Origin of the sequence: Rhizobium sp. AN6A, from assembly GCF_900215635.1 — a bacterium.
Taxonomy (GTDB): domain Bacteria; phylum Pseudomonadota; class Alphaproteobacteria; order Rhizobiales; family Rhizobiaceae; genus Agrobacterium; species Agrobacterium tumefaciens.
On sequence record NZ_OCNC01000004.1, the window covers coordinates 398,951 to 730,000 of the forward strand.

Here is a 331,050-nt window from a genome sequence, read left to right on the forward strand (position 1 = left end):
AGCAACGAATTCATCCGCACGGTGGCGCCGTTCAAGTCCGTCCTCGGCGTCGGCTACGCACAGGAGACATGGGGCACGGAATTCACCGGCATATTCTCCTCGCATATGCGTGATGACAAGGTGGCCACAACCTACGACGCACCCGGTTACGGCATCTTCAACCTGACTGGCTGGTGGGAACCGGAACAGACCAAGGGCCTGCGTATTCAGGCCGGCGTCTACAACCTGTTCGACAAGCAATACTGGAACGCCGTCGGCGTTCGTGACGTCAACCCCAATGCCGTCAGCACCGTCAACCAGCCTGTCGACTTCTATACGGAAGCGGGCCGCACCTTCAAAATCTCTCTGACCCAGAAATTCTAAACCCGGTCGGAACATCATCTCCAGTCGGGGCGGCCTTCGGGTCGCCCCCTTTTTTATCAGCGGCAGTAGAGATAACCTCCCTTTCGCTCCAGCACGTCGAGATGCAGGTGATCCTGATGGGTCGCGTCACTGCCGGGGGAAAGAACGGTGCGGAAGAACAGGCAGGCGGCGGCTGTAATCGTCCGCTGGAACGCACCTTCCACGGTTCCATCCTCGCCGCGCGGCTTCATCACCAGCGGATCGCCCTTGTCAAAGGCGATGGTGGAAATATCGACAGCATTGCCCTTGGCATGTTCCGAAATCTTGCCGGTTTCGGCGCTGTTGCGGTTGCGGCAAATATAGGTCGAGGCATTGGCAATCGCCGTTACCTTTTTTTCCGGCAGGGCGAGAGCCACAGCCGGCAGCATCATCTCCTTTGTCCAGCGCGATAGCGCAAGCGCGGTTTCGCAGCGCATGGTGCCAGATGGTTCAAGCTTGATGCCCGGCAGCACCACGGAAAGCTCGATCGGCGCTTCGATACCGCACCCCTGCTCTTCGTCGCGGATCGGCTCGAGCTCTTTGAATTCCGCGCCGATTTCCTTCAATGCGCCAAGACAGGCCTGAAGCTCTGCCGGGTCTTCCGGCTTCACAGGCTCCGGCGGTTTTTCCTCGGGTTTCGTGGCTTCGCCATCAGGAGCTACCGTCTCAGCGCCGTTTTGCCCCTTGTCGTCTTTCTTCTTGTCATCGGCACCCTTCACTTCCGCGCCGGATTTTCCTTCTTCAGGCGGTTGCGGCTTGGGGGTCGGTTTCGGTGTGTCTTCGGGCGTTTGCGCGCCCTTATCGGCCGGCTTTTCCGTCGTGGCAGGTGCTTGCTGTTCGCCAGGCTTCGGCTGTGGCACCGGCACCTGTGGCGGCGGTTCGGAAGCGGAAATAAGGGCGAGACTCGTCATCAGAAGACACAGGCGATGAAGCATTTTCCGGGGCACTCCTGACTGTTTCGGCAGGACAGGAACGCAACTCGCGCCGGTAAGGTTCATTCCGTCGCCGGAATCCGCTTGCCAAGGCGAATTGTGCAGGCTAACAATTTTCCCATGAACATCGTGTCTATGAACATTGCTAACTGGTGGTGGAGCAGCTTTACGCGGCCTTGACCAGTCATGTCTTCAGACAAAGTCCAAGCCGCCCGAATTTTCAGGCGGCTTTTTTGTTATTCTGCCGCCTGTCATCGGGCCTGAAAAACGGGAAGTGCGAAAGAAATGGTAACGATCATTCAGGATGACGGAGCGGAAACCTACGAGACGAAAGGCGGCATCAAGGTCAGCCGAAAGCGTCGCGCCGCCGAATATGCCAGCGCCATCGACAACTACATCGAAAAGCTCGATGCCCATCGCGGCGCGGTTTTCTCGTCCAACTACGAATATCCGGGCCGCTACACGCGCTGGGATACGGCCATCATCGATCCGCCGCTCGGCATTTCCTGCTTCGGTCGCCAGATGTGGATTGAAGCCTATAACGGCCGCGGCGAAGTGCTGCTCGACTTCATCACCGAAAAGCTGAAGGCGACGCCCGATCTTACGCTGGGCGCATCCTCCGTCCGCCGTCTCGACCTCATGGTCAACGAGCCGGACCGCGTCTTTACCGAAGAAGAACGCTCGAAAATCCCGACCGTCTTCACGGCGCTACGCGCCATCGTCGACCTGTTCTATTCGAATGCGGATTCGGCCATCGGCCTGTTCGGCGCCTTCGGTTACGATCTCGCTTTCCAGTTCGACGCGATCAAGCTTTCGCTCGCGCGCCCGGAAGACCAGCGCGACATGGTGCTGTATCTGCCCGACGAAATTCTCGTCGTGGACCATTATTCCGCCAAGGCCTGGATCGACCGTTACGATTTCGAGAAGGACGGTGTAACGACGGACGGCAAGTCCTCAGAGATCGCACCCGATCCCTTCAAGACCACCGATACGATCCCGCCCAAGGGCGATCACCGTCCAGGCGAATATTCCGAGCTGGTGGTGAAGGCCAAGGAAAGCTTCCGACGCGGTGATCTGTTCGAGGTCGTTCCCGGCCAGAAGTTCATGGAGCGCTGCGAAAGCAATCCCTCGGCGATCTCCCGCCGCCTGAAGGCGATCAACCCTTCGCCCTACTCCTTCTTCATCAATCTCGGTCATCAGGAATATCTGGTCGGTGCTTCGCCGGAAATGTTCGTGCGCGTCTCCGGCCGTCGCATTGAGACCTGCCCGATTTCAGGCACCATCAAGCGTGGCGACGACCCGATTGCCGACAGCGAGCAGATCCTGAAGCTGCTCAATTCGAAGAAGGACGAATCCGAACTGACAATGTGCTCGGATGTGGACCGCAACGACAAGAGCCGCGTCTGCGAGCCGGGTTCGGTGAAGGTCATCGGCCGCCGCCAGATCGAGATGTATTCGCGCCTCATCCACACGGTCGACCACATCGAGGGCCGTCTGCGCGACGACATGGATGCCTTCGATGGCTTCCTCAGCCACGCCTGGGCAGTCACCGTCACCGGCGCACCGAAGCTGTGGGCCATGCGCTTCATTGAAAGCCATGAAAAGAGCCCGCGCGCCTGGTATGGCGGCGCAATCGGCATGGTCGGTTTCAACGGCGACATGAATACCGGGCTTACGCTGCGCACCATCCGTATCAAGGACGGCATCGCGGAAGTCCGCGCCGGTGCGACGCTTCTCAATGATTCCAATCCGCAGGAAGAAGAAGCCGAAACCGAACTGAAGGCATCCGCCATGATCGCGGCCATTCGCGATGCAAAAGCCACAAACTCGGCCGCCGCCAAGCGCGATGCCGCCAAGGTGGGCACCGGCGTCAAGATCCTGCTGGTCGATCACGAAGACAGTTTCGTGCACACGCTGGCGAATTATTTCCGCCAGACGGGCGCCACGGTTTCCACCGTCAGAACGCCGGTCGCAGCGGAGGTCTTCGACCGCTTCCAGCCCGATCTCGTCGTGCTTTCGCCCGGACCGGGCAGCCCGACGGATTTCGACTGCAAGGCAACGATCAAAGCCGCCCGCGCCCGCGAGCTGCCGATCTTCGGCGTGTGCCTCGGTCTTCAGGCGCTGGCAGAAGCCTATGGCGGCGAACTTCGCCAACTTGCGGTACCAATGCACGGCAAGCCCTCACGCATCCGCGTGCTGGAGCCAGGCCTGGTCTTCTCCGGTCTCGGCAAGGAAGTGACCGTCGGTCGCTACCACTCGATCTTCGCCGACCCTTCCACCCTTCCGCGTGATTTCATCATCACGGCGGAAAGTGAAGACGGCACGATCATGGGCATCGAACACGCCAAGGAACCGGTAGCCGCCGTTCAGTTCCACCCGGAATCGATCATGACTCTCGGCCAGGATGCCGGCATGCGCATGATCGAGAACGTCGTGGTGTATCTGACCCGCAAGGCGAAAACCAAGGCAGCGTAAACATCCTGCATCGGCGGCGTCACTTCGGCGCCGCCGGGCGAGCCTCAAACAGCGCGACTTCGAGATCGCCTGCTACCTAGCTACGCGGCAGCGATGTGGAAATGCACAGCGCGAATTTCTTCAAAAGTTGCATGTCGAAGTGGCCTTCCCGGCGCAACATCCACGTCAGCGCTTCGTTTGCCGTCCATGGCTTCTTGTAGGGCCGAACCGAGGTTACGGCGTCATAGACATCGCAGATCGCCGCAATGCGCGCGTGAAGACTGATCTCGTTTCCGGCGCAGCCGCTGGGATAACCGCCGCCATCAATGCGCTCGTGATGATTGAAGCAGACATCCAGAACCATGGCTGGCATCTGCTCGTTGCGCGACAAGATATCCCGGCCGAACGTTGGATGAAGATTGATGATTTCCCGCTCGGTGGCGCTTAACCCTTCCGCCTTGTTGAGGATCGATGAAGGAATTTCCACCTTGCCGATATCGTGCAGCAGGCCGCTGATGCCGAGCAGATCGACCGTTTCCTTGTCCAGCCCGAGATAATTGCCAAAATGGATCATCAATCCGCTGACGGAAACCGAATGCACAAAGGTCGTCTCGTCCTTCGACTTCAACCGGGTAACGCCGATAAAAATCGCCGGGTTCGACTGGACCGCATCGGAAATCTCGCCGGCCGCCGCTGTCATGCCCTTCAGGGACACGCAGCCACCGGCTTCGGCAACGGCAAATGTCTCGGCAATGGCATCGGCGGCGTAGCGCACGGCATGGGTGACGGCAGCCATGGTTTCGGGGCCACTATTTAATCGCGGCGGGACGGTTCCAGAGCGCGGCCTGCCCTCGATATCGTTTCCCTTGGCCGTATTGATGATGATGCTTTCAGCGCCGCTCAATTTCAATTGACGCATCAACTCTTCGTGCCGCAGAAGAAATCGATATCGCTGCAAAAATTCGCTGTTCGAAAGCGCTCCCTCGACCGCTTCGATAAACATGCCAACCGTCAATTGCTGGGTAGAAATTCGTTTGAGCATCAGACGCTTTTATTTTCCTTCCCGGGGATGGTAACCTCCGCTGGCAATTGCTGAAAACACCGGAACCAACCGGTATCCCTGCAAGGGTAAGTTACGCATTCCTAACATTGTTCAATTTTGGAACTTAAACATAAGATAGCACGAATATGAAAATTTTTTACTCTGGATATATTTAAAACGCAAAGAATCAATTCGATTAAGCCAAGAAACAACCTAAGAATGTAAATACTGAAAATTCTCGCGAACGACATAAACCAGGAGCCGAAGAAAAGCCGCATGAATTCGAAACTTGAAACGCGCATCGATCAGGGTACGGGCCGTGAACCGGCAGATATAGTTCTCAAGGGCGGACGATTCTTCGACCTCGTAACTGGAGAACTTGTTGCCTCCGACATCGCCATCTGCGGCGATACCATCGTTGGAACTTGCGAAAGCTACAAGGGTCACCGGGAAATCGACATTTCCGGGAAAATCGTCGTTCCAGGTTTCATCGATACCCATCTCCACATCGAATCATCGCTGGTCACGCCGCACGAATTCGACCGCTGCGTTCTGCCCTACGGCGTTACCACCGCCATCTGCGACCCGCATGAGATCGCCAATGTTCTGGGCGCGGAGGGGCTTCGCTTCTTCCTGGACAGTTCCATGGAAACCATCATGGATATCCGCGTGCAGCTCTCGTCCTGCGTGCCCGCAACCCATCTGGAAACCTCGGGCGCCGATCTGCCGATCGAAAAACTGCTGCCGTTCCGTGATCATCCGAAGGTTATCGGCCTTGCTGAATTCATGAATTTTCCGGGTGTCATCCACAAAGACCCGGTATGCATGGCAAAACTCGAAGCCTTTCAGGGACAGCATATCGACGGACACGCGCCGCTTCTGTCGGGAACGGCGCTGAACGGATATCTGGCAGCCGGCATCCGCACCGAACATGAGTGCACCAGTGCTGCCGAGGCTCTGGAAAAAATCCGCAAGGGCATGCATATTCTGGTGCGCGAAGGCTCGGTTTCAAAAGACCTGCACGCCCTGATGCCTGTTATCACCGAGCGTCTGTCGCCTTATCTTGCGCTTTGCACCGATGACCGCAACCCGCTCGATATCGCCGAACAGGGTCATCTCGATTATATGATCCGCACGGCAATCGCCAACGGCGTGGAACCGCTCGCCATCTACCGCGCCGCATCGATTTCCGCCGCAAAGGCCTTCGGCCTGCGCGATCGCGGTCTTATCGCACCGGGCTGGCGTGCCGACCTCGTGGTGATCGACACCTTGCAGAACTGCAAGGCCGGCATGGTCTTCTCCGGCGGCCGTATCGTCGATGACGCGCTGTTTGCCACCCGCAAGCCGGTCGCGCCCGTCGGTCTTGACAGCGTCAAGGCAAGACCCGTGCTCGCCGCCCATTTCGGCGTGCCGGTCGCACAAGGCGAGACCCCGGTGATGGGCGTGCTCCCCGGCAAGATCATCACCGAACATCGCCGCTACACGCTGCCGACGGACGGCAACCAGACGACTGTCGATCTCGCAAACGACATCATCAAGGTCGCCGTCATCGAGCGCCATGGCAAGAACGGCAACCACGCCAACGGCTTCGTGCAGGGCTTCGGGCTGAAGAAAGGCGCCATCGCGTCCACTGTCGGTCATGACAGCCACAATATCTGCGTTGTCGGTGTGAACGAGGACGACATGGCGCTGGCCGCCAACCGGCTCGGCGAAATCAAGGGCGGTTTCGTGGTGGTCGAAGACGGCAAGGTGACGGGCGAGATTGCGCTCCCGGTGGCCGGGTTGATGAGCCTCGAACCTTACGAAACGGTGCGAGACACGCTCCACACCCTGCGAAAGGCAGCCTATGCGCTCGGCACAACGCTCGAGGAGCCCTTCCTGCAGGTGGCTTTCCTGCCGCTACCCGTCATCCCGCACCTGAAGATTTCCGACATGGGCATGGTGGATGTGGATCGGTTTGTACTGATCTGACGATGGAGTTTATCGGCCGGAAACAACGTAATCTGCTTATGCCGCGTTTCTGAGACGGCGCGAGCCGTCTCAGGTTTTCGTTTCTGCAGGCCAGGTCACGTAATAATATTTGCCCGCGACCCTGCCAAAATAGGCGTGGTTGCCCGTTGTCTTGTCGACATAGCTGCCACTTGCATCCTTGGAAAGAACGCCGCTTTCGTTACGTTTGAGCTGCGAGTTCAGGAAATCCGCCCAGTTGGTCTTGGCGATATCCGTGGCGGTTGTCGACCTGGCATTTTTCTGACTCGGATCCCATGCGCTGATCGATTTGCCCTGCGTGGGGTCCGAGATCTGCAAGCGCCCGCCCGCAAGAGCGCTCATCATCGATTGGGAACGCAGATATTGCGCCGGGTCGTCCCCCGCCGTCGAAAGCTTGACCTTCAGATTTCGCATAAAGCCTGATGACGCGAGATATTCGATTGACGACATTTTTGGCGTTGCATTCGTTGTGGATGCGGGGACTGACGATTGTCCAGAAGCGAAAACGCTTCTGATGGATGTCGCGGGGGCGGTCTGAGCCCTGGTACGTGAGGATGCGGAATTAGCGGGTGTAAGCTGACTCGAATTCTTGATCGAAACGGACATGACAATCCCTACTTCTCTTTATAGTTATTATCCGAAAACATACAATTATTCAGTCAATAATAATCCAAACTTGCGCAAGGCTCGCCCAATTCATAAGCAATACATAAATAATGAACCGAATATTTCGCTTTTTCTTAGATTAAAAATGATAAATTACATCAACTAATTCAAATTTTCATATTTTTCAGTAAATTAATACATAAAGTATTATGAAAATAAGCACTATCGCCTATGGGCGATTTGCATCGCGTCATCAAGTCCAACCCGGCGCAAGTTCCCGGAATGAGCATAGAGGAGCCGAGCGACGTCCGCATGAAAATGCCGGTTCAGACAAGGCGAAACGGACGGATTGCTAAATCGGCTGACTCACAGCATCGGCAAGTCATGAACCCGACGGCAGCAACTTACGGAAATAAACCACCCGTTCGGTCTCCTCAAACCCCAGCGCCGCATGCATGCGGTGTGAATCGACATTGGCAATATCGGTATCGGAGGCAAGCTCGCTCACGCCCATGTTGATCGCCCAGCGGGTGACCTCGGCGATCAATGCAGCGGCAACGCCCTGACCGCGGAATTCCTCTTCCACATAAACGCCTTCGAGAAACGCGACGGGCGAGGTATCGCATCCGTTGACATAATCCCGCCGGAGGCTGACGTCGGCAAAACCGATGGCCATTCCGACCAGATCATAGGCAATGAATCCGGCCTCGTTGTCGGAGAGGTTCTGCAGTTCCGCCCTGTGTTCGGCAACGGAGGCATCGGGCCATAAACGATGGCGCAAAAGGGACCAGTCATCCAGAGATGCTGCGGCGTCCCTGATGGAAAATTGCAGGCTCAAGCGACGACCCCGCAAAACACGTCCAACCCCTCAAGCTTCACGATCCCGGCGTCGAACAGCGGCTCAAAACCCGGCATGGGCAGGATATCCGTGACCTCCATACCTTTCGGGACAGGAAATTCCACCGCCTCACGGGTCAGGTTAAAAACGAACAGCAGTTTTTCGTCACCCTTGTGGCGCGTGAAGGCCAGTACATCGAGATTGGTCTTGATGAAGTCCATATCACCGTCGCGCAATGCTCCATGGGTTTTGCGGAAGGACAAGACCGCGCGGTAGTGGTTCAGAACCGAGTCCGACTTGCGCTCCTGCGCATCCGCCGCCTGCATGGCGTGGGCATAGGGCACCGGCAGCCACGGCTTTTCAGCGCTTGAAAAACCAGCATTCGGCTTGCCGGTTTCCCACACCATCGGCGTGCGGCACCCGTCACGCCCCTTGAAAGCGGGCCAGAAGCGAATGCCGTAGGGGTCACGCAAATCCTCGAAGGCAAGTTCGGCCTCGGTCAGGCCCAGCTCCTCACCCTGATACAGACATATCGAGCCGCGCAGGCTGGCGAGAACGCAGATGGCGAGCTTCGCAACCCGCGTCTGCTCCTCGGAGCCCTCGGAAAACCGGCTGAGATGGCGCACCACATCGTGGTTGGAAAAAGCCCAGCACACCCAGCCATCCGTCACCACCTTGCCGAAGGTCTCGACCGAACCGCGCAGGTGTTTTGCGCTGAAATCTGGGCCAAGGAGATCGAAGGTATAGCACATGTTGAGCTTGTCATTGCCGGATGTGTAGGCCGCGACCGTCTTCAGTGAGCGTGCGCCGTCCCCCACCTCACCCACGGTGGCGCGGCCCTCATATTCATCGAGAAGCGCGCGGAAGCGCTGGAGGAAGGCCACGTTTTCCGGCCGCGTCTTGTCGTAGAGATGATCCTGCATGCCGTAAGGATTGACGTCGGACGCATCGAGGCCAAAGCTTTCGTCGTCAAAAAGCGGCGGGTTGTCGCGCAACAGCTTGTCGTGGAAATAGTGATTGACGGTATCGAGACGAAAACCGTCCACGCCGCGATCAAGCCAGAACCGTACGGTTTCCAGAAGCGCATCCTGAACATCCGGATTGTGAAAATTGAGATCCGGCTGCGAGGCGAGAAAGCTGTGCATGTAATATTGCTTGCGCACGCCATCCCATTCCCACGCCGGCCCGCCGAACACGGAAAGCCAGTTGGTGGGCGCCGTGCCATCCGGCTTGGGATTGGCCCAGACATACCAGTCCGCCTTGCTGTTGATGCGACTTGCACGGCTGTCCACGAACCAGGGGTGCTTATCGGATGTATGCGAAATCACCTGGTCGATGATGACTTTCAGCCCCAGCCGGTGCGCCTCGGCCATCAATGCATCGAAATCGGCAAGCGTGCCGAACATCGGATCGACATTGCAATAATCGGATACGTCATAACCCATATCCGCCATGGGGGAGGTGAAGAATGGCGAGAGCCAGATGGCATCGACGCCGAGCGAGGCGATGTAGGACAGCCGCTTCGTCACCCCGGCAAGATCGCCGTAACCGTCGCCGCTCGTGTCCTGAAAGGATCGCGGATATACCTGATAGATCACCGCCCCCTTCCACCAGTCCGATTGCGCTTGGGATTTGTGGACCGGGGCATGGGTTGTCGGCATGAGCGATCTCCTGATGAGGGTTGGTCCGAGAATATAAAGCAGCTGTCCCTGCGTAAACCGGAACTTCGCAAATGCCCAAAATCACCTCGAAGCGGGCTTGTCAGGCACCGCCTGTCGTCGTAATCCCGAAGGTAAAGCAAGTGGAGGATGACGGCGTGGGCGGACGGTTTCTGTCGATTGGCGAATGCATGGTGGAACTGTCGCAGGCCGGAAACGGGCTGCTGCGCAAGGGTTTTGCTGGTGATACCTTCAATACGGCATGGTATGCACGTGCCTGCCTGCCAGAAGACTGGTCCGTCGATTATTTCACGGCACTCGGCGACGATCCTCTTTCGCAGGACATGCTGGCCTTCATTGCAGATGCCGGTATCGGCACGGAAAAAATCCGCCGCATCAAGGGCGGCACACCCGGCCTTTACCTCATCAACCTCAAGGATGGTGAGCGCACCTTCAGCTATTGGCGCAACGCCGCCGCAGCAAGGCAGCTCGCAGCCGATGCGGACCACCTGCGCAAGACGGTGGAAAGCGCCGACGTCATCTATTTTTCCGGCATCACGCTCGCCATTCTCGCCTCGCCGCACGATGTCGATACTTTCCTTGCGGAACTGCGCCGCGCCAAGGCAGCGGGCAAGCCCGTGGTCTTCGACCCGAACATCCGACCGCGCCTCTGGTCCGACAAGGACACCATGCTGGAGACGATTACCAACGGCGCGCGCGCCGCAACGCTGGTAATGCCAAGTTTCGATGACGAAGCCAGCCATTTCGGCGACACATCCGTCGAGGCCACAATCGAGCGTTACCGTGCGCTCGGCGTCGCCAACATCGTCGTCAAGGATGGCGCAAAGGGTGCGACACTCGATTTCAGCGGCGCACGCAGCCACGCTTCGGCCGTAGAGGCCGTGGATGTGGTGGATACGACAAGTGCAGGCGACAGTTTCAACGGCGCGTTTCTCGCCAGATATGTAACCGGCAGTTCGCCGCATGACGCCGCCGTCTTTGCCGCACGGGCAGCGGCAACCGTCATCGGCCATCACGGCGCGCTGATCAGCCCCGAGCTTCTTCCGCTGGTCGGATGATGCCAGACGGAACCGGCTTCCCTCATCCCTGTGCTTGTCACAGGGATGACCAGGAGCGCGCATTGCGGACAAGAGCAAGCTTGTGTGTAGAGGACACTTCTCTACCCTCATCCGCCCTGACATGATCCTGTAACACGCACGCCGCATATACGGGCTGAAGCCGGGTGGTGGGGAATCGCCCGCGCGCAGTCGAGCAGGATCGGTGTTTCATGACGAGAATCACGATTGTCACAGATGCCTGGCACCCGCAGGTCAACGGCGTGGTTCGTTCCATCGAAAACACCAATACGGAACTCGCGCGGCTGGGCGTGGATGTGCACATGGTGACGCCGCAGAGTTTCTACAGCATCCCCTGCCCGACCTATCCGGAAATCCGCCTGTCGGTCGCCGGCTATCGCCGTGTCGCCGCGGAGATTGAAAAAAGCCAGCCCTCCTTCGTGCACATCGCCACCGAGGGTCCGCTGGGTTTCATGGCGCGGCGCTGGTGCGTGAAGAACAGGATGCGTTTTTCCACCAGCTATCACACCCGCTTTCCCGAATATGTTGCGGCGCGCTTCCCCATCCCGGAAAGCTGGCTTTACGCTTTCGTTCGCTGGTTTCACAACGGCGGCAACACCTGCATGGTGGCGACGCCAAGTCTCGAGACCGAGCTTGAGGCCCGCGGGGTTCGCAACCTGAAGCGCTGGAGCCGCGGCATCGATGCCGAACTGTTCCATCCACGTCCGAAAACGTCGCTGCCATTCGATCTGCCGAGGCCGATCTTCATGACGGTCGGGCGCGTGGCGGTGGAAAAGAACCTGCCTGAATTTCTCGACCTCGAGCTGCCCGGATCGAAGGTCGTGATCGGCGATGGCCCGGCCCGCCATGAATTGCAGGAAAAATATCGGGACGTGCTGTTTACCGGCATCAAGACCGGGGAAGAACTCGCGGCCGCCTATGCGCAGGCCGATGTCTTCGTTTTCCCGTCCAAGACCGACACATTCGGCAACACCATTCTCGAAGCGCTGGCGAGCGGTGTGCCGGTGGCCGCCTTCCCTGTTACCGGGCCGATCGACATTCTCGGCGGCAATCCCGGGGCAGGCGCGCTGAATGACAATCTTCGCGACGCGTGTCTTGCAGCGCTCCATTGTTCGTCGCAGGAGGCCCTGGCGCTTTCCAAAAGCTACAGCTGGGAAAAGGCATCGCGGCAATTCCTCGACAACGTCATTCACGCCGCCGGAAAATCCCTGCCGCTTTTGTCCCGCTCACGACTTGCCTGACGTGGAGACACATTGATCCCCGACATTTTATCGGGGAACGGTGGACGAAACAAAGCAGGAGTGTCACAAGACGATCTGGACGCGACCGCCGTTATCTTTAGAACGGGGTCGGGCTGCTGATTGACGTCAGGCGGCTGCCGCGAGATCACGCTGGCCGTCCTAATTTCACAACGACTTATCCCGTCTCAGATCACCACGCGCCGACGAGCGCCTGGCCGGAAAGCGGCACCGTCCGCGCCTTGCCGTTCCGCTCCGTGACCGAAAGCGACGGGGACATCTGTTTCGGCGACTTGCGGAACCAGTTTGCGGCGACGCTCGCCAGATCGCCGATCATCGCCTGTTTGTGCCAGTCGGCAAAACGCCGCGCGGTGGCTTCCGGCTCGGAGCGGTAGAAGAAATCGCCAGAATGATCGAGATCGTTGATGGAAGCCGCCATGGCCGATAGCGGACGCTGAAACATCTTCGGGGGCACGGAAAGTTCGCGCGCGCTCTGCGAAAAAGCGGGCGCCATGAAATCGATAGTCCATCCGTCCGCTTCAACCCAGCAATGGAAATTATCGCCAGCGCCCGTCACATAACCATCGTCACGATGGTCCGCAAAAAGCATGACCGTTCCACCCAGATTGTAAGCGGCAAGCCCGCCCTTCGGCACAGCTTTCACCTTGTAATGCTGCTGAAGGATGAAGGCGCCGAAGGTGCTGAAATACATGCAGGCCGTAGCCGGGTCGGCATTGTCGTTGATGAGCAGGCTGTTGATGACGCGGTAAATCCGGTGATAGTCCGTCTGCTTGATCAACATGGTTTTTTACTCGCCGGTTTTATGATTATCGGAAGGCAACGGGAGCGACCGGTTCACGGTCAATCTCGATGTTGGTGAGACCTCTGCCCCACGCGGCGTCATCCTCGGGCTTGTCCCGAGGATCTACCTCCCGTGTCGCAAAATCGAAAGTTTGCAGATTCTCGGGACAAGCCCGAGAATAACGGAGGAGAGGTCTTCAGCAGCCGATTACCGCCTCTTCTTCGCCTTGCTCTCGAACGGATTATCGGAGCCACGATAATGCACGCGGATCGGCACGCCCGGCATGTCAAAATCCTTGCGAAGGCCGTTCACCAGATACCGCGTATAGCTCTCCGGAATGGCTTCCGGCCGTGTGCAGGAGATCATGAAAGCCGGCGGACGGGCCTTTACCTGCGTCATGTATTTCAGCTTGAGGCGGCGGCCGGAAACGGCCGGCGGCGGATGCTGCGTCGTCTGCGAATCCAGCCAGCGGTTCAGCTTGGCGGTCGAGATGCGGCGGTTCCAGATCTTGTCGGTGTCGATGATGTTCTGCATCAACCGGTCAAGGCCATAGCCCGTCTGGCCGGACATCGGCACGGCGCGGATGCCGCGGGCCTGCGGCAGAAGCCGCTCGGTCTTTTCACGCAGATCGGCCAGAAACGCCTGCGGATCTTCAACCAGATCCCATTTGTTGAAGGCGAGCACGGCGGCGCGGCCTTCGCGGATAACGAGATCGACCAGCTGCAGGTCCTGCTTTTCGAACGGAATGGTGCTGTCGAACACGATCACCACCGTTTCGGCGAAACGAATGGAGCGCAGGGAATCCGCGACCGAAAGCTTCTCCAGCTTCTCCGTCACCCTTGCCTTCCGGCGCATGCCGGCCGTGTCGAACATCTTGATGGTGCGGCCGCGCCAGTCCCACTCGACAGAAATACTGTCGCGGGTAATGCCCGCTTCCGGGCCGGTCAGCAGACGGTCTTCACCAAGGAAACGATTGATGAGGGTGGACTTGCCCGCATTCGGTCGGCCGATGATGGCGACACGCAGCGGCTTGGTCTCATCATAAACAGGCTCTTCTTCTTCCTCTTCCTCGCTGCCGGGCTCAGTGCGCGAAAGAACGATATCGGTCTCCGCCTCATCCACTTCAGGCGGGAAGGCAACGTCTTCGCCGATCGCCTCGACGATGGCGTCGCGCAGGTCGATCATGCCCTGGCCATGTTCGGCCGAGATAGCGCACGGGTCGCCAAGACCGAGCGTAAAGGCATCGTAGAAGCCCGCATCGGAACCGCGCGCCTCGGACTTGTTGGCCACCAGAACCACCGGCTTGCCGCGACGGCGCAGCATTTCGGCCAGCGTTTCATCGGCGGGCGTCAGGCCTGCCTTGGCGTCAACGACAAAAAGCGTCACATCGGCTTCGTCGATCGCCGCTTCCGTCTGCGCCCACATGCGGCCCTGAAGCGTCTCCGGCCCGGATTGCTCCAGACCGGCGGTATCGATGATGGTGAAACGAAGGTCAACAAGCTTCGCGTCGCCGGGGCGGCGGTCACGGGTCACGCCCGGCGTATCGTCCACAAGCGCCAGCTTCTTTCCGACCAGACGGTTGAAAAGCGTGGACTTGCCGACATTGGGGCGCCCGACTATGGCGACGGTGAAGCTCATTGATCGTTAATCCTTGGAGGTGGGAAAGCCGTGTTAGACAGCTTTGCCCGAAGCAGTGATATTGTCGAGCATGATCTGCGCGCGGTTCGTCACATTGCGTGGCGCCTGCGCGTCGCTGACGATCTGCTCGAACCATTGTTTGGCCTTGGTGAAATCGTCAGCCTTGTAGGCGGCAAGACCAAGGGCTTCGCGAGCCGATGCACGCATGGTCTGGCCTTCGCCGCTCAACGGCTCCGCAAGTGCAACGACCTGATCATACGTACCGTTGTCAACCAGCAGCCACGCCGCGCGCACCTTCGCCGTATCGCGGAAGACCTGCGGGGCAGACGTGTCGTTGCCGATCGCGGTGAAGGCAGCGATGGCGCCGGCCGCATCGCCCTTCTGCGAAAGCAGCGTCGCAGAACGGAACTTCGCCAGCACCGGATAATTGCCATGACCGGAGGTTTCAAGATCGGCAAAGGCCTTCAGCGCTTCGTCCGTCTTGTTGTCGGAAGCAAGCTTCAGCGCCGCAATGAACTGGTCGCCGGAATTGGAAGCGCGGCTGGTGTTCCAGTATTCATAGATGCCGGCACCGGCGGCGCCCACAACCACGAGAACGGCGGCGCCAACGACCACGATACCGTAGCGGCCCCAGAAACGGGAAAGCTGCTCGGAACGGATCTGCTCGTTCACTTCGCGGATAAAGGTATCATTTTCGTTTGCCATCAAATTCTCCGTTACCCGCGCGGAGATCGTCGCCGATCCATCCGTTCGCAGACATACCAAGCCGCTTACCCGGGTCAGCAAAAGTCCGGCCGACGGGTCATGGTCGGCCTTCTAGCCTATTTTGCCTGATATGTAAGGGGGAAACGTTGATTTCCTACATGGCGATAGGCTGAACGCCGATCAACCATTCGTGCAGTTTCAGGATGAAAGCGCCCCAGAGAACGATGCCGCCGACGATGGCCACCAGATCGTAACGGCCCGAGACGAAGGGACGGACCACTTTTTCACCCGCTCTTTCCCGGCGCTTCAGCGAAATCCGCATCACCACACCCCAGGCGAGGAACGATGCAAAGAGAAGGATCGAAGAGGTCTCTCCATTCGCCAGAAGATGGGCGAGCGCCCAGATCTTGACCGCCAGAATGAGCGGATGTTTGGTTCTGGTTGCGATGTGGCCAGCCGGGATGAGGCTGGCGATAAGACAGATCATCGCGGGCAGCATCAGGGTCACGGCGAGGTGGCTCGTCCAGACCGGCGGGTTCCACAGAACGCCGGTTTCCTGTCGCGCCTCGCCAAACGCATAGATGACGAGACCGAGCGTTACGAGGCTTGCGAGAGAATAGGCGCCCTTGAACGGTCCTTCTCCCATCTTCGCGATCATCTGCGCGCGAAATCGCGGCGCAAACACCTTCAAAAGATGCGTCAGGAAAAACAAGGCAAGACAGAGTACGAGAAAAAGCATGGAACACGGTCCCCCGGTGGAACGGAATGCGGCCTCATTACCGCGACGCAGAAAAGGAATTAGGCTGAAAGACGTAAAAAAGCCAGTTTATTCAAAGCTTCGCCTTATTCCACACGCAAAAGGCAGCGGTGTTTCACATGACGGATGCCTGATGTTTCGCCCATTGACTGCTTTTTCCCTGTCGTTCTGCCTTGCCCTTCCCGCTTTTGCCGAAAATGCGGAGAAGCCGAAGCAGCTCGTCATCGTTTCTTTCGACGGTGCGGGCGACAATTCGCTGTGGGAAAGAAGTCGTGCAACGGCGAAAGAGGTCGGCGCGCATTTCACCTATTTCCTCGCCTGCACGCTGGTGATGGACCGCAAGACCAGCGCCAAGACATATCAAGGCCCCGGCCAGAAGGCCGGCCGCTCCAATGTCGGCTTTGGCCAGTCGCCGGAAGAGGTGGAGATGCGGCTGCGCAACATCTGGTCGGCCTATCGCGAAGGCCACGAGATCGGCAATCACACCTGCGGGCATTTCGATGGCGGCCAATGGACCGCCGAGCAATGGGACGGCGAGTTCACCACCTTCACCAGCACGCTGGAAAATGCCTGGCAGATGATTGGCAAGAAGGGTGAGGAACCCGAAGGCTGGCGCGACATGGTGAAAAACATCAACGGTTTCCGCGCGCCCTATCTTTCGCAGGGGCCGGCGCTGACGGCAGCCCAGAAGAAACACGGCTTCGTTTATGACGCCACCAGCATCACCAAGGGACCGGAATGGCCGGTGGAGCGCGACGGCATCGAACATTTTGGCCTGCCGCTGGTTCCGGAAGGTCCCGGCAATCGCCCGATCATAGCCATGGACTACAACCTCTTCATCCGCCACTCCATCGGCATCGAGACGCCGGACCGCGCGCAGGAATTCGAGGACCGCGCCTATGCGGCGTTTCGCACCGCTTTCGACAAGCAGTATAATGGCGAACGAATCCCTCTGCAGATGGGCTTCCATTTCGTGAAGATGAATGGCGGTGCCTATTGGAACGCCTATGAGCGGTTGCTGCGCGAAGTCTGCCGCAGGGACGATGTCGCCTGCGTGAGTTACGCCGAGGCCATGCCGATCATCAAGGCGCGCAGGAAGCAGAAGACCGAGGGCTAAGGTCCCCGGATATAATGCAAAAGGGCGGCCAATCGGCCGCCCTTTTTGTTTTCCGTCAGGGCTTGTTGGCCGCCAGCTCTCCGGCTTCCGCTTCCCGCTGAAGATAGCGCTGGTCGATTTCAGGCAGTGGCTTGTCGTCAATTGCAGCTTCGAAGGCGCGGAGACGTTTGTAGATCGACATTAGCTCTACAATCGTCGTCCATGAGTTGATGAGATACTGAAACGAACCGCGGACCTGATCGAAGACGTTGCCGATCTGCGTGAAAACGCCAAGCGTCACCTTACCTGCAGCAATGGAAGGAATGAGGACGATGAGACTATAGATGTTGTCGGCCTGAAGATAGAAAATCCGCGCTACGTTGAAATACATATAGTGGAAATACAGACGGAAGTAGTTCTTTCGAACATTTGCAAATAGCTCGGCCACAGTTGCCGGTTGCGCACGATTTCCGTCGTCTTCACCGTAGACGAGTTCTTTTCGATAAGCCGCCTCGACCCGCTGGTTGCGGAATTCGAGACCCGGCAGCTTTATACCCACAAGAGCAAGAAAGCCGGTGCCGAACAGCGACCACAAAATAGCTGCCCAGACCAGTGCGTGCGGCACCTGACCGATGATCGGCAATTCGTTGATCGTCTCCGAGAAGGTAAACAGAACCGGCAAGAAAGCGATGAGGGTCATGATCGCGCGCACCAGACCGACGCCGAGCCCCTCAACTGTCGAGGAAAACCGCATCGTATCTTCCTGAACGCGCTGGGAAGCACCTTCGATATGGCGCAGGCGGTCCCAGTTTGCCATGTAGAATTCGTTCATCGCCGTGCGCCAGCGAAAGATATAGTGGCTTACGAAGAACAGGTTCAGCACACCGACCGTAATCGCAAAAAACAGAATGCCGCTGACGCCGACGAGGCCCATATAAAGTTGCTCGGCCGTTACCGGCGCGGTCTTTGCCAGCGCCTGCTGGATAAGGTCGTAATAAGGCCCATACCACGCATTGAGTGCGACACTAACCTGCACCGAAAAATAAGTCGCGAAAACGATGAGTGCGGAACCGAGAATGGACCAGTTCTGCCAGCGGTGTGGCCTGTACCAGAACCAGAATCCGGCAAACACTAGAACTGCCGCAGCATAATAAACGTAAAACCACAGGAACGGGGTGGACCAGAAAACCGAAACGCCGGTCGCGGGCGCCTGTCCCTCTGGCAGCGGCGGCAAGCCGATTGCCGCACCCCAGTTGCGTGCGCCTGCATACCACAGCCCAATCATGGCCATGGTCCACACAAAGGCAGAGGTGAAGAACAATTTCGGCTTGGGAAAGAAGGAATGAAACACGTTGTTGAACTCACGCGCGTTTGAAGTCGGCCACTATTGGCGAAGCACTTGTTATCCCGAACCTAGGGCAGAAATTTGTGCACAGCAATGAAGAAGCGCCGACCTTAACAAGATGTAACGCGCAACATGCTGGATTGACTGACAAAACGGTTGGGGATCAGCAGTGGCCCGGCCTTGTAGGCGCGGTTATCGCCGCTCCGTGGCGAGAACCGGCAGCATCAGGAGAATGCTGGCGACAAGCACGGCAGAGGCGAGAATACTCGGTGCGGTAAAACTTCCCGTCACCTCGGCAATCCAGCCGGCGGCGAGTGGTCCGACGATCTGTCCAGTACCGAAGGCTGCCGTCATCAGGGCAAAGGCGCGGCGTGGGCTTGGGCCTGCGAATTCCCGGCCGAGCTGAAGGCCATAGGCGGTGATGACCATGAAGGTCAGCCCCAGAAGCAGACCGCCGGCAAGCACGCCCGGAACGGGTGGCAGCATGACGGAAGCGAAGACGCCGACGGCTTCCACGGCAAGAACGATCACGAAAGCGCGCTTCAGCCCCTGCGATTTCAAGACCGGCTTCCAGAGGAAAAGCGAAATGGCGGCGGCACATCCCGTCACGAACCAGGCCAGAAACTCCACGAAAGCGCCGGCAGCAGCCATGCGGGCAATCGCAACGATGAAGGTGGCGGTGATGACGTAACCGAAGCCGAACAGCCCATAGGCGAGCGTCGTCAGAAAGAGCGGCTTCGTCCATTTGAGCGGCGGCTCCGCCAGCGCGGAGGCATGCCGGGGTGGCCCGGCGGGCAGCACCCGCCAGACGAGAAGAAACGTAGCGAAGGAAAAGACGGCACCGGCAATCCACTCCTCCCGCCAGGAGGCACCGCCGCCATCAAAAACGACGCCGATGAGATAGACCACAAGCGAGGAAATCGCGATGCCGGCACCGACGCCACCATAATGCAGTGCCTGAATATGGTCCTTGCCGGCTTTCATGGCGTGGCCGATGACGATCTGCGACGTGAAGATCATGGTCATCGCACTGGCAACACCGGCGAAAAACCGGATCAGGGTGAAGGCCGCAACGGAGTTGAAGGCGGCCATGGCAAGTAGCAGCGCGCCCGTGGAAAACAAGCCGCAAAGGGCGACCAGCCGCTCCCGCCCCGAGCCCCATGAATAGGCGGCGAGAACCGCCCCCGCGAGATAACCGGCGAAATTTCCAGCCGCGACAATCCCCGCATCCCCCGCCGATAGCGGAACATTCGCCATCATGCCGGGAAGAATGGGGGTGAAGGAAAAGCGGCCGAAGCCCATGGCGGACGCCATCATCAAGGCGCCGGCGAAACCGAGTGCAGTCAGATGTTTGGGGGAAAGTGGCTTGTCGATGCTCATGTACGGCTTATCGCAACCGCACTGCCACGGAACAAGCGAGTTATTTTGATCGGCAGCATAAGCGGTCTTTATCGGTACGAGATACGAGATCCCGTCGCCTGTTCATCCCCTCACTCAACCAGCGTCAGCACCAGCGGGCCGTTCTTCGTAGCAACCACGGTATGTTCATACTGCACTGTCGGCGCGCTCGGATCGCTATAGAGCGTCCACGGATCGTCGTCGCCATCTTCGGCCCAATAGGCACCCGTCGACAGGAAGGGCTCAACGGTGAAGACCATACCCTCCTGCATGATGCGCCGCTCACCCTTGTCCGGCCAGGTCGCCAGTTCCTTCGGCTCCTCATGCAGGGAGCGGCCGATGCCGTGGCTCGCCAGATTGGTGATCAGCGTGTAGCGGTTCTTTTTTGCAAAGGAGCCGATGGCATTGCCGATATCGGCAAAGGGCCGACCGGTTTTCACCTGCTGCAAGCCCGTCCACATGGCGCGCTTGCCATCGCGGCACAACCGCTCGATCTCCTTTTTCACCGGCGGCACGGCGAAAGACGAACCCGTATCGCCGAAGAAACCGCTCTTCACCGCCGAGACATCGATATTGACGAGATCGCCCGCCTTGATGATGCGCGGGCCGGGAATGCCATGCGCAACCTCTTCGTTGACGCTGATGCAGGTCGCGCCGGGAAACTGGTAGCAGAACTCCGGCGCCGATTGCGCGTCGTTATCCTCCAGTACCTTGCGGCCGATCGCATCCAGCTCGGCCGTGGTGATACCGGGTTCCAGCGCATCCGCCATGGTCTGCATGGCCACGGCGCAGATGCGGCCGATATCCTTCAGCAAAACCAGTTCTTCGTCGGTGGAGATGACCATGTTTCTGTCCGTCGTTCTAAATGGCGGGTCTGAAGACGCCCGCCTTGGTAATAATCAGGCCGTGGCTTTCACCGGATCGGCACTCCCCGTCAATTCTTTTCTGACGACAGGCGCGACTTTCGTACCATAAAGCTCGATGCCGCGCATGATCTGGTCATGCGGCATCAGGCCGATTGCCATCTGCAACAGGAAACGGTCGTTCTTGAAAACGCCGTGCGCCTTGATGATCTTTTCCGCCACCAGCTCCGGTTCGCCAAGAAAGAGATTGCCCTCTGGCCCACGCGCCGCATCGAAATGCGCGCGGTTTGTCGGACCCCAGCCGCGCTCGCGGCCGATGCGGTTCATGACCTCTGCCTGCGGTCCGTAAAACTGGTCCGCCGCCTTGTCGGTGGTGTCGGCAATGAAGCCGTGCACATTGATGCTGGTGCGTAGCCTGGTCTTTTCCTGCCCCGCGCGGCGTGCCGCTTCGTGATAGAGATCGAACAGCGGTGCGAAGCGGCGATATTCGCCGCCGATGATGGCGAGCGCCACCGGCAGCCCCATGGCCCCTGCCCGCGCCACCGATTGCGGCGTGCCGCCAACGGCGATCCAGACCGGCAGGCGCTCCTGCAAGGGGCGCGGATAGACACCGCGACCGTTGATGGCCGGATGTTTGGTGCCGGACCAGGTGACGATCTCATTTTCTCTGAGCGCCAGCAGCAGATCGAGCTTTTCCGCAAACAGCACGTCATAGTCTTCGAGATCGTAACCGAACAGCGGGTAGGATTCGATGAAGGAACCGCGCCCGGCCATGATTTCGGCACGGCCGTTCGACAGGAGATCGACGGTGGAGAATTGCTGGAAGACCCGGACCGGATCATCCGAACTCAGAACCGAGACAGCGCTCGTCAGGCGGATATTCTTCGTCTTCACCGCCGCCGCCGCAAGCACGGTGGAGGGTGAGGACGCGACATAGTCCGGGCGGTGATGTTCACCCAGCCCAAACACATCCAGTCCGACCTGATCGGCAAGCTCGATTTCCTCAAGCAGTTCCCGCAGCCGGCGCGCACCTTCCGGCCCACGGCCATCGGCGGGGTTGGGATTGACATCCGCAAAAGTGTAAAGACCGAGTTCCATAGACGATACCTCTGTTTGATTGTCTGAGAGATAGGCACGGACGGCCCTTCAGACAAATGCAAAATCTGGCGCAAAATCTGGATGCTTAGCTTCGAAAAAGTGGATGGGCGCCGGCGCATTTTGCCCCATGCCGGCCTCCCCCGAAATCGCGCCCGAAATCGCGATTGCCAGCCCGCCCCCTTTGGGCATAACCTGCTTAAATATGTGCGAAGTAATGCAAAAAGGGGAAAGCATGCATCGGACAGTTATCGTGACAGGCTCCACAAGTGGCATCGGCCTTGGCATCGCACAGAGATTTGCGAGGGAGGGCGCGAATATCGTGCTGAATGGCTTCGGCGACGAAGACGAAATTGAAAAACTCCGCCTTTTGCTGGAAGCAGAAAGTGGCGGGCGTGTGCTCTACCACCCGGCAGATATGACGAAACCGGACGAGATTGCCGATCTCATCAATTCCGCGCATGAAAAGCTTGGTTCGGTCGATGTGCTCGTCAACAATGCCGGCATTCAGCACATCGCCCCGATCGAGGAGTTTCCAACGGAAAAGTGGGACTGGATCATCGCCATCAATCTGACCAGTTCCTTCCATACAATGCGCGTTGCGATACCGCTGATGAAGAAGGCTGGCAAAGGCCGTATCATCAACATTGCCTCTGCCCACGGTCTCGTCGCCTCGCCGTTCAAATCGGCCTATGTGGCAGCCAAGCACGGCATCATGGGCCTGACGAAGACGGCGGCGCTCGAGCTTGCGCAGACGGGCGTCACCGTCAACGCCATCTGTCCCGGTTATGTGCTGACGCCGCTCGTCGAAAAGCAGATACCGGAAATGGCCAAGGTGCGCGGCATCAGCGAAGAGGCGGTGAAGAACGACGTGATGCTGGAATTGCAGGCGACCAAGCAATTCGTCACCATCGATGACGTGGCGGCAGCGGCGCTGTTTCTGGCAAGCGATGCCGCCAGCAACATTACCGGCACACATATTTCCGTTGATGGCGGCTGGACAGCGCAATAATCGACGACATCTCTTTCCGTTTTGGAAACAATGAATTGCCAAAACGGAAATCGATATGCGCGCGCGGGCGTGCATAGATAGTAGATTGGGAACCGGCTCAACCGGACAAAAAGCAAGGCAGTGCATGAACGACGCGATCAGCTTCATCCTCAACAGCGAAACCGTTTCGCTTAAGGGTTTCGGACCGACAGACACGCTTCTCGATTATCTCCGCCTTCAAAGACGGCTGACCGGGACGAAAGAAGGCTGTGCTGAAGGTGACTGCGGCGCATGCACGGTGCTGGTCGGGCGGCTTGTCGATGGCTCGCTGCGTTATGAAAGCGTCAATGCCTGCATCCGCTTTTTGGGCTCGCTGCACGCAACCCATATCGTGACGGTGGAGCATCTGGCCGGCCGCGATGGCACGCTTCACCCCGTGCAGCAGGCAATGGTGGATTTCCACGGTTCCCAATGCGGTTTCTGCACGCCGGGCTTCATCATGTCGCTCTACGGCCTGTGGCTTGCCAGCGAAAACCCGTCCCGCGCCGATATTGAAAAGGCGCTGCAAGGCAATCTCTGTCGATGCACGGGTTACGAGCCGATTGTGCGGGCTGCCGAAAAGATTGCAGCCGCCCGCCCGAGTGCGCTGTTCGATCCGCTGCAACGGGACCGCACCGATATCATGGCAAGGCTCTGGGCGATCCGCGCCAATGAGACCATTACGGTCACCCGCGGCGAGGATCGGACCATCATCCCGGCAACGCTTGCTGAATTGACCGATATCTATGCCGCCGAGCCGAAGGCTACCATCGTTGCCGGTTCCACCGATGTCGGCCTGTGGGTGACAAAGCAGATGCGGGCGCTTAATCCTGTCATCTTCATCAACAACCTCGGCGATCTGCAGGGTATTGCCGTGGATGAGAACGGCGTGACACTCGGCGCCGGCGTTACCTATAGCCAGGCGTTCAAGACCATCGCACAGCATTTCCCGCCGCTTGCCCGGCTGTTCGATCGTCTTGGCGGCGAGCAGGTGCGCAATATGGGAACCATCGGCGGCAACATCGCCAACGGCTCGCCCATCGGCGACACGCCCCCGGCCCTGATCGCGCTCGGCGCAACGCTCACCTTGCGCTCGTCTTCCGGCAGCCGTACCTTGCCGCTGGAAAGCTACTTCATCGATTATGGCAAGCAGGACCGGCTGAGCGGCGAATTCGTCGAAAAGCTCTTCATTCCGTTCCAGAAACCCGAAAGCCACTATGCCGTCTACAAAATCTCAAAGCGGCGCGACGAGGATATCTCCGCTCTCTGCGCCGCCTTCCATCTGACGCTCGACGCCGACGGCACGGTCGAAGACATCCGCATCGCCTTTGGCGGCATGGCCGGCACGCCGAAACGCGCCGCGCATCTTGAGGCAGCACTTCTCGGCAAGCCCTGGTCTCAGGAAACGATCGATGCGGCACGCGATGCGCTGGACGATGATTTCACCCCGCTGACCGACTGGCGCGCCACCGCCGAATATCGGCAACTGACGGCCAAAAACCTGCTGACACGGTTCTTGCTTGAGACTTCGGGCGAAAAGCAGGAACTCACACGTTTCTCGCTGGCGGAGGCGTGATCATGGAAAGAGCAAACCTCCCCACCTCCCTCATTCCTGTGCTTGTCACAGGAATCCAGCCGACGCGCGTCTGCGCGGCGAGACAACCCTTTCAGCCCAAGGACTTGGGCTGGCTGGATTCCTGTGACAAGCACAGGAATGAGGGTTTATTGTCGCTGTCATATGCCGCAATTGATGAAGGAGAGGCTTGAACCATGGACACGACAAGCTTCGATAAGACCAAGACCGAAATCGACGGCCCTGTACACGCTTCGCTCAGGCACGATTCCGCCCATAAACATGTGACGGGCAGCGCCGAATATATCGACGATATTCCCGAACCCGCCGGCCTCGTTCACGGCGCGCTTGGCCTTTCCGACCGGGCCCATGCCGAAATCGTCTCGATGGACCTTTCCGAAGTGGAAGCCACGCCGGGCGTGTTATGGGTGATGACAGGCAAAGACGTGCCCGGCGAAAACGACGTCTCCTCCGGCGGGCGTCATGATGAGCCGCTGTTGGCCGAAACGAAGGTTGAATTTCACGGCCAGCCGATCTTCGCGGTCTTCGCCGAAAGCCGCGATATTGCCCGCAAGGCCGCCCGCAAGGCGAAAATCGTCTACAAGGACCTGCCGCATTTCACCGATATCGACACGGCGATTGAAAATGGCGGCGCGCTCGTCATCGATCCGATGACGCTGAAGCGTGGCGATGCGAAGCTGGAAATGGACGTGGCGCCCCGCCGCCTGACCGGCACGATGCGGATCGGCGGGCAGGAGCATTTTTATCTTGAAAGCCACATCGCCATGGCCGTGCCGGGCGAGGATGATGAGGTGACGCTGTGGAGCTCCACCCAGCATCCGAGCGAAATCCAGCACATTGTCAGCCACATCCTTCAGGTGCCGTCCAATGCCGTCACGGTGCTGGTGCGGCGCATGGGCGGCGGTTTCGGCGGCAAGGAAACCCAAGGCAACCAGTTCGCAGCCCTTTGCGCCATTGCCGCCAAGAAGCTGAACCGGGCCGTGAAAATCCGCCCCGACCGCGACGAGGACATGACCGCGACCGGCAAACGCCACGATTTCCGTCTCGATTACGAACTTGGCTTCGATGAAGAAGGCCGCATCCACGCCGTCGACGCCACCTATGCGGCCCGCTGCGGCTTTTCCTCCGACCTGTCCGGCCCCGTTACCGACCGCGCGCTGTTTCACGCCGATTCCAGCTATTTCTATCCGCATGTGCATCTGACCTCCCGGCCGCTTAAAACGCACACGGTCTCCAACACCGCCTTTCGCGGTTTCGGCGGCCCCCAGGGCATGCTCGGGGCTGAGCGTTTCATCGAGGAAATCGCCTATGCCGTCGGCAAGGACCCGCTCGATGTCCGCAAGCTCAATTTCTACGGCGAAACCGGTTCGGGCCGCACCACGACCCCCTATCATCAGGAGGTCGAGGACAACATCATCGCCCGCGTCGTCGAGGAACTGGAAGCCTCCAGCGAATACCGCGCGCGCAGGCAGGCAATTGTCGAGTTCAACAAGACCAGCCCGATCATCCGCAAGGGCATTGCGCTCACACCTGTCAAATTCGGCATCTCCTTCACCATGACCGCCTTCAATCAGGCGGGCGCGCTGGTGCATATCTATAATGACGGTTCGATCCACCTGAACCATGGCGGCACCGAAATGGGCCAGGGCCTCTACACCAAGGTGGCGCAGGTGGTGGCCGATGCCTTCCAGGTGGATATTGGCCGGGTGAAAATCACCGCCACGACCACGGGTAAGGTGCCCAATACGTCGGCCACGGCCGCCTCGTCCGGTACGGACCTCAATGGCATGGCGGCCTATGACGCTGCCCGCCAGATCCGTGAAAGGCTCATCAAATTCGCCGCCGAGAACTGGAACGTGCCGGAAGAAGAGGTTGTCTTCCTGCCAAACCGGGTGCGCATCGGGCTTGAGGAAATCGCCTTCAACGATTTCATCAAACGAGCCTATTTCGCCCGCGTGCAGCTTTCCGCCGCCGGTTTTTACAAGACGCCGAAAATCCATTGGGATCGTGCCGCCGGCCGCGGCACGCCGTTTTATTATTTCGCGTATGGCGCGGCCTGTTCGGAAGTGTCGATCGATACACTGACCGGCGAATACATGATGGAGCGCACCGATATTCTCCACGATGTCGGCAAGTCGCTGAACCCGGCCATCGATATCGGCCAGGTGGAAGGCGCCTTCGTGCAGGGCATGGGCTGGCTGACGACGGAGGAATTATGGTGGGACGGCAAGGGGCGGCTGCGCACCCACGCTCCCTCCACCTACAAGATCCCGCTTGCCTCTGACCGGCCGAAGATTTTCAACGTTCAACTGGCGGAATGGTCGGAAAACGCCGAGCCCACCATCGGCCGCTCCAAGGCCGTGGGCGAACCGCCTTTCATGCTGGCGATCTCGGTTCTCGAAGCACTCTCCATGGCCGTCGCGTCCATCGCCGACTACAAGGTCTGCCCACGCCTCGATGCGCCGGCAACGCCCGAGCGGGTGCTGATGGCGGTGGAACGGTTGAAGAAGGTGTGAGGGGAAACATAATGACGTCCCTCTCCAGCTTCCTCGCCAGCTCCGGACCTGCAATCCTCGTGGAAATCGAGGCCGTGAAAGGGTCATCGCCGCGCGAGGCGGGAACCTTCATGCTGGTAAGCCGGAAGGCGCTGTGGGAAACCATCGGCGGCGGGCAGTTCGAATATATGGCGATAGACCATGCCCGCGCCATGTTGAAGAACGGCACGACCGAAGACGGCATGGATATTCCGCTCGGCCCCGAAATCGGCCAATGCTGCGGCGGCCGCACCCTGCTCCGTTTCCGGCTGGTAACGGCGGACATCGCGGCAGCACTCGAGGCAAGGCTTAAGGCTGAAACCGAGCAGCAGCCGGCCGTCTTCATTTTCGGGGCAGGCCATGTCGGCAAGGCGCTGGCTGATGCTCTGTCGCTTCTGCCTTTGACACTGACCGTGGTGGAAACCCGTGAAAACGAGTTGCGCGATCTTTCAGCCGGCGTCGTATCCGTGCTGACCCCCATGCCGGAAGCGCTGATCGCGAAAATTCCCGCAAACGGCGCTGCGATCATCGTCACCCACGATCACGCACTCGATTTCCTGATTGCAAAGGAAGCGCTTGCTCGCGACGATCTCGCTTATGTTGGCATGATCGGCTCGAAGACCAAACGCGCCACCTTCGCCCATTGGCTGGAGCGGGAGGGAGAGCCCCCTTCCCGCCTTCAAAAACTCATCCTGCCCATCGGTGGAAATAGCGTCAGGGACAAGCGCCCTGCAATCATAGCGGCCCTTGTGGCAGCCGAGTTGCTGCAAGCATTTTCCGCTGCCGAAACCCGTCGCACCGAAAATCAGCGCGTCCATCCTCAAGACCAAGATCACGCCTGATCCCGTCGGGCAGGCTTTCATCTGCCAGATTGTCCGGTCGAAGGCTTTCAAGGGAAAACCGTTCCGCGGTCCGCAGACCCGCGCGCAGGCGGGACCACGCGCGCAAGAGTGCTGTGCGCATGTTCGTCTCCATTCAAAAAGTGTTAGAAGCTCAGTTGATGAATGAGACGAAAAATGCTCTGTTTTCTGGATAAAAACCAATGAAACCTTTGGCCCTTGGCATAAAGAGAACTTATCCATGAAAATGTCCCGCCAGTTCCCCCTGAACGCCCTGCGCGTGTTTGAAGCCACTGCAAGGCATCTGAGCTTCACCAAGGCTGGTGAGGAATTGGGCATGACCCAGACGGCAGTCAGCTATCAGGTGAAACTGCTGGAGGAGAACATCGGCGAGCCGCTCTTCATCAGAAAGGCACGGCAGGTTGCACTGACCGAGGCCGGGCAGAAACTGGCGCCGAAAGTGGCGGAAGCCTTCAACAGTCTACGCGAGGCCGTCGAAAATGTGCGCGACACCTCCGACACGACCTTGACCATTCACTCCACCGCGACGTTCGCATCCCGTTGGCTTTCGCGGCATCTGGGCGCTTTTCAGCTGGAGCATCCCTCAATCGCGGTGAGGCTCGAGACCTCCGCCGCTTTGATCGATTTCGAGCAGTCCGACTGCGATGTCGCCATTCGCTGGAGCAGCGGCGATGGCAAAGGACTGATCTATCATCAGTTGCTACGGGGCGTTTATACGCCGATGCTGCATCCGAACCTTGCCGAAAGCATTGGCGGATTGAAAAAGCCGGAGGACCTTCTGCGCCTGCGCATCATCGATCCGGGTGACATCTGGTGGAGCCAATGGTTCCGGGAAGTCGGCATCGAAAATCCGGGCCTCGACCGTTATCCGCGCAGCCGCCTCAGCGTGCAGGCTTTCGAAGCCGCAGCGGCAATTGCCAGCCAGGGGGTAGCCATGCTCACCCCTGAACTTTATGCGGACGAGATTGCCCTCGGCCGCCTTTATCAGCCCTTCGAGCACCTCAGCAGCGAAGGTAAGAACTACTGGCTCGTCTACCCTGAAAACCGCAGGAACATTCGCAAGATAAGGCTCTTTCGCGACTGGATACTGAAGCGGATCGACGAAAACCGGCCGCAAACATCTCAATACCCCATATCAGGCGCATAAAAGCAGCGCGGCGTGTCCTCGTCCGGGAACAGACAGAGATGATATTCTCCATCCTCGGATCGTCTTGCCTCACGCTGCGACCAGCTGAAGACATGGCGCCGCGTCACCAGACGATGATCGCCGGGCGCAAGCGAGACCTCGTAACCATCCTGCGTGACACGAACACTTCGTGTAGGGATCATCTGGCAATCGCCGGTTTCGGCGTCGCCATTGCAGCAGTAGCTTTCATATTTGAACCCCTTGTGGGATTCATGCGCAAGCGCCGTGGCGGTTAACGCCATCAGCAGGAAAAGAACTGTCAGAACAAGGCGCATCGGCACGGTCTCCGTTGAAAACAACGGCGGCTGCCGGAAGGTCATTGCGTCACTTCATTCAAAATCCAAGCATCAACGCATACCCGGACGCAACGGCACCGGGAACTGCAACACCTGCCCCTGATCTGCCCCCCGCCCCCAGGGTTCGCAGCACCCGCTTTCGGAATGAACCGCCAGCGAAAACATGTCATTGAAGCCCTGCGCCTCTGACCGAAAACCGGAAAGAACAATGCGCAACATAAATGTGTCAGAGTGCCCTTCGAAGCGTCCTTTCGGACGCAGGTCGCTCCAAGGCCCCGCAGCCCAATAGTTTGGCACATCAGCAGACTGCTCCACGGATAATAGCTGAGTCGCGTTAGCCAGCTAAGCACAAACTCAGCTGCAGGACGGCTCCTTTACGATTGGGCGGGGCCGGCAGCGGGGCGTCCGCGCACCTGCGCCAAAGTTGTGGACACGAGCGTACGGGATTGTGAACAATCATCGTGCGGCGTTTGCTTTTCCCTTTCCTAACGGTCAAATTTCTCGCAAGGTGCGCTGCACAAGGATCAGGGGAACCGAATGTACGAATATGCCATTGCGTGGGAATGGATGGCCTTTGCCGTCCGCTGGCTCCACGTCATCACCGCCATCGCCTGGATCGGCTCATCCTTTTATTTCATCGCGCTCGATCTTGGGCTGGTCAAACGGCCGCATCTGCCGCCGGGGGCCTATGGCGAGGAGTGGCAGGTGCATGGCGGCGGCTTTTACCACATCCAGAAATATCTGGTCGCCCCGGCCCAGATGCCCGAACACCTGACATGGTTCAAATGGGAAAGCTACGTCACCTGGCTGTCCGGCTTCGCCATGCTCTGCATCGTTTATTACGGCGGCGCCGACCTTTTCCTCATCGACCATTCGGTGCTGGCGCTCACCCAGTTCCAGGCCATCTGTCTGTCGCTGGCATCGCTTGCCGTCGGCTGGCTGTTTTACGATTTCCTCTGCAAATCGCCGCTCGGCAACAACACCTGGGGCCTGATGGTGGTGCTTTACGTCGCGCTGGTGGCGATGGCGTGGGGCTATACGCAGGTCTTCACCGGCCGCGCCGCCTTCCTGCATCTCGGCGCTTTTACCGCCACTATCATGTCGGCGAATGTGTTCTTCATCATCATTCCCAACCAGAAGATCGTCGTTGCCGACCTGATTGCCGGGCGCACGCCGGACCCTAAATATGGCCGCATCGCCAAACAGCGCTCGTTGCACAACAACTACCTGACGCTGCCCGTCATCTTCTTTATGCTGTCGAACCACTATCCGCTGGCTTTTGCGACCGAGTTCAACTGGATCATCGCAGCACTCGTCTTCCTGATGGGCGTCACCATCCGCCACTGGTTCAACACCACCCATGCCCGCAAGGGCAAGCCGACATGGACCTGGCTGCTGACCGCGCTCATCTTCATCGTCATCATGTGGCTTTCCACCGTGCCGAAGGTGCTGACCGGCGAAGAAGAACAGAAGGCGGCAACGCTTTCGCCGATGCAGCAGCAATTCGTCAGCGACGCCCATTTCGCGAGCGCCCGCGATGTCGTTCAGGGCCGCTGTTCCATGTGCCACGCCGCCGAGCCGGTGTGGGAAGGCGTGCCCTTCACGCCGAAATCGGTGAAGCTCGAAACCGACGCGCAGATCGCCGCACACGCCCGCGAAATCTATTTGCAAGCCGGCCGCAGCCATGCCATGCCTCCCGGCAACATCACCGCCATCACCCCGCAGGAGCGCAAAGTACTGACCGCATGGTATGAAAGCGCCGTTTCCGGGGGCAAGGACGCCAAGGAAAAAACCGAATGAGCATGGTTCTGCTGCGTGGCCGCCTGTTAAGTTTCCGCCGCGCGCCGCTCGCAATCGACGATACGCAAAGCTATCTCTACATCGAGGATGGCGGCCTGCTTGTCGAAAACGGCAAGATCGCCGCCGTCGGCGACTATGCCGATATTCGCAAGCAGGCACCTGATGACATTGAGGAGAAGGACCATCGCCCTCATCTCATTGTGCCGGGCTTGATCGACATGCACCTGCATTTCCCGCAGATGCAGGTCATCGGCTCCTATGCCGCCAACCTTCTGGAATGGCTGAATACCTATACTTTCCCGGAAGAATGCCGTTTCGTCGAAAGCGCGCATGCCCAGCGCATCGCCACACATTTTTACGATGAGCTTCTGCGCCACGGCACCACAACGGCTGTCGCCTATTGCTCCGTGCACAAGACCTCAGCCGATGCGTTTTTCACTGAGGCCCTGAAGCGCGGCATGCTGATGGTCGGCGGCAAGGTGATGATGGACCGCAACGCCCCGCAGGGCTTGCTGGACACGCCGGAAACCTCCTATGACGAGACCCGGGCCGTCATCGCCGACTGGCACGGCAAGGGCCGCAACCACGTCGCCATCACGCCCCGCTTCGCCATCACCTCCACGCCGAAGCAGATGGAAGCAGCCCAGGCGCTGGCGCAGGAGTTTCCCGATCTGTTCATCCAGACGCATCTTTCCGAAAATCTGGACGAGATCAAATATACCTGCGCGCTCTACCCGGAAGCGACCGATTACACCGATATCTATGTGCGTTACGGCCTGATGGGCAACAAGACTCTGCTCGGCCACGCCATCCACCTCTCGGAACGTGAGGCGGACGTGCTGTCGGAAACCGGTGCAGTCGCCGTGCATTGCCCCACATCGAACCTCTTCATCGGCTCCGGCCTCTTCCCGATGAAAAAGCTGCAACGGCGCGAAAAGCCGGTGCGCATCGCAGTCGCGACCGATATCGGCGGCGGATCGAGCTATTCCATGCTGCGCACCATGGATGAGGCCTACAAGATCCAGCAATTGCTGGGCGAACGCCTGAACCCGCTGGAAAGCTGGTATTTGATGACGCGCGGCAATGCCGAAGCGCTTTCCATGGTTGACCGCATCGGCACGCTGGACGCCGGCACGGATGCCGACATCACGGTACTCAACGCCTCTTCCACGCCCGCCATGGCGCTGAAGATGGAAGTGGTGAAAAGCCTGACCGAAGAACTGTTCCTGATGCTGACCATGGGCGACGACCGCACCGTCGTCGAGACCTACGTGGCCGGCAAGGCGATGAAAAGCGCGCTTGCATAGTTCGGTTTAGGCCGAAACATCAGGTCGTCGCCTCATCTATATCAGTACATATTGAAACGAGCGGGCGTCGCGTGTTTTTCTCTCCCCGCCGGGGAGAAGAAACAGGCCGCACTCGCCCGTTTCATATGATTGCCTGACAGCCCAAGTCAGCCGAAATGCGAATGACCTCTGGAGTGCGCCGTGCGGGATTTTGAGACAACCACAATGCTCATGATTGTCGCGACATTCATCGTCGCGGGCATCGTCAAGGGCGTCACCGGCATGGGCCTGCCGACCGTTGCCATGGGCGTTCTCGGCCTTTTCATGCCGCCGGTCGTTGCCGCAGGCCTGCTCATTCTGCCCTCCTTCATCACCAATATCTGGCAATTGCTGGCCGGACCCGATTTCAAGGCGATCGTCTCGCGGCTATGGCCGATGATGATCGCCATTGCCGTCGGCACGCTTCTCGGCATCCGGCTGATGACATCAGGCACCGGCGTCTGGACCACCTCGGCGCTCGGATTGTGCCTTGCGGCTTACGCAGCCTACAGCCTGTTTGCAAAGCCCTTCGCCATTCCCGCAAGGCTGGAACCGAAACTCTCCCCGGCCGTCGGGCTGGCGACCGGCCTTCTGACCGGCGGCACCGGAATTTTCGTGGTCCCCGCCGTGCCCTATATCCAGTCGCTTGGCTTCAGCCGCGACGATCTCGTGCAGGCGCTTGGCCTGTCCTTCACCGTTTCCACCGTTGCGCTTGCCGCCGGCCTTGCCTCTCAGGATGCCTTCCGCGTCGAGCAAACGTCGCTTTCCGCACTCGCCGTCCTGCCAGCGCTTCTCGGCATGTGGCTTGGCCAGAATATCCGCCGCATCGTCAGTCCCGCGACATTCAGGCGCTGGTTCCTTATCTGCCTGCTGCTGCTTGGGGCTGAGCTGTTTTTGCGGGCATTCTGGGGTTGAAACCCCGTCGATTTTGATGTCGCACCCGCCACAATTGTGATATATGAAGCCATCATTCAAATGTGAAGGCTTTATCCATGGGCAAAATCCTCACCATAGCGGACCTGAAGAAACAGGCTCAGCGCCGTGTGCCGAAGATGTTTTTCGACTATGCCGATAGCGGCGCCTGGACGGAAGGCACCTACCGCGCAAATGAGGAGGATTTTTCCAAGATAAAGCTGCGCCAGCGTGTGCTGGTGGATATGACCGACCGGTCGCTCGCCACCGAAATGATCGGCCAGAAGGTTTCGATGCCGGTGGCGCTCTCCCCCACTGGCCTCACCGGCATGCAGCATGCCGATGGCGAGATGCTGGCGGCAAAAGCGGCGGAAGAATTCGGCGTGCCTTTCACGCTTTCCACCATGAGCATCTGCTCCATCGAGGATGTCGCCTCCGTCACCTCCAAACCTTTCTGGTTCCAGCTTTACGTGATGAAGGACCGGGATTTCGTCAATAATCTGATCGACCGGGCGAAGGCAGCGGGATGCTCGGCGCTGGTGCTGACGCTCGACCTGCAAGTTCTCGGCCAGCGCCACAAGGACCTGCGCAACGGCCTCTCCGCCCCGCCGAAATTTACCCCGAAACACATCTGGCAGATGGCGACACGGCCAAAATGGTGCCTCGACATGCTGCGCACGCAACGCCGCAGCTTCGGCAATATCGTCGGCCACGCCAAGAATGTCTCCGACCTCTCATCGCTCTCCTCCTGGACGGCCGAGCAATTCGATCCGCGCCTGTCGTGGAAGGATGTCGAATGGATCAAGGAGCGTTGGGGCGGCAAGCTCATACTCAAGGGCATCCTTGACGAGGAAGATGCGCGCGCCTCGCTCGATACCGGCGCGGACGCCATCATCGTCTCCAACCACGGCGGTCGCCAGCTCGACGGCGCGCATTCCTCGATCGCCATGCTGCCGAGGATCGTCGATGCCGTTGGCGACAGAGTGGAGGTACATATGGACGGCGGCATCCGCTCAGGCCAGGACGTGCTGAAGGCAGTAGCACTCGGCGCCAAGGGCACCTATATCGGCCGCCCGTTCCTCTACGGCCTCGGCGCGGATGGCAAACAGGGCGTGACGACAGCGCTCGAGATCATCCGCAAGGAAATGGATATCAGCATGGCGCTTTGCGGCAAAAGGCTGATGACAGATGTGGATCGCAGTATTCTGGCGTGATGGCAGTGGGGCGAAGGTGGTGCCCGATGCCGTCGCTCACTCCTGGCGACACGCTTCCTCCCTCATTCCTGTGACAAGCACATGAATGAGGTGGAAAGGCCGGCTCAATGCCCCACCGTCTTCGAAAATACATTCACAATCACCACTCCCGTCACGATGAAACCGAGGCCAACGACGGCGGCAATATCCAGCGTCTGGCGGAACACTAAATAGCCAATGCCGGAAATCAGCACGATGCCAAGCCCGCTCCAGATCGCATAGGCAACTCCGACCGGCAGCGCCCGGAGCGTGAACGACAGGAGATAAAAGGCCGCACCGTAAAACAGCGCCATCAGCACCGTCGGCAACAGCTTGGTGAATTGCTGCGACTGCTGCAGGAAAGAGGTTGCGATAACCTCGCAGATGATGGCCGCGACAAGCGCCCCATAGGTAAAAACAGCCGCGTTCATGGTTCCATTTCCCTTTTCGTCTGAGCAATCATCCGGGCCTTGAGAGCTGCCCTGTCGCCCCCTGTCTTGCCGTCATCAGCCATCAGATCGGCAAACCAGATGCCGTCTGCGGCAAGCCGCACCAACTCCAGTAACACCCCCTCATCCGTGTCTTTATGACGGATGAGACGTCCATCGAACCAGCCCGTCCACATGCGCCGGAGCGACGGCTCTCCGACCATCGATACCGAGATCGCAGCCCACTGCCTGCCCGATTCCCGGTCGCGATCGGCAAAAACGGCGTTCACATAGGCCCGCGTGAAGCTCCCGTAAGGTTCACAATCCTGTGACATAAGCACGTCGATTTCCGCATCCAGCGCACCCAGAAGGTCCGCCATGACAGCTTCCAGCAATGCCTGTTTGGAGGAGAAATGGTGGAACAGGCCACCCTTCGTCACCCCCGCCGCATCCGCCACCGCCTGCACGGAAAGTGCGGCAACACCCTGATCAGCAGCAAGTTTCGCCGCACAGTCTAGGAGACTGCGGCGCACGATCTCGGGCTGCTTCTTGCGTTCATGTGCATTTTTCATGCTTTCAATACATACCGGATGGTTGGTTTCTTTTCAAGGAAATTGTAGGGCCCGTATGCGGGTTGAATTTCATACTTAATTAAGCATGAAAGCGATCTCTAAAGTTTTAGCGGTTTTGTTGCCGGAAAGTGTCAGTAAAACTTCGCCCATCGCGGCGATCGAACAAAAAGGGGTGGACCATGTCGGGAACGATCAAACGGGGAATGGCGGGCGCATGGGTATTCGCACTCGCCTTCTTTTGCGCGATCCTCTCATTGCAGGCATCGCCTGCGCAGGCCGGTTATGCCCATTTCATCATGGATGCCAATACCGGCAAGGTCCTCGCCGCGCAGAACGCCGATGTGCTGAACCACCCGGCATCGCTGACCAAGATGATGACGCTCTACCTCACCTTTGAGGCGCTGCACGCCGGCAAACTCCGCTGGGACCAGAAGATAACCATGTCCAAGAACGGCGCATCGGTCATTCCCTCGAAGCTTTACGTACGCCAGGGCCAGACCTTCACCGTGCGCGAAGCCGTCTACGGCATGATCGTCAAATCCGCCAATGACATGGCGGAAGGCATGGGCGACCATCTCGGCGGGTCCGAGGCACAATTTGCGCAGATGATGACCCGCAAGGCCCGCCAGCTTGGCATGACCAAGACGGTTTTCCGCAACGCCTCCGGCCTGCCCAGCAAATCGCAGGTGACGACGGCGCGCGACATGGCGAAACTCGGACTTGCGCTGCAGCGCGACTTTCCGAAAGAATACGGCCTCTTTGCCATGGAATCCTTCAGCTTCCGGGGTAAGCGCATCCGTGGCCACAATAATCTGATGTATCGCTATCAGGGCATGGACGGCATCAAGACCGGTTACACCAATGCGTCGGGCTTCAACCTGGTCAGCGCAATCAATCACAATGGCCGCCGTGTCGTTGGTGTCGTGCTGGGCGGCAAGACCGCGCGCAGCCGCGATGCGCAGATGGCAGCTCTGCTGGACAAGGCGATGCCGCAGGCCTCGAGAAACCGTAATACCGAACAGCTGGTGGCAAGCGCCAATGTCAGCCGCACCTTCGATGTGCCGCCCGCAGCCGTCCCTCCGGCAGCCGTACCATTGCCTATGTTTGCCGAGCGTCGCGCCGATCCGATCGCCATGCAGATCGCCACGGCGAACAGCCAGATGGCGGATATGATCCAGGTCTCTGCCATTCCGAAACCCGCACCCGCTGCACAAATGACCGGCCAGCGCAGCCGCTGGGAAGTACAGATCGCCGCCACCGACAGCGAAGCCGCCGCCCGCTCGCTGCTCGCCAATGCCCGCTCCAACATAGCCGGCAGCTACTCCGGCATCGCGCCCTATACCGAAGCGGTGCAAAGCGGATCGGCAACGCTCTACCGCGCCCGCTTTACCGGGTTTGAAGATCAGTCTTCGGCGGTTTCCGCCTGCAAGGAGTTGAAGGCGCAGTCTTATGCGTGCGTGGTCATGAACAGCGAAGGGTGAGCTCTACCGCTTGAGCCAACCGTTTTCCAACGCATCGGCCAGATACGGAATGCCGTTGACCTTCGCCATCTCGGCCATGGCAAGATTATCGTAGCGTATCTGCCGGAAATAGACCTGCCAGCCGCGTGCGGTTTCTTCCAGCACGGCGTAGCTGGCAAGCGGATGACCGACTTCGACATGATGGTCGAACGGCGTGTCATCTTTCCAGCCGGGGCAGCCGACGCTGCCGGGATTGACGATCAGGCGGCCATCGGAGAGCTGCACGGTGCGGGCGATATGTGTGTGGCCGCACAACATCAGCGGCTGGGTGATGCCATCAGCCATGGCCTCGATTTCGGAAAGCGGTCGCAATTTCAGCACCCCTTCCGGCGAAAGCGTCTCCAGCCAGTATTCCAGATCACCGCGCGGCGAGCCGTGGCAGCAATAGGCGACATCCTTGAACACCATGCTGAACGGCAGGGTGTGCAGCCAGTCCAGATGCGCGGCGGTCAGCTGCGCATGCGCCGGCCTCTCCCAGCTGCCCATCTCTTCCGGCGCGCGCTCGATCAATTCGCGATCATGATTGCCGAGAACGCTGGGTATCCAGTTACCAACCAGTACATCGCCGGTAAAACCCGCTTCCAGCGGACCACTGAAGCAATCGCCGAGATTGACGATGTCCTTTATGCCAAGCCTCGCGATATCCTCAAGCACGGCCTCCAGTGCGGCGCAGTTTCCATGAATATCGGCAATGGCGGCAAAGATCATGGCGGTCAGCTTCCTCGATAGGTGGAGTAACTATAGGGCGAAAGCAGAAGCGGCACATGGTAATGGCCGCTCTCGTCGGCAATGCCGAAACGGATGGGGATGATGTCGAGAAAGGCGGGTTCCGCCAAGGCGACGCCCTTGCCACGCAAATAATCGCCCGCGTGGAAAACCAGCTCGTATTCCCCGGCCTTGAAACTGTCCCCCACAAGCAGCGGCCCGCCATCAATGCGGCCATCGCTATTGGTCTTAACCGTCTTTATCTTATCGCGACGATCACCCGAGAGCCGGTAAAGCTCGATCGTCAGTCCCTCGGCGGGCGTGCCATGGGCGGCATCGAGGACGTGGGTGGTCAAACCGGTCATAGGCTGGGCTCCGCGATAATGTAGGGCGCATCGAAAAAATGCTCTTCCAGATTGTTGCCCGGCCCATCGCGATCGGCAACGAGAAAATCAGAAATCGCCTGCAACGGCATCAACGGGTAATGCCATACGTTGCGGCGGTAGTTCACGCCCTGATCGCCGCCCGCCAGAAAAGCCTGCGGCCGACCAGGCTTGCCGCCCTCGTCCTCGGCAACGACGACAAGGAAAGGCCTGCCGGACAGCGGCGAGAAGCTCTGGCTGCCGAGCGGATGCCGCTCCATCATCTCGATTGTGTGCGGGAAGGCACGCGGCTGCCCGCGAAAGATATTGAGGATGATACGCGCGCCCTCGCCCGCCGCCTCGGGTGCCGCAAGCGCATGATGCCGCTCGGTCTGGCCGCCATTGATGTGGCGCATGGAAGAGGGTGTAATTTCGATCACATCACCGAAGGATGCGAACCCCTCTTTGGTCAGAGGCTTGATCTCGAGAAAATCAGTCAAATGTCATTCACCTTGGGCATGCCAGTTTCGGAGGAGTGAGAGACGCGCCTGCAAATCCGGAATGCTCTGCGTTATCGTTTTCCAGACGACCGAGAGTTCCGCCCGAAAATAATCATGCACGATCAAATTGCGCATACCCTTCATCTTTATCCAGGGGATTTCCGGGTGCTGCTGTAAAAACGCGGGGTAATGCTTGTCCAGTTTTGCGACCGCCTCGCCAATCAGGGCAAGGCCCATCATCACCGCCATCTGGGTACGCGTATCGGAAGAAAAAGCGGCCTCATCCATATCCTGAATGAAACCCCCTATTCGGGAGGCGGCAACATCCATCTCCTTCAGGTAGAGCAGAAGCCGATCCGTACTCATACTGCTTTGGCTTCCATCAGAACACGCGCCCGGATATCCGAGTGCAGGCCGCCTGAGGTGACGACGTCAACCTCGACACCGAGGATAGTCTTCAGTTCCTCCAGCAATCCGCCAAGATCGAACAGAGTGGTCCCCGGCAACGCATCCACCAGAATATCCAGATCGCTGTCCGGCCTGTCCTCGCCACGGGCGACGGAACCGAACACGCGCGGGTTTGCCGCGTTGAAGCGCTTCGTCGCTTCGCGGATCGCTTCCCTGTTCTTTTCCAGCACCTCGGAGGGTCTCATGGCCTCAATCTCCAGATAGCACGAGTATAGCGGAACGACCGCCGCTCGCCAATTCAGCCCTCGGGCAGCATCGAGGAAAGGCGCAGCCAGGCGATCTTTTCCACCTGCGCCGTCGCGGTCGCAAATTCTGTCGCCGCATCATTGCCGATACGCGTCTCGAAGGCGGAGAGAATATCGTGCCTGTTCAGCCCCTTGACAGCAATGATGAACGGAAAGCCAAATTTTTGCGTATAGGCGGAGTTCAGCTCGGTGAAGCGCGCGTGCTCCTCCGGCGAAAGCCGGTCAAGCCCTGCGCCCGCCTGTTCATTGCGGCTATCGGCGGTCAACTCACCTGCGATTGCGAGCTTGCCGGCAAGATCAGGATGCGCGCGCAAGACACCCAGCCGTTCCGCTTCGGAGGCGGCACGAAACTGCGCGCATAATGCGCCGTGAACCGCCTTCGCCGTTAACTCCAGACCTGCGCCTCCGACATCATAGGCCCGTTCGGCGATAAAAGGCGAATGTTCGAACACACCGCCGAAACGGCTGACAAATTCATCCCGCGTCAGCATCAGAGCGTTCCCGGCTTGTGGTTTTCATGCCAGTGACGAGCGATCTCGATACGCTGCGGGATCCACACCTTTTCATGGCCCAGCACATATTCGATGAAACGGCGAAGGGCTGCGGCGCGGCCGGGACGGCCGACGAGACGACAATGCAGGCCGACGCTCATCATCTTCGGCGCGCCTTCAAGCCCTTCCTGATAAAGAACGTCGAAAGCGTCTTTCAGATAGGCGAAGAACTGGTCACCGGAATTGAAACCCTGCGGCGTGGCGAAACGCATATCATTGGTGTCGAGCGTGTAGGGAATGATCAGGAACGGTTCATCCTGCAATCCCTTCACCCAATAGGGCAGATCGTCGGCATAGGAATCGGACGAATAGAGAAAACCGCCCTCTTCCATGACGAGCCGCAGCGTATTGTCGGAAGGCTTGCCCTGATACATGCCAAAGGGGCGCTCGCCCGTAAGCTCCGTATGCAGGCGCACGGCTTCGGCAATATGCTTGCGCTCTTCCTCCTCGGAAAAATCCTTGTATTCCAGCCAGCGATACCCGTGGCTGGCGATTTCCCAACCCGCTTCCTTCATTGCCGCAACGGCTTGCGGGTTGCGCGCCATGGCAGCGGTCACGCCATAAACAGTTGTGGTGACGCCGAGATCGGTGAACATGCGCCACAGCCGCCAGAAACCGGCGCGTGAGCCATATTCGTAGATCGATTCCATGTTCAGGTTGCGCTGGCCCGGCCACGGCTGCGCGCCGACGATTTCCGACAGCAGCGATTCCGACGCCTTGTCATTGTCTAGAATGCAGCTTTCGCCGCCCTCTTCGTAATTGATGACGAATTGCACGGCGATGCGTGCGCCGCCCGGCCATTTCGGATCGGGACTATTGCGGCCGTAGCCCACCAGATTGCGGGAGTAATTCTCGGAAATCATTCAGCCACCCAAAACACCTCTCCCGAAGCGGAACCCGCTTCTGGAAGACATGAGCAAAACAACCATCCGAAGGTGTCTGCCCGAAACGGGTAAACACGACACGCTTCAGACATGCGATGCACGGACGGTAGCATCCGCATTCGGAATGTCGAGAGCAATTTTGCCGACATTCCGATGCTTTTTTGTGTACGATTTCTGCGGGACGCTTCTCAGGCGATCTTGCGGGCGGAAACACGACCCATGGGATGCAGCGAATGCACCCGGAAAGGTGCGCCGGGTTCATCCTCGATGAAAAGCGCGAGGCTGGAAAATGACAGAGGCCGGGTGAGCAGCGGCTCGAAAACCTTGCGCACGGCACGCTCGATCCTCTGGCTGCTGGAAGGCTCGACACCGCCCGTCAGCGACATCTGAAAACGGAACTCGTCCATCACATGCGGGCTGCCCCAGCGATGCAGATTGGTCAGTTGCGAAGCCGAAAGCCGGTCGGGATCCGCCCGCTCGATTTCCGCCTCGGAGAGCGGCGCGCGGTAACGGTCGAATTCCTGCACCACACGGGCTGCGAAAAAATTCAGCACTTCGCAGGGGCGCTCGGGAACGAGGCTGAAGACATTGTCATGCCGCGCTACTATAAGTTGCGGCAGCGTGAAGGGGTCCTGCCTGCCGGAAAAATACATCAGGTCGCGCAACAGCGCGGCCTCGGAATGACCTTCGGCAAGACGGAACGGGGCCTTTATGGTGCCGTGGAAACCATAACGGCGCGGCAGGGCGGTATGGTAGGAAATCTCCTGCATGCCGAGATCGATCATGCCCGGCGGCTCCACCGCATGGCCTGAATAGGCATCGCGTCCCAGCCATGCGGCAGCCGCCTGCGTCAGCGGGTCGTTGGGGGAAGGCGTGAAATGGATGGCGTATCGCATGCGCTGTCACCTCGCCGCAAATGCGGCCAAACGGGGCTCTTTGCAGGCCAGCAAGTAAGCGATTTGCGTGACAGATTAACGACGTGGACCAAACTAATCAGAAGTTTCTAAAGTCCGGACGGCAATACTCACGTGTTCTTGAAGGCGAAAACCGGAAGGCACGTCCGGCGTGTGGCCACACACGGCCTGCAACGCAGCATCTGCAAGATAGTGGGCAAGGCCGAAGCTGACCTTGAAGCCGCCCGATAACGCCACGAGCCGCGGATATTCGGAAAGTGCACCAACCATCGGGTCCCGTCCAACCGCCTTCGGCCGCAGCCCGGCCCAGCGTTCGAGCACCGGCGCACGGCCAAGCGATGGCACCACGGCGCATGCATCCGCAAGCAATTTTTCCAGCTTTTCGTCGGTGCTGAATGGATCGGAAAAACAATCTTCGCTGGTACTGCCGATGGCGACAGTGCCATCCTCATGCGGCACGATGTAGAGGCCGTTCAGAAATACGACCGGCATGGCAGGGTCGGCCGCAGCATCCAGAAGGGCGGCCTGCCCCTTCACGGCCTGTCCAAGCGCAATGCCGGGTTCCAGACCGATGGCATCGCGGATCAGCGCGAAGGAACCATGGCCGTTCGCGACGATGACATGACCGAAGGCGACCTCGTCGCCCGACGACAGCACCGCCCGCCCTTTATCCGGATCGAGCGAGACGACGCGGCACTGTTCCGCCACCCGCACATGCCGGGCGTTGCGGAGGAAAGCCGACAGAAGGGCGATCATTGCCCGGGGAGAAACCCTTGCGGCCAGCGTATCCAGCACGAAGCCGGCTTGCCCCGCCGCATCGTCCACCCATCCGGCAACGGAAGGGCTGTCGCCGACATGCCAGTGGAACCGGCGCCCGTCTGAAACCCAGTTTTCCCCGGCATCCCGCTCGTGCCGTTCGGCAATGCTGCGCAAATGTGGTTTCGGCAGGGGAATGATCCGGCCGCACCGCCGGTAACCGGCGGAAAGCCCGGTCTCGGCCTCCAGCTCGGCGATCTGTTTTTCCAGCGCGACGAGAGCGTCGAACTGGAATTGCTTCTTGTCCGACCAGCGGTCCGGCATATGCGGCATCAGTGCGCCCAACAGCCCGCCGCTTGCACCATCGCCAAGACGGCCCGCTTCCAGCAGCAGGGCGTTTATGCCCATCCTCTCTGCCTTGACGGCAGCCCACAGCCCCATAATGCCGCCACCGACGATGAGGAGAGGCACTGAGCCAGGCAATCTTGGTGCCCGCAATCTTGGTGATTGACCAGATTCGAAAGCGGGACTATCGGCATTAGTCATGACACATTCCAAGGAAAACACCGCAGATGTCGGTTCGGCAGCCGACAATCCGCCCACCCCGCTCGACTGGCGTGAGGGGGATATGCCCTATTCGCTGGCCTTTGACGATCATTTTTATTGCCAGACGGATGGCAGGCTGGAATGCGGCCATGTCTTTCTGTCCGGAAACGGCCTGCCGCAGCGCTGGCTTGAGCGAGAGGGCATCTTCCGCATCGGCGAACTTGGCTTCGGCACCGGTCTCAATCTCTGCGAGACCTGGCGTCAATGGAAAGAGGTGCGCAACGGTCGCTCCACGCTGCATTTCATGTCCTTCGAACTCTACCCGATGAAGGCGGACGAGATCGACCGGGCGCTTTCCCGCTGGCCAGAAGTGGACATTGAGCGCAAGGCACTGGTCGCCCGCTGGCCGGCGGACCCGAAAGGCGAGGTCGATATCGAGCTGGACGACCAGACGCGCCTGACAGTGGTGTGCGGCGAAGCGCTCACCGGCATTTCCGGCAGAAGCGAAGGCTTCGACGCCTGGTTTCTGGACGGTTTCGCCCCTGCCCGCAATCCCGACATGTGGTCGCTGGAAATCATGCAGACGTTGTTCGGCAAAACGGTACCGGGGGGCACATTCGCCACCTATGCCGCCGCTGGCTTCGTCCGCCGCAACCTCATCGCCGCCGGTTTTGAACTGGAGCGCCGCAAAGGGTTTGCCGGAAAGCGTGAGATGCTGTGCGGCACCAAGCCATCCCGCTGAGACGGCTCCCACAGCAGCAACCGGCCTTCACTGTCAGGCGGTCGGCACGTCGCGGCGTGGCATCGCGTCTCCCAGCCATTGCGCGATCTTGTCCTCGAGAATTTCGGGGCTGATGGGCTTCGACAGATAATCATCCATGCCTGCTGCGATGCAAAGCTCGCGGTCTGCATCCTGCGTATGCGCGGTAACGCCGATGATCGGAACATGCCGGCCGTCGGCAGCCGCCTGTTCGGCGGCGCGGATTGCCAGTGTCGCCTGATGCCCGTTCATGACCGGCATCGACACATCCATAAGGATGACGGCGGGATTGCGCTCCTCCCACGCCTGAACGGCCTTCTTGCCATTGCCGACGATCAGGAACCGCAAACCCGCCTGCTGCAATATCTGGGTGAAAACGATCTGGTTGACGTCGTTGTCCTCGGCCACCAGCACATCGACAAGGCAGGGCCGGCGCCGGTCTGGAACCGTCGTTTGAGGTGGCGCAACCCGCCGCTTTTTGTCCGTGGGGCCATTGTCCGGCCGCACCGGCGCATCGCTGCCACCTGACCTTAGCACCTGCGGATCCTGCCGGGCGCGCTTCTGCCGCACATCCCGCACCACATCGAACAGGGTGGAACGCAACAGACGCGCCCGCGCCGGCTTCATCAGATGCGCCTGCACGCTGAGATCGGTGAACAGGCTCTCGTCACCCACGACATCCATGGACGTCAGGAACACGATGGCGATATCGTCGAAACGGCTATCCGCCCTGATGCGCTCGACCACATCCAGCCCGTTCATAACAGGCATATGATAATCGAGAATGATGGCGTCGATGGCAAAACCGAGAGATGCAGCCTCCTGCAGCACGGCAATGCCTGATGGCCCGTCCTGCACAGCATGGCCGTCGATACCCCAAGTCTTCAACTGCTCCGTCAATATGCGGCGATTGACGTCGTTATCGTCGATGACGAGTACGCGTATATCCTCGATCGCCATGGCAAGAAGCGGAGCGTCGCGCCGTTTTTCCGTAACGTGAAACGGAATATTGACTTCGAAGGTCGATCCCTTGCCGACTTCGCTCACCACATTGATCGTACCGTCGAAAAGACCGACAAGACCGACCGTGATCGCCAGTCCCAATCCCGTTCCCTCGTGCCGCCGCGTCGCTGAGCCGTCGACCTGGCTGAATTTGTCGAAGATGGTTTCGAGCTTATCTGCGGGAATGCCGATGCCGCTATCTTCGACGCGCAGCGACAGAATGGTCTCCGACGCTTCCGCCGACTGCGCCGAAAGTTCGATCAGCACATGCCCCATTTCCGTGAACTTGACGGCGTTTCCAACAAGATTGGTGACGACCTGGCGGAACCGCCCGGCGTCCCCCATGACCTTGCCGAAAACCGACGAATCTATCCGGACGACCAGCTCTATGTTCTTTTCCAGCGCCGCCGAAGACAGGAGGGAAACCACATCCTCCACCGCTTCCGCCGGATCGAAAGGCACGCTGCGCAGCTTCATCTGCCCGGCTTCGATCTTGGAGAAGTCGAGAATATCGTTGATGATCGTCAGAAGCGCATTGCCGGATTTGACGATGATATCGGTGAAGGTTTTCTGGCGCGTATCCAGATTGGATTTGGCCAGAAGTTCCGCCATGCCGAGCACGCCATTCATCGGCGTGCGGATTTCATGGCTCATATTGGCAAGGAATTCAGATTTGGCGCGATCTGCCGCTTCCGCGCGGGAAAGCAGCCGCTGCAACTCCTCCTCGCGCATCTTCATCTCGGTCACGTCGGTGACGATGAAGAGCCAGTAATTGCCGGAACTGTTGGTCGCTTCCAGATTGAGCCACGTCTTTCCGGCAATATGGATCAGCCAGGAGAACGGCCTGTTGGCGGCTATGTGCTCTCTCCAGGCGGTCAGCGTCGCGGCCGCCTCCTCTTTGGTTCCAAAATCTCCGCGCCCGGCGCAATGGGCAAAGAACCCCGACCAGTTGCAGCCCTTTTCCAGCAGCTGCGGCGGCACGTCGAACATTCGCGCCACGGCCTCGTTGGACATGATGATGGTGCCCTGCTCGACCAGCACCAGCCCCTGCGCCATGGCGCGCGTGGCGCCCTGCATATATTCGCCGACACGCTCAAGCTCGGCCTTTGCCTCACTGATCTCGGCGTCGCGCATGCGCACGTCGGTCACATCGGCATAGGTGCTGAGGATTTTTCCACCGTCGAGGCGGGTCTTGGAAATGACGGTGACCTTGCCGCTTTTGCTGCGCACCTCGCGCGGCGTGAAGACCTTGTCGTTGAGCAGCCGTTCTGCGCGCTGGTTGTAGAGCTCCTCGAAGGGTATATCGCCATAGTCATAAAGGCCGCTTTCGAAATTCGTTTCCATGAATTCGCGATAGCTTTTGCCGACAAGTGACTTCTCGCCGCCGATTTCGCCCCATAACGTGTCGAAGCATGGATTGACATATTCGATGACGAGATCAGCGTTGAGGAGCAGTACGCCAACCGGCAGGGCATGAAGAACCGTTTCGAACTGGCGATGCAGCGCTTCGGCCTGCGCCTGCGCCGCGATCAGCGCATTTTCCCGATCCTGCAGCAGGCTGACATCGGTGACTGAACCCACCAGATAATATTCGTCATCGGGCGTCGTGACCCGGCCGAGCCGGGTTATGACCGGGACGGCGCCGCCATCCGAAAGCGGAATGGTTCCCGTCTTTTCAATCGCCTCTCCGGTTTGCAGGATATGCTCGTTTTCCCGCTGGAACTCTGCGCCTTCCTCCGGAAACATCTCGCATTCGGTCTTGCCCAAATAGTCGGCGAGGCTGCCGCCCTGGAATTTCTCAAAAGCCGCATTGGCAAAGGTCAGCCGCCTGTCCTGATCCCGCAGGAACACGCCCACGGGCAATTGCTCAAGCGCGGCGCGCAGCAGCCAGGTCTCGCGGATCTGCTTGCTAAGCAGGGTCTCATGCGCCTTGAACTCCGTCACATCGACGCGAAGCCCCACCAGCATGCCGTTTTCCAGCCGCTTGTTGACCATGCGCACCCAGCGGCCATCGGCAAACTGCTCCACCCTTTCGAGATAGGGCAGGGAAAAATCCCGCAACTGCTTCTGCAGCCATGCCTGGTAATCCGGATCGTCCGATTTCACGTTGCGGTAGCCGCTCGAGAAATAGACCGCCTCCATCAGCGTCTCAAGCCGGGTGCCGGGCTTTAGCTGCAGGTTGAAATCGCTGTAGAATTCCACGAAACGCGCATTGCAATAGACGAGCCGGTTTTCACGGTCGTAAATCACGATGCCGGCATCGATGAGGTCGATAACGCCGCTGTCGAACAGCAGGTCGGCGCTGCCGCCGTCCGAAACACCCTTCGCGACGACAGAGGGCATTTCTTCGAACACTTCGAACAGGAACAGACTGCCGTCATCGCCGGTGAAGCGTTCGCAACGCAGCTTGTAAGGCCCTGAAGACGCTGCACCATGGCATGAAATCACTTCGTCCGTGGCAAAGACCAGCGAGCGGCGCTCCCTGTCCTCGCGCTCGGCATCTCGAATATCGGCGGTAAGGGAAAGGCTGGTGTGGCCTGTGAACGCGGCGGGCGGACGCCCCATGACCCGGCCATAGGCTGCATTGACCATGAGGTAGCGAAGCTCGCTGTCCTTGATGCACGCGGGCAAATCCAGGGCGGCGATGGCCCCGCAAGCTTTTTCCAGCAACCCGCAGCCTTGGGTCAAGCGATACCCCACACCGTGCAGTTCCATCCTTGTCGAATCAAATATTTCCAGACGTCGTTGCAAAAACGTTATGTGAGAAAACCGCTATTTGCTATGTGCGGAATGGTCGCTTTACCCTTTTTTAACCATAATTATTCGCAAGCCTCAGCGCCGTGCCGGTAATCGACAGCCTGCCTTCTGCATGGCAGCCATGCGCCGCGGGACGGCAGCGTTACAAAACTATTGCTTGACTTTACGCCATAAAACGCCCACATGCCGGTCAAGCTTTCACCTTCGGCAGCCGCGTGAGCTGCAGCACATGACCAAGATGACTTGGCCCGCATGAAGGAAAAGCGCAACGAATACAGAAGACGGCGTTTTGCCGCACTGATGCGCAGAAAGTTATTCCAACCCACAAGTTCCCAATTCACGCGGGGTTCTTGACGCCGAAACCCCCGGACAGCAGCAACTGCTCCGGACGATTGGTTTTTGGCGCCCCGAAAGGCTTTACTATTGACCAGTTTTAGCGAACTCGGCCTCTCTGAAAAGATTGTGGCCAGCGTTACCCAGCTCGGCTACACAACCCCCACCCCCATTCAGGCAAAGGCCATTCCGCTGCTGCTTGAAGGCCGTGATCTCATCGGCCTCGCACAGACCGGCACGGGCAAGACGGCAGCATTCGGCCTGCCCATCATCGAAATGCTGATGAAGCAAGCCGACCGCCCGGCAAACCGCACCACCCGCACCCTCATCCTTGCACCGACCCGCGAACTGGTGAACCAGATCGGCGAAAACCTGCGCTCCTTCGTGAAGAAGACGCCGCTGCGCATCAACCAGGTTGTCGGCGGCGCGTCGATCAACAAGCAGCAGCTTCAGCTCGAAAAGGGAACCGACGTCCTGGTGGCGACACCCGGCCGCCTGCTGGACCTCATCGCCCGCAACGCGATCTCGCTTTCCAAGGTCACCTATCTGGTACTTGATGAAGCAGACCAGATGCTCGATCTGGGCTTCATTCACGACCTGCGCAAGATTTCCAAGATGGTTCCGGCCAAGCGCCAGACCCTGCTGTTTTCGGCAACGATGCCGAAGGCGATTTCCGAGCTTGCCAGCAACTTCCTGACGGACCCGATCAAGGTCGAGGTAACACCTCCGGGCAAGGCCGCCGACAAGGTCGAGCAGTACGTGCATTTCGTCGCCGGCAAGAACGACAAGACCGACCTTCTGAAGAAGTCGCTCAACGAAAACCCGGATGGCCGCTCGATCGTTTTCCTGCGCACCAAGCACGGCGCGGAAAAGCTCTACAAGCATCTCGAACATATCGGCTTCAAGGTCGCTTCCATCCACGGCAACAAGAGCCAGGGCCAGCGCGAGCGGGCACTGAAGGGCTTCAAGGACGGTGAGATCAAGGTTCTGGTCGCAACCGACGTTGCTGCCCGCGGCATCGATATTCCGGCCGTGACGCACGTCTTCAACTATGACCTACCCGAAGTGCCCGACGCCTATGTCCACCGCATCGGCCGTACCGCCCGTGCCGGCCGCGACGGCATTGCCATCGCGTTCTGCGCACCGGACGAAACGCGTCTGCTGCACGATATCGAAAAGCTGATGAAGATCGATATCCCGGTTGCATCCGGTGAACGCCCGGCCGGTCTTGCCAGCCCGACGCGCCCGAACAACAACAACCGTGGTCGCAACAACAATGGCGGCCAGCCGCGTGGACCTCGCGAAGGCGGACGCCACAATGGCGAGCCCCGTCCCTCGCGTCACCACGCCCCGCGTGATGCGGACAACGATCTGGAAGTCACGTCAGACTTCAAGCGCGTGAAGACGGCGGAAGGTGACGCAGGTCGCCCGGCCGGCCCTCGCAAGCAGCGCCGCCCTGCCCGCAAGCCCGGCGGCAGCGGTGGCAACCGTCACGCGCCTGCTGGCGGCAACGGCCAGGAAAAGCGCGCTTCCGGCAACGGAAACGGCAATCGCGGCCGTAACCGCTAAGTAACTCGGCGCGAGTCGGCTTCGTCGGCATCGCGTGTTTACCTTCAAACCCCGCAAGCGCAGGCTTGCGGGGTTTTCTTTTTGCTCTCAACCGCCCTGCGCTAACGACCGGCGCCGCGACGGCAAGGTCATGGCCAGCACACCGGCAATCACGCAGACAAGACCCACCCACATGGCAGGCGTCGGCACTTCTCCAAGAAACACCATGCCAATGGCGACACCGATCGGAACCCGCAGATACGCCTGCGACGTGGTACCGACCGAACCGAGCGTCTGCATCAGCCGGAAATAGACCATGAAGGCGAGCGCGGTTGAAAAGACGCTGAGGCACAAAAGTGCGGTGAGCGAAGCCGAAGATGGCGACAATGTCCAGGGCCGGTCAACGATCACGCTCACCGGCAACAGAATCACGGCGCCGCAGATCAGCGAGCCGGCGGCAGGCATGACGGGATCGAGACCCCTGAAGTTTTTGCTGAAGATGGCGGCACAGGCGTAGGAAAAGGCCGCAGTCAGCACGGCAATCTGGCTCCACAGCGCCTCACCCGCCCCGTTCAACGCATCCAGACCGATGATGAGACAGACACCTGTCATGCCCGCAATAGTGCCGAACAGCTTGCGCCCGCTGACCTGTTCATGCCGGATGATCAGCGCGGTGAGAAGAAAGGTGAAGATCGGCGTCGTCGCATTGAGGATGACGGCGAGACCGGCATCGATGCTCTGCTCCGCCCACGCGATCAGCGTGAAAGGCAACACGCTGTTGATGCAGGCCTGAACGAAGAAGAGCCGCCATGTGGCGAAATCCCGCGGCAACCGCAGCCCGCGCAGGCGAATGACCGCCAGCAGCAACAGACCGGCAATCAGGGTTCTTGCGGCAATGAAGGTCAGCGGTGGTATGGTCTCCACCCCGATCTTGATGAAAGTGTAGGATGCGGCCCACAGAGTGGACAACAGGGCGAGCAGCAGCAATTCGCGGGCGATAGGGTTTTGACTGGTCACGGATCAATTTTCCAACTGCGTTCAGGATGAACCGTTCCTAACCCGAAAACAAGCATCTATGCTTCGGTGACGGCCGAAGTTTCCACCGCTTCAAAAGCATGAAGCCCCGCACGGTACCAACCATGCGGGGCTTCAATGACAGACCGGTGATTGCAGCGGCCGATCAGGCCCGGCGTTCATCCACCGAGAAAGCGCCCGGACCGGCAAACACGAGATAGAGGAAGATGAAGCAGAACAGGATCGCGGCGTCGCCCCCATTGAGAGCGGGGAAGAAGCTCTTAGGCCCGTGCGCTATGAAATAGGCAACAGCCATCTGGCCGGACAGGATGAAGGCAACCGGACGCGTGAAAAGGCCGACCAGCACGAGAATGCCGCCAACGGCTTCCAGAAGTGCCGCCACCAGCAGCATCGTCGGCAGGGAGCCGTCCATCTGCGATGCCGGGAAACCGAACAGCTTCTGCGTTCCATGCGAAATGAAAAGCAGCGCTGTCATGATGCGCAGCGCCCCGAGTGCCTGCGGGCGATAGCGGGAGAGATTGTCTAAAATTGCCATGTTCATGTGTCCCCGTTGAAGTGGTGCGACGCTCGATACAGCCCAATCATGCCTTTATGGATACACGTCTCGAACACCGAAAATCACATTTCCGATATAGCAGAACTCCCTTAAATACATAAAGGGAGTCATTCTACACATGGTTGATTTTTCAGCATAAAATTGGGCTCATGTGGAAAAAATCAACCCAAGGATACAGGCATTTTTTCACGTGGCAAAGGCGGAAAAATCCGCCTCCCCGTCAGGCCTGCAGCACCACGACCCTGGAGCCAACCGGCACGCGGCTGTAAAGATCGATGATGTCGTGGTTCAGCATGCGGATACAGCCGCTTGACATGGCGTGGCCGATGGATTGCGGCTGGTTGGTGCCGTGCAGGCGGAACATGGTGTCGTTGCCGCCGCGATAGAGGTAGAGCGCCCGTGCGCCGAGCGGGTTGTTCGGGCCCCCCTGCATGCCGCCGGCGTATTTCAGATTGCGCGGATCACGGCGCATCATGTTTGCGGTCGGCGTCCAGGAAGGCCATTCCGACTTCCGGCCGATATAGGCGTCGCCCTTCAGCGCGAGCCCCTGGCGACCGACGCCGACGCCGTAACGCATTGCCCGTCCATCACCCAGCACGTAATAAAGACGCCGCGCTGGCGTATCCACAATCACCGTTCCGGCCGGATGCGCGGTGTCGAATGCCACTTCCTGCCGGCGCAACTCGGGCTTCACCTTGTCGAGATGCATTTCCGGAAGCGGAAACTTCTCGTCCGGCTTCGCCGCATAATTAAGCCTTTGCTGCCCGATGCCGGAACTTGCGCAGCCGGCCAGCAACAGCGGCAATCCGAACAGAACACCACGACGTGAAATAGACATGTAACCCCCGCCAAATCTCTAGATTAACGAGAGGTATAATTTTATGGTTAACAAACCTCTAATATGAGGTTGTAGGAATTAACGTGCCTCAACCGGCGCTGCGGGCCGGCGGTTGGCCAGATACACACCCGTTACCGCCAGAACAGTGCCGGCAATCATGGCCGGCGTCAGCGTTTCCCCGAAAAGCAGGGCCGCTTCCACGGCTGCAAGCGGCGGCACGAGATAGATCAGCGAGGCAGCGCGCGAGACCTGCCCGCGCCGGATGAGATAGAGCAGCAGGGCCACCGCACCGATGGAGATCGCGCCCACCGACCAGACGAGCGTGGCGGCAAGCCCGAGGCTCCAGTCCACATGGCCATCCTCCAGCAACAGCGCGAAGGGAACGGTGACGATGAGGGCGCCGACATATTGCAGCGTGGCGACCGCCATGATGTTTCCGCCATGGACGTATTTCTTCTGGTAGAGGGTGCCATAGGTCACGGACGTCATGCCCAGCACATTCACCGCCACGGCATAAAGCGGCACGGAAAGGCCGAGCGCGCCTGACGCCATGACCTTCGGCAGCACGGCGATGGCAATGCCGACAAAGCCGAGAAGCAAGCCGGCACGCTGCACCGGAGAGATCTTTTCGCCGATCATGTACCGGGCGGCAACCGCCGTCATCAACGGCTGCAAACCGGCAATAATGCCCCCGATCGCCGCCGGCACACCCTGCCCTATCGCCCACCAGATCATGCCAAGGTAGAGGCCGTGCAGGAACACGCCGGACAAGATCGCCCGGAAGACATCAATGCGCCGTTCAGGCCATTGAATGGAGGAAAACCGGCAGATCGCCCACAATATCGCACCCGCCAATAGGTAACGCAGACAGAGGAAGGTCAGCGGACCGGTATAATAAACGGCATATTTTGCGGTGACCCAGCCGGTCGACCAGAGAAAGACGAAGATGGCCGGAGCTAGACGGTCGAGCGACATGGGAACTTCCCCTGTGCCGCGTGATGCCCCGCAACCGGACATTGGTCCGGGACATAAGGCATGCGGCGAATTGACATTTTTACGACTTGAAGCAACCGGTCAATGACCCGGCCGGATCTCGGCGCGCACCCCGTGGCGAAACACAGCCGTCCAAGCTAGCCGGTATCCCCATCCCCGCAAAAGGTCAAAAGTGTTTTGGTGATCGCATCTTTCAGATTTTCTGATGCCACACCCAAAACCCATCAACCGAAAGCGAACGAACAAAATTTGTGCATTCGCCCACGGCGCACACAGCGCCACTACCCCGTTCCACCCCACCTTGCCCTGCAACCAATTTGCCAATGCCGCATTTATAGGCTGAAAGCAAAAAAACGCTTCTTTTTTAAAACTCTAGGGCGGTAAAAAATCTTCACGGAGGCCTCCGCATAGTTCTTGCATTGCATTTGTCGTTGTATTCATATGGCAAAAAAGGGGACATCGAAGTTGGCATTTGACGAAATGATAAATGCGGACAACGCGCCGCGAAGCCCATATGAAAACTATAACGAGTGGTACAGCCGGCAGGACAGGGCACACCTGATCCAGAAGTCTAAAGACGCGGAAAACATCTTTCGAAAAACAGGCATTACTTTCGCAGTCTACGGCCACGCCGACAGTTCAGAAAAACTGATCCCCTTCGATATCATTCCGCGCATCATTTCCGGGCGCGAGTGGCGCAAACTGGCCCAAGGTATCGAACAGCGCGTTCTCGCTCTCAACGCTTTCCTCGACGATATCTACCACAAGCAGGAAATCATCCGCGCCGGGCGCATTCCCCGTGAAATCATTGAGAAGAACGTTGCATTCCTCCCGGAAATGATCGGTTTCACGCCACCCGGCGGCGTTTATACCCACATTGTCGGCACGGATATCGTCCGCACTGGCGAAGACCAGTTCTACGTTCTGGAAGACAATGCCCGCACGCCTTCAGGTGTCAGCTACATGCTGGAAAACCGTGAAACGATGATGCAGATGTTCCCGGAACTCTTCCATGAAAACCGCGTGCAGCGGGTGGAGGATTACCCCTATCAGCTGCGCCAATCGCTCGCCTCGCTTGCACCCCCCGGCTGCACCGGCAAGCCGCGCGTCGCGGTGCTGACCCCCGGCATCTACAATTCCGCCTATTACGAACATTCCTTCCTGGCCGACATGATGGGCGTGGAGCTGGTGGAAGGGTCCGACCTGCGCGTCATGGACGGCAAGGTCAAGATGCGCACTACCCGTGGCTACGAGGCCATCGACGTGCTTTACCGCCGCGTCGACGACGACTTCCTTGACCCACTCACCTTCCGGCCGGATTCGGCGCTCGGCGTACCCGGCATCATGGATGTCTACCGCGCCGGCAACATCACCATCGCCAATGCCCCCGGCACCGGCATTTCCGACGACAAGGCGATCTATTCCTACATGCCTGAGATCGTCGAGTTCTACACAGGCCGCAAGCCGCTTCTGGAAAACGTGCCGACATGGCGCTGTTCGGAGCCGGACAGCCTGAAATACGTTCTCGACAACCTTGCCGAACTGGTCGTCAAGGAAGTTCACGGTTCGGGCGGTTACGGCATGCTGGTCGGCCCCACCGCGTCGAAAAAGGAACGGGCGCTTTTTGCCGAAAAGCTGAAAGCCCGCCCCTCCAATTACATCGCGCAGCCCACGCTGTCGCTTTCCACCGTGCCGATCATGGTGAAGAACGGCATCGCGCCGCGCCATGTCGATCTGCGTCCTTATGTGCTGGTTTCAGACAAGGTGAAGATCATTCCCGGCGGACTGACCCGTGTTGCCCTCAAGCAGGGCTCGCTGGTGGTCAATTCCAGCCAGGGCGGCGGCACCAAGGATACATGGGTACTGGAGGACTAAGCCATGCTGGGCAGAACGGCAAACGGGCTCTACTGGATGTTCCGGTATATCGAGCGCGCTGAAAACATCGCCCGGCTTATCGATGCGGGCCTGCGCGTTTCCCTGACGCGCAGCGGCAGCGGCGATGAGGACTGGGACGGCGTGTTGCAGAGTGCCGGCGTGCACGAAGCCTTTCTCGAAACCCGCGAGAAGGTAACGGCGGCCAATGCGATCGATTATCTCCTGCGGGACAAGGCAAACCCTTCCAGTGTCATGTCCTGCATCGAGGCAGGCCGCAACAATGCCCGCATGGTGCGCACCGCGCTGACGCGCGAGACATGGGAAGCCACCAACGAATTCTGGATCGAGCTGAAGAACATCCTCGGCCGCAAGCTCAGCCATGCCGAACTGCCGCAGACCATCGATGTCATCAAGCATCGCGCCGGTCTGGTGCGCGGCGCCTTCCACGGCTCGATGCTGCGCAACGATCTCTATAATTTCTCCCGCATCGGCACCTTCATCGAGCGCGCGGACAACACCGCCCGCATTCTCGACGTAAAATATTACGTGCTGCTGCCGGCCGTGGCGCATGTCGGCTCCTCGCTGGACAATGCGCAATGGGAATCCATCCTGCGCTCGGTCTCGGCGCACCGCTCCTATGGCTGGGTCTACGATGCAGAATACAAGCCCGCCAACATTGCCGACTTCCTCATTCTCAACGGCCGCATGCCGCGCTCGCTCGCCTATTGCTATGAGAAGATCACCAGCAACCTCAATTACATAGCTGAGGATTACGGCGAAAAGCACAAGGCGCATGAAACGGCGGAAAGCATTCGCGACAGTCTGCGCAAGACGACGATCGATCGCGTCATGGATGAAGGCCTGCACGAGTTTCTGGAGAGATTTGTCAACCGGAACGGGCAGTTGGGGCAGGAAATCATGGAAGGCTACCGCTTTTATCTGTAAGCGCGTGGACGGGGACAGCTTATGCGTCTGAAAATCACCCATACGACCGAATATGTCTATGACGAGCCGATGCCCTATGCATTGCAACGGCTGCGCCTGACGCCACAGACCGGCCCGTGCCAGACGGTGGAGGACTGGGATGTATCGGTCGACGGCGCCACCGTCGAAGTGAGCTATGACGACCATTTCGGCAACCGTGTCGCACTGGTCGAGACCGAAGGCCCGCAACGCAGGGTCAAGGTCGTGGCTGGTGGCCTCGTCATAACCGAAGACAAGGCCGGCATGGTCGGCCCCCACACCGGCAGTGCGCCGCTATGGCTCTTCCTGCGCGAGACGCCGCTGACGAAGCCCGGCAAACTCGTGCGCGAACTGGCGAAGGCCAGCACCGGCAACAGCGAGCTCGAACGTCTGCACGACCTGATGGAGAAGATCAACAGCAAGGTGGAATATGTGCCGGGTTCGACCGACACCGAAACCACCGCCGAACTGGCACTCGAAGCCGGCAAGGGCGTCTGCCAGGACCATGCCCATATCCTCATTTCCGCCGCCCGGCTGATGGGCCTGCCCGCCCGCTATGTTTCCGGTTATCTGATGATGGAAGACGTGGCGGAGCAGACGGCAACCCATGCCTGGGCCGAGGTGCATCTGCAGGGACTCGGCTGGGTTGGCTTTGACGCCGCCAACAATATCTGCCCTGATGATCGCTACGTGCGTATTGCCCTTGGCCTCTGCTACCGCGACTGCGCGCCGATATCGGGCATGCGGATCGGCCCGGCCGGTGAAACGCTGAACGTTTCGGTGACCGTGCAGCAATCGCAGAGCCAATCGCAAAGCTGAGACAATGGCCGGCAGAGACGACGACACGATCGGCTTTTATACGGATAATGCCGGAGCCTATACGTCGAGAGGGCAGACGGCGGACCTTCCCCATCTGGAAAAATTCCTGACGCGCCTGCCCAAAGGCGCGACCATTCTCGAACTGGGGTGTGGTGGCGGGCAGGACAGTGAATTCATGCTCGCTGCAGGTTTCGACGTGCGCCCGACGGACGGCACACCCGAAATCGCCAAGGCGGCGGAAACGCGGCTCGGCATTCCCGTCGCAACATTGCTGTTCGAAGATATCGGCGACGTGGAGACTTATCACGGCGTGTGGGCCAATGCCTGCCTGTTGCATGTCCCCCGCCCCGCTCTTTCCGGCATCATCCGCCGCATCCATACGGCGCTGAAACAGGGCGGTGTTTTTTACGCCAGCTTCAAGGCCGGGGAAGCGGAGGGCCGCGACACGTTCGGTCGCTATTACAACTATCCTTCGAAAATCTGGCTTGAGGACCTGTACGGGCATTTCGCCTGGGTAGGCCTGGAGATAGAAGCCCGGCACGGCAGCGGTTACGACAAGCTGCCAACAGACTGGCTGCATGTGACGGCAACGAAATCCTGATCCGCTTTCAACAACCTGTGGGTTGCGAAAGCCCGCCGTGACCGGTTAAATCGCCGCAGCAACGATCAGGGAGAGGGCTTTTTGTACAGTATCTCCGACTATTGCGACTGCCAGTCCCATGGACCCATCATTGCGGAACGGGTCTGGACGGCATGGTGGCAGGATAGTGGCCTCCAGGTCGGCGATGTGGCCGAACATCTGAAGGATATGGTGAACCCCCATGCCCTTCCGACCGGCTTCGTCGCCCATGACGACAAGGGTTACGTCGGCTCCGCCTTTCTTATCCATTGCGATCTGGAGGAGCGGCCACAATATCTGCCATGGGTTGCCGCACTCTGGGTGGAGGAAAACAGCAGACGCTCAGGTGTCGCCCGGGCGCTCATGCAGGCCGCAACACAACGGGCCGCCGAACTTGGTCACGACACCAGCTACCTGTGCTGCCAGCGCCATCTCGAAACCTATTACACGAACTGCGGCTGGACCGTTCTGGAACGTGGTGTCGGCAAACACGACCTGACGGTGCTGACCTACAGCACGAAAACATAGACTGTCCGCTATATCCGTTGCCGGACATCAGGGAGGAAACATGAAACCGCCAGCCGCCCTTATGGAAACCGCGATCTACGCCGATGATCTCGACGCGGCCGAGGCCTTTTATCGCGATGTCTTCGGGCTGGAGGTGGTGCGCAGGCTGCCGGGCCAGTTCGTGTTCTTCAAATGTGGCCGGCAGATGCTGCTGGTCTTCGATCCGCAACAATCGCGCACGGCCACCCCCGACAATCCGATCCCGCGCCACGGCGCCACCGGACAAGGCCATTTCTGTTTTTATGCGAAAGACAAGTCGGAAGTGGACGACTGGAAGGCCCGCTTCGAGGAGCTTGGAATTCCCATCGAACACTATCACCGCTGGCCGAATGACAGCTACTCCGTCTACATCCGCGACCCGGCCGGCAATTCCGTGGAGGTGGGCGAAGGCAGGCTGTGGGGGTTCGAGTAAGCCCCAAGTACCCGGAAGAACGCCATGAAGAACATTTTTGTCGTCACGCACACCCAGTCCGTCCATCATGTCGAGAACAAGGTCGGGGGCTGGTATGATACTGAACTGACACCCAAGGGAAGAGCCGATGCGCAGGCGACAGCCGACAAACTTGTGGCCTTGATCGGCAACGCATCAGTCGAAATCTTCAGTTCCGATCTTCTGCGGGCCTCCCAGACTGCGGCAATCCTCGCTGAACACCTCAAGTGCCCTTTTGAAATCACGGATGGCCTGCGGGAAATCAGCTACGGTTCGGCGGGTGGCATGCCGCAGGAATGGCTCGACGCCCGTCAAATACCGGCCCCCCATCACGACCGGATGGATCATCGCGGCGGTATTGCTGATGGCGAAACGAGACGAGAGTTGGCCGAAAGAGTGTACCGCGCCGTGGACACGATTATATCGCGTCCTTGCCCCACGCAGATCATCGTTACCCATGGATTCGCTCTTACCTTCGTCATCGCGGCATGGATCAAAATGCCGAACGATAGCGTCGGTTATGTCAGCTTTCCGGCGCCTTCCGGCAGCATCACGCACCTAAGACAAGACGATTACTGGCAGAACCGCGCCGTTATCGCTTTGGCGGATGTTTCCCACCTGAAGACAAGCCCGGGGATGACGCCGAGAGGCGGGGGACGCTGAGCGACCCCCACCATCAACCGTTTAACGTGCGGCCCCGGTAGATCAGATCTGCCGAACCGTGATCTCTTCTTCCGCATTAACCGCCAGCGGGTTCTTCAGCGGCAGGCCGAAACCGGCGGCCTCGATCTCGAACACGTCACCGGCTTCCGGCTTGATGCCTTCGGCAAAAGAGAGCGTCGCGGTACCGAACATGTGCACATGCACGTCGCCCGGTGCGCGGAACAGGCCGTATTTGAAGTGGTGATATTCAAGGTTCGCGAAGGTGTGGGACATGTTGTCCTCACCCGAAACAAACGGCTTTTCGAAAATGACCTTGTCGCCACGACGGATGCGTGAGGTGCCGCGAATATCCGACGGTGCAACGCCAACGCGGATTTCCGGGCCGAAGCTTGCCGGGCGCAGCTTGGAATGGGCGAGGTAGAGATAGTTGATCCGCTCGGTGACGTGATCGGAAAATTCGTTCGACACGGCAAAGCCGATGCGCACGGGTTCGCCCTTGTCGGAGATCACGTAGATGCCGGCCATTTCCGGCTCTTCGCCGCCATCAAGCGCGAAGGACGGAGAGGTGAGAGCAGCACCGGGTGCCGCTGCGACATAGCCGTTGCCCTTGTAGAACCACTCGGGCTGAACGCCCTTTTCGCCAGCCTTCGGCTTGCCGTTTTCCAGACCCATGCGGAACATCTTCATGGAATCCGTCAGGCTTTCCTCGGCGGCTTCCGTGGTCTTCTTGTGCATGCTGTCGCGGGTAGCAGCAGAGCCGAGATGGGTCAAGCCCGTGCCTGTCAGATGCAGATGCGCCGGATCGGGATGGGTGATCGGCGGCAGAAAGCGACCTTCAGCGTAAGCCTTCTCAAGATCGACGGCATCGCCGAGACCATGGGCGGACACAACATCGGCAAGGCTCTTGCCACCATTGGCAGCTTCCATGGCGAGCGCGTAAACCGAGTCAGCGCCGTTGACGGCGTGCGCCTGTCCGCCTTCTTCGCGAACGGCGACGGTGATTTTGCCACTGGCATCCTTGATCTGTGAAATGAGCACGGGATTTCCTTCCTGCGGCGCAACGCGCCTTATCTTCTTCGGCGCGTTGCGCCTTCACCTTATGAAAGTGGCCGGAAACCGGCCACTTTTTTGACTTGCTATATTGGCTGGGCAATCAGCCCTTGTTCTTGTTGTAGACGTCGAAGAACACGGCAGCGAGCAGCACGAGGCCCTTGACCATCTGCTGGAAGTCGATGCCGAGGCCGACGATCGACATGCCGTTGTTCATGACGCCCATGATGAAGGCACCGATAACAGCGCCGGTGATCTTGCCAACGCCGCCGGAGGCCGAAGCACCGCCGATGAAGCAGGCCGCGATCACGTCAAGCTCGAAGCCAACGCCTGCCTTCGGCGTTGCCGAGTTGAGGCGGGTCGCGATGATCATGCCGGCCAGACCGGCCAGTACACCCATGTTGACGAAGGTGAGGAAGCTCAGGCGTTCGGTGTTGATACCGGAAAGCTTGGTCGCCTTCTCGTTGCCGCCCATGGCGTAAACGCGGCGGCCAATGGTCGTGCGGCGCGTCACGAAGCTGTAAAGCGCAATCAGAACCAGCATCACGATCAGGACGTTCGGCAGGCCGCGATAGGTGGACAGCTGGTAACCCAGGAACAGGATAGCGCCTGAGATCAGCAGGTTCTGCACAATGAAGAAACCGAACGGCTCCACGTCGATGCCGTGCTTCACGTTCACCACGCGACGGCGCCACGCCAGATAGAACAGTACGACCGTAATCAGCAATGTCAGGATCATCGACGTGGTGTTCAGACCTTCGATGCCACCGATATCAGGCAGAAAGCCGGTGCTGATGATCTGGAAATCGGTCGGGAACGGGCCGATGTTCTTGCCGCCGAGCACAAAAAGCGTGAGGCCGCGGAACACAAGCATGCCCGCCAGCGTCACGATGAAGGACGGAATGCGGTGATAGGCGATCCAGTAACCCTGGGCAGCACCGATGATGCCGCCGATGACAAGACAAATCAGCGCCGCGAGAAACGGGTTCATGCCCCATTGCACGGTCAATATGGCCGCAATCGCGCCGACGAAGGCGACGATGGAACCGACCGAAAGGTCGATGTGCCCGGCCACGATGACCAGCAGCATGCCAAGCGCCATGATGACGATGAACGAGTTCTGCAGGATAAGGTTGGTCAGGTTCACGGGGCGGAACAGAATGCCGCCGGTGTAGAACTGGAAGAAAACCATGATAGCGACGAGCGCGATCAGCATGCCGTATTCGCGGATATTGGAGCGAATATACGACCCGACCGAGATGACGTTGCTTTCTTCGTTTGTGGTGTTTGCCGAACTCATGAGTTCTTCTCCCCTGAGCGCATGATAGCGCGCATGATGCTTTCCTGGCTCGCCTCTCCCTTCGGCAATTCAGCGACGATGCGGCCTTCGTTCATGACGTAGATGCGGTCGCAATTGCCGAGCAATTCAGGCATTTCCGATGAGATCATCAGAACGCCTTTGCCGTCGGCAGCGAGCTGGTTGATGATGGTGTAGATTTCGTATTTCGCGCCAACGTCGATACCGCGTGTCGGCTCGTCGAGGATCAGGACATCAGGATTGGAGAAGAGCCACTTGGAAAGCACGACCTTTTGCTGGTTGCCGCCCGAAAGATTGACCGTTTCCTGAAAGATGCCCGAAGAGCGGATGCGAAGGCGTGTGCGGAAATCGCTCGCCACCTTCATTTCCTTGATGTCGTCGATGACGCTGGCCTTCGACACGCCGGCCAGATTGGCAAGCGTGGTGTTGTGCAGAATGTTGTCGTTGAGCACCAGACCGAGATGTTTGCGGTCTTCCGTCACATAGGCAAGACCGGCATCGATTGCCTTGCGCACGGTGCTGACATCCACGGGCTTGCCGTCAATCAGAACGTCGCCGGTGATCTTGTGGCCGTAGGACTTGCCGAACACGCTCATGGCGAATTCCGTACGCCCTGCCCCCATCAGCCCGGCAATGCCGACGACTTCGCCCTTGCGCACGGTGACGTTGATGTCGTGCAGGACCTTCCGGTCGCGGTGCTGCTGGTGATAGGCGTTCCAGTTCTTCACTTCGAGAATGGTCTCGCCGATCGGAACGTCACGCGGCGGATAACGATCTTCGAGATCGCGTCCCACCATGTTGCGGATGATGACGTCCTCGCTGATTTCTTCCTGATGACAGTCGAGCGTTTTCACCGTCATGCCGTCGCGCAGCACGGTGATCTGGTCGGCCACCTTGCGCACTTCGTTGAGCTTGTGGGTGATGATGATCGACGTCATGCCCTGCTTGCGGAACTCGATCAAAAGGTTGAGCAGAGCCTCGGAATCGCTCTCGTTGAGCGAGGCGGTCGGCTCATCAAGGATGAGAAGCTTCACGCTCTTCGACAACGCCTTGGCGATTTCGACCAGCTGCTGCTTGCCGACGCCGATATCGGTAATCAGCGTCTCTGGCGATTCCTTCAGGCCCACCTTCTTTAGAAGTTCGCGGGTACGGTTGAAGGTCTGCTGCCAGTTGATGACGCCGCCCGAAGCGACCTCGTTGCCAAGGAAAATATTTTCGGCAATCGACAGGAGCGGCACAAGCGCAAGCTCCTGGTGAATGATGATGATACCAATATCTTCGCTGTCGTTGATGGCGCGAAAATTTCGCACAGCACCTTCATAGTGGATCTCGCCCTCATAGGTGCCAGCGGGATAAACACCGGAAAGGACCTTCATCAAGGTCGACTTTCCAGCGCCGTTCTCGCCAACGAGCGCGTGGATCTCACCTTCCTTTACCTTAAGGTTGACGTTCTCAAGCGCTTTTACGCCCGGAAACGTCTTGGTGATGTTCCGCATTTCGAGAATGGTATTGGCCATATCGCAATCCAGCGCCCGATTAATTCAGGCGTTTTTATTTTTATGGAAAAACGGGGACGGCGCCAAGCCATCCCCGCATGTGTTTCAGGCTTATTTCAGCTGATCTGCGGTGTAGTAACCACCGTCGACGAGAACCTGCTTGTAGTTGTCCTTGGTCACGGCAACCGGCTTGAGCAGGTAGGACGGAACAACCTTGACGCCATTTTCATAGGTCTTGGTGTCGTTCACCTCAGGCTCTTTGCCCTGCAGAACGGCGTTGACCATGCCAACAGTAACCTTCGCGAGTTCGCGAGTGTCCTTGAAGATGGTCGAATACTGTTCGCCAGCAATGATCGACTTGACCGACGGAACTTCAGCGTCCTGACCGGAAACGACCGGCAGCGGCTGGTCCTTCGTGCCATAACCAACGCCCTTCAGCGAGGAGATGATGCCGATGGACAGACCGTCATAGGGCGACAGAACAGCGTCAACCTTTGCGTCGGTGTAATAAGCCGAGAGGAGGTTATCCATGCGAGCCTGGGCCGTTGCCGGATCCCAACGCAGCGTACCGACCTTGTCCATGCCCATCTGGCCCGACTTTACGACCAGCTTGCCGCTGTCGATGTAAGGCTTCAGAACCGACATCGCGCCATCGTAGAAGAAGAAGGCGTTGTTGTCGTCAGGAGAACCGCCGAACAGCTCGATGTTGAACGGACCCTTGCCGTCCTTCAGGCCAAGCTTGTCGGTGATGGAAGTTGCCTGCAGAACGCCAACCTGGAAGTTGTCGAAAGTGGCGTAGTAGCTGACGTCGCCGCTGTTGCGGATAAGGCGGTCATAAGCGATGACCTTGATGCCCTGCTGACCAGCCTGCTTCAGAACGTCCGACAGGGTCGTGCCGTCGATCGAAGCAATCACGAGGACCTTAACGCCCTTGGTGACCATGTTTTCGATCTGGGAAAGCTGATTCGGAATATCGTCGTCGGCATATTGCAGATCGGTCGTGTAACCGGCTTCCTGCAGCTGCTTGACGATGTTGTTGCCGTCATCGATCCAGCGCGCGGAAGACTTGGTCGGCATGGCGATACCGACAGAACCCTTGTCCTGCGCGAAAGCCGGCGCTGCAAAGGAAGCAGCACCGATGGCACAAGCCGCCATCAGCGAAATAATGGACTTCATTAACTCTCTCCCTTGAACCCTCTTTGGTACCCGCTTGTTGCGTTGCACCATAAAATTCATGCCATCAGAGGAAGAAGCCGCATTGCGCCCGCTCCGATCTCGCAACTGCGAAATGGAACAGATGCCGCTCCTCCCCGGCATTCCGCAAATTGTTCTGAATCCATATAACTGTCAAATAGAATAAATCAGTTTACGTATATCAATTATGATATATTAAATCGATACAATAACCATTGAGGGGTATAAACCGGCGAATGAGCAACCAGAAAGTGTATGAGCAGACGCAAACAGCGGATGCGCTCTTCGTCTTCGAAGACAACCCTTTGCTGCGTGCCGGCTTGAAGATGAGCCACCTGCGCATGCTGGTCATGATCGAGGAGCACGGGCAGGTCAGCGCCGCCGCGGCCGCCATGAACATGACGCAGCCGGCGGCATCGCGCATGCTCTCGGAAATGGAAGCGATCGTCAAAAGCCCGCTCTGTCAGAGAGCGTCGCGCGGTGTGGTGCTGACCAAGTTCGGTGAGGCGCTGGCGCGCCGCGCCCGCACCATATTACTGGAGCTGCGCGAGGCGAGCCGCGAACTCAACCAGATGAAATCCGGCAGCGGCGGATCGGTTTATATCGGCGCCGTCACCGCACCGGCCATCAGCCTGGTCGTACCCGCCATAAGACGGGCGATGGACACCTATCCCGGTATCGAGATCAACGTGCAGGTGGAAAGCAGCAACGTGCTGGCGCGGGAACTTCTGGCCGCGCGTCACGATTTCATCATCGGCCGCATCCCCGATGATTTCGACCCCGGCCTGTTCTCCATCCATGAAATCGGCATCGAGCGCGCCTGCCTGGTGGTTCGCGAGGGCCACCCCCTGCTCCACGGCGAGCCCGTGACATTGCAGGATCTGTCCGGTTACGACTGGGTCTTCCAGCCGCCCGGCGCGCTTTTGCGCAGAACGATGGAAGACGTGTTCCTCACCCACGGCGTCGCCATGCCGCGCAACGTCATCAATACGCCATCCGTGGTGCTGACGCTTGCCCTTATCTGCAACACGGATGCAATTGCGCCAATCGCGCAGGACATGGCCGAGTTTGTGGCCGGCCAGCAGGCCGATATCGGCCGCACCCGCATCCTGCCGACGGATTTCGAGCTTGTCGTCAAGCCATACAGCATCATCACCACCAAAGGCCGCGTTTTGCCGCCCAGCGCCCGGCTGCTCTACGATCTGGTTTTGGATGAAAGCCGCAAACTGACTGGCTTTTGAGGAAGGCAAGCCAGACGCCAACTTCATTGTATATAGGGACCGGACTTATTGGACCTGCCCGGGGAATAGCCACATGCTTTTCGGACAATCCGTCTTCGAGTCGGTCGTCGAAAGACTGAGACAGGAAAAAGAAGACGAAAGCGCGGAGCCGACGCCGCCCGGCGGTCATCGTATTGTGGGTTTCAGCTCTGGCTTCGTCGTGGATACCTATCCTGATGCACCGCAACCGGGAAACGCCAGTCTCGACGCCTATCTGGCCTTTCTGCCGGAGCCCGTTGCGCTTGCCGAGCCCCAGCCGGAACCCCAACCCGAACCTATGCCGGCCCACCTCGAAAAGACCTCGCTCGCGGATGTTTCAGCAGAACTGGCCATCCATGAAACCGACACAGCCGCAACGCTTGCGGAAAAGCGCCGCGCCTTCGCAAGGCTCAATCATCCCGACGGAGTGAGACCGGAATTCCGGCACAATGCGACGCTGCGCATGACAGCGGCAAATCTCCTGATCGACCAGGCGATCCGGATGCTGCGAACCCGTGAGCATTTCCAGTAAATGCAGATAGCGGTTTTACGCCCGGACAGCGCGCCTCAGCCGGCGTCGTTTCTGTCAGCAGGTGCGCTTTCGACTGGCTCGTCTGAATCGTCCTTGCCCGCGTCAGCCTTGCCTGCAGCGTTCTCGTCGCTGGCGGGCTTGAACTTCAGCAACAACTCATAGGCCGCATAGACCGCCACGCCGCCGACAACCGTACCCCAGAAAAATTCGCGATTGACGAATTCGATGACGGACCAGGCGGCGCAAAAGCCGACGATGAGCAATCTGACCCACAAGCGGCGATAAAGCGGATGGCTCGTGTCAATAATCAGCATGGCGTTCCCGTTTCGGGCCTTTCCAGAACATTGCGCAGTTGCGGCATGACGCGCGCCAAAGGCGTAGGTACGTCTAAGGCGTCTTGGCCGTTTCGCAGGAAAATTGCAACGCAAATCGACCCGCCACCAATCATGCCCTCGTGAAAGGGATATGCAGGGGGATTGCCGACCGGCTTGACCGATACCGCTCAGTCCCGCAGGCGCCCAAGCAGGGCCAGCAGCTGGTCACGGGCTTTTTTGCCGCCGATCCGGTCGATCAGCTTTTCCTCGCGGTCACGCCATGCGTCGGAAAGGCGCTCAAGAAGGCTGCTGCCCTCATCCGTCATGTCGAGGAAATGAACGCGCCTGTCCTCTTCCGACCTGCGACGGACGAGCAATCCCTTGTCTTCCATGCTATCGACGATCGCGACGAAATTGGCGCGCTGTATGCCAAGCGCCTCGGCCACATCGCTCTGTTTGAGGCCCGGATTGCCGCCGACGATGACGAGAACGGAAAAATCGGCCGGCCGCAATCCCATCTCCGCCAGCACGTCGGAAAAGCCGTTTGCCACGGCAAGTTGCGAGTGCCTCAGATGATAACCGATCGCGGTCGTCAACAATCCATAGTCGATAGCGTTTAAATGCTCCGCCTGCGTGCCGCCGCTTTCGGCCTTTTCCGCCCGTGGCCCGTTGCTATGTGCCAATTGCAAAGCCATCCGATCCCCCGCCTGATTCGTTCCTTAACCCTGCCGGAATGATAACCGACAACAGGACTAAACTGTATCCCAAATAAATGTAGATGATACTAATATTGTATAATAATTTGACAGTTAATACCCATTGCGACAACCCCTGTCTCGTAATCACCATCGGGCGCAAAAGAAAAGTATGATTATTTACCCACCGATTTTTAGGGTCAAAAACCACCTCGCCCGCCTTGTTTGAAAGGCAATACGACAATCAACCCGCCTGTGTACAAAAGTGCCAGGACAGCAGCCGGATGCGGCGGTAAAATACTACTTAAAAGGGAAACGCCTTATCAGGAAGAAACGCATTACCGCAAACAACATACCGCCCTTCTATCGCAAACATGCAGGCAGCAGCCCTCGCAGCAACCCACGCTCTCCCCCTCGCCGGAAAACAGGCCCCGTTTCGCAAATCTTTGATTTTTAGACATTGATGCGGAAAGAAAGCTGGGGTATGAACCAACCGCTGCACGCGATTCAAGCGTGACCGCTGCACCCGTAGCTCAGCTGGATAGAGTGTTGGATTCCGATTCCAAAGGTCGCAGGTTCGAATCCTGCCGGGTGCGCCAATGAACTCCTTGATTTTATTGACTTATCAGTCTTTTCTTGTCCTCGCGTGCGCTGGAAATAAGCTAGCTCAGTCCTAGCTCAGTAGCGCATACCCTTCGGAATTTCTCAATGATTTCAATGTAGCGTTTCCGGGCTCGGACGCGGAGCTAGCGCAGTTTCAGCGCAGCGCATCGACCATAACAACTCGAAAGGTGCCCCACGTTATGCTGCAATCTCCCGCCCCGACGAAAAAGACCCCATTCGCCCTTTTCCAGCGGGAGGGAACGCGGAATTGGTCGATTCGCTACTCGATCGGCGGCAAGCAATACAAGAAGACCCTCGGCACCGCTGATGAGGATCAAGCACTGCAACGGGCCTACGAAATCTGGCATGAGCAGAGCTTTCGCAACAAACAGGGCCTATCGCTAGACAGTCACCCTTTCGTTGAGGTGGCAGAAGAATTCATCGAAAAGATCGTGGCCGAGGCCGAGCGGGACGAACGCAGCAAATACCATCCGATCTATTGGCCGCCGATCATTCGCCGCTTTCCCGTCGGCTACTTTGGCGACCGCCCCATCGAAACGATTGCCACCGCCGACATCGAGCGCTATCTGGAATGGCGCAAGACCTACTGGACGACAGGCCCCGGTTTGCAGGTTCAGAAAATCCGATGCGAACGCGAGGACGGTCGTATCTTCATTCGCCCTGCGCCGCGCAAGGTCGCTGCATTGAGCACGATCAAGGGCGAAATGGTCATCATCCGTGAGATATTCGAGCAGGCGGCGAAATGGGGCTATTGCAAGCCCATCATTATTCCGGCGGTCAAAGCCCGAAAGAAACCCGATACGCGCCGTCCCGGTTTCTCACCGGAGGAATATGAACGGCTTCTCAACAAAAGCTTGGAGCGGATTAGCGAACCACAACAGTCGGTGAAGCTGATCAAGGCCAAGGATGGACGGGTCTGGACGCAAAGCACCCTGACTGACCGTGTGCGCTCAGATCGGATGCGCCTGCACGCCTATATCGAGCTCATGGCCAATTCTGGCCTGCGTCCCACGGAGGCGAAGAACCTGAAATGGGGCAACATTCTCCGATATAGGGAAACGAAAGACCTTCCCCAATTCAAGCAGGATGCACGGCTCCAGGTGCATGGGAAAAGCAAACACGGTGATGCAGTGCCACTGCATGGGGCGATACAGGCGCTTCGTATGCTGTGGACTGTTTTTGTCGGCGAGGTCGGCCGCGAACCTACTGATGACGATCCTGTCTTTGCCGACGCTAAAGGCACGGCAATCTTGTCGTTCAGTCGCGGCCTGAGCGCTTTGCTCAAGGCGGCAGACTTGGAACGCGATCAGCGGGGCGTCAAACGAACCGCCTATTCGCTCCGGCATTTCTACATCTCGCAGATGCTCGCGAACAACGTCTCGATCCATCACGTCGCCCGCAACACCCGAACATCCATTGCGATGATCGACAAGCACTACGCTCAGGTCAACACCGAGCAGATTAAGGACTTCCTCCGCCCCGGCGAAGAGGACTTGGTGAACGAACCGAAGCTGCTGGACGACGAGACCTACGACGAAATCGCTCTGCTGGAAAAGCGGCTGGCCGAATTGAAGAGCGGCAGCAAGAACGGTTCGACGGAGCAACAAATCGTGAAGCGGTATACAGAGAGACGAGCCGGATAGCAGGGCCTTGCGGCAGATGGCTTCGCGGCATTTCCGATTGCTCAGGCAGGAAAGTTCGTTCGAACGAACTTTTTGCATGTGGACACCCACCGATCTTCAGATGTTCACGCCGCAAATGCTCGGAACAGCCCGCTGATCCGTCCGTCTTTGACCCTGTAGGCAGACACGCCGTTTTCTATGACCACGACCGCCGAAAAACTGGTGCTGTCGAAACTGATCTCGGTGATAAGCTCCCGTATCGCGGCGTGGGCCTCTGAGCGTAGCTCGTAGTGCGTGGCTTCTTCTGCTTTTTCCCACGCCACTCGAAGCTTCGCTATACGGTCGCTCATGTTGGCAGTGTTGTCGTGCCGGATTGACTGGCGCTGGCGCTCAGCCTGTTGGTGCCGTAGCTCGGCCTCGACGGCTAGGCGTTCGCTCTGCCTCGCTTTGAGCAGATCAATAATGGCGTCCGGCGGCAGACTGTCGTCCTCGATGGCTAACGCGAGCCGTTGTTCTTTTTTGCGCAGCCCTTCCAGTTGCAGTGTCAACGCGGCAATGGTCTCGTCGATTGCATCGAGAACAGTGTCCAACCGCGCCGCTTGCAGCGTTTCCGCCAGATTGATCTCCTTGACGTGATCGAGGATGACTGCCTCCAACGGCTCGTACCGGAAGTGCCGCTTGCCCTCGGTGCAACGATGCCGCCGCACATAGTTGGCGCAGACGAGATAGCGCCCGTTCTCGTTACCCTTCACACGGCTGAGCTTCATCGTCATTGGCCCGCCGCAATGGGCGCAATGGCAAAGACCAGTGAAGAGATTGGCAAACGTGTCGCCTTTGCGGCCCGGTCTGCCGGGGGTGCTGCGCATCGCCTGCACGCGCAAAAACAAATCCTTCTCGATGGCGGCGGGGAAATAGTTCTCGATTGCGTCGCCATCCAGCACTCGCTTGCCGTCCTCCATGCGATGCGGCTGGAATGTGCCGATGACATCATGCCGCGAAAGCAGCGCCTTGATGATGCTCTGATACCAGCCGTCCTTGCTCTTGAAGGCCGGAACGCCATCCGCATTGAGCTTGCGTGCGATCACCGTCGAGCCGAGCCCGCGCGTTGCCATCTCGTAGATTGCCCTCACCGTGTCGGCGTGCCGGTTCAGCGTGAACGCGTACCGGCTCGCATCGATCCGTCTGGCGTCGATCCATGCGGGGGTTAACCCGGTAATATGACCTTTGCCCTCTCGCGCCTGTTCCCGCTTGCGTTTCGCGACGGCGCTGATGCGCTCACTCTTCGTCTGGCTCTCCTCGTGACCGCGCGACATCACCGCAAGCCCGATAATCAGCTTGGTCCAATCCCCGTTAAGCCGGTCGCGGCTGTAAATCTGTCGGTCCTCGCCGAGCGTCGCAATGACGATTCCTGCGTTGATGATCGCCATGAACAGCGTCAGCGCATCCGGGACGGCTTCGCGCGACAATCGGTCAAGGCTCTCGATCAGCAGATAGCTGCCCTTGGGGATTTCACCACTGTCGACCATTGCCAGAAACTTGCCTAGCGCGCCGGTCTTGAAGTTTCTGCCCCTCCACGCGCTGACGCCTAAGTCCTGCAAGCTGTCGTCCAGAAGCAGAGAGTGCTCGTCCGCGAACGCTTTCGACCGTTCAAGCTGTCGGCGTAAGCTATCGCCGCGAAGCTGCTTGCGGGTGCTCATACGGACGTAGGAATACGCCCGGATCGGAAATGTGTTGCTGTCTTCGGTGCCCATGGCGGCCTCCTTATGTTGCGATCCGCTAACATGGGGGTGTCGGGCGGGCGAGCGTGAGCGTCGCCGAGTGCAAACGGCTAGAGCAGCGTAAGGCTGTGGCTTGCAGGAAGGTGGGTTAATACCTGGGCGAAAGCCGACGCAAATCACCAAGGCTTTCAACCATGAGTTCTGTAGTCTTGCTGGTTAACAGGCGGTTAATTCGAGCGGAGCGCAAAGCACTTTGGCATGACGCTGGTGCGGCTGACGGGGACGGAAACCCGAACGCAGGCATTGCCGATGACCAGCATATTGACGAACATCTCCGCTATGGCCGCACTGCAAACCCTGCGCATGATTGGCAGCAACACGGCCGACACGCAGCGGCAGGTGAGTTCGGGGCTCCGGGTGCAAACCGCGTCGGACAATGCCGCCTATTGGTCGATATCCACAACGATGCGTTCGGACAACATGGCGCTTTCCGCCGTGGCTGACGCCTTGGGCCTCGGCGCTGCAAAGGTCGACGTCGCCTATGCCGGCATGGAAAGCACGATCGATGTCCTCAGCGAATTCCGGGCAAAACTCGTCGCCGCTAAGGAAGACGGCGTGGACAAGGCGAAGATCCAGACCGAGTTGGACCAGTTCAAGGCGCAGTTCGTTTCCATCGCCTCATCCGCCAGCTTCAACGGGGTCAACTGGCTCAACACGGATGCGCCGGAGAACCTGTGGGAATTGTCGTCGCTGCCGACGAGCATCACGTCATCCTTCATCCGATCGGCTGACGGCTCCGTGCGGGTCGGCACCACGGATATCGACGTGGCGGATATCAGCCTGTTCAACGTGGGCGGCGGTGGGGCCTTGCAGAAAGACCCACGTTCGCTTGGTGATATCGGCGGCTTTCGCGGAAACGATACCTCCACATACGGAGACCCCGGCTATCAGGATTTCGACTTCACCGGCCCGTTCACCTTATCGGGAGCCGACACGATCAGTTTCGCCCTGCTTGTGGACGGCAACAACAGCTGCACTGTCACCATCGACGAAGCGACGATCAATGCCGCGCTGTCGAAGACCGACGGAACCGTGTCCACCGACGACGACTTTGCCCGCGTGTTGCGATACGCCTTCGGCACCATCAACGATGTCGCCAGGGTCATCTTGCGTTTCGACGGCGTTCGACTCCAGAGTGCTGAGGCAACCGGATCATCCAATTCCAGCATCGAGATTTCCGGGGTGACATCAAGTTTCGCTCCGGGGAATTTCGGCGCTGGACTTGAGAACGGCGCGACCTCGGAGCTTGCGGACGATTATCCGCAATGGAGTTTCGGCTTTTCAGGCCCATTCACCGTCTACCGCGATGTCGAATTCAGTTTCGACCTTCAGGTCGGAAGCGACCCGGCCACAACGATCACTGTCACGCGGGACATGGTAGATACCGCGCTCGGCACCTCCGACGGCAAAATCACATCAGCCGCAGACATGGCAACACTGTTGGACTACGCGCTTGACGGGAAAGGGCTCGACGTAACGGCCAGCAGTTCAGCCGTCGTCTTCGACATCGACAAAACTCTCTTCCCTGATGCCGGAAGGCGGGCGGTCATTCAGATCGGCAACGTCACCGACAACATTGGCCCTGCGCCGGATTTCAACATCGTGGATGTCGATATTACGGATCCCGCCAACGATCTCGACAACTATCTGAGCGGCGTGGACGCCATGCTGCAAAAGGTCATTTCCGGGGCAAGCACGCTCGGCGCGGTAGAGACACGCATCGGCATGCAGGAAAGCTTCGCGCAGACCCTCATGGACAGCATCGACAGGGGCATTGGCCGTCTTGTCGATGCCGACATGGATGAAGCCTCAACCCGGCTCAAGGCGCTACAGGCGCAAGAGCAACTCGCCATTCAGTCCCTGCAAATAGCGAACAGTGACGCCGAGAATGTGATGATACTGTTCCGGTGATCGCCCCAACTTTTCAGAACAGGACGTAGTAGGTAAAAACGCCAGCGGTCGTTACAAAAAATGCTGCCGCAGTTTGGAGGAATTTTCCGACAAATTTCCTACGTATCATACCTAGGAGCGACAAATCCGACGTTCTATCGAGCAGTTTGACAGCAATCACTGTCAAAGAAATCGTGCACAATCCGGTCAGCATTACTGAAAATGGTTTCGGCATAGTGAACAGCTCGCCGAGCCAATTAACAATCAATGAGGCCAATGTCACGATCACTGCGACAAATACAAAGTTGGTAAGAAAATCAGCTGCTTTTTCGGCGCTGGGACGCGATTTGTCGTAGTCTTCCGATTGTTGATTGCCTTTTGGAATCGATTTTGAGCTGGTCCAGCAGATGGCAGCCAAGGCAATAAGCGTCGCAATGTATACGTAGTTCATTGAATTATCACCGCTTTACTCGTTTTTTCGTCAAGGCGGTCATAGAGGACATAAATTGAGAATGATTTGAATTTTTGTCTCAAATTTACTCTAGAAGCCGCAGATAAACTCTCCGCTCGCCCTTTTGGCAGACGGCTGTATCCAGGGAACACGTTCAACGGTTTCGGAAAGGATCACAGCATGTCTCACCTCAAGGCCCTCAAGCTTACCACCGCAGTTCCGGTACGTGCTGCCGCCGACCCCGTGCAGCGTTCGCGGGAAAAGATGATTGCCGCACTGGCCGAGCAGAAGCAGATGGCTGAAGCGAAGATCGCCGGTCAGGCGTTCACGCCGACGCATGTCGTGCGCAAGAAGAACGCCGAAGGTGTCCGTGTCGAGGTCGAAGCACCCAAGCGTGTGCGTCAGGGTTGGTTCACCGACGGTAACGGCAAGGTGTTTTTCGCTCTGCGATATGCTGGCAAGACCATCGAATTCGCCAAGGACAAGAACGCTGTCGAGATCGGGGAGCTTTCGGCGCTGCCGAAGGTCATCGACACGCTCGTTGAAGCTGTCCGGGCTGGCGAGCTTGACGCGCAACTGACCGCTGCTGCCGTCGAGCGCGGCAAGATGCTGCGCAAGCCCGCATAAACAGCGCAGTTTTTACCGGGCAAACATCCGAAACCCATGGGATCAAATGATCCCATGGGTTTCGTGCGTTCCGGCGTTGCTGCAATGCCATCAAAGAGCGCCCCGGACACGCGTTCGGTGCGGGGCCGCTGCGCAACACTGTTTTCGGGCTAGGCCGCATTCCTGAAGCTTCTGTGCTTCTGCCTGATATGCGTCGCCCGTCGGGCTTGACCCCGAAAGCACGCGCACCTCCGCCATTTGTTCGGTCGCGTCTTTGAACTCGCCCTTTGCGCCATCTGGAATTTTGTTTCCGCCGAAACCGAGCGGAGACCTGATGCAAGACCATTCACCCGGCGATCACGACGACAAACTTACGCAGGCGCAAATTGACCTGGCCATGCTGTTCATGACGGACCTGCATGTGGGGTCCGAACGGCTCCACAAGATCAAGCGCAAGGGGACGTCGCTGAACCTGCGCTATGAAATCGACGGCGAAACGCACCAGCGCAACTACCTCTCGGCGTTGTCATGGCGGGCGATTTTGCTGTTTGCGCTGACCCAGGGCAAAACGGCCACCGTGCACGAGATGGACCAGCCGGGGCGATACCGACGCGTGTTCCCAATAACCATGCTTCGCCGCCTTCAATGGCATGCACGACCGAATGCGAATTTCCCGCCTGTCGCCCGGCTTTACGATCCCGATGGCAATTCAGTGATGCTGCTGACACGGAGCCGCGTTTGTGGTCATGCTGTAGATGCCCTGCATGATCTCACTGATGGCGGGCCGGTGTTTCAGCCGTTGTGGATCTCCGACATCATGGCATTGCGGCCCATGCTTGGCATCGAGCTTATCCGCGACGAGACATTTTCTCCTGCGATGCCGATCAGCGCGTATCTCGAAGCAGCCGCGATGACGGGCCGGATTGTCGAAGAGCCGGAGCTTTCCGATTTGCCGCTCACCGGGACTATTCCCCGGCTTGCAACCCCGCCGTCATCCAAGGCGGTTCGAAGCATCTTCGATCAGGCCTGTCGGGAAAACCCGGTACTGGAGAGGCTTCGGAACCGCACGATCGACGATGACTATGGCTTGTAGCTTCGTTCGACCTGCCGCGCGACTTGTGAACTGCCCGGGCGAGAAGTCAGCCTTTGTTCGCCAACTCGAAAATAAACTGCTGTTGTTGCGTCGCCAACAATGCGCCTGCGAACTTCTCTTCCGATCCGTCTTGTTCCCAGCGCAACTCATATCGCAGGATTGGTACATTGTGTTCGAGCGTCAAATCGGACAGGCGCTGGCGCTCGCTTTCCTCGTACGCCGCATCGTCGGTGAATTTGCGCGTTTCCGGCTTATTCTTGCGAGCCAACAGGTCCGGCCCTATCCGATCCTGCGGGGTGACGAATTCGAAGCCGATAATTGCATTCAATTGCGCGTAAAACTGCGGTTCAGGTAACACCTTCTTCCGCAAATCCAGGTCTGGTCGCACGAAATACGAACTGATCCGTTTGCAACGGTCCATGCTGAACATTGCGGTATATGTGGCTGCTCCCGCGTAGAGGGAGATACCGCCCTCCAAATAGGTCAGCGGCTTTTGTAGCCGTGCGATGCGTTCTTTGAGTTCTGATGGTGTCATTCCGAATATCCGCTGATGCCGAATGGGGACCGAATTGCTCCGGTCCCATAGCTGGCGCTGATTGAGGTTTGTTTAAAGCGGCAACTCAGTTGGCCGCCTTCGCCATCACTCGCCTCAACATCCGCGTATTGCGCAACGGGAGATGGAGAGGCGACCGAACTGTACGATCTACGAGGCTACGCCTTCGAATGACCTAAAAGATACGCTGCGTAGTCGCGCCGATAGTCTTCAAGCACGCTGTCGTCCCCGCGATGCATATACTGGTCATGAAGCTCGGGATTGCCTTGTTTCGCGGCGGCATAGATCGGATTGCACTCAAGCCACTCATCAGGAACCATCTGGTCTAGCTTCATTTGAAGCAGCACCATCCGGCAGCGGATTGCGTTGATCTCTTCGGTGAGGGGGCGATACATTTCGGCCCATTCGGTCTGGTAACGGTAGATGGCGATTTCGGCGTCAGCCAATGTGTCACTAAGCATGAAATTGATCCGTTGAAAGAGTGAAGTTTTGTGTGAAAGGGGTGCCGGGGCCATTTGACCCCGGAGTTGTCGTGTTTCACGACAACTTGGCCTCTACGGCGGTCGTATTGACGATATCGCGCATCCTGCGAAGACCGACCAAGTCCTCAAGACGCTGGAACATCTGCCGATAACTCAGTCCTCTGATATAGGCGTAGTCGGCTCCCAAGACCTGCAAGAGTTTTCCGTCGGAAATCGTCTCGCCTTCAGCAGACAAAATCTTCTGCGCCAGCGGCAGAAGCTCACCCGGCATCGGCCAAGGGCAGTGGGCGACCTTGCAGCGGTCACGGATCGGCGCGGCCAGTTTCTCCAAATGGTTGGTCGTCAGGATGAACAGCGTATACGGCATCAGCCTGTCGATTTCAGCCTTGAGCGCATTTTGTGCCGAACCCGAAAAGCCATCAGCCTCGTCGATGATGATGATGCTCAACTGCTTCTCGTTGAACTTCGTCACCGATGCGAAGGTCGCGATTTTCTCGCGCACGGTATCGATGGAATTTTCCATGCTGCCGTTGATGAACAGGATATCGTGCTGCGACACATCTGCGCAGAGGCTTTCGGCGAGCGCCCGCGCAAAAGCCGTCTTTCCGGTTCCAGCCGGACCGTAGAGCAACAGAGGCCGCGTGTTGTTACCGCCGACATAGTTCATGGCGGCAAGCTTCTGATCGTAATGGTGGAAGTCGGACAGCTCTTTCGGTCCGTAGGTATCGGCATAATTCATCGTAATCTCCATTTCCGGGAAGTGTGAGGTAGCCTTGAGCCACCCCGGTAAAATCAAGCCTGTACGGCGTCTTCCATCGCAGCCTTGAGGCCGGTCGCAGTAACGCCGTTGACCTCGATGGATCGCGTCTTGCTCTTATTGCCCGCCGTTTCGGCGCCGGCGTCCTCGCCTTCGCTGGCCTTCGCGATAGCCGCGAACACAGCGTTGAGAACCGCATCCGTGTTCAGCGTGAACAGAACATCGTGGCCGCTATTCGGGTTGCGGCGGCTGATATGGACGAGGAAGCCATCGGCGCCATCCTTCATGTCCGCGGCCTGCGCAGCCGGGATGACGAAAACCGGCTTAAGCTGCTTGCGCACCTTCGCCTTGCCGATTTCGGCCGGCTTTTTGTCCGACGACTTCGGCTTCTGGAGACGGATGTTCTCGACGCCGCCTTCATCCTTGATCCACTGGACCAGGTCTTCGGGCGTCTTCTTCTTCGCCTGCGCGGCTTCGAGAACCTTGCCGAGCGAACTTGCGCGGCGGCGATCCGTATCACCGAACACGATCTTGACGGCAATCGAGGCGGCGGGCGTTGCCGCATTCATGCTGATGTCGAAAAGGGTCGCAACCTCGCGCAGTTCTTCAGGCGTCGAGGAGGTCAAAAGCCGGTAGGTCTCGGCAAGGATTTCGTATTTGCGGCGGTTGCTCGCTGCAACCTCGCCGGCTTCCCACGCCTGACGGGCGGTGCGAAGCGTGGCGACTTTGGACTTCAGGCTTGTTTCAGCCTGCATCTGTTCGGCCAGGCTGCGCGGAGCCGCCGGGGTTTCAGCCGCAATGTTTTCCTGTGTAGTTTCAGACATTTGTTTCTCCTGTATGTCGTGATTGACAGCCAGAAGATCGCCCGAACCCGCAAAATCATCATCGAGTATTATTTTGGGAGGTATCGGAGATATGTCTTTATTTTCAATTCCTTAGACGATGTGGATTTTTGAGGCCCGGTTTCGGACATGAGAAACGCGTTGTATTTGCGCGCAACCTGCTCCGCCAAATTCAGATCCAGGAGAAGGCGCTTGCTGTTCGTCCCGACCTGCACGGCGGCCTCAATGCAGACGGCCAGTCTGGCGGTGCGTGACTGGATTGCCTTCAAGGTGGAAAAGGCTGGCAAAGATGCCACGCTATACCGCTGTTCGAGCTTCTGAATATCGACAGGTGAAAAGTATCGTGGGTTCGCCAACTCGCGTTCGACGTTTCTCAGGACGGCGCAGGCATCGTAAGACGGCTTCGTCTGCCACTCCGTGAACCGCTGCTGAAACGGTCGCGCAGCAAATGCGGCCCCCTTCTTACGCTTCTGCTCATAGTAATGGCTGATCGCCTCGAACCGCTCCTGCGCAGAGCCGCGCATTATCAATGCGAACGCATCCGGCTCCACCGGGCTGGCAACTGGCGCACCGAGCCGCCGTTCGAGCTCCCGTTTAACGGCACGTTCACGCGGGAACATTCCATCATCGAGGAAATCATAGAGGGCTTTGCGGATAATCGCGGCACCTCTGACCAACCGCGCAGGGGATCGTTCGATCCGGTCAGGGATTGGCCAAGGTTCGGGCCAATAGAGCTTGATGAGGGCCAATTGCTGCAAGCTGAAGCCGCGCAACGGAATATACGCAGGCAGCGCCTTGCGGAACGGTCCGCGTCCCTTTCCGTACCTGCGCATCGGGGCTTTCTGACGAAGAACATGATCGAGGCGGGCGGTTTCGTGCAGCGCCCATAACCGCTCGAACAGATCGATGGCCGCGATGGTGCTCAGCGGAACGACATCGTCGCGAAAAACGGCGCGTAGACGCTGAACGGCGGGAACCTGTGTATGAGCAGGGAAAAGAGAATTGCCGTTGTGAGGGGAAATGCTGGTCATGGCCGAGATTGCGATGAATTTCTTGCCAATCCATTGAAGTCGATAGTTTCGCTCTGCATCATCGGCAAAGCCATGTGCGATGTTCGGGAGAGTTTCGATCCGGACGGATCATTCGATGGGATGTTTGATGGTGTCGATGCCTAAGCATCTGTTGTTGTCTTCGACCGCATCATGCTCGGCACAGTCATTGCGAAGACGTTCTTGGTTCTCTTGAACCTTATCATTTACTCATGGTTTTCAACTGCCGCTCTGGGAGAGCCGCAATCGTTATGTCAATCCGTGCGCACGAGTGATCACCGGCGAGGCCAGGGTGATGTCATTGCGACCGTATTTGTCAGGCAGCCATGAACTGCCGGGCGAGCACGACCTGATCCGGGCTGAACTGCACGCTGTTCATTTCTTTCGTGCAGTACTCGGCCACACGATCCAAAAAGTAGATCGATTGAAAATTCGTGTCGCCGGATTGCGTCAATCGGTTCCACTTCAGCAACGTCAGGACTTCAAGATCGTGGCTCTTCGCAGCCGGAAAGCGCAGAAGCCCGTGAGCGTGAATATTCGTCTTCGTATGCTCGATGATAAAAAGACCGTCCGTGCGCTGGTCAGGTGAAACCTGGCTCCACTTCCGGCCAAGCAACGCCCTGTCCATCATGGCGAGGTATTCACCGATCAGGCGCGTCATATCCAATGTCTTCGACATCTCCGAAATCTTCGGTTCGCCCTGATATCTCCACGTCAGCACCTTGGGTGGCCCCTTCTCCTGATCCTTCTTCTCGCGGGGATCGGTCTTAGCGGTGTCGTTCGTCGTCAGGGTCACAAAGGCATTCGGCTGCATTTGCAGTCCGAGTTTCAGGTATGCGTCCCGGAGACGCAGACGTTGTTCTTTATTGTTGTGTTCCATGCCGTCCTCCTTGCTGCTCCATCAGCAGCGCCATTCTTATAAATATCTCAGCTATTTAGCGGTCAGCAGCAGAACCCCGCATCAAACGGGTCAGAACCGCAGGTTTTGAAGGAGGGCAACAATGGGCAGCGATATCGAGTTTCTTGAAGCAGTCTGCGAGCGAATGCAGCAGGTCGGGCTTGTGCAGAGCAAGGCCGAGTTTTCGACACGAATGCTCGGCAAGGGGCCGAGCTATCTGACATCCATGAGCGCCAGAGACCGGAAAGTGCCGGATGAGGTCATGGCGTTCCTAGCCGATCAGGTGACCACGGACATCGAAGAGGATGATGTCGCGATCTTCATCCTATCCGAGCAATGCGAGCAGCGCCGACGTGACCGGCTTCACCGCAATGATCTGCTCGGCTGGATCGCACACCACCGGGCATTGACGATGGATGACACGATCAAGGTATTTGCGGAGCCGAAAAGCACGGTGACAGCTTTCTCAATTCGGCAGAAGCTCACCGGCTGGCTGTCACGCCGCCGCGTGGCAATGCAGTGACCTTGAACTTGTCGTGTTTCGCGACAAGTCGTCGGCTAAAGCAGATCGACGGCAGCTTTCATCATCTCGTCGCGCACGTCGATATAGCGCTGGGTGGTCGTCAGGTTTCGATGACCGGCCAGTGTCATGATGACCTTCGGACTGACACCGGAATGCGCGAGCCGGGTGATGAACCAACGGCGACCGCTATGGGAGGTCGCTCCGTCGAGACCGGCACTCTTATATAATTGCCCCATCAACTGGCAGAGTGTGTTTGCCGAAAACGACGTCCGCTTCTGTGTCAGTAATAGCGGGGCATCGGCGTCGCGCTCTTCGGGCCAGTCCGAGCAGTGACGTTCGATCTCTCGGCGCAGCTTGTCGTTTACGAACACGACACGCGCATGCCCGCCCTTGGTGACTTCCGCGCTCAAGCGCAGTTGCTCGCGTACCATGCCGTCGCTGTCGATAACATCGCGCAGGGTCAGCGCGGCAATCTCACCCACGCGCAAGCCCGCAAGATGCGACAGCATGAGCGCCAGCCTGTTGCGCCCGGCGTGCTTCATCTGTGCCACCACCGCCAGCAGCCGCTTGAATTCGGCATCAGTCAAGACACGCGCTTGCTTCATCAGAACCTCACGAAAGGCAGCGTTTCCATACCATTCGTTATGTTGCCGATGAGCAGCAAGGTCGAGCGCCCGTTACTCATTCGGAATTGCTCTGCGGGTACAGCGCGTTAGCAGACGAAAATGCTGAAACCTCAGGAAATGTGTATTTTGTGAGGTTGGATTTGTCGAGGTTCCGCTATTTGCAGCTTGTGGCGTACCGTACCAAGCACTTCTATTCTAGGCACGTATTCGTGCGTGAGATCGCTCGCATCAGAAAAACTGCACTACGCCGGACCGGTAAGCTCAACATCCGAAACCCGCATAACCACTTGCCGGGGTAGGTGGGAAATCGATAAAATTCGCTAGTTGCCAATTGCCTTTTTCACGGCTTCAACAGCAACCGCTAACGGTGGAAGAAGGCCTACTGCTTTCGCAATGACGATCGGACCCAAAACCGCTCCGGCAGACGACAACGTCGCATCGACGAATTTTGTTGTCCGAGCGCCCAGCCATTCTCCCAGTTTGCTAATGAGTAAAAGGAGTTTATTAGTCCGCGACTTTACAATCTGCGTATCGGGGTTCGGCTGTTCGAGTTCCGCGTCGAGTACATCGATGTCTTCAATCGTTTCGCGAAGCTCATCGAGTTGCACGTTTCTATCGCCTTGGTCGGGAGGTCCGTTATGCCCCCTCCACGCAAGCTCCTGCTCAAGCTCTTCAATACGACTGCGCAAGATGCGAAGCGCGGCGCGCGCTTCAGTTACGCTGATATGCTCTCGACTGTCACCAGGATTCAGAATTCGGGCAAACTCGTCATTTTCCAGCAGCATCTCTCTGATTTTTGGCCGGACAACTGCACCGACGCTTTCAGCGGGAGAGAAGTCTGCGAGGATTGGACCTCCTAACTCTTGGACGACGGCGGACACATTCCGCATCCTGTAGCGAATTGCTGCGTTATTTCTTTGGGTTAAGCTCTGGCTTAATATTGCCTGTGCCAGAGGCTCCCAACGAGTTTCAGCGCCTTGGACCTGAAAACGGAGCAGCAGAATATAGGCTTCTACCGAACGGCGGAGTTCGTCGTCGGTCCAAGAGGTGTTTTCACGCTGAGTATTTCTTGTTGCCATAGCCTGTTTCGCATCTTCAGTAATATCATAATTCAACCAGTGCCTCAGTCGATGGCAATGCCCTCCGCGCGCGCCTTCTCGATAGTATCAATAAGTATCCCGCATTGTTTGTCGCTTGGAATTTTCGCTGGCATTTGCATAGCTATTTTCAGTATGCCGGTTTCTTTGGGTGTCAGTAGTCGCTTGGTTGCGAGCGTATCGTGGATGACAATCCACTTCGCCGCCGGGATTGAGAAGACTTTCGTCTGCGCCTCTATCCCATTATCCACCTTCTGTGTTTTCCGGGCATCCCGCTTCTCGGAGAGGTGATCTTCGCGGGCCAGCAGTTCATCGTCGAAGCCATCCGGCAACAGATCGGCAAATTCGTCGATTTTCTCCAACATCCTGGTCCAGCAGGCTTCCCGCTTGGCCCATTCAGAAATATTGGATATGCCTTGCGGAGGACGCACAAGTTCGTCGTTCACGCAGGAAGCGAGGGCAGCCACTGCGCGTTCAAATAACGGGCTGGTCTCCTGCGCGTTCCAGATCCGTAGGAAATCGAGATTCCTTTCCTGCCGCCGCGTCAGCTCACTCAGCACTGCGAGGGTGTAGGCTACGATATTGGCGCGATAGCCGCCATTGTACCAAGACTGAGCCGATACGATCTTCTCCGTGGCACGGAATATGATTGCTCGCGCCACGGCCCTTTTGAAATACGCTTCGTTGAAGCCGTCCGATGACTTGTCCCACTCTTTACCAATACGGGCCGCGTAGCGGGCAAAGTTCTTTTCAGCACCAAGGTTCACATATCGGGGATGGTCGTCCCAGACGTTCTCAAACTTAGCAAGATCCGTCTTTGTCAGCATCTGCGGCTTCGGATTCTCAGCTTTGAACCGCTTCTGCTCGGCTGGAGTAAGTTTGGCCTGCGCGTCCGCATACTGACCACGGGCGCGCTCATAAAACCATTTGGTTTCCCGCTGCGCCCCCCTGCCTGCAGGCGCCCACATGCGGCGGGAAAATTCCTCCATTCTGATATGGAATGCATGATTTGAGAAAAAGTCCGCTGCCTGCACTCGGTTTTGGGTGTTGGCGTATTCAGATATGCGGGGAACGACCCTTTCGCTTTCCTCACTGTCAATTACCGATAGCTTCATCTGTACGAATATCTGCGCGAGGTTCGCTTTGTCGCGCCGACGCGTGTGAAACAGCGATGCGGTGGTCTGCCCGCCGTTGACAATCTGAAGGTCGGTTATGCGCGTTATGTGAAGCCCGGTATCCGTCCGCATCACTTCGACACTCTGTGCCGTCGCGGTGATCCCGTTGTTGTAAGCGAAGAACATGCCCGGCTCAGTCAGGATCGTCGTGCGGATACCCTGATTGACCTTCCCTCGCGCTTGAAGGAATGTCCGGACGTTCTGCTCCAGCAGCCTCGCGCCGAATTTCTCATAAAGCGCCGACAGGATGTCGCCAGGCATGACGATTAGGTAGGACTGATATGCTTCCGTTCCGAGATGTGCTGGAAGGCAGGATATGCCGGTCCCGAACATCGCTTCAAAATCTAGATCCAGCGCCTCCTTGTGGCTGCGGGAACTGCGCTGACGGTGAAGACGAGAGATATCCCAGATATGAAAGCTGGTGGGGATACCGGCTGTCTCGGTGTCCGGCAGTGCCTGAATCCGGTCACTCAATGCGCGCTCCGACGCAAGAATGAGGTTGAGCTGGCGGATCATAGACTTCCTGTCCGCAATCTGTCTCGCGAGGCCGTATTCCGGCGACGTGACTTCCAAGTCGGCAGACAAATTCTTTCGCCGACTGGCATCGAAGAAATTGGCAACACGTTTGAACGCGGCATCAACATCGGTGCGGGTCAAAGAGGCAAGCTCGGTGCGGCTGTCGAAGTCCGCCACGAACAGGTTCAAGCCGCCTTCATCGTTGAACCAGTAGCCGTCAACACGCATACCGCGCTGCGCCCGATAGTGTGCAAATTCGAAGCCTTCCGTGAAGCCTGTCTCTGTCAGTTCACGCGAGACGACATCCATGAACTCGGCAAGCAGAAAGTTGCCGTTTGCCTCGGCCCCGGCCAGCAAATCCTGACGAAAATCATGGAAGAACTCTTCGGCAGTGGTCTCCAATCAGGGCCTCCGAAACATATCAGCTTCGTCGCAGGAAAACGGCGCCATCGCCTCCAGCATGATATCGTAGGAAACCCTGGTGATGCCGGGCGGCAGCTCCGAGCGGATCAGGCGGGGAAACCCATCGGTAACTCGGTATCCCTGAAGGCTGCCGACAATGAAGCGTGGAGCATCGTATTCCGTGAGCGGCACGTACCCCATGCCTGCGAGTTTGTCGGCGAACTGCTCGATGGCATCGGCATCTGCCAGCTCGCTGTCAATCAGCCCGACAACACCGTTCAGTGACAATGCTTGGCCAGCATCGGGCTGACTGCTCAGGCGCTGGGTCAGGAGAAACAGCTCGTCGGCGAGCGATTCCAACTGATCTTCGGACGAGATGCGGACGGTGCTGCGTTCCCGACCCGAAAGCGATTTTACCTCGATGGCCCGGTTGCCAAAGATGAAATCCTGATGGGAATCGTCCGGTCCACACCACGCATCGACCGCAGCAGGCTGAGGCATAGTATGCTGATAGAGAAGACGGAGAACGTGCAGTTCGCCAAACAGGCCGCGAACCTCTTCGGGTGAGAGCAGGCGGGCGTTCCGCCCCGACAGAAACGCCTTCCAACGCCGCAAATGGGCAAGTGCCACGGCCAGTGCCGTCGCCGGATCAGCAACATCTCTGAGGCTACTGATTAGCGTGTCACAGAGGCCAAAGAACAGATCGCTGTCGATATGGCGAGCAAGTGTAAGAACAAACCGCTGCTGCCCGGCACCATCGCCGTTCCGGAGATCAACGCTGATACCGTGCAGGGAAACCAAGTCACGGCGGAACTGCATAGTGTGATCGCCGTCCAGCTCTATAATCAGCAGGCACTGCGCTCCGGCATCGCGGCCCCAGAAGATGGCAACACCCGTCGTTCCCGCTACGCGGAGGGCGCTGAAATTAGCCGCCGGTGTTGGAATGGCATCCCACGGCACAGACCTACTCATCGTCATAGTCCTCGTCGGTGTCCGGATTGTCGTCCATCGAGCCGTACATCTCCTCCATCCAGACTTTGTTGGCGATTACCTCGATCTCGAAGTCGGCTCCGTACAGGCCGTCAGGGAAGCTCAGCCCCCATGCGGGAACCCTATAACCTGTGAATGCAGGATTTTCGGTCGGCTCGAGAACATGGATCATCAACAGCGGTTTTTCACGGACCATGCGATAATGAACGTCAGAGGGCTTTTTCTTTTTGGACTTGGTGTCCGCAGACGCCAGCCTCTCCGCCTCGGAAATCTGATCCTCTGTCAGGCCAAGCTTTTCGTCGCCGCGACTGGCGACGCGGTATCCTGAAACCTGCCATCTGTCGGGCGTAGCATCCTTTTCAGCAGTCCGGTCCTGTGCGCCAAGGCGATATGTTGTCGGATCACCAGGCCCTTTCGAAATAAGCAGAACATCAGCTTTGGAGAATTTCGGCGCAATCTTGAGAAGGTATTCAACCGCGTCGGCTTTCCGTTTTCTTGCGGATTTATGCGCCTTAAACCGCAGCAGGAACTCATCGACTTTCCCGACATCAACGTCAGGAATGAACCACCCCTTTTCGGTTGGCTCCACTGTGCCGCCAAACCCGTCGCGCCAGTATTCCGCGATCAGATCCTCGTTATCCTGGTTTGTCTTAGGATCGAGAGGAAGCAGCCAGCTCTCCTGAAGTGTGCCGGTCAGATTCTGGTTCAGAATGACTTTTTCACCATTGCGCATCTTGTTCGCGGCGGTCACCATCAGGCTGTCTGGATGCGACTTCACATAGAGGCCGAAATCCCTTGGACTCATGTCGGCCTGACGCATCCGCGTGATCTGCTGACGCAGTTCCTCGGATGCCAATGCGATGTGCTTATACCAGTTGATCGAGTCGTTTGGCAGCCATACCCGGCAGACATCCTCATAGCCTGGTCGATAGCCGAACCAGCGCCCCATCTGCATTAGCGTGTCGTACATCTTGGTATTGCGGTACATGTAGCTGATCGTCAGACCTTCAATCGTCAGGCCGCGTGACAGGCTGAGACCGCCGATCGCGATAGCGGTCAGGCCGATGTTATCCTTCTCGTACTTCGCGAAATCGAGAACCTCGTCGCTCTTGCTGTTGACCACGTAGGTGCGCAGGTTTTCGAAGACGCTCCAGAGAGCCGCTTTCACTTCATCCCAGGAGTAATTTCTCCCGCCAAATTCGTTGGCGGCGAACTCGGCATCATACGCGGCGCGCAGACGTGCCATGTGTTCGTTTTTCGATGATGCCGCTTCCGGCATCATGTAGTTGGATTTCACGGCTTCCCGCATCCGGTCGAGGCGCAGACCGATGAAGCTCCGCACTTCCTTTTGAACGGATACGAAGCGGGACACGTTGATCAGCATGGAGCAGTGTTTCCGCTCCTGACCTCTGAGGTTGCGGATGGCTCGCGCCACGATGAACTGATCCAGCGCGCGATAGAGGCTGGGCGGCAGTTCCGCGACCGGAAAGCCGTTTTTATGGCTAAACGGCAGGTATTCCTCACAGTCCTCGATCTGCCGCAGGATCGCACCGTTGCTTTCGTCGTTCAGAAAAACCTTGTCCGGCCCGAAATATGTGGTCGGAGCGTCCAGCGAGTGAATGAAGTCGCTCGGGAACAGCTCTTCATATGCATTCTTGTCGAAAGCGTCGGGGTCGATGAATATGTTGGCGAACGGCGTTGCCGTATATCCGACGTAACAGTTCTTGGTGAACAGCCGCAGAATCTTCCGTATCCACGCATTGGTGGCGGTCGGATTGATATCCGGCTTGTTCGTATTGATTGACGCGTTGTCAGCCTCGTCGTCGATGACCAGCATAGGAACATCGGCAATGCGGTCGCGCCCTTTCGCGTTCAGCTCCCGCAACCAAATGTGCAGAGCTTCGAGCGTCTTCACATTCTTCTTGATGACGAGAATGACAGGATTTTTGAAATCGTTCAGTTGCGCGCCACTGACATTCGCGGTCTGCTTGTTGAAATCGGAATTTATGTTGGTGAGCGTAACAGGGTTCGGGTACGTCTTGTCCAGCCCGACACCGATGTTAACGCGATTTTCCGGGTCGCTGGAGCGTCCGACAAATCCCTCATCGACACGCTGCTGGGTCTGCTTGCGCAGATTGTTGTGAATGCCCGCAATGACGATGATGAACTTGTATCCGGCATCGGCAGCTTTCGCGATCACGCCCATGTAATTGGCAGTCTTGCCAGACTGGACATGGCCGATAACCAGACCACGGCGCTTCCATTCTCCTTCGCTGGTAGGATCCTGGAGCAGGCCTAGAATTTTTGAACCGTCACCGTTGAGGAGAGTATTAACAACGGTAGGCTTCCAGCCCTGGCTGCGCAGATAGCCACCATATGCATCCGCATACGTCGTGTCGATTTCGCGCTTGTGAATCCAGTCCTCGTCGTGCGCGGCATCGACATCGATCAGTGAGATGCCCGCATTCATGCGCGACGGGATTGCCGTCTCGGCTTCAGCGATAATGTTCTGAAGAGCGCCGGAATAGCCGAGCAGCGGCGCGAGGAGGACAGCCTTGGCGGCGATCTCGTCGCGTGACGGTAGACCGTCCTGATCGTCAAACGCGCCGATCAGTGCAGCAAGAACAACCTTCTCCTTATCACTCTGCGTACTCAAGCGAATGCCCCCTGAATGTAATTCTCAACGATCTCCCCGTGATCGTCAAAGATTCGCGTCGATCTGACAATATCCCTGAATGCATCCGCATTCCCCGGACCATCACCCCACAGAGCGCGTTTGAGGCCGTCAAGGCGATCCTTCACGTCATCAACCTGCAGCATCTGATTTACGTCGCGGGGATGCGTCGAATAATCCGAGTAGATCATCTCCACGGGCAGCGATGCTGAAATTGCGTCCATCAGAAGTTCGAGGTGATGCACACCTTCGCCGTCCAGTTTCTCTTGCAGACGCTGTGCCAGCGGATGCGTCCTGTTCAGGGCATACCGGATGCCGGCCTTGTCGGCATATCGTTCCCACAGCGGTGCGGTGACTTCATGGAAAAGCTTCTGTCCGCGACCCCGGTGAACGGTGGTGCTTGCCCCAGAAACCTGAGCGATAATCTGCCTGAGCCGTTCTCGTACCAACAGCGGCGGACGGGATCGCGACTTCTTGATGTCGATAGTCCACGCCTCATCCAGGCTGTTTGGAAAGTCTATCTGGATGCGGGCCAACTTGGTCGCTTCTCCCTTCGGGATAAGGCGGAACCAATCACCCCATGCCATCAGCCTGCCATTGCGGTAGATGTATGCTCCCTGATTCGAGATGAAGTCGCTACGGTTCTGGTAAAAATCGTACTCGCGTGGCGTCAGGTTTGAATGGTGCGGCAGGATATAAGGCTGCATATGCACTGCAGCCGATCCGACCCGCACAATCTCTTCCGGCAGATGTCTGGTGTGTGTGTTTTTGCGGCAGAACGGATCAAAGGCTTCGACTGGATGTCCGTTGACAGTAATCGCAATACGACGTCGGCCCCGGATTTCGCCAGCCAGAAAGCGGTGGAACACGAGCGAGAGATGCTTCTCCAGCACATCCAGCTTCTCGTTGACGATTTCATCACGGCGGTTGCCAGTCTCGTCCTCCAGAAGCCGATCCAGTTCCCGCCATATGACGGCGGTGCCGTGCGTACCTAGCCGGTCCATATACGGAAGAGCTGCTATATCCTTGTCGTCAAGGATACTCAGAATCCAGTCATCCGTCTTGTCGATGACGTCAAGATCCCACTCCGCCGCAGAGCAGGCGCCACCCTTCATGCTGGCAACGGTGAGAGACCGACACTGCGAGAATGATGCGGTCTTCAGCCCGAGGCCGAAACGTCCGAGATCGCGCGGCGAACGCTCGGCGCGGGGATTTGCCGCGCCATGTCGCATGGCGGCGAGCAGCTCATCAGCGTCCATCCCGCGCCCGTCATCAAGGATGACTAGAAAAGGCCGTGGAGCTGAGGGCTCGCAGAAAATGTCGATCTTTGATGCGTCGGCTGAGATGCTGTTGTCGATCAAGTCGGCGACAGCCGCCTCAAGCGAATAGCCCAGATCTCGCATCGATGCGGAGAGGCAGGCGGCGCTCGGCGGCAGATGCTGTGTCCGTGCCATCAATCGACCTTGCGAATTTCGGAGGAGAGGCGATCCACGATTCCGGAAGCATCAGCTTTCAGATCACATTCCCAGACCGTGATGACAGTCCAGCCCGCCGCCTCAAGTGCGGCGCTGTTGCGCCTGTCCCTCTCCACATTCCCATCAAACTTGTTCTGCCAGAACTCGGTTCTGGTTGAGGGCATGGTCGCGTTCCGGCATCCGGCATGGCGATGCCAGAAGCAGCCGTGGACAAAGATAGCGGTGTGGTACTTCGGCAGTACGATATCGGGCTTTCCGGGTAGGTCTTTGGTGTGGAGCCGGAATCGGAAACCTGCACGATGGAGCAGTGACCGAAGACGCATTTCAGGGCCGGTATTACGTCCCCTGATCCGTGACATGTTCCAGCTTCGACGCTCCGCTGAAATCGAATCCACCATCATTCATCATCCGGTACGGCATTGAGGACTTCCGCGACGATATTCGCGATCTGTCTAGCAAGCTGCGGCGGAACGGCGTTGCCGACCTGGTGATACTGCTCCGTGCGCGGGCCCGAGAAGAAATAGTTATCGGGAAAGGTCTGGAGCCGCGCCGCTTCACGTACCGTCAGGCTGCGGCACTGTGCGGGGTCGTAGTGGATGAAGTAATGGCCATCCTTGGAGATGTGCGACGTAATGGTTGTGGAAACATGGCCTGCAAGCTGTACCCGGAACCTGTCCGAGAACATTTTGCCCATCCGCCCTTCTTCCACATTTTTGTGTTCGGGCAGCAGGCTTGTTGGAAAATCGGCCAGCTTAGGGCTGCGTCCGGTTTCCTTCGCGAACGTCGCGGCATAGAGATAGCGCCGGAGATCGGAGGCCATATGACTTCTCGCCTCATGCGCGGTCAGCACCGACAGTCGGTCGTCATAGAGGCTGCTCAGCACCTCATGTGCCGGCTTACTCATAACATATCGGGCCGACGATATCGCATGGGGTGAACTGATTTCGATTAGATTGTGGAAATCCAGCGCCTTTGCGACATTGCCCGCATAGGCCGCACCATTGAGCTGACGACGGACATTCATAGCAGATATAGCGCGAAGCTCGCTCAGCCACGCTGCGGGACTGTCCTTCGCCTTAGAGAGTCCGCTGCGGATGGAAGGCAGCGATCCAATGGTCTCCTGAACGGTCGGAGCAGTCATCTTTTTCAGCAGTCCCGGACGGACTTTCAGGTCGCTGCGGATGCCGACAATGAACATGCGGTGCCGCGCCTGCGGAATGCCAAACTCCTCGGCGCGGACAACGAACAGGCGCGGGTCGACATCCTGCTCAGCCATCTCCTGTTCAGTAAGCGAATACAGCTTATAGGACAGGTCACTGGGCGCCGCGGGGATGGCGGTTACGGGATGTGAAAGATCACGCACGATTCGGGTGATAGCCGATTTTCCGTCGATGGTGGCGGAGAGCAGCCCCTTCACATTCTCCATCACAAACACCGGCGGACGATGATCAACGATTATCCGAAGATATTCGAGGTAGAGGGTATGACGTACGTCTTCGGCGAAGTCCTTGCGGCCCATCATCCGCGAACGCCCGACCAGCGAATATGCCTGGCAGGGCGGGCCTCCCACGAGTGCCCACCGACGGCTGCCTGCAACACGGTCACGGATGACCTTCTTCACTTCCGCATGGGATTCGGGCCCAAGCGAAATCCGCAAGGCCGCCGACGCCGCGTGAGCATGTGCTTCGGGATGGAGGCGATACATCTCCTCGCGAGTCATGCCCCCTTTGAGAAACGTATAATAATCCTCTGGCGCTTCTCCTTCCGGAAACTGGCGGATGAAGTGACGAAGAAGAAGCGTCTGATGCGAGAATACGTCCCTCTCGATGGACACAACGCTGTTGAAGTTGGGCTTGCCTTTCTCATCCGAACTTAAGGCAAAGCCTTCGCCAAGGCCACCGGGACCAGCGAAGACATCGACTACGGGGAAGGCCATACGGCGCCACGTCTGATCACGCTGACTTGCGCTAGCTCGGACCGGAAATTCTTCGATGATTGGATCAACTGCGAGCATGTCGATGGTCAGCCCCCGGCTCGCCCGAGTGGCGTAGCAGATGCAAGCGACAGCCGTTGAAACTCTTCGACGCTGACAACAACAACAACCGGCCTGCCATGCTTTTCCACTTGGACCGGCTCCGCTCTGGCCCTGTCAAGCAGGAGCCCGAAACTGTTTTTGGCGTCCTTAGCGGACATAGTTTGCATGTGATCTGCCCCGTTGCAATTGAGCTATTTTAGCTATTCGGACCATCTTGGCAACTACAACCTAGATAGGCAGAGTATCGATCTCCTACAATTGTCCAAGTTTTAACGGTCGCTTTACAGCGCTCAAATAGCGAAGTGTACAAGGGGACGCCGGAGATCTACGGCCGCGTGCTGCGAATGGCCGATTGCCGCGATCGCATTTTCGGAATGGGGCTAACCGGAGGGTTCCGTACTACGCAACCAGGCGCCCTGGATGTAAATCATGGTCCCTCGCATTTCTAATGATCAATCTTGAAAAGGCACGGTGACCAACGCGTCGAAATCGGAATAATAGTGGATCGAACTTACGCTGCCCAAATTTATGAAAAAGAGACCTACATGATTGAGACGGCTATCGCCTTGGGCAAAGGAACCCTAGAAGTCCTCGGCTTACTGGTTTCATTGACTGCTGACGGAAGAAGCGTGTGGAATACTGTGACCACTCGAAGCATCCTTGATGCACTGAGAGAGCTATATTTTTACGACGACCGAACTCTTTCTATTTTGGAACGTACAATCAATGGCGAAGATCTAACGTCAGAAGAGGTTGACCGCGCTCACGCCGGCTTCAATCTGTCCCAGAAGAAAATCGATACCGCTCTGGAAAATATCGATTTCGCAGCACAATCACCACATCGTGCGCTATCAGTTGAGGCATACAATAAGCTCCGTGGACTAAGTCGCGGTAAGAGCGACGTCCGTATTCAGATTGATCATTTCCTATACGAACTAGGAATGCCGACATCGAGCGAAAACGAACGAACTGCAAGGATAGAACAAGCAAAGCAAATTCGGTCGCAGATTCACGAAATCAACGAACGTATCACCATCATCGACAACAACTTACGGGGCGCCGACTGAGAGGTTAGGCACAGACGACAGTTGAATCCGCCGGCTGCGCGACAAATAGCACAGAGCTAGCGCAGTAGATTCTCATACTCAATTAATTCAAATGCTTAAAACCCGATTCTCCCAATTCCGATTCCAAAGGTCACAGGTTCGAATCCTGTCGGGTGCGCCATCAATTTCCTAGTGCATTGAAACGCCAAAACATCTAGGGTTTCAGGACCTTAGGGATAGCCGTCTGGTACACAACGCTATCTCACAGGGGTTGCACACTTGATGGCAGGAATCACCTACATGCAGCGGCGAAGCTCCGGCATCTACGAATTTCGAAAGCGCCTCCCAAAGGAACTGGCAGGAAAGCCCGCACCCGAGCACGCCAAGCGACACGTCCCCGAGTTGGTCAATCCCAATACAGGGCGCTTCAAGCGTGAGCTCACGGTGTCTCTCGGCACCAATGACCCTAGAGCCGCCAAACGCAAAGACCTCGCGGAAGCACTCAAGGCAGCGGACCTTTTTGAGAAAGCCGTCCTGCTTATTGCTCAAGGCCCCGCCGCAAAGCTCCCCCTTCAACCGTTGCCAGAAGTTTCCACCATAGAAGCATGGGCCTTTCGCAAGATTTTGGCGGGCGACGAGGAGACGCGCAGACAGGGCGATTTACGCAGGCATCTCCAGAAACCGGAAGAGCGGCATCAGTGGCCTGACCTAGAGCGCATCCGCTTCACCGGCATGGGGATGGAAAGCAGCCACCTCTTTGTGCACGGCGAGGAGATAGACATGTGGCTTGCCGACTATCAGGGAGCCTTGGCGCGGTATGATATATCCATCGTCCAGCCTGAGCTCCATGCCTACCTCACAGCCAACCGCTTGCCGATGGACCCCTCCTCTGACTTCTACCAAGAGGCAGGGCTTGCGATACTCCGAGGTTACGTGAGCGGCTATCGAGCGACAAAGCAGCGACAAGAGGGTCTCGTTGTGCCGACACCTGCGGAGGCCAAGCCTGCCGAGAAAGGCCCGAAGCTTTCCGAATCGCTGGCCCAATGGAAAGCCGGAAGCCCGGCCCGTGGTGGCAAGAAGCTCTCCCATAGCACCGTGCGAGAAGCCGAGCGTGTGGCCCGCTACTTCACGGAATGGCATGGCGATCTGCACCTAGCGGACATCACCAAGGAGAAAGCCCGCGATTTCCGCAACGCCTTGGCCGCGCTACCAACCCGCCTCAAAGGACCAAAGAGGAAGATGTCTTTCCGCCAGCTTATCGAATCAACGGCAGACAAGGACAGCGAGCCTCTCCACGCAACCACGGTCAACAAGTACCTCAATCTTCTGGTAGCCCTGGTGAGCACTGCGGAGCGGGACGGCTACATGGACCGCATTACGGGTTTCACCAACCCCTTCTCCAAGCTCTCCATCACCGTTGACAAGCGGAATGATCCAAACCGCCGCAAGCCCTTCTCTGCGGCTGACCTCAAGGCCATTTTCACATCTCCGATTTATGCATCGGGGTCTAGGCCGCTTGGTGGCCGAGGAGAAGCGGCTTACTGGATGCCATTGATTTCTCTGCTCACCGGAGCCCGCCTCAACGAAATTGCGCAGTTGCGCTTGGCGGACGTCAGGCAAGACCCGGAAACGGGCATATGGATAATTGACATTGACACTGATGGGGACCGCTCGGTGAAAACCGTTAGCTCCCGCCGTCAGGTTCCCCTGCATGGCGAGCTCATTCGGCTTGGCTTGCTGCGGTATCGTGAGGGCCTGCTTAAGGCGGGGGCTAAAAGCACTAGCAGCCTGTGGCCAGAGCTCTCCTCCGCAGACTCCAAATACAGGTCCACCGCATGGTCAAAATGGTTCAACCGATACCTCAGGGAAACCATCAGCATCACGGAGCCGAGCAAAGTGTTTCACTCCTTCCGCCATACCTTCAAGCGGCTAGGGCGCAATGCTGGACTGACGGAAGAGATTCACGATGCTCTCACGGGGCATGTCGGCAGCGGCAGCGTTGGGCGGGACTATGGGGATGGATTTGGGCTTCCTGCCCTTGGCGATGCTGTGACGAAGATTGTAGCGCCTGAAGCTGTCTTATCGCTGTTGGAGTGGGAGCCAGTTGGCAAAGCAAGGCGGAGGAAGGCGTGATGTAGCTAAACATCCTCATGGATCGGCCCGCTCAGATACTGCTATTTATAGCAAGCTCGCAATGAGCTCCCAAAGCTTCTTTGCCGCGTAACTGAGCCCCACTCCAAGCCCCTCTTCCACTTTCTTTCTGGCCGTCTTTTCGGCAATTTCTTTGGCAACACGCGCAGTCTTCTTCAAGAGACCCGGCTCAAGCATAGGGGCCTTAAGGACGGCAAGGGTTGTCTCCAAGATGGCGACTAACTGAGCACGCTCGATATCAGTCAACGCCGCTTGATCCTCGGGCAGGTTCGTAGTTTTAGCGAGAAGGAGCGCCTCATCGAGCAGTTCAGCTACATCGCTGATAAGCTGCTTCCCACGTGATCCTTGCTTCACGTAGACCCATTGCTCGGTCCAAACTTGAATCGGTTGAGGAGGATTTGCATCTAGTGTTTCTTGAATTACGCGGTCTTGGTCGGCGTGGTCGGACCGTGTTCCGTCGCCGCCAAATTCGCTTTCCAGCATACGGAGATAGCTTCGCGTCCTCGACAGAGCGGCGATCATCACGGGGGCCCTAAGCTTGGCGTCGATGTTTTTGAGTTTATTCGCCACAGACTGGTTCAGGCCGATGCTGGGAAGAACGCCGCTCAGGTCCAAGTCCACATGAACCGAGTATGCCTCAGGGATGTAGGTCATTGGCATAAGCTTGTTGTGAAGATTTGCGGCTTTTAGCCTGCTAAGGCTTCGTTCAATAGCGTCCAACATCTCGTGGATTTCTTCGAGTGAGAAGCCGGGATCAATCAATCTTAGACCATCTTATTGGGGGTTGTTCCTCTTAAGCGTGACACACTAAAGTTGAGCCTGCAAGTGATAGGCAAGAGGCGAAACAAGCGGCTTTTCTAATCAATGCCGTGAAGACTAGTAACTATTGCCCGAGCTCTTATGGCTCGTGTCAAAAGACTAACTTTAACGTACTCAGGTCATTTCCTATTTCATCGCAAAGGAACGAGGTCCATGTACCCCAACAAATTTTTCATGAACTGGATGTTCGGCCCCCTCATCATTCTCAGTATTTTGCTGTGGGAGCAGCATGAAGCCAACTGGCAGCGGGCGCTTGAGAACGCGCTGAGCGACTGCTTGGTGCACGACAGCAATTATTATTGTGCCAGCCGGATGCCCAGCCAATGATTAAGGCGTTCTCGCAGGACGAGATAAACGAGCGGGAGGCAGCGATTGTGCTCCTTGACCACGAACGGCGGGAGATAGCCAAGGAACTCACAGAGCTGCCTTACTGTCACTGCGGCAATATGCACGACTATGAGCGCTCTGCCGGGCGAGCTAAGCCGGGATGGGGCAACGTGGTGGATAACGCCATGCTGAGCATCAAGTATCAGCCAGAGCGCGTGGGCTTCCTGACCATCTTTACGTTCTTCGATACGCTGGCCGCGCTGGACCCTAAACGGCAGTACGATGCGGCTTTTGCTTCGCCAGCGGACTCTGAGCTCTGGTGGGCATTCGCACAGCCACAGCAAGCGTTGACACGTTGGGAAGCCAAGGGTCTGCTGCCTGCGAAACTGAGCATGGTGGGAAGGGGCGAAGTGTTCGAAGACCCAGCCAATTACACCCGCCTTAGGACAGCAAGAAGCTATGCCGCAAGCTTCGGGCTTTTGGACGATATAGGCGGACAGGGAGACAAACCGCTCTCACCCGAAACCATCCACCACGTATACACCTGCGTGCAAGAGGTCATGGAGACCCATGGGCACCTACTGTTTGGGGACGGCCTTTAGCGGGTCATACCCCTAGGCATAACCCACCGCAAAGCCGCTTGGTCTTCCGTGGTGATGTAGAGCCGCCTCAGCTCCGGCATCAGCGTATTGAGCTCCCCTCCAGTCCAGACCATATGGAACGCCGATGCAAGCAGCTCGGCCTGACTCTCCAGGATGTCACTCAGCTCAATCAAGGCGAAGGCCGCAAGGTCGCCCAATGCATCAACCGCAGCGGCCTCCCAATCGTCCACCGGTAGGCTCCTAGACATCCTTATGCGATAGGCACCTAGCAAGCCGGGCCGCAAGGTATGCAGCTCAACGGAAACGTGCTGGAGACCGATAGGCATACGGAGGAGCCAGCCCGCAGGCAGGCCCTTTCATGCCGCGAGTGGGCTAAGGGTGAAGAGCGTTTCGGTGGTCTTGAAGTTGGATGTGATGGTTCGGGGCATGATGGGTCAGCCCTCCAGCGTCGGCATGGGCAAGACCCCAGTGCAGCTATGGACGCCAAGGAGGTCATCTGCTGGAAAGAACAGTGTGCGGGGCGGATTGAGCATCCTCACTGTGACTACTGGGCGAACGTTCCCTCTCAGGTCTTGCCGCCCTTTCTCCCAGTATGCTTTGGATGGGCCGGAAACGAGCTGCTTGAATAGCATCGGATTCTCGCCGGGAGGGGTGGCCTCAGGCTTCCTGAAAAGGAGAACCGGCTAGCCGGGCTTCAAGGGTGCCGACTTGGAAAAGACAAGCCTCTGGCCATGCTCGAAAAGAGGCTGCATGCAATTGCCGTCACAGACCATCGCGTACTGCTCTGGGAATACATGAGGGGGCATAAGGGCGTGCGTAAGTGTTCCGCCAGAAGGGCGGCGAACGTTCATATTCATATTGGACTTCCCGACCGATTAACTGTGATTTAAGACCAACAATCTAATGTAGCGGTTCGACCATTCGGTCAAGCACGAATTGGTATTTAATCACAAATTAGTTGACCTGAGGACAGAATGCTACTCACAGGAAATCAGTTGAAAGCCGCTAGGGCCCTAGCCGGAATGGACCAACCTACTCTCGCGGCGCGGGCTGGCATTTCGAAAAACACGATAGTTTCCCTTGAGAAGCGTGGGGCGGATGTCCTCACCGGCAGGCTAGATACTGTGCGTGCCTTGCAGGTTGCGCTAGAGGAAGCGGGCGTCGAGCTCCTCAGTGAGGGTGGCCGTATTGGCGTTCGCCTTAAGGTCTGAGGATAGACCCACCAGATATCCCTATGCTATCCTCAACGGGTAAGGCATGAGGGTATCCCTACGCCCTGCTCCTTCTCATTGTTAATCCCCTTCATCGGGGTGTACCCGCATGCCCTACCTCTATGCCTTCCTTCTAGCTGGGCATGCCGGTCTTGTCGGTGATGGGTAGCGTATGGCCTGCTGTGTGGTTTGCTATGTGGTGGCATGAAGTAGGAGCCTTAGACAGCAGACCGTAGGGTTGGCATGAAGGGAGGGCATGAGGCTGGGCTTTAAGTTACCGGCTTCAAGCTACAGCAGTGGTGGTCTGTACCCTGCAAAGGAAAAACCTCAAGCAACTACCTCAAGCCAACTCCTAAGGCATACAGAGGCAGTTATTTCATTCAGCAACACTAAGTGGCTTTTCGGACACTGGCAGCTCAACACCAAGATGCTTGAGGCTGACTTCTCGCATTACCTGAGCAGCCAGAGCGCCGTGGCTCTTTCCCACCATAAGACCATCGTGCATTGGCAGCGCCGGAACTCCCAAGGCCACAAGGGCCAGTAAAACGTCCACCATGATTTGGCTCTCAGTGTAAGCGAACGAAAACCACTTGCCCGTGCCGAACAGCGGCGCGATAGCAGGGTGTTTGACGGCAAGCGCCTTTACAAAACGCGGCATGGTCCAGCCCTTGGGCATCTCCTTACGCACCTCCTTGGGCATCCGCACGGCGGGCCCTGCACGAGCGAAGAGGGAGGCAACGAGCTGCTTGACGGCCTGCCTATGGCCTTCCAGTCCGGGGATGGCGTAGAGGTCACCTTCAGGGGGAGTGATGCCCTGCTGAAGATATGCCAGCCGGAAAAACATGCTGCTGAAATCAAGGTCAGCAATCTGTTCGCCATTGATTGTTATCAGGTGCCGTTTCTCTTTGGGAAGCGTCAACCAGAAGCCGCCCCTATAGAGCCTCCCGTGCAGGTTAAACCCGTGCGGCCCTCCCGCAGACATCGTAGTGAAGATGCGGACAAGGTGAACCGGGAGAATAGATTTTCCGTCAAACCGAACATCGGCAAGCCGGTTAAGGGCCTCGTTGATGGTTTCCATTTGGTCGCGCAGCTGCACAGTATGCGCTGTGTCCTCATAGTTAACCCACCCCAGATCATCCGCCTCTTGTTTTACCGGGGTGGCTTCCTCTTCTGGGCCATCCGGCTCAGCATAACGTGGTGGACGCTTCACCCTGAGGATAATTGTTTCGCCGCCGCCGTCCCGCCCCACGCCCTCAAGCCCAATATCCGCACGGTCTAGCATCTCGGAGAGCACTGAGCTCGGCAGAATGCGCGTCCTGTGCCGCCGCCTGACACCCTTAATGACCACCAAGAATCCTGCCTTGCGCATCGCCATGACGGTGGCTGAAAGCACCGGAACGCTATAGCCTGCATAGTCATAGCGGGTGCGCGTGCTGGTGGGCTTACGGAGTGGCGTGGCCAGCGCGTCATGGCTTGCAGGGCTCAACACCATCGATGCCACATTGGCTATCACGCTAGAGACACAACGGCGGCGGCGCTGTTCTGCATCGGCGCGGGGCTTCCTGCCGGGCGTTATTGCTGGTGACGGGAGTGCCTCAAAGACATCATCCGCAAGCCGCCTTAGAGCCTCTCCCTTACAAGTCAGCCAGGGATCAAAATGGAGGGTGCCCAGCTCGCCATCATCTTGGACGGCAAAGTTTCCCCCTGCCGCCGCTTTCTGTTCCTTCTTGTGCGCCATAGCTTAGCTCTCAAATTTGGCGTCTGCGGCGTGGCTCGCTGCTTCCAGCCGTTCGGTTGCTGCCGCCCGCACCATGTCAAGCATATCAAACTCACTATGTAGCTCAGGCTCGCGGGAGCGTAGCGTAATGCCCCGCCGTTCGGTTTCGTCGTCAATGTCTCGCAATAGGTCCGCATTCGGGCGCGGCTTCTTGTTGGAACCGCGATAGCGTGCCGCCCGCCGCTCTTCGCGTGACACGGAGAAAATCGCCGCTACAAAGCTCTGAGGTGCAAAGATGAGCACACAGCGGCCGTCCGGGACGTGAAGTAGGGCCGTGCGTATTGCTGTGTAGATGCCTTGCGGTTGCGTACCGTCTTCCAGCTTCGGGGCTTCCGCGTAATCGCACCAGACCTCCTGCTCAGTTGCATCCTGAAGAGAGGAAGCCGTTACATACTGGGAGAAACCGCCGCCGGGGTGTCGCCCGGCAGCAGAAACATAGAGTTTAAACTCGTCACTCATAATTCAATCCCGCTCCTACTATCACTTGTCGCCTGCCCCGAAGGCATCAAGAATGGCCTGAAGCCCAGCCTTCTGGTCCTCTGCCGGTTCCTGCCGGAGGTGGGCATAGTGGTCCACCACCTTGCGCTGAGCCTTCATGAGAGCATCCCGCACGTTCTTGTCCGCACGGATGCGCTTACCGGCTGCTTCGCGGTACTTGTTGACGATCTGATTGAGGAGCCACAGCTTGGTCCCCTTGGTGCCTACATCGCCGTCAGGGGCTCGCTGATAGGCTTCCGAACGAATCCGGTTTGCTATCTGGTCCCTGAGGGATTTAGCATTGGGGGCTGGCTTACCGGCCAGCTTCTGATACTCCACATAGGCATTCTCGCCGTTGATCAGCTGGATGTCCCTGAGGTCCACCTTGTTCCACAAAGGGCTTGGCGCAGCTATGACAGACCCCTCAGGCAGAAGACTAAGCCGCTGCACCTCACGGTCCACAACGGTCCCATTGTCGTCCGTCCAGAGGCCCTGCCGGTTAACTACAGGCTGGCCCAGCCAATTGTACTTGGGGGCAAGCGTCTGGCTCATGCCGGGGATAGCCTGCACCATCTTGTCCGCAATGCTTCTGGCATCACGCATGAAGGGGTCCGTGGAGGTCTGGCGAGTAGCCGAGCTGAAGGGAATAAGGCTTGCAGCCATGTTCCCAAAGAACGCTTCGCCCTTCCGGTCGGGTTGGCTCAGTGCCTCCAGCGCCTGGTTAAGGCTGAGCAGGTACGTGCGGGAGGTAAACTGCTTGGCGAGCGATACGCCCAGCGCCCCGATAGCCTGCATGACTTCCGGGTTTTCCTCATAGCCATCACCGAGCACATGGATAGCATCTTGGATATCCGCGATGATACCGAATGGCAGAGCAATAGGGTCCATGCGGTTGAAGGGAACGTAGCGCTTTGAGCCATCCTCGTTGGTTATGACCACGGAGTATGGCCTCCAGCCGGTAGCCAGAAGCTGCTCCTTCACCTTGGGGTCCGTAGGCCCGCCACTGGTAACGCGATCCTGACCAAGATACGCAGCGGCTCCCATGAAGAGAGTCCCCATGCTCATCTGCCCTACTGCCTGAGCCTGCGCCTCCCTGCCCATCTTACCGGACAGCATAGCGCGATACTCACCTTGCAGGACATTGAGGCCGGGCGTCATCTTCCACCCATAACGCAGAACATTGGTGGGGGTCTTGACGAATGGCAGGATGAGGCGAACCATCTTGGTCTTCTCGTTTGCCACAAAGGTCTGAATACCTCTGCCCAGTGTGCCCGGCAGCAGGTCCTGCTGGAAGGTGGCAATGTTGGCCTCACGCAAAGCTTCAGGCTCAAGCCCTCGGCCCTGCGCATCGAATGCCTTATCCACCTTCTCCTTGACGAATGCCTGCACGTAGTCCGTGGCGGCTTTACCACTGAGCCCGGCATCAAGCGCACTCTCCACGCCTTCCGTATGGGCACGGGACATGAGCTTTGACCTGTAAACGATCTGCTTCATGAGCTCATCCACAGAGCCGAGCGTGCGGCTTGGCACACTGGCTACCGAGATGGGGACAGAGAGGGCGTTATAGATGAGGTTCGGGACACTATCCCACGGCTTGAAGTACTGCCCGTTGAACGCCTGCGAGCCCGGCACCTGCCAGCTTTGGCTGGCATAGGCTTCCGATGTGTGAGGACGCAGCACGCTCTCATTCTGGAGGAACGCCTTGGAGGCATTCTTGAAGCCATCCCACACAGCCGAGCCCATATAGCCGTACTGCCGGAGGTTCTCCCTGACGAGGGACTTGGCTGCATCGTCACCGAGGGCGGCTCTGGGCACAGACCCAAGGATACGCTCCAGTGGCCTGACGCCCAGCATATAGCCGTTGGACATGACGTTGATTGCCTGCGTGGTCCAGCCAGAGATGAGGCTGTTAATTCGCAAGTAGTTTGCCGTGTCTAAAAGCTTAGTATAAAGATCGGGGTCAGCGAGGTACTTAATTTTGCTTGGGTCGCCACCACTTTCTGCAATAAGCTGATAGAAGCGCTCCTTGGAAACACCCTCGAATAGGCGAGGATCAAAAGGTTGCCCACGCAGCGCCCGCAGTTGACGGCCCGCGCTCGCCCGCATCGCCTTTACGTCATTAAGCATCGTAAGGGCCAGCGAAAACCGCTTGGCAATCGCCTGTTCCATGGCCTCCTTGCTTCCAAACTCACTATAATCACCCAGATGCATCCGCCAGCCTAACCGCGTCGCATCGGCAAAAATCTTGGAAGTCATCGAACCGTAGACAACCATTGTTGCAGGCATATCCATCGAATGGTTTGCGGCCTGCTGGAGTGAGCCAAGCATTTCTTGGGGGTCTGTCTCTGCCATGGCGGCAAAGTCAGCTACCTGCTTTTGGAATTGGGCGTCCGTGACCGTATTTCCCCAGCCCGATGCCTCAAGCTCTTCGGCTTTACGAGCAACAAGCAAACGCATACCGTCCTGAACATCCCTGTCGCTCTTGAACTGCGAGTAGAACCTCTCCCCTAAATCCTTGTTTAGTGAGTGCCCGGCATTGTTGACCCCTTCCCAATTGCCGTATCGCCGCGTCAGGTCCCAATCCTCGGTTGCCTTGTCGGCAGCATCAATCAGCTCGTCAACGAAACTCCTACCCTCACTGGAATCAACCGTGATGCGCGTTTGAAACCGGGCCGCGCCATCATTGCGTATTCCGGGGAGGCCATCTTGTGCTTCCAGCACATTACCGGCTGACGGCGTGGCTTCTGGAGGAGGTACATCAACAGGTCCTGCTGCCAGGGGAGAAGCCTCGGCACCTGCATCACCTGAAGGAATAGCGTCAGGTCCTTCTCCAATTGGCTCAACTTCGCTTGTTCCATCAAGCTCTCCTTTACGCCGGTTCTCAAAGTCCGTGATGGTCCTTGATGCCCCCGCTGTGTCACCGGCCTTAAGCTTCTTCCATACGGTTCCGCCTAGTTTGAGGGAGCCGATGATAGCCGCATCCAGCCCGATGCTTTCCATGGCGCTTTTCACACGGCCCCATGCAGCGCTGTCCGTTGGGTCAGCTGCAAGCCATGCCGTGATGGGATTGGCCAGAGGGGTGTCCTGAAGCAGGTTGCTGAGGCGGGCTTCATGCGGATCGAATGCGATAGCCCCAGCGAGTGCCGCCTTGCCAGACTCAAGGGCAACAGCGCCACCCTTTACGCCCTCCACTGCGGTCTTGCCTGCGGTGAGCGCCTCGCCAACTTTGGGGATGGCCTGCGCCACCTTGCCGAGCTTCCCGATGCCAATCATGGCTACGGCGAATTGCCCGATGCCTGAGGAGAGACCCCCGAGGATGGGGGAAGCTTCCTTCATGTCGGCATCAAGCTGCTCTACGCTACGGCGGAACGCGCTCTGCTCCTCGGGTGGCGTATCGCCAAACAGAAAGTCCTTGGTCTCAAAGACCGCCTTCATGCCACCCGTAGCGATAGCACCGCCTGTGGCTACACCATCAAGGAGCCTATCCTCTTTGGTAACCTCAGAGCCATCACGGGTGAGACCGGGGCCACCAAAAGCAGCCCCAATGATTTCACCGGCAGAGGCACCTTGGGTTCCCGCACGGGCTCCCTCAATGCCAGCCTGAATGGACCCCATGAGGTTCTGAGCAGCTTCAGGGTCTACCTCTAGGCCCGGCTCCTCGTCGGGCGTGGGGGCTCCTTCTTGCGTGGCTTGAGGGGCGTGGGGGGTGCTGTTCGGGTTTGCGTTTTGTGGTGCTGGCTCCGAGTTTTCAAGGATTTGGCGGAGGAGTTCGGGGTCCATTGAATTTCCTTTCGTTGGCTATAGGCAATGAGCTGCCTGCTCACGCTGCGGGGAGCGGCGTAAGGTGTGCTGTTTGGGTTTGGCTTGGGGTGGCTCGTGGCGGGTCACCGAGTTCCGGCTGACCGATGACATCACGAAACCACGGGGATTTCTCGCTCGGTTACGGAGGCACTTAGGACTGTGAGTTGATGGTAGGGTGCGGCATATTCATCTCGCAAGCCTCGATGGCACTTGTGAATTTACACCTATAGAATGGGCTTTCCATCACACCCGTCAAGAGGGATAAACACCTAACTACAACCCAAAGGTGAGCCCATCGCCGCTGATTTCATTGAGAAAAGCATTCCCTTAGTAAGTAGGAAAATCCTTGAACTCCGCACGCTGAGGTGGAGGAAAATTTATTTTATTTCGGCTGTTTCCTAGGCCCGGTTTCAAGGGATACGAAGGGGTTGCAATCCTGTGCATTACTACGCGAATACGTGGCGCGTGGCTTAGGGAGGGCGTGTGGTTGGCTTTACTAAGGGAATGCTCTTTGTCGTCAATGCAGGAATGCTTCTTCTCACTAGTGAGGGAATGCAAAACGCCCGGCTTGAGGGCCGAGCGCTGGGCGTAAATTGAAGGGCTTCTTTCCTGTACGGAGGGAATGGTTCTCAAGCCGCCGCACAGGCGTGCCGAGTGCTAGACCGTGCGGCGGTCCTTGGCACAGGATTAGGGCCTAACGCTGAAGGTTCAGGTAATAGTGGTGAAAAAGCTCTTTACACCCCAGTCCAATCTCGACGTTGGCCGATCTTTGCCAGCCGGTCCCCGATATATTATCAAAAAGGGCGGCAACCTTATCTTTAATTGCGCTAACTTGTTGGTGAGAGTAGCCTATGCCAGTTGCGAGTATGGAGTTTTTTGCCTTAGCGCCCACGAGGCCCTTTCCTTGCACAGATAGCAAATTCATATTCTCTGTTGTGAAACCGAAGCCAAGAAAAATTAGGTGCTCGCTGTACGCAACCGCAGCTCGAATACGGCTAAGCGTCTCGCCCTCCTCAACGCGCTCTGTGTAGGTCTTCAAGCTGTGGGTGAGGGAGAATAGGTCAAAGCGCTCGTCAACGTTCGGTCCAAATTCCGGCTGATTGGGGTGCCCACCAAATTCTGTTTCTGGCAACGGCCCAAGAGTTCCGTAAGGGTGTATGATGTTCATCGCACCTACAATGCGGCGAGCATCTTGATAGGGCATCCTGTATCGAGAGCGCAGCGCTTCAAGCAGGTACATTTCAATGCACCGATCATAATTGAAACAGATGATTGACACACCCTCCGCCAATTCTTCAGGGTTCTTCACCGCGTCCATAAGGATACGTGCAAAGGGCTCAACCCACGCGTTAGACAGGGCTCGGATAGAAAAGCCATCGCCACCCCGCTCCGAATCCTTAAAGAGCTTAGATTTGCGCTCAGCACGGGCTATATAGGCAGCGATTGCCAGTTTCCCCAATTCGCCTACGTGGTTCGTTCCATCCTCGTAGTGGTCAATGAACGCATCGATTGACGGAAACATATATAGATTGGTTGAGATTAGCTCCGCAGCCTCTAAGCGTTTTTGCAACCCGCTCTCGTCATCTCTATGCCGCCTTCGAATTGCGTCGAATAACAGTCTGTCACCACGCGAGATTCTGCCGTAGCGCAGGTCACCAGAAAAAGAATACCCGTCTTGGATCATTGAGCGGAGTTCGCTACCAATTGGGAATGCGCCGAGGCCGTATTCTGTGCTGGCCCCAGCGCCTACAATAAACGTGGTATTTTTCAAAAACATCTATGCCGCCCCCTAAACCCGGTGGCGATTTAAGCTCGATTCGATCTATCCCCACAAGGCAAGAGCCTTTTCGGTGCCCTGAGGGTCATCCTTGATGCGATAGACCGTCTGCCGGGAAAGGCCGGTTACCCTCGCCACCTCTGCGATCTGGGTCTCCCTTGAGAGCAAGTCCCGCACGGTATCAACCTGCTGCCTCGTGAAGCTGGGCTTGCGGCCTCTGTAAGCATCCTCTTTGGCCTTGGCATGGGCGATGCCCGCACGCTGTGCCTCTTTGGTGGCCTCTGCCTGAGCCTGAGCGGTTGCCGCCATGAACGCAATAAGGGCATCCCTCACGGCCATCTGCATGGGGTCCCTGGTGCTTCCGTCAAAGACCATGCCGTTGATGACTGTGCGGACGATGACACCCTTGGCAAGGAACGCCTTGATGGTTGCCGTCACGTCATCATAGTTGCGGCCCAGACGATCAACCCAGCGAACTACCAGAGTGTCCCCAGCTCGAAGCATATCAAAGAGGCGTTTGCCTTCAGGCCGGTTCCTCATCGGGACGCTGACGCCTGAGACCCCCTTATCAGCAATGATGTGGTCAAACGTGTAGCCCGCCTTCTCTGCCTGAGCCTGCTGGTGCTCAAGGGTCTGCTCATTAGTCGATACGCGGGCATAAAGGAATGTAGCCATAAGGTGCGCCTCCAAGTGTCCGAATGGATAATGTCCGCATAGATACTTGTCCGAATGGAGGAGGTCAATCCTAACGGACGAACTTCTGTCCGAAAATCTCACGTCCACTGAGGTATGCCCTAACGGACACATTAAACTACTTATCGCACCAACTAAAATAAATGTTGAGCTGTAAATATTTATGGACTCAACTTGTCATAGAACTCTGCGATTCTAGGGAGAGAATGATTGCTAGAAAAAATCACCTTTAAATTCGGCTCAGGTCCCACACAACCGCCTCTCGAAATCGAGACGCCCCCTTCCGTGACAGTATTTGTCGGCCCAAACAACTCTGGAAAAAGCCAAGCGTTAAGGGAGCTCGGCATGGTTTTCAACAATCAAGGAGAGACCCAAACTCAAATACTTGGCCCTGTGACCTTTAAGAGCTTCAGCGACCAGGAAGCAGAAGAGGAGCTGCAAAAACTTTTAGTCTCACCGGACATCGGCGAGAGTGTTCATCCTGGACAAGTGATAATCAAGAGCGCCAATCGGCGTCAGCATATTTACCCTAATTTCTTTAAAGCCTCCCTGGTAGACCCGAACACTCACAATTCACGAAGCAACTTCGTGAACTACTATGCATCATCTTCTATCTTATCTCTCGACGGCCCCTCGCGGATACAGCTTACATATAGTCAGCAACGCGGTGATCTAAAGGCACCTCAAAGTGCCTTCGCCAACCTTCTTCTGGATAACGAAAAGCGCGAAACGATACGAAAATTAGTCTACGATGCAACGGGGCTTTACTTCGTACTTGACGCTTCCGTTGGCGATCAATTGAACGTTAGGTTTGGCCGAACGCCACCTCCAAACGAGCGTTCTCTTGAAGATGAGACATTGACCTACATGAAGGAGGCGCTTGGGGTTGATCGGGTGAGCGATGGCGTTAAGGCATTTACGGGAATTTTGATCCAGCTCCACGCTGGTCGGCCCAAGGTCATCACGGTGGATGAGCCGGAAGCATTTTTGCACCCGAACTTAGCTTTCACGTTAGGAAAGGAACTCGCTAAGGGAGCCGTAGAGGAAGGAAAGCATATCTTCGTTTCTACTCATAGTGCACAGTTTCTGATGGGCGCTATTTCTTCGGGTGCAGAAGTAAATATTGTTCGTCTTACCTATCAGAATGGAACGGGTACTGCACGCCTACTTCCGAGTAAAGACCTCAAGGTCCTAATGCAGGACCCCCTCCTCCGCTCGGTTGGCGTTCTTGAAGGTCTATTCTTTGACGCAGTGTTGGTTGGTGAAGCCAACGCCGATAGAGCCTTTTACCAAGAGATAAACGAACGTCTGCTCACAGAGGGCGACACGAGAGGCTCGCCACGCACGCTCTTCCTGAATGCAGACAATAAGCAGACAATTCCGAGGATAATCGCACCACTCCGCAGACTTGGCATCCCTGCCGCCGGAGTCGTAGACATCGACGTGCTTAAAGATGGTGGAACTGAGTGGACGAAACATTTGCGGGCAATCGGCCTTCCCGAGGGAGAGCATGCAGCTTTTGCCTCAAGGCGCTTGGCGGTCCTTGAGAAACTTCGGGCGCAACACAGTGATTTCAAGACGAGGGGTGGCGTGGAGCTGTTGGTGGGGTCGGACCGTGAGATGGCAGATAACCTACTGAGGGATTTGGAGCGATATGGATTATTTGCAGTCCCAATAGGAGAAGTTGAAGCATGGCTCAGAGACTTGGACATAGAGCGGTCGAAGCAGCGATGGCTGCGCGACATTTTCGAGAGGATGGGCAGTGACCCTGCGGCTCCAAGCTACATCAGGCCAGCAGGTGGTGATGTGTGGGACTTTATGGGTCGGATCTCTAGTTGGGCGCACAATGGGCAGCGAAGGGGAATACCGGATTAATAGGAGCCCCTCGGTAGGCTCCCCAGCGTTATCAACCTTGAGTATGGTGCCCACGCCTCAAGGAGTGCCTGATGGACTTCCTATCAATCATCTTGGCGGCGCTAGGCATCCAGAGAGAGCGCGCCAGCAAAGCCAGTGACCGAAAGATAGATGCCTATCGGCTTATCTCTGAGGTAGCTGTAGAGGCAGCTCAGGCTGGCAACATGGTGGCAATGGCCATGCCCGGAATTATGCTCTGGCTTCAAGCCCTCTACCCGGACCAACCCGAGCTGCACGCAAGCTGCTCCAATACGCTGACCACGATGCTGGAGCAGTCTAGGCAGCTCTACCATATGGCTGAGAACTACAAGCCAACCATAGAGAACGGCAGCAGCTGGGCAGACTGAGAGCAGGTGTTGAGGAAGCTGCACGAGTGGAGATCTACGGCATCCATGTTGCGCCCACATACGGAGGCGATCATCAAGCGGTATGAGGACCTGCTGACAGCCACCGAGCAAACCTATGTGCCTCCGCCAGTGCAGCCCGGCTCGTCGAAACGGGACAGGGGGTGGGATGCTCCGCCGCTTTGAGGGACCCCTTAGGACCACCGATTTTTAAGCTGTGCAAGGGAGACACTTTATGTCACAGGCGGGGTCTTATCGTTTAGCTGTATCGAAACGCTATTGGCGAACGGCTGAACTCGTGCTTGATCACCAATCTAGGCCTTTCGAGCATTTAGAGCCCGTTGGATATCTGCTGGCTATGAGTACAGAGCTCGCGCTCAAAGCATATCTGACAGACCGAGGGGTGCCCGACAACTTGCAGTCTTCAAAGAAGCTAGGTCACGATCTGGGGGCGTGCTTGAGGAAGGCCATGGAGCTTGGGTTGGAGATTGGCGCTGCCGAAGGGGCGTGCGTTCTCTCCTTGAGAAGTGCGCATCTGACACACTTGAACCGATACGGGCCGAAAAGCTCAGGCGGCTTACTAGAGCTAGGTGGGTTTCCACTAACTGACGAAATGGTGGCTCTTAGCTGCGTTGCAGTTTTGATTGATCGAGTCGAGGGAATAGCTGACACACTTCCACTACTCACGCCGTTGTCTCTGAGAGAGCTCGCAGAATTGGAAAAACTTGAACAAAACAGGGTGGATTGGGTAAGGAGTATTGGCTCCCAGCGCAAGCGGACGTGATGCCAGCGTCAATGGTCAGATGAGATCAAGGCGCGGATCGAGTCGGAGAGCTTGCGGGCTGTTCGTACACCCAAATGTTCGGAGCCCTAGAGCACCAGAGTGGCTGGGGGCCTCTTCAATGTGCAAGGGGAGCGACCTAGGCCCACCGGGGGGGGGGGGGGGGGGGGGGGGGGGGGGGGGGGGGAACGCTCGCCGCCGCTGTCACGTATTACCTCTCACATGTCTGACCCCCAGTGTAGCCGGAAAGATAGCTCGGGGAGCACTTTGGGAATGGCGACTTATGTAAATCCAGCGACATGTGTCTTTTCAACTATGATCTAATATATAGAGCAGAGTACGCTCCGCTAGTCGCCCACTCCGCAGATTAGCCGAGCGTCATTCGCTCATTTTCGCTCCCGGAAATACCATGAATTTCGATCAAAAACTGACCCAGAAACCTGCCAAGTACAATAACGACCGCCTCCATTTCTTCAAATATATGTCGGCTGCAACGGGTAAAATCGTCCTCTCCAATCGAACCCTTCGCTGGTCTACAGCCACGCACCTTAACGACCCTTTTGATATGCAGCTTGACCTTCCCATACGGGCAGACAGGCAGGTGGTAAGGCGGCTTGCCTTAAGCAAGCTGTGGAATCTGTATTGTCAAACAAACCCCATACCTCCGCGAAATGTTCTTTCGGTCATGCTTGAAGCTCTCCGCGTCACAGGTCGGCGGATGACACGAAAGCAATTCAACGAGGAACTTGGAGCCGCATTTGATGAGGGATACAGCCAAATGCTAGTTACCCTTCCGGGTATTCAAAGGGAATCTGCGGCGATCATGAAAGATACAAAAATCCTATCTCTCACAACTCGGCCTAATAACCACCTCATGTGGGCGCACTACGGGAGCGCCTCAACTGGAGTTGCGCTGCGGTTCCGATCAATGCCGGAAATTGACGGACCGTTTGGCATGGCAAAAGCAGTTAACTATCTAAGCGAGGTTCCCGAGCTCTACAACGCCGAGTCGCTTTCGGACATTTTTGCTGGTTTGGACAGTATGAGCCCAACCGTAATCGTAGACAAATTGGTCTATACTAAGTCATCTGAATGGAACTATGAGCAGGAGTGGAGAATTTGCTCCGGCGCTGGAAGAACACAAGAAGCCCCGTATGAGGACTGCCCCTTTGGTGCAGGTGAGATAGACGGCTTGATATTTGGAATGAACACCGCAGCCTCTGATAAAACAGAATTCCTCGAAATTGCCAGCCGCTACCCAAGAATCGAGATATTTCAAGTGGCCCGCTCCGGGAGGGCTAACTTTGATATTGAGCTCCGGCCCTATGAACCCGACTGACTTGACACCAGCGTGCTGTGAGCCGCTCCCAGTTTCGCTGTGTTCGATACTATGGAAGCGCGTGCCCTTGATTTCGATGAGGGCTATCCCAAAGCCACCCTCCTGCCGAGCTTCCTCCCCTTGCCGCTTGAGTGGCCGACAGGACAGCCGATGTGTGATATTCCGGGACGGGACACGCAAGGGGGCCTAGCCCCAAGTCCCCAAGGAGCTCATCTGTGAATAGCTCAGCGCGGCGAAAAAGGGGCCAAGCCCGTTCAAGCTTACCGTCCGCTAAAGATATGAAAACAGATGATGCGCCCAGTCGGTCGCCGCAAGAAAGCAGCCCGCACCTCAGCTTCTTGCTTGCGACATCTTGCGCAGAATAAACCATGCGAGCCCTGCGAGCCGATAGCTTACCGTGTTTCAACGAATACGCTGCATCCCTCAAGACTTCGAACTCAGGGCATAAAGTTGCTACGTGGTCTTTAAAATGGTTGTCCTTCAGTTCACTATGCTGGCATCCAAGCTTTCCGAGGAATTGGTGTCCATTCTCCCGTAGCTCCTCAAAGATTATGCCGTAGGCTGAATCGAGGCTGAGTGCCGCATTGACGGCGAGACGGTAATCCCCATCGTTTTGGATAAACGCCGTAATATTGGGCCGCGTCACAGTGTCGAAAAAGGTCTTGGCGTCCAAACGAGTTGCTCCATTATCTCTGCCCTGGGCAGGCTTCACGCCTTCAGAATGCCCGCAGAGGGTCACATACCTCTGAGAGATGTCACCCTAGTGTAGTCGGGAAGCTAGAACGGAATGTCATCGTCGAGTGTATCCCACGCCGTTTTTGTAGCCGCCTGTGGCGGAGCAAGCAGCTTTGGCTTCGGGGGCCCTTCTAGCCGGATTATCTCATCGTCTTCCTTTTGCTTATCTACACCAATTAGATGTGTGATTGTGACGATTGCATCAGGAGCTTCAGCTAGAAAGGCTGTAGTGCCCCCAACCATCGCCCCTATCGACGCCAAAACGGACAGAGACACCCCGAACCGGAGCCTCTCTTTGTGAAGCTCTGTGCGGAACTCACCGATTTTATCAAGCAGGCGAGCCTTCTTGTCATCCGATAGGGTGCTGTCCTCAACAGCATCACGCAACTTCGTTAGCTCGTTCTCGATAAGGCCTTTAGTCTTTCTTCCCAGCCTAACTGAGAGCGCGTCACGGCTAGAAGAATTACGCAACTTGATTTTAGCGGTCACCCCAGTTACTTGCCTAAGAAACTCTCTGAGGTCTTGAGAAACGCTGTCAAAGTGATCCACATATTGGATACCTGCTATCCCTAACTCTTCGGCGGACGCGGTAATGATCGTCATGTATTGCGTCTGCACTAGTGCTTCAAAACTTTGATGATTATCCTCTGAGAGCATTGCCATCATGTTTTTACGACAGATGCGCTCTATTGCGGTAAACCTTTTCTCCGCTTCTGCGGGGAGAGTATCGTAATCCTCATCAGAAATAAGCTCAAAGTCCAGTCCCTGCATATTTTAACCTCAACGCGACTCACGCGCGTGATATTCTACCCGAGATTTTATCCGTAGAATACAAACCGCGTGGCACTTGATGGGGGCCGCACAAAGTGGTACACACGGCTCCAACGGCTTGTCTAATTGGCAATAAATTCCAGCCACTTACGGGACATGTTGGCGTTTCCTGTCGGGTGCGCCATTTTACGCATTTAACGCGCATGCAAAAACGCGCTTTTCATTCCTGTCATTTTTGACGGTTAGCCGCCGGCTCGTTACCAGCCTGAGTGGCGAAGAACGCCATAGTCGTGTTCATCAACGTCGAAAGTCGCAACACTCTCGTCACAGGTCATATCGGCACCGTATTGCCGAGCGACGCCTGCTATGGCGTCGCGTTGCGACTGGTAGTCTTCGGATGCCCGCAATTCTTCGAGGGTTCGGCCGCTCCAGGCAATGACTTTCTTGACCGCCTGCTCGTCAACCTTCCATTGCTTGCAAGGATTGCTGCGATGATAATCAGCCTCTGCCATGGCTGATGCCGCCCACAGGGCACGCGATTCCATATCGATCGCGAATGCCGGCTCCAGGTTACCGGCAATCAAAAAGATCCCCACGGCCATAGTCGCGACGCGCTGCGTGAAGGACAATGTATTGCAAAAATTGCCAGACATGTTCGTCACCCCCTATGGCATAAACTATGCCACGCAAACGATTTCCGATTGCGTGGCATAGTCCTTGATTGGCGGCGGGGATATCCCCCGCCGAAGCTCATGTCGTTGACCGATCGCCGATCAAAACTCCTGCCAGTCGTCCTTTGACGTATCGACAGCAGCGTTGCCAGAGAATGCGGATGCAATCTTGCGGCCAAGCGCGCGTACGGGGGATGCCACGTATTTGTCGTTGCCGCCGGCATTGCGAACCGGAGCGGCCTGGCTCTTCTGCTGATAGGCGGTATCGGCGAGCTTGAACTGCGCGAGAAGCTGGTTGAGCGAAGCTACCTCCTTGGCCAGATTGTGGCTGGCGGCGTTGGTCTCTTCCACCATGGCAGCATTTTTCTGCGTGTCCTGGTCCATCTGGTTGACCGCGGTATTGATCTGCTGGAGGCCGGAGGATTGCTCCTGCGCGGATTCCACGATGGAGACGACGTGCCGGTTGATTTCCTGCACTTCCGATACGATCGTCGCCAGTGCCCTGCCGGTGTCGCCCACCAGCTGAACGCCCTGCTGCACCTGATCGTTCGAGGTGGTGATCAGCGCCTTGATTTCCTTGGCCGCATTGGCGGAGCGTTGCGCAAGCTCGCGCACCTCCTGTGCGACGACGGCAAAGCCCTTGCCCGCCTCACCTGCACGCGCGGCTTCCACGCCCGCATTGAGCGCAAGAAGGTTCGTCTGGAAGGCGATTTCATCGATCACGCCGATGATGTTGCTGATCTCGTTGGCGGATTTGGAGATCTGCTCCATGGCGACCACGGCGCGGCGTACCACCTCGCCGGATTGTTCGGCACCCGCCTTGGCACGGCTGACGATCAGGCCGGCTTCCTGCGCTCGCTTGGTGGAATCCTTCACTGTCGTGGTGATCTCTTCCAGAGCGGCAGCGGTTTCTTCCACGGCTGCGGCCTGCTGTTCGGTACGCTTGGCCAGATCGTCGGCGGCCGATTTGATCTCGTTTGCGCCCGCGCCGATGCCACCGGCATTCTGCGCAACCCGGGTCAATGCCGATTGCAGCTTTTCGGCGGACATGTTGAAGTCGTTGCGAACACCGTCGAGTGTCGCCGTGAACGGCTGGCCGATGCGGTAGGACACATCGCCATCCGAAAGCTTCGAAAGACCGGTAGCAAGATTGTCGACGGCAAATTTGACGTCGGCAGCTTCCTTGGCCTTCTGCTGCTCGCGCTCGATGCGTTCCTTTTCCGAAAGGCTGCGATTGGCTTCGGTTTCCTGCTCGAGACGAATGCGCTCGATCGCATTTTCACGGAACACCTGAACGGCGGCAGCCATCTGGCCAACCTCGTCCTTGCGGCCAGTGCCGTCGATTTCAGCCGTGGTCTCACCGCCAGCAAGCGATGTCATCCGCTCGCGCAGACGGGCGATCGGTGTGGTGATGCCTCGCGATGCAACGAAAATCGCAACGATGATGCCCATCGCGAAAACAATACCAACAACCATCAACGACGTCAGGATGGTCGAATTGGTCTGATCCGTCAGATCGTCGCTTCCCTTGACTACGCCTTTCGAGAGCTTGTCGAGGAGGAGGGCCATTTCATTTCCGGTGGAGCGGATCACGGCGTCAGCCTTTAGAAGCTCGGCAAAAGACTCCTCATTGCGAGTGGCAGTGCCGAGTTCAACAGCCTTGTCGGTGATCGCGACAATACCCTGAGCCTGTTTCAAAAGCCCATCCAAGGCCACCGTTTCCTCGGGGAAAATAGCCTTTACCTGGTTCAGGCGCGAGATCAATGCGGCCTTGTCCGTTTCATATTCCTGCCTGACGGTCTTGAAGCCCGCAGTACTGGCGTCATAAGCCATCACTTGATAGGCACCATAAGCCATAGCCTGAAGGTTACGGTTGGCGCGTGCAAGCTCCACCAGTGCGGCGTTGTCAGTGGCGATGAAATCTGAATAGGCGTTGTCCGCTTCCTTGTAGCGGCTGCCCATGAAGGCAGTAGCACCAAGGCCGACAATGCAGAGCGGGAGAATGAGCGACAGGATCTTGGTGCGGATACTGGCATTTTGAAGAAAGGACACGGGGGAAACCTCAAGGCATGAATACCGCTCCTTCCCCGTGCCGGAGGTGTTCGGCAAGACTGACATTGCACGTCGCGTACCTCGATCATCAAGGCTTCGGTAGCCGTATCATCGGCTCTAACCGCAACTGCATCATGCATGCGCCGAAGAACGCCGGCCTGCCCCTTCAAATACGGACAGGTCACCATTCCGCGGGCGGCACGACAGCCTCGCCAACAGGCGGAAACGCCGGGCCGCATTTCGAAAAAAACACGCAAGAGAACCGATTGTTCCAAAGCCGTGCTTCATTAGTTTTCTTGCGAATAGTTATAGTTAAATACTTTACAATTTCTTCATGCTCGCAAGGACGCGGGAAATATTGGCCGGCAAAAATGTGGACGGCGCCGGCTCTCCCCGCCCAATCCATCGATGACAACGTCGAGGAGTGCGCGTCATCCATTTTGGGCAAAAGGCCACGGCTTTCGCAGCATCGCCCATCGCTGAATGATTTGCGGCAAGGCTGGCCATGATGGCGAATGCCACGGCGATATCGCGATAGGTGGTCGCAAAACCAAACCGGGCAAATCGCTGATGGAACGTCCTTCGGTAAGGTTCCACTCCCTGATAATTCCTCAACTATAGTTGAGGTCAATGGCCACGCACAAAAAATGCGGCAGGAATCGAGCCTGCCGCATCCATTGCGGATATTGGCGCTAAAGCGGTGTCGAATACGTCAGGCAGCCGCGCGGCGCAGCGCCGTCGCAACCGTGTGGATATGGGCAGCGCCGATACCGCAGCAGCCGCCGATCATGGTCGCGCCCGCATCCGCCCAGGAGCACGCGAAACGCGAATAGACATCGTCGGTCAGGTCGGTGCGGGTGCCATGCAGGCCTTCATTGGCGGCGGAATCGCCCTGCTCGCCTTCGAAGGCATTGGCATAAACGCCGATTTCCAGCGATACGCCCTTTTCCGCGAAGACGGCGGATGCCGTTTCCACAGCGGCTTTCATGATTTCCGGCTTGCTGCAATTGAACAGCAAGGCCGCAGCACCAGATTGCGCCGCCCATTCGGCCGCCGCCTTTACCGTTTCACCGGAGCGCAGCGCAGGCTCGCCGCCGCCTGTCGCAGCCGCATCGTCGTTCAACGTGAAGGAAATCCAGAACGGTTTGCCGGTTGCGGCCACGGCTTCCCGCACCGCCTCGCCTTCGGCGATCAGGCTCAGCGTCTCACCCAGCCAGACATCGACGGAGGGCGCGAGATTATCCACCAGCACCTTCAGATAGTCCTGCACCCGCGTTGCATCGAAATTCTGCGGCTCATAGGAGCCGAAGATCGGCGGCAGCGAACCGGCCACCAACACGTCGCGGCCGGAGGCATCCGCTGCCTCGCGTGCCAGCCTGCCGGAAAGAGCGATCAGCGATGCGCCATCCTTCTGGAAACGCTCCTCGCCAATATGGAACGGCACCAGCGCATAGGAATTGGTGGTGACGACATCGGCACCAGCCTCGATGAATTCCTGATGCACCTGCCGCACGATATCAGGTGAATTGATGAGCGCCAGCGCCGACCATTCCGGCTGTTTCAGCTCGGCGCCGAGCCGCTGCAATTCGCGGCTCATGCCGCCGTCGAGAATACGGATAGTGCCCATGTTCATGCTCCTTGAACGGTTTACCGCCGGACCGGCACCTGCTGTTCGATGAGACCGAAACAGCGGGCGATGATGGCGGTGAGAATGAGGTAAAAGACGGTGACGACGATCAGCGGCTCATAGACGAGCAGCGTGTCCTGCCGCACCTTGTAGGCGACGGCGTAAAGGTCCATCACCGTCACGGTGAAGGCAAGCGGCGTCGCTTTGAGCTGCATCACCACCTCGCCGGCAATCGTCGGCAGCGCGATGCGGATCGCGCGCGGCAGCCATATACGGCGAATAAGGGTGAAACGGCCCATGCCGAAAGCCCGGCCCGCCTCAAGCTCGCCCTTTGGCACGGCCAGCAACGCGCCGCGCAGAACCTCAGCCTCATAGGCCGCGTAGTTCAACGTGAAGCTGACGGCGGCGAAAAAGAAGCCCTCGCGCAGCACCGGCCACATGAAACTCTGACGTAAGCCGGGGATCATCGGCAGAAACGAGCCGACACCATAATAAAGCAGCCAGAGCTGGATCAAAAGCGGTGTGCCGCGAAAGAAGGTGCAATAGGCGCGCGCCAGAATTTTCGTCACCCGCCCGCCGCTGACCTGCGCGAAGGCAAGCCCGATGGCGAGAAGAAAACCAATGCTGACGGAGATGACAAGCAGCGCCAGCGTTTGCCAGGCACCGGACAGAAGCAGCGGCCAATATTTGGCGATCCATGAAAAATCCATGCCGCTTCCCCTTCAGGCCAAGGCCGGCTGGCCGCGCCGCACACGGCGTTCCAGCAGCGAAAAGACGAGGTTGGAAACCAGCGTAATGGCAAGGTAAAGCAGGGCTGCGGCAAGAAAGAACAGGAAATATTGCTTGGTGCTGGCGCCCGCCAGCCGTGTCGCAAGCGCCAGTTCCTGATAACCGACGACCGCCACCAGCGCGCTATCCTTCGTTACCGCAAGCCAGAGATTGGCAAGGCCCGGCAGGGCGTTTGGCAACAGTGCCGGCAAGACCACACGGCGGAAACGCAAGGCCGGCGACATGCCGAAGGCGCGCGCCGCCTCGATCTGCCCGTTCGGAATGGCAAGGATCGCACCGCGCAGCACCTCGGTCATATAGGCACCCTGCACGAAACCCAGAACCGCGACGGCGGCAACGAAACCGTTGACTTCCAAAGGCGGCAGGCCTGCCAGTTGCAGCAGCCGGTTCAGCCCATCAGTGCCGGCATAATAAAGCCCGACGATGAGGATCAGTTCGGGAACGGCGCGGATTGCCGTCGTGTAGAGATTGAGCAGAAGGCCAAGCGGCCTGTTGCCGGAGAGCTTGCCGAGTGCACCGGCAAGCCCGATGACGATGCCGATCAGATAGGCACCGGCGGAAATGGCAAGCGTCGACGCCGCACCCTTCAAAAGGGTGCCGCCCCATCCCGGAGGATAGGGTGACAGCAGTTGCAGCGTGGTTTCAAGGCTTGCCATTTACGTGACCGGTCAGGAGAAATTACTTACCGTAGATATCGAAGCTGAAGTATTTCTTGGTGATCTCGTCATACTTCCCGCTGGCGCGAACGGCGGCGAGAGCAGCGTTCAGCTTGTTCTTCAGTTCGGTGTCGTCCTTGCGCAGGCCGCCGGAAACGCCAAGGCCGAGGATTTCCTTGTCATCCGCAACGTTGCCCATGTCGGCGCAGCAATCCTTGCCGGCATCGCTCTTCACGAAGGCATCGAGAACGAGCGAGTCACCGAACACATAGTCGATACGGCCGGCTGCGAGATCCTGAAACGCCTCGTCCAGCGTCTGATAGGTCTTTTCGTCAGCGACAGCAGCGAAATATTTCTTGTAATATTCGGACTGGATGGTCGCGACCTGAATACCGATGGTCTTGCCCTTGACGTCTTCCGGCGCCGCACCCGGCTTGCCATCCTTGGCGCCGATCAGCTTGCTCGGCGTGTTGTAATATTTGTTGGTGAAATCGATGACCTTCTCGCGCTCTTCCGTGTTGGACATGGACGACCAGATGACATCGAACTTCTTCGTCTGCAGCGCCGGGATGAGGCCATCCCAGGAAAGCTCGACGATCGAGCATTTTTCCTTCATTTCCGCGCAGACGGCGTCCATGAGATCGATTTCCCAGCCCTGCCACTTGCCGCTGGCATCCTTGGCGAAGAAGGGCGGGTAGGATTCATTCATGATGCCGAAGCGGACATCGGCGCTGGCGGTGAGGGCGGAAACCGCAAATGCCGTTCCGGCAAGCAGCGTGGCGAAGAATTTCATTTAAAGTCTCTCCTGTTAAAACAAACGGCGAAGCGAAACGGCCATCACGCCAGCGCGCCGGTAAACTCCCTGCAACGGGCGCTTGCGGGATTGCCGAACACCTGCGCCGGTGGCCCCGCCTCCTCCACACGGCCCTGATGCAGAAACATCACCTCGGTGGAAACATCGCGCGCAAAGCGCATCTCGTGGGTAACGAGCAGCATGGTGCGGCCTTCCTCGGCCAGATCGCGGATGACCTTCAGCACCTCGCCCACGAGTTCCGGATCAAGCGCCGAGGTGGGTTCGTCGAACAGCATCACCGCCGGCTCCACGCAGAGCGCGCGCGCAATCGCGGCGCGCTGCTGCTGCCCGCCGGAAAGGAACGCCGGATAGGCATTTTTCTTGTCGTAAAGGCCAACCTTGTTCAGCAGGGCTTCGGCCTTTTCCACCGCCTCCTGCCGCTTGACGCCGAGAACGTGAACTGGCGCCTCGATGACATTTTCCAGAACGGTGCGATGGGCCCAGAGATTGAAATTCTGGAACACCATGCCAAGCCCGGTCCGCAGCTTTTCCACTTGCCGCCAGCTTTTCGGCACGGCCTTGCCGTCCCTGCCGGTCTTCATGGCGATCTCCTCGCCATTGACGATGACCCGGCCGCGATCCGGCGTTTCGAGAAAGTTGATGCAGCGCAGGAAGGTACTCTTGCCGGAACCGGACGAGCCGATGATCGATATGACATCGCCTTTGTGGGCCTTCAGCGAAACGCCCTTCAAAACTTCGTGGGTGCCGAAGCTCTTGTGGATGTCATCCGCTTCGAGCGCACAGGCGCCTGTATCTGCCATTTATTGACCTTGCCGATCCGGTTCATTGCGTGTCGAGCAAAATGCGGAGCGGTTTTGCGACAGGACATGCATAACAACAAAGACTTAAGCCACGCATGTTTAGCGAAACCCGCTGCAAACGCGCGCAATATCAGGCTCTTTTACACATTTGAAACGAAAAATCATTTCAAAATATCATCTGCGAGCAACGATCTGCGCGATTTGCCCCTGATGCGCCTCGCCACGCTGGCCGCGTTACTGCCAGTCAGGGCCAATTGCGGTTCCGCCTGCGCCTCATCCTCGACAAGGCTGGCATTCGCCTGCAAACGCAGGCCCATCACGGCAACGACGAGGAAAAACCAGACGAAACCGGTACTGAGGAAGAACATCGTTTCCAGAAAGCCGTAGAGCAGGACATAAAGCCAGACGCCGACATAGAGCTTCGTCAGCGGGCTTTTGCGCGTGGCCTCATCCATCTTGCCGAGATCGCGAAGCGGCATCAGACAAATCCACGTCAGCACCAGAATAAGACCTGGCACGCCGCCGCCAAGCACAAGGTCGAAATAGCCATTGTGGGAATCCGGCGCCGTCGTTGCCCAGGTATTGTTCTCGGTGAAGCTCGTCATCAGGGTGTCGCTGCGCCAGAAGGCCTGGTAGCCGTATCCGACGATCGGGCTTTGGCGGATATAATCTATGGAGACGGTCCAGATATCGGTTCTGCCGGTGAAACTGGCGTCGATCCCCAGTTTCGTCAGCATCTGTGAAAAGACCGGATCAACGGTCGTGCCGACGATCACCACGGCGAAGGTTCCCAGAAGCACGGTCACAACAGCGTAACGCCATCTTGGCCAGCCAACGATGAACCAGCCCGTGGCGATGATGATAGGCATCAGGCCGAGCGCCGTCTTGCCACCCGACTTGACGAGAAAGATCAACGACAGCAACAGCACCGCCAGGCCGCCGATAAGGGACCAGCGCTTGCACAGATAAATCCCGACGATCATCAGCACCGCCATGATCGAGGCTGCCTCGTTCTTGTGGCGGAAGACCCCGCGCCAGTTGCCTGCAAGGAGCGGCTCCAGCGCATCGCTTGCCTGATGGATCGACCGCGACGGCAGGACAGCAACGCCGAAATAACAGAGGAACAGGATGATCAGCACGCATGTGGCAAGCAGCGTGGTGAAATGCCGCTCGGTGCGCGGCAATTGCAGGAAGCAGCTGGCAAGCACGCAGATGATGGCGCACATGACAAGCCGCCGCAGCGAAAACACCGGTGCGCCGCCCACCATCGAGGTGAAGATATACCAGCCGAAGATCGCGAGCATCAGCAAACGCGGCGTAAAGACGATGGAAGACGACCGCTCCTTTGCCATGAACACCACGAAACTGATGAGCAGGATGATCGCGGTGAGCTGGTTGAGAAGGTTGGATCCGGCCGCCATGGCGGACCCCAGATAGGTCGAGGAAAGTGAGATATAGGGCGAGAAGCCGACCGTGAAATAAAAGAACGTCACATAAAACAGTGCATTCCGCCAGGCGACACTCGCCTGCTCATCATGCGCTGCATCCATCAGGTAATTTTCTCTACCTTTTTCCATACGTTCTCACATCGTACCCGATGCTTCGTCTCGGTAACATGAATATCCTGCCAAAACCCTATTTTTTAGTTATTCATAATACACGGAGGAATAGTAATTCCATCATAGAGGAATGAAACCCGGGAAAATGAAACGGAACCTGATTTTCGAAGTCAACATATGGATAAGGGTAAATCTCGACCATACCAAACTTCATCTGTCAAATTTAAGTTGCTGATTTCCCTATTATTGGCTGGACATGCGCCCTCGTAAAGGTTGCTTATATCTATTTGACGACAGAGATATTTAGATACGTTAAGAATATACTGGGGTGATGATCCGAAATTCTGTTTAACGTATATTAACAACTCTGGATATATCTTTGGCTTGTTGATTTAATAAACGCATAAAAAGCTGGAAACCGACGGTGGACGTTCCGATACACACCAATATGGACGATAGCAACAACGAAGGGGCGGCACAACGCCCGGTTCAGCCAGCTGCGCCCGGCGTTCGACCCATGCGCAGGGACGATGTCCCGGCTGTCGAGGTTGTGCTCAACAGCGCGTTCAAGAAGACCGGGCGTGATAGAAACTTCGACTTCGGCGCTTACGTCGAAACATTGTTTTTCAGCAGTCCTGTCTTTGATCCCGAATACGGCAGCGTTGTCTACGATGCGGGAGAGAGCGGGGTTACCAGCGTTATCCTTGCCGTCCCCATGCGGTTTGTCGCGAACGGAAAACCCATTACCGCAAGATTGTTATGTGCTTTCGCGTCGAAAGGAAAACTCGGCGCGCTCGGCGCCGCGCGCCTGTCCCGCGGCATGCGGGCGACGAAACACGATATGCTGTTTTCGGACACGGCCTCCCCCGTCAGCGCCGATCATTGGCTTGCGATCGGCGGCAGCATGTTGCCGATGGAAAGCCTGCAATGGCACAAGGCGCTCAAGCCTTTCAGCGCGATTGCCCTGCGCATGCCGCGCCGTTCGCAAGTGGTCAAATCCAGGCCCGGACTTATGGCGCTTGGATTTGTCGACCGTATCCTGCGATCGTGGAAAAAGGGCATAAGGCCCAATGAAGTTGCCGGCACCACGGTCAGACCGGTGGATTTCGAAACTTTCCGCCGCAACGCGCTGACAATGATCGAGCGTTTTTCCGTCCGCCCGGAATGGTCCCATGAGGAATTCCACTGGCTGATCGAAATGAGCAAAACCAACGGCACCCTTGGTGAATTGAGCAGCCTGGCGATCGAAAATGCCGAAGGCCGCATCATCGGCGCTGCCCTGTTTTTCGGTAAAGCGGGACGGACCGCCTATGTGCTGAATCTCGTCTGCGATGCCGGCCGCGAAAACGACGTCCTCGGCGCGCTGTTCCGCCATTTCGACGATGAGAACTATGCCCATGTCACCGGCATGTCGCAGCCGTTTCTCATGAACGCGCTTTACCGTCAGAACCACGTGACCTTCCATCATCGCGGTTATTTCTGCATGGCCACCCGGGATGAAGCCCTCAGGGATCGGGCGCTTGCCGGCGATATCTATATTGGCGGGCTAAGCTCGGAAAGCTGGAGCAAGCTCATCACAGATTTCTAAGGCACTTGCGCCGGTGGTGAAGAAAGTGCCGAGCCTTCTATGCCCTGGTGAAGCGCTGGACATTCGCTGAAATCAGGTGACGTAGCGCCTTCGCGTAACGTTTGGAGCGCGTCTTGGCCGCAAGCGCGCTCGACCAGTCCACCATCGATCCGTTGATATCGAAATCTCCGAGCTGGCCCTCGGGAACGTCGCCCTTTTCGATACGCTCGACGATGGAGCCCAGCGCCGCGTAAAACTCGGGTGAGCGATAGGGCGGGTGTAGCGAATACATGCCCTTGCCCGTGCCAAGAAAATCAAGCCGGTGTACGCCGATGCGCATCATGTTGTTGCTCAGCACCTCTTCGGCGGGCATCGAGACCGGTTGCTGATTATAGGCATAGGAGCGGATGCGCCGTTTGACGTCGGGTCTCAGCAGTTCGAGCGAGCCGATGCGCTTGGCGAAACGGTCCATGTCGATCATGAACAGGCGGGTGGAAACGGTAGCGAACCGCCATGTGGGAACGCGCGACGGCAGCTTGCGCGGTTCGGGAATGTTCTTCACCCCCGGCATGCCGACATGGCGGGAGATATCGAGATCGCCGCGCACGGTCGGCGGCCCGGAAAACGGCGTGATGCAGAGCGCGTCCGGATTGGCCTTCTGCAGCGCAATGGCTTCGTTGAACCAGCTCTGGCTGCCGCCGCCAAACATCATGTCGCTGTCCATATGCAGCACATAACGGGCGTTGGCACGTTTCAACCCGTGGAAATAAACATGGAACGGCCCGCCGTCGAAAGCCTTGGCGGGATAGGGAACCGGCGAGCGCGAAAAGAACGTCTCCGCCACCGCACTGCGCGCCGCATCGCTATAGTCGGCAATATCCACATGCAGATGCGGATAGTTGGCCTGCATTTCCTCCAGCATGTCAAACAGGCGTTTGCTGGCGGCCTCAAAACCGTTGCCCTTGTAGCGGCCGGCTCCAACCTGGCCGGTATCCACCGTCAGGAGAATACGATCCACCTGCCCACCCCAGACCCGCAGCTGATGCGGAACGGTCAGGGCCGCATGCGGTGCGTCGAAGGGATGCAGATTGATTTGCAGCGCCTTTTGTACGGGAGGAAGCGGCATTTCAGCAGTCATAATTACGCACCACGGTTCCGGAATTCATTGATGACGGCCATCATGGGTTTTTCGTTGAAGCTCCAGTCGAGCGGCAGCGGCCGGTTCGCGGTGCCATCCCGGCGGGGATAGGCCCAGCGGATCCAGGTATATTGGTCCGAAATGCCCCATGTGGTGATGGAGGAAAGCGGGCCGCCTTCGCACGCCGCTTCGAGAAAATCGCGGACCTGACCGTTTATCAGCATGTCGCGCTCGGCTTCCGGGGCGGGAAGCGTCTGGTCCATCGCATCCAGTTCCGTCACCAGAACGGCAAGACCATAACTGCGCATTTCCTTGGTAAAGGCGGCAAGCTCGTCTTTCGCAATGGGCCAGCCACCGCGCAGATGCCCCTGCAGGCCGATAGCGTTGATCGGAGCGCCTTTCTCGAGCAGCTCGAGAATGAGATTACGGAAGGCCGCGCGCTTGGCCGGCGATTTCTCGACCGCAAATTCCACATCATATTCGTTGAGAACGAGCTGGGCCTTCGGATCGACGGAATGGGCGATGTCAAAGGCCTTCTTGATGGCGTCCGGGCCTGCGCCATAATACCAGGCGTCGCGGCGCGAGCGCACATTGCCGGGCACGTCGGGGATAGGCTCATTGACCACATCCCAGCTGTGTATCACGTCCTTGTAACGTTCCATCACCTTGACGATGTGGGTTTCCATCAACTTCTCGACCTTGGAGCCGCTGCCGATGCTGGCAAGCCAGGGCGCGTTGGAAGCGTACCAGATAAGTGGATGACCATGCATGGTGAGTTTGTTCTGGCGCGCGAAGTTCGCAAGCGCATCGGCAGCGGCAAAATCGAAAACGTCTGCCGAAGGCCGCATGACCTCCCATTTCATTTCAGTAACGGGTGTGATGCGCGAGCAATATTTGACCACCGCTTCGCCGATGCGGCTATCGGCGGTAAGGTCCGGCAGATAGATGGCCGCACCGTAAGGGGCAATCTTTGTCGAGGTTTTCCTGGTCGCGGCAACGCCCTGCCCGGCCATGGCATGCAACAGGCCCGCGCTTGCAGCACCACCCAGAAAATTCCGCCGCCCGATCCGCATTCGCCCGCCTCCACAACCCCGGCGCATCGGCCTGAAAATCGGAAGCGATTTTCGACGGGGACGATGCGCATATCACAACTGTCAGAACGTCGCTGATGCGTCCCAATGGCCGCACGGCGCTCTAATTCTCAAAACATAACATCTTGATCATGCCAAAAGGATATTAAAGATTTGCAAGGTTAACTGACGCTATACCACGTCACAATTGGCGCAAGCCGGCTTAATCCGGTAGTAACTTCAGTGTGAGAATTGTTGACCCGCCCCTGATGGAGTAAAAATATTGGTTTCCGTTTCGATTGTCATTCCCGTTCGCAACGGCGAGCGTTACATCGTGGAAGCGATCGAAAGCGTTTTGTCTCAGGGGAAAACCGTTTGCGAAGTGCTCGTCGTCGATGACGGCTCCACCGACACGACGGCGCAAAAGGTGCAAAGTTTCGCCGATCCCCGCGTAAAACTGCTGGCCCGTCCGCAGGGACGGCAGGGCGTTTCCGCCGTGCGCAATTTCGGCCTGTCGCAGGCGCGCGGTGAATGGACGATGTTTCTCGATGCCGACGACCGCGTGAAGCCGGGCGCCATTGCTGCGCTATGCGCCGGCATCTCCGGACCGGATGTCGTTGCTGTCTACGGTGATTATGAGCGCATTGATGAGAATGGTGCTAAGATCGGGCGGCGCAACCTCATCAGACGGCGGGAAAAACCTGATGGTTTCATCCTTCAGCCGCTTTTGGGCGGAAACTTCATCGTCAATGGCGGCATCATGCTGGTCAAGACCCGCATCTTTCAGGATTTTGGCGGTTTCGACGAGACATTGCGTTATGCGGAAGACTGGTATGGCTGGTGCCGGCTGGCTGCCTCCGGCCGTTTCGCCTATCTGCCCGGCCGCCACGTGCTGGATTACCGAGTGCACCGGACGAGCGTGATGATGAACCGCCTTCTGACTTTCCGGGATTGCGAACCGGCGATCGAAGCGGTGTTTTCCGATCCCGCCATCGTCGCCGCCATTGCGCCGCAGGAATTGCGCCGGCTTCGCCGCAAATCCGAAAATCACATGAATGCCTATACCGTGGCGCAGGCCTTTCGCGCCCGGCGCTATCGCGAGGCCTTTTCGGCACTTGCCGATACATTTGTCAATCGCCCGCGCCAAAGCCTGCGCGCCGTCGTTTTTTCCGCCGCAGCCCTTGCCGGAATTTAGGAGTGTCCATGTCCGAAATCATGCCGGAAGCGGTGGTGTGCATTCCGAGTTTCCGCAGGCCGGCAGGTTTGCAGAAGACGCTGAACTCGCTGGCAGCCCAGAAGGTCGATTTCCCCTTCGCCATCGTCGTCGTCGATAATGATGGCGCGGGCCAGGCGGGGCTGGCCGTCGCGCGCGCTTTTTTCTCCGAGAGCGGAATGATGGGCCAGACGCTGGTCGAGCCGACGCAGGGCAATTGTTACGCCATCAACACGGCATTCCGCACGGCGCGGCAGAGCTATCCATCCGCGCAGTGGTTTCTGATGATCGATGATGACGAAGCGGCCTCGCCCGTCTGGCTCGCTGAAATGGTCTCTGCCGCAAAATCCTTCGGCGTCGATATCGTCGGCGGGCCGGTCGATCGCGAATTCGATGCGCCCGCACCCAAGGCGGTTCTGGCACACCCGCTGTTCGGCTCCATCGAGGCGCCGACCGGCGTAGTCGATCAAATCCATGGATCCGGCAATTGCCTGATCTCAAGGCGGGTTTTCGAAACGCTGGAAAAGCCGGAATTCGATGTACGGTTCAACTTCCTCGGCGGCGGCGACATGGATTTCTTCACCCGTTGCCGAAAGGCGGGGTTCAAATTCGCCTGGAACGCTCAAGCCCTCATCATCGAATATGTACCGGAAAACCGCATGGCGCCGCGCTGGATCATGGAGCGCTCGCTCCGAACCGGCATCATCAATTACAGCATCGACCGCGCCCGACGCCCCGGCCTGAAGGGCGGGCTGCTGCTTGCCGCCAAAAACGTCGTCAGCCTGTGCCTGTCACTGGTCCGCGCCGTTTCCGCATTCCTGAAAACCGGTGCGCTGCTGCCCGCCACGCATCCACCGCTGATGTCCATCGGCCGCGTCATGGCGAGCCTGGGTATTACGCTCACGCCCTATAAGGCGCCGGCGAAAAAGGCCTGAACGCGGGCTCGTTCCGGCAGTTAATATCAGCTTTTCAGCTCAGGGTTTTTTCCCTGCGCAAAGAGATCCCATTCACATGCCGTTTCTGGGAAGCGAATGACGAAAAAACGGCTGCAAGAATGAGAAGCGGCACAAGAACCGGCCAGAAGAAACAAAGGATGATACCGGTCACCCGGTAAAAGTCCCAATCCTTGTCGCGGCGGGCGCCTTCTATATAGGTCATGGCAAGAGAAGTAACGGTGCCAATCCCATATACGAAAAGAGAAATGGACGTAATTACCATCGCTGTCCTCAATATATTTCTGATTCGAATAAATATGTAATATCCGCTCAGTGTACCGCCGTTACGCCCACTTGCAACGATTTTCGGCGGAAAGACACCTCCACCCCGATACGTTAGAGCGATCTCATATAGCACGGCTCGATCTGATGATTGCATGCGCCGGCAGATGCGCTCACATGATATCGATACTGAACCGGCCAGACGGTCAGGGGCAATTCCGTAAAAAATCAACGAGAATGCGCAGATTTCAGACCTTGCCGGCCCCGAACCCGTAGCGATGCTTCAGCAGCGAATATATGGCAATGGGATTGGTCAGCAGGTAGCGCTTGCCGAGACGCCTCGGCTCAAGCATGGCCCTGTAGAGCCATTCGAGCCCCATATCCTGCATCCATTGTGGCGCCCTGCTGTTCTTGCCCGCGAGAAAATCGAACAGACCGCCGCAGGTCTTGATCACCGCAATGTCGGAAAGCCTGTCGAGATTTCGCGCGACGAAACGTTGCTCCAGCGGTATGCCGAAGCCCACCCAGAGAATATCGGTCTGCGATGCGACGATATCGGCAAGGATCGCCTCTTCGTCGCCCGGTTTGAAATAACCATTGCGACGACCCGCAAAAACAAGCCGTGGATAGAGCTTTTGCATTTCCTCGACCGCCGCGCGGTTCACCTCTTCGGAACCGCCGAGAAAATAGAACCGCGTGCCGGTCGCCTCAGCCCTCCGGGCCACCGCATGAACGAGATCCGTCGTCGCCACACGTTCCCGCAGCGCCCTCACGCAGAACTGGCGGGAAAAGATCACCAGCGACATGCCGTCGGCATGAATCTGGTCCGCCTGCCGCAGCAGTGCTTCGAATTCCTTGTCTTGGTGGCAGAGCGCGATGACCTGACCGTTCGCCGATGTTGAATAAAACGGCTTTGCGCCGGCCGCGCGTCCACGTTCCGCCCGCAGGATAAAATCCTGCGCCGTCTCCTCGATGGTCGCATCGGTGATGGGCAAAGCCGCAAGCGGAACAACCGGCCAGTGTGTGCCAGGCCCTTCCGCATGCGGGACATCTCTCCCTGTCATATTCTGTCCGGTGTCCAAGATAGGCATCGTTTCACTGTTATATTTACGCATAGGATTAAGGTATAAGGCTTCAAACACTACGAATAACTATCATTAATATTCTTATAAATCTGAAGCTTGAATCAAACAATTATACGCCCGGGGGTTGAGTGACCACCCCAACCTCTCCTCCCCCTATTCCGGTTTTGCGGCTGATGGGTTAAGGGACGACGAAACCACACCATAGAAAAGGTCCCGGCCATGGAAACCATATCGATCGACAACCGCGGCGATTTCGGCCTTTGGGCCATCGGACGGGCAAAGGAAATCGTCGCCAACGAGGCGTCCGATCTTGCCGTTTCGGTCCGTGACGGCGACGAGACCGGCATTCGCGATGCGGGTAATGCGCTGGGTGCTGCCATCGCCGCCGCCCTGCTCGAGGTCTATGACGGCCTGATGTCCGAGGAATAAGCGCGCGCGGTCGCAGCCCTCAGGCGTAGCGTTCCGCGTGATCTGTCCGGCGCAGAAAACCCAAAAGCCCAAGTGCGATGGCAATTCCGAGACCAAGGAACAGACCGCCCACGCCACCGGCAATCAGGAAGATAAGCTTGCCGGGCGGCCAGCTTCTGGAATTGGGCGCCACCGGCTGCGAAATCACCCGCACATTGGTGGAATCGATTGTCTGCTGCTCGGCGATCTGGCGTGAGCGATTGAGATAGGTCTCATAGATCGCCGCGGCCGAGTTGGCGTCTCGCTCCAGATCACGCAGTCGCACCTGCGCCTCATTGTCGGTGAAGACGTTGGCGCGTTCCGCAACCGCCTTCAACCGCAGGGCATCAAGCGAGGAGCGGGCCTCGGCGACATTGGTCTTGGCCGCCAGCAGAATCCGCTGCGCCTCATCCGCAATGCCGCGTTCCAGCATGTCGCGTTCCGCCCCCGCCGTCGCCAGACGCGGATGGCGGGCACCATAGGTCAGCGTCATCGCCCCGATCTGCTGCTGCAAGGTGCTGTATTGCGCACGGATGGTGTTCATGGTCTGGCTGTCGAAGATCGCGTCGCTCTGGGTGCGGTTCTGGGCAATCGCCGCCTGCATCTGCTTGAGGCGCGACTCCTCCTGAATGACGCGCTGCTGCGCGGCAAGAACCTGCGCATTCAGCTCGCCGGACGCCAGATTGCTGACCAGCTGGCCGTTATTCTCCTGCAGGCCATTTTCGCGTCGGAAATCGGCGACGCGCTTTTCGGCAATCGTCACGTTCTGGCGCATTTCCTCAAGCCGCTTCTTGAGATCATCGACGATACGCAGGCTGCTGTCGGAGGTCGTCTGGAACAACTCGCTTTCGAAAGCCTTCACCATCGCCTTCGAGACTGTCACGGATTTGTCCGGATCATTGGTCCAGACAGCAAGCGTCACCACGAAGGAACGCGGATCACGTTCCGCCGCAACCCGTTCGCCCAGCGAACGAAGCGCGCCGACCTTGTTGTCACCATCTTCCGGCTTCGGTGAAAAAAATGCTTTCAGCCGCGCAAGAGGCGGTGGGGATATGAATTCCGGGTCCTCATCCAGTTTCAGCTCGTCCACCACCCGCGCCAGCACGTTGCGCGACGTGACGGTGCGCAGCTTGCTCTCCACTTCGAGAATCTGGGTGTCGCGCTGCTGGTTGGGCGAAAACACCCCGTCACTGACGACATTTAGGTTGGAGGGGTTGACGACGATATCCGTATAGGCGGTGTAACGCGGCGGCGTCATATAGGCATAGGCGAGTGCGGCGGCGACGCAGAGAATGATCGCAAGCACAATCCAGACGATCCCGGCACGCAGCCAGCCGAGTACCTCGTCCACACCGATCCGGTCGATATATTTCAGGCCCGGCAGCGTGGCCGCGAGACTGTTGCTTGGCGAGGCCGGCCTTGTGGGCTTTTCAGCCGGAGTGGGTTCGGCAATGGCAGCCGCCGGCTTCGGCTCAAGATGCTCTTTCAGCACCGTGCGCTCGAAAACCTCATCCTCATCCACCAGATCGTCCAGCAGGGAACCGTGGGGTCTGGCGGCGGGCGCCGCTTTTTCATCCAGCGGACGTGCCTGCTTATGTCCCGCCTTTTGAAGCCTGTACATCAGCCAATCCAACTTGAACGAACCACAAAAAAGGCCTGCAACCGATGGTTTTCATCGTCGCCAGAACCACTATTAACCGGCAAGTCTAGATATAACGGGTGAATTTTAGGTTACCCGCATCATCCCCGCCATCATCACCTATTCGCCGCGTCCATGAAAGAGACGATTGACTTGAATGGATCGATACGGTTCTTTCTGGCGTTATATTTTTGTATTATCCATTTGAACCTCAAAGATTTTATCGAAACGGAGTTTGGCATGAGCCTGAAATTTGGAACGAGCGGCCTTCGCGGCCTGTCTGTCGATCTGAAAGGAAAGTCCTCGGCCGTCTACGCAACGGCATTTGCAAGGCACCTTCTCACATCGGGTCAGGCAAAGGCGGGCGACCCCATTCTCGTCGCCCGCGATTTCCGCGATTCGAGCCCGGATGTTTCCGCAACCTGTATCGCCGCGCTGAAAAAGGCCGGCCTCACACCGCTCGATTGCGGCACGGTGCCGACACCGGCACTGGCGCTTTACGGACTTTCCCGCAAGGCCGGCGCGCTGATGATAACCGGTTCGCATATTCCGGCCGACCGCAACGGCATCAAATTCTACCGCCCGGACGGCGAAATCGACAAACAGGACGAAACGGCGATCGCCGCACTCGCAGCCGAAGTCGAGGCTGAAGGGATTAACGAAGAGGCCGCAACGGCGGACGACCATTCCGCAATTGCAGCCGAACTCTTTTATGAACGCAACGCCGCACTCCTGCCGGAAAAGGCGCTGTCGGGCCTGAAGATCGGCGTTTACCAGCACAGCACGGTGGCGCGCGATCTCTTCGTCAATGTTCTCGCCCACTATGGCGCCGAAGTCGTGTCGCTCGGCCGTTCCGAGACCTTCATTCCGGTCGATACCGAGGCGGTCTCCCCGGAAACGCTGGAGCTTCTCAAAAAATGGGCGCCGGAACACGGCCTCGATGCCATCGTTTCCGCCGATGGTGACGGCGACCGGCCCCTGCTTGCCGATGAAAACGGCGTGCCGCTGCGCGGCGACCTGATCGGATTGATCACGGCGAATTTTCTCGATGCCGGCGTGGTCGTCACCCCCGTCACCTCCAATTCCGGCATTGAGGCGAGCGGTTCGTTCAAGGTCATCCGCACCAGGGTCGGTTCGCCTTTCGTGATCGCCGGCATGGCACAGGCCCTTGCCGAAGGAAACAATGGCGTCATGGGCTTCGAGGCCAATGGCGGCCTTCTGACGGCCTCCACCTTCACATTGAACGGCAAACCGCTATCGCCCCTGCCGACGCGGGACAGCTTCCTGCCCATCCTCGCCGTATTGCTTCTCTCCGCCGAGCAGAAAAAGCCGCTATCGCAGATTGCCGCTGCCTATAACCTGCCGGTCGCGGCTGCGGATCGTCTGGAAAACTTTGCGCAGGAAAAAAGTGCTGCCCTGATGACGCATCTGCGCGCCTCGCGGGACAACCTCGAAACCTTCCTCGCCCCCGTCGGCACGGTCAAGGCGCTGAGCGACATTGACGGCCTGCGCGTGGCCCTGACGGACGGCAGCACCATCCATTTCCGCCCTTCCGGCAATGCTCCGGAAATGCGCTGCTACGTCGAGGCCGCCAATCAGGACGAAGCCGAAACGCTGCTCAGCAAGGGCCTCGATCTCATCCGCAACTTTGGATGAGTGGATGGCGCTGAACGCTTGAAGCGGACGGCCACCATGAATGTCCCAGTGTCGCAAATGTCGCATCCCGTCTTTGCCTGTTGCTCTTCCCGCTCCGGAAAGCGATAAGGGCCGCAGGGTTCAAGGAGGCGGGATGTGAGCGGCGAGACCATTACCCTTTATGAAGCGATAGGTGGCGATGCCACAGTCAGAGCACTGACCCGGCGCTTCTACGAATTGATGGACACCCTGCCAGAGGCGGCGCATTGCCGCGCCATCCATCCAGCCGATCTTTCCGGCAGCGAAAGCAAGTTCTACGATTATCTGACCGGATATCTTGGCGGACCGCCGGTCTATGTCGAAAAACACGGCCACCCGATGTTGCGCAGGCGCCATTTCGTGGCCCCTATCGGACCCGCCGAGCGGGACGAATGGCTGCTCTGCTTTCGCCGCGCAATGGATGAGACCATCGACAACCCAAAGCTCAGGGACATCATCTGGGGACCGGTGGAGCGGCTGGCCTTTCACATGCAAAATCAGGAAGCGAATAACCCATGACGACGGAAAGATTGCGCGCCTTCATTTTGCTGCTGGGCGGCCTTTTGGGTGCCGCCGGCGTCATGCTTGCCGCCGCCGCCACCCATACCGGCGAAACCTATATGCTGGGGAACGCCTCGGCCATGGCGCTCGCCCATGCGCCGGTGCTCGTGGCACTGCATATCGGCGCGGACCGCATCAGAACCGCCATTCCGGCAGGGCTGATTCTTGGCTTCGGCACGGCGGTTTTTGTTGGTGATCTCGTCACCAGACATTTTTCCGGTCACAGCCTGTTTCCCTACGCGGCCCCCTTGGGTGGCCTCGGCATGATCGCGGGATGGCTGGTGCTCTGCGCCGGTGCATTTTTGAAGCCGAGGGGCTGAATCGGCATCAACGTCGTTTCCAGCGAAACGACAGGATGTTGCGGCCACGTTGAGCCGCCTCACCTATCTCGAACAACGGCTTTTCGCCCGGCTGGCGGGTGCGCAGATAGGGAAAAGCCAGCACATTGCCGCCGTCAGCTGCGGCGCGGTTGCGCCGCTCGCGTTCGCCGACGACTTCATACATCTCCGTCAGGGCCGGATCGGCGCCCTGTTCGGCCATCTTGTGCAGCTCCACGCGGCAGGCCTCAGCCACCGCCTGCTCTGCATCCTTGAAATTATTGCGCTCGTCGCTCATCGTTCGAGGTCCGTTCATTCATCGTCTGCAGCGCCCGCTCCAGACTGGATTTGCTGCCATTGCGCAGCGGAATGAACGTCTTGCCGAATTTCTTGCAACCGGACTTCACCCGCAGACACGCATCGTGGCTGATACAGTCGATCGGGCAGAAAACGCAGTCGACGGAGGGAAGAACCGTGTCGATACGCGAGACCGCCTCACGCAATCCGCCATCGTGATGGATAAGCTCGGCGCCGAAATTGCTGGCGATCTGGCGAAGATGGGCAACCTGACAGTCACGACCGCCAACATAAAGAAAGCTCTTCGGACCGGAAAGCTGCTGTTCGGCCACATCCTTTTCAGGTTGAGGCGCGCCCTTGCCCTGCTTGCCGCCGCGTTCGGCTTTCTTCTTTTCCTTGCGTGCCATTCCCTCACCTGCCGGTTGATTTTTTCATGCCCCGACGTTCGGGATGCCGGCACCATAATAAAGATGAGTTTTGGAGTAAAGTATAAAGGTGATAATTTTCCTCATGTTTTGACATAAAGAATCGATCACATATTCGCGAGAACCTCACCAAATCAGTTGTTGATCTTCAATCCGCCCATGAAAAGCTGCTCCAGGTGCCGGGCTGCATCCTCAAACCGGCCTTCGCCACCGTTCTTGTCGCCCAGCACGGCCCGCACCTGCACGTCGAAATCCGCATAGTGCTGCGTGGTCGACCAGATAGAGAAAATCAGGTGATAGGGATCGCATTTCGCCATCCGCCCGGCCTTGATCCAGACGCGGATCACCTCCGCCTTTTCATCCACCAGTTGCTTCAGCGGACCCTTCAGCTCATCCTCGATATGTGGCGCGCCCTGCAGGATTTCATTGGCAAACAGGCGGCTCTCGCGCGGAAAATCGCGCGACATTTCCAGCTTGCGGCGAATATAGGAGCGGATTTCGCTCTCAGGATTGCCCTCGGCATCGAAAGCCCTGAGCGGATCCAGCCAGGTATCCAGCACCCGCTCGATCAACGCGCGATGCATCGCCTCCTTGGTGCGGAAATAATAAAGCACGTTCGGTTTCGACATGCCGGCCGCCTCGGCAATCTGGTCGATGGTGGAACCGCGAAAGCCGTTGGTGGAAAACACACTCAGCGCGGCCTCAAGAATCGCTTCCTGCTTTTCTTCCTGGATGCGGGTCCGCTTCTGTGTTTTCGCTGCGCGCGGTATGGCCATACTCTGCTCTCTGTGTTTCTTTTCGGTGCAATTGCCGCTACAGTATGCTTAAAAAATAATCGCCGCGTACAGTTTAGGCAAAATTAGTGCGATTCGTCACGAAAATCCCTTGCTGACGTCATGGCGAATTTGCAATGTTTACCAGCCGGTCAATTTATCCACCATCGCCATCACAAGGCAATGGCTGTTATCTTAACCGGCAAAAACGGGAACGGCACAAGCTTTGCTTCGATAAAAACAAAACAGGTGAGGACAACACTTCATGGCAGCGGGTAAGAACTTGACGGTCAATGGCGACCGTCTGTGGGACAGTCTGATGGACATGGCGAAAATCGGCCCCGGCATTGCCGGCGGCAATAATCGCCGCACGCTGACGGATGAAGATGCTGAAGGCCGCAGCCTGTTCAAGAGCTGGTGCGACGCGGCCGGCCTGACGATGGGCGTCGACAAGATGGGCACCATGTTCGCCACCCGCCCCGGCGAGGACCCTGACGCACTACCGGTCTATATCGGCAGCCATCTCGACACCCAGCCGACCGGCGGCAAGTTCGATGGCGTTCTCGGTGTGCTGGCTGGACTGGAAGTCGTGCGAAGCCTGAACGATCTCAACATAAAAACGAAACACCCTGTTGTCGTCACCAACTGGTCCAACGAGGAAGGGGCGCGCTTTGCCCCGGCCATGCTGGCTTCCGGCGTCTTCGCCGGCATTCACGATCTCGATTACGCCTATAGCCGCACCGATACCGACGGCAAGACCTATGGCGACGAGCTGAAGCGCATCGGCTGGCTGGGTGAGGAAGAGGTGGGCGCCCGCAAGATGCACGCCTATTTCGAATATCATATCGAACAGGGGCCGATCCTCGAGGCGGAAGACAAGCAGATCGGCGTCGTTACCCATGGTCAGGGCCTGTGGTGGCTGGAAGTGACGCTGACAGGCAAGGAAGCGCATACCGGCTCGACGCCGATGGCCATGCGCGTCAATGCCGGCCTCGCCGCCGCCCGCATCCTTGAAAAGGTGCAGGAAGTGGCGATGGCCCACCAGCCGGGCGCCGTCGCCGGCGTCGGCCAGATGATCTTCACTCCCAATTCCCGCAATGTCCTGCCCGGCAAGGTGGTTTTCACCATCGACCTCAGAACCCCCTCGCAGGCGAAACTCGACAACATGCGCGCCATCTTCGAACGCGAGGTGCCCGTTATCGCCGAAGAACTCGGCGTCGGCTGCTCAATCGAGGCCATCGGCCATTTCGATCCCGTCGCCTTCGATCCGGTGCTGGTGGGCCGCGTGCGCGCTGCTGCCGAAAAACTCGGCTACAGCCATATGGACATCATCTCCGGCGCCGGCCATGATGCCTGCTGGACGGCAAGGGTCGCACCCTCCACCATGATCTTCTGCCCCTGCGTGGACGGTCTTTCCCACAACGAAGCCGAAGACATCTCCTCCGAATGGGCCGCCGCGGGCTGCGACGTACTGCTGCATGCCGTGCTGGAAACTGCGGAGATCGTGCAATGACCGCCACCATCATCAAGAACGGCACCATCGTCACCGCCGACCTGACCTACAAGGCCGATGTTAAAATCGAAGGCGGCAAGATCACCGAGATCGGACCCGATCTGACCGGCGGCACAGTGCTCGATGCCACGGGATGTTACGTCATGCCTGGCGGCATCGATCCGCATGTGCACCTGGAAATGCCCTTCATGGGTACCTATTCCGCCGATGATTTCGAGAGTGGCACGCGTGCCGCCCTTGCCGGCGGCACGACCATGGTGGTGGATTTTTGTCTGCCCGATCCCGGCCAGTCGCTGCTCGATGCCCTGCAAAGATGGGACAACAAGGCAACGCGCGCCAACTGCGATTATTCCTTCCACATGGCCGTTACCTGGTGGGGCGAGCAGGTCTTCAACGAGATGAAGACTGTGGTTCAGGAAAAGGGCATCAATTCGTTCAAGCACTTCATGGCCTACAAGGGCGCGTTGATGGTGAATGACGACGAGATGTTCGCCTCCTTCTCGCGCTGCGCCGAGCTTGGCGCCATTCCCTTCGTGCATGCGGAAAACGGCGATATCGTCGCGCAGATGCAGGAAAAGCTGATGGCGGAAGGCAATGTCGGGCCGGAAGCGCATGCCTATTCCCGGCCGCCCTCCGTCGAAGGTGAGGCCACCAACCGCGCCATCATCATCGCCGATATGGCCGGTGCGCCGCTTTATGTCGTTCATACATCCTGCGAGCAGGCACATGAAGCCATCCGCCGTGCGCGTCAGAACGGCATGCGCGTTTATGGCGAACCGCTTGTCCAGCACCTGATCCTAGACGAGAGCGAATATACCAATGCCGACTGGGACCATGCTGCCCGCCGGGTCATGTCGCCACCCTTCCGCAACCGCCAGCATCAGGACAGCCTCTGGGCGGGTCTCGCCTCCGGCTCGCTGCAATGCGTGGCAACCGACCATTGCGCCTTCACCACCGACCAGAAACGCTTCGGCATCGGTGATTTCCGCAAGATCCCCAATGGCACCGGCGGGCTTGAAGATCGCATGCCGCTGCTCTGGACACATGGCGTGGCGACGGGGCGGCTGACGATGAACGAATTCGTCGCCGTCACCTCCACCAACATTGCGAAAATCCTCAACATCTATCCGAAAAAGGGCGCGATCCTCGTCGGCAGCGATGCCGATATCGTCGTCTGGGATCCGGCGCGGGAAAAGACCATCCGCGCGGCAAACCAGCAATCGGCCATCGATTACAACGTGTTCGAAGGACAGAAGGTCAAGGGCCTACCGCGCTTCACCCTGTCGCGCGGCATCGTCAGCATCGAGGAAAGCACGGTCAAGACGCAGGAAGGTCACGGCACGTTCGTCGCCCGTGATCCCTATCCCGCCGTCAGCAAGGCGCTGTCCACATGGAAAGAGCTCGTCGCGCCACGCAAGGTGGAACGCAGCGGCATTCCGGCATCGGGTGTATGACCTTGAGCACCGATCCGAAACGCGAAATCGTCATCGCTGCCGCCGTTCTCCTGAATGCGCGGCGGCAAATGCTTGTCGTGCGCAAGCGCGGCACCACGCAATTCATGCAGCCGGGCGGCAAGATCGATCCGGGTGAAACGCCGGAGCAGGCGCTTCACCGTGAACTTGCCGAGGAAATCGGCCTCACGCTTCCTGAAAATGCCGCGCGATATGAGGGCATCTTTCGGGAGGAGGCCGCCAATGAGACAGGGGTGGAGGTCGTGGCCCATGCCTTCGTCGCCCAACTGAATACCGACGTTGCCCCGCGGGCGGAGATAGAGGAGGTGCGCTGGCTCGATCTGGATGCCGCCTCCAATCTGCCGATCGCCAAACTCACGGAAACACGTATGCTGCCGCTGGCACGCGCAGCCCTGACGGAAAGTGGAAACAAGCCACGATGAACCAAGCCTCGTCCTATTCCGTCGTTTCCGCCAGAAATCTCGGCCTCACCTTCGAAACCGGCGATGGCCCGGTGCACGCGCTTTCCAATGTCGATCTGGAAGTGGGCAAGGGCGAGTTCGTCTCCTTCATCGGCCCTTCCGGCTGCGGTAAAACCACGTTCCTGCGGGTGATCGCCGATCTCGAAAAGCACACATCCGGCGATATCACCGTCAATGGCACCACGCCGGAAAACGCCCGCAAGGACCGGTCCTACGGCTATGTCTTTCAGGCCGCCGCACTCTATCCCTGGCGGACCATCGAAAAGAACATTGCGCTGCCGCTCGAAATCATGGGCTATACGAAGGCGGAACAGAGAGAGCGCATCAACCGCACGCTCGATCTCGTCAATCTCAGCGGTTTCAGCAAGAAATACCCATGGCAGCTTTCCGGCGGCATGCAGCAGCGCGCCTCCATCGCCCGCGCGCTGGCCTTCGATGCCGACCTGCTGTTGATGGACGAACCCTTCGGCGCACTGGACGAGATCGTCCGCGACCATCTGAACGAGCAACTGCTGAAACTGTGGGATACGACCGGCAAGACCATCTGCTTCGTCACCCACTCCATCCCGGAAGCCGTTTATCTCTCGACCAAGATCGTCGTGATGTCGCCACGGCCCGGCCGGGTGACGGATATCATCGAATCCACGCTGCCAAGGGAAAGGCCGCTTGAGATCAGGGAGACGCCGGAATTTCTGGCGATTGCGCATCGCGTGCGTGAGGGGTTGAAGGCGGGGCATAGCTATGAGGGGTGAGGTCAGCGCCAGCATTACCCCCGTCTGCCCTGCCGGGCATCTCCCCCACAAGGAGGGAGATCGGCAAGACGTGCTAGCATCGCTTCAATCTCAGGCTTCGAGATGGGCGAAACATCACCTCATATCGATCTCCCCCCTTGTGGGGGAGATGTCCGGCAGGACAGAGGGGGGTAACCCCCAACTACCGAGGGCGCCGCAATGACCCTCCTCCGCCACCGCGTCCTCCCCATCCTCACCGTCCTCCTCGCCATCCTCATCGTCTGGCACCTTTCTGTCATCTACCTCAACATGCCCTTCGTCCGCGATCAGGCAAACCGCGCCGGCCAGACGCCGAGCTTCATGGAGCTTCTGCCGCAGACCTTCGCACAGGAGCGCCCGGTTCTCCCCGCCCCGCACCAGATCATCGCGGAACTGTGGGACACCACCGTCAACAAGGCGATCACCTCCAAGCGCAGCCTCGTTTATCACGCAGGCGTCACGCTTTCGGCCACGCTCCTCGGTTTCGCCATCGGCGCGGTGCTCGGCATCCTGCTTGCCGTCGCCATCATCCACAACCGCGCCATGGACCGCTCGGTCATGCCGTGGATCATCGCCAGCCAGACAATCCCCATCCTTGCCGTCGCGCCGATGATCATCGTCGTTCTGAATTCCATCGGCATTTCCGGGCTGTTGCCGAAGGCGCTGATTTCCACCTATCTCTCGTTCTTCCCGATTGTCGTCGGCATGGTGAAGGGCCTCAGAAGCCCCGAAACCATCCAGCTCGACCTGATGCACACCTATAATGCCTCGCCCGCACAAATCTTCTGGAAGCTGCGCTGGCCGTCTGCCCTGCCCTATCTCTTCACCTCGCTGAAGATCGCCATCGCGATTGCGCTGGTGGGGGCCATCGTCGGCGAATTGCCGACGGGCGCTGTCGCTGGCCTCGGTGCGCGTCTGCTCTCCGGCTCCTATTACGGCCAGACGGTGCAGATATGGGCAGCGCTGTTCATGGCCGCCGGTGTGGCCGCCATTCTGGTCTCGATCATCGGCATCGCCCACGCAGCCGTCCTCAAGAGAATGGGAGCGCGGCCATGACAAATCCCGTCTGGTTTATTGGCGCGATCCTGTTGTGGCTTGCCGCCTGGGCCTCCAATGAATGGCTGGTGCGCCACACCTTCGCATCACAGGCGGCAAAGCGAATGAGCCGCATGGCCGTGCCGCTTCTCTTCGGGCTGGCCATTCTCGCGCTATGGGAAGGTGTGGTGCGCGGCTTCTCCGTCCCGCCCATCCTGCTGCCTGCCCCGAGCGCCATCCTCGCCCGCCTTCTCGGCTCGCTACCGATCCTCTGGGCGGATTTCCGCCAGACCTTCCTCAAATCGGTGCTGACAGGTTATGTGCTCGGCTGCGGCCTCGGTTTCATCGTCGCCATCCTCATCGATCGTTCGCCCTTCCTCCAGCGCGGGCTGCTGCCCATCGGCAATTTCGTCTCCGCTTTGCCTGTGGTCGGCATCGCGCCGATCATGGTCATGTGGTTCGGCTTCGACTGGCAGTCGAAAGTGGCTGTCGTCGTCATCATGACGTTTTTCCCGATGCTGGTGAACACGGTTCAAGGGCTTGCCGCCTCCAGCCACATGGAACGCGACCTGATGCGCACCTATGCCGCAGGCTGGGGGCAGACGTTGCTGAAACTGCGCCTGCCCGCCGCCTGGCCCTTCATCTTCAACGCGCTGAAGATCAATTCCACACTGGCGCTGATCGGCGCCATCGTCGCGGAATTCTTCGGCACGCCCATCGTCGGCATGGGTTTCCGCATCTCGGCGGAAATGGGCCGCAGCAATGTCGATATGGTCTGGGCAGAAATCGCTGTAGCGGCGCTCGCAGGCTCAGGATTTTACGGTCTGGTGGCGCTCATCGAGCGCGCCGTCACCTTCTGGCATCCGTCCGTCCGTGGGGGACGAACGTAAATAACGAAAAAGGGAACAGCGATGAAAATGAAACTTGCCTCCATGCTTCTTGCCGGCGCGTCACTTCTGAGCGCATTTGAGGCTCAGGCGGCCGACAAGATCACCCTGCAGCTGAAATGGGTCACCCAGGCGCAGTTCGCCGGTTATTACGTCGCCAAGGACAAGGGCTTTTATGAAGCCGAAGGCCTCGATGTCGATATCAAGCCGGGCGGACCGGATATTGCGCCTGCGCAGGTTCTGGCCGGCGGTGGCGCGGATGTGATCGTCGACTGGATGCCATCGGCACTCGCCACCCGCGAAAAGGGCGTGCCGCTCGTCAACATCGCCCAGCCGTTCAAAACATCAGGCATGATGCTGACCTGCCTCAAGGAAACCGGCATTACCAAGCCGGAAGATTTCAAGGGCAAGACGCTCGGCGTCTGGTTCTTCGGCAACGAATATCCGTTCCTGTCGTGGATGGCGCACCTGAAAATCCCGACCACCGGCGGCGCGGATGGCGTCACCGTCCTCAAGCAGGGTTTCAACGTCGATCCGCTGCTGCAAAAGCAGGCCGCCTGCATTTCCACCATGACCTATAATGAATACTGGCAGGTCATTGATGCCGGCATCAAGCCGGAGGAACTCGTCACCTTCAAATATGAGGACGAAGGCGTCGCAACGCTGGAGGACGGGCTCTATGTTCTCGAAGACAAGCTGAAGGACGCCAAGTTCAAGCAAGACATGGTCAAATTTGTCCGCGCTTCCATGAAGGGCTGGAAGTGGGCGGAAGAACACCCTGACGATGCAGCAGGTATCGTTCTTGAAAATGACGCCTCCGGCGCCCAGACCGAAAAGCACCAGAAGCGCATGATGGGCGAAGTCGCCAAGCTGACCGCCGGCTCGAAGGGCGCGCTGGACAAGGCGGACTACGAGCGCACCGTCAAGACGCTGCTCGGCGGCGGTTCCGATCCCGTCATCACCAAGGAGCCGACAGGCGCCTACACCACCGAAATCACCGATGCGGCGCTGAAATAGTCACGTCGAAGCCGAAAACATGGAAACGCGCGGCCATCGCCGCGCGTTTTTTTGCGTGCTGGTGACCCGTTTGATGAATTACAACACTCTGCCATATACAAAAATGTATATCAACCCTCGAGGCTATGCGGATTGATTTGTATAACAACAACAATTAGAGTCCCCGCCAACAAGACTGCCGAATTTGATCTTGTAAAAAAGCACGAGGCAAAGGTGCTTAAGATTCGCGTTGAGGGGCGTTTGAATCGGGAGGATCGAGAAGGAAGTATTGTGATCCCTTGTTTCACATTCGTTGCCGCATGACCTTTTAAAACACGCCTTCAGGCTGAAGGACATGCGATCGAATATTGCGCGAGCCAAGACACATGCAGCATAAAGTCACGTTTAACCGCTTTGTTTTCCTTCTTCTTTCCGCAACGGCCCTGCCATTTTCGGCCGTGGCCGAGGGAGAAGTGCCGGAACCGGTCAAACAGCAGAACCTGCCTTCCATCATCGTCGCGCATGCCGCAACACGCGATCTCGTGGACCGCATCATCGCCACCGGCACCATCAGGCCCGTGGACGAAATTTATGTACAGCCGCTGGTCGACGGCCTGTCGATCGACGAACTGAACGTCGATATCGGCGACAGGGTCGAGGCCAATGCGGTTCTGGCCGTGCTTTCCTCGGACAGTCTTCTCCTGCAAAAAAGCCAGCTTGAGGCCAACAGGGCCAAGGCGCAGGCCGCCGTTGCGCAATCCAAGGCGCAGGTTCTGGAGGCTGAGGCCAACAAGGCCGATGCCCTTCGCCAGCGCGACCGCGCCGCCAAGCTCGGCCAGAGCGGTTCCGGTTCCGTCTCCGAGACGGAAAAGACCGAGGCCGCTGCCCAGGTTGCGCAGGCACGTCTTGATGCCGCCAAACAGACCGTTTCCGCCGGAGAGGCAGACATCAAGGTCGTGGACGCGCAGATCGACGACATCAATCTGAAACTGACGCGCACGGGTGTGAAAACCCCCGTCACCGGCATCGTTTCCGCCAAGAATGCCAAAGTCGGCGCCATCGCCAGCGGCGCCGGAAACCCGCTTTTCACGATCATCAAGGACGGCGCGATCGAGCTCGTCGCCGATCTTTCCGAGACCGACATCCAGCGGGTGAAGGTCGGCCAGAAAGCTTTCTTGACGGTTGCCGGCGGAGCCCAAAAAATTGAGGGCAAGGTGCGTCTCGTCTCGCCGACTGTCGATCCGGCAACGCGCCTCGGTTCCGTGCATGTGGTGCTGCCGACGGACAGCCCGGCGCGGTCGGGCATGTATGCCAGCGCGGAGATCATCGTAAAAGAGACGAACGCGCTTGCCCTGCCGCTTTCGGCCGTCACCTCCGGGCGTGAAGGCTCAACCACCCGCAAGGTGGAAGGCGACATCGTCAAGCAGGTGAAGATCGAGACCGGCATTGAAGACAGCGGTTTCATCGAGATTGTCAGCGGACTTGCCGCTGGTGACAAGGTTGTCGAGAAAGCTGGAGCATTCGTGCGTGATGGTGACCGGATAAGACCGGTGGAAGCCCAGACGGCTGCGTCCAACTGACTGAGGGAATGAAATGAACTTCTCCGCATGGTCAATCCGTAACCCGATTGCGCCGCTTCTCGGCTTCGCGCTTTTGATGTTCCTCGGCATTCAGGCCTTCAACGCCCTGCCGATCACCCGTTTCCCGAATATCGACGTTCCCGTCGTTGCCGTTACCGTGACCCAGAGCGGCGCTTCGCCGTCCGAGCTGGAAATGCAGGTGACGAAGGAGATCGAAGACGCTGTCGCCGCCATCAGCGGCGTCGACGAAATCCAGTCGACCGTCACCGACGGACAGTCGCTGACGACCGTTGTCTTCCGCATCGAAAAGCCGACGGAAGAGGCGGTTCAGGACGTCAAGGACGCCATCGACAAGATCCGCAGCGATCTGCCGTCCGATATCGAAGTGCCTGTTGTCAGCAAGATCGACGTGGAAGGCCAGGCAATTCAGACCTTTGCCGTCTCCTCGCCGAACATGACGCTGGAAGAACTGTCCTGGTTCGTGGATGACACCATCAAGCGTTCGCTGCAGGGCAAGTCCGGCATCGGCAAGGTCGACCGTTACGGCGGCGCCGACCGCGAAGTGCGCGTTTCGCTCAGCCCCGAAAAGCTCGACGCCTACGGCATCACCGCAAGCGAAGTGAACGGCCAGCTGCGCGGCACCAATATCGACCTCGGCTCCGGCCGCGGCCAGGTTGGCGGCAACGAACAGACGATCCGCACGCTCGGCGACACCCGCGACGTCACCCAGCTTGCCAACACAACCATCGCGCTCTCCAATGGCCGTTTCGTGAAGCTCGCCGAACTCGGCACCGTCACGGACACCTATGAGGAGCAGAAGTCCTTCTCGCGCTTCAACGGCAACCCCGCCGTTACCTTTGCGGTGTTCCGCTCCAAGGGCGCCAGCGAGGTTTCGGTCGCCAAAACCGTGGCTGAAAGCCTCGATCAGGTCCGCAAGGACCATCCCGACGTCGCGATCCAGATGGTCGATGACGCCGTCTACTTCACCTATGGCAACTATACGGCAGCGCTCGATACGCTGATCGAAGGCGCGGTCCTCGCCGTCATCGTGGTTCTGCTGTTCCTCAGGAACTGGCGCGCTACCCTGATTGCCGCCGTGGCCCTGCCGCTCTCCGCGATCCCGACATTCTGGATCATGGACATCATGGGCTTCTCGCTTAACCTCGTCAGCTTCCTCGCATTGACGCTCGCCACGGGTATTCTCGTGGACGACGCCATCGTGGAAATCGAGAACATCGCCCGCCACATCAAGATGGGCAAGACGCCGTATCGCGCATCGCTGGAAGCCGCAGACGAAATCGGCCTTGCCGTCATCGCCACCAGCTTCACCATCATCGCCGTCTTCGTGCCCGTGTCGTTCATGCCCGGCATTCCCGGCCAGTACTTTATCCAGTTCGGTCTGACGGTCGCGTTCTCGGTGTTCTTCTCGCTGGCGGTCGCCCGTCTCATCACGCCCCTGATGGCCGCCTACCTGATGCGCGCCGAAGACGCGATGGACGACCATGCCGACAATGACGGCTGGCTGATGAAAGCCTATACGCGCATGGTTTCCGCCACCACCTCCAAATGGTGGGCGCGTTACCTGACGCTGGTCGGCGCCATCGGCTTCCTCATTGCTTCCGTCATGCTTCTAAGCCAGGTGCCGGGCAGCTTCCTGCCGCCGGACGACGCCTCGCGCGTGACGCTTTCGGTGGAACTGCCGCCCAATGCGACGCTGGACGAGACAGATCGAACGACGACAGAAATCTTCCACGCCATCCGCGATATCAACGGTGTGGAAAGCGTCTTCATCCTCGGCGGCGCCTCGCCCAAGGGCGATCTGGAGCTTCGCCGCGCCACCGTCAACGTCATTCTCCAGCATATCGACCATTCGCTGCTCAAGCTGGTGGTCAATAAGGGGCTGGGTTCCATTCCGCTTATCGGCCAATATCTTCCGAAGGTGGAAGAAAAGGGCCGTGTCCGTCCGCAGTGGGATGTGGAGCGGGATATCTTCGCCAAGGTCCACAGCATTCCGGATGTGCGTATCATCAAGCTGAACGACCGCGCGGAACGCGAACTGAGCTTCAACTTCCTCTCGTCCAACGAAAAGGATCTGAACGACGCTGTCGGCATTCTCGAAAGCCGCCTGCGCGCCTCGCCCATCCTTGCCAATGTCAGCTCGGAGGGAGCGCTTCCCCGTCCTGAACTGCAGATCCGCCCGCGCAAGGACGAGATCGCCCGCCTCGGCATCACGCCGCAGCAGATTTCGCAGACGGTGCGTGTCGCCACCATCGGTGACATCGACGCACAGTTGACGAAAATCTCGCTGGACGACCGGCAGATCCCGATCCGCGTGCAGGCATCCATCGATACCCGCCGTGACCTCGCCACCATCCGCGCGCTGAAGATCAAGACCGCATCCGGTTCGCTGGTGCCGCTCTACAGTGTTGCCGATATCGACTATTCGGAAGGTCCAAGCTCGATCAAGCGCAACGACCGCAACCGCGTCGTCTCCATCGGCTCCGATGTACCGTTCGGCACGGCACTCGATACATCGACGGCGGAGTTCAAGCGGATCGTTTCGGAAACCGAACTGCCGGCAAGCGTTCGCCTTGCCGAAAGCGGTGATGCCAAGGTGCAGGGCGAAATGCAGCAGGGCTTCGTCAACGCCATGTTGCTCGGCCTGCTGCTGGTGCTGGTGGTGCTTATCCTTCTGTTCAAGGATATCATCCAGCCCTTCACCATCCTGTTCTCACTGCCGCTCGCCATTGGCGGCGTGGCCGTGGCGCTCATCATCACGCAGAACGCGCTTTCCATGCCCGTTCTCATCGGCATTCTGATGCTGATGGGTATCGTGACGAAAAACGCCATCCTGCTGGTGGACTTCGCCATTGAAATGCGCCGGCACGGCATGGAACGGGTGCATGCCATGGTGGAGGCCGGCCGCAAGCGCGCCCGCCCGATCATCATGACCTCGATCGCCATGTCGGCGGGCATGTTGCCCTCGGCACTTGGCGTCGGCGAAGGCGGCTCCTTCCGCGCGCCGATGGCGATTGCGGTGATCGGTGGCATCATCGTCTCCACGGTGCTGTCCCTGATCGTGGTCCCCGCCTTCTTCCTGATCATGGATGATCTGTCGCGCCTGCTCGCCCACCTCTTCGGCCGCTTCGTCGGCAAGAAGGAAGAGGAGGAAGAGTCGCTATCCAACGAAAAACTTTCGGAGATCGCCCGCGAAAACAGCCTGGCGCTCTCCTCGCTGGAAGCGCGCGTTGCCGGAATGGAAAAAGGCTCCGGTGAAAAATCCGGTGACAAGGGCAGCAATATATTGCGGCTGCCGCCGCTCGCCGCCGAGTGAAAGTTGAAACGCCGGGTCCAGTACCCGGCGTTTCCTTTTGTGGTGAGTTTGCTTGGTCGCGACTGCGTTGCGGCTGGTTTCTTCTCCACGCCGGGGAGAAGAGATATGCCGCACCCACTTGCTCCACATTTCCCTACTCCCCGCACACCAACGCCAAACCCATTTGATCGAAATCAATTCGCTTTTCAGGTGAACTGCTAATCTCCCTCGCATCGGGAATTGCCGGTCGAAGGATAATGCGATGAGCTCTTTTCAGATAGGCGTGAGGGAAAAGGAACATCCCCGGTTTCGTATCGCTTCGGACAACCCGGCAAAAGGTTTGAGCGGGAGCCGGATGGACGTGAACAAGACCGTAAAGCTGAGCAACAGGGACAGGAACATTCTGCTGCGCGTGCCCCTGATAGGGATTGCGGATGAAGCGGCGGCGTTGAAACTGATGGAGGCGGCAACCGTCACCAATCTCAATGCCCGCCATGTGCTCTTCAAGGAAGGCGAGGCAGCGCAACATTTCTACTGCGTGCTGTCGGGGTATGTCCGCCTTTACCGGCTTGACAGGCACGGGCGCGAGGCGGATGTGCGTGTCAGCGGTCCGGGCGACACCTTCAACGAATGCCTGATCTTCGGCAGCGACAGCTATCGTTACAGCGCGCAGGCGGCGGAAAGCTGCACCGTGGCGCGTTTCGAGCTGGCAAGAATCCGCAGCCTTGTGGATCAGGAACCGGCAATCGCCAAGGCCGTGATGCGCTGCCTCTCCAACAGCCTGCTCGGCACCATGGATTGCATTGCCAACGACCGGCTGCAAACCGCGCCGCAACGCGTTGCCCATTACCTGATCAATCAGGGGCCGCGCGACGCTACGTCCTTTTCGCTGCGTCTGCCGTTCCAGAAAAGCCTGCTCGCCGGCAAGCTCGGCCTTGCGCCGGAAGCGCTGTCGCGCGCTTTCTCCGCACTGAAAAAGGCGGGCGTCACCGTTCGCGGCCGCATCGTGCAGGTCAATGATGTCGCGGCGCTGAAGCAGATTTGAAGAAGTACCGGGGAGAGGAAGAGGACGGGACGCCTGCGGGTATCCCGTCCTCCAATTTTTTGTCCAGCCGGATATCAGACCGGCTGCGGCACGAAGCGGAAGCGATCGCCCTCTCGCTCGATGCGGAAAAACCCGCCGAGATGGCCGCCGGAAACCAGCCAGCCGTGATCGGCAACCTGGGTCAGCGCATTGAGACGTGTCGAATAGGCAGTTTCGGAATCGATATCATAGACGAAACCGATACCCGGATCGTCCGCCTGCAACGCGCTCACATGCAGCACATCGCCCCACAATAACAGCCGGTCATCGCCATTACCGATGAGATAGCCGGTATGGCCAGGCGTATGGCCGGGCATGGCGATGGCCTCAATACCCTCGGCAATTCTGCCAGTTGGGATTGGCCGCAGCATGGCCCCACAAATGTCGAGCAGCCGGGCGGCAATATCGAAAGCGCCCTGCCGCGCAGGCGGCAATGTCTTGCGCGCATCCTCGCTGGTGAAAAAGGCAAGATCGGCCTCGGGCACCCATATGTCCGCATTGGGAAAATAAGGCTGGTCGCCGTCGATAAGTCCCAGCGCATGGTCGCCGTGAATATGGGTGAGGATAACACGGCTGACATCATCAGGCTGAATCCCTGCGGCAATCATCCCCGCATGGGCATGGCCGTAGGTCGGCCCCCAGGCCGTGCCGCAACCGGTGTCTATCAGTGAAATACCATCAGGCCCTGACAGCACAAAACAGTTGACGTCCATATCCACCGTTTCGCCCTCGTACCCGGCAAGCGCCGCCGCCAGCGCATCCGCGCCCTGCCGGTGGATGAGGTGGCCGACGGGCGCCTTGTAAACACCATCGACAAAACGGGAGACGTCATAGAGACCAAAACGGAGGGGGGTGGTCATGTCTTAGAGACCGCCCTGCTCTTTCAGGAAACCGACGATGCGATCGACACCCTCGCCGCGCTTCATGTCGGTAAAGACGAAAGGCATGGCATTGCGCATGCGCGTGGCGTCACTGTCCATCACCGTCAAATCAGCGCCGACGTAAGGAGCAAGGTCTTTCTTGTTGATGACCAGCAGGTCCGAGCGGGTGATGCCCGGCCCGCCCTTGCGCGGAATTTCCTCGCCCTGGCAGACGGAGATCACATAGATGGTGATGTCGGCAAGATCGGGCGAGAAGGTCGCCGCAAGATTGTCGCCACCGGATTCGATGAAGACAACATCGAGATCGGGAAAGCGCGCATTGAGACCGGCAATCGCCTGCAGATTGATCGTCGCATCTTCACGGATGGCGGTATGCGGACATCCGCCCGTCTCCACTCCAACGATACGCTCGGAAGGCAGCGCCTGCATGCGCACCAGCGCTTCCGCATCTTCCTTGGTGTAGATATCGTTGGTGACGACGGCGACGGAATAATCGGCGCTCATCGCCTTGCAAAGCTTTTCCGTCAGCGCGGTCTTGCCGGAACCGACCGGCCCGCCAATGCCGACGCGCAGCGGACCATTGCCCGATTTCATGCCCGATGTCACAACCATGTTCCCTTCAATATGCTTTGATGTTTTCCCACCATAACGCTTCACACGACCGCTTCAAGGGCGGTAATGCTGCATTGCGGCGAGATACTCAGGAGCGAAAAAGCCGCGTTCCCTGCATCTCGTGCCGCATGGCTGCCGTGTCGGCGATAACAGTGGCGCTGCCGAGATCGTCGAGCGTGGATTGCACCGCCCGTGCCGCCATTTCGCCGATTATCGCCTCGCTGGCGGCGAGAATGGCGACGCCATCCTTCTGCCCCGCGACACCAAGACGAATACCGGCGGAGACGATCTGCGAAACACCGGCATGCAGGAAAGCAGCAACCGTTTCCCGAAGCGGCACGCCATGCCCCGCCGCCACCGCACCTATGGCAACTGGATAAGGAACCTCTTTCGGCAACAGCTCCAGAACCGCATGCGGCCAGGCGCCGGCGGCGGCAACGAAGGCATCGCCGAGAAGCACCGTCTCGCGGTAGCGCTCCGCAGAACCGGCGAGCGCGCGAGCCAGATCCGCCGCTTCACTCAGCGCGATGGCATCCCGCGAGCTTCGCCAGGCATCAGCCAGAAATACCGCATCGTTCCACAGACTGCCGGAACGCAGAAGCACCTCCACCCAGCCGTAAAGACCGGCGGCATCACGGACGCGCCGGTCCTCCACCGCCTTTTCAAGGCCGCCGGAATAGGAAAAACCGCCGATGGGAAAGGCAGGCGACATCCAGGCCATGAGCCGCAGCAGCGCGGCAACGCCACGATCTTCGCTCACGCCTCAACCGTGGTCGTGATGGTGGCCATGATCATGGCCGTGCCCGTGGGAATGACCGCCATGGGCGTGATAGGCACCGCGCGCCGGCTGGAAAGGTTCTTCCACATCACGCACTGTTGCGCCAAGACCTTCCAGCATGGCGCGGATCACGTGGTCACGCAGGATGAGAATACGCTCTTCCTCAATCTGCGCCGAAAGGTGCCGGTTGCCCAGATGCCAGGCAAGCTCGATCAGGTGAAGACGGTCCTTCGCCTTGATTTCGAACAGCTTTTCGTCCGCAGCGCGAACCTCCACCAGATCACCGTTCTCCACCACCAGCAGGTCGCCATGGGCAAACAGCACGGCTTCCTTCAAATCCAGCATCACCATCTCGTCATTCTGCAAATGCAGCAGCTTGCGGCGCAGATGCCGCTGGTCATGCGCGAGAGTGACATAACCGGAAGGTTCGTCGGCTGGAGTTCCGGCGGGGTGATAGGACGTGACGCGCAGCATGGGATGATCCATTTCAGAAACAGTCTTGGGGTTCCGATTGTTGACGGATAGCCCGGCCGATTTCAAGGCGTGTTTTCAGATCGAACGCGTCTCGGAAAACGAAAAAGCCCGGCATCGCTGCCGGGCCTTGTCAAAAGAATAAACCGCAATCAGGCCGCAACGCGGCTTTTCAGGTTTTCCAGAATGTTCTGCGGCGAGGAAACGCCGTAAGGGTCGGTATCGCTATTGTCGCAATAGCCCTCTTCCTCGAACCACTGCTCCACCAGACCGTCGTTAATGACGGCGGCGTAACGCCAGGAGCGCATGCCGAAACCGAGATTGTCCTTGGCGACCAGCATGCCCATTTTGCGGGTGAACTCGCCCGAACCGTCAGGAATGACCTTTACGTTTTCGAGGTTCTGGCCCTTTGCCCATGCATTCATCACGAAGGCGTCGTTGACCGACAGGCAATAGATTTCATCGACGCCGAGCGCGCGGAATTCGCCCGCGAGCTTTTCGAAATCGGGAAGCTGGTAGGTCGAGCAGGTCGGCGTGAAAGCGCCGGGCAGGGAGAAGAGAACGACCTTTTTGCCCTTGAAGTAATCGTCGGAGGTCATGTCCTGCCAACGGAAAGGATTGGGGCCACCAACGGCCTCGTCGCGAACACGCGTGCGGAAGGTAACGGCGGGCACTTTTTTGCCGAGCATGTCTTGTCTCCTGATCTGTCTTCAATTTTCTGGCGTTTTGCACGGATCGCTTGGGACCGATCCGCACGGAATTCTTTTGCCGTTTCTTTAGCGCAAGATGCGCTGCGGTGCAGCATAAAAATCGGATTACCAGACGTCAAATCAACGAAACGTCGCACCGCGGGAAGATCAATTGTGCAGCGCTACCGACCAGCGCAACAGTGGCGGCAACGGTGTCCACCAGCCGGTGCGAATGCCGGCTTGCCGCAACATGGCGGCAGACCACGTGTTGCAGCCGGCCAGCGCATTGAACCAGCCATTCGCCTCGAAAAACCCATCCGTCAGGCTGTAGGAAGCACCGGGGATAAGCCGAACTTTGCCATTGTCCCGCAGGAAGCTCGCACGAATGCCCGCCACAAGTCGCTGATATCCCGCTTCCGAAATGCGAAGGCGCTTCACCCCGGCAAGGTCGGCGGGAAAATCCCCCGTCACATCCACATGCATCACCGACTGGTCGAATGTCAGAGAGCGCACGACCGGCATCGGCTTCAGGTCGGCCCATGTCCGCGTCTGTATGTAAAACGACCGGCCACCCCAGCCGAACACCAGATAGGCAGCAGCCGGATGGTTGACCGCGATACCGCCCTCCTGCAATTCGGAAAAGACCCGCCGCAGATCGTCATCAACAGGCAGGGCGATATCGGTATGGATCGGGTTGGATAACAGCAATATCTCGCGATCCCTCACGCCGCTTGTTTCATCGGCAAAAAAGGGTCGCGGCACGACGGTGCCGAGCACAAGAAGCAGGATGATCAGCAGCAGGCCACCGCCGATCCACCTTGTGATAAATCTCACCACGAAACGCCGTCAGAACAGGAAATAACGCTGCGCCATCGGCAGCACCGTCGCCGGTTCGCAGGTCAGAAGCTCGCCATCGGCGCGCACCTCATACGTTTCCGGGTCGACCTCGATATGCGGGGTCAGCGAATTGTGGATCATCGACGCCTTGGAAATGCCGCCGCGCACGTTCTTCACCGCCATCAGCTTCTTGGCAACACCGAGACGCCCCGCAAGGCCGGCATCCAGCGACGCCTGAGACACGAAAGTGACCGAGGAATTGGTGCGCAGCTTGCCATAGGCGGCAAACATCGGGCGGTAATGCATCGGCTGCGGCGTGGGAATGGAGGCATTCGGATCGCCCATCGGTGCCGCAGCGATGGAACCGCCGAGCAACACCATTTCCGGCTTCACGCCGAAGAATGCCGGGTTCCACAATACCAGATCGGCGCGCTTGCCGACTTCGATGGAGCCGATCTCATGGCTGACGCCCTGCGCGATGGCCGGGTTGATGGTATATTTGGCGATGTAACGGCGGACGCGGAAATTGTCGTTTTCGCCGGTCTCTTCTTTCAGACGGCCTCGCTGGCGCTTCATCTTGTCAGCCGTCTGCCAGGTGCGGATCGCCACTTCGCCGACACGGCCCATGGCCTGGCTGTCGGAGGAAATGATCGAGAACGCGCCGATATCGTGGAGAATATCCTCCGCCGCAATGGTTTCCTTGCGGATGCGGCTTTCGGCAAAGGCGATATCCTCAGGGATGGACGACGACAGGTGGTGGCACACCATCAGCATATCCAGATGTTCGGCTAGCGTATTGATGGTGTAGGGCCGCGTCGGGTTGGTGGAAGACGGGATGACGTTCGGATTGCCGCAGACCTTGATGATATCAGGCGCATGGCCACCGCCTGCCCCTTCGGTGTGGAAGGCATGGATGGTACGGCCCTTGATGGCGGCAACCGTGTCTTCCACGAAACCGCTCTCGTTCAGCGTATCGGTGTGGATCATCACCTGCACGTCATATTCGTCAGCCACCGTCAGGCAATTGTCGATGGCGGCGGGTGTCGTGCCCCAGTCCTCGTGCAACTTCAGCGATGAGGCACCGGCAAGGATCATCTCTTCCAGCGGCGCGGGCAACGAAGCATTGCCCTTGCCCGCCAAGGCGAGGTTCATCGGGAAAGCATCGAAGCTCTCGATCATCCGCTCGATGTGCCACGCGCCGGTGCAGGTGGTGGCAAGCGTGCCATGCGCGGGGCCGGAACCGCCACCCAGCATGCAGGTAACGCCGCTCATCAGCGCTTCCTCGATCTGCTGCGGGCAGATGAAGTGGATATGCGCATCCATGCCGCCGGCAGTCAGAATCTTGCCTTCGCCGGCAATCGCCTCCGTCGAAGGGCCGACGATGATCGTCACGCCCGGCTGCGTATCGGGATTGCCCGCCTTGCCGATGGCGTGGATGCGCCCGTTCTTCAGGCCTACATCCGCCTTGTAGATGCCGCTATGGTCGACGATGACGACGTTGGTGATGACGGTATCGACAGCGCCCTCGGCCCGCGTCGCCTGGCTCTGGCCCATGCCGTCGCGAATGACCTTGCCACCGCCGAATTTCACTTCCTCGCCATAGGTCGTGTAGTCCTTTTCGATCTCGATAAAGAGTTCGGTATCGGCAAGACGCACCTTGTCGCCGACGGTCGGGCCGAACATGCCGGCATAGGCGGCGCGGGAAATCTTGTAAGGCATGGGTTCAGGCTCCTTCGGACGCGGAGAAAATCGATATGGGAGAAATTCGTGTCAGCCGGCCCTCGTGTGTGAGGGCCTCTACAAGCTGTTTTTCGGCGGCAAACGGATGCCCGTTCCAGCCATGATGACCAAAGCCCGCAATCGCCACCTCGTCATCACCGCCGCTCACGGTCTCCAGAACATGGGCAATGGCAAGAAGCCCGGTGCTCGGGCAGACGTAAGGGGCCGGCGCATAGACCTGCAATGCGTGATCAAGCCGCTCATGCACCCCGCGCGGAATGACGAGGTGGCTCTTGCCGGTATCTTCGGCTAATGCTGCGAAACCGGCGGTATAATCGGCACAAAAATCGGTCAGTTCGGGCCAGCGAGCGCGGATATCCGGCTCCATCTGCGAAAATTTCGCGGGATCGCGCACCGACCAGATGGCGGAAGCCTGCTGCACCCCCTCATTGTCGCGCCACGCGGCCCCTTCGCTCATCTCGCGGCCGGGCCGGCCGGTGTTGCAAACGGCCACCACATCCGTGCGGCTGCCGCCAGCGCCCAGCGAACGGCAATCGTTGAAGCGGATGACAATGTCGGAAAGGTCGATGAGATCAGCCACGCCCTGCGGCATTTCTCCGTTTCCGACAATCATGATCCGCCGCCCCATACCGTTCAGAAACCTTCGGACAACTGGCGCAATTCATCAGCGCGCTTGTTGCTCATATCGGCCAGGCATGAGGAAACCAGCATCGGCTCCATCGTGCCGCCACGCGCCTGAAACCCGAAGGCATCACAATTGGCATCGCGAAACGCCACCCAGGCACGCTGGGCGGCAACCAATGCATCCACGGCACCCTTGCCGCTCTCGTCTGCCGTCTTGTCACGCTCGGCAAGCTGCTTGCGAACCTTCTGGTAGGCGGCGTTCAACTGCTTGTCGGCCTTTTCGTAATCCTTGCCGGCGCAGATGGTCATATCGGCCTGCGTTTGCGGCGAGGTACAATCGGGCGCGTCATCGGCAAATGCGGAAGACGCCGCAAGAGACAGCAGGACGGCCACACCGAAACAGAGTTTTTGCGAAGTCATGGCCATCACTCAGGCAGCCGCGCCATCGAAAGCCTGCGGCTTCAGCGCACGCGGATCGACACCATCAAGGCAATTGGTATTCACCGCCACCATCGGCGTCCCATCCGGCCCATCGGCATAGGCAAAACTCTCAATGCCGCAGGTGGAGCAGAACAGATGATGGATCTTGTGCTTGTTGAAGAGATATTCCGTCAGCTTGTCGTCGCCGGAAAGCAGGGTGAATTTTTCGCGCGGCGCAAAGGCAAGCGTCGAGCCCAAGCGCTTGCAGCGCGAGCAATTGCACACGACCGTGTGGTCGAGATCGGCATCGACCTCGAAGCTCACGTCGCCGCATTGGCAACTTCCGTGATAATGTGCCGTCGCCATCTCATAACCTCCCCATGATCTGTTGACGAAACCCGTAAACCTCACGCTTGCCGGAAAGCGGCACCAGCGTCACTTCCCGTTTCTGGCCGGGTTCAAAACGAACCGCAGTACCAGCCGGAATGTCGAGACGCATGCCGCGCACCTTATCGCGGTCGAAGACAAGACCCGCATTGGTCTCGAAGAAATGGTAATGGCTGCCCACCTGCACCGGCCGGTCACCGGTATTGGCAACTTCGATCGTCACCGTCGGCTGGCCGGCATTGAGTTCGATGGTGCCCTCTGCGGGAATGATTTCGCCTGGTTTCATGGTGCTCCCCTTTGTCTCTCTCAAGCAGCGGTGGCTGCCGCGCAGCCTTCAGCCTTCAGCACCCGTGTCGTCGATGCCGGATTGTTGACGAGTTTGGCCGCCGGGCGGATGGGCCTGCGAACCAGCTCGCCGCCGCAATTCGGGCAGGCGCCTTTGAGTACATCGGTCGCGCAATCGGCGCAAAAGGTGCATTCGAACGAGCAGATCATCGCATCCCGGCTGTCGGGGGCAAGATCACGGTCGCAGCATTCGCAATTGGGCCGAAGCTCCAGCGCCATATCGTCCCCCCTCAGCGTATCGGTTCGTGAACGGTCACAAGCTTGGTGCCGTCGGGAAATGTTGCTTCCACCTGCACGTCATGGATCATGTCGGCGATGCCCTCCATCACCTGATCGCGGGAAATGACATGCGCGCCGGCTTCCATCAGGTCGGCCACCGCGCGACCATCGCGGGCGCCCTCGACAACGAAATCGGTAATCAGCGCAATCGCTTCCGGGTAATTCAGCTTCACGCCACGCTCCAGCCGGCGGCGCGCCACCATGGCGGCCATGGAAATCAGCAGCTTGTCTTTTTCTCTCGGAGTAAGGTTCATCGTCGTCCCGCAGCTTTCGCACCTGCCCCGCAAAACACAGCGTTTCGGGGGCTGATCCGACTTGTTTGACAGACCCCGGAAGGTCGCCGGTAACGGGCGATCCGGAGCTTTACAGATTCCAGACTTTCGGCACTGGCGCGCCGTTTCGCAAGAGCGAAATGATCGGAAAAAGTATTTTTCTAAGGGAGAAACCGTCGGCGGCGGACACGCGCACGACAAGCTTGCCCTGCCATTCGCTGGCGCCGCCGCTTTCACCGGCAATAGCCCGGATTTTAGGCAAAAGCGCCTCGGCCAGTGGCCCGATATAAAGAAGCGTGGCAAAGGCCACCTGCCCGGCAAGCACCGCCGGTTTTGCAGTCAGCTCCGCCACTTCACCCGCAAGCAGCAGCTCTTCGGCATGTACCAGCCGGCCGCCATGGCGAATGCGCCAGCGATCCCGGAACAGGCCATGCTGCATCGCCTCGCCCATGGCCTGACGCCCGAGCAGCACGGCTTCGACGGCGATGAATTCGGAGGTTGCGTCGAGATCGGCTTCCAGCCTGCGGGTCAGCGACGCCCGGTCGAAAAGAATGGTTTCCTGCGGCAGCCAGTGCAACCGGGCGCCCGGCCCTGCGGAAACGCGGGCGGTGACGGTGGCGGTTCCGGAGGATGCCTTGTAGACCTTCTCGCAGGCTTGCGTCGTCACCACCAGCGAGGTGCCGGCCCCGGCAACAGCCTGCCATTCCATTTCATCTCCGCCGGTCAATCCGCCGGAGGAGTTGATGAGGATGGCCTCGATCTCGTTGGAAAACGTATCCGGCAGGCGGATCTTGGCGCAACCTTCCTGGAACAATTGGTCCAGCCGGCTGCGCCCTTCGACTGCCTTGGTTACAATGCGTCCTCTGCCACGGGCGCGCTGCTGCCGGGCAGGTTCGCCGTCTTCGAGACAGGAAGGGCGGATGGCTTGCTGTTCTGGCTGCACGCGGTCTCCGAAACGGTTGCGGAAGCGGACCCGGCCTTGGCGCCGCAATCTTTTTTGACGACGGCATCCACCACCATCTGTCCTTCCGTGTTGCGGAAGAAATCCCACATTCTTTCCGCCGCATCAACCGTGCGCGTCACTTCGCCTGTGGGCATCTTGCGCTCCACCGCGGGTTCCGCCTTCGGCGTCTGCTCGCCACCCGGCTTGCGGGTGAGGACCGCCGACGCTGCCAGCACTTCCGCCTTCATGGTGGCGCGCGGCCAGGCATGGTCCCAATTGTCAATGACATAGGACTGGATACGTGCCCCGCCCTTGCAGACGTCATAGGAATTGACGGTGAAGCTCTCGCCCGGTCTGGTTTTCGCGCCGCCCTTGCAGCCGTCCATTTCCGCCCAGCGCTTCAGCGCCGTCTCGCCGCCATATTGCCAGTAGGACTTGCCGCCGCCCTGATAGGGATTGGCCGGATCCTTCAGGCCCGCAAAGGCGATGATCGACATTGGCCGCGCCGGCTTGCAGCTTGCCGCATCCGGTCCCCATTTGCCCTCTGTCTCAAGCGGGTAACCCGCGCGCAGCGATGCAACGAAGCCGGCAGCGGTGAAATCCGCGCTGCCATTGCAGATGAATTGCGACAGCATGCGCCCGCCGCCGGAATAACCGGAACCGTAAAAGCGCTCCTCATCCACGCAGAACTTGCCTTTCACCATGGCAATTGCATCGCGAATGAAGCTCACCTCATCCAGCCCGCCGGGACGCGTGGTAACACCAGGAACATTCCAGGCATGGGTGCCTGGGATTTCGCCATTGAGGCTGCCCGCCAGCGCCACCACCATCAGGCCGTCGCGCTCGGCAAGCTTGTCCCAGCCACTGCGGTTCAGCTGGCCGTGCGGATTGCTGTTGGAGCCGTGGAAATCGAACACGACAGGCACCGGTTTTTTTCCGTCATAGGCCGATGGAACGAAATAAACGCCTTCGCGTTTCTGACCACTGGAGAGAATGGAAAAATCATGCCTGCCCGGTTCCACGCCGGGTTGAGCAAGCTGACCGCAGGTCGAGGCCGACGCTGCGACACTGGCGCTCGCGCAGATCGCAAGACCCAGAAACAGGGTGCGGGCGGAGCGGAACAGCCGGGCAGCCCGGCCAAGGGCAAAGTCTTGATGCATTGACACGCCTTTATTGGGCACGGTTTCCCCGACGATACGTCGGACGCGCGTGGAATGTAAGGGATCAACTGTCGCGGCGTGCGAATAGACTTCGTCTGTGTCTCGCATGCAGCATTTTCGCTGCCAATATCACAGGCGTTTATTCAATGAAATGCTAAAATTGCGCATAAAAGCCATGCAGACACGCATAGACTTTCAAAATATTAATCGGCCGTTTGCACACCGTGATCGGCGTGCGTGGCTTTTAGTCTCGATTTATACTGTCAGATGGCGACGCGCCTCGGGCGTATCCAGCGTTTCGGCAAGCCCCTCATGCACAATTTCGCCCCGGTCCATGATGTAGACATAGTCGGCAAGCTCACGGCAGAAATCCAGATATTGCTCGACCAGCAGGATCGCCATACCGGTGGAATCCCTGAGATATTTGATTGCGCGGCCGATATCCTTGATGATCGACGGCTGAATGCCTTCGGTCGGCTCGTCGAGAACGAGGATTTTCGGCCGCGTCACCAGCGCCCGGCCGATGGCGAGCTGCTGCTGCTGGCCACCGGACAGGTCGCCGCCGCGCCTGCCAAGCATGGATTGCAGCACCGGAAACAGGCTGAAAATATCGTCAGGAATGAAACGCTCCTTGCGCGGCAGCGGCGCATAACCGCTTTCAAGGTTTTCCTGCACGCTGAGTAGCGGAAAGATTTCACGCCCCTGTGGCACGTAGCCGACGCCGCGCTTGGCCCGGTGGTAAGGCGCCAGCCCATCCAGTGCCGCCCCTTCAAAGCTGATCGACCCGCCACTGATGGCATGCTGGCCGGTGACCGCGCGCAACAAGGAGCTTTTGCCCACGCCGTTTCGGCCGAGAACACAGGTGATCTTGCCCATCTCCGCTTTCAGCGACACGCCCCGCAGAGCCTGTGCTGCGCCATAGTGGAGGTTGATGTTGTCGACTGTCAGCATGGTAAAGCTCCAATGATGGTGTGGTGGGCGGCGCTACCCCCCTCTGCCCTGCCGGGCATCTCCCCCACAAGGAGGGAGATCAGATGCCGTTCCCGCTCGTCCCATCGCCTACTGGTCTTGGGGCAGGGTGTTAGCCGCTTGCCGATCTCCCCCCTTGTGGGGGAGATGCCCGGCAGGGCAGAGGGGGGTATCGCGAGCGCAAACACCGCCATCACCGTCCCAGATAATTCTCGATCACCTTCGGATCGCTGGACACAAAGTCGATCGACCCTTCAGCCAGCACCGACCCCTCGGCAAGACACGTCACCTTCACGCCCAGCTCGCGGATGAAGCCCATGTCATGCTCCACCACCACGACCGAGCGGGTCTTGGCGATTTCTTTCAGAAGCACGGCGGTTTCGGCTGTCTCCGCATCCGTCATGCCGGCCACCGGCTCGTCCACCAGAAGCAGCTTCGGCTCCTGCGCGAGCAGCATGCCGATTTCCAGCCACTGTTTCTGGCCGTGCGAGAGGTTGGCCGCGAGATCGCCGCGGCGGTGGCTGAGACGCACGGTGGCGAGGATTTCCTCGATACGCGCCTTGTCCTCCGCTGTCAGCCTGTAGAACAGCGTGGCGAAGACGCCGCGTTTGCGGTTCAGCGCCAGTTCCAGATTGTCCCAGACGGTATGGCTTTCAAACACCGTTGGCTTCTGGAATTTACGCCCGATGCCCAGCTGGGCAATATCCGCCTCGTCCTTTTTCGTGAGGTCGATGCTGTCTTCGAACAGCACCGTGCCGGTATCCGGCCGGGTCTTGCCGGTGATGATATCCATCATCGTTGTCTTGCCGGCGCCATTCGGACCGATGATGGCCCGCAGCTCGCCCGGCTCCACCACGAAGGACAGGGAATTGAGCGCCCTGAACCCGTCGAAGGAAACGGAAACACCGTCGAGATAAAGCAGGCTTTTGGTTCTGTTTTCGGAAACCGTGTTCATGTCAGCCTCACTCCGCCGCCTGTTGCGCCGCTGTTGCAGCACTGTCATTGCCCGGTTGTCCGGCCGCACTTGCCGCCCGCGCAATACGCTTTTCGCGCCGGCCGACCAGATAATGCTGCACCGTGCCGACGATGCCCTTGGGGAAGAACAGCGTCACCGCGATGAACAGCCCACCCAGCGCAAATAGCCAGAATTCGGGGAAAGCGCCGGTGAAATAGCTCTTGCCGCCATTGACCAGCAGGGCGCCGATGATCGGCCCGATCAGCGTGCCGCGCCCGCCGACTGCCGTCCACACCACCACCTCGATGGAGTTGGCGGGGGAGAATTCGCCGGGATTGATGATGCCCACCTGTGGCACGAACAGCGCACCGGCAATGCCCGCCATCATGGCCGAGACGACGAAGGTAAAGAGCTTGATGTTTTCCACCCGGAAACCGAGGAAGCGCACCCGGCTTTCGGCATCGCGCACGCCCACCAGCACCTTGCCGAATTTGGAATTGACGATGCCGGATGCAATCAGCAGCGATATCGCCAGCATAACGGCCGTCATCGCAAACAGCACGGCACGGGTGCCATCCGCCTGCACGGAAAAGCCGAGAATATCCTTGAAATCGGTGAGACCATTATTGCCGCCGAAACCCATGTCGTTGCGGAAGAAGGCAAGCAGCAGGGCGTAGGTCATGGCCTGCGTGATGATGGAGAGGTAAACGCCGTTGACGCGCGAGCGGAAGGCGAACCAGCCGAACACGAAGGCGAGCAGGCCGGGCACCACCAGCACCATCAGTGCTGCAAACCAGAACATGTCGAAGCCATGCCAGAACCACGGCAGTTCCTTCCAGTTGAGGAACACCATGAAGTCAGGCAGCACGGGATGGCCGTAAACACCGCGCGTGCCGATCTGCCGCATCAGATACATGCCCATGGCATAACCGCCGAGCGCGAAGAAGGCGGCGTGGCCGAGCGAGAGAATGCCGCAATATCCCCAGACCAGATCAAGCGCCAGCGCCAGCAGCGCATAGGCCAGATATTTGCCGAGCATCGACATGATGTAGGTCGGGATGCGGAACGCGCTGTCGGCTGGCAACAGCAGATTGGAGGCGGGCACCAGCACGGCGATGGCCAGGATGATGCCGATGGCGATGGAAATGCGGCGATCGAGCGCGCGCAGGAGGAAGCCGGTAATCATGCTTCGATCGCCCTTCCCTTGAGTGCGAAGAGACCACGCGGCCGCTTCTGGATGAACAGGATGATGAGAACGAGCACGAGGATCTTGCCGAGCACGGCGCCCACCGTCGGCTCAAGGAACTTGTTGAGCACGCCGAGCGACAGCGCACCCACCAGCGTTCCCCAGAGATTGCCGACCCCGCCGAACACCACCACCATGAAACTGTCGATGATGTAGCTCTGGCCGAGATTGGGCGAGACATTGTCGATCTGCGACAGCGCTACCCCGGCGAGACCGGCAACGCCGGAACCAAGCGCGAAGGTGAAGGCATCAACCCAGGGCGTGCGGATGCCCATGGAAGAGGCCATGCGGCGGTTCTGGGTCACGGCGCGCATCTGCAAGCCGAACGCGGAGCGCTTCAAAAGCACCAGCAGCGCGAAGAATACCGACAGCGAAAAGCAGACGATCCACACCCGGTTCCAGGTGAAATTGAGGTAACCGACGCTGAAGGAGCCGGACATCCAGCCGGGGCTGCCGACCTCCCGGTTGGTCGGGCCGAAAATCGAGCGTACGCCCTGCTGCAGCATGAGCGAGATACCCCAGGTGGCGAGCAGCGTTTCCAGCGGCCGCCCGTAAAGGAAACGGATGACGCCGCGCTCCATCACGAGGCCAACGAAGGCCGTCACCAGAAAGGCGATGGGCAGCGCGATGGCCAGTGACCAGTCGAACAGGCCGGGGAAATGGGTGCGGATCAGCTCCTGCACCATGAAGGTGGAATAGGCGCCAATCATCACCATTTCACCATGCGCCATGTTGATGATGCCCATCACGCCGAAGGTGATGGCAAGGCCGATGGCGGCCAGCAGCAGCACGGAACCGAGCGACAGGCCGTACCAGATGTTCTGCGCGTAGTCCCAGATGGCGAGCGCACTTTGAATGCCTGATATCGCGCTGTCGATATCAGGCTTCAGGCTTGGATCGACCGAAGGGGACGCCGCCATCAGAATGCCGATCGCGTCGCGTCCGCCAAGCTTCTTGATGGTCGCAATCGCATCCTTCTTCTGTTCAAGCGACCGGTCGGAGGAGAGCAGCGAGACAGCCCGCGCCTCCTCCATCCGGGTCCGCACCTCACTGTCGGTTTCCTTGGCGATTGCCGCTTCCAGCAATTCCAGATTTTCGGCGCTGGGGGCTTTCAGAACCGCATCGGCGGCGGAAAGCCGCACCGAGCGTTCCGGACTGAGCAACGTCAGGCCGCCCATCGCGGCGCGGATGACGCGACGCAGATTGTTGTTGACCCTGATCTTGGTAACCGCCGCCTTCGGCGCTTCGCCAGCGCTTTCGCCGGTCAGCGGATCGATGAGCGTGAAATTGGAACCCGACGGCTTGGTCATGAACACCAGATTGTCGGCCTTGCGCACGTAAAGATCGCCTGATGCAAAAGCCTCAAGCGCCGGCACCACCCGCGCGTCGCCGGTGGCAGCAATCTGGCCGATCAATGTTTCGGCCTGCTTGAAGTCAGCCGTGCCGAGCTGGTCGATCAGCGCCTTCGGATCGCTCTGCGCGAGGGACTGGGCGGCGATCCCCAGGGTGAGCCAGAGGAAGATGGCTCCTAGAAAAGATCGGATCGTCATGTCGGGTTCCTTGGAGCGGCGGTGTATTTTATCTGGCGATGAGTATGTGGCTTACCCCCCTCTGCCCTGCCGGGCATCTCCCCCACAAGGAGGGAGATCGGCAAGGTGCACCCGCATCGCTCCATCTCAACCGACGAGAAATGCGGGGCCTCACCACGAGTTGATCTCCCCACCTGTGGGGGAGATGCCCGGCAGGGCAGAGGGGGCATGCTTGTTCAGTTTTCAACTATTCAAGCGCCGCCCCCAGCAAAGAGGGCGGCCCCAACACCCCGCCTATCAGCTACCCTTGCCGCCGCACTTACCGGTCGCAACGTTGAAGTTCCCGCATGACATCGGCTTGCGCCAATCCGAGATCAGGTCCTTCGAGTCAGGCAGATAATCCGACCATTCGTCACCCACGACCTGTGGCGTCTGCTGCACGATTTCGAACTGCCCATCGGCCTGGATTTCGCCGATCAGCACCGGCTTGGTGATGTGGTGGTTCGGCATAACGGTGGAATAACCGCCCGAAAGGTTTGGCACCGAAACGCCGATGATCGAGTCGAGAACCTTGTCCGTATCGGTGGTGCCGGCGGATTCGACGGCCTTTACCCAGGCGTTGAAGCCGATATAGGCGGCTTCCATCGGGTCGTTGGTCACGCGCTTGTCGTTCTTGGTGAAGGCGTGCCAGGTCTTGATGAACTCGGCATTGACGGGCGCATCGACGGACTGGAAATAATTCCACGCGGCGAGGTGGCCGACCAGCGGTGCGGTATCGAGACCGGCAAGTTCCTCTTCGCCCACCGAGAAGGCGACGACCGGAATGTCCTCGGCCTTGATGCCCTGGTTGGCCAGTTCCTTGTAGAAGGGCACGTTAGCGTCACCATTGATGGTGGAGACAACGGCGGTCTTCTTGCCGGCCGAGCCGAATTTCTTGATGTCGGACACGATCGTCTGCCAGTCGGACTGGCCGAACGGCGTGTAGTTGATCATGATGTCCTCTTCCTTGACGCCCTTCGACATCAGGTAGGCCTTCAGGATCTTATTTGTGGTCTGCGGGTAGACATAGTCCGTGCCGGCCAGAACCCAGCGCTCGACGCCTTCGGTGCTGGCGAGGTAATCGACGGCCGGAATGGCTTGCTGGTTGGGCGCCGCACCGGTGTAGAAGATGTTGCGGGAGGATTCTTCACCCTCATACTGAACCGGGTAGAACAGCAGGGAATTCAGCTCTTCGAAAACCGGCAGCACGGATTTGCGCGACGAGGATGTCCAGCAACCGAAAACGGCGGCGACCTTGTCCTGCGAAATCAGCTGGCGGGCCTTTTCGGCAAACAGCGGCCAGTCGGAAGCCGGGTCGACCACGACGGCTTCGAGCTTCTTGCCGAGAACGCCGCCCTTCTTGTTCTGCTCGTCGATGAGCATCAGCATGGCGTCCTTCAGCGTCGTCTCTGAAATCGCCATGGTGCCGGAAAGAGAATGCAGCACGCCTACCTTGATCGTATCGTCGGCGGCAAATGCGCCGTGGAAGGCAGTGGTGGACATGATTGCGCCGAGCAGTGCGGCGCTAAGCGTCTTGCGGAATGTCATCGGAAGAACCCCTCTCCTTGTTTAGCCCTCATGGGGCTTCAGCGGCATCGTTGACCGCTGCTGGAAGGGACTATCGATCTCGCGGGCGAGAAACCGTATACGTCAATTGACGTAGGCGGGGTGGCGAAAGCTGCAGGGGGTGTTGGGGAGAGAGAAATCCCGGCCGGGGCAATCAATGTGAAACGTGATATTTCAACTTGCTTCCTCTCCTCCAGGGAGACGAGCGCGGCAGCGGGTCGAGGGTGGAAGGTCGGAGACAGACTGAGAAGTTGTTCCTTCATCCGGCGCTTCGCGCCACCTTCTCCCGGCAGGGGAGAAGAAACGATCAGCAAGGCTTCACATCAAGCGTGCGGCTTGTCGTCCCGCTCTTCGTCGCGGATCGCGTCGTCATGATACCAGGAGCCGAAATCGACATGCGGCTGACGTGCCTCGCGCTCCAGATCGCTCAGCCCAATGTTACGGAACTTTGAGAGCCCCGCGCGTCCGCCGACCGGAAATTGAAAGATCGTTGCCGTTTCACGATGAAAGCCAGTTGCCATATCGAACATCTCACTTTGTTTGCATCGAAGCACTTTGGTTGTGAAGCAAACCCGTTAGCTCTGGTTTAGCTCCATCTGATTAAAAAAAAATCACGTTGCGAAAAATATAGGCATTAAATGGGCATTCAGCAAGAAAAACCATTCCGGAAGCGCCGGTTTTTGGGGCAAATGCCGATCCGTCGTTCGCAATCGAAAACATTGCACCGCAACAGGGCATTTTGAGCGATGCCACCCGCTATCTGTTAGGAATCACTGACGAAACATTGGGGTTCGATTTACCTGCCGCAGTGCAGCATGAGCGGTTAATGGCCATATCGATCGCCTCGGCCCTGAGCATGCCTGAAAGATTTTTCGAAGAATTCGCAAAACATCGCCAATCTGGCACGCGGCATGCATCTATATGGCCAGCCCTTGAACGCGAATGTGCTTCCGGTGGCGAAAGCCACGGCAAGCCTCAAGGCTTCGCATTGTTACCTATGAGAGGTTCGTAATGACTAAGTTCAAACTCGAGTACATCTGGCTTGACGGTTATAAGCCGGTCCCCAACCTGCGCGGCAAGACACAGGTCAAGGAATTCGATGAATTCCCGACGCTCGAGCAGCTGCCGCTTTGGGGTTTTGATGGCTCGTCCACACAGCAGGCCGAAGGCCACTCTTCGGATTGCGTGCTGAAGCCCGTCGCGATCTACCCCGATCCGGCCCGCACCAACGGCGTACTGGTCATGTGCGAAGTCATGATGCCTGACGGCGTCACCCCGCATGCATCGAACAGCCGCGCGACCATCCTCGACGACGAGGACGCATGGTTCGGCTTCGAACAGGAATATTTCTTCTACCAGGACGGCCGCCCGCTCGGCTTCCCCGAGCAGGGTTACCCGGCTCCGCAGGGTCCGTATTACACCGGCGTCGGCTTCAAGAACGTCGGCTCGGTTGCCCGCGAAATCGTTGAAGAACATCTCGACCTCTGCCTCGAAGCCGGCATCAACCACGAAGGCATCAATGCCGAAGTGGCCAAGGGCCAGTGGGAATTCCAGGTATTCGGCAAGGGCTCCAAGCGCGCCGCCGACCAGATCTGGATCGCCCGTTACCTGCTGCTGCGTCTTTGCGAACAGTACGGCATCGACGTCGAATTCCATTGCAAGCCGCTCGGCGATACCGACTGGAACGGTTCGGGCATGCATTGCAACTTCTCCACCAAGTTCATGCGTGAAGTTGGCGGCAAGGAGTATTTCGAAGCCCTCATGGCCGCTTTCGCCAAGAACTGGCAGGAGCACATCGACGTTTACGGTCCGGACAACCATCTGCGCCTGACCGGCAAGCACGAAACCGCTCCGTGGAACAAGTTCTCCTACGGCGTTGCCGACCGTGGCGCCTCGATCCGCGTTCCGCACTCCTTCGTCAACAACGGTTACCGTGGTTACCTCGAAGACCGTCGTCCGAACTCGCAGGGGTGCCCTTACCAGATCGCTTCCGTCGTTCTGAAGACGATTGCAGAAGTGCCGCTCGCAAAGTCGGCTGCTGCCTGATAACCCAAGACATGGCGTCGCCCGCAACCGGGCGACGCCATTTTTATGTCCACCGAACGGCCGGACCGGACAGGCGACCTTTCGCCCTCTGCCCTGCGTGGAATATTCTTGCCTATGCGCAAACTCGAAGACGTTGCGTGGCTTTGACCAACCGCATCGGCTTTTCCGAAACCGCGACACGGTTTTCGGTCCGATGCTCTAAAGCAAGAAGGTGAGCGATGGGCATTCTCAAAAAATTCTCTCTCGAAAACCGCATCGCCATCATTACCGGCAGCGGCCGCGGTCTCGGTTTCGAAATCGCCAGGGCCTTTGCCGAGGCTGGCGCCCATGTGTGGCTGACCGGCCGTAACGCCGAGGCGCTGGAACAGGCAGCAGACACACTTCGCAATGCCGGCGGAAAAGCCGATTATGCCGCTTTCGACATTGCCGATACCACCGCCGGAACTGCCCTTGTCCACCGCATCATGAACGAATTCGGCCATCTCGATATCCTCGTCAACAATGTCGGCGCACGCGACCGCCGCCCGCTTTCCGAATTCAGCGACGAGGACGTGCTGGAGCTTATCCGCACCGACCTCACCTCCTCCGTCTCGCTGTCGCGAGATGCCGCGCAAGCCATGAATACCAACGGTTACGGCCGCATCATCACCATCACCTCCATTCTCGGCCACATCGTCAGGCCGGGCGATGCGATCTATCCCGTTGCCAAGCAGGGGCTGACAGGGCTGATGCGCGCAATCGCTGTCGAATATGGGGCGCGCGGCATCACCAGCAACGCCATTGCACCGGGCATGTTCGCCACGGAAACCAATGCGGCCCTTGCCGAAAACCCTGACATGGTCGCCTTTGCCAAGCTGCGCGTGCCGCTGGAACGCTGGGGCAGGCCGGATGAGATTGCTGGTGCTGCCCTGTTTCTGGCCAGCGACGCGTCCTCCTTCGTCAACGGCCATGTGCTGACGGTCGATGGCGGCATGTCGGTGCGGCTGTGAGAATGGCAAAACACCTTTTGCGGGAAGGGGCTGGATCCTAGGCATGGCCGCACGGCAACGCATCATCCCCGTCAGGCGCGAATATAACCGCTGGGTCGCCAACCAGACGCTGGAAGATTATGCGCTGCGCTTCACCGCCAAAAGCGCCCGGCAATTTTCGTCCAACCGCATCTCCCACACCGCCATCGGCGCGATTTCCTTTCTGGCGCTCGAAGCCATCGGCGGCGCGATCACGCTGTCCTACGGCACCACCAACGCCTTTTACGCCATCATCGTCGCGGCCATTGCCATGCTTGCCGTCGGCCTGCCGATCAGCCGTTACGCCATCCGTCACGGCGTCGATATCGACCTCCTGACACGCGGCGCGAGCTTCGGTTACATCGGCTCCACCATCACCTCGCTGATCTACGCCGCTTTCACCTTCATGCTCTTCGCCATAGAGGCGTCGATCATGTCGGGCGCGCTGGAGCTGGCGCTCGGCATTCCCCTGTGGATCGGCTACATCATCTCTGCCGTCATGGTCATTCCGCTCGTCACCCATGGCGTGCGCCTCATCAGCCGTTTCCAGATCATCACCCAGCCCTTCTGGATCGTGCTTAACGTCCTGCCCTTCATTTTCATTGCGCTGATGGACTGGGAAAAATACGATCTGTGGCGGGCCTTTTCCGGCATTCATCACGCTTCCGGTCCGCCGGGCACCGTGGCCCATTTCAATCTGGTGGAATTCGGCGCGGCGTCTGCCGTCATCCTCGCGCTGATGTCGCAGATCGGCGAACAGGTGGATTTCCTGCGCTTCCTGCCCGCCGAGGGCCAGAGCCGTCTGCGCCACCGCATCGCAGTTTTTCTGGCGGGTGCTGGCTGGGTCGTCGTCGGCGTGCCGAAGCTGCTGGCCGGTTCCTTCCTCGTGGTCTTGACCTTCAGTTCCGGCGTCTCGGTGGACCGCGCCGCCGATCCGGCCCAGATGTACCTGACCGCCTTCGGTTACATGATCCCCAACCATACGGCGGCCATGCTGCTGATGGTCGCCTTCGTGGTGGTCTCGCAGCTGAAGATCAACGTCATGAACGCCTATGCGGGCTCGCTCGCCTGGTCCAACTTCTTCTCCCGCCTCACCCACAGCCACCCCGGCCGCGTCGTCTGGCTGGTCTTCAACGTGGTGATCGCGCTGCTGTTGATGGAACTCGGCATCTATCGCCTGCTGGAAGAAACGCTCGGCATTTTTTCCATCGTCGCCATGGCCTGGCTCTGCACCATCTCGGCCGATCTGTTCATCAACAAGCCGCTCGGCCTTGCCCCACCGGGCATCGAATTCAAGCGCGCCCATCTCTACGATATCAATCCCGTCGGCGTCGGCTCCATGGCGCTTTCGGCCACCATTGCGCTGATGGCGCATTTCGGCACCTTCGGCGCACTCGCTGCCTCGCTTGCGCCCTATCTCACCCTCATCGTCGCCTTCATCGCCTCGCCGCTGATCGCCTGGGGCACGAAGGGCAAATTCTATCTGGCCCGCAAGCCGCGCCAGAAATGGCGCGAGTTGAGCGCCATCACCTGCTCCATCTGCGAACACCCGTTCGAGCCGGAAGACATGGCATGGTGTCCAGCCTATGCGGCGCCCATCTGTTCGCTCTGCTGCTCGCTGGACAGCCGCTGCCATGACATGTGCAAGCCAAAGGCCAAGCTCAACTATCAGGTCGCGACGGTCGCAAAATCTTTCCTGCCCCACCAATTGGTGGCAAAACTCGCCACACGGCTCGGACGTTATGGCATGGCGGCGGCCATCGCCGTTACCGCCATTGGCGGCATATTGGCGCTCATCGCCCATCAGGTCGGCACCGCCTCGCCGGCAACGGCTGACGTGGTCAACCGCACCATCCTCATCGTGTTTTTCGTCTTTGCCGTCATTGCCGGCATCGTCTGCTGGTTTCTGGTTCTTGCCCATGACAGCCGGGTGGTCGCGGAAGAGGAATCCTCACGCCAGAACACGCTGCTGTTGAAGGAAATCGCCGCCCACAAGAAGACCGACGCCGCCCTTCAGGACGCCAAGGAAACGGCTGAGGCCGCCAACCGCGCCAAGAGCCGCTACGTGGTCGGCCTCAGCCACGAATTGCGCACGCCGCTCAACGCTGTTTTGGGCTATGCCCAGATCCTCGAACGCGATGAGACCATTCCCGCGCCGCGGCAATCGGCCATCAAAGTCATCCGCCGGTCCGCCGACCATCTCTCCGGCCTGATCGACGGGCTTCTGGATATTTCCAAGATCGAGGCTGGCCGCCTGCAGGTCTATTCCAACGAGATCAATATTCAGGATTTCCTCGACCAGATCGTCGATATGTTCCGCCCGCAGGCGCAAGCCAAGGGTCTGGAATTCCGCCATGAACGCGCCCATTCCCTGCCGCAATATGTCCGCACGGATGAAAAGCGTCTGCGCCAGATCCTCGTCAACCTGCTCTCCAACGCCATCAAGTTCACCGACGAGGGCAGCGTCACCTTCGATGTCGCCTATCGCAGCCAGGTGGCGAGCTTCACGGTGTCGGATACCGGGCGCGGCATTGCCGAAAAAGACCTCGCCCGCATCTACGAACCCTTCCAGCGTGGCGAGGCCGAAAGCGTGCGCCCCATGCCGGGCCTTGGCCTCGGCCTCACCATCACGAGGCTTCTGACCAACACGCTGGGCGGCGAGATTTCCGTCTCCAGCGAAAAGGACAACGGCTCCACCTTCCGCGTCCGTCTCATGCTGTCGGCCGTGCACCGGCCAAGTACCGCACCTGCGCCGGAAAAAACCATCCGCTCCTATTCCGGTCCCCGCCGCACCATCGTGGTGGTTGATGATAACGAGGATCACCGCGAGCTGATGCGGCAGGTGCTTTCGCCGCTCGATTTCGTGGTGCTGACCGCCCAGAGCGGACCGGAATGCCTGACGCTCATCGAAGGCGTGCAGCCCGACCTCTTCCTCATCGATATCTCCATGCCCGGCATGTCCGGCTGGCAGCTTGTGACGAAGTTGCGTGAAGCAGGGCAGACGGCTCCGCTCATCATGCTCTCGGCCAATATCGGTGACGGCACTGTAGCGGGTGCCGGAGAAGACAATCACAACGACGCCATCGCCAAGCCGGTCGACATCCGCCACCTGTGCGACAGGCTTGCGGTGCATCTTGGCCTGAAATGGATTTACGATACCGACCTTCCCCCGGCACCCATCCCCCAGCCGCCGGCCCAGATCGTTCATCCCGGCGCAATTCATATCAAGGATTTGCAGAGGCTCGGCGAAATAGGCTACATACGCGGCATAGAGGCGAAACTCGCCGATCTCGCCCGCAACACGGACAACCTGCCCTTCACGCAAGAGCTTGGCACCTATGTGCAGGCTTTCGATCTGGCCGGTTACGCCCATTTTCTAAAGCGGTTTGAAGAGAGCGACAGGGGAGACGGCAAGGCATGAGCGGGCAAGGCGCAGCACTGCCGAGAGACATTGTATTGCTGGTGGATGACAGCCCGGAAGCGCTGGGGTTCCTCACTGATGCGCTGGAACAGTCAGGCTTTTCGGCGCTGATTGCCACATCCGGTCAGGCCGCGCTCAACATTGCCGAACGCATCACGCCCGATATCATCCTGCTCGATGCCGTCATGCCGGCCATGGACGGTTTCGAAACCTGCCGCCGCCTGAAGGCCAACGCCGCCGTGGCCCAAGTGCCTGTCATCTTCATGACCGGGCTGACGGAGACCGAACATGTGGTGCGGGCGCTCGAATCCGGCGGTGTCGACTATCTGACCAAGCCGATCAACATCGACGAGCTGCGCGCCCGCATCCGTGTGCATCTCTCCAATGCCCGCTCGGCGCAGAGCGCCCGCGTGGCGCTTGATGCCGCCGGACGCCACCTGCTTGCCGTTCGCGCCAACGGCGCGATCCACTGGTCAACACCACAGGCAACCCGACTGGTCAACGCCGCCACCGGCCGCGATGATGGGCTGGAGATCGTCGTTGCCCATATTTCCGGCTGGCTGGCCGACAGGACAACGGTGGATTCCGCCCGCGATGCACCGCTGACGATCACCGAGGCCGGGCGGCCCGCTTTGCAGCTCTCCTTCCTCGGCGCAATGGGACCGGACGAATATCTCTTCCGTCTGACAGCCGCCAATGAGAAATCCGACGACCACCTGCTGAAGGACCACTTTGCCCTGACAACGCGGGAATCGGAAGTTCTGCTGTGGATTGCCAAAGGTAAATCCAACCGCGATATCGGCGATATTCTCGGCCTTTCCGCCAGAACCGTGAACAAACATCTGGAACAGATCTACGTCAAACTCGGCGTCGAAAACCGCGCCTCCGCCGCCGTCAAGGCCGCGCATATTTTGCATCAGGGGTGACGGCTGCATCTGATGTGATACGGTTCGGAAAACATATATTTTCCGCTTAAGCGTAGAGCATCAACTTATTCGCCGAGCGAGTGCAGCATATTTCTTCTCCCCTCGGAGAAAAGAAACAAGCGGCAACGCCGCAATCCAAGCCCCCCAAAAAACATCACCTTCCATCCAACCCAGACCCCGCAGGGAGGTTCCCATGGACCATTTCATTATTCTTTCCGGCTGCTCCGGCGGCGGCAAATCAACCCTGCTTGCCGAGCTTGCTCACCGCGGTTTCGCAACCGTCGAGGAACCGGGGCGGCGGATCGTGATTGAGGAAACAAGAAATAACGGCACCGCCCTCCCCTGGATCGACCTGGAAGCCTTTGCCCGCCGGACGATCGCCATGGCGCTGGAGGACCGGCAAAAGGCGCCAGCGGAAGGCCTCGTCTTCTTCGACCGCGGTCTGATCGACGCCGCCTCAGCACTTCATCATATAAGCGGCGATGGCTTCATCGAAACGCTGCGGCGCACGCACCGCTACAACCCGCTGGTCTTCCTCACCCCGCCCTGGCCGGAAATCTACCGGGGCGACAGCGAGCGCAAGCACGGTTTTGAGGCGGCAGTGGAGGAATATCACCGCCTGCTGCACGACTATGCCCGTCTGGATTATGAGACGATTGTGCTGCCGAAAGCCCCCGTCCCGGAACGTGCCGATATCGTGCTGGAGAGGCTGGCGGCTGAAGCTGGCTGAATGTGCGATCATGGCTTCGAGCCTTTCCCATCACCGTCATTCCGCCTTTGAGATGGAATCCGGCTGACGTGCGGCTGGGAGAGTCCTTCAACCCAAGGACTTGGGCTGGCTGAGTTTCGGCTCAAGGCCCGCATGATGGCGCCGGAAATGCCCCGCACCAAAAAGCAGAAAGCCCGGTCTTGCGACCGGGCCTCCGTATTGCAGTCCAGTAAGACTTACGTCCCCTGCTGGATGTAGGTGAACTTGCCGTCCGGGCCCTTCTTCCACTCGTACATGACGTAACCGGGAAGCTTCGGGTCGCCCTTCTCGTCGAAGGAGATATCGCCGAGTGCGGTCGGGAAGGTGCCCTTCTTCAGAGCTTCGGCAACCTTTTCCGGCTCAACGGAACCGGCAGCCTTGGCAGCACCGGCAATCGCCTGCAGCGCGGCGTAGGAGTAGAGCGTGTAGGCTTCCGGGTTGAAGCCGGCGGCCTTGAACTTCTCTACCAGTTCCTTGTTTTCAGGACGCAGCGTCGGATCGGGACCGAAGGTGTTCAGCGTGCCTTCGACGGCGTCGCCGGCGATGGAAGCAAGTTCGTTCGAGACGATACCGTCGCCCGAGATGAGCTTCGCCTTCAGACCCTGGTCAGCCGACTGGCGGATGATCAGACCGGCTTCGGTGTGCAGGCCACCCCAGTAGATAACGGAAACGCCGGCTTCCTTCATCTTGGAGATCAGTGCGGAGAAGTCCTTGTCGCCGACATTGACGCCTTCATACATGGCTTCCGTCAGGCCGGCCGCATTGGCTGCCTTCTTGGTTTCGTCGGCAAGGCCCTGACCATAGGGGGTCTTGTCGTGAATGATGGCGATCTTGGCGTCCTTGTAGTGGTCGGCCAGATATTTGCCGGCAATGCCACCCTGCTGGTCGTCACGACCGCAGGTGCGGAAGGTGTTCCACAGGCCACGCTCGGTGAAAACAGGGTTGGTCGCAGCAGGCGTTACTTCGAGAATGCCGTTTTCGGCATAAACTTCGGAAGCCGGAATGGAAACGCCGGAGTTGAAGTGACCGACGACGAATTTCACGCCATCAGCAACGAATTTGTTGGCAACCGAGATACCCTGCTTCGGATCGGAAACGTCATCGCCGAGAACGATCTTGATCTGCTCGCCGTTGATGCCGCCTGCAGCATTGATATCCTTCGCAGCCTGTTCAGCACCCTTCTGAAGCTGAGCGCCAAATGCGGCGTTCGGACCTGTCAGCGGGCCGCCGACAGCGATCACGATATCGGCCCAGGCCGAACCGCTGAAGGCGACCATGGCGGTCAGCGCAACGGCGGAAAGAAGAGACTTCTTCATTACTATACTCCCAGTTCCTTTGGATGGGTTGACTACCAGGACCTGTTCAGTACCCACCTTAACCGAACAGGAAACGTTCCACTCACGCGAGTATCGTGCAGCCGGAGGAATCCGGCTGTCAATCTTTCTTTTTATATGAAAATGCCGACGTCCGATCGTAGAGCCAATAGTAGTTATTGACCATCTGGCTCGTCCTGCGCATGCGGAAACCGATGCTGGAAAAAGCTAGAAGAAGAACGACGTCAAACACGTAGTAGAAGCCGTTGATGAACGGCCCGTTGAAAAGCGCGAAATGCAGAAACCGCATCACGAGCCCCAAAGCCAGCGTGTAGATCACCACACGCGGGAAATCGCCCCAGCCATCGGCGACGGATCTGCCCGTGCGCCACGCCGTCCAGAAACCAAGAAGAACAACCAGTGCGCGCAGAATATAACGCACGCCGCTATCGGTCTCGAATAAAAGGCCCTGCATCTTCTTTCCCCATCAGCGCCGGGATGCAAATGTCCAGCCCTGCCTTGTTTGTCGTCCCGCCGTTTTTCCGGCAGGCATTTTATTGTTTGCCACCGGCCATTTCCCCTTCGAAAACGGCCGGCGGCGGTTCGTTATCTTGCGCCGCAAAATTTCCGGCGCAAGTAAAATCTTTCAGTGCCGGCCGCCTTCGAGATAGGCCGCGCGTACCTGCGGATCAGCCAGCAATTCCCTGCCGGAACCGCTCATCGTCACCTTGCCGTTGACCATCACATAGGCACGGTCGGAAAGCTTCAGCGCCGCAAAGGCGTTCTGCTCCACGAGGAAGACGGTCAGGCCCTCTTCCTGGTTGAGCTTCTTGATGGCCTCGAAGATGCCCTTGACGATCAGCGGGGCAAGGCCCAGCGACGGTTCGTCGAGAAGCAGCAGTTTCGGCCGTGCCATCAGCGCGCGGCCGATGGAGAGCATCTGCTGCTCGCCGCCGGAAAGCGTGCCGCCACGCTGGCTCTGACGTTCTTTCAGCCGCGGGAACATGACGAAAATCTTCTCGACGTCCTCTTTGAAATATTTGAGATTGTCGAGATTGGCGCCCATCTGCAGGTTTTCCAGCACCGTCATGCGCGGGAAAATCCGGCGGCCCTCGGGTGACTGGGCAATACGCTTGCGGGCGATGAGGTGCGTCGGCAGGCGGGTAATGTCTTCGCCGTCGAACGTCACCTGGCCCGTGCGCGCCTGCGGGCTGCCGCAGATGGTCATCATCAGTGTCGATTTGCCAGCGCCGTTGGCGCCGATAAGGCTGACGATCTCGCCCTTGTTGACCTCGACATCGACACCGGCCAACGCCCGGATGTTACCGTAATAGGTTTCGACACCCTGTACTTTGAGAAGCGGTTCACCGGACATCAGGCCACTCCTCCGTCGAGTTCTTCCGCAATCACGTCTTCCACTTCATCATCCTCGACGCCCAGATAGGCGGCGATGACCTTCGGGTCGTTCTTCACATGGTCCGGCGAACCGTCGGAAATCTTCTGGCCGTATTCGAGAACCACGACGTGATCGGAGATCTGCATAACCACCGACATGTCGTGCTCGATAAGAAGCAGCGACGTGCCTTCATCGCGGATACCGCGCAGCAGCGCATTGAGCGCCAGCGATTCCTTCGGGTTGAGACCGGCCGCCGGTTCATCGAGGCAAAGAAGTTCCGGCCCCGTGCACATGGCGCGGGCGATTTCCAGACGGCGCTGCGCGCCATAGGGCAGATCGCCGGCCGGGTCGTCGGCGCGATCGGTCAGATCGGCCTTGTCCAGCCAGTATTTGGCCTTCTCGATCGAACTGTTGACCGCCCTCTTGTAGGCGGGCAGGCCGAGAAGACCGAGAATGGTGTAGCCCGATGCCTTCATCAGCGCATTGTGCTGCGCCACCAGCAGGTTTTCCAGAACCGTCAGACCCGAAAACAGGCGGATGTTCTGGAAGGTGCGCGCCACCTTCGCCTTCTTGGTGATCTCGAAATCCGGCAGGCGCTCCAGAAGATGCGCCTCGCCGGTTTGCTGACGCATGGTGATCATGCCCATCGTCGGCTTGTAGAAGCCGGTGATACAGTTGAAAACCGTGGTCTTTCCAGCACCGTTCGGACCGATCAGCGCCGTGATCTCTCCGCGCTTCGCCTCGAAGGAGAAGTCGTTGATGGCCATCAGGCCGCCAAACCGCATCGAGAGATGTTCGACCTTGAGGATCGTATCGCCAGTTAGATTGGGTGTCATGTTTGTCGTTCCGGAAGCCATCAACCGTGACCTTCCTTGGTAAAGCTGCCCGAGACGGCCTTGCGTTCCCTGAGGAAGGCCGTCGGTTCTCGTGAGCCGACAAAGCCGCGCGGCTTGAACAGCATGACGATGACCATGGCGAGACCGAACAGCAGCATGCGGTAGAGTTCCGGCGTGAAATCAGGCCCGAAGACATGCTTGAGGAATTCCATTTCGCGCAGCAGCTCCGTGCCGCCGACCATGACGAGGGCGGCAATGGCGATGCCCGTGAGCGAACCCATGCCGCCGAGAACGACGATGGCGAGGATGACGGCCGATTCCAGGAAGACGAAGCTTTCCGGCGATACGAAACCCTGACGCGCGGCGAAGAACGAGCCGGCGAAACCGCCAAACATCGCGCCTGTCGCAAAAGCGGTAAGCTTGGTGATGACAGTATCGATGCCGAGCGAGCGGCAGGCGATTTCATCTTCACGCAGCGCTTCCCACGCACGGCCGATCGGCATGCGGCGCAGCTTGATGGTGACGTAAGCCGTCAGCATGCACAGAAGCAGGATCACGTAGAACAGGAAGATCTTGTAATAGGCCGACGACATCGTCAGGCCGAAGGCCTTGGCGAAGTTGTTCGGCGCGCCGACATCGAAGGACCAGATGCCGAAAACAGACGCCTTGGCGATGCCGGAAATGCCGAAAGTGCCCTTGGTCACATCCGTCCAGTTCAACAGCACGAGGCGGATGATTTCACCGAAGGCGAGTGTGACGATGGCCAGATAGTCGCCGCGAAGTCTGAGCACCGGGAAGCCGAGGATGATACCCCAGAAGCCCGCAAGAATGCCGGCCACCGGCAGAAGCACCCAGAAGGACAGGCCGAGATGGCTTGACAGCAGCGCGTAGGAATAGGCGCCGACCGCATAGAAGGCCACATAACCGAGATCGAGCAGGCCCGCGAGGCCGACGACGATGTTGAGGCCCCAGGCCAGCATCACATAGATCAGGATCTGGATGCCGAAATTGTCGACGAATTTCAGCGAGCCCTGAAAACCGAACAGCTGCACGGCGATGACGGGATAAAGCAGCAGCAGAACCAGCGCGAGCTTCAGAAAGTGCTTGTGGAAAAAGCCTTTTTCCTCGGAGATTTCCAGAATGCCGCTTTTGGCCTTGGCAAGCTTGCGGCGATCCATCGACGGCCGGATGAAGCCGACCATCAGGAAACGGCCGATGGCGGCGACGCCGACGAAGATCGACAGAAGCCCCCAGCGGGTGCCCCAGATAAGCTGGTTGTTGATATCCTGATAGGTAACGATACCGACGTAAAGAATGAACATGCCGAGCGAGACGATGCCCGCAAAGATGCCTTCCTTCACCGCCGTTGCCATCAGGCTCGGGCTGGAAGTGTCGTTTTCGGAAGCGATATTGGTCATGGGATCACACCTTCTCGACTTCCGGACGACCGAGAATACCGGTCGGCTTGAAGATCAGCACGAAAGCCAGGATGCCAAATGCCGCGACGTCCTTGTAGGCAATGGAGAAATAGGCAGACCAGAGAGATTCAATGAGGCCGATCAGGATACCGCCGAGAACGGCGCCCGGAAGCGAACCGATACCGCCGAGAACCGCTGCGGTAAACGCCTTGACGCCCGGGATGAAGCCATCGTTGAAGGATGCGACACCGTAATACATCAGATACATCGTACCGGCGACCGCCGCGAGTGCGGCACCCATGATGAAGGTGATCGAGATCGTCTTGTCGACATCCACACCCAGAAGGGCCGCCATCTTGCGGTCCTGTTCGGTGGCGCGCTGCGCCCGGCCGAGCGGGGTCTTGTTGACGATGTACCAGAAGGCGAACAGCAGCACCGACGTCACCGCCATGATGATGAACTGCTTCAGCGAGACGGTGATGGAGCCGAAATGGTAGCTTTCCGTCACCATTGACGGGATCGGCTTGTTACGCGGACCCTGTGTCACCTGGATGAAATTGGACAGCGCGATCGACATGCCGATGGCGGTGATCAGCGGCGCAAGGCGGAACGAGCCTCTGAGCGGACGGTAGGCCACGCGCTCGATCACCCAGTTCCACAGGCCGGTCATCAGCATGGCGACGACCATCATCAAAATTAGAAGAAGCGCCACCGGAATACCGGCAAAAAACGATGTTGCGATCAGAAAAACGATCAGCGCGGCGAAACCGCCAAGCATGAAAATATCGCCATGGGCGAAGTTGATCATGCCGATGATGCCGTAGACCATCGTATAGCCAATTGCGATGAGGCCGTAGATCGATCCAAGAGTCAGCCCGTTGATGAGCTGCTGGATAAAATACTCCATGTCTTTCCCCTGGGCATGACCTCTAATGAGCCACGCCTCGTTTATGTTAATTATAGGGGGAACCTTTTCGATTAGCCCCCACCTGCAAAATGCATATCGTGTTCGCTAAAAATGTGAAGTCAAAAACGGGCGATCCTGCACAAAATTTGGAATTTCCACATTCGCTGCCGTTTTCCCGATCAGAATAGCCAGGATTTCGGCAGTAAGTGCTAAAAAAATGGCGTCCGAATGCTTATTTCAGTGTTGCCTGACGCATTGTTTGACGGGTGGCGGGCAAAAGAGTAGCGAAATAGAGGGGCAAAGGATCCCCGGCACGAAATGGCAACGGCAACAAGATGATCGACATATTGACGAAAGCGGCGCTGGACGCCGGGCAGGCAATCATGGCGGTCCATCGCGCCGGGCCACACGTATCGTACAAGGACGATTGCTCACCCGTGACCGAGGCAGACCAGCGGGCGGAGGTGATCATTCTGCAGGCACTGGCTGCGCATTTTCCCCAAATCCCGGTCATTGCCGAAGAAGCGGTCTCGAACGGCATTCTGCCGGAGACAGGCGCGGAATTTTTTCTGGTCGATCCGCTGGATGGAACCAAGGAATTCATTTCCGGCAAGGATGATTTCACCGTCAATATCGCCCTGATCAGAAACGGCGTGCCGGTTGCAGGCGTGGTTTACGCCCCCTGCCGCGGCCAGGCCTGGACCGGCAAGGACAACAGCGCCGAAAAGCTCGCAATATCAGGCGAAGGCGCGATCCTCGCGCGCCACCCCATCCGGGCACGACAGCGCGGCGCCTCCCCAGTGGCGCTGATCAGCCGCTCTCACTGTACCGCGAAAACGGAAGCCTTCGTGGCCGAACACGGCCTGAAAGATTGCATCTCCGTCGGTTCCTCACTGAAATTCTGCATGCTGGCGGAAGGTGCTGCCGATATCTATCCCCGCTTCAGCCGCACCATGATGTGGGATACGGCGGCAGGCGACGCCGTACTGCGCGCCGCCGGTGGCAGAACGCTGGATTGCGAGGGCCGGCTGCTTGCCTATGAGGTGAGAGGCGATGGTGAAGATGCACTCGCCAACCCGGATTTCATTGCCGAGGGCGCGATGGCGCTTGCGGCGGATATCGCGCGATAGGACGGCGGCGAAACTTCTATGCCTCCTTGGGTGATAAGCCATTCGCTTCGGTGCCTGCGGCTTCACCCCCCTCTGCCCTGCCGGGCATCTCCCCCACAAGGGTGGAGATCGACTCGTGGCGGGGTCCCACCAATCTCGACGTTTGAGAACGAAGCGGGGGTAGCGCATCTTGCTGATCTCCCTCCTTGTGGGGGAGATGCCCGGCAGGGCAGAGGGGGGTGAAGCCGCAAACACCTAAGCAGAGACTGCTTTCCCGCTCGCCCACAGCGGCCCATCTCCGCAACCACGGGACACACTCTCAACCGAAGCCGCAAAAATAATTTCATCCCCGCTCATCCCCGCCCCGCCGCGCCGCATCACAATCGCTGGCGAACAGCCACCGAGCGCGGAAGAGACATCATGACTGAACAGACGGCGAGACTTCGGCTTCCTTATATCCTGCCCTCGCAGGCTCAGAAACACGTCACCCACAACGAGGCGCTGCAGCGGCTGGACGCGATCGTCCAGCTGGTCGTCAAGGACGTGGTCGCCGCCCCGCCCGACAATGCGCCGGAGGGAGACTGCTTCCTGCTCTCGCTTGACGCCGCTGGCGACTGGGCGGGCAAGGGCGGGAAGCTCGCCTTCCGGCAGGACGGTGCGTGGCTGCTGATAGCACCGCAGCCCGGCTGGACGGCATGGTTTGCCAGCGAGGGTAAACATCGCGTCCTGCGGGACAGCGCATGGCGGGACTTGCCGCTGCCTGCCGCAGCTACCCTCGAAAGGCTTGGCATTGGCACACAGGCTGATGCCACCAACCGTCTGGCGCTTGCCGCCCCCGCCAGCCTCTTTACCCACACAGAAGAGAACGGCAACCACCGCATGGCGATCAACAAGGCGGCAAAGGCCGATACCGCCTCGCTGCTGTTCCAGTCCGGCTGGAGCGGCCGGGCGGAAATGGGCCTTGCAGGCAATGACAGTTTTTCGATCAAGACCAGCGCCGACGGCATTTCCTGGCACACGGCCCTTTTGTGCAGCGGCGACGGCAGGATCACGATGCCGAACCGGCCCGTGGTTCTGGCCAGCCTGCCTTCGGGCACGACGAGGCCGCCCAACGGCTCGGCTTCGGGGTTTTCCATGCTCTTCATCGACGAGGGTGGTTTCGTTCTCGGCGACGCGGTCGGCACAGGCGGCGGAAGGGAACTCGTCGTTCCCGTGAAAGGTCTCTATCTGGCCACCCTGTCGCTTGCCGTGATGTCCTCATCCGGGCACCGGGTTTCGCTTACCGTCAACGGTGCGGCTGGCGGCCTCACTGTGGCGGGCAACGCCTCCAATGCCGGCACCTCGCAGTCGACGACCTTTATCCTGCCTCTCAATGCTGGCGATCGCCTGCGACTGTTGCATGAGGGAACCGCGGAATTCGCCCACGGCAGCGGGAAAACGTGCCTTTCGCTTGCGGCCCTGTGAGGAAAACAACCGATGGACGATAAAAAACACGATTTTTGGAAAAATTTTTTCCCGACAAAATAAGGCGACTCGAACAGATCGGGCGAAACCGTTCAAATTCTTAATAAATTGTCACGAACTGCTTAGGCAATTTTTAAAGGTACGGGGCTAAAGTTCCCGTCATATGGTCTTGAGTTTGTATAGAGTGTCCAATGACCGAAATGATACGCCCACGAGTTAAATATGTCATCGGCCCCGATGGCAGCCCTCTGACGATTGCGGATCTTCCGCCGTCAAATACCCGTCGATGGGTTATTCGCAGAAAGGCAGAGGTCGTCGCCGCCGTGCGCGGAGGACTGCTGAGCCTTGAGGAAGCCTGCGAGCGTTATACGCTCACCGTCGAAGAATTCCTGTCCTGGCAGTCGTCGATTGCCGATCATGGCCTTGCAGGCCTGCGCACCACGCGCATTCAGCAATATCGCCACTAAACCAGTGCGCCGGCGCGGCAACGCGCCCAAACCGAACTTCCAAAACGCCCCGTCGCATCGACGGGGCTTTCGGTTTGATTTTGGATTTCCCCTGAAAATTGCCAGACACAGCCAGTGACTGTCACCGGTTTGTGTCCACTGCGTTCGCTATCCCGCTGTTTCAATTCAGGCGCAGGCCGTTACAGTGGAAAAAACGAGAAGCAATGCGAAGGCAGAGATCATGGATATCAAGACAACCGAAACCGGATCGCGCGGCGAATATTCGGCAACCATCGACGGCCACAAGGCCGAGATGACCTATTCGCGCACCTCCCCTTCCCTCATCATCATCGACCATACCGGCGTGCCCGATGCACTGCGGGGCAAGGGTGTCGGCCAGGCGCTCGCCGCCCATGCCATCGATGAAGCGCGCAAGGGCGGCTGGAAAATCATTCCGCTCTGCCCTTTCTTCAAGGCTCAGACGCTACGCCACCCTGACTGGGCAGATGTCATTCAGGGGTAACTAGCCAGACGGGCTGAGGCTTGGGACAAAACCTCAAGTTTGTTTTTTAGCGAAAGCGGAGCCCACACGCTCCGTCACCCCGGCCAAGAGCCGGGGTCCTGCCAGCTCAAATCCTTGAGCTTAAGGGAATCTTCCGCCGCGCAGACGCGCGTCGGCTGGATGCCGGATCAGGCCCGGCATGTCGACGGATAGGTTTCAGGCTGCCAGCAATCACGCCACCTTCAGCGGCGGTGTTCCTGCATGTATGCTCCTTCGAACTTCGGCCCGAAATTCCGGCGTATCCTCGGCGCCATGCACTGCCACGGCATGTTGAACCGCCGCTTCCATGAGTTCCTCCGGCGTATCGGCTGAGATGGCGATCGAGCATTTGCTGTCGCTCGGGAATTCGCGGCAATCGATATATTGGCGGGCCATTTGTTTCCTCCCCGCTTTTGGCCCACCCGCGTCCGCGCAGGGCGCGCGTGGGACAAGCCTCCGGCTCTTGGTCGGAACTTCACCAAATTACGCCTTTCCCCAGCCCCGGACAATCGAAAACGCAGGGATTCCCTGCATCCCTGCCCCCGCAAGAAACCTGCCAGCAGGGCGCTGCGGTGCGCCAAAGCAAAAGGCCGCCAACGAGGGGCGGCCTTCCAGAAAAAAGCATGGGCATCCCGTCATTGAAAGCCGCCTCCTGATCCACCGGCAGCCGTCAATGAGGACGATCCTTATATGATCTTGCGCCGATACCTAGGCGCGGGCGCGGATCGCTCCGTCGCGGTTTTCCAGTGCCGCCGCCTTTTCATATTCGGCCTGCACCTCTTCCAGAGAAGCCTCTGCGGCTTCCTGCTGGGTCTTCAGCTCCCGGATCGAGACCTGAAGATTGTCCGCACGCTGACGCGCGGCCTTGGCGAAGGTCGGATATGCGAAGTGGGTCGGATCGGTAATGCCGGACTTGCTCTCTTCCAGCGATATCTGATGCACCAGTTCCTTTGCCATCCGCTCAAACTCGGACATCATCTGCTGCAACTGGCTAAGTTGCCGGCGTTTTTCATTAACCTGAAATTCTTTCAGGCGAACCAGGCTGTCACGCGACTTCATACGCAATACTCCATGGATAGCGAGACCCGGATCAAAAAGGCACTATGCCCCCTCGATCGGCCCGTTTAACCCGCCCGCTCAACCGGCCCGGTTAACCCGTTGTGCCGGAATGATTCCCAAAAGTTACCCGGCGTTAATAAAAAAACGCCGCCGTTAACCTTTCGTTTACGGGCATCGTTAATGATAAACACGATCATTTAAGGGTCGGTAAATGCCAGGTCCAAAAAAACGGGCCCGACGATGTAAGAGTCGATTGAATCACTTAGCGAGATATCCTCACGTTAAGCTTCAATTTTGGCGATGGTGGATTCACGTGCAAAAACAGCGAAATGCCAACTTTGCTTAATAAATTCGATACACCTTGCCAAAGGCAATTAGAATTTGTTAACCATTTGGTGGCAGCCTGCAAATCAGGCAACGTCTGGATCCGCATCGCGCGAGGCAATGATTTACCAATCTGCGGGCGGCAAAGGGGATAATTATGCGGGTTCTACTTATTGAAGACGACAGCGCAACAGCGCAGAGCATCGAACTGATGCTCAAGTCGGAAAGTTTTAACGTCTACACGACCGACCTCGGCGAGGAAGGCGTGGACCTCGGTAAGCTCTACGATTACGACATTATTCTTCTCGATCTCAACCTGCCCGACATGTCGGGTTACGAGGTCTTGAGAACCTTGCGCCTTTCCAAGGTCAAGACACCCATCCTCATCCTCTCCGGCATGGCCGGCATCGAGGACAAGGTTCGTGGTCTCGGCTTCGGCGCAGACGACTACATGACGAAGCCGTTCCACAAGGACGAGCTTGTTGCCCGTATTCACGCAATCGTCCGCCGTTCCAAGGGCCATGCGCAATCGGTCATCTCCACCGGCGAGCTGATCGTCAATCTCGATGCCAAGACGGTTGAAGTGGGCGGCCAGCGCGTTCACCTGACCGGCAAGGAATATCAGATGCTTGAGCTGCTTTCGCTGCGCAAGGGCACGACGCTGACCAAGGAAATGTTCCTGAACCACCTTTATGGCGGCATGGACGAACCGGAACTGAAGATCATCGACGTCTTCATCTGCAAGCTGCGCAAGAAGCTCGCAAATGCCGCAGGCGGCGCAAACTACATCGAAACCGTCTGGGGCCGCGGTTATGTCCTGCGCGAGCCTGATGGAGCCACGGAATTTCTCGAAACCGCCTGATCCCCTTCAGGATATGGCAGTTTTTAAAAGACCCGCTGGCGACAGCGGGTTTTTTGTTGCGATTTCATGATTGGATAGTGCCATGGACCATTCTATCCCCACCCTCAGGACGGAACGCCTGATTTTGCGCCCGCAGATCTTGGCGGATTTCCCCGCCTATCGCGACTTTATGGCGTCAACCCGCTCCATCGGCGTCGGCGGACCATATGACCTGCCGTCGACCTGGGGCGTTTTTTGTCACGATCTCGCCAACTGGCATTTTTTCGGCCACGGGGCGCTGATGATCGAACTTGGCGAAACCGGGCAATGTATCGGCCAGGTCGGCATCAATCACGGCCCGCTATTTCCCGAAAAGGAACTGGGCTGGCTGCTTTATGGCGGCCAGGAAGGGCACGGTTATGCTGCGGAAGCGGCCTCCGCACTGCGCGACTGGGCATTCGAGACCCTGAAATTGCAGACGCTGGTCAGCTATGTCTCGCCGCGCAACAGCAAATCAGCAGCAGTTGCACAGCGCCTCGGCGGTATTATCGACCCATCGGCACCACGGTCTGATCCCGAAGACCTTGCCTATCGGTATCATCCGCAAAAAGCGGCCTGAAGGATCGGGACGTCCCGAACACCTGTCTCAATGCATTTCCACGTTCAGGAAGCCGACAATCGCCTCCGCGATCTGCCGGTGGATGGCCAGGCGGTCCCTGCCCCCGCCGTCACGGCAGACGAAACCTTCCCCCGGTGAAAGCTCCTCAACGATTTTTTCGCCGTTTGGCTTGCATATCTGCATGAAGCTGAAGTGGCTGGCATCCGGTATTTCCCGATAAACCGTGGTCGCCTTTGGCAGATTGCGGGCGATATATTCCGAATCAACCTTGATGGCGGCAATCTCCGGCGTTTCCACACCGGCGGCCAGAACCAGAACCGGTACATCGACACGTTTCAGCGTTTCCGGCAGGAAACCGGCAGCCGGGCCAGCGTCGAGCGCAATCACCGCGCGGATGCGAGCATCGCGCAAATCCATCGAAAGGCGTGGATCGGCCTTGCCGCCGTTAACGATTCCGACCTTGGCCAGCAACCGTGGCGCCTTGCATTGCGGCAGAACCTTCTCCGCATTGCAGTCTTTTAGCGCGAGATCGGCGCTGTAGCGGGCACCAGTCAGCTCCATAGCGGTCCAGCCTCCGAGAGAATGGCCGATGACCGCGATGCGTGCCCTGTCGATTTTGCCAGCGAGTTGATCGTTATCGAGCAATGCCGTCAACGTTCTGCTGATGTCGCGCGGGCGTTCCCATAACGGCACGATCTCCATCGCATTCTCTTCAGTAAATGATTCGCCCGCGTGATCCGGCGCGGCCACGATATAACCCTGCTGAACAAGCTCACCGGCGATCCAGTTCAGATTGCGCCAGCTTCCGCCAAACCCGTGTGACAGCAACACCAGAGGACGGGAACCGGCCAGAAACGACGCATCAGGTTGAACCTCGAGACCATAAAAGGCCGCGTTTTCGCCCACCGTCTCAGTTTTTCCCGATGGCGCGGACGGATACCACAATGACAGGTTCAGCATTCGCGTGCCCGAATCATCGGGCAATTCCAGCTGTCTGAAACCAATGGCGTTCTCCGCCATCACGGGCGCAGCGGTGGAGAGGATGGCGATGGCAACCACAAGAAAATAGCGCATGTGAAGCTCCAAAAATTGATCTTGGATCAACCCTTGGTTCAAACCGCCACCGTCCGAGACCTCGAACAGGTTTCAGGTCGCCCTGAAACGCGATCGAGACGACAAGGCTGGAATGCGCAGCACTAACCCCCCACCACCCGCTCGAAAAGCCGGATGGGATTGCCCCGGAATGTCGAATCGCGAAACAGGCGGAAGCCGAAACGGGTGGCGATGGCGAGCGAGGGGGTATTGAGCGGGTCGATCATGCAGACGGTCCGCTGCGAAATTCCGCTGCGATCGAACCACCCTGTTGCCGCCGCCACCGCCTCGGTCGCGACGCCCTTGCCGTTCAGATCAGCATCGATTTTCCACATCGCCTCTGGCACGCCATCGAAATCGGTGCCGTTTCCACGGCGCATATGGGCAAAGCCCACTTCGCCGACGATACGCCCGGAGCTTGTCTCCTCCACGACAAAGGGACCGAAGCCGAAGACCGACCAATGGCCGATGAAGCGCAACAGACGGGCAAAGGCGACTTCGGCGTCCAGCGGCGTAATCGATGTGACCCCTTCGATGGGCCGGACATCCGCGCTCCAGAACGCACAATAAAGCGCTTCATCCGTGATGGCGTGCGGCCGCAGGACGAGGCGCGCGGTTGTCAGACGTGTCATGAACCTCTTCCTCAAAAGCAAAAAAAGCCGGCGCGTCGGAAAACGCTACCCGGCCCTTTCGCAAAACTACCTCTGCAACTGAACGATCACGCGGCAACCGTCTTTGCGGTAAACACGATGCGATCCTCATGCACCTTGTATTCCACGGCCATATCGGCCTCCTCCGCCAGAAGCAGCGTGTAATAGGGCTGCACGGAATGGGCGTCGACCGCCTCTTCCAGCCTGCCTTCGTAGATCTCGGCGAATTTGGCCGGAATGCGCATCATCTTGCCCTTGACGGTGATTTCGAATTTCGCGTCACCCTCCGGGTCTTCCAGCACCACATCCACATTGCCACCGCGCGGGATCGCGCTGTAGGACACGAGAAAGAGGTTGAGCAAAAGTTTGACACGATTTTTCGCGACGATGGCGCGTGGGCCGTTCCAGGTCACTTCGGCCTTCTTTTCGGCGGCAGCGAAATCCTTGGCGGCTTTTTCAGCCTCGCCGGTATCGATCGAAGCCCCGGCGGAGCCGGACGCGCCGAAAGCAAGGCGGGCGAACTTCAGCCGCACGGATGCGTTAAGAGCGGATGTGCGGATGAGATCCAGCGCATCGTCATCCGTGCCGCCCTCGTCCAGCAATTCGAGGCCGTTATTGATGGCGCCGACAGGAGAGATCACGTCATGGCACACACGACTGCACAGAAGAGCTGCCAGATCGGGACCGGACAGCGTGATATTGAGTTTGCTCGTCATAAAATTCTCTCCTGCGCAAGGGAGGCGCGGACGGTGTGGAAATTGTTAAGCCATAATGACACCATATTTGGTAAACCGATTGTTAATAGGATGGTTTCAAAATGCCAAATGCCTTAACAGGCCACCCTGGAGCGCCCTGCGTCCGTTCGGACGTATAAAGGATGCTCTGGAACTTTGAATCTTCGCATGGGCCCTGCCGAAAATCGATTCGGATTTTCGGGCTGATGCACCAACGAACAGACGGACGGACATGACGATGCGCCTTACGAAAACCCGCACCATTGCACGCCTCGGACTGGGAAAGATTTTTGCGCTCCTTGCCAGCCTTTTGATGTGGGCCGCACCGGCCTCGGCCCAGAACAGCGATCAATATTCTTTTCAGGAAGTCGTGGATGCAGGCCACGGATTCTTCGGTGAAACCACCGGCGGCCTCGCCAAGGTGGTGGAACGCGCCTTCCAGCAATACGGTCTTCCGAACGGTTATATTCTGGGGCAGGAAGGCTCCGGCGCTTTCGTCGCGGGCCTCACCTATGGCGAAGGCACGCTTTATACCAAGAATGCCGGCCAGCATCCCGTCTTCTGGCAAGGCCCGTCGCTCGGCCTCGATTACGGCGGCCAAGGCACCCGCGCCATGATGCTGGTCTACAATCTGCCTTCGGTCGATTCGCTTTATCGCCGTTACGGCGGCGTCAGCGGCTCGGCCTTCATCGTCGCCGGCGTCGGCATGACCTACCTGAAAAGCAGCGATGTCACGCTGGCACCCATTCGCACCGGCATCGGCGCGCGCCTCGGCATCAATGTCGGCTACCTGAAGCTTACCCAGGAACCGACCTGGAACCCCTTCTGACGCTGAGATGGGGAGGCACTCTTGCGGCTCCCCACGCAATTGCCTTGGCGATACCCCTCCCAACGGTTGCAATAATAGCGTAACGTGCTCTCGCGCTCCTCTTTCCGAATGCGCGCGTATCTGAGTTTCGGAGACTGTCTCGCGTGATTGAATATGCCATTCTTTTCGGATTGGGTTTTCTCACCGCAACCCTGCTGGCCTTGCTGATCGCGCCCGCGATCCATCGCCGCATCGTTGCCTATACGGAAAACCGGCTGCGCGCGACAATGCCCATCAGCCCCCAGGAAGTTCGCGCCCAGAAGGACATGGCACGCGCGCTCTATGCCGCCGAAAACGCCAAGGTTCGTCAGGAACTGGACACCGAACGGGAAAAGAACACCTCGCTCCGCCTCGCCAACGAGGCAGCATCCAGCGATGCCTATCGCCTCGGCGAGCAGAACCGCGGCCTTTTGCTGAAAATCGAGGAATTGACGCTGGAAATCGGCGAATTGCGCGGCGCACTCGACGCCAGCGAGGAACGCGCGGGCGCAATACAGGCAAACCTTCTGGAGCAGGAACAGGCCGCAAATGCGCGTGCCGGCCAGATGTCTGAGATCACCGCTCGCCTCACCAATCTGACCCGCGAGCTGGATGATTCGAAAATCCTCGCCGCCACCCGCGATCTGGAGGCCGAGCAGGCAAAACAGACTGCCTCGCGTTTCCGCAAGGAGGGCGAAACGGCGACCCGCGAGTTGCAGGATGTCGCTGCCCGCAACAAGGAGGCCATGACGGCGGTTGCGCGCGAAAGCCGCAAGGTCACCCGGCTGGAAGAACAGATCGCCAATGTCATGGCAAAAAATGCCGATCTCGACACCATGCTGACCCTGCGCAATCAGGAGGTTGCCCGTCTGAAGGAACAGCTTGCCGCAACCGGCGGCCGCGCCGACGACATGATCATTCGTCTGCCCAACCCCGCCGTACTGAACGGGGAAACCGCAAGCCAGCCGCAAAAGGCGCCCGCCCCGCCCGAGATCGCGCCCGTGGTCACGGCAGAGACTGCAACGGCCTCAACCGCCATGGAACCGGCAGCGCCGCCGCCGGAAGGTCTGGAGCAGGAGATCGAAGATATCCGCAATCAGGGAACGGCACTCACCGAACGCCTGCTGAATGTGCGCGGCACCGGCAACGACGAACCGATTCGTCGCGAAATCGCCCGCATCGCCGCCCAGATGATCGCGCTCACGGCGGCACAGGAAAGCGACAAGTCGCCGATCCCGGGGCTGCTTGCGAAGGCCAGCGCCTCGACCGGCCGTGAGAGCCTTGCGAAGCGGGCGAGTGTGTTGATGGAGAAGCGGAAGGGTTGATACCTCTACGCCTTTGCGTATGCGGCTTCACCCCCCTCTGCCCTGCCGGGCATCTCCCCCACAAGGAGGGAGATTAGCAAGAAGCGCTACCGCCACTTTATTCTTAAATGTTGAGATGGCCGAGACCTCGCCTCAGGTCGATCTCCCTCCTTGTGGGGGAGATGCCCGGCAGGGCAGAGGGGGGTAAGCCTCATACGCAAAGGCGGGGATAAGTCTCAGCCGCCGAAGGGAACAAGCCCCTCTAAAAACGCCGCCGAACCTAAACCCGCCCGATAGCCCCCGCCATCTGATAAAGCGCCAGCCCCGAAGCCGTCCCCGCATTCAAACTGTCCAATTGCGGCGACTGCGCAATCCTGGCGGTATGGAACCGAGACAGTACCGATTGCGGCAACCCCTCGCCTTCCGTGCCGATGACCAGCGCCATGCGCTCCGAACGTGGAATATCGCGAATCTCGGTCTCGCCATTCGGCGAAAGGCTCCAGATCGCAAAACCGGCCTGCGAAAGCTGCTCCAGCATCTGCACCGCACCACCGCCGCGATGATAGGGAACCGAGAGAACGGAACCGACGGACACCCGGAGCGCCTTGCGATAGAGCGGATCGCATGAAGTCTCGTCCAGAAACACCGCATCGGCATAAAAGGCCGCGGCGTTGCGGAACATCGCACCCAGATTGTCGTGGTTGGAAATGCCACAGCCCACCAGCACCAGCGAGGAGGCGGGAAGCGCGTCCGTCAACCCGTCCAGCGTAATGTCACGCACCCGGCGGCCAAGCGCCAGAATGCCGCGATGCAGGTGAAAACCGACAATGCCATCCAGCACCGGCGCTTCCGCCACATAGACCAGCACATCGGGCGGAAAATCGGCAAGAATATCCGCGACGCCGGAAAGCCGGTTCTTGAGGATGAGAATGCTTTCTGCCGCAAAGGCACCACCCGCCTTGTGGGCGGCGGCCAGCATACGCAACACAACCGTGCCTTCCGCGATGAAACGGCCCTGGCGACCGGTGAGATCACGCTCGCGAATATCGCGAAAGGCGGCAATGCGCGGATCGGCCGGGTCTTCGACCGGGATCAGAGCCCGACCGTCCAGGAGCGCATGCGCACCCGCCGGAGCAATATCCTCACTGGGCATCGACCGTCACATCGGCGAGAAACCGGCCGGCCGCGACGTTGAAGACCAGCGCCTTGCGGGTGCCGTTGGCAAGCTTGCCGTAAAACAGCATGTCACCGCCGGAATAGCTGACATTGTCGATCGTAAAGCCCTGCGGCAGGCTGGCGGTCACGGCAAGCGGTCCGTTGCCGGTGGGAACCGCCAGATTTTGCGGTACGCTCTGCGTTACAACGGTTTTCGATGGTCCTACCGCCTTGTAGACAACCGCGCCGAACACAGCCATAAGGCTGATGAACATCACGGAGCCCGACACGATCTGCAAACGGATCATCTTGCGGCGAACTTTATCCATGGCCGGATCAAGCGGCTTGTCTTCCTGTTCGTCTTGCTCGATGTGCGTCATCGGGTTCCCTAGAATGCTGATTGATCGGAAAAATAAGAATGAACGACCCCTTTAAACAAGGCGGAGACGCAAGGAAAGTCCTGATTGCCGGCGAAGACGCCGAAGGCCGCATCGATGTGTGGCTTGCGGGCGAAGTTGGCGGCGATCTGTCGCGCAGCCGCCTGAAAGCCCTGATCGAGCAGGGTGCCGTTTTATTGAACGGCACGCCGGTGACCGAGCCGAAAAAGAAGGTGCACCCGCACGACCGCGTCGAGATCGTCATGCCGGAGCCGGAAGACCCCGAACCCAAGGGCGAGGATATCCCGCTCGATGTGGAATATGAGGACGACGACCTGATCGTACTCGTCAAACCCGCCGGTCTCGTTGTGCATCCCGGCGCCGGCAACTGGACCGGAACGCTGGTCAACGCCCTCATCTATCATTGCGGCGACAGCCTCTCCGGCATTGGCGGCGTGAAGCGCCCCGGCATCGTGCATCGGCTGGACAAGGAAACCTCCGGCGTCATGGTCGTGGCGAAAAACGACAATGCACACCGCCATCTCGCCGCGCAATTTGCCGATCACGGCCGCACCGGCCCGCTGGAACGCGCCTACAAGGCCGTCGTCTGGGGCCGACCGCGCACGCTACGCGGCACCATCGACGCCGCACTCGGCCGCGGCGCCGACCGCACCAAACGCGCCGTCAAGCGCGAGGACACGGACGATGCCCGCGAGGCGATTACCCATTACGAGGTGATGGAACGTTTCCATGAAAAGGCGGATTCGTCCTGCCTCGCCTCGATGGTGGAGTGCCGCCTGGAAACCGGCCGCACCCACCAGATCCGCGTGCACATGGCCCATATCGGCCATCCGCTGATCGGCGACCCCGAATATGGCGCGGCCTTTCGCACCAAGGCGAACCTGCTTGAGGAACCGGCAAGAAGCACCGTCAACCGCTTTCCGCGACAGGCGCTGCATGCCTATCTCCTGGCCTTCGAACATCCCCGCACCGGCGAGGTGATGGAATTCGAAACAGACATGCCTGATGATATGGAAGAACTGCTTACCGCCCTGCGCAGCTGAAAATGCCGCACGGCGAGGTCAAAAAAACCACGCCGTGCATCTAGCCGGAAGCCACGGAAAATAAAAAGAGATTAGCGGATAGCGATATTCCCCACATGGTCTTTCTTGTAGACCGCCCCAATTCCGCTTCAATCGTCGCACCTCTTCGAACCCCGGAAAGCTTGAAATCGCCACCGCGAATGCCGTGGCCGGACCTCGGGCTTGCCGAAAGACAGACGTTGCAAGGAACGCCGTTTTATCCGCAGAGCTGAACGGAACCGGCATGACGACGGGATCTATCGCGCATGAATACCGATGAACGCCAGTTTATCTTTCAGGAATTACGAAGCGTCGAAGGCTATATCGACCCACCCGACGCTCTTGTCTTCAAGGCGCTGCTGCAGGCGCAGACAAGGGACGGCCTGGAGGGCGGCATGGCGGAGATCGGCATCTATTATGGCCGGTCCTATTTTCTGCTGCGCAAATTCGCGCAGCCGCAGGAAAAGGTACTGGGCGTCGACCTGTTCGAACTCGACCCACCCTCGGACGGAAGCCTCGACCAATATGACCGCCTGATGGAAAACGGCAGGCGGTTGGGTTTTGCGATGGATGAGGACTTGATCATCAAGGGCGACAGCACCCGGCTCGCACCCACCGATATCACTTCGCGGACCGGTCCCGTCAGGTTCTTCAGTATCGACGGCGGGCACCACCTGCACCATGTGCTGGCGGACGCGAAACTGGCGCTGGAGGTGATCGCCCCACACGGCGTCATCGTCTTCGACGATACCTTCAACCCCGCATGGCCGGAAGTGACCGTTGGCGTCGCCGATTTTCTGCGCACCCACGGCCACAGCCTCGCCTGCTTCGCCATGACGAAATACAAGACCTATGTCTGCCGCCGCGAATTTCACGCTGTCTACGCGGACGCGATTGCCTCTGGCCCCGACTTGCAGACACTCGATCATGTCGAAACGGAGTTTCTCGGCTCCCGGGTCGTTCGCCTGCACAACCCCACCCGCCGGCGGGTCATGTATGAGCTGATGGTGCGCTCTGGTCTCGGTGGTTTTTCGGAACGAATTTACCGTTCGAAAGTTAAACAGGTCAAAGAAGGTGTCGCCGGGACATAACGCATGTGTGAACGCTGTGTTCGCTTGAAACGCGGCGGGTGCATACATATTTGTTACGTGGGTTCGTGCGGGGTCGGTAACGACCCGCCACTAGCGGTGTGCCTTGGGCGAGTAATCGCCAATCGATGAGGGTGCCGTTTCAGACCATAGATAAGGGGGTGCTTTATGGCCCGCAATAGTTTGCCTACAATTACGGCCGGCGAAGCCGGTCTCAATAGATATCTCGACGAAATCCGTAAATTCCCGATGCTGGAGCCGCAGGAAGAGTACATGCTTGGCAAGCGTTACGCCGAGCATGGTGACCGCGACGCCGCTCACAAGCTCGTCACCAGCCACCTGCGCCTTGTTGCCAAGATTGCCATGGGTTACCGCGGTTACGGCCTGCCGATTGGCGAAGTCGTGTCCGAAGGCAATGTCGGCCTGATGCAGGCGGTGAAGAAGTTTGATCCGGAACGCGGTTTCCGTCTGGCCACCTACGCCATGTGGTGGATCAAGGCTTCGATCCAGGAATATATCCTGCGTTCGTGGTCGCTGGTGAAGATGGGTACGACTGCCAACCAGAAACGCCTGTTCTTCAACCTGCGCCGGCTGAAAGGCCGTATCCAGGCGATCGACGATGGCGATCTGAAGCCGGAACACGTCAAGGAAATCGCCACAAAGCTGCAGGTTTCCGAGGAAGAAGTGATCTCGATGAATCGCCGCCTGCATGGCGACGCATCGCTGAATGCGCCCATCAAGGCATCCGAAGGCGAATCCGGCCAGTGGCAGGACTGGCTGGTGGACGACCATGAAAGCCAGGAAGCCGTGCTGATCGAGCAGGACGAGCTGGAAACCCGCCGCCGTATGCTGGCCAAGGCCATGGGCGTGCTTAACGACCGTGAACGCCGCATCTTCGAGGCCCGCCGCCTAGCCGAAGACCCGGTAACGCTGGAAGAACTCTCATCCGAGTTCGACATCAGCCGCGAACGCGTGCGCCAGATCGAGGTTCGCGCCTTCGAGAAGGTTCAGGAAGCGGTGCAGAAGGAAGCCCTTGAAGCCGCCCGCGCGCTGCGCGTGGTGGATGCGTAAGGCAAGGGTTCGACGCCAATGCGCTGACCATGAATTATCCTCGGCCTTCGGCCGGGGATTTTTTGTTTGTAAAGGGCGGGCGATGGGAAATGGTCTGCCTCTGAGACCCGCGATTGTGCTGGAGGAAAGCGGTAGGGAAAATATCCGCGCTTCAGAGTATGCCGCCTACCCCCCTCTGCCCTGCCGGGCATCTCCCCCACAAGGAGGGAGGGAGATTGGCAAGAGGCGCCCGCGTTGCGCTATCTCGACCGTCAAGAAAGGCGAAACCTTGCCGCGAGTCGATCTCCCCACCTGTGGGGGAGATGCCCGGCAGGGCAGAGGGGGGGTGAGCCGCACCCACCAACATCCCCAAAACCCATCACCCGACAAAGCAAAGACACCGCCGCAGCCGTTCCATAAGCAGGTCGCCGGTTGCCTAACAAAAGGGCGGGCTGAGCCGCCCCCACACCAATTACTGACCGGTCGCGGGCTTTGCAGCCGCCCATTCGCGTAGCGCCGTATCGAAAGCGGCGATGCCGTCATTGCCCTTTTGCAAGGTCAGAAGCGCACGGCGGCCGTTGCGGTAGGAGACCGGGATGTCGATCCAGTTGCGGCTCTTCAACAGCTCCAGATTGGTCTTCATCGCATCCGGGAAGTCGTTGAGCGCGATCATGTGGAAATCGTCGGTGATCTTGGCCGGAACCGCGATCAGGGCGTTACCACGATCCTGCTCCGTGCTCTTCATCGCGATGCGCTGGACGCTGTCGATCGCGCCGCCTTCGAAGCCGGGCGAAACCGAGAAGACGATCTCGATCAGATGGCTTGCCGGAAGCGAAGGATCGGTGTTGCGCTTGAAGGTGATGAGCGCACTGAGGCCACGGCCGGGAACCGTGATCTGGCCCTGCACCGTTGCGGACGGACGACCCTCATTGTCGTTTTCCTGCTGCAACGACCAGGAAACGCTGCCCTGAATGGCGGTGGGAACCGTCTGGCCCAGCACTTCCTCGTAGAGGAACATGCGGTCGCCGGTGGCGGCAGCGGCCGCAGCAGGCGGCTGTGCCGGCGGCGTACCAGCAGGAGTACCCGCAGCAGTATTGGCCGGAGCCTCGCCCGCAGGCGGCGGCGCGACATTCTGCTCATAGACCGACTGGCCTTCCGCCGTGACGGGCTGACCGTTGGCGCCCGGCGCCGGCCCCTCGTCGCGCTCGGTCCCGTCGGCCAGAAGCCGCTGGGTGAACTTCGTGCCGGTGACGGACCCGTCATCGGCATGCGGCTGCGCCTGATGGTTGGTCGGGCTTGTCGTCGGCTGCTGCCCGCTGGCAGGCGGCTGCTGGGCAGCTGGCGGTGTGGATGTCGGCGTCTGCGCCGTATTGGCTGGAGGCGTCTGCGTGCCGCCATCCTTCTGTGCCGATTGCACCAGGCCACCGACCATGTCGTTCAGCGCATCACGGTTCAACCAGAGCGCATAACCACCACCGGCAAGAAGCCCGGCGCCCACAAGCGCAAGCACCAGCGAGGCATAATTCCGGCGCGGCTTCTTCTTGACCATGTAAGCGGGCGTCGCGGCACCAGCACCGAGAGCGGGCATTTCGTTCGTCGTTGCCCGGCTGGAAGATGATGCGCCGTCATAACCGATCAGCTCGTCCAGATCGTCCCAGGGCGTGCGCTCCTTGTTGTCCTTGGAGGCACGGTCATCGAAGGGATCGTGATCGGCGCGCGGCAACGCAGGCGTGGCCTTCGGCGGGATAGCGAGATCCGTGTCCTCGAAATAGGACGAGAAGTCCTCGACGACAGCAGCCTTCTTCGGGGCCGTGTCTTCGGTCTGCCGGGGTTCGGAAAAATCGTCGTGCCCGCCAAAAATCGGATCGTGATCGGCAGCAGCGCGGTAACCGGCATGCTCGTCCCCGTCGCGCCGCTCAGGCTCGAAGCTGACATCCGGGGCCTGATAGTGCTGCGCGGAATAACCGGCGACGACGGAATGGTCGTCCCTCTCGTGGCGCACTTCGGCCTCGGCAGCCGGGCGAACATCCTCGTCCTGCGCTTCTTCGAGTTTGCGCCAGTCATCCTCATCAACCGGCTGCGCCCAATGGGGCGGCACGGAATCATCGGCATGGGGGGCAGCCGCTTCAGGCGCGATATCGCCAACGCGCTCGTCCTCCGGCTGATAGGCCGGCTCTTCATGCGCGCGGGTGAAATAGGTACCAGCTTCCTCGTGAGGACCGGCTTCATGAACCGGCGCGACACGGGCCGGTTCGGGTGCGTCGTAAAGCTCTTCCGGCTCACGCGCCCCGTAATGCTGTTCCTCATGCGGGATGAGAGCGGCGACGGGTTCCTCGGGGAGAGGCTCCTCTTCGCGGGCGGGTTCTTCATAAACCGGCTCTGGCTGGACAGGATAAACCGGCTCCGAATGTGCGGGCACAACCGGAGCAGGCTCTTCCTCAACCGCCTCGTACCGCTCGGCGGCATGAACGGCAGGCTGTTCGGCAACATCCTGTGGATGATAGGCAGCGACCGCCTCTTCCGCCACGGGGGAGAAAGCATCATCCTCCTCCAGTGCCGGCAAGGCCTCGGCATATTCACTGTCCACCTCGGCTATGGCGGCGTCCAGCTTGGCGATCTGCCGGCGCAACAATTCTTCCGGCGGACGTGGCTTCATATTCTCGAGCTGGCGCACAACCGCACTGCGCGCCTTGTCGTAAACCTTCGCCCGGTTTTCGGGAGTATTGTTCGCCAAGCCATCCACGGCCTTGCGAATGACTGCTACAAAATCCGCCATAAGCACTTTCTCGTCGTGACCGGCGACGTACCGGCCCGATATGGTTTATGAATCTAGATCGCCGAGGACATTAGTCCTCAAACGGATCAGTCACAAGTATGGTGTCGTCACGCTCCGGACTTGTCGACAGAAGCGCGACAGGCGCCCCGATCAGTTCTTCCACCTGACGGACATATTTGATTGCCTGAGCAGGCAAATCCGCCCATTTTCGGGCGCCGACGGTAGATTCTTTCCAGCCTTCCAGCGTGACATAGATCGGCTCGACACGAGCCTGCGCACCCTGGCTTGCGGGAAGATGATCGATTTCCTGCCCGTCGAGCTTGTAGCCGACGCAGATTTTCAGCTCGTCCAGACCGTCGAGAACGTCAAGCTTGGTGAGCGCGATGCCGGTGATGCCGTTGGTGGCGACCGACTGGCGCACCAGCGCTGCGTCAAACCAGCCACAACGACGCTTGCGGCCGGTGACGGTGCCGAACTCATGGCCCTTTTCGCCCAGGAACTGGCCGATTTCGTCATGCAGCTCGGTCGGGAAAGGACCTTCGCCGACGCGGGTCGTATAGGCCTTGGTGATGCCGAGAATATAACCCAGCGAACCCGGACCCATGCCCGAACCGGCAGCGGCCTGACCGGCAACCGTGTTGGAAGAGGTGACATAGGGGTATGTGCCGTGGTCGATATCGAGCAGCGAGCCCTGCGCGCCTTCGAACAGGATGCGCGCACCGGCGCGGCGCTTCTTGTCGAGCAGCAGCCATACGGTTTCGCTGAACGGCAGGATGCGTTCTGCAACCGAGCTCAACTCTTCCATGATGGTTTCATGCGAAACTTCAGCAGCGCCGAAGCCGCGACGTAGCGCATTGTGATGCGTCAGGATGCGATCGACCTTGGCGGACAGCGCCTCCATGTCGGCCAGATCCATGACGCGGATGGCGCGGCGGCCGACCTTGTCTTCGTAGGCCGGGCCAATGCCGCGGCGCGTGGTGCCGATCTTGGTGCCGCTGTTGGAGGCGGCGTCTTCGCGCATGCCATCAAGTTCGCGGTGCAGGGAAAGAATGAGCGTGGCATTGTCTGCAATGCGCAGGTTTTCCGGCGTGACCTTCACGCCCTGCACTTCCAGACGGCCGATTTCAGCGATCAGCGCATGCGGATCGACCACGACGCCGTTGCCGATGACGGCGAGCTTGCCGGGACGCACGACGCCGGAAGGCAGAAGCGAAAGCTTGTAGCTGATGCCATCGATGACAAGAGTATGGCCGGCATTGTGGCCGCCCTGATACCGCACGACGACATCTGCCCGCTCGGACAGCCAGTCGACAATCTTGCCTTTGCCTTCGTCGCCCCACTGCGAGCCGACCACCACAACATTCGTCATTTCTTGCTTTCCTGCTCATGGCGCTTGCGCGCCCGATAACCCGATGGGAAACCCAAACCCGCGAATGTATACTGCGTTGTTTTACGGAAAGCGACCCTGTTTCTTATGGTGAATTTTGCTTTTTCCGTGACAAAACGCCGAATTCCGCATTATCTCGCCCCGTGGGGGGACAAGCGCGGACGCAAGGCCGCTATTCACCCCCTAGCCTTTTCCCGCCCCTTGAAGAAGCGAAACATCAGCGTGCCTTCGAAAGCCTATCTCGCCCTCATCATCGCCACGCTCTGCTGGGGTGGCAATACCGTTGCCGGAAAGCTCGCCGTCGGCCACATCAGCCCCATGGCGTTTACCTTCCTGCGCTGGGTTTTGGCCGTCGCCATCATCTTCGCCATTTCCGTGCCGCAGCTCATCAAGGACTGGCCGGTGGTGAAAAAACGCCTGCCTTACTTCTTCGTGCTCGGCAGTGTCGGTTACACCGCCTTCAACGTCTTTCTTTATACCGCGCTGCAGCACACCTCCGCCATCAATGCCGCCGTCATCCAGGCGGGCATTCCCATGGTCATATTCGTGCTGAACTTCATCCTGTTCCGCACCCGTGTGCTGTTCGGCCAGATCGCCGGTTTCTGTCTCACCATTGCGGGCGTGGCGCTTCTCGCCTCGCATGGCGATCCGGTCTCGCTGCTGCAACTGGAGATGAATGCCGGCGACGCCATCATGCTGCTGGCGGTGCTGGTCTATGCCATCTACACCGTCATCCTGCGCTGGAAACCAATCGTGGACTGGCGCACGCTGATGGCGATCCCCGCCTTTTTCGCCCTCCTAACCTCAGTCCCGCTGGTCTTCTGGGAAATCTCACGCGACAACGTCGTCTGGCCCGATCAGAAGGGTTGGGTGCTGGTGGTCTATGCCGCCATCTTCGCGTCGCTCATCGCCCAGATCCTGTACATCAAGGGCGTGGAGCAGATCGGCGCCAACCGCGCCGGTCTTTTCATCAACCTCGTCCCGGTCTTCGGCACGCTTCTCTCCGTCATCGTCCTCAGCGAAACCCTGCATCCCTACCAGATCGCGGCGCTGGTGATGGCGCTGGCCGGCATTGCCGTGGCGGAACGAAAAAAATCGCCGGCTTCCTGATCCCGTAAGGGTCTGGAAAACCGGCGCAGTCTGGCAGGCATGAAAAGTTCGGGTTAGAGCGCGGTTTCGCGCTCAACCGGAGAGAAAGCGGCATTGCCGAGCACGATATCGCCCTTGTCGGTGCTCACAATAAGCACCTTTTCGAGCGATCCGTCATCATCAAGCAAAAAGGCAAGGCGCAGTGCTGCGGAAGACCAGCCGGCACCGGCCAGTGCCGTGCGCTTGATCGCGGCACAATCGCCACAATCATTGGCGCTTACCGAAGGCGTTGCCGGAACATCGGCTGAAAAGCCGGAGAAATAATCATCGAGTGCGCCCATGGTGGCGTTCACATCGCGGTTGACGCGCAGCAGTTCATCGCGGCGTTCGCCGGTCAGCGGCGCGGCAATCGTCGAAACGCATTGGCCGGCGGACAGAACGCAGCCATCAAAACCGCCGGGCGCCGAAATACCGATCTGTGTTACGGCGCTCTTTTCGGCTGCGGCAAAGCTGCGGGCAAAACCGGCGGCACCAGCCGCATCGGCATGAGTGGACATGGAAGCAATGGCAATTCCGCAGATGGCGGCAGCAATAATCTTCTTCAGCATTTTCATACCCCGTTTGACGATCCGCCGGCTTGTGCCGGTCTCGATTTCTGTTTTCCGCAGCGGCCCCGTCCTTGCAGGTTGTCCGCTCCTTGTCTGTGATGCCACAATGGCACAGCACTGTTTTCAGCCGCTTTAAGCCGATTGCTACAATTTTATCGGTTTTCATTTTTGTACAGGGGGCAGGCTCTCCGGAAACATAGCCCGCGCCCGTCGCCCCGAAACCGAGGCAACGCTTAGAAGCGATAAAGGGGCCGCATCGCTGCGGGAGTATCAAATGGTGTAGCAGGGTTTTGCAGACGATGCGGCCCCGGCTTCAACATGTGACCCGCCCGCCAAACCGGTTCCTGTTTGGAGGATGAGCACATGCCGGCCGCCTCAACCGTGACATCGGGAAACTCCCCGGTTTTGGCCGCCTGCCCCGCCCACCTTGCGCCGCGCGCACGCTGGATGACCGGGATGGGATAAACATAAGCGGCTTTGTGAGACCGGGGATGTGCGGGGATGCCGGCAATGCCATTTCCGGAAAAAAACGCCACTTACCCCATGGTTTTGCCGCATCCCGGACACAGGAATTTTCAGCGGGTTAACAAGCGCTTGATCGGCGGCATTTGAATTAACCTTGTCTTAAAACCCGACGTTAATGGTTAGCAATTTAAGAATAGCGGAACGAAAGGGTTCCGCGATGCGTGGCGTATTTGCCGTTGTTTTACTGATGACCGTTCTGGCTGGTTGCGCAACCGCACCGTCGCAGGTCACCAATGCCTGTGCGATTTTCGAGCAGCGGAACGGCCTCTTCAACAACTGGCGACGTGACGCGAGGGCAGCCGAACGGGAGTTCGGCGTGCCGGTGCCGGTAATGATGGCAACGATCTACACCGAATCTGCCTTCCGCCCCTATGCCCGCCCGCCGCGCACCAAACTCTTCGGCTTCATTCCCTGGACGCGCCAGTCCACCGCTTACGGTTATGCCCAGGCGCTGGACGGTACATGGGAAGTCTACAAGCGCGAAACCGGCCGCTGGTCGGCAAGCCGCACGGATTTCACCGACGCGATCCATTTCGTCGGCTGGTATCACGCCAAGAGCCGCCGCGAAAACGGCATTGCGCTGAACGATCCCTATAACCTCTACCTCGCTTATTATTCCGGCCATGCCGGTTACGCCAAGGGAAGCTGGCGCAACAATTCCGCCGTCCAGAAAGCCGCCCGCCGCTCCGCCAACATGGCCCTGCGTTACGAGGCGCAGTTGCAGCAATGCGGATATCGCTGAGGCGGGGGTAGCAGGATCGTTCTGTCTGGATGCGACGCGGAAAGGCGGATCACCTACCCTCACCGTCACCCCGGACTAGATCCGGCATGACGGTGAGGAATGAGGCCGGGCAGAAAGCTATCCTCCATAAGGCGCCAGGAACGCCCGAACCGCCTCGATCTCGTTCGAACGGATTTCATGCCCGCCCGGATGCCACACCGTTTCCACCGTGCCGCCCTGCGCTTCAAGGCTCTTTTCCAGCGCCTTCGTCAGCGGCACCGGGCAGATGGGATCGCGTTCTCCGGCCGTGATCAGCACCCGGCGCGAGGATTTGGCCGCAGCCGCCTGCGGCTCGAACGGGATGAGCGGATGCATCAGCACGGCGGCATCAAAAAGCTCCGGCTGTTCGATCAGCACATTTGCGAGAATATTCGCGCCGTTGGAAAAACCGAGACCGATAACCGGACCAGCCTGATAGTGCTCCCGGTTGGCTTTGACGAAATCCGCCAGCTTGGCTGTTGCCCGCTCTAGATCGGCCATGTCGTAGACGCCCTCGCCCGTGCGACGGAAAAACCGCGCCGCGCCATGTTCGGCGACATCGCCGAGCGGCGAGATGATGGTTGCCTTTGGCAGCAAGCCCGAGCCGAAATCGAAGAACTGGTTTTCGTCACCGCCGGTGCCATGCAGCACGACGAAGATCGGTGCGCCAGCATTGCCGGGGCGAGACTTGTGGAAATATGTGTCCTTGTTCATGAATGCTTCCTTATATTCCCCGTCATGGTCGGGCTAGACCCGACCATCCACGCCGATAGCGCATGGACCCTCGGGGCAAGCCCGAGGGTGACGGCCGCCGAATTTCACCTAAAATCGATCGCAGCCGTTAAACCGCCTTCTCGTCATCCAGCGGCTCCAGTTGCTTTTCCAGCTGGGCGCGCAGATGCGCGTGCTGGGTCGGCAGCTTCAGCGCCTCGCCGAGATGCGCCGTGTCCTCGTCGCGGTCGAAACCGGGCTCGTTGGTGGCCACTTCGAACAGCACGCCGCCGGGCGTGCGGAAATAGATCGCCCAGAAATAATCGCGGTCGATCACCGGGGTCACCTGATAGCCGGTATCCATCAGCGCCTTGCGGACTTCGAGCTGCTTTTCGCGGTTTTCGACCGCAAAGGCGATGTGGTGCACCGAACCCGCGCCAAGGCGCGCACCGGAGATATTAGGCATCGTCTCGATATCGATGACATCGGCGCCGTTGCCGCCTGGAATGCCGAGGCGCAACACGCCGTCCTGGCGGTCCACTTCCTCATAACCCATGAACTTCAGAAGCTCTGCCGTTGCCCCTTCGTCGCGAAGACGCAGCGAGGCGCCCTGAAAACCGTGAATCGCCTGATCCACACCGACGCCATTGCCGATCCACTGCGCACGGGCATCATCCTTGACCTCGACCAGCGCGAAACCATCACCATCGGGACCGGCAAAATGCAGGCGCTTGTTGCCGAATGCCTCGTCAGCCTTCAGACCGTCCACGCCCGCCTTGGAAAGACGATCCTGCCAGTAGCCGAGCGAGCCTTCCGGAACGGAAAACAGCGTTGTGCCCACTTCGCCGGTGCCGGGACGGCCACGGGCAATATGCGGGAACGGAAAATAGGTCATGACGGAGCCGGGCGTGCCGACCTCATCGCCATAATAGAGATGGTAGACATCCGGCGCATCGAAATTGACCGTCTTCTTCACCCGGCGCAGGCCGAGCGTATCGGTGAAAAAGCCGTTGTTCTGGCGCGCACTACCGGCCATGGACGTGACGTGGTGCAGGCCCTTGATCTGGTTCAACATGATAAACCCCTTTTCGCCCTGGCGGCCCGTCAATCGGGCCAGCCGTGTTCATGGCGTGAAGATGGGGTAAGAAGTGCTGCGGGCATAGACCGGCAACAGGAACGGATTGTTCCCGATTGGTGAACGATAAAACCGACTGTTCAACCCAGTCGATAGAGGCATGCCTCAATGATCGTCGGCAAGGCCCATGGTCCAGTAACCGACGGCGCGCAGCGATGCCTTGGGGAAGGCGATCTCATCGGTGAGGAAGGATTTCGCCGCCCTCGCCTCGGACTTCTCGCAGGCAACGAAAACATGCAGGCCGTCATGCTCGCCCGTCCAGGCATGGCCGCGCAACGCCTGTTCGATAAGGCCTGATGTGCCGGCGGGCTTGCCGCGCCGATAAAGCCATGTCCATTCGACATTGGCGGCGCAGACGATCTCCTGCCGTTCCGCCTCGTTGTCGATCTCGGCATAAACGCTGAGCGTCTTGCCAGCAGGCATTTCCGCCGCCATGCGCAGCATCACCGGCAGCGCGGTCTCGTCGCCGGCAAAGACGTAACGCTCCGCTTCCGGGCAAGTGCCGCTCGGACCGATGATGCCGAGAACGTCGCCCGGCTTTGCCGTCGCGCCGAAATTTGCGCCCGGCATGTCATCGCCCTCATGCATGACGAAATCGATATCCACCTCACCGCGGCCGACATCGCCGGAGCGGATGGTATAGACGCGCCGCGTCAGAAGATCCTCGCCCGCCGGCCAGACGATCGCGCCGGTGGGCGCGAGGTAAGGCCAAACCGCAGCGCGCGCCTGATCGGGAACGAGCAGCAGGCGAACATGCATGCCGCCGGTGACAAGCCTTTCAATACCGCTTTCGACGGACACCACGAGACGGCGCATATGCGGCGTCAGATTATAGGCGCGGGCAACCTTGCCGACGAAGAGATTGGGTAGCTCGCGCTGATAGGCGCCGTGTCCGCTCCAACGGAAATCGAGCCCTGTCTTGCCGGAAAACTCAACGATGTGCTCGGCCACCATGGCCTTGACCGACGTCAATATATGTTCGGAAACGCAGCTTACCCGGGCGGCGAACCGGCCACCTTCGGCGCTGAAGCTGCCATGGCCATATTCCGCCTTGAAACGCACCGTCGTCCCTTCCCGCTCCATCTCCATATGCTCCGAGAAATGATCCTCGAAAGCATCGACGATCGATGCGGGATCGGGCAGCGAGACAGTGGTTTCTGCAGACAGGAGAGACACGGGCATAAATCCTTCACTTTGTAGTCGAGTATTCTTAAACCGGACCCGACTGCGCTGTAAAGATGTTTGCTGGACTCACCGTCATGCCCGTCTTGAGTGGGCATGACGGAGGAGGCTGGAAGGTTGCTTAAGCAGTTTCAGGCAATTGCCAGTCGATAGGCTCGCGGCCATGGGAAACCAGGAAGGCGTTTGCCTTGGAAAAATGGCCATTGCCGAAAAAGCCGTTATGGGCCGAAAGCGGCGAAGGGTGCGGCGAGCGCAGCACGAGGTGTCTTTTCTGGTCCACGAAAGCCGCCTTCTTCTGGGCATAGGAACCCCAGAGCAGGAACACCACATGCTCGCATTCGTCATTGACGGCGCGGATGACGGCATCGGTGAACTTTTCCCAGCCCTGCCCCTGATGCGAGGCAGCGCGCGATTCTTCCACCGTCAGCACGCTGTTGAGCAAAAGCACGCCCTGTTTCGCCCAGCTTTCCAGAAAACCGTGACTGACGGGGCGGATGCCCAGATCGCTCTGCAATTCCTTGTAGATATTGACGAGCGACGGCGGAATGCGCACGCCGGGCTGCACCGAAAAGCAAAGCCCATGTGCCTGGCCAACCCCATGATAGGGATCCTGCCCCAGAATGACGACCTTGACCCTGTCGAGCGGGGTCAGATCCAGCGCCCGGAAATATTCGGCACCCTTGGGAAAGATGTGCTTGCCAGCAGTTTTTTCGGCAAGCAGGAAATCTTTGAGCTTCTGCATGTAGGGGCTGGCGAATTCGGTGGAAAGAACACGTTTCCAGCTGTCTTCGAGTTTGACGCCTTCCTCTGCCATGATGTGCCTCTTTGTTACTTGAACCGGTTGCCGCGCTGCAGCACTTCGATCTTGTAGCCATCCGGATCGCAAATGAAGAAATATTTCGCGAAAGGCTGACCTTTATGGTCGGCTTCGATGATCTTGCCCGGAGACAGGCCAAGCTCGATGAAACGCTGATGTTCGGCATCCACATCGGCAACGCTGACCGCGAGATGGCCGTAGCCGTCACCCAGCGCATAGGGCACTTCGCGACCCCGGTTGACAGTGAGCTCCAGCTCGAAATCACCTTCGGCATTGCTGAGATAGATCAGCGTGAAATTTTCGAACTCGGCACGTTCCGCAATCTCAAGCCCGAAAGCTTGCTTGTAAAACTCCACCGAACGCTTTTCTTCCAGCACCCGGACCATCGAGTGGATCAGCTTGGCCATGGTGTTTTCCTTCTGCTTCTTATCTCGTCGTCGTCCGGTTGTGCTCCGGACATTGCGGACCAAGGGGATAAAGACAGAGTGCCGTGCTTTCAACCCTAAAGACGGATTAAGGAGCAGGGGAAACCGCCCGATCACGGCAAATGTGATGGCGAAACAGTTGGCGCATGTCCTGGACACGCGGGATTTCCGGTCAAAATGGCCCTCACATTTCGCCCCGCCGCTCTATCCTGAGTAGAGAACTCATGATACCGGCATATCCATGCGCCTTCTGTACCTCTGTCTTGGCTGGCTTATGGTCGCGACCGGCATCGTCGGCGCGTTTCTTCCCGTTTTGCCCACCACGCCATTTCTGCTGCTGGCGCTCTGGTGCTTCTCCCGCTCCTCACCAAAACTCGAGGCGTGGCTTCTGACCCACCCCCGATTCGGCCCGTCGCTTCGGCAATGGCGCGAACGCGGCGCAATTGCCCGCAAGGCGAAGATTGCGGCCCTGTCGGCCATGTGTGCGAGTTATGCCGCCTTCTGGTTCCTGAGCGACCCGCCGGCCCTGCGCGCGGCAATCGTTGCCGCCGTCATGCTCGGCTCTGCACTCTTCATCGTCACCCGGCCGGAAAGCTGAGGCGACATCACCTTTAGAGCCTTGTCGCATTTCCTGACGGAAAACCGGGTTCCGCTTTTCCTGGAAATGCTCTAGCGATGCCTCGACTGCGGCAGCACATAAGGAATATGCCGCGCCGGCAGCCGTCCGACGACGCCGCCAATGCCATAGACCCTTGCAATCGTCTCGTCGCTGATCGTGTCCAGCGATGGACCGCTCGCCGTTACCCGGCCGCCATGCATGACGATAAGTTGATCGGCAAATTCTGCCGCAAGGTTGAGATCGTGCAGGATCGCAAGCACGAGACCGCCGCCAATAGCGAAATCCCTCGCCGTTTCCAGCACCGCGATCTGGTGGCCGATATCGAGACTGGCCGTCGGCTCATCGAGAAACAGCGCCCGCACTTCGCCGTTTTCCACGGGATGCGGCACCTGGGCAAGAGCGCGGGCAAATTGCACGCGCTGCTGCTCGCCGCCAGATAGCATGTTGTAGGAACGCTGCTCGAACCCGCGAAGTCCGGCCCTGGCGAGCGCCCGGCGGGCCTGCTCTTCCGGCGCGCGCGACCCTTGCGCGACAGCGCCCATGCGCACGATTTCGAGCGCGGTGAAAGGAAAGGCAAGCTGGGTATTCTGCGGCAGCACGGCCCTGATGCGCGCAAGCTGAACCGGCGTGAACAACGGCAGGGCGGTATCATTATAGGTCACTGAACCGGCCTCGGCACGCATCTCGCCGGACAGAACCTTCATCAGCGTCGATTTGCCGGCACCGTTCGGGCCGATAATGACATTGACCTTGCCGGGCTTCAGATCGACGCATACCTCGTCGAGCAGACGGCGGCCGGAGCGGATGAGGGTGAGGTTTTCGGCCCGAATCATGACATGTTCCGCATGGAAAATCCGCCGCGACCAAGCAGCAGGAACAGGAAGACCGGCGCGCCGATCAGCGCGGTGACCACGCCGATGGGCAGTTCCGCCGGTGCCGCAACCGTGCGGGCAAAACTGTCGGCGAGAAGCAGAAGTGCGGCCCCGCCAAGTGCAGAGGCCGGCAGCAGGAAGCGGTGCGATGGACCAATGGCGAGCCGCAGCAGATGCGGCACGACGATACCGACAAAACCGATGGAGCCGGCAGCCGCCACGCTTGCCCCGCAGGCAGCGGCAACGGCCAGAATGACGACTCGCTTCAGCCGCTGCACGGGAATGCCCATGTGAAAGGCCGCCGCATCGCCAAGGATCAGCGCATCCAGCCCCCTTGCGACAAAGGGAATGATGGCGAGCACGACGATGATGAAGGGCAAGGTGGCGAGAACCTTGGCAGGGGTGGCCCCACCAAGCGAACCGAGAGACCAGAAGGTGATGTCGCGAAGCGCCCGGTCATCGGCCACAAAGATCATCAGGCCGGTCAGTGCACCGCTGATCGCCGCAACCGCAATACCGGCCAGAATAAGCGTCGTCGTGGAGGTGGCGCCATCCCTTGTGGCAATGACGTAAAGCAGCCAGGTGTTCAAAAGCCCGCCGAAAAACGCCATCAGCGGCAGAAAATGCGGGCCGAAAAATACGGCGACCGTTGCAAGCGCGCCTTCCCCGAGAGAAATGGCCGCAACCGCAAAAAGTGCTGCACCCGAGGTGACGCCGACAATGCCGGGATCGGCCAGCGGATTGCGGAAAAGACCCTGCATCATGGCGCCCGAGACGCCAAGCCCAGCACCGATCAACATGCCGAGCGCCGTGCGCGGCAGGCGCACCGCTTCGAGAATGACTTTATCGCGCGCATCGAGTTGATCCGCGCTGCCAGTCAGATAGGCCCAGAGTTCGGAAATGCCGACACCCGTGGGTCCGCTGACGAGCGACACGCCACAGGCAAACAGCAGGATGCCAACGAGCACGGCAAGGGTAACGACCCCCTGACGGGATCTGTCACCGGCAACCCTGCCCTCCGCGGAACTCAAGGCAGCAAGGCTCACGGCTTCACCACATCAGGGTAGAGCTTGTGCGCCAGTTCACGACCGGCGGCGGGCGTGCGCGGGCCAAAACCGATGAGGTAAAGCCCGTCCATGCTGATCAGCGCCTTCTCCGCAGCAGCCGGCGTGGACTGGAACGCGGGCAGCGCGAAAATCTCTTCCGCCTTGCCGGCATGGTCGCCGCGCGCCATGGTCAGCACCACATCGGGCGCGGAGGCGATGACCGCCTCATCCGTCAACGGCTTGTACCCGCTGATTTCCTGCGCGGCATTGATGCCACCGGCCATTTCGATGATCGCCGCCGCTTCGGTGCCCTTGCCCGCCGCCATGATGCGACCGCCGGCGCTGGAGAGCACGAAGAGCACGCGCTTCCTGTTCTTTTCCGGCACGGCTGAGACGTCCTTGGCGAGCACATCAAGCCCGGCCTTGGTTTCCGCGGCCAACACCTTTGCCTTGTCGGCAAGACCAACTGCCGCACCGACATCCTCGATCTTCCTGGGGATGGCGTCGCCGCTCGGCGGGGTATCGATGGTGACGAAAGGCACCGCACTGGCCTTGAGGATGGCAACGACATCCGCCGGGCCGGACCCGTCTTCAGACAGGATGAGATCGGGCTTCTGCGACAGAATGCCCTCCGACGAGAGCGCCCGCATATAGCCGATATCGGGCTTGGACAGCACGTCCGCCGGATAGCTGCTGGTGCTGTCACGCGCCACGATGCGGTCGCTCGCGCCCAGCGCATAAAGGATTTCCGTTACCGTGCAGCCGACTGCAACGATGCGTTTCGCCTCCGGGTTGCCCTTGTCCGAAGCTCTAGCTCCGGGCGCGGCAACGGCGATGACGGCGGGCACGAGGGCGGCGAAAACGAACGAGCGAAGGCTTAAATTCAACATAACGCTATCCTGAAACACAAGCTGGCACGGGCGGATACGGGATTGCCCATCTTATTTAACTTGAGTTATTTGCACATGTTTATAGAAGGCGCAATCGATAAGTGGAGTAAAATTGTTCGCTTTATCGTCAGCCTCTTTCCATCCACGCTTCGGCTGGATATCCTGACTGCAACTGTAAACTTAAAGGGAGACTTCCATGTTTATCGCAATGAACCGTTTTCGCGTCGTACCCGGCTATGAGGATACCTTCGAATCCATCTGGCGCGAGCGCAAATCGCACCTGAGCGAGCTGCCGGGCTATATCGAATTTCACATGCTGAAAGGCCCGAAGGCGGATGACCACACGCTTTATGCCTCGCACACCGTCTGGGCCACCAAGGACGATTTCCTGAGCTGGACCAAATCCGAACAGTTCCGCGCCGCCCATGCCAAGGCCGGTGAGAACCGTGGCAAGGTCGAATATCTTTCCGGCCCGCATTTCGAAGGTTTCGACGTCATCATTCACGAAGACAAGAATGGCGAACGCCGTTCGATTGCTGCCTGAGGCTCGCCGATGAGCATTGCAGCCCAAAAGACCGATGACCGCCAGGCCCGCGCTGCCGCAGCACTTGCCGAAAAGCCTGACGGCATCGTGGAAGCCATTGCCGCCAAGGCAGAGGTAACATCAGCCGAAATTCTGGCGATCCTGCCGCAAGGTGCGGCCGTTTCGGCTGGTTCCGATCAGTTCGACGCGATCTGGAACGAGATGCGCGGCTGGGGTGAAGTCCTGATGATCGTCCAGACCGGCGATATCGTGCTGGAAGTGCCGGGCGACCTGCCAGAGGGCAGCGAAAGCCACGGCTGGTTCAACATCCACGGTGACAGCCCCATCGGGGGCCACATCAAGAAGGACAATTGCACCGGCATCACCTTCGTCGATCGCGGCTTTCATGGCCGACGCTCCTGTTCCGTCTGGTTCATGAATGCCGCCGGCGGCGCCATGTTCAAGATTTTCGTCCGTCGCGACGAAAACAAGGAACTGCGTGGCGATCAGCTGGCGAAGTTCGAAGCGCTGCGGGATAGTTTCCGTGGCTAGGTGAATGGGAGGCTGCTGGTGGCGGCCTCCCTCCTTCCTCATCAATCCGCGATGGCTCAGCCCCACTCGTGAGGAAACATCCACCGGTTCATCGCCCGTTCAGTGCCGTTTTTTATCATCCGCTGAAATTCGATCAGCAGCACGGAGCAAGCACCATGAACGACCGCCAGCCACTTCTTTCGCGCCGGAATTTCGCCGGGCTCGTCGCGCTTGCACCGCTTTTTGCAGCGGGCGGTGCGGCTGCCGCACCCGCAAGCCTGCGCGGCAGCGTTTCCTATCGCGAGCGGATCGCCCTGCCGCCGGGCGCGACTGTTACGGTGCGCCTCATCGATGTCTCGCTGGCGGACGCGCCTTCGCAGACGATCGCCGAAACCACCATACGCCCGCGTGGGCAGGTGCCGGTGCCCTTCGTCCTGCGTTATGACGACCGCGACATCCGTGGCCGCCGTTCCTATGCGCTCAGCGCTGAAATCCGCGAGGGCGACCGGCTGCTCTTCACCACCACGCGCCGTTACTCGGTTCTGGCCAGTGGGCGTGACGACACCGATCTCGTTCTGGAGCGGGTGGCGGCGGCTCCAGGCAGGCCGGAGCCGCAAGCTGGCATTGAGGGGCGCTGGCTGGTGCAGGAAATCCGCGGCGAACGGGTTCGCGGCCGCCGCGAGGCAACGCTGGAAATTTCCCGCGAAGGCCGCGTTTCCGGCAATGCCGGCTGCAACGGCATCGGCGGCGAGGTGAAGATCAGCCGCAACCGAGTGGATTTCGGCCGGATGATTTCCACCCAGATGGCCTGCGCTCCTGACATCATGCGCCAGGAAAGGCAGTTCATCGAAGCGCTGGAAGGCGCCCGCTCCTTCCGGCTGGAGCCGCGCCGCGGCACGCTGGAGCTTATCGACGGTCGCGGCCGCCCGGCCATGCGCCTGCGCCGCGCCTGAGACCGGTAACGGCAGGCGGCAACGCCTGCCGCCGCCGTGCTGGCCGTGGAACATTCCATGTCGCTTCCGGCACGGCGCAGCCCCTTTTCCCGTCTTATGACTTTGCTGCACTCGTCTTGGCGCTTTGCTCCGCCACAGAGCTGCGCTATGGAACGCGCCAACTGCGCCGGTTCACGCCGGTGCAAAGTCTTTGAGGGAAAACGAATGACAACCTATGTTCTGACAGTAGCCTGCAAATCGACCCGCGGCATCGTCGCCGCGATTTCCGGTTATCTGGCGGAAAAGGGCTGCAACATCGTCGACAGTTCGCAGTTTGACGACCTCGAGACCGGCAAGTTCTTCATGCGTGTTTCCTTCATTTCCGAAGAGGGCGCGACGATGCAGGCCATCACCGAGGGCTTTCAGCCGGTGGCGGAAAAATTCGGTATGGAAGCCCGCATCTATAGCGACGGCCAGCGCATGAAAACGCTTCTGATGGTGTCGCGCTTCGGCCATTGCCTCAACGATCTGCTCTACCGCTGGAAGATCGGCGCGCTGCCGATCGATATCGTCGGCGTCGTCTCCAACCATTTCGAATATCAGAAAGTGGTGGTCAACCACGATATTCCCTTCCACCACATCAAGGTAACGAAGGAAAACAAGCCGCAGGCCGAAGCGCAGCTGATGGACCTGATCGAGACCAGCGGCACCGAACTGGTGGTGCTGGCGCGTTACATGCAGGTGCTGTCCGATAACATGTGCCGCAAGATGTCGGGCCGGATCATCAACATCCACCACTCCTTCCTGCCATCCTTCAAGGGAGCCAACCCCTACAAGCAGGCTTATGACCGCGGCGTAAAGCTGATCGGCGCGACAGCCCATTACGTCACCGCCGATCTGGACGAAGGCCCGATCATCGAGCAGGACACGGTGCGCGTCACCCATGCCCAATCTGCCGAGGACTACGTCTCTCTTGGCCGTGATGTGGAAAGCCAGGTACTGGCCCGCGCCATCCATGCCCACATTCACCACCGCACCTTCATCAACGGCAACCGCACCGTAGTCTTCCCGCCAAGCCCGGGCAGCTACGCTTCGGAACGGATGGGCTAAGACGCCACGAAAACGACGCGGAATTATTTCTGCCGACTGGCAACCGAGCATCCCATGTGACCGTTTCTTCACTGTAGCCCAACAGCGAGGTCTCTCACATGAAAAAACTCGTCATTGCCGGCGCTGCGTTGCTCATCGCGGCGGGTTCCAGTTTTGCGCAACAACCACCACCTCCCCCGGCAATGGATGCCGGGCAGAGGACTGATGCGGCACCGCCGCCGCCTCCAGGTCCTGGTGGCCCGAGGGCCGCCGGATGGCGGGATGGCCCGCACGGAAAGAGGCCACCTCCGCCCTCGAAGGCCGCACATTTCCGGCTGGAAGACGGCGAGCGCAAGGTTGATGTGAAATGCGCGGACGACGAGCCTATGAAGGCCTGTGCAGACATCATGATGCAGATCCTCGACAAGATGAACGAATAGACCTGCAAGTCTTGTTGCAAGGGGGCGGCGCAACAGTGCCGCCTCAGGAAAACTCCACCCGGGCCCTTAAGCCCCGTCCACCTGCGCCATCCTCCAGCGTTAAGCGACCGCCGAACAGATCGGCTATCTCCTCGACAATGGCGAGTCCGAGACCCGCCCCCGGGGCAGCATTCTCCTGTCCGCGGGCGAAGCGCTGGCGCACCATGGCGCGTTTGTCGGTGGGGATGCCGGGGCCGTTATCCTCGACTTCCAGCCAGACGGTTTCTGCCTGCTTGCCGACGCGCACGGTAACTTCCGCGCCGCGTCCGGCATAGTTGATGGCATTGCCGACAAGATTGCCGATCAACTCACCGATGAGGAGCGGTTCGGCAAGGATTGTCACTTCGCCCTCGCCTTCGAAACCGAGGTCGATGCCGGCGTCGGCCGCACGCGGCACGAAATCTGCCGTCACGTTTTGCGCCACCGCCACGAGGTCGATCTGCGAAAAATCGTGTTTTTCGCTGGAGCCCGCGGCGTCGATATTGGCCATGCGCAGCAGCTGGGCGAGGATGTGTTCGGCATGGGCCACCGAAGCGCCGCCCTTGCGCGCCGCCGCCTGCGCGTCTTCGAGACTTGCGGCGCGGGCGGAAAGCGCAAGCTGGGTGCTGATGATAGCAAGCGGCGTGCGCAATTGATGGCTGGCATTACCGGTGAAATGCCTGAGCGCATCGAGCGCCGATTGCAGCCGCACCATGAAGGAATTGACCGTTTCCACCAGGTTTTCCACCTCCACCGGCACGGATTGCCGGATTGGATGCAGGTCGTTGGGGCTGCGCTCGGCAATCGCTTCGCTGAGCCGGTAAAGCGGCCGGAGCGAAATGGTCACCGCGATCCAGACAATGATCGCCGCGCCCACGATCATGAACAGCAGGCGCAAGGCCGAGCGCAGGATGATGGCCTGCGCAAGCTGGCTGCGGGCGATCGTCGTTTCAGCCACCGTCACGGAAAAGGGCACGGAATTGATGCCGGTGGAAGCAAAACGGCGGATCGCGGCGATGCGGATCGGCTCGTCACGAAACACGGCATCGCGATAGGCAGGCGTTTCTCCAGCCGGGTTCTCCACCGTCGGCAGGTTCTGGTAACCGGTGAGAAATTGCCCGTTTGGCCCATCAACACGATAAAACACCCGGTCCTGCGCCGCCGATGTCAGCATTTCCAGCGCGACATAGGGAATATCGACCTCCAGCGAGCCGTCTTCGGCCACCACCACCCGCTCGGCAATCGCAAGCGCGGAACCTGACAGCACCCGGTCGGAGACGACATTGGCGGTATTGACCGCCTCGCGCCAGGTATCAGTGAGCGCAACGCAGCCGATGATGGCGGTGGAGATGAGAAGCCAGCCTAAAAGACGCCGCCTGAGCGAATAGGCGGCCTGTCTCATTCAGCCATCTCCGGCAGCTTTTCCAGATAATAGCCGATGCCACGCGCCGTCTTCACCGTCAGCCCGTGGGGGGCAAGCCGCTTGCGCAGCCGGCTGACATATTGCTCGATGGCGTTGCCTGATATCTCGTCGTCGAAACCGGTCAGCGATTGTACGATCGCCTCCTTGGCAACCACCTTGCCCGCCCGCATGAACAGCACCTCGAGCAGCGCCACTTCACGCGCCGGAATATCGAGCGGGCGCCCATCGGCTGAAAAGGTGCGGGATGTGAGGTCGAACAGGACTTTGCCGAAGCCGAGCGTAGACGAGCGCAGGCCGGCATTGCGGCGCAGCAGCACCCGCACTCTCGCCTCAAATTCGGTGATGTCGAAAGGCTTGATCATGTAGTCGTCGGCGCCGAGATCGAGCCCCTTGACCTTTTCCTCCGGCGTACCCCGCGCCGTCAGGATCAGTACCGCCGCCTTGTCCTGCCGCGAGCGCATGGAACGCAACACCTCGATGCCGTCCATTTCCGGCAGGTTGAGATCGAGAATGACGAGATCGAAATTTTCCGCCGCAATCGCCGCGTCGGCGGAAGCGCCGTCTGAAACGACATCCACCGCATAACCGCTGCCGCGCAGAAGCGCACACAGCCCTTCCGACAGCACCTGATTGTCCTCGACCAGCAAAATACGCAATTCTTCCTCCCGCAACATTGCTGAGCTTATCCAAGCTCCCGATCATGAATCAAGTCACAGGCCCGGCAAGCCTATGACTTGATTCATGATCAACTTATAGAGTCGGAGCGGGATTTCAGACGAAAACCGCTCACACTTTTCGCAATCCCGCTCCGGCGCTTGTGAATGGCAAGCGCGTGCGGCATGATCTTTTCCATGCGTATCGCCGTTTTTCTCTGTCTCTGTCTTTGCATGGCCCCACCGGCGCTTGCACAAGTCGCCGTTTTCCCTGCACCATCAGGCAAGGCGGATGCGGAAACGCTGGTGGTTTATTCCTCGCTGGACGAACCGCTGGCCACGCCGATGATCGAGGGTTTCCAGAAAGCCAACCCCGATATTGCCGTCCATTACGAGGACATGCTGACCGGCGAAATCTATGATCGCATCGTGAAAGAAACCGATGCGGGCAAAAAGACCGCCGATTTCGCCTTTTCATCCGCCATGGATTTGCAGGTGAAGTTGAGCAATGACGGTTACGCCCAGCGCTCCGACCTTGCCATGAGCGCGCGCTGGCCCGCCTGGGCCAACTGGCGCAACACCGCCTATGCGCTGACCTTCGAGCCGGCGGTTTTCGTCTATCACAAGCCGAGCTTCACCACCGAAAAGCCGCCCGCCACCCGTGCCGAATTCGTCGATTATCTTGAGCGCCACGCCAAGGAAGTGCATGGCCGCATCGCTACCTACGACATTGAGCGCTCCGGCGTCGGCTTCCTGTTCATGTCGCGCGATCAGGAGCAGTTCGGCGATATATGGAGCGTCATCAAGGCCATGGGCGCGGCCGGCGTGAAGGTCTATTCCACGTCATCCGCCATTCTGGAGCGTGTCTCCGACGGGCGCTTCGTGCTGGGCTACAATATTCTCGGTTCCTATGCGGCCGACTGGGCCTCACGCCATCCCGATGTCGGCATCGTGCTGCCCAAGGACTATACTGTGGTCATGTCGCGCATCGGGCTGGTGCCGGAAGCCGCCGCCAACCCGGCGCTCGGCCGCCGCTATCTCGAATTTTTCATGTCCAAGGAGGGCCAGACGATCATGGCCCGGCAATTGCAGATCCCCGCCGTCAGCCCTGACGTGGGGGGCGAAAACACCGCCAACACCATGCAGGCGATCCACGGCGCGCAATTGCGCCCCGTGCCAGTCAGCCCGGGCCTGATGGTCTATCTGGATCAGGTCAAGCGCAGCCGCCTGATCGAGCGGTGGAACGAGGCGCTACGCTCGCAATAGTAGACGGCAACCACAAATTAATAGAGAGTAAATGCGCAAGGACTTGCCGTGCGTCAGTTAGATGACAGCTTTTTATGATGCTCTGCAATCCTTCTTCATTCCGTGGAGGCGGAAGAAGATGCGGGAGGAAATCTTGAGGACCGTAGAGCTCCGCGCTGCCCTGGCAGCGTCAGGATAAGCGCGGCCTGAAACTCCCTTCCGCATAAACGAAAAACGACGCCCAAAAGGGCATCCTGAGGAGGGTTTTCTAAGTGAAACATTTTCTTATCGGCACATTTCTGGCAGGCGTGATCGCACTTCCGGCGGTCGCGGCGGACTACACCATCATCGCGCCGGCCAATCCCGGCGGCGGCTGGGACCAGACCGCGCGTTCCCTGCAGACCGTGCTGCAGGAAGAAGGCATTTCCAAGAGCGTTCAGGTGCAGAACGTGCCGGGTGCCGGCGGCACCATCGGTCTTGCACAGTTTGCCAGCCAGCAGAAGGGCAACCCGAACGCCCTCATCGTCGGCGGTTACGTGATGGTCGGCGCGATCCTCACCAACAAGGCGCCCGTCACCCTCAAGGAAGTGACGCCAATCGCCCGCCTGACCGGTGAATATGAAGCAATCGTCGTTCCGGCATCCTCGCCGCTGAAAACCATCGGCGACCTCGTCGACCAGCTCAAAAAAGATCCGGGCAGCGTGTCCTGGGGCGGCGGCTCGGCCGGCGGCACCGATCATATCGCTGTTGGCCTGATCGCCAAGGCGGCCGGCGTCGATCCGACCAAGATCAACTACATCGCCTATTCCGGCGGCGGCGAAGCGCTTGCCTCGATCCTCGGCTCGCAGGTAACAGCCGGCATTTCGAGCTACGGCGAATTCGAAAGCCAGGTCAAGGCGGGCACGCTGCGCCTGCTGGCCGTTTCCAGCGAAGAGAAGCTGGAAGGCGTTGACGCGCCGACGCTCAAGGAAAGCGGCCTCGACGTCGTCGTGCAGAACTGGCGCATGGTCGCTGCTCCTCCCGGCCTGACGCCGGAACAGGAAAAGGCCGTCAGCGCCGATATCGAGAAGCTGGCGAAATCCGCAAAGTGGCAGGAAACGCTGAAGACCAAGAGCTGGATGGATACCTATCTTTCCGGTGACGAGTTCAAGGCGCAGCTTGCCAAGGACACCGACGCCACTGCCGCCATCCTCAAAGAAATCGGACTGGTAAAATGAGCCAGGGTTCCAACCCTTCACAACATCAAGAGCGCCGCCCTGACTGGGCGGCGCTGGCGATCGCCGTAGCCCTCGTCCTTGTCGCCTGCGTGATCTTCTGGGACAGTGCGCGTCTCGCCAGCGTCACCGGCTACTCGCCGGTCGGTCCGGCAACGGTCCCCTACGCCATCGCCTTCTGTCTTGTCGGCCTTGCGCTCTGGACGGCCATCGAAGCCTGGCGCGGTGATTTTCCTGAACGGGACAAACAGGAAGTCGCCCCGGTCATATGGGTCGTCGCCGGCCTTGCCGCGCAGATGCTGCTGCTGAACGTCGCCGGTTTCTCCATCGCTACCGGTCTCCTGTTTGCGTTTACGGCGCGCGCCTTCGGCAAACGCAAGCTCTGGTATTCGATCCCCATCGGCATCGCTCTGAGCTTCGTCATCTGGATCATCTTTGCGCGGCTGCTGCAGCTTTCTCTGCCTGCCGGGCCTCTGGAACGGCTGTTGTTCTAACAGCCATTCCGACCAAAATTCGAGATCACAGGAAACCGCCGGCGCGCGATGACGCAAACGCCAGCCGTTCCGCCCGCCCTTCTGCTCGACTTGGGGGACATCTGTCCATGAGTACGTTTGAATTCCTGCTGCACGGTCTTGAGGTTGCTGCCCAACCCATGAACCTGCTCTATGCGCTGATCGGCGTGACACTCGGCACTGCCGTCGGCGTTCTGCCTGGCATCGGGCCGGCGCTGACGGTCGCTCTGCTTCTGCCCGTTACATACCGGCTTGATCCCGCCGGTTCGCTCATCATGTTCGCCGGCATCTATTATGGCGGCATGTATGGCGGATCGACCACCTCGATCCTGCTCAACACGCCGGGCGAAAGCGCATCGATCGTGACTGCGCTCGAAGGCAACAAGATGGCCCGTGCGGGCCGCGGCGGCCCGGCACTTGCCACCGCCGCCATAGGCTCCTTCGTCGCTGGTCTCATCGCCACCGTCGCTCTCGCCTTTGTTGCACCCTATATCGTCAAGCTGGCGCTGGTTTTCGGCCCGCGCGAATATTTCGCGCTGATGGTGCTCGCTTTTGTCACCGTCTCCTCGGCTTTCGGAGACTCGGCACTGCGCGGCCTTACCTCGCTGTTTATCGGCTTTGCGCTCGCCATCGTCGGTATCGACCAGTTGACCGGCCAGACCCGCATGAGCTTCGGCATTCCCGATCTTCTCGACGGCGTGGAAGTGACGACGCTTGCGGTGGCCATGTTCGCCATCGGCGAGACGCTGTTCATCGTTGCGCAGGGCCAGAGTGGCGACGAGAAGGTCGAAGCCGTCAAGGGTTCGGTCTGGATGAGTGCACAGGACTGGGCGCGTTCCTGGAAACCCTGGCTGCGCGGCACATTGATCGGTTTCCCGATCGGCGCCATGCCTGCCGGTGGTGCTGAAATCGGCACCTTCCTTTCCTATGCCACCGAAAAGCGGCTCAGCAAACATCCGGAAGAATTCGGCCATGGCGCCATCGAAGGTGTTGCCGGTCCGGAAGCCGCCAACAATGCCTCCGCTGCCGGTACGCTTGTGCCGCTCCTGACGCTCGGCCTGCCGACGACGGCAACCGCTGCCATCATGCTTGCCGGTTTCCAGCAGTTCGGTCTTCAGCCCGGCCCGCTGCTGTTTGCCACCAATCCGCAGCTGGTCTGGGGCCTTATCGCCAGCCTGTTCATTGCTAACCTGATGCTGCTGGTGCTCAATCTGCCGCTCATCGGCCTGTGGGTGAAGCTGCTGACCATCCCGAAACCCTGGCTCTATGCCGGCATCCTGCTGTTCGCGACGCTCGGCACCATCGGCGCCAACCCGTCCGTGTTCGAACTCGGCATGCTGCTCGCCTTCGGTATCCTCGGTTACATCATGCGCATCTTCGGTTATCCGATCGCGCCTGCCGTGGTCGGCCTCATCCTCGGCCCGCTAGCCGAACAGCAGCTTCGCCGCGCACTCGCCATTGGCCAGGGCGACCCGACCGTGCTGCTCACCTCTCCGATCGCCGTCGGCCTGTTCCTTGTCGCGGCCGCCGCCTTCATCGTCCCGCTCATCATGCGCATCCGCGGCCGCGGCGAGGTGCTGACGCAGCTTGCCGCCAACGAGGACTGACAACAAACAGCCTCCCAAGGCAACTGGCCCCGTCTCCTTCCGGATGCGGGGCCCTTTTTATTCACGGCAACGGGATGTGTGGCGCAGGCACGGCCATGATAGTATTCCTGTCCAACGCAGGAGAAAAACATGCGCAAGATCGCGATCATGCTGGTTCTGGGCCTTGCCGGCTGCGCCACCGCGGCACCCGACGTGCAACCCATTCCGGGCAGCATCACCTATGGCGGACAACCCCACACCAAATTGACCAAGTCACCCATCGGCAGCACGCTCAGCCACGAATTCGTCATGGGCGACGGCCGGCTGGCGATTGAAACCTACCGCATCCAGCCTGACCGGTCGCTGAAACTGGAAAGACGCGAGATCGTCGGCGACTGGCCGCCGAATTGAGAAAAGATACGGCCCCTGATGTGGCTCCGGGGTCTGCTTCCGGTGCCACACACATTTCCCGCTCACGGCAATTCAGAACCATTCTAAAACATATTTTTGATTTCCGAATACCTTGCCAATAAAGCTGACAGCGAACATCAAGTTACGCCTGTGTGATCAGCTTCCGCAGGTTCAAGAACCATATTGCAAGGGACATATCCGTGGCGATCAACTTCACCTTCCCCGTTCGGCTGCTGGCAGCAGCGGCCTTCAGCCTTGGCGCGATGACCGCAGGCGCTGAGGAAATGACGATCAAGCACGCGCAGGGCGAGACCGTTCTGAAAGCCGCGCCGAAAAAGGTTCTGGTTCTGGATATCCCCTCGCTCGACAATCTCGATGCAATGGGCGTCGAGCCAGCGGGTGTCCTCGGTTCCAACCTGCCGACCTATCTCCAGAAATATGCCGATGGCAAATATCTGAAGGTCGGCACGCTGTTCGAACCCGATTACGAGGCAATCAATGCGGCAGAAGCCGATCTCGTCATCGTTGGCGGCCGTTCGCGGGCGAAATATCCCGATGTTGCGAAGATCACGCCCGCCATCGACATGTCGATCGATTCCAAGGAATTTATCGCGAGCGTCAAAGCCAATATCACCAAGCTCGGCGATATCTTCGGCAAGCAGGAAGAAGCAAAGAAGCTCGACGCCTCCATCGACGAGAAGGTCGCGAAGCTGAAGGCCATCGCGCCGAATTCCGGCACGGCGATGATCCTCGTCACCAATGCCGGCAAGGTCGGTGTTTACGGCCCAAGCTCGCGCACCGGCTGGCTGCACACGGAAATCGGCTTCAAGCCGGTCGCTCCTGATATCGACGACCGCTTCGACCGGGGCGATGTCGTGTCCTTCGAATATCTGGCCGAGGTCAATCCCGAATGGCTGTTCGTGATCGACCGCGACGCCGGCATCGGCCGCGCAACGGACCCAGGCAAGGCCGCCGCCCAGGTGCTGGACAACGAACTGATCCACCAGACCAACGCCTGGAAGAAAAAGCAGATCGTCTATCTCGACCCGCAGGCGGCCTATATCGTCAGCAGCGGTTATACGGCGCTTACGACATTGCTCGATCAGGTCTATAACGCAGTTTCGGAGAAGAAGTCGTAAAAGGCATAGACCATCCTCTCCAAGGCTGCTCCATACGCGACGTCATCCTTGGGCTTGTCCCAAGGATCTAAACACGCCAATCAAATCACAACGTTGCAGATCCTCGGGACAAGCCCGAGGATGACGAGAGGAGGCCTTCATCTCTTTCGGCAGCGTGACGGGCGGCCCGAAGCACCAGCATTTTCGAAAAACCATCAACGTGAAATCCCTGTCCCTCATATCAGCCCTCCTTCTGGCGCTGGCACTCGCCATCGTCAGCCTGTTCGTCGGCGTCAGCAACGTCTCGCTGGCGACACTTTTTGCACCGGATACGAGCGCGGATGCACTGCGCGTGCTGCTTATAAGCCGCATTCCGCGCACGCTGGCGCTGATACTGGCGGGAAGCTCGATGGCGATTGCCGGTCTCATCATGCAGATGCTGGTGCGCAACCGCTTCGTGGAGCCTTCGACGGCTGGCACCACCGAATCCGCCGGCCTTGGCCTGCTCACCATCACCCTGCTTGCCCCGGAAACGCCGATCTTCGGCAAGATGCTGGTGGCCGCCGCTTTCGCACTGGCCGGAACCGCACTTTTCCTGCGTATTCTGCGGCAGGTGCCGCTGCGCGATGTGCTGCTGGTGCCGCTGATCGGCATCATGCTGGGCGGCGTCATTTCTGCCGTCACCACTTTCTTCGCCTATCGTTTCGATCTGCTGCAATCGCTTGGCGCGTGGATGACCGGGGATTTTTCCGGCGTGCTGCGCGGGCCGCTATGAATTGCTGTGGATCGGCTTCGTTTTCGCCATCGCCGCCTATCTCGCCGCCGACCGTTTCACGGTGGCAGGCATGGGGCGCGACTTCACCACCAATCTCGGCCTGAACTATCGCCGGGTGATGGCGCTCGGCCTCACCATCGTCTCGCTGGTCAGTGCCGTCGTCGTCGTCACGGTGGGCATGATCCCCTTTCTGGGCCTGATCGTGCCGAACGTCGTCAGCCTGATGATCGGCGACAATATGCGCCGTTCCGTGCCCTGGGTGGCGACGCTTGGCGCGGTCTTCGTTCTAGCCTGCGACATCATCGGCAGAACGGTGCGCGCGCCCTATGAAGTGCCGATCGGAACGGTCGTCGGCGTCATCGGCAGCGCGCTGTTCCTCTATCTCCTGCTCCGGAAACGCCACCATGCATGAGAGACATCCCGACCGGCGCGCGAAACTCGTGCTGCTGATGCTTCTCGCACTGGCGCTCATCTCCATGGCCGCCTTCATGACGCTCGGTGCAAAGGGCAGCTGGAGCTTCGTCCTGCCGTTTCGCGGCATCAAGCTTCTGTCGCTGCTGTTGGTGGCCTATGCCATCGCCGTTTCGACGGTATTGTTCCAGACGGTCACCAACAACCGCATTCTCACCCCTTCGGTGATGGGTTTCGATTCGCTCTATGTGCTGGTGCAGACGGCGCTGATCTTCGTGTTCGGCTCCGCAACCGTGGTGATGATCGATCCGCAGTTGAAATTCCTTGCCGAAACCGCGCTGCTCGTCACCTTCTCCGCCCTGCTCTACCGCTGGCTATTCGTCGGCGCGGAACGCAGCCTGCATCTTCTGGTGCTGGTCGGCATCGTCTTCGGCGTGTTCTTCCGCAGTCTCTCGGGCTTCATGCAGCGCGTACTGGACCCCAATGAATATGCGGTGCTGCAGGATGTGCTGTTCGCCAGCTTCAATTCCATCGATCCCACCCTTCTTGCGGTATCAGCCATCATCATCGGCGTGGTGACGATTATAGGGTTGCGGCTCCTGCACACGCTCGACGTCCTTTCGCTCGGCCGCCCAACGGCCATCAGCCTTGGCGTAGACTACAAGCGAACGGTGACGATCATCCTCGTGCTGGTCTCCGTTCTCGTTGCCGTCTCCACCGCACTCGTCGGCCCTGTCATGTTCTTCGGGCTGCTGGTCGCGGCGCTGGCCCATTATCTCACAGGTAACGGCAAACACGCCTATGTGCTGCCGGCTGCAATCCTCATCGCCATCATCTGCCTTGTCGGCGGTCAGGTGGTGCTGGAGCGGATCTTCGCCTTCAACACGGCGCTTTCCATCATCATCGAATTTCTGGGCGGCATCGTCTTTATCGGTCTTATTCTCAAGCGGGGTGCGCGATGATCATCGCCAGTCAGATCAGCAAATCCTATGGCGACACAGTTGTTGTCGATGGCGTCTCCGTCGCCATTCCGGCAGGCGGCGTCACCTCCATCATCGGGCCGAACGGGGCGGGAAAATCCACGCTGCTCTCCATCGTGGCACGGCTGATGTCCATGGATGCGGGAACCGTGACGGTGGACGGGCTGGATGTGACCAAGACCCCTTCCGACACGCTGGCAAAACGGCTCTCGATCCTCAGGCAAGACAACCACATCTCGTCACGCCTGACGGTGCGCGATCTCGTCGGTTTTGGACGTTATCCCTATTCCAAGGGCCGTCCCACCATCGAGGACAAGGTCCATATCGACCGGGCGCTGGAATATCTCCATCTCGAAAACCTGTCCGGCCGTTTTCTGGACGAGCTTTCCGGCGGCCAGCGCCAGCGCGCCTTCGTGGCCATGGTTCTGTGTCAGGACACGGACTATGTGCTCCTGGACGAGCCGCTCAACAATCTCGACATGAAACACGCCTCAAGCATGATGAAGATCATGCGCCGCGCCGCCGACGAGTTGAACAAGACCGTGGTTCTGGTGCTGCACGACATCAACTTCGCCTCCTGGTACTCCGACACCATCATCGCCATGCGTGATGGGCGAATCTGCCGCCAGGGACCAGCGGAACAGATTATCCGTCCGGAGGTTCTGCGGGAAATCTACGACATGACCATCAGCGTCAACGACATAGACGGTCGACGCATCTGTCTGTTTTATGAGTGAGATACGACGATTGCGGAGGTTTTTTGCCATTGCTGCCCGAGCGACGGAACAGGGCAACCGGCCGGGGCGTTAATCGGCGGAGATTTTGCCAAACGGCATTCCGTCCGCAACGTCAGGAGACATCGATGAAGACGCACAAGACGAAGAACGACCTGCCTTCCAACGCCAAATCAACGGTGATGGGTATTCTGAACGAATCGCTGGCTTCGGTGATCGACCTTGCACTGGTGACCAAGCAGGCGCACTGGAACCTGAAAGGTCCGCAATTCATCGCCGTCCACGAACTTCTCGACACCTTCCGCGCCCAGCTCGACAATCACGGCGATACCATTGCCGAACGTGTGGTGCAGCTTGGCGGCACGGCACTCGGCAGCCTGCAATCCGTCTCTTCGACGACCAAGCTCAAGGCCTATCCGACCGATATCTACAAGATCCACGATCATCTGGACGAACTGATCGCCCGTTATGGCGACGTGGCCAACATGATCCGCAAGGCGATCGATGATTCCGACGAGGCCGGCGACCCGACGACAGCGGATATCTTCACCGCCGCCTCGCGCGATCTCGACAAGGCGCTGTGGTTCCTCGAGGCGCACGTTCAGGAAAAGAGCTGAGCCGCAACGCGGCTCCTGCCACCACACACACGAAAGCGCCCGAGATGCCCGGGCGCTTTTTTAATGAAATGGCGCAATCAGTGCCGACGTAAAACCGCAAGACCGATGTCGCGCAACATCTCATGATCGAGAATGCCGCGCTGGGCGCTACGGATCAAAACCGCCGCGCACTCATTGGCGACGTGGCTACAGCGATCTTGAAGGCACTCGAAACATACGCCATCGAAAATATTCTGCAGATCGGTGATCTGCTGGGGCGACAATTGTGCGCCGACTCTTTCAAAAGCTGCATACGACAAGGCTCATCCTCCCGATGATGACATGCCAAGTATCGTTTCTTTTTTTGTGGGCATAAAATTTGTACACCCGAACGAATCACTTGTCGAATCAGATTTTAACCAAATGTAAACAGGTTATTTTTTGGCCATCCGGCCGGTTGTGTGCTTTTGCAACCCAAATAAAGGCCAGCCGAAACAATACCTTCGTCCACCAGGGCCCTGTTTTACGACGCATCGGTCCGGCCGTTTTGAATAAACCCATGGGCCAGACGGATTTCCACCGAAACCGCAAAAGAAACTGTTGCATTCCAAAAACGATTGAGCGATATAGCACCCGTCGCCGCGCTTTGGCGGCCCGCGGTCCAGCGAACTACCCCGGACCAGCGGTTTTTGAGCGGGTGTAGCTCAGGGGTAGAGCACAACCTTGCCAAGGTTGGGGTCGAGGGTTCAAATCCCTTCGCCCGCTCCAGTTTTCCCTGGAAAACGTCAGGATTGTCAAAGCGCTTACAGGCACCGCCCTGATTTGGCCGCCGGTCCAGATAGCTCCCCTTCAGCCGAAGCCTACCCGCATGTTCTGGGCCGATCTGACGCCCAAACCACAGTCGCGTGCCCTAGATACCGGAACTTATTCGCTTCGGGAAGGCGTTTGCGGACGCGCAAGACGTGACAGCCGATTTGGGATGCTCATTATAATTATTAAGTATTAAGTATTAAGTATTATTCTTATTTAATCTCACAGTACAGTAGCTTATTATAAAATACGTAATTACTAATAATACATAATTATTTCTTAAATTTATAAGTATAATCGTCATCGGAAAAGCGCATGACGCCGAAATATGACCCATGAAGGGCTCGATTTTCTTGTGGGAGCCATAACGATGAGAAATATTCCCGTTGTCGGAAAGTTTTTGACGGTATTTGCGCTATTCGGCGTATGTGCGATCCTGATTGCGGCCTACTCCGCCATACAGATCAAATCGATCGATGGAAGTTATAGTGACCTTATTGCCCGTGACAGCGCAGCGGCCCTGAATTTGGCGCTCGCGAACAAGGAACTGCTGAACGGGCGGGCGGCGTTGGCCGATATGATGATCGCCTTTACGGAGCAGGGTAATGCCGCTGCCGAAGCTGAGGTGAAGGCCACACGCGACGAGTTCATGGTATCGATGGATCGAGCCATCGCCAATCTCCCCGAAGACAACCGCCTGAGCGTACTCAAGGACGACGTGACGACGCTCTATAACGTGACGTGCAAGAACGCCTGGCACCTGGGCCGAACCGCATCAACCGTGGATGAGGCACTTGCGTCGCAAAAAGCGTTTGGCACCGAGTGCCAGCCAGTCTTTGCCAAGATCGGCGCGAAACTTACACAGATAGCCACTGATATTTCGAACCGTAGCGCCAAGCAGAGCGATAGTCTGAGCGACATAAGCCAACGGACTGCACTGATTACCGTGGTCGCAGTCGTCCTCGGCTTCATCGCCGTCGTCGTCATCGGATATTTCGCGATCCGCAGCTGGCTTGTCACGCCGATACGGGGTCTTGTCGGCACGATGCAAACGCTTGCGGACGGTAACCTGTCCGTCAATGTCGAGGGAACGGACCGGCGCGACGAGGTCGGCACGATGGCAAAGGCCGTTGAGGTCTTCAAGGATAACGAATTGAAGGCCCGCCGGCTGGAAGCGGATGCGGCGCAGGTGCGTAACCAGTCCGAGGCAGAGCGTCAAAGAACCGCCGAAATTGATCGCAGGCGCGCCGCCGAAATGGCGGAAGCGACCAGCGGCCTTGCCGAAGGTCTGAAGCATATGGCCAATGGCGACCTGTCCTACCAGCTGAAAACGCCTTTCTCCGCAGAATTCGAAAGCCTGCGTGCGGACTTCAACATCGCCGTAAACCAGCTTAGCAAAACACTGCTGTCCGTTGCCGATGTAACGGCCACGATCGACAACGGCTCTCGCGAGTTGAGTTCGAGTGCGAGCGACCTGTCGCAACGCACGGAAACCCAAGCCGCATCGCTGGAAGAAACAGCCGCAGCGCTCGACCAGATAACCAGCAACGTCAGCAATTCGACCAAACGGACTGAGGAGGCCCGGATCGTGGCGGTCGAGGCCAACAGATCCGCGCAGACATCCGGTCAGGTCGTCGCAACTGCTGTCGATGCCATGAAGCGCATAGAAAGCTCTTCAAGCCAGATTTCCAACATCATAGGCGTTATCGACGAGATTGCCTTCCAGACCAATCTTCTGGCACTCAACGCCGGCGTCGAGGCGGCCCGTGCGGGCGAGGCAGGCAAGGGCTTTGCGGTTGTGGCACAGGAAGTGCGTGAACTGGCCCAGCGCTCGGCGCAAGCGGCCAAGGAAATCAAGGAGCTTATCCGCAACTCCGCCGACGAAGTGCAGAATGGCGTGAAACTCGTGACCGCAACCGGCGACGCCCTGAAGATCATTGAAAGTCACGTCATCGCCATCAATACACAACTCGACGCCATCGCGACATCCGCAAGGGAACAGTCGGTCGGGTTGGCCGAGGTCAACAGCGCGGTAAACCAGATGGACCAGGTCACGCAGCACAATGCCGCGATGGTCGAAAGGGCGACGGCCTCCAGCGCATCGCTTGCCGGTGATGCCGAAAAACTCCGCCAGATCGTCGGCCAGTTCAAGCTGGATGGCGCAATGGCCAGCACCAGCACGGCCCGAACCGCATATAAGCCTTCAGCGCCGGTGCGCGTTGCGGACAACGCACAGCCGAGACCATCCCCGGCGCGTCGCATGATCGGCCAGGTGGCCGCAGCGCTCGGCGTATCCACGGCCCCGAAAGATCAGACATGGGGCGAATTCTGATCCACCCTCTCAGACGACACCCGAATAGCTTATCCGGGTGTCTTAAGGTTATCTATATCTGTGAAAACCGCTCCTCCGTCATGCCGGGCTAGACCCGGGTGACGGCACCAGGAGGAATTCCACCCACACCCGTTGGCAACGGTCAGGCAGCCGCGTCCCATACCGGCGCAAGCCCATCCGGCGAGACGATACGGCCATCCGGTCGAGCAAGAGCACGGATCGCCTCCATCTCAGCGACCGACAGCGTGAAATCGAAGATCGCAAGGTTTTCATCAACACGCGCTTCGCTCACCGTCTTCGAAAGCGCAATCACACCCTGCTGCTGCACGAGCCAGCGCAACACCACCTGCGCCACCGACTTGCCCCGGCTTGCGGCGATGTCCTTCAGAACCGGATCGCCAAAAACCTTGCCGTCGGCCATGCCGTAATAACCCGTCACCGACATGCCCGCGCCCTTGGCCGCCGCGATCACCATATCCTGATCGATATAGGGATGGTATTCGATCTGATTGGTGACGATCGGTGCCTTTGACAAACTGACCGCCTCAGCCATCAGCGCCGTATTGAAGTTGGACACGCCGATATGGCGAACCTTGCCGGCGTCGCGAACCGCGTTCAGCGCGCCGATCTGCTCGGCCAGCGTTACCGCTTCGTTCGGCCAGTGCAGAAGCAGGAGATCGACATAATCGGTCTTCAGTTTTTTCAGGCTCTCATCGACGGAGGCAAGAAAGGCATCGTGCCTGTAGTTCTCCACCCAGACCTTGGTGGTCAGGAAGATATCGCTGCGTGCCACGCCGGAACCGGCAATGGCTTCGCCGACTTCGGCCTCATTGCCGTAAATCTGCGCGGTATCGATATGGCGAAAGCCGGCTTTCAGGGCATGCGGAACGATACGAAGAACATCGGGGCCGGGAATACGGAAGGTACCGAAGCCAAGCGCCGGGATCGATGCGCCGTTGGCGGTGACATCAAACATATATTTTCTCCTTTTTGGGTGCGCCCGGCCAGCCCTGCGGCAGTGACCGGGATTTATATGAAAAACTCAGGCAGTCTTCAGTGAGAGCGAGGCGCGACGGTCGAGTGCACTGCTCCAGAGGGTGAGAATGAGGGCAATGGCGACAAGGATGGCGCCGACCCATGGGGTTGCGGCAAGGCCCATAGGCGATTCCACCACCAGACCGCCAAGCCATGCACCAATCGCGATGCCGAGATTGAAGGCGGCGATATTGAGCGCCGAGGCGACATCGACAGCGCCGGGACGGTGTTCCTTGGCCAGCTGCACCACATAAAGCTGCAGGCCGGGAACATTGGCGAAGGACAGGAAGCCGAGCGCCACCAGCGTGATCAGGGTCAGAACAGGCGAGACGGCGGTGAAGGAAAAGACCAGCAGCACGATGGCTTGTGCCAGAAAGAGGCCGATCAACGCCTTGACCGGATTGTGGTTGGCGATTTTGCCGCCACCGATGTTACCGGCGGCAATGGCGATGCCGTAGAGCACAAGGATCAGGCCGACGCTCTTTTCGGAGAAGCCTGTGACATCCTGAAGGATCGGCGCCAGAAAGGTGAAGGCGACGAAGGTGCCGCCGTAACCAAGTGCGGTCATGGCGAAAACGATGATCAGTCGGCCGGAACCCAGCACCCGCACCTGATCGAGAAGGCTGGCGGGCGGCGCTTTCTTCAGCGTTCCCGGCAACAGGGCCGCGATACCGGCAAAGGCGATGACACCAAGACCTGCAACCGCCCAGAAAGTGGCGCGCCAGCCGAAAATCTGCCCGATATAGGTGCCGATCGGCACGCCGGTGACGATGGCGACGGTCAAACCCATGAACATCATGGCAATCGCCGAGCCACGGCGATTTTCCGGCACGAGATCGGCGGCGATGGTGGCGCCAACGGAGAAGAAGACGCCATGGGCGAAGGCGGAAAGCACCCGCGCGACCAGAAGCGTCTCATAGCTTGGCGACACGGCGGCTGCGACATTACCGACGACGAACAGCGCCATCAGACCCAGCAGCAGCGGCTTTCTTTCGATCTTGCCGGTCAGCGCAGTCAGGATCGGCGCGCCGAAAGTAACACCCAGCGCGTAAACGCTGACGATAAGGCCGGCAAGCGGCAGGGTAATGTGAAGATCGGCGGCGACCGTCGGCAACAGGCCGACGATGACAAACTCCGTGGTTCCGATCGCGTAAGCCGCGATCGTCAAGGCAAATATGGCCAATGGCATGACGAGTACCTCTTCGCCCGGAGCGGGATCGCGGGCGTTATGGACAGCGGGTGCTGTCCGGTTGGATCAACTGTGTGATTGCAATATGGGCGAAGGGGACTTGCATGATAATCAGCAAGATTGGATAAAGGCCTTTGAATTAATTTCACAAGTGGTGCAGCGATGGACAACCGGGCCGGAGAAATGGAAGTCTTTGTGGCGGCAGCCGAGCTGGGGAGTTTTTCCGCAGCCGGGCGCAGGCTCAAGCTTTCACCCTCGGCGGTGAGCAAACTTGTCACCCGCATTGAAGACCGCCTCGGCACCCGCCTTCTCGCTCGCTCCACACGCGTGGTGACGCTGACGCCGGAGGGGGAAATATATCTTTCCCGGGCAAGGCGCATTCTGGCCGACATCGCCGATACGGAGCAGATGGTAGCAGGCGGCGGCAAGGTGGTGCCGCGGGGGCTATTGCGTGTCAACGCCACGCTGGGCTTCGGCGAAAGGTATCTTCTGCCGCTCGCACCGGAGTTTTTATCTCTTTATCCGGAAATCGAACTGGATATCTCGCTGACCGACGGCGTCATCAGCCTGATCGAGGAGCGCACCGATATTGCGATACGATCCGGCGGGATGGCGGATTCGTCCCTCAAGGCAAGAAAGCTGAAAGAGGTCCGACGGATCATCGTCGCCTCCCCTGCCTATATCGAAAAACATGGCATGCCGGAAAAGCCGCAGGATCTGGCCCAACACAATTGCATCAGCTTCAATTTCAGTCGCAGCCTCAACGAATGGCCTTTCCGTGATCCCGGCACGACGGAAGTCTACCGCCTTCCCGTGACCGGCAACGCCTCGGTCAACAGCGGCATGGCAATGCGTAGGCTGTGCCTGACGGGCCTTGGGCTGGGAAGGGTCGGAGAGTTTCATGTCGAGCCGGATATCGAGGCCGGTCTGCTCGTGCCGGTGCTCGAGGATTACAATCCGGGCGACATGGAGGTGATCCACGCCGTTTATGCCGGACATGATCACCTGGCCGCCCGCGTACGCGCCTTTATCGATTTTGTCGCGGCAAAGGTCGGGCGGTGACTAGCCGCCTCAGACCAGACTGTGAACCATCTTCGCCAGCCAGTCCACGAAAACACGGACCTTGTTGGTGACGTGCCTCGTCTGTGGGTAGACCACATAGATCGGCATCGGTTCGCGCCGCCATTCCGGCAGAACCGGCACCAGCTCGCCACGCGCAAGCGCATCCTTGACCATGAAAACCGGCAGCTGCACCATGCCCATGCCCGCCAGCGCGGCGTTGAGATAGGTGCGGCTGTCATTGACCGACACGACATAGTTGGGCGTAATCTCGACACTGCGAAGCCCGTTGTCGAAGGAGATCGGCATGATCTGGCCAGTGGTGGCATTGAAATATCCCACGGAATGATGTCCGTTTTCGAGATCTTCAGGCTGTTGCGGCATGCCAAAACTCTCGATGTACAGGGGAGAGGCGAAGGTTTCGAATTTCAGCTCGCCGACCTTGCGCGCAATAAGGGATTGATCCCGCAACGTGCCGACCCGCAGCGCGCAATCGACATTCTCCGCGATATAATCGACCAGACGGTCGCCGACGCCGAGATCAAGCCGGATTTGCGGATAGCGCTGGTAAAATTCGCAAAGATGTGGAATAACCACGAGGTCCGCGAAGACACCGGCCATTTCCACCCGCAACCGGCCAGACGGCTGCACCTGCGCGCTGGACATGCTGCCATCAAGCTCTTCGATTTCCGACAGAATCTGCGAGGCCCGCTCATAATAGAGAGCGCCGTCCGTCGTCAGCATCACCCGCCGCGTTGTGCGGTTGAGAAGCGTGGTATGTAAATGCGCCTCCAGCGCCTGGACCATGTTGGTGACGGTGGTTTTGGGCATGTTCAACGCGGTCGCGGCGCGGCTGAAATTGCCGGTTTCAACGACGCGAGTGAATACCCGCATGGCGGAAAGCTGATCCATGTCGCTATTATCCGTTTTTTTGGAATAGTGTTTTCATTTTGACGTACTTGATCGTTTTCTCCCGAACAATAATATGAATTTCAGATTTTGCAAATATGGTGAGCTGCTGATGGCGGCGCACGGGACCGGATCAGATGAAAGCGCACTGGGAAAATATCGAAGGCTGTGGGGGCTCGGCGTCCCAGCTTTCCGTGCGCCGATATGAAAGTGCCGGCCTGTGCACCAACCCGCCCGTGGTCCTTTATTTGCGCGGCGGCTCGTTTCTTGAAAAGGGCGGCAATTGCCCGGAGCTTCCGGTGGCACGCGCGCTCGCTGAAAGCGGCGCGATCGTCGTCGAGGCCGACTATAGCAAGTCGTCCGGCAACGAGTTTCCGATGGTGATCGATTGTGCCTTCGAAGCGCTGGATCATCTGAGCCGGGACCGCAAGCATTATGGCGGCGCAAAATCGCTGCTGTTTGTGGCCGGCGAAGAGGCTGGTGGCAATGTGGCGGCTGGGCTTGCGCTGAAGGCGCGGGACCGCATGCCGGGCAAGCTTGCCGGTCAAATACTTCTGTCGCCCATGATCGACCCGATGATGACGACGGAATCCTTCCGCGACGCGGACAGGATCGGCATGCGCCAGCGCTGGGCGGATGGCTGGAGCCATTACCTTGCCAAGGCCTGCGGGTTTTTTCACCCCTATGCCGCGCCCTGCCAGTGTACGCGGCTGAACCGGGTGGCGCCGGCGCTGATCTTTACCGCCGAGGACGACCCTCTGCGCGACGAAACGGTCGGTTATGCCGACAGGCTCATCGCCTCTGGTGTCAACGTCCGGCAGCATGTTTTCCCCGCCGGCATTGGCTGGACGGGGCTTTATCAAGGAAAGGGCGGCGGATGGGTCCCATCCGTCTGTTCGGAGTTCAAGACCTTCGTTGACCAGATAAAACACTGAAATCGCATTTTGAGCATGTCCAGTAAAAGTGCGTAGCGGTTTTACGTCCGGACCATGCGACAAAACACAGAGATAGAGAAACTGACCGGCTCCTGATCCGAGCCAAGGAGAAACCCATGACGCTGACCACAAAGCGCCGGGCCCTGACGGGCGCCGGTATCGGGCTTGCTATGTCCGTTGCAGCCGCAGCACTCATTTTCGACCTGCCCACCAGCCGTGATGCGACGGCAGCTTCCACCCCGGCTGAAACGCCGGCTATCCCCGTCACCGTCGCCAAGGTGGAAAGCCGCGATGTGATGCGCTGGGAAGAATTTTCCGGCCGTCTCGAAGCCGTCGACCGCGTGCAGATCCGCTCCCGCGTCGCTGGCCAGATCAAGGCCGTGCATTTCCGCGAAGGCGCGCTGGTGAAGGAAGGCGACCCCCTCTTCACCATCGACCCGGCCCCCTATCAGGCAGCCGTTGCGGGTGCTGAAGCCCAGGTCGCCTCCGCCGAAGCCAAGGTCAGCCTTGCCAAGACAGAACTCGACCGTGGCCGCAGGCTTTCCGACAATCGCACGATCTCCCAGAGCGATCTCGACCAGCGGCAAAGCTCGTTTGCGGATGCCGAAGCCCAGCTTCGCGCCGCCCGCGCGACGCTGACGACGGCCCAGCTCGATCTTGGTTACACCGAAATCTTCGCACCGGTTTCCGGCAGGGTCGGCCGCATCGAAATCACCGCCGGCAACCTCGTCGCCGCCGGCTCGACATCGCCTGCCCTTACGACGCTGGTTTCGGTCAACCCGATCTATGCCAGCTTCAACGCCAGCGAAGGAACGGTAGCGAAAGCGCTTTCCGAGCTGCCGAAGACGACCGACGCCCTGCCCGCGCTCGAACAGATCCCGGTGGAAATCGGCACGCTTTCGGATGAAGGCACGCCGATCAAGGGCACCCTGCACCTCATCGACAACCAGGTCGATTCCGCCAGCGGCACCATCGGTGTGCGTGCGGTCTTCGAAAATCCTGATGGCAGGCTCATTCCCGGTCAGTTCGTGCGGGTGCGCATGGGTGAACCGAAGCCGGAAAACCGAATCGTCATCAGCGACCGCGCCATCGGCACGGATCAGGACAAGCGGTTCGTCTTTGTCGTCGATGCCGAAAACAAGGTGAGCTACCGCCAGATCAAGCCCGGCGCACCGGCTGACGGCCAGCGCATCATCGACAGCGGCCTTGCCGCCGGCGATACGATCGTCGTCAACGGCCTGCAGCGCATTCGCCCCGGTGCAACCATCGCACCGCAGGCGGAAGACAAGGTCGCCGCCTCGCAATAACGCCGTCCCGCCTCCGGCGAGACGCATTTCACAAAGAACCGGCCCTCACCGGCGGCCATGATGCCGCCGGAACGGTCCTTGCATTTCCAAATCTACCCGGAGAGGGGACTGGATATGAATATTTCCAGATTTTTTGTCGACAGGCCGGTCTTCGCCGGCGTGCTGTCGATCCTGATCGTGGTCGCAGGCCTTCTCGGCATGCGCGCCCTGCCGATTTCCGAATACCCGGAAGTCGTTCCGCCATCCGTCGTCGTCCGCGCCACCTATCCCGGTGCGAACCCGGCCGTTATCGCCGAAACCGTCGCCACGCCGCTTGAAGAACAGATCAACGGCGTCGAGGACATGCTCTATATGGGCAGCCAGGCGACATCGGACGGCGTGCTGACGCTGACCGTCACGTTCAAGCTGGGCACCGACCCGGACAAGGCGCAGCAGCTGGTGCAGAACCGCGTGTCGCAGGCCGAACCGCGCCTGCCCGCGGAAGTGCGCGCACTCGGCATCACCACCGTCAAAAGCTCGCCCGACTTCATCATGGTCGTCAATCTGGTGTCGAAGACCGATGCCTATGACATCACCTATCTGCGCAACTATGCGACGCTGAACGTCAAGGATCGCCTCGCCCGTATCGAAGGCGTGGGTCAGGTGCAGGTCTTCGGCGCCGGTGACTATTCCATGCGCGTCTGGCTGGATCCGCAGAAGGTGGCCGAACACGATCTCGCCGCCGGCGACGTCTCCGACGCCATCCGTCAGCAGAACGTCCAGGCCGCAGCCGGCGTCATCGGCGCATCGCCAAGCCCCAATGGCGTCGACCTGCAGCTCAACGTCAATGCACAGGGCCGTCTGACGACGCCGGAGGAATTCGGCAACATCATCGTCAAGAGCGGCGCAAACGGTCAGATCACCCGTCTTCGCGATGTCGCCCGCATAGAACTCGGCGCTGCCGACTATACGCTGCGCTCGCTGCTCGACGGCGAACCCGCCGTGGCGATCGCCGTATTGCAGGCTCCCGGTTCCAACTCCATCGAAATCGCCGACAATGTCCGCGCGACAATGGACAATCTGCAACTGGCGATGCCTGATGGCGTGAAATATGAAATCGTCTACGACACGACGAAGTTCGTTCGCTCGTCCATCGAAAAGGTCGTTGATACGCTCCTCGAGGCCGTTGGCCTCGTGGTACTGGTGGTCATCCTGTTCCTCCAGACCTGGCGCGCCTCGATCATTCCGCTGATCGCCGTTCCGGTGTCGATCATCGGCACCTTCGCCGTCATGTATGCCTTCGGCTTCTCCATCAACGCGTTGACCCTGTTCGGCCTCGTGCTGGCCATCGGCATCGTGGTGGATGACGCCATCGTGGTGGTGGAAAACGTCGAGCGAAACATCGAAAACGGGCTTTCTCCGCGTGATGCCACCTACAAGGCGATGCGCGAAGTCTCCGGGCCGATCATCGCAATCGCGCTTGTTCTGGTCGCCGTTTTCGTCCCACTAGCCTTTATCTCCGGCCTTTCCGGCCAGTTTTACCGGCAGTTCGCGCTGACGATCGCGATTTCCACCGTCATTTCGGCGATCAATTCGCTGACGCTTTCGCCCGCTCTTGCAGCCCTGCTGCTGAAAGAGCACGACGCACCAAAAGACTGGCTGACCCGCTTCATGGACCGGATTTTCGGCTGGTTCTTCCGTGGCTTCAACCGCGCCTTCGGGGCCGCCTCCAACGGTTACGGCAAAACCGTAGGCGGACTGGTAACGCGCAAAAGCCTCGTCATGATCGTCTATATGGCGCTGGTGGCTGCCACCTACGGCATGTTCAGCGCGGTCCCAAGCGGGTTCGTACCGGCGCAGGACAAGCAATATCTCATCGGCTTCGCCCAGCTTCCGGACGGCGCAACGCTTGACCGCACGGAAAGCGTCATCAAGCGGATGAGCGATATCGCCATGCAACAGCCGGGCGTCAGCCACGCAATCGCCTTCCCCGGCCTGTCGATCAACGGCTTCACCATCGGCTCCAATTCCGGCATCGTCTTTGCGGTTCTCGACGACTTCGAAAACCGCAAGACGCCGGAACTGTCAGGCGGCGCCATCGCAATGCAGCTGAACCAGAAGTTTGCCGGCATTCAGGATGCCTTCATCGCCATGTTCCCGCCGCCGCCGGTCAACGGCCTCGGCCAGACGGGCGGCTTCAAGCTGCAGATCGAGGACCGTGCCGGTTACGGCTACCAGACGCTTGACGAAGCGGCCAAGGCGGTCATCGCCAAGGCATACCAGACACCGGAACTGGCGGGCATCTTCTCCAGCTTCCAGATCAACGTGCCGCAGCTCTTCGCCGATCTCGACCGCGCCAAGGCCGAGCAGCTGGGTGTTTCGGTCAGCGACGTCTTCCAGACGCTGCAGATCTATCTGGGCTCGCTTTATGTCAACGACTTCAACGCCTTCGGGCGGACATACAGCGTGCGTGTGCAGGCAGATGCGCAATTCCGCGCCCATGCCGAAGATATCGGCCGCCTGAAGGTCCGCTCGTCCACCGGTCAGATGATCCCGCTTTCCACGCTGTTGAAGGTGGATGCAACGACGGGACCGGAGCGTACTAACCGTTATAACGGCTTCCTTGCAGCCGATATCAACGGCGGTCCGGCACCGGGCTTCTCCTCTGGACAGGCGCAGGCAGCGATCGAGAAAATCCTTGCCGAAAACCTGCCGGCCGGGATCGAATACGAATGGACGGACCTGACTTACCAGCAGATCCTTGCCGGTAATTCCAGCCTCGTGGTCTTCCCGCTGGCGCTGCTGCTCGTCTATCTCGTATTGGCTGCGCAATATGAAAGCCTGACCCTGCCGATCGCGATCATTCTGATCGTTCCGCTCGGCGTTCTCGCCGCATTGACAGGCGTATGGCTGACGGGAGGGGACAACAACATCTTTACGCAGATCGGCCTTGTCGTCCTTGTCGGACTATCGGCGAAGAACGCGATCCTGATCGTGGAATTCGCCCGCGAGCTGGAATTTGAAGGACGAACGCCGCTTCAGGCGGCAGTCGAGGCAAGTCGCCTGCGCCTCCGCCCGATCCTGATGACCTCGCTTGCCTTCATCATGGGCGTGGTGCCTCTGGTCATCTCCACCGGTGCGGGTGCGGAAATGCGCGCGGCCATGGGTGTCGCAGTGTTCTCCGGCATGATCGGGGTGACGTTCTTCGGCATCTTCATGACACCGGTATTCTACGTGCTGGTTCGCAAGCTGTCGGGTAACCGTCCTCTCATCCAGCACAAACAGGAAGAACCTGCCAATTCGGACTACAAGCTCGAAAAGGCCGGTTGAGACCTGATCCAATCCACCGCAAACTTCGACGAAAGCCCGCCGCGCATCTCACGATGCGCGGCGTTTTTGTTGGTGGGAACGTCCATGTGCATCGCCTGAAACAGAATCTGTTTCAATGACTTAAGCAGCAAGCACATACATATTGCGCCGCAATAAAGATATAACGAATACACTATATCCCCATAAGGCAGCAGATACGTAAAGGAACAATGCTATTTTATGCTTTTCATTTTGTGTTAATTTCAAGAACAGGGTGATTCGGACTAAATGATTTAGTTCAGGGGTGACATGATGGAGCAGGAATACGAGAACTGGGCGACAACCATTGCCTATTCGATAGTAATGCATGAAGGTCTGGATCTGGCGCTCGCCGCGCAGAATCTGGACAGAGGCAAGACCAGAAACAACCGTGAACGGCTGATGGAAGCCATCCGCACATCGCTGCTGGAGGCCCGTTCGCGCAGCCATCTGACGATGGCGCAGCGGCTCTGAAGTCTGTCGCCGTATCCGATGCTGCCACAGGATCAGGTCGGAAGCAGATCGGTCCTTATCGCGGCCTTCAGTGGCAGGTGGTCCGAGGCAACGCGCGCCAGTGCACTGTCATGCGCCTGCACCTGCTCGATCAGCCCTTCGCGGTTGGCGATGATCCTGTCGAGCGCAAGCACCGGCAGGTTGGATGGAAAACTAGGCACTGCGGGCGGCAGGGCGCCGAATGCATCCCTCAGAGTATTGAGCGACGAGCCATTGCCGAGACGCCATTCGTTCAGGTCTCCCATGAGGATGGTCGCGCATTCATTTCGCGCTTCCAGTAGACCGATAAGCGCCTTTGCCTGCTGGGCACGGGAATGCCTCAAAAGACCGAAATGCGCCGCGATGATACGCAGTGCGCCACCGCTTTTCAAATCCAGTTCCACCACCAGCGCGCCGCGCGGCTCCAGCCCCGGCAATTTCAGCGTATGAACATCCCGCACCGCACCTTCCTTGAACAGCAGGACATTGCCGTGCCATCCATGCGCCTTCACGCCCGCCAGAACAGGCACGGGGATAAGCCCGCTTTCCCGCTCCAGCCGGGCAAGATCGAGCAGGCCCGTGCGCTCGCCGAAACGGCTGTCCGCCTCCTGTAGCGCGATGATATCCGCGCCGATTTCCTGAATGACACGGCTGGTGCGATCAGGATCGAACCTGCGGTCGCGGCCGACGCATTTGTGGACGTTGTAGGACGCGATGACCGGGAAGGGGTGATCTCTCTCCACCTGCCCGGCATTCTTCCGTTGGTGGCGGTCGCGCAGCGACTGCATGACGAAGGCGGGCAGGCCGCTGTTTTTCGCCAGTGCCGTTTTTCCACGCTCCAGCAAACTGTTTTTCTTCACGCTGCGACGCCTCCGATGCGCAAATTAAAAGTTCTAGAGCGTTTCCGACACATGACGCTCTAAAGATACGGCGAAGCGAGCCACAGGACGCGCTCCACAAAACGGACAACGAATGGCCGCGCATTCAGTTCGCTCAGTCGCACGGGTAAAGCGGTTGCCCGGGCTTCCCGGATGCGGTTTCCGATGGTCGCGGCGAATTCCTCATCCATAACTTCCAGATCGACTTCGAAGTTCAGCCGCAATGAACGAGGGTCCAGGTTGGAAGAACCGATGTAGCTCCAGCGCTCGTCGATCACCAGAAGCTTGGAATGATTGAAGGGCCCTGTCGCCCGCCAGATGCGGCAGTAATTCTTCAACATCTGGTCGAATTGCGCCGTCATCGCCCTGTCCACAAGCACCAGATTGTTGCTTTGCGGCACGATGATATCCACCACGACTCCCCGCCTCGCTGCGGTAATGAGCGCTGAAATAAGCTCCCGATCGGGGAGAAAATAGGGCGACATGACGAGAATGGAGGCGCGGGCGACGGAAAACGCCCCCATCAGCATCTTGTGATTGGTCTCTATGCTCTTATCCGGCCCCGAGGAGGAAACGCGGGCGACGATCTGTGAACCCGGCACACCATCGGGAATGGCGATATCCCAGACCGGCGTGTGCAGAAGCTCCCCCGTCGTGAACCGCCAGTCCTCCGCCGCAATGGAGAAAAAATCAGAGACAACCGGTCCGCTGATCTTGAAATGTGTGTCGTGCGCTTGTTTTTCGCCGCCGAATTCAAGGGTGAAGCCCTCGCGGATATTCATGCCGCCGCTAAAGGCGATGCGCCCGTCCACCACCAGAATCTTGCGGTGGGTGCGCAAATTCGCATAGGGCAGCCGCAGCCCCATGATGACATTGCCGTTGAACACATCGGCAACGATGCCTTTTGCCCGGAGCGTCGGCAGGATGCTCGGCACGGAGTAACGCGCGCCCACCGCATCCACCAGCACCCGCACCTCCACGCCCCGGAACTTCGCCCTTTCCAGCGCCGCAACAAAACGGGCGCCGATCCTGTCATTGTCGAAAATATATGTTTCGAGGATGATCGACCGCTTCGCCTCGCCTATCGCCTCCAGCATGGCGGCATAGGCCGCGTCGCCGGTGACAAGCGGCTCGATGCGGTTACCGGTCGTCAGCGCATGGCGCGTCACCCGGTCGCCGAGCGTCTTCATCGCCTCGAAACGGCGTCCGAACCGCGCGGCAATCACCTCGCCGCTCGCATCCAGACGCGCCACGCGATCCATGATCTCGTCCTGCATGAAGGACCGCTGCTGCCTGATGCTGGACCGGCGAATCCGGTTGATGCCGGCAATCGCATAAATGACCGCACCGACGATCGGCGACAGAACGATGACGCCAACCCAGCCAAGCGCCGAGCGGACCTCTTCCTTCGTCATCGTGGCATGTACGGCCGCCACGGTTCCCATCAAAATGGAAAGAACGGCAAGGATATGAGGCCAATAGGCGATGACGAGATCGAGCATGATGCAACTATAGGGCATCGGGCCGAAAAGTGTACCGCGGTTTTGGGAAAACCCGATGCGTAAACAAAAAGGTAGGGCAGTTCGCCGATCCCGCAATACCGGACCGGCACCGGAAAGGCCAAGAAGACCGGACGCCCATCGTTTTACGGGACAGACCCTTGCGGGATTAACGGTGGAAAGTGACGATGCGATATGTCATGAGAGCGCATCTTGATCTGTGAGCAGGGGCACTTGCGGGCTTCTGCGGCGTTTGAAAGCAAGAAGGCCGTGATGCAGGAAAATACCCAAGGCGCCGTCATCGTCATTTCCAGCCACGTCATGCGTGGATCGGTCGGCAACCGTGCCGCAGTCTTCGCGCTGGAGACCCTTGGCTATCCGGTATGGGCGGTACCCACAATCGTTTTGCCCTGGCACCCCGGCCATGGCCCGTCCACCCGGATGCGCTTTCAGGACGACGACTTCGACAAGGCCATGACCGACCTCGAAAACTCCAAATGGATCGGCGAGGTCAAAGCCGTACTGACCGGTTATTTTGGAAGCGCAGCGCAGGTCCGTTCGGTCGCAAGGCTGATCCGCAATCTCAGGGAGAAAAACCCGGCACTCGTCTATGCCTGCGATCCGGTGATGGGCGACAAGGGCGGGCTTTACATTCCGGTGGAGACGGCAGAAGCCATCCGCGACGAGCTCATTCCACTTGCCACCGTCGCAACGCCGAACCGCTACGAACTGGCATGGATGAGCGGCGCGGAGCTTGAAACCAACAATGCCATCATGGATGCCGCACTCGCCCTCGGCCCTTCGAAAATGCTGGTCACGTCAGCCGTGTCGATGATGGCGGGCGGCACGGGAAATCTCTATCTGAGCGGCCGGCACGCGCTGATGGCGGAACACCGCGCCATAGAAGACGCACCGAACGGTCTCGGCGACCTGATGGCGGCGCTGTTCCTTGCCCGGCTGCTGGAAGGCATGGACGACGAAAAGGCGCTGCAACTGGCCACCGCCAGCGTGTTCGAAATTCTGGCGCGAACCAAAAAACGCGACATGAACGAATTGACGCTGGAGACGGATTCTTCAAGTCTCTCAACACCCATGGCGATGGTGCAGATGCGCCATCTCTTGCATCCTTCACGCAGCAAGCGCAAATAGCGGCTAAAGGATTGGTCTTCAACGCACCGAGTTCTTCTCTTGATCTTGGTCCAAGCACAACGGTACTGCGATAGATGAAAGATTTTCCGGAAAACCTTCTCAACGGCTACAAGAACTTCATGAGCGGCCGCTATGCCGACGAGCGCGAAAGATACCGCGTTCTGGCTGATACCGGACAGAAACCGCAGACCCTGTTCATTGCCTGTTGTGACTCCCGTTCGGCGCCGGAAACAATTTTCGACTGCGGACCGGGAGAACTTTTCGTCATGCGGAACGTCGCCAACATGGTGCCGCCCTTTGAGCCTGACGGTCAGTACCACGCCACATCGGCCGCCATCGAATATGCCGTGCAGGTTCTGAAGGTGAAGGACATTGTGGTCATGGGCCATGGCCGCTGCGGCGGCATTCAGGCCGCACTCGACCCCAATCTTGAACCTCTGTCACCCGGCGACTTTATCGGCAAATGGATGAACATGGTGAAATCCGCCGCCGAGCAGATCCAGAGCAACGACATCATGACCGCTTCCGAGCGCCAGACGGCGCTGGAGCGCGTTTCCATCCGCAACTCCATCGCCAACCTGCGCGGGTTCCCCTTCGTCAAGGCGCAGGAAACCGCCGGCAAGGTGAAGCTGCATGGCGCCTGGTTCGATATCTCGACCGGCGAATTGTGGGTGATGGACGGCAAAACGGGCGACTTTCGCCGCCCGGACCTGTGATTGTCGAAACCTTCTCAAAGCTTCGTCACCCCGGACGTGATCCGGGGCCCAGCGCGATCAATTCTTTAATCGCATAGGACTGTTTTCACGGCGCAGACGCGCCGTGACTGAATGCCGGAACTAGTCCGGCATGACGGAAGTGGGCGTTCCAATTGGGAGAAAGCGGCCTTATTGGCCGTCAATCGCCTTGCCGATAAACGCAATCGCCTGCTGATAAACGCTTGCAGCGTTCCAGCCCTGAATGGCCGCGTAATTCGTCTGCCCCTGCTGATAACCCGCACCGCGCTGCCAGCCGTGGCCGACAAGGAAGTTAGCAGTGGAGGCGAGCGCATCGGCGCGCGAACCGACGAGATCGATGCGTCCGTCGCGGTCGAAATCCACGCCGTAGCGCACGACGTTCAACGGCAGGAACTGCGTCTGGCCGATTTCGCCATGGGCAGCACCCTTGGCGTTAACGTTCAGCGAACCGCTGCCGACGAGCTTCAGAGCCGCATAAAGCTGCTCGGTGAAATAATCCGAACGGCGGCAGTCGAAGGAAAGCGTCGCCACGGCGGACAGCGTGTGCTGGTTGCCCATGAAGCCGCCAAATCCGGTTTCCATGCCCCAGATGGCCAGAAGCGGGCCGGCCGGCACACCGTAGGCCTTTTCAATCGAGGCGAAGAGAGCCGCATTGTTCTTCTTCATGGTCTTGCCGCGCGAGATGATCGTCTGGCCGCCGCGCTTCTGCATGAACTGGTCGAAGGACAGCTTGAAGCTGTGCTGGCCGCGATCGGCGCGGATGGTCGGCTGATTGTAGGAGACGCCGGAGAAGGCACGATCAAGCACCGAGGCGCTGACACCGCGGCCCGCCGCTTCCTGCTTGAAGGCACCGACCCAGGCATCGAACCCTGCCGAAGTGTTGCCGCATTGCGCAGCCACAACCGGCGTCGCCGCCAAAACCGAGACCATGGCCACACCAGCCAGAATTGCCTTCATTGCCCGCATCAAAATCTGCCTTCGATATCCTTTGGGGAATTTATCCCGAGAACCAAAACGTCGCTGCTGTATGGGTCCGGTTGCCAAATTGCCTTTTGGCCGCCTAAATTGCCTTTCGGCAGCAAGGCCTGCAAATAAACTGGCCGTGATGATAGCCAATTGGAAAACCCGCCTGCCCCACACAGAACAGACGGGTTATACTTAACGAACCTTAAAAAATCGTATCAAGCCGCCGCCTTGCGGGGCTTGATAAGACCACGATTGACCAGGAGTTCGGCGATCTGGATGGCATTGAGGGCAGCGCCCTTGCGCAGATTGTCCGAAACAACCCAGATGTTGAGGCCGTTTTCAACCGTCGCATCCTCACGGATACGCGAAATATAGGTCGCATCCTCGCCGGCGGATTCAACCGGGGTGATGTAGCCGCCATCTTCATGCTTGTCGATCACGAGGCAACCCGGCGCTTCGCGCAGGATGTCACGCGCCTGATCGGCGGTGATCTCGTTTTCGAACTCGATGTTGACCGATTCCGAATGACCGATGAAAACAGGAACGCGCACAGCCGTGCAGGTTACCTTGATCTTCGGATCGAGCATCTTCTTGGTTTCGGCCAGAACCTTCCATTCTTCCTTGGTATAGCCGTCTTCCATGAAGACGTCGATATGCGGGATGACGTTGAAGGCGATGCGCTTGGTGAACTTCTTCGTTTCGACCGGATCGGCCACGAAGACGGCGCGTGTCTGCTGGAACAGTTCGTCCATGCCTTCCTTGCCAGCGCCGGAAACGGACTGGTAGGTGGAGACAACGACGCGCTTGATCTTGGCGAAGTCATGCAGCGGCTTCAGCGCGACAACGAGCTGGGCCGTGGAGCAATTCGGATTGGCGATGATGTTCTTGCGGGTGAAGCCCGAGATCGCGTCGGCATTGACTTCCGGAACGATCAGCGGAACGTCCTGATCGTAGCGCCATGCAGACGAGTTATCGATGACGACGCAGCCCTGCTGGCCGATCTTCGGCGACCACTTCTTGGAAATCTCGCCGCCGGCCGACATCAGGCAAATATCCGTGTCGGAAAAATCGTAGTTTTCGAGGTTGGAAACCTTCAGCGTGCGGTCGCCATAAGAGACTTCCGTACCCTGCGAGCGGGAGGAAGCGAGCGGCACGACTTCATCTGCCGGAAAACCACGTTCGGCCAGGATGTTGAGCATTTCGCGACCGACATTGCCGGTGGCGCCTACAATTGCAACTTTGAAACCCATGATCAAGCTCTCTTTCTGTCTCTCCTCTTTTGGGTGAGGTGGGGAACCCGCATCGCATTGCGGCTTCCTCGATCCCCAGCCAAACCGGGGAGAGAGCGGTGGCCAGAGACGTCAGACGGTTTTAATCGTCGTTTTGGCCGTAATTCGGATAGAATAAGAAAGACGCGGATCATCGCCGGCGGATTGTGCCGGTCCTTCCATGACAATCATGTCTGCAACATGCCTGCGCAAGGTGATGCTCCTTCTTCGCGAGAAGCTATTAGAAGGTTTGGTGTTCGTGTCAAGAAAAAAGGCACGTTGCGAGCGACCCGGCGCACAAGTGCAAATGCCACCTCGCGACATTTTTGCACGTTATGCATTAGACTAAAGTCATAATCCGAAAGCATCGCTCTCATTGGGGTTAATTTTCTGTCACTCTGACATTACGCGCATTGCACCCTTACGGGGGAGTCCGGAGGAGAGACAGGGCTCTGCAATGCGCTCATTTGACATCTGTGGAGGACAGACAATGGCAAACGTAGCAGCCGTGAGCGGCGCCGCCCGTCCCATGACGGGTGAGGAGAAGAAGGTGATTTTCGCCTCTTCTCTCGGAACAGTCTTCGAATGGTACGATTTTTATCTGTACGGCTCGCTCGCGATCTATATCGGCGCGAACTTCTTCAGCCAATATCCGGAAACGACACGCAACATCTTCGCGCTTCTGGCATTTGCCGCCGGCTTCCTCGTGCGCCCCTTCGGCGCCCTGGTGTTCGGCCGTCTCGGCGACATTGTTGGCCGTAAATACACCTTCCTGATCACCATTCTCATCATGGGCGTTTCGACCTTCCTCGTCGGCGTCCTGCCCGGTGCATCGCAGATCGGCATCGCAGCCCCGATCATCCTGATCATCCTGCGCATGCTTCAGGGTCTGGCGCTTGGCGGCGAATATGGCGGTGCTGCAACTTACGTGGCCGAACACGCGCCCAACGGTCGCAGAGGCTATTACACCTCATGGATCCAGACGACGGCGACGCTCGGCCTCTTCCTGTCGCTGATGGTCATTCTCGGCGTGCAGTTCGCACTCGGCAAGGAAGCCTTCGCCGCCTGGGGCTGGCGCATTCCCTTCCTCGTTTCGGTTCTGCTGCTTGGCGTATCGGTCTGGATTCGTCTGAAAATGAACGAATCTCCTGCCTTCAAGAAGATGAAGGAAGAAGGCAAGACCTCCAAGGCACCGCTCAGCGAAGCCTTCGGCCAGTGGAAAAACGCAAAGATCGCCCTGCTTGCCCTCGTCGGCGCCGTCATCGGTCAGGCCGTCGTCTGGTATACGGGCCAGTTCTATGCGCTGTTCTTCCTGCAGAGCATTCTGAAGGTGGACGGCCAGTCGGCAAACATCATGGTCGCGGCGGCCCTCATCCTAGGCACGGGCTTCTTCGTGCTCTTCGGCTGGCTTTCCGACAAGATCGGCCGCAAGCCGATCATCATGGCGGGTCTCGTTCTCGCGATGCTGACCTACTTCCCGCTGTTCAAGGCGCTCACATGGGCGGGCAACCCGGCACTGGCGCAAGCGCAAGCCAGCGTTCGCGCCACCGTGACCGCTGCTCCGGGCGACTGCAAGTTCCAGTTCAACCCGACAGGTACGGCGAAATTCACCACATCCTGCGATATCGCCACCTCGTTCCTGACACGCAACTCCGTTCCCTATGACGTCGTTGCTGGAGCGGCTGGTACACCGGCAAGCGTCAAGATCGGCGACGCCACCATTGCGAGCTACGACGCCATCGCAGCCGGCGCGGATGCTGCCGCAAAAGACAGGGCCTTCCAGAAACAGGTCAACATCGCGCTGCATGACGGCGGCTACCCGCTGGTGCGCGGCGTAGCACAGGTGCCGGACGCAAAACTGGATGCCTTCATTGCCGCCAACCCGGAACTCAACCTCAATGCGGAAGCCGTTCGCGCCGCCGACAAGAAGATGGTGGCGACCGACAAGCTGGTGGCCGACAAGTTGCTGACACCGGCCGAGACCGCCGGAGCGGCGGAAATGGCCGTCTACAGCATTGCAGGTGGTGGCACCTTCGCCATGGTCGCCGATCCGGCTGCCGTGAACTGGGTTGTCATCATCGCGGTCCTGACGGTCCTCGTGATCTACGTGACGATGGTCTACGGCCCGATTGCGGCCCTGCTGGTCGAACTGTTCCCGACCCGCATCCGCTACTCCGGCATGTCGCTGCCCTACCATATCGGCAACGGCTGGTTCGGCGGCCTTCTGCCCGCCACCGCTTTTGCGATGAGCGCGGCGAAGGGCGATATCTATTACGGCCTCTGGTACCCGATCGTTTTCGCAGGCATCACGCTGGTCATCGGCCTGCTGTTCCTGCCGGAAACCAAGGATCGCGACATCCACACCATGGAGTGAGCGGTTTCGCTCCCGACGATAGAGACCCGGCGCTGACGCGCCGGGTTTTTTATTGCCGCAGTACCGCCAGTGCCCGAACTGGCCTTTCGCAGGCTGTCAATCCGCCGCAGGTAGAAACCGCCAAAAACAAGACAAAAACGCTCGAAATAGGCTATGACGCCCTATCGTGCGGAAAAGGGAGAGCCATTTTGAAAATCGGGACGCCTAAGGAATTATATGATGGCGAGGCGCGCGTCGGCATGACGCCCGACAGCGCGCAAGGCTTGCAGAAACTCGGATATGATTGCATCCTCGAAACAGGCGCGGGCAAGGCAGCGGGATTTTCCGACGACGCCTATCGCGCAGCCGGTGTCACCATCGTCGATAGCGCCGATGCGCTTTATACCGGCGCCGACATCATCGCCAAGGTTCGTCCGCCGGAAACGTCGGAGATTGATCGCCTGTCTTCGGACAAGACGCTGATCTCGTTCTTCTATCCCGCACAGAACAAGGACCTTCTGGAGCAGGCGAAGGAAAAGGGCGCAAATGTCATCGCCATGGACATGGTGCCGCGCATTTCCCGCGCCCAGAAAATGGACGCGCTGTCCTCCATGGCCAACATCGCCGGTTATCGCGCCGTCATCGAGGCCGGCAATAATTTCGGCCGCTTCTTCACCGGTCAGGTAACCGCCGCCGGCAAGGTGCCGCCCGCCAAGGTGCTGGTCATCGGTGCCGGCGTTGCCGGTCTTGCCGCCATCGGCACGGCAACCTCGCTCGGCGCCATTACCTATGCCTTCGACGTGCGCCCGGAAGTGGCCGAACAGATCGAAAGCATGGGCGCCGAATTCGTCTATCTCGATTTCGCCGACCAGAGCCAGGATGGCGCAGCGACCGGCGGTTACGCCGCCCCCTCCTCGCCGGAATTCCGCGAAAAGCAGCTGGAGAAATTCCGCGAGCTGGCACCGCAGATCGATATCGTCATCACCACGGCGCTGATCCCCGGCCGTGACGCTCCGAAGCTGTGGCTGGCCGACATGGTGGCGGCAATGAAGCCGGGTTCGGTCATCATCGACCTCGCCGCCGAGCGCGGCGGCAATTGCGATCTCACGGTGCCCGACCAGCGCGTCGTCTCCGACAATGGCGTCATCGTCATCGGCTATACGGATTTCCCGAGCCGCATGGCCACGCAGGCCTCAACGCTCTATTCCACCAACATCCGTCACATGATGACCGACCTGACGCCCGCAAAGGACGGCAAGGTCGTTCACAACATGGAAGACGACGTCATCCGCGGTGCGACCGTCACCTATCAGGGCGACATCACCTTTCCGCCACCTCCACCGAAGATTCAGGCCATCGCCGCGCAGAAACCCAAGGAACGAGCAAAAGAGCTTACGCCTGAGGAAAAGCACGCCAAGGAACGGGCCGAGTTCAAGGCGCAGACGAAAAGTCAGGTCGGTCTGCTCGTCATCGGTACGGCGGTCCTGCTTCTCGTCGGCCTTTACGCGCCGGCAAGCTTCATGAGCCATTTCATCGTCTTCGTGCTCGCCTGCTTTATCGGCTTCTCCGTCATCTGGAATGTCAGCCACTCGCTGCACACGCCGCTGATGGCGGTGACGAACGCGATTTCCGGCATCGTCATTATCGGCGCGCTGCTGCAGATCGGTTCCGGCAACTGGCTGGTGGTGATCCTTGCCTCGCTTTCCGTCCTGATCGCGACGATCAACATCGTCGGCGGTTTCCTCGTGACACGGCGCATGCTCGCCATGTTCCAGAAGTCCTGAGCCGTGTAGGGGACACTTTATGACCATTGGTATCGTTTCCGCGGCCTATGTTGCCGCAGCCGTTCTTTTCATCCTTTCCCTCGGCGGCCTTTCCGGACAGGAAAGCGCCAAACGCGCCGTCTGGTACGGCATAACAGGCATGGGTCTTGCCATTGTCGCCACGGTCTTCGGACCTGATGTCGGCAACTGGTTCATCGTGCTGCTGATGCTGGCGGGTGGCGCCGTTCTCGGCTACTTCGTCGCAAACCGCGTACAGATGACCGAGATGCCGCAGCTTGTTGCAGCACTTCACTCCTTTGTCGGTCTGGCCGCCGTCTTCATCGGCTTCAACGCCCACATCGAGGAAGCGCATGTCGCCTCGCTCGATGAGACGGCGCGTTCGTTGCTGAGAGGCTTTTCCGCCCTCCTCGCCCACAAGACGCCGGTAGAACTGGCAATCATGAAGGTCGAGGTCTTCCTCGGCGTCTTCATCGGCGCTGTCACCTTCACCGGTTCCGTCGTCGCCTTCGGCAAGCTTGCCGGCAAGGTGGACGGCAAGGCGAAGAAGCTTCCGGGCGGACACGTCCTCAATGCCGGTGCGGCGATCCTGTCGCTCGTCCTGCTCATCATGTATTGCAACGGTGCCGGCGCATGGACGCTGGTGCTGATGACGCTTGCCGCCTTCTTCATCGGCTATCACCTGATCATGGGTATCGGCGGCGCAGACATGCCTGTCGTCGTCTCGATGCTGAACAGCTATTCCGGCTGGGCGGCGGCGGCCATCGGCTTCACGCTCGGCAACGATCTCCTGATCGTTACAGGTGCGCTTGTCGGCTCCTCGGGTGCGATCCTGTCGTACATCATGTGCAAGGCCATGAACCGCTCCTTCATCTCGGTCATCCTCGGCGGCTTCGGCGGCACGACGGGTCCGGCGATGGAAATCGAGGGCGAGCAAGTGGCAATCGATGCCGAAGGCGTGGCATCAGCGCTGAACGACGCTGACAGCGTCATCATCGTGCCCGGTTACGGCATGGCGGTGGCACAGGCACAACAGGCCGTTTCCGAACTGACCCGCAAGCTGCGCGCCGACGGCAAGACCGTGCGTTTCGCCATCCACCCGGTTGCGGGTCGTCTTCCCGGCCACATGAACGTGCTGCTTGCCGAAGCAAAGGTGCCCTACGACATCGTGCTGGAAATGGACGAGATCAACGACGATTTCCCCAATACCGACGTCGTCATCGTCATCGGCTCCAACGACATCGTCAACCCGGCGGCACAGGACGATCCAAACTCGCCCATCGCCGGCATGCCGGTTCTGGAAGTATGGAAATCCAAACTGGTCATCGTTTCCAAGCGTGGTCAGGGCACGGGTTACTCCGGCATCGAGAACCCGCTGTTCTACAAGGACAACACCCGCATGTTCTACGGCGATGCTAAGAAGTCGATCAACGATCTTTTGCCGCTGATCAAGTAATGAAAAGGGCGTTTCCGGTCTCCGGGAGCGCCCTTCTTACTGACGTGAAAAGAAAGCTCCGCCGTCATCCTCGGGCTTGTCCCGAGGATCTATCCACGTCGAATAAAATCAATCGGTTGCAGATCCTCGGGACAAGCCCGAGGATGACGGCGCGCAAATAGCTGATCGTGAGTTAAGGGTATCAACCGGCCCCAGAGACCGCTCTCAAAGCACCCGGTAACGCCGGTTGAAATACATCAGTGCTTCGTCGCCCTCATTGATCTTCATATCGACGACGTCGCAGATCAGTATATCGTGCGTGCCACCATCATGTGCCTCGCGAATGCGGCAATCGAAGGAGACGAGCGCGTCTTCCAGAACCGGCGCGCCGGTTTCGAGCACGCCCCAGCTTCCGGCAGCAAAACGTTCTTCCGCCGGTGTCTTGCCGCCGAACAGGGTGCTTAGTACCTCGTGCTTGGAAGCAAGCGTGTTGACGCAGATGACGCTATTGCTCTTCACCACATTATAAGCGGAAGAGCCGCGGTTGAGGCAGACGAGAAGCGTGGGCGGATTGTCGGAAACGCTGCAAACGGCCGTCGCTGCAAATCCCGCACGGCCTGCCACACCGTCCGTGGTGACGATGTTGACTGCCGCACCGAGCCGCGCCATGGCGTTTCTATAATCGAGGCTGCGTTCCTGTGCAGTCTTCGTCTCCATTTCCGCTTCCTTTTCAAGAGACATCATCCGCATCTAAACCATCCTTCCTTAACAGGCCCTCAAGCCAGAACACAGGCGTCTTCAAACGCAAGTCGCGGCAGGCGACCGAACAGCTTCGACGGATCGCCGTAACCAAGATTGATGAGGAAATTGGATTTCCAAGTCGTACCCGCAAAAAATGCCGAATCCACCTTGCCCTTGTCGAAACCGGACATGGCTCCGGTATCAAGCCCGAGCGCGCGGACGGCAAGAATGAGATAACCGGCTTGCAGCGTGGCATTGCGGAATGCCGTTTCCTCGGCCATCGCCGCACTGGACGTGAACCAGGAACGGGCATCGGCATGGGGAAACAGCACCGGCAGCTTCTCGTAAAATTCGCTGTCGATGGCAGCGATAACAGTGACGGGTGCTGCCATAGTCTTTTCCAGATTGCCCGAAGAAAGCGCCGGCCTCAATTTTTCCTTGGCTTCCGGGCTGCGCACGAAAACGAAACGCGCCGGCGAGCAATTGGCCGAGGTCGGCCCCATCTTCGTCAGGTCATAAAGCGCTGTCAGCGTCTCATCGCCGATCGGCTTGTCCGTCCAGCCATTGTGGGTGCGGGCCTCGGTGAAAAGTGTTGCCAATGCAGCGTCGTCCAATGCTCTCGTCATTTTACTCTCAAATCCCGTCAGAATGTTTGTGTTGCCGGTAGCAGAAACTGCAAAAGCCGCGCGTTGAAAAGGTCAGACTCGGTGATATTGACCGCATGCGCTCCGAAATCGAGAAGGCAAAGCTCGCTTTGCGGCAAACCCTCCACAAGACGCAGCGAACGGGTATAGGGCACCAGAAGATCGTCCTTGGTTGCCACCACCAGAACCGGATTGCCGATCTCGCCGAGGCGGGCGTCGACATCAAAGGCCCTGAGCGCCGCGATGCGCCGAAGCACATTCGTCTTGCCCTGAAAATGCGCGACGCCATGCGCATCGTCACGTGCCAGCCGCTCCTGATGCTCTGACATCCAGACCGCCGAATAAAGAAACAGCGGCTGGGCTTTCACGAAAGCCTCGACACCGGATTTTTCCAGAAGCTCGATCCGCACATCGAAGCAGCGCCCGGAATGCGGATCGGCCTTGCTCCAGGCATTGATAAGAACAAGCCTGTCGATGAGGCCGGGCTTGCGAAGGGCGATATCGAGTCCGATCAGACCGCCAAGCGCATGGCCCATGAAGTGAAACTTTTCGAGGTTCAGCGCCGAGACGATCTCCAGCACATCATCGGCCATCGCCGATATGCCGCCATCTGCCGGCACCTCGCCGCCGGTCCGGCCAGTTCCGCGATGGTCATAGGTAACGATCCGGAAATGGCTGGAAAGGGCCTCGATCTGCGGCGTCCAATAGGCGCCCGATCCACCCAGTCCCGATGACAGCAGGATAGTGGGCGCCTCAGGCTCGGCCCGGCCATGAACCTCGAAATGCATCATTTTGCCGTTTCGCCTTATTTACCGATATGGGCGACGGTGGCGATTTCCACCAGCGCGTCAGGCTTCACGAGGCCGCACTGGATGCAATACCGCGCGGGCTTGTCGCCGGGGAAATATTCGGCATAAACCGTGTTCACAGCCTGGTAATTCGCCCAGTCGGTGATGAAGATGTGGTTCATCGTCACGTCTTCCATCGTACCGCCGGCGGTTTCGATGACCGACTTGATGGTTTCCAGAACATGGCGCGTCTGGGCGCTGGCATCGCCCACATGCACGACATTATTGTCCTTGTCGAATGGCAGCGTGCCGGACACGTAAACCACGCCATCGGCGAGGGTTCCCGGCGAAAAAGGGGCGATGGGTTTGCTTGTACCGGCAGGCACGACGATCTTCTTCGGCATTTCATTCTCCTCTTTGTGGTTGGGGATCAATCCCTGACGGGTGCGGCCTGCGAGATGACACCGCAGAAATCATTGACGGTTGCCACCCAGCCGAAAAATTTCTCGACATTGTAGACCGTCGCCTGCTGGATATAGTCCGGGCCCAGATGATGCGTCGCATCTTCCAGCATCACCCCGAAATATTCGAGATGGAAGGCATCGCGCAGCGAGCTTTCCACGCAGACATTGGTGGCGATGCCGACGAAGACCAGATTGCGGATGCCACGGGCACGCAGCACGCTGTCCATATTGGTGTTGAAAAAGCCGCTATAACGCGTCTTCGGCACCAAGATATCGCCGGGCTGGGGCTGCAACTCGTCAACGATGGCATAGTCCCATGTGCCCTTGGCCAGAAGCTGGCCCTGCAATTCAGGCCTTTTGCGCATTGTTTTCAGCGCGTTGGACTTGTGCCAGTTGGGCGAACCCGGCCCACCGGCCTCGACATAGTCCTTGTCCCAGCCATTCTGGAAATAGATGACCTGAACACCTGCTGCCCGCGCTGCATCCAGCGTCTTCTTGATGTTGGCGATGGTGCCCTTCGCGCCGGAAATGTCGAACCCGGCAAGATCGACATAACCGCCCTCGGTTGAATAGGCGTTCTGCATGTCGACCACGACAACGGCGGTCTCGCTGGGCTTGAGGGTAATCGGCTCTGGCCTTGCGGGAAGTGTGACACTTTCCGAACGGCTTTCCGGCCCCTTGTAACCCGCCACGACGGCTTCACTCATTCCGCTGCCTCCAGTTCGGCCAGCACATGCTGGCGGCTCTTCATCAGCGGCTGTACATATTTGCCGAATTTTTCGACGCCTTCGAGAAAATCGTCAAAGGTCAGCATCACGCCGCCTGTTCCCGGCACTTCGCTCATTTCATCCAGCATCGCCGCCACTTCCTCATAGGAGCCGATCAGCGTTCCCATGTTGATGTTGACCGCCGAGACGGGATTGGACATGTGCCGGACATTGGTGTCGGAGCCGGACTTGGTGTCGACAGAACTCTGCAGGCCGAGCCACTTGATCGCGTCCTCATCCGCGCCCGCCTTGTAATGCTCCCACTTCGCCCAGGCATCCTCGGATTTTTCTTCCGCGAGGATCATGGTCAGCACGACGGATTTAACCTCGCGACCGGACTTTTCCGTTGCCGCCAGAAGTCGCTCATTGGTGGGTGCAAAAGCCTTTGGCGTATTGACGCCGACGCCGAAGCAGAAGCTGTAATCGGCGAACTTGGCAGAGAACGCCATGCCGGAATTGGAGGAACCGGCGCAGATGAGCTTCACATCCCCCTGCGGTACCGGCTTCATGCGGCAATCATCCATCTGGAAGAACTTGCCCTTGAAGTCCGACTGCCCTTCCGTCAGCAGCTCTTTCAGCACGGAGGTATATTCGCCGAGATATTCATAGCGATCACCGAAATAATCGTCGCCCGGCCAAAGCCCCATCTGGCTGTATTCAGGACGCTGCCAGCCGGTAATCAGGTTGATGCCGAAACGCCCGCCGGAAATGGAATCGATCGTCGTCGCCATGCGCGCAACGATGGCCGGCGGCATGACAAGCGTGGCGGCGGTGCCGAACAGCTTGATCTTGGAGGTAACGGCGGCGAGTCCCGCCATCAGGGTGAAGGATTCCAGATTATAATCCCAGAACTCGGTCTTGCCGCCAAAGCCGCGCAGCTTGATCATCGACAGCGCGAAATCGAAGCCGTACTTTTCCGCCTTCAGCGTGATTTCCTTGTTCAGGTCGAAGCTTGGCTTGTATTGCGGCGCATTCTCGGAAAGGAGCCACCCATTATTCCCGATCGGTATAAAAACACCAACTTCCATCTTGCTGTTCCCTTTTTTGGCATCAGGCGTTTTCCTGATTTTAAGAAAGAGTAGCAGGTTCCGTGCCAGACGAAAAAAAATAATTTTATCAATTGGATAATTTTTTAGAGGCGAATTTCTTTTTACCAAAAGATAAAAATTTTATCATTTGGTAAATTAATATGCCTGTTTATTCGGCAAATATCGAACGCAATGTGCGGGAAATGAGAGGCTCTTGCAACGATTGTGGAGCGTTGCACGACATCCGAAAACCACTCCTCCGTCATGCCGCACTTGTTCCTGTATCCAGCCGCGGCGTGTCTGCGCCGTGAATAGAGTCTCACGCGATCAAGCACTTGATCGCACTAGACCCCGGACCACGTCCGGGTGACGGCGTGAAGATGCTAAGACGAGGCCAGCACGAATGTGCAACGAGGCATTTCAAGCGCTGTGAAGACAACCAGCGACAAGCTATGCCAAAACTTCAACCGAGGCGTTGCTGCGCGTAAGCATGCACTGCCAGGAAGGCGGCTTCGGCGCCGGCGACGACCCGTTCCTCTTCTTCGACGGTCAGCGAAATTTCATCGAGCGCGGCCGTAAAGGTACGCCAATGCAGGCCCCGCCCTTCCGGAGCGCCGGCCAGATGGCGCGCGCCGAATTCTTCGGTGAGGCCAAGCTTGGCTGCGTCTTTCAGAAGGAAAGCCGCGCCGAGGTTCGAGCCTTCGACCACATAAAGCCAGCCCATGGCCTCAGGTAGATCGAACGGCGTTTCGCTGGTAAAGCGCGGCTCGTTTGTTTCGGGAATGGCGTGTCCCAGATCGGCAAGGTCCTGCTCGATCATGGAGAGACGGCGACGACCCTTAAGATCAGGCAGCAGGCCATCAAGCGTTTCATTGGAGAAAAACGCATCGAGATCGCGATGGAAAAGATATTGCGTTTCCACGAATTTGCCGAAGTTCTCCCGGCTCTCGAACGGCTTGGCTGCCATGATGAAAGTATCGAGACCACCATGCGCGCCACGCGTGGCAGCCCTCAGGCGCTTCACGCGGCTCTGCTCGATCTCTTCCACAGGCGCTGATGGCTCCACAATGGTCATGACGCTTCCCTTTATCCCATATTCAGATTGCCTGATAAAAATCTTTACTTAAACAGTCAAATTTTATTTTAGCATTTTTCCGGTGCATCGCTAAAAAATGGCATTCGCGTAAACCGGTGTAAACATTCCATGCCCCACCGAGCGCAACACAGATCCTGAGGCAGCTTCCGAAGCCCATTCTCCCCATTTCCACCGTCCGAACAATCATCCTGCAATTACCGCTTTACAACTAACATGTCAGTGTGCCATCAATCTGCAGCCATCTTGGAGGAGCATCTTAATTGACCCAGAAATTCGGCCTTTCGGCAGCACTGACGACCCCCTTCAAAACTGACGGAACCGTCGATACAGACGCCATGATCGCGCATGCCCGCCGCTGCCTTGCAAATGGTTGCGACAGCGTGACACTCTTCGGCACCACCGGCGAGGGGTGCTCCGTCGGCAGCCGCGAACGGCAGGTCATTCTCTCCCGCTTCATCGAGGCAGGCATTGCGCCTTCCCGTCTGGTCACCGGCGTTCTCGTGGATTCCATCGAGGATGCGGCCGACCAATCCGCCGAGGCCCTGAACGCAGGTGCCCGCAACATTCTTCTCGCCCCACCCTCCTATTTCAAGAATGTCAGCGATGACGGCCTGTTTGTCTGGTTCTCGGCGGTTTTCGAAAAGATCGGCAAGGGCGCGCGCGACATTCTCGTCTACAACATCCCTTCCGTGACCATGGTAACACTGTCGGTCGAACTGGTGGGGCGGCTGAGACAAGCGTTTCCGGGCATCGTCACCGGCGTGAAGGACTCTTCAGGCAACTGGAGCCACACAGAGCGCCTGCTGAAAGAACACGGCGATCTCGCCATTTTGATCGGCGATGAGCGCGATCTGGCCAAGGGCGTTCGCCTGGGCGGTCAGGGAGCCATCTCCGGCGTTGCCAATTTCCTGACGCAGGAAGTCCGCGCCATGGCCGTTGACGGCAAGGACGATGCGCGCATCGTCGATCTTGTTGTGGAACTTCTGAAATTTCCGGTTACGCCCGCCGTCAAGGTGCTGGTATCACACACGACAGGGGAAAATATCTGGTCTGACGTGCGCGCGCCGCTCGTTGCCATTTCACCGGAGGGCCGGCGACAGATCGAAGGCGCATTCGACGCGCTGTTTCGCAAACAGGCCGCCTGAACAGACCTTGAAAGGTTGAGCATGGACGATACCGGCGAACAAACATTGCGGGAACGGGCGTATGAAAGCTTTACGCATCACCTTCTCTCGCGCGACGTTCGCCCGGGGCAATTCATTTCGCAACGCCGCCTCGTGGAATTGACGGGTCTGCCACTGGGCGCGATCCGGGAAGCAATTCCGAGGCTGGAGGCGGAAGGTCTGATCAAGACCGTACCGCAGCGGGGATTGCAGGTCGCCCATATCGACATCAACCTCATCCGCGAGGCGTTCCAGTTCCGGATCTTTCTCGAGAAGGAGGCCGTGGCGCTCTTTACGCGTTCGGCCTCGGACGAGACCATCGCCAAGCTGTTGAAGCAGCACCGCGATATCGTCGAGGCGACGGAAAACGGTGGGGAATCGCCGGAGCTGGACCATCACGCGCAGCAGGTGGACTGGGGCATGCACGACGCCTTCATCGATAGTCTCGGCAATTCGATCATCTCGAACGCCTACAGGGTCAATTCCATAAAGACGCGCCTCATCAATCAGGAGCGCTTTCGCATCGCAGGCCACGTCAAATCGGTGATGAGAGAACATCTCGTCATTCTCGAAGCCATTGAGAAGCGATCCGTCGAAGACGCCGTGGAGCGGCTGACCGCCCATATCCGCAACGCAAGGGACAGGGCGCTGGCAGTATAGGGCAATTCCGGTAGGGCAGAAGAAAGGTCCTGGCCGGAATTGCATGAAAATAAGCAACAAGCCGGGGGTGAGGAGAATTTCCGGCTAACTGGAGGAGAACTGACATGACGCATTCATTGCTCAACCCAACGCGTCGCGCCTTTCTGGCAGGCACGGCAGCGATCGGTGGCAGCGCGGTGCTCGGCATCCGCCCCGCATCGGCGGCGGTGAACTGGAAAAAACACGCCGGCACCACGCTTGAAGTCAACCTGGTCAAAAGCCCGCGCAGCGAAACGCTGATCAAATATCTGGGCGAATTCGAGGAACTGACCGGCATCAAGGTCAATGCCGAAGCAACGCCTGAACAGCAGCAGCGCCAGAAGGTGGTAATCGAGCTTTCCTCCGGCAAGCCGAGCTTCGACGTTGTGCATCTGAGCTACCACGTGCAGAAGCGGCAGTTCGAAAAGGGCAAGTGGCTGGCCGATATCAGCGGCTTCCTGAAAGACCCGTCGCTGACCGATCCGTCCCTCGTCGAAAAGGATTTCGCCGAAGCCGGCATGCTGTTTGCCAAGGATAGCGACGGCGTGCTGCGCTCGCTGCCCTTTTCGGTGGATTACTGGATCGTCTACTGGAACAAGGAACTCTTCGAAGCCAAGGGCCTGAAATACCCTGAGACCTTCGAGGAACTGGTGACGGCAGCGGAAAAGATCACCGATCCCGCAACCAACACCTACGGTTTCGTCGCCCGCGGCCTGAAGAACGCCAATACCCCGGTCTGGACTTCGTTGATGCTGGGTTACGGCGCAAAGCCGATCGGCGCGGACGGCAAGATCGACACCGAATCCAAGGAAGCGGTCGAGGCAGCGAAACTCTATCAACGCCTGATGACCAAAGCCGCCCCTCCCGGCGTCTCCGGCTTCAACTGGGCGGAAGCGCAGTCTGCCTTCCTTCAGGGCAAGATCGGGATGTGGTTCGATGGCGTCGGTTTCGCACCGCCGATCGAAAACCCGGAAAAATCCCGCGTTGTCGGCAAGGTCGGTTACGGTGTCATGCCGAAGGGCCCGGCAGTACAGGCGGCCGGCACCTTCGGCGATGGCCTTGGTGTCGTCGAAGCCAGCAGCAAGAAGGAAGCAGCCTACCTCTTCTGCCAATGGGCGATTTCGCACGACATGGGCGCGCGCCTGTTGCAGGCGGGTGCAGGCGTTCCGTTCCGCCAGTCCATCCTCGAAGACCAGAAGGTGCGTGAAGGCGTGAAGATGCCAGCCGCATGGCTGGATGCGGTCGTCGGTTCCGGCAAGGTCTCGCAGCTTGCCCTGCCGGTCATCATTCCGGTCACAGAATTCCGCGACATCTATGGCGTCGGCCTCACCAACATGATCGGCGGCGCCGACCCGGCAGCTGAGCTGAAAAAAGCGACGGAACAGTTCGCACCCGTTCTGGCGCGTAGCGAGGGATAATGGCCTCCGTGAGCATCGAAAACACCAAAACAGGCGTCAGCCGGAAAGAAGGGAGCAGGCCCGCAAGGCTTGCTCCCAACTACTGGCCTTTCGTCATACCGGCACTTGTCGTCATCTCGGCGGTGATCGTTTTTCCGTGGGTCTTCACCCTGTGGATGAGCGTTCATCGCTGGACGCTCGGACAGGAGCAGAGCTTTATCGGGTTCGATAACTATATAAGGCTCGCAAGCGACATGAGGTTCTGGGAGTCGCTCTGGCACACCCTCATCTATACCGTGCTGTCGGTCGTCGCTCCGCTGTTTCTGGGAACATTGGCGGCACTGGTTTTCGATGCGCAGTTTCCGCTGCGCGGTTTTCTGCGCGGCGTCTTCGTGATGCCGATGATGGCGACCCCGGTCGCCATCGCGCTCGTCTGGACTATGATGTTCCACCCGCAGCTCGGCGTTCTGAACTATCTCCTGTCCCTCATCGGCATCGGACCGCTGGAATGGATTTACAACCAGTCCACCGTCATCCCCTCGCTGGTGCTGGTAGAAACCTGGCAATGGACACCACTCGTCATGCTGATCGTGCTCGGCGGGCTGGCTGCAGTACCCCGCGAACCCTATGAGAGCGCCGAAATCGATGGCGCCAACGCCTGGCAGAAGTTTCGTTACCTAACCATGCCAATGATCGCGCCGTTCCTGATGATCGCTGTCATCATCCGCTCCATCGACGCTGTCAAAAGCTTCGACATAATCTACGCGATGACGCAGGGCGGCCCCGGTACAGCCTCGGAAACCATCAACATCTACCTCTACAACACGGCGTTTTCCTACTACGACATCGGCTACGGCTCGGCCATGGCCGTCGTCTTCTTCATCATCATCGTGGCGCTGTCCTTTGTGCTTTTGATGGTGCGCCAGCGTGCGCAATGGAACGAGATGGAGGATCGCTGATGGCTCGCCAATTGCTCAAACGTAAAAACCTCGACCGCATCGGCCTGTTTTTCGTGGCGCTGGTGATGATTTCGCCTGTCATCCTGTTCTTCATCTGGATGATTTCGCTATCGCTGAAATATGAAATCGACAACGGCGCCTATCCGCCGATCCTCATCCCCGAGCGTTTCGCATGGTCGAACTATGTGAAGGTGTTCGAGGAGAATAATTTCTTCCTCTATTTCTGGAATTCGGTCCTCGTCACCGGTGCTGCCACCATTCTGGCGCTGGTGATCGGCGTGCCTGCCGGTTACGGCATCGCCCGGTTGAAGGCGGAAAAGTCGGCTGTCGTCATCATGATCGCCCGCATGACGCCCGGCCTCTCCTTCCTCATTCCGCTATTCCTGCTGTTCCAATGGCTGAACCTGCTCGGCACGCTCTGGCCGCAGATCATCATCCATCTCGTGGTGACGGTTCCGATCGTGGTCTGGATCATGATCGGTTATTTCGAAACCACGCCGAAGGAGCTGGAAGAAGCGGCAAGCATCGATGGCGCGTCCTCCTGGCAGGTGTTCCGGCTGGTGGCGTTGCCGATTGCCAAACCCGGCATCGTCGTCTCCTTCATTCTGGCGGTCATCTTCTCGTGGAACAACTTCGTCTTCGGCATCGTGCTGGCCAGCCGTGAAACGCGCACCCTGCCGGTGGCGGTCTACAACATGCTCTCCTTCGAACAGGTGAGCTGGGGACCGCTTGCCGCAGCCGCGCTGATCGTGACGCTGCCGGTGCTATTGCTCACCATGTTCGCACAGAAACAGATCGTGGCGGGTCTTACCGCCGGCGCCGTCAAGGGCGGCTGAACCAACAAATTAGAAATACGGGAACATCCATATGGCACCGGTCAACATTCTAAACGTCCAGAAGCGCTTCGGCGCGGTCAACATCATCCACGGCATCGATATCGATATCAAGGATGGCGAATTCGTCGTGCTAGTCGGCCCGTCCGGCTGCGGCAAATCCACCCTGCTGCGCATGATTGCGGGCCTGGAAGAAGTAAGCGACGGCGAAATCCACATCGGCACGCGCGAGGTCAGCAACCTGCCTGCCCGTGACCGCGATATCGCCATGGTCTTCCAGAACTACGCCCTTTATCCGCACATGACGGTGAAGGATAATATGGGCTTCGCGCTGAAGCTGAAGAAGGTGAGCGCCGACGAAACCAAGGCCAAGGTCGACAAGGCTGCCGCCATTCTGGGGCTGGACAAGCTGCTCGACCGTTATCCGCGCCAGCTTTCCGGCGGCCAGCGCCAGCGTGTGGCCATGGGCCGCGCACTGGTGCGCGATCCGCAGGTCTTCCTGTTTGACGAACCGCTTTCCAACCTCGATGCCAAGCTGCGCGTGCAGATGCGTGGCGAGATCAAGGCCATGCACCAGCGCATCGGCACCACCACCATCTACGTCACCCACGACCAGGTGGAAGCCATGACCATGGCCGACAAGATCGTGGTGCTGCATGATGGCGTGATCGAGCAGATCGGCGCACCGCTCGAGCTTTACGACCGCCCGGCCAACCTCTTCGTTGCCGGTTTCATCGGTTCGCCTGCGATGAATTTCATCCGTGGACGCGTTGAAGAAGGCGTGTTCCGCACCGTGAAGGGCTTAAGCCTTCCCCTGCCCGCCAACAGCGACATTGCCGCACTGGGCGGCCGCGACCTCGTCTACGGCGTGCGCCCGGAACATATCCGTGCAGCAAGCGGCGGTATCGAAGGCCGGGTCGAACTGGTCGAAGGCACAGGCTCGGAAATCTATGCCAAGCTGAACTGCAAGGGCGACGAGATCGCCTGCCTGTTCCGCGAGCGGCTGGACGTGCGGTTCGGCGATACGATCCATATCGCCATCGACCCGGAAATGGTGCACCTTTTCGACAAGGCAACCGGCAAGCGCATCTAAGGCGCATGACGAGTAAAATTACGTAAGACAAAGACATAGGGTGACGGGCATGGACAGCCAACACGAGAGCCGCAAACATGTGCTGTGCGTGGGTGCAGCCGTGCTCGACACCCTGTTTCGCGTCCGTGACATGCCAAAGGGCGAAGGCAAGGTCCTGCCCTACGAAATGTTGCAGATCGCCGAGGGCATGGCATCCAGCGCAGCCTATGCGGTGCACCGCATGGGTGGGCGCGCCAGCCTTTGGGGTGCGGTGGGCGACGACGAGACCGGAACCCGCATCCTGCGCGATCTCGCCGAAAGCGGTATCGACACCACAGGCATGACAGTCGCCGCCGGCGCACGCTCCGCACTCTCCACGATCATTATCGATGATCGCGGCGAAAGGCTGATCGTCCCTTTTTATGATCACAGGCTGCACGAAAAGAAGCGCTCCTGCACACCAGCGGACCTCGCCGCTTACGACGCCGTGCTGGTGGATGTGCGCTGGCCGGAACTGGCGCTCGATGTTCTTGATGTGGCACGCGCGCTCGGCAAACACGCCATTCTGGATGGAGACGTCGCGCCGGTCGAAACCCTCGAAAAGCTCGCACCCGCCGCGACCCACATCGTTTTTTCCGAACCCGCCGCCGCCCGGCTGACGGGACTTGAAACGGTAAAAGACATGCTGCCGGTGCTGCATGCCCGCTACCCGCAGACTTTCATCGCCGTCACCGCCGGACCGGCAGGCTGCTGGTGGACGGAAGCTGGCGATCCCACTGTCCATTTTCAGGAAACGATGCAGGTCAAGGCGGTGGATACGCTGGCGGCAGGCGACATTTTCCACGGCACCTTTGCGCTTGCCATCGCCGAGGGCATGGAAAGTCGTGCGGCCATCCGGCTCTCCTCCGTTGCCGCCGCACTCAAATGCACAGTCTTCGGTGGCCGCATCGGCGCGCCCACGAGAGCAGAGGCCGAAGCAGCCATGCGCCAATGGCTGGAAGACGGGCACGGCCACGCGCTTCGCGCCTCCTGACCGCATACGTTGTCCGCATAAAACTATTCCATTTTTGCGATGCCGTTTCGCGGCGAACTAGGCTAACGTTCGGACAGGCAAAGCTTTTCGGAGGCTTCGCTCGCCCCTGATGTCAGCCTTAAATTCCGCAAAAGCGACCGACCCGATGCATGAGACGACCCGCCCGAGACTGCGCGATATCGGCTTTAAACCGGGCCGGTTCCAGACTGGCGCGCTCAACGCCATTACCGATGTCGAAGGTGTGCTTGTCGGCCACTCCACGGTGATCGAAGGCGATACGGCCCGCACAGGCGCGACCGCGATACTGCCGCATGGCGGCAATCTCTTCCAGGACAAAGTGCCCGCGGGTTTTGCGGTCTATAACGGCTTTGGCAAATTTGCCGGCTCGACACAGATCGAGGAACTGGGCGAACTCGAAACCCCTGTTATCCTTACCAATACGCTCGCCACCGGCCGGGCAATCGAGGCGATCAACCGCCATACGCTGTCGCAGCCGGGCAATGAAGAAGTGGTGTCCATCAATGCGGTCGTTGGAGAGACCAACGATTCCCGGCTCAACGACATCCGCGCTGGACGCCCGACCATCGAGGAAATCTCCATCGCGCTAAAGAGCGTTGTCACGGGCCCCGGTGGCCGAGGGTGGCATTGGCGCTGGAACCGGCACCGTGGCTTTCGGCATGAAGGGCGGCATCGGAACAGCATCCCGCATGGTACCGATTGCCGGAGAAACCTATACGCTCGGCATTCTCGTACAGTCCAATTACGGCGGCCATCTCCTCGTCTGTGGCAAGCCCTATCTAAGCCCGGAGCACAGGGACAAGGACGGCTCGATCGTCATCATCGTCGCAACCGATGCGCCGCTGTCTTCGCGCAATCTGAAACGTCTGGCAGCCAGAAGCTTTGGCGGCCTCTCACGCACCGGTGCGGCATTAAGCAATGGCTCCGGCGACTATGCGCTGGCATTTTCGACCAATGAGCGGCTTCGCAAAACACCTGCGCGCCGCAAGGCCGTGGCGGATTTTCCTGAGCTTTCCAACGATGCGATCTCGCCACTGTTCGAAGCCGCGATAGAGGCGACCGAAGAGGCGATCCTCAATTCGCTCTGCGCGGCAACAAGAACATCAGGCTTCAACGCTGGAACCGGCAAGGTCTCCACGGTCGAGGCCATTTCCATCGATACGCTTAAAACCCTTCTTTCAGCCTGACTTTTCCAGACGGAGTTTTCATGACTAGCCAACCCGGTCGCATCGTTTATCTCAACGGCGAATTCCTGCCCGAGGCGGAAGCCCGCCTTTCCATCTTCGACCGCGGCTTCCTGTTCGGCGACGGCATTTATGAGGTCACCTCCGTTCTCGAAGGCAAGCTGATCGACAGCGACCTGCACATGGCGCGGCTGGAACGCAGCGCCCGCGAAATCGACGTGCCGCTGCCGGTCACAACAAAGGAAATCGTCGAGGCCGAACGTCGCCTGATTGCCGACAACAACCTCGTCGAAGGCATGATCTACCTGCAACTGACGCGCGGCGCGGAAGACCGCAACTTCCTGTTTTCCGCCGATTTGAAACCGACGCTGGTGATGTTCACGCAGGCCAAGAAACTCGTCGGCACCGCCGTGGAAGAGGCCGGCATAGCGGTCAAATCCGTTCCCGACCAGCGCTGGGCGCGCCGTGATATCAAAACCGTCTGCCTGCTGCCGCAGGTCATGGCAAAACGCATCGCCAAGGCTGAAGGCTGCGATGAGGCTTGGATGATCGAAGATGGTTTCGTCACAGAAGGCGCATCCTCCACCGCCTATATCATCACCGGCGACAAGAAGATCATCACCCGCGGCAACAGCAACAAGACCCTGCCCGGCTGCACCCGCCTTGCCGCCCTGCAACTGGCCAAGGAAGCCGGTTTCACACTGGAAGAACGGCCTTTCACGCTGGAAGAGGCGATGAACGCAGACGAAGCCTGCCTGACCAGCGCCTCCAACTTCGTGGTTTCGGTGACGAAGATCGACGGCAAGCCGGTGGGTGATGGCAAACCAGGCGCGATGGTGAAACGCCTGCGCGCGCTCTATCTCGAAAACGCCCACCGCACCGCGATCTGACCAGGATCAATCTTCGAGAACCGCCCATATGCGCTCGACAACGGGACGGCGGTTCTCCTTGGAGCGATAAAGCCGGATATCCACGGCAATATCGAAACTGTGATCGGCGGCACGCACCAGCGCGCCGCTATCCAGCTCGTGCCGCATCAGGCTTTCCGGCACCCAGGCAACACCCCAGCCCGCCATCGCCATGGCTTTCAGCCCCACCGACATGCTGCCCTCATGCACCCGCTCGAATTTCGGCAGGCGCGCACTCAGGAGATCGCGCAACAGCGGCCCGAAGAACGATGCTTTTTCGTAGTCCAGATAGGCAAAGGGTTTTTTCGCGCTTTCCGTCAGACTGTGCAGCGGTGCGCCATCCTCTGCAGGGGCCGAAACGGGAATGATGTTTTCCGCGCCAAGCACGCGGAATTCGAAGGTCTGCGCATCGAGCAGCATCGGCACTTCGGGGTGGGCGTAGGTCAGAAGGAAATCGCTCTGCCCGTCCACCAGCGAATTGAGGTTCTCCTCCATGCTGCCGGAATCAGGCCGCAGAACCGAAAACAGCGGTCCCGCCTTCTCGTTCACCCGTTTCAGCCAGTCCGGGAAGAAGGTGAAAGACAGCGTGTGCAGCGCCGTCAGCCGCACTGTTCTGGCATCCTCACCGTCTTCCTGCAACAGGGTGCGACGGGCGTGGTAAAGCTGCTTCAGGGTTTCCTGCGCCACCGGAACGAACTTCACCCCGGCCTCGGTCAGCCGTGAGGGATAGGAAGCGCGATCGACCAGCGTCGCGCCCACCCAGGCTTCCAGCTGCTTGATCCTTCGGCTGAAAGCGGATTGCGTCACATGTCGCTCTTCCGCCGCCTTCGAAAAATTGAGCGTTCCGGCCAGCGCCAGGAAATCCTCGAGCCATTTGACTTCCAAGGGCCTGTTCTCCCACAAAGATGTTGAACCGGCCTGTAGCTGGAACAAGCGTCTTTATTAGGAGCAATAGCAGCTGATTGAAACCCTCTTAAAGGCTTCTGGAATATTCGACCATCCGCGCCCGGCTTGCCACAAGCTCTATCCGGCTGTCGCTCAATTGATTGAGGCAGATGCGCTTCGTCCACGGCCCGTCCGAGAGCGTGAAGAGGAAGCGACCATTGCCGAGCGCCGTCAAAGGCATGGAGCGGCGCGTGGGGCCGATGCCCATCGTCAGCGACGAACCGGAAATCGTAAATTCCGCCCCTTCGGTAGAGCGCCAAGACCCGGAAAGCTCATCGGGCACCGCATGGTCGCCAACCGGCAGGAACCGACGAGCGGCGTGGCCTGCCTCGCCGACGATCGCATCGCCCTCGAGCCTCAGAAGCATCGGAGAGGATGCGGAGCGCGATGATACCCAGCCATCGGCATCTTCATAAAGCGTGTCGTCGCCATCGATGAAGGTCGAGGTACTGCCCTTGATCTCCAGCCACCACGGTCCGCTTTCGGTGACATAGAGACCTTCCGGCAGGCTGCCGGCGGGTTTGGGTAAAGGCAGGCCGGTCAGGGCCGCCATGCTTTCCAGCGCGATCTTGAAGCCGTTGGTATCTTCGCGGTTCGATACCACGACGAAACCCGTGCCCATTTCAGGATCGAGAAGGAAGTACGTCTTGTAGCCGGGATGCGAGCCGCCGTGACCCACGAAACGTCTGTCGCCGAGATGTGACCAGCGCAGGCCGAGACCATATTCGCTCATCCGTCCATCGGCGAGCGGCCGCTCGGTGGAAAGCCCGTCCAGAACGCCTGTAAAGCTGCCCTCGCCCCGCATCAGGCCCTGCAGCCAGCGCGTCAGCGCTTCGGCACTGCCGGCAAGACTGCCCGAAGCGGAAATATGCAGGCCCGCCGCCGAAAGCTGCCAGTTGCTCTCAGCCTTCCAGTAACCCGGCACCAATCCGTCCACCGGATCGTTCCAGACGTCCGGCGCCTTCAGGAAAACACCGAACGGACCGGCAATTTGCGCCTGCACGAAATCATCGAAACGGAAACCATGGCGCTCCAGCGCCGCCTCGACCAGACGATAACCGGTATTCGAATAGGAAACCTCGCTGCCGGCCGGAAAGTTCAGCCGGGTCAGCCGCGACAGATAGTCGAGGAGCGGGCCGGCCTTCGTTTCGGTGTAGACGGAAAGACCAAGCAGCGAGAGGCATTCGCGCGTGTCCGGCAACCCGCCGCTCATATCCAGCGCCTGCCCAACAGTGACGTCGCGGAGTGGCGATTGCAGCTCCGGCAGATGCTTGCCGAGCGGATCGTCAAGCCCGATCAGATCGGAATGGGCAAGCACCATGGCGCAGAAGGCATGTTTGGTGACGGAAGCGTAACGCACCACGCTTTTCGGCGTGAACGGCGCAAAGGTCGAAAGGCTCTCAACCCCGCCCGCATGGGCAAAACGGATGCCATCGAGATCGAAACCAATCACCGCTCCGCCCGGCTCATTGCCGGCCCATTGCGAGACGACACTCTCGGCAAGCGTTGAAGCGGCGTTCCAGTCGAATTGCTGTGACATTGTTCGGTCTCGTGTCTTCGTGGGTCTTGTGGGAAGCCTCATACCGCTGCCGCGACCTTCTCCCCGGTGGAGAGAAGAAGCGAGCAGCACCCGCTCGATTTATGTGCGACGTGGGCTCAAGCCGGCTCTTCCAACCGGATACTCAGGCTGCGCAACTCTTCCGTATGCGGGTGTTTCGTGCGGCCTTCGCGTAGATCGCCTGCATTCAGCTGCTCCACCATTTCACCATTCAGCATCACGCCCACCTGTGGGCACAGATGCGCGATAACAGCCAGATTGTGGCTGACGAGGATATAGGTGAGGTTGCGCGCCGCCCGCAGATCCTGCAACAGGTTCAGGATTTCCGCCTGCACCGAAACATCGAGCGCCGAAGTCGGCTCATCGAGCAGCAGAACCTGCGGATCGGCAATCAACGCACGCGCAATCGCCACGCGCTGACGCTGGCCGCCGGAGAGCTGGTGCGGGTAACGGAAGCGCACAGCCTGCGGCAGGGCCACATCCGACAGCGCCTGCTGGATGCGTTTTTCGATATTGTCCATGCCGTGCACCAACGGCAATTCGCTGAGAATGCGGTCGATGGTCTGGCGCGGATGCAGCGAACCATAGGGGTCCTGAAATACCATCTGCACCTGCCGGAAGAATTCTGGCGTGCGCTTCAGCGGCGCATCCTTGCCGGCAAAGGCGATGCGGCCTTCCCAGCTTTCATTAAGGCCGGCCATGGCGCGCAGGATGGTGGACTTGCCCGAGCCGCTTTCGCCAACGATGCCGAAGCTGCCACCCTTTTCGACCGAAAAGGACACGCCCTTCACCACTTCACGGTCGCCGAACTTGATACGGAGATTTTCGACGTCGATCATAGGCTGGACCACGCTGCATCACGGTTGAGAACGGGAAGACGCTCGCGCGGATGCGTCAGCGAGGGAATGCAGTTCAAGAGACCCTGCGTGTAAGGATGCTGGGCTTTCAGGAGTTCGGAAGCCTTCAGCTCCTCCATCACCCGGCCGGAATACATGACAGCCACGCGGTCGCAGAAATGCGAGACAAGCGGCAGGTCGTGGCTGATGAGAATGAGACCCATGCCGCGTTCCGATACCAGCTCCTCGATCAGCCGCAGGATTTCCGCCTGCACCGTGGCATCGAGAGCGCTTGTCGGTTCGTCGGCGATCAGAAGCTCGGGATCGGGCGCCAGCATCATGGCGATCATCACGCGCTGGCCCATGCCGCCGGAAACCTCGTGAGCGTAGGACGAAGCGACCTGGCGTGGATTGCGGATCTTCACCTGATCGAGCAGGGCGATTGCCGCCTCCATGGCCGCACGCTTGCTGCCGCCCTTGTGGGCGCGCCAGGCTTCCGCGATCTGTGCACCCATGGTCTTGACCGGGTTCAGCGAATATTTCGGATCCTGAAGGATGAAACCTGCGCGTTTTCCCCGGATCTGGCGCATCTGCTTTTCACTGGCGGAAAGCACGTCGATACCGTCAAAGGAGAGCTTGTCGGCCTTGATATCGGCATTGGAGGGCAGAAGCTTCATCAGCGCGCGCGCCGTGAGGCTCTTGCCCGAACCGGATTCACCGACGATGCCGAGCTTTTCTGTTCCGAGCTTCATGGAAACGCCGCGCACCGCCTCGAAACGGCTGGTGCGGGTCTGGAACGCGATCTTCAGATTTTCGATTTCGACCAGCATGGCTCAATGTCCCTTCGGGTCGAGCACGTCGCGCAGACCATCGCCAAGGAAGTTAAAGGCGAGCGAGACGAGGAAGATGGCGATGCCCGGAATGGTGGCGACCCACCATTGTTCGAAGATGAAGCGCTTGGCCGTCGCAATCATCGCACCCCATTCCGGCGACGGCGGCTGCGCGCCCATGCCGAGGAAGCCGAGGCTTGCGGCCGTGATGATGATCGAGCTCATGTCGAGCGTGATGCGCACGATGAGGCTCGGCACGCAGAGCGGCGCGATGTGACGGGCGATGATGCGCCAGGCGGAAGCGCCTGTCAGCCGGTAGGCCGCGACGAAATCGCTGCCGCGAACCGTCATGGTTTCGGCGCGAGCGAGACGCGCATAGGGCGGCCAGGCGGTGAGCGCGATGGCGAGAATGGCGCTTTCGACGCCAGGCTTCAGCGCCGCGACGAAGGCAAGCGCCAGGATGAGGCGCGGGAAGGCCAGGAACACATCGGTCACCCGCATCAGCACCGTATCGACGATACCGCCGAAATAACCGGCGATGCAGCCGATGGCGAGACCGATCGGCGCAACCAGAACGACGACGGCAATGACCATGCCGAGCGTGACGCGACCACCATAGAGAATGCGCGAAAGAATGTCGCGGCCCAGCTCATCCGTGCCGAACCAGTGCTCGGCACTCGGGAAGGCAAGGCGGTTGCCGAGGTTCTGCGCGGCCGGATCGTAAGGCGCGATGAACGGCGCCAGCAGCGACAGCGCAATGAAGACGATGATGATCGTGAGACCGACCACCGCCAGCGGATTGGACTTGAGGTTCAGCCAGATGCGGTACCGACTACCCCAGGCAGCCTGCCTGCGGGAATGCGGCGTCTCATCCAGAGCCCAGTTTCTGAAAGTTGCTAACATCATCGAACGCGGGGATCCATTACTCGGTAAAGTACGTCTGCGAGCAGGTTGAGGCCGACATAGATCAGGCCGATCAACAGGGTCGCTCCGACGACAGGGTTCATGTCCGCGTTCATGAGCGAGACAGTGAGATATTGGCCAAGGCCCGGCCAGCTGAAGACGGTTTCCGTCACCACGGCACCTTCCAGAAGGCCGGCATAGGTGAGTGCGAGAACCGTGACGAGCTGTACGGCAACCGTCGGGAAGGCGTGCCCCCAGATGACGGTCATTGCCGAAAGCCCCTTGGCACGGGCCGTAATGACATATTCGCCCTTCAACGCATCGATCATGAAGGCGCGCGTCATGCGGGTGATATAGGCCATGCTGAAATAGGCAAGAATGCAGACCGGCTGCACCATATGGGCGATGGCGTCGTAAAACGCGTCCCAGTCGCCGGCAAGCAGCGTATCGACCGTCATCAGGCCGGTGACCGGCGAGATCATGCCGTCATAGATAATGTCCTGCCTGCCCGGTCCGGGTGCAACGCCAAGTGTGGCGTAAAATACCAGCAGCGAAATCAGCGCCAGCATGAAGACGGGCACGGAATGGCCGGCAAGGCAGACGACGCGGATGATCTGGTCCGTCAACTTACCCTGCTTCACGGCGGCCCATACGCCGAGCGGAATGCCGATCAGCGCAGCGAGAATGAGTGCTGCCGTAGCAAGCTCGAAGGTGGCGGGGAAAACGCGCTTGATATCGATCCAGACCGGGTTGCGGGTCAGGATGGAATTGCCGAAATCACCGTGCAGCACCTGCGACACATAGTGGAAAAACTGAACGACCAGTGGCTGGTCCAGGCCCATTTCGGCCCGAACCCGCACAATGACGTCTTCAGGCGCGTTGTCGCCGACTGCCGCAATGACGGGATCGACAGGCATGACACGCCCGATCAGGAAGGTGATGACCATCAACCCGAACAGCGTCAGAATGACGCTGCTCAGTGTCGACGATATGCTTTTGACGCGCTTGTTCAATGTTACGCTTTCTTAGCATCGTGGTAGGAATTGCCCTCGGAGAGAACGCCGAGTTCAAAGCCGGAAACGCCCTTGCGGAACGCGGCCGTCTTCGTCGTCTGGAACATGAAGACGAAGGGGCTGTTTTTCATGTGCTCGCGCTGCAGCGCTTCATAAAGCTCGATGCGCTTTGCCGGGTCCTTCTCGTCACGGGCGGCTTCTGCCTTCGCGGCAAAGTCGTCGTTCTTGAAGCGCGAACGCCACAGGAAGGGCTTGGACTTGGCGTCGTCGCCATTGTCCTTGTTGATGTTGAAGACATCGGCGTTGGAATGCGGATCGAAATAATCCGTGCCCCAGGCGGAAAGCGCCATCTGGTGTTCGCGGCCGCGCATCTTGGTCAGAACCTGACGGTTCTCGGCGGATTGCAAACGCACCTTGATGCCGATATCGGCAAGGTTTGCCTGGATGGCCTGCGCCAGATCCGGGTAAGGCTGGGCGGAATAGTGATCCATGGTGATTTCGAAACCGTCGGCAAGACCGGCTTCCGCCATCAGTGCCTTGGCCTTTTCGACATCGCGCTGGTACGGCGTGTCGTTGACGGCGCCGGGGAAACCTTCCGGCTCGAAGCTCTGGTGAACCTTGTGCGTCAGCGGCACGATGTTTTCCTGCATGCCCTTATAGTCCAACGCCCATTTGATGGCCTGCCAGACCTGCGGCTTGGCAAGGTTTTCATTGCCCTGATTGAGCGAGATCAGCACCAGCGAGGCGATGCTCTTGCGCTGCAACTCGATGTTGGCGTCGTTCTGGACGGTACGCAGCTGCTCCGAGGTCAGGTCGCGGGCAATGTCGATATCGCCCTTCTGCAACATCAGAAGCTGGGAAGACGGATCGGTGACATGGCGCAGGATGACGCGCTTGATGTTACCCTTGTAGGGGCCATTCGGGTTGACGGTGAGCGCTACGCTTTCGCTCGGCTTCCAGGCCTGCAACATGAAATCGCCGGAACCGGCGCTGTTCTTCTGCAGCCAGCCATTGCCGAGGTCTTCGCCCGATACATTTGCCAGCACGGCCTTCTTTTCAACGATCGCGCCGATATTGGCGGAGAGGCAATAGAGCAGGAACGAGATTGCGGTCGGCTTTGCCGTCGTCAGCTTCACCGTATTTTCGTCGGCGGCAACGATGGTCGTTTCGGCATTGTCAGGCGTGAAGCCGAACTGGCCGATGATGAAGGCCGGGCTCTTGTTCATCTTGATGGCGCGTTGCAGCGAAAAGGCCACGTCTTCCGCGGTCACTTTCGCACCGCTGGAGAAGGTCGCATCGTCACCGATCACAAAGGTGAAAACCTTGCTTTCCGCATCGGCTTCCCAGGACTTCGCGATGACCGGATCGACCTTGGTGGAATCTTCACGGTTCGCCCGCACCAGCTTCTGGTACATGTTGGACATGATTTCACCGCCGACGGCTTCGAAACCCTCATGCGGATCAAGGCTCGTCATGTTGTCCAGCTGCTGGGCGACCACCAGAATATCCTTGGGCGTCGCAGCAAATGCCGGAATGTGCGCATAGGACAGGAACGGTACGGCAGCGCCGGCAATCAGCAGGTTGCGTCTTGAAATCATCGAAAATCCCCTTTCGGACCTTATTTTTCGGAAACGGTATGGGTTCGCCCCAATCCAGTCATTTTTTTTATGTTTTCCCGCGATTACCACGAGCAAACGAGGCGCGACCAATTCCAAATTTGGCAGAGCCTATGCACGGATTGCATTTGCTCCGACCTTGACCTTTCCTCTACCAATTCTCAAAAGTCTGACGACCGCGCGCCCGCGCCCCGCCCGTATCCAAAGGTGAATGACCATGACCGATGAAAAAACCGTACCCGTCTTCGACGGCCACAACGACGTGCTTCTGCGGTTATGGCGATCGGGCAATGCCTCTCCCGAAACGCTTCTCATCGAGGGCGATACGGTCGGCCACATCGACCTGCCGCGCGCCAGGAAGGGCGGGTTGGCCGGTGGCCTCTGCGCCATCTACGTGCCCTCGCCCAGCATGGAGAAGGACGCGAACGGCGACTTCACGACACCGGCTGAAGCGGATGCGCTGAAGGCGACGCTTGGCATGGCGGCCCTGCTGTTCCGCGCCGAGAAACAATCAGGCGGCGCGCTGAAAGTCTGCCGCACGGCCGCCGAGATCCGCAGCGCGATGGCAGAGGGCGCCTTTGCCTCCGTCTTCCATATCGAGGGCGCAGAAGCGATCGGCGCCGATCTGGATGCGCTGCATGTTCTCCACGAGGCTGGCCTTCGCACGCTCGGCCCGGTCTGGAGCCGCCCGAACATCTTCGCCTACGGCGTTCCCTTCCGCTTCCCGTCGACACCGGATATCGGCCCCGGCCTCACCGATGCCGGAAAACGGCTGGTGAAGACCTGCAACGAACTGAAGATCATGGTCGACCTGTCGCATATGAACGAACAGGGTTTCTGGGACATCGCGAAGATTTCGGACGCACCGCTGGTGGCGTCCCATTCCAACACCTATGCGCTGTGCAACCACAGCCGAAACCTGACTGACCGTCAGCTGGACGCGATCCGCGACACCGGCGGTCTTGCCGGCATCAATTTCGGCGTTCTGTTCCTGCGCCAGGACGGCGTGAAGAACCCGGCTACCGATCTTGGCGAACTGGTCCGCCATGTCGACTATATCGTCAACCGCATCGGCATCGATCATGTCGCACTCGGCTCGGATTTCGACGGCACCACCATTCCCGCAGCCATGAAGGATGCGGCCGATCTGCAATTGCTGGTCACAGCTCTGCGCAACGGCGGTTATGACGACGCCGCACTCGCCAAGATCTGCCATGGCAACTGGGTACGTGTGCTGGAGAAGACGTGGGGCGCGTAACGCGCCCCGACTTTGGCATTCTCCCCGGACTTCCGTGCCGGAGACATGAAGCGGCAGGCCTCAGGCCTTTGCCGCTTTCTTTTTGCCCGTGGACCGAAACGCCAGCAGGCCTGCGACCAGGCCAGCAATGGCCCATTTGATCGGCAGGACATCCGCCGTCTCGCTGCGGATCGGCAGAACGGTCACTGTTCCCGGGCGCGATTCATATCCGGCCTGCCCACCGGCCTTCGCATCAGCGATCTGCTGCGGTGAGACAACCCATTCGGCGCCCCGCATCTTGTCATAAGCCATGTAGCCGCCGCCCACCAAAAGGGCTGCGATCAGCGAAATTACTATTCTTGTAGGCATCTTCATTTTGCATTTCCTTCAATTGAAAGAAGCGTTTAATCACATCAAACATCGCCTCCAAGCAATCGGAACGATCAATTCACGGAGTTTTTGATCTAAAATTTGAACATCGCTCTTTTTGGTTGCATTTTTCATTTTAACGGCGAAAATCTCGTTTGTTTGTCGCCAAACTTCACATCGACACGTCACGCATTTCTGCTAAGCAAATTTCCTCAACCGAAACGAATTAGCGACACAATCCTGTGGTTCGCCAACCAAGTGACTGGCGCTGGAAAAAGCAAATGGCAGACAAGAGCGAAATTATACAGACCGATATTACCGAATCCCCGGTTGAAAGCTTCTTTGCCAGAAACCGGCCCTATCTGACGGCCATCGCCATTACGCTCATCTTCGTGATGATGACATTTGCGATTTACCGCCTCACATCCGAAGTGCGGTACGATGATGTGATCGCAGCCCTTCTGGACACTTCGCTTCCGGCCATTCTTCTTGCAATGGTCTTTACGGCGCTAAGCTTCCTGTCGCTGATTTTCTATGACGCCAACGCGATCGAATATGTCGGCAAAAAGGTGCGCTTCCCCTCCATGGCCGCCACCGCTTTTGCCGCTTACGCCATCGGCAATACTGCTGGATTTGGCCCCTTGAGTGGCGGCGCCATACGCTTTCGCGCCTATTCCCGGCTTGGACTTTCGCCGGGTGACATCGCCCGCGTCATCGCCTTCGTCACGCTGTCCTTCGGGCTGGGGCTTTTGTCGGTCAGCGCCCTTTCGACCTTCATCGTCGCACCACGCATCGCCGCCATCATCGGTCTCGACCCGACTGTTCTAAGGGGCGGAGCGCTCGCCGTCATTGCCGTTCTCGTTACCACCGCCTATGTCGGCCGCAACGGCAAGGCGATCCGGCTCGGCAAATGGCGACTGCGCCTTCCCGACAGCCGCACCTCCTCGCGCCAGTTCCTCGTCTCCTCCTTTGATATCGCCGCCTCCGCCTCCGTGCTTTACGTGCTCCTGCCCGAGACGCATCTGGGCTGGCCGACATTCTTCGCGATCTATGCCACCGCCGTCGGCCTTGGCGTTCTCAGCCACGTTCCCGCCGGTCTCGGTGTGTTCGAAACGGTCATGGTAGCCGGGCTCGGCAACGCGATCAGCGTCGATCAGCTGCTCGGAAGCCTCGTTCTTTATCGCGTCATCTATCACGTCCTGCCGCTGGTTGTTGCCATTCTGGTAATGATCGTTTCCGAAATGAAGCAGTTCGCGGCCAAGCCGGTGGTCTCCGATATCAGCCAGCTTGCCGTGCGGCTGGCGCCACCGCTGCTCTCCACCTTCGCGATCATTCTCGGCACCATGCTGATCTTTTCGAGCGTGACGCCGACGCCCGGCAGCAATCTGGATTTCCTGTCGAATTTCGTGCCACTGCCGATCATCGAGGCGGCGCACTTTCTGACGAGTATTCTCGGCCTTGGCCTCGTTGTCGCCTCCCGCGGCCTCGGGCAGCGGCTGGATGGGGCGTGGTGGATTGCCCTTGTCGCCGCATCGCTGGCGCTCATCCTGTCGCTGGTGAAGGCGATCGCCGTTTTCGAGGCAATCTTCCTCGGCATCTTCATCGCGGCGCTCGCCCTCAATATGCGCAGCTTCAACCGTCATGCCTCGCTGGTCAAACAGGCGCTGGGACCGAGCTGGCTCGCTGCTATGGCCGTCATCATCGCCGGCGCGGCAACGATACTTCTGTTCGTCTACCGCGACACCGATTACAGCCACACATTGTGGTGGGAATTCGAGTTCTCCGAAGAAGCCCCGCGCGGTCTGCGCGCCCTTCTCGGCCTGGTGCTCACTTCTTCGACCATTGCAATTTTCAGCCTGATGCGGCCGGTCACTTTCAAGCCGGACTCCATCCAGCCGGAAGACGTTGAACGCGCAACCGACATCGTCATGCAGCAGGATTCGGCCGATGCCAATCTGGTGCGCATGGGCGACAAGCATGTGATGTTCGCGGAAAGCGGCAGCGCCTTCATCATGTATGGCATTCAGGGCCGGTCATGGATCGCCTTCGCCGACCCCGTCGGCAACGAGGAGGATTTTCCCGATCTGGTTTGGCAATTCGTGGAATCTGCCCGTTCGGCAGGTGCGCGCGCCGCCTTCTACCAGATTTCGCCCTTCCTCCTGTCCCATTGCGCCGATGCGGGCCTGCGTGCCTTCAAGCTTGGCGAACTGGCGCTGGTCGATCTTACCGCATTCGAATTGAAGGGCGGCAAGCTCGCGACCCTTCGCCAATCTCTGAGCCGCGGCGCACGCGACGGGCTGACCTTCGAAGTTGTCGAGCAATCGCATGTGGCCGATATTCTAGATGACCTCAAGCAGGTCTCGGATGGCTGGCTCACCCACCACAATACAAGGGAAAAGCGATTTTCTCTCGGTGCGTTCGAGCCCAACTACATTCTCTCCCAGCCCGTCGCCGTGCTGCGCAAGGATGGCAAGATCACCGCCTTCGCCAATCTGATGGTGACGGACACGAAAAAGGAAGCCACCGTCGATCTCATGCGCTTTTCACCGGATGCACCGCGCGGCTCGATGGATTTCCTCTTCGTCAGCATCATGCAGCATCTGCGCGAGGCGGGATATGAGAGCTTCAATCTCGGCATGGCACCCATGTCCGGCATGTCGAAGCGTGATGCGGCACCGGTCTGGGACCGCATTGGCAGCACGCTTTTCGAACATGGCGAACGTTTCTACAACTTTAAGGGCCTTCGTGCATTCAAGACGAAGTTCCACCCGAAATGGGAACCGCGTTACCTCGCCGTACAGAATGGCGCAGACGCCGCTCTGGCGCTGATGGACGCGACGGTTCTGATCAGTGGCGGTGTCAGAGGAGTGATCGGAAAATGAGAAAATACAGCATGCTGAAGGCAGCCCTTGCCGCTTCCGCCCTGTTCCTCTCCCCATTGTTTGCTTCCAGTGCCGTCTTTTCGCAGGACAAGCCAGCCTATGACACCGGCATGATCCCCGCCGAGCACATCATGGTGCCGGATGGCGAAATCCTCGCCAGTGTCTTCCTTATTTCCGATGCGGACGGATGGACCAGCACCGACGAAGAACGCGCCAAAGCACTGGTGGAAAAGGGTGCCGCGGTGGTCGGCATCGATTTCAAGGAATATCTCAAGGCACTAGAGGCCGATGATGACGAGTGTATCTATATGATCTCGGACATCGAGTCGCTGTCGCAGCAGATCCAGCGTACCGCCGGGACCGCCAGCTATCGCCAGCCTATCCTCACCGGCATCGGCAAGGGCGGAACGCTGGCGCTCGCCATGATCGCGCAAAGCCCGGTCTCCACCGTTCAGGAAGCCATCGCGGTTGACCCCAAGGCTGGCCTGCCGCTTGAAAAGATACTCTGCACCCCCGCCACCAAGGATAAGGTGGACGGTGAAACGGTTTATGGCCTGACCGATGGCCCGCTGCCAGCTCCTGTCAGCGTGCTGTTCACGCCCGATGCGGATCAGAAGGGCCGCGACCATGTTAACGCCCTGGTGAAGCTTCATCCCGATATCGAAGTGACTGATGTGACAGGCAAGGCGGATGAGGTTTTATCCCAGATCCTGTCCGACAAGGTCGACGCGGCGGGCGATACCAGCAGCCCGCTAGGCCTGCCAATCACGGTTCTCGAAACGAGCCCGGCGATGGACACCATGGCGGTGATCTATTCCGGTGACGGCGGCTGGCGCGATCTCGACGAGGAAGTCGGCGGCGCGCTGCAAAAGCAGGGGATACCTGTGATCGGCGTCGATGCCCTGCGTTATTTCTGGAAAGAAAAACAACCGCAGGAAGTAGCCAATGACCTTGCGCGCATCATCGACACCTACCGCAAGGAATGGAAGGTTCGGAACGTGGTGCTGATCGGCTATTCCTTTGGCGCCGATATCATTCCCGCCACCTATAATCTCCTGCCTGAACGCGCGAAATCCCATGTCGTGCAGCTGACGCTGCTTGGACTTTCGACCGAAGTCGATTTCGAGATTTCCGTCCAGGGCTGGCTCGGCGTTGCCGGCGAAGGCAAGGGCGGCAAGACCATCGACGATATCGTCAAGATCGACCCGAAGCTGGTGCAATGCGTCTATGGCACGGAGGAAGAGGATGAAGACCCCTGCCCCGGCCTGAAGGCAAAGGGCGTGGAGACGATCGGCATCGAGGGTGGCCACCATTTCGATGAGGACTATGAGGGGCTTGCCAAGCGCATCGTGACCTCCCTGAAAACCCGACTACCGAAATAGGCTGTTGCGACCTCTGCGGCTTCGGGAGAATTCCCGAAGCCCATACTTCCATCAGAATTCAATCACCCGAAGCGCCGCCGGCAGGATGCCGGCTCCCCGAATGACCGATCTCGGCTCGCAAACCTTCCTTGAAGGTTCCACGCATCACGGCCATACTTGCGGAATCGATTAAACTATTATTCAAAAGAAATATGCTGGCGGCGAATATCCATGGCATTTCCGCAACCATGCTTCTGTTGATTGCCAATCATAGATTTTATATTTCCCGACCGGTTCAGGGGCCGCCGTATGCTCGCACGAAAGACCAAAACTCCAGTTCTCGTGGAACGCATCGACCAGTTCGTCGGTCGGGTCAGGGAGGCGATGAAAAGCAGCGAGGCGTTGCGAAACAAAAAAATCCGCGATCTTTGGGACGCAGAGGTCCGCTACCATTTCGACAATGGCCGCACGGAAAAGACGCTCGAACTTTACATCATGAAATATCGCTATGCCCTGAAGGCCGAATTTGGCGCAAAGAGCACCCCGCTTGCCATCTGCAACATGAAAAAGCTGCGGGAGCGGCTAAAGACCTATATAGAGCGGGCCGACTATCCGAAAACCGGCGTTGCGACCTCCATTGTCGAAAAGATCGAACGGGCGGAATTCAACACCGCTGGCCGCAAGCCGACAGTGCTTTTGCGGATCGCGGATTTTATTGCAGCGATGAACGGCCTGGGCTCGAAAGAAGAGATGCAGGCTTTGTGGACCGCTGAAATCGACCTCATGAAGGGCAGAGCCCAGACGACGATCATTTCCTACATCACGAAATACCGCAACGCTATCCGCGAAGCCTTTGGCGATGAGCATCCAATGCTGAAGATCGCCACCGGCGATGCAGCGATGTACGACGATGCGCGCCGGGTCAAGATGGAGAAGATCGCCAACAAGCATGGTGCGCTGATCACGTTCGAAAATTACCGGCAGGTTCTGAAGATTTGCACCGATTGCCTCCAGTCCAACGATCCGCTGATGATCGGCATCGGTCTGATCGGCATGACGGGGCGACGCCCCTACGAGGTCTTTACACAGGCCGAGTTTTCACCCGCCCCCTATGGCAAGGGTGTTTCCAAATGGAGCATCCTGTTTAACGGTCAGGCCAAGACGAAGCAGGGCGAAGGAACGAAATTCGGGATTACCTACGAGATCCCGGTCCTTGCACGCTCCGCAACCATCCTGTCCGCCTACCAGCGCCTGCGCGAAAGCGGGCAGGGAAAATTGTGGCACGGCATGTCGATCGACGATTTTTCATCGGAAACCCGCCTGCTGCTTCGGGACACGGTTTTTAATCTGTTCGAGGATCTCTGGCCGAAGGAAGAACTGCCCAAGCCCTATGGCCTGCGGCACCTTTATGCGGAGGTGGCGTATCACAATTTCGCGCCGCCCCATGTCACCAAGAACAGCTATTTCGCGGCCATCCTCGGACACAATAATAACGACCTCGAAACCTCGCTGTCCTACATGACCTACACGCTTCCGGAAGACCGCGACGATGCATTGGCGCGAGCCAAACGCACGAATGAGCGCACATTGTTGCAGATGGCGACCATCGCCCCCGTCTCCCGCAAAAACCCGTAGCAGTACCCGGAACTGCCCTAGAAAAAACCTCTAGTACGGCCTTGCCCCAGGATAGCGCTGAACACGCTGCCAGCGGTATTTTCGCACGTCTGTCCCAACAGCCCGGACAAATGTGCCGCCCTCAGCTTTTGCCAAGTCTTTCCCCTTTGTTTGCCGGCGTGGTGTTGGCGTTGGTGCTTTAGGGCCGCTTCTGCCTGCACGCGATCTGAACGCAGCCACGCGCCAAACGATCAATATAAATCTCAACTAATTTAATAATACAAAATATTTATTCTACATATTACTTTTAATCATACAGCTACGCGCAAGACTATACTGCAACTCTCCGCTTCATAACTGGTTCACGCACAGATTCTGCCATAGTTTTTTCGGAGACACATGGTGCTGCCCGCATATACGACTTACGCTCTTTACAATCGTGATATGGAATTGACGCTGAAACGCGTCGCGAACGACCCCGTCGTATCGCGCGACGCCAAATATTATGCGGATAATATCGGCAAGGTCAAAAACCTTGACGCGTTCCTGAAGGACTTCCGGCTCTATTCCTACGCCATGAAGGCGCATGGACTGGAGGAAATGATCTATGCCACCGCCTTCATGAAGAAGGTGCTGGAAAGCAATCTCAACGATCCGAACAGCTTCGCCAACAAACTGAAGGATACGCGATACCGCGACTTCGCTGCCTCTTTCGATTTTGGCACGATCAAAGCGGAAAAATCGGTTCAGACAAAATCACAGCAGGACCGGTTGATTGCCACCTATCACGCTACGATCGAACAGGAAGGCGCCGAATTAAAGGAAGAGACCCGTTTTTATAACATTGCCATCGAGAAGGTCGGGCATGTCGACGATATCTTCAAGAACACGCGGCTTCGGGATTATGTCTTCAAATCCTTCGGCATCGACCCCGAGACCTTCAGCTACAAGCACGTCAAAAACGTTCTGACGAGCGATATCAGCAATGCCGATAGCTACATCAACAAGACCTACAAGTCATTGATCCCGGAGTGGAAGGCAAAGGCGGCCGATCTGCGCATAGAACGTGCAGGCGTCGCGTCCACCGACAAACCGGCGCTCGCAAAGATCGACTACCTGATCAGCCAATATAACAAGCGTATCAACGATGCCAACAAACTGTTCGAGATGGCGGCCGCGTTTAATTTCCGCGACGACGGCCGCGTAGATGACGGCATGCCGGCGCAGACGGCTGCGCAGAGGCGACTGATTAACGAAACCTACGTTCTTTCAAATCCCCGCCTGACGCAGGCCGGAGCTGTTCTCAACCGCGAGTATTTCGCGGACAAGATGAAAACCATCACCGAGGCCAGCCAGATGACGCAGTTTGCGCGCCTTAGAACGATGCTCATCGTCAGCTTCAATCTGACGGACAATGATGAGACGGACAAGAAAATCGGCTGGGCCGTCTTGCAGGATCCGAATGATCCGAAAAGCCCTATCCACAAGGAGAAGGACAAAGGTCTTGTCGATCTGGCACGCGCCTTCAATTTCGGTGCGGATGGCAAGATCAAGACCGGCAAGGTCGCGCAGACCACCGAACAGCTCAACACCATGATGAACCTCTACTTCAGTCGCTACGATGACAAGGACGAAGCAGCGGACGAAAAGGCAATCAAGAACTACCGGCGCTATATCGGCCTGACGAAAAATCTCGAGGATTTTCTGTCGAACGCGCAGGGCGCGGTCATTATTCGAAACTTTGCCCTGAAGGCCTTCGATATCACCGCTGAAGAAGCCTCGTCCTTCACGCTCAAAAAGGTGTTCACCAGCGATCTGTCGGACCCGAAAAGTTACGTTTACACTTTGAAGGACGAGCGTTTCGTGCGGCTGGCCAAGGCTTTCAACTTTGATGCCGAGGGCAAGATCGGCTCACCACGGCTCGCCCAGTCGGAAAACGAGATCACCCGAATATCGCGAAATTATCTGACGGAAGTTACCCGGTGGGACAAGGACAAAAAGGCCAGGGAGAAAGGCGAGGCGGAGGTCACCTATTATCGCCAGAAAATGGAAACGCTTGAAACCGTCGATCAATTGCTTGCCGACCGCCGCCTGCTCGATTTCATGCTTGTTGCACAGGGTATCGACCCCAAAACGGTCACCACCGATTACCTCAAGAAGATCTTCAAGTCCGACCTCAAGGACCCCAAAAGTTTCGCTAATACCGAAAAAAATGCCCGCTTCCGCGCACTTGCCGGCTCCTTCAATTTCGACGCCAAGGGGAATATCGTCGCGAAAGCTGGCCAGAGCGTGCAGAACACCCGCAGCCTCATGGAAACACGCGACAAATATGTTCGGCAGACGCTGGAACAGCGGGTCGGCGAAGAAAATTCCGGCGTTCGCCTTGCGCTCTATTTCAAGCGCATGGCCGCCAGCATTTCCAATCCCTACGACATACTCGCCGACAATGCGCTTGCGGAGTTCACCCGCACCGCCGTTGGAATTCCCGCCGAAACCGCAAACTCCAAGGTGGATGCGCAGGCAAAGATGATCGAGAAGAAGCTGAAGATAAAGGACCTGCAGGACCCCAAGAAGGTCGAAAAACTGGTCAATCGCTTTTTGCTGACATTCGAAGCGAATAACGCAACGTCGGATCCGCGTCTCGCTCTATTCGGCAGCGGCAGCACGTCCATCAGCGGCAATACACTCGCGACGTTGGGGCAACTCCGCAGCCGTCACAGAGGCTAGACCATCCATAAGTGCTGGCCGCAGGTTTTGCCCTGCGGCCAACATCATCTTAGTCAAACCCGCCCGTCGCCTGAAGTGCGGTAGAGCAGGGTCAATACGGTCAAAGCCAGCCCGACCAGCGCGACCGAGCCGAAAATGTAGAAGTTCCACTCCGGAGCCAGGCCCCGTTGCAGCACGAGACCGCCGATCATCGGACCGGCGATGCCGCCCAACCGCCCGACGGCCAGGGAAAAGCCAAGACCCGTACCGCGAATATGGACAGGATAAAGCCGCCCGACCAGAACGTTGGCAAGAATCTGGGTTCCAATCGTTCCCGCACCCGCAAGGGCAACGAAGAGATAGAGCAACGGCCCCTTGTTCACCGTCAAGGCCCAGATCGAGGCCGCGCCAATGGCAAACAGGACGGCCACAACCACCTTGACGTTACCCTTGTCGGCGAAGCGCCCACCGATGAGAATGCCGATTGCGGCTCCGACATTGAGCATGATGGAAAAGCTGAGCGCCGAACTGATATCGTAGCCCATCTTGTTCATGATGGTGGGCAGCCAGTTGACCATGCCGAAGGTCAACAGAAGCGAGCAAAAGTGAATACCCCAGGCATTCAGCGTAGAAAGCAGCCGGCCTTCCGAGAACAGGGCGCCCACACCGCCCTTTTGGATCTTGGCATGCGGCGTAATGCGTTGCAGGCCGTAGGTGTCGCAAATCCCGTCTGCCTCTGCCTGCCGGCCCTTGCTTGCCAGCCATTCCGGCGATTCCGGCAGGAGCCGCATGAACAGCGGCAGAAGAATAAGCGGCAGGCCGCCGATCAGCATCAATGGCCGCCAGCCATAGCTCTCCAGAAGCAGGATACCCATCAGGCCGGAAATGATGCCGCCGATAAGATAACCGAGGAACGACAGGGAGTTTGCCTGTGCCCTGCGCTTGGGCGGCGAGAATTCCAGCACGAGCGCGGTCACCGTCGGCAGGAGCGCGCCAAGGCCGAGACCGGCGAAGAAGCGCGTGATTTCGAAAGCAAGAAAGTTCGGCGTCATGGCCGAGGCAATCATCATCGCTGAAAATCCGGCAAGGCTGATGAGAACGACCTTCCGGCGGCCGATACGGTCCGCCATGGTGCCGGCAAACAGCGCGCCGAGCAGCATGCCCACCAGCGTCAAGGCGGCAGCCCGCCCGACCATGGCCGGATTGAGCGCCCATGCGCCTTCTTTTAGCAACGCCGGTGCAACCGCGCCGTAAACGACCAGATCGTAACCGTCGAACATGATCATCAGGCCGCATGTCGCGATGACGCCAGCCGGGTTCTTCGTCCGCACCGAGGCGGCGCTCATATAGTTCGTGGACATATTCCTCCCTTTCACGCATGAACGCGCCACCCGGAATGGATCGACGTCTTCCCGTTCCTGCGATTGCTCCCTGGGTGCCCGGCTTGCTCCACCCTGATGTGCGCCTCGCTCCTGTCAAGACACATATCGCCGGTATCACCCGCCTTCGATTAAATGTTGCGTTTGCAAAAATTGCAATTGAAATATTAACAATCGCCAACTGCCATTGCAGGCGTGGATTTCAGTTGCCTTGCAGCCCCGAAATCCTCGACAAAGTCGGCGTCCAGTTCAAAATACGAATGCGGTTATAGACGCCGTGAATGACAAAAGGGTCGGCGTCGCTAAAAGCCATGACGTCCTCGATACAGCGGGCTTCAGCAATGATGAGGGCCGCGGCAGACCCTCCGCCCTCCGCCTGCATCGGGCCGGATGCGAGAATTCTGAATCCTTCCGGCACGCCATCTTCGTTGCGTAAATGAGCCTTGTGGGCACTCATCTGCGCCAACCTTTGCTCCACGGCAGCGGGATCACTTTCCGCAAAACGCACATAGAGCCGGGGACGGTCGCTACCGCCGGTCATCGGGCGAGCACGAAATCGTGGTTCACCGACCAGAACCAGCCGTTGGTGAACCCCAGCTCCTGCGCCCTCTGCGCATCCTCCACCCGCTGAAAATCGGCCAGCAGGCTTTCCTTCACACCGAAAACCGCATCCGAACGAATGTAGGGATCGTCAGGGTCGAAAATATGCGTGACGAGCGTGGTGAAGCCTTCCGCCGAAACGATGTAATGCAGATGCGCTGGCCGGTAGGGATGGCGCCCCATGGCCCGCAAAAGCTGCCCCACGGGGCCATCATCCGGTATCGGGTAATATTTCGGCTTCGCAGCCCGGAACCAGTAGCGTCCGTCCTCACCGGTGACGAATACGCCACGCAGGTTGAAATCGGGCTGAATGCCCTTCTGCTGCACGTCGTAGAAACCTTCGTCATTGGCCTGCCAGACGTCGATGCGGGCGCCTGCGACCGGTACTCCATCGGTGTCAAGAATGCGGCCGGTTACCAGCATGTCCTCGCCCTTGCCGTCGAGGCAGATATTGGCGCCCATCGGCATCTCAGGCGCATCGGCCACATGAAAAGGCCCGAGAACGGTGGATTCCGACGCGCCGCTCGGCTTGCGGTGGTTGATCGCATCGACCAGCATGGAAACGCCGAGAATATCGGAAAACAGGATCCACTCCTGCCGCCATTCATTGCAGATCTGGCCGACCTCGGTCAAAAAATGGATCGCCTTCATCCATTCCTCTTCAGTCGGCTCAATTTCTTTCACCGCCTCGTGAAGCTTGCGGGTGACGACCGCCATGATCTCCCTGAGACGCGGATCGTCACAATCGCGCATGCGGGCGATCACGGTTTCAGCCGAACGTTCCTCGACGAAATAGCCGTCGTCACCGGTCGTTTTCATGTCCATAATGTCCTCCTCCCATCACTGCCGCTCCCTGCTTGCCGGATCACTCCGGCCTTGCGCCCTCGAAGGCGCGTTGCAACAGAGCGCGGATCGCGGTTTTTTCAACTGGCCGCGGGCACCAGTAAGGATTGGCGGTCGCAAGCTCGGCCATAGGGTCGATATCTTCCTCGCCAACACCGAGTGCTGCAAGGCTTGCCGGCGCGCCGAGCCGGGCGGCAAAATCGTAAAGACCCATCCCTGCCCTGCCACCGACAAGTGCGGCCAGCGGCGCAAGCTGATCCGGCACCGCCTGCTCCACATAAGCGATGGTGTGCGGCAGAAGGACCGCATGGGTTTCCGCATGCGGCAGGTCCAGACTACCACCCAGCGTGTGGCAAAGCTTGTGATGCAGCGACATGCCAACAGCGCCAAGCACCGTGCCACATAGCCACGCGCCGTAAAGTGCTGTTTCGCGCGCCTTGGTATCTTGCGGCTCCATCCTCACACCGGGAAGCGCCTCGATCATCGCCCGCAACCCTTCCACCGCAATCATACTGGCGATGGGATTGCGATCCCGAGCATAAAGCGCCTCTGCCGCATGGGCCATGGCGTTTAGCCCGCTGGTCATGCTGATGCCAACAGGTAATCCAAGCGTCAGCTCGGCATCGTAAATCACCACTTCCGGCAGGATTTCCGGACCGCGCAGGGTGGTCTTCACCCCATTTTCCGTCTGGCCAAGAATGGGCGTCACCTCAGAGCCGGCATAGGTCGTTGGAATGACGATCTGCGCCGCATCGGTGCGCAAGGCAATGGCCTTGCCGAGACCGGTGGTAGAGCCGCCGCCGAGCGACACGACGCAATCGGCACCGGCAGCGCGATAGGCCTCGACCGCCCTTTTCGTCACCTCAACCGGCGTGTGCATGGCCGCATCGGAAAAGACACCGGCAGCCAATGGGCCAAGCCGGGCCGCCAAAGCCTCCGCATCGCCCTTCTGGTGGGGTGTGGAAAGCACCAACGCCCGTGACAGTCCGAGGCGACGGATTTCCTCCGTCACGCCCACGGAGCTACCCGTGCCAAAGACGATGCGGGCCGGGGCCGCCGTATAGACGAACGGCTGCATGGCTCAGGCTCCGTCGAGCTTGAACAGGCGGCGCGCATTGGTGCGGCCGATCTTTACCCGGTCGGCCTCGGCAATGCTCGTCGCGTTGAACCAGTCGGAGGCATGATCGATGTTCTCGAAGGGCCAGTCGGTGGAGAACAGGATGCGGTCGGCACCGATTTCCAGAATGGCATCGATCAGGGTTTGGGTGCGGAAATTGCCAGAGGTGGTGATGTGGAAATTCTCGTTGAAATAATCCATGAAACGGCGCTTGGCCGGATAGCGCGGCGGCAGCTTCACCCAGGCATTGCGGTGGTCGATGCGCCACATCATGTAGGGCAGGCCCTCGCCCATATGGCCAAGAATGATGTTGAGGCGCGGATGCTCATCGAACAGGCCTGATGCCATGAGGCGCAGCGCGTGAACCGCCGTTTCCTGCGCAAACGCCCAGGTGGGGCCAAGCAGCCAGGGGTGGCCGTCATAGATGCGGGAATCCTGCGGCAGCGGATTGCGCGGATGCAGATAGAAAGGCACGTCAAGCTTTTCCACCTCACCCCAGAATGGGCGATATTGCGGCAGGTCGTAATAAAGCGGTGTCTGGCCATCGCCCTCCTGGCTGAAGCCGTTGACGAGCGCGCCGACGAAACCGAGATCGTTGACGCAGCGCTGAAGCTCCTCGGTCGCCGCATCCGGGTCCTGCAACGGCAGGGCTGCGAAGGCGAGGAAGCGGTCCGGCCGCTTGGCGCATTCTTCAGCCAGGACGTCATTGGCGCGACGCGCAATCTCGATCGCCTTCTTCTTGTCGGGAATAGCCTGCACCGCCGGCGCATTCAGCGACAGGATCATGGTTTCGATGCCATGCGCATCCATCAGCTTCAGGCGCGTATCCTGAATGTCGAGCAGGCGATGCTGCAGTTCCTTCCAGTAATCACCGGGCACGAACCCGGCCGAATCCTGAAGTGTTTCCGGGATTGCGAAATGCTCTTCGAGAGCGACCTTGCCTTGCATGTTATTTCCTCCGAAAATCGCTGTTCAGTTGCCGCCAGATGTGCGGTCAATATTGGCCCTTGGGTTCCAGGCCGAGCATGCTCTGGCCGATCATGGTGCCCACGGCATCCCAGTTCATGCTAATATGGCGGCCGACCGCATTCGCATCCCGCCAGGCCCGCTGGACCGGATTGGAAAGATCGAGCCCGACGCCGCCGGTGGAATCGTTGAGTGCCTGCACGGCGCGCAGCGCCAGAGAGACCGAAAAGGACTGGCCGCGACGGCTCAAAAGCCGGTCGTCCACCGAAAATTCCGCCCGGCCTTCAAGCCTTGCCTGTGAGAGTGCCTGCGCCCGGGCAACGTCGCGCAACAGGATTTCACAAGCGGCATCCACGCTCGCCGCGGCTTCCGCGACACGCAGCTGGATGGTTGGAAATTCCGCCATGCGGTTATTGCCGCCCGCCACCGCACCGCGGGTCACCCGGCCACCGACATGATCGACATAGGCTGCCAGCGCACCCTTGGCTGCGCCGACGCCAGCCGAGGCGAGACAGGAAGGAATGCCGGTCAGAAGCGGCATGTTGAAGAGACCTTCCTGCGCATAAAACCGCCCGCCCGGCGTGTGGCCGCTGGTCGCGTCCGGAAAGGTCAGAACCCGATGTTTGGGAACAAAGACATCATCGAGAACCAGCGTCTTGGAACCCGTGCCGGCCAGCCCGACCACATGCCAGGTGTCTTCAATGGTATATTGGCTTGCAGGCACGAGAAGGAAGGCCGGAACCGGCTTGCCTTCGCCCTGCGGCGGCAGGATGGCGGCGCAGAGAGACCATTGGGCATTCTCGCAGCCCGAGGCAAAGGCCCATTTGCCGCTCAGGCGGTAACCGCCGTCAGCGGCCTCCGCCATCTTTACCGGCGCATAGGAACCACACAGAAGCGCGTCAGGGTTTTCGCCCCAGACATCGGCCTGCGCCTCCTCTGGAAACATCGCCAGCAGCCATTGATGGGCGGAAAGCAGGCCGGCAACCCAGCCTGTCGACGCGCAGGCAGCCGAAAGCTCGATATTGGCTTCGACAAGCTCGGCAAATTCACCGCCCTGCCCGCCGAAGGCCCGCGGTTTGACGATATCGAAATAGCCGATGCCGCGCAGCGCCGCGATATGATTGGCGGGAACGCGGCGCGCCTCCTCTGTTTGTCGGGCGCTGGACCGGAAAAGATCGGCTACACCGGCAACGCGACCGACGAGGCGGACATGCGGGTTCGTTTGCGCCGGCTGTGGCGCATGGCTCATATCGTTCATGATCGTCTCCTCCGAGAATAGTCTAGCCGGGAAATATCAGGCGGACAGGCCTGCCGGGCTTGCGGCGCAATATTGGGCATTTTCGTAAAGCAGCGGCCGCGTCGTCTCACTGACGTCGGCCGACACCACCTGTCCGATAAACACCGTATGCGTTCCATACGGCATTGCCGCGACACGGCGGCAGGCGATGGCGGCATGGGCCGCGGGCAGATAAAGAACACCGTTGTCATGACGCTGCCACTCGCCGTTGCGGAAACGCTCCTCCGGCGAAACCTTGCCGCTGAAAGCATCAGACAAGGCAATCTGGTCCTGCGTCAGCACATTCACGATGAAATCGGGCCGGCAGAGCAGCAATTCGTGCAGAAACGTGCGGTTGTTCAGGCAAACCAGAAGAGAGGGCGGCTCCATCGAAACCGAGGTGACGGCGGTAACCGTCATGCCGTGATCGCGCTGATCACCCGTGGCACAGGCAGTGATGACCGTCACGGTCGCCGGAAAACGGCGCATCGTCGTGCGGAAATTCTGGCCGACGCCTTCAGGCGCAAGATTGTTCAGGCCAAACAGTGCTGATGTCATGAGATCCTCCCAAATCCTGCATTCTTAAATATTTTCATTTGCAACATTTGTCAATGCAAATGTTTTATGGCGGGGGAAGCTGCGATATGGCCTCGCCGTCCCCGGTCTTCTGGAGCGAAACTATTGAAACTGATAGATTATGCCGGTACAGCCGATGGGTGCGCCACGTCATCCGCGCACGTGGTTCTCAAAACGGGGTTTTGCTTGTGTCTTATCAGTTCACTGACTCGGTGCCCTACCTGCTCAACTGGGTAGGTGTTCGGCTTGGAGAGCGCTTCTCCCTGAGGCTGGCATCCTATGACATCACCCTGCCGATGTATCGTGTGCTGGCAACGCTGAGACAACAGGAAAGCAAAACGTTGACCGAGCTTTCCGACCTCGTGTCGGTGGAGATTTCCACGCTTTCCCGGCTTGTTGGCCTGCTCGTCAGACGCAACCTCGTCAGCCGCGAGCGACCTGTCGACAATGCGCGGATCGTGCGCATCACGCTGACGCCAAAGGGTGAAGAACTTGCCGAGGAACTGATGCCCATCGCCGCCATGTTCGAAAAGACCGCGATCGAAGGCCTGGACCCGGCCGAAGTGAAACTTTTCAAAAGCATCCTGCGCCACATCGGCCGCAACATCGCCGGTCTCTGATTCCGCAGGGATTCACTGCCCCGTCACGACCTTCGCGTGCAATGTACTTGTAATGGCTGGTTCCTATCCCTGTGGAAACTCACCACAGCGGAGGAAAATTGCCATGTCCGAGAGATCGTCAACCGCCTTCCTGACAGCGCTCTCCCTTGTCACTGCATCGATCCTGGTTTCGGCCTGCGCCTCGACAGTCATGAAAAGCTACATCGGCGCGCCCATCACCAGCGTGATGCTGGACTATGGGCCGCCGGACAATATCTATAGCCTTGGCGGTGGACAGCAGGCCTACCAGTGGCGGAAGAACAAGACACAGGCTGTCGCCGGATCATCGAGTGGCGAAGTGCGGACAACACGACGCGGCGAGCGTTACGAAGTGTCCGAGACGCCGGGTTATGTCGAGCGCATAGACTGCTTCTATACTTTCTACACACGCAATTCCGGCGGTGAATGGTATGTCACGAGCTTCCGGCAACCGTCGCTCGAATGCGAGTGATCGTTTCCGGATTTCAAACTCCGCCCTCCCAGATTTTTGACCGCCGCTTTGATGCTTGAAGCGGTGGTGTTCGTTGAAACGTTCTCCCTGGGATCTCTCATCGGATGGGCCGGTCAGAAGCGGCAGTTCAGGCCAGCCTTGATGACGTGATCATTTAGATCGGTCTTCGACCTGCCGCTCGCCAAACTTGGCCGACAGGCCGCCGCCGAAGCTCTGTTCGACGCCAGCGCCAACCAGGTAGCCTGTTTCCAGCCGTCGGGACCGGTGACGCCGTTGCCATCCTTGAACTTGGTGGTGGTCAGGCCCGGGGAAACGTGCCTGATCGCTTAAAATCCCATCAGCTAGACAGTGTCAGCCGCAGCATCTTTCGAAGCCACCGAGCGAATTTCCAGCCGAACGCAAAAGCCGGGATTGAGATCAAGAAACAGGACACGTCCGCAATGAAGCTCGGCCGCCTTCTGGACCAGGTTCAACCCGAGGCCGGCTCCCGGCGAGTTCGTGTTGACGCGGTGAAACGGCTCGAATACCTGCTCGCGCTCCGAGACGGGTATGCCCGGCCCTTCATCGCAAACGTCAATGAAGCCCGCAGCACCGACCCGGATCGTGATAGCGCCCTTGCCGCCGCCATGATCGATTGCGTTGCGAACGAGATTGACGACCGCCATCTCGATGATCGAAGTCTGGACCGTGAACACGGCCTCTCCTTCACTCGGCTCGAAATCGAACTCGTAACCGGCATCCATCGCAATCGGCGCGAGATCGGTCGCGATGCGCTCGACAAGGATGTTCAGGTCCTGCCGCTCGGCGGGTAATTCCACCACGCCGACCGCCTGCATCTCCAGCAACTGGTGCGCAACGCGTGTGAGGCGATCGATATCGGCCCGGAGTTGTCGGCTCAGCGCGTCATCGGGCAAAAGATCGGCCCTGATCCGCGCGATTGCAATCGGCGTTCTCAACTCATGCGCGGCATCTGCAAGGAAGCGGTTACGGCGATTATATCCCTCATCCAGCTTGGAGAGCGCGACGTTGAAGGCATTTACCAGGGGAATGATTTCGCTGGGTACCTTGGAACGATTGATACGGGCGGACCTGTTCTCGAAATTGATGGATTGCGCCTGGCTGACCGTTTCCATGAGGCCGCCAAGTGAACGGCCGACCGCCCTCGGGGTCACGATCAATGTCGCGATACCAGTCAGGATCAGCATGGGCACGACGACGATAAGAATGATGAAGCCTACACCCGGCAAGACAGTAAGCCAGCGGATCTCGCCGTTGGCATCCTTTTCCAGATCCAACTGCATACTGATCCATAGGCTGAGGCCGTCATTCGGGACGCCTTTTTCCGTCCCGGCAATGAATTGCAGCCGCCCGGCAGGCGTATCACGGTTTTCCATGGTGGCCCGGACTGTTTCCCCGGCTTCCAGACGCGCCCTTTCGATGCTTGACGGAAAAACTGCCGCCAAAGCCGGTGCTGGGATTTCTCCATATCGCAGGACGATTTCATCGGCGTCCCGCACCAAGAACCAAAGATTCGGATAGCGCTGTTTCAGCTCGACCAATCCGGGCGTGGGCAAAACTTGCGCGCGGCCCTGCCCATCCTTTGTCACGCTTTCCGCAACGATGCGGACAGCCTCTTCATTGGCACCCTCCAGCCGTGGATCAATGATCCAGATCCAGCCGACGAGGAGGATGACAAACAGAACGAGCAAGAACGCCTGCAAGGCGAAAAGACGCTTCATCAGCGCCCACCGCAGGGATCGGTTGCGCTCCTGCTTCATGTATTCGACCGGATGAGATAGCCGATGTTTCGCACGGCTCTTATCTCGACCGTGGCTTCGGCCTGCGCGAGCTTCTTCCTGATGCGGGAGATATGGGCGTCGAGAGCATTCGATTCGATCTCATCATCCAGGGTGTAAACCGCCTCGACCAGGTTGGAACGCGTCACGATGCGGTTCGGGCGTCGCATCAGAGCCTCGAGCGCCAGATATTCCCGCCGCCGAAACTCGATGATGGCACCGGCAACTGTGACTTCATTACTCTTCGGATCAATGCTCAGATTTCCGAAGCTCAGATATTGGCTGGAAAGCGAAGGGCCGCGCCTGTGCAGCGCCCGAAGACGGGCAAGCAATTCCTCGATCGCAAAGGGCTTGGCGAGGTAATCATCCGCGCCGGCGTCAAGACCGTCAACGCGGTGATCGACACTTCCGAGCGCCGTCAGAACGAGGATCGGCACGGAATGCCTGGCTTTGCGAAGCGAAGACACAAGGTTCAAACCTTCACCATCCGGAAGGCGACGATCCAGAACCAGCACATCGTAAGACCCGTCACGCGCCAGCGCGTCGGCATCGGCAATCGTCCTGACATGATCCGCAAGCACATCACGCCGCCGCAGGGCTTCGAGCAGGGCCCGCGCCATTTCCGGTTCATCCTCGAGAAGCAGGATTCGCAATGACTTTTCCCCAAAGGTGAACTCTTGCCGCACTCACCACTGGTCGGTGAATGTTACAGCTACATTGCAGGCAAGGAGCCGGACTATCCTTCTCTCACCCTCCTGCCAGACGCAAATCGACCGTCACACCTTGGATGCCTTATCCCGGCCTGTACCCATGTCTTGCATAAAACCGGTCAAGCTCCCGCTGCTGCGGCACCTCACCGGTGTAGATCGCAATATAGTCCGGGATCCTTTTCATGCGCACGGCCACATCTTCCTCCGATTGCATGGAGATGTAGCCGATCTGCACGAGATAGGTGGTGCGGGCACGCACATCCGCCATATTTTCGGCATGGCCAAAACGCATGAACATGCGCGAAAGCGCATCCATTCTCGTCTGATCGGCCTTACGCACCTCGGCAAGAATGTCATTGGATTGAAGAGCCCAGCTGCGAACTGCAAATTCGAACCTGTTGTCGAACAGGCCGGCATCCAGCCAGCAATCGAAAACATTCAGCATCGCTTCTGCCAAAGTCTCCGCATAGGCCTGCGACTGCCTGACGATGCTGCCGGTATTCTTTTCGCGCCAGCGGGAGACGAGTGCGGCCAGCAACTCCTCCCGATCCTTGAAGAACCAGTAGAAACTCGTGCGCGAAAGATTCAGCTTTTTCGCCAACGGCAGGATTTTCACGGAATCCACCCCGGATTCGAGAAGTGCCTGGTAGGCGGCCTCAAGCCAGCCCTCCTGCGATCCACGCCAACCGGTCTCGTTCAATGTCGCTTCCATGATGATTTCCTAGCAAATCGGTCTGGTCGCGACAAGGCGAATGTCCACTCATGTCAAATGCATAAACACAAGTGTTTTATTAATTGACACATATGTACATTCCCGCTTAGCCTTCTCCCATAAACGTTCTCGGAGCACGGTCGCCATGTCGAATGACCCCCTTCTTCAGCCCTACCAGCTAAAGCATCTCACCCTGCGAAACCGCATCATCGTTACCTCGCATGAACCGGCCTATCCGGAGGACGGCATGCCGAAAGGGCGCTACCGCGCCTATACGCTCGAGCGGGCAAAGGGCGGCGTCGCCATGACGATGACGGCAGGCTCCGCAGCCGTCTCGAAAGACAGCCCGCCCGTCTTCAACAACCTCTTGGCCTACAAGGATGAAATCGTTCCCTGGATCAGGGAAATGACCGACGCCGTGCATGAAGAGGGTGCAGCGATCATGATCCAGCTGACGCATCTCGGCCGCCGCACGCGCTGGGACAAGGGCGACTGGCTGCCAGTGCTGGCACCATCCCACCAGCGGGAAGCCGCGCATCGCGCTTTTCCGAAGAAGATCGAGGACTGGGATATCGAGCGCATCATCAAGGACTTCGCCGACGCTGCGGAACGCATGAAGGCGGGCGGCATGGACGGGGTGGAGCTTGAAGCCTATGGCCATCTCATCGACCAGTTCGTCTCGCCGCTGACCAACGAGCTGGATGGCCCCTATGGCGGTTCACTGGACAACCGCATGCGTTTCTGTTTCGACGTCTTCAGGGCAATGCGCGAGCGTGTCGGCGACGATTTCATCCTCGGGGTTCGATATACCGCCGACGAATGTCTTGAAGGCGGCACCGGAAAGGCGGAAGGCCTCGAAATCTCGCGCCGGTTGCGGGATAGCGGCCTGATCGACTATCTCAACGTTATCAGGGGTCATATCGACACCGATCCCGGCCTGACCGACGTCATTCCCATTCAGGGCATGGCGAACGCGCCGCATCTGGACTTCGCGGGCGAAATCCGCGCGGCAACCAGTTTCCCCACCTTCCACGCCGCCAAGATCCAGGATGTCGCCACCGCCAGATACGCCATCGCTTCCGGCAAGGTCGACATGGTCGGCATGACCCGCGCCCACATGACCGATCCGCATATCGTGCGGAAAATCATGGAAAAGCGGGAGGACGATATCAGGCCTTGCGTGGGCGCCAATTACTGTCTCGACCGCATCTATCAGGGCGGCCTCGCCTTCTGCATTCACAATCCGGCGACAGGCCGCGAAGAAACGATGCCGCACGAGATCACCAAGGCGACGGAAAGCCTGAAGGTCGTGATCGTCGGCGCCGGTCCGGCCGGGCTGGAGGCCGCGCGTGTCTGTGCCGAACGCGGCCATGAGGTCGTCGTCTTCGAGGCCGCAAACGATCCGGGCGGCCAGATCCGCCTGACCGCGCAAAGCGAACGCCGCCGCGAAATGATCAGCATTATCGACTGGCGCATGAGCCAGTGCGAAAGGCTCGGCGTCACCTTTCACTTCAACAGCTGGGCGGAAGCGGACACGGTGCTCTCGGAAAGCCCCGATGTCGTCATCATCGCCACCGGCGGATTGCCGCATACCGATGTGCTTTCAAACGGCAATGATCTGGTCGTTTCCTCGTGGGATATCATTTCCGGCGACGTCAAGCCGGGAACGAATGTGCTGGTTTTCGACGATGCCGGCGACCATGCGGGCTTGCAGGCAGCAGAACTTCTCGCAAAGGTGGGCGCAAAAGTGGAGATCATGACCCCGGATCGCGCCTTCGCGCCTGAAGTCATGGCGATGAACCTCGTTCCTTACATGCGCTCACTGCAAAAACTCGACGTCACCTTCACCGTCACCTATCGGCTGGAAGCAGCGGAAAGAAACGGCAACCAACTCGTCGCCCACGTCGGGAGCGACTACGGCGGCGTGACGAAATCAAGGACCGTGGACCAGATCGTCGTCAATCACGGCACGGTGCCGCTGGACGATCTCTATTTCGACCTCAAGCCCGACTCCAAGAACCTCGGCGAAATATCCTACGACGCCTTGCTGGAGGGCTCCGCCCAAACCGTCGAGCGCAACCCTGGCGGTGCCTACCGGCTGTTCCGCATCGGCGACGCGGTCGCCGCACGCAATACACATGCGGCGATCTACGATGCGCTGCGTCTCGCAAAGGACATTTGAGAGGGCCGCCACGATACGCTTTGAAACTCAGGCCTGGATCAACGCAATGCCACGGTTCTTGAACCCGAGTGTGACATCGCTTTCGGGCGGCAGACTGGTCTCGACGGCATGGTCGATGATGAAGAGCGTGCCGATATCGGTCTCGACTTCGTACTCGACATGCCCGCCGAGATAGGCGCTGTGCAGCACCCGCCCGGCAAGCCCCTGTCCGCCGGATTGAGCGATGGAAATCGAACCCGGACGAACCGCAAGCTTTGCCGGGCCGGGCTTGGCGTTGCGTGCCGCAACACGGTGATCGATCCCTCCAACGCGGATCAACGCATCGGCGCCCTCAAGGCTGACCACCTCGCAGCCGACGACATTCGCCTCGCCCATGAAGTCGGCAATGAAGGAAGAAGCCGGCGCCTCGTAGAGTTCCCGCGGCGCGCCTGACTGGGCGATCTCACCTTCCTTCATCACGATGATCCGGTCGGAAACGGCCAGCGCCTCGTCCTGATCATGCGTCACATAAACGGCGGTAAAACCAAGCCGCTGCTGCAATTCCCGGATTTCGGTCCGAACCCGGCGGCGAAGACGCGCATCGAGGTTGGAAAGCGGCTCATCGAGCAGCAGCACCTGCGGCTCCAGCACCAGAGCGCGGGCAACCGCCACACGCTGCTGCTGACCACCGGAAAGCTCGGCAGGCAGGCGATGTCCCATGCCGGCCAGCCCCACGAGCTTCAGACCTTCCTCGGCCTTCTCCCGTGCTTCCGCCTTGCGCAGTCCGGAGGATTGCAGGCCATAAGCGACATTGTCGAGCGCCGTCATGTGCGGGAACAGGGCATAGGACTGGAAAACCATCGAGACATCGCGCTCATTGGCCGGCAGCATGGTCACATCCTTGTCGCCGATCAGAATGCGACCGGCCGTCGGATGTTCGAGCCCCGCCAGCATGCGCAGCGTCGTCGTCTTGCCGCAGCCGGAGGGACCGAGAAGTGTCACCAGCGTGCCGGGTTCGATGGTGAGCGAAAGGTCGGGGATGGCGGTGAAGGCGCCGAATGTCTTGCGGACATTCTGAAAGGTGACGGAACCGGGCTTTACGGAAATCATGCGGTTTTCTCCTGAGCGAGAGGAACGGAGGACACGGACGGCAGTCCCGCGACGCGGTTTTCGCGGCGCAGGCGACGCTCGCCTACAATGAGCTGGAAGCCGGTGATAACAGTGATCATCACCACGATCAGCATGGAGGAATAGGCAATGGCCACACCGTATTCGCCGTTTTCGACGAGACCGACGATATAGGACGTCGCCATGTTGTACTGGGCGCTGACGAGGAAGATGACGGCGCTGATCGAGGTAATCGCTCGGACGAAGGAGTAGACCAGAGCCGCCGTGATCGCCGGGCGCAGCAGTGGCAGGATCACTTTCCTGATTGTGCGGAAACTGTCGGCGCGCAGCGTCAGCGAGGCCTCATCGAGGCTTTTGTCGAGTTGGCTCATTGCCGCAATGCCGCCGCGCACGCCGACCGGCATGTTGCGGAAGACAAAGCAGGCGATCAGGATCAGCGCCGATCCCGTCATTTCCACCGGCGGCAGATTGAAGGCCATGATGTAGCTGACGCCGATGACCGTTCCAGGAATGGCAAAGCTCATCATCAGGGCAAATTCGAAGATGTTCCGACCGGCAAACTTCTGCCGCACGATGATATAGGCCGTCAGCAGACCGACGGCAGCGGTCAGCGGCGCCGACACCAGCGCGATCTCCATGGTCGTCCAGAACGAGTTCCAGGCAACACCGGTCCAGGCGATCGAGCCATTCGAGAAGCTGACGGAGAAAGCGCGGATGTAGTGGTCAAGCGTCAGCGAATTGTCGAGACCCCAGGTCTTCACGAAACCGCCGACGAGGATCATGCCGTACACGACGATGGTGAAGACCATCCACGGCACGACGACGGCATGGACACCGATGGACAGGCCGCGTGGCAGCGCGATATGCGCGCCGCTGTCGCCCTTGCCGGTAACTGTCGCGAAGTTCTTGCCGGCCAGCCAGAAACGCTGGGCGAGGAAGGCCGAAAGCGTGAAACACAGGAGGATAATAGCGAGAACAGCGGCGCGTGAAGGGTCGTTCTGCGAACCGACGACGGCAAAGAAGATTTCCGTCGACAGCACCCCATGCGTGCCACCAAGCACCAGCGGATTGCCGAAATCCGCCATGCTTTCGATGAAGCCGATGAGGAACGCATTGGCGAGACCCGGCTTCATCAGCGGCAGCGACACGCGCCAGAAGGTGCGCCAGCGGTCGGCGCGAAGCGTTTGCGACGCCTCCTCCATCGACGGACTGACACCTTCGACGACACCGATCAGCACCAGGAAGGATATCGGCGTGAAGGAGAGAACCTGCGCGATCCATATGCCGGTCATGCCGTAAAGCCAGCGGCCGGGTTCGATGCCGAAGAGATAGGAAAGCCATTCGGTGACGACACCGGCGCGGCCGAAGAGCAGCGTCAGGGCAAGACCGATGACGAAAGGCGGCGTTATGATCGGTAGAACCGTCAGAAGGCGCAGACCCTTCTTGAACGGAAAACGGGTGCGGGTGGCGACCAGCGCGAAACCCAACCCAAGCGCTGTGGAGCCGAAGGCGGTCATCAAGGCGAGGAAGAGCGTTCGCCAGGCAACGCCGCAGCGCTCTTCACCCGTGACACAGCCAAGGCTCCAGATGCCGGGATCCTGAATATTGCGGATGAAGCCATCGGCATTAAAGGAGCCATCGAAATCCTGAACGGATGCGATCAGCATGCTGCCGATCGGATAGAACACGAAAACGGTAACGAGGAAGGCCAGAATGGAAATCGAGCCGACGACAAAGGCATCGCCCTTCATCACGCCACGTTCGGCAAGCCCGAAGGCAAAGAAAAGCACAAAGACCAGCGACATGACGACGGCACCGGCGCCCATGGCGGGTTGACCATCGGAAAGCACGCCGAACAGGTTTTCACTGACGCTCCATGTCCAGCCGGTAAAGCCGATCGCCAGTCCCTGCAAAATCAGAACCACGAGACCGGCAGCACCAATCCACGCAAGAAGCTTGCCGCGCAGCATCGGATCGCCAATCGGGCGGACAAGGCATCCGGCAAGGAAAAACAGGCCGGCACCGGCAAGCCAGGGTTTTCCATAAACCAATATTTGCAGCACACCGGGCGCATTGCTGGGGGAAGAGAGAAACTCCGACAGCCAGCGGAAGCTGAAGAAGCCGCCTTCAATGCGATACCAGGGAAGAAAAACCAGGGCAAAAGCCCCGAGCGCCAGGACAATGTTCAGCCTGCGATTGCCACGTGTCATGGCCGACCTCGCTTATTTCATGCCGATGAAGGAACGGCGGACATCCCGACTTTCAAAAGCCGGGATGCCGATCGCCGGAGTTCAGATCAGTTTGCGACTGCACCGACCTCGCGGTCCCAGCGCTCCAGCAGAGCCTTGCGCTTGGCCGGGTCGCCATAGGTCTTGAAGTCGTAGTCGATGAGCTTGATGTCCTCGAACTTCGGCGCTTCCTTCGGCACTTCCGCCGTCTTGTTGGATGGAAGCTGGAAGGACTTGGCGTCCTTCATGCGTGACTGGACCTCTGGCTTCAGCGCCCAGTCGTACCAGGTCTTGGCATTTTCGAGGTTGCGGGCACCCTTGATGATCGACATGGAGCCGATTTCGTAGCCGGTACCTTCGCAGGGCGCGATGGACTTTACGGGGAAACCTTCCGCCGTCTGCGCCAAGGCATCATGCATGAAGACGATGCCAAGTGCCGTCTCGCCACGCGCTGCCGCCTTCACCGGCGCGGAGCCGGACTTGGTATATTGCGAGATGTTGGCGTTGAGCTTCTTCAGATAATCGATCGCCTGGTCTTCGCCCATGATCTGCACGAGCGAGGCAAGCGCCGTATAGGCTGTGCCCGAAGAGTTGGGATTGGCGATCTGGATTTCGCCCTTCAGTTCCGGTGCCAGCAGATCGGCCCAGCACTTCGGCTCCTTGTAACCCTTGGATTTGAAGATTTCGGTGTTGTAACCCCAGCCCAGCGCGCCGGCATAAACGCCGACGGTTCTGTAACCGGTGCTTTCCGCCTGTTTGACGGCCCAGTCCTGCAGCTGATCCAGCATCGGCGACTTGTATTCGAGCGTTAGGTTTTCGGAAGCCGCCTGCATGTGCGGATCGCCGGTGCCGGCCCACCAGATATCGGTCTTCGGGTTGCGGGCTTCCGCACGCACCTTGGCATAGGTCTCGCCGGAAGACAGGCGAACCATATTGACCTTGATGTCATGCGACTTTTCGAAATCGCCCTTCATCTGTTCGCAGATGACGACATCGGCCGAGCAGATCAGGTTAAGCTCGCCTGCCGCCTGCACCGATGTGGTGCCGAGTGCCGTACCGGCAAAAAGCAATGTGGAAAGTATCGTCAGTCGCATGGTTATCCTCCTGTAGCTTGCGTCTGAATGGTTGGGCAGTGCCAAAAACATGGCGCTGCCGGTCGCGGCATCGTGTGCTGCCACGCTGTCTGTCTTTTCGGTCTTGGATTGCTGACCCTACTGAGTCGGGTGAATTTCGTTGTCGAAGCGGGTCAACAATCGACTTCGCTCTTCGGGTTGGCCAAAGGTGGCGAAGTCGTAATCCACCATCTTGATCATCGATATATCGGGCGCCGTCAGCGGCAATGTCGCCCGGGCGTTGGATGGCACCTGGTTCTGCCCCGCCTTTGCCCCGGTTGCCTGTCCTGCCGGGGTCAGCGCGAATTCAACGAAGGACTGCGCCAGCGCATCGTTGTGGTTGCCCTTGACGATGCTGACCGCACCGATCTCGTAACCGGTTCCCTCGCAAGGGGCGACGATCACCAGCGGAAAGCCTTCGATCTTCTGTGTCACGGCGTCATGCATGAAGGAAATCCCGATCAGAATCTCCCCCCGCGCCGCCGCCTTCACGGGCGCCGAGCCGACCTTGGTGTAACTCACCACATTCTGGTTAAGCTTGCCCATGAAACTGAAAGCCTCCTCCTCGCCAAAGAGCTGGACAAGCGTGGCAAGCATGGTGAAGGCCGTGCCGGAATAGTTCGGATTGCCGGTCTGGATATGGCCGCGATAAATTTCCTTCGCCAGATCCTTCCAGCATGTCGGGGCCGGCAGATTGTTCTTGCCGAGCAGTTCCGAATTATAGGCAAAACCGAGCGCACCGGCATAGATTCCGGCCGATTTCGATCCCGACATCGCATTGAAATTCTGCGCCCATGGCAGCAGATCCTGCTGATGGGCGGGCTGATACTCTTCCAGAAGGCCTTCCGAACCCGCCTGCAAATGGGTGTCGCCAGTACCGCCCCACCAGACGTCGACAGTCGGATGGGAGCGTTCGGCACGAATCTGATCAAGGATTTCGCCGGTGCTCTTGCGAACCATCGAAATCTCGACCCCCATCCGCGCTTCGAAAGCCCGCTGCATGGTCACGCACCAAGCCTCGTCGACGCCGCACAGGACGTTCAACTTCGTCGCGGCCATGCCATGCCCTGCGCCGCACAGCCATAAGGCCATGCTCGCCGCAAGTGCGGTCAATGCTCTCAACTGAGCCTCCCTGCTTGGAACCTCCCCGTTCCAATCTCCGCCATTAGCATGTCACATCCTGACCGCACCGCAATCGAAGAATGGTTACCAATCTTTCGGAACAAGATTACAGATATTACAAATATGACAGGGCGGATAACCAGCTAGGCTTTGAAGATCGCGTCTGCCGCGCCTATGATGATGGCGGGAGGAATACGCCGTGCTTAATCAGAAGGTTCGCATTCTGATCGTCGAGGACGATCCGGATATGGCAGAGCTTATCTCGGACCTCGTCGAGGCCGAGGGCTGGCTGCCCACCTGCGCGCGCTCCGCCGAGGAAGCGGACGAGATATTGGCGAAGGACGTGATGCAGCTGGTGCTCGTAGACCACAACTTGCCCGGCACCTCCGGCCGCACCTTTGCCCAGAGACTGCGCAGCAAGGTTGATATCGGCATCGTCATGGTAACGGCTGCCGGCAGCGCCGCCGACCGGGTTCTCGGGCTGGAAACGGCGGCCGACGATTATGTCGTCAAACCCTTCGAACCGATCGAACTCACGGCAAGGATCAAGGCCGTTCTGCGCCGGACGATCCCCTCCTTGAAGCAGGAAAAAGACAGTGAGCGCGACCACGGCCGGGCAGCATTGCTCCTCAGCGACTGGGCGATTGATCTCAATGCCCGACAGGCGGTCTGCCTGACCGATCGCAGCAGAACGCTGACAAGTGCCGAATTCGCACTTCTGGAAATTCTGGCCGAAACGCCCAACCAGCCCGTCAGCCGCTCCCAGATTCTCGACAGGCTGGGCTCGGAAAGCGACCGCTATATCGATAGAAACGTCGATGTGCTGGTGCTGCGGCTGAGGCGCAAGATCGAGCGAAACCCCGATCTGCCGCGTCACATCAAGACGCGGCGCGGCAGGGGTTATGTGCTCCACACCGACGAGGGCGAGCTTTCTCCGTGATCAGCCGCTCCTTCCTTTCCTCGATCGCCTTTCGCCTGCCCTTTGCGATCGTCTTCATCTGCATCCTCGTCTTCAGCCTCTCAGCCATCGCCATCTACGGCCTGCAACGCGCCCGCGATGAAATGGCCGCCTACGGCCTGCAGGCCTTTTCCAGCCTTGCCAAGGCATCGCTGGTTTCGCGACAGGTCTCCGACCTCGTCTCGAGCGCACCGTTCCTGATGAATGCCGCCTCACCATATCGCGTCTCCAGCGAAAGCCGGTCCGTGGTCCAGCAGGTCGACATCCTGCTCGAGATGACAGGGCCCGGCAACGGTGATCGGGTCGCCCGCGGCTTTGCCAACGAGCGCATCGTCGAACTCCTCGAATTGATCAGAACACAGACGCTGGATCTGGCAAAGGATGCCGATGCGGCGCAGGGCCACAAGGCGGAAGCGGCAGCCGCGCTTGGCGAAATTGCCACGGGTCGCGGCATCACCGATCCCGAACTGCGCCGGCGGATGAACGGCATCGTGCAGGCCGCATCCGCATCCGACAGCCTCTTCCAGCTTGGCGAACTGCGCCGCCGCTATGTTGCCGAAACCACCGCGCGCCAGGAAGGTTATCCCGGAGAGCGGCTCCCAGTGGCCGAGTTGCAGCCCTATGAGCGGGTCTTTGAAGCGCAGAGCCGTTACCTCCTGGAAATGTTTGCGATCCGCGCCTCGGTGTCGCGGCTTCACATCGTGTCGCGCGATCTGTCCCATGTCACCGAAACCCAGAGCGATGCGGTTGCCCGCAGCCTGAACGAGGACCTGATCTCGACCTCGGACGCTCTGAGCCGGCTATTGGTCATCGTCGCAGTCGCTTCGCTTCTGGTTCTGGTGATGGCAACATTCTCGATCCGATCGGTGATGCGTGTCTCACGCGGGATCGCGACGCTTTCCAATGGCATGAACGCGCTCGCCAAGGGTGAAAAGGATGTCGGCCCGCCATCCTACACCGGATCGGAGACGGAACTGATCCGCCTGCTCGATGCATTCCGGGCTTTCCATGACAGCGTCGATCGCGTCTCCCGCCTGCGGCGCACGGCGGAAGCGGCGGCCCGAACCATCCGCTCAACCTTCCGCAACATGAATGAGGGAATAGCGCTGTTCGATCCGACCGGTCGGCCAATCACCATGAACCGCCGGATCATAGAACTTGTCGGTCGTTCCGGCTCGTCGCGTAAGCTGCCGCTTCGCCGTTTTGTCGAACCTATACCGGAGATCGATCCCGCACTGTTCCCTTTCGAGAGCGGCCGAGGCGAGTTGATGGACCGGGCAGTCGTGCGCCATCGCACCGGAGATCAACGAGTGATCGAAGTATCGATGTCACGCCAGCCGGATGGCGGTATCGTGCTGCTCGCCCGGGATGTGACTTCTCTCGATCGTCAGGAGGCGGAGGCCGCAAAAGCCCAGAGGCTTGATGGCATCATGCGCATGACCCATCAGGTCAGTCATGAAGTGGGCAACATGATCGGCATCATCACCGGCAGCCTCGGCCTGCTGGAGCGCGAAGCCGGTTTCAACGATCGCCAGAAACGCCACATCGCCCGCATCCGCAAGGCGGCGGATCGCGGCCGTTCTCTGGCCAGCAGCATGCTGACCATCGGCAGCCAGCAGCCCATTCATCCGAGCTGCATCAACGTCGCAAACCTGCTGCGCGGCATGGCCGATATCCTTGAGATTGCAGTCGGCCCGAAATGCAAGATTGCGCTGGAGATTGACGAGGATCTTCCCTCGATTGCGCTCGACCCTGCCCTCCTCGAGCAGTCCATCCTCAACCTTTGCCTGAATGCGGCAGCGGCCATGCCCGATGGTGGCCTGATCTCGATCAGCGCCGCTTCCGAGAAGGATGCACTGTTGATCGCGGTCACCGACGAGGGAGTGGGCATGACGCCCGAGGCGGTGGACAAGGCCTTCGAGCCCTATTTCACCACCCGGCAGGAACACGGCGGTGCAGGCCTCGGCCTTGCAATGGTCTACGGCTTCGTCCGGCAGAGCGGCGGCGAGGCGCATATCAGCTCGATGCCGGGCGATGGGGCAAGGGTACAACTGACTTTTCCGGTAGGCGCCGACCACGTCCAGATTCGATAAGCCCCGGGAAGGCCTTCAAGGGGGAGAGGAATTCGTCAACCAATTGAGTTGTTAACTCCCGATCAACTCAGAATATTCACTGTCCGTTTCTTCCTGCTCTCTAGGATCACGCCATCCGAGTATGGGAAACAGTGCCGTCGTGAAAAATCAACCAAAAGCTGAAGCCAGTGATCCGCAAGCGTACCTGACCGCGCGCCTTGCAACCGCACAGTCTCGTATCGAGAAGACCTTTCTCGAAGGCGGCTCCGTGCTCGTTTCAGTCATGGACATCCTGAACCAGCTCATCACCATATTGGACCGCATGACGGGTTCGATGGACGGCGATACCGCGGATGCGGCAATGGCCAACATGCAAAAGACTATTGAGGACATGGTCCGCCTGCCGGAAACCGAACAGTTGCGACAGGCCGCCTTCGTTGAAATGAGTTCCCTTTGCAAATCTGCAAACGGCCATGTCGATGATATCCGCGAGACGATCCGTTACCTGAAAACCTTTGCGGTCACGGTAAAGATCACCGGCGCAGGCATCGCCGAATTTTCCTCCTTTGCCGAGGAAATCCGCGAACGCATCCATTTCGGCGGCACTGAAGTCGGCAAATTCGCGCAATATCTCGATCTCATGGACAAGCAGCTTGCCAGAGCGCGCGACGTCTCCTCCGTCATCGGCGCCGATTTCGAAGCAACGATCCCCGGCATCGTCGGAGGTTTGAAGGCAAATTCCGGTCGCATCGGCGAACAGCATCGCGCCATGACGGCCATGGCGGCCAAGGTGAAATCCGTTGCGCAGGGCGTGCAGGGCAAGATAGCGGCAACGCTGTCCTCCCTCCAGATCGGCGACATCACCCGCCAACGTGTCGAACATGTGCAGACGACACTCGCCCTGTTCAGCGATTATCTGAATTCCGAAGAGGCGCAGGCGTTAAATTCCGCCGAAATGGACGCTCTTTACGACACCGTTTTCGAGATGGTCAGCGCCCAGATCGACGAGATGGCAACCACGTTCCAGCAGGATTGCCGCAAGATTTTTGCAGGCATCTCAAGTTTCGCCGACGATGCCGCAACCATTCTTTCACTGCGCGACACCCTGGTGGAAGATGCTGCCAATGATGGCGGCAGCGCGTTGCAGCTGCTTGAGAAGGACATAGCAAAGGCGTGCGATCTGGCCGGGCGTGTTCAGGAGGGCATGGCGGATGCCAATGCGGTCGTCGCTTCCGTTACCGGTACCGCACAGGACCTGTTGCACGGCATTGAAGTGCTGCGTTCGATCAAGACTGAAATCCATTATATGGCGCTGAACTCAAACCTGCGCTGCTCGAAACTGGGCGACGAAGGCCGGGCGGTCAATGTCGTCAGCGGCGAGCTGCGGGTCTTTGCCGACAAGCTGGAAGGCCCGGCGGATTCGATCGTTGCCAATCTCCACCGGATCGAAAGCGTAATTACAAATCTGAAGACGGCAGAGAACCGAAGCGCCGGTGACCTGCGGGAACCATTGAACGAAGCGCTGGAAGCCATAAGCCACGCGAAGGGTCAGATGGAAACCGGTCTTCAGGATCTCGCCACGGAAGGTCAGGCCGTTTTCAGCCGCATCAGTGCCGCCGTGATCAAGCTCGATTTCGAAAGCGAACTCGGCGACGTTCTGAAAGAATGCCATCACGTGGCAAGCGGGCTGGCCGCCGGCGGCGCCGGCGACATTTCCGGCTTCGCGGAGAAAATCCAGCCGTTTTCGGCACGAATCTACAAGATCTACACGATGGCGCAGGAGCGCGACGTGCATCTTCGCTACTTGCCGGTCGATCTTGCGTCCGGGCAGAAAGCACCCGCCACCGTCGAAGATGACGACGATCTGTTCGCCGACGCGCTTTTCTAGAGCGTATTCGATTTAAACGGGATCGATGGGGCGCTTCTACTGCGCCGGATTGCCGGCGTCAGGCCGCCTGCATCAGTTTGCCAGGGCTTTTCTTGCTGGAGGCCTCAAGGAGACGGAGAACCTCGGCGGCGAAAGCTTCGGCATTCTGCAGAGCCTTGTCTAGATTGCTGACATGGCCGGCTTTCATCATATGCAGGCATCCATCGAATTCGAACATATCGCGAAACGCAGAACGTTCGAAAATGGGCGTATCGAGAACACGTACATTCCTTTGCGCCAGCAGTTCCCGTGCGGCCAGAAGCGCGCGGGTCGTGACCAGCGGATTGACGCGGGTCAGCACGACGGAATGGTCGATCCGGATATTCGCCTTTTCATCGAGATAACGCAGCAGCTCCAGCACCTGCGCCCCGCCCTGCGCATCCATGGTGCTGCCCTGAACGGGTATCAGCACATGGTTGGAGAGACCGATCGCAGTCGCGAGCAGGGGCGATTGCGCGCCGGGCAGGTCGATGATCACATGATCGAACGCACGGCGGCTGTCGATGACATGCTGCTGTAACGTCGCCGCCGTCACATAGGTGATGACTGAAAAATCGACACGCGCATCGGCCTTTTCACGCCAGCGGGAAATCCAGCGCTGTGGATCGGTATCGATGACGCAAACCCGCGATCCGCGCCGCGCCAGTTCGGACGCCAGGAGAAGAACCGCCGTAGTTTTCCCGGCACCGCCCTTGGTATTCGCGAAGGTGATAACTGGCATGGCATGATCCGGAAAACTGGGCGGAGACGGTCATGCCTCGCGGAACGCACCTGTCGCATGGTGTTGCCGCCATCATTGGCGAGTTTGGTTAATGCCGGGTAAAAAACGGGTCACGCCATCAGCGGCGGCGGTCTTCGGCCTGAATTTCCAGCGCGATCCTGTCGAGCGGCAGAACCTTGTCGACACCGCCATGGGCGATCGCTTCCTTCGGCATGCCGAAGACAACAGAGGATGCTTCGTCCTGCGCCACCGTGAAAGCGCCGGCCTGGTGCATCTCCAGCATGCCGCGTGCGCCATCGTCACCCATGCCTGTCATGATGATGCCCATGGCGTTGGCACCGGCGGCACGCGCGGAAGAACGAAACAGAACGTCCACCGAAGGCCGGTGTCGCGAAACCAGTGGCCCGGTGCGGACCGAAACGCGATAACGTGCACCCTGCCGTTCCAGCAGCATATGTCTGTCGCCCGGCGCAATCAGCACATGGCCGCGCAGCACCGGATCGCCGTCCTCGGCCTCCTTGATCTCGACATCGCAGAGACTGTTCAGGCGTTTTGCAAATGCGGCGGTAAATTTTTCCGGCATATGCTGAACGATCACGATGCCGGGTGAATTGGCCGGCAGCTTCATCAGCATTGCGCGCAACGCTTCTGTGCCGCCGGTGGATGCACCAACACAGACCACCATTTCAGTGGTGCGTGCCATGGCCTTGCCCGAAGGCGGCGGCAACACGGCGTCGGCGGTGAGCTTGGCCTGCGGACCGCTTGCGGCAGCCGAACGCAGTGCCGCCCGCGCAGTGCCGACGCGGGCGTGCGCCGCACTTTTGACGACCTCGCAGATGCGCGTGGCCTGCTCCGCCAGATGATCGGCAGCGCCTATCCTCGGCTTGAGGATGATGTCGACTGCCCCCGCCTCCAGCGCCTGAAGCAGGGTTTCCGATCCGGCCTCGGTCAGCGACGAGCACATGACTACAGGGATCGGTTTCTGCGACATGATCTTGCGCAGGAAGGTGATGCCGTCCATGCGCGGCATTTCCACATCAAGCGTGATGACATCGGGAATTTCTTCCTGGATGCGCTTGGCCGCAACAAACGGATCGGCAGCGGCCCCGATCACCTCAATGCCGGGATCGCTTTCGAGAACCTCCGTCAGGGTCTGCCGGACGCTGGCGGAATCGTCGACGATGAGAACGCGGATTTTTTTCGACATGGCTCTCTGTCGCTATTGCTTCTTGAAAACGGTATTGGCGACCTGCCGCAGGGGCAGGTCGATACCGGTTATCGTTTCGGAATGACCGATGAAAAGGTAACCGCCCGGTACCAGGCGCTTGCACAATTGGGTCAGGACGTGCACCTGCGTTTTTTTATCAAAGTAGATGAGAACGTTACGGCAGAAGAGAAGGTGCACCGCATCGCCGATCTGGTAGGTCGGGTCCATGAGATTAAGGCGGGCAAAACCGATCTTGGAACGCAGCCGCGGCACGATACGAACCTCCCGTCGTCCGGCATCGACCGACCGCATGACATATTTCCGCATCATGTCGGCCGGAACCGGTTCGAGCAGTTCACGGGCATAGATACCGCTATGGGCTTTCCTGAGCACATCAGTGGAAAGGTCGGTCGCAAGGATGCTGAAATTGTTGATGACCTGTTTCTCGGCCGCTTCGGCCAGCACCATCGCCATGGTATAGGGTTCCGCACCCGTCGAACAGGCGGAACTCCAGGCGCGGATACGCCCATGGCCTTCACCCGCAAGTGCAGGCAAAGCGAATTTCTCCATGTAGTCGAAATGGTTCGGCTCGCGGAAAAAATCCGTCTTGTTGGTCGTCACCACGTCAATCAGGTAGATCGCTTCCTCTTCCAGTCCGTCTTCGCGGAAGAGGAAATTGCAATATTGAGCGAAGGTGGCATGCCCCGTGGCGCGAAGGCGCTTGCGCAGACGCCCTTCCAGCATGGTGCGCTTGCTGTCCGGCATCTTTATGCCGCTGTAATTGTAGATGTATTCGGCGAGCAGCCGGAAATCCCGCTGGCTCAGGCCATCATGCGCGGAGCTGGCAGCAATGGAGGCATCCACGGAAAGGGCTCTCCTCATGCCGCCTGAACCGGTGTGCCGCCCTGCCGGGCAATGGCGTTTTCTTCATTCGAGAAAAGCTTTGCAAGATCGATGATGACGACGAAATCACCTTCCCGGCGAACCACACCCGCAATGTAGTCGGAGTTCCAGTGAACGCCGATATCGGGTGCGGTTTCCATCTGGTCGCGACGGAACGGCGTCACCTCGAATACCTTGTCCGCCACGAGACCTATCGCCAGCGTGCGGGATGGAAACGGAATATCCAGCACCAGCACGCGGGTATGGGGTGTCCGCACGCTGCGGCTCATTCCGAGCCGCAGCCGCAGATCGATGATGGGCACACCCTGCCCGCGCACATCTCTCAGACCCAGCAGATATTCAGGACTATGCGGAATCTTGAACGTGTCCTCATAGTCGAGGATTTCACGGACGACCGCGACGGATACCGCAAAGACCTCCTCACCGAGGCTGAATGTCACGAACTGGCCTTCTGAAGATGTGCTGGTCATGGTCACGCGCTTTCGCGGAAATCCGCGTCGTCAGCATCGGGACCGCCCATGGACATATCCAGTGCGAAACCTTTGACGCGGGCTTGCTGGGCGCTGACGGTATTGCCCGTCTGCGGTTTGCGAACGGGGGCCGGCTTCATCGCCGGACGCGTGGCAGCAGGCTTTGCGGAAGGCCGATGCGCAGCCTGTGCGGGGCGCGACGAGACGCTTGAGGTATCCACCTTGAAGAAGGCGATACTGCTCTGCAACTCTTCGGCCTGTGCGGCCAGCTCTTCCGAAGTCGCAGACATTTCCTCCGAAGCGCCGGAGTTCTGCTGCGTCACCTTGTCAAGCTGCTGGATTGCCTCGTTGATCTGGGAGGCGCCGATATCCTGCTCACGGCAGGCGGCGGAGATTTCGGCGACCAGCTCGGCGGTCTTGCGAATGTCCGGCACCAGACGGTTCAGCATGTCGCCCGCTTCGGTTGCCACCTGCACGGTCTCGCCGGAAAGCGAGCTGATCTCGCTGGCAGCAGCCTGGCTGCGTTCGGCGAGCTTGCGCACTTCCGATGCCACGACAGCAAAACCCTTGCCGTGTTCTCCGGCGCGGGCCGCCTCAACGGCGGCGTTCAGCGCCAGAAGATCGGTCTGGCGGGCAATTTCCTGCACGATGGAAATCTTCTCGGCGATGGTGCGCATGGCGACCACGGCGCGGTTGACGGCTTCACCACTGGCTTCGGCGTCCTTGGACGACTGACGCGCGATCTTTTCCGTCTGTGCGGCATTGTCGGCATTCTGCTTGATGTTGGCAGCCATCTCTTCCATCGAGGCCGAGGCCTCTTCCGCAGACGATGCCTGCTCGGTCGCGCCCTGGCTCAGCTGTTCGGAGCTGGCCGACAATTCCTGGCTGCCGGAGGACACGTTGTCCGAAGCGGAAAGCGCATCGGCGACAATGCCACGCAGGCGCTCAACCATCCGTTCCAGCGCAAGGCCGAGAGTATCCCTGTCGGACAGGGGTTTCGGCATGACGGTAAGATCGCCATCGGCAATCCGGTCGGCAATGCCTGCCGTATTGCGCAGATTGCCCGTCATCGTGTTGATGCGCTCAACGAGATCCTTGATCTCGTCATTGGTCTTGATCTCGACATTCTGATCGAGATCGCCGATCGCAACCGCCTCCGCCACGGTCATGATCTTGCGCAATCCGCTGCTGATGCCGAGCGCGATCCAGAATGCTGTCGCGATGGCGATGAGCACGGCAACGACCGATGCACCAACGAGCAGGGTGCGGGTCTGCTCATAGTCGTCCGCCGCCAATTGCTTCGATTCTTCAAGACGGTCACGGTTCATCTTGACGCCCTCGCCCAGTTTCCCGGTCAGGGCATTGGCAGCGTCACGGCCCTTGCCGGACGAGTACGACGCGGCGAGCGACGTATTGCCCTGCGCAACCAGTTCCCGGACGTGATCATCACTGGCCTCGAAAGCCTTGGTGATGGCCTGCAGATCCGTCCAGAACGCACGCGTCTCGGCGCTGGCGGTGGCTGCCATATCATTCAGCATGGCCGTCAACTGGTCGCGACTTTCGTTACCGGCTGCCTTGAAAAGCTGGGTTTCCTCCGGCGAAGCAGCAAGGATGATATTCTTCTGCGACCGGACAGTCGCCAGCGCCAGTGCGTTCATCTGGTGAACCTTGTCGAGGCGCACGACGGTGCCGTCGACCACATCGTCCATGGCATTCTTGGCGATACCGAGGCTGTAGATGCCGTAGCCGGCCGTTCCGGCAAGCATCAGGATCAGAAAGCCGAAGGCAACCGCCAGCTTCATCTTGATTGTAAATCGCATCTCAATGCTCCTTGGAAAGTTCGATGACGTTGCCACGCGCGCTGGACGAAACCGGTCCGGACTCGCGATGCCCCGTGAAAATTGCTGTCAGATTTGGAAGAATGACGAACTCGCTGCCGCGTTTGATGAGGCAATGGATGTAATCCGCCCGCCACCGCATGCCGACGCTCGGCGGCGGTTCGCTGGCTGCCCGGCTGAACGTGGTCACCTCGTTGACCTTATCGGTCCTGATGCCGATCAATGCCGGCTCGCCATCGAACGGCAGTTCTATGACGACGATACGGCTATCAATGGTTCGCTCGGTGGCTTCCATGCCGAAGGCAAGACGGATGTCGGCCAGAGGGATGACCTTGCCCCGGAAGTTGATAACACTCGCCACGAAGGCTTTAGCACCGGGCACGGCGGTTTCGGGCAGAAGATCCAGAATTTCCCGGACCTTCACCGCCTCGATGGCGAAGGTCTCGCCCGCGATGTTGAAGGTCAGAACTTCCACGGCGTCGGACACGCCCCAAAATTCGTCCGTCTGCTTCAAGAGAGACTGGTTCATCCCGCGGCCCGCAATCGCGCCTCCTGTTGTTGCCCCGCCATCACCAGATGGGCGACATCGAGGATAAGGGCGACATTGCCGTCACCGAGGATGGTCGCGCCGGAGAATGTCGCGACGTCATGGTGCAGTTTCGACATGGCCTTGATGACCGTCTGGTGATCGCCGATGATCTGGTCGACCACAAGCCCGACCCGCTCGGAGCCGGTGGAAATGACGACGATCTTCTGGAACTGATCCGGCTTGGTTCCGGTGTTGAACAATTCGCGCAGGCGAATGAAGGGAACGAGGCTCTCGCGCAGTGAAATGAAGGACCGGTCCCGCGAACGAATATCGTCGTCAGGCGACAGTTCGAGGCATTCCTCCACCGCCGGCAGCGGAATGACGTAGCAACCATTGCCGACCCGCACCAGCAGGCCGTCGATGATGGCCAGCGTCAACGGGATCGCCAGCGAAACCTCCGAACCCGCGCCCGGCGTGCTGGTGACGCTGATCGTGCCGCGAAGGGCCTCGACACTCTTCTTCACCACATCCATGCCGACACCACGGCCGGAAAGACTGGTGACTTCAGAGGCTGTCGAAAAGCCCGGCTGGAAGATCATCTGCAGCAGTTCCTGATCGCTGACTTGCGCGTTCGGAGCCAGAAGGCCGGAAGCCTCCGCTTTTGCCCGGACGCGCTGGCGATCGATGCCGCGGCCATCGTCACGGATGGTGATCGTCACATCACCGCCCGACTGGCGGGCAATGAGGGTGATCCGCCCCATCGCCGGTTTGCCGGCCGCCACACGCTCATCGCTTTTTTCGAGACCATGGTCGCAGGAGTTGCGGACAAGGTGCACGAGGGGATCAGCCAAGCGTTCGATCACCGCCTTGTCGACCTCTGTGCCTTCGCCCTCGGTCTCAAGCTCGATCTGTTTGCCCGTTTCCCGTGCCAGGTCATGGATCAGACGGCGGAACCGACCAAAAAGCTGGGCGATCGGCACCATTCGCAAGACCATCATCGTATCGCGAAGTTCTCCGGAAAGACGCTCGACATCCTCCGAAACAGAGCGCAAAAGAATATCGACGCTGCTACCCGCCAGCTGCGAAAGGCGGGACTGGGCAATGACGAGTTCACCGACCCGGTCCATCAACTCGTCAAGTCTTTCAGCAGGCACCCGCACGTTTTCGGCCGCCTTGCCGCCCTTCGGATCGGCGGCGACCTTTCTCGCTTCCGGCATAATTTCGGAAACGGGGGGCTCTTCTTCAACAACCGCTTCGATTGCGCGGATATCGATCTCCATGTCATCCATCACGAAGATGAAAACGTCCTCGATTGCCGATTGCGGCTGCTCGGTCGTCAGCCGGACTGTCCAGCCCAGATGGAGATCGGTCGGATTGAGGGCATCGAGAGACGGCACTGTCGAGGTGTCCGCGACGATTTCACAATCACCGAGTTCGGCCAGCTCATCAAGAAGACCAAGCGGATTGGTTCCGTTTGCCATCGCATTGACGGGCAACCGGAACCGGATTTCCCAAGTGGCAGCTTTTGCCTTTGCCTGCTTCCTGGCGAGATTCTGCGCCGGAACATGTGTCAGGACACCGCCATCGCCACGAGTGCCGACTGCCGCACGAAGCTTGGCGAGCAGCTGCTCTCCAACATCGCCCTGTACGCCGTGCGGATTGTCGACCAGCGCCTGCATATGATCCTGCGCTTCGAGAACGGCTGCGACCAGTTCGCTGGTTGCCGGAACCTCGCCCTTGCGCACCCGGTCAAAGGCGGTTTCGCAATGGTGGGTGAAGGCGGCAAGCGCCTCGAACCCGAACATTGCCCCGGACCCCTTCAATGTATGCAGTCCGCGGAAAACGGCGTCGATCTGATCCTGATCGGTCAAATCGTGAAGCAGATCGAGAAGGCCACCCTCGATTTGCTCGAAAAGCTCCGCAGCCTCCGTTCTGAAAACCTGAATAGGGTCCAGCGTCGTCATTTTCCGAGGACCTTTCTGACGATCTTGACCAGATGTTCAGCATCGAAGGGCTTGGTCAGCCAGCCGGTGGCACCGGCGGCCTTGGCGCGCGCCTTCATGTCGGCATCGGATTCCGTGGTCAGAAAGATGATCGGAATGCCGGTATGAGCCGGAGATTGCCGAAGCGCTTCGATCATCTCGAGACCATTCATGTTCGGCATGTTGAGATCAGTGACAATAAGGTCGAAATTCGCGGCCTTCGCCTTGGCAAGACCGTCCTGCCCATCAACGGCCTCGGTAATCTGGTAGCCGGCGCCTGTGAGGGCGATCTTCGTCGTCATGCGAATGCTGGCGGAATCGTCGACCGTTAAAATATGTGCGCTCATGATATGTCCTTTCCATGCAACCAGAACTGGCGGGAGGCTTCATCCATCCGCGACAGGAAACCGCCCCGCCGCAATGTCTGCAAAACCTGACCGTCAGCCGGCTCTTTCAATGTTATCGTCTTGTTGTTCTGCGCCGCGAAATTGCGCGAGGCTTCCATCAGCTGCACGAAGCTCAAATCCGCATCCGCATCCTTCGGCACCTCGACCACCAGCGTGTCGGTGTCTTTGAGACGGTCGAGAAGAAGACCGTGTGCCGGCGCAATCGACCGTATGGAAAGCGCCTGCGGCATCTTCAGTGTGTCATTCGTAGTTTCATCAAACATGGGGAGCCTCCCGAACGGCTTCGGCTTGCATGCCGCCGTCCGCCCTGATCGGTTGTTCTTCCGGTGTTTCGAGGCTCGGCACTTCGATCTCCAGAACGTCGTGACCCGTCATGAGCCTCTCGATCAGCGTCCATTGGCGCTGGAACGCCGCGACGCAGGCGGGATCGAAATGGCTGCCGCTCTGCGCGACAACATGCGCATAGGCCTCTTCGGTTGACCACGCCTTCTTGTAAGGACGCTCGGAGCAGAGAGCCTCAAAGACGTCGGCAATGGCGACGATACGGGCTTCCAACGGAATGCCATCACCCGACAAGCCGTGTGGATATCCCGTTCCATCCCATTTTTCGTGATGGCCGCCTGCAATCGCCTCGGCTATGCGCAGCAGGTCCGATGAACCGTTTTCGAGAATCTGCACACCGATACCGACATGTTTTCGCATTTCGGTGATCTCATCAGGCGTCAGGCGACCCGGCTTCAGCAGCACGCTGTCGGAAATTCCGATCTTGCCGACATCGTGCAAGGGGGCCGCGAGATAGATCATGCGGCAATGCTCGTCATCGAGGCCGAGATCCTTCGCCATCAGCATGCTGATTTGCGCGACGCGGGAAATATGGTCGCCGGTGTGGCCGTCGCGGAATTCGATGGCCCGCGCCAAGCGCCAGATGATTTCCTCTTCGCGGGCCGCGAGTTGGCGGGTGGCCTTGCGCACCTCATCCACAAGGCTGCGCGCCTGTCCGGCAAGATCGCGCTGCGCCTTGCGCAAGGCGAGAAGGTTGCGCACCCGCGCCTTCAGCTCCACCGGGTCAAAGGGCTTGTGGATGAATTCCGTGACACCGCTCTCTATCGCTTCGATAAGGACAGGCCGGCCTCTTTCCGATGTGATCATGATGACAGGCACATGAGCGAAATGCTCATACGTATTCAGTGCCTTGAGGAGCTGTATGCCGTTATATTTCGGCATCGTATAATCCACCACAAGTAGATCGACCGCATTGTTGCGGCAGAATTCCAACGCCTCCGTGGGATCGGTGAAGCCCACGATGGTGCCGACATCCGGAAGCCCGCGGACCGTCGCTTTCAGGGCAACAAGAATCGACTTGCTGTCATCGACCAATACGATTTGCACTTGTCCTCGCTATCATTGGATTGCGGGCGAATAGACGCGCGAACTCCTCGGCTTTCACCGAGCGAATTCAACGGATCTGGAAACATTTTTTTGGGAAAAGACGACCGCGTCATGTGGTCATGAAAATGAAGCGCCTGCGCGAAATTCGCCTGCGAAGACAACTTCTTATATGAATAAATTGACCAGATGTTGGTTAACAGCGACTTAAGTGTGACTTATGAATACTTATAGTGAAGCGCCATCATCAGGCCTTCCAACGGGAATGTGATCCCGTGGCGTGGCGCCGCAGCCTCTCGGGCTGATGCGCAGACGCGCCACTAATCCTTGTTAGTATTTCTAACCTACGGAGAAGATTTCGGCCGATTGTTGCAACGTTGATCCTCGAATAGCCTGAGACCAGAATTGGTATCAGGCAAAAGAGGGAACGATGTCGAAACGGCAGGACAAGATCAAGCTCGGAACCTTTGTTTACACGTTCGGCTTCCATGCAGCCGCATGGCGGCACCCGGCAAGCAAGGTAACGGCAGCAACCGACTTCAGCCACATGTTGAATGTGGCCAGAATTTCTGAAGCTGCCAAATTCGATTTCATGTTCCTCGCCGATTCCGCTGCGGCTGCCGTTGGTGACCCCGACGCCCTGGCGCGCAGCCCGACCAAGCAGAACCGGTTCGAACCGCTTTCTCTCATCTCGGCACTTTCGGTGATGACGGAAAGACTGGGTTTGGTCTCGACGGTATCGACGAGCTATTATGAACCCTTCAATGTCGCCCGGATTTTCGCGTCTATCGATCAGCTGAGCCGGGGACGCGCCTGCTGGAATGTCGTCACCTCCGATCATGACGAGACCGGCTACAACTTCAATCGTCAGGGTCTCGATCCTCACGCCGTCCGTTACGAGCGCGCGCAGGAATTCATCGACGTAGTGTTCGGCCTATGGGACAGCTTTGAACGCGATGCCTTGCTGCTCGATCGCGAAAGCGGCGTTTATTATGACAAGGACAAGCACCATACCCTCAATCATGTCGGCAAGCATTTTCAGGTGCGCGGCCCCCTCAACATTGCGCCTTCCGAGCAGGGGCGGCCTGTTATTGCTCAGGCCGGCGGCTCCGAGGCCGGAATGAACCTTGCTGCACGGACGTCTGAAATCGTCTTCAGCCTGGCATCCAACATCGAGAGCAACAGGGCTTTCTACCAGAACGTCAAAGCACGTATGCCGGCATTCGGTCGCGATCCCGAAGATCTCAAGGTCATGCCGGGAATTGTCGTCAATGTCGGGGAGACCGAGGCCGAAGCGAAGGCAAAAGTCGATTTTCTCATCGACAGCCTGCATCCGGACGTGGGTCGGTTGATGCTTTCGGAGTTCCTCGAAGCCGACCTTCGTGGCGTCCCCCTCGATCAGCCATTTCCGATGGACCGGCTGCCCGCCGAACCGAAGGGCTCGCGCAAGATGTTCGACCAGCTCGTCGAGTTCGTCAAACAGGGACAGACAGTGGGACAATTGATCCGCCACTACGCCGAACGCCACACCGGAAACGGAATAACCGGGACACCAAAACAGATCGCCGACTACATGGAAGAGTGGTTCGAAACCCGTGCCGCCGACGGTTTCATTCTTATGTTCCCGACACTTCCCGCAAGCCTGGAAGATTTCGTCCGCCTTGTCTTGCCGGAGTTGCGGCGGCGCGGACTGTTTCGTGAGGAATATGAAGGATCGACGCTGCGCGAGAACCTGGGGCTTTCGATGCCTGCCAACCGTTACACGGCCGCCAAAGGCAATAGAGAGCGCATCTGAAGGATGCCGATCATGGTGGACCAGATGAAAATGCAGGTGCCGTCTCCGGGCGCTGACCTCTTCAAATCCTCCATGCGGAATCTGGCGGGTGCCGTTTGCGTCATCACGACAGGCACGGGTAAAACACGAACCGGCTTCACCGCAACATCCGTCACAGCACTTTCTGCGGATGGCCCGACGGTGATGGTCTCGCTCAATCGCGGGTCCTCATCCTGGGAAATCGTCGAGAAGGCGAGACGGTTTTGCGTCAACGTCGTCGCTGAAGGTCAGGAAAACGTCGCCCAATCATTCTCGGGTTTTAATGGCCTTAAGGGTGCCAGCCGCTACGATGGCGCCGTCTGGCACGCGATGGCGTCAGGCGGCCTTGCGCTGGATGGCGCTCTGGCAAGTCTGGACTGCGAACTCGAAGATGCGATTATCCATCGATCCCATGTGATCCTGATCGGCCTCGTCCGGTCGATAAGGACGCATGACGATGCCCGGCCACTTCTGTACTGGCGCGGAGAATATCAACACATGCGAAGGTGACATCCCGACCGGTAGGCCCTTAGTCACGCACTGCGGTTCGGGGACGATGCGACAGACTGCTTTTTCGCGATCCCCAACACCCACATATGAAATTCTCTTCCGTAGGGCTTATCGAAAACGGAACGATCCCATGCCAGATAGTAGCTCTCGGGAAGCGGAAGGCGGATGTCGAAAGGGACAACAAGAGTACCGGCCTGCAACTCGTCCTCAATCATCGAGACCTGAGCCAGCACGAATCCGTGTCCGTTGACCGCAGCGTCGATTGCGTTGCTCGACAGCGCGAAAAACAGGCTCGAGAGTTTTTCATTCACGGTCGCGCCAACCAGCTGCGCCCACTCGCTCCATTGTGGCGGGCGGCTGTAATGGGCTTCCCACTCGATATTGAGCAAAGGGAATTTGAGAAGGTCGGCGGCCGCTGATAACGTCCGTCCCCCGAGTAGACGCGGCGAACATGCGGGAACCACCCAATCCGTATAAAGCGGCACGAAATGCGCGTGCACCTCTGCCCGCTTTCCATAGGTTATGCGGAAATCGCTCTGGCCGCCCGACAGGCTGGGTTCGTCATCCTTGCCGATGATACGGACATTGGCTTCGGGATAGAGGGCCTGCCACTCGAAGATCTTGCGGCCGATCCACTTGTTCACCACCGAGCTGAGCGCAGTCAGCACGATGCCGGTCTGGCTCCGCGCCCGTTCGAGAACATCAACGGAATGATTGAGCTGGCTGAAGCCTTTGGCAACTTCCTTGTGAAGAAGAACACCCCAGGACGTCAGTTCCACCCGGCGCCCGATACGTTCGAGAAGCGTAACGCCGAGATGGTTCTCAAGCTTGCGCACCTGTTGGCTGATGGCACTGGGTGTTACGCCCAGTTCTTTGGCAGCCGTGCTCATCGTGCCGCACCTTCCTACGGCTTCGAAAGCTTGCAGGGCATGGAGTGGGGGCATAGCCAATAGAGTATCTCCAGTTCTGCTTTTTGTTAAGTTTTTCTAAACAAAAACGCAACGAAAATCCGCTTGTCCCGCATCGCAACAAGGAAAATACTGTTCCGATTAAAGCGAGAACGGGGGAAGAAAATGTTTCTCAAGAATGCTTGGTACGTCGCCACCTGGGATCACGAAATCGGACGAGACCTGACACCCGTAACGATGCTCGGCGAAAATATCGTTCTTTATCGTCTTCAGAACGGCAAGCTTGCAGCGCTTGAAGATGCCTGTCCCCATCGCAAGCTCCCCTTGTCCATGGGGCGTATCAAGGGCGATGACGTCGAATGCGGCTATCACGGACTGACCTTCGACTGTTCCGGCGCCTGCACCCGCGTGCCGGGTGCAGAGCGTATTCCACATGTGGCCTGCGTCCGCTCCTACCCGGTGGAGGAACGTTACGGGCTCGTCTGGGTCTGGATGGGTGAGGCCGCGAAAGCCGATCCCGCAGAGATTTTCCATGTCGAACATTTCGGTGATCCGTCCTGGGGCGTCAATCGCGGCGAGTCGATGACGATCAACTGCAATTACCTCTACATGACGGACAATCTGCTGGACCCATCCCACGTCGCATGGGTGCATCAGAGCTCGTTCGCCAGTTCCGCCTGCGAAGAAACACCATTGGAAACAACGGTGAAAAGCGATGGCGTCGTCGTCTGGCGCTGGATGCTGGATTCGGATCCAGCCCCCTTCTACGCACCGTTCCTGCAATTTGAGGGGAAATGCGATCGAAAGCAGCATTACGAGGTTCGCTACCCCAGCAATGCCATCATCAAGGCCATCTTTGCACCATCAGGCTCCGGTGGCGAAGGCCGCGAATTGCCGGCCAACACGTTCTTGATGGACAGCTACAATTTCATGACGCCAGTCGATGAGAACCGCACGAAGTATTACTGGTTTCAGATGCGAAATTTCGCGCCCGATGACCCGGACGTTTCAGCGCGCTTCGCGACATCCGTACGCGGCGCATTCGAGGAAGACCGTGTCGTGCTGGAGGCGGTCCATCACGGGATCGCGAACAAGAAGACGCCAAACCTCGATCTGAAGATCGATGTCGGGCCGCTGCGGTTCAGACGCAAGCTTTCACAGATGATCGATAGCGAGACCATGAATGTCGTCGCTGCCGCGGAGTAAGCGCCTGCGCCGGAATGACTAACGATATGGTCTTCGCCTGCTCAGATGGGTCAGGCGGAGATGGCAAAAAAATAATAACCGGGAACATAGCTGGTGATCGGCAAAAGCCGACGCCAGCCACAAATCGGGAGTATCCTTGATGCGCCACATCAGGCAGCCTGAGCTCTATTCAGTGGACTATAATGTGCTGCGGCAACGTTTTCTTTCCGCCGCGCGCCGGTCGAATGCTGCGTTGTTCGAATACAAGCATCCACTGCATGGCCCAGGTGGAGAGCACCTTTTCACGGATGTTGCATATCTGGGCGAACGCAACGCGTTAAAAAAACTCGTCATCTTGTCCGGCACGCACGGAATTGAGGGGCAATTCGGATCGGCTTGCCAGGCTGAATGGCTTGCCGCAAACAACCCGTTACCGCTTCCTCCCGATACGGCTGTGGTGATGATCCATCAGATCAACCCGTGGGGAACAGCATGGAGCCGACGGGTCAACGAGGACAATGTCGATCTCAACCGCAACTTCGTTGACTGGAAGAGAGCCGTTCCACGAAACGAACGATACGCCGCACTCCATGATGCATTTGTCTGCGCCGAGTGGGATGGGCCCGATCGTGACCGTGCCGATCAACTGCTGAGAGATGCCAAGGCCGCTTTAAACGGTCACGCCGGGATCGCCGCGATTGTCGAAGCAGGCCAATACGACTTTCCAGACGGACTGTTTTATGGCGGCAACGGCCCGACATGGTCGAACCGCACCCTCAACGATATTTTGAGCACTTTCGTCAGTGGCGCGTCGGATGTCATCGTCTTCGATCTTCACACCGGTGCAGGCCCCTACGGATACCCCGCGCTGCTATCCGTGGCGGAAGAGGACCATGCCGGTCTGGAATGGGGCAGGAAAACCTATGGACACGCACTCGCGGTCGTGATGACCGGCAAGGGCGCAACGACCGATACCGGCATTGCGGCAACGGCTACGGGTTACGTTTCAGCAGCGGTCTGCAAATCCTTGCCGGAGAGCCGCGTATTGCCGCTGGTAATCGAATGCGGAACCCTTGAAGGCCCGGTGGTGATGGACGCCGTGCAGGCCGATAACTGGCTGCATCTTTTCGGGAATATCGAATCTCCGCTTGGGCAGAAAATCAAGAAGACGCTGAGAACTGCGTTCATTCCTGACGATCCCGAATGGCAGCAGAACTGTCTTGGGACAAGCTTGCGATATTTCGACCGCGCGCTGACCGCACTTGCCTCGGTTACTCCCCCGGCTTCAAAGGGCGCAACCGCTCCGGCTTTGGTGAGCGACTGGCCACCGGCCGTGCCTGTCAACACCAAACGCCATGAACGGCCAGCCGTTGAAGTTCATGATCTCCACAAAAGCTTCGGCACGCACGAAGTCCTGTCGGGCGTGGGGCTGAGTGCCGATCCCGGCGAAGTCGTTTCCATGATCGGCTCGTCAGGTTCCGGCAAGAGCACGTTTTTGCGCTGTATAAACCTGCTCGAACAGCCCAGCAGTGGAACGATCGTCGTTGATGGCGAGGAAATACGAATGAAGGGCGGAGCGAATGGCCGTTCGCAGCCAGCAGACATGCGCCAGGTCGAAAGAATTCGCGCCCGCGTGGGAATGGTATTCCAGAACTTCAATCTCTGGCCCCACATGTCCGTGCTTGAGAACATCATCGAGGCTCCCGTCCATGTTCTTGGCGAGCGTCGCCAGGATGCAATCGACCATGCCCATCAGTTGTTGAAGAAAGTGGGACTGTCGGAAAAGCATGCCCAATATCCCGGGCAGCTTTCCGGCGGCCAGCAGCAACGTGCGGCCATCGCAAGAACACTGGCCATGCGGCCAAAAGTCATCCTCTGTGACGAACCGACATCCGCTCTCGACCCCGAACTTGTGGGAGAGGTGCTGCGCGTGATCCGTCAGCTGGCAGAAGAGGGCAATACCATGATCCTCGTGACGCATGAAATGCAGTTTGCGCGCGAGGTATCGCACAAGATTCTCTTCTTACACAAAGGAAAGGTGGAGGAAGAGAGTACCCCGGCGGAATTGTTCACCAATCCGCGATCGGAACGCCTGCGTCAGTTCCTGTCGCGAACGTTATGACGTGATCCGCTGTGCCGGCGCTGTGTCCGGCAAATCAAACCTAACAAATAACCAAATAGGGGAATTCGCATATGAATCTGAAAGTCCTGTCACTCGCCCTGCTTCTTGCAGGCGTCAGCACGGCGCACGCTGCCGAAGGCGAATTGTCGATCGGCACAGAAGGTGCCTATCCACCATGGAGCATGGCCGATGCTGCCGGCAACGTAACCGGCTTCGACGCCGATGTCGGCAACCTGCTCTGCACGAAGCTCGCCGTGAAGTGCCGCTTCGTCGTGCAGGCCTTTGATGGCCTGATCCCTGCCCTCAAGGCGAAGCGCTTCGACGTCATCATCTCCGGGATGTCGATTACCCAGGATCGAAAAAAGGAAATCAATTTTTCGGTCGGATACGCTGAGCTGGCAAACATGTTCCTCGTTCCCAAGACGTCCGATCTCGCCGGCATCAAGGATATCGACACTTTGCTGAAGGGCTTGGACGGCAAGACGATCGGCGTTCAAACCGGCACGACGCACGCCCATTTCATCGAAAAGCGGGTGCCGAACGCCAATCTCAAAACCTACGACACGCTTGACAATATGCAGATCGATCTCGCAAGCGGCCGCGTTGAGGCAGCATTTGCAGACGCCTCTGCACTTCAGGATTTTCTCGCCAAGCCCGAAGGCAAGGACTTTCAGTTTGTCGACGTGAAAGTTCAGAGCAAATTCGATTCCACCCTCGGCGAAGGGATCGGCGTCGGGATTGCCAAGGAGAACACCGAGCTGAAGACGAAGATCGACAAGGCACTGTGCGAGCTCGTCGCGGATGGTTCGATCGGCAAAGCGAGCCAGAAGTGGTTCAAGATGGATATCTCCAGACCCTGCAACTAAGACGCCTGCCCCGCTCTTCCCAGAAGTGCGGGGCAACCACTCAATCGCAACCTGACAGGGTGCGCACGGTCGAAGACGCTGACGATGTCCGCTGCCGAAAAGGCAAGGGAGTGCGCAGCAAAACCCAGGGCAAATCCAATGGAGTCTAGTCTGATCCTAGTTTGGCAGGGTGGTTGGATAAGAGCCATTCTGCAGGGGGCCGCAATAACGATTGCCGTCGGTACGGTCAGCATGCTTGTCGGTGCGTTGATCGGAACCTTGTGCGGGGTCATCAAGTGGGCGCGGATATTCCCGCTGACACTTGTGGTAGACGCCTATACCTCTCTTGTGCGGGGGGTGCCGGAACTGCTTATCATCTATCTGCTGTTCTTTTCTTCCGTGCAATTCGTGACACAGGTTGCCACAGCTTTCGGATATGCTGCCCTTGCGGACAGCGGATATGCCTTCATCATTGCCATCATTGCCATCGGTACGATTTCAGGCGCCTACTCGACCGAGGTTATCAGGGGAGCATTGGCTTCCATCCCTACGGGACACATAGAAGCTGCGCGCGCACTGGGGATTCCCGGGCGCCGCATCTTCAGGCGCATCATCATCCCGCAAATGCTTCGCATTGCCATCCCCGGTATGAACAATGTCTGGCAGACAACCATCAAGGACACGGCACTGGTATCGGTTGTCGGGCTGCAGGAACTGATGCGCGCCGCCTCGGTTGGCGCCGGTAGCACCCGCAATCCCCTGATTTTCTTTCTTATCGCAGCCGTCGTGTATTTCGCGATCACCATCATAAGCCAGGCTGGCTTCGACAGGGTCGAACGCCTGGTGAGACTAAGGGCGAGGAAGTAACGCGATGGATATCGAATTTCTGGAAACATCGATGCCTTTCCTCTTGAAAGGACTTTCTACAACGGCGACCATAACCGCGATATCTGTCGCGATCGGTTTCAATCTCGGCCTTGGTCTTGCGCTTATGCGGCTGTCCGAAAACCGTTTCCTTGCCGGGTTTGCAAAATATTACAGTATGGTCTTTCGCGGGACGCCGCTGCTTGTACAACTTTTCCTGTTTTACTACGGGCTTAGCCAAATTGGCTTTATCAAAGGCAATGCCATAACGTGGTGGGTGATTAGTGATGGTGCGCGCTGCGCGGTCATGGCGATGGCGCTCAACACAGCCGCCTATACATCGGAGATTCTGCGAGGCGGATTATTATCGGTTCCCGCGGGTCTCAAGGAAGCGGCCAAAGCCACGGGAATGTCACCATTTATGCGTTTCCGCCGGATCGAATTCCCGCTCGCCATTCGCCAGGCTCTGCCGGCTTACGGCAATGAGCTGATCCTCGTCGTCAAGGGTACGAGCCTTGCCTCGACAATCACGGTTCTCGAGATCACGGGATATGCAAAGCGCCTGATGAGCCAGACATTCGCGATTTTCGAGGTTTTCGCCCTGGCCGGTGCCATCTACCTCGTCATCAACCTCACCCTCGTCATGCTCATCCGCATGCTTGAGGCACATCTGATGCGTCACGAAGCGCGCTGAAGGCCATTAGTCTCGAACCTTATGACTGCCTGTCACCCGCATCGATGGACTCTATCGCCACCTGGACAGCCAAAAAAATGGCGTTCTGGCGAACTGAACCGTAGCCTCCTATGTCGTGTCAGCGCCGCGCGCCTAAAGAGCGTGGCGTTGCCATCTCAGCCGGTGACTTTGCCGGGGTTAAGAGTGCGTCCGCCATCGATTGCGGCCTTGATCTGCGTCATCAAGGCAAATTTTACCGGGTTGGCTGTCTCCCGCAACGCATGAATGCGTTTGGAGCCGATCCCATGTTCCGCCGAGAACGAACCACCCGATTGCGTCAGGTCGCAGTAGAGAACGGATTCGATGGCAGCAATCTTATCGGGCGTCAGGGCTGTCCCGGCGACATTGAGAACAATGTGAAGATTGCCATCGGCAATGTGGCCGAAGAGGTAGGGATCGAGACCAGGATCGATTGATCGAAGCTCCGGTACACAACGAGCCACATATTCCCCGATCTGCGACAAGGGGACGGAGACGTCAAAGGACGGCGCAGCCGGATATCTGCGATAGATAAGGTCCGTGTCCTCCCTCAGACGCCACAACTCTGCTTCCTGCGCCTTCGATGTTGCGACGACAGCGGACATGTTCGGATACGTCTCATACAGCTCCTCGTAAATCCGGCCGAGCTCCATCTGAAGCTGTTCCTCGTCACCGCCGCCCAGAGACATGATGAGGTTGACGGGATAGTCAGGGGCATAATCTGCCGCCGACCAAAGGTGCTCGCCCGCCGTCAGGGAGAAAAACGAATTCCAGATCGCTTCCGCCGCACGCATGTGGCCATACCTCACGGTCAACCCCAGCCTAGTTGCCTCAAGAGCCGCTTCAACGGAGGGAAACCCAAAAAGTGCGGTGGCGGTTGCTGCGGGAACCGGCTCCAGCTTGATGGCAACCCTTGTCACGATACCAAGCGTACCCTCGGCCCCGATGAAGAGATGCTTGAGATCGTATCCTGCGGCGTTCTTCACCACGCGGGTCAGGTCGGAATATATCGAGCCATCAGGCAATACGACTTCCAGCCCGAGCACGCGATGTCGCATCACCCCATATCGAAAAGCAGAAATCCCGCCGGCATTTGTCGAGACCATTCCGCCAATCGTGGCAGAACCACGCGATGGCAAGTCGATGCCTGGCTCGAGACAATGCTCCGATGCGGCCGCCTGCAACGCTTGAAGCGTAACCCCCGCCTCCACAACGGCAACCCGCTCATCGGGATAGATTTCCACGATCCGGTTCAGCCGGGCGGTCGACACCACGATTTGACCGGGGACGGACACACCCCCGCCAACAAGCCCGGTTCGGCCACCCTGTGGTACAACCGATATACCATGGGCAACCGCAGTTTTTATGATCGACGCAACCTCGTGCGGAGATGAAGGGAAAGCAACCGCGTCCGCACCGAAATTCGCAGGCGTTACGCCATAATCGAGATTGGCAACGGCATCACCGCGTTTCAGGTTCGGCATGCCGATAATCTGGTCGATTTCATTGAGAAACGCGGCGGACAAATCCCGTGTCGAGGCGGTATTGTGTTCGATCATGACGCAACTTTTGCCTCGGAACGCTTGTCTTTGAGTGAGCGTAACGCTTCAAGAAAACGGTCGTTTTCCGCAGCAAGCCCGACGGTCACACGAATGAAGCTGGCGAACTCCGGTTCTTTCCAGGGTTTGACGATGACGCCATGGGACAGGAAATGATCGAAAGCGATCGAACTGTCGCAACCAACATCGATGAAGAGAAAATTCGTCTGAGAGTCCGGAACGAAAAGATCAAGCGAGGCGATCGCCGCAGCCATGCGCCTGCGCTCCTTGACCACGCTTTCGACTGAAACCCGCATCCAGTTTTCGTCATCGAGCGCGGCAACTGCGGCCAATTGCGCGGCTGCATTGACGTTGAACGGTGTCTTTGCAGATGACATGGCCTGTGCCAGCCGCTCATCTGAAGCCACGGCATATCCGACACGCAACCCAGCCAGCCCATAGGCCTTCGAGAAGGTTCTGAGCACGACCCAGGAGATAGCGCTGTCAGCCAGTGTCTTAAGCCCATCGGGCGTATTCTCGTCGCAGAATTCGAAATATGCTTCGTCGAAAACAAGCAACGTCTCTTTCGGGACAGCTGCAATGAGGCTTGAGAGCTGATCCTGTCGCAACGCCGGGCCCACGGGATTGGAAGGCGAGGAGATGAAAAATATCGATGGCTTTTCACGCAATGCGGTCGTCATCGCCTCAAGATCGAACCGAAGATCTTTCCTCATCGGTACCTTGAGAATTTTTGCGCCGTTGGCCTTGGGTTCGATTTCGTGAAGGCCGAAACCAGGTATCATCGCGACCACGGTAGCATCCGGACGCAGGACCGCGCGACAAACGGCAGCGATCATCTCTTCGGAGCCGTTTCCAATGACAATCCGGTTTCCGGCAACGCCGAGCTTTCGACTGAGCGCATCACGCAAGATCACACAGGCAGGATCCGCATAGCGGGAAGGGTCGAGACTGGCCAGCGCAGCGGTTACCTTCGGAGAGCAACCATATGGATTCTCATTGCTGGCAAGGGCCGCAATATCGGTCAAACCCGTCTTGCCTCGCGCAACGGCGATATTCATTCCAGCATTATAAGGCGGGAGTTCAGCAACGTGCGGGTTGAGTCTGAGTGTATCGGCCATGAGTTGATCTCGCTGATTTGGACAAAGGCTGGAATCTGGTTTCAGAGGTCGAGTACGACTGAACTCACGGGCTTGGAACAACAGAGGAGAATCTGCCCGGATGGCACGTCATCCAGCGGCTCTTCCACATATTGCACGTCGCCGGACACAAGGCCCTGGACACAGCTGCCGCAGACACCTGCGCGACAGGAGAATGCTGGCTCAATACCCCGGCTCTCCAGAAAGCTCAGGATGGATACCGAGGCTGAATCCCACTCGAATCTGGCATTTGACTTTCCAAGAACGATCTCGATGCCTGAATATTGCGGGTCTGGCGCCACCGGAGCGGCGTTGAGGCTGAGGTTTGCTTCCTTCTTCGGCTGCGATGGCGAAAGCAGGGAGGCAGGCCCGAAAAACTCGTAGGCAATCTTGCTTTTCTCCAAGCCGAGGGAGAGGAGCAGGTCATACATCGCCTGCATGAACGGCGGTGGTCCGCACATATACACTTCGTAATCGTCCAGCGGCAGAAGCGACTGCAAGGTCTCCCGAGTGATGAAACCGGTGGAATGGAATAGCGCGGCTTTGGCATCCTCGTCGGTTGGAAAACGATAACAGTAATGAATATGGACGTTGCTGCGCTGTTCAGCGAGCGCCCGTACTTCTTCACGCAGCGCATGGGTAGCAGCCCCGTCGCAGGCATGGACGAACCAGACGGGCCGATCGCTTTCCGCAACCAGGACCTTCAACATGGAAATCGTAGGTGTCAGCCCGACGCCACCGGACAAGAGAATAACCGGTCGCTGACTGACCTTGTCGAGTTTGAAGGCACCACGCGGCCTGTCAATATGGATGACCGCACCCTCTTCAACGGCGTCATGGAGCCAGCACGAAACAAGACCATCGGCCATATCGGGCGTTAAAGCGGCCTCCCGTTTCACGGTAATACGATAGACCCCGACCTCATTTGGTCCTGACGAAACCGTGTAATTCCGGACAAGCGGTTCTTCGCCTTCGGGATGCGGTATCTGGATTGTCAGAAACTGGCCCGCCTCAAAAGTACACCAATCCGCAGGATCGACAGGCGTGAGGTAAAAAGACGTGATCGTGGCACTCTCGCGCACCTTGCGCTTTACCTCGAACGGGCGAAAACGTGGATCCAGGCGGGTCGTCATGATTTGCTTGTCCTGATGATTGCAATATCCGGAAATCTGCAGATCGCCTCGAGAGCCCTCCCCGTGAGATCGATCAAGGCTTGCTTCAACCTGCAGACGATCAAAGGTTTTCGCGGGAGGCAGAACTTCCTCAAAACTCGCTGGCAATTTGGTCTTCACCAATTTGCAGCCCCAAGGCCTCACCTCAATTTATCCCTCTGACAAATCTCATTATTTGCGCGTCAACAAAGAGAGACAATCCCGCCACTGATGGGTTTTTGTTTAGAAAAGCTAAACTATGGGAGATTTGAATAGGCGCGAGCAACTCTGAATTTGCGCCCTCGTTTTTGCCGGGATACGACAAAGCAGAACGTGATCGTCAGAACCAATCGTTAGATAGAGTTGCAGAGTGCTCCGGGAGCAGGATATGGGCCTAGCTGCACACTATCAGAGCCCGTGAGGGATATACCGCCGGCAAGTCATTTGCGGTATCCAACGCCCTAAACGCAAAACGCCCTCCGGGATGGGAGGGCTTTGTTGTTGATAGTCTTAGAAGATATTGGTTGCGGGGGCAGGATTTGAACCTGCGGCCTTCAGGTTATGAGCCTGACGAGCTACCGGGCTGCTCCACCCCGCGTTACCATCGCATTCGGCTCTGCCGAATGTCGCGCTTCCGTCTTTGCTTTAGCGAAGACGGATCTGTTTGGGGTCAAATTGCCGAAGGCGATTTGTCTCCTTTAAGGGACGCACCGTAATTGGGTGACCGATTTGTTTCGGCACATTGTGCGCTGCATTATTATAGCATAAAGGCCGCTTCAGCGGCCTTTTGATTAGGGCTTGAAGCCCTTTTTGTGACTGAGAAGATATTTGTTGCGTTTTGCAGACCTGGCAGCGACCTACTCTCCCGCGTCTTGAGACGGAGTACCATTGGCGCTGGGGCGTTTCACGGCCGTGTTCGGAATGGGAACGGGTGCAGCCGCCCCGCGATAACCACCAGGTCGGCAAAACGCAACACAGTTCATGTTTTCACATGAGTGTTGTTTCGAGAAGCTGGGAAGCTTGCGCTTCATTTAATTTAACACGTCTTTCTGCGACCCATCCGTATGTTTGCCATACAGACCAGAGGTCGTCGCGCCCTGTGGCGCGGCCCGTCCGGAGCGCTATGCGCGTCAGGACAGAACAGATGATGCTCATCTTTGATGAGCATGAACAATGGGAACGAAGAAGTCGATCGAGCTATTAGTAACGGTAAGCTTCACATGTTGCCATGCTTCCACACCCGTCCTATCAACGTGGTCGTCTTCCACGGCTCTGATAGGGAACACTCGTTTTCAGGTTGGTTTCCCGCTTAGATGCCTTCAGCGGTTATCCATTCCGTATATAGCTACTCTGCTATGCCCTTGGCAGGACAACAGATCCACCAGAGATACGTCCATCCCGGTCCTCTCGTACTAGGGACAGATCCTGTCAATATTCCTACACCCACGGCAGATAGGGACCGAACTGTCTCACGACGTTCTGAACCCAACTCACGTACCGCTTTAAATGGCGAACAGCCATACCCTTGGGACCTGCTCCAGCCCCAGGATGCGATGAGTCGACATCGAGGTGCCAAACAACCCCGTCGATATGGACTCTTGGGGGTCATCAGCCTGTTATCCCCGGCGTACCTTTTATCCGTTGAGCGATGGCCCTTCCACACGGGACCACCGGATCACTATGACCGACTTTCGTCTCTGCTCGACTTGTCAGTCTCGCAGTCAGGCGGGCTTATGCCATTGCACTCGACGACCGATTTCCGACCGGTCTGAGCCCACCATCGCGCGCCTCCGTTACTCTTTCGGAGGCGACCGCCCCAGTCAAACTACCCACCATACACTGTCCCGGATCCGGATAACGGACCGCGGTTAGACATCCACGAAGATAAGGGTGGTATTTCAAGGATGGCTCCACAAGAACTGGCGTCCCTGCTTCAAAGCCTACCACCTATCCTACACATGCCTTGGCGAATGCCAGTGTAAAGCTATAGTAAAGGTGCACGGGGTCTTTCCGTCTGACCGCAGGAACCCCGCATCTTCACGGGGAATTCAATTTCACTGAGTCTATGTTGGAGACAGCGGGGAAGTCGTTACGCCATTCGTGCAGGTCGGAACTTACCCGACAAGGAATTTCGCTACCTTAGGACCGTTATAGTTACGGCCGCCGTTTACTGGGGCTTCAGTTCAGAGCTTGCACCCCTCCCTTTAACCTTCCAGCACCGGGCAGGCGTCAGACCCTATACGTCGTATTGCTACTTCGCAGAGCCCTGTGTTTTTGATAAACAGTCGCTACCCCCTGGTCTGTGCCACCCCATCATACTTGCGTAAAATGGGGTCACGCTTCTTCCGAAGTTACGCGTGCAATTTGCCGAGTTCCTTCAACATAGTTCTCTCAAGCGCCTTGGTATACTCTACCTGACCACCTGTGTCGGTTTCGGGTACGGTCTATACGGTGGAGCTATTTCCTGGAACCTCTTCGCCGCACATTCAATCCAGTAAGAATGTACAACACACGAGATCCGTCACTACCACCAGGCCCACGAATATTAACGTGGTTCCCATCGACTACGCGTGTCCGCCTCGTCTTAGGGGCCGGCTAACCCTGCTCAGATTAACTTTAAGCAGGAACCCTTGGTCTTTCGGCGAGGGAGTCTCTCACTCCCTTTATCGTTACTCATGTCAACATTCGCACTTCCGATATCTCCAGCAGCCCTCACGGGTCCGCCTTCACAGACTTACGGAACGCTCCGCTACCACGCAACAGTCACTACAACTGTCACATCCTCAGCTTCGGTGCATGGCTTTAGCCCCGTTACATTTTCGGCGCAAAGACCCTTATTTAGACCAGTGAGCTGTTACGCTTTCTTTAAATGATGGCTGCTTCTAAGCCAACATCCTGGTTGTTTTGGGATCCTCACATCCTTTCCCACTTAGCCATGACTTGGGGACCTTAGCTGGAGGTCAGGGTTGTTGCCCTTTTCACGACGGACGTTAGCACCCGCCGTGTGTCTGCCGACTAGTACTCCTCGGTATTCGGAGTTTGGTTAGGATCAGTAAGACGGTGAGTCCCCATAGCCCATCCAGTGCTCTACCCCCGAGGGTATTCGGTCGACGCTCTACCTAAATAGATTTCGCGGAGAACCAGCTATTTCCGAGTTTGATTGGCCTTTCACCCCTAGCCACAAGTCATCCCAATCTATTGCAACAGATACGGGTTCGGCCCTCCAGTTGGTGTTACCCAACCTTCAGCCTGCTCATGGCTAGATCACTCGGTTTCGGGTCTAATGCAACTAACTCAATCGCCCTATTCAGACTCGCTTTCGCTGCGCCTACACCTAC

At 58.8% G+C, this 331,050-nt stretch carries 301 protein-coding genes, 3 tRNA genes, 2 rRNA genes and 5 pseudogenes (2 of these 311 only partly in view); 133 read left to right on the top strand and 178 right to left on the bottom strand.

The features are described 5' to 3' along the window. Nucleotides 1–363, top strand: partial view of a TonB-dependent hemoglobin/transferrin/lactoferrin family receptor gene (locus CRO62_RS14560; RefSeq protein WP_097100694.1) — the end only. It extends 1,878 nt beyond the left edge of the window; 363 of the gene's 2,241 nt are visible here — the last part of the coding sequence; its start codon lies beyond the left edge, outside the window; its stop codon occupies nucleotides 361–363. A gap of 56 nt (nucleotides 364–419) precedes the next feature. Here CRO62_RS14560 and CRO62_RS14565 read toward each other — a convergent pair whose 3' ends face one another. Further along, on the bottom strand, nucleotides 420–1,316 hold the full coding sequence (locus CRO62_RS14565; RefSeq protein ID WP_097100695.1) for an extensin family protein: 897 nt from the start codon (nucleotides 1,314–1,316) through the stop codon (nucleotides 420–422). 282 nt (nucleotides 1,317–1,598) lie between these two features. Here CRO62_RS14565 and CRO62_RS14570 point away from each other — a divergent pair, with 282 nt between their 5' ends. Next, nucleotides 1,599–3,788 (top strand): anthranilate synthase, encoded by a 2,190-nt coding sequence (locus CRO62_RS14570; protein WP_097100696.1) that lies wholly within the window; start codon nucleotides 1,599–1,601, stop codon nucleotides 3,786–3,788. 76 nt (nucleotides 3,789–3,864) lie between these two features. Here CRO62_RS14570 and CRO62_RS14575 read toward each other — a convergent pair whose 3' ends face one another. Continuing rightward, nucleotides 3,865–4,809, bottom strand: a complete 945-nt coding sequence (locus tag CRO62_RS14575) for an HD-GYP domain-containing protein (protein WP_097100697.1) — start codon at nucleotides 4,807–4,809, stop codon at nucleotides 3,865–3,867. 276 nt (nucleotides 4,810–5,085) lie between these two features. On the opposite strand from CRO62_RS14575, the gene ade reads away from it, so the two are divergent. Beyond that, the gene (gene ade / locus CRO62_RS14580; RefSeq protein ID WP_097100698.1) at nucleotides 5,086–6,780 is read left to right on the top strand and encodes an adenine deaminase; all 1,695 of its coding nucleotides are present in this window, start codon (nucleotides 5,086–5,088) and stop codon (nucleotides 6,778–6,780) included. A gap of 69 nt (nucleotides 6,781–6,849) precedes the next feature. Here ade and CRO62_RS14585 read toward each other — a convergent pair whose 3' ends face one another. The 3 genes from CRO62_RS14585 to CRO62_RS14595 all read right to left on the bottom strand — a co-directional run bounded on the left by CRO62_RS14585 (nucleotide 6,850) and on the right by CRO62_RS14595 (nucleotide 9,903). Continuing rightward, nucleotides 6,850–7,248 (bottom strand): hypothetical protein, encoded by a 399-nt coding sequence (locus CRO62_RS14585; RefSeq protein WP_081308838.1) that lies wholly within the window; start codon nucleotides 7,246–7,248, stop codon nucleotides 6,850–6,852. 538 nt (nucleotides 7,249–7,786) lie between these two features. Then, entirely contained in the window at nucleotides 7,787–8,242 is a 456-nt protein-coding gene (aac(6'), locus tag CRO62_RS14590) for an aminoglycoside 6'-N-acetyltransferase (RefSeq protein ID WP_097100699.1), read from the bottom strand. Then, entirely contained in the window at nucleotides 8,239–9,903 is a 1,665-nt protein-coding gene (locus CRO62_RS14595) for an alpha-glucosidase family protein (RefSeq protein WP_097100700.1), read from the bottom strand. The genes aac(6') and CRO62_RS14595 overlap by 4 nt, the downstream gene beginning before the upstream one ends. Before the next feature lie 155 nt (nucleotides 9,904–10,058). On the opposite strand from CRO62_RS14595, the gene CRO62_RS14600 reads away from it, so the two are divergent. Both CRO62_RS14600 and CRO62_RS14605 read left to right on the top strand, forming a co-directional pair. Beyond that, nucleotides 10,059–10,979 carry a sugar kinase gene (locus CRO62_RS14600; protein ID WP_179784642.1) on the top strand — a complete coding sequence of 307 codons (921 nt, stop codon included), beginning with the start codon at nucleotides 10,059–10,061 and terminating at the stop codon, nucleotides 10,977–10,979. Between the two features lie 209 nt (nucleotides 10,980–11,188). Then, complete coding sequence (locus tag CRO62_RS14605) at nucleotides 11,189–12,238, top strand: bifunctional monoglucosyl/glucuronosyl diacylglycerol synthase (RefSeq protein ID WP_097100701.1); 1,050 nt, start codon at nucleotides 11,189–11,191, stop codon at nucleotides 12,236–12,238. Nucleotides 12,239–12,428: 190 nt separating this feature from the next. Here CRO62_RS14605 and CRO62_RS14610 read toward each other — a convergent pair whose 3' ends face one another. The 4 genes from CRO62_RS14610 to CRO62_RS14625 form a co-directional block, all read right to left on the bottom strand. Then, a complete protein-coding gene (locus CRO62_RS14610; protein WP_097100702.1) occupies nucleotides 12,429–13,037 on the bottom strand; it encodes a DUF2026 family protein in 609 nt (202 codons plus the stop codon). 207 nt (nucleotides 13,038–13,244) lie between these two features. Next, complete coding sequence (gene der, locus CRO62_RS14615) at nucleotides 13,245–14,675, bottom strand: ribosome biogenesis GTPase Der (protein WP_097100703.1); 1,431 nt, start codon at nucleotides 14,673–14,675, stop codon at nucleotides 13,245–13,247. A gap of 33 nt (nucleotides 14,676–14,708) precedes the next feature. Then, nucleotides 14,709–15,380, bottom strand: coding sequence for a tetratricopeptide repeat protein (locus CRO62_RS14620; protein ID WP_097100704.1), 672 nt, complete (start codon nucleotides 15,378–15,380; stop codon nucleotides 14,709–14,711). A gap of 154 nt (nucleotides 15,381–15,534) precedes the next feature. Beyond that, a complete protein-coding gene (locus tag CRO62_RS14625; protein ID WP_097100705.1) occupies nucleotides 15,535–16,119 on the bottom strand; it encodes an NnrU family protein in 585 nt (194 codons plus the stop codon). Between the two features lie 151 nt (nucleotides 16,120–16,270). Between CRO62_RS14625 and CRO62_RS14630 the strand changes: the two genes are divergently transcribed. Then, nucleotides 16,271–17,254, top strand: coding sequence for a polysaccharide deacetylase family protein (locus CRO62_RS14630; protein ID WP_097100706.1), 984 nt, complete (start codon nucleotides 16,271–16,273; stop codon nucleotides 17,252–17,254). Between the two features lie 55 nt (nucleotides 17,255–17,309). Here CRO62_RS14630 and sbmA read toward each other — a convergent pair whose 3' ends face one another. The 4 genes from sbmA to CRO62_RS14650 all read right to left on the bottom strand — a co-directional run bounded on the left by sbmA (nucleotide 17,310) and on the right by CRO62_RS14650 (nucleotide 21,937). Continuing rightward, nucleotides 17,310–18,584 (bottom strand): peptide antibiotic transporter SbmA, encoded by a 1,275-nt coding sequence (sbmA, locus tag CRO62_RS14635; protein WP_097100707.1) that lies wholly within the window; start codon nucleotides 18,582–18,584, stop codon nucleotides 17,310–17,312. Nucleotides 18,585–18,770: 186 nt separating this feature from the next. Beyond that, nucleotides 18,771–19,958, bottom strand: coding sequence for an MFS transporter (locus CRO62_RS14640; protein WP_097100708.1), 1,188 nt, complete (start codon nucleotides 19,956–19,958; stop codon nucleotides 18,771–18,773). Between the two features lie 110 nt (nucleotides 19,959–20,068). Further along, nucleotides 20,069–20,821, bottom strand: coding sequence for a type I methionyl aminopeptidase (gene map, locus CRO62_RS14645; protein WP_003513640.1), 753 nt, complete (start codon nucleotides 20,819–20,821; stop codon nucleotides 20,069–20,071). 54 nt (nucleotides 20,822–20,875) lie between these two features. Next, nucleotides 20,876–21,937 carry an LLM class flavin-dependent oxidoreductase gene (locus tag CRO62_RS14650; RefSeq protein WP_003513642.1) on the bottom strand — a complete coding sequence of 354 codons (1,062 nt, stop codon included), beginning with the start codon at nucleotides 21,935–21,937 and terminating at the stop codon, nucleotides 20,876–20,878. A gap of 232 nt (nucleotides 21,938–22,169) precedes the next feature. Between CRO62_RS14650 and CRO62_RS14660 the strand changes: the two genes are divergently transcribed. The 5 genes from CRO62_RS14660 to CRO62_RS14685 all read left to right on the top strand — a co-directional run bounded on the left by CRO62_RS14660 (nucleotide 22,170) and on the right by CRO62_RS14685 (nucleotide 29,099). Beyond that, nucleotides 22,170–22,946: a 3-hydroxybutyrate dehydrogenase gene (locus CRO62_RS14660; protein ID WP_025594214.1), complete on the top strand. Its 777-nt coding sequence runs from the start codon at nucleotides 22,170–22,172 to the stop codon at nucleotides 22,944–22,946. Between the two features lie 124 nt (nucleotides 22,947–23,070). Then, on the top strand, nucleotides 23,071–24,540 hold the full coding sequence (gene xdhA / locus CRO62_RS14665) for a xanthine dehydrogenase small subunit (RefSeq protein WP_097100710.1): 1,470 nt from the start codon (nucleotides 23,071–23,073) through the stop codon (nucleotides 24,538–24,540). A 194-nt stretch (nucleotides 24,541–24,734) separates the two neighbouring features. Continuing rightward, nucleotides 24,735–27,074: a xanthine dehydrogenase molybdopterin binding subunit gene (gene xdhB / locus CRO62_RS14675; RefSeq protein ID WP_179784530.1), complete on the top strand. Its 2,340-nt coding sequence runs from the start codon at nucleotides 24,735–24,737 to the stop codon at nucleotides 27,072–27,074. An 11-nt stretch (nucleotides 27,075–27,085) separates the two neighbouring features. Beyond that, the gene (xdhC, locus tag CRO62_RS14680; protein ID WP_097100712.1) at nucleotides 27,086–27,934 is read left to right on the top strand and encodes a xanthine dehydrogenase accessory protein XdhC; all 849 of its coding nucleotides are present in this window, start codon (nucleotides 27,086–27,088) and stop codon (nucleotides 27,932–27,934) included. Between the two features lie 238 nt (nucleotides 27,935–28,172). After that, nucleotides 28,173–29,099: a LysR substrate-binding domain-containing protein gene (locus CRO62_RS14685; protein WP_097100713.1), complete on the top strand. Its 927-nt coding sequence runs from the start codon at nucleotides 28,173–28,175 to the stop codon at nucleotides 29,097–29,099. On the opposite strand, the gene CRO62_RS14690 is transcribed toward CRO62_RS14685, so the two are convergent. After that, on the bottom strand, nucleotides 29,075–29,413 hold the full coding sequence (locus tag CRO62_RS14690; RefSeq protein ID WP_174002189.1) for a hypothetical protein: 339 nt from the start codon (nucleotides 29,411–29,413) through the stop codon (nucleotides 29,075–29,077). The genes CRO62_RS14685 and CRO62_RS14690 overlap by 25 nt on opposite strands. Nucleotides 29,414–29,971: 558 nt before the next feature. On the opposite strand from CRO62_RS14690, the gene puuD reads away from it, so the two are divergent. The 4 genes from puuD (at nucleotide 29,972) to CRO62_RS14710 (ending at nucleotide 34,685) form a co-directional block, all read left to right on the top strand. Next, nucleotides 29,972–31,234, top strand: a complete 1,263-nt coding sequence (puuD, locus tag CRO62_RS14695) for a urate hydroxylase PuuD (protein WP_097100714.1) — start codon at nucleotides 29,972–29,974, stop codon at nucleotides 31,232–31,234. Beyond that, nucleotides 31,231–32,541 carry a guanine deaminase gene (guaD, locus tag CRO62_RS14700; protein ID WP_097100715.1) on the top strand — a complete coding sequence of 437 codons (1,311 nt, stop codon included), beginning with the start codon at nucleotides 31,231–31,233 and terminating at the stop codon, nucleotides 32,539–32,541. Before puuD ends, guaD begins: the two co-directional genes overlap by 4 nt. Before the next feature lie 210 nt (nucleotides 32,542–32,751). Next, nucleotides 32,752–33,474, top strand: coding sequence for a sulfite exporter TauE/SafE family protein (locus tag CRO62_RS14705; protein ID WP_097103026.1), 723 nt, complete (start codon nucleotides 32,752–32,754; stop codon nucleotides 33,472–33,474). Between the two features lie 77 nt (nucleotides 33,475–33,551). After that, a complete protein-coding gene (locus tag CRO62_RS14710) occupies nucleotides 33,552–34,685 on the top strand; it encodes an alpha-hydroxy acid oxidase (RefSeq protein WP_179784531.1) in 1,134 nt (377 codons plus the stop codon). A 104-nt stretch (nucleotides 34,686–34,789) separates the two neighbouring features. Here CRO62_RS14710 and CRO62_RS14715 read toward each other — a convergent pair whose 3' ends face one another. Then, entirely contained in the window at nucleotides 34,790–35,134 is a 345-nt protein-coding gene (locus tag CRO62_RS14715) for a DMT family transporter (RefSeq protein ID WP_097100717.1), read from the bottom strand. Continuing rightward, nucleotides 35,131–35,703: a TetR/AcrR family transcriptional regulator gene (locus tag CRO62_RS14720; RefSeq protein WP_097100718.1), complete on the bottom strand. Its 573-nt coding sequence runs from the start codon at nucleotides 35,701–35,703 to the stop codon at nucleotides 35,131–35,133. The genes CRO62_RS14715 and CRO62_RS14720 overlap by 4 nt, the downstream gene beginning before the upstream one ends. 203 nt (nucleotides 35,704–35,906) lie before the next feature. Here CRO62_RS14720 and CRO62_RS14725 point away from each other — a divergent pair, with 203 nt between their 5' ends. Beyond that, nucleotides 35,907–37,184, top strand: coding sequence for a serine hydrolase (locus tag CRO62_RS14725; protein ID WP_179784643.1), 1,278 nt, complete (start codon nucleotides 35,907–35,909; stop codon nucleotides 37,182–37,184). A 3-nt stretch (nucleotides 37,185–37,187) separates the two neighbouring features. Here CRO62_RS14725 and CRO62_RS14730 read toward each other — a convergent pair whose 3' ends face one another. From CRO62_RS14730 to CRO62_RS14770, 9 genes are all read right to left on the bottom strand, one after another. Next, the gene (locus tag CRO62_RS14730; protein ID WP_080797920.1) at nucleotides 37,188–37,931 is read right to left on the bottom strand and encodes a metallophosphoesterase family protein; all 744 of its coding nucleotides are present in this window, start codon (nucleotides 37,929–37,931) and stop codon (nucleotides 37,188–37,190) included. 5 nt (nucleotides 37,932–37,936) lie between these two features. Next, nucleotides 37,937–38,293, bottom strand: a complete 357-nt coding sequence (gene uraH, locus CRO62_RS14735) for a hydroxyisourate hydrolase (protein ID WP_097100720.1) — start codon at nucleotides 38,291–38,293, stop codon at nucleotides 37,937–37,939. Next, the gene (locus CRO62_RS14740; RefSeq protein ID WP_097100721.1) at nucleotides 38,290–38,790 is read right to left on the bottom strand and encodes an ureidoglycolate lyase; all 501 of its coding nucleotides are present in this window, start codon (nucleotides 38,788–38,790) and stop codon (nucleotides 38,290–38,292) included. The genes uraH and CRO62_RS14740 overlap by 4 nt, the downstream gene beginning before the upstream one ends. Nucleotides 38,791–38,793: 3 nt before the next feature. Then, entirely contained in the window at nucleotides 38,794–39,156 is a 363-nt protein-coding gene (locus CRO62_RS14745; RefSeq protein ID WP_097100722.1) for a DUF86 domain-containing protein, read from the bottom strand. After that, a complete protein-coding gene (locus tag CRO62_RS14750; RefSeq protein WP_003513679.1) occupies nucleotides 39,153–39,443 on the bottom strand; it encodes a nucleotidyltransferase family protein in 291 nt (96 codons plus the stop codon). Before CRO62_RS14750 ends, CRO62_RS14745 begins: the two co-directional genes overlap by 4 nt. Nucleotides 39,444–39,496: 53 nt before the next feature. Further along, entirely contained in the window at nucleotides 39,497–39,994 is a 498-nt protein-coding gene (uraD, locus tag CRO62_RS14755) for a 2-oxo-4-hydroxy-4-carboxy-5-ureidoimidazoline decarboxylase (protein WP_097100723.1), read from the bottom strand. Further along, complete coding sequence (gene puuE / locus CRO62_RS14760; RefSeq protein WP_003513682.1) at nucleotides 39,994–40,917, bottom strand: allantoinase PuuE; 924 nt, start codon at nucleotides 40,915–40,917, stop codon at nucleotides 39,994–39,996. Before puuE ends, uraD begins: the two co-directional genes overlap by 1 nt. Nucleotides 40,918–41,126: 209 nt before the next feature. Then, entirely contained in the window at nucleotides 41,127–41,834 is a 708-nt protein-coding gene (locus CRO62_RS14765; RefSeq protein WP_019565154.1) for a DUF1045 domain-containing protein, read from the bottom strand. 93 nt (nucleotides 41,835–41,927) lie between these two features. Next, on the bottom strand, nucleotides 41,928–43,154 hold the full coding sequence (locus CRO62_RS14770) for an NAD(P)/FAD-dependent oxidoreductase (protein ID WP_102024266.1): 1,227 nt from the start codon (nucleotides 43,152–43,154) through the stop codon (nucleotides 41,928–41,930). On the opposite strand from CRO62_RS14770, the gene mnmD reads away from it, so the two are divergent. Continuing rightward, entirely contained in the window at nucleotides 43,153–43,896 is a 744-nt protein-coding gene (mnmD, locus tag CRO62_RS14775; protein ID WP_097100724.1) for a tRNA (5-methylaminomethyl-2-thiouridine)(34)-methyltransferase MnmD, read from the top strand. The genes CRO62_RS14770 and mnmD overlap by 2 nt on opposite strands. A gap of 33 nt (nucleotides 43,897–43,929) precedes the next feature. On the opposite strand, the gene CRO62_RS14780 is transcribed toward mnmD, so the two are convergent. Continuing rightward, on the bottom strand, nucleotides 43,930–47,631 hold the full coding sequence (locus CRO62_RS14780; RefSeq protein ID WP_097100725.1) for a response regulator: 3,702 nt from the start codon (nucleotides 47,629–47,631) through the stop codon (nucleotides 43,930–43,932). Nucleotides 47,632–48,096: 465 nt separating this feature from the next. Here CRO62_RS14780 and CRO62_RS14785 point away from each other — a divergent pair, with 465 nt between their 5' ends. Next, the gene (locus CRO62_RS14785; RefSeq protein ID WP_003513690.1) at nucleotides 48,097–49,575 is read left to right on the top strand and encodes a DEAD/DEAH box helicase; all 1,479 of its coding nucleotides are present in this window, start codon (nucleotides 48,097–48,099) and stop codon (nucleotides 49,573–49,575) included. A gap of 87 nt (nucleotides 49,576–49,662) precedes the next feature. Here the strand turns inward: CRO62_RS14785 and CRO62_RS14790 are convergent, their stop codons facing one another. The 4 genes from CRO62_RS14790 to CRO62_RS14805 all read right to left on the bottom strand — a co-directional run bounded on the left by CRO62_RS14790 (nucleotide 49,663) and on the right by CRO62_RS14805 (nucleotide 52,958). Beyond that, entirely contained in the window at nucleotides 49,663–50,571 is a 909-nt protein-coding gene (locus CRO62_RS14790; RefSeq protein ID WP_097100726.1) for a DMT family transporter, read from the bottom strand. A 163-nt stretch (nucleotides 50,572–50,734) separates the two neighbouring features. Beyond that, nucleotides 50,735–51,130: a DoxX family protein gene (locus tag CRO62_RS14795; protein WP_019565150.1), complete on the bottom strand. Its 396-nt coding sequence runs from the start codon at nucleotides 51,128–51,130 to the stop codon at nucleotides 50,735–50,737. Between the two features lie 235 nt (nucleotides 51,131–51,365). Then, a complete protein-coding gene (locus CRO62_RS14800) occupies nucleotides 51,366–51,983 on the bottom strand; it encodes a L,D-transpeptidase (protein ID WP_097100727.1) in 618 nt (205 codons plus the stop codon). Nucleotides 51,984–52,061: 78 nt separating this feature from the next. Beyond that, nucleotides 52,062–52,958, bottom strand: coding sequence for a DMT family transporter (locus tag CRO62_RS14805; RefSeq protein WP_003513697.1), 897 nt, complete (start codon nucleotides 52,956–52,958; stop codon nucleotides 52,062–52,064). Nucleotides 52,959–53,441: 483 nt separating this feature from the next. Here CRO62_RS14805 and CRO62_RS14810 point away from each other — a divergent pair, with 483 nt between their 5' ends. From CRO62_RS14810 to CRO62_RS14840, 7 genes are all read left to right on the top strand, one after another. Beyond that, entirely contained in the window at nucleotides 53,442–54,851 is a 1,410-nt protein-coding gene (locus tag CRO62_RS14810) for a circularly permuted type 2 ATP-grasp protein (protein ID WP_003513699.1), read from the top strand. A gap of 3 nt (nucleotides 54,852–54,854) precedes the next feature. Further along, nucleotides 54,855–55,796: an alpha-E domain-containing protein gene (locus CRO62_RS14815; RefSeq protein WP_003513700.1), complete on the top strand. Its 942-nt coding sequence runs from the start codon at nucleotides 54,855–54,857 to the stop codon at nucleotides 55,794–55,796. Between the two features lie 21 nt (nucleotides 55,797–55,817). Further along, complete coding sequence (locus tag CRO62_RS14820) at nucleotides 55,818–56,633, top strand: transglutaminase family protein (protein ID WP_097100728.1); 816 nt, start codon at nucleotides 55,818–55,820, stop codon at nucleotides 56,631–56,633. Between the two features lie 4 nt (nucleotides 56,634–56,637). Continuing rightward, the gene (locus CRO62_RS14825; RefSeq protein WP_097100729.1) at nucleotides 56,638–57,234 is read left to right on the top strand and encodes a class I SAM-dependent methyltransferase; all 597 of its coding nucleotides are present in this window, start codon (nucleotides 56,638–56,640) and stop codon (nucleotides 57,232–57,234) included. 81 nt (nucleotides 57,235–57,315) lie between these two features. Beyond that, nucleotides 57,316–57,780 (top strand): GNAT family N-acetyltransferase, encoded by a 465-nt coding sequence (locus tag CRO62_RS14830; RefSeq protein ID WP_097100730.1) that lies wholly within the window; start codon nucleotides 57,316–57,318, stop codon nucleotides 57,778–57,780. Between the two features lie 40 nt (nucleotides 57,781–57,820). Next, nucleotides 57,821–58,231, top strand: a complete 411-nt coding sequence (locus CRO62_RS14835) for a VOC family protein (RefSeq protein ID WP_097100731.1) — start codon at nucleotides 57,821–57,823, stop codon at nucleotides 58,229–58,231. A 24-nt stretch (nucleotides 58,232–58,255) separates the two neighbouring features. Further along, a complete protein-coding gene (locus CRO62_RS14840) occupies nucleotides 58,256–58,912 on the top strand; it encodes a histidine phosphatase family protein (protein ID WP_097100732.1) in 657 nt (218 codons plus the stop codon). 42 nt (nucleotides 58,913–58,954) lie between these two features. Here the strand turns inward: CRO62_RS14840 and araD1 are convergent, their stop codons facing one another. From araD1 to chvE, 4 genes are all read right to left on the bottom strand, one after another. Further along, the gene (araD1, locus tag CRO62_RS14845) at nucleotides 58,955–59,950 is read right to left on the bottom strand and encodes a 2-keto-3-deoxy-L-arabinonate dehydratase AraD1 (RefSeq protein ID WP_097100733.1); all 996 of its coding nucleotides are present in this window, start codon (nucleotides 59,948–59,950) and stop codon (nucleotides 58,955–58,957) included. A 115-nt stretch (nucleotides 59,951–60,065) separates the two neighbouring features. After that, entirely contained in the window at nucleotides 60,066–61,262 is a 1,197-nt protein-coding gene (gene gguB, locus CRO62_RS14850; protein WP_020809403.1) for a sugar ABC transporter permease GguB, read from the bottom strand. Continuing rightward, nucleotides 61,259–62,797 (bottom strand): sugar ABC transporter ATP-binding protein GguA, encoded by a 1,539-nt coding sequence (gene gguA, locus CRO62_RS14855; protein WP_003513716.1) that lies wholly within the window; start codon nucleotides 62,795–62,797, stop codon nucleotides 61,259–61,261. The genes gguB and gguA overlap by 4 nt, the downstream gene beginning before the upstream one ends. A gap of 90 nt (nucleotides 62,798–62,887) precedes the next feature. Then, entirely contained in the window at nucleotides 62,888–63,952 is a 1,065-nt protein-coding gene (chvE, locus tag CRO62_RS14860; protein ID WP_097100734.1) for a sugar ABC transporter substrate-binding protein ChvE, read from the bottom strand. A gap of 254 nt (nucleotides 63,953–64,206) precedes the next feature. Here chvE and CRO62_RS14870 point away from each other — a divergent pair, with 254 nt between their 5' ends. Together CRO62_RS14870 and CRO62_RS14875 are read left to right on the top strand one after the other, a co-directional pair. Continuing rightward, nucleotides 64,207–65,211 (top strand): LysR family transcriptional regulator, encoded by a 1,005-nt coding sequence (locus CRO62_RS14870; protein ID WP_003513718.1) that lies wholly within the window; start codon nucleotides 64,207–64,209, stop codon nucleotides 65,209–65,211. 73 nt (nucleotides 65,212–65,284) lie between these two features. Next, the gene (locus CRO62_RS14875) at nucleotides 65,285–65,761 is read left to right on the top strand and encodes a hypothetical protein (protein WP_097100736.1); all 477 of its coding nucleotides are present in this window, start codon (nucleotides 65,285–65,287) and stop codon (nucleotides 65,759–65,761) included. Between the two features lie 35 nt (nucleotides 65,762–65,796). Here CRO62_RS14875 and CRO62_RS14880 read toward each other — a convergent pair whose 3' ends face one another. Next, nucleotides 65,797–66,075 (bottom strand): hypothetical protein, encoded by a 279-nt coding sequence (locus CRO62_RS14880; RefSeq protein ID WP_097100737.1) that lies wholly within the window; start codon nucleotides 66,073–66,075, stop codon nucleotides 65,797–65,799. A 188-nt stretch (nucleotides 66,076–66,263) separates the two neighbouring features. After that, nucleotides 66,264–66,770 (bottom strand): MarR family winged helix-turn-helix transcriptional regulator, encoded by a 507-nt coding sequence (locus CRO62_RS14885; protein WP_097100738.1) that lies wholly within the window; start codon nucleotides 66,768–66,770, stop codon nucleotides 66,264–66,266. A gap of 522 nt (nucleotides 66,771–67,292) precedes the next feature. Here CRO62_RS14885 and CRO62_RS14890 point away from each other — a divergent pair. Beyond that, a tRNA-Arg gene (locus tag CRO62_RS14890) sits at nucleotides 67,293–67,369 on the top strand. Between the two features lie 204 nt (nucleotides 67,370–67,573). Next, entirely contained in the window at nucleotides 67,574–69,037 is a 1,464-nt protein-coding gene (locus CRO62_RS14895; RefSeq protein WP_097100739.1) for a tyrosine-type recombinase/integrase, read from the top strand. A gap of 104 nt (nucleotides 69,038–69,141) precedes the next feature. Here CRO62_RS14895 and CRO62_RS14900 read toward each other — a convergent pair whose 3' ends face one another. Then, nucleotides 69,142–70,767, bottom strand: a complete 1,626-nt coding sequence (locus CRO62_RS14900; protein ID WP_097100740.1) for a recombinase family protein — start codon at nucleotides 70,765–70,767, stop codon at nucleotides 69,142–69,144. A gap of 276 nt (nucleotides 70,768–71,043) precedes the next feature. On the opposite strand from CRO62_RS14900, the pseudogene CRO62_RS27655 reads away from it, so the two are divergent. Continuing rightward, nucleotides 71,044–71,610: pseudogene (locus tag CRO62_RS27655) on the top strand (flagellin); the annotation flags it as partial. A 612-nt stretch (nucleotides 71,611–72,222) separates the two neighbouring features. Further along, the gene (locus CRO62_RS27660; RefSeq protein WP_323455521.1) at nucleotides 72,223–72,705 is read left to right on the top strand and encodes a flagellin; all 483 of its coding nucleotides are present in this window, start codon (nucleotides 72,223–72,225) and stop codon (nucleotides 72,703–72,705) included. A gap of 13 nt (nucleotides 72,706–72,718) precedes the next feature. Here the strand turns inward: CRO62_RS27660 and CRO62_RS14910 are convergent, their stop codons facing one another. Then, on the bottom strand, nucleotides 72,719–73,135 hold the full coding sequence (locus CRO62_RS14910) for a hypothetical protein (RefSeq protein WP_097100741.1): 417 nt from the start codon (nucleotides 73,133–73,135) through the stop codon (nucleotides 72,719–72,721). Between the two features lie 180 nt (nucleotides 73,136–73,315). Here CRO62_RS14910 and CRO62_RS14915 point away from each other — a divergent pair, with 180 nt between their 5' ends. Both CRO62_RS14915 and CRO62_RS14920 read left to right on the top strand, forming a co-directional pair. Next, complete coding sequence (locus CRO62_RS14915) at nucleotides 73,316–73,762, top strand: DUF6641 family protein (RefSeq protein WP_097100742.1); 447 nt, start codon at nucleotides 73,316–73,318, stop codon at nucleotides 73,760–73,762. Nucleotides 73,763–74,015: 253 nt separating this feature from the next. Beyond that, nucleotides 74,016–74,834: a DUF2958 domain-containing protein gene (locus CRO62_RS14920; RefSeq protein ID WP_143539391.1), complete on the top strand. Its 819-nt coding sequence runs from the start codon at nucleotides 74,016–74,018 to the stop codon at nucleotides 74,832–74,834. 46 nt (nucleotides 74,835–74,880) lie between these two features. Here CRO62_RS14920 and CRO62_RS14925 read toward each other — a convergent pair whose 3' ends face one another. The 6 genes from CRO62_RS14925 to CRO62_RS14950 form a co-directional block, all read right to left on the bottom strand. Next, entirely contained in the window at nucleotides 74,881–75,369 is a 489-nt protein-coding gene (locus CRO62_RS14925) for a hypothetical protein (protein WP_097100744.1), read from the bottom strand. 176 nt (nucleotides 75,370–75,545) lie between these two features. Then, nucleotides 75,546–75,848, bottom strand: a complete 303-nt coding sequence (locus CRO62_RS14930; protein ID WP_143539392.1) for a hypothetical protein — start codon at nucleotides 75,846–75,848, stop codon at nucleotides 75,546–75,548. A 76-nt stretch (nucleotides 75,849–75,924) separates the two neighbouring features. Continuing rightward, the gene (locus CRO62_RS14935; RefSeq protein ID WP_179784532.1) at nucleotides 75,925–76,608 is read right to left on the bottom strand and encodes an AAA family ATPase; all 684 of its coding nucleotides are present in this window, start codon (nucleotides 76,606–76,608) and stop codon (nucleotides 75,925–75,927) included. A 53-nt stretch (nucleotides 76,609–76,661) separates the two neighbouring features. Then, complete coding sequence (locus CRO62_RS14940; RefSeq protein WP_097100747.1) at nucleotides 76,662–77,450, bottom strand: hypothetical protein; 789 nt, start codon at nucleotides 77,448–77,450, stop codon at nucleotides 76,662–76,664. A 68-nt stretch (nucleotides 77,451–77,518) separates the two neighbouring features. Next, nucleotides 77,519–78,499 (bottom strand): hypothetical protein, encoded by a 981-nt coding sequence (locus CRO62_RS14945; protein WP_097100748.1) that lies wholly within the window; start codon nucleotides 78,497–78,499, stop codon nucleotides 77,519–77,521. Nucleotides 78,500–78,833: 334 nt separating this feature from the next. Next, nucleotides 78,834–79,397, bottom strand: a complete 564-nt coding sequence (locus CRO62_RS14950; RefSeq protein ID WP_097100749.1) for a hypothetical protein — start codon at nucleotides 79,395–79,397, stop codon at nucleotides 78,834–78,836. A gap of 121 nt (nucleotides 79,398–79,518) precedes the next feature. On the opposite strand from CRO62_RS14950, the gene CRO62_RS14955 reads away from it, so the two are divergent. Beyond that, nucleotides 79,519–79,938 carry a hypothetical protein gene (locus CRO62_RS14955; RefSeq protein WP_097100750.1) on the top strand — a complete coding sequence of 140 codons (420 nt, stop codon included), beginning with the start codon at nucleotides 79,519–79,521 and terminating at the stop codon, nucleotides 79,936–79,938. Nucleotides 79,939–79,973: 35 nt separating this feature from the next. On the opposite strand, the gene CRO62_RS14960 is transcribed toward CRO62_RS14955, so the two are convergent. The 9 genes from CRO62_RS14960 to CRO62_RS15000 all read right to left on the bottom strand — a co-directional run bounded on the left by CRO62_RS14960 (nucleotide 79,974) and on the right by CRO62_RS15000 (nucleotide 91,095). After that, a complete protein-coding gene (locus tag CRO62_RS14960) occupies nucleotides 79,974–80,543 on the bottom strand; it encodes a tyrosine-type recombinase/integrase (RefSeq protein ID WP_097100751.1) in 570 nt (189 codons plus the stop codon). Between the two features lie 341 nt (nucleotides 80,544–80,884). Next, a complete protein-coding gene (locus CRO62_RS14965; protein ID WP_143539394.1) occupies nucleotides 80,885–81,679 on the bottom strand; it encodes a hypothetical protein in 795 nt (264 codons plus the stop codon). 8 nt (nucleotides 81,680–81,687) lie between these two features. Then, nucleotides 81,688–83,754, bottom strand: a complete 2,067-nt coding sequence (locus CRO62_RS14970) for an AIPR family protein (protein WP_097100753.1) — start codon at nucleotides 83,752–83,754, stop codon at nucleotides 81,688–81,690. After that, nucleotides 83,755–84,726: a PD-(D/E)XK motif protein gene (locus tag CRO62_RS14975; protein ID WP_097100754.1), complete on the bottom strand. Its 972-nt coding sequence runs from the start codon at nucleotides 84,724–84,726 to the stop codon at nucleotides 83,755–83,757. After that, entirely contained in the window at nucleotides 84,719–87,400 is a 2,682-nt protein-coding gene (locus CRO62_RS14980; RefSeq protein ID WP_097100755.1) for a Z1 domain-containing protein, read from the bottom strand. The genes CRO62_RS14975 and CRO62_RS14980 overlap by 8 nt, the downstream gene beginning before the upstream one ends. Further along, complete coding sequence (locus CRO62_RS14985) at nucleotides 87,397–88,872, bottom strand: ATP-binding protein (protein ID WP_097100756.1); 1,476 nt, start codon at nucleotides 88,870–88,872, stop codon at nucleotides 87,397–87,399. Before CRO62_RS14985 ends, CRO62_RS14980 begins: the two co-directional genes overlap by 4 nt. Continuing rightward, nucleotides 88,872–89,294, bottom strand: coding sequence for a very short patch repair endonuclease (locus CRO62_RS14990; protein WP_097100757.1), 423 nt, complete (start codon nucleotides 89,292–89,294; stop codon nucleotides 88,872–88,874). Before CRO62_RS14990 ends, CRO62_RS14985 begins: the two co-directional genes overlap by 1 nt. After that, a complete protein-coding gene (locus CRO62_RS14995; RefSeq protein ID WP_323455499.1) occupies nucleotides 89,291–90,907 on the bottom strand; it encodes a DNA cytosine methyltransferase in 1,617 nt (538 codons plus the stop codon). Before CRO62_RS14995 ends, CRO62_RS14990 begins: the two co-directional genes overlap by 4 nt. A gap of 8 nt (nucleotides 90,908–90,915) precedes the next feature. Continuing rightward, nucleotides 90,916–91,095 carry a type II toxin-antitoxin system Phd/YefM family antitoxin gene (locus CRO62_RS15000; protein ID WP_097100759.1) on the bottom strand — a complete coding sequence of 60 codons (180 nt, stop codon included), beginning with the start codon at nucleotides 91,093–91,095 and terminating at the stop codon, nucleotides 90,916–90,918. Nucleotides 91,096–91,473: 378 nt separating this feature from the next. On the opposite strand from CRO62_RS15000, the gene CRO62_RS15005 reads away from it, so the two are divergent. Together CRO62_RS15005 and CRO62_RS15010 are read left to right on the top strand one after the other, a co-directional pair. Further along, nucleotides 91,474–91,995, top strand: a complete 522-nt coding sequence (locus tag CRO62_RS15005) for a hypothetical protein (RefSeq protein WP_097100760.1) — start codon at nucleotides 91,474–91,476, stop codon at nucleotides 91,993–91,995. 261 nt (nucleotides 91,996–92,256) lie between these two features. Next, a complete protein-coding gene (locus CRO62_RS15010) occupies nucleotides 92,257–94,107 on the top strand; it encodes a DUF6538 domain-containing protein (RefSeq protein ID WP_323455500.1) in 1,851 nt (616 codons plus the stop codon). A 45-nt stretch (nucleotides 94,108–94,152) separates the two neighbouring features. Here the strand turns inward: CRO62_RS15010 and CRO62_RS15015 are convergent, their stop codons facing one another. Further along, complete coding sequence (locus tag CRO62_RS15015; protein WP_323455501.1) at nucleotides 94,153–94,887, bottom strand: hypothetical protein; 735 nt, start codon at nucleotides 94,885–94,887, stop codon at nucleotides 94,153–94,155. A gap of 210 nt (nucleotides 94,888–95,097) precedes the next feature. Here CRO62_RS15015 and CRO62_RS27220 point away from each other — a divergent pair, with 210 nt between their 5' ends. Continuing rightward, nucleotides 95,098–95,271, top strand: a complete 174-nt coding sequence (locus tag CRO62_RS27220) for a hypothetical protein (RefSeq protein ID WP_179784533.1) — start codon at nucleotides 95,098–95,100, stop codon at nucleotides 95,269–95,271. Further along, nucleotides 95,268–95,873 carry a hypothetical protein gene (locus tag CRO62_RS15020; RefSeq protein WP_097100761.1) on the top strand — a complete coding sequence of 202 codons (606 nt, stop codon included), beginning with the start codon at nucleotides 95,268–95,270 and terminating at the stop codon, nucleotides 95,871–95,873. The genes CRO62_RS27220 and CRO62_RS15020 overlap by 4 nt, the downstream gene beginning before the upstream one ends. On the opposite strand, the gene CRO62_RS27665 is transcribed toward CRO62_RS15020, so the two are convergent. Beyond that, nucleotides 95,870–96,103, bottom strand: a complete 234-nt coding sequence (locus CRO62_RS27665; protein WP_323455502.1) for a hypothetical protein — start codon at nucleotides 96,101–96,103, stop codon at nucleotides 95,870–95,872. The two genes, CRO62_RS15020 and CRO62_RS27665, sit on opposite strands and share 4 nt — an antisense overlap. 744 nt (nucleotides 96,104–96,847) lie before the next feature. Between CRO62_RS27665 and CRO62_RS27365 the strand changes: the two genes are divergently transcribed. Continuing rightward, nucleotides 96,848–97,084, top strand: a complete 237-nt coding sequence (locus tag CRO62_RS27365; RefSeq protein ID WP_003503671.1) for a transcriptional regulator — start codon at nucleotides 96,848–96,850, stop codon at nucleotides 97,082–97,084. Nucleotides 97,085–97,460: 376 nt separating this feature from the next. Here CRO62_RS27365 and CRO62_RS15040 read toward each other — a convergent pair whose 3' ends face one another. From CRO62_RS15040 to CRO62_RS15060, 5 genes are all read right to left on the bottom strand, one after another. Beyond that, nucleotides 97,461–98,822 carry a hypothetical protein gene (locus CRO62_RS15040; protein WP_097100762.1) on the bottom strand — a complete coding sequence of 454 codons (1,362 nt, stop codon included), beginning with the start codon at nucleotides 98,820–98,822 and terminating at the stop codon, nucleotides 97,461–97,463. A 3-nt stretch (nucleotides 98,823–98,825) separates the two neighbouring features. Further along, complete coding sequence (locus CRO62_RS15045; RefSeq protein ID WP_097100763.1) at nucleotides 98,826–99,320, bottom strand: hypothetical protein; 495 nt, start codon at nucleotides 99,318–99,320, stop codon at nucleotides 98,826–98,828. Nucleotides 99,321–99,341: 21 nt separating this feature from the next. Then, nucleotides 99,342–103,118 (bottom strand): hypothetical protein, encoded by a 3,777-nt coding sequence (locus CRO62_RS15050; RefSeq protein ID WP_097100764.1) that lies wholly within the window; start codon nucleotides 103,116–103,118, stop codon nucleotides 99,342–99,344. 715 nt (nucleotides 103,119–103,833) lie between these two features. Next, entirely contained in the window at nucleotides 103,834–104,916 is a 1,083-nt protein-coding gene (locus CRO62_RS15055) for a hypothetical protein (protein ID WP_097100765.1), read from the bottom strand. Nucleotides 104,917–104,961: 45 nt separating this feature from the next. Continuing rightward, the gene (locus CRO62_RS15060; protein WP_097100766.1) at nucleotides 104,962–105,591 is read right to left on the bottom strand and encodes a recombinase family protein; all 630 of its coding nucleotides are present in this window, start codon (nucleotides 105,589–105,591) and stop codon (nucleotides 104,962–104,964) included. A gap of 228 nt (nucleotides 105,592–105,819) precedes the next feature. Here CRO62_RS15060 and CRO62_RS15065 point away from each other — a divergent pair, with 228 nt between their 5' ends. From CRO62_RS15065 to CRO62_RS15080, 3 genes are all read left to right on the top strand, one after another. Next, the gene (locus CRO62_RS15065; protein WP_097100767.1) at nucleotides 105,820–107,484 is read left to right on the top strand and encodes an ATP-dependent nuclease; all 1,665 of its coding nucleotides are present in this window, start codon (nucleotides 105,820–105,822) and stop codon (nucleotides 107,482–107,484) included. 71 nt (nucleotides 107,485–107,555) lie between these two features. After that, nucleotides 107,556–107,870: a hypothetical protein gene (locus tag CRO62_RS27670; protein WP_323455504.1), complete on the top strand. Its 315-nt coding sequence runs from the start codon at nucleotides 107,556–107,558 to the stop codon at nucleotides 107,868–107,870. A gap of 1,187 nt (nucleotides 107,871–109,057) precedes the next feature. Then, on the top strand, nucleotides 109,058–109,987 hold the full coding sequence (locus tag CRO62_RS15080; protein WP_097100769.1) for a DUF2971 domain-containing protein: 930 nt from the start codon (nucleotides 109,058–109,060) through the stop codon (nucleotides 109,985–109,987). A gap of 777 nt (nucleotides 109,988–110,764) precedes the next feature. On the opposite strand, the gene CRO62_RS15090 is transcribed toward CRO62_RS15080, so the two are convergent. The 9 genes from CRO62_RS15090 to uppW all read right to left on the bottom strand — a co-directional run bounded on the left by CRO62_RS15090 (nucleotide 110,765) and on the right by uppW (nucleotide 120,479). Beyond that, the gene (locus tag CRO62_RS15090; protein WP_097100770.1) at nucleotides 110,765–111,493 is read right to left on the bottom strand and encodes a hypothetical protein; all 729 of its coding nucleotides are present in this window, start codon (nucleotides 111,491–111,493) and stop codon (nucleotides 110,765–110,767) included. Between the two features lie 257 nt (nucleotides 111,494–111,750). Further along, on the bottom strand, nucleotides 111,751–112,146 hold the full coding sequence (locus CRO62_RS15095; RefSeq protein ID WP_323455505.1) for a hypothetical protein: 396 nt from the start codon (nucleotides 112,144–112,146) through the stop codon (nucleotides 111,751–111,753). A gap of 120 nt (nucleotides 112,147–112,266) precedes the next feature. Next, nucleotides 112,267–114,216, bottom strand: a complete 1,950-nt coding sequence (locus CRO62_RS15100; RefSeq protein WP_097100771.1) for a methyl-accepting chemotaxis protein — start codon at nucleotides 114,214–114,216, stop codon at nucleotides 112,267–112,269. 712 nt (nucleotides 114,217–114,928) lie between these two features. Continuing rightward, nucleotides 114,929–115,843, bottom strand: a complete 915-nt coding sequence (locus CRO62_RS15110) for a homocysteine S-methyltransferase family protein (protein WP_080797879.1) — start codon at nucleotides 115,841–115,843, stop codon at nucleotides 114,929–114,931. 20 nt (nucleotides 115,844–115,863) lie between these two features. Next, nucleotides 115,864–116,553: an ABC transporter permease gene (locus CRO62_RS15115; RefSeq protein ID WP_013636681.1), complete on the bottom strand. Its 690-nt coding sequence runs from the start codon at nucleotides 116,551–116,553 to the stop codon at nucleotides 115,864–115,866. Nucleotides 116,554–116,565: 12 nt separating this feature from the next. Further along, nucleotides 116,566–117,288 carry an ABC transporter permease gene (locus tag CRO62_RS15120; RefSeq protein ID WP_013636682.1) on the bottom strand — a complete coding sequence of 241 codons (723 nt, stop codon included), beginning with the start codon at nucleotides 117,286–117,288 and terminating at the stop codon, nucleotides 116,566–116,568. Between the two features lie 22 nt (nucleotides 117,289–117,310). Beyond that, complete coding sequence (locus tag CRO62_RS15125) at nucleotides 117,311–118,081, bottom strand: transporter substrate-binding domain-containing protein (RefSeq protein WP_097100772.1); 771 nt, start codon at nucleotides 118,079–118,081, stop codon at nucleotides 117,311–117,313. A gap of 44 nt (nucleotides 118,082–118,125) precedes the next feature. Beyond that, on the bottom strand, nucleotides 118,126–118,902 hold the full coding sequence (locus tag CRO62_RS15130) for an ABC transporter ATP-binding protein (protein ID WP_097100773.1): 777 nt from the start codon (nucleotides 118,900–118,902) through the stop codon (nucleotides 118,126–118,128). Nucleotides 118,903–119,063: 161 nt separating this feature from the next. Next, on the bottom strand, nucleotides 119,064–120,479 hold the full coding sequence (uppW, locus tag CRO62_RS15135; RefSeq protein ID WP_097100774.1) for a Wzy-type polysaccharide biosynthesis protein UppW: 1,416 nt from the start codon (nucleotides 120,477–120,479) through the stop codon (nucleotides 119,064–119,066). Nucleotides 120,480–120,978: 499 nt separating this feature from the next. On the opposite strand from uppW, the gene CRO62_RS15140 reads away from it, so the two are divergent. Then, on the top strand, nucleotides 120,979–122,049 hold the full coding sequence (locus CRO62_RS15140; RefSeq protein WP_179784646.1) for a GNAT family N-acetyltransferase: 1,071 nt from the start codon (nucleotides 120,979–120,981) through the stop codon (nucleotides 122,047–122,049). Between the two features lie 37 nt (nucleotides 122,050–122,086). Here CRO62_RS15140 and uppG read toward each other — a convergent pair whose 3' ends face one another. Beyond that, nucleotides 122,087–123,166 carry a polysaccharide biosynthesis glycosyltransferase UppG gene (gene uppG / locus CRO62_RS15145; protein WP_097100775.1) on the bottom strand — a complete coding sequence of 360 codons (1,080 nt, stop codon included), beginning with the start codon at nucleotides 123,164–123,166 and terminating at the stop codon, nucleotides 122,087–122,089. A 2-nt stretch (nucleotides 123,167–123,168) separates the two neighbouring features. Then, complete coding sequence (gene uppI / locus CRO62_RS15150) at nucleotides 123,169–124,239, bottom strand: polysaccharide biosynthesis UDP-hexose transferase UppI (RefSeq protein ID WP_097100776.1); 1,071 nt, start codon at nucleotides 124,237–124,239, stop codon at nucleotides 123,169–123,171. 280 nt (nucleotides 124,240–124,519) lie between these two features. On the opposite strand from uppI, the gene uppH reads away from it, so the two are divergent. Further along, the gene (gene uppH, locus CRO62_RS15155) at nucleotides 124,520–125,431 is read left to right on the top strand and encodes a polysaccharide biosynthesis endo-1,4-beta-xylanase UppH (protein WP_013636689.1); all 912 of its coding nucleotides are present in this window, start codon (nucleotides 124,520–124,522) and stop codon (nucleotides 125,429–125,431) included. A gap of 8 nt (nucleotides 125,432–125,439) precedes the next feature. Next, nucleotides 125,440–126,384 carry a polysaccharide biosynthesis UDP-hexose transferase UppJ gene (gene uppJ / locus CRO62_RS15160; RefSeq protein WP_097100777.1) on the top strand — a complete coding sequence of 315 codons (945 nt, stop codon included), beginning with the start codon at nucleotides 125,440–125,442 and terminating at the stop codon, nucleotides 126,382–126,384. 530 nt (nucleotides 126,385–126,914) lie between these two features. On the opposite strand, the gene uppL is transcribed toward uppJ, so the two are convergent. Then, nucleotides 126,915–127,730 carry a polysaccharide biosynthesis UDP-hexose transferase UppL gene (uppL, locus tag CRO62_RS15170; protein ID WP_097103036.1) on the bottom strand — a complete coding sequence of 272 codons (816 nt, stop codon included), beginning with the start codon at nucleotides 127,728–127,730 and terminating at the stop codon, nucleotides 126,915–126,917. Between the two features lie 240 nt (nucleotides 127,731–127,970). Here uppL and CRO62_RS27225 point away from each other — a divergent pair, with 240 nt between their 5' ends. After that, nucleotides 127,971–128,180, top strand: a complete 210-nt coding sequence (locus tag CRO62_RS27225; RefSeq protein ID WP_179784534.1) for a hypothetical protein — start codon at nucleotides 127,971–127,973, stop codon at nucleotides 128,178–128,180. Nucleotides 128,181–128,199: 19 nt separating this feature from the next. Here the strand turns inward: CRO62_RS27225 and uppM are convergent, their stop codons facing one another. Beyond that, a complete protein-coding gene (gene uppM / locus CRO62_RS15180) occupies nucleotides 128,200–129,819 on the bottom strand; it encodes a polysaccharide biosynthesis protein UppM (RefSeq protein WP_179784535.1) in 1,620 nt (539 codons plus the stop codon). A 258-nt stretch (nucleotides 129,820–130,077) separates the two neighbouring features. On the opposite strand from uppM, the gene uppO reads away from it, so the two are divergent. The 3 genes from uppO to CRO62_RS15200 all read left to right on the top strand — a co-directional run bounded on the left by uppO (nucleotide 130,078) and on the right by CRO62_RS15200 (nucleotide 132,392). Beyond that, on the top strand, nucleotides 130,078–131,493 hold the full coding sequence (gene uppO / locus CRO62_RS15190; protein ID WP_097103041.1) for a polysaccharide biosynthesis phosphomannomutase UppO: 1,416 nt from the start codon (nucleotides 130,078–130,080) through the stop codon (nucleotides 131,491–131,493). Between the two features lie 135 nt (nucleotides 131,494–131,628). Beyond that, nucleotides 131,629–132,030: a group II truncated hemoglobin gene (locus CRO62_RS15195; protein ID WP_097100778.1), complete on the top strand. Its 402-nt coding sequence runs from the start codon at nucleotides 131,629–131,631 to the stop codon at nucleotides 132,028–132,030. Beyond that, nucleotides 132,027–132,392 (top strand): DUF423 domain-containing protein, encoded by a 366-nt coding sequence (locus CRO62_RS15200; protein WP_097100779.1) that lies wholly within the window; start codon nucleotides 132,027–132,029, stop codon nucleotides 132,390–132,392. The genes CRO62_RS15195 and CRO62_RS15200 overlap by 4 nt, the downstream gene beginning before the upstream one ends. 7 nt (nucleotides 132,393–132,399) lie before the next feature. Here the strand turns inward: CRO62_RS15200 and CRO62_RS15205 are convergent, their stop codons facing one another. From CRO62_RS15205 to CRO62_RS15215, 3 genes and pseudogenes are all read right to left on the bottom strand, one after another. Continuing rightward, nucleotides 132,400–132,687 (bottom strand): hypothetical protein, encoded by a 288-nt coding sequence (locus CRO62_RS15205; RefSeq protein WP_097100780.1) that lies wholly within the window; start codon nucleotides 132,685–132,687, stop codon nucleotides 132,400–132,402. Next, nucleotides 132,668–132,991: pseudogene (locus CRO62_RS15210) on the bottom strand (DUF2325 domain-containing protein); the annotation flags it as partial. The gene CRO62_RS15205 and the pseudogene CRO62_RS15210, both read right to left, overlap by 20 nt. A 254-nt stretch (nucleotides 132,992–133,245) precedes the next feature. After that, complete coding sequence (locus tag CRO62_RS15215; RefSeq protein WP_003513869.1) at nucleotides 133,246–133,887, bottom strand: TetR family transcriptional regulator C-terminal domain-containing protein; 642 nt, start codon at nucleotides 133,885–133,887, stop codon at nucleotides 133,246–133,248. A gap of 262 nt (nucleotides 133,888–134,149) precedes the next feature. Between CRO62_RS15215 and CRO62_RS15220 the strand changes: the two genes are divergently transcribed. The 10 genes from CRO62_RS15220 (at nucleotide 134,150) to CRO62_RS15270 (ending at nucleotide 146,956) form a co-directional block, all read left to right on the top strand. After that, entirely contained in the window at nucleotides 134,150–135,397 is a 1,248-nt protein-coding gene (locus tag CRO62_RS15220; protein ID WP_097100782.1) for a Zn-dependent hydrolase, read from the top strand. Further along, entirely contained in the window at nucleotides 135,394–136,851 is a 1,458-nt protein-coding gene (hydA, locus tag CRO62_RS15225; protein ID WP_097100783.1) for a dihydropyrimidinase, read from the top strand. Before CRO62_RS15220 ends, hydA begins: the two co-directional genes overlap by 4 nt. Continuing rightward, nucleotides 136,848–137,291 (top strand): NUDIX hydrolase, encoded by a 444-nt coding sequence (locus CRO62_RS15230; protein WP_179784536.1) that lies wholly within the window; start codon nucleotides 136,848–136,850, stop codon nucleotides 137,289–137,291. The genes hydA and CRO62_RS15230 overlap by 4 nt, the downstream gene beginning before the upstream one ends. Continuing rightward, nucleotides 137,288–138,082, top strand: coding sequence for an ABC transporter ATP-binding protein (locus tag CRO62_RS15235; RefSeq protein WP_097100784.1), 795 nt, complete (start codon nucleotides 137,288–137,290; stop codon nucleotides 138,080–138,082). The genes CRO62_RS15230 and CRO62_RS15235 overlap by 4 nt, the downstream gene beginning before the upstream one ends. Before the next feature lie 198 nt (nucleotides 138,083–138,280). After that, complete coding sequence (locus CRO62_RS15245; RefSeq protein WP_038491990.1) at nucleotides 138,281–139,156, top strand: ABC transporter permease; 876 nt, start codon at nucleotides 138,281–138,283, stop codon at nucleotides 139,154–139,156. Beyond that, on the top strand, nucleotides 139,153–140,025 hold the full coding sequence (locus tag CRO62_RS15250; RefSeq protein ID WP_097100785.1) for an ABC transporter permease: 873 nt from the start codon (nucleotides 139,153–139,155) through the stop codon (nucleotides 140,023–140,025). Before CRO62_RS15245 ends, CRO62_RS15250 begins: the two co-directional genes overlap by 4 nt. Before the next feature lie 21 nt (nucleotides 140,026–140,046). Continuing rightward, nucleotides 140,047–141,039: an ABC transporter substrate-binding protein gene (locus CRO62_RS15255; RefSeq protein ID WP_003513879.1), complete on the top strand. Its 993-nt coding sequence runs from the start codon at nucleotides 140,047–140,049 to the stop codon at nucleotides 141,037–141,039. A 365-nt stretch (nucleotides 141,040–141,404) separates the two neighbouring features. Beyond that, nucleotides 141,405–142,598 (top strand): efflux RND transporter periplasmic adaptor subunit, encoded by a 1,194-nt coding sequence (locus tag CRO62_RS15260; RefSeq protein ID WP_097100786.1) that lies wholly within the window; start codon nucleotides 141,405–141,407, stop codon nucleotides 142,596–142,598. Between the two features lie 13 nt (nucleotides 142,599–142,611). Next, nucleotides 142,612–145,932, top strand: coding sequence for an efflux RND transporter permease subunit (locus CRO62_RS15265; protein ID WP_097100787.1), 3,321 nt, complete (start codon nucleotides 142,612–142,614; stop codon nucleotides 145,930–145,932). Between the two features lie 334 nt (nucleotides 145,933–146,266). Next, nucleotides 146,267–146,956, top strand: a complete 690-nt coding sequence (locus tag CRO62_RS15270; RefSeq protein ID WP_097100788.1) for a Crp/Fnr family transcriptional regulator — start codon at nucleotides 146,267–146,269, stop codon at nucleotides 146,954–146,956. A gap of 74 nt (nucleotides 146,957–147,030) precedes the next feature. On the opposite strand, the gene aidB is transcribed toward CRO62_RS15270, so the two are convergent. The 21 genes from aidB to CRO62_RS15380 all read right to left on the bottom strand — a co-directional run bounded on the left by aidB (nucleotide 147,031) and on the right by CRO62_RS15380 (nucleotide 164,267). Then, nucleotides 147,031–147,855 (bottom strand): AidB family quorum-quenching N-acyl homoserine lactonase, encoded by an 825-nt coding sequence (aidB, locus tag CRO62_RS15275; protein ID WP_097100789.1) that lies wholly within the window; start codon nucleotides 147,853–147,855, stop codon nucleotides 147,031–147,033. A gap of 3 nt (nucleotides 147,856–147,858) precedes the next feature. Next, the gene (gene ureG, locus CRO62_RS15280; protein ID WP_013636707.1) at nucleotides 147,859–148,470 is read right to left on the bottom strand and encodes an urease accessory protein UreG; all 612 of its coding nucleotides are present in this window, start codon (nucleotides 148,468–148,470) and stop codon (nucleotides 147,859–147,861) included. Between the two features lie 106 nt (nucleotides 148,471–148,576). Further along, nucleotides 148,577–149,248: an urease accessory protein UreF gene (locus CRO62_RS15285; protein ID WP_179784537.1), complete on the bottom strand. Its 672-nt coding sequence runs from the start codon at nucleotides 149,246–149,248 to the stop codon at nucleotides 148,577–148,579. A gap of 3 nt (nucleotides 149,249–149,251) precedes the next feature. After that, on the bottom strand, nucleotides 149,252–149,740 hold the full coding sequence (gene ureE / locus CRO62_RS15290) for an urease accessory protein UreE (RefSeq protein WP_162633806.1): 489 nt from the start codon (nucleotides 149,738–149,740) through the stop codon (nucleotides 149,252–149,254). Nucleotides 149,741–149,889: 149 nt separating this feature from the next. Further along, a complete protein-coding gene (locus CRO62_RS15295) occupies nucleotides 149,890–150,426 on the bottom strand; it encodes a peroxiredoxin (protein WP_080797852.1) in 537 nt (178 codons plus the stop codon). 168 nt (nucleotides 150,427–150,594) lie between these two features. Beyond that, complete coding sequence (locus CRO62_RS15300; RefSeq protein ID WP_179784538.1) at nucleotides 150,595–151,263, bottom strand: TIGR02117 family protein; 669 nt, start codon at nucleotides 151,261–151,263, stop codon at nucleotides 150,595–150,597. Between the two features lie 9 nt (nucleotides 151,264–151,272). Further along, a complete protein-coding gene (gene ureC, locus CRO62_RS15305) occupies nucleotides 151,273–152,982 on the bottom strand; it encodes an urease subunit alpha (protein WP_013636712.1) in 1,710 nt (569 codons plus the stop codon). 4 nt (nucleotides 152,983–152,986) lie between these two features. Beyond that, nucleotides 152,987–153,631, bottom strand: coding sequence for a hypothetical protein (locus CRO62_RS15310; RefSeq protein ID WP_035251880.1), 645 nt, complete (start codon nucleotides 153,629–153,631; stop codon nucleotides 152,987–152,989). 5 nt (nucleotides 153,632–153,636) lie between these two features. Continuing rightward, complete coding sequence (locus tag CRO62_RS15315) at nucleotides 153,637–154,047, bottom strand: lysozyme inhibitor LprI family protein (protein ID WP_097103048.1); 411 nt, start codon at nucleotides 154,045–154,047, stop codon at nucleotides 153,637–153,639. A gap of 9 nt (nucleotides 154,048–154,056) precedes the next feature. After that, nucleotides 154,057–154,413: a GFA family protein gene (locus CRO62_RS15320; protein ID WP_003513905.1), complete on the bottom strand. Its 357-nt coding sequence runs from the start codon at nucleotides 154,411–154,413 to the stop codon at nucleotides 154,057–154,059. Between the two features lies 1 nt (nucleotide 154,414). Continuing rightward, a complete protein-coding gene (locus CRO62_RS15325) occupies nucleotides 154,415–154,720 on the bottom strand; it encodes an urease subunit beta (protein ID WP_097100791.1) in 306 nt (101 codons plus the stop codon). Nucleotides 154,721–154,740: 20 nt separating this feature from the next. Beyond that, nucleotides 154,741–154,998, bottom strand: a complete 258-nt coding sequence (locus CRO62_RS15330) for a DUF1272 domain-containing protein (protein WP_013636714.1) — start codon at nucleotides 154,996–154,998, stop codon at nucleotides 154,741–154,743. An 11-nt stretch (nucleotides 154,999–155,009) separates the two neighbouring features. Beyond that, nucleotides 155,010–155,312: an urease subunit gamma gene (locus CRO62_RS15335; protein ID WP_003513909.1), complete on the bottom strand. Its 303-nt coding sequence runs from the start codon at nucleotides 155,310–155,312 to the stop codon at nucleotides 155,010–155,012. A gap of 109 nt (nucleotides 155,313–155,421) precedes the next feature. Beyond that, nucleotides 155,422–156,273: an urease accessory protein UreD gene (locus tag CRO62_RS15340; protein WP_179784540.1), complete on the bottom strand. Its 852-nt coding sequence runs from the start codon at nucleotides 156,271–156,273 to the stop codon at nucleotides 155,422–155,424. Next, nucleotides 156,180–157,433 carry an alpha/beta hydrolase family esterase gene (locus tag CRO62_RS15345; protein WP_097100792.1) on the bottom strand — a complete coding sequence of 418 codons (1,254 nt, stop codon included), beginning with the start codon at nucleotides 157,431–157,433 and terminating at the stop codon, nucleotides 156,180–156,182. The genes CRO62_RS15340 and CRO62_RS15345 overlap by 94 nt, the downstream gene beginning before the upstream one ends. Before the next feature lie 255 nt (nucleotides 157,434–157,688). Continuing rightward, nucleotides 157,689–158,384, bottom strand: a complete 696-nt coding sequence (gene urtE / locus CRO62_RS15350) for an urea ABC transporter ATP-binding subunit UrtE (RefSeq protein ID WP_097100793.1) — start codon at nucleotides 158,382–158,384, stop codon at nucleotides 157,689–157,691. Nucleotides 158,385–158,595: 211 nt separating this feature from the next. Further along, nucleotides 158,596–159,357: an urea ABC transporter ATP-binding protein UrtD gene (urtD, locus tag CRO62_RS15360; RefSeq protein WP_003513917.1), complete on the bottom strand. Its 762-nt coding sequence runs from the start codon at nucleotides 159,355–159,357 to the stop codon at nucleotides 158,596–158,598. Between the two features lie 7 nt (nucleotides 159,358–159,364). Beyond that, complete coding sequence (gene urtC, locus CRO62_RS15365) at nucleotides 159,365–160,543, bottom strand: urea ABC transporter permease subunit UrtC (protein ID WP_097100795.1); 1,179 nt, start codon at nucleotides 160,541–160,543, stop codon at nucleotides 159,365–159,367. Continuing rightward, entirely contained in the window at nucleotides 160,540–162,153 is a 1,614-nt protein-coding gene (urtB, locus tag CRO62_RS15370) for an urea ABC transporter permease subunit UrtB (RefSeq protein WP_097100796.1), read from the bottom strand. Before urtB ends, urtC begins: the two co-directional genes overlap by 4 nt. A gap of 276 nt (nucleotides 162,154–162,429) precedes the next feature. Beyond that, nucleotides 162,430–163,719: an urea ABC transporter substrate-binding protein gene (gene urtA / locus CRO62_RS15375; RefSeq protein WP_097100797.1), complete on the bottom strand. Its 1,290-nt coding sequence runs from the start codon at nucleotides 163,717–163,719 to the stop codon at nucleotides 162,430–162,432. A 341-nt stretch (nucleotides 163,720–164,060) separates the two neighbouring features. Continuing rightward, on the bottom strand, nucleotides 164,061–164,267 hold the full coding sequence (locus CRO62_RS15380) for a DUF2735 domain-containing protein (protein WP_003513926.1): 207 nt from the start codon (nucleotides 164,265–164,267) through the stop codon (nucleotides 164,061–164,063). A gap of 209 nt (nucleotides 164,268–164,476) precedes the next feature. On the opposite strand from CRO62_RS15380, the gene CRO62_RS27230 reads away from it, so the two are divergent. The 6 genes from CRO62_RS27230 to CRO62_RS15405 all read left to right on the top strand — a co-directional run bounded on the left by CRO62_RS27230 (nucleotide 164,477) and on the right by CRO62_RS15405 (nucleotide 171,867). Continuing rightward, the gene (locus CRO62_RS27230) at nucleotides 164,477–164,749 is read left to right on the top strand and encodes a hypothetical protein (protein ID WP_179784541.1); all 273 of its coding nucleotides are present in this window, start codon (nucleotides 164,477–164,479) and stop codon (nucleotides 164,747–164,749) included. Continuing rightward, complete coding sequence (locus tag CRO62_RS15385) at nucleotides 164,749–165,783, top strand: glutamine synthetase beta-grasp domain-containing protein (RefSeq protein ID WP_003510168.1); 1,035 nt, start codon at nucleotides 164,749–164,751, stop codon at nucleotides 165,781–165,783. The genes CRO62_RS27230 and CRO62_RS15385 overlap by 1 nt, the downstream gene beginning before the upstream one ends. A 218-nt stretch (nucleotides 165,784–166,001) precedes the next feature. Continuing rightward, entirely contained in the window at nucleotides 166,002–166,772 is a 771-nt protein-coding gene (locus tag CRO62_RS15390; protein ID WP_097100798.1) for an SDR family oxidoreductase, read from the top strand. Nucleotides 166,773–166,815: 43 nt separating this feature from the next. Further along, complete coding sequence (locus CRO62_RS15395) at nucleotides 166,816–170,211, top strand: ATP-binding protein (protein WP_097100799.1); 3,396 nt, start codon at nucleotides 166,816–166,818, stop codon at nucleotides 170,209–170,211. Next, nucleotides 170,208–171,137 carry a response regulator gene (locus tag CRO62_RS15400; RefSeq protein WP_013636721.1) on the top strand — a complete coding sequence of 310 codons (930 nt, stop codon included), beginning with the start codon at nucleotides 170,208–170,210 and terminating at the stop codon, nucleotides 171,135–171,137. The genes CRO62_RS15395 and CRO62_RS15400 overlap by 4 nt, the downstream gene beginning before the upstream one ends. Before the next feature lie 193 nt (nucleotides 171,138–171,330). Continuing rightward, a complete protein-coding gene (locus CRO62_RS15405) occupies nucleotides 171,331–171,867 on the top strand; it encodes an AAA family ATPase (protein ID WP_097100800.1) in 537 nt (178 codons plus the stop codon). Nucleotides 171,868–172,082: 215 nt separating this feature from the next. Here the strand turns inward: CRO62_RS15405 and CRO62_RS15410 are convergent, their stop codons facing one another. The 6 genes from CRO62_RS15410 to CRO62_RS15435 form a co-directional block, all read right to left on the bottom strand. Then, nucleotides 172,083–173,201, bottom strand: coding sequence for a branched-chain amino acid ABC transporter substrate-binding protein (locus CRO62_RS15410; protein WP_003513936.1), 1,119 nt, complete (start codon nucleotides 173,199–173,201; stop codon nucleotides 172,083–172,085). A 118-nt stretch (nucleotides 173,202–173,319) separates the two neighbouring features. Further along, complete coding sequence (locus tag CRO62_RS15415; protein WP_003513938.1) at nucleotides 173,320–173,673, bottom strand: DUF6867 family protein; 354 nt, start codon at nucleotides 173,671–173,673, stop codon at nucleotides 173,320–173,322. Between the two features lie 171 nt (nucleotides 173,674–173,844). Then, complete coding sequence (locus CRO62_RS15420; RefSeq protein ID WP_003513939.1) at nucleotides 173,845–174,573, bottom strand: ABC transporter ATP-binding protein; 729 nt, start codon at nucleotides 174,571–174,573, stop codon at nucleotides 173,845–173,847. Then, nucleotides 174,573–175,451 carry an ABC transporter ATP-binding protein gene (locus tag CRO62_RS15425; protein ID WP_097100801.1) on the bottom strand — a complete coding sequence of 293 codons (879 nt, stop codon included), beginning with the start codon at nucleotides 175,449–175,451 and terminating at the stop codon, nucleotides 174,573–174,575. Before CRO62_RS15425 ends, CRO62_RS15420 begins: the two co-directional genes overlap by 1 nt. Continuing rightward, a complete protein-coding gene (gene livM / locus CRO62_RS15430; RefSeq protein ID WP_410171782.1) occupies nucleotides 175,451–176,803 on the bottom strand; it encodes a high-affinity branched-chain amino acid ABC transporter permease LivM in 1,353 nt (450 codons plus the stop codon). The genes CRO62_RS15425 and livM overlap by 1 nt, the downstream gene beginning before the upstream one ends. A 49-nt stretch (nucleotides 176,804–176,852) precedes the next feature. Beyond that, on the bottom strand, nucleotides 176,853–177,755 hold the full coding sequence (locus tag CRO62_RS15435) for a branched-chain amino acid ABC transporter permease (RefSeq protein WP_097100803.1): 903 nt from the start codon (nucleotides 177,753–177,755) through the stop codon (nucleotides 176,853–176,855). A 335-nt stretch (nucleotides 177,756–178,090) separates the two neighbouring features. Here CRO62_RS15435 and cysQ point away from each other — a divergent pair, with 335 nt between their 5' ends. The 4 genes from cysQ to CRO62_RS15460 all read left to right on the top strand — a co-directional run bounded on the left by cysQ (nucleotide 178,091) and on the right by CRO62_RS15460 (nucleotide 181,297). Then, entirely contained in the window at nucleotides 178,091–178,885 is a 795-nt protein-coding gene (gene cysQ, locus CRO62_RS15440; protein ID WP_097100804.1) for a 3'(2'),5'-bisphosphate nucleotidase CysQ, read from the top strand. Nucleotides 178,886–179,284: 399 nt separating this feature from the next. Next, a complete protein-coding gene (locus CRO62_RS15450) occupies nucleotides 179,285–180,328 on the top strand; it encodes a DUF2793 domain-containing protein (protein WP_097100805.1) in 1,044 nt (347 codons plus the stop codon). A gap of 191 nt (nucleotides 180,329–180,519) precedes the next feature. After that, nucleotides 180,520–180,795: a DUF1153 domain-containing protein gene (locus CRO62_RS15455; protein WP_003513963.1), complete on the top strand. Its 276-nt coding sequence runs from the start codon at nucleotides 180,520–180,522 to the stop codon at nucleotides 180,793–180,795. A gap of 220 nt (nucleotides 180,796–181,015) precedes the next feature. Further along, on the top strand, nucleotides 181,016–181,297 hold the full coding sequence (locus tag CRO62_RS15460; RefSeq protein WP_065687540.1) for a GNAT family N-acetyltransferase: 282 nt from the start codon (nucleotides 181,016–181,018) through the stop codon (nucleotides 181,295–181,297). A gap of 210 nt (nucleotides 181,298–181,507) precedes the next feature. Here the strand turns inward: CRO62_RS15460 and CRO62_RS15465 are convergent, their stop codons facing one another. Both CRO62_RS15465 and CRO62_RS15470 read right to left on the bottom strand, forming a co-directional pair. Then, on the bottom strand, nucleotides 181,508–181,711 hold the full coding sequence (locus tag CRO62_RS15465) for a DUF1059 domain-containing protein (protein WP_003513967.1): 204 nt from the start codon (nucleotides 181,709–181,711) through the stop codon (nucleotides 181,508–181,510). Nucleotides 181,712–182,023: 312 nt separating this feature from the next. Then, nucleotides 182,024–182,374, bottom strand: a complete 351-nt coding sequence (locus tag CRO62_RS15470) for a flagellar export protein FliJ (protein ID WP_013636730.1) — start codon at nucleotides 182,372–182,374, stop codon at nucleotides 182,024–182,026. Nucleotides 182,375–182,855: 481 nt separating this feature from the next. On the opposite strand from CRO62_RS15470, the gene ctrA reads away from it, so the two are divergent. Both ctrA and CRO62_RS15480 read left to right on the top strand, forming a co-directional pair. Beyond that, nucleotides 182,856–183,560, top strand: coding sequence for a response regulator transcription factor CtrA (gene ctrA, locus CRO62_RS15475; RefSeq protein ID WP_003491823.1), 705 nt, complete (start codon nucleotides 182,856–182,858; stop codon nucleotides 183,558–183,560). Between the two features lie 82 nt (nucleotides 183,561–183,642). Next, the gene (locus tag CRO62_RS15480) at nucleotides 183,643–184,158 is read left to right on the top strand and encodes a GNAT family N-acetyltransferase (RefSeq protein WP_097100806.1); all 516 of its coding nucleotides are present in this window, start codon (nucleotides 183,643–183,645) and stop codon (nucleotides 184,156–184,158) included. A gap of 27 nt (nucleotides 184,159–184,185) precedes the next feature. On the opposite strand, the gene CRO62_RS15485 is transcribed toward CRO62_RS15480, so the two are convergent. The 3 genes from CRO62_RS15485 to chpT form a co-directional block, all read right to left on the bottom strand. Continuing rightward, nucleotides 184,186–185,232: an alpha/beta hydrolase family protein gene (locus tag CRO62_RS15485; protein ID WP_179784542.1), complete on the bottom strand. Its 1,047-nt coding sequence runs from the start codon at nucleotides 185,230–185,232 to the stop codon at nucleotides 184,186–184,188. A gap of 122 nt (nucleotides 185,233–185,354) precedes the next feature. After that, nucleotides 185,355–185,882 (bottom strand): GNAT family N-acetyltransferase, encoded by a 528-nt coding sequence (locus CRO62_RS15490; RefSeq protein ID WP_097100807.1) that lies wholly within the window; start codon nucleotides 185,880–185,882, stop codon nucleotides 185,355–185,357. Nucleotides 185,883–185,968: 86 nt separating this feature from the next. Continuing rightward, nucleotides 185,969–186,616, bottom strand: coding sequence for a histidine phosphotransferase ChpT (chpT, locus tag CRO62_RS15495; RefSeq protein ID WP_003513974.1), 648 nt, complete (start codon nucleotides 186,614–186,616; stop codon nucleotides 185,969–185,971). 250 nt (nucleotides 186,617–186,866) lie between these two features. On the opposite strand from chpT, the gene CRO62_RS15500 reads away from it, so the two are divergent. Next, nucleotides 186,867–187,463, top strand: coding sequence for a DUF1134 domain-containing protein (locus tag CRO62_RS15500; RefSeq protein WP_003513975.1), 597 nt, complete (start codon nucleotides 186,867–186,869; stop codon nucleotides 187,461–187,463). Between the two features lie 143 nt (nucleotides 187,464–187,606). Beyond that, on the top strand, nucleotides 187,607–188,806 hold the full coding sequence (locus tag CRO62_RS15505; RefSeq protein WP_097100808.1) for a hypothetical protein: 1,200 nt from the start codon (nucleotides 187,607–187,609) through the stop codon (nucleotides 188,804–188,806). 259 nt (nucleotides 188,807–189,065) lie between these two features. On the opposite strand, the gene CRO62_RS15515 is transcribed toward CRO62_RS15505, so the two are convergent. Both CRO62_RS15515 and CRO62_RS15520 read right to left on the bottom strand, forming a co-directional pair. Continuing rightward, nucleotides 189,066–189,938: a TrmH family RNA methyltransferase gene (locus CRO62_RS15515; RefSeq protein WP_097100809.1), complete on the bottom strand. Its 873-nt coding sequence runs from the start codon at nucleotides 189,936–189,938 to the stop codon at nucleotides 189,066–189,068. Then, complete coding sequence (locus CRO62_RS15520) at nucleotides 189,928–190,320, bottom strand: hypothetical protein (protein WP_003513978.1); 393 nt, start codon at nucleotides 190,318–190,320, stop codon at nucleotides 189,928–189,930. The genes CRO62_RS15515 and CRO62_RS15520 overlap by 11 nt, the downstream gene beginning before the upstream one ends. Before the next feature lie 38 nt (nucleotides 190,321–190,358). On the opposite strand from CRO62_RS15520, the gene CRO62_RS15525 reads away from it, so the two are divergent. From CRO62_RS15525 to rpoH, 3 genes are all read left to right on the top strand, one after another. Continuing rightward, on the top strand, nucleotides 190,359–191,381 hold the full coding sequence (locus CRO62_RS15525; protein ID WP_097100810.1) for an RluA family pseudouridine synthase: 1,023 nt from the start codon (nucleotides 190,359–190,361) through the stop codon (nucleotides 191,379–191,381). A gap of 284 nt (nucleotides 191,382–191,665) precedes the next feature. Next, the gene (locus CRO62_RS15535) at nucleotides 191,666–192,490 is read left to right on the top strand and encodes a class I SAM-dependent methyltransferase (protein WP_097100811.1); all 825 of its coding nucleotides are present in this window, start codon (nucleotides 191,666–191,668) and stop codon (nucleotides 192,488–192,490) included. 165 nt (nucleotides 192,491–192,655) lie between these two features. Further along, a complete protein-coding gene (rpoH, locus tag CRO62_RS15540) occupies nucleotides 192,656–193,558 on the top strand; it encodes an RNA polymerase sigma factor RpoH (RefSeq protein WP_003491840.1) in 903 nt (300 codons plus the stop codon). A 451-nt stretch (nucleotides 193,559–194,009) separates the two neighbouring features. Here rpoH and CRO62_RS15550 read toward each other — a convergent pair whose 3' ends face one another. Together CRO62_RS15550 and CRO62_RS15555 are read right to left on the bottom strand one after the other, a co-directional pair. Then, nucleotides 194,010–196,313, bottom strand: a complete 2,304-nt coding sequence (locus CRO62_RS15550; RefSeq protein ID WP_179784543.1) for a hypothetical protein — start codon at nucleotides 196,311–196,313, stop codon at nucleotides 194,010–194,012. Nucleotides 196,314–196,383: 70 nt separating this feature from the next. Then, nucleotides 196,384–197,682 (bottom strand): adenylosuccinate synthase, encoded by a 1,299-nt coding sequence (locus tag CRO62_RS15555; RefSeq protein ID WP_003513983.1) that lies wholly within the window; start codon nucleotides 197,680–197,682, stop codon nucleotides 196,384–196,386. A 240-nt stretch (nucleotides 197,683–197,922) separates the two neighbouring features. Between CRO62_RS15555 and CRO62_RS15560 the strand changes: the two genes are divergently transcribed. Beyond that, entirely contained in the window at nucleotides 197,923–198,810 is an 888-nt protein-coding gene (locus CRO62_RS15560; protein WP_026330752.1) for a DMT family transporter, read from the top strand. 53 nt (nucleotides 198,811–198,863) lie between these two features. Here CRO62_RS15560 and CRO62_RS15565 read toward each other — a convergent pair whose 3' ends face one another. Beyond that, entirely contained in the window at nucleotides 198,864–199,397 is a 534-nt protein-coding gene (locus CRO62_RS15565) for a transglutaminase-like cysteine peptidase (RefSeq protein WP_026330751.1), read from the bottom strand. A 682-nt stretch (nucleotides 199,398–200,079) separates the two neighbouring features. Between CRO62_RS15565 and CRO62_RS15575 the strand changes: the two genes are divergently transcribed. Further along, on the top strand, nucleotides 200,080–200,664 hold the full coding sequence (locus tag CRO62_RS15575) for a transglycosylase SLT domain-containing protein (RefSeq protein WP_013636743.1): 585 nt from the start codon (nucleotides 200,080–200,082) through the stop codon (nucleotides 200,662–200,664). 117 nt (nucleotides 200,665–200,781) lie between these two features. Here CRO62_RS15575 and CRO62_RS15580 read toward each other — a convergent pair whose 3' ends face one another. The 5 genes from CRO62_RS15580 to CRO62_RS15600 form a co-directional block, all read right to left on the bottom strand. Next, nucleotides 200,782–201,396, bottom strand: coding sequence for an alpha/beta hydrolase (locus CRO62_RS15580; protein ID WP_097100814.1), 615 nt, complete (start codon nucleotides 201,394–201,396; stop codon nucleotides 200,782–200,784). Between the two features lie 127 nt (nucleotides 201,397–201,523). Beyond that, nucleotides 201,524–202,468, bottom strand: a complete 945-nt coding sequence (locus tag CRO62_RS15585) for a VOC family protein (RefSeq protein WP_097103050.1) — start codon at nucleotides 202,466–202,468, stop codon at nucleotides 201,524–201,526. A gap of 165 nt (nucleotides 202,469–202,633) precedes the next feature. Beyond that, nucleotides 202,634–203,710: a siderophore-interacting protein gene (locus CRO62_RS15590; RefSeq protein WP_097100815.1), complete on the bottom strand. Its 1,077-nt coding sequence runs from the start codon at nucleotides 203,708–203,710 to the stop codon at nucleotides 202,634–202,636. Between the two features lie 121 nt (nucleotides 203,711–203,831). Beyond that, nucleotides 203,832–204,524 carry a uracil-DNA glycosylase gene (gene ung, locus CRO62_RS15595; RefSeq protein ID WP_097100816.1) on the bottom strand — a complete coding sequence of 231 codons (693 nt, stop codon included), beginning with the start codon at nucleotides 204,522–204,524 and terminating at the stop codon, nucleotides 203,832–203,834. Between the two features lie 14 nt (nucleotides 204,525–204,538). Then, complete coding sequence (locus CRO62_RS15600; protein ID WP_003514001.1) at nucleotides 204,539–204,934, bottom strand: VOC family protein; 396 nt, start codon at nucleotides 204,932–204,934, stop codon at nucleotides 204,539–204,541. Between the two features lie 259 nt (nucleotides 204,935–205,193). On the opposite strand from CRO62_RS15600, the gene CRO62_RS15605 reads away from it, so the two are divergent. After that, nucleotides 205,194–205,550 (top strand): YbaN family protein, encoded by a 357-nt coding sequence (locus CRO62_RS15605; RefSeq protein ID WP_003514002.1) that lies wholly within the window; start codon nucleotides 205,194–205,196, stop codon nucleotides 205,548–205,550. A 71-nt stretch (nucleotides 205,551–205,621) separates the two neighbouring features. On the opposite strand, the gene CRO62_RS15610 is transcribed toward CRO62_RS15605, so the two are convergent. From CRO62_RS15610 to CRO62_RS15620, 3 genes are read right to left on the bottom strand one after another with little or no spacing between them, the layout of a single operon-like run. Continuing rightward, nucleotides 205,622–206,404, bottom strand: a complete 783-nt coding sequence (locus CRO62_RS15610; protein WP_097100817.1) for a heme ABC transporter ATP-binding protein — start codon at nucleotides 206,402–206,404, stop codon at nucleotides 205,622–205,624. Beyond that, nucleotides 206,401–207,489 carry a FecCD family ABC transporter permease gene (locus CRO62_RS15615; protein WP_097100818.1) on the bottom strand — a complete coding sequence of 363 codons (1,089 nt, stop codon included), beginning with the start codon at nucleotides 207,487–207,489 and terminating at the stop codon, nucleotides 206,401–206,403. The genes CRO62_RS15610 and CRO62_RS15615 overlap by 4 nt, the downstream gene beginning before the upstream one ends. After that, complete coding sequence (locus CRO62_RS15620; protein WP_097100819.1) at nucleotides 207,486–208,379, bottom strand: heme/hemin ABC transporter substrate-binding protein; 894 nt, start codon at nucleotides 208,377–208,379, stop codon at nucleotides 207,486–207,488. Before CRO62_RS15620 ends, CRO62_RS15615 begins: the two co-directional genes overlap by 4 nt. A 196-nt stretch (nucleotides 208,380–208,575) precedes the next feature. Between CRO62_RS15620 and CRO62_RS15625 the strand changes: the two genes are divergently transcribed. From CRO62_RS15625 to CRO62_RS15650, 5 genes are all read left to right on the top strand, one after another. Beyond that, nucleotides 208,576–208,923, top strand: a complete 348-nt coding sequence (locus tag CRO62_RS15625; RefSeq protein ID WP_003514016.1) for an antibiotic biosynthesis monooxygenase family protein — start codon at nucleotides 208,576–208,578, stop codon at nucleotides 208,921–208,923. A gap of 9 nt (nucleotides 208,924–208,932) precedes the next feature. Then, the gene (gene hutX / locus CRO62_RS15630) at nucleotides 208,933–209,454 is read left to right on the top strand and encodes a heme utilization cystosolic carrier protein HutX (RefSeq protein WP_013636749.1); all 522 of its coding nucleotides are present in this window, start codon (nucleotides 208,933–208,935) and stop codon (nucleotides 209,452–209,454) included. Between the two features lie 155 nt (nucleotides 209,455–209,609). Beyond that, nucleotides 209,610–210,386, top strand: a complete 777-nt coding sequence (locus CRO62_RS15635; RefSeq protein ID WP_097100820.1) for a YbaY family lipoprotein — start codon at nucleotides 209,610–209,612, stop codon at nucleotides 210,384–210,386. A gap of 204 nt (nucleotides 210,387–210,590) precedes the next feature. After that, on the top strand, nucleotides 210,591–211,475 hold the full coding sequence (gene purU / locus CRO62_RS15645; RefSeq protein WP_003514019.1) for a formyltetrahydrofolate deformylase: 885 nt from the start codon (nucleotides 210,591–210,593) through the stop codon (nucleotides 211,473–211,475). 98 nt (nucleotides 211,476–211,573) lie between these two features. After that, on the top strand, nucleotides 211,574–211,894 hold the full coding sequence (locus CRO62_RS15650) for a hypothetical protein (RefSeq protein WP_097100821.1): 321 nt from the start codon (nucleotides 211,574–211,576) through the stop codon (nucleotides 211,892–211,894). A 43-nt stretch (nucleotides 211,895–211,937) separates the two neighbouring features. Here the strand turns inward: CRO62_RS15650 and CRO62_RS15655 are convergent, their stop codons facing one another. Further along, a complete protein-coding gene (locus CRO62_RS15655; protein ID WP_097100822.1) occupies nucleotides 211,938–213,314 on the bottom strand; it encodes a sensor histidine kinase in 1,377 nt (458 codons plus the stop codon). Continuing rightward, nucleotides 213,311–213,991: a response regulator transcription factor gene (locus CRO62_RS15660; protein WP_025594373.1), complete on the bottom strand. Its 681-nt coding sequence runs from the start codon at nucleotides 213,989–213,991 to the stop codon at nucleotides 213,311–213,313. The genes CRO62_RS15655 and CRO62_RS15660 overlap by 4 nt, the downstream gene beginning before the upstream one ends. A 195-nt stretch (nucleotides 213,992–214,186) precedes the next feature. Here CRO62_RS15660 and CRO62_RS15665 point away from each other — a divergent pair, with 195 nt between their 5' ends. The 10 genes and pseudogenes from CRO62_RS15665 (at nucleotide 214,187) to dps (ending at nucleotide 223,591) form a co-directional block, all read left to right on the top strand. Continuing rightward, nucleotides 214,187–215,254 carry an ABC transporter substrate-binding protein gene (locus tag CRO62_RS15665; protein WP_373694485.1) on the top strand — a complete coding sequence of 356 codons (1,068 nt, stop codon included), beginning with the start codon at nucleotides 214,187–214,189 and terminating at the stop codon, nucleotides 215,252–215,254. Between the two features lie 251 nt (nucleotides 215,255–215,505). Next, entirely contained in the window at nucleotides 215,506–216,450 is a 945-nt protein-coding gene (locus CRO62_RS15670) for a Bug family tripartite tricarboxylate transporter substrate binding protein (RefSeq protein ID WP_003514032.1), read from the top strand. After that, nucleotides 216,447–216,941 carry a tripartite tricarboxylate transporter TctB family protein gene (locus CRO62_RS15675; RefSeq protein ID WP_097100824.1) on the top strand — a complete coding sequence of 165 codons (495 nt, stop codon included), beginning with the start codon at nucleotides 216,447–216,449 and terminating at the stop codon, nucleotides 216,939–216,941. The genes CRO62_RS15670 and CRO62_RS15675 overlap by 4 nt, the downstream gene beginning before the upstream one ends. A 107-nt stretch (nucleotides 216,942–217,048) precedes the next feature. Beyond that, nucleotides 217,049–218,566 carry a tripartite tricarboxylate transporter permease gene (locus tag CRO62_RS15680; protein ID WP_003514036.1) on the top strand — a complete coding sequence of 506 codons (1,518 nt, stop codon included), beginning with the start codon at nucleotides 217,049–217,051 and terminating at the stop codon, nucleotides 218,564–218,566. A gap of 129 nt (nucleotides 218,567–218,695) precedes the next feature. Then, nucleotides 218,696–218,956, top strand: a complete 261-nt coding sequence (locus tag CRO62_RS15685; RefSeq protein ID WP_003514037.1) for a hypothetical protein — start codon at nucleotides 218,696–218,698, stop codon at nucleotides 218,954–218,956. A gap of 200 nt (nucleotides 218,957–219,156) precedes the next feature. Then, entirely contained in the window at nucleotides 219,157–220,095 is a 939-nt protein-coding gene (locus CRO62_RS15690; protein WP_097103051.1) for a siderophore ABC transporter substrate-binding protein, read from the top strand. Nucleotides 220,096–220,294: 199 nt separating this feature from the next. Next, nucleotides 220,295–221,261, top strand: a pseudogene (locus tag CRO62_RS15695) (ABC transporter permease). Next, nucleotides 221,254–222,222: an iron chelate uptake ABC transporter family permease subunit gene (locus CRO62_RS15700; protein WP_097100825.1), complete on the top strand. Its 969-nt coding sequence runs from the start codon at nucleotides 221,254–221,256 to the stop codon at nucleotides 222,220–222,222. The pseudogene CRO62_RS15695 and the gene CRO62_RS15700 overlap by 8 nt, the downstream one beginning before the upstream one ends. Beyond that, nucleotides 222,219–222,977, top strand: coding sequence for an ABC transporter ATP-binding protein (locus CRO62_RS15705; protein ID WP_097100826.1), 759 nt, complete (start codon nucleotides 222,219–222,221; stop codon nucleotides 222,975–222,977). The genes CRO62_RS15700 and CRO62_RS15705 overlap by 4 nt, the downstream gene beginning before the upstream one ends. 125 nt (nucleotides 222,978–223,102) lie before the next feature. Further along, nucleotides 223,103–223,591, top strand: a complete 489-nt coding sequence (gene dps / locus CRO62_RS15710) for a DNA starvation/stationary phase protection protein Dps (protein WP_003514046.1) — start codon at nucleotides 223,103–223,105, stop codon at nucleotides 223,589–223,591. Between the two features lie 77 nt (nucleotides 223,592–223,668). On the opposite strand, the gene CRO62_RS27235 is transcribed toward dps, so the two are convergent. Beyond that, entirely contained in the window at nucleotides 223,669–223,890 is a 222-nt protein-coding gene (locus tag CRO62_RS27235; RefSeq protein ID WP_013636760.1) for a hypothetical protein, read from the bottom strand. Between the two features lie 373 nt (nucleotides 223,891–224,263). Between CRO62_RS27235 and CRO62_RS15720 the strand changes: the two genes are divergently transcribed. Both CRO62_RS15720 and CRO62_RS15725 read left to right on the top strand, forming a co-directional pair. Next, nucleotides 224,264–224,338 (top strand) — tRNA-Gly (locus tag CRO62_RS15720). Nucleotides 224,339–224,750: 412 nt separating this feature from the next. Then, entirely contained in the window at nucleotides 224,751–226,712 is a 1,962-nt protein-coding gene (locus CRO62_RS15725) for a methyl-accepting chemotaxis protein (RefSeq protein ID WP_179784544.1), read from the top strand. Nucleotides 226,713–226,854: 142 nt separating this feature from the next. Here CRO62_RS15725 and CRO62_RS15730 read toward each other — a convergent pair whose 3' ends face one another. Beyond that, nucleotides 226,855–227,688, bottom strand: coding sequence for an aldo/keto reductase (locus CRO62_RS15730; protein ID WP_097100829.1), 834 nt, complete (start codon nucleotides 227,686–227,688; stop codon nucleotides 226,855–226,857). Nucleotides 227,689–227,754: 66 nt separating this feature from the next. After that, nucleotides 227,755–228,936, bottom strand: a complete 1,182-nt coding sequence (locus CRO62_RS15735) for an MFS transporter (RefSeq protein ID WP_080797766.1) — start codon at nucleotides 228,934–228,936, stop codon at nucleotides 227,755–227,757. Between the two features lie 162 nt (nucleotides 228,937–229,098). On the opposite strand from CRO62_RS15735, the gene CRO62_RS15740 reads away from it, so the two are divergent. Next, the gene (locus CRO62_RS15740) at nucleotides 229,099–229,998 is read left to right on the top strand and encodes a LysR family transcriptional regulator (RefSeq protein WP_097100830.1); all 900 of its coding nucleotides are present in this window, start codon (nucleotides 229,099–229,101) and stop codon (nucleotides 229,996–229,998) included. A gap of 9 nt (nucleotides 229,999–230,007) precedes the next feature. Here the strand turns inward: CRO62_RS15740 and CRO62_RS15745 are convergent, their stop codons facing one another. Further along, complete coding sequence (locus CRO62_RS15745) at nucleotides 230,008–230,907, bottom strand: LysR family transcriptional regulator (protein WP_003514057.1); 900 nt, start codon at nucleotides 230,905–230,907, stop codon at nucleotides 230,008–230,010. Nucleotides 230,908–231,041: 134 nt separating this feature from the next. On the opposite strand from CRO62_RS15745, the gene CRO62_RS15750 reads away from it, so the two are divergent. The 4 genes from CRO62_RS15750 to CRO62_RS15765 all read left to right on the top strand — a co-directional run bounded on the left by CRO62_RS15750 (nucleotide 231,042) and on the right by CRO62_RS15765 (nucleotide 236,947). Then, nucleotides 231,042–231,839 carry an alpha/beta hydrolase fold domain-containing protein gene (locus CRO62_RS15750; RefSeq protein WP_097100831.1) on the top strand — a complete coding sequence of 266 codons (798 nt, stop codon included), beginning with the start codon at nucleotides 231,042–231,044 and terminating at the stop codon, nucleotides 231,837–231,839. A gap of 116 nt (nucleotides 231,840–231,955) precedes the next feature. After that, entirely contained in the window at nucleotides 231,956–233,146 is a 1,191-nt protein-coding gene (locus tag CRO62_RS15755; RefSeq protein WP_097100832.1) for an efflux RND transporter periplasmic adaptor subunit, read from the top strand. Nucleotides 233,147–233,260: 114 nt separating this feature from the next. Beyond that, on the top strand, nucleotides 233,261–236,455 hold the full coding sequence (locus CRO62_RS15760; protein WP_097100833.1) for an efflux RND transporter permease subunit: 3,195 nt from the start codon (nucleotides 233,261–233,263) through the stop codon (nucleotides 236,453–236,455). A 288-nt stretch (nucleotides 236,456–236,743) separates the two neighbouring features. Then, nucleotides 236,744–236,947: a hypothetical protein gene (locus CRO62_RS15765; RefSeq protein ID WP_174002263.1), complete on the top strand. Its 204-nt coding sequence runs from the start codon at nucleotides 236,744–236,746 to the stop codon at nucleotides 236,945–236,947. Nucleotides 236,948–236,979: 32 nt separating this feature from the next. Here CRO62_RS15765 and CRO62_RS15770 read toward each other — a convergent pair whose 3' ends face one another. Next, nucleotides 236,980–237,825, bottom strand: coding sequence for an endonuclease/exonuclease/phosphatase family protein (locus CRO62_RS15770; RefSeq protein WP_097100834.1), 846 nt, complete (start codon nucleotides 237,823–237,825; stop codon nucleotides 236,980–236,982). Nucleotides 237,826–237,884: 59 nt separating this feature from the next. Further along, complete coding sequence (locus tag CRO62_RS15775; protein WP_097103053.1) at nucleotides 237,885–239,345, bottom strand: phospholipase D-like domain-containing protein; 1,461 nt, start codon at nucleotides 239,343–239,345, stop codon at nucleotides 237,885–237,887. Between the two features lie 270 nt (nucleotides 239,346–239,615). Here CRO62_RS15775 and pdxY point away from each other — a divergent pair, with 270 nt between their 5' ends. Continuing rightward, nucleotides 239,616–240,491, top strand: coding sequence for a pyridoxal kinase PdxY (gene pdxY / locus CRO62_RS15780; RefSeq protein WP_097103055.1), 876 nt, complete (start codon nucleotides 239,616–239,618; stop codon nucleotides 240,489–240,491). 74 nt (nucleotides 240,492–240,565) lie between these two features. Continuing rightward, a complete protein-coding gene (locus CRO62_RS15785) occupies nucleotides 240,566–241,207 on the top strand; it encodes a carbonic anhydrase (protein WP_097100835.1) in 642 nt (213 codons plus the stop codon). Nucleotides 241,208–241,375: 168 nt separating this feature from the next. Here the strand turns inward: CRO62_RS15785 and CRO62_RS15790 are convergent, their stop codons facing one another. Together CRO62_RS15790 and CRO62_RS15795 are read right to left on the bottom strand one after the other, a co-directional pair. Next, nucleotides 241,376–242,191, bottom strand: coding sequence for a lytic transglycosylase domain-containing protein (locus CRO62_RS15790; RefSeq protein WP_097100836.1), 816 nt, complete (start codon nucleotides 242,189–242,191; stop codon nucleotides 241,376–241,378). A gap of 215 nt (nucleotides 242,192–242,406) precedes the next feature. Then, a complete protein-coding gene (locus tag CRO62_RS15795; protein ID WP_003514078.1) occupies nucleotides 242,407–243,441 on the bottom strand; it encodes an aspartate-semialdehyde dehydrogenase in 1,035 nt (344 codons plus the stop codon). A 508-nt stretch (nucleotides 243,442–243,949) separates the two neighbouring features. On the opposite strand from CRO62_RS15795, the gene CRO62_RS15805 reads away from it, so the two are divergent. From CRO62_RS15805 to CRO62_RS15815, 3 genes are all read left to right on the top strand, one after another. Then, complete coding sequence (locus CRO62_RS15805; protein WP_003514082.1) at nucleotides 243,950–245,833, top strand: MFS transporter; 1,884 nt, start codon at nucleotides 243,950–243,952, stop codon at nucleotides 245,831–245,833. 188 nt (nucleotides 245,834–246,021) lie between these two features. Next, the gene (locus tag CRO62_RS15810; RefSeq protein WP_097103057.1) at nucleotides 246,022–247,596 is read left to right on the top strand and encodes a Re/Si-specific NAD(P)(+) transhydrogenase subunit alpha; all 1,575 of its coding nucleotides are present in this window, start codon (nucleotides 246,022–246,024) and stop codon (nucleotides 247,594–247,596) included. A gap of 19 nt (nucleotides 247,597–247,615) precedes the next feature. Next, nucleotides 247,616–249,049 (top strand): NAD(P)(+) transhydrogenase (Re/Si-specific) subunit beta, encoded by a 1,434-nt coding sequence (locus CRO62_RS15815; RefSeq protein WP_097100837.1) that lies wholly within the window; start codon nucleotides 247,616–247,618, stop codon nucleotides 249,047–249,049. 204 nt (nucleotides 249,050–249,253) lie between these two features. Here CRO62_RS15815 and rutF read toward each other — a convergent pair whose 3' ends face one another. From rutF to CRO62_RS15850, 7 genes are all read right to left on the bottom strand, one after another. Further along, nucleotides 249,254–249,778 (bottom strand): NADH-dependent FMN reductase RutF, encoded by a 525-nt coding sequence (gene rutF, locus CRO62_RS15820; RefSeq protein ID WP_097100838.1) that lies wholly within the window; start codon nucleotides 249,776–249,778, stop codon nucleotides 249,254–249,256. A gap of 26 nt (nucleotides 249,779–249,804) precedes the next feature. Continuing rightward, nucleotides 249,805–250,395, bottom strand: coding sequence for a malonic semialdehyde reductase (locus tag CRO62_RS15825; RefSeq protein ID WP_097100839.1), 591 nt, complete (start codon nucleotides 250,393–250,395; stop codon nucleotides 249,805–249,807). Between the two features lie 17 nt (nucleotides 250,396–250,412). Continuing rightward, nucleotides 250,413–251,204, bottom strand: coding sequence for a pyrimidine utilization protein D (gene rutD, locus CRO62_RS15830; protein ID WP_179784545.1), 792 nt, complete (start codon nucleotides 251,202–251,204; stop codon nucleotides 250,413–250,415). A gap of 14 nt (nucleotides 251,205–251,218) precedes the next feature. Then, nucleotides 251,219–251,605: a pyrimidine utilization protein C gene (gene rutC / locus CRO62_RS15835; RefSeq protein WP_003492069.1), complete on the bottom strand. Its 387-nt coding sequence runs from the start codon at nucleotides 251,603–251,605 to the stop codon at nucleotides 251,219–251,221. Between the two features lie 26 nt (nucleotides 251,606–251,631). Beyond that, nucleotides 251,632–252,372 carry a pyrimidine utilization protein B gene (gene rutB, locus CRO62_RS15840; protein WP_003514094.1) on the bottom strand — a complete coding sequence of 247 codons (741 nt, stop codon included), beginning with the start codon at nucleotides 252,370–252,372 and terminating at the stop codon, nucleotides 251,632–251,634. After that, nucleotides 252,369–253,460, bottom strand: a complete 1,092-nt coding sequence (gene rutA / locus CRO62_RS15845) for a pyrimidine utilization protein A (RefSeq protein WP_003504013.1) — start codon at nucleotides 253,458–253,460, stop codon at nucleotides 252,369–252,371. Before rutA ends, rutB begins: the two co-directional genes overlap by 4 nt. A gap of 463 nt (nucleotides 253,461–253,923) precedes the next feature. Next, the gene (locus CRO62_RS15850) at nucleotides 253,924–254,535 is read right to left on the bottom strand and encodes a biliverdin-producing heme oxygenase (protein WP_097100840.1); all 612 of its coding nucleotides are present in this window, start codon (nucleotides 254,533–254,535) and stop codon (nucleotides 253,924–253,926) included. A gap of 281 nt (nucleotides 254,536–254,816) precedes the next feature. Between CRO62_RS15850 and CRO62_RS15855 the strand changes: the two genes are divergently transcribed. The 9 genes and pseudogenes from CRO62_RS15855 to CRO62_RS15895 all read left to right on the top strand — a co-directional run bounded on the left by CRO62_RS15855 (nucleotide 254,817) and on the right by CRO62_RS15895 (nucleotide 263,783). Further along, the gene (locus CRO62_RS15855) at nucleotides 254,817–255,701 is read left to right on the top strand and encodes a dihydrodipicolinate synthase family protein (RefSeq protein ID WP_097100841.1); all 885 of its coding nucleotides are present in this window, start codon (nucleotides 254,817–254,819) and stop codon (nucleotides 255,699–255,701) included. 21 nt (nucleotides 255,702–255,722) lie between these two features. Next, nucleotides 255,723–256,379, top strand: coding sequence for a GntR family transcriptional regulator (locus tag CRO62_RS15860; RefSeq protein ID WP_097100842.1), 657 nt, complete (start codon nucleotides 255,723–255,725; stop codon nucleotides 256,377–256,379). A 104-nt stretch (nucleotides 256,380–256,483) separates the two neighbouring features. After that, nucleotides 256,484–257,815, top strand: a complete 1,332-nt coding sequence (locus CRO62_RS15865) for an ABC transporter substrate-binding protein (RefSeq protein ID WP_097100843.1) — start codon at nucleotides 256,484–256,486, stop codon at nucleotides 257,813–257,815. Continuing rightward, nucleotides 257,815–258,753 (top strand): carbohydrate ABC transporter permease, encoded by a 939-nt coding sequence (locus CRO62_RS15870; RefSeq protein ID WP_097100844.1) that lies wholly within the window; start codon nucleotides 257,815–257,817, stop codon nucleotides 258,751–258,753. Before CRO62_RS15865 ends, CRO62_RS15870 begins: the two co-directional genes overlap by 1 nt. Further along, a complete protein-coding gene (locus tag CRO62_RS15875; protein ID WP_003504003.1) occupies nucleotides 258,753–259,589 on the top strand; it encodes a carbohydrate ABC transporter permease in 837 nt (278 codons plus the stop codon). Before CRO62_RS15870 ends, CRO62_RS15875 begins: the two co-directional genes overlap by 1 nt. Before the next feature lie 31 nt (nucleotides 259,590–259,620). After that, nucleotides 259,621–260,679 (top strand): ABC transporter ATP-binding protein, encoded by a 1,059-nt coding sequence (locus CRO62_RS15880; protein ID WP_019565059.1) that lies wholly within the window; start codon nucleotides 259,621–259,623, stop codon nucleotides 260,677–260,679. 49 nt (nucleotides 260,680–260,728) lie between these two features. Then, nucleotides 260,729–261,691, top strand: a complete 963-nt coding sequence (locus tag CRO62_RS15885) for a sugar kinase (protein WP_097100845.1) — start codon at nucleotides 260,729–260,731, stop codon at nucleotides 261,689–261,691. 145 nt (nucleotides 261,692–261,836) lie between these two features. After that, nucleotides 261,837–262,896, top strand: a pseudogene (locus tag CRO62_RS15890) (P1 family peptidase). Between the two features lie 20 nt (nucleotides 262,897–262,916). Beyond that, on the top strand, nucleotides 262,917–263,783 hold the full coding sequence (locus tag CRO62_RS15895) for a D-amino-acid transaminase (RefSeq protein WP_097100846.1): 867 nt from the start codon (nucleotides 262,917–262,919) through the stop codon (nucleotides 263,781–263,783). A gap of 6 nt (nucleotides 263,784–263,789) precedes the next feature. Here CRO62_RS15895 and CRO62_RS15900 read toward each other — a convergent pair whose 3' ends face one another. The 7 genes from CRO62_RS15900 to CRO62_RS15930 all read right to left on the bottom strand — a co-directional run bounded on the left by CRO62_RS15900 (nucleotide 263,790) and on the right by CRO62_RS15930 (nucleotide 271,484). Continuing rightward, entirely contained in the window at nucleotides 263,790–264,686 is an 897-nt protein-coding gene (locus CRO62_RS15900) for a LysR substrate-binding domain-containing protein (RefSeq protein ID WP_097100847.1), read from the bottom strand. A gap of 88 nt (nucleotides 264,687–264,774) precedes the next feature. Further along, nucleotides 264,775–266,286 carry a serine hydrolase domain-containing protein gene (locus tag CRO62_RS15905; protein WP_097100848.1) on the bottom strand — a complete coding sequence of 504 codons (1,512 nt, stop codon included), beginning with the start codon at nucleotides 266,284–266,286 and terminating at the stop codon, nucleotides 264,775–264,777. Between the two features lie 116 nt (nucleotides 266,287–266,402). Beyond that, nucleotides 266,403–267,143 (bottom strand): ABC transporter ATP-binding protein, encoded by a 741-nt coding sequence (locus tag CRO62_RS15910; protein WP_003514115.1) that lies wholly within the window; start codon nucleotides 267,141–267,143, stop codon nucleotides 266,403–266,405. After that, the gene (locus CRO62_RS15915) at nucleotides 267,140–267,970 is read right to left on the bottom strand and encodes an ABC transporter ATP-binding protein (RefSeq protein ID WP_097100849.1); all 831 of its coding nucleotides are present in this window, start codon (nucleotides 267,968–267,970) and stop codon (nucleotides 267,140–267,142) included. The genes CRO62_RS15910 and CRO62_RS15915 overlap by 4 nt, the downstream gene beginning before the upstream one ends. A 3-nt stretch (nucleotides 267,971–267,973) precedes the next feature. Next, entirely contained in the window at nucleotides 267,974–268,876 is a 903-nt protein-coding gene (nikC, locus tag CRO62_RS15920) for a nickel transporter permease (RefSeq protein ID WP_097100850.1), read from the bottom strand. Continuing rightward, nucleotides 268,873–269,886: an ABC transporter permease gene (locus tag CRO62_RS15925; protein WP_003514118.1), complete on the bottom strand. Its 1,014-nt coding sequence runs from the start codon at nucleotides 269,884–269,886 to the stop codon at nucleotides 268,873–268,875. The genes nikC and CRO62_RS15925 overlap by 4 nt, the downstream gene beginning before the upstream one ends. 2 nt (nucleotides 269,887–269,888) lie before the next feature. Beyond that, entirely contained in the window at nucleotides 269,889–271,484 is a 1,596-nt protein-coding gene (locus CRO62_RS15930; protein WP_097100851.1) for an ABC transporter substrate-binding protein, read from the bottom strand. 235 nt (nucleotides 271,485–271,719) lie between these two features. On the opposite strand from CRO62_RS15930, the gene CRO62_RS15935 reads away from it, so the two are divergent. Then, the gene (locus CRO62_RS15935; RefSeq protein WP_013636788.1) at nucleotides 271,720–272,760 is read left to right on the top strand and encodes a dipeptidase; all 1,041 of its coding nucleotides are present in this window, start codon (nucleotides 271,720–271,722) and stop codon (nucleotides 272,758–272,760) included. A 60-nt stretch (nucleotides 272,761–272,820) separates the two neighbouring features. Here CRO62_RS15935 and CRO62_RS15940 read toward each other — a convergent pair whose 3' ends face one another. Beyond that, nucleotides 272,821–273,114 (bottom strand): hypothetical protein, encoded by a 294-nt coding sequence (locus tag CRO62_RS15940; protein ID WP_097100852.1) that lies wholly within the window; start codon nucleotides 273,112–273,114, stop codon nucleotides 272,821–272,823. 275 nt (nucleotides 273,115–273,389) lie between these two features. On the opposite strand from CRO62_RS15940, the gene mprF reads away from it, so the two are divergent. From mprF to CRO62_RS15960, 4 genes are all read left to right on the top strand, one after another. After that, nucleotides 273,390–275,990 carry a bifunctional lysylphosphatidylglycerol flippase/synthetase MprF gene (mprF, locus tag CRO62_RS15945; RefSeq protein WP_097100853.1) on the top strand — a complete coding sequence of 867 codons (2,601 nt, stop codon included), beginning with the start codon at nucleotides 273,390–273,392 and terminating at the stop codon, nucleotides 275,988–275,990. Between the two features lie 11 nt (nucleotides 275,991–276,001). After that, nucleotides 276,002–277,372 (top strand): virulence factor, encoded by a 1,371-nt coding sequence (locus tag CRO62_RS15950; protein ID WP_414896257.1) that lies wholly within the window; start codon nucleotides 276,002–276,004, stop codon nucleotides 277,370–277,372. A gap of 288 nt (nucleotides 277,373–277,660) precedes the next feature. Next, on the top strand, nucleotides 277,661–278,986 hold the full coding sequence (locus tag CRO62_RS15955; protein ID WP_097100855.1) for a telomere resolvase: 1,326 nt from the start codon (nucleotides 277,661–277,663) through the stop codon (nucleotides 278,984–278,986). 378 nt (nucleotides 278,987–279,364) lie between these two features. Continuing rightward, nucleotides 279,365–281,692, top strand: a complete 2,328-nt coding sequence (locus CRO62_RS15960; protein ID WP_179784546.1) for a DUF1217 domain-containing protein — start codon at nucleotides 279,365–279,367, stop codon at nucleotides 281,690–281,692. 53 nt (nucleotides 281,693–281,745) lie between these two features. On the opposite strand, the gene CRO62_RS15965 is transcribed toward CRO62_RS15960, so the two are convergent. The 7 genes from CRO62_RS15965 to graD all read right to left on the bottom strand — a co-directional run bounded on the left by CRO62_RS15965 (nucleotide 281,746) and on the right by graD (nucleotide 288,410). Further along, nucleotides 281,746–283,032, bottom strand: coding sequence for an MFS transporter (locus tag CRO62_RS15965; protein WP_154961530.1), 1,287 nt, complete (start codon nucleotides 283,030–283,032; stop codon nucleotides 281,746–281,748). Between the two features lie 220 nt (nucleotides 283,033–283,252). Further along, on the bottom strand, nucleotides 283,253–283,591 hold the full coding sequence (locus CRO62_RS15970) for a YciI family protein (RefSeq protein ID WP_097100857.1): 339 nt from the start codon (nucleotides 283,589–283,591) through the stop codon (nucleotides 283,253–283,255). Next, nucleotides 283,588–284,475, bottom strand: coding sequence for a hydroxyquinol 1,2-dioxygenase (gene graB / locus CRO62_RS15975; RefSeq protein WP_097100858.1), 888 nt, complete (start codon nucleotides 284,473–284,475; stop codon nucleotides 283,588–283,590). Before graB ends, CRO62_RS15970 begins: the two co-directional genes overlap by 4 nt. Nucleotides 284,476–284,515: 40 nt before the next feature. Beyond that, nucleotides 284,516–285,571 (bottom strand): maleylacetate reductase, encoded by a 1,056-nt coding sequence (gene graC / locus CRO62_RS15980; RefSeq protein ID WP_097100859.1) that lies wholly within the window; start codon nucleotides 285,569–285,571, stop codon nucleotides 284,516–284,518. Between the two features lie 3 nt (nucleotides 285,572–285,574). Further along, nucleotides 285,575–286,558: a gamma-resorcylate decarboxylase gene (gene tsdA / locus CRO62_RS15985; protein WP_003514143.1), complete on the bottom strand. Its 984-nt coding sequence runs from the start codon at nucleotides 286,556–286,558 to the stop codon at nucleotides 285,575–285,577. Nucleotides 286,559–286,604: 46 nt separating this feature from the next. Further along, on the bottom strand, nucleotides 286,605–287,834 hold the full coding sequence (gene graA / locus CRO62_RS15990; protein ID WP_097100860.1) for an FADH(2)-dependent resorcinol hydroxylase oxygenase component: 1,230 nt from the start codon (nucleotides 287,832–287,834) through the stop codon (nucleotides 286,605–286,607). 36 nt (nucleotides 287,835–287,870) lie between these two features. Next, a complete protein-coding gene (graD, locus tag CRO62_RS15995; protein WP_097100861.1) occupies nucleotides 287,871–288,410 on the bottom strand; it encodes an FADH(2)-dependent resorcinol hydroxylase reductase component in 540 nt (179 codons plus the stop codon). 206 nt (nucleotides 288,411–288,616) lie between these two features. On the opposite strand from graD, the gene CRO62_RS16000 reads away from it, so the two are divergent. Together CRO62_RS16000 and CRO62_RS16005 are read left to right on the top strand one after the other, a co-directional pair. Continuing rightward, nucleotides 288,617–289,048: a MarR family winged helix-turn-helix transcriptional regulator gene (locus tag CRO62_RS16000; RefSeq protein ID WP_025594436.1), complete on the top strand. Its 432-nt coding sequence runs from the start codon at nucleotides 288,617–288,619 to the stop codon at nucleotides 289,046–289,048. Between the two features lie 103 nt (nucleotides 289,049–289,151). Next, complete coding sequence (locus tag CRO62_RS16005) at nucleotides 289,152–289,538, top strand: hypothetical protein (protein ID WP_097100862.1); 387 nt, start codon at nucleotides 289,152–289,154, stop codon at nucleotides 289,536–289,538. A gap of 113 nt (nucleotides 289,539–289,651) precedes the next feature. Here the strand turns inward: CRO62_RS16005 and CRO62_RS27675 are convergent. The 4 genes and pseudogenes from CRO62_RS27675 to CRO62_RS16025 all read right to left on the bottom strand — a co-directional run. Beyond that, nucleotides 289,652–289,843, bottom strand: a pseudogene (locus tag CRO62_RS27675) (porin family protein); the annotation flags it as partial. Nucleotides 289,844–289,879: 36 nt separating this feature from the next. Then, complete coding sequence (locus CRO62_RS16015) at nucleotides 289,880–291,277, bottom strand: HAMP domain-containing sensor histidine kinase (protein ID WP_323455506.1); 1,398 nt, start codon at nucleotides 291,275–291,277, stop codon at nucleotides 289,880–289,882. A gap of 35 nt (nucleotides 291,278–291,312) precedes the next feature. Beyond that, complete coding sequence (locus tag CRO62_RS16020) at nucleotides 291,313–291,987, bottom strand: response regulator transcription factor (protein ID WP_097100864.1); 675 nt, start codon at nucleotides 291,985–291,987, stop codon at nucleotides 291,313–291,315. A 139-nt stretch (nucleotides 291,988–292,126) separates the two neighbouring features. Next, on the bottom strand, nucleotides 292,127–292,756 hold the full coding sequence (locus tag CRO62_RS16025; RefSeq protein WP_179784547.1) for a TetR/AcrR family transcriptional regulator: 630 nt from the start codon (nucleotides 292,754–292,756) through the stop codon (nucleotides 292,127–292,129). Between the two features lie 145 nt (nucleotides 292,757–292,901). Here CRO62_RS16025 and CRO62_RS16030 point away from each other — a divergent pair, with 145 nt between their 5' ends. Further along, the gene (locus CRO62_RS16030) at nucleotides 292,902–294,938 is read left to right on the top strand and encodes an NADH:flavin oxidoreductase (protein WP_097100865.1); all 2,037 of its coding nucleotides are present in this window, start codon (nucleotides 292,902–292,904) and stop codon (nucleotides 294,936–294,938) included. A 27-nt stretch (nucleotides 294,939–294,965) separates the two neighbouring features. On the opposite strand, the gene CRO62_RS16035 is transcribed toward CRO62_RS16030, so the two are convergent. From CRO62_RS16035 to CRO62_RS16050, 4 genes are all read right to left on the bottom strand, one after another. Further along, entirely contained in the window at nucleotides 294,966–296,027 is a 1,062-nt protein-coding gene (locus tag CRO62_RS16035) for an ABC transporter ATP-binding protein (protein ID WP_003514159.1), read from the bottom strand. Continuing rightward, nucleotides 296,024–298,255 carry an ABC transporter permease gene (locus tag CRO62_RS16040; RefSeq protein ID WP_097100866.1) on the bottom strand — a complete coding sequence of 744 codons (2,232 nt, stop codon included), beginning with the start codon at nucleotides 298,253–298,255 and terminating at the stop codon, nucleotides 296,024–296,026. Before CRO62_RS16040 ends, CRO62_RS16035 begins: the two co-directional genes overlap by 4 nt. A gap of 86 nt (nucleotides 298,256–298,341) precedes the next feature. Beyond that, a complete protein-coding gene (locus tag CRO62_RS16045; RefSeq protein ID WP_097100867.1) occupies nucleotides 298,342–299,367 on the bottom strand; it encodes an ABC transporter substrate-binding protein in 1,026 nt (341 codons plus the stop codon). 117 nt (nucleotides 299,368–299,484) lie between these two features. Beyond that, on the bottom strand, nucleotides 299,485–300,477 hold the full coding sequence (locus CRO62_RS16050; RefSeq protein ID WP_179784647.1) for an ABC transporter substrate-binding protein: 993 nt from the start codon (nucleotides 300,475–300,477) through the stop codon (nucleotides 299,485–299,487). A gap of 229 nt (nucleotides 300,478–300,706) precedes the next feature. Here CRO62_RS16050 and CRO62_RS16055 point away from each other — a divergent pair, with 229 nt between their 5' ends. The 3 genes from CRO62_RS16055 (at nucleotide 300,707) to CRO62_RS16065 (ending at nucleotide 305,425) form a co-directional block, all read left to right on the top strand. Beyond that, complete coding sequence (locus tag CRO62_RS16055; RefSeq protein ID WP_003514167.1) at nucleotides 300,707–301,447, top strand: response regulator transcription factor; 741 nt, start codon at nucleotides 300,707–300,709, stop codon at nucleotides 301,445–301,447. After that, nucleotides 301,444–303,558 (top strand): sensor histidine kinase, encoded by a 2,115-nt coding sequence (locus CRO62_RS16060; protein ID WP_097100868.1) that lies wholly within the window; start codon nucleotides 301,444–301,446, stop codon nucleotides 303,556–303,558. The genes CRO62_RS16055 and CRO62_RS16060 overlap by 4 nt, the downstream gene beginning before the upstream one ends. A 139-nt stretch (nucleotides 303,559–303,697) precedes the next feature. Then, the gene (locus CRO62_RS16065; protein ID WP_097100869.1) at nucleotides 303,698–305,425 is read left to right on the top strand and encodes a chemotaxis protein; all 1,728 of its coding nucleotides are present in this window, start codon (nucleotides 303,698–303,700) and stop codon (nucleotides 305,423–305,425) included. Nucleotides 305,426–305,483: 58 nt separating this feature from the next. Here the strand turns inward: CRO62_RS16065 and CRO62_RS16070 are convergent, their stop codons facing one another. From CRO62_RS16070 to CRO62_RS16115, 10 genes are all read right to left on the bottom strand, one after another. Continuing rightward, nucleotides 305,484–306,185, bottom strand: coding sequence for a ParA family protein (locus CRO62_RS16070; protein ID WP_013636809.1), 702 nt, complete (start codon nucleotides 306,183–306,185; stop codon nucleotides 305,484–305,486). Nucleotides 306,186–306,303: 118 nt separating this feature from the next. Then, on the bottom strand, nucleotides 306,304–307,392 hold the full coding sequence (locus CRO62_RS16075) for a protein-glutamate methylesterase/protein-glutamine glutaminase (protein ID WP_097100870.1): 1,089 nt from the start codon (nucleotides 307,390–307,392) through the stop codon (nucleotides 306,304–306,306). Between the two features lie 12 nt (nucleotides 307,393–307,404). Beyond that, nucleotides 307,405–308,274 carry a CheR family methyltransferase gene (locus tag CRO62_RS16080; RefSeq protein ID WP_065658622.1) on the bottom strand — a complete coding sequence of 290 codons (870 nt, stop codon included), beginning with the start codon at nucleotides 308,272–308,274 and terminating at the stop codon, nucleotides 307,405–307,407. Next, nucleotides 308,271–308,765 (bottom strand): chemotaxis protein CheW, encoded by a 495-nt coding sequence (locus CRO62_RS16085; RefSeq protein WP_003514179.1) that lies wholly within the window; start codon nucleotides 308,763–308,765, stop codon nucleotides 308,271–308,273. Before CRO62_RS16085 ends, CRO62_RS16080 begins: the two co-directional genes overlap by 4 nt. Nucleotides 308,766–308,767: 2 nt before the next feature. Continuing rightward, nucleotides 308,768–310,585 carry a methyl-accepting chemotaxis protein gene (locus CRO62_RS16090; RefSeq protein WP_097100871.1) on the bottom strand — a complete coding sequence of 606 codons (1,818 nt, stop codon included), beginning with the start codon at nucleotides 310,583–310,585 and terminating at the stop codon, nucleotides 308,768–308,770. Between the two features lies 1 nt (nucleotide 310,586). Beyond that, on the bottom strand, nucleotides 310,587–311,132 hold the full coding sequence (locus CRO62_RS16095) for a chemotaxis protein CheW (protein WP_003514184.1): 546 nt from the start codon (nucleotides 311,130–311,132) through the stop codon (nucleotides 310,587–310,589). Then, entirely contained in the window at nucleotides 311,129–313,096 is a 1,968-nt protein-coding gene (locus CRO62_RS16100; RefSeq protein WP_097100872.1) for a chemotaxis protein CheA, read from the bottom strand. The genes CRO62_RS16095 and CRO62_RS16100 overlap by 4 nt, the downstream gene beginning before the upstream one ends. Beyond that, nucleotides 313,093–313,461, bottom strand: coding sequence for a response regulator (locus CRO62_RS16105; protein WP_013636814.1), 369 nt, complete (start codon nucleotides 313,459–313,461; stop codon nucleotides 313,093–313,095). The genes CRO62_RS16100 and CRO62_RS16105 overlap by 4 nt, the downstream gene beginning before the upstream one ends. Next, nucleotides 313,458–313,784 (bottom strand): hypothetical protein, encoded by a 327-nt coding sequence (locus tag CRO62_RS16110; protein ID WP_097100873.1) that lies wholly within the window; start codon nucleotides 313,782–313,784, stop codon nucleotides 313,458–313,460. Before CRO62_RS16110 ends, CRO62_RS16105 begins: the two co-directional genes overlap by 4 nt. Further along, complete coding sequence (locus CRO62_RS16115) at nucleotides 313,777–314,910, bottom strand: HD domain-containing phosphohydrolase (protein ID WP_284180555.1); 1,134 nt, start codon at nucleotides 314,908–314,910, stop codon at nucleotides 313,777–313,779. The genes CRO62_RS16110 and CRO62_RS16115 overlap by 8 nt, the downstream gene beginning before the upstream one ends. 427 nt (nucleotides 314,911–315,337) lie before the next feature. Here CRO62_RS16115 and CRO62_RS16120 point away from each other — a divergent pair, with 427 nt between their 5' ends. Beyond that, the gene (locus tag CRO62_RS16120) at nucleotides 315,338–316,702 is read left to right on the top strand and encodes an LLM class flavin-dependent oxidoreductase (protein WP_097100875.1); all 1,365 of its coding nucleotides are present in this window, start codon (nucleotides 315,338–315,340) and stop codon (nucleotides 316,700–316,702) included. A gap of 12 nt (nucleotides 316,703–316,714) precedes the next feature. Continuing rightward, a complete protein-coding gene (locus CRO62_RS16125; RefSeq protein ID WP_097103067.1) occupies nucleotides 316,715–317,230 on the top strand; it encodes a flavin reductase family protein in 516 nt (171 codons plus the stop codon). 23 nt (nucleotides 317,231–317,253) lie between these two features. On the opposite strand, the gene CRO62_RS16130 is transcribed toward CRO62_RS16125, so the two are convergent. Further along, nucleotides 317,254–318,174 (bottom strand): LysR family transcriptional regulator, encoded by a 921-nt coding sequence (locus tag CRO62_RS16130; RefSeq protein ID WP_097100876.1) that lies wholly within the window; start codon nucleotides 318,172–318,174, stop codon nucleotides 317,254–317,256. Between the two features lie 129 nt (nucleotides 318,175–318,303). Here CRO62_RS16130 and CRO62_RS16135 point away from each other — a divergent pair, with 129 nt between their 5' ends. The 5 genes from CRO62_RS16135 (at nucleotide 318,304) to CRO62_RS16155 (ending at nucleotide 323,848) form a co-directional block, all read left to right on the top strand. Continuing rightward, a complete protein-coding gene (locus tag CRO62_RS16135; protein ID WP_013636820.1) occupies nucleotides 318,304–319,344 on the top strand; it encodes an aromatic ring-hydroxylating dioxygenase subunit alpha in 1,041 nt (346 codons plus the stop codon). Between the two features lie 139 nt (nucleotides 319,345–319,483). After that, entirely contained in the window at nucleotides 319,484–321,445 is a 1,962-nt protein-coding gene (locus CRO62_RS16140) for a DUF2817 domain-containing protein (RefSeq protein WP_097100877.1), read from the top strand. Nucleotides 321,446–321,516: 71 nt separating this feature from the next. Then, nucleotides 321,517–322,311, top strand: coding sequence for a transporter substrate-binding domain-containing protein (locus tag CRO62_RS16145; protein WP_003514202.1), 795 nt, complete (start codon nucleotides 321,517–321,519; stop codon nucleotides 322,309–322,311). 138 nt (nucleotides 322,312–322,449) lie between these two features. Beyond that, nucleotides 322,450–323,157, top strand: a complete 708-nt coding sequence (locus tag CRO62_RS16150) for an ABC transporter permease (protein WP_035198759.1) — start codon at nucleotides 322,450–322,452, stop codon at nucleotides 323,155–323,157. A 4-nt stretch (nucleotides 323,158–323,161) separates the two neighbouring features. Continuing rightward, on the top strand, nucleotides 323,162–323,848 hold the full coding sequence (locus CRO62_RS16155; RefSeq protein WP_097100878.1) for an ABC transporter permease: 687 nt from the start codon (nucleotides 323,162–323,164) through the stop codon (nucleotides 323,846–323,848). Between the two features lie 155 nt (nucleotides 323,849–324,003). On the opposite strand, the gene CRO62_RS16165 is transcribed toward CRO62_RS16155, so the two are convergent. From CRO62_RS16165 to CRO62_RS16190, 6 genes are all read right to left on the bottom strand, one after another. Beyond that, on the bottom strand, nucleotides 324,004–325,425 hold the full coding sequence (locus CRO62_RS16165; RefSeq protein ID WP_097100879.1) for an FAD-binding oxidoreductase: 1,422 nt from the start codon (nucleotides 325,423–325,425) through the stop codon (nucleotides 324,004–324,006). Then, a complete protein-coding gene (gene hisC, locus CRO62_RS16170; protein ID WP_097100880.1) occupies nucleotides 325,422–326,543 on the bottom strand; it encodes a histidinol-phosphate transaminase in 1,122 nt (373 codons plus the stop codon). Before hisC ends, CRO62_RS16165 begins: the two co-directional genes overlap by 4 nt. A 41-nt stretch (nucleotides 326,544–326,584) precedes the next feature. Continuing rightward, complete coding sequence (locus tag CRO62_RS16175) at nucleotides 326,585–327,694, bottom strand: 2Fe-2S iron-sulfur cluster-binding protein (RefSeq protein WP_097103069.1); 1,110 nt, start codon at nucleotides 327,692–327,694, stop codon at nucleotides 326,585–326,587. A gap of 539 nt (nucleotides 327,695–328,233) precedes the next feature. Beyond that, nucleotides 328,234–328,310 (bottom strand) — tRNA-Met (locus CRO62_RS16180). Nucleotides 328,311–328,556: 246 nt separating this feature from the next. Further along, nucleotides 328,557–328,671, bottom strand: a 5S ribosomal RNA gene (rrf, locus tag CRO62_RS16185). Nucleotides 328,672–328,891: 220 nt separating this feature from the next. Next, nucleotides 328,892–331,050, bottom strand: a 23S ribosomal RNA gene (locus CRO62_RS16190) (it continues 648 nt past the right edge of the window).

Coding starts and splice junctions, on each gene's coding strand:
- ureE (WP_162633806.1), bottom strand. CDS start 149,740: ATGCTGCGCGTCACGTCCTATCACCCCGCCGGAACTCCAGCCGACGAA.
- uppI (WP_097100776.1), bottom strand. CDS start 124,239: ATGCGGATCGGGCGGCGGAATTTTCTGGGTGGTGCTGCAAGCGCGGGC.
- CRO62_RS14815 (WP_003513700.1), top strand. CDS start 54,855: ATGCTGGGCAGAACGGCAAACGGGCTCTACTGGATGTTCCGGTATATC.
- hutX (WP_013636749.1), top strand. CDS start 208,933: ATGAGCATTGCAGCCCAAAAGACCGATGACCGCCAGGCCCGCGCTGCC.
- CRO62_RS15425 (WP_097100801.1), bottom strand. CDS start 175,451: ATGGCTTCCGGAACGACAAACATGACACCCAATCTAACTGGCGATACG.
- CRO62_RS15745 (WP_003514057.1), bottom strand. CDS start 230,907: ATGGATCAGCTTTCCGCCATGCGGGTATTCACTCGCGTCGTTGAAACC.
- CRO62_RS15930 (WP_097100851.1), bottom strand. CDS start 271,484: ATGATTTCAAGACGCAACCTGCTGATTGCCGGCGCTGCCGTACCGTTC.
- CRO62_RS14720 (WP_097100718.1), bottom strand. CDS start 35,703: ATGAAAAATGCACATGAACGCAAGAAGCAGCCCGAGATCGTGCGCCGC.
- CRO62_RS15245 (WP_038491990.1), top strand. CDS start 138,281: ATGACCCTCCTCCGCCACCGCGTCCTCCCCATCCTCACCGTCCTCCTC.
- CRO62_RS14945 (WP_097100748.1), bottom strand. CDS start 78,499: ATGACCAGCATTTCCCCTCACAACGGCAATTCTCTTTTCCCTGCTCAT.
- graD (WP_097100861.1), bottom strand. CDS start 288,410: ATGACATCAGCACTGTTTGGCCTGAACAATCTTGCGCCTGAAGGCGTC.
- CRO62_RS15330 (WP_013636714.1), bottom strand. CDS start 154,998: ATGGCGCTGGAGCTTCGGCCCAATTGCGAATGCTGCGACCGTGATCTT.
- gguA (WP_003513716.1), bottom strand. CDS start 62,797: ATGGCCAATACCATTCTCGAAATGCGGAACATCACCAAGACGTTTCCG.
- CRO62_RS15650 (WP_097100821.1), top strand. CDS start 211,574: ATGAAAAAACTCGTCATTGCCGGCGCTGCGTTGCTCATCGCGGCGGGT.
- CRO62_RS15140 (WP_179784646.1), top strand. CDS start 120,979: ATGCGCAGGGACGATGTCCCGGCTGTCGAGGTTGTGCTCAACAGCGCG.
- CRO62_RS15685 (WP_003514037.1), top strand. CDS start 218,696: ATGCGCAAGATCGCGATCATGCTGGTTCTGGGCCTTGCCGGCTGCGCC.
- CRO62_RS16145 (WP_003514202.1), top strand. CDS start 321,517: ATGAATCTGAAAGTCCTGTCACTCGCCCTGCTTCTTGCAGGCGTCAGC.
- CRO62_RS16035 (WP_003514159.1), bottom strand. CDS start 296,027: ATGATTTCCGTAAAGCCCGGTTCCGTCACCTTTCAGAATGTCCGCAAG.
- CRO62_RS14650 (WP_003513642.1), bottom strand. CDS start 21,937: ATGGAACTCGGTCTTTACACTTTTGCGGATGTCAATCCCAACCCCGCC.
- uraD (WP_097100723.1), bottom strand. CDS start 39,994: ATGCTGACGCGGGATGAATTTGTCAGCCGTTTCGGCGGTGTGTTCGAA.
- CRO62_RS15435 (WP_097100803.1), bottom strand. CDS start 177,755: ATGGAGTATTTTATCCAGCAGCTCATCAACGGGCTGACTCTTGGATCG.
- ung (WP_097100816.1), bottom strand. CDS start 204,524: ATGGCAGAGGAAGGCGTCAAACTCGAAGACAGCTGGAAACGTGTTCTT.
- CRO62_RS16025 (WP_179784547.1), bottom strand. CDS start 292,756: ATGGAAGCGACATTGAACGAGACCGGTTGGCGTGGATCGCAGGAGGGC.
- CRO62_RS15050 (WP_097100764.1), bottom strand. CDS start 103,118: ATGGACCCCGAACTCCTCCGCCAAATCCTTGAAAACTCGGAGCCAGCA.
- CRO62_RS27660 (WP_323455521.1), top strand. CDS start 72,223: ATGGCAACACTGTTGGACTACGCGCTTGACGGGAAAGGGCTCGACGTA.
- CRO62_RS14910 (WP_097100741.1), bottom strand. CDS start 73,135: ATGAACTACGTATACATTGCGACGCTTATTGCCTTGGCTGCCATCTGC.
- CRO62_RS14835 (WP_097100731.1), top strand. CDS start 57,821: ATGAAACCGCCAGCCGCCCTTATGGAAACCGCGATCTACGCCGATGAT.
- CRO62_RS15610 (WP_097100817.1), bottom strand. CDS start 206,404: ATGATTCGGGCCGAAAACCTCACCCTCATCCGCTCCGGCCGCCGTCTG.
- CRO62_RS14725 (WP_179784643.1), top strand. CDS start 35,907: ATGGCGGGCGCATGGGTATTCGCACTCGCCTTCTTTTGCGCGATCCTC.
- CRO62_RS16070 (WP_013636809.1), bottom strand. CDS start 306,185: ATGCCAGTTATCACCTTCGCGAATACCAAGGGCGGTGCCGGGAAAACT.
- CRO62_RS14940 (WP_097100747.1), bottom strand. CDS start 77,450: ATGTCTGAAACTACACAGGAAAACATTGCGGCTGAAACCCCGGCGGCT.
- CRO62_RS14885 (WP_097100738.1), bottom strand. CDS start 66,770: ATGGCTTTGCAATTGGCACATAGCAACGGGCCACGGGCGGAAAAGGCC.
- CRO62_RS14620 (WP_097100704.1), bottom strand. CDS start 15,380: ATGGCAAACGAAAATGATACCTTTATCCGCGAAGTGAACGAGCAGATC.
- guaD (WP_097100715.1), top strand. CDS start 31,231: ATGAGCATGGTTCTGCTGCGTGGCCGCCTGTTAAGTTTCCGCCGCGCG.
- CRO62_RS15345 (WP_097100792.1), bottom strand. CDS start 157,433: ATGCATCAAGACTTTGCCCTTGGCCGGGCTGCCCGGCTGTTCCGCTCC.
- CRO62_RS15125 (WP_097100772.1), bottom strand. CDS start 118,081: ATGAAATTCTTCGCCACGCTGCTTGCCGGAACGGCATTTGCGGTTTCC.
- CRO62_RS15095 (WP_323455505.1), bottom strand. CDS start 112,146: ATGTCTGGCAATTTTTGCAATACATTGTCCTTCACGCAGCGCGTCGCG.
- CRO62_RS14875 (WP_097100736.1), top strand. CDS start 65,285: ATGCTTTTCGGACAATCCGTCTTCGAGTCGGTCGTCGAAAGACTGAGA.
- CRO62_RS15965 (WP_154961530.1), bottom strand. CDS start 283,032: ATGTCCACGAACTATATGAGCGCCGCCTCGGTGCGGACGAAGAACCCG.
- CRO62_RS15590 (WP_097100815.1), bottom strand. CDS start 203,710: ATGCCCGTGTCTCTCCTGTCTGCAGAAACCACTGTCTCGCTGCCCGAT.
- CRO62_RS15765 (WP_174002263.1), top strand. CDS start 236,744: ATGATGGAGCAGGAATACGAGAACTGGGCGACAACCATTGCCTATTCG.
- CRO62_RS15525 (WP_097100810.1), top strand. CDS start 190,359: ATGAACGACCCCTTTAAACAAGGCGGAGACGCAAGGAAAGTCCTGATT.
- CRO62_RS15655 (WP_097100822.1), bottom strand. CDS start 213,314: ATGAGACAGGCCGCCTATTCGCTCAGGCGGCGTCTTTTAGGCTGGCTT.
- CRO62_RS16125 (WP_097103067.1), top strand. CDS start 316,715: ATGGTGGACCAGATGAAAATGCAGGTGCCGTCTCCGGGCGCTGACCTC.
- CRO62_RS15325 (WP_097100791.1), bottom strand. CDS start 154,720: ATGAAACCAGGCGAAATCATTCCCGCAGAGGGCACCATCGAACTCAAT.
- uppL (WP_097103036.1), bottom strand. CDS start 127,730: ATGACAGGGAGAGATGTCCCGCATGCGGAAGGGCCTGGCACACACTGG.
- CRO62_RS15730 (WP_097100829.1), bottom strand. CDS start 227,688: ATGTTTGATGTCACCGCCAACGGCGCATCGATCCCGGCGCTTGGCTTC.
- CRO62_RS15450 (WP_097100805.1), top strand. CDS start 179,285: ATGACTGAACAGACGGCGAGACTTCGGCTTCCTTATATCCTGCCCTCG.
- rpoH (WP_003491840.1), top strand. CDS start 192,656: ATGGCCCGCAATAGTTTGCCTACAATTACGGCCGGCGAAGCCGGTCTC.
- CRO62_RS14630 (WP_097100706.1), top strand. CDS start 16,271: ATGTTTCGCCCATTGACTGCTTTTTCCCTGTCGTTCTGCCTTGCCCTT.
- CRO62_RS15580 (WP_097100814.1), bottom strand. CDS start 201,396: ATGAACAAGGACACATATTTCCACAAGTCTCGCCCCGGCAATGCTGGC.
- CRO62_RS15795 (WP_003514078.1), bottom strand. CDS start 243,441: ATGGGTTTCAAAGTTGCAATTGTAGGCGCCACCGGCAATGTCGGTCGC.
- CRO62_RS15120 (WP_013636682.1), bottom strand. CDS start 117,288: ATGGCAAGCCTTGAAACCACGCTGCAACTGCTGTCACCCTATCCTCCG.
- CRO62_RS16175 (WP_097103069.1), bottom strand. CDS start 327,694: ATGACGACCCGCCTGGATCCACGTTTTCGCCCGTTCGAGGTAAAGCGC.
- CRO62_RS15935 (WP_013636788.1), top strand. CDS start 271,720: ATGACCGATGAAAAAACCGTACCCGTCTTCGACGGCCACAACGACGTG.
- CRO62_RS16130 (WP_097100876.1), bottom strand. CDS start 318,174: ATGCCCCCACTCCATGCCCTGCAAGCTTTCGAAGCCGTAGGAAGGTGC.
- CRO62_RS15485 (WP_179784542.1), bottom strand. CDS start 185,232: ATGCGCTATTTTCTTGTGGTTGCCATCGCCATCCTCTCCACCGCTGCG.
- CRO62_RS15960 (WP_179784546.1), top strand. CDS start 279,365: ATGGTGCTGCCCGCATATACGACTTACGCTCTTTACAATCGTGATATG.
- ureC (WP_013636712.1), bottom strand. CDS start 152,982: ATGCCTTACAAGATTTCCCGCGCCGCCTATGCCGGCATGTTCGGCCCG.
- urtC (WP_097100795.1), bottom strand. CDS start 160,543: ATGATTACCGGCTTCCTCCTGCGCGCGCTCGATCGCCGCATTTCCATC.
- CRO62_RS15750 (WP_097100831.1), top strand. CDS start 231,042: ATGAAAGCGCACTGGGAAAATATCGAAGGCTGTGGGGGCTCGGCGTCC.
- CRO62_RS15705 (WP_097100826.1), top strand. CDS start 222,219: ATGATCATCGCCAGTCAGATCAGCAAATCCTATGGCGACACAGTTGTT.
- CRO62_RS14625 (WP_097100705.1), bottom strand. CDS start 16,119: ATGCTTTTTCTCGTACTCTGTCTTGCCTTGTTTTTCCTGACGCATCTT.
- pdxY (WP_097103055.1), top strand. CDS start 239,616: ATGCAGGAAAATACCCAAGGCGCCGTCATCGTCATTTCCAGCCACGTC.
- CRO62_RS15915 (WP_097100849.1), bottom strand. CDS start 267,970: ATGCTGGTCGAAATCGAAAATCTGAAGATCGCGTTCCAGACCCGCACC.
- CRO62_RS14690 (WP_174002189.1), bottom strand. CDS start 29,413: ATGCGCCTTGTTCTGACAGTTCTTTTCCTGCTGATGGCGTTAACCGCC.
- hisC (WP_097100880.1), bottom strand. CDS start 326,543: ATGGCCGATACACTCAGACTCAACCCGCACGTTGCTGAACTCCCGCCT.
- CRO62_RS16155 (WP_097100878.1), top strand. CDS start 323,162: ATGGATATCGAATTTCTGGAAACATCGATGCCTTTCCTCTTGAAAGGA.
- puuD (WP_097100714.1), top strand. CDS start 29,972: ATGTACGAATATGCCATTGCGTGGGAATGGATGGCCTTTGCCGTCCGC.
- CRO62_RS15635 (WP_097100820.1), top strand. CDS start 209,610: ATGAACGACCGCCAGCCACTTCTTTCGCGCCGGAATTTCGCCGGGCTC.
- ade (WP_097100698.1), top strand. CDS start 5,086: ATGAATTCGAAACTTGAAACGCGCATCGATCAGGGTACGGGCCGTGAA.
- CRO62_RS15480 (WP_097100806.1), top strand. CDS start 183,643: ATGGACCATTCTATCCCCACCCTCAGGACGGAACGCCTGATTTTGCGC.
- CRO62_RS14770 (WP_102024266.1), bottom strand. CDS start 43,154: ATGACTAATGCCGATAGTCCCGCTTTCGAATCTGGTCAATCACCAAGA.
- graC (WP_097100859.1), bottom strand. CDS start 285,571: ATGCAGCCGTTCGTCTATACGGCGGCCCCGGCCCGCATCGTCTTTGGC.
- CRO62_RS15950 (WP_414896257.1), top strand. CDS start 276,002: ATGCTGAAGGCAGCCCTTGCCGCTTCCGCCCTGTTCCTCTCCCCATTG.
- livM (WP_410171782.1), bottom strand. CDS start 176,803: ATGGCAACGGCGGTGAAGGAAGGCATCTTTGCGGGCATCGTCTCGCTC.
- CRO62_RS15295 (WP_080797852.1), bottom strand. CDS start 150,426: ATGCTCGGCAAAAAAGTGCCCGCCGTTACCTTCCGCACGCGTGTTCGC.
- CRO62_RS15390 (WP_097100798.1), top strand. CDS start 166,002: ATGGGCATTCTCAAAAAATTCTCTCTCGAAAACCGCATCGCCATCATT.
- CRO62_RS15815 (WP_097100837.1), top strand. CDS start 247,616: ATGACCATTGGTATCGTTTCCGCGGCCTATGTTGCCGCAGCCGTTCTT.
- CRO62_RS14955 (WP_097100750.1), top strand. CDS start 79,519: ATGGGCAGCGATATCGAGTTTCTTGAAGCAGTCTGCGAGCGAATGCAG.
- CRO62_RS15005 (WP_097100760.1), top strand. CDS start 91,474: ATGATTGAGACGGCTATCGCCTTGGGCAAAGGAACCCTAGAAGTCCTC.
- CRO62_RS15520 (WP_003513978.1), bottom strand. CDS start 190,320: ATGACGCACATCGAGCAAGACGAACAGGAAGACAAGCCGCTTGATCCG.
- CRO62_RS15500 (WP_003513975.1), top strand. CDS start 186,867: ATGACGATGCGCCTTACGAAAACCCGCACCATTGCACGCCTCGGACTG.
- CRO62_RS16100 (WP_097100872.1), bottom strand. CDS start 313,096: ATGACGACGCTGGACCCTATTCAGGTTTTCAGAACGGAGGCTGCGGAG.
- CRO62_RS15465 (WP_003513967.1), bottom strand. CDS start 181,711: ATGGCCCGCCAATATATCGATTGCCGCGAATTCCCGAGCGACAGCAAA.
- ureG (WP_013636707.1), bottom strand. CDS start 148,470: ATGAAATCGGGCAATGGTCCGCTGCGCGTCGGCATTGGCGGGCCGGTC.
- CRO62_RS14660 (WP_025594214.1), top strand. CDS start 22,170: ATGCATCGGACAGTTATCGTGACAGGCTCCACAAGTGGCATCGGCCTT.
- CRO62_RS14975 (WP_097100754.1), bottom strand. CDS start 84,726: ATGAGTAGGTCTGTGCCGTGGGATGCCATTCCAACACCGGCGGCTAAT.
- graA (WP_097100860.1), bottom strand. CDS start 287,834: ATGAACGATATGAGCCATGCGCCACAGCCGGCGCAAACGAACCCGCAT.
- cysQ (WP_097100804.1), top strand. CDS start 178,091: ATGATCGACATATTGACGAAAGCGGCGCTGGACGCCGGGCAGGCAATC.
- CRO62_RS15215 (WP_003513869.1), bottom strand. CDS start 133,887: ATGGCCATACCGCGCGCAGCGAAAACACAGAAGCGGACCCGCATCCAG.
- CRO62_RS16045 (WP_097100867.1), bottom strand. CDS start 299,367: ATGCGACTGACGATACTTTCCACATTGCTTTTTGCCGGTACGGCACTC.
- CRO62_RS16165 (WP_097100879.1), bottom strand. CDS start 325,425: ATGATCGAACACAATACCGCCTCGACACGGGATTTGTCCGCCGCGTTT.
- rutF (WP_097100838.1), bottom strand. CDS start 249,778: ATGCGGATGATGTCTCTTGAAAAGGAAGCGGAAATGGAGACGAAGACT.
- dps (WP_003514046.1), top strand. CDS start 223,103: ATGAAGACGCACAAGACGAAGAACGACCTGCCTTCCAACGCCAAATCA.
- xdhB (WP_179784530.1), top strand. CDS start 24,735: ATGGACACGACAAGCTTCGATAAGACCAAGACCGAAATCGACGGCCCT.
- tsdA (WP_003514143.1), bottom strand. CDS start 286,558: ATGCAAGGCAAGGTCGCTCTCGAAGAGCATTTCGCAATCCCGGAAACA.
- CRO62_RS15860 (WP_097100842.1), top strand. CDS start 255,723: ATGGACGATACCGGCGAACAAACATTGCGGGAACGGGCGTATGAAAGC.
- uppJ (WP_097100777.1), top strand. CDS start 125,440: ATGTCCGAAATCATGCCGGAAGCGGTGGTGTGCATTCCGAGTTTCCGC.
- CRO62_RS15490 (WP_097100807.1), bottom strand. CDS start 185,882: ATGACACGTCTGACAACCGCGCGCCTCGTCCTGCGGCCGCACGCCATC.
- CRO62_RS15250 (WP_097100785.1), top strand. CDS start 139,153: ATGACAAATCCCGTCTGGTTTATTGGCGCGATCCTGTTGTGGCTTGCC.
- chpT (WP_003513974.1), bottom strand. CDS start 186,616: ATGACGAGCAAACTCAATATCACGCTGTCCGGTCCCGATCTGGCAGCT.
- CRO62_RS15315 (WP_097103048.1), bottom strand. CDS start 154,047: ATGACTTCGCAAAAACTCTGTTTCGGTGTGGCCGTCCTGCTGTCTCTT.
- CRO62_RS14960 (WP_097100751.1), bottom strand. CDS start 80,543: ATGAAGCAAGCGCGTGTCTTGACTGATGCCGAATTCAAGCGGCTGCTG.
- uraH (WP_097100720.1), bottom strand. CDS start 38,293: ATGACCGGTTTGACCACCCACGTCCTCGATGCCGCCCATGGCACGCCC.
- CRO62_RS16050 (WP_179784647.1), bottom strand. CDS start 300,477: ATGGCCTTATGGCTGTGCGGCGCAGGGCATGGCATGGCCGCGACGAAG.
- CRO62_RS14750 (WP_003513679.1), bottom strand. CDS start 39,443: ATGAGACCCTCCGAGGTGCTGGAAAAGAACAGGGAAGCGATCCGCGAA.
- map (WP_003513640.1), bottom strand. CDS start 20,821: ATGGTCATCTCCACCGACGAAGAACTGGTTTTGCTGAAGGATATCGGC.
- CRO62_RS14925 (WP_097100744.1), bottom strand. CDS start 75,369: ATGACACCATCAGAACTCAAAGAACGCATCGCACGGCTACAAAAGCCG.
- CRO62_RS15200 (WP_097100779.1), top strand. CDS start 132,027: ATGACGACGGAAAGATTGCGCGCCTTCATTTTGCTGCTGGGCGGCCTT.
- CRO62_RS14710 (WP_179784531.1), top strand. CDS start 33,552: ATGGGCAAAATCCTCACCATAGCGGACCTGAAGAAACAGGCTCAGCGC.
- CRO62_RS15320 (WP_003513905.1), bottom strand. CDS start 154,413: ATGGCGACGGCACATTATCACGGAAGTTGCCAATGCGGCGACGTGAGC.
- CRO62_RS16075 (WP_097100870.1), bottom strand. CDS start 307,392: ATGTCGAAAAAAATCCGCGTTCTCATCGTCGACGATTCCGCCAGCGTC.
- CRO62_RS14935 (WP_179784532.1), bottom strand. CDS start 76,608: ATGAATTATGCCGATACCTACGGACCGAAAGAGCTGTCCGACTTCCAC.
- chvE (WP_097100734.1), bottom strand. CDS start 63,952: ATGAAGTCCATTATTTCGCTGATGGCGGCTTGTGCCATCGGTGCTGCT.
- CRO62_RS16110 (WP_097100873.1), bottom strand. CDS start 313,784: ATGTTTGATGAAACTACGAATGACACACTGAAGATGCCGCAGGCGCTT.
- CRO62_RS14595 (WP_097100700.1), bottom strand. CDS start 9,903: ATGCCGACAACCCATGCCCCGGTCCACAAATCCCAAGCGCAATCGGAC.
- CRO62_RS15410 (WP_003513936.1), bottom strand. CDS start 173,201: ATGAAGAAGTCTCTTCTTTCCGCCGTTGCGCTGACCGCCATGGTCGCC.
- CRO62_RS15020 (WP_097100761.1), top strand. CDS start 95,268: ATGATTAAGGCGTTCTCGCAGGACGAGATAAACGAGCGGGAGGCAGCG.
- urtA (WP_097100797.1), bottom strand. CDS start 163,719: ATGACATTCCGCAAGACGCTTAGCGCCGCACTGCTCGGCGCAATCATG.
- CRO62_RS14795 (WP_019565150.1), bottom strand. CDS start 51,130: ATGAACATGGCAATTTTAGACAATCTCTCCCGCTATCGCCCGCAGGCA.
- CRO62_RS15255 (WP_003513879.1), top strand. CDS start 140,047: ATGAAAATGAAACTTGCCTCCATGCTTCTTGCCGGCGCGTCACTTCTG.
- CRO62_RS15395 (WP_097100799.1), top strand. CDS start 166,816: ATGGCCGCACGGCAACGCATCATCCCCGTCAGGCGCGAATATAACCGC.
- CRO62_RS15725 (WP_179784544.1), top strand. CDS start 224,751: ATGAGAAATATTCCCGTTGTCGGAAAGTTTTTGACGGTATTTGCGCTA.
- CRO62_RS16015 (WP_323455506.1), bottom strand. CDS start 291,277: ATGAAGCGTCTTTTCGCCTTGCAGGCGTTCTTGCTCGTTCTGTTTGTC.
- CRO62_RS15955 (WP_097100855.1), top strand. CDS start 277,661: ATGCTCGCACGAAAGACCAAAACTCCAGTTCTCGTGGAACGCATCGAC.
- CRO62_RS15940 (WP_097100852.1), bottom strand. CDS start 273,114: ATGAAGATGCCTACAAGAATAGTAATTTCGCTGATCGCAGCCCTTTTG.
- uppM (WP_179784535.1), bottom strand. CDS start 129,819: ATGTACAGGCTTCAAAAGGCGGGACATAAGCAGGCACGTCCGCTGGAT.
- uppG (WP_097100775.1), bottom strand. CDS start 123,166: ATGACTGCTGAAATGCCGCTTCCTCCCGTACAAAAGGCGCTGCAAATC.
- CRO62_RS15875 (WP_003504003.1), top strand. CDS start 258,753: ATGGCTCGCCAATTGCTCAAACGTAAAAACCTCGACCGCATCGGCCTG.
- CRO62_RS16040 (WP_097100866.1), bottom strand. CDS start 298,255: ATGACACGTGGCAATCGCAGGCTGAACATTGTCCTGGCGCTCGGGGCT.
- graB (WP_097100858.1), bottom strand. CDS start 284,475: ATGGACATGAAAACGACCGGTGACGACGGCTATTTCGTCGAGGAACGT.
- CRO62_RS15270 (WP_097100788.1), top strand. CDS start 146,267: ATGGACGTGAACAAGACCGTAAAGCTGAGCAACAGGGACAGGAACATT.
- CRO62_RS15130 (WP_097100773.1), bottom strand. CDS start 118,902: ATGGCAGATACAGGCGCCTGTGCGCTCGAAGCGGATGACATCCACAAG.
- CRO62_RS15805 (WP_003514082.1), top strand. CDS start 243,950: ATGGCAAACGTAGCAGCCGTGAGCGGCGCCGCCCGTCCCATGACGGGT.
- CRO62_RS14930 (WP_143539392.1), bottom strand. CDS start 75,848: ATGCTTAGTGACACATTGGCTGACGCCGAAATCGCCATCTACCGTTAC.
- CRO62_RS15735 (WP_080797766.1), bottom strand. CDS start 228,936: ATGCCATTGGCCATATTTGCCTTGACGATCGCGGCTTACGCGATCGGA.
- CRO62_RS15680 (WP_003514036.1), top strand. CDS start 217,049: ATGAGTACGTTTGAATTCCTGCTGCACGGTCTTGAGGTTGCTGCCCAA.
- CRO62_RS14840 (WP_097100732.1), top strand. CDS start 58,256: ATGAAGAACATTTTTGTCGTCACGCACACCCAGTCCGTCCATCATGTC.
- CRO62_RS15515 (WP_097100809.1), bottom strand. CDS start 189,938: ATGCCCAGTGAGGATATTGCTCCGGCGGGTGCGCATGCGCTCCTGGAC.
- CRO62_RS14575 (WP_097100697.1), bottom strand. CDS start 4,809: ATGCTCAAACGAATTTCTACCCAGCAATTGACGGTTGGCATGTTTATC.
- CRO62_RS15740 (WP_097100830.1), top strand. CDS start 229,099: ATGGACAACCGGGCCGGAGAAATGGAAGTCTTTGTGGCGGCAGCCGAG.
- CRO62_RS15555 (WP_003513983.1), bottom strand. CDS start 197,682: ATGACGAATGTTGTGGTGGTCGGCTCGCAGTGGGGCGACGAAGGCAAA.
- CRO62_RS14610 (WP_097100702.1), bottom strand. CDS start 13,037: ATGTTGATCAAGCAGACGGACTATCACCGGATTTACCGCGTCATCAAC.
- urtD (WP_003513917.1), bottom strand. CDS start 159,357: ATGAACACGGTTTCCGAAAACAGAACCAAAAGCCTGCTTTATCTCGAC.
- CRO62_RS14880 (WP_097100737.1), bottom strand. CDS start 66,075: ATGCTGATTATTGACACGAGCCATCCGCTTTATCGCCGCTTGTGGGTC.
- CRO62_RS15220 (WP_097100782.1), top strand. CDS start 134,150: ATGGCAGCGGGTAAGAACTTGACGGTCAATGGCGACCGTCTGTGGGAC.
- CRO62_RS14825 (WP_097100729.1), top strand. CDS start 56,638: ATGGCCGGCAGAGACGACGACACGATCGGCTTTTATACGGATAATGCC.
- CRO62_RS14805 (WP_003513697.1), bottom strand. CDS start 52,958: ATGTCGCTCGACCGTCTAGCTCCGGCCATCTTCGTCTTTCTCTGGTCG.
- CRO62_RS14985 (WP_097100756.1), bottom strand. CDS start 88,872: ATGGCACGGACACAGCATCTGCCGCCGAGCGCCGCCTGCCTCTCCGCA.
- CRO62_RS14705 (WP_097103026.1), top strand. CDS start 32,752: ATGATTGTCGCGACATTCATCGTCGCGGGCATCGTCAAGGGCGTCACC.
- xdhC (WP_097100712.1), top strand. CDS start 27,086: ATGACGTCCCTCTCCAGCTTCCTCGCCAGCTCCGGACCTGCAATCCTC.
- CRO62_RS15205 (WP_097100780.1), bottom strand. CDS start 132,687: ATGAGCGACGAGCGCAATAATTTCAAGGATGCAGAGCAGGCGGTGGCT.
- CRO62_RS16085 (WP_003514179.1), bottom strand. CDS start 308,765: ATGACCAGCACATCTTCAGAAGGCCAGTTCGTGACATTCAGCCTCGGT.
- CRO62_RS14715 (WP_097100717.1), bottom strand. CDS start 35,134: ATGAACGCGGCTGTTTTTACCTATGGGGCGCTTGTCGCGGCCATCATC.
- CRO62_RS16105 (WP_013636814.1), bottom strand. CDS start 313,461: ATGAGCGCACATATTTTAACGGTCGACGATTCCGCCAGCATTCGCATG.
- CRO62_RS15230 (WP_179784536.1), top strand. CDS start 136,848: ATGACCTTGAGCACCGATCCGAAACGCGAAATCGTCATCGCTGCCGCC.
- rutA (WP_003504013.1), bottom strand. CDS start 253,460: ATGGAAGTTGGTGTTTTTATACCGATCGGGAATAATGGGTGGCTCCTT.
- CRO62_RS15400 (WP_013636721.1), top strand. CDS start 170,208: ATGAGCGGGCAAGGCGCAGCACTGCCGAGAGACATTGTATTGCTGGTG.
- CRO62_RS15460 (WP_065687540.1), top strand. CDS start 181,016: ATGGATATCAAGACAACCGAAACCGGATCGCGCGGCGAATATTCGGCA.
- CRO62_RS15675 (WP_097100824.1), top strand. CDS start 216,447: ATGAGCCAGGGTTCCAACCCTTCACAACATCAAGAGCGCCGCCCTGAC.
- CRO62_RS15055 (WP_097100765.1), bottom strand. CDS start 104,916: ATGTTTTTGAAAAATACCACGTTTATTGTAGGCGCTGGGGCCAGCACA.
- CRO62_RS15970 (WP_097100857.1), bottom strand. CDS start 283,591: ATGACCGGCGGTAGCGACCGTCCCCGGCTCTATGTGCGTTTTGCGGAA.
- CRO62_RS16140 (WP_097100877.1), top strand. CDS start 319,484: ATGCGCCACATCAGGCAGCCTGAGCTCTATTCAGTGGACTATAATGTG.
- der (WP_097100703.1), bottom strand. CDS start 14,675: ATGAGCTTCACCGTCGCCATAGTCGGGCGCCCCAATGTCGGCAAGTCC.
- CRO62_RS15000 (WP_097100759.1), bottom strand. CDS start 91,095: ATGCAAACTATGTCCGCTAAGGACGCCAAAAACAGTTTCGGGCTCCTG.
- CRO62_RS14780 (WP_097100725.1), bottom strand. CDS start 47,631: ATGGAACTGCACGGTGTGGGGTATCGCTTGACCCAAGGCTGCGGGTTG.
- CRO62_RS15415 (WP_003513938.1), bottom strand. CDS start 173,673: ATGCAGGGCCTTTTATTCGAGACCGATAGCGGCGTGCGTTATATTCTG.
- nikC (WP_097100850.1), bottom strand. CDS start 268,876: ATGATGTTAGCAACTTTCAGAAACTGGGCTCTGGATGAGACGCCGCAT.
- CRO62_RS15870 (WP_097100844.1), top strand. CDS start 257,815: ATGGCCTCCGTGAGCATCGAAAACACCAAAACAGGCGTCAGCCGGAAA.
- CRO62_RS15585 (WP_097103050.1), bottom strand. CDS start 202,468: ATGTTGAACCAGATCAAGGGCCTGCACCACGTCACGTCCATGGCCGGT.
- CRO62_RS15470 (WP_013636730.1), bottom strand. CDS start 182,374: ATGAAGTCGCGTGACAGCCTGGTTCGCCTGAAAGAATTTCAGGTTAAT.
- CRO62_RS14685 (WP_097100713.1), top strand. CDS start 28,173: ATGAAAATGTCCCGCCAGTTCCCCCTGAACGCCCTGCGCGTGTTTGAA.
- CRO62_RS14990 (WP_097100757.1), bottom strand. CDS start 89,294: ATGATGGTGGATTCGATTTCAGCGGAGCGTCGAAGCTGGAACATGTCA.
- CRO62_RS15455 (WP_003513963.1), top strand. CDS start 180,520: ATGACCGAAATGATACGCCCACGAGTTAAATATGTCATCGGCCCCGAT.
- CRO62_RS27670 (WP_323455504.1), top strand. CDS start 107,556: ATGGACTTCCTATCAATCATCTTGGCGGCGCTAGGCATCCAGAGAGAG.
- CRO62_RS14605 (WP_097100701.1), top strand. CDS start 11,189: ATGACGAGAATCACGATTGTCACAGATGCCTGGCACCCGCAGGTCAAC.
- CRO62_RS27225 (WP_179784534.1), top strand. CDS start 127,971: ATGGAAACCATATCGATCGACAACCGCGGCGATTTCGGCCTTTGGGCC.
- CRO62_RS15235 (WP_097100784.1), top strand. CDS start 137,288: ATGAACCAAGCCTCGTCCTATTCCGTCGTTTCCGCCAGAAATCTCGGC.
- CRO62_RS14950 (WP_097100749.1), bottom strand. CDS start 79,397: ATGGAACACAACAATAAAGAACAACGTCTGCGTCTCCGGGACGCATAC.
- CRO62_RS14565 (WP_097100695.1), bottom strand. CDS start 1,316: ATGCTTCATCGCCTGTGTCTTCTGATGACGAGTCTCGCCCTTATTTCC.
- CRO62_RS15010 (WP_323455500.1), top strand. CDS start 92,257: ATGGCAGGAATCACCTACATGCAGCGGCGAAGCTCCGGCATCTACGAA.
- mnmD (WP_097100724.1), top strand. CDS start 43,153: ATGACACATTCCAAGGAAAACACCGCAGATGTCGGTTCGGCAGCCGAC.
- CRO62_RS15755 (WP_097100832.1), top strand. CDS start 231,956: ATGACGCTGACCACAAAGCGCCGGGCCCTGACGGGCGCCGGTATCGGG.
- CRO62_RS15040 (WP_097100762.1), bottom strand. CDS start 98,822: ATGGCGCACAAGAAGGAACAGAAAGCGGCGGCAGGGGGAAACTTTGCC.
- CRO62_RS16080 (WP_065658622.1), bottom strand. CDS start 308,274: ATGAGGAGAGCCCTTTCCGTGGATGCCTCCATTGCTGCCAGCTCCGCG.
- uppO (WP_097103041.1), top strand. CDS start 130,078: ATGAGCCTGAAATTTGGAACGAGCGGCCTTCGCGGCCTGTCTGTCGAT.
- CRO62_RS14820 (WP_097100728.1), top strand. CDS start 55,818: ATGCGTCTGAAAATCACCCATACGACCGAATATGTCTATGACGAGCCG.
- rutC (WP_003492069.1), bottom strand. CDS start 251,605: ATGCCGAAGAAGATCGTCGTGCCTGCCGGTACAAGCAAACCCATCGCC.
- CRO62_RS15865 (WP_097100843.1), top strand. CDS start 256,484: ATGACGCATTCATTGCTCAACCCAACGCGTCGCGCCTTTCTGGCAGGC.
- CRO62_RS15850 (WP_097100840.1), bottom strand. CDS start 254,535: ATGACCATTGTGGAGCCATCAGCGCCTGTGGAAGAGATCGAGCAGAGC.
- hydA (WP_097100783.1), top strand. CDS start 135,394: ATGACCGCCACCATCATCAAGAACGGCACCATCGTCACCGCCGACCTG.
- CRO62_RS15265 (WP_097100787.1), top strand. CDS start 142,612: ATGAACTTCTCCGCATGGTCAATCCGTAACCCGATTGCGCCGCTTCTC.
- CRO62_RS15605 (WP_003514002.1), top strand. CDS start 205,194: ATGCGCCTTCTGTACCTCTGTCTTGGCTGGCTTATGGTCGCGACCGGC.
- CRO62_RS15110 (WP_080797879.1), bottom strand. CDS start 115,843: ATGGGCACTATCCGTATTCTCGACGGCGGCATGAGCCGCGAATTGCAG.
- CRO62_RS14995 (WP_323455499.1), bottom strand. CDS start 90,907: ATGCTCGCAGTTGATCCAATCATCGAAGAATTTCCGGTCCGAGCTAGC.
- CRO62_RS15420 (WP_003513939.1), bottom strand. CDS start 174,573: ATGTCCGGTGAACCGCTTCTCAAAGTACAGGGTGTCGAAACCTATTAC.
- CRO62_RS15385 (WP_003510168.1), top strand. CDS start 164,749: ATGACTAAGTTCAAACTCGAGTACATCTGGCTTGACGGTTATAAGCCG.
- CRO62_RS14870 (WP_003513718.1), top strand. CDS start 64,207: ATGAGCAACCAGAAAGTGTATGAGCAGACGCAAACAGCGGATGCGCTC.
- rutB (WP_003514094.1), bottom strand. CDS start 252,372: ATGAGTGAAGCCGTCGTGGCGGGTTACAAGGGGCCGGAAAGCCGTTCG.
- CRO62_RS15260 (WP_097100786.1), top strand. CDS start 141,405: ATGCAGCATAAAGTCACGTTTAACCGCTTTGTTTTCCTTCTTCTTTCC.
- CRO62_RS14765 (WP_019565154.1), bottom strand. CDS start 41,834: ATGCGATACGCCATCCATTTCACGCCTTCCCCCAACGACCCGCTGACG.
- CRO62_RS16090 (WP_097100871.1), bottom strand. CDS start 310,585: ATGCGATTTACAATCAAGATGAAGCTGGCGGTTGCCTTCGGCTTTCTG.
- CRO62_RS15760 (WP_097100833.1), top strand. CDS start 233,261: ATGAATATTTCCAGATTTTTTGTCGACAGGCCGGTCTTCGCCGGCGTG.
- CRO62_RS14570 (WP_097100696.1), top strand. CDS start 1,599: ATGGTAACGATCATTCAGGATGACGGAGCGGAAACCTACGAGACGAAA.
- CRO62_RS27365 (WP_003503671.1), top strand. CDS start 96,848: ATGCTACTCACAGGAAATCAGTTGAAAGCCGCTAGGGCCCTAGCCGGA.
- CRO62_RS14895 (WP_097100739.1), top strand. CDS start 67,574: ATGCTGCAATCTCCCGCCCCGACGAAAAAGACCCCATTCGCCCTTTTC.
- CRO62_RS15625 (WP_003514016.1), top strand. CDS start 208,576: ATGTTTATCGCAATGAACCGTTTTCGCGTCGTACCCGGCTATGAGGAT.
- CRO62_RS15910 (WP_003514115.1), bottom strand. CDS start 267,143: ATGATCGACGTCGAAAATCTCCGTATCAAGTTCGGCGACCGTGAAGTG.
- urtB (WP_097100796.1), bottom strand. CDS start 162,153: ATGACGATCCGATCTTTTCTAGGAGCCATCTTCCTCTGGCTCACCCTG.
- CRO62_RS15115 (WP_013636681.1), bottom strand. CDS start 116,553: ATGGATTTTTCATGGATCGCCAAATATTGGCCGCTGCTTCTGTCCGGT.
- CRO62_RS15380 (WP_003513926.1), bottom strand. CDS start 164,267: ATGTTCGATATGGCAACTGGCTTTCATCGTGAAACGGCAACGATCTTT.
- CRO62_RS15090 (WP_097100770.1), bottom strand. CDS start 111,493: ATGCAGGGACTGGACTTTGAGCTTATTTCTGATGAGGATTACGATACT.
- CRO62_RS15825 (WP_097100839.1), bottom strand. CDS start 250,395: ATGACGAGAGCATTGGACGACGCTGCATTGGCAACACTTTTCACCGAG.
- CRO62_RS14730 (WP_080797920.1), bottom strand. CDS start 37,931: ATGATCTTTGCCGCCATTGCCGATATTCATGGAAACTGCGCCGCACTG.
- puuE (WP_003513682.1), bottom strand. CDS start 40,917: ATGATTTCCGAGAATTACTCCCGCAATCTGGTGGGCTACGGCCGCAAT.
- urtE (WP_097100793.1), bottom strand. CDS start 158,384: ATGCTGACAGTCGACAACATCAACCTCCACTATGGCGCAGCACAGGCT.
- CRO62_RS15665 (WP_373694485.1), top strand. CDS start 214,187: ATGCGTATCGCCGTTTTTCTCTGTCTCTGTCTTTGCATGGCCCCACCG.
- mprF (WP_097100853.1), top strand. CDS start 273,390: ATGGCAGACAAGAGCGAAATTATACAGACCGATATTACCGAATCCCCG.
- CRO62_RS16030 (WP_097100865.1), top strand. CDS start 292,902: ATGTCGAATGACCCCCTTCTTCAGCCCTACCAGCTAAAGCATCTCACC.
- CRO62_RS16135 (WP_013636820.1), top strand. CDS start 318,304: ATGTTTCTCAAGAATGCTTGGTACGTCGCCACCTGGGATCACGAAATC.
- CRO62_RS27220 (WP_179784533.1), top strand. CDS start 95,098: ATGTACCCCAACAAATTTTTCATGAACTGGATGTTCGGCCCCCTCATC.
- CRO62_RS14800 (WP_097100727.1), bottom strand. CDS start 51,983: ATGTCTATTTCACGTCGTGGTGTTCTGTTCGGATTGCCGCTGTTGCTG.
- CRO62_RS15700 (WP_097100825.1), top strand. CDS start 221,254: ATGCATGAGAGACATCCCGACCGGCGCGCGAAACTCGTGCTGCTGATG.
- xdhA (WP_097100710.1), top strand. CDS start 23,071: ATGAACGACGCGATCAGCTTCATCCTCAACAGCGAAACCGTTTCGCTT.
- CRO62_RS16005 (WP_097100862.1), top strand. CDS start 289,152: ATGTCCGAGAGATCGTCAACCGCCTTCCTGACAGCGCTCTCCCTTGTC.
- CRO62_RS16150 (WP_035198759.1), top strand. CDS start 322,450: ATGGAGTCTAGTCTGATCCTAGTTTGGCAGGGTGGTTGGATAAGAGCC.
- CRO62_RS15550 (WP_179784543.1), bottom strand. CDS start 196,313: ATGGCGGATTTTGTAGCAGTCATTCGCAAGGCCGTGGATGGCTTGGCG.
- CRO62_RS15885 (WP_097100845.1), top strand. CDS start 260,729: ATGGACAGCCAACACGAGAGCCGCAAACATGTGCTGTGCGTGGGTGCA.
- CRO62_RS15080 (WP_097100769.1), top strand. CDS start 109,058: ATGAATTTCGATCAAAAACTGACCCAGAAACCTGCCAAGTACAATAAC.
- CRO62_RS15895 (WP_097100846.1), top strand. CDS start 262,917: ATGACTAGCCAACCCGGTCGCATCGTTTATCTCAACGGCGAATTCCTG.
- CRO62_RS15045 (WP_097100763.1), bottom strand. CDS start 99,320: ATGAGTGACGAGTTTAAACTCTATGTTTCTGCTGCCGGGCGACACCCC.
- CRO62_RS15600 (WP_003514001.1), bottom strand. CDS start 204,934: ATGGCCAAGCTGATCCACTCGATGGTCCGGGTGCTGGAAGAAAAGCGT.
- CRO62_RS15335 (WP_003513909.1), bottom strand. CDS start 155,312: ATGAACCTTACTCCGAGAGAAAAAGACAAGCTGCTGATTTCCATGGCC.
- uppW (WP_097100774.1), bottom strand. CDS start 120,479: ATGGAAAAAGGTAGAGAAAATTACCTGATGGATGCAGCGCATGATGAG.
- aidB (WP_097100789.1), bottom strand. CDS start 147,855: ATGACCACCCCCCTCCGTTTTGGTCTCTATGACGTCTCCCGTTTTGTC.
- CRO62_RS15535 (WP_097100811.1), top strand. CDS start 191,666: ATGAATACCGATGAACGCCAGTTTATCTTTCAGGAATTACGAAGCGTC.
- ctrA (WP_003491823.1), top strand. CDS start 182,856: ATGCGGGTTCTACTTATTGAAGACGACAGCGCAACAGCGCAGAGCATC.
- CRO62_RS15905 (WP_097100848.1), bottom strand. CDS start 266,286: ATGTCACAGCAATTCGACTGGAACGCCGCTTCAACGCTTGCCGAGAGT.
- CRO62_RS15785 (WP_097100835.1), top strand. CDS start 240,566: ATGAAAGATTTTCCGGAAAACCTTCTCAACGGCTACAAGAACTTCATG.
- CRO62_RS15620 (WP_097100819.1), bottom strand. CDS start 208,379: ATGTTGAATTTAAGCCTTCGCTCGTTCGTTTTCGCCGCCCTCGTGCCC.
- CRO62_RS14745 (WP_097100722.1), bottom strand. CDS start 39,156: ATGAGTACGGATCGGCTTCTGCTCTACCTGAAGGAGATGGATGTTGCC.
- CRO62_RS16120 (WP_097100875.1), top strand. CDS start 315,338: ATGTCGAAACGGCAGGACAAGATCAAGCTCGGAACCTTTGTTTACACG.
- CRO62_RS14915 (WP_097100742.1), top strand. CDS start 73,316: ATGTCTCACCTCAAGGCCCTCAAGCTTACCACCGCAGTTCCGGTACGT.
- purU (WP_003514019.1), top strand. CDS start 210,591: ATGACAACCTATGTTCTGACAGTAGCCTGCAAATCGACCCGCGGCATC.
- CRO62_RS15575 (WP_013636743.1), top strand. CDS start 200,080: ATGCGTGGCGTATTTGCCGTTGTTTTACTGATGACCGTTCTGGCTGGT.
- CRO62_RS15060 (WP_097100766.1), bottom strand. CDS start 105,591: ATGGCTACATTCCTTTATGCCCGCGTATCGACTAATGAGCAGACCCTT.
- CRO62_RS14585 (WP_081308838.1), bottom strand. CDS start 7,248: ATGTCGTCAATCGAATATCTCGCGTCATCAGGCTTTATGCGAAATCTG.
- CRO62_RS15310 (WP_035251880.1), bottom strand. CDS start 153,631: ATGGGGCGGCGGATCATGATTGTCGGAAACGGAGAAATGCCGCAGGGC.
- CRO62_RS15790 (WP_097100836.1), bottom strand. CDS start 242,191: ATGCGGGCAATGAAGGCAATTCTGGCTGGTGTGGCCATGGTCTCGGTT.
- CRO62_RS15405 (WP_097100800.1), top strand. CDS start 171,331: ATGGACCATTTCATTATTCTTTCCGGCTGCTCCGGCGGCGGCAAATCA.
- CRO62_RS14640 (WP_097100708.1), bottom strand. CDS start 19,958: ATGAGCATCGACAAGCCACTTTCCCCCAAACATCTGACTGCACTCGGT.
- CRO62_RS15565 (WP_026330751.1), bottom strand. CDS start 199,397: ATGCTGAAGAAGATTATTGCTGCCGCCATCTGCGGAATTGCCATTGCT.
- gguB (WP_020809403.1), bottom strand. CDS start 61,262: ATGAGTTCGGCAAACACCACAAACGAAGAAAGCAACGTCATCTCGGTC.
- CRO62_RS15880 (WP_019565059.1), top strand. CDS start 259,621: ATGGCACCGGTCAACATTCTAAACGTCCAGAAGCGCTTCGGCGCGGTC.
- CRO62_RS16095 (WP_003514184.1), bottom strand. CDS start 311,132: ATGAACCAGTCTCTCTTGAAGCAGACGGACGAATTTTGGGGCGTGTCC.
- CRO62_RS14900 (WP_097100740.1), bottom strand. CDS start 70,767: ATGGGCACCGAAGACAGCAACACATTTCCGATCCGGGCGTATTCCTAC.
- CRO62_RS15775 (WP_097103053.1), bottom strand. CDS start 239,345: ATGCTCGATCTCGTCATCGCCTATTGGCCTCATATCCTTGCCGTTCTT.
- rutD (WP_179784545.1), bottom strand. CDS start 251,204: ATGATGCATTTCGAGGTTCATGGCCGGGCCGAGCCTGAGGCGCCCACT.